The sequence below is a fragment of the Myxococcales bacterium genome (genome assembly GCA_016706225.1).
GTDB lineage: Bacteria > Myxococcota_A > Polyangia > Polyangiales > Polyangiaceae > JADJKB01.
The window spans coordinates 516,772-978,144 of the sequence record JADJKB010000003.1; the positions used below are offsets into that span (position 1 = coordinate 516,772).

Here is a 461,373-nt window from a genome sequence, read left to right on the forward strand (position 1 = left end):
CGCGAAGGCTGCGACCTCTTCCTTCAGCGCCGCAAAGGCCTGCGGGGTGTTCGGGGCGTTCAGCCGATCAATCAGGCGCACAGTCACGAGATCCGTGCGCAAGCGTACACTCGGCAAGGACTGCTCGAGCAGCACTGCCGCCCGCACCGCATGCCGCGCGACGTCGGCGAGTCGCTCCTGGTCGCTCGCTGCGTCGCGTTTGCGCAGCGTGGCGAAACGCTTGCCGGCGCGGGTCACGTCAATCACGTAGTCCGTCGCTTGCCCGCACAAAAGCACCGCCGGCCCTTCACTCACGTGGCCGTAGCGCGCAACATCGACCAGAACTTCGTCGAGCGCGCGCTCGCGAATCCAGGCATGAAATATCGGCACCACGAGCTCGGGATCCGGCAAACAACCGGGCTCGAACGGGAACGAGAGCTCGATGCGACGGGTCTTCATCCGCTCTCACTCCGCCGCTACGACGCCGCTGGCTTCGACGAGTCTGGCGTGGCAGGCATGGGCGGCATCCACGAAGAGCTGGGCCTCTTCGATCAGCTGGTGTGCGGCCTCGGAAGTTGCAGTCTCCGCTCGCTCGGCATGCGCCTTGAAAAGGTAGTGGGCGAATTTTCCGCCGGCAAAGGGGTCGAAGAACAGCTTCGTGTCGTAGAAGTGCGCGCGAAACTCGCGCACGACCTCCTCGGGTTCCTCGGAGACGTTCGGGCTCTTCTCCCGAGCCAGCGCCCTCGCCGCCAGCAACATCGCGCTCCGGGCCCGCCCCGCGGCCGCCGCCGCGTCACCGCCGTCGAGCAAGAGCTGGGCTTCGAACACCTCGCGCTCGCTCCCCGCCAGCCCCATTTCCAGGAAGCTGACCACCGCGCCGGCGCACTCCCCCTCGCCGATGTCACCGATGGTGTACTCGCGGGGATCTCCCCAGTCGGAGTAGTACGAGGGGTCGACGTCGTAGGCCGGCACGGCGTTGTGCGCGTCGACCAGCGCCCGGATCGCCTTCTTCCCGATGCGCTGCGTCCACGCACGGAAAGTCTCATCAGCCTGGCGCTCGCTCACGTAACGGTCTTTCAAGACGTCGAGCAGCTTGGGCACGTTCTTCGACGGTACGGCGCCAATGGCCAGCCCGAAGGCCCCGGCGTTCTCCGTCCACTGTCCGCCGACCACCAGCTGGAAGTGCGGAACCCGTCGGCCATTCACGACGCGACTCACACCGAGGAACCCGATGTCGGCCACGTGATGTTGACCACACGAGTTGAAACATCCGCTGCACTTCACGTGCAAGCTCTTCGCCGCCGGTTCCTGGACGACCATCAGACGCTTGCGCAGCTCCCCGGCCAACCCGCGCGAGGACGAGATCCCCAGCTTGCAAGTGTCGGTGCCCGGGCACGCGGTGATGTCCGTGATGGTGCCCGCGCCCGCTTCACCGAGACCCGCGCTCTCGAGCGCAGCATGAACGAGGGGCAAGTCCGCATCACTCACCCAGCGCAGCAGCAGGTTCTGGTCGACCGTCGCGCGCAGCGTGTCTCCGGTGTAACGACGCGCGAGCTCCGCCACCGCACGCGCCTGGCGACTCGTGAGATCACCGAGCGGCAGCGCGACGACGGCGGTCGAGTACCCCTGCTGTTTCTGTGAGCGGACGTTGCTCGCTCGCCAGGTCGCAAACGCCCGGCCGGCCTTGGCGGCTGCGGCGTCAAAGAGTGCCTGGGCGGGGCGCAGCGGGCTCTCGTCCGTTGCCTGAAGATCGCTCAAAAACTCGGTCCAGCGGGGATCGGGCCGAAGCTCGTTGCGCTCCTCTCGCACCAGCCGCCGAAACTCCTCGATGCCCAGGCGTTTGACCAGAAACTTGAGCCGGGCGCGCTGCCGGTTGTCGCGCTCACCGAGGCGCCCAAACACGCGGCAGATCGCCTGGGAGACCGGCAGCAGCTCCGCCTCGGGCGTGAACTCTTCGAGGAGCGCCGCGGCTTGGGGCACGGAGCCCAGGCCTCCACCCACGAACAGCTGAAAGCCGCGCTCAAGTCGGCCTTCGACGACGCGCGTGGCCGCCACGGCCCCGATGTCGTGGAAGCTGACCAAGCCGCACGCGCTCTCTCTGCAACCCGAGAACGCGATCTTGAATTTGCGCCCGAAGTCCTGCGTGTCGTCGTGGCCCAACAAGAAGAAGGTCAGCGCATGGGCGTACGGGGTCGTATCAAAAGCCTCGCCGGCGCACACGCCCGCGTCGGGGCATTGAGTCACGTTGCGCACCGAGTTGCCGCAGGCCTCGCGCGTCGTGATGCCCGTCGCCGCCAGCCGACGCATCAGGTCCGGCGTGTCCTCGAGGTGCACGAAGTGCAGCTGGATGTCCTGCCGCGTGGTGACGTGCAGGATGCCGTCCGAGTACTCCTCCGCCAGCTCAGCCATCACGGACAGCTGCTCGGCAGTCAGCTTGCCGTACGGGATCTTGATTCGCATCATGCCCGGCGCATCCCACGCTGTGCCGGGACCCTTGGTAGGCCGCTCCGGAAACGCGATCGGCTGCGTCTGTTTGCCGTCGTTGCGCTGACCGTTGTCGTACCGCTGCCCGTAGGCGCCGCGGCGCAGTCGCGTCTCGGCGAATAGCTTCTCTTCGAGCTTGCCCTTCTGCCGGAGCTCGAGCTGGGTCTCGAACACGTCGATTTCTCGCCCCCAGTCCTCGCGGACGCGGGGTCCAAGCGCTTCTTTCCAGCTCGCGGGAGGGGCCATACTTCGGGTTCCGGATCTATTATCCCGCATTCCCGGTGCTACAAGTCGGGAATCAAGACCTGCGGAACGGTACAGCCGTATTTGGCTCACTCAGAGCCTCATATACTACACTAGCCTAGTCAAGAACAGGCTGCGGAGGCCGCCCACGCCCTGCTCAGCTCCCTGCCCGGCGCTGCCCGACCCGCTCTCGGGCGGGCGGCTCTTCATGGTAGGAGCCGGGGCGCCATGCGTTACCGCCGACTCCTGCTCCCCACGCTCAAAGAGGCGCCCTCGGACGCCCAGAGTGCCAGCCACATCTTGCTCCTGCGCTCCGGCTACGTCCGCAAGGTGGGGGCGGGCGTCTACAGCTACCTGCCGCTCGGCGTGAAGGTGCTGAAGAAGGTCGAGGCCATCGTGCGGGACGAGATGACGCGCGCGGGGGCGCAAGAGGTCCTCCTGCCTGCGCTCTTGCCGAGTGAGTACTTCCGCGAGACGGGCCGCTGGGATCTCTACGGCGAGGTCTTGTTCCGGATCAAAGATCGCAAGGGAACCGACTATCACCTCGGCCCGACCCACGAAGAGATCATCACCGATCTGGCCCGGCACGAGATCAAGAGCTATCGCGACATGCCGAAGAATCTGTATCAGATTCAGACGAAGTTTCGCGACGAGCCGCGCCCCCGCGGTGGCCTCCTGCGCTGCCGCGAGTTCAGCATGAAGGATGCGTACTCCTTCGACGTCGACGAAGCCGCTGCGCGCACGAGCTACGAGGCGATGCGCGTTGCCTACACTCGCATCTTCGATCGCATGGGGCTCACCTACCGCATGGTCAACGCCGACTCCGGCGCCATCGGCGGCTCGGGCAGCGCCGAGTTCCAGGTCCTCGTGCAGAGCGGCGAAGACTTCCTGGCGGCCTGCACCCAGTGTCAGTACGCCGCCAACCTGGAGGTCGCGAGCTCTCCGGCACCGGCCCGGGACGGCGATCCATCCGCGACCCCCGCCCACGAGAAGGTGCACACACCCAAACAGAAGAGCATCGAAGAGGTCAGCAAGTTCATGGGAGCCTCACCCCAGAAGTTCCTGAAGAGCCTGCTCTACGTGGCGGAAAAAGCCGTGATCATGGCGGTCGTGCGCGGGGACCACGAGGTCAACGAGATCAAGCTCGCGCGCGCCCTCGGGGTCGGCGAGGTCTTCCTGGCGAGCGCCGAGGACGTGCAGAAGGCCACCGGAGCGGCCGTCGGTTTTGCCGGCCCGGTCGGCTTCCCCGGCAAGCTGGTGGTGGACGAGAGCGCCGCCAACCTCGTCGACGCCATCACCGGCGCGAACGAGACCGATCAGCACCTGAAACACGTGCAGCCGGGGCGCGACTTCACCGGGCAAGTCGCGGACATCCGCAGCGTCAAGGAAGGGGACACTTGTCCCGAGTGCGGCTCGAAGCTCGGTATCTACCGGGGCATCGAGGCCGGTCACATCTTCCTCCTGGGCACCCACTACTCGAGCAAGATGGGCGCCACCTACCTGGACGACAAAGGGGAGCAGAAGACCCTCGTCATGGGTTGTTACGGCATCGGTGTCTCGCGACTCGTTGCCACCACCGTCGAGCAGCACCACGACGACAACGGCATCCGCTGGCCGATGGCGCTCGCGCCGTTTCAGGTGCAGGTGCTGCAACTCGGTAACGAGCCGGAGGTCGAGCAGGCCGTGGCAGACCTCGAACAGGCACTCGAGGCGCTGGGCATCGAGGTCTTGGTCGACGACAGGGACGACAGACCCGGCGTCAAGTTCAAGGACGCTGATCTGATCGGCATTCCGCTGCGCGTTACCGTCGGGGCGCGCGCCCTGAAGAACGGCGGCGTGGAGCTCAAACTGCGAAGCGAGCCCGATCCCAAGAAGGTGGAGATCTTGCCGCTGGCGGAGGCGGCTGAGACCCTCGCACGACGCGTGCGAGAGATGTTGTCTGCCTGAACGCCATGAAAAAAGCTGGCCGGCACGGCGCAAACAGCACGGAGTCGGTGCACGCGGGCACGGACCCCGTGCGCGCCCACCACACGCTGACGCCGAGCATTGCGCAGACCGCGACCTACACCTTCGACGACACCGCGGATCTCGAGCGCTACATGCGCGGCGAAGATCAGGACCCGGCGCGGGAGGAGTACGGGCGCTACGGCAACCCTACGGTGCGTGAGCTGGAGCGCCGTCTGGCCGCCCTCGAGGGGACCGACGACGCGGTTGCGTTCGCTACCGGCATGGCAGCGGTCACCACGTCGATCTTGGCGCTGACGAAGGCCGGTGACCACGTCGTGCTGTTTCGCGATTGTTACCGGCGCACGCGCCAGTTCGTCACCCAGACCCTGACTCGATTTGGTGTGCGCCACACGCTGGTGGGACCGGGCGCGCTGGACGAGCTGGAGGCAGCCATCACCGCGGACACCCGCCTGTGCATCGGCGAGTCACCCACCAACCCCTACCTCTACTGTACGGATTTGAGCGCGCTCGCTCGCATTGCCAAGAGCAAGGGCCGAGTCCGCACCCTGGTCGACTCGACCTTTGCGACACCCGTCAACCTGCTGCCGGCAGAGCACGGGATCGACCTGATCGTTCATAGCGCCACGAAGTACCTCTCGGGTCACAACGACGTGCTGGGCGGATTCGTCGCCGGGCCGAGCCACCTCATCTCGCTGGTCCGGGAGTTGCGCAGTGTGCTCGGCGGCACGCTGGACCCCCACGCTGCCTTCCTGATCGGCCGCGGGCTCAAGACCCTGGCTGTGCGCGTGGAGAAACAGAACCAGACTGGGTTGGCGGTCGCACGGATGCTCGAGGCACACCCCAACGTCGAACGGGTCTACTACCCGCTCCTGCCCAGCCACCCGTCTCACTCGGTTGCCGCGGCGCAGATGAGAGGCGCCGGCGGGGTGGTCAGCTTCGTCGTCAAAGGCGGCCGGTCCGCGGCCGGACGTGTGGTCGACGCCTGCAAGTTGGCGACGATCGCGCCTTCTTTGGGCGGCGTGGAGACCTTGATCGAACAGCCAGCACTGATGAGCTACTTCGAGCTCTCGGACCAGGAGCTGGCTACGGTCGGCATCGACCCAGCACTGATCCGCCTTTCGGTGGGCATCGAAGAGACCCGCGATGTCGTGGCGGACGTCAGCGCTTCGCTGTCCGCGCTCTGAGCCGCTGTCATGAAAGAGCTCGGCTTGCAGCCCGAGAGGGTCACTCACCGCCCACTGACGGTGATGGCGTTGATGCTGGCGGTGTTCATGTCCGCCCTCGAGATCACGGTCGTCTCGACCGCCATGCCCACCGTGGTCGGCGAGCTGTCTGGCGTGTCGCTCTACGCCTGGGTGTTCACCGCCTACGTCGTCATCTCCACCGTGGGCATGCCCATCGCTGGCAAGCTCGCCGATCTGTACGGCCGGAAACCGGTGATGCTGACCGGCATCGTCGTGTTCTTGCTGGGCTCCGCCGCGTGCGGCCAGTCCAAGACGATGACTTTCTTGATCGCGGCGCGCGCCGTACAGGGCCTCGGCGGCGGGGCGATGCAGTCGATGGCGCTCACCATCGTCGGCGACATCTTCACGGTGCACGAGCGCGCTCGCATGCAAGGCGTGATTGGCGCGGTGTGGGGGCTTGCCGGCGTGGTCGGGCCGGTGCTCGGTGGGTTCATCGTCCACCACTTCGGCTGGCAATGGATCTTCTACTTGAACCTGCCGTTCGGGATCCTGTCGGCGTTGATCCTGTCGTCGGTGTTGCATGAACGCGTCGAGCCGCGCGACGCAAAGCTCGATCTGCTGGGGGCGACGCTGCTCGGCGCCACGATCGTGCTGGTCTTGCTCGGCGCACGCACGAGCTGGACGCTCGGGGTCGCCGCCGTGTTCGCCGGGCTATTCGTGTGGGTGGAACGCAGGGCCGCCGAGCCGGTGTTGTCGGTCGCGCTCCTGTCGCGACCGCTGATCGCCATCGCCACCGGTCTGGGCATGCTGATCGGCGCCTCGCTGATGAGCATGCTGAGCTTCGTGCCGCTCTACATCCAGGGTGTGCTCGGCGGCAGCCCGAGCGACGCGGGAGCCGCCATTGCTCCGATGGCGATCGGCTGGCCGCTGTCGAGCGCGATCGCGGGTCGCTTGGTAGGCCGAATCGGCTACCGGCCCCTGGTCCGCACGGGGCTCTCGGTCACGGCGCTCGCGGCGGTCGGCATGGCGCTCTTTCTGGGACCCGGTGCCAGCCTGCTGGTGCCGCGGGTTGCCAGCGGTTTTTTTGGTGTGGGACTCGGACTCGCCAACACCGTCACGCTGATCGCCGTGCAGGGCAGCGTGGAGTTCAAAGAGCGAGGAGTCGCCACGACCAGCACGATGCTGTTTCGAACCATCGGCGGCGCCTTGGCGGTCGGCCTGTTGGGCGAGGTCCTGGCGCGTGCTCTGCGACGCGATCCGTCGTTGGCGGCAGACGCTGCGACGCTCCTGGCCGGTGCCCGCTTTGGCACCGAGGTCAGCGCCACACATCGCGCGGAGCTGTCCGGTGCGCTGGCTCATGGGCTGACGCCGGTGTTCTGGGTCATCGCAGGGTTTTCAGTGACCGCGTTCCTGGTGGGGCTGAGGTTTCCCAAGCTCGCGCTGGGAAGTGAGCGCGAACGAAGCTAGTCATTGAGAACTCGCGCACGACACGGGTTCTGGACTTTGTCGGAGACGGCTTCGCAATCGGTCACACTCGACCTATACTTCCGCCATGCCAGGGGTGCGCAGTCGCTTCGTCCGCGACCTCGTCGAGGGGTTCGAGCGCGGTGCGCGCCCGGAGTCCGTCGTCGAGGTGATGCGGCGAATCGAGTCCCGCCTGACCACACCGAACGCGCTGGCGGGCCTGCGTGCGGCGAGCCACGCCGACGTGCTCGAGACCGCCGACGCCGAAGAGCTGCTGTTCGGCCTGGATTCTGCCCTCGGAGACGGCAGCGGCCAGTTGCTCGAGAGCGTCGCCACCGACGCACTCGCTCGCATTTTGCTCCAAGGCAACCTGTCGATCCCGGGTGACTTGGTCGCGACGGTCGCGCGCATGCGCGCGCCGCTGGAGCATCTGTTCGTTGCCTTGCCCGTCGGGTTCGATCTGAGCAAGAAGCGTGACGGCTTCGTGTTGTTCGTCGGTGTGGGGGGACGCCCGCGCACGGCTCGGTTGCTGCGGCATCTGGCCGTCGGCTCGGTGCGGGCGGCGCAACGCTTCGCCCGTGAGGGCATGAGTGAGACCGTGACCTTGACCTGTGAGGCGCTCGGGGAACGGGCGCGCATCGAAGCGCGCTTCGGGCCAGCGACGACCCCCGGCGCACTCGCGGCCCTCGCGCCGAAAAAACCGCCTCGCAAACCAACTCGGCGCCCATCGAGCCCACACCTGCCGACCACCAAACCCACGCTCGAAGCCGTGGACCGCATCATCACCCGCGCGACCATGCCTCCGCCCGTCGATCCGAACGAAATCGTGGCGCCCAGGAGTCGACGCGCCGCCATGGATCACGGTGTCTCCGGGCCGCCGCCCGTGCCGGCCCCGAGCGTCCAAGCAGGCGGCCAGCGCGCCGGGCCGAACCACGTCGCTTCGAGCGTGCCGCCGCGATCCGACACTCTGCGCAGCATGCCAGAGTCTGGCTTCGCCTGCCGAGGTGACGACGAAGAGGAGCCGAGCGAGTCCTCCGGCTGAGGCGGCGCTCGAGGCGCGGCTCAGAACTCCGCCGGGTCCGTGTAGGTCCCGAAGACCTCGCGCAGCACGTCGCAGATCTCCTGCTCGGTCACGTAGGCGCGCGCTGCCTCGATGATCGGCGGCATCAGGTTGCCCGCCCCTTTGGCCGCTTCTCTCACCGACGCGAGGGTTCGCTCGACCTCGGTGCGACTGCGACCGGCCTTGACCCTGGCCAGCGCCTCGATCTGCTTCTTTTGCACCGCCTCGTCGATCTTCAGGGTGGGGATGCGGTCGGGTTCCTCCTGGCGGAAGTCGTTGACGCCCACCATGACCCGCTCGCCATCGTTCAGCTTGCGCTCGAAGTCATAGGCGCTGCGGGCGATCTCCCGCTGTGGATAACCCTTCTCGACCGCCCGCACCATGCCACCCATCTCGTCGATGCGCCGGATGTAGTCGAGCGCCTCTTGTTCGAGCCGGTTCGTGAGCCACTCGACGTAGTAGCTGCCGCCGAGCGGGTCGATGGTGTTCGCGACCCCACTCTCGTGAGCGACAATCTGCTGGGTGCGGAGCGCGATTGTCACCGCGTCCTCCGTGGGCAGTGCGTAGGTCTCGTCGAGGGAGTTCGTGTGCAGTGACTGCGTACCGCCGAGCACCGCTGCCAGCGCTTGAAGCGCGACCCGCGCCACGTTGTTGTACGGCTGGGGTGCCGCCAGGGACACACCCGCGGTCTGGGCGTGGGTGCGGAGTTTCATGCTGTCCGCCCGCTTGGCCCCGTAGCGGTCCTTCATGAAGCGCGCCCACATGCGGCGTGCAGCACGGAATTTTGCGATTTCCTCGAAGAAATCGTTGTGTACATCGAAGAAGAACGAGAGCCGCGGCGCAAAGTCGTCCACCGACATGCCCCGCTCGAGACAGGTCTCGACGTAGGCAAGGCCATCGGCAAGCGTGAAGGCCAGCTCCTGGGCCGCCGTCGCTCCAGCCTCTCGGATGTGATAGCCGCTGATGCTGACCGTGTTCCAGCGCGGGACCTCGGTCGAACAGAACTCGATCATGTCGGTGACGATTCGCATGGCGGGACGAGGCGGGACCAGCCAGGCGTGCTGGGCGATGAACTCCTTGAGGCAGTCGTTCTGCACCGTGCCTCCGATACGGTCGCGCGAGATCCCACGCACGTCGGCCAGCGCCACGTAGAACGCCAAGAGCACGATGGCCGGACCGTTGATGGTCATGCTCGTCGTCACCTCGTCGAGCGGAATGTCCCCGCACAGGACCTCCATGTCTCGCAGGGTGTCGACAGCGACACCACACATGCCGACCTCACCCAAGGCACGCGGGGAGTCCGAGTCGTAGCCCATCAGAGTCGGAAAATCGAAGGCGGTCGAGAGCCCGGTCTGCCCCTCTCTCAGCAGGTACTTGAAGCGCTCGTTGGTCTGCTCCGGTGTGCCAAAGCCCGCGAACATGCGCATGGTCCAGAGGCGGCTCCGGTACATGGTGGGCTGCACACCACGGGTGAAGGGATACTCACCCGGCAAGCCCAGATCGCGCAGGTAGTCGAGGGACAACTCCGCAGGCGTCACCAGGTCCGGAACGTCCACGTCGCTCCAGGTGGTGAAGCGCGGTCTGCGCGCCGGGACCTTGGCGGCGCTCTTGGCAACGACCTCGCTGCGCCAGTCACGCACCGCCGCCCTGAGCTCAGCCAACCCGTCGGGGCTCTCGCCTTCCGCGGTGAAAGCCTGAGCGTCGTCGAAATCGGGCCGAACCTCGTGAGCCATGAACATGGACATAGCCAAGGCCTCGTGCCTTGGCCAGCGCGGGTGAAATCCGAGCGCGCCCGAGCCCTCAGCAGCCCGAGGGAAGCAGTGCCTTCCCACGCAGCGGTTTGGTCTCCCCGCCGTTCAGATTGTGCTTCACGGCGCCCACGAGCTGAACTTCGCCCGCGCACAGATTCGCCTTGTCGGCGCTCGGCAGGAGCGCGCTGTCATCCAGCAGGAAGGGCACCGCCTTCGACTGCCCCTTGCCGACCTTCAAAGGAAAGCTGACCCCTTGAGGCACCGCCTGAAGCGCACCCACCAGCGTGCCTTGGTCCGCGGCCCGCACGATCGAGAAACTTTCGAGCTCGACCGTGCCGTCACCATCGGCTTCCGCGCCGACCTCCAGGTTGAGATCGAAGCCACCGCTGAGCTGCGTACCGAGAGCCTGTTCGATCACGCTGAGCTGCACCTTGCTGACGGTTGCGCTGAGCGAGATGTTGTCCTTGCTACCGCAGCCGAAGAGCAGGACCGCCGAGGAGAGCACCAGAGAGAGCGCGCGAATCATCGGGCCGCAGCATAGCATCGGGCAACGGCTTGCGCTCCGGGGGCCCGGTGTCGGAGATTTCGGGCTCGATGCAGCTGACGACCGCTCGGGGCTCGCGCTTTGGGGTGCTCACGGCACTCGCCGTCGGCGCGTGCGGAGTGGCCGCGCTTCCGCCCCCGCCGGCGCCCGCGCCCATCAAACCGACCCCGAGTGCGTCCGCAGCCGCCGCATCGAGCGCGGTCGTCGTGCCCGCGCCGACGCCGCCCCCGAAGGCGCGCACGCCGAAGGGAGACGTTGGAACCGCGGGTCCGCTCAGTGTGGAGGCGGTTGCGCGGGACGGTGGCTGGGTTTGCCTGTGCCAGGCGCGCGGTGACACCAACGGCGACGGGGTCGTCGCCGCGTCGGTGGGCGAGGCCGGCCGCCTCGAAGGCGATCAGTTGCAGCGCTTCTTCATTCGAGGTGCGGGAGTCGGCGAGGCCATCGACGATCTGTTGAGCTACGACGACAGCGGCCGCTGGGTGGTGCTCTCTCGCGCAGGCAAGGTCGTGCTGGAGGACACTCTCGACGACAAAGAAATGGACCTCGGCGCGGCCGGGCTCGACACCAGAAACGACTCGCTGTCGTTCCGCCACCACCGCGCACTCGCGTTTGATCCAGCGGGCCAGCACCTGGCCTTCATTCGCGGCGAGGGTCGCGCCACGCGGGTGGTCGTGCGCACGCTCGCGACGGGGGCCGAGGTGCTGCTCGACCCGGGACCGGGTGATCTCTGGCGAATCGAGGTGGACCCGAGCGGGCGCTACGTGGTGATGCAGGTGCTGGTCGACGACACCAACAAGGACAAACGAATCAGCTGGCCAGCACCCCTGCGTAAATCGCCGCGGGCATGCCGCGGCCCGGTCGCAACCTACGACGCATGGGTCGGGCGCGGCGACGAGCCCGTCGTGCGCTTGGCACCACTCACTGGAGGCGCCACCGAGTCGGTGGCGGGATTCGTCACCGCGCTACCGAGCGGCGTGGTGCTCAGAGGCGCGGGGGGCAAGCTGACGCTTCGAGCCGCGACCGGCACGGCCGAGCTCTCGCCGGAACCGTGTGGTGCTCGAGTGGTCCTCGTCGACACCTCGAGGGATCAACTGCTCGTCGCCTGCACCAAAGCGAAGGGGCGCCCAAAGCTCGAGCTCGTCGCGCGGCGCGGGCGCGCCGAGCTCGACGCCGACGTCGCGCATCAGAGCCAAGATCTGATCCAGGCTGCGACGCAGCGCCTGTTCCCGCTCTATCCCGGCAGCGCGGTAAAACTGCTCGACCTGGTGGGAAAGACTCTGACGCCGCTCTCCCCAGGCGACATCGTGCTGGCGAGTGATGGCTCTCGTGCGCTCATTCGCCGCAAAGGGCAGCTGGTCGTCTTCGATGTCGACGGAGCAAAGACGGAGATCTTGGACGCAAAGGTCGATGCAAGCGCCGAGGCGGTGGTGTCTGCGCCGTTCGTGGCCGTCGCGCCGATCGTGGCGAACCTGGCCTCTGGCAGCGTGATCGGTTCGTTCGACGGCCGACCGCTCGGGCTCTCCCCCGACGGGCGAGTGCTCGTTGCCGCAGGCGGCGATGGCAATGCCCGAAAGCTGGCGGTCGGACCCCTGGTCTGGCGGACGCCGACTCGGGCGGCCGGCCATCACTGATAGGTGACGAGCAAGCGAGGCGGCTTGGCCCCCTTGGCGTTGTAGTAGTCGACGCCGTTGGTGCTGACCGGGTAGATGCCGAAACAAGCCGGCGCGCCTGCTGTAATGGCGCTCGGCGCAATCGCCCAGCTCACGGTCTGGTTCGGCAGCATTGGACCGAGGTTCCCACCCAGGCTCGCACCCTTGGTCGGGACTGCCGTGAACAGGCTGGGCCGGGTGAACGTGCTCACTGCGAACAGGTGGCCGGACTCGGGTCCTTCGGCGTCGGGATCTGCGTTCGTGCTGATCTCGACTCGGACTTCGGTCACGGTCTTACCCGAGAATGCGGTGTCGAGGTCGAAGCGCAGGAAGCCGCCGGATTCTGGAAACGGCCCGGCATCACTCGTGCTGAGCGCGCTGTTCGACTTGTCGACACTCATCGAGCCGTTCTGCGCTTCGCAGAAGTCGGGATCCGGCTTGTCGAGGTCCACACAATCCGCGACGTTCGCGATGTAGACCGCAGTCGTGGGCCCACCCCCGGTGCCGCCCGTCGCGCTGGTGCCACCGCCGCCGGTCGCCGTGGTTCCGCCACTGCCGCCCGTCGTGGCGCCGCCGCTGCCCCCGGCGCCGCCGCCGCCTCCACCTGGCGAACCGCCCGACCCCGCAGCGCCACCACCGCCCGGAGCTCCTCCGCCGCCCGTGCCGCCGCCGCCGCCCGTTGCGCCGCCACCGCCCGCAGCTCCTCCGCCGCCTGCTGCTCCACCCGTCGCGCCGCCGCTGCCGCCAGCGCCGCCGGTGGTCGCGCCCCCGCCGCCGCCTGCGCCCGCCACGCCACCGCCCGCACCACCGGTCGCGCTGCCGAGACGCGGGTCGAACGTGTCCCAGTCGTGGGAGCAAGCCAGCGCCCAAGTGAGCGCCAAGGCAACCGACAGCCCCAGCTCGATGCGCCGCATTCCCGTGCGAGTCTAGCATTTGTCCGCCCGAGCTGGCGATGTGGGCAAGTCTTCGGGCCTTCAGCTAACATCCGAACCATGGCGCTCCTCGCAGGCCGATACGAGGTCGTCCGCCCCATCGCACAGGGTGGGATGGCGACCGTGTACCTCGCGAAGATCCTGGGAGAAGGCGGGTTCGAGCGGCTGGTCGCGGTGAAGGTGATGCACCCGCACATCGCCAACGAGAGTGAGTTCGTGTCGATGTTCCTCGACGAGGCGCGGCTCGCGGCGCGCATTCGCCACCCGAACGTCGTGCCGACCCTGGCGGTGGAACGCAACGCCGACGGCCTGTTCCTCGTGATGGAGTACATCGAGGGGCACCCGCTGCACGCGATCTTGCGCGCCGCCCTGACCGCAAAGCGCTACCTCTCGATCCCCGTCGCGCTGCGCATCGTCGTCGACTTGCTCGAAGGACTGCACGCCGCGCACGAGCTCGAGGACGAGTCCGGGCACCACCTCGATCTCGTACATCGCGACGTCTCTCCTCAGAACGTCCTGGTGGGAAGCGACGGAGTCTCGCGCATCACCGATTTCGGGGTTGCCCACGCGCGCGCTCGCCTCGCCACCACGCAGGGCTCCGGTCTCAAAGGCAAGGTCGCGTATCTCTCGCCGGAGCAGCTCTTGACGGTGGCAAAGGTGGACCGGCGCTCGGACGTGTTCGCGGCTGGCATCGTGCTCTGGGAGTCGCTGACCGGGCGGCGGCTCTTCCGCGGCGAGACCGAGGGCCAGACCATTGCTCAGATCATGGGTGGCGCAAAACGCGCGCCACACCAGGTGCGCCCCGACATCCCCGAGCTCATCTCGCAAGCGTGCATGAAGGCGCTGGCTTCCGAACCGGAGAACCGCTTTCAGACCGCGGTCGAGCTCGCCGACGCGCTGGAGGCCGCGGCTAACGAGGTCGGGATCACGCTGGCCAAACCGCGAGAGGTCGCAGCGGAGATCACCGCGCTCGAGGTCCCGGATCAGAAGATCGACGCCACCAAGGTCCGCCTCGGACCCGGCAGCGCCGAGTCGAGTTCGGGGATCTCGCCGCCCGCCGCAGCGGGTACGGGACTCTCACAAGGCAGCACAACCGCCGCGGGCAGCGCGCTCTCGACAGTCCCCGGGGAACCGCCTCGGAATAGAGGTCGCTGGCTGGCCGTGGGCGTGGTCGGAGCCCTGCTCATCGGCGGGGGTTCGCTTGCCATCGCCATGCGCTCCGCGGTTTCCGCGACGTCGCCGACCTCGCGCCCGGAGACGGCCGCGACGGGGAGCCTGGCGGCGCGCGAGGAGCCCCCGAAGGAGCAACCCAAGCCGGAGGTCACCGCTCTGCCGAGCGCCGAGCCCGAGGAACAACCCGCACCGAGCGCGAGCGCTGCACCGAGCGCGAACGCAGCATCGGCCCCCACCCCGGCACCGGTCCCCAAGACGGGACCGAAGCCCGTGGCAAAACCAGCGGGTGCCGTTCGCTCCGGACCGGGCTATCGTCCCGAAGGACTGTGATGCGCGCGCTGACAGCAATCGTTCTCGCACTCGTGATGCTGTTGTGCCCGAACGTCAGCGTCGCTGAAACCGGAAGCGGAGACCCCAAGGTCGCGCTCGAGAAGTTCAAGCAAGCGCAGAAGGCCTTCGACTCGAAAGATTACGAGAGGTCCCTCGAGTTCGCGCGCGCGGCGCTCGAGGCGACCGGCAGCCCCAACGCGAGGCTCTACGTCGCGCGGGCACTGCGGGAGCTCGGCAAGCTCCCGGAGGCCTTCGTCGAAATGGAACGCACCCTGCGCGACGCCAGCGAGTCCGCCAAGACTGACACGAAATATCAAGCCACACGGGACTCGGCTGCAGCCGAGCTGGCACTGCTCGATCAGCGCGTGGCGAAGGTCGTGGTGGCGCTGGCGGAGCCTCCGCCCGGCGTGAAGGTCGAGCTGAACGGGCGGGTGCTGAGCGCACCCGAAGTGGGCCAACCCCTGCCGGTCGATGCCGGTGAGGTCGTCGTACGAGCAATGGCCGAGGGCGCTGCTCCGATCGAGAAGCGCGTCAAGATCGCCGCCGGCGCCACGCAGACCGTGACGCTGGTGTTCCGCGAGGAAGGGCAGGCCGCACCAGCGCCGACCGAGACCACGGACACCAAGCCGCTCGCACCCAAGAAAGAGGGCGGCAGCCTGCGGACCGCCGGCTACGTGTTGGCGGGAGTCGGCGTGGCGGGCTTGGCGGTGTTTGCCATCACGGGATCGATGGCCAACTCGAAGTTCAGCGAGCTCGAAGACGAGTGCGGAAGCAAACGCTGCACGGACCCAAAGTACGGCGACACGGTGGACAGCGGTAAGCGCCTCGAGACCATCGCCAACATCGGGCTCGTCGCCGGGGGCGTCGGGCTACTGGCCGGGGGCGCGCTGATCGTCTTCGGTGGCTCAAAGGAGCAGCCATCGAGCGCACGAGTCCAGGGGACTCCGGGCGGGGGCTTGTCGCTGTCTTACGCGCGGCGGTTCTGACGCCTGGCGACACGCCACTTCACGGCTTAAGGCTTGGGCCATGAGCGGCACGTGGAAACGCCGGGCCGTCACAATTCCGGCCGTGAGCTTCGCCTTTGTGCTCGTGACGTCGAGCCTGCCGCTGCTCCTGCTGCTCGCCGTTCTGATCGATGCCGTGCGCTCGCTCACACGTCGCCTGCCCTGGGTCGGGACACGGCTCGTGCTGTTCGGCTGGTTCTATCTAGCGGGGCAGGTGCTCGGCCTGGCCGCACTCTTCGCGGTCTGGCTCTCATCACTGGTCGGCGGCGCGGAGCGCCGGCAGCGGCTCATTCGTCGGACCTTCGCCGTGCAGGTCCGCTGGGCCGGTGCGCTCTTCCGCGCGGTACGGACCCTGTTCGGGCTGCAAGTCGCGGTCGAAGGCGAGGACTCGCTGCGCGGTGGACCGTATGTCGTCTTCATTCGCCACGCGAGTGTGATCGACACGCTTCTGCCCACGGTGCTGGTGACTGCCCGTCACGGTATCCGACTGCGTTTCGTGCTGAAACGGGAGTTGCTGTTGGATCCGTGCTTGGACGTGGCCGGCCTGCGTCTGCCCAACTACTTCGTCGATCGCACCGGGGATGACCCCACAGACATCGCCGGCGTGCGGCAGCTTGGTGAACACCTCGGTGAAGCGGAGGGAGTGCTGATCTATCCCGAGGGCACCCGCTTCACGCTCGACAAGCACCGACGTGCTCTGGAAAAGCTCGCTACCGAAGCACCAGACCTTTTCGAGTACGCCAAGGGCCTGACCCACGTTCTGCCTCCGCGTGTGGGCGGGGCGCTGGCGTTGCTCGAAGCAGCGAGCGAGGCCGACGTCGTGTTCTTCGCTCACGTCGGGCTCGACGGATTTGCAAGCGTCGGGGACATCTTCCGTCACGCGCTCGGCGCCCGGCGCATCGACGTGCGCATCTGGCGCATCCCGCGGGCGGAGATCCCGCGCGAGCGGGCAGAGCGAATTTCCTTCCTGTATCGGGAATGGCACAAGGTCGACGCCTGGGTCGCCAGCCACATGCGGCAGCACATTGGTGGCGGTGAGGGTGGGTCTGGGCCGGACTCGAATTCGCCCGAGTGAGCGCGCGCGCGTGCCTCGCAAGAACCGGCGCGCGAAAGCGGTCTCGCCCGCGCCGCACGCGGGCTGATGGTCAGCTCGCGCCGTGCTAGCTTCGCCGCATGCGTGGCGTAAGAACGGCGCTACTCGTGATTTTCGCCGCGGGCTTCGTGGCGTGCACCGATCACGAGCTCGATGACACGGGAAGCGGCGGCAGCACCGCCAGCGGCGGCACTGCGAGCGGCGGCGCCGGGGGCGGCGGCGCGAGCGGTGGTAGCGGCGGCGGCGCGAGCGGCAGCGGTGGGACGAGCGATGCCGGCCCCGACAGCGGCCTCCAGCTCACCTGCGACGACCTCGCAGTGACCACGCTCGCGGGAGCCGAAGCCGGCTTCGCAGAGGGCTCCGCCGGCCCCAACGGCATCGCGCGACTGAACGGCGTGCGCGGCATCGCTGCCTTCGGCACCGTGCTGGCGTTGGTGGCAGACATGAACAACCACCGCATTCGCAACCTGCTGTTCGACGCGGGAGACTGCGAGGTCTTCGCCGGCAGCGGCACTGCAGGCCTGTTCGACGCAGAGGGGGAGCAAGCGGAGCTTCGCGCACCCGAGGGGGTCGCGGTCGACGCCGTGGGCACGTTGTACATCTCGGACACGCAGAACCACGCAATTCGGCGCGTGCAGAGCGCGATGGTTTCGACTCTGGCGGGTGACGGCAAACCCGGCTTCGCCGACGGTCCAGCGCCGCGATTCCGCGAGCCGGCGGGACTCGCCGTCGATGCGCAGGGCAACGTGTTCGTAGCCGATCGCGGGAACCACGCAGTGCGCAAGCTCACGGCGGGCGCAGGCGCCGTCACGCTGGCGGGCAACGGTGTCGCCGGCTTCCAGGACGGGCCCGGTACCAGCGCGCGCTTCAGCGCTCCGTTTGGTGTCGCCATCGACGCCGCGGGTGTGCTCTGGGTCAGCGATACCGGCAACGACCGGATCCGAAAGGTCGACCCGACTGGCAACGTCACCACCTTCGTCGGGGGTGATGGCAGCCTCGACGCTCCGATGGGGATCGCCGTCGACGCGTACGGTACCGTCTACGTGGCCGATGCCGGGCACGGGCGGGTCGTGCGTGTGTCGCCGAGCGGCGTCCTCGAGACCCTCGCCGGCGCCGCGGGTACCGGCTTCTTCGATGGCCCAACGAACAGCGCGAAGTTCTCGGAGCTGACGGGGCTCGCGTTGTCTTCAGCCTATGCGGGCGGCGGACTCCTGGTCGGGGATGCCCACCGCGTACGACTCGTGTATTGCCCATGAGAGCGCCGAGTGCACCCGGGCTCTGGTTGGTGGTCGCGAGCGCCTGCGCCACGGCCTCGCCGCCGCCGACCAAGCGAGTCGTGATCGTCACGGCGCCCGGCGCGCCAGTGGAAGATCCCTCGCCGCCGTCACAGAGCACAGCGTGTATTCCGGCCCCGCGTAGGCCCACTGCGCGGAGCACACCGCGAAGCCTACCCCCGAACCCCGATGACCCTCGCCTGGGGCGCTTCGACATTCGGGACGCAATCCAAGGCCTGCGAGGTTCGTGGCCGCTGATCGCGCGCATCGAGACCTCCGAGGGTGATCTCTCCTGCACACTCTGGGACGAGGTCGCTCCGCTGACCGTCGCCAACTTCGTGGGCTTGGCCCGAGGACTTCGCCCATTTCGGGATCCCGCGACCGGCCTGTGGCTCACCCGACCCGCTTATGAAGGGACGACATTTCACCGCGTGATCCGTGGTTTCATGCTGCAGGGCGGAGATCCGAGCGGAAACGGCACCGGGGACCCCGGTTACAACCTGCCGGACGAGCTCGACGAGCGCATTCAGAGCGACCACCGCGGCGTGCTCTACATGGCCAATCGCGGGCCGGACACCAACGGCATGCAGTTCTTCATCCTGGACGCGCCAGCCCCGCACATCGCCGGGCGCTACTCGGCGTTCGGTGAGTGCGAACCCGACGAGGTGATCGAGAGCATTGCGAGCGTGCCGACAGGCGCCGGCGACCGACCGCGGACGCCCGTGGAGATCCGCCGTGTGCAGATCGCCTTCAAGGAGCCGTGTCGCAGCCCCTGAAGAGTCAGCGACGTGGCAAGTCGTCGATTGCGGTGGCCGGGTTCAAGTACTTCTCCAGCTTGTTGGCCAGGTAGTCCTTGGCCTTGCCGCGCCAGAGCATGCCCGGGTCCTTGCCGTCGAAGCGCACCCTTTTTTCCTCGACCGTGACCGTCCCCTCGATGGAAACGACCAGGTACTTGCCGGTGATGGTCGCCTGATTGTCGTTGGTCCAGGTCGCGCTGATGCCGTGTTTGTTGGACAGGTACTCACCCAGGGCGCGGATGCGGGCGCGCGCGTCTTCGATGGTGAAACTGTGGGCGTGGTCGACTCCAAAACTCATGCCGAGCAGCCTACCCCGAGCACCGCGCCGACGGAAAGTCAGTCGACGGAGACCCACTCCGAGCTTTGCTGCCACAACTTTCGGGCGAGCTCGGCATCGGACGCGAGCTTGCTGGGCCGCTTCTCCCGGCAACTGTCGTAGTACCGCCCGCTCACCTCGCCGAGCGCGGGATCGGTTGCGCAGTAGAGCGTCGTCTCCGCCCCCTCTTCGTTGCTCTTCATGAACAGTCGCGCAACGCGGCCCAGACCCAGGGGCACGCTGCGCCAGATGTCCGAGGCGATGGTACCCGGGTGGAGCGAGTAGGTCGTGACACCCGTGCCGTCGAGGCGGCGAGCAAGCTCCGCCGTGAAGAGCACATTGCAAAGCTTGGACACGGCATACTCCGGCAATCCAGAGAACGTCCGAGTGGGCCCGCGGAGCAAGCCGAAGTCCAGCTCTTTAGCCTGGTAGTGGGAGCCGCTCGCGACGTTGACGATGCGCGAGGGCGCGGATGCCCGAAGGCGATCGAGCAGCAGCTGCGTGAACAGGAAGTGTCCGAGGTGGTTCACCCCAAACGTGCGCTCGAAGCCGTTTTGGGTCTCCCCGGGCACTCGCGCCAAACCAGCGTTGTTGATCAGTACGTGGATGGCCGGCTCACTCTCGAGGATTTGTTCCGCCGCACGCCGCACCGAGCCGAGGTCGTCCAGGGCAAGCTCGACGAATACGAGCTCTTCGTTGCCCGTCGCCGCTCGGATCTCGTCGATTACGGGCTGAGTCTTGTCTTGCGAACGGCAGGCGAACACGACGCGGCCGCCGCGCCGCGCCAGCTCTTCGGCGGTGGCCCGGCCAATGCCGGTGTTGGCGCCGGTGATCACGAAGGTCTTTCCGGAGAGATTTCCGTCGGGCATGGCGCCCCCTGATAAGTCTGCCCGGCAGCGCTGCCAACCCCTGCCCCTTGCACTGCCTGCTTGGCGACTTACCCTGGACCGGTCTGCCTCGGGAGTGATCATGCAGAAGAAAGCCGGAGACCTCGCGACCAGCCTGCGTTTTTTCCTGAACCCTAAGGCCGGTTTCCTGGCCAAAGCGTTCATGCTCTTGACCGTCGTGTACGTGATCATGCCGGTCGACTTCGTGCCCGACGTGATCGTGATCGTCGGGTGGATCGACGATCTGATCGCGCTCCTGGCCGCCGGAACAGGCTTGCTCCTCGCTTTCCGCCGCTTTCAGCGCGAGCAAGGCGCCGCGCTCCAGACGCCTCAGGAGAGTTACATCACCCCGGGTGTGGTCGAGACCCAGGGCACCGAGGTGCGCTGAGACAGCAACGGAGCAGCGAATGGGGTGCGCTGAACGGCGCACCGCCTTTCAGAAGAACTGGTCGAATGCCGCGTCGAACGCCGCCTTGTCATCTCCGGGCTGGGTGTGTGCATAGAGGAATTGCAGCAGCACCTGGTCGAGCATGCTGAGCTCGCTGGCGTCCCCGCCGTCCGAGCCGTTCGCGTAGAAGATGCTGTCGGAGAAGATGTCCGAGTCCGTGGCGAGACCGAGGGACTGTGTGACCTCTTCGAAGGTGAAATGGCGCAGGTCGGCGCCCGACAGTTTGTCCGTCGCCAAGAGCACGACGGTCTTGGTCAGCGCGTGGTTCTTGTCCCAGAACATGTAGAAATAACCCCAGTTGCCCGGGACGACGGGGAAACCCTCCTGGGCACCGATTGCGCCGAACTCCGCGAGCGGCACGAAGTGAACCTGAATGTCCGCGCTCGCATCGGCGTCGCCGACGACCGTCACCGCGTGTGAGCCGAGCCTCGTGTTGAGCTTGGGAACGAGCTCGTCCAGGTCAGCACGATCCGCCATCGACCCGATCATGACCGAGAGCGTCGGCGCGCCGTCCCAGCGAGCGACGACCTTGTCCCCGCCGCCGAACTCGGTTCCGAGCGCAACCTGCTCGGCCCACTCCTTGACCAGTGCGGCGTCGGGGGCCCCGGCTGCGCCAGCCCAACCGCCGCCCCCCGCAGCGCCGCCCGCGCCGCCCGCGCCAGGGCCGGAGTCCGAGCCGCTACAGCCGAGGACAGTCAGGCTGAGGGCCAACCCCCAGGCGAACGAGTGACGCATCAGCGGATCATGGCTCGACCTTCGTGGGGTCGTCCACTCCGCTCGGCGGTCGCCTTCGGGCCTGGTACTTTTGCCAGAGCCCCGCGCCGACCAAGACCGGGGTTGCGACCACACAAACGGGGCAGGTTGCGCCGAGGAGAACTGCTCCCGCGACGCCGATGACACCGACCCCCGCGCCCGTGAGCAGGAGCTCGTCGCCTCGCGCCGATGCCTTCGACTTCGCCATGGTTCCTTCCTGACGGTTGGAGCATTCAGGGTGAAAAATGGATTCGAAGATGATGAAGATGGCGAACTCTCCGCTGCCCCAGGAAACCGCAGTTAGTTTGACATGCAATTAATTGCGACTAAGCTGTCAGGCTGAAGTGTCTTATCGCCACCTATTCTTGGGCCTGATCCTGCTCTTTGCCGCCATGACTCCGACCGGCTGCAGTCCGGAGCCGCAGTACGTCTCCTGTCGCATCGACTCGGAGTGCCACGAGCAGGGCGGAAAATTCAGATACTGCCTCATGCGCAAGTGTGTGGAGTGCGTCGGAGACTCTGGCTGCGGTCGGGGCAAGTCCTGCCACGAGGGCGCCTGCCGCGCAGACTGAGGCCGGCCGTAGTTCTCACTCCGCTGACTCTCCGGCCGAGCGGCGCCTATCGAGCGATCGGTTTCGCTGGCTCGTTGCCCTCGTGCTCGTACTCGACGACTTGTCCTCCCGACCCGGACTCTGACCCCGCCCCCCGTACCCGCCCTCGTCACTCGAGCACGTCGAGCACACCCTGCAGCGGCACGGCGACCCAGCCCGGGCGGTTGTCGAGCTCGTAGCTGACCTCGTACAGGGCCTTTTCGAGCACGAATACCCGGAGCAGCGCCAGTCGCTCCCCCTCGTCCTCGGGAACGATGCGGGCGGCAGCCACACCCTCGGCGTAGGCCTCGAGCAGCGCGTGCGAGGCGGTGTTGACCCAGAGCCGCGCCCACGGCTCGAGTCGCAGCGTGTCTTCGTGACGAGGGCCACTGAGCGGAACCTCTCCGCGCAAGACCCCGTAGACCGCGTACGAAAGCGACCTCAGCATGCCGGCGACATCGACCAATGGCGACCTCCGGCGGCGACGATCGGCCGGCGACCGTCCGGGCTCTCCCTCGAAGTCGATGATGGCAAAGTCGTTGCCGGTGTGGAGAATCTGACCGAGGTGCAGGTCACCATGCACTCGGATCAAGCGCCCGCCGAAATTCGTCTCGGTGAGTGAACGTGAAAGCTCCTCGATGGCGCGGCGCCGGCCAAGCACCGCTTGGGCGAGCTCTCGGGCAGAATCCGGCAAGTCGGGTTGTTTCTTCTTCAGCGACTCGAGACAACCTGCGCCCAAGGTCCTCAGCGCCTGGTAGGCCGAGCGGCGCGCCAACCCAGTAAATGGCGCCACGCCGAGTTCCGCGCCGGGCGCTTCCGCCAACGCGACGTGCAGCGCCGCGACACGCTGCCCGAGGCGCCGCGCGACCTCGACATAACCGCCGACGACGTCTGCCTGCGGATCCGTTGCGCTGCGCTCGCCACGCCGCCCGCGACGGCCTGGCCTCGAGGCAGGAGGTTCCGTGCCCTTCTGAGAGAGCACGCGATCGAAATAGCGGTGAACCTCGTCGACGGACAGCTGCCATGCGGTGCCATGGTTTGGGATGAACGTCGTGAACGTAGCGAGCGTCGAGGCGAGCCCTCCGTCGCGCAGCAGGTCCACGGTGCCGAGCAACTCCGGGATCCCCAGCCCCGCTGCCCGCGGGGCCAAGGCAGCCAACAGCTCGACCTCGACGCTGGGGGCCTCCTCGACCCGCCGCGAGACCTTGCACGTGACGCTGTCCCCCAGCACGAAGGTCGTATTGGTCTGATCGAGTGCGAGCGGACGAACCGCGAGCTCCGCCGGCAGTTTGCGCCCGAGTGCTGGCGCACGCGTACCAACCAGGGTTCCCCACGGGCTCTTCACGCGTTTTTTGGTCGAGCAGACCTCGAACAACCAGCTCGGCACCAGCGATTCCCCGCTGACGTCCACCACAACCTGAGCGCGCTGGCGCGACTGCCGGCGAACGCGCGCGATGGGGTCGGGGTGACCCTCGGGACGCAGCCCCAGCGCGGTGACATAGGTTTCCGGTTCGCCGCTCGAGAATCCCACTTCGACAAACGTCAACCGGGTGTCGCTGCCATTCGGGAGCTCGAACGAGTGAGCAATCCGGAGTTTGTCGAGCTCCCGTGACTTGCTGCGGAACCAGCGCTGACGCGCCAAGAAACGCCGGAGGCTCCGCTCCAACGGCGGAGTCAGTCGCTTGGCGTCCAGGATCTCGGTCCAGCTGGACCACACCCGAAGATCCGGCGCGATGTCTTCGGATTGAAGTTTGGCCGACTCGAGGCGGTTCTCCAGCGCGAACCAGAAGAACTCGTGCGGGCCGATGGACATGGGATACGGCGTGCTCCTGAGCGCCGGAAAACGATTGCGCCCGAAGAGCTCGACCGGCTCGAGGCCGGCAAGATCCGGCATGTCGAGCTCCGCGTACTGCGCAAAGCGGGACATGTTGGCCACGACCAGGATCGTCTCGTCGCCGAACTGCCGCGTGAAGGCCAGCACCGAACGATTGCCCGACGCAACGACTCGAAAAGTTCCGCGTCCGAACGCGGCGTGCTGCTTGCGCAGGGCGATGAGCCGCTTCGTCCACCAGAGCAACGAGCTGGGATTGCGCTGCTGGTTCTCGACATTGACCGACTCGTAGTGGTTCTCGGGGTCGATGATCGGCGGCAGGAACAAACGCTGCGGGTTAGCTCTGGAGAAACCAGCGTTCCGGTCGGGGCTCCACTGCATCGGCGTCCGTACACCGTTGCGATCACCGAGGTAGATGTTGTCACCCATCCCGATCTCGTCGCCGTAGTACAGAACCGGCGTGCCCGGCAGGGAGAACAAGAGCGCGTTCAGGAGCTCGATGCGCCGGCGATTGTTGCCGAGCAACGGCGCGAGACGACGCCGAATCCCGACGTTGACCCGCATCTCCGGTTCCTCCGCGTACGCCCGAAGCATCAGATCGCGCTCGTCGTCGGTGACCATCTCCAGCGTCAGCTCGTCGTGATTGCGCAGAAAGATGGCCCACTGCGCGGCCTCGGGGATTGGCGGTGTCTGCGCGAGTGTGTCGATGATGGGGAACGCTTCCTCGGTCCTGAGCGCCAAGAACAGGCGCGGCATGATCGGGAAGTGAAACGCCATGTGGCACTCGTCGTCGTCGCCGAAGTAGGCGACTGCGTCTTCTGGCCACTGGTTGGCCTCGGCCAGCAGCATTCGTCCCGGGTATTGGCGGTCCACGTGACGACGCAGCTCCCGCAAGTAGGCATGCGTCTCGGGGAGATTTTCGCAGCTCGAGCCCTCACGCTCGAACAGATAGGGCACCGCGTCGAGGCGCAGCCCGTCGACCCCGAGCTCCAGCCAGAAGTCGACGTTGTCGAACATCGCCTGACGGACCTCCGGGTTCTCGAAGTTCAGATCCGGCTGATGGAAGAAGAAGCGATGCCAGTAGTACGCCTTGGCTACTGGATCCCACGTCCAGTTGCTCGCCTCGTAGTCGGTGAAGATGATGCGAGCGTCCGCGTAGCGCTCTGGTGTGTCGCTCCAGACGTAGTAGTCGCGCTCTTTGCTGCCTGGCGGCGCGCGCCGCGCGCGTTGAAACCAGGCATGCTGATCAGACGTGTGGTTGAGAACGAGCTCGGTGACGATGCGCAGGCCGCGCTCGTGCGCCGCCCGGATCAGCGCGCGGAAGTCGCCGAGGTTCCCGACCGCCGGGTGCACGTCGCGGTAGTCCGCGATGTCGTAACCGTCGTCTCGCAACGGCGACGGGTAGAACGGCAAGAGCCAGAGAGTCGTGACGCCCAGATCGACCAGGTAGTCGAGCTTCTGAATGAGTCCGCGGATGTCGCCGACCCCATCGCCGTTGCTGTCGAAGAAAGTCCGGATCCTCAGCTCGTAGAAGACCGCATCTTTGTACCAAGAAGGGTCGGATTCTCGATTTCCCACTGTTTTCGTCGCCATCGGCTCTGGTCAGTTCTGCGGGTTCCAGCGCGCTTCAGATCACGGTCTTCTCGCCGCCGACGATGTAGTTGAGCTCGTAGAGATCGGGGCGTCGATCGTTCCAGTTGGTCGTGCTGCCCGTGTACCGGTGGCGCCGCACCGACTCCAGGTCCACGTCGCACATCACGATCGTCTCGACGTTGGGTTGGCACTCGTTGGCGACGCCGTCGCGAGCAAAGGCGATGTCGCACGGGGTCAGTACCGCCGACTGCGCGTAGTGGATGTCCGCGTTCTCCACGTTGGGCAGGTTTCCCGTCACCCCCGCGATGACCACGTAGAGATGGTTCTCGATGGCGCGAGCCTGCGCGCACAGCCGCACCCGCAGGTAGCCGTGCCGCTCGTCCGTGTTGAAGGGCACGAACAGGATCTGCGCGCCCTGCTTGGCCGCAATGCGCGCCAGCTCTGGAAACTCGACGTCGTAGCAGACGTTCATCGCAATGCGGCCACGGTCGGTCTCGAAGACCTCGACCTGAGTCCCGCCCTCGACGCCCCACCATTTCTTCTCGCTGGGCGTGATGTGGAGTTTGTACTGCTTGCCGATGGTGCCGTTGCGGCGGAAGAGGTAGCAGATGTTGTAGAGCTTGCCGCTCTCGACCGTGAACTGGCTGCCACCGATGATGTTCACGTCGTGTTTGATGGCGAGCGCGCTGAACAGCTCGAGGTAGCGCGGCGTGAACTCCGCCAGCTTGCGTGCGGCCAACCCCGGGCGCCGCGCCTTGGCCAAGCCAAGCAGCTGCAGCGTGAACAGCTCCGGGAACACGACGAAATCGCACTTGTAGTCACTGGCAACGTCCACGAAGAACGCGACCTGCTGCGCGAACTCTTCGAAGCTCGAGATGCTGCGCAGCTGATACTGAACGGCCCCGACCCGCACGTTCTGTACCGGGTGGAAATAACGACGCTCGTTCGGCTGATAGTCCAGATTCAGCCACTCCATGTGGGTCGCCCAACCGGCGGAGTCTTCGTCCGACGGGAGGTACTCGGGGATCAACCGCTGCAAGACGAAGCCGTTGGAGAGCTGTGCGGTCAGCACCGGATCGTGGAGCTCCTTGCTCTTGACGCGGTCGACGTACTGACGCGCCGTGAGCTTCTTGCTGTGCTCCTTGAAGCCGGGGATGCGGCCCCCGATCACCATACGCGCGAGGTTCATCGTCCGGCACAGCTGTTTGCGGGCATCGTACAAGCGCCGAGCAATGCGCAAACCCCGATACTTCGGGTGAACCATGATCTCGACACCGTATAGGGTGTCACCCTTCGGATCGTGGTTGCGGATGTAGCCGTTGTCCGAGAGTTTCTTCCAGTCGTGCCAGTCGCTGTAGATGTCGAAGTCGACACACAGGCTGGCTGACGACGCCACGATGACTCCGTCCACGGTCACGCACATCTGCCCTTGCGGAAAGATGGATAGCTGGCTCTCGAACTGCTCCTTCGCCCAGGGTTTCATGTTGGGGAAACAGGCGAGCTGCAGCTCCACGATGCGGGAGTAGTCCGCCTTCCGCAGCGGGCGAACGCGCAGCTTTTTCTCGAAACCCTTCAGGTCAATTTTCTTCGGCATGGTCCCTTTGTTGTCGAGGTGAGTCAGGCGGGGGTGGACTCGAAGCGGGACAGCGCCTCGCAGCCCCGACGACCACGTGGCGTCGGCAAGGCTGCCCGGACGCAGCGGCGAAATCCAGCGACCAGCAGCGTGCGGTGTCTCGTCGGGAGACGCGCTCAGCCCTGGCAGCCGAATGAACGAGAATACCCTATCATTTGCCAGACCGGATGTCACCGGTCGAACAGGCTGGGGCGGTGTTCGTTGCGCGCGCGCAGGCCTCCGCGCGGCGAACGCTCAGTGCGGCGAGCCAACTCGCGTACGGTTCGCCGTGCGGCACGAGCACTTCGATGGCGCGCTGATAGCTCTGCGCGGCCCACTCGGGCTGGGCGTTTTCGAGCCGCAGATCGCCGAGCTGGGTGAACGAATACGCGACCTCGGGGCAATCGTACCCGCAGGCTGCAATGCGCACGACCAGCGCCCGGGTCGCGAGGCCGAGCGCTTCTTGCCGGGCGCCAGCGCTGGCCGCGGCGCGGGCACGGCCCTCGTAAGCGAGGGCGCGCGACGCGGACGGCTCGCTGACGTGCGGGGTCGAGGCGCCGCAGCCGGCGATGCAGACCAAGGCAACAAGGGCGGGATCAATTCGCATGTCGCTCGGTCCAGCGTGCCACGCCCGCTGGACTGAGCTAGGGAAGAGCGACGGCAACATGCGGCTCGCTCCGATATTTCTGGCCCTGGCACTCGGCGCCGCCGCCTGCTCACCGGGCGGTGTGCGGAGGAATGCCGCCGCTGCGCGCTCCGCGCCGAGCCTCGGCGATGACGAGGAGCTCGGTCGGCTGGCGGATCAGCGAGTGCTGACCGACGTCCAGGTGTTCTCGAGCCCCGCACTGGACACCTACGTGGGCACCATTCTCCGCAGCGTCGGGAAGTTCGCCGAGCCCTCACCCTCGCGCTGGCATCTGAGGCTGCTCGACAGCTCTCACATCAGCATCCGTTCCGGTCCCGGTGGTTATGTCTATGTGACTCGCGGACTGCTGGCGTGCCTCAGCTCCGAGGCAGAGCTCGCGGCAGCATTGGCTCACGAGGTCGCTCACATTTCGCAACGGGACTGGCGGCGCCAAGCTGAATACCTCGTTGAGCACGGGGTCGAGGACGGCGACCTGGATAAACTCCGTTCCGACGAGCGCCTGAGGCTGCTGTCGCGCCTGCGCGCGGAGGAGCACGTGGCGGATACGCTCGCCCTCGACTACCTGAAACGCGCCGGATACGCCGGCGGCGGGCTGCTCGCGGTGGTGCGGTTGTTCGCGGAATTGGAGCGTCTGGCGGGCGGCAGTCGCGTACCGGCCGTGCTCCGAACTCACCCCGACACGGGCGCGCGGCTGAAGGCGATTGCTCAGCAAATCGGTTCGGGCGGAACGTGGCGTAAGCGAGAGTATCTGGCGAAGGTCAACGGGCTGCCGTTCGGCGAGAGTCCACGCACCGGGTACCTGTATGGAGACCGCTACGTCGTGCCCGATTCGGACTTCGAGCTGACACTGCCCGCAATCTGGCGCGCACGGTTGATCGGTCGCGATCTGATGGCTGCTCTGCCCGGCAAGGCGACGATTGTCATCGTGGCGCGCTCCGAGCACGGCTCACTGGAACAGACCCTGTCGGCGCTCGGCGAGCGGGAACGGTTTGCGGAGACGACGCTGGGAGCGCGGCGTGCCTTCGTGCTCAGCGAGAGCGCGGGCGCGCGGCTCGAGGCGCGGACCTACGTCTTCGACACACCGGGCGCCCCACTGGTCATGGCGATCGTCCTGCCGCAATCGACCACGGAGAACGTGCAGGTGAGAGACCTGCTCGAGGGCGCGAGCAAGATCTCCGATCCCGCCTTGCGGGAGCTCGGTCAGCTCCACGTTCGGTTGACGACGCTGAGCGAAGAGAGCTCACTGCGGGCACTCTTCGCGCGCTCTCCCCCGCATACCAACCTGGCGACCTTCGCGATGATCAACGGTGTCGGTCCGGACGAACCACTGCCGGCGGGAAGCATCGTGAAGCGCATCGACCCGTGAGCGACGGCGCGGACTCACCGCACCAGGCTGCCGAGCAGCAGCACCGCCAGGAAGAGCGCGACCAAGATCCCGAAGATCCAGAGCAAGACGCCCCGCCAGGCGCCGCCCAAGGCGCGTCCGCCTCGGTCCTCACACGCCAGACAGATCGCCCAGGTGCGCGCCCCACCCTCGGTGAGAACGCAGCAGTTTCCGCAGACCGGCAGGCCGCAGCGGGCGCAGGGACCCGCAGCCTCTGCTCCGCAGCGAACGCAGGGCTCGGCGCGGGGACCGTCGTCGTGCGAGATGAGGTCGGGCACAGGCCGTCAGTCTAACAACTCACCAGCGGGACATCGCGCCCAGGTTCTTCACCTTGGCGTAGCCCGCGCGGCGCAGCAGTGACTCGGCTGCGGCGCTGCGCACGCCGGAGGCGCAATAGACGACGATGGGCCGATCTTTCGGCGCGAGGCCCGCTTCCTTCGCGCCCAGCTCCCCGAGGGGAACGTTGACCGCGTTCGGCAGGTGCCCGCTCGAGTACTCACCCGGCGTGCGCACGTCCAAGAGCAGCGCACCGCCTTCGACCAGCGCCCGGGCATCCGAGGGCGAGACGTCACCAAAACGACGGCGCAGCATGATCGCGAACAGGAGCGCGATCAGCGCCAACAGGATCCATTGAAAGGGGCTCATGTGGAGGGAGGGGCAGCGTCACCCCAAGCGTGTCCGATGAGAGCCTGGCCCGCCGGAAACGATTCGGTGGCGCGGGGGGGGGTCGGGACGCGACCCAGCCCCCGGCGAACCCGGCGAGCTCACTCGACCGGGGGCGGCAGGACGCCCTTGGCCTTTGCCTTCTCGCAACCGCGCTCGACGTCGGTGGAGCCTTCCTCGGTCTTCACGACCTTGAACTCCACCCGGCGATTCTTCTCCCAGGCCGCTCCGTTGTGCCCTTCGTCGAGCGGGCAGTACTCGCCGTAGCCCTGTGAGACCAGCCGGGTCTTGGGAACCCCGCGGCCCACGATGGCATCCACGACACTCGCCGCGCGATCCCGCGTGAGCTTCAGGTTGTACTCGTCGCTCGAGCGTTCGTCGGCGTGCCCGGCGACCTCGATCACCTTGAACTCCGGGTGGCCCTTCAGGGTGGCCGCCACCGCGTCCAAGATGCCGTTCGACTCGGGCAGGATCTTGGCGCTGTTCGTCTCGAACATGACCTTGTCGAGGATGATGATGTCGGAGCCCTCGATCAGGACCTTGCCCTTGTCCGGGCAACCGTCTTCGTCCTCGAAGCCGTTGTAGGTCTCCGGGTCGTTCGGGCACTTGTCCTTCACGTCCGGGATCTGGTCCTTGTCGTTGTCTGGATCCGGGCAACCGTCCTTGTCCTCGAACCCATCCTTGTCCTCGGGATCGAGGGGGCAGCTGTCTTCCTTGTCGAGGATGCCGTCCTTGTCGTTATCGGGATCAGGACAGCCGTCCTTGTCCTCGAAGCCGTCGCGGTCCTCGGGGTCGTCGGGACACTTGTCACGTGAGTCCAAGATGCCATCGCCGTCGCGGTCGCCATCCTGACCTTCGGGGCAGCCGTCCTCGTCCTCGTCGCCGTCGCGGTCTTCGGGAATGTTCGGGCAACGATCGTCGACGTCCAAGATGCCGTCGTTGTCGTTGTCCGGCTCCGGGCAGCCGTCCTCGTCCCGGAAACCGTCGAAGTCCTCGGGCTCGTCGGGGCACTGGTCGACGTCGTCTTTGTAGCCGTCTCCATCGCGGTCGCCGATGCTCGGCTCGAACACGAATCCGAGCACCATGCGCACGTCGGCCGCCTCGAAGCCGGTCGTGTAGATCCGGCTGCCGCCGCCCATCATCAGGTAGCTGTTGCGCTCGACGAACAGCTTGATTCCGCCCAAATACTCCTGGCTGAGCTTCTGCTTCGAGTCGCTCTTGCCGCTGGCGAGGTAGGTTCCGTAGGACTCCACGACCAGGTCGAGCGGGTCGATGACACGATACGCGAGGCCAACACCGAACGTGCCCAGATTTCCGTTCTCGAACTCGCCTTCGGCGAGCTGAGTGCGGCCGGCGTTGTCGACGCCAAACTTCGGGTTCTTTCCCGTGTGTCCGCGGTAGCCGACGTCGATGCCGACTTTGAATCGGCCACTCGAGCCGAAACGATTTTCGAACACGATGTGGGGCCAATACCAGGCGCCCGGATCAGCTCCGAGGTCGCGCGGTGCATCCCCGACCGGCACGCCGCCCTGGACGATCAGCGCAAGCCCGGGACCTCGGTCGACGCGCGTCAGCCGCAGCTTGCCCTGCAGAGCCACAGTGCTGATCTTCTGGGCATCCAGCTTGCCGGCGCTGTACGTGGCGCCGGTCTCGCCGATCTCGTTGGCCTCGTTGCCGGCCATCAAGACGACAGGCACCGTGATGCCGATGCTGCCGATGTTCGCGATGCCGTAGTTGAAGCCGAAGGTGCCTTGGAACGAGTTGTTGACCAAGGCGTTCACCCCACGGTCGAGGCTGGGACCGCCGGCTGGGCAACCCGTCTCCCCGGGGCCGCCACAGGCGTCGCGATCGCGGTTGGTCCGCATCAGGTTTCGGCCGTAGTCGAGGACCAACCCGAAGCTGATGTCGTTGGCGCCGAGGATGTCGGAGCCGTTCACGAACATGAAGCCCTTCGAGTCGACCGCAGGTCGAAACAGGTGTGTGTCCATGCCGTCGCCGTTTGGCTCGGCCACGCGCGGCTCGTCCTGACCAAACGCCGCCCCCGAAATCAACAGCACTGTGCCGACGGTTGCCGCCGCGCGCACCCATCGCTGCGAGCGCTTGATGCCGCTATCCCAACGCATCGAATCCGTCTCCTCTTCAGTCGCCGGCCACCCGCGCGCTCCACGCGCCGGAAGCCTTCGAAAATCCTAGAGTTAGTCGGCCGGACCGTAGCAGAGGCGGATTTTCCCTGTCAACGCGGCGCGGCGGGCCCCGGCAAGGCGCGCTCGAGTCTGCTATGCTGCCTCTTCCCGTGAGGCTGACGGTCGCGGTAGCCGTTCTTGCAGCCGCTGCAACCCTTGGGGAGACGTCCATCCTCCACGCGCAGCCGACGGCCCCCGCAGCGCCGACCGCGCGCTCGGGGCATGAGCGCGCGCGGTCGGATGATCGTCGCCGGATCTTCGTAGGAGTCGTGGGATTCGCCGCAGTCTTGGCGGGGCTGTCGGGGCTCTGGCTCCTGCGGCGTTCGCGCAAATTGGCAGAGAGAGCCCGCTCCTCGGAGCCCCCGCCCCCGGCGCCTCGGGTCACTCGAATCGAGTCGCGGCCCGAGAGGCAGAGCTCACCGGCCCCGACCCACATGACATGCCCAAGCTGCCGAACCGAGTACGGCGCCGAGGAACGCTTCTGTAAGTTGGATGGCAGCCGGCTGGTGGCCGCCGGAGGGACGACTGAATCCCGGGAGCCCGCTGGAGGGGTCTGCCCAATCTGTGAGCAGGGGTATGATCCCGGGATTATCAGCTGCCCAGTTCACGACGAGGAGCTGGTGCCACCTGAACCGCCACACGCAGGCGCCCCTCCGAGCGGGCAATACCCCAAGATCTGTCCGACTTGTGGCGTCCTTTACCCCAATGGATCGGGGTTCTGCGGCGCCGACGGCTCCGCGCTGGTCACGGTGAACTGAGTGGCAGCGCGAGCGGAAAAATCTTGTCGCTTCGCGTGCGAAGCTAACTTGGTTTAGATTTTGACCTGTAGCCCCAGTTCGGGAGCCGAAGCACGATGAAGATCACCTGTCAGTCTTGTGGCGCGAAGTATGCGATCGCGGACGAAAAAGTCCGGGGCCGGCGCGTCAAGGTCCGCTGCAAAGGTTGCAACGAACCCATCATCGTCGATGGCTATAGCGAGCAGCAGCCCGAAGCAGCTGCAGATGAGCCTGCACAGGCCGCGGGCTCGCCGGAGGCGTGGTCGGTCAATCTGAGCGACACCGACCAGCGCTCGATGACGACTGAAGAGATCGTGCAAGCGTGGAACGCTGGGCAGATGCCCGCCGATGCTTTTGTCTGGAAGGAGGGCATGGGCGACTGGGTGCCGCTCGCATCAGCGCCAGAGCTCTCGGTCTACCTCTCTGCGCCCGCACACTCTGCGCCGGTTCAACCCGAACCAGCGCCGCAGTTTGCGTTCGCCGCGCCCGCCGGCGGCGCGGCACGCGTCGAACGCGGTCGCGGCGCGGCGGACATCTTCGGCGCCGCAGCGGCCGCCGGCTCCGAGGAAGAGGTCGTGTCGTCTGCCGCCCAGCCCGGTGAAGGCGAGTACGACGATCAGAAACCGACCGGTGCACGCAACGAGAACTCCGTCTTGTTCTCGCTCGATGCGCTCAAGGCCGGGGTAGGCCCAGCGGCGCCCAAGGCCGCGCCGGTAGCAAGACGCGGCAGCGTGGCGCCCGCGCCGAGCGACGAAAAGGCCGACCTCGACGACATCATGAACATGGGCGGTGGCGGCATGGCCGGCCCGCTCTTCGGTATGAACGCGAACCAGGCCCTCCTGGCCGCACCGCCGCCGCCGCCGGATCCGCCGCCGCGGCCGAGCATCCCGAGCGAGATGCCTGCGGCGTTCGGCAGCATGCCGCCGCCTGGTTACGGCCAGAAGAAGAGCAACACGTTGGTGCTCGCGGTCGGTGGCGGCGTGGCGTTCCTGGCCGTGATCGCCATCGTGATCGGAGTCTTGGCGCTGCGTAGCGGAAAGGGCGAAGAGGCCAAGGCGGAACGCCCGGACAAGAGCGGCGAGAATTCGGGCAAGAGTGGCAGCACCAGCCCGACCACCGAAAAGACCGAGACCAAGCCGGGCGAAGAGACCAAGCCGGAAGAGACCAAGCCGGCGGACACGAGCGCGGCGGCCCCGTCGGCGTCCGGTGAAAAGAAAGAGGTCAGCGAAGAGGACAAGAAACGCTTCGCCGAGGCGATGAAGAAGAAGGAAGAAGAGGACAAGACCAAGCCGCCCGAAGAGAAGAAGGAGGAAGTGGCGAAGAAAGCCGATCCTTCCAGCGGCGTCGCCTCTTTCAACAAGGGCGCGGCCATCGCGGCTCTCGGTGGTGCGGCGGCGCAAGCGTCCGGTTGCAAGCGCCCGGGTGGCCCGACTGGCGGCGGCCGGGCGGTGGTCACGTTTGCGTCTTCAGGTCGGGTCACGAGCGCGAACATCAGCGGCGGCGAGTTCCCCGGCACCTCGGTCGGCAGCTGTATCGCCGGCGTCTTCCGCCGAGCTCAGGTCCCGGCGTTCAGCGGGGATCCGGTGACGGTGAGCAAGGGCTTCTCAATCTCGCCCTGAGCGCGAGCTCACGGCGTCTCGCAGCCGCAACCGCACTCGTTGCCGAACATCGTCGCCGGCGGCGTGCAGTAGAATTTGATGAGCATGCACTTCGCGGTGCTCTGCGCCATCCAGACCTGTTTTGGATTCGTGTAGTCGCACGCAGGCTGGCAGGCTCCCGCCGTGTAGTAACCTTTGCTCTCGCCGGCGCTACCGGCATCGTTCATCACGGCGCCCTGGAACCCGCACTCGTTCGAGTAGGTGTGCTCGGCGCTGCTCTTGACCACACCACAGACGGGCTTGTAGAGGGTCAGGCAGGCCATCGGCTGGTCACAGTGGCCGTTGAGAATTTCCGAGCTCTGGAGGTTGGGCAGGCTGGAGGCGAGCCAGGACTCCGCCGCTCCCTTCGAGCCGAAGTTCTTGGCGTACACAGTGGGCGAATTCACGTCCGGCGGGGCAAGCCAGCCGATCGCGCAGTAACCAGCCGGGCAAGCGCCCTCCCAGTACTTGGTCTTGCTCTCGCCCGTGGCGCCGGCAGCGCCGCGCACGACCTTCTGAAGCTCACACAGGCTGGCGAACGTGGCCTCTTTGTCAGTCGCGATCGGCACACCACACACGGGTGGATCCGTGTCCGGACAGACCTTTGTGTTGAGAGACTCACAACTGCCGACGTTGACGCCGCTGCTCTCGACCTCGGGATCCGCGGCCACCCACTGCTTCGCGGCAGCCAGATCGCTGCCGGCGAAGTTCTTGGCGTAGTAACGGCCGTCGCTGGTCGTGTACTCCGCACACAGGGGCTGATCCACGCAGACTCCGCTCTTGCACGGAGCCTGTTTGCACTGCGGGAGCGCGCAAGCCTTGCCCGCTCCGCAGTCGGCGTCGGCAGCGCATTCCTTCGAACAGGCGGCCGTCAGGCTGTAGGAATACGCGCTATGGAGCTTTTCGTACCAGACCGGCGACACGAACAGCCAGTAGCTGCCGGCGCCCGCGAGCTCGACGTCGAGGGTCGTCTGATTGCCCGTGGAGTAGCTCCAGTCGACGAGCTTGCCGTTTGCATCGGCCAGCATGAGGAACGCACCAAGGCCCTTCGGCCAGCTGGCAGAGAGCTCGAAGGTCGTGTGCGTGCTGGTGGCCGCGTTGAAGTGGTAGACGTGGCGCCGGCTCTTGGGTTGAACGACGTTCTTCAGGCTGGGCGCCTGACATCCGAAGTCGGTCTGGAAGTAGCGCCAGCCTCCGGCGAAGCTCGAGGCGTCACCAAGCGCCGAGGTGGGCTCCGCGTCTTCGGGAGCTTCCGTCGAGGCGGCACAGCCGCAGACGAGGGCGGAGAGAGCAAACGCAAATGCGAAGGACTGCTTGAACATTGCGGGCGGAGCCTCCGGAGCCCAATCCGACAGGCTCCTACATGTAGGTGCCGCCGTGTACGCCTCGCCAAGGCCGTGGTCAAGCTGGCATGGCGCAGAGCGTCAATTTGACCGATTTGCTCAGATTTCCCGCAGACGGGCCATGAGCCCGGTGCTGCGCTCCTCGCGCCGTACCTCGGACAGGGCGAGGCGAAGCGCCCGCGGATCGGAGACCAAAACACACAGTCGGCGCGCGCGCGTCACCGCGGTGTAGAGCAGGTTGCGGCTCAGCATCACGAAGTGGGTCGAGAGCATGGGCACGACGACAGCCGGGTACTCGCTGCCCTGGCTCTTGTGGATGCTGGTCGCGTACGCAAGCGTCAACGACTCGAGATCTGCGTCCTCGAGCGTGACCTCGCGGCCATCGAAGAGCACTTGCAGGCTGCGCGCCGAGGCGTCGACCGCGGAGACCACACCGAGATCGCCGTTGAAGACATCGCGCTCGTAGTCGTTGCGGGTCTGCATGACCTTGTCACCCACGCGCAAGGTCTGGCCGCGGGACTCGAGAGACGGGCCGCTCGGGTTGAGGGCGGCTTGCAGCTGTTGGTTGAGCACCTGGGTACCGGCCGGCCCGCGGTGCATGGGTGTGAGAACCTGGATGTCGCGCACCGGATCGAAGCCGAACCGCTTGGGGATGCGCGAGGTCGCCAGCTCGACGACGACGGCGGCGGCCTCCTCCGGGTCCTTGCGGTTGACCACGAAGAAATCCGCGTTCGGCTCCTCGGCGTTGGCACTCTCCGGCATCTCCCCGCGCAAGATGCGGTGGGCGTTGCCGACGATCCGACTCTCGCCGGCCTGGCGGAAGATCTCGTTCAGGCGCACGACGGGCACCGAGCCGCTGTCGATGAGATCGCGAAGCAGCGCGCCCGGGCCCACACTCGGCAGCTGATCCGAGTCGCCGACGATCACCCAGCGGGCCTTGGTGGGCATGGCGGAGACCAGTGCGGCACCGAGCGGCAGGTCGATCATCGACGCCTCGTCGACGATCACAGCGTCGGCATCGAGAGGTGACTCCGCGTGGCGCTGAAACTGACCCGACCGAGGCTCGAACTCCAGCAGGCGGTGGAGCGTGCTCGCGTCGCGGCCGGTGGCTTCTGCCAGGCGTTTGGCAGCGCGACCGGTGGGTGCCGCGAGCCGGGTCCGGAGCTTCGCGGCTTCGAGCACACTGAGCACTGCGCGGACGATGGTGGTCTTGCCCACGCCGGGTCCACCGGTGATGACGAGCACTTTGCGGGCGGCGGCGGCTTCCACCGCGGCGCGCTGGGCCGGGGCCAGCGTGAGCTCGCGCCTCTTCTCGAAGGCCGTGATGGCAGCCTCGAGGCCGGGCAGCTTTGGGGCATCTGCGCGGAGCAAGCGCGCGACGCCGTCCGTCAGGTTCAGCTCGGCCGTGTGCAGTCGCCACAGGTAGACCCGATCGTCCTCGACCACCACCCGCTCGCTGGCCCGGAGTGCGTCCACCGCCGCCTCGACGTGAGCCTCGTCGATTTCGAGCATCGTCGCGGAGCGCTCGACGAGACTCTCGCGCGGCACGGCGACGTGTCCGATGTCCGCGAGGGAGCCGAGCTCGTGCATGACGCCGGCCTGAGCGCGCTCCGGGTGATCACCCGCGATCCCGAGGGAGCGCGCGATGCGATCCGCGGTCTTGAAACCAACGCCCGGCACTTCGAGCGCGAGCCGGTAGGGAGAGCGCTGCACGATGGCGGCGCTTCTGTCACCGTAGCGTTTGAAGATACGGGCGGCGAGCGACGGCGACGCACCGTGGGTCTGGAGCAAGACCATGACGTTCGCGACGGCACGTTGTTCGGACCACGCTTTCTTGATCTCTCGAGCGCGCCGCGCGCCAATACCCGACACCTCGCCCAGGCGCTCGGGCTCGCTGTCGAGCACCTTCAGGGATTCCATGCCGAAGGTCTCGACGATGCGGCGTGCGAAGCCGGGCCCGATGCCAGGGATCAGCCCGGAGCCGAGGTACTTTTCGAGACCGACGAGCGTGGCGGGTTCGATGGCAACGAGGGAGTCGGCGCGAAACTGCTCACCCCTGCGCGGATCCTTGACGAAGTCCCCGGTCACACGCACGCGCGTACCGGGACCGACCGCCTGAAACGTGCCCACGACCACGATGGGGCCGGTCGTTGTTGCGCCCTCGACGGTACCGACCCGGAGCACACGAAACCCGGTCTCGTCGTTCTCGAACGTCACGCGCTCGATCTGGCCGGTGAGCGTGGTCGGCACCGAGGAACGCTACACAAAGACGAGGGCGGCGCGCGGGGGATTTGGCGCGGGAAGCGGCGCCCTGCGGGGGTGCTGGGACAAAGAAGGACAGGGCGGAGGGCTCAGCCTGCGTCGCGTGGGGAGCCACGAGAGCGGGCAGTTGTGGCGCGGGCTCCGGGCTTCTCGGGTCACTTGATGGGACACGCGGCGGGCAGGCACTTGTTCGATTTGCCAGCGCCGCTGTCGCAGAAACCGCTGTAGCAGTCGAAATTCAAGGAGCAAGCCTCTCCGTTGTTGCGGAGCAGCCGGCAGGTCTTGCCGTCGCACACGTGATAGGCAGCGCAGCGGCCCTTGAGGGAGAGCGGTGCCGCGCAGTCCTCTCCGTTCGCCGGCATGGGAAGGCACGCGGTTGGCTTGATGGCGCTGGGCTTCTCACAGTACTGCCCGCTTGGGCACTGGTCCGGCAACGTCTTCTCACACGGCGCATTGACGATCGCAGCGGGAAGACACTTGTTGGGAGTCAGCCAAGCGTAGACGTCGCAGTAGGTCCCGGCCTTGCAGAGCTTGATCCCGCCGCCGTCTCCGAACACCGCGGTCCAGCTCGAGCAGAGGTCGTTCTCAGCCCCCGTGAACACACCTTTCGGATCCAGGCAGTGCCCAGCGACCGTCGGGCTCCCACCCCAGCACAAGAGCCCGATCTCACAATCGGGCTGACTTGCTCCCTTGCACTCGGCGTCCAACTTCGCCAGCGGGACGCACGTCCCAGCACCGGCGTCGACGCTTGCCTTCACACAACCGAGGCCGGCTGCGCACGGCTGCGCATCCGAACAAGGGTCAGTCGCCTTTCCAAATGGCTTGCAGGTTGCCGTCCCGCAACCTGCTTTCAGATCGCAATAGTTGCCGGGGGCGCACTCTAGCTTGTGAGCGCAGGGTGTCGTTCCCGATACCTTGCCTTCGAGCACCGTCCGACAGGCTTCCGGGAAATCGGCGCTCACTTTGCCGCACTCGAGCTTGGCGAAGTCGGCCAGACACTGGCCCACCTTCGCGGGGTCGACCTTGATCTTGCCGGCGGCCACGGAGTCGGCGGCCGGGGCAAAAGTGGCGTTGAGCAGCGTCGACTTCAAGAGCGTGGCGCAGTCCGCATCACCAAAGATCACCGGCATGGCCGGGGGCCCGTAGCAGCTGGAGAGCTTGGCGCAGATCGCCTGGGCAACCTGCTCGGGAAACTGATCCAACGGTCCCGCGTCCCCCGCGTCGGACCCGGCAACACCGCCGGTGCCCGCGGCCCCATCACCCCCAGCAGCCCCGCCGCTGCCACTCGCCCCGGCTACCCCTCCGGTTCCCGCAGCGCCGCCCGTCGAAGACGTCCCGCCGAGTGACGAGTCCGGGCCCGCATCCCCCGAACCGGACTTCAGCTCGTCGAAGTCGAGAAGGAATGCACACGACACCGGAGCAACGAATAGCCCCGCGAATAGCCACCGGCCGAGCGTTCGCATCGGGGATGAGCTTAGCCGGGCGGGTGCCAGGCCGCCAACCCCGCTGCGCGTACGCGCGAAAAGCGTACGGTCTGCCCTGCCTGCCTTCAGTTCTTTGCCCCGGCCTGCAGCCACGCGATCAACCGGTCGCGCTCGGCGTCCGTCGGCTTGGGGTTCGACTTGCTCGCGTTGTCGATGGGGAACTGTTTCGGCGGTGGGAATGAACCGCAGCCCGACAGCTTGGTGGTGGCCACGCCACACGCGATCTTGTCCTGGTCGTTGATCACGGATGCCAAGAGCGAGTAGTCGCGCGCGTCGCCGGCGCCGTGACACTCCCAGCAGTACTTCTCGAAGAAACCCTTGGCGAAGTTGTCCCAGGTGTCGGCCCCCGCGGCGCCGGCAACTCCTGCCGAACCCCCGCTGCCGGTCGAGCCTCCACTGCCGGCGGCAGCGCTGCCGCCCGCACCACCACCGGCGCTCGTCCCAGCGCCGCCGCCGCTGCCACCCGTGCCCGGTGTCGTGCCGTCGTCCGACGAGCAGGCGAGCAACGCCAGGGCGAAAAGCATCGAAAGCGGACGGCAGACCATGTGCGAGAGCTTAACCCAAGGCAGCTCGGCTTGCCGTCCCCGTTCACGCCGGGTTATTCGATCATCCCCCCATGACCCTCTCTCAGCGGCACCACGCCCGCTGCTCGTGTGCGGCGGCTCCAGCGGCGGCGTTTGCCATCGCCGGCACCGAGCGGAAATACGAGCGCGACCGACCGTTTCGGATCTTGCACCTCGGCCTGGACCTGCAGCTGCACATCAGCAAGAAGTCTGTGTCGGGCGCGGCGACCCTCGAGTTCGAGCGGGTTTCGCCCAAACACGACAGCCTCGTGCTCGACGCACTCGGCTTCGAGCTCAAGCGTGTGCGCATCGACACCGGCGGCGGTTGGTCTGACGTGCCCTACGAATACGACGGAGACCAGCTCCGCATCAGCATTCCGGTTCGAGTCGAGCGTGGGAAGATCGAGATCGACTATCGAGCGACCCCGAAGCGTGGACTCTACTTCCTTGCTCCCGACGCTGTGGTCAAAGACCGGCCGGAGCAGGTCTGGAGTCAGTGCCAGGACGAGGACGCGCGTCACTGGTTCCCGTGCCACGACAAACCCCACGTCAAGATGACGACCGAGATGCGCGTGCGTGTCTCGGAGGGGTTCTCGGTGCTGTCGAACGGCGAGCTGGTGTTCAAGGACACGCCGAAGGGTGCGAGCCCGTGGGTGTTCCACTTCAAGATGGACCGGCCGCACCCGAGCTACCTGATGACACTGGTAGCCGGACGCTTCGACGTGATCGAAGATCGCGACGCCGTCGTCGCGGACGGGCGCAGCGTCCCCGTCAGCTACTGGGTCCCCGAAGGCAAACGCGCCGACGGCGTGCGGGCGTTCTCCGAGACACCTCGCATGCTGGAGCTGTTCAGCAAGCTCACCGGAGTGGCCTACCCCTGGAGCCGTTACTCCCAGGTGGTGGTGAGTGACTTCATCTTCGGCGGCATGGAGAACACCACGGCCACCACGATGTACGAGCACATCTTGCTCGACGCCCGCGCCGCGCTCGACATCGTGAGCCACGACCTCGTAGCCCACGAGCTGGCCCATCAGTGGTTCGGTGACTTCGTCACCTGCCGAGACTGGTCCCACGGCTGGCTGAACGAGGGATTTGCCACCTTCTTCGAGCAGGTGGAGCGCGAAGATCGCCTGGGCCCGGACGAGTACCTGTACGGCATCGAGGGGGAGCGAGACTCGTACCTGTCCGAGGCGGCCGGGCGCTACCAGCGGCCCATCGTGTGCCGCGACTACTCGCTGCCTATCGATCTGTTCGACCGACACCTGTACGAGAAGGGCTGCCTGGTGCTGCACATGTTGCGGCTCGAGCTGGGCGACGCGCTGTTCTGGCGCGGCATCAACACGTACCTCACGCGCCACGCCCACGGTGTCGTCGAGACGAACGACTTGATGCGGGCCTTCGAGGAGGTGAGTGGTCGCTCGTTCGAACGCTTCTTCGATGCTTGGGTCTATCGTCCCGGACACCCCGCCGTGAAACTGAAGGTCGGGTACGACGACGGCCTGCTCACGGTCAGCGTAAAACAGACACAGAAGCCCGGAGAAACGGCCGTCTTTGCCTTCGAGCTCGAGATCGAGGTCGCGGACAAGGCGGGGCGTACTCAGCGCCACACGAAGTCCGTCACGAACGACAACGACGCACTGGTCGTGAGCTGCCACGAGCGACCCGCCTGGGTCGGCGTCGATCCGGAGCTGCGGATTGTCGGTGAGGTCACGCTGGAAGTGCCGGCAGACATGTTGCGGAACCAGCTCGAGAGCGGGAGCTCGGCACGCCTGCGCTGGGTCGCGGCGCAAGCGCTCGGCAAACGCTCGGATCTGCCGAGCGTGACCGCGCTGGCGACGGCGCTGGCCAAACCCGACGAGACCTGGATGGTTCGCGCCGAGGCCGCGGCTGCGTTGGGGAAGGTGCGAGGAGAGCAAGCCCTCGATGCGCTGCTCGAGAGCGTGAACGTCGACCACCCGAAGGTCCGGCGCGCGGTGGCGCGTGCTCTCGGTGTGTTCCGTGTGCCCGCGGCGGCCAAGGCGCTCGAAAAATTGGCGCGCCGCGACCCAAGTTATCTGGTCAGCGCCGACGCCCTGCGAAGCCTGGGGAAAACCCGGCAAAAACACGCACTCAAGGTGCTGCGCGAGCTGATCGACAAGAAGTCGTGGGCGGACGTCGGCCGGGCCGGCGCCCTCGACGGCATGGCGTGGCTGGGCGACGACGACGCCGTCGCCGACGTGATGAAGCGAACGCGTTACGGCTACCCGACGCGCGGACGCCGCGCGGCCATCTCTGCCCTCGCGCGCCTGTCGGACAGTCGCAAGGCCCGCGTCCACTTCGAGGAGTTGCTCGACGACCACGATCCGCACTTGCGCATCGACGCCGTCAACGCCCTGGTCTCGTTGGGCGATCTCAAGAGTCGCGGTCCGCTGCGGCGTGCGCTGGACCGCGACCTGGACGGACGCGTGGCCCGCCGCATCCGCGAAGCCCTGCGCGACATGGGCAACGCCGGATCGAGCGACCGAAAGCTGATCCGAGATGACGTGGAGGCGCTGAAGAACGAGCTGTCCGAGCTGCAGGTTCGCCTCGCCAAGCTGGAGCAGAAGAAGAAGGCGAAAGCCTCGGCGGAACCTCCCAACGACGAGCCGGCGGAGGAGAGCAAAGCGGCGGCGGATAGCGCGCCTGACAAACCCAAGCGCGGGGTCAAGCGCGTGGCCAAGCGCTCCGTGAAACCCCGGGCGGCGACGGCGACCAAGAAGAAGAAGACCACCCGGAGGAAGACGTGAACGACGAAGTTCCGGTCAAGCTCGAACGGCGCGAAGGCGTCGCGCTGTTGACGATCGATCGCCCCGAGCGTTTGAACACCCTCTCCCGCGCCACGCTCGCCGCTTTCGGCCGCATCGGCGAAGAGCTGAGCGGGGACCCGGAGCTGCGCGCCGTGATCGTGACGGCCACCGGGGAGAAAGCCTTCTGTGCCGGGGCGGATCTCAAAGAGCGACAGGGCATGAACCAGGACGCCGTACGCGATCAGGTGAAGGCGTATCGCAGTGAGCTCGGCTGGCTCGACCACTGCCGCGTGCCGGTCGTCGCGGCGATCAACGGCGTGGCCCTCGGCGGCGGCCTCGAGCTTGCCCTGCTGTGTGATCTCCGGGTCGCCGCTGCTCACGCGGTGCTCGGCCTGCCCGAGACCAGCATCGGGATCATCCCCGGCGCCGGCGGCACCCAGCGTTTACCGAGGGTCGTCGGCGAAGCGCGGGCGAAAGAGCTGATCCTGCTCGGCCGCCGGCTGACTGCCGACGAAGCGCTGGCATTCGGGCTGGTGAACCGCGTGACTCCGACGGGCACCTCGGTGGTCGAGGACACCTTCGAGTGGCTGAAGCCGATCCGCGAAGGTGCGCCAATCGCCCAGCGTGCAGCGCTCGGCGCCATCGATCTCTCCTTCGAGACCGCGCTCGAACACGGGCTGGAGCTCGAGCGTCTGCTCTACGACGAGTGCCTTCGCAGCGAGGATCGCAGCGAGGCGCTGCGCGCGTTCGCCGAGAAGCGAAGACCGGCTTTCAAGGGCATTTGAGCGAGCGGTTGCCGTGAAGGGCGGAAGCGGAAAGACCGATGGGAAGCGGTCGCTCGGCGCGCCACGACGGCGTGGGCGAGGCGTATGAGCCGCAAGCGCTGGCTTGCCGGTGTGCTCGTTGCGCTGGCAACGAGCGCCGTGCTCTGGCGCGCAAGCAGGCCGTCATCCAACGCGATGAACGGCGCGAAAGGACCGGCGCCGACTGCCGACGCCCCGGTCGACACACCGCCAGTCGACGCGGGGGTCGAGGCCTCGCCGACCAACCGCGCCCTCGGCGGCCCGGCGACGAGCTACCGCAGAATCTGAGCGCGCAGCGCGAGCGCATCTACCAACGCATGCTCGAAGAGCTCGGGGTCGACGACACTCAGCTCGCCAAGCTGCGCGAGATCATCGAAAAGACGCGCGTGATCAGCGAGGGCAACCCCGAGGTCACCCTCCACCCGATGACACGCAGCGCGTGTTTCGAGATCCGCGAGCGTGCCGGGCTGCACTCGGACAGGACGCTGGAAGTGGAGAGGCAGAACGCCGCCACCTGTGGCGCGAAGAACATGGTCCCCATGAGCAGCAAGGGGGACGCCGGCCCGCCGGAGGTCTGCGTCGACCAGTACGAGTTCCCGAACATCCCGTGTGAGTATCCGCTGGTCTATGCCTCTGCCCAGGAGGCCTCGCAGCTATGCCACGCGGTAGGCAAACGCCTGTGTGACGCCCACGAGTGGGAGGGGGCGTGCGCCGGTGAGCTCTTACCCGCCGAAGCGGAGTACCTCTGGGACCGGCCGCGGCGCATCGAAATGGAGTTCTTCAAGAACGAGAAGCGCCAGAAGCTCTGGGCGTATGGCCCCACGAAGGATCACAAGAAATGCGGCACGGGCTCGCGCAAGAGCTCGAAGTGCGAAGGGGGTGGCTGGGAGACCTGTGGTTCGAACACCTATCCGGCCGGCGCGTTCCCCGAGTGTGTGAGCCGCTTCGGTGTCTACGATCAACACGGTAACGCAGCCGAACACATGAACCTGCCGATGAACGCCAAGGAGCTGGGGCAAAACGGCGGGCTGGGCGAGACGGAGATGAAGGGCAGCTGGTTCATCTTCGAGCGCGGTGAAGCTCACGAGGACGACTGCCGCTGGCGCGCGCCCGCCTGGCACGCGACCCGCGTCGACTACTGGAACAGTCACCGCAACTACCACCTGGGATTTCGCTGCTGCAAAGCCCCGGGGCCGCCGCTGTGATAGCCTTTTTCTCGTGACGCACCCGCCCGAGTCGCGTCGCCTCTCGGACCCAGCGCTCTTTCCCGAGCGGCTCGGACGTTATGACGTCCTCCTCCCCATTGCCAGCGGTGGCATGGCGACGGTTTACCTCGCGCGGGCAGTCGGCCTCGGCGGCTTCGAGCGAGACGTCGCACTGAAGCTCACGCACTTCCACCTGCGGGAAGATCCAGACTTCGTCAGCTCGTTGATCGACGAGGCACGCTTGGCGGGGAAAATCCGCCACCCCAACGTCGTTGCCGTGCTCGACGTCGGCGACGACCCCCACGGCGTCTTCATCGTCATGGAGTACGTCGAGGGAGAATCACTGGCCAGCGTGCAGCGCCTGCTCAGGAAGGCGTCCGAGCGTATGCCGATCGCGGTGACACTCCGAGTGCTAGACGATCTGTTGCTGGGCCTGCACGCGGCCCACGAGCTGGTGGACGAACAGGGCCAGCCGCTCAACCTCGTGCATCGGGATGTGACACCGCACAACGTTCTGCTCGGCATCGACGGTGTGGCAAAGCTCGCAGATTTCGGCATCGCCAAGGCCACGTCGCGCCACGGGAACACGGCGACCGGGCTGATCAAGGGCAAGATCGCCTACATGGCGCCGGAGCAGGCGCAGGGTCACAGCATCGACCGGCGTGTGGACGTGTGGGCCGCGGGCGTGCTGGCTTGGGAGTCACTCACCGGCTCACGACTGCACGATGGCCCGAACGACGCCGCCATCTTGCTCAAGATCGTGCGCGAGGCACCGATGCGGGTGCGCGCCGTGGAGAGCTCGATCCCGCCGGCGATCGACGACGTGATTGCCAAGGCGCTGTGCCTGGACGTCGAGGAACGTTTTGCCAGCGCCGACGCCTTCGCCGAAGCGCTGGTGCATGCGGCGCGGGAGGCTGGTATTGCCCGAGCCGAACGCCGCGAGGTCACGCAGTTCTTGACCCCACTGCTCGAAGGTCGCTTGGGGGTTCGCCGGGAGAAAGCCCGCGAGGTGCACACGCTTCGGCAACAGGTGGAGCAGCTGGTTTCGCGCGAGTCCCCCTCGCAACAGAGCGGACCGTCGGCCATTCGGTCCGTCGCAGAAGCCGCGGCCCCACGCGACGTATCCTTCGATGACCCCACGCTGCCGCTCGCAACCGTACCGACTCTGACGGCCCCCGAAGCGCGCGCCGCTACTGTCACGACGGCAGAGACCGTGGCGGATGCTCGCCTCGTTGACGCGCTACCGACGGAAGACCTGCACCTGGAACCGCTGGCTCAGCCGAACGACCAGACTCAGACAGGCACGGCCGGCATATCGACGATGGCGCGCTCCATCATGCCGCCCCGGCGCCCGCGCCTGCTGCTTTTCGGTGCGGCCCTGGGCGCGATGCTTCTGCTCGTCGCGCTCCTGTTCGCGGCCTTCGGCAGGGATGAGCCGAAGCCTGAGAGCACCCCCGCCAGCTCCCCAGCTAGCACCATGCCGGCGGCGCCTGCGCAGGCCCCCACCCCGACGGCGACGGCGCCCGTCGAGGCGCCCGAGCCGCAGCCGGTCGCCGTCACACCAGACGCCGCGGTCGGTAGCGGCGAGGCCGCGCACCAACCGCCCCCGAAGCGCAGGCCGCCTGCTCCACCGAGCAAGCCGGGAGTGGTCTCGACACCACCGAAGCTGCTGGGTAATCCTTACAAGCCGTGACCGCACGACATCGAAGCTCTCTCTTCGGCGCGCTCGCCGCCGCCGTATTGACGCTCTCGATTTGCGCGCCGAGCCACGCCCAGAGCGAGACCGCGCAGGAGCGCGCAGCGGCGCATTTCGACGCGGGCCTCAGCCTGTATCAGCAGGGGCGAATGCGGGACGCCGCGATCGAGTTCCTGATCGCTTACGGCCTCGCCCCGCATGGCGACTCGCTGTTCAACGCCGGCCTCGCGCTCGACGCTGCGGGCGATAGCGGCGGCGCCGCCACCACCTTTGCGTGGGCGCTCGAGCTCGGCATGCGCGCCGAGGCAGCAACCGAGGCAAAATCCCGCCTGGAGCGCCTCGGCTCACGACTGGGGACCCTGCGAGTCCAGGCGCCACCGGGGGCCGTCGTCGAGGTATCACCGCTGAAACACAAGGGGTCGCCGGTCGTCTTTCATGCGTTGCCCGGTGAGATCTTGGTGACAGTCACGATGGCCGACGGCGGCTTGATTTCGCGCCGGGTGCGCGTGCGCGCCAAACAGCAGACCCTCGTGGTGTTCGCTCCGCCTCCCACCAAACCCGACGCATCGCGTGGTGACCCACCAGAGAGTGAACCGACGCCAGCCGCAGACCAGCACGACGCTGGGACCTTTCCGTGGCGCACTGCAGCCTGGGTCAGCGTCGGTGCGGGTGCAGTCGCGGCGGTCGGAGCGGTCGCGCTCAGAAGCGCCACGCTCGGCGCCAAGGATGACTACGACGCTTCCGGCCATACCGATCGCGACGCGCGCGAACACGCGCTCAGCCTGAACCGCTGGACGAACGTGGCGCTCGTGAGCGCAGCGGTGCTGGGCGCCGCCGGAGCCGGCGTCTTGGTATTTTACAAGGAGCCCAAATCCGACCTGGCCATCGGCGCGGGGCCGAGCTCCCTGCAGCTCAGCGGGCGATTCTGAGAGTCATCGAGGACGGAAGGCCTTGGGGTCGATACGCAACCGCCGCAGCGTTTCGTACAACACCGATCGACTCATGCTCAGACGTTGAGCGGCATCCGGGACGCTGCCTCCCGTCTCGGTGAGCACCTGGCTGACTTTGGCCGAGAGCTCCGCTTCTTGATTGGGCTGCCCGACACGCGCAGAGGTTGCCCCAATCACGACCGAGATGTCGCTCGGTTCCACCTCGGCCCGCCCCTGTCGCTTGGCAACCTCACTCGCCGCGCGCACCACGTTGCGCAGCTCCCTGACGTTGCCGGGCCAGGCGTGCAGCATGAGTCTCTCCAACGACTGAATCGAAATGCCCACCGCGAGCTCCCGCAGAAAGTGCAACGACAGCGCCGGCAGATCCTCGATGCGCTCCCGAAGCGCTGGCAGGACCACTCTGAGCCCGGACAATCGATGCAGAAGGTCACCCCGGAAATCGCTGCCCTCGACCATCGCGTCGACGTCTCGATTCGTGGCCGCGACGATGCGAACGTCGACTCGAGTCATCTTGTCCTCACCGACGGCGCGGATCTCCTCGGTCTCCAGCACACGCAGCAACTTGGCCTGGACGGGCGCTGGCAGCTCACCGATCTCGTCGAGGAAGAGCGAGCCACCGTCGGCGGTCCGGAACAGTCCGGCGCGCGATCCCACCGCACCGGAGAACGCACCGCGGGTGTGGCCAAACAGCTCGGCGTCCACCAGCTCGTTCGGCACCGCAGCGCAGTTCAGGGCCACGAATTGACCTGAGCGGCCGCTGGCAAGGTGCAGCACGCGAGCGACGACCTCTTTGCCAGTCCCCGTGTCGCCCAAGATCAAGATCGGTGTCTTCGTCGTTGCGATGGTGTCGATGACGATCCGAGCGTCGTCGAGCGAAGCGCCCCCGATGAGGTCCGGGAAGAACGGTGCGTTGCGGCCCGTGTACGGCGACACGTCTGCAAGGGAGACCAGCAGGGTCTTTCCGACCCGGATGACGCTGCCGAGTGGTGCCAGCACTCCGGCCGAGTCGATCCGCTCGCCATTGACGAAGGTTCCGTTGCGGCTCCCGAGATCCGTGACGAACAGCGCCGCTCCGCGGTTTTCGAGCCGCACATGGATGCGAGACACACCCGGATCCTCGACCGTCAGATCGGCGGTCTGATCCCGGCCCACGGTCAGCGAAGGCGAGACAGCGGCCGCGAGCCACGGCAGCTCGCCGCGGCAAAAACCCACGACGACGCCGAGCTCCCGGCGGGCTCGCCCTACCGCACCTGCATAGTCGAAGGCGGCCTCGGTGACCGTGCGATCGGCCATACGCGGGGCATCTTACAGCTCTCCGTGCCACCCGCTACTTCCGGACCACGTCCGGTACTCCGTCCGGACGCGGGGCGAGGCTCGTCCAGAGTCCCGCGATAATTTCCCCGATCTCGCCGAAAAACACCGCAGGATTGCCTGGCGGCACCTGGTCCACGGCTTGCAAATCAAGGGGACATGCGTGCCCTCCCACCGCCCGAGGTCGAAATCGATCCCGAGCTGCTGCTCCCCGACGAGCCCTCTCTGGTGGAGCTGGACCCGTCGTTCCTCAGCGCCGAGGTCACAGGCTCGTTTACCTGCCCGTTTCTGTCGTCCCCGGGACCGAGCGGGGGTCGCGGGGTCGAGCGGGTGAGCTTCGCTCTGCCCCCGCCGCCCCAGCTGCCGGCCCTCGGCCTGCCGCCCCTGCCGGCGATCCCGGACTCGGCGCGATTGCTCCGCTCTCCGCTGCCACCCGCACCTCACTTGCCCAGCGCGCCGGCTCCCTCGAACCCGTACGGCTCTTCGCTCCCGATGGCGGCACTCGGTGCTCTACCGCCAGCGCCGAGCCTGCCCCGCGGTCTGCCCACACAGCCCCCCGCTCGCCCGGCATGGTTCGACACGTCGGCGCGGAAACACGAGCAACCAAGGAACAACGAGGCCGCGCCAACCCGGCCGGACGTCTGCGCACCGAGGTTTGGCGCACACGCCTCATCCAGCGCACGAACACGCCGGGCGCCCCGCCCGCTGCCCCACTTCGCACTGCGTCACTTCGAACCCGCGTCAGCGCGGGAGCCAGAGGCCCATTCCGTGCGTCCCACCTCCTGGTCGACGCCACCACCCCCACCGCGAGTCCGGAGGCCAGCCGCCCGCGCGGCGGGGGCTGGGATCGCACTGGGTGCGGTGCTCTTCACCTGCGCGTGGTTGTTCGCCAGTCCAAGCTCCGCGTCCGCGGGCGCGCAGGGGCTGGTCACCGTCACGGACTCGAAGGGCCTTGCGCTTCGGACGGTGCAGGTGAGTGTTGACGGCCTGCTCCGCTGCGACACCACACCCTGCAGCGTCGATCTCGAGCCGGGCTCGCATCAACTCGACGTGCGAAACCTGGTCACGGATCAGAGATCGGCTCGTAGCTTCAGCGTGGCCAAGGGCGAACGCGCCTCACTGCACTTCGCGCTCGCCGCGGAAGAGCCTGCCCTGCGAGCGGCCCGAACACCGGAGCCTGCGCTTGCTCCGCCGCCCAGGCCCGACGAGCCCATCGCGGTGACGGCGCTGCCCCTCGAAACCCCGGAGTCGACGCCCGAACCGAGCCCGCTGCCGCCCTCACCCGTGGCTTATCAGCCGAAACCAGCCGCCGGGGCCCTGCTCACCTTCAACTCGATCCCGATCTCGAACGTGATCCTCGATGGACGCCCGCTCGGCAGCACGCCGCTGGTCAACGTCTCGGTCAGCCCTGGCAACCACAACGTGACGTTCATTCACCCGGAGCTCGGGCGCCGCAGCGCGACCATCAACGCGGGCTTCGGCCAGCGGAAGGCAGTCGTCGTGCGCTTCACGCCTCGAGATCGAGCCGACGAGGAATAATCCGGACCGGATGTAACTTTGGTCCGGACGCACGTGGACCAGCTCATCTCGTTGCGCGCTTTCTGGGCCCTGACCTTCCGGCATGTCGTGTGCAAAGCCCACTACTGGAGGTCGAAATGGAAAAGCGAACGAGCCCCCGTACCAAGACCAACGTCGTCCTGAGCGCCCGTCAGGGCAAGGTCAGCTACACGCTCAAGTGCACCGAGCTGTCGCAGACCGGACTGCTCTTGTGTGTGCCGCGGGCGCTCAAGGTGACGCCTTGGCCCTATCTCCGAGCCACGCTGCTGCTCAACGATGGCCCGGTCCACCTGTTGGCCCGTCGCATCGGTGAACGCGGCAATCGTGTTGCCTACACCTACCTTGCGCTGGATGACGTCTCCGAGGCTCGGCTGACGGACTTCCTCTTCGACTGCATGTACCAAGAGCAGGTGACATCTCGCAGGCCTCCTCGCCGCCGCGCCGCATGAATCACTAACGGCCGGCGCACACTCACCGCTTCAGCCGTCTTCGAACTCCACGCGCCTGCCCTCACGTTGCATGATCTGATCGTACTCTTCGTACAGCGTCAGACCGCCCTGGGTCTTGGGCAGATCGATACCCAAGACCCGCGCGGTCAACAGACCCGCGAGCGCCAGGACCCGATCCCGCTCTGTGTAACGACCGACCGAGCGCAGGTCGTTCAGCTTGCGCTTGACGACCGACGTGACCCGCTCCGCGACCCGCTCCGGCAAGTGCGGCACCTCGAAGCTCTGCTCGATCTCGCTGACGAAGCGCGAAATGGGCGGCGCGAAATCGGGATCTTCTTGGCGGTTGCGCCGGGCACTGCGCACCAACGCCTCCGAGACCGCGTCGTCGAGCACGTCCTGAATTTGCCGCACCTCGAAGGGTTTTGCGATGAAGGTGATGGCCAGATCGCGCGCCACGCGTTCGATGCGCGGCTCGTCCTCCCCTGTGACCAGCGCGATGGTCATGTCCGGGTTGTTCTTCCGGAGAAACTCCCCGAGCACCAGGCCTTCCATGCCGGGCAGGCCCTGATCGAGGAACGCAACCTGGAAGGTCCAGATGGGCAAGAGGGCCATGCCCTCCTCCGCAGAGCCTGCGGGCAACGCCTGGTGCCCGCGACTCGTCACCAGGTCGACCAGCAGGCGGCGGACGTTCTCGTCGTCGTCGATTACGAGAACGTTCAGTTGCTCGGGATCGTGGTCCATGTCCGCCCCTTCGTGGCGGTTAGAGTACCACGCGGTCCCGACTACTTCACCGCCCAGCCACTCTCCGACCAGCGGAGGGTGACGGGCTTTCCAGTCGCCGGCAGCTCGACCTCCGAAGCGATGAGGCTGGGCGGCGCGCCGAACGAGGTCGACGGCACCAGGGTCTCCAGCCGGACCACGTACTTCTTGGCCGGCTGAAGCTCCTCGCCGCGCGTCATCGAGAGCTCGATTTCCGCCCCGTTGGGATCGAATGCCAGCGCATACAGACCCATCGCGGCGGCGGCGATCTCGACCGGGACGTCCTCTTTTTCGTTGCCCATGTGCCGCACGATCTTGGCCTCGATGGGCGGGAGCGCGGCCGGCGCCCTGAGCAGCACCACGTTCCGCTTCTCGGAGCGTGGCACTTCGAGCGCAGCAAAGGTCAGCGCGTCCGCCTCTCCCTTCGCTGCACCGGCGGAACCGCGCGCCTCGGACAAGAGCGCCGCCGCGACGTGCCCAGCGAGTGTGCTCGCCGAGGCCTGACCAGAGCGGCCTCCGGTCTCGATGACCCGTGTCAGCATGCGGCGAGCCAGATCCAGGCGGCCGGCCCCGGCTTGCGCCAGCGCCGTACGGATGACACTCGCTGGCTCGTCCGGAGCGAGCTCTGCCAGCGCCGCGTAGGCGCGACTGGCATCGTCGAAGAGCCCCTCGTTGCGCAGGCGGTCACCGAGGAACGCCCGGGCCCAAGGATCTGCCGGAGCGCGCTCGGCGAGCTCACCGAAGGTGCGGCGAGACTCGTCCTCGTTGCCGAGTCGCCGAAGCGCACTGGCGACGTCCGCCAGGACCTCCGCGGAAGCGAAGGGATCGAGCCGCACGCGTCGAGCCTCTTCGATCAGCTCTTCCTTCTTGCCGACCGCCTCGAGCAGCGCGACCAGCCGCGCCTTCAAGAAGCCATCGTGCGGTGCAATAGTCAGGAACCTGCGCACGACGGCCAAGCGGGCATCGTCGCTGTTCGCGGCGCGGTAACGCTTCTGCAATGCCGACATCGGGTAGCTCTCGCTGCCGACCAGCGCCTGTTTCACCTGCGCGAGCTCACTGGCGAAGCGTGCCCGGCGCACCGCCTCTCGTCGCAAGAACGCCGCCGCCTCTACCTCGCCAGCGGTGTCGAGCGCACGGGCGAGCTGCACACGCTGCACACCGTCGACCTGCACCAGCAATATGATCTCGAGCAGGGCGCGACGATCGGACCAGCCCCGGAGCTCACACTGACGCTTGGCGGACAGGTAGACGTCGAGCGGACCTTCGGTCCCGAGCCGTACACGCCACACTCCGCGCCTGAGCGGCATCGGCATCTGAGACAACGACGAACACTTCGTGCCCCGGAGCGCGGCCCGCGGCGGCGGCAGGAGAATGTCGCGGGTCACCCGCACCTTCGTGCCGAGCCCACTTTCCGGGTACGAGAGCCCCGCGAGCGCAACCTCCACGCAGCGGTTGAGCGCGGCGTCGTTGGCTTCGGGACCGACCCCTTGCACCTTGATGTCGCTCGGGCGCCCGTTGCCGTCGATGGCGAGCGATACCTGCAGCGTGCCGGCCAGCTCGGGCCGAAGCGCGGCCCGCGAGTCGCGGCACGCCCGCACCGAGGACATCGCGCCATCGATGGTGAAGGCGGCCGCCGCCGCCACCGCGTTCTCGAGCTCCTTGTCGTCCGCGCGGTCCTCCACTCTGCCCGGGTGTGGGATGCTTGCCAGGGCACCCAGCGCGAAGTCGCCGCTGCTGTTGAAGGCCGGGATGTCCTCCCAGGGGTGGATTAGATCCGACAGCGCCACGTCGAGCTGCCGCGCTTCGAGCGCCGTCGCGATGTAGCCGCCGGACGCGGAAAACCCGGTCCAAGGCGTCATCAGGTGGGCCTTGAGCGCCACGTCTGTCACCGCTTCACGCCCGCGCCGAGCGAGCAGCAGCTCATCGATGCGAGCGTTCGCCCAGCGGCGCCTCACGTCCTCGGGCCACTGTGCCACGCGGATCGAGACCAGGCGGGCGTCCTCGTGGACGCCGGCCTTGTCACGCCACTTGAGTGAAATCGAGCTCGGCGAACGCCCCCGGACCTTGCCGACCACCTCGAGGGTGGTGCCGGCGAAGGCCGCCCGCGCACTGCGCGGGTAGACCTGTTCGAACTCGGGGCCGAGCAACAGCTCGACGCCGGCGAACGCCGGTCGCAGTGCATCCGCAACCAGATCCGTCGCCGCCGCTGTCGCCTCGGACGAGTCGGAGACGAACAGCATGGGCCCTGATGTTCGAGTCAACGCCCTGAGCGCACGCACGTGCGCCGTCGGCCCGACGGCGACGGCACCAACCCGTGGTTTGCCGCCCGCGCGCCGAGACAGCCGCGCTTCGATGCTCTTCACGTCGGGATCGCCAACCGTTGCCCAGCCATCACCCACGTACACGACCACCCCCGCGGGTGCGTCGGCCGGCAGGGCGTCGGCTGCGGCTTCGAGCGCGCGGCCGAGATCCGTCGCGCCCCCGGGCACGAGCTTCCCGAGCGCGTCGAGGATTGCCGTCTTGCGCGCGGCGTCCAGCGGGCCGATGGCGGCCGGGCCGACTGAACGCACCGTCTGATCGGCGGCGAGCACCACGACTTGATCGCGATCACCCAGCGCGTCGAGCACGGCGCGGACGAAGGCTCTGGAGACGTCCAGCTCGGCGGCCTCGGCGCTGCCAGAGGTGTCGACGACGAGCGCGAGGGTCGCGCCGACATCCGGACCGACATCGGGGAGATCGGCGCGCACGAGCACCGTGCTCGCGTCCTCGTCGCCAGACTTCTGCGCGACGTACATCCGAGCATTCGAGTCCCAGGGCGGAAGCTCGAGGTCGACCACCACGTCCGCCGTGGGGCGAAAATCGGGGCGCCGCGTGCGAACGTCGGTCCCGCTCACGTTGGTGCCAGAGCTCGCCGCCACGGCCCGCGGTTTGGCTCCGGAAGCGTCGACGTGCAGCGAGAACTCGCCGATGAGCGGGGCCTCGCCCGGAGCCGCCAGCGGATACCGATACTGAGAAACGAGCTTGCCGCCCTCGTGCCGGACCGGCAGCCACTCGATGTATTCGATGATGACCGTGATCGCCGCACCGCTGGCGATGGAGGGCAGATAGCCGCGAACCCAACCTTCGCCGGCCCACTCGAGGAGCGCGCCGCCTTCCGGGCGAAGCACGGTGTTTTCGCGTGAAGCGATGGCGATGCTGCCCTCCTCGACGGCGTCGCCCCGAGACACGGCAAAACGCGAGACGATCGCGGTCGGCGGTATGGCCATTCGGAAGTCGCCCCGCACAGCCTGACTGCCACCGTTGAAATAGGTCGTGGTCACCCGGCTCTCGGCGACCTCGGCCTGCAGCTTGGCCTCGAGGTCGAGCGAACGAATGGTGAGAGGCGAGCCCGGATCCCCCGGACCCGAGGCCTCGTCCGCACCCCACAGCTCACCCACGGCGCGCCGCGGCGGACCGGCCGCGCCCCAGGGTGCAGCAAGCCCACCCGTCCAGTCGTCGAACACCTTCTCGGCCTTCACGCTGACGTTTGCGCCGTCGATCAGCGCGGACTCACCGGCGCGCACCTTGTGCTCGGTACTGCCGGCGACAACGACGATCTCTTCGTTCGCCGCGTACACCCGCGCTCCGCCGTCCCGTCGCTCGAACCCGACCCGTGCCGCCGCAGGGCGAACCTGAGCGTCGCCGACGACGATCTCGGCGCGCGCTGCCGCCGCGCCCTCGACGAACACCCGGCCCGCTTTGAGCTCGACCTTGCCGTCGCCAATACCAAGCTCCGTCGAGCGATCGACGAGAACGAGTGTGCCGTCATCGAGCCGCAGTCGGGCGCGACCTTGGGCATCCGTCACGAGCCGTTGCCCGGAGCGCAGCCGCACCAGACCACGGCGCTCGATCTCGTCGACCTTCACGCCGGGGTGAACGACCGACAGATCCGCAACGGTGATGGCACTGCGGGTGGCCTTCGGCCGCACCAAGAAGAAACCACCAGCGAGCACGAGCGCGACGACCGCGAATAGCGCCAGAGCGCGCAGTGCCTTAGCCACGGGTCACCTCACCGGCGCCGAGGTTGAAGCGCAACGTATTCGGTCCGCCGCTCTCGAAGCGCACGGGCAGACGCACGATCTTTTCACCTTTGCCCAGCTCATCGAACACGACGGTCAGCACGACCTCAGCTCCGAGCCGCGCCGCGGCTTCGACCTCGTCCTTCTCGATGCGGATCTCGACCCAGCGATCACCCTTCGACGGGAGCCGCGCCTGCGCGACACCGAGGGTCACGTCACCTTCCGCAGCGGGCATCGGAGAGCCGAGCGCGTTCGTGTAGAGCACCGGGTGGAGCTCCGGATGCGCCCAGGTGAGCGTGGCCCGGGCACCGCTGCCCGACTTGGCGCGCTCGGAGGTCAAGACCTGTTCAGCGCGGGCCAGGAGTTGCGCAACCTCCTCTTCCCGTTTGCCTTGGCGTGCGTCGAGTCGTCCCCAGGCCAGGAAGGTGGCCGCGAAAGCCCGTGCGGTCGCAGCAGGCCCGGAGTCGACATCCGGCGCCCCGGCGCCGCGACCCTTCTCCGTCCAGCGCACCGCCGCTTCCAGCTGCCCCTCACCTTGAGCGGCCAGCGCCTGCAACAGCGCCACGCTCGGATCGTCCGGGGTCAGCGTCGCAAGGGTCTCATACTGCCGGCGCGCGTCGGCGAACCAACCGTGAGCGCGTAACAGATCTCCCAATCGGCGGCGCGCCACCGGATCGTCAGGAGAGAACTCCACGATTTCACCAAAAGCGCGCCGGGCCAGCGCCTCGTGTTCGGCCTTCGCTTTGGCGTCCTTCTCGGCCAACGAACGTCGCAGGTAATACTCGCCGATTGCGGTGCGAACATGCGCGTCCACACCGGGCCGCGCTCGCAGCCGCTCGGCCAGGGCTCCCGCTCCTGAGAAGTCACCCGCATCTTCCTCGGCGTCGAGCAAGTCGAGGGCAAGCTTGAAATCGTCGGGCCACTCACTCGAGAGCGCCCGCAGCTTGGCGGCGCGATCCGCCGGGCTCTTGGCTTCGCGCAAGAGCTTCTCGAGCAGCCCCGGGTCCATGGATTTCAGCCCCAGCGCCGAGTGCAATTCCCGCATCTGCTGCGCCGTCTTGATGCGCGCCACGATGCCGCGATACAGCGTGTCGGCCGCAGTGACGTCACCCTTCATCAGCTTCCACAAACCCACTCGCAGCTGAACGTTGCCGAGCGCGTCGAGCATGATGGAGAGCAAGCGCCGGCGCTCGGTCCAGGTTGGCGCCTCACAGCCGGAGAGCGCACGCTGGTACACACCCAGCACACCGCCCGGACTGCCGGCGACGCGGGTGAGCCGCTCGCGCCAGAGTGTGACGCGCTCGGCGAGGGGCAGATCCGCGGCGTCACTGCAGCGCAAGATGAAGCGCGGCATCACGTCGATGCCGATCTGGATGAACGGCGCGGGCGCGGGGTCCGGCTCGGGTTTGGCAGGCCCATCCGGCGAGAAGATGATCGGGTAGACGACGGTCACGATGCCGCCTTCGGGTTGAGGGAACGACAGGCCGGTGTAGGAGCTCACCACGCAGGAGACGACGCTCGCGTCGGGCAGATCCGAACCACCGTTGGTTGCGTTCGCTACCGCGCCCTGTCGGTCGATGACGAACTTCACGGCGACGCGCCCCTGGAGGTTGGGGTTGTTCTTGAGCCCGTTCTCGTAACAGAGCCGAAAGCGCCCGAAATTCTGGCGGATGATGCGCTGCACGACCTCGGGCGGCAGTCGACCGCTGATCTGAGGTGCTCCCATGCGCAGCTTGGGTGCTTGGGCGGCGTGCGCCCCGCCGAGGCGACCGTGGCCACTGCCGAAACCTTGCCCCGTTCCCGTGCCCGCGCCGTGACCGAGGGCGCCGACGGAGCCGAGGCCAATGCCCTCGCCTCGACCGCCACCCCCTTCCCCGACGCCAGAGAGCCCAAGCCCACCAGCGCCGTAGGCGTCGCCGATTTCGTCACCCCAGGTGTTGCCGGCCTTGCCCGCCACCTTCTTCTCAGCAGGTTTCCCGTCGTCTCTGCCCGAAGGCGCAGCCGGCGCCGGGGCCTCCGCCGCGGGCAGGTCTTCGCCCGCTGCAGGCGTCGTCGCAGCGCTCGCAGCCGCTGTCGCGGCCGTGGTCGGTTTTGCCAGCGAGTCCGTCGCCGGCGGCGGGGCGCCACCGGCACCGGTGTTGAGGAGACCGATCATGCCGAACTCGGCAGCATCCTTCAGGGCGGCTTGTCGCGCGATGTGCGGGTCGCGATTGTCCGCGGGTCCGGCCACGCCGTAACGCCGGTTCGAGCCCCCCTTGGGGTTCCCCATCGAACCCTCCTCACCCTTGGCGCGAGTTCCGGTGCCGCCTTCTTTGTTGTCGGCCGAGGTTTCTTCGACCTGTTCTTCTTCGCGGTCCTCGATGCTGCGCGCCATTCGGCGCTCCTCAGCCAGCTCCTTCGCGGTTGGCACGTAATACGACGTGACCGGGGTGATGATTCCGAAGCGAGTCCCGACGTCGACCATCGCGGCGCGCCCCGAGTTCTCTTTCAAGAGCTCCTCGAGCCGGGCTTCGGCCCAGCGCCGCCGCAGATCACCCTGGTCGTCGAGCGCACGCGGCGACAGCGGCAGCTCACGTTTGCCGTCGCGGGTCGTCACGATGATGCGCCTCGGCGTCGCCGCCGACGTACGGCCGACGACCACCACGGTCTCGTCCGCGACCAGCGCGCTCGACCCGCGCGGATAAATCCGCTCCACGTCCCCGCCGAGATCCACCTCGGTGCCGAGCCAGGCTGGACGCTCCGCGTGCTCGAGCACGGCCAGCGCGTTCCGGGCGGCGCCGTGTGCATCGTCAACCCGCGCGGCAAAACCGCCGTTGGCGAGGCCCGAGAGCAGCGCCAGATCGACGTCGCGACCTACGCCGATGGTGAACACGCGCGGCGGCCGGGGTAGCTTGCCCATGCGTTCTTCGAGCTCTTTCAAGCTCAGCTCGCCGACGGTCGCGTGACCGTCGCCGATGTAGACGACGATCCCGCGCCGCGCAGGATCGAGACGACTTGCCGCCTCGGTCAGCATGCTGCCCAGATCCGTCGCGCCGCCCCGCTCGAGACTCGCGAGCGCCGCGGAGTAACGCTGTCGCAGCGTGGAGTCGATCTTCACCAGCCCGGTTGCATCGGGCAGGAGCGGGCGCAGAGCGTCGGCACCCGCCCAGACCACGGCTCGATCATCATCACCCAGGTGGCTGAGCAGCCCGAGCGCTGCGGCGCGTGCCAGCGCCATGCTCGACGTGTCGTTCGCCGCCGACGCATCCACCACAATCGCCAGATCGAGCCCACCCGCCTGGGTCGGGATGTCGGTCGCGCGCAGCGGAACCAAGACGTAGCCCGCCTCGGTGAGGGCCGCCTTGTTGGCTTCCGTGCGTCCGTCCGGCGCGAGCACGTTCAAGTCGGGTTGGTGTTTCGACTGATAGGCACCGAGCGCCGAGATGCCCTCGTCGAACAGCTCTACCGAGAGGTCGGCGCGCGGTGTGTAGTCTTGCCCGCGTACGATCAGCTCCGTGCCCTGGCGTGTGCCGGCCATGCCGACCCGCACGTCCTTCGCTCGCGCCTTGGCGAGGTCGACCTTGATGGTCAGCTCCTCGATGCTCGGCAGGGACGCCTCCGAACCCTCCGCCGCCATCGGGTAGACGTAGTGGCGGCGTTCACCCTTCTCGCCGTTGCGCGGGAGCCACTCGGTGTAACGCACCACCACGCGCCGGGCTTCGCCGGGGCCGATGGGGTAGAGGCGCGCCCGGTACGAACCGGGTCCCTCCCACTCGAGCAGCGCCGGATCTTCCGTCGAGCCGGCGTAGACGTTGGACTGGTACTGCGCGGCGGCGGCCGCGCTCTCCTTGACCCGCCCCCAGACCAGCTCGCCGCCGCGATCGACCCCGAAGCGGTGAATGGAAGCGCCCGTGGGGGCACGGAAGCGGTAGATCCCCTCGACGACCTTCGAGCTCGGATTGAAGAAGCGCTGGTCGACCTCGGTGACGGCGAAGTCGCCGTCGATGCTGACTCGGACGTCGAGCACCTGGATCGCGAGCGGAAAGCGCGGTGCGCCAAGCTCGCCGGGCGGACGCGCGCCGACGGTGCCCACACCGAACGGCGCCGGCGCGGCGACGGGATCGGTCGTTGCGAGACCGCCGGTCCAGTCTTCCCAGACCTTGACGGATTCGACCTTCGCAGCCGCCCCCTGGGCCGCGAGCAGTCGCTCGCCGGCTCGCGCCGGAGTTGCCCCACCGAGGCGAACCTCACCATCGAGCACGTAGGCCTCGGTGGTGCCATTCGTCACGTCGAGGCTTGCGCGCACCTTGGCCAGCTGGAGCTTGCCGCTCGGCGTCTCGATCTCGGTCGCGGGACCCGCCGGCGAGTCGATGAAGATGCGGCCTGACTCGAGCTTCAGACTGTCGGCGTAGAGCACCAGCTCGGCGGGGCCGCGAACGAGCAGCGTGGCCCCAGCGTCGCGCCGCAGCCAGGCAAGCCCACCCGCCTGAACCTTGACCCGCTCGCCGTCGACCAGGCGTTCGCGCGGGTAGGGCGCGCGCTCCTTTTCGTCGGGTGGTGTCACCAGCACCGAGCGCCGAACGGTGCGCAGCTCTGCCCACGTTTGACTACGCGGCGCCAGCGGCTTTTCACCGCGTCCGCAGCCGAACGCCGACAGAACCAGAACAAAAAACCCAAGCCAGACGCTGAAGCGCCTAGCGATATTCGGTCGCATGCAGCGTAGCCAGACCATATGGCGCCTCCGAAAGTTCCCCGGGGGCGGGACTATACGCCGGGGACTGTGAGCGGCGCGAGCGCTGCTATGCTGCCGGGGAATGTGGCATTTCGCGCGAATTCTGGCGCTCACGCTGCTGATTTTCTCGCCCAGCGCCGTGGTCGGCTCCTGCGCCGGGAGTGACTGCGAGCGAAACAGCGACTGCGCCTACGCCCAGTGTATCAGTGGCGAGTGTGTCGCCGAGTGCAAGTTGGACATCGACTGCCAGTTCGGGCTCGTGTGCAACACCCAGATCGGGCGCTGTGATCCCCCGTCCGATGGCAGCGCAGGGACGGGCGGCGGCTCACCCGATGGCTCCGCCGGGACCGGAGCTACAAACACCGGTGGCGCGGCTGGCACGACGGGAGGCGGCGCGCCGAAGCGGCGGTGCACCGAGCGGCGGTGCACCGAGCGGCGGCGGCGCGCCGAGCGGCGGCGGCGGTCCGAACGGCGGCGGCGCGCCGAGCGGCGGCGGCGGCGGCACGGCAGGAAACAAACTCGAGCTCGACCTGTGCGGTTCGGATACCGAGTGCGGCAGCGGGATGCTCTGTCGTCCCTTCGGCAAGGGTCTCGCGAAGCGCTGCACCCGCACGTGCGGCGCCATCGGACCGACCGCTCAGTGTCCAAGCGGCAGCCGCTGCGAGGCCATCGGCAGCGAGCAGTTCTGCATGCTCAGTGACATCGGCAAGGCATGCACGCAGGCCGCCGAGTGCCAGTATGCGTGTATCACCGCACCCAAGTACTGCACCTCGGTGTGCAGCTCGGGGGCCGACTGTCCCAACGGCTGGGGCTGCATGGCCGTGTCGGGGCAGAAGGTGTGTGTGAAGGCTGCAGAGCCTTGCGACACCAACAACACGACGGGCTGCATTGCCCCCGCTGCTTGTGACACCTCGGCGAACCTGGTCGTGGCCGGCTGCACTCTCGCGTGCAGCACTGCCGCCGACTGCCCGGTGCGCGCCGCCGGCATGGCGGCATGGACCTGTGACGGGCTGTGCCGGCGCCCAACGAGCGGCGCGACCGCCATCTACGGTCCCCTCGAAGGGGGCTCCGTTCCAGCACAATACGCCTGCAATCTGGCCAGCCAGGTCGTGAACGTGTGCGGTGACGGACAGCACATCGACTTCAACGCCTTCACCATCCCCAACCCGCCGTCGGTGAACTGCTCGTCGCTTGTCACGACGGACGGCGTGGCCGGCGACGCGTGCGTGGACTCGTGTCGATACAGTGGCGGCTGCCCGTCCGGGTTCCTGTGCAGCGCGCTGGGTTCAGTCAGCGCCTCGAGCCGCATCGGCCTGTGCCTGCCCGCGCTCGGCGCCGGAGCCGTCGGCGCCGCTTGTAACAAGGACGCCGACTGTTTCTTCGGATACTGCAACCGTACGGCGAAGAAGTGCTCGCGCGACTGCACCGAGGACGGACTCTGCACTTCGGGGTCGAGCTGCATCGCGGCCGGCGGACCGAGCATCGACGGATTGCCATTCCGTCGTTGTGAATGACGGTGCGCGGCGCGTTGCGGCAGCCCAATTTGCGCGTGCGTGCGTCAGGTGAGTTAGTCGGCAGGCCTGCGTGCCGCCGAACCGACGCAGCTTCCCCCGCGCAGCTCGCTTCCGAACGCACCGCGGGCGCCGGCCGCACCGCGTGGGTGCGAGCGACGCCCGTGTGCACTGGGCTGCGTCAGAGCGCTCAGCGCGTTACCTTCCCCGACCGCCGGCGGCGCATCACGAGCACACCGAGCAGGGCGCCAAGGGCAGCGAACAGGCCGCTCGAGCGGGACTGTCCGGGCACCGCGCAGCCACAACTGCCGTCGTCACCCGACTCCGGCTCCGCGGCGGGCGGGGGCGGTACGGGTCCGCAGAAGCCAGCCTCGGCGGTCGTGCTCGAACACTGCTCAGTCGTCGGGCAACCGTTGCCACCGGAGCCGCGGCAACCCTCCACACACTTGTCAGCTTCGCAGATGCGTCCACTGTTCGGTCCGCCGCAGTCATCGTCGGTATCACAACCGCAAACCGGCTCGGGATTCACCAGGCAGACCGGACCGTCCGGGTGGTTCACACACTCCGGCGCGTTCGGACCCGGCGTGCACGCCGAACACTTGCCACCGACACAGGCCGGAGCGCTGGACGGGCACATCGACGTGTTCGTCGCCGAGCACTCGCCACAGGTACCGTCGGACTGACAGGCGGGGAAGTTCGGATCCGTGCACTCGGAGTCCGTCTGACAGGGCTGGCAGGTGTGGGTCGCGAGATCGCAGAAGGGTTTGTTCGCGGGGCAGTCCATGTTGCTGCCGCACTCGTCGACCGTCACGGTGGTCGGCTGCGGTCCCGGCATCAGGGGGTCGCCGTCCGAGAGCCAGGTCTTCGGTAGACCGCCAGCCAGCCCCGATGCATCGATGCTCGCCTGATTGGGGATCGAGCCGGTCTCGGCCTTCACCTTGACCCGGAAGTGGATCTCGAAGCCCGCTCCGACGGCGATCTGGCCACCCTTGGTTGCACTGGCCCCGGTCCCCAGGCGCACACGCAGCGTGCCGGTTGCCGGGTCCCACTCGCCACGGTCATCACCCACAGCGTTGGTGAAGGGAACGGCTGCGCCGTTCTCGATGCTGGTCAGGCTACCGGGCACGAGCTCCAGGCGAGGGTCCAACACGTCCTGCCACACGCTGTTCACGGCGGCGTCGTTGCCGCTGTTGGTCGCCGTCAGCGTGTACTCGACCACGTCGTCCTCGAGCAGCACGCCACCGTCCAGATCGACGGCGACGTTGGCGAAATCGGGAAAATCCGGGGACTTGTTGGTGATGGCAGTCACGAATCCGCCGAGCAAGAACTTGTCCTTGGCGGACTCGGCGGAGAGCGCGGCGCTCTTGTCGCCGGCCTTCACCAGGTTGCTGACGTCGACGGTGTCGAGATCGTAACCGCCCATCGTGCCTGCCTGCCCACTGAGCTTCGGCACGTCGTTCGCGCCGCTGACCGGCTTGCCGAAGAACGTACGCGAGCTGTTGAAGAAGTTGTCCTTCGGGTTGCCCGAGCTGCTGAGCAGCTGTCCGTTGAAGAGCAGCTGGTCCCCCGTGTAGACCGTGTCGCCCTCGTAGGTGAACGCGGTCATGCGCGCCGTGAAGCCCGCTGGGACCAGGAATCCGGACAGGCTCACCGCGGCGTTGCCGAGGCCGAACTCCGGCGCTACGTGGGTGAAACCGTCGAACAGCGCGAGGTTGCGCAGCTCCTCACCCGTGCGCTGGTAGAACACCACCAGGGTCCAGGCCGAGAACGCCAGGTGAGCGTCGATGTTCGACATCTGGATCGCGTCGACGTCCGTCACGCGAAAATCGGAAGCTGCCCACGACGACACCAGCTGAGTAACGTCCGCGGTGGACTGGTAGTAGTACCAGTCCGGGTGCTCCGTGAACCCGTAGAACGTCGTCCACGAGTCGTCGGCGTTGATGATCGTCGGAACACCACCGACCGAGTCGACGGTCACGTTCTTGTCGGGCTGCGCCCCGGAGTGCAACGCCCCCCAGTAGAGCCGCGCGTACTGAACCTGAGCCCCGGCGGGCAGCGCGAGCGTCGCGCTCGTGCGAGCTTTGGTCGGCAAGATCGCCCCGCTCGCAACGTTGTCCCGCCAGTAGAGATCGGGTGCCGTGTCGTCGACGTTGGTTGCGCCCGAGCACGAGACCTTGCTGCCCGCGGGAGCCGCCGGCATGCCCGCGGCGCAGTCGAACGCCAGCGTCGAACCAATGACCACGGCGTCGCCCTGCATGTCCGCTTGGTGCCGGAGCTTCGGCGGGTGGGCGGACGCGGCGCTCGCCAGGGGGGCCGCCGTCAGGACTGCGAGAAGCGAAGTGAGATGGATGCGGGACATGGGGGGTTTCCTCCGTTCCCATGCCTTAGCAATGTGTGTGCCGATGTAGGTAAAGTCGGCACATGCGGAAATTCTCGGTATTTTCTACCAGTCTTGGGTGGCGGAGTGGCCCCCACAGCGCCGGCTGCCAACCCTCGGTTGGCGTTCCGGGGTGGCGCTTCCCGCGTTTCGAGCGGTCCGAGCGCGGCCTCGGGCCGTCACTCCGGCGGGGCGAGCAGCGGGCGCGGCTCACCTTTGCCGACCTGCATCGTGAGGCTCAGGAACTTCTTCAGCGGTCGACGCGATTTCGCGTCCGCGCCGATGCCCCAGAGCCCGACCTGGAGAGTGATCTTGTCGCCCGCTCCCAGGGGTTTGTCTCCGGCCTTGCTGGGCCACTTCGCCACGAGCTTCGTGATCGTCCCGGGAGTGACGAAGGCCTCATCCTCACCATCTCGTGTGTCGGCGAGTGATTCGACCTTGCCGGCCTTGCGGGTCAGCTGGCCCGCCAGCGCGAGTGCCCCGGACTTCGGTTGCAAGAGGGAGTGCATCTTGTCGTCCTCGGCCTCGGCTTCGACGTCGATCTGAACGCCCCAGCCGCCGCCGACGCGGACCGCCTTGGCGGTTGGGCGGAAGTGCACGCCTTCGGCGATGACCTCGAGCTTGCCGCTGGCCATCACGTACTTCACCTCACGGGGGCTCGTATCGGGCTCGGGCTCGGGAGGTTTGGCTGAAGCCTCGGCGCTCGGGCTCGGCGACGGCTCGACGGGCTCTGCCGGCGTGGTGGCCGTCGCGCTGGGCGCTGGGTCTGCTTTTGCAGCCGGCGCCGCGGGCTCGGGCGGGGTTCCACACCCCAGACCAATCACCCCGCACACGATCAGCACACTCGATTTCATGTTCGACTCTCCGTCCATTCACGCTTCACGGCCGCCACCAGCTCTGGGTCGTCCAAGAGATCGAGGGCCGTGCGCGCCATCGCTTTGGCGCCGACCAACATCGTCTCGAAACCTCGCTCACTCGCGGCGCACTCCAGGAATCGGTGCTCGTGACAGAGCGACTCGCCCTCGTCGCAGATCGCCAGATAGGGGTGAATGGCCGGCACGACCTGGCTCACGTCACCCATGTCCGTCGATCCGGCGCCCACACGGTCGTCGCTCTCCCGGCCCGGGCGACCCAGGCTCGAGAGCGCCGCGCCGAAGCGGCGCGCCAAGGTCAGGTTGTTCCTCATCTCGCGGTAGCCGGTACGAACCGACAGCTCGACCTCGACGCCGCAGGCGAGCGCCGCCCCGCGCGCGCAACGCTCGACGATGCCCTGCACCCGCTCGAGCTCTTCGTTGCTCGGGGCCCGCACCGAGAACTCCGCCGCGGCGTGCTCCGGGATGATGTTCACCGCCTGCCCACCGTTGGTGACGAAACCGTGCACGCGCACGCCATCGCGGAAATGCACGCGCTGTGAATCGATCAACCGAAATGTCTCGAGGCAGGCGGTCAGCGCACTCTTGCCTTCCCAGGGTGCGGCCGAGGCGTGCGACGGTGTCCCCTTGAAGCGCAGCTCCACCCATTTGCTGGCCAGGGCCGGGTGCGCCAAGAGGTCGCGGTCGAACGGGTGGAACATCATCGCCACGTCCACGCCGTCGAAGACGCCCTTCTCGATCAGACGGATCTTCCCGGCTCCGCCTTCCTCTCCGGGAGTGCCGATGATCTCCACCGCCCCAGGCAGCTCCGTGCCGAGACGCGCGAGCGCCAGGAACGCCCCCACGGCTCCGCCAGCGATCAGGTTGTGGCCACAGGCGTGCCCGATCTCCGGTAGTGCGTCGTACTCGGCCAAGATCGCGATCAGCGGCCGCTCCCCCGCCCCGACGCGCGCTCTGAACGCCGTCGGGTAGCCGCACAGCTCGCGCTCGACGCGCACCCCACCGTGGTTCTCGAGGGTCTCGGTGATCCAGGCGGTGGCGCGAAACTCCTCCCAGCGCAGCTCGGGGTTGTCATGCAGCTTCTGCGACAGCTCGACGAGCGGAGCCCGGAGCTCGTCGATGGACGCGTCGGTCGCTCTGCGGTCGATGGGCATCGACCCGAGGCATACCACAGGAGCAGCCGCGCCTCCGGCGCACCCGCGCCCGTGTGGGCAACGCCGCCCGAGTGCGGTAGGAAGGCCACGTGCCCCACCCGAGGCTCGCGCCGTTCATCGCACCGCTCGTGCTGGCGGCCGCCGGCGCGCTCAGCCTGGGCACCGCCTGCGAGCGCCCGGATGCACAACGCGCCGCGCCTTCGGTCGACGCTCCGACCCGCAGTGCTCCGCCGTCTACACTCGCGACCGCCCCAGCGTCTTCCGGCACCGCCGTCGTCGTTTCGGCGCCCACCCGGGTCGACGTCGTGAACACGGCCATGGGCACCGAGGTGCACATCATCGCTTACACGACGCCGGCCACCGATGAAGCTGCGGTCCGCACCGCAATCAAGAATGCCGTCGAGGAGATTCGGCGCCTCGAGGACGTGATGACGACCTGGCGCCCCAGCGAGCTCCAGAGTCTCAACGACAAGGCCGGCACCTGGGTGGAGCTCGGCAAAGACTCGCTGGACGTCCTTCAGAAGAGCATCTGGGCGGGCAAGACGTCGAAGGGCACGTTCGACATCACGTTCGCTTCCATGAGCGACGTCTGGAAATTTGGCGACGCTGCCGAAGCCGAGCCGAAACTGCCGAGCCGAGCGGAGATCGAAAGACGCCGCAAGCTGATCGACTACCGAAAGATCGAGCTAGACCCGAACGGCAAACGCGCTCGCATTGGCAAGGGCCAGCGCATCGACGTCGGCGGCATCGCCAAGGGGTACGCGGTCGACGCGGCAGCGCGTGTGCTCACAGCGGCAGAGGTCAAAGATTTCCTGGTCCAGGCCGGCGGCGATCTCTTCGGGTCCGGGAGAAAACCAGACGGCTCACCCTGGGTGAGCGGCATCCGTGATCCCCGCGGTCCCGCGACGCAGTTTTTTGCGACCATCGAGCTCGAGAACCATGCATTTTCCACGGCGGGCGACTACGCCCGCTCGTTCGTCAAGGACGGCAAGCGTTATCACCACATCATCGATCCGCGCACCGGCTGGCCCGCCACCGAGTGCCGCAGCGTGACGATCTGGGCGGGTGACGCCTTCACCGCCGACGCGGTCGACGACGCGGTCTTCATTCTGGGCCCGAAAGAGGGGCTGGAATTGATCGAGTCCCTGCCCGACGTCGGCGCCGTGATCGTGGACAAGAAGAACGAGGTTCACATCAGCCGCCGCCTCGAGGGCAAGGTGAAGGTCACGCGTCCGCCGACGGACGCGCTGTAAAGCGCCGCGGGTTTTGATAGGCGGCGTCGCTCAGCGGGTTGCACGCGCTGCTCTGTTTGCCGTCGATCGCAGCGGCGCTCGGCCCACCTCCAGCGCCCGCTCCCGCAATCCCGCTCGCGCCCCCGCTGCCGCTCATGCCGCCCAGCGCCCCGGTCCCGGCCGTGCCCCCCGGTTGCAGCGCCGCCGCTGCCCGCGACCCCGCCGCTCGCCCCGCTGCCGCTGGCGCCGGCGCTGCCCCGGCCGACGTCGGAACCGTCGCTCGAAGAACCACAAGCGACCAAGGGAGCCGATGCCGCGAGCAGAGCCAGCCGTGTGAGCCAGCTCCTCATCAGCGGCACGGTAGCAGAAGGGACACTCCGCCCTTCGATCGCACACCCGCAGATCCCTCGGACCGCGTTGGCGTATCGCCCATCAGCGGGTTAGCCTGCTTCGGTCGTGAAGTCGCAGCCCCGGAACCCCGCGCCGCGCATGCACAATGGCAACGGCCGCCGGGGCGCCGAGCCGCCGTGGGCCCGCTTGCCCGAACACGAGCTGCTCACGTGGCGGATCTGCGATCTCGGTCTCGAGATCGAAGGCACAGTTCTCGAAGAGCGGATCAACCGGCTCTACGAGGACCTCGAACACCGAGGCCTGCGCTTCCGTCCGCACTTCTGGCTGTCGGACGAGTGGTTCTCGCCGGACGGCGTACCGGGAGTGGCGATCCCTTTTTACCTGGCGCACCCGCGGCTTGCGGCTCTCGAACGCAAGAACATGCTGGAGGTGGAGGGTGGCACGGAGGACTGGTGTCTGAAGATCCTGCGCCACGAGACCGGCCACGCGTTCGACACCGCGTACCGCCTGCACCGCCGCGAGCAGTACCGAACCCTGTTCGGCAAATACTCGACACCGTATCCGGAGACCTATCGACCAAGACCCTACAGCAAGAACTACGTGCTGCACCTCGAGCCGTTCTACGCTCAAGCGCACCCGGCCGAGGACTTCGCCGAGACCTTTGCCGTATGGCTCAAACCGCGCTCCCAATGGCGCGCCACCTACGAAGGCTGGCCCGTCATCAAGAAGATCGAGTACGTCGCCGGCTTGATGCAGGAGGTGCGCGACGTCAGACCACTGATTGCCGTCCGCACCCAGGTCGAGCCGGTGCGCAAGCTGAGACAGACGCTGGGGGAGCACTACGCGAGCAAGTGTGAGATGTACGACATCAACTTGCCCAACCTGTACGACCAGACCTTGCGCAAGCTGTTCTCGGACTCGCCGGAGTACGCCACCCAGCCCTCCGCCGCGGGTTTCCTGCGACGAAATCGCACCGACCTGAGAAAACTGGTCGCGCGCTGGACGGGCGAATATCAGTACATCATCGACCAGGTGCTCGAAGAGATGATCGAGCGTTGCCACGACCTGAACCTGCGGCTCGATCGCCCGGTCGAACAGACACAGCGCGAGGCTGTTGCGCTCGTCACGGTCCAGACAATGAACTACCTACACGGCGGATTTCATCGGGTGGCCCTGTGACGAAACCCAAAGTCAAGAAACTCCGCGTGCTCGTGCTGGTCCACGAAGATCTGGTGCCGCCCGAGTCCATGGAAGGCTACACCGACAAGGAAATCCAGGAGTGGAAGTCCGAGTTCGACATCATCACCACGTTGCGCGACATGGGGCACGACGTGCGACCCGTGGGGGTGTCGGACGACCTGAGCAAGATCCGCAAAGAGATCGACCAGTGGAAGCCTCACATCGCCTTCAACCTGCTCGAGGAGTTCCACGGCGTCGCGCTCTACGACTCCCACGTCGTCAGCTATCTGGAGCTCCTGCGGCAGCCGTACACGGGTTGTAACCCGCGCGGCCTCTTGCTCGCGCACGACAAGGGTCTGTGCAAGCAGATCCTGTCCTACCACCGGATTCTGACCCCGAAGTTCGCGGTCTACCCGCTCAAGCGCGCGGTCAAACCCCCGCGGCGCATGGCCTACCCGATGGTGGTCAAGAGTGTCAGCGAAGAGGCGTCCCGGGGCATCTCCCAGGCGTCGATCGTCACCAACGACGAGAAGCTCAAAGAGCGCGTCGAGTTCGTGCACCACCACGTGCAGTCGGATGCCCTGGTCGAGGAGTACATCGAAGGCCGCGAGCTCTACGTCGGGATCGTGGGCAACACCCGGCTCCAGACCTTCCCGATCTGGGAGCTGCAATTCACCAAGAGCGGCGACCGGGTGCCGCTGATCGCGACGGCCAAGGTCAAGTGGGACTACGACTACCAGAAGAAGCTGGGCGTAGAGACGAACGCCGCAAAGGACCTGGGGGACGGGGTCGAAGCCCGCATCATCAAGCAGTGCATTCGCACCTACCGGGTGCTCGGTCTGACCGGCTACGCCCGAATGGATCTGCGTCTGGCCGAGGATGGGCGCGCCTACATTCTGGAGGCCAACCCCAACCCGAACCTCTCTTACGGTGAGGACTTTGCCGAGTCGGCGGAGGTTGGCGGGGTCAGCTACGAGGCGCTGATGCACAGGATCATCACGCTCGGTCGCAGCTACAAGGCGGCGTGGCGGGCGGATACCTGAGGCTGCCGACGGAAATGCCGGACGGCTAGTCCGAGCGCGGCACCCTGGAGCACCGCGCAGAAATAGAACGGTGTGCCGATGCGCCAGTCCCCCTTGGGGAAGTGCGAGACCATCGCCAAGAGCGGCGCGCCGAGAGCGGGGGCGAACACGGCCATCAGGCTGTTGAGTGAGCTGACGGCGCCCATGGACTGACCTTGACTGCGCGCGTCCGTCGCGCTCGAGATGATGCTCTGGATCGTCGCAGTGACGGTGGTGCCGAGCAGGTTCATGAGGATGATGACGAACATCATCCAGCTCTTGGTGGCCGCCCCATACGCAAGATAGGCGAGGGTGGACGATACCAGCCCGAGCACAGCCAGGCGCTCGGGAGTGAACACCTTCAGCAGGCGCCCCAGAAGAAACCCCTGTGTGATCACCGACACCAGTCCAGCCGCGGCCAGCGCCCAGCCGTTCTCGCGCGGGCCCCAGCCAAACTTGAAGCTCGAGTAGAGCACCCAGGTCCCGTAGAGCACGAACTGCGCGAGGCCCGAGCAGGCGATCACCGCGATCAGTCCGCCCGCCCCCTGGATTCGCGCGAGGCCCCGCAGCGAGGCGATCGGCGTCACGTTCTTCCAGGCGAACGCCCGCCGTTTGTCGCTCGCGAGCGACTCGGGCACCACGAGAAATCCGTAGAGCAGGTTGCAGAGGGCCAGGCCGCCGGCCACGAAGAACGGCAGCTGCAGGTTGATCGAGCCGAGCAGGCCGCCCACCACGGGACCCAGGATGAAACCCACGCCGAACATCGCGCCGAGCAGGCCGAAGCGGCGGGCGCGGTCCTCGGGCGGCGTGATGTCCGCCACGTAGGCGTTCGCCACCGAGACATTCGCCTGCATCGCGCCGCCCACCAGTCGCGCGGCGATCAACATCCAGAGCTCGGTCGCCAGAGCCGTGGCAAAAAAGGTGATCGCGAGGCCCAGGAACCCGATCAGCATCACCGGGCGGCGACCGAAAGCGTCCGACAGCGTGCCGAGGACCGGCGAGGCGAAGAAGTTGGCGATCCCGAACGCAAAGGCGACGGCGCCGTACCAGAAGGCTTGTTCGGCCTGGGAGTGGGTGAAGGCGCCGACCAAGATCGGCAGCACCGGGATGATGATCCCGATCGCCATCATGTCGATCAGCACCGCGATCATGATGAACGGCATCGCCGCGCTGCGACCCTTCAGCTCCGACGCGGCGCTCGCTCCGGTCGTCGAGTTGGGTTGCATGAGCTCCATCGCGTTCGGCCAAGAACGCGCTGACAAGGACGCGAGCCTAACCCAGCCGGTCCAGCTCCGCCAAGGACTGGGCCGGCGGGTCAAGCCGCAAATCCGACCGATTTAGTCAGCTCCCCCTTGCCCACCGCGCGCCGCGGCCCCATCAAGGGGGCCATGCCGCGCCCCATCCTCGACGAAGACAAGATCCACCCGAGCATCCGCCAGCAAGTCGCCACCCATCACAACGAGATCGTGAAGGAGGTGCAGGCCGCCGTCGCCAAACACGGCCGTCGTCGCGGGGACGGGCCAAACCCAAGAAGGCCAGGGCCGGGAGGCCCACAACGTGGCGTACGAGTACCTGAGCGAGCACTGGCGAATGGCGCCCGCGGCCGCGAAGATGTGGAGCGGCGGCCCCTTCCGTGGTGTTCGGGGCGGGCCCGCCCCGCCCAGGACGGGCGCGCGGGGCGGGATGGTGTCCTTCACGGGGGCGGCGTCAGCTGGCGTGGGGCCGGGGCCATTCCGACAACGCGCCCTGATGGTGCCCTGCGGGGGGGAGTCGCCGGAGAAACCCTCGAGAAGGCGTTGCTGCGCGCACCCCGCCGCCCCCCGGGGGGGGGAGGAAGGGTGACCCAGCAGGCGGACGACGCTCCGGTCCTTCTTCACCTCGTCCACGATGTTGAGCATGCTGGCCACGGTTCCGCCGCTGGCGCTGCCGCGCATCTTGCCCACACACAGCTTCACCTCGGTGCAGGGCGACCCGTAGCTGGCCAGGGCGTGCTCTTGCAGCATGAACGTGCCGATGTCGGACGGGATCGAATCAAATCCACAGCAGGTCACGATGCGGGCGCCGGTCTCTTCGGCCCGCGCGTGGTGCCGATCGATCATGCGGCGGATCCACTGGGTCTCGCCGGTCAGATCCGCGTAGTCCGTCCCAGGCTCGGCGCAGGCCGAAACCAGCTCGCTGCCGTAGCGGGCGTAGGGCCCGACCGTGCTGCAGATGACACTCGCCTCCGTGGCGAGGCGCGACAGGAACGCGGTGTCGTGGCTGTCACCGACGCGGAGCGGCAGCTCCGCCGCGCTCGGCACGATGGCAGCGAGCTCGGGGGGCACCCCCCGGGCGGGCCCCCCGCCGGCCCCCCCCGCGGGGGCCCGGCGGGCCGGCCGGCGCGGCGGGGCCGGGCCCGCGGGGGGGGGGGGCCGGGCCGCGGCACCCCCCGCCCCCAAAAGCCACCAGTTCGAGTGGGCGTGAGCGGTCGTGGCCGCGGACGAGATTCGGACTGCCGTTGCTGCGCTCAGACACGGAAGAAACCTAGTCCCCCGAGCTTCCCGCCGCCAAAGGCCACACGCGCGTGAGCGTTTGGGCCGCTCAACGGCTGCTTGTGGGACGGACTGAGCGCTGCCACCATGCGAGGACTCTTCTCCCATGGCGCTCAACGTCGCACTCGTCAATCCGATCCTCTCGCGGGATTCGGAGATGTCCCTCGGCCTCTTGTATGTGGCCGAGGCGACAGCGCGCGCGGGGCACCGGGTGCGGGTGCTCGACACGGGCTTTACCCGCTCTCCGGCTCACCTCTGGCCGGCGCTCGACAAGTTCGCCCCAGATGTCGTGGCCTTCACGGTCATGAGTGTCACCTATCCGCAGACCCTGCGGCTCGCGCAGGAAGTGAAACGACGCTTCGGTGCCAAGGTCGTGATGGGCGGGCCTCACGCCACGCTGTACCCGCTCGACGTCGCTGGCCAGGAATCGGTCGATGCGGCGGTGGTCGGTGACGGCGACCTCTCGTTCCCGCGCCTGCTCGACCACATCGAAAACGGGCACACCACTGCGTTGCCGGGTGTCGCGCATACTCTCGCTGGCGAGCTCCGTTTCGACCCGGAGGTGCCCCGCGTCGCGGACCTCGACAGCCTGGCGTTTCCCGATCGCTCCCGCTACGACGCCCTCGACGCGTACATCGCGGCCATGGGGCACTCGTACCTGTTCGGCCGCCGGGTGCTGACGATGATCACCTCGCGCGGTTGCCCGTGGGACTGCAGCTATTGCCAGCCCGTGCTCGATCACATCCACGGCAAGAAGGTGCGCATCCGCTCGACCGACAACGTGGTCAGCGAGCTTCTATGGCTGAAAAACCGCCACGGCATCAACGGCATCTGGTTCTGCGACGACACGTTCACCTTCGACTCGCGCTGGGTCACCGAGCTGTGTCAGAAGATGATCGACCGCCGCCTCGACCTCGGCTGGTCGTGCAACAGCCGGGTGGACACCGTCGATCCCACCCTGCTCGCGCTCATGGCCCGAGCCGGCTGTGAGCAGCTGCGTTTTGGCATGGAGTCGGGCTCGCAGATCCTGCTCGACCGCACCATGAACAAACGCACGACGGTGTCGGAGTGTGAAGCGGCGTTTGCTTGGGCCAAAGAAGCCGGCATCAAGACCTGGGCCTACACCATGGTGGGCGGCCTCGACGAGACGCGCGACACGGTGGCCGAGACTCGCCGTTTGCTCGAGAGGCTCGAGCCCCAGCACATTCAGATCACGATGCTGGCGCCGCTGCCAAAGACGTATTTCGCCGAGAAGATCCACGAGCACAAGAACCTGCGGGTCTTGCCCCACGGCTTCGACGACCTGCGGCTGTTCGACAAGTGTGTCGTGGACACCGACCTCTTGACCCACCACGAGGTGAAGCTCTTACAACAGGAGCTGTACGCCGATCACCCCGGCTTCGATCCAGCGCGAGTCACCCCGAAGGAACGCCGCGCGTGGGCGCTCCGCCACTACGACCACGTGCGCGCGCTGCTCGGTCTGAGGGCAGAGCACCCGGACATCGAGCTGCCGCCCACCTGGCGCCTGACCGCCGAAGTCGTGCGCGCGGCCCTCGGGGCCATTCCGGCCCTGGACCCGCTCAGGATCTGGGCGCGCCGCACGCTGATGCGCCAGCTGATCAAGCTGCGATATCGCGACGACGGCAGGCCGCGGTTCGAGCGCGCCGAGACACCCAACACCGACCCACTGCACGCCGCAGCCCGCCACGTCCCGGCGCCCAGCGCCTCGCGTGCATGCGGCGCCGCCTGAGGTAGGCTGCGTGCCGGAGCCCGGCATGACAGAGAAGGACCATTGGCAGTCCGTGTATGCCCGGAAGAGTCCGGATGAGGTCAGCTGGTATCGGCCCCATCTCGAACAGTCGCTGCGATTCATTCGCGAGAGCGGGCTGGGGCACGACGCGAGGATCGTGGACGTCGGCGGCGGAGCTTCGACATTGGTCGACGACCTGCTCGACGCGGGTCATCTCAACCTGGCGGTGATCGATCTCGCCGACGCGGCGCTGGCCGTCGCACGAGACCGCCTGGGCGCACGCGCGGCGCAGGTGGACTGGATCGTCGGCGACGTGACCACACCGCTGCTCGACGAGAGCAGCGTGGACTTCTGGCACGATCGCGCGGTGTTCCACTTCCTGACCGACGAGGGCGCGCGCTCCGCGTACCTGGCGCAGGTCACCCGCAGCGTGAAACCCGGCGGCCACGTGCTCGTCGCCACCTTCGGCCTCGACGGACCGGAGAAATGCAGCGGCCTGTCGGTGACTCGCTACGATGCCAATGGTGTTCACGCGGTGTTCGGTGACCTGTTCGAGAAGCGGGCGAGCGCCGCCGAGCTGCACGAGACCCCATCCGGAAGCGTGCAGTCCTTCGTGTACTGTTTCTGCCGCCGTAGCGGCTGACGGCGACCTGAAGCCGCGCGGGCCGTGTCTTCGTCAATCGACTCGCTAGAACACCGATCAGCTTGCGCTGCTCGTGTTCTAGGACACTTACGTTGGGGCTGCGCCCCAAACCCCCGGCCTTCGGCCGTGCGCGCTCCGCGCGCGAGCGCCGAACACCTTGCAAGTCCCGGAAAACAAACGACGTTCAACCGGTGCGGCGCTCTAGGCTCCGCCGCCGGGCTTCGGAGCCGCTCCGGCGAGCTGTTTTGGGTCCGGGCGCGGGAAGATCGGCGAGCGGACGAGCTCGTTCAGCAGTGTCATGGTCTCCTGCGGCGCGTCGTCCGCGGTGTTTTCGCCGTCTGGGTCGGCAGTCGTCAGCTTGTAGAGCTCCGGCAGCCCGCTCTCGAGCTGAATCAGGAGCTTCCAGTCGCCAGCCGGTTCGATCACTCCGATGCGTAACGTGGACTCTCGGTCGCCGCTGCGAATCAGCAGCGGCAGGCGCCGCTTCGGCCGCCCGCCCACCGCGTAACTCAGCAGATCTTCGCCGTGATAGCTGCTCGTCGGCACGTTCGGGTCGAACCAGCGGGCGAGCGTCGGGGCGAGATCCATCAGCGAGACCGGCTCCTCGATCACCTTGGGACGCATGCCCGGCACACGGATGGCCAAAGGGACCCGCAGCAGATCCTCCCACAAGAAGATCGAGTGAACCCAGAAGCCATCGCGCCCAACACCCTCGCCGTGGTCCGACAAGAACACGACGATCGTCTTGTCGCGCAGACCGAGGTCGTCCAGACCGCGCAGGAAGCGCCCGAACTCCGCGTCGATGCCGCGCGCCACGGCGGCGTAGCGTCGCATGCCCGGACCCTCTGGCATGCCGTGGCGCCGGGCGACGTCGGCGACATGAGTGTCGTTGAGCTCGCGCCAGTTGTGTTGGTCGAAGTGGAAACTCCACAACAGGAACTTGCCGTCCTTGTTCTGCTTCATCCACTCCAGCGAGCGGTCGACGACCTTGCCGGCGGACGGTTGATCCGCGCCATAACCCCAGACGTCGGTCCGCACCGAGGGGTAGTCGTCGACGCGGACCCGCTCGTCGAAGCCGAAGCCCGGCAGCTCCTTGTCGAGGAACTCATCGGCGGACTGCGGGATCACCAGCGTACGGTGCCAGCCACGGCGACGGGCCACCTCCAGGAAGTCGACGCTTCGATCCGGCTCCGCAGCCAGACTCCCGCCGGTGAGCGCAGGTACGGACCGAACCGTGTCAGAACCCGCCGCGTATGCCTTCTTGAAGTGCAAGCTCTGTCGGTTGAACTCGCTCAGATTCGGCATGCTCTGCGGGTCGGCCGCGACGTCGTAGCGCAGAGTGTCGACGTAGAAGATTGCGATGTTGTACGGGGCCGGGGAGCGGCGCGCGGCCTGGAGGCGCTGTTTGAGCGGGGCGGGCTCGTCGAAGGGCGCGCTCCAGGCCGGCTCGAGCGTCGTGTTCCGGATGTCGAAGCGCTCCTCGAGGCGGCTAATGCCCGCGAGCTTCTCGCCCTCCTCACCCGGCGGGCGCGACAGCTCCTCCAGAGATTGCGCTCGGGAGAGCATCCGGCCCGCATAGATCGGCTGCAGCCAGACCGGCCGCAGCGAGCGCTCGAGCCGCTCGCGCGCAGCCCCGTTCGTGGTCAGGAGCAGCAGCCACGCCAGAGAAGTCACGCCAACGGCGCGCAGGCCGATGAGGACCCTGCCGATCTTCCGAGAGTGTACGACCACGCCCGCGGTCGTGAACACGAGCACACACGCGATGGCCTCGAGCAGCGTATGGATGCGCGAGTAGAGCGCCACGTAGACGGTGAGATCGACGTAGACCAACGCGCCAGCGACCGCGATGGCGATCACGCCGACGAACAGCGGCCCCAATCGTCGGCCCGCTCGCAGCGCGCGGTTGGCCCACGCGGCGGTCGAGCCGAGCAGCATCGCTCCGAGACAGAACGCCGCGACCACGATGAAGGGCCCGTACTTTGCGAACGCCCCCGCGTGCATGCGTGAAATGGCAAACACCCGGAACGTCGTCGACCACACGAGGCCACCACCGGCGAGCGCAGCGAAGGCCAGCCGCGCAGCGAGCGCCAGGCGGGTACTGCGGGCGGCCAGGCGCAGGTGGATCTCCCGCTCGAGCGCCAAGCCCATGTGAATGACACACCCAAAGAGCGCGCCGGCCGCGACGTAGAGGCCGAAAACCGCGACGACCTGCCCGAGCTTCGGGTCGCGCTCCCCGGCGAAGCGCCACCACGAATCGACAGCGGCAACGACTGTGCCGGTGAGGACCGCCGCACTCGCGGTGTCGAGCAATGGGACCACGGCGGCGTGGGCAGCCCGGGTGGCTCGAGCGGTGATGCCCGAGCCGGCGTGAGAGGTCGAGCTCCACCTGCCGCCGAGCCGGCGGAGGTTTGCCACCAGCGCGGAGGCGCGGGGGGCCGGGAGCGATTCACGCCGATCGGTCATGTTCGGGTCGGGGCCGAAGCCGAGGCCGAGGATATGCCCGCACGCGGCGCAGTGCCATCGTCGGGTTCAGCGCAGCCCCGTCGCGACCCTCAGATCTCTTCTTCCGCGAACTCGTCGCTCTCGGGGATCTCGTCGACACCCTTGCCACCGCGCACGGGGATGGCCCGCGCGAGCGCGACCTTCTCCAGAGCCACCGCGAGGCCGTCCCTGTCGCTCACCTCGGGCAGGAACGCCTGGCTGCCGTCCCAGAGGTCGATCACGATACTGCGCGGCTGATCCAGGATGAAGCGGTCGATCTGGGGCCAACGATAGCGACGGATGCGGGGCCAGCCGAGCGTCACGTCTCGGTACTCGATTCCGTCGGGGCGGATGCGCACCCCGCGCATGCTCGCCCGCATGAGGACCGACAGCGCCGAGAGCGCGATCAGCGTGGCGAAGGTGCGCGAGCTGATCAGACGGCGGGGATCCTGCTCGACGATCCAGATGTGCAGATTGGTGTTGGTCGGACCCACGTGGGCCGCAACGACCACGCCGATCACGACCAGAGCCACGCTCAGGTAGATGACGGCAGGCAACATGAGCACGAACGGCGGAGCAAAGGACGTCTCCGCCGGTCGGTACGTCATGTCGAACCCAGGAGGACGCGACGGCCGAGCCACTGAGCATGAAACGTAGCGGCCTTGGGTTTCCTTGGAAAGCCGGTCGTCCCTTGCGTCAGCCCAGGCTTTTGGCTAGCTCAGAACACGCTCGAACGAAGCACGAGAGGCCAAGCATGAAGATCTTCATCGACAGCGGAGACATCGGCGAAATCAAAGAAGCCGCAGCAATGGGCGCCGTCGACGGCGTCACCACCAACCCTTCCCTGCTCTCGAAGGGCGGACTGCCCATCAAAAAGGCGATCGCGGCCATCTGTGAGGTCGTCGACGGCCCGATCTCCGCGGAGGTCCTGGCCACGGAGACCGCGCAGATCCTGGCCGAGGGCCGGGAGCTGGCGAAAATTCACAAAAACGTCGTCGTGAAGGTGCCCCTCATCCTCGACGGGCTGAAGGCTGTGCGGGTGTTCACGGCGGAAGGCATCAAGACCAACGTGACCCTGTGTTTTTCCGCGACGCAGGCGCTGCTCGCGGCGAAGGCCGGCGCCACGTACATCTCACCCTTCGTTGGGCGGCTCGACGACCTGGCCGAAGACGGCATGGATCTCATTCAGCAGATCGTCACCATTTACGACAACTACGACTTCGACACCGAGGTCCTCGTCGCCAGTGTTCGGCATCCGATCCACGTCGTGCAAGCCGCGCTGATGGGTGCCCACGTGTGCACCATCCCCTTCAAGGTGATCACTCAGCTCGCCAAACACCCGATGACGGATCAGGGCCTCGCCAAGTTCCTCGAGGACGCCAAGAAGATCCCGCGCGAGTGAAGCCGTGCCAGCTTTCGTTCGAAAGAGCGCTCGGCGCGCACCCGCGCTCGACGTGAAGCGCGTGCGCGCCGTCGCCACACTCATGCTCGGCGAGCTCGGCATCGCCGACGCGGAGCTGAGTGTGCTGCTCACGGACGACGCGCACATTCACCAGCTCAACCGCGAGTGGCGCCAGCAAGACAAACCCACTGACGTGCTGGCGTTCCCAATCGACGAGCGCGCCGGACGCGCGGCCCACGAAGCCTCGACCGGCGGACGCGACGTCGTGCTCGGAGACGTCGTGATTTCGTTGGACACGGCCGCACGACAAGCGCGCTCTCGAAAGCGGGAGCTGTTCGAGGAAGTGCGCTTCTTGCTCGCCCACGGGCTGCTGCACCTGATCGGTTTCGACCACGCCGCCCCGGAGGAAAAGCGAGCGATGGTAGCGCTCACGCGGCGCCTGGTGCGGCGAGTGAGCGCACCCGAACTTCGGCCGACACACGCTCGGGTGAGCACTCGGGGCACGAAGCGCGTGGGCCGTCGACCCCCAAAAACCCGGCGCGGCTAGGCTCCGCAACCTCAGCTCTCTTCCGCCGCGCGGGCCTCGATCCTGCTGGCTTTTTCGGCCGGACGACCGTGATCGAGCCCGGAGGCCGGAAAAAAAGCGCGTTTTTGTGTCTCGTGTGATCGAATTTCGCTTGAACGGCGTAAATTCCCTTGTTACCTGTCGCGTGCCTTGGACGGCTCTCACGGTGATCAAAAAGTCACGGGGTGGCCCAGAGGGCGGGACGCGGCGAAAAGCGTAGGTTTCATTAGGAGGCAGAAATGGCTGGCAAGAGGCTGACGAAGGCGCAGGTGGTTGGTGAGGTCGCGAATGTGACCGAGCTCGACAAGAAGAGTGTGAACCGTGTGTTCGAGGCGCTGCAGGAGATCATCCGCAAGCAGCTCTCGGCTCGCGGACCCGGAGAGTTCGTGGTTCCGGGCCTGGTTAAGCTCCGCGTGGTGAAGAAGCCCGCGACGAAAGAGCGCCAGGGCATCAACCCGTTCACCAAGGAGCCGATCACGATCCCGGCGAAGCCGGCGAGCAAGAAAGTTCGCGCGACCGCCCTCAAGGCGCTCAAGGATCTGGTTCAGTGATCGTCTGAGTTCGACGCTCGCGTGAGCGAGCTTCGAGCACGCGAACTGTCCCCGGCTCTCCACCGAGAGTCGGGGACAAGTCGTTTGTGGGTCACAAAACTCCGGCGCTCACTTCACGGTGACTTGTTGCTCACCGGAAGCGTGTTTCTGGCCGTTCGTGTCGACGAGCACCTTCACCGTGTAGTTCCCAGGTGCGAGGCGGACCGAGGTCGTCACGGTCGAGCTGCACATACAGCGGCAGGGAGTTCCGGACAGCACCTCGTTGAGAGTGACGACGTTGCCCTCGACCTTGGAGTCGATCTTCGATTTGAGGCAGCAGGCGTGGGAGAGCTCGTGCACCACCTGCACTCCACCGCTGACCGGAGCCACCGCCAACTCGGGTTTCTGCGCGGCCATCCCGCGCGAGCGCGGAGCCTGTTCGGTGCCGCCGGGGCTCGCCAGACAGCCGGCGACCTTGCTGCTCGAGGCGTTGAGGGCGCCCGGCAGCTCCGAAGAACCCTCGGTCGCAGCCTGGGGAGCCTCGCTGTTGGGTTCCGAAGCCGTGCCCTCGGCGGGGGCGGTCGGCGCTGGCGCACCGGTCGAGGCGGGAGCCGGATCGGGTGCGCCATCGTGCGCCGTCGGCGCCGGAGCGCGGGTGCAACCGATCACGAGAACCAGAGGAGCGAGCCACGCACACTTCATACGCTGCTCAATACCACGACCCATGGGCGCGGACCGAGGGCGCAGCGGCCCGGGGCGCGCTCAGGCGGAGGCGCCCCCAAGATGATTCGCGACGTGCATCGCGTGGAGCTGTTCGTACTCCGCGCGGCTGCAGGCTCCATAAGCCAGGTGGTCTTGCAGCTCCCCGGAGAAGGCATCGAACTTCGCCATCGCTTCGAGCAGGCGGGCTCGCGCGTCGGGCACCGGGAGGGCTGGGTCGAGCGCGGGGGCGCCCGGCACGGCGGCCCCGAGGTCGTGCCTCATGCGACCGGCGCTCAGGAACTTCGCCTTCGCCAGCCGGCCAAGGGTCGCTCGGAAGAATCCCGAGCGCAGCTCCGGATACCCGCTCAGCGAATACTCGATGCTCTGCGCACAGTGTTGCAGCACCTCGGAGTAGCTCCAGGCACCCGGCAGCGACGGCGTTTCCCCGAGCTGCTCGAGCAGCGCGCGGACTTCTCGGAAGGATCGGGTCGACACCGAAGGCACTATAGCCCGGCGCTCACTCCGGCGGGTAAGCTGCGCGTTCGGAGCATGGCGGGCAGGACGATTGCGATCGGAGACATCCACGGCGAGCTGAATCAGCTGCGCACGCTGATGGCCAAGCTGCCCAGACTCGACAAACAAGACACGCTCGTCTTTTTGGGCGATTACATCGACCGCGGACCCCACTCGAAGCAGGTCGTCGAGTACGTGCGTTACCTGCCGCGCATGCTGAGCGCGAAGATCGTGGCATTGCGAGGCAACCACGAGGACGCCTGGCTCAGGGTGCGCAAACACCGCTGGCCGGAGTTCGTGCGACCGCCTCACCATGGCTGCCTGCCCGCGTACCGCTCGTTCATCAACGCTCCCTTGGCGATGCACAACCAGGAGCCCATCGACGCGGAGCGGGATGCCTTCGAGAGTGGTCGCTTCTTTCCGCGGCGCATCGTCGAGTGGCTGGAGAACCTGCCGTACTGGTACGAGGATGAGCACGCGATCTACGTTCACGCGGGACTTCCCCGCGCGCCCCATGGGGGTTTCGCACACCCGAGTGAGCTGCCACATCCGCCGGTGCAGCTGCTCTGGCTCAGGGACGAAGACTTCTTCCGCAACTACCGCGGCAAGCGCGTGGTGGTCGGCCACACCAACACCGAGCTATTGCCGCCGGAGCTGTCTGCCTTCACGCCGGACGACCCCAAGGATCTCTGGTCGTACGAGAACGTCGTCGGCATCGACACGGGCTGCGGGCGCGGCGGGTTTCTGACGGCCGTCGAGCTGCCCTCGATGACCGTCCACGAATCACGCTGAGGCGCTGGCGTTCAACCGAAGCATCGAGCGCGCATGGAGCCTGTCAGCACGGAGGCAACGCTCGACGAGACGCTTCGGTCAGCCGCCGAGCTCGATCTGGCTCGGGCCCTCATTCTTCAAAACGCCAGGACTGCCAGGCGCTGGGACGTGCTCGGCGCCCACCGCACCGCCAAGAACGAACGTCGGCTCCGCGTGCTCGGACTCTCGCTCACCCTCGTCGGAGGGGCGCTTTCGCTGCTGCTGGCGCTGAGCTCGTCTCTGCGTCTCGGACAGCCGGCGCCAAGTCACTTGGCGCTGCTCGTCACGTTCGCCGTGTTGAGCATCGTGTTCTGGCGGCTGCCGCGCTTGCGCGCCGCAGGCGTGCGCCGCCTCGACGCGGTTCTGCGGGGTCGCGCCCGGCGAATCCTGGCCCGAGCTCGACCGGATGATCGCCTGCGTTATACCCTGAGCGATCATTCTCTGCGCTGCGAGAGCGTGGCGACTGAGACCCCAAAGCTGCGCTACGAACGCTCGACGTCACAGCTCCGCTACGCGCTGGCCGGCGAAACAAGCCTCATCCTGTTCGCCAGCAAGCAGTCGCAGAATCCGACGTCCGTGGTCCTGTGCAGCGCGTCCGAGCTCCAGCGCGCGCTCATCGCGCTCGGCGTCGAGCTCGAGCACTTGTCGAAGGACCTGCTCCCGCCGAGCACGCTGGAGCGCCCCTGGTGACGTGCAGCGTGTCTGACGGGCCCGGCCTCGCGGCTATCGCAGCATCGAGTCCGCAGCCGTTCGCTCGACGGGTCACGCGGAGCGCGCGGGCGGGGCGACCTTGCGCCGCCGGCGATACCAGCTGCTCGCCGAGACCCCACCAAACACGAGCCACAGGGGCAGGTCGCCAAACCGCACGAACGGCGTGGGTCCAGCCTCGCTGAGGGCGGGTGAGACGAACATGACACTCTCGGCGTCGGCAGAGCCCCGCTCGCGCACTGCACCGGTGGCGTCGATCCATGCCGGCACACCCAAGTTCACCGCCCGCACGAGGTCGCGGCGTGACTCGATGGCTCGCAGCACCGAGAGTCGAAGGTGAAGCTCCGGCTCCGCAGTGGGACCAAACCAGGCGTCATTCGTGACGTTCACCAGCAGATTTGGCCCAGCTTGCGCGACCTTGCGCCCCACCGCCGGCAGCGTGTCTTCGTAACAGTTCAAGACACCGATGCGTGCCGGCCCGCTCGTCAAGAGCACGACGTCCTTTCCCGGCACGAGCCCACCGGCGCGCGAGAACAGCTTGCGCAGAAACGGCAGGTGTTCTCCGAGCGGAACGGTCTCACCGAACCACAAGAGCTCCATCTTGGCCTGCGGCAGCTGGATGGTGCCGTCTGGGCTGACGACCGTGGTCGCGTTGTGTCCGGCTTCCCCGCCGGGTGCGTTGGTGATCAGGCCGAACAACACAGGGCCGTGGAGGTCGCGACCGAGAATTGCCCGCCGGCCACGCTGCATGCGGCCGGGAGCGTGATCGAGCACGAACGGATACGCGGCCTCGGGCCAGAGTGTCAGCACGGCGCCGCCGCGCTCGGACTCGCGGGTCAGGCGACGCAGCCGGCTGAGGATCAGCTCTCGGGCACCTTCTTCCCAGCGCAAGCGTGCCCCCACCGCCGCCTGCACGACGCCGAGTTTCAGCGTGGGGCGGAGCGCGTGTTCGGCGCGCACGCTCCGGATGCGAACCATGCCGTAGGCGAGCATCAGCCCGAACAGGGCCGCGCCCAGTACTGGCGAGACCCACAGCCGGCGAGGTCTGGCACGTTCCGGGTACAGCCAATGTTCGAGGGGCGACACGAACAACACGACGGCGACTCCGAGCAAGACCGAGACGCCCTTTTCACCCACCAGCTCTGCGACCTGAACCAGCGTCGTCCAGGGCGACAAGAGCCCGCCGGGGGTCCACGCGATCACGAACACCAGGCTCACCGCGACGAACACCCCGAGGCCGAATCCGAGCCGTGCGTCGAGCTCCGTCTCGTGTTCGACGTAACGCGCAAGCCCCATCCCGAGCGCCCAGGTGCCCGATTGGATGATGGCCAGAAGCACCAGGGCGACGACACCGAGAAAGAACCCGAGGTTGGTGAAGGTGACGATCACTCCGGGCACGAAGCGAAGCCCGACGAGCCCGGCGCTGGTCGCCCAGAGCGCCGCCATGAATGCCGCAGCGCGCGGGCGTTCCACACCACGAGTCGAGAGGAACAGACCCGCGAGTCCGACCAGCACTGCCGCGTAGAAATTGGTCGGTGGCGCCGAGAGCGCGAAGACGACGCCGCCCAGCACGGCGCACGCGGGCGGAATGAATCGCCGCGGAGACTTGGCGTCGCTCATGCGGGTTCTCAAGCTAACACGCCGTCAGCCCGGAGATTCCGCGCGCTAGAGCGCCGAACAGGTTGAACGTGGTTTGTTTTCCGGGACTTGCAAGGTGTTCGGCGCTCGCGCGCGGAGCGCGCACGGCCGAGGGCCGGGGGTTTGGGGCGCAGCCCCAACGTAAAGGTCCTAGAACACGAGCAGCGCAAGCTGATCGGTGTTCTAGGCCCGGACGCGACGAACGCGTGTCCCGGCAGTGGCTAGTCAGGGAGTGCTGGACGACTTCGGCGGAGGAGCTGCCCAGGCTCTTCGTGACCTGCTGCTCGAGTGCGACGTGCCGGCGTGGACGCCCCGCGACGCGCGGGAATGGTGGCGCGAGCACGGCACGAGCATCGCGACAAGCGGCACGCGGGTGAATCCCCAGGCGATGGCTGCTCTGGACGTGGACTTCGCGGGGCGGGGCTCCCGAGGAGCGTAGCTTCACGCGACACGGCCCCCCACGCTCAGCGACGGCTCACCGCCTCCAGCGTCCCAACGTGTTCGTAGGTCCCGAACTCCTGCTGTCCCCGGAACAGGAGCACCCGATAGACACCGTCGGCCGGGAAATCACAGTGCGCCTTGACGCGCGCCCGCGGGTTTGGCTCGTGAGCGCGAATGTAACGAGCGGCGGCTTCGAGGCTCGTCTCTTCGGCAGCGGGGATGTCCCGCACGACAAGGTGCAGCTCGACCGGGGCAGGCCAGCCCGGTGACACCGCTTCGGGTTGCTTCGGCGTCGGAACGCCCTCCCCGTCGGGGCCGCTCGATGGCACTGGCGACACCGCGTGGGTTCCAACCGGTGCGGGCTCGCTCGTGCTGCTGCCCGGAGCACCCGGCTTCGGCGTACCATCCGGGTTCGCGTCGGCGTCGTCCGCCAGCTTGGCGAACTGGTTCTCGTGGGTCATGCGGTGCAACGCCAAGAGTTGCTCGCGCTCGATCCGTACAATTCGGGACGGCGCAGAACCGCAACTACATCTGGCACAGCATCGTCGGCGTCCTCAAGAATCCCAGCTCGACGAACGGCGCCTACGAGCCGACCGAGCCCATCGTCGCCTCTTTGACGAAATGCTCGACTGCTGTCAACTCGGGCATGGGTTACCAGGCCCTCAGCATCCTGACGGGAGGTCTGCGTTTCCCGGTATGCGAGGGAACTGGCTTTGATGCGGTGTTCCAGAAGATCGCCGACGGCGTGGTCAAAGGAGCGAAGCTAGCGTGCGAGTTCCCCATGCCCGAGCCGCCCGTCGGCAAGGAGCTGGACTCGAAGACGATTCAAATCGAGTACACGCCCAGCAGCGGCGGCGGGACAATCAAGTTCGATCAGGTGGACAACGCAGCTGCCTGCAAGCCGGGCGCCTTCTACATCGTCGCGGGTTCGGACGCGGGCGGGGACGCCGGCAAGGGCGAAATCATACTCTGCCCGGACACCTGCAAGACGGTCCAGGGTGACGGCAAGGCCGACATCGAGATCCTCGCGCTGTGCAAGAGCGGCGGCCCGATTTGACTTGAAGTAGTCGCGTCAGCGTCGCTCCAATCGGCAACGTTCCACGGGCATCGACCGGCCGACGCTGGCCGCCGTGCCAGTTGTCACGTAACCTTGGGTCGTCCATGTGTCACCCACACACGGCGCCGAGGTGTGTTTGAGCGCCAAGGCGAGACGCGACGCCGAGACTCTACCCGCGGTGCCGAGGAGCGGCAGCGTGCGACCGCCAGAGAGCGGGCTCCTCGACGCACTGACCGGCGACTACCTCTCGCGTTATCAGGCCTCCGGCGAGACCAGCGTCGGCGGCATGGGGACCCTCACCCACCTGCACGACATCTGGCTCGACCGACGCGTCGTCGCCAAGGCGATCCGCTCGGATCACCGCCACTCTGACCGAGTTCGTCAGCGCTTCTTGCGCGAAGCCCGGGTGCAGGGCGCGCTGCAACACCCAGGCATCGTGCCCGTGTTCGACATCGGAGTCTCCCCGACCGGGGACGCCTATTTCACCATGCGGCGGGTCAGCGGCCTGACCTTGGCGCAGGTGTTCGATCGCTTGCGCGACAGCGACCCCGAGATGAACGAACGCTTCTCACCTCGACGCTTGGTTGGCGCGCTGAGCCAGGTCTGTCAGATCCTGCACTATGCCCACTGCCACGGCGTCATTCACCGTGACCTGAAGCCAGCAAACATCATGCTGGGCGACTTTGGTGAGGTCTACGTCCTCGACTGGGGAATTGCCAAGGTCGGCGCCGAGCCAGACCTCTTGCCCGACGAGGACTCGAGTCCGCACAACACCTCGGGAGTGCGCGGGACTCGCTTGACACACGACGGCTCGGTGCTCGGCACTCCGGAGTACATGCCACCCGAGCAGAAGACGCGCGCCGAGGCGGTCGACGCCCGCGCGGACGTGTTCGCGCTCGGCGCCATGCTGTTCGAAGCGCTGACGCTCGAGGCGCTGCGGCAGGGGGGTGACGTGGCACAAGCCCTGGCGCAGGTCGACGAAGACCCGCGCGTGCGAGAGCGCCTCGAACGGGTCGAGGAGCTCGACCCCGAGGTCGTGGACATTTGTGTCGCCGCCATGGAGCTGGACCCGGAAAGCCGCCTGCCGGGGGCCGACGCCCTGTATCGCGCGCTGGAGGCGTACCTGGACGGCGCCCAAGACTACGAGCGGCGACGCACCGAAGCCGCTCGCCTGGTCACCAAGGCTCGGACCGCGCTCGATGCGGTCGCGGACAAACCCGGGGAGCGAGACCAGGCTCGCGCCGCAGCGCTTGCCGATCTGGGTCGCGCCCTGACGCTAGACCCGGAGTGCGCGCCGGCGCTCGAGGTGGCGATGGACATCGTCCTGGCCGAGCCGGAGACGCTGCCCAGCGGCGCACGCGAGGAGCTCGACCGGGCGCTTCGAACGCAGGCTCACGGCACGGCTCGAGCTGCAGCGGGACTCGGGGCAATCTGGATCGCGCTGGTTGGATTGGCGACCCTGATGGGTGTGCGCGACTGGATGCCATTCGCGCTGATCAGCGCCTGCATCGCGACGCTGATCGGTTACAACGCCAGCGTCGCGATAACCGGCAAACACCAGCGTTTCATGCGCGGTGTCGTGATCGTTGCGACGTTCACTGCGGTGGCGACTGCCGGCGCGTTCGCCGGTCCATTCGTGGTCGTACCCGGCGTGGCGATCTTGGCGGGCAGCGCTTTCATCTTCGTCTTGAGGGCGGACCGAGCACTGCGCTGGCTCGCCATCGTCAGCAGCGTGGCAGCAGTTGCCATCCCCCCACTGCTTCAGCTCGCCGGTTTGCTCCCCGCTTCGTATGCGTTCGAACGTGGGGTGCTCCGCATCTTGCCCAATGCAGTGGGGTTCCCACCGAACGCAACGCTGGCGCTGATCTGGCTCGCGACCACGGCGGCAGTCGTCTTCTCCGGCTTGGTCGTGAGCTACGCGGTGAAGCGGCTCACCATCACTCAAGACGCCGCGCTACTGCAGGCCTGGAGGCTGCGCCACCTCCTGCCACCCGCGGCCGCGCGCACACTGGCCAGTGCCGCCCGGCGTGTGTCGGTGCCCGAGTCTCGAACGACGCAGGCACCGAGTCAGCGCAAGCCCTGAAGCAATCGCCGCAGCTGGGGCGCCACCGGGCCGGGAGCGCAATGCCCGCGCGTCACGGGCAGCCGGAGGCCGTGCGCAGAAGCTCGATCTCGGCCAACAGGTCCGGGTCTTTCACCAAGGCCTCGATGGCGGCGCCGTTGATGGTCAGGCTCGAGATGTCCTTCGTCGCCTCGAGGAACAGCCATGCGCGTCCCCAGACCGTCAGCGTCGTGCCGCGCCGGCACGCGTCCTCGCTGATGCGTGTACGCGCCAGGGTACTGGGTCCGCGCCATCTTCAGCGCCATCAGCGCGAGGCCGCTGAGCGCGTAGTTTGCGCGACTCCGGCGTACGCAGACCAAACCAGAGCGCCGGCACGTTCATCGCCGGAGCGTCGCGCGCCCACAAAACTGCGCAAGTCAGCCCGGTGAGGCGAATGGGTCGCGTGTTTCGGAGCGACCTCGCGGTCTCCGCGATTTGTCAAAAAACCGCGGCAAACTTTGCGGGCGCGCCGCACACTCCGCCCTTGTTTTCGGCTGCCGCGAGTGGCAATCCGGAGCCATGCGAACGTCCATCATTCTTTGCTCAGGCCTGCTGTGCGCATCAATCGCCTTCCCGGCGGGGGCTCAGGAGGCTGGCGCCTCGGGATCGCTGTCCCTCTCGGGCGCCGAGGGAAGCTCGAGCTCGAGCGGCGGCGGCGACTTCATGAGTCAGTACACGCCCGAAGCGGGCTTGATCGAACTCGGCGGTTTCTTCGGTCTGATCTGGATGAACAAGGAGCACAACCTGCGCGACGTGGGCGACACTCACCGCGAGTTCAAGCGCCCGGCGCTCGAACTCGGGCTTCGCGCCGCGTACTTCCCGCTGAGCTTCTTGGGTGCAGAGGTCGAAGGCGCGCTCGGACCGGGTGCCTCCGCGGGTGACGAGAAGGCGACACTCTGGGCAGCCCGCGGGCACGTCATCGGCCAGCTCCCGGGATCTCGCATCACCCCGTTCGTGCTGGCCGGCTTGGGGCGCCTCGGCGCGTCCACCGACGTCATGGGCAGTGACGGCGATCCGGAAGGGCACGTTGGCATCGGTGCCAAGATGGCCGTGAGCAGCATGCTCGACGTGCGCCTCGACCTGCGCGACAACATGACGGGCAAGAACCCGGAAACGCGCAGCGCGCGCCACGAAATCGCTCACCACCCAGAGGTCTTGTTGGGCCTGACGCTGACGCTCGGGCGCACGGTGAAAGAGGCGCCCGTGGCGGCGCCGGGGGATCGCGACAAGGATGGCTTCCTCGACCCCGACGACAAGTGCCCCGACGTGAAGGGCATCGCACCCGATGGCTGTCCCGACAAGGACCCCGACAAGGACGGCATCCTCGATCCGGACGACCAGTGCCCCGACGTGAAGGGCGTCGCACCCGACGGCTGTCCCGACAAGGATCCGGACAAGGACGGCATCCTCGACCCGGACGACAAGTGCCCCGACGTGAAGGGCATCCCGCCCGATGGGTGTCCCGACAGGGATCCGGACAAGGACGGCATCCTCGACCCGGACGACAAGTGCCCCACCGAGCCCGAGACGAAGAACGGCTTCGAGGACGAGGACGGCTGTCCCGACAAACTCCCCGACGCGGTGCAGAAGTTCTCTGGCGTGATTCAGGGCATCGAGTTCGACGTGAACAAGGCCAAGATCCGCGAGAAGTCCTTCAAGCTACTGGACGAGGCGGTCAAGGTCCTGACCGACTACCCGAAGCTGAAGATCGAAATCAGCGGGCACACCGACACCGACGGAAAACACGACCACAACGTGGACCTGTCCAAGCGTCGCGCTGACTCCGTGAAGGAGTACTTCACGAAGAAGGGCATCACCGAGGACCGCATTCAGACTCGCGGCGCAGGACCCGACGAGCCGATTGCCGACAACAAGACCAAAGCCGGCAAGCAAAAGAACCGCCGCATCGAGTTCAAGCTCATCCAGTGAGCACCGCCCGCGCGCGGAGCGACCGTACCCATCCGGTACACTTGGCGATCGCTCCGCGCATCTCGTGCACGCGAGCTCGGCGCAGACGAATGATCTGCAGCTGAGGCCAGCGCCCTGGGAGGCGCGTATTTTCTGGTTCTCCAGAGAGGTCGCGGTTGGGGCCGCAATGCGCCGACTGGCCTGGCAGTTGCACTGCCAAGGCGGGGGTCTACGGAGTGGGAGTGCGCGAGGGGCAGACCGAACAAGAGCACACGGCGCCGGAGCTCGACGTCTCCGCCGACATCCCCGTCTCGGCCACCCGCGACAGCCAGCGTCTGATGGAGCTCGAAGCGCGAGTGCGCGAGCTCACCCAAGCCCTCAGCGCGCTCGACGGACGCGTGCTCGGGCTCGAGGAGGCCAAGGTCCCCGTCAGCCTGAGCGCCGCCGCAAACGCCGAAGCCGCGGCGTCGGAAATCGAGCCTGAGGACGAGCCTTCCGAGCTCTCCCAGCCTGCGCAGCCGGAGCTGCGCGCCGGCGAGCTCTTGCCCCAGATCGCCAGCATCGGTGGACGCACGCTGTTGATCCTCGGCGGTGGGTACCTGCTTCGGGATCTGACCGAGCGTGGCACGCTCGGGCACGCATTGGGGACCGTGGCCGGACTCGCGTACGCGACGATTTGGCTGGTTCTGTCTGACCAACGCGCCAGGAAAGGTCCGTCGGCCGCCGCAGCGTTCTACGGCGTTGTCTACGCTTTGATCGCGCTGCCGCTGATGGGCGAGGTGACTGCGCGGTTCGAGCTGTTGTCACCTTGGCAATCCGCGTTCGGCTTCTGCGCGTCGGCAGCCGCAGGCATGTTCGTGGCGTGGCGGCGGCGTATGGCCTTGATCGCCTGGGCCGTCCTCGGGTTGTTGGTCTTCACCGTGGCGGGCACGGTTGCCGAGACCCACACACCCGTGCCGTTTCTCCTGCTGCTGGTCGCGACAGGGGTTGGTTTCGATCTGGGCGCCGAGCTGCGCGAATGGTGGGCCCTACGCATTGCTTCCGCCGCGGTTGTAGATCTCGCTGTGCTGGCGTTCACCGCGGTCGTTCTGACCCAAGGCGCCTACTCTTCGACGACCCTCGTCGTTCAACTGACGTTGTTCGCCGCGTACATGTTGTCGTTCAGCGTGCGGGCGCACGTCCAGCAGCGTTTCTTGACGGCGTACGAGCGCTTGCAGTCAGTCGCGGTATTGCTGGTCGGTTACCTCGGCGCCGTGCTGGTAACGCATGTCGCGCCAGAAGGTCCGAGGCTCGCGCTCGGCGCTGCGAGCTTGGTCGCAGGCGCCGGCGCTTACGCGATCGCCTACTTCCTGTTCGTCGTGCCGGCCAAGAACCGGGTCGAGGCTTGGTTCACCACGACCTACGCGCTCTCCGGTGTGCTGGTCGGGAGTTGGCTGCTCTTGACCGAACCGGGCTACGCCTGGACTCCCATCGGTGTGCTCTTGGCCCTGCTCGGCATGCGCGACAAACACGCGGCGCTGCCGCTTCACGCGGCGGTCTGCGCCTGCGTCGCGGCGCTCGGATCGCGCCTGTTGCCCGGGACGTGGGACGCTTTCTGGGCAAGCCCACACACGACTTGGACCACCTTGGACGCACCCTCGTTGGCGGCCTTGGCGCTGGCTTTGCTCGCCTACTTGCTGCCGCTCGAGAGCAGTCAGGCGCGCGGGCTCTGGCCGGGCAGAGCGGGCAAGGTCCTTGCGCTCGCTGTACTGGTCGCGGGTCTCGGCGGCGTGCTCTTGGCGCTGTTGGTCGACACCGTCGGCGGCGGTCTGGGCGAGGGTGCGGATCCAGGGCGCATTGCGGCGCTGCGCACCGCCGTCCTCGCGGCGTCAGCCCTCAGCTTGGCGGCGGCATCCCGCATCGAGCGCTTCCGGGAGGCAGGACTGCTCGTCTACCCGGTGCTCGGCATCGGAGCGGTGAAGCTCGTCGTTCAGGACTTCCCGACCGGCCGCGCAATCACGCTCTTCATCGGTTTCGCGCTGCTCGGCATGGCGTCGGTGATCGCCCCGCGGCTGCGTTTTCGCGGCCCAAAAACGCCGGCGTAGAGCGAAGCCGCGTTCGGGTCACCAATAAAAGGTGACGCCGCCGCGAAACAGCCCGCCGCCGGAGCTATTGGTCGTCTGACCCGTGTCGGGGTCGGTGAACTCGGGGTAGTAGCGCGCGTTGTCGTCCGTGCGCCCGCGCACGAAGCCGACCATGTCGATGTTCAACGAGACCCGCCGGGTCACGCGGAACTCGAGTCCGGCGCCGAGCTGGCCGCCGAAGTAAGAGTAGTGCTGCTCGTAGGCATTGATGAGATCGCCGTTCTTGTCCCGCGGGGTCACCGTGGCGCCGCTGAAGCCGAAACCACCGAGCATGTAGAACTGCACGGCGTCCCGCGGGTTCACGAACACCATCGCGTTCAGGAGCAGCGCCGTCTCACGTCGATCGTTGCCCTGCCAGTCGATGCCACCGAAGAAGTCGAGACCCGCTTCGAACGCAAAATGGGGGATGGGCCGATAGCGAAAGCCAAGACCAAGTCCCGCCATGCCCGAGTCGTCGTGTCGGTTTTCACCCGAGCCCATCATCACACCTTGAAGGTGCAGATTGATGCCGAACTTGCGCGTCCAGCGCCGCTTCTTCGCCGGCGGCGGCAAGCGATATGGCTCCGGCTCGTAAACCATCGGCGGCGGCGGACCGCGACGCTCGAGCGGCTCGTCGGGCGGAGCAGCCTCGATGTCCTCATCGGTTGCGGGGGGAGGCGGCGGCGATGTCTCTTCGCAGAACCAGCCTCCCGGCGGGCAGTTGGGAATGTCCTCGGCGGCCGCGAGCGCGGGTGCGAGCAAGACGAGGCAGGCGATTGCTGAGGGAAGGCCAGTCCGCATGGGGGCTCCTACGAGCGGAACGAGCAGAGGTTAGCAACCTGAGTGCCAGTTGCCAGACCCCTCCAATCTGCGAGGTTTGAAAGGGACGCGTGGAGAAGCGTTTACACCAGCGTGGCACGCTGAATACTCCCGGATGCGTGGCCACCGTCAGCCTGAAACCCGGACACGTACAGCCCGTCTGGGCCGGTCACCCGTGGGTCTACGCCCAGGCCGTCGCCCGGATCTCGGGCGGCGCGATGCCCGGCGACGAAGTCGAGGTCGTCGACGCCCAGGGCAACGTTCTGGGTCGAGGGCTCTACTCGCCAGGCTCGGCCATCGTGGTGCGCATGTACACGCGCGACAAGAGCACCCGCATCGACGGGGCTCTCTTCGAGCGCCGCCTGGCCGCAGCCAGCGAGCTGAGACGCATGCTCGGGCTGCCCGCCGAGGACACCAATGCCTATCGCGTCGTGCACGCCGAGGGCGACGATCTGCCGGGCCTCGTGGTCGACCGGTACGGGGACGTGGTGGTGTTTCAAGCGGCCACCATCGGTATCAAGAAGCGCGAAGTCGCGCTGCTCGACGCGCTCGAGACGGCGTTCCGCCCGCGGGCCATCATCGATCGAAGCTCGGAACGCGCGGCGAGCCTCGAAGGTTTCTCCGCAGCACGCGGCGTGGTGCGCGGCGACACGAGCGTTGGCGAGCTTGCCTTCCTGGAACGCGGATTGAAGTTCCGAATCCCGCTCGAGCTCGGACAGAAGACGGGGTTCTACGTCGACCAGCGCCCGCTCCGCGAGCGCGTCGAGACACTGGCACACGGCAAACGTGTGCTCGATACTTTCACCTACGTCGGAGCCATCGCCATGGCGGCGGCGCGCGGCGGCGCAAGCGAGGTGCACGCGGTGGATCAAAACGCCCTGGCACTGGAGGTGGCCGCGGAGTGTGCATGCGAGAACGGTCTCGCCGGCCGCATCCAGTTCGAGCGCGCTGACGCCCACGACGTGCTCTCTCTGGCCGGCAGAAAAGGCGGCTACGATCTGGTGGTGTGTGACCCGCCAAAGCTCGCGCCGACGCGCGCGGCCAAAAAGCGCGCGCTCGGCTCGATGCGCCGCCTCGCAGCCGCAGGAGCACGAGCCACGCGGCCCGGGGGATTGCTCGTGCTCTGCTCGTGCTCCGCCGCCATCGGCCTCGACGAGCTCACACGCGCCGCGGCCCTCGGCGGACGCGACGTGGGGGTTCGCCCCACCGTCCTGGAGCGCTGGTTTCAGGGGGCGGATCACCCAGTTCCGGCGGCCTTCCCGGAGGGTTTGTACTTGAGCTCACTGATCGTGGAGGTGCAGCCGCTGTGAAACGTCTGGGGGCATTCGCGCTGCTCGTGGGCGTGCTTGCGACGACGCCGCTCCGCGCGGCGGAGCCTCGGCGCGTCGTGGTCGTGGTCAGCGCGCGCGACGCGGCGCGCGCGGAGAGTGTGCTCGGGGCGATCAGGGCGCAGCTCGGCGATCTGCCCGTGGCGCTGGTGGTCGAGGCGCCGGGTCAGATCCCGAAGGAGCTCCGCGACCGGCTGGACTTCGCGGCGCGCGCTTGCAAAGAACACGACGCCGTCGGTGCATTCTTCGTCGAAGCCGAGCGCGAAGACGACCTGCTCCTTTACCTGATCGAACCCCAAGCCAAGCGCGCGCTGGTGCGACGGGTGAAGCGCTCGGTCGGGGCCGAACAGGCGGGTGTGGAAGAAGCGAGCCTCATCGTGCGCTCGACCGTCGGTGCGCTGCTCGAAGGGCGTGAGATCGGCATGGAAGCCGGACCCGAGTTGGCAGCGCCGCCAAAACCGCCACCACCGAAGCCGCCGCCGCCGGTGAAACCCTCCCCCGCACCAACACGACCCAAACCCGAAGCTCCCGTCGCCGGCACCGGACGCCTCGCCGCGCACTACGCGGGCGAGGCCTACGCGCCCGAAGCGACCTGGCAGAGCGGCTTGGGAGTCGAGCTGTCCGGGTCTCCGGACTCGCAGCTGTTCTTCGGGCTCGGTTATGTCGCGTACGCTCCGGTCGAGGTGGAGACGGAGTCCGCGCGAGTGCGGGTGGCGCGGCATCCGGTGCGCGTGTTCGTGGCCTACGAGATCCCGGCGGCGCGATTTCGTTTCGCTGGCCAGCTCGGTTTCATCGGAGAGCTCGATCGGCGCAGCACCACCAAGACCAGCGGCGGTGTGCTGCCCACGGAGTCCGCGGACGGCCTGACGTTCGCTCTCTCACCTAGGGTGACGGCGCACTACCAAGTGTGGCAGCGTACGCACGTCTGGGCGGGTGTGGGCCTCGACATTTTCCTCAAGAATTCTGAGTACGTTGCAGAGCTTCCCGGACGGACCGAGTCGCTCCTCTCTCCCTACCGCACCCGCGCCGAGGCCTCCGTTGGACTCTCGGTCGATCTATGGTGAGGAAAGTTCCACCCGGATCCCGTGCCCGAAACCACTGAGGGGAAAGACGCCGAGCGCCCGACCGAGAGCCGGGCCCTGGCTGATCATGCCGAGGATCTTCGCCTGATGTCGCTCGTTGCCGCCGCCGACCCCGCCGCCACCCGCACCATGGCCCATCGCCTGGTGCAGCGGGTGCATCGTGTCTCGAAGTCGATCTTGCGCGCGCCCGCGGACGCGGACGACGCCGCGCAGCAAAGCCTGATCGAGATCATCAGCAGCGCCAAGAACTACCGCGGTGACTCCAGCCTCGAGCGCTGGTCCGATCGAATCGTCGTGCGCACGAGCATTCGCTTCGCCAAGGGCCGACAAAAACACGGGGCACGCAACGAAGACGAATCCGAGCTCGACACCTTGCCCGCGGAAGGCGGGCTCGACGACTCCCTCGCCGACGCCGCACCACGACCGGTAAAGGCGTACCTGGCCGAGCTGCCCGAGGCACAACGCTCCGCGCTGGTCCTGCGGCACGTCATGGGCTACTCCATCAACGAGATCGCCGACCTGACCGAGGCATCGCCCAATACGGTGAAAGATCGATTGCTGCGGGGCACGAAGGAGATGCGGCGCCTGATCCGTCGTGACGTCGCCATTGGCGTCGGCGAAAGAGGAGGCTCGGCGTGAGCGGCGTCGACGATTCCGCCTGTCAGCGTTGGGGCGAGCTCAGCGATCGGAAGCTGATCGACGAGCAGCTCTCGGACGAGGACGCGGCGTTTCTCGATTCCCATCGGAAGTCGTGCCCGCTCTGCCGCGCCGAAGCCGAGGCTTGGTCGAGCCTCGGCGCGCTACCGGAGGAGCCCAGCCTCGCCGGAGATGCTGCGGACGCGCTCGTGACGCGTGCGCTCGCCTTGGCCGCGGCCGCGCGCGACGCGGACGAGACCGAGGCAAAAAAGCTCCCCCTGCGCCAGGACGATGCCGAGGCGAAAAAGCTCCCCCTGCGCCAGGATGATGCGGAGGCGAAAAAGCTCCCGCTGCGTCAGGATGATGCCGAGGCAAAAAAGCTCCCGCTGCGCGCGGTCCAAACCAAGGTCGCGCCGGAGACGGCGTCCGTCGCGTTGCTCGAGGCGCCACGCGTGCGCGGCAACGTGATCATCCTCGGGATCGCGGCGGCGCTGGCCGTGGCGGCGGCGGTCGCGCTGTTCCTCCGCGGCAGCGTGCTGTCCAGCGGTCCACAAGGCAGCAGAGGTCCGGCTGCAAAGCTGATCGAGCTGAGCGGCGACGTGCGCGTCGGAAAACGCGCGGCTCAGCTGGGGGACTCCGTGCCGGCGGGCGCTCACTTGAGCGTGGGCGCCGGCGGACACGCTTGCATCGCGTTCGACGGCGGCAGCATCAAGAGCTGCCTCGGGCCATCGACGGATCTCGCACTCACGACCACCACCCCCACCGATCGCCAGTTGTCACTCGCTCAGGGCAGCGTGGTCACGGCGCTCGACAAGTTGCCCGAGGGCCATCAGTTCACCGTCGCCGCCGAGAAAGGGCGCGCCACCGTGACCGGCACGGTGTTCTCGGTCACCGCCGCCATCGACTCGGGCAGCCTGGTGGTCCGAGTGCACGAGGGTTCCGTGAAGGTCCGCGGTGGGCCGAAGGACGGCAGCTCCGTCACCGAAGGCCACGAGCTCGACGTCGTTGCCGGAGTCGAGAGCGATGTGGCTGCCGGAGTGCGCACGGCGGAGCTCGAGCTCGTTGGCGTCAGCTTGCCTCGCCACGCCCAGCTCGCGCCGACGCCGAGCGCGAGCGTCGCGCTCTCGGAGCCCGACCTGCCCACCACTGCGCTCCCGAGCGCAGTGCCAGAAACACTGCCGAAGCCGCCGAGCGCGTCCGAAATGCTGGCCAGCGCCCGCACCTTCCGAGCCCAGGGCAATGCCAGCGGCGCCGCTGACGCTTACCGCCGGCTGATGGCGGTTCACCCGAAGAGCGCAGAAGCGCGAGCGGCACTGTTGTCCCTCGCCGAGCTTCAGCTCGGACCGCTCGGGGACCCGAGCGGCGCGCTCCGTTCGTACGACTCGTATCTGCGGTCCGGCGGGGGCGGTCTCAGCCAAGAGGCGAGCTACGGGCGAATTCAGGCCCTGCGCCGGCTTGGGCGCGCCGCCGAAGAGCGGGCGGCCGTGGATGCCTTCGTCAAGGCGTACCCGAACAGCGTTCAGGCCCGAGCGCTGAAGAATCGCGCCGACTCGGACAGCGGCGCACCCTGATCCCGGCTGGAGAACCGAGGGTCGGCAAACGACGGCTAGACTCCGCACAGGGTCGAAGCGACTGAGTTCAGACGTGCGCAACGATGAAGCTGCGGCGCAGCGGCATCAGAGTGCGACCGTCGGCACGCCTGGGGTAGGCCGCTCGAACACGCCGCGAGTAGGCCTCGAGAAACCCTGCGTGGTGCTCAAACAGCGTTCCGGGTGATGCCAGGTCGACCCGTGCGAGCAGGTCGACGGCCGGCCGCATCCGTTCACCGGCAAATGCCAGGAGCTGCACCGCCAACAGCCAGTGTCCCGGCGTCGACAACCTGTGCATCAAGCTCGGCGGCGGCTCGCAGCGTGTGTGCGCAGCGGCCTGCACCGACGACAGCGGTTGTCCGACCGACTACAAGTGCAGGAGCGTGGCCGCCCAGGGCAGCGGCGTGATCAGCGCCAGCCAATGCGTGAAGGCGAACGCACTCTGCCAGTGAGCAACGGCGGAGCTCAAAAGTAGCCCGGACCGGTATTCGGCGACCCTCCGCAGTTGTTACCGGTCCAAGTGTTCTTGTCGGTCGTCCATTGGCCCGGCTTGAAGTCGTCGGCGCAGCCAAACACGCTGCCGAACACGTCGTTGTTCTGGAAAGTGTTGTTGCGCGGCGCCCAGTACGGCTTCACCTCGTCCGCACCGACGCTCAAGATGCCGTAGTAGCTGCTGGTCTTGTTGCCCCGGATGGTGTTGCCGTTGACGACCAGGTTGTTGGTGTCGGTGTCCTGACACAGGAATATCCCCGCGGAATGCCCGCCCGCCGGCCCGGTGGCGCAATAGGGGTGGTAGGGCTGCGCCGGCTGATTGGCGGGGTGGCTGATCTGGTTGTTCTCCACGAGCCAGTTACTCGCGCCATACAGGCTGACCGCTGCCCACGCCGTGTTGTCCGAGACGATGTTGCCCTTGAAGGTCCCGCCCCAGGCGCCGTTGATGTCGAGCGCCGGGCCGAAGCTGTTCTTGATCGTGTTGCCCTCGATGAGTGTGCCCAGGTTGTCGGCCTTGGCCTCGGAATAGATGGCTGCGCCCTCGGCCACACCGCCGAACCCGCCGGTCGCACAGCTGACCTTGCCTTTGCCGGGCACGTTCGTGGGCTGCGCGCTGGACAACATCTGGTTGTTCTTGGCGGTGACCCCCGTGCCCGCCGCACCGATGGCGGAGCAGCGTGAGTTCTCGAGCACGGAGTCTTGGACGACGTAACCGCGGCAGCACACGTTGTAGGTCGCGACGCCGGCCGCATCGAGGGTCAGCTTCTCGACGTGGAACGGATTGGCAGCCGGATTCTGAGGTAGCTTGTCGCTGACCATCGAGTCGCAGCAGCCGAAGCTCCATGAGCTCTGGCTGGCCCGCAGCACCGATTTTGCGGCGCTCACGCCGCGCAAGGTGTGACCGGGCGACATCGCGACTCCCTTCGTGAGTGTGTAGGTTCCCGGCTGCACTTCGACACACGAGTACTGGTCGACCGCGGCCTGGAGCGACGCCTTGTCCGACCACTTGAAACAACCATCGGGAGTGAAGTTCGGATTGCCTCCGGTACCCGAACCGCCTGCGCCGCCTCCGCCACCGCTGCCGCCCGATGCGCCGGCGCTGCCACCGGAACCGCCACTGCCACCGGATGTCCCGGCGTTGCCACCGACGCCGGCATTCCCGCCAAATGCGCCCGCTGCACCAGCGAGCCCACCGCTACCGGTGGCACCGGAGCCAGCAGCACCCGTCCCGCCCGCCGCCGAGCCGCCGCTGCCACTCGTGGCGCCGACGCCAGCGGCGCCACCGCCCGACGCGTGCGTCCCAGACTCACCGCCATCCCCGCATGCAGTCGTGAGCGCGAGGAGGAACGAGCTCGCCGCACACACACCGCTGCGTGCTCCGAGCAAACCCCAAGCGGTCGTGTGTGCGGAGCCCATTCAGTGGAGACTATCCGCGACACGAAGTCCGCACAGTGCGCAGAGCCCCTCGCTGGCGAGAAAGGTGGGGGCATGTGCCTGGGGCTCCCACCCAGCCGGGGCTCCAGCATCGTGCGCGCAACGCGGGAACGCCGAGGGTGTGCCGGCGCTAATTGCGCATGGCCGCAAGTGCGCCCTCGCGTGGAGGCTGGACGCGCGGCGGGGTCGCTGCAAGGATTCGAGGACCATGGCGGTTGCCACTTCTTCCTCTTGGTCCCGTTGGTTGCGTCCGGTCGTGCTCGGCATTGTCGCGATGCTCACGACCGTCGTTGGTTGCAGCGACACCTCGTCGTCGAAGGGTGACGAAGCGTGGGACGATTATGGAATCCCGGGCCCCTTCGGGCTCGAAGGTCCCACCGGCAAGGCTGACAACGCCGGCATCCCCGGCATCGCCACTGACTGGGACAACTCCGAGACCCAGGTGTGGGCGGTGACCAACCAATGGGAGGACCGCAGCACACCGGCCGCGAAAAAAGCAGGCATGGCGTGGGGTGAAGATAGCGGGCTGAACTGGGACGAGAAGTACGTGGCGTGGGTCGCCGCCATGAAGAAGATCCCGGCGAAGAGCTACGGCCAGACGTTCGAGCTCCTGACGCCCTTTGGCAAGACCGTGCCGGCGCCGAGCCTGGAGTGCGCGGAGGTGGCCATCTTCTCGCGCTTCACGTTTGCGTCCTGGTACGGCCTGCCATTCTACATGACCACGACCGACGAGCAGGGAACCCGCGTTTACTTCGGACACTTTGGCGCGCGCACTGCGACCGCCCGCTACCGCAACACGCCGCTCTTCAAGAGTTACTACAAGGACTACTCGAACATGGCGCCGGCGGAGTACCAGGCCGCTTGGCCCAAGGACGACAAACTCCGCCAGCGCATCGTGCACGGCGGAACGGACTCGTCCGACGTCATCGTTCCGGGGGGCTCGACGGGGCTCTACTTCGACGAGATCTTCCTGAACAAGCGCGTCGGCTACCTGGGGCTGCTGTTGCTCGACTACTTCGGCTCGATGAACCTGGCGAACTCTCGCAACACCTACAACTTGAAGCCCGAAGCCCTCCGCACCGGGGACGTGCTGGTCGAGCGCTGGCAAGCCAACGGCATCGGGCACACGCTGCTCGTCAAGTCCGTGACCCCGCTCGAAGGTGGCCGCAAGGACGCGCAGCTCGCCTCCGGGTCGATGCCTCGCAGGCAGCCCAAATGGGAGGACGCCATCACGTCGAAGCAGACGTTCACCAACGAGTACACGGGCGGCGAAGGCTACGTGCAGTTTGGCGGCGGCCTGAAGCGCTGGCGCGTTGCGAAGGTCTGGAACGGCAAGTGGACCAACACTTGGATGAAGGCCGATGAGTCGTCCTGGATCAACGACACGGACACCGAGAAGCTGAAGATCCGGCCTACCCAGTTCCAGAGTCTGCTCGGTGAGGTTCCCCCCGAGCAGCTCCGCGATGCCTTGGTCGCCATCATTGCGGACGCCCGGACCCACCTCTCCAACTACCCCGCGTCGTGCTCGGCGCGCGAGAAGCGCGAGAATGCGTTCCGCTCTCTCTATCAGCTCAACCAGGACAAGTTCGGCATCTCGAACGCCCAGACGGACTCTCAGTATCGGAAGATCGAGGACTACGCGTTCGCCGAGCTGGTCTACGACAAGAGCAAGACCTGCTGCTGGAACAGCACGACGGCTGACATGTACAAGATCATCATGGACTACGAGGCCAGCCTGCAAACCAACGCGTGCGCGGCGCCCGTGGTCTTCATGTCCTCCGGCGGCGGCAACTACCAGGCGTTCGCCGACTTCGCGGCCTCCACTGGCCGCGCTGCGCAGTGGAAGGCCTGGAGCGAAGACGAACCGTGCGCGCAGAAGAACGTCGACGCTGACACCGAGGGCAACCACAGCTGGGTGCCGTTCTGTGAGCTCACCGGTACCGGTGGCGGTGGTGGCACCGGCGGAGCTGGCGGCGCGGCTGGCAGCGGTGGCAGCGGCAATGCCGGCAACACCGGCGGCAGCGGCAACACCGGCAACACCGGCGGGAGCAGCGGCAGCTGCGTCGGTCATTGTGGCAGCGGCACTCCGGTGCCGGGCTCGAGCCCGTCTTGTTACTGCGACAGCTACTGCACGCAGAACAACGACTGCTGTGCCGACAAGGTCGCTGCCTGCGGCTGAGGTTCGGAAAGAAGTCTCACAGGGAGCGCCATCCCGGCAGCGCTGAGCGCGGCTGACCGTCGGGCTCAGCCGCTACGCAAGCGCTTCACGGCCTCGGAGACGTCCTTCCCACCGACGCTGGCGCCAACCGACTTCAGGTGTTTCATCGCCACCCCAGTCGCTTGCCCGTCGTTACCCGCGGCCTTGACCGCGTCCAACACCGATGCAAGCAACGCCACGATTTCATCGACATCGAGACTCTTCGGCAGCAGCGTCTCGAGCACGGCAATCTCTTTGCCGAGTTGCTCCTTTTGCGCTGCGTCCTCGCTGACCGACGCCGTCTCTTGATTGCTCTTCACGAGCTTGCGCACGATTGCGCTGGCCTCTTCGTCGCTCATCGGTTTGTTGGCGCGCGCCTCCTGGGTCTGGATCTCCCCCAGCGCGACCTTGAGGATCTCCTTCTCCAGGCTGTTGCCGGCCTTCATCGCCGCTAGCACGCGCTTCTTGATTTCTTCGCTGAGCAAGCTGAGCCTCCTCTCGCAACCCTAGCGCGGCCGACCCCCGAGAGCCCTCTTCCGCGACGGACTCGCTGGACTGGGTGCCCCGTCTCGGGCAACGTTGTGCAGGATGTCACGGCGTTTCGAGCTTCTGGCGTTGCTCTGCCTCGCAGCGGCCTGTGCTTCGCCCGAAGAGATCGGGCGCGCTCAGGGTGGCCCCGACGAGCCGTGTTACCCGAACGGCACGTGTGATGTTCCCTTCGTCTGCGTGGCGGGACACTGCGCCTCCGTCGATGCGGGAACGGATGCCAGCGCGGGCGGCGCCGGCGGTGCCGGTGGCTCGACCGGCGGCGTCGGGGGCTCGGGCGGTGCGAGCGGCGCGGGCGGCGCGAGCGGCTCGGGCGGCGCGAGCGGCTCGGGTGGTGCGAGCGGTTCGGGTGCCACCGGCGCGACCTCCGGTGGCGGCAGCGGAGGCAGCGGCGGAACCACGGGCGGCGCTGGCGGCTCGGGAGGAATCGGCGCAACCGGCGGAGCGACCGGCGGCACCGGCGGCGTTGGTGCCACCGGCGGCGTTGGTGGCACCGCGGGAACTGGCGCAACCGGCGGAGCAACGGGCGGCCCTCAACCTCCCGGAAGCCCGTCGGGCTGCACGAGCTGTGGCTGCTGCGATCCCTGGCCCATCAAGTGGACCGCATCGACGGACGCGACCTACTACAACGTGCTGTGGAAGTGTTCGATCTTTCCCGCGCATGTCATCAACGTTGGGAACGTAGTCCAAGCAGACTTGTGTGCGACGAACGTCGGCATGTGTGCCTCCAGTGAATGCGCCAACGGCGTGGGAGCGCTGCAGGTGCAGGCCTGCAACACCAGCGGCTGCTCAGCCCCCGTCGCCATCCCGTCCGCCGGCGTCCCCATCGCCTGCGGCGGTGGCTGCTGCTGCTGAGCCGCGGCGGTCAGACCGCTCGAGCGCCGGAGTCGATCTGCGTCGGCGCTTCGGACTCGAGCGTGGCGCGTCGCTCCGGCAGCTTCAGAGCGGTCTGGACCTGGAGCGCAAGGTCATCACTGCCGCGTCGCCCGGAGGGCACCTGAATTTGCTCGAGTGCCCGGGCCATCTCACCCGCGGTGGCAAGTCGCTGGTCGACCTCCCGTGCAAGAACCCGTTCGAAAAACCCGGTCCAAGCGAGGTCGATGTCGGAACGCGCCGAGGTGATTGGCGGAATCGGCTCCGACACCACGGCAAATAGGGTCGCGCTCTCGTTGTCGCGAGCAAACAGGCGTCTGCCGGCCAGGAGCTCCCACAAGATGACCCCCAGGCCGAACAGATCACAGCGCGGATCGAGCGGCTGACCCAGCACGGCCTCCGGTGCCATGTATCCGACGTGACCCGCTACATGTTTGGTGCGCGCCGACTCTGCATCGTAGAGCGCACGCGCCAGACCAAAGTCGGAGATCTTCACCTCCCCGGTGCGGGACAGGAGCACGTTAGCGGGGCTCATGTCGCGATGAATGATGCGCAGCGCGGCGCCATCCCCTCCACGGGCCCCTTCGTGAGAGTGCAAGAGGCCCGCGAGCACCTCCTGCCCGATGTGCGCGACCGTAGCCGGAGAGAGTTGGTGGCCGGCCAGGGTCGAGCGCCGCATGAACGCCAACAAGGTCAGGCCGTCGACGTACTCCATCGCCAGAAAGTAGGTCTGCTCGACGCGCCCGAAGTCGAACACCTGCACGATGTTCGGGTGCACCAGGCGCGCAGACAACTCGGCCTCACGTCGAAAAGCATCCACGAACTCGGGTTGTTCGGCCAGGTGCGGATGAATGCGTTTGATGGCAACACGCCGTTCGAAGCCACCCTCTGGGCAGTAGAGGGCTTCGTGCACCGTCCCCATTCCGCCGGCCGCAATCTGACGAGTGACACGATACTTGCCGAACAGATCTTGTGCTCGGACATCGCTGTCCGCGCGGCCGATGGCGCGCCTCAGCCCGCGAGCCAGGAGCATGGCCAAAACTCCGGCAAAGCTCAGCGACGTCGCCCGTGTGATCTGGGTGCCAACGGAGAAGAGCGGTTGGCTCGCGATCGCGGCCGGTAGCTCGCCCCGCGCGACCCAGAAGTAGAGTGCCAGGAAGGCCACGCTGCTCGAGAGGCCCACGAGCAACGGTGTCAGCGGTCGTAGACGCGCGACGGCGGCGACGATCAGCGCGGAGAACAACATTGGCGGGAGCCACGAGCCGAGTGCGTACGCGGCGCCCTGCACGCGCACGAGCAACAAGAGCGTGATCCACGGCAGCGAGCTCTCGACCAAGATCGAGCAAAGTGCCACGACGGGGCCTGCCGCTCCGCGCTCGAGCGAGTACGCCGCCAGCGTGAACCAGGCAAAGAGCACGCCCGCCGTGAGGGCCGTCCACAAGCCCAGCGGTCGGGAGATCACCACCGCGACGACCAGGGCTCCGAGGGCACCGACCAAGGTCAGGACTTGCCAGACGCGAAGAACCGCCAGCTCGATTCGCCGGAGTTGCTCCCCAAGCGCCAGGTCCAGTGGTTCGCGCAGCGATGTGGACTCTTCCCCCGGCACGCCCCATCGTATCCGCAAATCGACGGGCCGGTCGCCTCCGTGGACCGCGCCTTCGGCTATGCTCAGAGCATGCGGGTGAGCGCCGCCGGCCTTCTTTTCCTATTACTCGTCGCCTGTTCGTCGTCCGAAGACGCGGGCTGCAAGAACGACAACGACTGCAAAGGCGATCGTGTGTGTGAAAGCGGTCAGTGTGTGAGCCCGGCCGCCGGGGGCAGCTCGGCCGGCGGCAGCGGGGGAAGCGGCGGATTCGGTGGGGGCGGGGGAACCAGCGTTGCGACCGGCGGCGTCGCGGGTTGCGGCGCCGAGTGCAAGACGTCGGCCGGTACGTGCTGCGCGGGACCCGGCGTGTGCGCGGCCGTCCCTCCGTGCCTCGGCAATCCGTGTTGCTCAGAGTGAAGCTCAAGCCGCCGCGTACCCGTTCGAGCTCGGATTGTCGCGGCTCTGCCAGAGACCGGCCGCTCGCGTCGCGAGCACCGTGCCCAAGCCGGTCGCGAGCAGCGCAAAGGTGATGAGATCACCGAGCCACGGGATGAGACCGACCACGAAAAAGGCCGCGATGCCGAAGGCCAGGTGCACGTAGCGGTTGGCGGTCCGGTGGCCGATCAAGGCCGCACCGAACGTCCGGAGCACGGCCACGACGCCGGCGTAGGCTCCAAACACGGCTGCAATCGCCAGAACCGCGGCAAACGGAATGCCAATGATGGTCACACACAGGGTGACCGCGAGCACACCGAGCGCGACGAAGCCCAAGAGCCCCAGCGCAAAGGCTCGCACGGGGCGCGCCGCAACCTCGAGCTCGAGTCGCTCCATACGGCTCTCCAAGAGCGCGATCAGCACGAGGCCGACGACGAACAGGAACACGCTCCCCGAGAATGCCGAGCTGACCTCCTCGGCGAACCTGGAAAAGAAGGACGAGACTCCGTCAGCTTGTTCGATAAAAATTCGCATGAACGCCTCCGCTCACGGCCTTTCGCCCGGGGGGCGCACTCTATTTCAAGCTTCGCAACCGCCAGGGGTCGGGGATGGACAAGTCCTCGACCTTTCGGGGACAATCGGCGGCCGCCACGTGGTGTGTTCGCTTGGTTCCGAGCTGGCTCCGATGAGCTAGTGCGCAGCGAGGTGAGCGCGCTCCAGCGTCTTGCCGAACACGACCCGTGCATCATCGAGGCGTGCCAGCGTGTAGGCGTATTGGCGTGCGCCCCCCTTTGCCAGAAGGCAGAGCACCGTCTGATCGAAGTGCGCCAACTTCTGCTCGACCGCGCGGTCCGTGACCACGGCCCTTCCCAGCTCGTCGAGTACCTGCTCCAAGGCAGAGCAGACTCCCCCGTTCGCCGGCAGGACCAACGGCGGCGCCCCCATGCAGCATCGGGCCCGAGCGACCGCAAATACGGCCAGCTCGTACCAGCTGAGGTGCGCCCACTCCTGCATGCTGACTGAAACACCCGCGCCCCGCCCCTTCACCACGGCGGCTTTCAACAGCTCCGCCCCCGCCCTTGGATCCACTTCCTTGCACAGGAAAGAGAGATCGGTGCCAACCACGAAGGTCGCGGGCGGAAACACCGGTGCCACACACGCCATGTCGAGCCCATCGCCTGGCTGAGCTCGGGCTGACCCGCCGGCCGACGACGCTGCCAGGGGAACCGGTTGCGCAACCGAGCTCGCCGGCTGCGCGGGATCTTTCGGAGGGATGACCGGGAGAGGAGCAGTCGGAGGAGCGGAGTCCCCGGGCCAAATCGCCGAGGCTGTGGGGGCGGCGCTCCGTCCGAGTTGTGCGGAGCGGCCCGACCACAGAGCCCCGGCCGCAACGATCACCACGACGCCGAGCCCAATGGCAAACCCGCGGAGCGGAGAGGCCTTGGCGACCGCTCGCTCCGGTTGGGTCTCGACGTCGTTGTGGTGCAAAGAAGGCGCAACCTCACCACGCTCTTCCAGATCGGCGATGCTCGGTGTCCTGAGCGCGGAGTTCGGGGCCTCCGACAGCGGCCGTCGCGCGGCGGTGAGCCAGCTCAGCGCCACGGATGCTCCGGTCACGTCGACGTCGACTCCGTTCTTCACGGCCCACTCCGCCAGCGCGGCCCCCAGCTCGCGCATGCTGCCCCAGCGTTCGTCGGCCTTCTTGGCCAGGCCCCGCTTCAAGATCCGCCAGAGCTCCTGATCCCCCGCGGCAAAGTTGAGCGTGGGCGCCGGTTCACCCTGCTGGATGGCCCAGAGGAGCGCGTTGTAGTTGTCCCCGACGAAGGGCAGCTGTCCGACGACGAGCTCGTACAAGATCACCGACACGGCCCAGACATCCGTGCGACCGTCGACATCACTGCGGCCCTGCGCTTGCTCGGGAGACATGTACTCCGGGCTGCCGAGCACCGACCCATCTTGGGTGAGGCCACGAGCCAGGTCGTCGCGGCGCACTTTTGCGATGCCAAAGTCGACGACCTTCGGGATCACCGCGCCGGACTCGTCGGTGACGAGCACGATGTTCTCTGGCTTCAAGTCGCGGTGAACGACCCCCTTCGAGTGAGCTTCGGCGAGTGCACTGGCCACCGGCAGCAAGGTGGCCACGGCATTTGCGGCCGGCAGCCGCGCCTTGCGCTCCATCAGACGCCGAAGCGAGTCACCTCGCAAGACCTCCATCACAATGAACGGATCGCGGTGCTCCGTCTCACCGAAATCGAACACTCGCACGATGGAAGGGTGGTTGAGCCTAGCCGCCGCGCGGGCCTCTTGGAGCAGGCGCGCGGAGGCCTTTGGTGTCGCGCTCTCTCTCCGTATCAACTTCACACAGACATCGGCGTCCAACGTCAGGTTGCGTGCGAGCCACACGGAGCCCATCCCGCCCTCACCCACGATGTTCGTCAGGCGATACTTGCCGCCAACGACATCGCCGGCGAAGTACTTTGGCGAGTCTTCTGTCACGGCAGACCCGCCGTCGCCAGAGTGGGCGGGCGGACTTCTGGGCGGCGGTTTTACCAATGGCTCGGCCGTCATGTTAGCGCAGGTGCGCGCATGCGGCCGAATGCGCTATGCGCCGCGACGCGACAGGAGCTCCGCCTGGATCCTGATGGCCTGGTGGGGGCTCTCGCGGGCGGAAACGATGGCTCGGCCCGCCGCCTCGGTGCCCATCTTGCTCAAGATATCGAGTAGAACCAGCGCGAACTCCGGCTCCGCCTCGAGCAACAGCTGAGCCATTGGCTCCTCGTAACCGCGCCCCGTTCGCGCGACGTAGGTCACCAGCAACTCCTTCAGTTTGCCTTCTGCGATGCCACCGAGGGCCTCGAGTGCCACCCCGGCGTGGGCATCCCCGAGCGCGTCGAGCACCAGTGTCAGGGCTTGGACCGCCGCGGCCGGGTCGACCCCCGGGCGTCCCGCGTTGGCGAGCAGTTGCCCGAGCGCTCGGGTCGACACCACCGCCGTCGCAAAAGCTCGCCTCGCCCCGGGATCTTCCCGCCCCACCGCCACGTCTAGCTCGTGAAAGAGCGAGAGGATGAGCGCGAGGGCCGCGTCCGGCGAGTTGGATGCCAGGCGCCGAAGACCAGCCCGCACCGCCTCGGTCACGCGGGATGGCTCGCCCTTGGCTTCGGCCCGCCGGTACGCACCAATCACGGACCGCGCAAAACTCTGGTCGACGATGGACTCGGCAGCCACGCGCGCCGTGAGGTCGGCGGGCGAGAGTGACCGCGGCATCGACGACGGAGGTGAATCCACCATTCTGCGCACCGATTCCGGCGGGGCCTCGGGCACGATCAACAGGCGCTGGACCGCCGCCCGCATCGCGCCGGCGTCGGCGAAACGTGCGCTCGAGTCGAACGCCAGCGCGGTGTCCACGATCTGGCACAGCTCGGGCACGGCGCTCATGACACTGGCAAGGGCCGGCGCCCGCTGGGTTGCCGCACGAATCAACATCTCGTTCCCGACGAAGTCCCCGTGCACCTGGCGGCCGGTGAGCAACGTGAACAGAATCGCCCCGACGGACCAGATGTCGACGCGGGCATCGACCTGTGACCAGCGCCCCAGCGCTTGCTCCGGAGCCATGAAGCTCGGGGTCCCCATGACCGTCCCCTCGTGGGTGTGCCCGGCATTGCGCCCGTGCTCGCGCAGCCGCGCGATGCCGAAGTCCAGCACTTTGACCACGCTGGCTTCCGTCAAGAAAATGTTCTCCGGCTTCAGGTCCCGGTGCACGATCCCGAGTGAGTGCGCGCGCTCGAGCACAGCCAGGATTCCGTCGGTGATCCAGAGTGCGTCAACGAGCGGCACTTTGCCGCGATGTTGTTCGATCAGCACGTCGAGGGACGCACCGATGAGCAGGTCCATCACCAGGTATTGCTCGTCTTGCTCGCTCACTCCGTCCTCGATCACCCGGACGATGCCCGGGTGATCGATGGTGTTCCCGATGTACGCCTCTTGCTCGAAGCGCGCCCGGATGGTCGGGTGTGACGCCCAGGCCGAGTGCAAGACCTTGGCGGCAGCGACCAACTCCCCTGCACGTGCCGAATAGACCGCGGCGGAGGCTCCAATACCGAGAAGCCGCCCGAGCTTCCATTTCCCGTTCAGCAACCTCCCCACGCGGGCTTCGCACTCGGCGATGATCTTGGCCTCGTCCATGGGGAAAATCAGCGTACTGACCTCCTGGCCCGCCGGGCAGTCTTTTCGGCCCTACACGCCATCGCCCGTCAGCTCCCGGTACAAGCGGGCGCCGGCACCGATCGTACCCGCGACACTCGGGAAGCCCGCGGTCGCGCCAACCATCCAGAGGTTGTCGAGGGAAGTCCGGTAGGGGCGTCGCTCGGGCCCCACGTGACGTGGAGTCAGCCGCGCGCCGTAGGCGTTCCCCTCGGGCGCGCCGCAGTAGCGCTCGTTGGTCGGCCCGGTACCGGTGAGCCTGAGCTCGAGGTGGCGCCGCAGGTTCGGGACGAACTCGGCCTCGAGAATGTCGAGGACGTCCTCCCGAATGCGATTCTTGGCCAGGTAATACGCCCGCCGGTCGTCGCGGCGGAGGCGTGCAAAATGTCCGTAGTCGCAGGCCGTAGCGACCTCCAAGATCTGGCGTCCGGGCGGACAGATCCCGGGCTCGTCGGAGTGAAGAGTCGGCGTGGAGAGGAAGAGCCAGGGATTGGTCAGGTCGTTGGCCAGCAGCTGATCGTCGTAGATGCGGTTCAAATCGGGGTGCGGGTAACGCCACACGTTGTACGAGCCGAAACCATATTCACGCAGATCGAGCCCAGAGAGCACGAGGTACATGCTGAACGTGCTCGCAGAGTACTCGTAGTCCAGGCGGCGCTGGTCCGCCCGGCTTGGCTGCCACCCCCCCGCGAGCGCAGCCGTGCGCCTGGGATCGATGTTGGAGATGAAGCGCTCAGCAGTGAAACTGGTGCCGTCTGTGGTGCTGACGGAGGTGACTCGCCCGTTCGAGACGTGGATGCGCTCGACCTTGCGGCCGAGCAGCAGCTCCGAACCCGGCGCACCCCGGATGACACCGGCGATGCTCTCGACGAACTGGTGGTAGTGGAAGCGCGGGTAGTACGCGCCGCGGTCGTATCCGCACACCAGTGCGACATGCAACAGCAGCGAGACGTCGCGTGGAGGCAGCAAGTAGTCGCCGCTCTGCCCAGCGAGAATCGCTCGCACCAGGTTGGGCATGCGCACCCGATCGAACAGCTGTTCGAGTGTTGCGTGTCGATACCGCAGCAGGTGACGGAACCGGTAGCCTGAGCCGAGCAGGGTCCAGGGAGTGATGCGGTCCGGCAGCTCGTCGCTGCGCGTCAGCTCCTCGTCGATGGCGGCGATCACCTGGAAGTAGCGCCGGATCGGCAGCTCCGCCCCGGGAAATCGCTGGAGCAGGCGCTCCCGAAACTTCGACAGCCCGTTCGGGATCCGGAAGCGCTCGCCGGCGACGACCACGTGATCGAAGCCTTCCGGATCCAGGCGCACGAACGGCACCTGCGCGACCAGGCCGAGCTTGGCCAAGACGGAGTGCACGCCCTCCCCCTCTCCGCAGCCGAAGATGTAATGAACCTGCGCGCAGAAACGCTGACCGCGAACCTCGAAGGTGTGCGCGTATCCTCCAGGGACGTCGTGAGCCTCGAGCACCAGCACGCGACGCCCGCTCCGCGCCAGGAGCGCCGCGACGCTCAGCCCGCCCATGCCCGCACCGAGCACGATGTCGTCGAAATGAGGCACGCTCACAGCCTCTGGACGCGCCGCTCGCGGGCCTCGCCCGCTTCGAGTCGACGAGCCGGACTCATGTTCAGCGAGGTCGCGGTCGAGCGCGTTTCTTGGCGCGGCGAGCGGGGGGCTTCACGCCTTGATTCTGAGAATCGAGCGCGGCGTGCACGGCAGTGAGCACCTCGCGAGCCGCGGCGATCTTCGCCGCGGGTAGGCCCGCAAGCGCGCCGCGCACCGCGTCCTCGACCGTCCCCGCGCGCATGCCGTCCACTGCGGCGCCCTTCGCCGACAAACGGAAGAGGGCACGGCGCCCGTCCGCGGGATCGTGACGACGCTGAAGCAGCCCGGCTCGCTCCAGGCGATGAAGCACGCCGGTGAGCGTGCTCGGGTGCACATGCAGCAACTCGGCGAGCGATCCGGCGGAGGTGTTGGGAAATCGGCCGACCATCCGCAGGACCAGCCGCTGTGGCCCGGTTACCCCCGCAACCGCCAACAGCCGCTTGGATGCCGAGCGGAGCGAGTGGTCGACCCCCCAGAGCACGCGCATGAAGGTGAGCACCTCACCCAGAGCGCCCGCCGACTTGTGGATGTCGAGTTTCCCTGAGGTTAGCTTTGATGCCGGCGGCAAGGTGCCCAGACGCTATCACAGCGTCGGACACGGAGCGATCCAGAGCAAGGACGTGCCCAGAGCCGCACTCGGGGATAGCATCCCGCCCAGATGCAATCCCCGAGGTCGAACCGACCATGAACGTCGCGCCCTTCCTGCTGGCGGTGGCCGGCATCTTCTTGATCGGCGCCGCGGGTGAAGCGGTGTTCCGGCGCACGAACGTGCCGGATGTCATCTGGCTGATCCTGGTGGGCATCTTGCTCGGGCCAATCTTGCACTTCGTCACCCGGGAGAACCTGACGCAGATCGCCCCGTACTTCGCCGCGGTCACCCTGGTCATCGTTTTGTTCGAGGGGGGCAGCAAGCTCGATCTCGCCGACGTGTCCAGGGCAGCCCCTCGCTCCGCGTTGCTGGCCCTTTGCACCTTCACACTTGCCGTCTCCCTCGTCGCTCTGGTGAGCATGGGTGCCAAATGGGTGGGCTGGTTGTCTCCCGAGTGGACGTGGACACACGGCCTCTTGCTCGGCGCAATTCTGGGCGGCTCCAGCTCGATCATCATCATGCCGGCCATGCAGCAGGCGAAGGTCGACGCGAAGATCGCTAGCTTGGTCGGCCTCGAGTCCGCCTTCACCGACGCCTTCTGTGTGGTCGCGGCCAGTGCTTTGATCGACATCCTGTCAATCAAAGCAACGCCTGGTCAGTCCCCGGCCGCAGCGCTCCTGACCTCGTTCGGCATCGGAGCCGGAATCGGAGCCGTTTCCGGCGGCACTTGGCTGCTGATCTTGCGCTTCATTCGTGACAGCGAGCACGCCTATCCGATCACACTCTCATCGTTGATCGTTCTCTACGTGGCGATCGACCATGCCGGCGGAAGCGCCGCTCTGGGCATCTTGACCTTTGCCGTCATCGTCGGAAACGCCAAGAGCATCAGCGAGAAGGTGGGGCTCGTGGGGCAGCGGGGGCTCGGTCGGGATGTGCGTGGTTTTCACACGCAGATGGCATTCATCATCAAGTCGTTCTTTTTCACGTTCATCGGCGCAATGCTGGGGCCGCCGTTCGGGCTGCTCGTCCTCGGCGTCCTGATCGGACTGTTGCTCTTTGCGATCCGAATTCCCGGTGTGGGACTGGCGACGCTCGGCACCGGCTTCACTCGGTCGGAGAAGCGACTGGTCGCCGTTTCGCTACCGCGTGGCATGGCCGCCGGTGTGCTGGCCACGTTGCCCGCCGCAGCCGGAGTGCCCGGGACCGAGAACCTCCCGACGCCGGTGTTCGCCGCGGTCTTCACCACTATTCTGACCTTCGCCGTGGGGTTCCCGCTGGCCCGGCGCGGGCTCCCCACGCCGGTTGCTGGCGAAGCCACACCCGAGAGTGCGGCACCGGAATGGCTGGCCGAATCCCTCCCCGCCCCGCCGGTTGCGCCGATCGCGCCGGCGTCCCCAAACCTCACGCTGCCGCTGCCCCAGCCGGCTCCCGACCCGAGCGGGGCTGGCGCAGAGCCGGCGCCGCTCGGCGAAGTCAGCGCTCCCGCTGGCCCGAAGGAGTCGCCGACCGAGTGACCGGTGCGCTGCCTCAGTTCTGAGAAATGATCGGCGCCTCGGCGCGGCGCTTCGCGGCCGCCGAGCTCTCGTTCACGTTCCGGTGCAAAATTGCCGGCGGCAAGATGCCGTGCTCGGCAAAGGCCCTGAGCACGCGGAAGTGTACGTCGGTCTCGAATGGCTTCTCGTAACGACAATCGAAGACGTACGGGCGGGCCTTGAGGTGCACGGCCACGTACTCCTGAACGATCACCTGCTTGGCCAGGACGGGGATGGGTTGGTCGAAATAGACGTAGGGGCTCGTGAGGCAGGCTTCCTTGATCAGGTCGGCTGCGAGCTCTGCGTTTTGATCGACACCGACGTAGAAATCCATCGCCACCTGCATCTCGAGAGCGCCGTAGTTGCCGCTCGAGGTGACGTCGGTGAGGATCTTGTTGTTCGGGATCGTGACGATGTTGTGGTCCAGCGTGTTCATCTGAACACTGCGAAGCCCGATCTTCAGGATATCCCCGTACTCCCCGGCGTACGCCACGCGATCCCCGACCTGAAATGGTCGATCGAACATGATGGTGATGCCGGCGATGAAGGCTGCGACCAGGTCGCGCATTGCGAAACCGACGGCAAAGGCGAGGGCGCCACCGATGACGGTCAGCGCCGTGGAGTCCAGCCGCACGCTCAGGCTGATGCAAATTGCGGCCGCACCGATGTAGATGATGAACCGGAGCGCGGACTCGAACTTCTGGATCGTCGGCCGCCGGTTGGCGAAGCGCTTGCTCAACCGGGTGGCGATGTCGCCCGCGATGCGCACTACGACCGTGGAGCCGACGATGACGAGCACGGAGAGGAAGACCCCACCCCAGCGAATCAGACCCGCGAGCTTGCCGATGTCGGGGGCGTCCTGCGCGTAGGCCGGGCTCGTGGCGAGCATGACCCAAGCGGCGACCAAGAGCCTTGCTTTCCAGCTGTGTCGTTTCATCGCGAAACTCCTCTCGTGCTCAGCGTCGACTCGCAAGCAGATGACGCCGCTGCAGAAAGCGTGTGACTGCGCGGTACCACGCCCAGCTCACTCGGTATCGGTCGCCCACCATGGCAAAGTACCCACGGGCGAGCCCGTAGCGGAGCGCGTCCTCTACCTGTGAACCTCGAAGCATGGTGGCCCGCGCGACGTCCTCCGGCCGGGCGGGCTCGAGCTGAATGACCGCCCGCAGGACGAACACCGTCGGGTCGGGAAGTTGCTCCAGCTCGCGGGTGTCGGGGGCCTGGAACAGCTTCACGCAGACCTTGTCTTCGGCACCTAGCCCCAACGACCTGCGCCACATGTGCAGTGCAACCCCGGGGTTGCCCGCAGAGTAGTCCCAGAGGAGGCGATAATAACCCGCCGCGGCGCGGCTCAGCGCTTCCGCCCGATCCACCTCGTCCGCGTCGGCTGGCAAGCTCTCGAGCAGGTGTTCGAAGCTTGGCGCCACACCAGCCTGTTCGCAGCGGGCGGTGAGCAGCTGCACGATCTCCTCTTCGCGCCACGGGTCGAGGGCGATCACTTCGTCGAAGAGCGGACGAGCTCCGCGAGCGCGCTCGAAGAAGCGCCAGATGACGTCGTCGATCGCAAAGAACCATGCGCAGCTCGAGCTGTTGTGACGCGCCACGTCGATCAGGCGGTCGAACTCCGCAAGGCCTCCCATGATCGGCTGAATCAGGAGGTGCGCGTCGTCGATGAGCACGGCGGCATCACGATTTTCCACGTTGAGCGGCCGCAGCACGTCCTCGAAGCTCGCCGCGGGATCTGCGCCGACCGCCTTGGCGAGCGCCGCTCGGAGGCCTTCCAGCCCGGTCTCGGGACAGTTGACGAGCACGACGTCCGGATACGCCTCGCGCACCTGGCTGAGCACGCTGGTCTTGCCCCCACCCCGTTCGCCGACCACTGCGAAGACTCCACCACCTACCTGCTCGATGCGCGCGATGACATTCTTCACCTGCTCCGAGGCGCTTCCCGAAACGTTCTGGTTGGACGCGGTCGTCGGCCCCAGCGCCACGAACGCTTCGCTCGGTAGATCTTTGAACGCGAGGTCCGTCTTCTCCTCGGCAAGCCGGTCGAGTCCGCGCCGGAACAGGTAGGCGAGCGCTCGGCGAGTCAGATCGAAGCGGCCGACCCAGCCGCGCACGGCGCGGTAGGTCCCATTGCCAAACAGGAACGCGCCGGCCGCGCCCGCCGCCAGGAAGCTCTTCCAGCCCGTCTGGTTGGCGACGACCCACGTCTCGAACGCCTTCTTCTTCCGGGTCGCGTTGATCCGCGCAAAAATGATCGACCGCCACCAGCGAACCACGACCAGGGTCAGCGGAATCGCGGCGAACCAGCACAGCGAAAAGACCCACGAGTAGATCGTGCCCGGACCGACCAGCTTGGCGCTCAGCGCCAGGATCAAGCCGAACGCCACGACGGTGCGCCCGATCAGCCGCAGCGAACGCAGGCGAACGACGGCGGTCTGAGTCGGCGCGCGGTTTGCGCCCGCCAGCTCCGTTCCGCCCGCCAAGGTGTTGATCACGACGACGACGAGCGCCCCTCCAACGGTCCAGAGGAAGACCGTGGTCAGAAGCGTGACCTCCAGCTGTCCCTGCGCCGTGGAAGGCAGCAGCCAGTCGAGCGCGCCAACGAGGAGCAACCCTTCGACCGGCCCCCGCGTCGACTGCACGAAGCCCAGGGCTCCGTAGAGGCGGCTCGGCTCCACGATGCGCTCGCGCCGGTGCTCCTCCAAGATACGTTCGCGCCATTGTTCGAGCAACGGTCCGCCGCGGCGTCGCCACCACACAAACGCGATCAGCACGAACAACCACTTCACCGCCACCGCGCCGATGGTAACCGCGGAGGCACCTCGGCCGGAGCCCGGCTCGGCCATTCCCGCGATCCAGCGCCGCGTCGCCATCACGTGGTAACGCAGCACCAGCGTCACTTGTTTGAGCTCCGACCCAGCCTGATCGAAACCACCGGCTCCGAAACCGGTGACCGTCGCACGCTTGGCCGGGCTGAGTCGAGGCAGAAGAGTCAACCGGTCGGCGTTGAGATCCCTGACGTCGTCGTAGAGCTGCGCCGCGCGCTCCCGGCGGAGCCCAGCTTCAGTCTCCCGTAGACGTGCCGCGACTGCGTCGATTTCTTTACGAGAACCTTCGATTGCCGAGCGATCGACATTCGCCGCCAAGTCCCCCAGACGATCGGGCCCGCTGTCGTCGATTCCGCTCTCTGCCGTGCTAGCCACGATTGCAGCGTCGAGCTCGGTGCGCGCCGCCCTCAAGTAGACCCGGAGCTCGTCGTAGAGAGCGTCGGCACCTTCGACAGCAGTCCGATCGGCAACCAGCTCGCGGACCCTGCGGCGGAAGGTCAGGGTACGCTCGGCGCGGTCCTTCAGTGCCTGTTTTGCCTTGACGAGCTCACCCTCCGAGTTCGCCTGCGAACCCGAGATCCCGAGCAGGCGCGCGCGTTCCTCTGCAACGAGACGCTCCGCTTCCGTGCGAGCCCGCTGCGCCGCCGCAAGCGCACTCTTCTGGTCGCGCTCCGCCTTCTGCGCCTTACGCTGTGACTCGCTCAGCTCGGCGGAGACGTCATCGGGTGCCTCACGCTGCCGCTCCGCATGTCGGGTTGCGAGTGCCTTCTTGCGCGCCGCTGGCAGCAGGTAGAACTCGAGGCGAGCACGGTCGACCTCGACCCGTGCGGCAAACAGCTCCGGGTCCAGCTCTCGAAGCGGAACGCTCGCTTCAGCTCCGCCGTCGCCCGATTCCGCTGGCGGCGGGCCTTCGCTCGCCGGCTCGACCAGAACACCACCGTCCCAAACCTCTCGGTCGGCTCGCTCGATGACAGCGCGCAGGCGCTCTGCCTCGACTCGCAGTGCCGCCTCGTCGGTGAGCGGCAGATCGAAGAGGGTGGCGGGCTCCACGGCGAGATCGAGGGACTCCGCCAGGAAATCCCGAATGTCCTTGGCGGTCGCGCGCAGCGCAGCCACCTCTGCTCGCTCCCTGGGACCCGCGTCACCGGAAACCGCGTCACGTGCAGTGCCCGCATCGGAGATCTCCGACGCAACCGACGCGCTCGGTGCCGGACCGGCGTCGCCCGCTGCAAAACCCGGCCGCGGCACCGAGGATACGACCGCCGCCACTGCCGCACGGCCAAAGAGAGCCACCACCCGGGGCACCCGACCGCGCAGGCGCTTCGGCGTATTCATGCGATCTTCCCAGGTCAACATTCGGCCGCTCGTGCGGACCCCGAGCCACTCTGCCGCCCGAGAGCGCTCACCACCTGGTCATCCAAGTGAATGTCCAGCTGTGGAAACGCGATCACGATCTTGTTCGCCTGGAGGGCCCGCCAGATCGCCTCCCGCAGCTCCGACATCGCAGCGCGGGAGAGCCAAGGGTCCGTCATCCAGATTGCGACCTCCCAGACCACCGAGCTGTTTCCGAAGTCGAGCAGGATGACCTGCGGCTCGCGATCCTTGACCGCCCAATTCTTGCTGACTTCATGGGCCACGGTGGTGAGCGTTTCTTTCACCGCGGCCATGTCCGAACCGTACGCGACTCCGACGGTCGCCCGCACCCGGTGGCAGGCATCCTTGAGCGTGAAATTCTTCACCGTGGTCTGGATGAGCGTCGCGTTCGGGATGATCAAGTCTTCGCCGTCGCGAGTCTGCGCAATGCTGGAGCGGATGCCCATCTCCAGCACTTTCACCAGCTTGCCCTCGACCTCGAGCAAGTCGCCGGGTTTGATGCTGCGCTCTGCGAGCAGGATGATCCCCGCCACGAAGTTCTGGGCGATGCTCTGCATCGCGAACCCCAAACCCACTGCAAAGATGGCCCCCGCCGCGAACAAGGCCGTCAGGTCGATGCCCGCGGTGCTCAACGCGACACCGAAGCCCGTGACCAAAACGGAGTAGTGGAGCAGGCTCGTCACGGTGCCAATGTTGGCGGGCCGCTCGCCCTTCCAGGTCAACACACGCTCCACCGCGCGGCGCAGCGCCCGCGAGACCCAAAACGTGGCGACCACAACCGCGAGAACGCTCAGCAGAGTCGACACCGTGATCGGCGTCTTGGCGATGTGGAACAGCTCCTTGTTCAGGAGGGTCCGCGCATTGTGCAGGAAGTCCGCAGTCAAGTGGAGCCCAAGGCCGAGTTTGTCGGGCGGGGACGGATGTTTGGCAACTGCCCGCCCCCCACCCCACTTCGATAGTGTCGAGTAGGATTGGGTTCGGGCCGAAGCAATCGTTTTCCGCCAGCCGTCGGGCCGGCTCCCGAAAGACCCGGGGGTCAGTCGGCCAGTCGGAGATCGACCCGCCGATCGGCAGCCCAGGTCGTCTCGTCCTGGCCTCGTGCATCCATCTCACCCCGGGACGAGGTGATCACACGGTCACTTCCCAGTCCTCTCTCCAGGACGTACCCCTTCACGCTGTCGGCCCGCTGACCGCCCAACACCAGGTTGTACTCGAACTCGCCGCGCGGATCGGCGCGCCCTACCAGGGCCATCTTTTTGCCCTTCAGCGGCCCGGTCAGAAAACACTTCGCAACAGCGTCGAGCACCGGTGCGTCGCTCTTGCCGAGCCGCGCGGAGTTGTAGTCGAACCAGGTCTTCGACTCTTCGATGCCGCACGCCGCCCGAATCGACGGGTCGACCACGACCGCCGTGGCGGTGTCGGACGGCGGCGGCGCAGCTTGCCGAGCCGTGCCCTCCGTTCCGGCACCGGTTGCTACCGGCGGCCTGGTGGCCGAAGCACAAGCGGCGGCGGCGAGTGGAACAACGAGAAATGACATGAGTTTGAGCTTCACAGTAGTCCTCCATTGGGGTGCCTCGGGGCGTCCCGCTTTTCACGGACGCGCGCCGCCCATCCCAGATGGGCAGCCGAGGGCAGGTATGGCCGGTGCGAAGTGCACCTCCGCCAGCAGCTTGAACCGTAGTGGACTTATCGTTTGATGTCAAACCATAGGGCGTGTTCTGGGCTCGACGCCGAACGCAAGGGGGCAAGAGACGCTCCTGATCGTGACCACCGACCACGGGCGCGACCCGTCGTTCGTGCACGACGAGCTGAGCCGCGAAGCTACAGACTTCAGGCTGCAGACTTCAGTGGGTCCGCTCGACCGGTGGGGTTCAGTGCATGCTGCAGATGACGATCTGGGGGGGTCGAGGTTGTTGCAAGTTCTCGGAAAGGTTGAATGGAACCAGAACGTCGATGCCGTGGAGGGCACGACGGGCGGTACGGAGGATGTCGGCGAAGGAGAAGCCGATCGCTCGACGCGCGCTCCTAAGCCTGTAGCCTGGAGCCTGACCCCTGGAGTCAGAGCGGGGCAGGCACACACTCTCGACCGATGGCACACATCGTCTACCCCGACATCGGGCTCGAGGCCGAGATCGCCATCGGCCAGAGCATCCTGGAGGCGTCGACCTCGTGTGGTGCGCCCGAGGGCAGCCGCTGCGGTGGTGTCCGGGCCTGCTCGACCTGTCACGTCTACGTGCACAGCGGCGCCGAGCACCTGAACGAGGTCAGCGACGACGAGCAGGAATTGCTCGAGCTGTCGGCGCGCGAGCTCCGGCCGAGCTCCCGTCTGGGCTGCCAGGCCCGCGTCATCGCCGACGCACAGATCGAGATCGAGATCAGCGACGAGAGCTTTCGTGAGTACCTCGACCTGAACCCGGAAGACCGCGAGCGCGCGATGACTCTCTGGCGGCGACGCAAGCGCTGAGGTCTGGCGCGCGCCACGTGCAAGGCAAGCTGGTGCCAAGACGCCGCACCTCCCTCGAAGCCAGCGTCGCGCGCAACCTGGCGATGCGCTGGTACGAAGACGACCCGCGGGTCGGGATCGAGCCGGACGACGGGCGGCTCCCGTGTCCGGGAAGCTCAAACGCTCGTTCGGTCGGGACGCGCTCGAGGCGACCGAGCACCATGGTGAGCACAGAGGAGAGTCGCTGGCGAATGTGATCGAGCAACGATGCAAGGCAGGACATGAGCGCCGTCGTGCGGGGCGAGATGGCGGAGCAGCCCGGCATCACGCATTGGGCCGCGCAGGCCGCGTGCGCCTGAGAGGTCGAGGCGCCGCCCTTGGTCTGTTGCTTGAAGCAGGTATTCACGAAGACCGAGCTGCCCGCTGTGCTCCGCGCCCTGCGCCAGGAGACGGTCGCCAATGATCGCTTCACCGCCAGCGGCGCGAGGAAGCACTCCGCGTCTCGTACTAGGGCGCCGACCAGGTTGAACGTCGTTTGTTTTCCGGGACTTGCAAGGTGTTCGGCGCTCGCGCGCGGAGCGCGCACGGCCGAAGGCCGGGGGTTTGGGGCGCAGCCCCAACTTAAAGGTCCTAGAACACGAGCAGCGCAAGCTGATCGGTGTTCTAGGTGACTCACGACCGCGCCTTGCTCACGAGCAGCGGGCGGCGACGCACCACCGCACAGAGGACGAGCAGGGTGGCCGCCAGGTGGAAGCCCATCGAGCAGACCCGCTCCAGCACCACGAACACCGGCACCCACAATGGCGTCGCGTCGAATGCGCGCCGCGTAGCGTGAGCGCATCTCGCTCAGGATCATCTCGGCGACCCGCCAAAGAACAGGAGCGCGCCGCCCGGGAGGCCCTCGAGGCGCGGCTCGCCGAGCTGGAACGCCAGCTCGTTCGAAACGAAGACGACGTTTGAGCCCAGCGGCGGATAGCCGGACCGAAAAAGCCGGCGGCAATCGGCTCCGGGCCCGGCTTCGCCCCGCCGCGACCCCGCGAGAATCATGACTTCCCAGCTGATCCGGCTATGATCCGCGGGATGCGCTGGTCCTGGTCCCGATTCGTCGGCGCCGTCACGGTCGCCCTGGCGATGAGCGTCGCGGCCGCGTGCTCGGTCACGCAGTCCCTGGACGATTTGAAACAGAACGTGCACGTCGACGCCGGCTGTGTGAAGGCAACCTGCTCCAGCCTGAAGGCCAACTGCGGGCTATCGCTCGACAACTGCGGCGGCACCATCGACTGCGGCAGCTGCCCCGCGAAGAAGTATTGCTCGGCGAACGTCTGCAGTGACTTCCCCTGCGTCGCTCGGACCTGCAAGGACCTTGCGGCGACCTGCGGCACGCTGAGTGATGGCTGCGGCGCGCTGATCGAGTGCGGAACCTGTCTGTCACCCCAGACCTGTGGCGGCGGCGGGGTCGAACATCAGTGCGGCTGCGTCGCCAAGACCTGTGCGTCCCTCGACGCCCAGTGCGGTGAGCTAGCCGACGGCTGCGGCAACACTCTCTCGTGCGGGGACTGCACCGCGCCGGAGTCCTGCGGGGGCCTCGGTCAGCCCAACAAATGCGGCTGCAAGACCAAGACCTGCCCCGAGGTCGGAGCCAACTGCGGGCAAGCCCCGGACGGCTGCGAAGGGTTCATCTACTGCGGCGCTTGCGGCGGCGGCAAGACCTGCGGCGGCGACGCCGGCGCGAACTTGTGTCAGTGATGGCCACGGCCACCCTCATCGCCCTCATCGCAGCCTTGGTCTACGTCGTGGTCTCGCTCGTTGTGGGCGATCGTTTCGTTTTTTCGCGCTACAAGATGTACGCGGATCTGACCACGCGGGACGAGGGAGCCGTGTTCTACCTCAGGGCCGGTGAGCGATTCGTTGCAGCCGACGAGCTCGACGCAGTCTTTGGTCTCGACGTCGATGCCCTCGACCCACGCACGCGCCCCTGCTCGCAGCAGTGGCTGGTGTACGAAGCCCAGCGTTGGTTGCGCGACCACGGTGTTCCGTCCGCGCCCGAGGGCGGCGTTGCCATCGAAGCGGGCTGGCGCATGCTGCGCGTGGATCAGGCTGGCAACCTGGAGGAGCGGCTCGAGTCCGTCACGAGCGGGACCGGCCGACTGCGCGCTTGACGACGCTCGGTCACGCCCTGCTGGCGCTGGGCTTACTGCTGTCGTGGACGAACTCGTCGCTCCATGTGCTGCTCGCTGATCGCCCGCTCTACGCCGGCTCTACGCGCATGTTCCGGGGGCCGGTGCCGAGGCGCCGCCTGCTCGCGGTCTCGACGGCGTCGTTGGGGTTCGCGGGGCTCGTGGCTTTGTTCCTGAGCCAGGTGCAGCCGGAGTCCGCAGCCGGCGCAATTCTGCTCGCCCTCGCGCTGATTCGCCGGGTCGAGATCGCGCAGTGGCACGAGGACATCGTGGTGCGACTCGGCAAGTACCTGCCGGCGGGCGCGTGCCTTGCGGCCTGGCTGGTCGCCGATCTCACGCTGGCCGTGAGCGGGACCCCGTTCGGCGAGGCTCGACAGCTGGCGTGGAACGCGGCCTGCGGGGTGATGGCGGGCGCCCACGTGCTCGCGGCGTTCACCAAGCTGCGCCTGTCCGGGCTTGCCTGGATGCGCGCCGATCGCCAGGCGCTTCTGATCGCGGAGCGAGCGTTCGCTGGACCGCGCATCCTGCGCGCGCTGCGGCTAGCCGTCGTCCGCTCGCGGACCGTCAGCCTCGCCGCGGGGGTATTCGGCCTGGTGACGGAGGCGCTCGCCATCTTTTTCATCTTCCCCGGAGCGCGCCTGCCGGTCCTCACGGCGGTCATCGCGCTCCACCTCGGCTTCATGCTGCTGCTCGGTTACTTCGAGATCGAGTGGATCGTCGTGCTGGTGGCAGTCGTGCTCCTGGCAGCGTGACCACGATTTGACGGCACCCCGCTCTTCCGGGAAACTCGAGCGTGTGATCGAAGCCGCGAGAGCTCGGCCGCTCGGTGTGCCAACCAAGAAGCCGGGGCCGGACAAGGATCCGAGCCTCACTCGCACCCTCGGCATGCTCTTCGTCACGCGCCGCTGCAACATCGACTGCAGCTACTGCCACATGGCCCACGACGGCATCGAGGACACCCCGCTGCCGACCCTGAAGCGGGGCATCGATCTCCTGCTCGGCTGCTCGAACGGCACGCTATTTCACTGGTTCGGCGGCGAGCCGCTCTTGCGCATGGATCTCGTCAAGGCAGGCGTCGCGCACATCGAAGCAACCAAACCCGACGAGCATCGCGTCGAGCACCTGATCACCACGAACGGGATCCTGCTCCACAAACACCTCGATTGGCTCCGCGAGCACGGCTTTCGTTTCATGCTCTCCGTCGACGGGAGCTTCGAGTCCCAGCACACCTTTCGCAAATCCCTCGGGGACGAGCGCGCCATCTACGAGCGCATTTTTGCCACCATGGAGCTGCTCGGGCGGGAGGGCGTCGGATATTTCTGCAACATGGTCGTCAGTCCCGAGAGCGTCGACCGTGCCTTCGACAACGTCGCGTACCTGAAGAGCCGCGGCGTACCGCGAGTGCAACTCGCCTACGAGCTCGGCGCCAATTGGGAGCACGACACACGAGCGAGCTACATCCGCGGGCTCGAGGCGGCCATTCGAACCTTTCACGGCAAGGACGGTTTCCAGATCCAGAACAGCCCGTATTCGGAGCCGGTGCTCGGCAACCCGTTCTTCGTCATCGACTGCAACGGCGACATGTTTCAAGGCTGCGCCGTCGTGCTCGAGAAAACCTTGCCCACGTTCAATGACGTGGCCCGTCTGGGTCACATTTCGGCGGTCGACACGCTGGTGGGCCGACAGCGTGAGCGCCTGGCCCAGGTCACGTACTTCCTCAAACACACGCGCCCCAATGCCGCTGACTACGTGCGCCTCCGCAGCAACATGCAGCTCGGGTATCAGGTGCGGCGCTCGCTGCTGGCGCTCGGCCACAACGTCTAGGGCAAGCGCTCGTCGCGCGGGTTTCTCGAGCGCGGCGCGGGCTCTCACTTGCCGGACGGTTTGACCGTCGCCACCCGCGAGCAGATACTCGGAGCACAGGAAAAGGCGAATGCTCTCGAACGCAGGCGGGGCGCTGCTCGGCGCGCGCGGGCTGGCAAAGCCCGAAGATCTCTCTTGTGCCATCACGGTCAAAGAGATCTGCGTGATGCTGAACTTTGCCTGCAACATCCGCTGTCCGCTGTGTCCCTTCTGGGGCACGACGGGGGTGTCCCACGCCGGCGGGGACAAACGCTGGCACGCACCGTTCGACTCCGCGTCCATGCGCCGGTTCCTCGACGGGATGCGCGCTTTTGGCGCCCGGCGGGTGAACGTCTCGGGGGGTGAGCCGCTGGTCAGCCGGGAGTGGTCCAGCGTCGCGGCTCTGGCAAAAGAGCTCGACTACCGCGTCATGCTCACGACCAACGGCAGCTTCCTCGCCCGGGAGATGCCCGCCGTCATCGAGCACGTCGACGTCCTGCAGCTCTCGTTCACGGATCCAGAGGAGTGGCGGCGCGGCCTGCGTGCCCCGGATTGGGTCTCCGAGCTCAGTCGCCTGTTTGCGGAGCTCAAAGCGGCGGACATCGAGATCCAGGTCAACTTCGCCATCTCCGACGCCGCCTTCCCGGAGATCGAGACGATCGCCGACGCGGTCCTGGGGCTGGCCGTGCCCGTCGACACGTTTCGCTTCGTACACCCCATGTTCCTCGCACCCGAAGTGCTCGCAGCGCACCAGGCCGATCTGTCCGAGTTCGATACCGATGGCCACTTCTGGAGTGGCTTTGGCACCGTGCCCGTGCAAGTCGATCCTGAAGAGCTGCTCCGGATCTTTCACCGAGTGCTGGAGCGTCATCCGGGTCGGGTCGGGTTCTTCCCGGAGATCGACGCTGACGAAGTCGCCGCGTACTACCGCGATCCGACGTACCTGCCGGCGCCATTTCGCGACTTCTGCGCGGCGCCGTGGACGCAGGTGAACCTGATCCCGAACGGCGATGTCTGGGTTTGCTACGATCTTCGCCTGGGCAACATCCACACCGACGACGCCGCGAGCATCTGGAACGGCAGCGTGGCTCGCCGCCTCCGCGAGCGCATCCTCGCGCGTGGGCTGTTCGGCGGCTGTCGCGGGTGTTTCAACAAATACTCGGCGGTCGAAAAGGGCACCGCCCGGGGGCCGCGCCCGTGAAGATCGTGCTCGTCGCCCCGCCCACGCCGAACCCGTCGCCGAGTTATTTCGGTCCACCCATGGGCCTCGCGTTGCTCGGCGCCCTGCTCGAGCGGGAAGGCCACCAGGTCAAGGGTTACGATTGGGACCGCTCCACCCTGGAGGCCATGCTGGACGACGTGCCGCGCCTGCTCGAGGAAGACCGGCCGGAGCTGCTCGGGATCTCGTGTCTGTCCATCACCCGGGGTCAGAGTTTTGCGCTCGCTCGCCGCGTGAAAGAGCTCGCGCCAACGTTGCCCATCATCTTCGGCGGTCCCTACCCAACCATCGAACCGAACGAGATCCTCGAGCGCACACCGGCTGACTTCGTCTGCATCGGCGACGGAGAAGAGACCTTGCCTGAGCTCGTGCGCGCCCTCGCAGCCGGCGGCGACGTCGCCCAGGTTCCGGGACTGTGTCTGCGCAGCAAGACCGGCATCACCCGTACCGCGCCCCGCCCTGATTTCACCGAGCTCGATCAGCTCCCGTATCCGAACCTCGATCTGTTCGGCGTCGCGGAAGAGCTGAGGAAATATCGCCGGGGCGACGCCGCCGAGCGGGACGCGGGCTTGTTCGCCAAGGGCAAGGGCCCCTACCTCGCGCGCTCCGCGCTGATGGTGCTCGGCTCCCGCGGGTGTGTGTGGCGCTGCGATTTCTGCCCGATGTCGAAGTTCAAAGGGCGAACACGCATGCACTCGCCCGCGTACATCGCCAACTACATCGAGCACCTGGTCGAGCGCTACGGACACCGGGACTTCGTCTTCGGCGACAACACCCTGACCTGGCTGCGCCCGCACTCGGTCGAGCTGTTTGGGCTCATGATCGAGAAGCAGCTGGGCATCGAGTGGATCTGCATGACGCGGGCCGACCGTGTGGACCCCGAGCTCCTGGACCTGATGCATGCCGCCGGCTGCCGGGAGATCAGCTTCGGAATCGAGAGCGGCGCGGCGGCCGTGCACCAGGCGATGAAGAAGAAGCTCAAGCTGGGCAGCGTCGTGCAGGCCTTCCACGACACGCACGCCGCAGGCATCAACAGCACGTGTATGTTGATGATCGGCAACCGGGGTGAGACGCGAGACAGCCTGCGGGAGACGACCGGCCTGGTGCGGGACACCGACGCCGATCGGATCCTGATCTGGACGACCCGCCTGTATCCAGGGACCGTGCTCCACGATGTCGCGGTCGAGCAAGGTGTGCTGGGCGCCGACTACTACGCGGATGAAATGGCGCCGGCACCCTTCTACACCGGAGAGAACTCCGCGGCGGAGCTCACGCGCATGGAGAAGATGCTCCAGCACCGCACGCTCTGGGTCGACGTCGGGCCGGAGATCCCGCTCGAGACCCTCGATCGAAACCTGCGGCTCTCGACCTGGCGCGCCGAGGCCGGCACTGTGCTGGGCGGAGCGGCGGGCGAGCCCTTCGAACGCCCGGACTTCTTCGAGCTGCTCGAACGCTCGAAGCGCTGGGACACGAAGCGTGTCCTGGTGCAGACCCATGCCCGACGTCTGGCTGACCGGGCTTTTTTCCGGAAAGCCCAGCAAGCCAACGCGATCCGCGGCCTCGTGGTGCCGCTGTGGTCGCTCAGCGACGCACACCACGACGCCCGCGTCGCGTCCCCAGGCGCGTTACTCGAGACTCGCAAGGGCCTGTTGCGCTGGACCCGCGACGGCGGCATGGCGCTGGCCTTCGCACTGCTCGACAAGTTCAACGTCGCGACGGTTCGGGCCTGGATCCGCTGGCTCGCCGAACATCGCGTGACGGAGGTGTGCCTGGTCTACGGGCAAACTCCCGCCGGATGGCAGCGAGTCCCGGCGGGGGAGCTGCCGAGCCTGAGCGAAGCCAGCGACGCGATGTTCGCCGCTGCCGAGGAGGCTCGCGACGTTTCGCTCGAGCTCTCGGTGTCCGGTCTACCGCGGTGCCTGTTGCCGGCGGACCTCGAGCTCTTCGAGCAGTGTCGCCCGTTCGACGAATGGGTACACGCCGACGGAGAGCCCGAGAACCTCTCTCGCGCCCGCCGCAACGACGCGAAACGCTTCGTGCCCGCGTGCGCCGGCTGCGCGTTCGAGGGCCAGTGTGAGGGGATCTGGCGAGAGGTCGACGAGCGTGCCGCTGCCACGAGCGTGCGACCCAGCGCCAACCCGCTCGCCCCGGGAAAGAGTGGCAGCCAGCCCGTCGAGCTGCGACGCCGGACGGCGTGAGCTTCAGCGCGAGCCCGGTTCGGGCGTGACCCCGACGCGGCCCACCTCGACCGGCACTCCCGAGAACGCAGCCGCTCCCGTCAGCGCGTCGAGGCGCTCGGGATCGGTGAGATCGTTGATGCTCACCCCCGCGTGGCGTTCAGCCACTCCGAGGGCGGTTCCGGGATGATCGTGGCCGAAACCGTGGGGAATACTGACCACACCGAGCATCACCTCGTCCGATACTTCGACCGGCAGCTCGACAGCTCCGACCCGAGATTGAACGCGCACCGAGTCACCGGCCGCGATCCCACGCGTCCGAGCGTCCTCCGGGTGCATCAGCAGGGTGCATCGCTCCTTCCCGGTCATCAGGCTCGGCACGTTGTGCATCCACGAGTTGCAGCCGCGGAGCTGCCGGCGGCCAATCAACGAGAGGGTGGCGCCCTTCGCGGGCTCCGCCCGCGCCACTTCGCTGAGCGCCGTGAGGAAGATCCTGGGCGCAGCCTCGATCCGACGATCTTTCGTCTTGATGGCATCCGGGAAGCGCGGCACGAGCGGGCCGAGATCGACTCCGTGCGGCTCGGCCCGCAGCCGCGCGAGGCTCAGCCCGCCCAGGCCTTTCCGAAGCCCATAGGGTCCGGCGCGCAGCCCGAGATCGAGCAGGCCGGCCGGACCGAGTTTCTCCAGAGCCCGCGCCCCCAAGCTGCCGGCGAGGGACCTCCCGCGCAAGAGACGCTCAGTCAGGCCGGAGAGGATCTCGTGGTCGTGGCGCGAGTCGTCAGGTTTGGGAAATACCGGTGGTGAATACTTGGCGAAGTTGCGCACCGAGAGCGCGTAGAACGCCGCGTCGTAGTGCTCGTGCTCCAGTGGGCCCGTTGGCGGCAGGATCAGATCCGCGTGCCGGGTGGTCTCGTTTCGATACAGGTCGATGGCAACGAAGAAGTCCAGGTGCTCGAGGGCCCGCCCGAGGCGCCGTCCGTCCGGGGTCGAGAGCACGGGATTGCCCGCGTAGGTGACGAGCGCGCGGATCTGTCCGTCGCCGGGCGTCTCGATCTCCTCCGACAGCGCTGCGACCGGCAGCTCACCGGCAAACTCTGGCAAACCGCGGACGCGCGAGCGCCAGACTCCCAGATGCCCAGGGGTTCCCACGCGGAAGACATCGAGCGCCGGCGTCGTGAACATCGCGCCGCCCGCTCGGTCCAGGTTACCCGTCACCAGATTCAGGAGCTGCGTCAGCCACTGACACAGGCCTCCATGCTCCTGCGTCGACGCACCCATGCGTGAATGCACGGCCGCGCTCGGGGCCTCCGCGATAGACCGCGCCAGGGCACGAACGTCGTCGGCCTTTATTCCCGTGTGAAGCTCGGCGCGCTCCGGTGAGAAGTCGGCGACAGCCCGCATGGCCTCCGCGAGCCCATCCGTGTGCTGTCCGAGGCGCCCGATGCGCTCGAGCTTCTCCGAGAAGATCACCTGGAGCAGCGCCGCCAACAGATACACGTCGGTGCCGGGACGAATGAAATGATGCCGATCTGCCAGCGCCGCCGTTTCCGTGCGGCGCGGGTCGACCAAGACGAGCTTGCCGCCACGCGCCCGCAAGGCCAGCAAGCGATTCTTTACGTCCGGCACCGTCATCAACGAGCCGTTGGAAGCGAGGGGGTTGCTGCCGATCAGCACGAACAGGTCGGTGCGGTCGATGTCCGGCACCGGCAAAAGCAGCTGATGGCCAAACATGCCCCAGGCAGCGACGTGATGTGCGAGCTGATCCACCGACGTGGCGGAGAAGCGGTTCCGGGTCCCGAGTGCCTTCAGGAAGGGTGGGCCAAACAGCAGCGCACCGAGATTGTGAACGGTGGGGTTACCCAGGTAGACGGCGACTGCGCTCTTGCCGTGTTCGCGCTGCACTCGTTTCAGGCGCTCCGCTGCTTCGTCGAGCGCCTCGTCCCAACCCACCTCGTCCCAGCGGTCGCCGCTGCGGCGCAGCGGCCGGGTCAATCGATCCGGGTCGTGGTGCAGGTCACCGAGCGCGACCCCTTTCGGGCAGATGTACCCACGGCTGAAGGGATCGCGCTCGTCGCCGCGGATCTTGGTGACCCGAACGCCATCGGTTTCGATGCGGAGCCCGCAGGTGGCCTCGCACAGCGGACAGACCCTGAGGTGAACGTTGGACACGACCCGGAGCGAACACGGCCGGACAACCGCCGCAAGCGCAGCGCCCGGGCCCCCACCATTTTGCCAGTCCCGAGCGGACGCTGCTGGCTCACGGTTCCCTCGGCGCGCCGCGCGGTTATCCTGAGCGGAGCGCGCATGGCTGACGAGGAGTACTCCGAGAAGAACGCGCTGCTCGTCGCTCAGCTGGAGGCGGCCCGGCTGGAAGGGCAGCCGAAGGAAGAGCTCGTCGAGCTCGTGCGAGAGCTGCTCGAGCTGCGCCTGACCAAGGACGATGCCGACGAGACCACCGCAGCGCTGCGCGAGCTCGAAGACCTCATCGGGCGTGACGATCCTGGCGACGGGGTGTTGCTGGAGTACTACGCGGCTCGCGCGGCGCTGGCTCGAGACGATGCCGCCGCCGCACTGGAGCACGCGGAGCGGGCGACGAAGCTCGCCGAGGAGCACGAGCTCGACGAGGACTTACCCCACGCACTCGACGAGCTTGCGGAGTCGCTCGAGGCGCTCGGGCGAACTGAAGACGCCCAACGCGAGCGCCTCCGCGCAGCCGACTCGTTCGAGGCCGCCGGGCTGCCGACGCGGGCAGGTTTTTCTTACCTGCGTGCGGCTCGCTCTGCGGTCAAGCGTGCGGAGCCGCGCGAGGCTCGCTCGCTGTTTCGGCGCGCCGTTACCGCCGCCGAGCAGGGCGAGGATGATGGCGCGACCTCGATCATCCTCCACTCGGTTGGTCTCTGGCACGCCGAGCGCAACGAATACCTGCCCGCGCGTCACGCCTTCGAGCGAGCCCTCGAGCTGGCTCGGCGAGTCGAGCACGAGTTGGGTCAGGCGCTGTGTCTGGAACAGCTGGCGTGGCTGGAGGTCGAGGCGTTCCACCACCAGGCAGCGATCTCCATCGCCGACGAGGCGCTCGAGGCTGCGCTCGACGACTGGCAGCGCGCTCGGGCCCTCAATGCCCGCGCGAACGCCCGGCACCGCCTGCACGAACACCTGGCCGCGCGCGCCGATCTACTCGAGGCGGCCCGACTCTTCGAGCAAGCGGGCGAGCCCGAGTGGGGCAAAGACTGCCGCGACCGCGCCGCCGGCGACCGTTTGCTGCACTACCTGCACTACCTGCCGTCGTGGGTGTTCCGGCACAAGGACATGAGCTCCCGCGAAGCGTCGATGCGGCGGGAGTTCCAGCCCTTCTTGCTGTGGATTGTGGCGATGTCTTCCCTGTGGATGTTCGGATTCACGGCGCTCGCCTTCCGCTATCCACGAGGCACACTGCGGAAGGCAGTCGGATTCATCGCGACGTTACCAATCGGCTTCCTCGCATTCATCGCCGCCGTCGGAATCATCCAGCTGGCGCTCGGATATTGGCGCGCCAGGCGCGGCGAGTGATTCGGGCGGCGTTCGGAGTGGACCGCGCCGAACCGCGCCACGCGAAGAACAGCCGCCTTCGCCCCGACCGTTCCCCCCATTCTGGACGCACCCATCGGCTTGGTGGATCCTGCGCCAGGTGTACGTGTGCCCGCAGTGCGCGCGGGTTTACCCCAGGCCCGGGTGCTGCACCGACGACGGCGCGGCGCTGGAGTCGACCGCCGCGTCGCTTCGCGGCGAGAGCGGCTTCGGCGCTCTCGTTGGCCGGGTCGTCGGGAGCTACCGCGTCGAGCGCCTGATCGGACGCGGTGGGATGGGTGACGTGCATCTCGGAGTGCACCCCGAAATCGGCAGCCGTGTTGCGATCAAGGTGCTCGCTTCGACGCCATCGCGTACCTGTCGGCCGCGGAGCGCCAAGCTCGCGCGCAGTATCCGGACGCGCAGCTGATGACGCTGGTGGTGAAGAACGTCGGGCCGGATGGGTTGGCGGAGCTGTCGGCCGGCAACTCGGCTTCCTACATGTTTCGTTCCCCTGCTGCCTCGCCCAAAGTTCGAGATCCCAGCTCGTCCGTGTTCGCAGAAGCGCTCGTTCCGCCGCTCCCGGCGTCTTTCGTGTCGCTGCCGCCGTCACTGCTCGACCCGCAGGCCGCTACGCTCGCGAGTAGCAACACCCCCACTGCCAACGCTGAAGGAGTCCCCATGCGGAGCAGCATAGCTCACTCGGGCGACCCGAGCGCTACCAGGCGACGCCGAGCATCCGAGCTACGTCGACCGCGGACTTGACCGCGTCTTCGTGCAGGCCGTGTCCAAAGTGGCTGCCACAGAAGTAAGACCGCTGCTTTCCGTTTAGCTCGGGCAGGCGCTTCTGGGTGGCGAAGGCCTCGAAATCGAAGATCGGCGTGCGCAGCACGGTCTCGAGCTCCACGAGGCTGTCGTCGATGGGGAAGTTCGGGTGTTGTGACGACAGGTACGGGCACTTCGAATCGACACCCGGCAGCCGCCACATGGCGCCGGACACCGAGGTCTCGAAGTCGCCGTCTGCTTCCCGGTACAGGAACGTATAAGCCTGCGTCAGGGAGCGGGGAGGGAACGAGGAGTGATCTCGATGCAGCACGACCTTGCCGGCTTTGTAGCGCCAGGCACCGAGCAACGTCCGTTCGTCCGGCGTTGGCGCCTCGAGCAAGGCGAGCGCTTGGTCGGCGTTGCACGCGAACACGACCTGATCGAAGCGGCGCTGCTCCCCGGCGCCATCCACGAGCGTGACGCCGTGCTCGTCGCGCAGCACCCGCGCGACGTCGGCGCGAAGAACGACTCGGTCCCGGAACCCACGGGCAAGCGCATCCACGTAGCTCTTGGTCTGGTGTGACATGCACCGCACGGAGTACGGCGCGCGGGGCGAGAGCACGTCGTCGTGCGTGTGGAGTTTGCCCACGAAGAACTCGGCGGGCCCGGCCAGCACCTCCGCGCCGCTCATCGACGACATCAAACACAGCGCCGAGAGCAGCAGCCTCCGACCATCACCCCGTACCGTGGGCACGAGGCGGATCGCCTCCGCCATCGTCAGCCCCCGCAGCTCACCGCGCTCCCAGCGAGCGAGGAGCCCGCGCAGACCGACGTACAGTCCAACCAGATCCGCCGCGTGCCGCGGTCGAAGTAGCTCGAAACGCTGGGCCAAGAGCCCCTCGAGGCTCCACGGGGTGATGTAGAGCCCCTTGCCCGAGTCGAGATTATGCAGGCTGATGAACGCGCCGGGGGAGCGCTGCGTCGAGACTCTCAGCTCATCGAGCAGACGATAGAACTTCGGATAGCCGGCCCGCCCGAAGGCAGCCACCGCAATGTCCACCTGGTATCCATCCCGCGTGGTGTGAGTGTAGGCGTTGCCTCCAAGGCGATCCGTCTTCTCGAACAGCGTGATCTCGTGGAGCGGCGCGAGCAGATGAGCGGCCGTGAGCCCGGCAATCCCCCCGCCGATGATGGCAATTCGCTGCGGCATCTGCTCGCCGGGGTCAGGCTACCACGGGATCGAATCGGGGCCCGTGCTGGTTCGCTGTTCCAAAATCAGCCAGCGCTGCGCGGCGTGAGCCCAGATCCAGTCGCCCTCTCGAGCGCCGACGGGCTAAGATCGCACTGACACGGGTGGTCGTGCGGGTGTGCGACATGCGAGCGGCAATGACCAACACAACGTCACCGGCCTCGGCGCGACGCGCGCGGTGTTGGCTCATCGGCGGCGGGGGTGGGCGGACAAGTGCCGGACCCTGACAGCGATACGCTCGTAGCAGGCCCCCCGGACGAGGAACCCACCTCCGTCGCGGCGCCGTCACAATCTCACGCCAGCAGCTCGGGTTCCGGCTCGACCTCCGGGCAGAATCGCTCGGGCTCAGCCGGCACCACCAATCTGCGCACGCGCAGCAGCACGCTGATCCTCAAGCGCGAAGAGGCCGAACGCGTCATCGCCATCATGAAGGTCATGGCGATCGTGGCCGTCGGCGCCCTCATCACTCAGTGGATCCCCAAAGACCTGCCATACCGCCCAGTCTGCACCCTCATCTACGGCGGCACCCTCGTCATCACCGCGTGGCTCCTGCTCCGGTTTCGCGATCGCTCGCGCTACGACGCGCGGCTCGCCATGTTCCAGGCCCTCTGCGGCGTCGCGTGTGTGCTCGCCGCCGCGGCCTCGGTGGGAGTTTTTTCGGGCACCATCGTGGCCGCCGCCCTCGGGATTTTTTTCTACGGCTCGGGCGACGACAAGCCGCTCGGCTGGGTCGTCTTTCTGACGCTCGCGCTCGGTTATCTGCTCTTCTTCGTGCTCTCGATCGCGGGAGTAATGCCGCTCGATCGCGGCTTGGTCCGCTTCGTCGATCCCGACCTACCCGGGCTCGTTGTGCTGTCGGTCGAGCTCGAGACCTTCCTTGCCGTCACGTTCTGGAGCGCACGACGCGCCCGCTCGGCGACCCGCGACGCCTTCCTTCGGCTGGAAGGCGCAGCTCGCAGCATCGAGCAACGCGACGCGCTGCTCAACGAGGCCCGCGCGGACCTGGATCGCGAGCAGGCCGCACGGCTCGGTCGGTACACGGGGCAAACCGTGGACGGTTACATGGTGGACGCCTTGATCGGACGCGGCGCCATGGGTGAGGTCTACGCGGCGCAGGCCGCGGACGGCTCTCCCGCCGCGCTCAAGTTCCTCAACGCGGGCACCCTCTCCGAGCCGGGCGCGCTGACGCGGTTTTTCCGCGAGGCCGAGGTTGCAGCCACTCTGAGCTCACCCTACCTGACCCGGCTTCTGGGTACTGGGCGCACCGATGACGGGGCACCCTACCTGGCGATGGAGCTCCTGAGCGGGGAGGATCTAGGGAAGCGGCTGCGGCACGACAAACGCCTGGGCGCGAAGGAGACGCTCGAGTTGGTCGAGCACGTGGCCGAAGCCCTCGAGGTGGCACGCGCGAACGGCATCGTGCATCGCGACATCAAACCCCAGAATCTGTTTCACGCGGCCGAGGGCGGGCGCAAACGCTGGAAGGTCCTCGACTTCGGTGTGTCGAAGCTCCACGAGAGCCAGGCAACGCTGACGCAGGGCGCGACGGTCGGTACGCCGAGCTACATGTCGCCGGAGCAAGCGCGGGGTGGGGACGTCGATCACCGCAGCGACGTCTTTGCGTTGGGGGTGGTCACCTATCGTGTGCTCACGGGTCGCCCCGCGTTCACCGGCGCCGACAGCATGCAGACGCTCTACAACGTGGTGTACAAACAGCCGGCGCGTCCCTCTGGATTGGTGAAGCTCAACACCGACGTCGAGCGCGTGCTGGCCCTCGTGCTGGCCAAACGCCGTGAGCTCCGCCCCGCGACGGCGCGACACTTCGCCGCGCTGCTCGCCGACGCGTTCGCGGGCAAACTGTCGGTGGCCCAGCGCAGGGTCGCCGACGAGCTGATCACGCAGCAACCCTGGGGCAGCGAGCTCCGGGGTCTGAGCGACTGAGCAGCAGGCTCATCACACCGCGTGCACGCTCCCGCGTGAGCAACAGGCTTTGTCCAAGACCCAACGGTCACGCCGTCCTGAATACGCAGGAGCCCGCCCAGTGCTAGAATCCCCGCCGTGGGCCTCGACGTCATCTTCGTGCACGAGTCGAAGCACATCGAGCCTTCGTGCCCGATCCACCTGATGCCGATGGGCTTCGTGTCCATGGCCAACTGGCTCGACGAGCACGGGGTTCGGGTCGAGATCGTTCACCACGCGATCGAAAAGCGGCTCGATCCCGAGTTCGACGTCGTCGACGCCGTGCGGCGGTCCGGCGCCAAGCTGGTCGCGATGGATCTGCACTGGCACGCTACCAGCCGCGCGGTGATCGAGCTGGCCCGCCGCATCAAGGCGGCCTTGCCTGAGGTCAAGACGGTCATCGGAGGCTACACCGCCTCGTCGTTCACGCCGGAGATCCTCCAGACCTTTCCCGAAATAGACTTCGTGATCCGCGGCGACGGAGAGATGGCGCTCCTCAACCTCGCGCGGCATTTCACCGAAGGCGCGTCCCTCGACGAGGTGCCGAACCTGTGTCGCCTGGTGAATGGCGCCTACACGGTCAGCCAGATCCACCACGTCAACTCCGACGAAGATCTCGGCCGTTACACCTACTGCCGCTTCGATCTCTTGCGCCACGCCGAGTACTACAACCAGCGCGGCGTGATGGAAGGCGAAATCCGTCTCGATCGGCGCGATGCGGGGATCTTCTATTGCAACGCCGGCCGTGGCTGCCCATACAACTGCACGTTCTGCGGTGGAGGCGCCAAGGCGCAGCAGTTCATCTCCGGACGCAAGAGTGTCTCGTGGCGCCCCATCCCCGCCATGATGCGGGATCTGCTGCGCATGCCCGAGTACGGGCTGGACACCTGGTACAACACCTTCCAGCCGACGAAGACCGAAGACTGGTTTCTGGAGCTCTTCGCCGAGATCCGCCGCGCGGGCCTGCGCATCAAGATGGTGCAGGAGTGTCTGCACATCCCGAGCAAGCGCTGGGTCGACGCATTTGCCGAGACCTTCCAGCCGGGCAGCCGCATCGACTTCGTTGTCTACACGGGCAGTGACGAGCTGCGAAAACGCAACAAGAGCAACTATTTCTCGGCTCAGCAGGTGATGGACGCCATCGACCTGCTCGAGCCCCACGGCATCCGCACCGATCTCTGCATGCTCACGGGCCTCCCCTTCGAAGAGCTCGAGCATTTCGGGGAACATTTCGCCTTCATCGAGACGGTTCGCAAGAAGTACCAATACGTCCAGGTCAACGCCGAGATCCTCGCCATCGAGCCGCGGGCGGTGATGAACCTCGATCCCGAGGGCAACGCCGTCACCTCGCACGCGACCCGTTTCATCGATTTCTACGAGCAGCACCAGCACCCGGTTTTCATCGGTTTCACCCCCGGAAAATACAGCGCGCGCATCGCCCAGGGCCTGGCCGCGTACTCGCGAGCTGCTCACGCCTGCCGCAAGGACGTTTGCCTCTTCACCCAGGCGCTCACCGAGGATGCAACGCGCCTCACCAGTGTGCCGGTGAAGGACTGGAAACACTTCTGCGCGGGCTGCGACCGCTGGAAGAACTGCTTCGAGAGACCCATCTTCCAGGAGCTCGATCTGTACCCGGCTGACGCACCCGCGGAACCCCGAGCCCCACGCTCCCTGCCCCTGGTCGGGACCGCGAAATGAGCTCCGGCTCGAGGCGCGTGCAGCTGCACCACATGAACATGTGGGACGACGGCATGCGCTACGGGCTGGGGGTCCCGTTCTTGATCTCGTACGCCAAGACCTTCCCGGAGCTCAGCGAGAGCTGGGAGTTCGAGGCCGTCGACTGGGAGGGCGGCGGACCGGTGTCGGCCTCGGGTTTGGTTTCGTCGCGTACCCCAAAAGCCGAAGAAGTGGCCGCGAGAGTGCTCGCCGACCAACCCGACCTGGTCGGTTTCACCGTGGTGGCGTGGTCCGAGAAGGTGTTTCTGGACGCCATTCAGATCATCAAGGAAGAACGCCCGGAGATCCGCGTCGTGGTTGGCGGGCCGATGGCGACGGACTGCGGCACCGAGCTCGTTCGAGACCTGCCGGTCGACTTCCTGGTGCGCGGTTACGGCGAGCTCGCGTTCGTCGAGTTGCTCCGTGCCCTGGGTGCGGGGGATCCGAGTCGGGCCCTGGGCACGGCCGGGTTGTACGTGAACCGCCCGGCCGGCTGGGAGGGGACAGCTTCGGATGGCGCGTCCGCTGCGATCCTCGACCAGGTCCCGTCCGTGTTTCGCGCGGGGCTGGTGGACGTGAGTCGCGCTCGCAAGGTGCACGTCGAGTGGTCCCGCGGCTGCCCCATCGGCTGCACGTACTGCAGCTGGGGCAAGGGCAACCTGAAGCTCAACCTGGCCGGACACGACCGCATGGTCGACGACATTCACTGGGCGAAGGAGCGCGGCTTTCACGAGCTCGTCCTCAACTGCTCCGCCATCAATTTCACGACGGACAAACTGGGTCGATACGTCGACGCCATCGTCGCCGGTGATCCCCAGCAAGAGCTCGAGCTGACCGCATTTCTCATGTACGAAACCTTGAAACCCGAGCAAGTGGAGTTGCTCCGTCGGGTGCGTTTCAAGAGTTTGTGCATGGGGCTGCAGACCGACGAGGCCCTTGGCCGCGAAGTGGTCGGGCGTCCTCCGTTCGATCGCGAGCGCTTCGAGTGGGCTGTGGGCGAGATCGCCTCGTTTTCACGGCCCGGGATCTCGATCATCAGCGGCGTGCCCGGCGACACCTACGCCAAATTCGCCTCACGCCTGGACTACCTGCTCGACACGCTCGACGGTGACATCACGGTCTTTCCCCTGCAGTGCTCCCCGGGCACGCAGATGTGGAACGACCGCAAGAAGCTCGGTATCGAGCCCGACACACGACGGCAATACTGGGTCTACGAGACGCCGGCGCTCTCGGCCAGCGAGCACCTGCGCTGTCTCGAGCTCGCGGCGCGTCGCCTCTCCGAGACCCGACATCACGTCCGGGGCTTCGAGCGTGACAGTCACGGGATCTCGACCACCAGTGACTTCTTCGAAGGTCTCCGCAGCCGCATCCGCGCCGACAAGGCGTTGGTCCAGCTGCACCACACCAACGTGTTCGACGGCGGCGTGAACGTGGGGCTCGGCGCACCCTTCTTGATCTCCCATGCCCAGCGCAGCCCCGAGCTCGCTCGGCGCTACGCGTTCGATCAGAGTGTGTGGCCAATGCACTACCCCGGCCGGCCCGACACCACGGCGTCGGAGGTCCTGAAGTCGATCCTGGATGATCCACCGCGCATCGTCGGTTTCACGCTGCAAGCCTGGACCATCGAGCTGTTTTCCGAGGTCATGCGCGAGCTCAAGACCCGCGCGCCCGACATCATCACGGTCGTCGGCGGCCCCAGCGCCACCGACATCGGCGAAGACCTGCTCCGAGACGAGCCGGCGATCGATTTCGTGTTTCTCGGTCACGCCGAGCGGGCCTTCGGCGCCTGGCTCGAGGCGCTCGCCGACCCGACACCCCGCCTCGCGAGCGCTCGCTTCGGGGAGATCCCGCGCCTGGTCTACCGAGACGAAGCCGGCGCCGTGGTGGCCACCACCACCACGCCGTCCGTCCTCGAAGTGCTCGACGAAGTGGGAGCGCCGCTGCAAGACGGTCTGGTGCCGGAGGTCGCCTCGGTCGACGTGCTGAACGTCGAGTGGACCCGCGGCTGCCCCGTCGCTTGTTCGTTCTGCGCCTGGCCCATGGGTGAGCGCAAGCTGACGCGATTTTCTCGCGAGTACGTGGCGCGCGACGTCGAGTGGGCGCAGCAGAACGGGTTTCGCGAGATCTTGATCTGCGACGCGGCCATCAACTTTTCGACGCCGCACCTCACCCACCTGGTCGAGACCCTCGAGGAGGCCGATCCGGCGCGCCGGATCACCTGGAACGCCTTCCTCCAGTACTACTGCCTCGACGCCGAACAGTCGGCGCTGCTCGCGCGGCTGCCGTGGCGCCGGCTCATGCTGGGGCTCCAGACCGATGACGATCCGGGCCTCGCTGCGCTCAACCGCCCTCGCTTCGACCGCGCCGAGTTCGAGGCGGCGCTCGACTTCGTGCGACCCATCCAGCAGCCCATCGTCGATGTCATCACAGGGGTGCCCTTCGACACGGCCGACAAGATCAAGCATCGCATCGAGTACCTGCTCGGGCTCGGCGTTCGCATCACGACGTTTCCGCTGCTCGCGCTCCCCGGCACCCCCATCGCGAAGGCCAAAGCGCGCTACGGGCTGGAGATCGATGCCAAAGAGCTGTACGCGGTGCGCTCTCTCCCGGGTCTGACTGCGCGCGACTACCAGGTGGTCATCGACTGGATGGCAAGCCTGCGTAAGGGCGGGGCCGCCATCGAAATGGTGGGGTACGAGGCCTTCGGCCACGGCCGCTCGTGGAACCACGACGCGCGCGGACCGGCGCTCGCCACCGCGCCGAACACGGCCGAAGCGGCCCTCGAAGCCTGGGTCCGCGAGGTGCTCGAGCGCTTCTCTCGCGTGCCCGAGCAGCTGAAACGCCGGTTGGGCGTCTCCGGTTGGACGCCGTATACTGAGCTGTCTCGCGTACCGCACTCGGATTTGGTCGGGGTGCGCATGCGGTTTGGGCTCGGGACCGACAGCATGACCATCGACGCCTTCGACAAACGAGCCATGACGTCCCCCATCGGACGGGGTGCCCGGCTGGCGTTCGTGACCCCGGAAGACGACGGTCCGGAAGCCGTCCGCATCGTGTGTCAGATGCTGGCGCGCCTGGACCGCGCCCCTGCCGCCGCAGAGGTGAGCTCGTGAGCGCTGACTCCCCGACGACCATGCGGCACGAGACGCCGGAGTTCAGCATCGAGAAGGGCGCCAACGTCTTCATCCATCAGGCCTTTGCCTGTTGTCCTTACGCGGGCCTCATCACCTCGAAGATCCACGACTTCGTCGAGCTGAACGGGTACACGGTGGTCGACGAGCCGGAGAACGCCGCCGTCCAGGTGATCAACACCTGCGGCTACAACGACACGCGTTCGCAGCTCGCTTACGACGCGATTCAGACGGTCCGCGATCGCAACCCCGAGGCCGCCGTGGTCGTCACCGGCTGCCTGACCCGCATCGAACACCACAAGGTGAAGGACTCACTCCAGGGGGTCTCCCGGCACGCGATGCTGGGCCCAAAACACCTGGAAGATCTCGATCTGATCTTCGATCACACGCTGACCAGCTTCGAGTCGACGCCGACCGCGTTCCACAAGGACCGGTATTCCAGCGCGGACCCCCGAGACGGGCTGTTCCAGATCACCGTCAGCACCGGTTGCCTTGGCCGCTGTAGTTTTTGTGCAATTCGTCGCGCTACGGGCCGCCCAAAGAGCATGACGCTCGACGAGATCTTGGCGGAGGTCCGGCGCGGCCTAGCCGAGGGACACCGGGATTTCTTCCTCGCGTCCACAGATCTCTCGACCTGGGGGCACGACCACGGCCAGACCGTCGTCGATCTGCTGCGGGCGCTGGTCGAGCTGCCCGAGGACTTCTTCATCCACGGGGAGGCGTTCGAGCCGACCAACTTCTTCTCCCACATCGACGAGATCGAACCGCTCTTCCACAGTGGCAAGTTCGCGTGGCTGGTGTTCCCGGTTCAGTCCGGCTCCCAGCGCATCCTGGATGGAATGCGCCGTACCTACTCGATTGACGAGGTCATGCGGGGCATCGAGCGACTGAAGACCGCCGATCCGACCCTGGTGACCTGCACCGACATCATCTACGGCTTCGGTGACGAGAGCTGGGAAGAGTTCCTGCGGTCCGTCGAGGTCGGACGCAAGTTCGACTACGCCAAGTACAACAACTACGAGCCCCGCCCCGGAACGCCGCCGTTGGTGTTGTCCGCCGCCGACATGGTGCGGCGGCGCGAGTTCGTGATGGAGGAGCTCGGCCGTCAGGGGCTCGAGGTCGACATTCTGACCCGCAAGCGCAAGAGCCCCTACCTCGGCAAACGCGACCGGCACGTGTCCGACGAGCTCGGCGCCTGGCTCGACGAGTACGAACGGCGGTTCCGCAAGCTGATCGCACGCAAGGGTGGAATTCAACTCGCGGGGGGTTATGTCATCGACCACGCCGCGGCCGACAAGATCGAGCTCCGAAGTTTGGTGCTCAGCGCACGACGAACGGACGGCGCCGGTCTGCGCTTCGGTCTGGTTCCAGCCGGAACCGCGGCTCCGTTCCTGGCATCATCGCCGCGCTTCCAGCTGAGTGTGCTGCGCGACGACGAAGGGGCGGAGCTGACCTCCGACGAAACCTACGCAACCTCCGCACTCTCCGCCATGCTCGACTTGACGGCTAGCCAACCGGGCGCCGCCGCCGAGGCCGGGCCCGGCACGGAGGTCGCGGAGCTCGGCCTGCGCGCGTCAGGCAAAGACCTGTGGTCGTCCGCCCCGGACCGTGAGCGGGTGCGGCTCAGAGTGACATGACCGGCGAAAAGACCGCTTCATCCGAGGACGCACGCGCATGGCTGGAACGCGTGCTCAAGCTGTTTGCGCGTCATGCACCGCTGACCTCGTCGCGGCTGGAGGACGGCGCCGGTGAGATCATCGTCTGGCTCAACCTCGACGGCGTGGAGGTCTCGCTCGGTGTGAGGCCGCGCGACGCTGAAGCATCGTGGGCGCACACCCAGACCCTCTCGCTCTCGATCACGTCGAACACCGAACAGGAGCTGCCGCGCGAGACCGAGCACCACTTGATTGTGCTCAAGTCCTTGATGGATCGGGCCGATCCAGTCGAGCTCGCCTTCCCAGCAAAGAGCCACTTGCCAGTGAGATTCCGTGGTCGTGAGACTGACGCAGCGGCCGGTGAGCATCAGCGCTCGGCAGGTGAGCTCAGATTTGCGGCCTACGTGGCCTGGCGTGCGTTGACGTCGGAGGACCTGTACCCCCACGTGCGTCCGCTCGGCGATCTGGTCTCGGAGCGGGACGTGCTCGACGGCTGGGAGCGAACCCTCGGCCGAGTCCGCGACGGCTCGGCGCCGAGCAAGGTGGGGCTCTACGTGCACATCCCTTTCTGCGCCGTGGCGTGTACGTTTTGTTACTGCGGCAAGACCGATCGCTTCGACCGCGCCGGATTCGACGCCTACGTGGACGGGCTCTCCGACGACATGCGGCGCTTCGCTCCGGTCTTCTCGGGCACCGAGCTGACCAGCATCTACTTCGGTGGGGGCACACCCTCCCTCTTGCCGGCGACTGCGCTGGAGAACCTGCTCGGCACGTTGCGGAGCTCGTTTGCCATCGCCGAGGGCACGCAGATCATCTTCGAGGGCAACCCGGACTCGCTGTCGGAGAAGAAGATCGAGGTCCTGGCCAAGATCGGGGGTGTCACCCGCTTGACCGTTGGCGTGCAGACCTTGGACGCCGAGGCGCAGCGACGCGCTCGTCGTTTCAACAAACCCGAGCAGGTGGCGGCGGCGGTCGAGGCCGCCAAACGCTTCGGCATCAACCACGTCAACGTGGACCTGATGGCCGGGCTCGACGGCCAGTCGGTCCAGTCGTTCAAGGACGACATGGAGTTCATCCTCGGCCTCGCGCCGGATTCGATCCACATCAACGCGTTCCGACCGCAGCCCTGGACCAAGTACTCGCTCAGCGGACAGAGCATGAGCGACGAGCAAGTGCGCCTGCGGGACGAGATGCTCGCCTGGGGCACCGACCGCCTCCAGGGCGGCGGCTACTCCCACATGGATCAGGGCCAGGGCAAGACCCAGGACGCAGCCAACATTCAGGACTACGACCTGCGAAAACTGAATGGGTCGCTGCTCGGCCTCGGCAACCCAGCGCGCTCCCACTCGTTCGGGGCCCACTACTACGAACCCGACGTGCCGAACGGCGACATCGACGCAGCGCTGCTGGCCGACCGCGAGAAGCGCCGGCGCATGCGCGCCGTGCCGGTGGACGACTCGGGAGAGCGCCACCGGTTCCTCGTGCACAACCTCCACACCGGTTTTTCGTTGTCCGAGTTTCGAACCCTCTGGGGTGTCGATCCCTGGGACGTCTCACCGCATGGCTGGGACAAACTCGGGCGACTCGGCGTCGTGAACGTGAACGGCGACCGCATCGAGAGCGACTGCGGGGATCACGCCGACATGCTGATCTACCGGGTGTTTTTGTACAGCCCGGAGGTCGCGGAGCGGGTGAAACGCGTGTGGGGCCCCGAGTTCGACACGAGCAAGGACTACGCGGCACTGCTCAGGCGAATGTGTGAGCGGCAGGCGGATGCGTCGCCCGGCGCGGGCTGACGCCGTCAGTCGCGGGCGCGCATGAAGCGCACGAAGCTCATCAACACCGAGCCGACCGAGCGGTTGTTGTCCGCCATGCCCTCGCGGTACCAGTGGGCGAGCAGGTGCTCCATCGGAAAACCGTCGTGAACGTAGCGGCGGAACGAGGCGCCGTCGTCCAGGTGCCCGAGCCGGAACTGCTCCCGGTACTTGGGGATGTACAGAAACGCCGAGGTCCCGAAGATCGAACCGTCCCAATCCACGCTGACCTCCAGGTTGCCTCGAACGGTCAAGAGCGTCTCGCCGAGGTTCACGAGCTCGACGGGATCGCCGGACGCACGGTGTTTGTCGAGCTCCTTTCCGATTGCCATCAGGCCCTCGGCGAAGGTGACGAGGGCTGGTTCCTCCCAGCGTGTGCCGAGCGCGTAGTTGAGCTGCAGCTTGCGGTACCCGAGCCCGACGATGTGGCGGAAGTTCTCCGCCATGCGCTCGGCGTTTCTCGGATGCACGACCTGGATCACCTCGTGCTCCACACCCGAAGCCAAGATCATCGCCACCTTGCCACCCGGAGACTCGGGGTACGAGTCGCCGCCCGCGTGTTTGAGCCGAAATGCGTTCTGTGTCTCCGGCGCGCCGTCCAGTGAGAGCTGAAAGCGCACGGGAAACCTCGACAAGAAGGCCAGGCGCTCGGGATTCAGGCCGAAACCGTCCGTCGTGATCATGAACGAGATGCGCCGGCCTTCTTCGTTCGCACGAGCAGTTCCCCACTCCACCGCATGCCGAACGAGCTCCCACTCACTCATGGGCTCGCCGCCGAAGAAGTGCACCTCGGCCTCTTCCGAGCCGCCAGACAGCAAGAGGTCAATGGCCCGTTCGACGGTCCGTATGGGCATCACACGCCCGTCTTGTTTCGGGATCGTGCAGTACTTGCAGCGGAGCTCACATTGCCAGGTCGGGATCAAAGTCAGGCGCGGGCGGCGGTCCATCGACGCACGACGGAAGGCGCGGATCCAGCGACTGGCGCTGCCAAGGCGCTCCTCGGCGCGACCGACAGCGCGGCCCTCGGCGGCGGTGTCCCCTGAGCGCCGCGCGCGCTCGAGCGCATCGAAGAACACCACCCGCTCGCCGTCATCCACCCGACGTCGCAGCGTCTCGTCGTCCCGCCACACATCGGAGAGGCGCGCGAGCACGTCGACGTCGAGCGGATCGAGCCGTTCGGCCACGCGCACCAGCTCCGGGCTTGCGTCCTCTGGTAGGCGGAGCTGCACCTGCTCTTCAGTCGGTCCGCGGACCCATCCTGAGAGCACCGCACGCACCGCGCTCACCAGGAGGGCTGCGTCGGCCGCGCCGGTGAAATCCACGGCTCGAAGCCAGAGGGGCCCTCGCGCAATGTGCTCGGTCAGGGCATCGACGCGGCGCCGGTCGCGGAAGAAGCCGGCTCCCGAGAGCGCAATGGCGCGGCCCTTGGTTGGCAGCTCCGCGCGCGCAGCCCAATCAGCGAGCGCACGGCTGAGCTCGACCGGTGAGAGCTCGCCCCAGACGATGATGCCGGGGCGTTTCAAGAGACCCGGTCGGCGCTCGAGGATGAACAGCCCGTTTTGCAGGATTTCCTGGCTCAGATCCGCGTAGTCGTCGATCTCGACGAGCTCACGACCGAGCGCGAGGCCGCGCGCATGAACCTGCGGGCCCAGTGGAGAGTCCGGATGGACCAAGGCTTCGGTGGCACCAGCGATTGCTCCTTCGAGCTCGGCCAGAGCCCAGCCGCCGGAGCGGAATGCCTGGAGGGCAATGTCGTGATCGAACACCACGACCTCGAGCTCCGAAGCCCCGCGCCTGCCTCGAGTGGTGAGACTCGCGCGGCACGGCGCACGATCGCCGGCGCTCGGAGGGACGAGGGGCTCGAAGGCGACGACCCGAGCCATGCGATAGAAACTACCACAGAGTGTCGCACGTGGCGCGCCGGCGCGGCGCCCCAGAAGCGGCTCACGCTCGGGCCGCGACGCGTGATAAGTTCCCCCCTCGGAGGTGGTCATGTCAATTGCGAAGATCTGCGCGGCGTCCTCAGTTCTGGCGGTTCTTGGCCTGGTTTCCTGCTCCAGCGACGACGGCGGCTCGAAGAGCAGTGGCACCGGCGGTAGCGCTGGTAGCGGTTCAGCTTCCAGTGGAGGGGCCTCGACCGGCGGCGCCTCGACCGGCGGCGCTTCCACCGGCGGCGCATCGGGCGGGGGCAATGGCGGCACGGGCGGCGACATCCCCTTCGACGGCGGCGATGACGCGCCGAAATGCGCGACGAGCACCTCTGGGAGCGGTGACAGCGTGGACAAAACGGCGATCTGTCAGAAGGTCGTCGCAGCAGGCTGTCCCAACGTCACCCAAACGGATTGTGAGGGCGTCTTCGGAGGCTTTCCGACCAGCTGCGCGGGCGCGTGGAATGCGTTCATCGACTGCGCCGGCGCAACCCCCGATTGGGTGTGTGAAGCCGGCGAGCCGTTGCCGAAGACGTGCCTCGAGATCTGGAGCGCGTGCATGAAGCCGTGTTTGCCCACGAACTGACGGGGTTCGTGGCCGATCAGTCGCGCGCGCGCCTCAGCCAGGCCCCGCACCCCGGGAAGGTTTTCTGCCGAGCTCCCGTGAAAGCGCCAGGATCATCAGATCGACGCGCGCGCCGAAGTTGATGTTGTGCAGGATGATCTCCCGCTCGACGCTGCCCTCTGGATAGGTCGAGACCATCGTGTCGTAGATGGTGCGCAGATCCCAGCGTAACGGGTCGAACGCTTCGAGCTCGTTCACGTGGCCCCGCTGGTAAGTGTCCTTCAAGCGAGCGAATGCCCGCTCGAGGAAGATCGCTCCGTCGTGGAGAACACTGCCGTCGACGTCCACGATCAGGTCGTCACTCAGCATCACCGGCTCGCAGTCGCTCCGCCAGTTGAAGAGCACCACCCCGCGGGCATCACGATGATGACTCGTGAGCAGTTCTCGGAGGCCGGAGAGATACGCCAGGCTCTGCGCCTCGGACCACTGCATGCCGACGGCGTAGTTGAGCTGTAGGCGTGAGATACCTCGCTCCACGGCCCACTCGAAGCGCGCGACCACATCGTCGGCGGCAGCGGGAGGCAACACCGCGTTCATGAACCAGTTGAGCTTGCTGGGTTGGAGCAAATCGATGCCGCGATCGATCGCGCGGTAGGCTTCGTCGTCCGTGAGCAGGTGGGCATTGCGAAAGCGCCGGTGCGCGCTCGCGTCCCCGTCCAGGCTGAAGAGCACCACCACCGGCCATCGCTCGAGCGCCCGCACGCGCGCTGCATCCAGCCCCAGGCCGTTGGTCGTCAGGATCAGCTCCAGGCGTCGTGTTCCGAGGCCCGGGTGGCCGAAGGCGTAGTCGAGCAGGGTCTCGAGCGAGTCCCAGGAGCGGGTCGGCTCGCCTCCGAAGAGCTGGAGCTCGAGCCGCGAGCGCTGGCTGCTCATCAAGAGATCGACGGCACGTTTGGCCGTCGCGAGCGGCATGGTCGGCGCGGTCTCGGATTTTTCGACGAAACAATAACCGCAGCGCAGCTCGCAGGAGCGCGTGAGCATCAGCATCAGGCGCTCCGTGTCGGCCCGCGCGCCCAAATTCACCGTCCCGCGCTCCAGGATCTCCTGCAGCCGCTCGTGGGCCTCTGCCCGGGTCGGGATCACGAGCGGTACTCCAGCACGCCGGCGTCGACGCCCGCGCGTTCGTACGTGCCACGCTCGTCGGACTGCGAAGGCAGGAGCGACAGCGCCCGCTGCGCCTTCTCGATGTCCGCGCGGCTACAGTGCGTGAGCCGGATCATGGGTTCGTCGGCACCAAACGGGTGGTCGATGTATTCGTCGATCAGGAGCCCGTGCTGCTCCACCAGCGAGAACAGCCGTGTGCCGCGCTCCGGCGTGTAGTACTTCCACGACAGGACGGTCGGACCAACCCGCTGCGCGAGCCGCACCGTCTCGGCCAGCATCTTCGGTGTCTCGAACGGCAACCCGAGCATGAAGGAAGCAAAACACGTGATGCCGGCGTTGCGCAGCAACTCGAGGGCAGCCACGGCCTGTGCGTTGGTGAAACGTTTGTCCAGGAACTTCGCGCGGTACGCCTCGTCGCCGGTCTCGAGCCCGATCACCAGGTAGTCACACCCGCCGGCAGCAAGCTGATCGACGACGGACGGGGTGAGCTGCTCGATGCGCGCGTGCGCCGCCAGGGGCAGCCCAATGCGCGCGCGGTACGCCGGCAAGAACTCCGCGAGCCACTCCTTTTTTGGCGGCAAGATCTCGTCCCAGGCGGCGAACCCGTTGGGCACCGGCCCGGCACGTTTCACCGCTTCGAGCTCCGTGAGCACACGCTCCACGCTGCGCATGCGCATGGCGCCCTTGCTGGGCTGCTGATTCGCGCGGCGGTAACCATCCACGCCACAGAAGGTGCAGGTGTAGGGGCAGAAGCCGCGGGCGAACGCCACCCCTACCGCGACCTCGTACCGGTTGCCCTCGTTCTCCACGGCGCCGAACAGCCGCCGATTCCAGTCGGGCAGCGCGTCGACCTCCGGTGCCCACCAGCGCTCGAGGGAGTCCAGCTTCGCGCGCCGCAAGATCCCCGGGTTGTGCCGCGAGGCATCCTCCAACCAAAGGCGCAGCGGCTCTTCCCCCTCACCGACACCCACGGCATCGACGTCGAGCTCCGCCAGCGTCTCGTGGGGATACATCGTCGGATGCGCGCCACCCGCGATCACCCGCGCCCGCGGCAAGACACGGCGTGCGCTCGCGGCCACCCGCTGCGCCAGCGTCAAGCGACAGGTCATGAAGGAAAGCGCGACCGCCTCCGCGCCGGTCTGACTGAGCGCGTCATCAATTTCTGCATCCGTCGCGCGCTCGGGAACCGTGAGCAACCCGGTTTGATGCCCATGCTGTTCGAGCCACGCCGACAGCGCAGCAATCGAGCTGTTGAAGCGCACCCCAGGGAGCGCCGTGTGAACGAAGACAACGCGCATGGCGAGGGCAGTCGCAGCAAGCGTAGTGCATTTTGCGGGCGGCGGGCGCACTGCCGCCGCGCCGGCCTCCCAACCCCACGCGGACGCATCGAATGGCAGTCGGCATGCACTCCGGGTCGGAGCTGTTTCATCCGCCAGAGAGTCGCTCTACTCTGCGATGCGTGGCTGGCACGATTCACGAGGATCCCAGCGTGCTCGGTTTCCTCGGCGCGCCGCTCTCGGAGCAGCTGAAACGACTCGCCGAGTGGCAGCTGCCGCCGGCCGGACTCCTGCTCCTGATGAACGCCTGCGAGAGCCGCTGTTTCTTCTGCGCCAACACCGGGGTGACGAACCCGCCACCGGAGAGCATCACGCGCTTCGAGCGAGTCGCCGCCTGGCTCGAGGCGAACCGCGCACTTTCCGTGCGTCGGCTCTGCATCGTCGGCACCGAGCCGGCGCGCCACGCGAGCTTCGATCCAACCTTGGCGCTCGCCCGAGCCGTCGGCTTCAGCGAGATCGAAGTGATGACCTCGGGTCTACGCCTGGCGGAGCCGGGCGTGGTCGCACAGTGGGCGGCTCACGGCGTCACGACCGTGGCGGCTCCGCTCTATTCACCCGAAGCCGCGCTGCACGACGGCGTGGTCGGGCGCGCGGCGTTCGAGCAGACCCTCCGCGGGCTGGACGCGGCGCATCGCGCCGGCATGGCCGTACGCATCCACACACTCGCGCTCGTGCGAACCTTGGCCTCTCTGGCAGGCCTCGCGCGCCTCGTTCGCGAACGGTACGGCACGCAGCTTTCAATCGCACCCGTGCGACCGAAGGAGACCCTCTTCGACTACGCGACCGAGTCGCCGAGCTACGAGGCCCTCGATGCCGCACTCGGGCGAAGCCGCGACGTCGCGTTGGTCGGATTCCCTCGCTGTGTCGCGCGGGACCTCCCGCGGGACGCCGCGCTCTGCATCACCCTCTACTTTCGCGGCCAGGCCACGGCGTTCCCACCGGCATGCGAGCCGTGCCTCGACCGCGGCGAGTGCCCCGGCGTCGTGGTCGCGGCTCTGAGCCGCGCGCGCGTCGAGCCGCGGACGGCAGCCGATGCCAAGGGCTGAGCAAGCGACGAGCTCACCCTGCCTCCGCTCCCGGGTCGCTCGGCGGGCCGCGTCCGTGACAGACTGCGGCGCATGCCGCTCGCCGCGCTCGAGATCCCGCACGCCGACATGCAGGCGATGACCGAGGCAGTCGTCGCCCGCTGCCTGCACCACATCGCGACCCTGTCCACTCAACCCATCTCCGGTGACGTGCACGCCGAGGACCTGTGCCGCCGGCTGCGTGAGTCCGCACCGGAGCACGGTACCGACCTCGCACCGCTGCTCGACCTCTATTTCGACGAGTGCCTGCCCCGCACGTTCAACACCCCCGCACCTGGCTACCTCGCGTACATCCCCGGTGGCGGTCTCTACAGCGCGGCGCTGGCCGACTACATCGCCAACACGACCAACCGTTACACCGGCGTCTGGATGGCCGCCCCCGCACTCGTGCAGCTCGAGGCCAACGCGCTCGACTGGCTCCGAGACTGGATGGGGTTTCCGGCGAGCACCCGTGGGCTGTTCACCACGGGCGGCTCAATGGCCACGTTCAACGCGATCGTGTGCGCGCGCGAACGGCACCTCGGCCCGGAGCTCCGACGCGGCGTGCTCTACACGTCCGACCAGGCGCACCACTCGGTGGTGAAGGCAGCCAAGCTCGCGGGCATCATGCCGGACCGCGTGCATGCCATCGCCTGTGACGCGAAGTTCCGACTTCCCGTGGACGCGCTCGCCGAGGCGATCGCGCAGGATCGCCGCGCCGGACTCGAGCCCTTCGCGGTGGTGTCGAGCGCGGGCACGACCAACACGGGTGCGGTGGATCCACTCGACGCCATCGCCGACCTCGCGGCGGCCGAGGGCCTCTGGCACCACGTCGACGGCGCCTACGGCGCGTTCTTCCATTTGTGCGACGAGCTTCGCGGAACCTTGCGAGGACTCTCTCGCGCCGACTCACTCACCCTCGACCCGCACAAGGGCATGTTCTTGCCGTATGGCACCGGCGCCCTGCTCGTGAGGGACGGCAGCGCGCTCAGGGCTGCCCACGAGGCAACCGCCGACTATCTTCCGGCCGCACCGCACCCCGACGACTTTTACGATCCGAGCCAGCACGGGCCCGAGCTGTCGCGAGCATTCCCGGGCTTGCGCGTCTGGCTGTCCGTGAAACTCTTCGGCGCGCGCCTCTTCCGCGAGGCCATCGCGGAGAAACGCGCTCTCGCGCTCGAGGCCGCGCGCCAGATCGCCGAGCTGCCGGGCGTCGTCATCGACGCGCCGCCCGAGCTCTCTCTGTTCGCGTTTCACCTGTCGTGGCCTGGAGCATCGGCTCAGGAGGAGGACGCGGCGACTCGCTCGCTGATGCAGCGCACCACAGCCCGGGGGCGGGTCATGGTGACCGGCGCGGTGGTCGGAGGTCGCTACGTTGGCCGAGTCTGCGTGCTCAGCTTCCGCACCCATCGGGAACAGATCCAGATGCTGATCGATGACCTGCGCGCAGCGATCGGTGAGCTGTTGCCGACCCAACCGAGGCCTGCCTTGCCATCCCGCGCCTGAGCTTCAACCCCGCAGGCTGACGAAACCAATCGTGAGCTCGAGCCCGGTCGGCGTGATTTCGATGGCGTCCGGATACGCGCAAAACCCGCGGCTCTTCGCCGCTTGTTTGAGCCGCTCCCACTCGGGCCCGGCGTCGAGCCGATCCACGATCTTCGCGCTATCGTCAGCGTTCTTCCGGTAGCGGCTCTCGGAGATCCAGACCACACCCACCGGCACGTCGCCCTGCGTGCGCACTGCCCAGAATCCGCCGCCCACGCCGCACGCGATCATCCGCCCGAGCTCGGGCTCGCTCTCCTCAGGCAACCTGACACCGGTCAGCGACGTGTGGCGCGTGAGCAGCGTGCGCTCACCGCTCGTCGACAGCGTTCGGCTCATCACGACGCGTCCGTCAGGGGCACGCTCTCCTCGCTCCTGAAGATCGTCCAAATAGAACACGGCGTGCTCGCCGTCCGTATCCACCATGCGGCGTGCCGCGTCCGGTGTCCCGCTGAAGAACTCGTCGAGCCCGGCGTCCGGCCACGCTCGATCCAGGCGGCTGACCCAGTCGGCAGTGTTCTCGCCGAGGTCACTCGCGGCAATGCGATGCCGCCCCGTCTTCGGGCAGAGCACGGGATTCAGCTTGAAGCTCTCGAGCTCCCCGGCGACGCGGGCGAGCTCGATCACCCCTTCCAGACGCGAGGGCAACCCGCTCGGAAAGACCGTCGCGGTCAGCTCCTCGACCAGGGCACGGCGCGCCAGCGCGTCGGCCCGTTTACGCGCCGCTCGCAGCGCGCCCTTGTCCACGCCGAGCGAGTGGAAGATCTGTCGTTCCTGTGCGTCCTGGAAGATCCGATAGTGCTGGTCCGCTGCGTATTGACCGCTGGTGAGATAGACGAACGCGCGCAGCGGTGTGGAGACCGAGTCGGCAAGGATCTCCTGGTGGGCTTCCCAGAAGAAGCCGTTCACCGAGCGGTTGTTGCCGTACCAGTAGCGCGCGAGCCGCAGGTAGGCTCGGTACTCTTCCCGCAGTCGCGCCTCGTAGCGCTCGAACGCACCACCGGCGTCGCCCGGGTCGCGCAGAGCGGTCAGCACGGCGAGAGCTGCGCTCGCCGCCCCGCGCACCGCAAAGTCGACCCCACCGGACAGGATCGGGTCCACGAAACACGCGGCGTCACCGACCATGATGAAACCCTCGCCGGTCAGCTTCTTGTGCGCGAAAGACCAATCCTTTGCGAAGAAGTAGTCGTTGCCATCGGCCTGGTTGACGAGGCGGCTCCCGGCGAGAGGCAGCTCCGCTTCGGCGACGAGCTCGCGGAAGCGCGCCGGATCGATGCGCGCGCGCTCGCGAACCACCACGCCCACGCTCGTGCGCTCGGCGCTGACGGGAATGAACCACACCCAGCCTTCGCGGATGGCAACGACCAGCTGCACGTGGCGCGAGAGCGGTCCGGGTACACCGCCGGCGCCGTCGTAATAGGCGTAGGTTGCGGTCGCACGCATGTCGGGCACGTCGGTGGTAAGCCCGAACGCGCGACCCAGAAAGCAGCGTTGCCCGCTGGCGTCGACCACAAAGCGCGCGCGCAGGCTCTCACCACTCGCAAGCTTCACACCGACCGTGCGTCCGTCTTCCACGAGCGGTGCATCGACGCTGACGCCTTGTCGAACATCGACACCCCGCCGAATCGCTTCGCCGAGCAGGAGCTCGTCGAAGACCGAACGCTCGACCTGCCAGGCGTGTTCGTAGTCACCCGCCAGCAGCTTCTCTTCGCTCAGCGTCGGCAAGTCGTGGGACAGGCGCTCGTCGAACAGGATGCTCCAGGGCTCCCGCGATTGTCCCCAGACGTACGTGGCGCCGTACTTGCGAGCGAATCCCGCGGCCGCGATGGCGGGACCGAGGCCGAGGTAGTCGTCGAGCAGATCGGTCACGGCCGGCTGCAGCGATTCGCCCACGTGATGCCTGGGGAAATGCTCCTGCTCGAGCAGCACGACGCGCAGTCCTTCCCGCGCGAGGATCGCCGCCGCAGTCGCGCCCGCGGGTCCCCCACCGACGACGATGACCTCGGGCGTCATGAAGGGGGATCATGCCACGAAGCGCGGACTTCGGGGCCGGGCTGGACGTTGCGCGTCTCCGCGAGGAAATCGAGGTCTGCGAGGGCGAGCCGGACCGGCAAGCCGTCCCTGCCGCCCTGGGCGACGTTGAGGCCGCTGGCCTCACAGTATCTCATCGCGCTGCCGGCAAGGCATCTACGGAAGATTCGGCGCGCCGGGCCCCATCCAACAGGTCGAGATGAGAGCGCGGGGCCTACTCTCGATGGGCACCCAATAGCCGAGAGCCGGGGGCGGCACCGCCGACCGATCTCACACCGGCGGTGGAAGTGCGTTCGGTGGCAGAGGCAGCGCTGCTCGAAACGGGCCGCGTTCGACGCCGATCAGGGTTCGCAGCATGAGTCCGCGGAGTACCGGCATGCGGCACAGCGGCCCCATGAAGACGTCGCGCAAGACCGCGAGGGTTCGAGAGCCGGACTGGAAGAACGGTGTGAGAAAACGCGTCGCCCACTGGTAGTACGCGAGGTGGGTGCGTCGCTCGCGAGAGTACGCAGCCAACCCTTCATCGAGCGTGTCGTGGCTGGCCACACACTCGGAAAGGACCAGGGCATCGACCAACGCCAGGTTCGCCCCCTGACCCAGTTGCGGGCTCGTTGCGTGGGCGGCATCACCCAGAAACACCACGCCGCGGTCGTGCCAGGGCCGCATGGCGATGTCGTGGTAGCGCGCGTAGAGCAGCTGCTCGATGTGCTCGATCTGAGCGAGCACGGGTTCGGCGCGGGGCTCGAGCTCGGCGACGCGGGTCTTCCACGCACCGAGCCCCGCGGCGCGCAAGGTCTCGACCTCCTGCGCGCGCACACTCCAGAACAAACTCACGCGCGGCACCCTGCCTTCGGGTCCGAAGCCCGACGGCAGAAACCCCAGCATGGTCGTCGCGCGCTCGACGACCTGAAACAGCACGCCGCGAAAGCTCTCGTCGGGATCCTCGGCGATGAACCACAGCGCGCCCCATGGATACTCCTTCGCGTGCCGAAGCCCGACGTGGCCGGAGCGCAGTCGCGAGCGGGCGCCGTCCGCGACCACGACCAAATCGAAGGGCCCATGCGTGCCGCCCTCCCCGTCGGTCAACGTGCATCCGTCACCGTCGCGGCGTTGGGCCTCGATAGTGACCCCGCACCGCACGGAGATACGAGGCTCCGTCCGCGCGGCAGCCAAGAGCTCGGTGAACAGCACCCCGCGATGCAGTCCCAAGCCGAAACGATCCGCTCCGGCTCGTCCGTAGGACAGATCGAGCACGGTTCGCCTCGAGTGTGTGACGGCGTGAAGCCGATCGACCCGCGCGCCACGGGCCAGGATCGCGTTCGCGAGTCCGAGGCGTGCGAGCACCGAGAGCCCGGTGGGCTGCAGCAAGATGCCGGCGCCAATTGCGGCGGGCGCGGGGACTGCCTCGAACAGCGTCACCTCGTGACCCGCACGGGCCAAGAACAGCGCGGCCGCCGTGCCCGCGGTTCCGGCCCCCACCACCCCAACACGAAGAGTCGAGTGCAAGCCGTCGATCCTAGAACACCGATCAGCTTGCGCTGCTCGTGTTCTAGGATCTTTACGTTGGGGCTGCGCCCCAAACCCCCGGCCTTCGGCCGTGCGCGCTCCGCGCGCGAGCGCCGAACACCTTGCAAGTCCCGGAAAACAAACGACGTTCAACCTGTTCGGCGCTCTAGGCGAAGTCGTCGGCGCTCCGCGGGCAATTGCCGACAGGCCCGCAACGCATTGCCGAGACGCTTGACACGCGCCGGGCCTTACTATAACCATATGGTTATATACAGCGGCCCCCAATGAACGCCTCGGAACGGCTCGATCACACCTTCGCCGCGCTGGCGGACCCGACGCGGCGCGCGATCCTGGCGCGGCTGGCCCGGGGCGAAGCCTCGGTGAACGAGCTGTTGGAGCCGTTCGACATGAGCCAGCCAGCGATCTCCAAGCACCTGAAGATGCTCGAGCGCGCGGGCTTGGTCTCGGTCGGGCGCGACGCGCAACGTCGCCCGCGACGCATCGAGGCCAAGCCTCTTGCAGACGCGAGCGCGTGGCTCGAGCGCTACCGGGACATCTGGGAGGCGAACTTCGAGCGACTGGACACGCTGCTTGCCGAGCTGCAGGCCAAACCAGTCGGACGCAACCGAAAGAAGAAGTGAGGCAGAGGTAGATGCAAAAGATCACACCGTTCCTGTGGTTCGACCACGGCAAGCTGAAAGAGGCGCTCGAGCACTACGTGTCGGTGTTCAAGGACGGACGGATCACCGCGCTGACGCCCATGTTCGGCAGCTTCGAGATCATGGGCCAGCGCTTCATGGCGCTGAGCGGAGGGCCGGAGTTCAAGTTCAACGAGGCGGTGTCGTTCTTCATCTCCTGCGACGACCAGGCGGAGGTCGACTACTACTGGGAGCGGCTGACTGCCGACGGTGGGGCGGAGAGTCAGTGCGGTTGGCTGCGGGACAAGTACGGCCTCTCGTGGCAGGTGGTGCCCAAACAGCTGATGACGCTCATGAGCGACGCGGATCAAAGCAAGTCGGCGCGGGTGATGCAGGCGCTGCGCAAGATGAAGAAGATCGTGATCGCGGAGCTCGAAGCCGCGCACGCAGGTTGATGCGGTCAAGCTCCGAAGGACGAGGTCAGCGACATGGACAAGGCAAAAGTCACGCTCCCGAGTGATCACGAAGTGAAGGTGACGCGGTCCTTCAAGGCGCCCCGGCAGCTGGTGTATCGGGCCTGGACCACTCCGGCTCTCGTGCAGCGCTGGTTGCTCGGTCCGCCGGGCTGGACCATGCCGGTGTGTGAGATGGACGTGCGGGTTGGCGGCAAGTTCCGCTGGCGTTGGCGCAGCGACTCCGACGGCAGCGAATTCGGCTTCACCGGTGAGTTCCTCGAGGTCGAGGCACCCGCGCGGCTCGTCCACACCGAGGCCTATGACCCGGGCAGTGTCGGAGGAAACATGGGCGGTGAGGCGCGCGTCGAGGTGGAGTTCACCGAACAAGGCGGCATCACGACCCACACGACGCTCATCGTCTACCAGTCGAAAGCGGACCGCGATGCGGCGGTCGGGACGGGCATGACCGATGGCATGGAAATGAGCTACGCCGGCCTCGACGCGCTGCTCGTCGAGCTCTCGTGAACGGGTGACGCCACCGAGCGCGAGCAGCGACCCGGGAGCAGCGGATCTCGGTAGTGGAGGCCCGGACGCTTGGCGCGCCACGTGCGCCGCGGTCGCGACCAGTGGTGCCTGCCTGCACTCGCCGCCGTGCACCGCACCGGGCCGGAGCGGCCGCGTTCTCCAGCTGACGGTCCCTCAGCGCACGTACCCGACCAAGCTCTCCTCTTTCACGTTTGGCAACGCCGGACACGTAACGTCGAGCCAGTGGAAGTGGCGCTGCGCAGAGGTGTTGTAACAGCGTCGCAGGGGGCGGGCCGCGTGGCTGCTCGGGCTTTTGGCCACGTAGCCGAGCGGACCGACGACCGTCGTGCCTTCGCAGCTGGGGTCGAGGGAAAAGAAGTTGGACACACCGGTGAAACACCGCGTGAGCAGCGCGCGCTCGGGACCCGCGCTGGCAAAGAGCTCGAAGGGAACGTCGGCGTTTGTCATCGGGCCACCGCCGCAGAGCTGTGGGTTGCCGAGCAAGGGAGTGCAGACCTCTTCCCACGCCCCGGTCGCGACCAGAGTATCCCGCTCGTTCGTGCCGGTGCTGAGCACATGCTGAGTCGTCATGCCGTTGGACGGATCTTTCTCGCGCAAGCTCCGGATCAACACCAGCTCGGGGTCCATGGCGCAGCAACTCTCGCCGCTGGTTCCGGCCACGCTGCAGCTTCCTTGCCGATAGACTCGGAGGCAGGAGCGCATCAGCTGATAGTAGAAGTCCCCGTATTCGACGCTGGGCTCGATGTCGCGGACGTACTCCGCGCCGTACGGATCGACCCAGAGTGAGACGCCGCTCGAGTCGTACACGCCCATGCTCTTGCGCAGGTTTCCCATCGTGGCGGGGTGAGGGTTGGGTTGCGGCTGGGCGATCAGCTCGTTCCAGCTGTTGATGAGCAGGTAGTCGGGGGCGGCCTGAAACGCGTGGGCGAACTGCCGCTTCAGGGTCACGCCCCCGCGCTTGCCGGCGGCGTGAAATGGCAGACTCGCGTACGAGAGCTGGTAGCTCGAGCTCACCGACAGCACGGAGCCGATGGGGGTCTGTTTGGCGAAACCCTGATCGCACGCCGCTTGAGGCTCCACGATGGTGGTCCAGCTCCCGGCTACCTCGCAGGGCTGCATCCAGGACGCGACCCCAGAGTCCAGCTTCTGTTTGAGAGCAACCCCCACATCCGCACTGCAACCACGTCGTTCGCGCCGCCAGCGCCTTCGCTGTCTTGTTTGCCGGAGTCCGTCGTCAGCGTGTCCACCAAGAACACGACCTTCTTGCCGGTCTTCTGGTCGCGGAGCACGAGCTCGGCGTTCTGAGCCTCGTGATAGATGCGAGACACCTCCTCGTAGACCATGGGCCCGCTCTTGTCCGGCGCCGGCACCCAGGCGGCGATCTGCGGCGTCATGATGCCGGCAGCGCGCGCCGCCGCCCACTCCTCGAACAAGACCTCCAACGGGCGTACCCCGAGCACGTCGGCAAACGGAGACATGCCCTGCAAGTTGGTGAGGTCTACGTAGACGAAGTCGACGCCAGCCTGCCACAGCTGGGTGGCGTGGGTGCGCAAGACCTTCTCGAGGTTGGTGCCGTCAGCGACGTAGTTCGGCTCGGGGTAGGCGGCGTCACCGGGCCGTTTGCGGTAGATGTGATAGAAGCCGAGCTCGGGCTGAATGTGATAGCGAAACCCCGCCGCTTGTTCGGCGAGGGCCGGCGTCGGCAGGAGCACGTCGAAGCTCGGGTTGGGGCTCTTGATCACGTCCTCGACCGTGAGGCGCTGTGCGGCCGGGAGTTGCGCGATGGTGTCGGCGGCGAAGGCGTGCCAGGCCAGGTAGAAGATGCCAACCCGCCGCGCGGGGTAGGTGTGACAGATGTTACCGACACAAACGCCCGCGCAGCTCGCGTCGCAGGGCGGCCCATCGGTGGTGTCGACGCTCGCGTCGCTGACCGCGTCCGCACCGGCGTCTGCTGCGGACGTCCCACCGGTCGCCGATTGGTCGGCCTGAGCATCCGCGCCGGCGGACCCTCCGGTCCCGTGCGCGGGCGCACTGGAATCGGACTCGCCGCACGCGACGAACGCGCCAACGACGAGGCTCAAGGGGAACGCCCAACACCACGGGATGGAAGGGGCCACTGCCGTGAGCATATCCCGTGCTTACCTGAACCTGAACAAGGCCGGAGCAGTGAGCGACCCCTCCGCTCTACCGACCAAACTTTACTCGCGCAAGATCGAGTTGGCGCTCGAGTCCCAAGGATTTGACCCACTTTCCCACATACGCGTCATCGAGGGCGTCCCCTTGCACACGGAGGATACCGGCTGCGTCCTCGAGCTGCCGCTCCGACTCGGTGAGCTTCGCCCACTCGAGCTTGGCGATCAGAACGTCCTCCGCTGTAGCCACGGCAATCTCGGAGTCTCCGAGCCTGGCGACGGTCCTTCGCTCGAATTCCTCCCTACTGAACGGCCGCGACTTTCTGATGATGAAGTCGATCTTCCAGGCGCTGGCGAAGTCCACCACGTTGAAGAGCGACTCGGTGGAATACGCTTGAAGGGCGGCGTCGCGACTGACGTAGTACTCCTCCGCCGGCAAGAGATTCAGGAATCGCTGGAGCGTCCCGAGCACCGGGGCGATGACGAAATCCACGTCCTGGCTCGCGCGGGGGGCCCCGTGAAACCCGCTCGCAAACGAGCCAGTCAGCATGTACGGAATGCCCGCCGTCTCGAGCAACTCCACCACTCTCGCGATGATCTGCTCAGGGCCGTCGTTCGAAGCCATACAGCTCCCGGAGCAGCTCGGCGGACAACTCCGGCTCGTCGAGGTCGGTGTGCTTGGATGCGATGCGTCGTCGAGCCATGTCACGGAGAGCCTGGCTCATGCGACATGCAAGGCGAAATCGCCCGACGCCGCCCAGCTTCCGCTGAGCGAGCGTCTGAACGCGAAGCGCTTCGGGTGAGGTGTCGCGCACCGAGCAAGGAATCTAGCCCCCAACCGGTTCTGGTCCAAGGGGACTCGTTGAACCAGTCTGACCGCTCTCTGCCGTCGGTGCTGCGCACTGGCTGAAACACGGGGCCCGCCGCCGCCGCGGCGAGCGGCCTGCTCGCCGTTTCGGACCCGTTCGCACCCCACCCCCGACCATTGTAGACTTCGCCTCTGATGGTCGTCCGCGTAGTGGAAGACGGCGCGTACTTCTACGTGCACGAGCCCGACGGCGGAAGCTTCTGCCCGGAGCGGGCGCGCATCGTCACCCCCTCCGGCAAGGTCGTCAGTCGACGCCGCCACGGCTACGCCGCCCGCGTCGAGGTGATCGACGAGACGGCTTCGGAGCTCCCGGTCGCGACCTTGCTCCGAGCGGCAGCTGCGGTCGGACGCGCCGTCGAACGCCGCGACGATGCACTCACCCGCACGTTCCGAGCGCATCTCGTCGGCGCCGGCCCGGAACGAATCGAGCTCGATGCCGACGGCGCTGTCTCGGTGCGGCTCGACGGGCCGAGCATCGCAGCCGCCCCCGTCCACCACCCAATCGACGCGCGGGTCGCCGCGCTCATGTTGGGTGAGCAGCCGGCAAGTCCCACGCGGCTCCAGCCTCCCCTCCCCGCACACCCCGCCCGCCGAGTGTTGTTCTTCGAGTCGCTGATGAACTCGGACATGCCGCACAACGACTGCGAGCTGTCCCAGGGTGTGCTGCACATGGCCAGCACCCTCGCCGGCACCGCCACCGAAGTCGCGCTCGCCAACGTGAAGATGTCCATCGTCGGCGCCGAGCGACCGGTGGTCGGCCTCGACGGCCTGACCCGGGTGCTCGGCGAAGGGCCGATCGATCTGGTGTGCATCACGCTGCTCGAGGGCTACTTCGAGGGCGTCGTCGGTTTGATCGCGGAGCTTCGCCGGCTCGGCTGTCGCGCCCATGTGGCCGTCGGTGGGGTCATGCCGACGCTCACCCCGGAGCACGTGGCCTGTCACCTCCCAGACGTGACCTTCGTCTGCCGCGGTGCCGGGGAGTACTTCGTGCCACGGCTCGCGGCCATCGTTGGTGCCGAAAGCCACATCGACGTTCCGCTGACACCCGGCCAGCGTGCCGCGCTCCTCAGCATGGACGGCATGCTCGTCGTCGATCGCGCTGGCCGCTCACTGCTCGCCGGCAACCCCGACAAGACCGTGGAGGTCGACTCGCTCGATCGGGTGTCCGTCAATCTCGGGCTGCTCGAGCGCCGGCACCTGGAGCAGGGCGTCGAGCTCTCTACCTCCCGGGGCTGCATCCACAAGTGCAGCTTCTGTTCGATCATCGGTCGCCAGAGCTACCAAGCGCGCAGTTCCGGCGGCACCCTGGAGCTGCTCGGGCGCTACGCGGAACACTACGCGGAGCTGTTTGGGCCCGACGTGCCGGGCAACGCCTTCCGCATCCACATCAGCGACGACGACTTCGCGTGTGATCGCGAGCGAGCCCGGGAGTTCTTGCAAGGCATCCTCGCCACACGCTTTCGGCTCTCGTCGGTTCAGGTTTCCGTCGCCGATCTCTGCAAACGCGTCGGCAAACAGCTGATGCCGGAGCCCGACCTGCGTTTGGTCGACGCCATCCGGCCCGAGTGTTTCGCCGATTCGACCGCGAACATTCCGGAGCGAGACTGGGTTCTGGATCACAAGACCCGCGCCTGGAGTGCGTTCCTGCAGATCGGGGTCGAGACCTTCAGCGACCGCGAGCTCGACCGGCTGGGCAAGGGCTACGGCCGCGAGCACATCCGCGCCATCGTCGACGCCCTCGCGGCGCGGCGCATTCACGTCGATGCGTATCTGATCATGGCCAACTCGAGCACCACGGCCACCGACCTCGTCGACTCGCTGGAAGAGCTGTGCCGGCTGAAGCTCCTCCACCCGAAGTTCTTCCACGTGCGCTTCCCCGTCGTGCCCCGCCTCGTCTCGTATTTCCCGTCGGCCAGCCATCGCCGCTTGGTGCGCCGAGGGGATGACGACGCTTTCGCGGTGCGTCGGCTCGCCAGTGTTCCGCACCACCCGGAGCTCGACTACCCCTTCGTGGACGCCGACGTACCGGCCGATGACTGGGTGCGCGCGGTGGCTCCCGGCGTGCTCTCCGACGGCTCCCTCTACACGAAGTCCCTCGAGGTGCTTCGCGAGCGTTTCTCCGAGCTCGCGGCCGAGAGCGCCGCGCTCCCGCCGGAACGCGAACGCCTGTTGCGCCGCCTCGATGACATGCCTCGGCGCCTCGCCTTCGAGACGTTGAGTCGCAACATCGAGGCCGGGAACCGTGCCTCCGTGGAGACGGCATCCGAGGTGCTGGGCCCCAAGAAAGAATGGGTGAAGGCCTACCGACGCTACGCCTCCGAGACGCCGGCGCGACTCGTGGTGATCCCGACCTGGCAGTGTGAGCTGCGCTGCGTCTACTGCTACATCCCCAAGCAGGACGGCCGCGTCATGAGCCGAGAGACGCTCACACGCTCGATCGAGTTTCTGCTGAGCAGCGAGCGGCAGGAGGTCATGCTCCAGTTCTTCGGCGGCGAAGCGCTGGTCGAGTGGGATCTGGTCCGCCAGGGCATCGAGTACGGCGTCCGCCGCGCGCGGGAGCTCGGCAAGACCATCTCGTTCATCGTCAGCTCCAACGGCTGGTCTCTGGACGCTGAAAAGCTCGCGTGGCTCCGCAACTACCCGGTGAAGCTCGAGCTCTCCCTGGACGGCGCGCGTGAGACGCAGAATCTGGCCAGGCCGTCTCGGCTGCCGATGCTCGACTCGTACGACAACGGCATCGCCCCCCGCGCGCGCGCGATCCTCGAGAGCGGTCTCCCCAACGAGGTCATCATGGTGGTGGTCCCGAGGCACGTCGCGAAGCTGTCGGAGAGTTTCTTTCACATCGTGGATCTCGGCTTCCGGCGCGTGCAGATCAACTTTGCCCTCGGGGTCACCTGGCGAGACGAGCACAAGCGGCTGTTTGCCCAGGGGCTGCACCAGATTGGACGCGAGCTCGAAGCGCGCTGGTCCCGCGGGGAAGACGTGATGCTGGTGAACCTGGAAGGTGCGGCGTACCCAGTGCGCCTCAATGGGGAGGTCACCGTCGACTACGACGGCACCCTCTACGCGGGGAACGGGTTCCTCCACGAGAACGAGCACAAACAAAAGCTCGTCCGAGGTCGACTGGACGACTACCGCTCGTTCGATCGTTATTTCATGGATGCCCTGGACAACGACCGTCTGATCGAGCTCGGCTATCCACCCGACGTGGCGGCGAACAACTGGGAAGTCGGGAAAGTCTTCGCGAGCTTCGTGCGGCACATGCGTTCGGGTAGGGAAATCCCTCACTTTCCCGCCATCCCGTTTGCTCAACCTGCGGCGTCGGGATACTCTTAGCGAGTCTTTGCCAGGGAGACGGCATGCAACGACGTGCGTTCATCGAGGGTGTGCTCGCAAGTGGAGCAGTGGCGACGGTCGGAGAGGCCGCGGCCGCGAAACCCAAGCGAAAAGCTGCGGCGACCGTCGCTAGACCCGAGTCCGAGCCCGAGACGAAGGCCGAGCCAACGGCTGAAGTTACGCCGCCGGAACCGACGGAGGTCGAACACGTCTGGGCGCTTCTGGCGCCGCTCACACAAGGCGCGGGCATCGGGCTCGGCTGGGCCGTGCTCGGGCTGACCGGTGTGAGTCGAGGCGCCGCGGTGCTCACGCTGGTGAACGAGGCAGGAGAGCAGGCGCGCGTGCACCTGTGCCGTCGCAGCCCGGACTCCCGCCCTATCGCACACAGCGAGACCGTCGACTTGTTCCTGATGAACAGCGGCGACGGTAGCGTGGGCACCGACGAGACCCTCGGCCGCGTCCTCAACGTCCTATCGAGCGTGCTCCGCCACAACGAGAAGAACGGCGCGGGCGCCAGCGAAGCCATGCTCTCGCACGAGGCGCGGTTGGCCTTCTTCCGCAGCGAACGCGCACTGGTCTGAGCGAAAAATGACCGACGAAAAAAGCGAGACCCGCGACCAGGGCGCGGACACAGTCGACTTCACCTTCCAGCTGTCCGAGCGAGAGATCAGCTTCGACATCGACGAAGACCTGTACGCCTCGGATGCCATCTACAGCGCGTCGTACCTGTTCATCGACCGCTGCTACGTATTTCTGGCACGTCCGTCGGAGCGCAAGGTCCGGGTGCGGCTGCGCTCGAAGGGCGAGCAAACCGAGGCGGAAATGGAGGCCCTGGCCGGGGAGTTCGCCAACGAGCTCCTGAACAGCCAGCTGCGCTTCCGCATTGGCCGCGCCACCGCGCCGATCCGCGAGCACTACATGGCGCGAGCGTTCTTCGGCCGCGAGCAAAACGCCACGATTGCGGAGCTCTTGGCCGAGCTCGACGCTGAGGAGTTAGCGGAAGAGCCGCTGGAGATCCCGGTGCCGTGGGAAGCCGGGCGGGAAAAGGCGTCGGATGGCTGAGCGGCTGGTGTTTTCTGCGTCCCTGTACGCGCCGGAGGCCGTGAAACAAGCGGCCGCCGCCTTCGAACACCTGGGCAAGATCACGCTCGAGCAACAAGACGACGCACTGGTTCTCGAGATGACTGAAGCCGACCCGGAAGTGGCGGACGTGCTGCTCGACGAGCTCGCGAATCACGCCCTGGCCCTCACCGTGCAGAGTCGGAGCTGAGCCATGGGGGAGCGGAAACTGAGCGTCGTTCGCCTGCCTCTGGCCGAGGACAAACTCTCGTTTTTTCGCTACGGCGACGTCGGCGACAAGAAGATCATCACGAACGACACCGGTGCCTTTCATTTCCTGGACCAGGAGACATTCGCGGATTTCCTGGCGGGTCGCATCGGCGCCGACCACGCCGAGTTCCGCGCCCTATCCGAGAAGGGGTTCCTGCGACAGGGCCTCGATCTCGAGCGGGTTGCCACGCAGATCCGTCGCAAGAAGCGCTTCGTGGGGCAAGGCCCCCACCTGCACATCGTGATCACGACGCTGCGCTGCAATCAGAGCTGCAAGTACTGCCACGCTTCGCGCACCAACATGGATCGGGTCGACACCGACATGTCGCTCGAGACCGCGAAGAAGGTCGTCGACCACGCGATGCAGAGCACGTCGCCCTACATCAATTTCGAGTTTCAAGGTGGTGAGCCGACGGTGAACATGGCCGCCTTGCGTTTCATCGTCGAGTACAGCCGCGAGAAGAACAAGTACGAGAAGAAGGATCTCGAACACTCCTTGGTCACCAACATGACCTACATGACCGAGGAGAACGCGGAGTGGCTGATCGACAACGACGTGATGGTGTGCACGAGCCTGGACGGCCCCGAGGAGCTGCACAACTGGAACCGGACCTGGCGGCAGGGCTCGAACGCCTACGAGAACGTGCGCAAGTGGATCGCCTACTTCAACCGGCGCTACATCGAAAAGGGCCGTGACCCCGAGCGCTGGCACGTGGACGCGCTGATGACGACGTCCCGCAAGACCTTCGACCACTGGAAAGAGGTGGTGGACCTCTACGTCGAGCTCGGCATGCGGACCATCTTCCTGCGGCCCCTCAACCCCTACGGCTTTGCCCTCGATACCTGGAAGCGCATCGGCTACAGCGCCGACGAGTACCTCGCGTTCTACAAGAGGGCCTTCGAGTACATCGTGGACCTGAACCTGCGCGGCACCGAGATCTGCGAGGGGACGGCGTCGGTGTTCCTGTCCAAGATGCTGACCCTGGACGATCCCAACTTCGTCGACATTCGCTCACCCTGCGGCGCCGGAACGGGACAGGTCGCGTACAACTACGACGGGAAGGTCTTCACGTGCGACGAGGCCCGCATGACCTCGGCCATGGGCAACGACGCCTTCCAGATCGGCCAGGTCGGAGCCTCGACCTACGAAGAGGTCCACGCCCACCCCACGGTCAAAGCCCTCGCGGTGGCCTCACTGCAGGACTCTTTGCCGCACTGCGACACCTGCTGGAACAAGCCTTTTTGCGGGGTTTGTCCCATGCACAACTACATGTCGAACGGCGACATCTTCGGCCAGAGACCGAACTCGTCGAAGTGCAAAGAACATTATACAATTGCCTCGATGCTGCTCGACCGCCTGGCCAACGACCAGGACGGAAAGATCGAGCGGATCTTTCGGCGATGGACCTTGACCCGCCCGCGCGAGCCGAGCGGCAGTTGCGCAGTTTGAAGGGGTGACCGGCATGAAGAAAGACAAGCTTCCCAAGCTGAACAAGAAACCCGCCGACTTCATGCAACCTGACGAACAGCGTCAGGCGAACGAGCCCAAGAGCACGTCCGACTTGCTGTCGCGTGCCGACGCGCGCCTGGAAGGCATCGAGGGCATCGACCGCGGGTTCGCCGCGCACGCCTCGCACGCCTCGCATGGCTCACACGGCTCACACGGCTCGCATGGCTCGCATGGCTCACATGGTTCGCACGGCTCTCACGGTTCGCACGGTTCCCATGGCTCCCATGGTCAGTGGTGAACCAGCTAGTCCTGACCGTCACCCGCCGCTGCAACCTCCGCTGTAGTTACTGCCCGACCGCGAAGGACGGTTACCCTTCGCTCGACGAGACCGACGCGCTGCGGGCGCTCGCGCTGTTCAGCGATCGTTTTGGTGGCGGGGACGTGAAGCTCTTTGGCGGCGAGCCGCTTCTGGTTCCCGAGGTCGTGTGTGCCGTGCTGGCACACAGCCAGAACGACCCCAAGATCCGCCGGGTCTACCTGTCCACCAATGGGCTCGGCCTCGACCGCGAGTTTCTCGCGACTCTGCGCGCTCACGACAAAGTGGTGCTGACGATCTCGATGGACGGCCGCCCCGAAGATCACCGCCGCTCCCGCAGAGCCCTCTCGGGTGTGCCGGACGCGTACGATCACGTCGTCGCGCTGTTGCCTGAGCTCCGGAACACGCCACGGGTCGTCGTCACCCAGACCATCGCCCCGAGCACCGCCGCCGCCGCGCACGAGAACTTCTCCCATCTCGTCGGGCTCGGCTTCACCCGCTTCAACTTCCTGCCCGGGTACTTCTTGCCCTGGCGCAGAGAGCAGCTCGCCGCGCTCGACGCGAGCTTCGACGCGATCAAGACCAGCATCGTCGCACGCTGGCGGGGCGGCGCGAGGCTGTACGTGCGGAACTTGTTCACCTGGGCGCCGACTCCGTTCTTCAACACCGGCGTCGTCGTCGACTCGGACGGCAGCATTCACCCGAACAACCTTGGCCTCTCGGGAGCGCTCGACGAGCTCTTGCCTCAGACTCGCGTGGGCACTCTCGATGACCCGCCCACACCGGAGGCGCTCGCCGAAAAGTCCCAGCTCGTCAATCGCCTGCTCGAGGAGAACCTTCCGCCGAACGTCTGGAGCTCCACCCGGTTGGTGGACGCTTCGCTCACGCGTTTCTGCCGTGGTCTCTACCCCGAGTTCCTCGCGCATCGCTCTCGGAGGCGCGCTGCATGACCCACTTGCCGGTCGTGCAGACAGGGCCCGCTCGCGAAGAGACACCCTGGATCGGTCCGAACGGCGAACGCATGGCGCGCCTGGAGCTGCACCTCACCTACACGTGCCCCGAGCGCTGTGTGTTCTGCTCCGAAGAGCACCGCATGCAGGCATACCGGCGCTACCCGGTGACCTGGGCCCGCGTCGCCACCGTGCTGCGCATGCACGCCAGCCGTGGGGTCAAGAGTGTGCACCTGACCGGTGGCGAGCCGACCATCTTCCCGGACTTCGTGGACGTACTCCGCCTGGCGAAGAAGCTCGGCATGCGCACCTCCGTCGGCACCATCGGCACGCGCCTGTCGGACCCGGAATTTGCGCAGGCCGCCCTGCCCCACCTGGACGAAGCGCTGTTCTCGCTCCACGCTCCGAACGCGGCGCTTCATGACGAGCTGGCCGGGCGCGCCGGCAGCTTCGATCAGGTCGTAGCCGCGATCGAGACTGCGCTGAGACTGCGCCCGGACTTTGGTGCCTACGTGAACACGGTGGTCACTCGCAAGAACCTGGAAGCCCTCGGCGACACCGTCGCTCTGGCCGATCGGCTGGGCGCAAAGCTCATCGTCATCTCCAACGTCACTCCCGAGGGCAACGGGCTCGATCGCTACACGGAGCTCGCAGCGCCCCTCGCGGAGCTGGCGCGGGTGCTGCCGACGGTGCCTGCGCGAGCGCCGCGGGCGATCCTGCGCTTCTTCGGGACCCCGATGTGTGTGCTCGGAGAGCACGGCATGCTCTCCAATGATCTGCACTGGGATCCCCGTGTCACCGTCGAGTGGCAGACGCTCCCAGGGAAAGTGACCTTCGACGGCATCTACTCGTGGACGCCGGACCGCAAGCGGGTCCACGTTGACGCTTGCCGGCGGTGCGAGCTGAACCAAGTCTGCATGGGGGTGTTCGATCGTTACGCCGAGCTGTTCCCCACGGACGCGCTCCGGCCAAGAGAGGCACCGTGAGCCAGGTCAAGAGCTCGCTGCGCGATCTGCGCAAGAACGTCGAGATCAACGTCGGCAAGTCCTGCAACAACAAGTGTGTCTTTTGCCTCGACGGCATGCCCAGCAAAGAGGACAAACGCTTCATCCCGTTCGACGAGATGAAACGGGAGCTCGAGCGCTGGCGAGCCGAAGGCCACGAATCGGTGGGGTTCCTCGGCGGGGAGCCCACGACCTACCCGAGCATCGTGCAGTCCATCGCCCATGCGAAGGCCCTCGGTTTCACCCGCATCGCCATCGCGACCAACGCAATGATGCTGCGGCGCCCCAAGTTCACCGACGAGCTGCTCGATGCCGGGCTGACCCGTGTGACCATCTCGATGCACGGTCACACCGCCCCGCTCGAGGACAAACTCACGGCAGTGCCGGGTGGGTTCGAGAAAAAGAAGCTGGCCATCTCGATCCTGCAAGACCGCCGAAAACACGGTGCGCTCGTGGACGGCGTCTCGGTCAACCTGGTGCTCAACGGCTGGAACTATCGGCATCTGCCCAAGATGATGCGGTTCTTCTTCGACGATCAGGGGCTCGACGACTTCCGGGTCAACTTCGTGCGCTCGGAGGGCTACGCAGAGAACAACCCCGACCTCACGCCCACCTTCAGCGAGGTCGTGCCCATCTTGATGAAGGCAGTGCTCTTGAACGAGTACCACTTCAAGAAGACCTTCACCTTCGGCGGCATGCCCCTGTGTGTCTTGCCCGGGGAGTTCTTGAACAGCAAGAACCTGCTCCGGAAGTACGTCGGCGACATCTACCGAGATCTGTCGACGGACTGCTCGATTCGCAACGAGGGCACGGATCTCGGGGTCGCCCGGGTCGAAGACCGGCGCGCGCGGTTCAACTGGCAGGACCGGAAACGCTTCGATCTGAAGCGACACCTCGACGCCTGCACGGGCTGCGCCCTCACGGAAACCTGCGAGGGGGTCTGGCACGGGTACCTGGACATCTACGGCGGCAGCGAGGTCTCGACCCTGACTGTGGAGCAAGGCCGGCTCGCGCGGCGGCTACCGCTCGCGACCGACAAACCGCGCCCCCTCGCTCAGGTGCCCGCGAACCCCCACCCGGTTCGCCTCACCCTGCTGCATGACGTGTGAGCCGCGGCGCCGAGGTCTCGCTCGGCACCACTCGCAAGCAGCCGGGCTCAGTACTTGCCGTTCGACAGCTCGAGTGAGTAGGGCGCGCACGCCGGCGATCCCACGCTCGAGATCTTGACGTAGAAGGTGGCGCCGTCGTTGCTGCAGGTGTTCTTGCCCGCCACCGGCGTGCCGGTACAGTCGCCCTGCCCACACGGCAGTGGACCACCAGAACATCCCGTGTTCGTGGTGGGGAAGTCGACCTTCCAGTCCGTATTCTGGGCCTCACCGCTCGCGAGTTGAGCGCCGCCGCTGCCCGGGCATCCAGAGCGATACACTTCCATCCGATAGACGTTGCCGGGATTGGTGAGGAAACGGATGTCCACGTGGAACTCGTCGCCCGCCGTGTCCGCATCGTCCGTCGCGTTGAAGCTGTACCAAATCTCCCGACCCGCCACCGGCACGTTGCCTTGCACCGTCACGGTCGCCGCCGAGACATCCGCAAGGTTGCCCATGTTGATGGCGCCCCCGCAGCTCGTACCCTGGCCGATCACGGGCTGAGCCAGACACTCGCAACCATCGCTGAACGTGCCGTTCAAATTGTAGTAGTTGGCGGTGCAACTCTGGACCTCGCACCCGAGAGACCCGTTGCAGGTGCTTGCCGACACATGAGCCCCGTTGGGGCACAGAATGTTGATGGGGACTTCCGACTGATCGATGACGACGTTGCAATTGTTGTCCTTGCCGTCGCAGATCTCGGCGTTGCCCGGGTACATCTTGTTGTCGTTGTCGTTGCAGTCCGCGCAGGCGGGTGAGCCGTCTCCGTCCTTGTCATTTTCTCCGCCCGACGCGCTGGTCGCGGCGTTGCAGTCGTTGTCCTTGCCGTCGCACTTCTCGGGATTGCCCGGGAATCGGTCGGGATCGGCGTCGTCGCAGTCGATGCACGACGCGGAACCGTCACCGTCGGCGTCAGCTTCACCACCCGGGAAATTGGCGCCGCTCTTGCAGTCGTTGTCCTTGCCGTCGCACTTCTCGGTGTTGCCCGGGTAGTTGTTCTTGTCGTTGTCGTCGCAGTCTTCACACGTGGGAGAGCCGTCCCCGTCGCCGTCCGTCTCACCGCCCGCCGCTTCGGTCGCCGGGTTGCAGTCGTTGTCTTTGCCGTCGCAGATCTCCGGATTACCCGGGAACATGTCCTTGTCTTTGTCGTTGCAGTCCTTGCAGGCGATCGACCCGTCGCCGTCGCTGTCGCCCTCGCCACCCGGGAAAGAGGCGGAGCCGTCGCAGTCGTTGTCCTTCCCGTCACAAACCTCCGCAGCACCCGGGTAGACCGACTTGTCCTTGTCGTCGCACTCCTTGCACGCGGGAAATCCGTCGCCGTCGGAGTCGTTGTACCCAGTCGCGCCGTCGCAGTTGTAGTCGTTCGGGTCGTCGCAGTTGTTCTCGAGCGCGCCCGGATGGTACGCCGGGTCGGCGTCGTTACAGTCGCCGGTCTTGTCACCGTAGCCTTGAGGTTGTTTGCAGGCCTTGATCGACTTGCTCGATACCCCGAAGCCGTCGCCGTCCTTGTCCTCGTAATAGGTCTTGGCGTCGGTCGCGTCCTCCTCGTCGATCTTGCCGTCGCAGTCGTTGTCCTTGCCGTCACAAACCTCTGGCTCGACTGGGCCGCAGCTGCTGCCGTCGCCGCCGCCGTCCTTGTTCCCGGTGCCGCCACCGCCGTCGGTATTGCCACTGCCACCGCTGCCACCGGCACCGGACTTGCCGCCGTTGGAGCTCACGGCTTCTTCGCCGCTTGCGCAGGAGAACGTGAGGCCGGCACAGGTCAAGAGGCCCACCAGGACCAAACCAAAACGGAGCGTTCGAACTCTCACGCAGCACCTCGCGAACTTGCCGCCGAACCCACGGCAGCCTGACCCAGATACTATCACTTGAAGAGCGTTCGGGCCGTCGCGGTGGTAAACTCTGGGTGGTTTCGGTGCGCAAGTTCAGCTTCCCCCTGAGTTCTGCCCTGTCCTCGTCGCCGCGAGCGCGCCGTGCTCGAGGTAGGTGGTTGTGCGCTCTGGTCCTCCTGACTTGGCCGTTCGCCGCTTGCGGCAGCAGCGCAGATGCCCCGCCCGGAGGTGAAGGCGGCAGCGGCGGCAGCGGCGGCACTTCCGGGGTCGGCGGTGTTCCCGACGGCGGCGGCGGCATCGTGGTCGGCGGCACTGCGGGCACGGGCGGCGGCATCAACTTCGATGCCGGGAAGTGCCCACGATGCTCCGACGACCTGCATCAGATCGTCGCCTGCGATGGCAGCGTCGTGAAAGCGTGCCTCGGGACCGAGGGCTGCGACGTCTCGACGGTGACCTGCAAGGATGCGTGTGAGGCCGCCCGCAACGTCAAGCGCTCCATTGGCTGTGAGTACTACTCGGTCTTCATGGATCAGCTCGAGGCCGACGCGTGTTTCGCCGTGTTCGTCGCGAACACCTGGAACCAGGCGGCGCACATCCAGGTCGAGTACGACGGCAAGAACATACCGGTCGATCAGATCGGCTATCTACCCATCGGCAAGGGGCCCTCGCTCGCCTACGTTCCGCTCGGAACCGATGGAATTTCGCCCGACAAGGTCGCGATCTTGTTTCTGGCCGGACCCGACGGAGTGCCGTCCAAAGACAACCCCGTGTGTCCGAAACCAAGCGCCGTTCCGAGTGGCGCAATGCTGTTCAACGCGACGGGCAAGGGCAAAGCATTCCGAATTACCTCGGACGTGCCCGTCGTTGCCTATCAGATCAACCCGTTCGGCGGCGGCAGCGCGGCCACGGCCGGCGCGTCGCTGCTGCTTCCCACCAGCGCGTGGGACACCAACTACCTGGCGATCCACGCCTACAACGCCGGGCCTCAGCTGACGTCGCTCAACATCGTGGCCAAAGAGCCGACCACGGTGAAGATTCTTCCCAAGAAGCCCATCGTCGGCGGCGGCGGTCTCTTGGGTGGCCAGGTCGGATTCCCCTACAGCGTGAGCCTCGCCGCCGGGGAGCACGTGCAGTTCACCCAGCTCGACTCGCTGGAGGGCAGCACCGTGCAGTCCGACAAGCCGGTGGGGTTCTTCGCGGGCGCACGCTGCTCGCAGATCCCGTACAACGTCTACGCCTGTGACCACCTAGAGCAGATGATTCCGCCCATCCAGGCACTGGGCAGTGAATACGTGGGGGTGTCGTACAAACCGCGCAGTGGCGAGCCGGCGTACTGGCGCATGCAGGGCGTCGTGGACGGGACCGAGCTGAAGTGGTCGAGTGACATCGGCGGTCCTGCCACCCTCTCGCAGGGGCAGAGTGTGGAGTTCGTGACCCAGTTCCCGTTCGTGGTCTCGAGCCAAGACGCGGACCACCCGTTCTTGCTGATGGCACACATGACGGGCGGAAACACCAGCAACATGGGCGGCATCGGCGACGCCGACTCGGTGCTCTCGGTTCCGCCGTCCCAGTATTTGACCAGCTACGTGTTCTTCACCGACCCGACCTATCCGGTCACGAATCTCGTCGTCGTGCGCGCGCCGACCGACGGCAAGTTCGAGGATGTCACCCTCGACTGCTCGTTCTATCCACTCAAGGATTGGAAGCCCGTCGGAGACTACGAGTACACCCGCGTGGATCTGACCACGGACGATTTCGCGAACGTGGGCCCTTGCTCGACGGGCGCTCGCAAGATGGAAAGCAAGGGGCGCTTCGGAGTCTGGGTCTGGGGTTGGGGCTCGCCGCAGACCTCTTCGTTCACCTCCTACGTTTCCTACGGCTATCCAGCGGGGATGAACGCGGAGCTCATCAACAAGGTCGTCGTCAACGTGCCCAAGTGAGCGGGCGCGGACGGTTGCGGCCGGTCGCGCGCTGGGGTTAGCGTTGTCGGCAGGAGGAGGCGCTCATGCAGGACCAACGCGACGGACGAGACGGGCGGGACGGCGGTGACAGAGCCCCGAAAGACGGCGGGCAATCGGGGCAGCGCGGAGGGCCGCAGGGGACCGAGTTCTTGGAGCTCGAGCTCAGTCGCATGCTCCTCTCGCGTGCAGCGGACGTTGCCAAGGAAGCGGCGATCGACCTCCTGCGCGAGGCCGTCCGCGAGCGGCTGCGCGAACGGATCGGAGACAAACTTGCCGCCATCGGGCACCTCGCCGCCGATGAGCTCGCCGAGGACGTGGCCGCGAACCTGGAGATCGAGGCCCGCATCGCCGCGCGCATGGATCGCGCTGCCAACGTCGGAGGCCGACTCCGAGCCGTCATGGCCGAGACCCACAAACCCTTCGCAGACCTGCCGCGTGCGCCCGCCAAGAAAAGCGCGGGGCGGGGCCGAAGGCGCAAGAGCACGTGATGCAAGGGCTCCGGCCCAGACGAGCGGCGGAGTAGGGCGAGCCCGAGGCGACCGTGCGCGTCGACATTCGAACCGGGTATGGGTGCCAGAACCGCTGCTGGTTTTGTCCGCAAGGAAACCTGCGCGCGACCTGGCCAAGTGCAAGCATCAGCGAGCTCAGAGAGCGGGTCCGCGCTGCGCGAGCACTCGGCGATCAACTGGTGCTCTCCGGCGGCGAGCCAACACTCCACCCGGACCTCTTGCCTCTGGTCCGCTTCGCGCACGGGCTGGGCTTCCGCGAGATCGAGCTGCAGACCAACGGGCGCCTGCTGGCGTCCAAGGCCGCCGCCACTGCTCTCCTCGACGCCGGCGTCTCCCAGGTTTCCCCTGCGCTGCACGGCGACAGCGCAAGGCTGCACGACGCGCTGACCCGGGAGCCGGGCTCCTTTCGTGAGACCGTCGCGGCCATCCGCGCGCTCGGCAAGACGGGCATTCGTGTCGTCGTACACACGTTGATCCTCGCCCCGAACCTGGCGCGCCTGCCGCGCGTCGCGGAGCTCGCGAGCGCCCTGGGTGCATCGGCAATGCACCTCGGGCTGGTCAATACGGTGGGCGATGTCGAACATGCGTTCGACGAGCTCGTGCCTCACCTCTCACAGCTTCCACCCATGCTCGAGCGGACAGTGAGGGTCAGAGAGCGCCTCGGGCTGTCGCTCACGCTGGATGGCATTCCACCCTGCGTCGCAGGCGAGCACGCCGCGCTCTCGAGCGACGCCGACGACTCCACGACAGTGCACGACGTGCCGGTTGACGCCGCGCAGCCGCTCGCGGCGAGTCGGCGACGGCGCCAGGGTCCGATCTGCGAGAGCTGCGCGGCGCGCGGGCACTGCCCCGGGATCTGGAGCCTGTACGCAGCCCGCCGCGGCTTCGACGAGCTCGTGCCGCTGTCGTCGTACCAACACACGCCGGTCCGCGAGGACGGCGCGGCGCGCGCCGATCGTCCACTGTCGGAGCTCGCTCATCGACACCTAGACGTGATCGCCGGATCGGCCGCCCAGACGATTGGTGTCGAACACGACCGGGAACGAGACGTGCTCAGCATCGTGATCCGCACGCCTTGCAACAATCGCTGTGACTTCTGCACGACGCGCATCATGCACGAGGAGACCGCGACCGCCTGGGACACGGTCGACGAAGCGGCGAACGTGCTCACGACAACGGAGCGCTATCGGCAGCTCGGCGCACGACGAGCGGTCTTTGTTGCCATGGAACCGCTGGAGCACCCACAGATCTGCGAGATCGTCCGCGGCTGCCGGGCGCAAGGCTACTCGGAGGTCGAGCTCTGGACGAACGCCCGCCGCCTGCATGACCCAGCATTCGCCCGGGCGCTCGTCGACGCCGGGGTCACTCAGCTGCGGGTTCCGTTCTTCGGTGCAACCGCCAGCGTTCACGATCGCGTGACGACCAAGGTTGGCTCGTTCGACGAGTCCGTCGCCGGCATCCGAAACATCCGCGCGGCCGGCCTCAGCCACGAGTGTGTGAGCCTCTGCTACCTGCTCGTGAGGAAGAACCATCACGAGCTGGTGGACTTCCTTTCGCTGGCCGAGCGCGAGGAGCTCGGCTCAGTCGTCGACTACGACATCGGAGCTCCATCGAGCGCCGACCTGCGTTTCTACGAGCCGATCGCCATGCGACTCGAGGACGTGGCCCGGGAGCTGTCGACCCGTCTTGCCTCGGCGCCCGAACATCGCCAGTTCGTGCTCAATCGGGTCCGCCGCTGGCTGCCCCCGTGCGTGGCGCTCCGTCACTTCGGCCCGGAGATCGTGGCTCAGTACCCAGCGCGCGCGCCCGGCCGCCAGCTCGCCATTCGCATGGTCAATGCAGCCGAGGGCGCTGAGACAGGCGCTGGACGAGGCGGCGAGAAGAAGGTCCGTGTGGCCTGCGACCGGCGCGCGGACTGTGCCGCCGGCGAGGTCTGCCCGGGGTATTTTTCACACTACGTCGAGCTGCACGGACACACGGAATTCGAGCCGCTCCCGCCGGCTGCCTGGACGGCCGGAGCCGCCCGACAAGACTGAGCCCCTTCGTATCAGGGGGTCTTCGCCGCCGACGCCGACTCCGGTACGAGCACGCCGAGCAGGTATTGTTTGGTGGAGAGGTACGTCTTCGCCGCCGCCCGCACGCGGTCGGAGCTGACCTTCTCGGACATTGCCGAGACATCCGGGATCAGACGTGGGTCGTCGGCGAAGTCGTAGCTCCGCTCGAGCTCTCGCAACCACCAGCCGTTGTCCTTCAACTCCACTTCGTGGGCGCGGCGTCGGGCTTGTTTCACCTTCTCGATGTAGTCGTCGGCGATGCCCTGCTGCTGCACGGCCTTGATCTCGTCGAAGACTGCCTGCTTCAACTTGTCGACATTGTCCGGCGCACAGCCAAAACTGACGCTGAATCGGTACTCCTGCCTGGGTCGGCGAGTGATGCCGCCACCGACCTGAACGCCGTACACTCCGCCCATGTCTTCGCGCAGCACCTGCCTCAGTCGCAGACGCAGGACCTCACCCAGCATCCGCAGATCGTTGTCCGTGTCTCGAGACCACTTCACGGCTCCGTGGAACGTCAGCGACACGCGGCTCTTGGGCTCGCTGCCCAGGCTCAGCTTCTTCTCTTTGACCCCGCGCGGGAGCTGCACCTTGACGTCACGCCAGGTTTCCTTGCGCTTCTTGCTCGGAAGGCTGCCGAGGTACGACTCGACCAGCGGACGCAGCTTCTCCAAATCGACGTTGCCGACGAACACGAAGGTGAAGTCGCTGGCATCGGCGAAGCGGTCTTTGTAGATGGCAAAGGCCTTGTCGAGGTCGACCTTGGCCAGAACCTCGGGAGTCGTCGGGCGACGGCGCAGGTGATTCTGCGTCGAAAATGTGGACATTTCCTCGAAGAAAGTCCGCTCCGGGGACAGGCGCCGGTTCTTCACACTCTCGACCTCCCGCGCCCGCCAGGCGGCGAAGGCCTCGGGGTCACGGCGCGGCGCGACGAACGAGAGGTGCATCATCTGAAACAGCGATTCGAGGTCGTTCGGAGAAGCCCGGCCCGACAGACCTTCCTCCAGCTCGCCAATGCTCGCGTTGAGTGAGACCAACTTACCCGAGAGCAGCTTGCGCAGCTGGACCACGTCGAAAGGACCAAGCCCGCCCTGACCGACCGCGACGTCCGCAAAACGGGCGCTGTCGTAGTCAGCGTCCTTCACGAGCGAGTGCCCGCCAGGTGAAAACGCAGTGACCCGCACGTCGTCGTTGTTGAAGTCCGTGGGTTTGACGATGACCCGAACACCGTTGGCGAGAGTCCACTCCGTCACGCCAATCTCGGGGATGCTCACTGTCTTCTGTACGGCGCCCGGAGCCGGAGGCCCCTTCATCAGCGGCACACTCGGACCGGCGTCGACGTACGCGGCGATCTTGCGCGACGACACCTCGGCGTGAACGGCCAGCATCGCTTCCGGAGTCGGCTTGGTCATCTTCGGTGGACCAGAGACGGCGATGACTCGACTCCCCTGTCCGAGCGACTTGGCGAGCGCGTTGAGCTCCGCGAGCTGGATCTCCGGCAGGAACCTCTCCACCAGTCGTAGCTCCGCCTCGCGGCCCGGCATGGCTTCTTCCTCGAAGAAGTTGCGCACGATCTCCGCGGCGAACTCGCTGCCGTCGCGTTTGTCGCGCTGAGCCACCGAACGCTGAAACTGCCGCAAGAGCTGGGCCTTCTGCCGGCCGAGCTCGGTCTGGGTGAACCCGTGGCGTTCGACCCTGAGCACCTCCTCGAGCAACGCGCCGAACCCGACAATCACGCCGTCCTCCTTGACGCTGGCACCCTGCCGGAACGCATCTGCCGTGCGGACGAGTCCGCTCGCCGACGAATAGGCCATCAAGAAGGGAGCGTTCGGCTGGCGCCGCAGCTCGTCCAGGCGTGCGTTCAACATGCCGTCGAAGAGCTGCTCCGCGACGGACCGGCGGTAGTCGCGAGCGCTGGCCTCGGGTCGGTGGGGGAGTTTGCTGATGATCTCGACGCTGGTGTTCGGCATCTCGGGATCGGTCTCGATGCTGACCAGCGTCTTTTCGTGTTTGGGCAGCCCGAGCTTGGGTCTTGGGCGCGGTTTGGTCGGGGCCGCCAGCGACGCGAACTCGCTCTTGATGCGGGCCTCGATGTCAGCAGCATTGAAGTCGCCGACCGCTACGACCGCCATCAAACTTGGCTGATACCAGTCGCGATAAAAGCGCACCAGGTTGTCCCGCGAAGCATTCTTGATCACCTCCGGCTTGCCGATGGTCAGACGCTCCGCGTACTTCGAGCCGTGAAACAGCACCGGGGCTTGTTTGTCGAACAAGCGCATGCGCGCGCCGCGACCGAGACGCCACTCTTCGAGCACGACGCCGCGCTCCTTCTCGACCTCCGCCGGCTCGAAGCTGATGCCGTCGGCCCAGTCGCGAAGGATGCCGATCGCACGGCCGACGATCGCGGCGTCGTCGGTCGGTACCTGAAGTGTGTAGACGGTCTCGTCGAACGAGGTGTAGGCGTTGAGATCCGCGCCGAAACGAATCCCGCTCTTCTCGAGGAAGTCGACCAGCTGTTGTTTGGGAAAGCGCTTCGTTCCGTTGAAGCCCATGTGCTCGACGAAATGCGCGAGCCCGCGCTGGTCATCGTCTTCGAGCACCGAGCCGGCATTTACAGCCAGCCAGATCTGGGCGCGTTTCTCGGGCTTGTGGTGGGGCAACACGTAATAGGTGAGGCCATTGGCAAGGGTGCCCTTCGTCAATCGAGCGTCGAGGGGCAGCGGTCGGTCGAGCTCATCGAGCGCGACGGGTTTGGCCGCCGTCGACGCGCTCGGGGCGGGCGTCGGAACCGTCGCGGGGGGCGGACCACCGCAAGAGAGGGCAAGCAGTGCAGCCAACCAGAGCGAGCGAGAACGGGTCATCACCCGCTCCCCGTATCGCCGATCGAGGGCGGCGGCCAGTCGAAGCCGTCGTGCGAGGGGCTCAGGCTCGTACTTCCATCTGCCGAGCGACGGCGTCAGCCACGGACTCGGCGACGAAGCGCCGAACCAGGTGCAGCCCCAGGTCGATGCCGGCCGTCACGCCGCCAGCGGTCACGACGCTCCCCGCGTCGACGACGCGCTCTCTGCGCGGGATGGCGCCGTACTCGGCGAGCAGTGAGAGCGCGTTCTGGTGGGTCGTGGCCGGTTTGCCAGCTAGCCGTCCCATTGCCCCGAGCAAGAGGGCTCCGGTGCATACCGACGCGACCAAGCGATTCGCGGGGAAGGTCGAGAGATACGCGGTGAGCTCCCCGTCTCGCGCCAGCTCCCGGGTTCCGAGACCTCCTGGGACGATCAACACGTCGAAGTCGTCGAGCTCGGGCCGATAGCGCGACGCCGCAAACGAGGCGCCGGAGCCCGCCCAGACGCGCGGTCTCGTCTCGGCGTTCTGGCCCGAGTGCGTGAGCGCGATCACCTCGGTCGTCGACGTGGGATCGAAACCCATGCTCGCGATGCGGGAGACGGCGTCGAGAGGGCCCACCAGATCCAGGAGTGTCATGCCTTCGAACGCGACAAAACCGAAGTGGGTTCCCGTCACACGATCGGGGTGGCGATCGAGCTCGTCGAAATCGAGAACCCGCACCGCGTCGCACGGAACGGCTCCGTGCACGTGAGGCATGGGCCCTCGGGGTGTCTCGGCGATCTTGACGGGCACGTCGAGCCGGCGCGGATCGATGGCGAGCACGCGCAGACCGTCGGCGGGCAGATCGGAGAAATACAGCCGCGCACTCTCTCGCACCGCCTCTTGATACGAAGCGTGGATGAACCCTTCGGACTCCAGGGAGGGTGGCGCGTAGCGCTGCTCGCCGTTGAACTCGAGCTCGTGGCTCGGCACGACGTGAAACAGCCAGCGCATGCGCCGAGCAGCATAGCCTGTCGTCTTACGCGCGTTCGCGCCGGGCGCGTCCGGGGCGCCAGTTAGCTCACTCGCGCCCAAAAAGCTCGACCAGCCGCCCACGCAGCCGCCGCCATTCGAGCCCGGAGCCAAACCAGGCCAGCAGCGCAAACACGAAGATGAGCACGACGCGAATCAGCAATGGGAGCGGCCTCGAGTACCCAAAGCCGAGGGCCGCACTCGCCACGCAAGCCCCGACCACGACGATCAGGCTGGCGCGCCCGACGGGCAACCGCGCGGGGTGAACTCGGCGTGCCAGGAAGGACGCGACCGTCGCTCCGGCGATCGCTCCGGCAAGCAGCGCAAGCGCAGCTCCGACCGGCCCCAGGCGGGCGATCAAGAAGGGCATCGAACCCAGACTGACGGCCGCGTTGACACCGGCAGCGGCCAACCAGAGGCGCGTGCGCTTCGCCAGCTCACCGGGGATCCCCGCAACTCGCTGCACGCCGTCCGCGACGTCGACGAAGAGAAGCGCTGGGACGATGATGACTCCCGAGACGTAGGCCGGGGCAAACAGACCGATCAGCTCCGGCGCAAGGATCGAAACGGCAAACGCCACGACGCTGAACAGCAGCGTGTAACCCCGGAGAAAATCCGCGATGGCGAGCCGCGCGTCGGGGTCGGTGTGCAGCCGGTAGGCGAGGGGTTCGAGGGTCATGTTCAGCGCCACGTTCGACAGGGCCACCGGGGCGGCAAAACGCGCCGCAACGTCGTAGCAACCGGCGTCGAACAGCGTCGCCAGACGTGCTACCAGGATGCGATCGGCTCCGCGCACGGCGATCAGCAAGTGAAACACGCCAACTGGCAGCCCCAGAGCGAACAGCGAGCGCGTCGTCGCGAGCGCAACGCGCCCGGCGAACAATGAACGACTCGGAACCGCCAACACTGCGAACGCAACCAGCTGGGCCCCGATCCGAGCCGCGAGGAGCTCGAACAAGTCCAGACGCGTAACCAGCGCCAGCGCCAGAAACAGCAGGTTTTCCCCGAGGGTGAGCAGACCGAGACTCCCAGCGACGATCTTGTGGCGCTCCTCGGCGCGCAGATAGTCACTCAGCGAGCGTGCGAGCGCGCCAATCAGCACCGACGCACCGAGCAGCGGGGCGAAGCGCGCCGCAGATTCCGACCCGGTCAAGAGCCTCGCGAGCGGGTGCGCAAAGACCCACAAGCCCACGGCGACTGCGCCGCCGAAGAAGGTCCGCAGCGCCGCGACCGTCTTGAACAAGGACGCGGAGTCGAGCCCCTCACTGTCCGACGCCAGGCGCAGCGCTGCCTCACCCAGGCCAAAGTCGGCACACACGACGTAGACGATCAGCATCGCGCTCGACAGCGACGCGTACGTTCCGAGCAACTCCGGCGGCACGGCGCGGGCGAGCACCGGCAGCACCACGAAGGAGCTCAGCCGGGCGACGACGAGACCGAGCCCGTACGCGCTGATGCTGCCGCCGACCTGGCGGGCGCGAGAAGATGCGCGTTCGTCACCCATGGCGGAGTGTTCGCTGGTTCCGTTCTTCGCCGGCCGCCGCGTTCCTGGCGTCACGGGGGAGCCGATGGTGTCAGCGCGCCCTCCCCTCTGACAAGCAGCACCGCCATCGACCCGACGACGACCAGCAGCGCTCGAATCCTCGGCCGGCTGGAAATTCCAGGGCAAATTCGCCGGCGCAGGCGCCGACTTGGCAGAATCGGGGCGCCGGTACGTACGAGGCAGGAGCCGGGTCTCGGGATCCGAGTAGAATCGTCCGGAAGGTTCGACATGCAACCACCCACTTTCTTCGCTCGTGGACTCCGCGCCCTCGCCAGCGTCACGGCCCTCGTCGCCGTGCTTTTTGCGTCTCGGAGCGCCTCCGCAACACAAGTCACCGGCGGCAACGTCGTGAACCAGACCTGGACGCCTGCGGGCAGTCCTTACATCGTCGAGGGCGACGTCACCGTCCCGGCCGGTGCCTACTTGACGATTCAGGCCGGGACCTCGGTCAAGTTCAAGTCGACGGACGGCCAGGCGGGCGGCCTCAGCTCCACGAAGATCGAGCTGACCATCAAGGGGACGCTGACCGTCAGCGGAACCACGGCGAGCCCGGTCACTTTCGAGGGGGAGACGGGGACGACCGCCGGCACCTGGTACGGCATCGTCGTCGAAGCGGGCGCCACGGGCGCCAGCATTTCCGGAGCCGTCGTCAAACACGCAAGCTACGGCGTGACCAGCGCGGCGACGGGCTCGCTGCTGTCGGTGGTCGACTCGACCTTCTCCACCAACAGCTACGGCATCTATCTGAACGGCGGCTCTCCCACCCTGTCGAAGGTGCTCACGACCGCCAACCAGTACGGCTTCTATTTGCTCGCGCCCGCCTCGCCCACGATCACGGAAGCTCAGGCTTTTGCCAACACCAGCTACGGCATGTACGCGAACGCCTCGTCCGGAACGAGCACCGTCAACATCGACAAGAGCACCTTCGACGCCAACGGCAGCTACGGCATCTACGCGACCCGCAGCAGCGCGGCGACGCTCACCGTGAACCTGAAGAACAGCATCGTCACCAACCACACGAGCTACGGCCTGTACCGCTACACGACCTACGTGCCGACGGTGAACATCACCTACAGCGACCTCTGGGGGAACGGCACGAACACCAACGCCACGCTGGGCACCGGGAGTTTTTCTTGCAACCCCCTCTACGTCTCGGCCGCGAACCGCCGCCTGACGGAGAACTCCCCCGCACGCTTCGCCGGAGAGTCGAGCAACGCGGACATCGGAGCTCTGCCCTACACCGGCGACCCAACCCCGGGCCTCTACGGCGTGCTCTGGACCAACAAGACCCTCGCCAAGTCCGGCTCACCCTACAGCGCCGCCGGCGACCTTCGAGTGCCGACGGGCGTCAGCCTCGTGATCGAGCCCGGCGTGACGGTCTCCTTCGCGACAACCGACATCATGGGCTGCGGGGCGGTGACGAACAAAGCCGAGCTCCTCGTCGAAGGCAGCATCAGTGCCGTCGGCACCGCCGCTGAGAAGATCACGTTGACGTCATCGGGCGTCAGCGCGGGGAGCTGGAACGGGCTTCAACTCGCACCGGGCTCGGGCAACTCCACCTTGGCCCACGTGCTCAGCGAGAGAGCCACCAACGGCATCCTCTACGACACAACTGGCACCGGCAACTCGCTGCACCACCTGACACTGAAGACCAACAGCTACGGGCTCCGAGTCAACTCGGGGTCGGCCGGCGCGGACATCGTGGAAGCGACAGCCAACCAATACGGGGCCTACACCTTGGCGCCGGGGTCACTGTCCCTGACCAACGCGCTCTTCTACGCCAACACCAGCTACGGCATCTACGCCAACGCTTCGAGCGGGACCAGCACGCTGAGCGTGATGAGCTCCACCTTCAACGCCAATGGCAGCTACGGCATCTACGCAACCCGGAGCAGTGCTGCGACCCTCAACGTCAACGTCACCAACGCGATCATCACGAACCACACCAGCTACGGGCTCTACCGTTACACGACCTACGTGCCGACCGTGACGATCGTGAACTCGGATCTCTGGGGCAACGGCACCAACACCAACGCCCCGTTGGGCGCCGGGACCATCTCGCAGAACCCGAACTTCAAGAGCGCGAGTGACTTTCACCTCCAGGGCAGCAGCGTCTGCATCGACACCGGAACGGCGACCGGCGCACCCAACCACGACTACGACGGCGTGACCCGACCGCTCGACGGCGACGGCATCAACGGCACGGCGTTCGACATGGGCGCGTTCGAGTTCGCGCTGGTCACGGTCTGCGGCGACGGCATTCAGGGTGTGGGCGAGACCTGTGACGACGGCACCAAGAACGGCGGCTACGGCTACTGCAACTCCACGTGCACCGGGCTCGGACCGTCGTGCGGCGACTCGCTCAAGAATGGTCCCGAAGAGTGTGACGACGGCAACACGACCAACACGGATGGCTGCACCAACGCCTGCACGCTCCCCAAGTGTGGCGACGGCTTCCAGCAAGCCGGCGAACAGTGTGACGACGGCAACAGCTCCAACACCGATGGCTGCTTGACGACCTGTGTCACGGCCAGCTGTGGGGACGGCTACGTGCAGGCCGGTACCGAGGAGTGTGACGACGGCAACAGCTCCAACACCGACTCCTGCGTCGCCGCTTGCAAGAACGCAAAGTGCGGAGACAGTTACACCCAGGCCGGCGTCGAACTGTGTGACGACGGCAACACCAACAACAACGACGCTTGCTCGAACACCTGTACGCTGCCCGGGTGCGGTGATGGGCTCGTGCAGCCCGGCGAGGCCTGTGACGACGGCAACGCCGACAACACCGACGCCTGTCTGTCGACTTGTATCGTGGCGTCTTGCGGGGACGGCTTCGTGCGGGCGGGTCTCGAGGAATGTGACGACGGAAATGCCTCCAACACCGACGCCTGCCTGACCACGTGCAAGACCGCCAAGTGTGGCGACAGCTACACCCAGACCGGCATCGAGCAGTGCGACGATGGGAACAACCTCAACACCGACGCCTGTCTGACGACCTGCAAGACGGCTGCGTGCGGCGATGGATTCACGCAGACTGGAGTCGAGACCTGCGACGACGGGAACCAGGTCGATGGCGACGGCTGCTCGAACCAGTGCAAGCTGCCGGGCTGCGGCGACGGGGTGATTCAGGCGGGCGAGGCCTGCGACGACGGCAACACGAACGAGGACGACGCCTGCCTCACGACCTGTGTCAGTGCTTCGTGCGGAGACGGTCACGTTCACGCCGGCGTCGAAACCTGTGATGACGGAAACCTGAAGGCCGCTGATGGTTGCAGCCCGCTGTGTGAGACCGAGGGCGCTGGTGGAGCCGGCGGCGTCGGCGGTGGCGGAACGGGCGCGAGCGCGGGCGCGGGCGCCACTGGCACCGGTGGCGCGGGCGCAGGTCAAGGCGGCGGCGGATTCGCCGGCGGCAGTGGCGCCGGGCAGGGCAGCGGCTCGGGCTCCGGCTGCGGCTGCAGCGTTCCTGCACGCGGCGGGGCCCCAGCCTGGCTGCTCGCGGGCCTCGGTCTCTTGGCGCTCGCCATCCGTCGTCGTGGGAAGGGCGCGCTCTGATCAAGACCGTGGCTCGGCGCGTCGCGCGTCATCCATTCGTTCCGCTGGGGCTCGTCGCCCTCGTCGGGGCGGTAGCCTGTGCGCAGGCCGAGCCAGTGAACGAGGAGGTCATCGACTCGGGCGTGGGCGACGTCGCGCTCGGTGGAGCGGCGGGCGCTGACGCCAGCACCGGCGGCAGCTCGGGAGCCGGCGGCTCCTCCACCACGGACGCAGGTGACGCGGCGCCCAGCGCTTGCCAGTGTGACGAGCCCAGTTGTGGTGTGTGCCCGGCGACGCAGATCGTCGCGGCAGGTGGTTATGGGATCTTCGCCCAGGAGGTCACGAACGAGGCGTACCAAGCGTGGCTCGACACCCAGCCCAATCCGCAGCTGCAGGGCGGTGAGTGTGCGTGGAACACGAGCTACGTGCCCGCGCAGGGTTGGCCCGCGACGGACGCAAAACTCCCGGTCAACTACGTCGATTTCTGTGATGCCGCGGCTTACTGCCGCTGGGCCAAACGACGCCTGTGCGGCAAGATCGGCGGTGGGGCCAACGTCTACGGCGACTTTGCCAGCGCGACGAAGAGCCAGTGGCACAACGCCTGTAGCGCGGGGGGCAGCAAGACGTATCCGTACGGCGCGACCTATACACCCACTGCTTGCAACGGCGCAGACTACGGTCAGGCGGGTCCGATCGCGGTGGGCGATGCCAAGGGCTGCGAGGGTGGATATCCGGCGCTGCGCGACATGAGCGGCAACGTGTGGGAATGGGAAGATTCGTGCAACGCGAGTGCGGGCGCCGATGACCTGTGTCGCATCCGCGGGGGTTCATTCTCTCAGGGCGCAGCGGCGCTCGGTTGCGGGGCCGACAGCTCGCTTGCGCGCAACACGACCGGTAAGAGCGTGGGTTTCCGCTGCTGTGAGTGAGCACGACAAGAGAGAGGGCGTGCTAGTTTGTCAGTCATGAGCTCGCGCGCTTGGCGTCCCGCACTCTTCGTGCTCGGTGCGCTGATCGGCGGAGGCGGGTGCGCGACGTCGGAAGACGTCGGCCCCGGGGCAGCGACCGGGGGTGCTGCGGGAAACGCCAGCGGCGGTGCCTCCACGACCGGCGGCGGCGGCGCGAGCAGCGCGTGTGTCCCCGGTGTGCAGATTGCGTGTGCTTGTCCCGGTGGCGTCGAGGGAGCGCAGGCGTGTAAACCCGACGGCTCCGGCTACGACCCGTGCATGTGTCCGGATGGCGGCGCGGGCGGCGCCGGCGGAAGTGGGGGGAGCGGAGGGACCAGCACGGGCGGCAGCGGCGGCAGCGGCGGAACCAGCGCGAGCGGCGGAGCGGGCGGAACCAGCGGCGCGGGCGGAAGCAGCGCGGGCGGCGGCGCTGGCGGGACCAGCACCGGCGGCGGAGGCATCGGGGCAGGCGGCGGCAGCGGCGGAACCAGCGGAGCGGGCGCCGGCGGCACCGGCGGAGCGACGAACAACCAAGATGCGTGTCCCGGCACGCTGCTGCAGCTGACCGCACCGCTCACGACGATCCAGGGCACGCTCGTCGGGTTTTCGAACGACTCGAGCGGTGGAGGCAAATGCAGTCCAAGCGGGAACGGCAACGACGTCGTCTACCGGATCGTGCCTGCGTGGACCGGTACACTGACCGCCAAGCTGACGCCGAGCGGCTTCAGCAGCAGCGTGTACTATTCGGCCGGCAGTTGCCTGGCGAATTCGCCGACGAAGTGCGCCTATTCCGTCACGATCGGTCAAGCCGTGAGCCTGAGCTTCAGCGTCACCGCGGGCGCCACGTACTATCTCTTCATCGACAGCTACACGACCAGCGTCAGCGGTACGTTCACGCTCGAACTCAGCTCGAACTGACACCCGCTCTGCGTCGCGGCCCAGGCAAAGACGCGGGTGGTTGACCGGCCGCGAAGCATTGGCGACCATCGGGAACGTGAGGTCGCTCTGCTCCGCGCTCGCTGCCGCCGTCGTGGTGGTCGCGTGCGGCGCCAAGTCGGGCCTGCTGGAGGGCCGCCCAGAAGCTGGCGTCGTCGAAGATGCGGGCCCCGACGTGATCGAGGACGCTTCCGTGGACATCGTGCCCGACGTGGGACCCGATGCCGAACCCGACGCGGCGCCGACGATTTGTGACGACTCGGGCCCACCCGCGGTCTACGTGATCACCGCCCAATCACTGCTCTATCGCTTCGATCCGCCGAGCGCGACGTTCATCCACATCGGGACCGCGTTCTGTCAGAACAGCAGCGTTCCCTTTTCGATGGGGGTCGATCGCGGGGGCACGGCCTACGTCCTCTACCGAGACGGACATCTGTACGAGGTGGACACCAAGAGCGCGAAGTGTCAGCCGACCGCGTTCAGCCCGTTCCAGCTGGATTGGGCGCTCTTCGGCATGGGCTTCGTCTTCGACCCGGCGGGCAACGCCGACAATCTCTACGTCACGGAGTCGACCTACACCTCGCCTTCCAAGGGGCTTGCCAAGCTGGACGTCGAGACCTTGAAGCTCTCGTTCATCGCCCCGTACGCTTCCCCCTTCAGCAATGCCATCGAGCTCACCGGCACGGGTGACGGCCGCCTCTTCGGCTTCGGATTACCCGCCGGCCCACAGGGCTCCCGCCTGGCGGAGATCGATCCGGCAACGGGGAAGCTGCTCTCGTCGGTAGAGCTCGCCCTCGGCAACGAAAACTCCTCCTTCGCGTTTGCCTACTGGGGCGGCGATTTCTACATGTTCACGGCTCCAGAGGCGACCGCACCCAGCGATGCCCATCGTTATCGTCCCAGCGACGGCTCGCTGACTTGGGTCGCGAAGGTCAACGCAACGGTCGTTGGCGCCGGGGTGTCGACTTGCGCGCCGCTCTGAGCAGCGCGGTCGCGGCCTCAACGCGCCGTCCTCGAACGTTGGCGTTCGGGGCTTCACTCGTCGCGCTGGTTATCGGCATCGGATTCCCCTCCCGAGACGTCACCAGCGACGCTTTCGATGAGCTCCTCGCGTACGAAGGCCCGGATGTGCCGTACGTGTGGAAACACCCGGCAGCAGACGTCAGCCTGTGGGCGCTGTTCCACGCCCTCCGCGCGTGCGGGTGGTCCGGCCGATCCCTGGGTCTCACGACGTTCTGGAACGCCGCTTTCATGGCTCTCGCTTTCGCCGGCGTTTGGGTCCTCGGGTTCCGCAGTACGCGCTCCGCGCTGAGCGCGTACGCCGCGACGTTGCTGCTCGCCTCCTGTCACATGTCGCTGAGCTGGCTTCGGGATCCCTTCCTGCCCTACTGGCCGCCATCCCTGGCGCTCGTGACCTGGATGCTCGTGGGGGTTGGGAACAGCGAGGCCCGCCCGCGAACCCCCTGGTTCGTCGGACCCGCGCTGCTGGGTGGACTCGCCGCGCTGTTCAACCCGATGTCGGCACTTGCCGTGGCGGCGATCGCTGCGACTGGCGCAATGAAACGTCGCTCCGGCAGATCGCGGTGGCACACGGTGCAGTCGGCCGCGATGCTCGCAACCGTCGCGCTCTGTCCGCTGCTCATTGTGTGGCTGAAGACGATTCCGCCCCATGCCTTCAGCAATGGCAGCGGAATTTATGGCCACTTCCGGCCCCATGCCCTGACTTCAGCTCTCGTCGGCTTGCGTGCATCGCTGGTGGCGCCGGGACGCACGCCCGCGCTCGAGCTCTTGTCGGGGCTGGCCTGGGATGGGCTCTTGGTGGTCAGCGCCTGGTGGCTGATTCGTTCGGGTCTGCGGGGCGTGCGCCAAGCAGCGCCGCTGTTCTTGGCCGCGCTCGGCCACGCGGTCTTCGTGGCCTGGTGGGACGTCGAGCAGCTTCGGTTCTGGCTACTGGTCCCGTGGCTCTGCGTGCTGGGCGCGCTGACCAACATCGAGGTCGCAGGGAAACGAGTTGCAGTGCTGTCGCTGGTGGCCGGGGCGCTCATCTTGAGCGCGAACCTGCTTTCCTCCGTCCTACCCAGCCTCCGAGCACCTCCGCCGTCTCTGCTCGCCGCACGGATGCAACGCACCTTTGGTGACCGGGACCTGCTCGTCTTCGCCGTATGGGCTGACGCCTCGCTGCCGTACTTCGGTTCCATCCCCAATACGGGATGGCTGAGCTTGCACGCCGCGCTCGAGGACAGACGCCCGGATGACCGTGCATTCGATTGGTTCATCGCCATGCAGCGCTGGGTGACGAGCCAGGGCGGCCGAACCTACGTCGAGGTCGACCGAGAGGGCCGGCCCATCGTGGCAGAGGATGTGCTCCAGGCCCCGTCGGGCGTGACGCGGACGGATCTCGCCCGCATCGTGTGGGGGCTCACACTGGCGGCCGGCCCCTGGCGATTTCGCGAGGTACTGCAGGTCCTCGGCCACACGCCGTGCGCTGCGGCGAGCCCGGCAGTGAAGGGCTCTCGTGGGCTGTCTGCCGCAGCCACCAGCTTCGTCGACTCGGGCAAAAATCGGGACTACGCGCCGGAGCGTGCCATCGACGCCCAAAACGACACCGAGTGGCTCAGCACCGAACCCTTTGCGGTGTTGGACGTTCACTTCGAGCAACCGCGCGCGGTCGAAGGCATCGAGCTGCGCTCGGCCTCGAACGCCCCATATCGCGATTTCGCCGCTCGACTCGTCCAGGTCAGCCTGTGGAACGGCGCGACTCCCCTCTCGGAGCGACGAGTCGGTCTTGCCCGGGGCAAACAAGGCCTCGGCTCAGTCGAGCTCCCCGCGGAGCGGGCCACTTGTTTGAGTATCGTGCTCGTCGAACACGCGGGGCGCGGTGGCGGGCTGGCGGAGGTGGTGATCCGTTGATCGCGGCGTGATACGCACCTGCTGCTGTTGAATGCAGCTCGCCCGGTCAGCCGTGAGCGAGCTACTCCGCTCCGACGTGGCGTCTGCACACGCCTCGGAGCTCGGGAGACTCGAATGGGACTCATTGACCAAGACAACTGCCCCAAGAAGACCGGCTCGATCTACCCCGAGCCCTACGCCTCCGAGATGGCGGGGCGCTCGTCTCTGCGACTCGGTGAGGCGGGCGGCCTGACGCAGTTCGGCGCGAACCTGATCATCCTCGCCCCGGGCGCAAAGTCCTCACTCAGGCACTGGCACGAACACGAGGACGAGTTCGTGATGGTGACCGCTGGTGAGTGCACCCTGGTGCAGAACGAGGGCGAAATACCCATGCGACCTGGGGACTGTGCGGCCTTCCCGGCGGGTGACGACAACGGGCATCACTTCATCAACAAGACGGAGCACGAGGCGCGCTTCCTGGTGGTCGGGACCAAAGCCCCGCGGGAGGTAGCAACGTACTCGGACGTCGATCTCAGAGTGGAAATCGAGGGGAAGAAAGCGCGCTTCACGTATCATGACGGCACCGACTTCGCCGGTCCGAGATGAGCTCGCGGAGCACGCCTCCCCCAATGCAGCGGAGCACGGCGCGTGGCAGCTTTCCTCTCAGCGCAAGAGCGCGAGTTTGCGCGCCTCGGCCCGGGCCTCTTCCGCCCGCTCCGGCTTGCCGCAGTGAACGAAGGCATCGGCCCTCGCCAGCTGGAGGCGACCTGTCGCATGCGGTAGCGTCGCAGACGCTTCGGCGTATTCACACGCGGTCTCGCTCTTGCCCGCTTTGACGGCGGCCTCCAGGGCGAGTTGGTACGACTCGGAGGTCTTCCGAAGCTCGAGGTTCTTCGCCGCCCAGCGCAGCGCGGTGCCGGGTTCGTTGCCGGGGCCGAGGGCAAATCGCGCCAGATGATCGGCAAAGGCTTCGGGAAAGTCCCGACCGAGCGCCTCGAACTGTTTGGCGGCTCGCTGTTTTGCCTGCGCGGCATCGTCGGCACGGCTGGTCTTGGCGAAGAGCTGCGCCTGCAGCGCCCAGACCTCCGGATCGTCGATCTTGTCTGCGATGGGCGCGAGCCAGGCGAGTCCCGCCGCCGGAGGCTCCAAGGCGGCCAGATGAATGCGCGCGTGGGCGTGCATCGGCATGCGCGCCACGGCGGCCTGAAACATCTCCTTCGCACGCGGGACCTGTCCGCTCTTCTCGAGCGCCGTGCCATGATGAAACAGGAGCCAGGCAACGGGAAACGGCGACACGTCCCGGTAACTTCGCACGGCCTTGGCGAAGCCCTCGTCCGCCGCGGTGTGCTGCCCCATGTCGGAGAGCAGCGCCGCGTAGAGGCCGAGTGAACGCAACCCGGGGTTCGACTCGGCCTGCCGCTTTCGAATGACCAGCGCCTCGTCGTAACGCCCGAGCGCGTGAAAGATCGTCGCGCGATCCCCAGCCAGTTCGGCCGCTTTCAGCCCGTGTCTCTCCGCCGCATCCAGATCCGTCAGCGCGGCCGAGAAACGATGCAGCGTCGTCTCGGCCCGAGCGCGCATGCGAAACGCCTGCGCCACGTCGGGATGCAGCTCGACGGCGCCCCGCCCAAGCTCGGCAGAGCGCGTGAGATCCCCGATGCTGCCGGTGGCGTCCGCGCGCGTTGCCAAGAGCTCGACCAACTTGGAGCGGACGTCGAGGTCCTTGGGTCGCGCGGCGAAATCACTCTCGGCGACACTCAGCTGTGCCGTCAGATTCCCGAGAGCAATCTCGCCACTGGTCGTGGGCACCTCTTTGTCCGTCGGTGGGCCTTGCGGTGTTTCTGCGGAAGCGGACAGAGAAGGCGTCGCCGAAACGGCAGCGGCCTCCCCAGCCGAGGGCGAGGAGGCCGTGCTCTTGCAGGAAACGAGCAGAGCTGAGGCAATGCCGACCAGAATGCTCCGCATCACCTGAGCGTAGTCGTTTCAGTTCGGTGCTGCGAGGTACGGGAAGGACGTCAAGAAGGCCTTGTCGTTGGCCGCGACACCGTCACCCACGGCCGGTTTCCCGCTCGGGAAGCCCGCCGCGCCTGCGGCGAGGCCGGAGTAGGACAGGTCGATGACGTCGTCGGCGAGCATGCGCCCGCCGCAGTTGCCCGTGGTACCGAGGCCGAGAACGGGAGTCTCGTACCCGAGATATCCGCAGGTCGGCTTCGTCACGTCGACGATCAACCAGTCCTTGGCGAGCGCGCCAGCAAGCCCGCTGTACGGCTGCGCCGCTTCCACGTTGTAGAGCAACTGATTGCCGCACACCGTATCGAGGCTGTCCAAGATCGCAAGGTTCCCCTGGAACTCGGTGACGTTGCCGCCCCACTTGCTGGTGTCGCCGTCCAAGTTGTAGGCGTCCTTGGCCGCTTGTTTCTTGGTGTTGTCGGCCTCGAAGGTCTTGTTCAGCGCGGTGTTGATCGCCGGACGGCCCATGCGATCGATCTGCGCGCCGAGCGTTGGCGGGGTAGGAACCGTACCGCCGTCGGAACCCGCAACACCGCCGCTACCGCCGGTGTTACCGCCGCTGCCGGCGGTACCGCCGCCGCTGCCGGCCGTACCGCCGCTGCCACCGGTCGCCCCGGTGCCACCCGTCGCGCCGGTGCCGCCGGTGCCGCCGGTGCCGCCGGTGGCCTTCTTGCCGCCTCCCCCCGAATCGTCGTCACCACAACCGGTGACCGCTGCCGTACCGACGCAGAGCGCCGAGGCGAGGAACAAAATCATGGTTCTATTCATGGCTCGCCTCCTTTCAGGGTGCTTTGTTGGTACTGGCCCAGACGGCAACGGCCGGAGCCGTCGTTCCGCTGACCAGGGTGGGGTCGATCTCGACCACGATGGAGAGCACGTTCTTGCTCGCGAAGAAGTCCTTCGCCGCGCCGGCGTCGGCCTTCGGATCGGTGCTCAGCTTGCTGACCAACACGGCGGAGGTCGGCGCGTCAATCGTGGGGCAACCGTAGGCGTCGAACGTCAATGACGCCGCGACACTCTCGACCGTCGCAACCGTGTCCTTGAAACCATCGAGGTTGAAGAAGAACGGATCGTCGCGGAGTCCCGCGAAGACCTTCAGCTTGCCGCTGGCGCTGCTGATGCCAGCGGTCGCGCTCGCGTCACCCTCGACGTATTCTTTGTCCCCCACCCAGCACTTGGCTTTCTGAGCCGCGTCGAAGGTGCAGATCACGTTGACGTCGGGCTCGGTCGGCGCAAGGCCGACGGCCCCCGACTTCGTGTGGATGACGTACTGGACCTTGTCCGAGAACTTGGACGCCGTCGTTGCGAGCGGCGCCACGTTCATGACCATGACCAGCTTGCCGCTCTGCATCCACGCGTATACGTCGGTGATGTCAGCGGCCGGGTCCGTGGCCAGGGCGTCCGAATCGATATGGTCGGCCGCAAAAGCCAAGGGCGTCGCGCCGAAGACGGCGCAGACCGCGAGCGCTTTCCGCCATTTATGCACTATTTTCATCAGTTGACCTCCGAGGGGCGCAGGATTTGCCGAGACGCCCAGTTCCGTTACGTAACGACGCTTGGTTTGGATCACAAGCCGTGGCGATTTGGCCTCGGTTTGTGCGCGCTCATGGCGACCACGGCCGCAATCGCTCATCTCGGGCACGACACCGGCGGGGGAGAGCGCAGCATCACTCTCGACCTCGAGCGGGAGACCCCGCGGTTGAGGTACGCGCTCGGCCTGCGGGCCGAGGCCTTGGTCGCCGAGGCAACCCGCGCGGACACCAACCACGACGGTCAGGTCTCGAAGGACGAAGAGGCTCACCACCTCGATGCACTGAGCGCCGAGCTCTGCCGATCGCTGGAGCTCTGCACCGGCCCGAGCCACGAGTCAGTGCATTGCCGGCCAGCCGAGCCGCGCTGGATCGAGCGCGCGTCGATGAGCGACTGGACCACAACGGACGGAGTGGGCAGGCTCGAGTGGAGCCTGGCGCTGCCCGCTGGCGATGCCAACTCGATCCGGCTCGTCGATCGCTGGGCGCGCTCCGACGTGGTCCGCACCGACGTGGTGATCATGCCATCGGCCACCCGTCCCCCGCGCGCCGCGGGCCCCGACCCGGGCTCGCGCGCGGTGACGCTCTCGTTCGCGTTCGACGATGCACTGCTCGCCGGCGCCCCCCGCACCGTCGCGGTGGAGCTTCCGCCGCGCGCAGGCAAACTTCCCGTTCAGCTACTCATCGTGGCCGGCGCGCTCCTGACCGCGCTGGTCGTTGCGGCAACCGTGCGCCGGCGGCGCAGGCGAAACTGACTCGCGCCGCCGCCGAATCATCTTCCGAGCGTTACGGCTCGACGGGACCCTCACGGCGCCGAAGCGAAGTCCAGACCGCCCGGATGTGCGTACGAGCTCTCCTCGTCGAAGCCGACCAGTTGCAGCCCGAACGGCGCATCGCTGGTCAGCGAGCGGAAGACGGCGGTGGGCTGCGTGGCGGATACGATCAAGACGCCGTAGCCCGAGCTCCCGAGTGGTTTTGGTGCTGCCACGAGCGGAACACCATCCAAGCTGACTGTCTTCCCGATCGGAATGATCAGCTCGAAGTGGCTCGACTGAAATCCGGGCGCCGCGGCGACCGAGTAGGCGCGGTGGTACTGCGACACGGGTACGATCTGTCGCATGGCGGGATCACCCATCGCAGCCTTCTGCTGGCTCCCGTTCAGGACCTCGGAACCCGGAATGAGCGACAGCACGACGATGGGCTGTGAGGACTCGATCACGAAGTCCTGTTTGACGAGCCCGAGATCGGCGACCTGGCCGGCGGAGAGAGTATTGGGCGCGTTCGGCGGCTTGAATTCCGGGTAGGCGAGCGCAGTGCCGTCCACGTGCCCTACAAGTCGAACGACGTGCCCCGGTTGGTCCCCCTTGGGACCCTGCGGCACCGGAACGATGTGCCGTTTGCCGAGGCGAGTGGTGGGCACGACGGTTTCTTCGAGGTGATCACAGGCCAGCTTCCCGATCGGCACGTCGGCGCACGCCGCCCCCGAGATGACCTGGAGCGGCTGATCGGCACTGATCAGGCTCCCGCTCAGGTCCCCTTTGGCCGACGCCTGAAGCACGATCACATCGGCCCGTTGGAGTGTGACGCTGAAGCTGGATGAAGCTCCCTGCGCCGAGATGCCACCACCCGCCACGACCTGCGCGCTACCGGACAGCGTGACGCTCACGTGGGTGCCGTCGGCGGTTCCGGTCAGCGTGACTGTGGGACCGAGGTTCAACTGCTGTGACCCGGCAGCGCTGGCCAAGCGATAGCTCGTGCCGAGCGCGCTGGTCGGAAGCAAGAGTGAAGAGTCCGCGGTTCGCGAGGCGCAGCTCAGCGGAGCCTGAGGGCACTTTGGACAATTGCTCCAACTCTTCCCGCTCGGACCGCCCTGCGCCTGGGCCTCGATGGAATTGAATTGAGTCACACTCACCGGCAGACTGCTGGTGAGTCGATACGCGCCACCGTCGACGCGCGTGGTGCCTGCAGCTCCGTCGAGGAAACCGCACGCAGTGGCGTCGGGGCCCTTGAGCGCCGTCACCCACGGTAGGTAGACGACGCGGGCGGTTTTGGCGGGTAGGGTCTCGGTGGTCGTGAACTCGGCGCCTCGATTGACCTTGACCTCGACGCTGGCGTTCTGAGGATTCGTCACCACGACCGCAAAGTCGAAAATGGACCAGACGAGGTTGGGGGTCACCGTCGGCCAAAACTCGCAGCCGTAGCTCGATGGCGCGGCCGCGGCATCGCCACAAGAAGCCGGGAGCACTCCCGGGGGCTTCCCGCCGCTGCCCGAGTCCGAGCTTCCGACCCCGGTGCTTCCCCCGACGGCTCCGCCGCTCCCCCCAGACGCAGGAGATCCCTCGAGCGGCGCGAGGTCGACGGAACAGGCCAGCGCGATGACCGCGACGACGCCCCCAGTCCAGACCCAACGGCTGATTGATGCGAACCTCACCTGCCAATGCCAGCATACAGCAGCGGTCAGAGCCACGTCCGGTCCGCTCGTCGCGCAGGAGCAGCTGGACCTCTCGGCCCTTTTGGCTTTCCGGAACGGAGCCATGTCTGAGATGCTGCCAGAGTGGATCTCCTCAGCGCTGCTCGGCGGCTGAGCCGTCCGTTCGTGGTCGGCGCCGATCCCTCGACCGAGCTGCCGCTCGCGGCACGTGGCATCGTCGGCGATGGGCTGTCCGCCGCGCTCATCGCCGTCGACGGGGCCGTCGACTGGTTGTGCTGGCCGCACTTCGATAGCCCCGCCGTGTTCGGACGACTGCTCGACCGCGAGCGCGGCGGGTCCATGGCGATTCGACCCGTGGCCCGGCCCTTCGAGGCACTGCAAGCCTACGATCCGGACACGAACGTGCTCGAGTCGATCTTGGACGTGCCCGGTCAGGGCACCCTCCGTCTGCTCGATTCCATGCCCTGGGCAGACGACCCGAGGGCCTCGATTCATGAGCTCCATCGTCGCATCGACTGCCCGAACGGCGAGCTCGAGATAGAGCTCATCTTCGATCCGCGCTTCGACTTTGGTCGCGACGTGCCCCGCATCGAAGCGACGGAGCACGGCCTGATGGCCGAGGGCAAGAACGGCGAACGACTCGCGCTGAGTGTGTCTTCGCACCTGCGCTGGCAGGCGCTCCCGAGTGGCGGCATGCGCGCGACCTTGCGGGTCTCACCCGAGACCCGACTCTGGTGCATCCTCAACTGGAACGCGGACCTGGTCGAGCACGTCGACGCCCACCGACCCTACGAACATCTGCGCGTCACGCGACGGAAATGGCGCGAGTGGGCCGCGCGCCTGTCCTACGACGGTCCGTGGCGACACCACGTGCTGCGCTCCGCGTTGACGCTGAAGCTGTTGATGTACGGGCCCACGGGGGCGGTGGTGGCGGCGCCGACCACTTCCCTTCCCGAATGGATCGGGGGGACTCGCAACTGGGACTATCGCTACACGTGGGTGCGGGACGGCGCGATGACGATCCGCGCCGCGAACCTGATCGGGTACGGCGTCGAGGCGCGTGACTTTTACCATTTCATGCGCGATGCGGTGAACACGCACGACGGCTTGAAGCTGATGTACACGATCCACGGTGGCGAGGTCCCGTCGGAGATCGAGCTCGCGCACTTGTCGGGCGCCTTCGGCTCGTCACCGGTGCGCGTTGGAAACGGCGCGCGAGACCAGCTGCAGCTCGACACCACCGGCGCCATCGTGGATGCCGCGCAGTTGTTCGAGCGTTTCGGCGGGATCCTGGGGCTGAAGGCTTGGCACAAACTCGCAGCGATCATCAGCGACGCCGAACAGAGCTGGCAAAAGCCGGACGACGGGATCTGGGAGCCGCGCAGCGGGGCTCAGCACAACGTGCATTCCAAGCTGATGAACTGGCTGGCCATGGACCGGGGCTCGCAGTTGGCCACCTCGTTCGGGCGGAGCGACCTGTCGGCGCGCTGGCAAAAGGCGGCGAGGGAGATCCACGCGGACATCTGCAGGAACGCGATGGACCCGAGCGGCAAGCACTTCGTCAGCGCGTACGGGCAGACACGTCCGGATGCTGCACTGCTGCTCCTGTCGCTTCACGGTTTCCTGCCCGACGACGATCCGCGCCTCGCCGAGACCGTGCGCTGGGTCAGGCGTGAGCTCTCGACCGGGCCTTTCTTGCACCGCTACCGCGGGCACGCTGACGGCGTGGGAGGTGAAGAAGGCGCCTTCGTCCTGTGTGGATTTTGGTTGGCCGAGGCCTTGGCGCTGCAGGGCCGATTGGAAGAGGCGAGCGAGGTGTTCATCGCCCACGCCGAGGCGTCGAATCACCTGGGGTTGCTCGCCGAGGAGATCGACCCGTCGAACGGAGGCCTGCTCGGCAACTTCCCTCAAGCGTTCAGCCACCTGGGGCTGATCAACGCGGCCCTTCGCATCGACCTCGCGCTCCGGCTGCGCGACGAAGGCTCGGCTCGTGCTCCCCACTTGGTGGGCTCACGCAAACGCAAGGCCTGACGACGCGCGGCGAACGGCGCTCCCCGTCTCGAAGTCGCTTGCGCTCTCGGCTACTTGGCTTCGCTGGACTCAGCGCTCATCGCCAAACTCAATCGCGTCATCGGCACACTCGTCCGCTTGGTCGGCGCCTGAACCCTCCGCCGGGCGTCGCTCTTGTCGCGGCGCCGGGCTCTTTCATTCCCGCGTCCAGAGTGCGCCCCGGGCCAGAGACCTGGGAGACTCCGCCACAATGCGCTAAGAAGGGGGCGTGCCATCGTCACGAGGAGCTCGAAGCATGACGCGTGTCTTCAGGCACTGGCTGCTGCTCTTGTCCCTGGTGCTCGCGTTCGGCCTGGCCAGCGCCTGCAAGGGCAAGACCGACGCGCCGAGCGGCGAGGATCCAACGGGGGCCAAGCCAACCAACAACGAGCTGCCTGCCTTCGAGCTGAAGGACGACACTGCCAACCTGCTGCTCACGTGGATCGACGACAAGGGGGACTTCCACGTCGTGCAAAAGGTCGCCGACGTGCCCGAGGCCGGGCGCTCCGAAGTGCGCGTGGTCAACACCACACGGGAAGAGGGCACCGGCAAGCTCGTGTACGTCGCAGATCTCGCCAAGAAGAATCCCGACGGCACCTACCCAGTCAAGGTCATGGCCCGCAGCGAGTGGGACGAAAAAGGCGCGAGCCGCCGCAAGGCTCGGCTCGAGGCGCTGGCCCCTCCGCCGAGCGCGTCCGCTGCTCCTTCGGCGCTCGCGTCCAGCTCGGCCGGCCCCGGCCCCGCGACGCCACCCAAGGTGGCGGGGAAGAAAGTCTACGCCATCGTCTACGGCGCCGAGTGGTGCAAGCCGTGTCACGACGCAGCCGCGTATCTTCGGCAGCGCGGCGTGACAGTCGCCGAAAAGGACGTCGACGCGGACGAGTCGGCACAGGCGGAGATGAAGAAGAAGCTGGAGCGCGTGAAGATGCCCGGCGCCTCCATTCCGGTCATCGATGTAATGGGGCAGATCTTGGTGGGTTACAGCCCCCAGGCCCTGGAGCGGGCGGTCGAGTCCGCGCGCAACGCGAAGACACTGTGAGCGCGGACCCCGCGAAAAAACTCCACCTGATCTGGCCCTGGATCCCGGCGTTCCGTGTGGTCGCCGAGACCGAACATCTGCCCACCGCCGCCTCGCGACTCCACGTCAGCGCGTCTGCGCTCTCCCGGAGTGTCAAGCTCGTAGAAGAGACCCTGGGGGAGGAGCTTTTTGTGCGCGGCTCGCGGCGCATCACGCTCAATGCCGCAGGTCAACGTCTGCTGGCGGCGATTCGCCGCAGCATGACCTCGCTGGAGCACGCCATGCACGGCGTTCTCGCCCGGGATTTCAGCGGTGACTACCGGGTCGCCTCCCTGGGTGTCTTGACGGACTATTTCGTGTTGCCAGCGTTGCTCGAGCTGGAGAGCGAGAAGCCCGGCGTCGTACCGTGCATGACCACACTGAAATCGAAGGAAGCCAACCAGCAGCTGGCCAATGGTCAGATCGAGGTTGCGTTTTACTACGATGCCACGTCAATGCCGGGCATCGAGTGCCGGCGCATTGGAACCCTGACCAACTCACTCTACTGCGGTAAGGGGCATCCGCTGTTCGAGGTCAAAGGCGTAACCCTCGAGGACCTCGCACCCCACGCCCAGAGCATCGCCGGCATCGGTGATCGTGGCACACCCATGGACGGTTGGCCGGTGGAGATCCCACGCAAGGTCTCGTTCCAGATCATGATGCTCTCGACCAACCATCAGGTCGCGCTGTCGGGCCGCTTCGTGTGTGTGCTGCCGGACGTCGTTGCGCACGGCGACTTCCAGAGCGGGAGGTTGTGGCGCCTCGATCCGGCGCCCGTTCCCGACACGACCGTCTACGCTGCCTGCCGCGCGGAAGATGCCAGCGCAAGCTTCACCGCCGAGCTCATCGCGCGGGTGGAGCGTGCGCTCGATGCGGCGCCGCGCGCCGAGCGCCCAGCCACGCCAGGACCGGAGCCGCGAGCCCGACGTTCGTCAGCGGGGCGCGCAAAGTCCAAGGAAAAACCTCGGGCCAAACGCTGAAAGCCGGCGACCGTTCGATTCCGCTGAATGATGACTTCGGATCATTCTAATGGCCCGAGCGCCCGCAGATCCGCATGCTGACGGACATGAAAGCCCCGCGCAGCACACCTCGGGTCCAGAACAAGATCACCCGCCGCAAGGCCCTCGGCACCTTCGCTTCCGGGGTGGTTGTCATCGGATGTGGCGGCGCGGGCGACGCTGAGCCCACGGCAAGCGGGGGTGCGGGCGGGGCACCCGGCGGCAGCGGTGGGGCCGCCGGCGGCGGCGGCACGACCAACCTCGGCGGGACGAGCTCCGGCGGAGCGAGCGGCGGGGTAGCCGGTGGTGGAGCGGCGGGCAGCGGCGGTCTCGCAGGCAGCGGGGGCCTCAGCTGCAAACAAACGCCAACAGCCGGCTGCAAGGTCACCGACGACAACATCCTGGGCCCTTATTACAAAGCCGACGCGCCGTTCCGCGCCGACATCTCCGACGGCAAACCCGGGACGCTGCTCTGGGTGAGTGGAACCGTGTACGGCTGCGACTGCGTCACACCGCTCGCCGACGCAATCGTCGATGTATGGCAGGCGGACGACGCCGGGGTGTACGACGGCGTCGGCTTCGTCTTGCGCGGCCGCATGAAGACGGACGCCCAGGGACGTTACGAGCTCAAGACCATCTTGCCCGGCCTGTACCTGAACGGCAGCACGTATCGCCCGCGCCACATCCACTACAAGGTGAGCCATGCGGACGGAACGGCGCTGACCACCCAGCTCTACTTCGAGGGGGATCCCTGGATCGCCAGCGACCCCTTCGTGAAGGCCTCGTTGATCCGACCGCTCGTGGAAGAACCGGTGCCTGGTGGCGGCAAGCAGTACAAAGTCGGCTTCGACGTAGTCTTGGCGTGAGCCGGGGAGCCCGCGCGAGCGTCAGAGTCCCTGCGCCCGCAGGTATTCGACCAGCGCGACGTACAGCTCCTTGTGTTTGAAGCCGTTGCCAATGCCGGGCGAATCGCCGAAGAGCTGGCCAACTTCGTCCAGGTGATCGGCGGGCACACAGCCCAGGAACGTGCCCCACTTTGCGTCTTTCACCCGCACCAGACCGTCGTTGGCGTCCGGCTGCGCCAACCCCCCATCGAGGTAAGCCTCGGTGATCAACAGCAACGCGTCGATGGGGTCAGTCTGAAAATTGTATTTCTCGATGAACGGGACCTGGCTGTCGGGTTTGCAGTCCATCTCCGCCAGCTTGAAATCGCTGCGACCGGTGATTGACCAGTACCGAACCGAAGCGCGGTCCGTATAGGTCTGATTGAAGGCGGCGATCCCGGATTTCGAGAACAGCTCGAGCGGCTTCCAGAGCGAGGTCTTCTTGCCCGTCGTGTCGTACAAAGCGTAGCCGATCTGTTTCACCAGCCAGTCGATGAGCTTCTGAGAGCTGGAATCGGCGACCAGCCCGAGCAGGACGTCGGCCATGGGTGTGCCCTGATGGGGCGTTGCAATCGTCGTCACGCTCGCCACCAGGTCGGGGCGGTCGTGAGCCACGACGCGTGCATCCAACCCACCCTGTGAATGGCCGATCAGGTTGACCTTCGCGTGGCCGGTCTGGGCGAGGATCTTTTCGATCTCCGCCTCCAGCTGCGCCCCGCGGAACGTCGAGTCGTTGAAAGGATCGACGGCAGGCGTGAACACGAGCGGCTCACCCTTGGCCGCAAGCTCGGCCCGCACCTGATAGAAGTAGGTGATCGCGTCGAGACCCGCGAACTTCTCGAAGCCGAAGAAGCCGTGGGCGAGCACCACGGGGTAGGGCGGTCCGAGCTTGGGGCTGGCGTCCACATCGGGGCCGGCGTCGAGCTGGCCGCCCACCGCCGAGTAACCGCCGGAGGCCAGGGTGCCACCACTACCGCCCGACGGTGCACCCCCGGAGCTGCTGCCACCACTGCCCGTGTAGCCCTCTTCCACCGAGTCACCCCCACCGCAGGCGCTGGCGGCGCTGAGCCCGGCGACCAGCGCCGCTGCGATTACCGACACCCGGAAGGACCCGCGCATGCCCCCCAAGCATCACCGAGGGCGATTGCCCGGTCAAACCCGGCTTGACGGGTCGACCTGCGGAACTAAGCGGAGAGCCATGGGTCAGCGCGGTGCGACCAACGGGGCGCGGTCGGGATACTCGATCCGGGTCGCCTCGCGTTTGACCGGCCTATCGTCGGACACGCTGCGCATGTGGGAGCGGCGCTACGGCTTCCCGAACCCGGAGCGCAATGCCGCGGGCGTGCGCATGTATTCTCAGGAGCATGTCGAGCGCCTGATGCTCGTCGCACGCAGCCTGAAGGCGGGCTACCGCGCCGGCGAGGTCGTCTCGCGCACCCACGACGAGCTGTCGGCGTTGCTCGCGTCGACGGCTACCACGGGACAAGACAGCGCACCGGCCTCGTCCTCGATCGAAGCGCTGATAGGGTGCCTCGAGCGGGACGACGTTGCGTCGTTGCAAATCGAACTGCGCCAGCGCGCCAACCTGCTCGGCGCCCAGCGCTTCATCAAGGAAGTCTGTGCTCCACTGCTCGAGCGGGTCGGAGACGCCTGGGCTTCGCACAAGCTCGAGGTCCGACACGAGCACTTGCTCAGCCGCATGTTGTCGACGCAGCTGCGCGTGATGAGCTCGGCGTACGAAGGGGCGACGAGCGATCCCGTCGTGCTCCTGGCCACGTTGCCCGGTGAGCGGCACGGACTGGGCCTCGACATGGCCGCGCTCTATTTGGCGTTGTCCGGCGCGACCCCCCGCGTGCTTGGCATCGACACTCCGGCGGACCAGATCGCTCAAGCGGCCCGCCACGCGAACGCGCGCGTCGTCGGCCTGAGCGTCTCTGCGAGCGCAGAGCTGGAGTCAGTGCGCGATGGCGTCGAGTGGATGTTTGGCGCCCTCTCGCCGGGAACCTGGATTTGGTTGGGCGGCAAACACTCGAAGAACGTCGCGCTGGAACATCCGCGACTCGAGCGGATCACACGCTTCGAAGACCTCGACCTGGCACTCGACAGAGTGGTCCGCGCGAGGGACTGAGTCGCGCTCAGCCGCCCTTCCCTCGTACGAGTGCTCCGTTGAATCAACCAGCGAGCGCCGCGCGGGCGCCGATCTCGAACGCGAAATCCAAGGGCAAACTCCCCTCCGCTCGCTCAGGCCGCCCACCCCCTCGACCGCCGGCCGCCCGTGCGAGTCGTTTGACGAATGCGCCGCAATCGAAGCGGCTGTGCGCGCCGCGAGCCACGAACAGCGGCATGGAATCGTGCTCCGACCCCGCGAGAATCGCGACCGCGTCCGGGCGCTCCGTGATGCGCGCCGCGATACTGGCGAGCAGCGCGCGGTTGGCGCCGTCGACTCGCGCAATCAGCTCCGGGGCAAGCGTCGCAGCCGCCTGAGCTGCCAGCTCCCGAGCGCAGCGTTCGGCGAGCGACGCACGCATCCTGCCCAGATCGTCTCGGGCCCCATCCAGCTCCCGGCGAAGTTTTTCGATGGCGCCTCCGACGTCGAGCGGGCCACAGGTGAAGCTCTTGCCAAGCGCGCGTAACGTGAGCGACTCGTTCACCAGTAGTTCTCGGGCAGGTGAGCCGGCCACGAACGTCACACGGGTGCCGCCCTTGTAGCGCTCGGTGCTGACGACCCGCAAGAGACCGATCTGGGCGGTGTGTGTGCAGTGAGTGCCGCCACAAGGCGTGAAGTCGAAGTCGCCGATGGAAACGATCCGGATCAGCTCTTCGACCTTCGGCGCCCGGCGGAGCGGCAACGCGGCGAGCTCGTCCCGAGTGGGGAAAAAACCGCGCACCGGCAGATCGTCGTCGACGATGGCCGTTGCCAGGCTCTCCGCCCGTTCGAGCTCGGCATCCGGGAGCTCTGCGCGATTGACGTCGATGGTGCAGGCGCTCTCACCCAGGCGGGCCGACAGGGTCTCTGCGCCAGCCACCTCCAAGAGCGCGCGCGACAGCACATGCTGCGCGGTGTGCTCTGCCATGTGACGCCGGCGCCGTCCGCGGTCGACCGTGCCCTGCACCTTCGCCCCGATGTCCGGCAGCGCACCAGCGAGCACGTGATGAATCACGCCCAACTCGTCGACCTGCACGTCCACGACTGGGTGCCCCGCGAGCGAGCCGCCATCCGGCAGCTGACCGCCACCCTCCGGATAAAAAGCGCTGCGATCGAGGATCAGCGACGGGCGATGCTCGTGGCTGCCGTGCGCCACGACCGTTGCTTCGAACTCGAGAGCCAGCGGGTCTTCGAAGTAGAGCCGTGCAGTGGGCATGTGCACGGGGACTATACGACCTGCGCACTCCTGTTGCCCGCTCGGAACGCCGGGCCGAGCACTGCAAAACCGACCGCGGCGCGCTTGCGCTTCTCGGGATAGACTCGGGGCATGGTGCGGAGGACGTTGTCGCTCGGTTGGTTCAGTGGCGCTGCGCTCTCGGCCGCGGTCGGCGTCAGCGCCTGCGGCTCCGGCGAGGACGCGGCGAAATCGGCCAGCGGCGGCGCCGCCGGGGCGAGCGGCGGCGCGGCAGGAGGTGGAGGGGCAACCTCTGGCGGCGGGACCAGCGCGACCGGCGGTGGCCCGGCGGGCGGTGGAACCGCTGGCAGCTCGGGTTCGGCCGGCTCGGACGGCGGCGCGGACGCAGACGCGGGCTTCGTCGACGGCGACGGCGACGGCCTCGACGACAACACCGAGCTCGCCGTCGCCCAAGCCTACTTTCCCTTCTACTCCATCGCGCCCGACGACAAGTGTCCGCGGAGCGGCGTGCTCTTCCGCGCAACTCCCCACCCGGCGGACAAGACCAAGATCGCAATTTGGTACATCGTGCTCTACGAGAACGACTGCGGCGCAACCGGTCACGTCGGGGACGACGAAGGTTTCGGCGCCGTCATCGATCCGAAGCTCCCGACCCCTGCTGGGATCCTGGCGCTGCGCGCGATCTCACACCAGGGCACACTGTGCGAAAAAACGACGACCTGCGGCAGCCTCCCGGGCTGCAGCCCGTGCAAGACCGCAGACAAGAGCGGGCAGGCTTTTCCGGTGGTCTTTGCCAGCGTCAACAAACATGGCGGCTACACCGACGAGGGCACCTGCGACGCAAACTTCATCTGTGACTTCGGCGGTTGCACTCTGAACCCGAGCCCTGCCACCCAACCCTTCGCCAACGCCGGCGAACCGGGCGCACCGCTCACCAACGACCTGACCGCCAACGGCTTCGTCACCACGGCAAACGGCTGGACGGAGCCGAGTCTGATGGGGTTCGATCCATGGGCCAACAAGGACTTCGGCAGCGCCGGCAACGTCACCGACGACCTGGGTGACACGGCGTTTCTCATCGCGCCTTCGGGCTGCTGAGGCGTGCGGCATGCGTGTTGTGTGTTTCGACGGGCTGCCTGGACCGACCCACGGCCATGCGGGGCTGTCCGCAGGAAATCTGGCCGCGACGCGCCACGCTGGTGAACCGGGTAATCCCAGAGCGGCAGCCCTCCAGAGCCTCGCGAAGATGCGCCTGCTGTCGAGCTTGGGTGCGGCGCAAGCCATCTTGCCGCCGCAGCCACGCCCGGATCTCTTCACCCTGCGGCGCCTTGGTTATTCGGGGTCGGACGCGGAGGTGATCCGGGACGCTTGCGGCACCGACGACGGCGCACTGCTTCGAACCGTCTCGAGCGCATCGGCCATGTGGACCGCCAACGCGGCGACCGTCGCGCCTTCGTGTGACACCGCGGACGGGCGAGTGCACCTGACGGTCGCGAACCTCTCGAGCATGTTTCACCGCAGCATCGAGGCCCACACTACGCTCGCGATCCTGCGGCGCATCTTCTCGGACCCGCGATTCGTCGTGCACGAACCGCTCCCAGGCAGCGATCTGTTCTCGGACGAGGGCGCAGCCAATCACATCCGCCTTCAGACCTCCCGCGGCGCCGTTCACCTGTTTGCGTGGGGCCGAGCCGTGCTCGAAGCCGCCGTCGGGCCGAGCGTGCACCCCGCGCGGCAGACCCGTGAAGCCAGCTCGGCCCTCGCGCGTCTGCACGGCATCACTGGCGATCGTGCCTTGTTTCCGCAGCAAGACCCATTCGGCATCGACGCGGGCGCCTTTCACACCGACGTGCTGGCTTTGGGTCTTGGACGCTTCCTAATGCTGCACGAACGCGCGTTCCTCGATGTCGAGCGCGTCATCGAGACGCTGCGGGAGAAGCTGGGCGGCGAGCTCGTCGTCTCACTCGCCCGCGAGAGCGAGATACCCCTCGCCGACGCGGTGAGCCTGTATCCCTTCAACAGCGAGCTGGTCGAGCTGGATGACGGGCGGCTCGCCCTGGTCGCGCCGAGCGAAGCGGAGCAGCCGGGACCGGTGCGACGTTTCCTCGATCGTGTGGTGGCGGAGCCCACGCCGGTGGACCAGCTGCACTTCGTCGATGTCAGCTCCTCGATGAAAAACGGCGGCGGACCCGCGTGTCTGCGCCTCGCCGTTTCGCTGACTGAAGCGGAGCGTGTGTCGCTCTCGGGGCGTGTGCTCTTCGACGCGGCGCTGGACCGGGAGCTCGTGCGCTGGGTCGAGAAACACTACCGCGACCAGCTCACCCTCGACGACCTCCGGGATCCTGCACTTCACCAGGAAGGACTGACCGCGCTCGACGAGCTCACGCAGATCCTCGAGCTGGGCTCGATCTACGAGTTCCAGTCGGACGCCACGTAGGTCATCGACTGAGCGACGTTCACCTTGGTCTCGCTCAGTCTTGCCAGCGGAGCGCACCCGAGGCGAGACCCACCAACACCGCACGACGGGCAGCGTGGACGTCGAAGGCGCCGCTCCGCACGCCCTCTTGCATCAATCCTCTCAGGGCGCGACCGCGGCGAGCCAAATAGAGAGCCTCAGCCTCAGGCGCCGGAAGCTCGAGTCCCTTCTGAATTGCTTCGGCGTGCGGCGCAGCCGACACCCCACCCACGCGCTCCACTGTCTCGAGCACGGAGGCCACCTCGTCCGGTCGGTACGCGGAGAGAAGCGCGCTCGCAACGAACGCCAGCCGGGGCGGCAGGGCGAGCACGGCGTCTCCATGGCGCGCGCCGTCCACGAAGGCGAGCTCGCCCACACGGAAGCGGAACAGCGCCACCAGGCGACTCCACGTCTGTTCGCGCAGCGCGGCGGCGACGCGATCTTCGGTCGCCAGCCCGCGTTCGATCAGAACCTCGCCCAGCATGCGACCCCGGCGCCAGGCATGTTCGACGGCTTCGTTCACCGCTGGCTGACTCGCACCGTCGTCTGCGACCAGACGCGCACCGAGCAACTCTCGCGGATCCGTCGACGAAGCAAACACCGGCTCACCGTCGACGAACCACAAACGCACCTGGGCGGCCCCGCGGCGGGCGCACAGCATGCCCGTGCGTCGGCGCCGCGCAATGTCGAAGAGCAGGCCCGGGGTGTGCTCGAGCCGCACCGCCCAGCGTTCCTGGGTGTAGAGCGCGATGGGCTCGTGAAAACGATAGGCCGGGCGCGACTGCATGCGGGACAGCTCGGTCAACGAGGGCACAGCCAGAAACGCTCCGCCGTTGCGCGATGCAGCGCTGTCGATCGAGAGGCGACCGGTGGCCAGCATCTCGAGCACGTCGGCAAGTCGGAACGGCCCCATCACCGCGCCGCCCGCGCGCTGGATGCGATAGCTCACCTCCGGTTCGCTTCGGGGGCCAGGCGAGGGCACACTCACCGCATGCGCCAGCTCATCCGGTGGGCGGGCGTCGTTCTCCGGCACGAGCTTGGCGAGCGCGGCCAAGATCGAAGGCGGCGGTCGCTCACTCTCACCCGGCGCCAGCTTCACCGTCTCGAAGAACTGATCGTCGCTCAGCGGGCGCCTGCGCGCGATCGGCGCAGGCTTCTGCTGCACATCGCTCGACAGCGCCACCAGCCCGAGATCCAACAGCCACTCCGAGAGCACGTGGGCGCCCAAAGAGAGGCCCAGACGGCGGGCGGTCGCGTCGACCGCCGCGGCCATTTCCTCGGCGCTCTGGTAGCGCTGCTCGGGCCACCGCGAGAGCCCCTTGGCGAGGATCTCCCGCACCTCGATCGGGATGTTTGCTGCGCCAGCGCGCAAGCGGGAGAGGTCACCGCCGTGCAGGCTCTGCAGCACGTCGATCTCGGTCTCGCCGCCGAAGAGCGAGGTGCAGATGAGCAACTCCGCCAGCACGATGCTGGCCGAGAATAGATCGCTGCGACCATCGAGCGGCATGCCCAGCGCCTGCTCCGGGGAGACGTAGCCAACCTTGCCTTTCATCTCCCCGGGCACGGTGCGCGAGTCGATGGCGGTCGAGTGCAGGATCCCGAAATCGCCCAGCTTGACCTGGCCTTGCCGACCCAAGAGCACGTTGCTGGGCGCGACGTCACGATGCACGATGCCGAGCGGACGCCCGTCCTCGTCAGTCGCCCGATGAACGTATGCCAGCGCGTCGAGCACCTCGCGGATGATGTAGAGCGCGGGAGCGAGCTCGACGGTGCGGCGGCGCGCGGCGATGCGAGCGATCAGCTCCGCCGCCGACAGCCCATCCACGTACTCGAGGGCGATGAACGGCAGGCCAGCGTGTTCGCCGAAGTCGAACACCTCGACCAGTCCTGGATGACTGAGGGACGCTTGAATGCGAGCCTCGTCACAGAACATCGCGACCAACCGCGGGTCGTGCGCGAGCTGCGGCAGGATGCGTTTGATGGCGACGCGTTTCTGAAACCCGTGGGGCCCCTGGCGGCGCGCAACGAAGACCTCCGCCATACCCCCGACGCCGAGCAGTCGCTCGAGCAGGTAGTCCCCAACCAATTGGGGGCGGGTAGAGCCGGATCCCACACGCATGAGTGCTAGCTTCAGATTAAGCCATTTACGCCCGAGGGGCGGGTCACTTCTTACGCGGTCCGCTCCAGCGCTCTACCCACCGGTCAGCAAACAGGAAGGGGGATGTGGGCGATCCGGCGCAGGGGTGCGAAGTTTCCGCTGCCCGGCGCTATTCGGCGTGAAGCCGACAAACGTGCGGTTTGTGGTCAAAGTAAACGGTCTCGGTGACGGCGGCATGCCCCTCGCTGAGACCGGCCACGAAACAACTGCCGGAGAACGCGTCGCTGATGACGTGGTCGATGTCGAACAGCCCCGCGTAGGTCGGCGGCGCCTCGGCTCCGACAGCGGTGACGAAATGGAACGGGTTGCCGTTGCCGGTGTATTCGTTGACCAGGGCGGCGCTCTCGTCGAAATCCGCCATCCGACCCGGGTCGGTGTTGAAGTCTCCAAAGATCACGTTGCGTGCGCCGTTCGCCGCCGGCGCTCCGTCCCCCGCATCGATGAAGACTTGCGAGAACTGCAGCGCACGACAGTCCTGATCTGACTGAGCGAGCCCGGATGAGCCGTGCACGTTCACCACCGTCAGGTTTCCACCCGCTGCGAGCTGAATCACGGCGCCACCGATGCGCGAGCCCTTGCCACAGCCGTTCACCTCGCTGCCGCGGAGGAAATCGAGACACAGATCTGCGTCGCAGCCGGCGATGCTGCCGAAGCTCTTCCTCACGGCCAGGCACTTGTCGCTGTGCCCGACGTTACACGCGACCTGAAAACCCTCACCCACGATGGTCTGCGCGACCGTGGGATCGCCCGGCTGCCAGGTCTCGCACACAAAACCCGGCTTCGCTTCTGCGGGCACCGTGTTGCACTCGCCGGGGTGGAAGATCTCCTGGAAACCGACGACGTCCACCGGGTTTTGCTGGAACCACCCTCGCGTGTCCGCGATGACCTTCGCCCAGGCGAGTCCGTCCCCGTAGTACTGATCGGAGATCTTCGCCTGCGCGGAACCGTACCCGTCGTCCGGGGGCGAGTCATGACCCAGGCCCGTGGTCGTTCCGGTATTGAACGTCGCGACCACGAAGGCCGGACTGTCCGCGGGCTCGTCGCTCGAACATCCGCCGAGCAAGAAACCGAACACCAGGGTCGGAAGCGCGTAGGTCGCGCGCATCACACGGCGATGCCGGGCGGCGGGAAGGCCTGGCACATCTCCTTCACCTCGCCGGCCACGCGCGCGACGAGCTGTTCGTCCCCCGGGGCGGCAACGACCTGATCCATCCAGGCTGCGAGCTTCAACATCTCATCCTTGCCCATGCCCCGGGAGGTGATGGCAGGCGTGCCGATGCGCAGGCCCGAGGGATCGAAGGGTTTGCGCGGATCGAACGGGATGGAGTTGTAGTTGCCCACGATCCCCGCGCGATCGAGCGCCTGGGCGGCGACCTTGCCGGTGACGTTCTTCGGGGTCAGGTCGACCAAGATGAGATGGTTGTCGGTGCCGCCGGTGACCAGGCGGAAGCCACGGCTCGCGAGCGCCTCCGCCAGGACCTTGGCGTTGGCGACGACATTCTGGGCATAGGTCTTGAAGGCCGGCGTCATCGCTTCCTTGGCTGCAACGGCGATGCCCGCCGTCGTGTGGTTGTGGGGACCGCCCTGCAACCCGGGGAACACCGCGCGATCGATGTCCTTCGCGTGCTCCGCCTTGCACAGGATCATGCCCCCGCGAGGTCCGCGCAGGGTCTTGTGGGTGGTGGTCGTGACGACGTCGGCGATGCCGATGGGGGACGGGTGCGCACCGCCCGCCACGAGCCCGGCGATGTGCGCGATGTCAGCGACGAGCTTGGCACCGATCTCGTCGGCGATCGCGCGGAACTCGGCGAACGGCAGCGTGCGCGGGTAGGCCGTGGTGCCGCACCAGATGATCTTGGGTTTGTGCTCGCGCGCGAGCGCCCGCACCTGATCGAGGTCGATGCGCTGATCACTCTCCCTCACCCCATACGGGATGCTCTTGAAGTACTTGCCGCTGATGCTGACGCTGTGCCCGTGGGTCAGGTGGCCGCCCGCGGGCAGCCCGAGTCCCATGATGGCGTCGTGGGGCTGACAGAACGCGAGATAGACGGCGAGGTTGGCGGGGCTGCCGCTGTAAGGCTGCACGTTCACGTGCTCCGCGCCGAACAGCTCCTTGACCCGCGAGACCGCGAGGTTCTCCACCTGGTCGACGATCTGCTGCCCCTCGTAGTAGCGCTTACCCGCATACCCTTCCGAGTACTTGTTGGTGAGCACCGAACCCGTCGCCTCGAGCACGGCGCGTGAGACGTAGTTCTCGCTGGGGATGAGCCGCAGCTTCTCGATCTCACGCTGCTCTTCGGCGTCGATCAGGCGCGCGATTTCGGGGTCGGTCTCGGCGAGCGGGGGCTGATGGTGGGCACGTGCGGCGTTCATGGTGGGAGGGCATATGCCCGTTCGCCTTCTGCGAAAAGCCGGCTTTGCACCGCGGGTGTTTTCCGGCCCCCTGGCTAACCCCTGGCAAGCAATAGAGAAATCAGGTACGCTCGGGTTCTTGTCCCCGGTGCTCGACGCGGGGATTTCGGTGAATACACTCGCGCGCTCGCGGGTTCGTCGGGGGAGCCTCACAGGGCAGCGGGTTCGGACTAATTCGGAGAAGCGAGCGAAAGGGATGTCCAACGGCGGCGACGCGCAGGGCAAGCCCGCATCAGCGGCGGGCGTAGCCGTGCCCGAGAGCTCGGAGATCTCCGAGACCTCGCGGCCGCCGCCGAGCGACGGCATTCCCCATGCGGCGTCGCACCTGTCCGGGAATCCGCCGCCTGTGGAGGCCGCGCCGGAGAGTGAGCCATCGAGCGCACCGCCGAGCATCCCCAGCGCCGCCTCGCTGAAAGAGGGCTCCATCCTCAGTGTGTCGCTGCACGAGATCACCCCGCTCGGCACACCCAGCCCAGTCCTGCCCGGGCATCTCTTGGCGGACCGCTACGAGGTCATCAGTGTGCTCGGCGAAGGCGGCATGGGCATCGTCTACCGCTGCCGAGACATCACCAGCGACGCCGAGGTCGCGCTCAAGCGTGTCATTCCGCCCGAGAGCAAGCTCGCGGCGGAGTACATCATGTGGTTCTACAAAGAGGCGCGTGCGCTCGCCGCTCTGGACCACCCGTGCATCGTGCGCGCACGCGACTTCGGGCAGCTCAAGGACGGCACGCCATTTCTGACGATGGACCTCGTCACGGGTGTATCGCTGCACGATCTCTCGCAGACCGCCAACCGCTTCGAGCTCATCTGGCACGCGCTCGACCAGATCTTGGGTGCGCTCGCTCAGGCACACGCTCGCGGCATCATCCACGGCGACCTCAAACCTTCCAACGTGTTGGTCGAAGAGGTGCCGGGCAACCCGCCGAAGATCCACATCCTCGATTTCGGTCTGGCCTGGCTCAAACAAGACCCACACGACGAACGCCTCGACGGCGCCAAACCGATGGAGTTTGCGCCCCACGCTGGCGCCGGCACGCCGGGCTACATGGCACCGGAGCAAATTCAGCACGAGATGCACCACGTGTGCGGCGCCACGGATCTGTATGCGCTCGGCTGCATCCTGTTCAAGCTGCTCTCCGGGCGCAGCGTCTTCAGCGGCGACCCGAAGGAGCTGTTGCGCTTGCACGCCTTCGAGAAGGTCCCGGAGCTCCGGCTCGCGATCGAGGCTCCGGAGGCGGTCACTGCATTCGTGAAGCGACTGTTGGCCAAGCGCCCCTGGGATCGCTGGGAGTTCGCCAGCGAAGCGCGCGCCGCCTGGAGCGCCTGGCGCCCGGATCCGGACCTGGATGGCAGCGTCTACGCGTTCCCTTCGCTGCCTCACAAAACGGCGAGCCCGCCGGCACCGACGACCCGCATGTCCGGTCCACCCCGGGGCAAGACCGAAGGGCTCGCGCCCGCCGCTGCACAACGTGCGCCCGGCCTGCTCAGCATTCGACCGAGTCCGCTGGTCGGCCGTGACGACGTGCGGCGGGTGCTACGCGAGGTGTGCGACGAGGTGATCGAGGGCATCGGTGATCCACACCGACTCGTGATCTTGGTTGGGCCCGCCGGCGTGGGCAAGAGCCGCATTGCGGAGTGGCTGTGCGAGGTCGTGCACGAAGAAGGCACCATGATCCCGGTGCGCGCGCGCTATCGGCGGATCCGCAGCCCACTCGACGGCATGCTCGGCGGCGTCACTCAGTATTTCAACTTCGAGCGCTCCGATCGCAACACCATCGAGAAATCGCTGCTCTTGCGCTGGCGGGTCAACGCCGACGACAAAAACGGCCGCGCCTGGGTCGCCGGCGCTGCGGAGTGGATTCGTCCCCTCGCCCCGGATCAGCCCGTCGGACCCAGCGGCATTCGTTTCACCCTCGACAGCTTCGAGACCCGGCGGCTGGTGATCCGCTACACACTGCGCCGCATCGCGCGCGGGCGTCCGCTCGTGTTCTTCCTGGACGACCTTCACAACTCCGGCCAGACGACCTTCGAAGGTCTGCTCCGGGTGCATCAAGAAGAGCCGGATCAGCGCATCGTGATGGTGGCGACCGTGCGCTCGGAAGACGTACAGCTCGGGACACCGCAGGCCGAACAGCTGAGGCAGCTGCGCGAGGCGATGAACGGCATCGTCATCGACGTGAAACCGCTCGAACCGGAGACGACGGCGGCGTTGCTGCGGGCCTCGCTGCCGCTCGACGACTCGGCGGTGCAGGAGGCCGCGCGTCGCAGCCGCGGTAATCCGCTGTTCGCGCTGCAGCAGCTGCACGCCTGGGCGCTGGCCGGCAACATGGAGATCCGCGAGGGGGTGTACCGCGTGCCGGAGGCGGTGCTCACGGTCCGACCGCAGACCACGGCAGAGCTGTGGGACAGCCGCGTGCAAGCCATGCCCGAGGCGCACCGATTGGCGGCCTATGCCGTGGCCAGTGTCGGCGGTGACATCCGCCGCGGCGTGCTCCACTCGCTCTTATTGCGACTCGGCCTCGCCGCGGACGACGCCATCGTCAGCCTGCAGAACGCTGAAATCATCCTGCCGCGCGGGGCAGGTCGTTACAACTGGCCGCACGCCTTGTTGCAGGAGCACCTGCTGTCGCGACTGATGGAGCGGCCGGATGCCCGCGACATCTTCATGGCCGCGTCGGATGCGCTCAGCAGCCATCCGCTGGCGAACCAGCGGCGCATCATCCGCCAGCGGGCCGCGAACATGCTCTACGCCTCCGAGCCCGCGCTGGCCGCCAAGCTGATCTTCGACTGGCTCGCCAAGGCCTGGAACACCGCCCGAGAGCCGCTCTCGACCCTGGCCGATCTCGAGCTCTTGAAGGGGCATCTAGCGGGCCGTGATCTGGCGCTGAAACACCGCTGGACGGCCGAAGCGCAGCGCCACCTGGGTCGTCCGGAAGAAGCGACGACTCACGCCGAGATCGCACGCGGGGCGTTCGAAGAGCTCGGCGACAAGGAGAACCAGGCCAACTGCCTGCGCCTGCTCGGACACCTGGCCAGTGAGAAGGGCGACAGCGTCGAGGGCGCGGAGCTTGCCACGAAGGCGCACGACATCTTCACGGAGCTCGGCAACGTGCTGGGCATGGCCCAGAGCGAGGCGGTCATCGGCGAGATCGAATACTTGCTCGGCAACTACGATCGCGGCCGCACGGTGATCCAGGCAGGTGAGCAGCATTTCGCAGAGCTCGGCCAGCCGCTGGGCCGCGGGCAGTGCCTGCTCTTGCTCTCGTGGATCGATCACTCCGAGGGTGTGACCGAGCGCTCGCGTCGGCTCACGCTCGAGGCGCGCGCCGAGTTCGAGAAGGCGGGTTACCGCCTGGGCATCGCCCAAGCGAACGCCTCGCTGTCGCACGTCGAGCACCGCTTGATGAACTTCTACAGCGCGGAGCTCGGGGCGCTCGAGGCCCTGACGGCGTTCGAAGCCCTGCGCACGCCCCGCGGCCATGCGGCGTGTGAGCGCCTCTTGGCCATGATCGGCATCGACACCGACGACCTGGACATGGCGGAGATCCACGCCGATCTCTCCTCTGCGGTGTACACCCAGATGCGGGACCCCTGGGGCATCATCGAGACCACGCTCTTGTCTTGCCAGATCTCACTCGCGCGGCGCGACCTCGAAGGCGCGCACGCAAAGTTGATGGAGGCCGCTGCGATCGCCGTGCAAGAGGCGGAGCCGCGCCAGCACTACCTGCTCACGCAAGCCTGGTATTACATCGAGAGCGGCGACGCCGACAAAGCCTACGAGTCCCTCGAGGCCGCGGCCGAGGTCTTCGGCGAGCGCAGCCGCGCGGGCGATCACACGCCGCACCTGCTCGGCCGCCTCAGCCGGAAGAAATGGCCGGAGCACGCGAAGAACCGGATTGAGGCGTGGCGGGCGTTGTTGAACGACCGGTCGCGAAGAGTTCAGGATTGAGAGTGCGAGCGGCGACCGACGTGCAGAACGTGCCACCGACCATCACCCCGATGGCAGCCGAGCCGGCGCAAGAGGAGTCATCAACAGGGTCCGGGAGTCCGGGACAGGTACCGGCGCTTCAGCCGCGGGCGAGTGCCGAAGAACGGATTGGTCGCCCGCGGGCGGCGTGTCACTCCAACCACGCTCACTTCAAAAAGCCGCCAGCCCTGTAAGCCCTCGGCGCGGGCGCTTTCTGCGCGTACTCTTCGCTAATGGGCAGCACGATCCGTCGCTGGGGCATGTTGTGGTTCCTCGTTCTTGCCTGCGCCCTGGCAGGCTTCGTCGGCTGCGGCGGGGATGACGGCGGCACCGCTTCCAATGCGAACTCCGGCGGCAGTGGAGCGGGGAAGAACGACAGCGGCGTCGGTGGCGGCGGCACGGGCGGCGGCATCAACCTCGACGGCGCCGTCAGCGAATTGAAGGTCGAGCCCGCCACGGCGACGTTGACCATCACCGCCAAGAACTCACCGCAGAGTCAGCCGTTCAAGGCGCTCGTCGGCTCGGGTCAGGTGTCCGCCAGCTGGACGCTGTCGAGCTACGACCTCGCAACCATCGACTCACAAGGGCTCGTGACGACGACGGGGATCACCGGCGGCAAAGTCACGGTGACCGCCGACTACGGTGGCAAGAAGGCGAGCGCAGAGCTCACCATCGAGGTGAAGCTCAGTGAAGACGTCGACGCGACCGTCGACCCGGCAAATAAAGTCGCGCTCTCGGGTGCACCCTCGGCAGATCCCGGACCGAACCCCACGAAGTTCCTCTATCCGTACGACCAGACGGTGATGCCGAAGGGGCTGCTCGCTCCGTTGGTGATGGTCAGCGCTGGCAGCGTCGCGCCGGTGGACGCGAAGGTGAAGCTCAGCGCGCCGCTCTTCACGTGGGAGGGCTTCTACAAGGTGGCCGCGCCGGCCACGCCTCGTTTCACCGTGCCGCAGGACGTCTGGAACGCGGCGCTCTCGACCGCAGCGGGCGGCAAACTCTCCGTCGAGGTCACGAAGGCTGCGAGCGGGCAGGCCTACGGCCCCTACGCGATCCAGATCGTCGCAGCGCCAGGCTCCCTCAAGGGTGTCGTCTATTACATGACCTACGAGGCGCCGAACCTGGGCCTGTGGGCCGCGCGCCCGGGCAATCAAGGTGCCGCAACTCAGGTGAGAAAAGGCTGCGTGGTGTGCCATTCGGTGGCGGCCAACGGCCAGATGCTGTCGACGGGTGCCGAGGTCAACGTGCAGAGCGCCGAGAGCGGCGTGTATCAGGTCGATCTCACGGGCAACGCCACGCAGATCTCCCAGTCCCCACCGGGGCTGGGCGGTGACACTCGCGGGCTCTCGTTCGGCACCTGGGCGCCAGACGGCAAGTACGTCATGCGCAGCAAGGACAACTTCTGGGGCGGTGTGAATCAACTCGCCTGGAAGGTGGACCCGGTCGGCAAGAAGCTCGACCCGGCGACCGTGGTGGGCCTCGGCGCCGACGTGAGCGCCTACCTGCCCGTGTTCTCCCACGACGGCAAGCGCTACGCCTTCACCCAAGGCCACGGCGAGACGAGCCCTCCGGGCAGCGTCATGCGCGCCATCGAGGTCATGGATGCCAGCATCGACGAGACCGCTGGCCCCACGGGCACTCTCACCTTCACCAACCGCCAGGTCGTGCTCGACAACGGCGCCAGCGGCAAGATCACCAAGTACTCGACCTTCTTGCCGGACTCGAACCTCATCGTGCTGCAAGAGAGCACGAAGTTCTACGCGAGCTACGGAGGCATGCTCGCGACCACCGACGCCAACGGGACCTATGGCTCGGGGGATGGACGCCTCAACCTGATCGACATCGCGAACAAGGGCCACGTCGAGCTCGTGAACGCCAACACGGGCAACGTGCCCAGCGACAGCGAGCACAACTACGAACCCTTTGCGCTCCCGATCCCCGCGGGCGGATACTACTGGGTCGTCTTCACCAGCATCCGTGAGTACGGCAACCTGCAGCAGGGCGGCCAGGTGCGTAAACAGCTCTGGGTCGCGGCCATCTCGCCCAGCGGCGCGAGCGATCCCAGCCACCCGCCGTTCTTCTTGCCCAACCAAACCGAGAGCAAGAACGAGCGCGGCTTCTGGGCGCTCGATCCCTGCAAACCCCTGGGAAATTCCTGCGAGACCGGCGACGAGTGCTGCGAAGGTTTCTGTGTGGACCCGGGGACCGGTGACTCGGGCACCAGCGGCGGCAAGGTGTGCGGCGAGAAGTCCGGCTGCTCGCAGGTCGGCGACAAGTGCGCTGGCAATGGCGACTGCTGCACGGGTACCGGCGCAAAGTGCCTCGGTGGCTTCTGCACGCCGAACGTCCCGCAGTGAGCCGGAGGGCAATGCCCGGTGACGGGGCGCGCAATTCGCGCTAGTCAGCCGTTCATGACCGGACCCCGTTCCACCGAGCTCTTGTCGCGCGCCGAGCGCCTGTTGCCTGGAGGGGTCAACAGCCCCGTCCGCGCCTACCGTGCCGTCGGCGGACACCCGCCGTTCATCGCCAGCGCGCAGGGTGCGCGGCTGACGGACGCCGACGGACGCGAGTACGTCGACTTCGTCGGCTCATGGGGGCCGGCGATTTTGGGGCACGGGCACCCGAAGGTGATCGAGGCGGTGAAGGCCCAGCTCGAGCGCGGGTTTTCGTTTGGCGCGCCGACGGAGCTCGAGGTGCGTTTTGCCGAAGCCGTCATCGAGCGCTACCCGAGCATCGAGATGCTGCGCTGCGTGTCGAGCGGCACCGAAGCTACGATGAGCGCGCTGCGCGTCGCGCGCGGGTTCACGGGCCGCGACGTGATCGTCAAGTTCGACGGCTGTTACCACGGACACTCGGACGGGCTCTTGGTCAAGGCCGGCAGTGGAGCCGCTACCTTTGGTAACCCCGACAGCGCTGGAGTCCCGGCGGGTGTGGTCGCGAACACGGCGACCCTGTCGTTCAACGATCCGGCCGCGCTGAAGGCGTTGTTCGCCGAGTCGGGCTCGCGCATCGCCGCCGTGATCGTCGAGCCGGTCGTTGGCAACATGGGGTGTGTGCCGCCGGAACCAGGCTACTTGCAGACCTTGCGGGCCGTGTGCACCGAGGCCGGCGCGCTGCTCATCTTCGACGAGGTGATGACCGGTTGCCGTCTTGCGCGAGGTGGCGCCCAAGAGCGCTTTGGCATCGTGCCGGACCTGACCTGTTTGGGAAAGGTCGTCGGCGGTGGCATGCCGCTCGCCGTCTACGGCGGCCGACGCGACGTGATGCAGAAGATCGCACCCGTCGGCCCGGTGTATCAGGCCGGCACGTTGAGCGGGAACCCGGTGGCCGTCACCGCCGGGCTCGCTACCTTGGCGGAGCTCGGCCAAGCTCAGTACGAAAAGCTGGAGTCGCTGGGAGCGCGGCTCGAGGCGGGGCTCGTCGCGGCGCTGAAAGAGACGAAGACTGTCGGCTCGGTGCAGCGAGTCGGCTCGATGATCACGTTGTTCTTCCACCCGGGGCCGGTGCGCTCGTGGGTGGACGCGGACAAGTGTGATCGCGAGCGTTTTGGTCGCTGGCACGGCGCCATGCTCCAGCGCGGCATCTACTGGCCCGCTGCGCAATTCGAGGCGGCGTTCATCAGCACGGCTCACACCGACGCGGACATCGACAACACCGTGAAGGCCGCGCGCGAAGCGCTGGCCGGCTGACCTCTCGCCGCAGTTCGCGCTGCTTGCACGCGTCAACCCGGCAACATGCAGGCGGGGTTCTCCACCTTCACGGTCTTCTTCACGCTGCCGACGCCATCGACTGCGACGTTGATGTCGAGGACGACGCTGTTCGTGTAGGGCGGCTCGCAGCTGACCTGTTCCATGGGGAAGATGCTGAAGACTCCGAGCGACTCACCGCAGTGCATCGTCACGGCGCTGGGCGTCGAGGCGGCGGGTTTTCCCCCGATGGACAGGGTCGTGTCCAACCTCACACAGCTTGCGTCGAGGCCGGCCACCCGAACACGAAAGCTCACCATCGGGCTGCCCTGACCCCCCCAGATCATCGCGAGCTCCGCGCCATCCTTCAGCGGCTCGAAGGGCTGCGTCGGATCGGCGATACCGAGCTCCACCTCGGTCTGCGAGGCCTTGCCCTTGAATGGATCACTGCAAGTCTCGACGAGCGGCGGAACCGGGCAGCCTCCGCCGATGGCGCCCTCACACGTGGCGTCGGCGATCCAGAAACCCGCCGGGCACGAGTACGTCCAGGTGTTCATGCCGTCGCCGACCGGGTACTTGCACGCCTCGGTGACAGCGCAGGACGAACCTGGGAAGGGTTTATCGGCGGGGCACGCGACATCTGCCTGGTCACAAGCGCCACCCGCGCCACCCGAACCACCCGCAGCGCCCGACCCACCGGCGCCTCCGGTGGCGGCGTCGTCGGTCTTCCCGGAGCACGCGAGCGTGGCGAGCGTGGCGATCAACAAACACAGGGCCGGAGCGAACGAAGCACTTCTCATTCGGCGCCGGTTTGCAACGGCCATGCCTGCAACGTCGCGGTATCGGCTTTCACGTTCCTGCCAGAAACCAACGAGTCGCGCAGCCTGTCGAGTTCCGGGCTTGGCACAGAGTGGCACTTCGCGGAACCAAACGCCTTGCGTCACCACGAGCCGTGGCTGCCGTGCGAGCCGTGGCTGCCGTGCGAGCCGTGGCTGCCGTGCGAGCCGTGGCTGCCGTGCGAACCGTGGCTGCCATGGCTGCCGTGGCTGCCGTGGCTGCCGTGACTGCCGTGCGAGCAGTGCTGCGCCGGGAACACTCCGTCGACTCCGCCGAGATCGGGGACCGCGGCGCAGTTGTCCTTCGCCTTCTCGATCACGACGTCCTCGGCCTTGCTGAGCATGCCTCGGGCGCTGCGCGAGAACGTGGGGAGCTTTCCCGATCCGTCCTTGGGCGGCACAGAGGGAGCCTAGCGCCTTTTGTCTGGCGCCGCGAGCCACCGCGCGAACGCGCTCAGTACAGGCAGACCGTGCAGCCGTAGGTCGAGGTGGCCGGACAATAGCCGGAGCCGGAGGTCCACCCGGGCTGAACGTGCCCGCAGCCGCCGGGGCTGCAAGTCTCGGATGGAGACCAGCTCCCACCGGAGCAGAGCAACACGGTGCCCTTGCTGAAGTCACACGCGGCCGCCTGCTCCGAGGCGCAGGGTTGGTAGTCGTAGGCGTAGGAGGTGGTCGTCACGCCGTCTTTGCAGTTCACGCTCGTGCCCGTGGTGACGTTCACGCAGTCCTGGCCGAACCCGCACGCAAACACGGCGGAGTAGGAGGACCCGTCGCAAAAGTAGATCTTGGTCGCCTCCCCCGTTGTCGAAGGCGCACCGCAGCGCAGTCCGCCATCGAGCGAACACAGAGAGCCCTCGCTGGGATACAGCGACGACCCGGCGGAACCACCCGAGCCTCCAAAACCACCCGAGCCTCCAAAACCACCCGAGCCTCCAAAACCACCCGAGCCTCCGAAGCCGCCGCCGGTGCAATCGCATTTCGTGTACGTGCCATCACTCTGGCACGTCTGCCCCCCGCTCTTGCCGTCCGTGCAGTAGCAGTAGATCTCTTGGCCCTCGTGCTCGCAGCTCCCCTGTTTGTCGCTGCCGCCGCACGCGCCCAGCGCCGCGCAGCCGAGCACTGCCAGAAGCGCCGACACTCGCCCGAGCACAGAGAAGTCTCGCCCCGCCATCACGCAGTTCCTGTCATGGGTTCACCACCATCCGCGCGCCCAACACGAAGAAACCCTTCAGCTTGGGATCCTTCACCTCGTCGGCGCTCCCGATGCCGTCCAGACCCTTCACCGAGTAAAGGTACATGCCCGCGTTGAACGCCGCGAACGGACCGGCACTGAAGTGGTCGCCGAGCTTCCAGTCGTAGCCGCCGGAAAGCTGCAGGAAGTCGACGCCACCGAGGGCAAACTGCTGTTTGCCTTCGGGTCGCTCGATGTCGATTTCGTCCGCGCTCCAGCCCACGCCGTATCCGAGCCACACGGACGCGTCTTGGTCGGGGGTGAACGCGACCGTGAAGTTCGCGCCCAGTCGGAGGCCGTACACACTGCAGGTGTACGCTTCACACATGCCTGCGCGATCGGTCCCTGGGCTGCCCATGGCGTAGGCCGCGTAGGCGCCGAGGTAGACAGCTGGTGACACCTGAAACCCGAGCTCGCCCTGGAGTGAGACGTTCGTGCCGAAAACTCGCGACAGCTCCTTGCCGTCACCGTCCTTCACGCTGCCAAACGGCAACCCGACGCCGAGCCTGGCCCCCGCGCGCGGGCCGACACGACCCCGCTTCTTGGCTGGCTCGGCTGGTTCGGCTGTCACCGGCTGCCCGCGCGGCGCATCAGGTTTTTGCGGAGCTTCGGCGCTGATGCTCCCGATTCGATCCCAGCTGAACGACAGCTCCCAGCCGTCTTCGGTCTCGATGATGGCGATGCGTCCGGGTTCGGAGCTGACGACTCGACCTTTGATCGACGTGCCGTTCTTCAAGTTGACCCAGACCGGCGGGCCGCTCGCTGGTGGACGAGCCGGCGGGGGCGGGGGCTCCGGCGGGGGCGGGGGTTCCGGTGGGGGCGGGGGTTCGGGCGGGGGCGGGGGATCGGGCGGGGGCGCGGGTTCCTCGGCCGGTGGTTCTGCAGGCGGTGATGCTTCCGGCAACGCCGCAGCGCCAGGTTTTCTTGCGGAGTTCGGCTTCGGCTCTTTGGCCTTGCCGCCCTGGGCCGGGAGGGCACCCGCCCACAGGAGAAACACCAGGCTGAGCCGTGCAACGCGCCGCAAGCTCACTGCGTCACTCCCTCGAGCCCGCCGTGGTTGGCGCAGAACCCGTGGCACAGCGCCTCCCAGTCTTTGACTCCGCTGAGGCAGCACGCTGCACCGCTCGATCCGACACAGGCTCCTCGGATGTCGTTGCCGTCCCAGCAGTTGCAGATCGGACCCGCGCACGACGAGCAGTCGCTGGTGGCTTTGCACGTGAGGTCGTCGACCTTGGCCACACCGCCGTGCCCTTCGCAGACGTCTTGGCAGATGCTGCCTCGCGCGTGGCAGCAGCCCCCGACCGTCGAGCACCCCAAGCCGACTCGGGTGACTTTGTTCTCACAACCACAGGCGAGGATGGGGCAGTCCGTGATGGCAGAACAGGAGCCGCTGCACGAATCATCGACGTCGCCGAACATGATGCCGCAGCCTGCGTACAGGGCGGAGACCCCAACCAAGAGGGTCAGCGCGAACAGCCGACGCAATGAACGACGGGGCTTCATTTCGGGCTCACGCAGCTGCCGCTCTCACACACCCGATCACCTTTGCAATCCGTGTCCTTCGTGCATCCCGCCGGATCGCCGGGCGGCGCGCCACCGTCCGCATCGCTGGGTGCACCGGCATCCGGATCGGTTGCTGGGGGCGGCTCGGGTTTCGGGGGCGGGGGCGGCTCGGGTTTCGGGGGCGGGGCGGGCAGCTCGACGGCCCGTGCTCCGAGTGCGTCGTTACCGAGCTGCGCGAGGATCTCCGAAAGCGCTGTCGCAACCGCCTCGTTTGCGCCGGCGGCCGGCACGACCTGCGAGCGGCGCGCGGACATGCCGGCGGCGTCGACCCGCATGTCGGCGCGCAGCTGCCCTGCCGGAGCGGGCGCGAGGAGCACGTGAATCACCAGCGGCACGAACAAGGCGCGCCGCAGCTCACCGAGCTCCCTCGGTCCATAATCGACCACCGCAACGCCCGGCGCGCTCTGATTCATCGCCCGGTCAGCGTCGACCTTCGAGCGCGGAGTGATGCGTCGCTTCGCGAGCATGCGCGTGATGACGGCGCGCAGCACCGCACTCGCGGTGGCGTCGCCCGCGTCGACGATCAAAAGCGCCGTGATCGGCTGCGGCTCTCCGGCCTTGCCTGGCGCGGGCTTCGTCCCACCTGGCTCGGTGCCACCCGCTCGGTAGGCCTCGTCGGTGCCGTGGGCAAGCGCCGCCGCTCGAGACATGTGGCTCACGCCCAGGGCAAAGACCCAAGCGTCGCTGCCCTGCCGGAAGACCTGGGCGCCGTAGAGAAAATCTCCGGCGTCGTAACCGGCCATCACGTTCTGTTGCAAGTCGTCGAGCACACCACCGGTCGCGGTGGCGTCGCTGGAGAAGCCGGCCTGAAGCCCGAGGTCGTGGCCACCGGACAACCCGATGCTGTAGCGACCCACGAGCTGAAACGGGACCTGAATTCCGCTCTCGTACAGGACGTCTGCCGTGAGGCCGACACCGAGCTTGCCCGATGGGTCGACCAGTCCCGCAATTGCCCCGAGGCCCGCGTGGTACGAGAGCGCGCTGTCGAGCCCATCGCCTTTGTTGAGCACGAGCTGCAGAGGCACCGCGCCTGCGAGCACGTGGCGCATCTGCCCCGGCTCGCCCCGAAACTGTCGCAACGTCGGGCGTGCGTTGAACCCGAATTGCTGAAGCACCTCGCTGCTGGAAAACAGCAGGTTGCCTCCGACGCTGAGGTCCATCCGCGGAGACCCCAGGTCGAACTGCTTTGCGAACGGCACCGCCGCTCCGTAGCGAGAGAATTTGTCCAGGCTCGCGTACTCGAGCAGCCCGCCGACTTGCAACGAGGTCGCGCCGCTCTTCATGTCGCGGAGCGCCCCGTCGAAGCCGCGCCCCTGCATGGCAATCGGGCCGGCGCCCGTGACCGCCGTGCCTCCGCGGTTCAGGCAATAGAGCTGAGTGCCAACCGACGTCACCGGGCCAATGTCGTTGGCTGAGCCCTTCAGGCTGCCCCAGTAGCAGCTATCTCCCGTGCAACCGGCCTCGACGCCGCAGATGGTGCAGGTGAAACTGCCGCCGCCCGCGGAGAGGTACTTGTCGACACAAGCGTTGAACTCCTCGTCCGCGCTGGCCGCGTGAGCCGTGCGCGGCCAGAGCAACGAGAGCAACCCGAGAGTGAGGGGAAGCGCGAGCCCGAGCCACTCGAAGTGCCGCCGCCCCCGCTGCTTCACAACCCGCGAGCAAAGCAGGGACGCCGAAGGTTGTCTAGGGCGTCAGACGGACCGGCCCTGTTCGCCCTTCACGCTCTTTCGGAGCGTGGCCTGGGCCGCTGCGAGCCGAGCGATCGGCACGCGGAACGGTGAGCACGAAACGTAGGCCAGGCCCACGTCGTCGAAGAAGAAGATGCTCTCGGGATCGCCGCCGTGCTCGCCGCAGATCCCCAAGGACATGTCGGGGCGCGTCGCGCGGCCGCGCTCACAAGCCATCCTGACCAGCTGGCCGACGCCTTCGGTGTCCAGCGAAACGAACGGCTCGTGAGGCAAGATCCCGCTGTCGACGTACTCGGGCAGGAAACGCCCGGCGTCGTCCCGGGAAAGTCCGAGGGTCGTCTGGGTGAGATCGTTGGTACCGAACGAGAAGAACTCCACGACCTCGGCGAGTTTGTCCGCCAGGAGGGCCGCGCGCGGCAGCTCGATCATCGTGCCGTACTTGTACTTGACCTCGATGCCCTCTTCTTTGAAGACCTCGGCGGCGACCCGTGTCACGACGACCTTCATCAGCTCGAGCTCCTTCTTGCTGAGCGAGAGCGGGATCATGATCTCCGGCAACACCTCGACGCCGTCCTTCTTTACCTTGCAGGCGGCGGTCAGGATGGCGCGGCTCTGCATGGCGCAGATCTCCGGGTAGGTCACGGTCAAGCGCACCCCGCGGTGCCCCAGCATGGGATTGAACTCGTGCAGCTCGCTGACCTTGCGGTCGAGATCCGCCGTAGATACCCCCATCGTCTGGGCGAGCTCCGCGATCTGTCCGCTCTGCTGCGGCAGGAACTCGTGCAGCGGCGGGTCGAGCAGGCGGATCGTGACCGGCAGCCCGTGCATCTCGCGGAAGATTCCGATGAAGTCCTCGGTCTGGAAGGGCAGCAGCTTGGCCAGCGCCTTTTGACGTGCCGCCAGGTCGCCAGCCAAGATCATCTCGCGCACCGCCGCGATGCGCGTGTCCTCGAAGAACATGTGCTCGGTGCGACAGAGACCGATGCCCTCGGCGCCGAGCTCTCTGGCTTTTTTGGCCTGCTCCGGCGTGTCCGCATTGGTGCGCACCCGCATGCGGCGCGCGGCGTCGGCCCAGCCCATGAGCTCGCCCATCTCACCGGAGAGCTTCGGTTCGACCTTGGGCACGTCACCCAGGTACACCTGACCCGACGAGCCATCGATGGTGATCACGTCCCCGACGCGCACCACGACGATGTCTGCACCCGCGGGGCGGACGGTCATGATCTGAGTCTCGTAGTCGATGCTGATGCCGTGACAGCCGACCACGCAGCTCCGTCCCATGCCGCGGGCGACGACGGCCGCGTGGCTGGTAGCGCCACCGCGCGCGGTCAGGATGCCCTTCGCCGCCTTCATGCCGTGTAGATCTTCGGGTGAGGTCTCGATGCGGACCAGGATCACCGGGTCGCCCTTTTCGGCACGCTTCTCTGCGTCATCGGCGCTGAACGCCACGTGCCCGGTGACCGAGCCCGGAGAGGCCGCCAGCCCGTGAGCGATGGGCTTGACCTTGGCGTTCGGGTCGATGGACGGGAACAGCAGCTGCTCGAGCCGTCCGGCATCCACGCGCAGGACCGCTTCGTCCTTGGTGATCAGGCCCTCTTTGGCCATGTCGACGGCGACCTTCACCTCGGCGCGCGCGGAGCGTTTGCCGTTGCGGGTCTGCAGCATGAAGAGCCGGCCATCTTCGATGGTGAACTCGATGTCCTGCATGTCGCGGAAGTGGCCCTCCAGCTTGGCCTGGATCCCATGCAGCTGTTCGAAGCTCTTGGGCAGCGATTCTTCCAGCGAGAGGCCGTTCGTGTCTGGGCCCTTCGAGATCGGGCGCGGCGTGCGGATACCGGCCACGACGTCTTCCCCTTGAGCGTTGGGCAACCACTCACCGAAGAAGCAACGCTCCCCCGTGCTCGGGTCCCGCGTGAAGGCCACACCCGTGGCGCTCGAGTCCCCGAGATTGCCGAACACCATGCTCTGCACGTTGACGGCGGTGCCCCACTCGACCGGAATGTTGTGCATCTTGCGGTACAAGATGGCGCGGTCGTTGTTCCAGCTCTCGAACACGGCGCCGATTGCGCCCATCAGCTGGTCGAAGGGTTTGTTCGGGAAGGGTTTGCCGGTCGCCTCGACGATGACCTTCTTGTAGTCCTCGACGACCTTCTGCAGCACCTCGGCGCTGAGCTGGCTGTCCGGCACTGCTCGCACCAAGGCCTCTGCGTCGTCGGTCACTGCGACGCCGAGCTCTTTTGCCATCACATGGCGGGCGGCATTCAAGACGTCGTGGAACCGCTGGTGCTTCACGTTCAGGACGACGTTGCCGTACATGCCGAGGAAGCGGCGATACGCGTCGTAGACAAACCGCGGATTCTTCGTGCGCTCGGCCAGCCCGCGCGCTGTTTCGTCGTTCAGCCCGAGGTTCAGGATGGTGTCCATCATGCCGGGCATGCTCGCGCGCGCACCGCTGCGCACGCTGACCAGGAGCGGGTTCGCGGGATCGCCGAACTTCTTGCCGAGCTCTTGCTCGAGCCAGGCCATGTCTTCCGCTACGGCGCCCTCGAGCCCCGGCGGCATCTTCTTGCCGGCGGCGTAGAAAGCCGTGCACAGCTCGGTCGTCAGGGTGAAGCCGGGAGGAACCGGAATGCCGAGGTTGGCCATCTCGGCCAGTCCCGCGCCCTTGCCACCGAGCAGCGGCTTCATGTCACCACGGCCGTCGGCTTTGCCAGGCTGAAATCGATAAATGATCTTCTGCGTCGTCATGCTGGGGCAGGTCATCGCAGAGCGGGAGTCGGACTGCAAGGTGCGACACCGCCGGCGAACGATTTGCGCCTCGCTCGACGCGGAGCGTCGAAACGCGGAACCTCAGTCTTTGGCCGGGGACGGCGCCGGCTCCGCCGCGCCGCGCCGCGACACGAGCCAGCCGAAAGCCGCCGCGGTGAAGAACATGATCAAGCTGTAGATGGCGGGCGGGATCGCCATCGTCGAGTTGTCGAGCAGGAGCGGGCTCGACGCGATGGCGATGGCCAGCGTGCCATTGTGGATCCCGATCTCCATGCCGATGGCGATGGCCTGACGGCGCTCGACCCGCGCCAGGATCGGCACGAAGAACCCGACGGCCATGCTGGCCAGATTGAACGCCAGCGCGGCGAGCCCCACCTGCCGGAAGTACTCGCCGAGGTTGGCCCGTTCCTTCAGCACAGCGGAGACGATCACCAGGATCAAGAACACCGCCGAGAGGAGCCGCACTGGCTTCTCGAGCCCTGCAGCAGTCGCGGGCTTCTTCCAGCGGATCAGCATGCCGATCGAGACGGGCACGAGCACGATGGCAAAGACCTGGATCACCTTGCCGAACTGCAGCGGAATGGCCTTTCCCACACCCATGAACGCCTCGAGCGAGAGGTTCACGATGAACGGCAGGAGAAACAGCGACAGCAAGCTGTTGACTGCGGTGAGCGTGATGTTCAGCGCCACGTCGCCCTTCGCTAGGTGGCTGAACAAGTTCGCCGTCGCCCCGCCTGGAGAAGCCGCGAGCAGCATCAGCCCGACGGCCAGCGCCGGAGGCAGCGCGAAGGCGCGGGCGATACCAAAACAGACGAACGGCAACACCAACATCTGGCAGGCGAGTCCGACGAACACCGCCCGCGGGTAGACCACGACGCGGCGAAAATCCGCCAGCGTGAGCGTGAGCCCGAGCCCGAGCATGATGACGCCGAGCGCGAGCGGCAAGAACACGACGGTGATGATGCTCGATTGCATTTCCCTCCCCTTCCAGAGTCGTCAGCCCGCCAGCAAGTTGAAGTGCGCGATGGCGGAGCACGTGCGGTGGATCTGGCGCATCAGCTTCAGGCGATTCTCCCGAACCTTGGGCTCGTCGGCCATGACCAGCACGTCGTCGAAGTACCGGCTCAGGACCGGCGCGAAGGCCGCGATGGCCGCGAGCGCGCTCTCGTAGTCGTGACTCTGGTGAGCCGCGCCGACCTGCCGCCCGAGCTCCGAGAAGGCAGAGAACAAGCTGGTTTCCGAGACGTGGACCTCGGAGCTGACCTCACCGGGTTGGAGGGGCTGCCCGTCAGGCGCATCTTTCGCGATGTTGGCCGCGCGCTTGAAGACTTCCCCGGCCGAAGCCCGGACGGCCGCGTCCAGCCGAGCCAGAGCCCGAGCGCGGAGCGCGACGTCGTACGGGCGATCGGAGTCCGTCGCGAGGCACGCTTCGATGGCGTCGGCCGGTAGCTCCTGCTCGAGCAGACCCCGCAGGCGTTGCTTGAAGAATGGCAAGAGTTTCTCGGCCGTCCCCGCGCTGTCGGCGTCGAGCTTCACGCCCGAGATTGCGGCGTGCGCACTGGCCACGGCGCGAGCGAGGGACAGATCCCACTGTCGGTCGAGCAGGGTTCGGAGCACACCCAGCGCCGCGCGACGCAGAGCCAATGGATCGGCGGCGCCGGTCGGAACCTGGCCGATCGCGAAGCAGCCCACGAGTGTGTCGAGCCGATCCGCAATCGCGACCAGCGCGGCGGCGTCGGTGGGCGCGGTCGGGTCGTCGGCGCCACGCGGTTGGTAGTGCTCCGCAATGACCCGGGCGACGTCCGGTTGCACGCCCTGGGCAAGCGCGTACGCCGTGCCCATTTCGCCCTGCAGCTCCGGCAGCTCTCCGACCATCAACGTGACCAGGTCACACTTCGCGAGGGCGGCACCGGCGGTCGCGGTCTGGACCACGGAGGCTGAAAGTGACAGCTCGGCTCCGAGCAGCGGGACCAGGCGTTCGATGCGCTGCACCTTGTCTGCCACGCTTCCGAGGCGCTTGTGGAAGACGACTCCCTCGAGCTTGGCCCGGCGTGCGGCGAGCGGGGTCGCGAGATCGGTCTGGTAGAAGAACTTCGCGTCGGCGAGGCGCGCGCGCATCACCCGGTCGTTTCCGCGCCGGACGTTGTCGGGGTTCTGCGCGGTGTTGACCACGGCCAGGTACTTGGGGAGAAGTTTGCCGTTCTCGGAGCGCACGCCGAAATAGCGTTGATGGCCCTTGGCGACGTCCAGGATGACCCGCTCCGGCAACATCAACAGAGCCTCATCGAAGCTGCCGACCACGACCTCGGGTTCTTCCACCAGAGACAGGTTTTCTTCGACCAAGAAGTCGTCTTCGATCAACACGCCGCCGGCCTGTTTTGCGGCCGCATGCAGGCGCTCGACCATGGTGCGCCGCCGGTCGTCGACCTCGGCAAACACGTGATGCTCACGCAGATGCGCGAGGTAATCGCTGGCACGCTCGAGCGGGTGGGCACCGGGCGCGAGAAATCGGTGACCCTCGGTCGTTCGCCCGGAACGCACCCCTGCGAAAGAAAAATCGATGGCGCTCGGACCGAGCAGAGCGCACAGCCAGCGCACCGGGCGGCCAAACGCTACTTCTTCGGTCGACCAGCGCATCGACTTCTTGAACGTCAGCTTCGCGCACACGTCTGCCAGGGCCGCGGGCAACAGCGCCGCGGCCGGCGCACCTTTTTCGCGGCGTCGCCCGCTCAGGTACTCACCCTTCTCCGTCGCCGAGCGCGTGAGCGCCGCGACGTCACAGCCGAGCTTCTGTGCAAAAGCCTGAGCCGCTTTGGTCGGAGCCCCGGCGGCGTCGAAGGCCACGCGCGCGGGTGGCCCCAGGACCTCTTCGTCGAGATCCGGCTGTTGGTCGGCGAGCTCGGTGGCCCACACGGCGAGGCGTCGGGGGGTGCCCGCGGACTTCACCTCACCACACGTCAGCCGCAGCTCCGTCAGCTTCGTGCGAAGCAGTGCCGGTAGCGCCTCGACACCGTGGGCGACGAACGACGCAGGAAGCTCCTCGGTCCCGATCTCTAGAAGTAACGTCTCGGCCATGGAAGGCGGGCACGCTACCTCACCCCCGCCGGATCGAGTAGCCGCGTTGCGCCACGGCGGCGCGAAAAGCCGCTCGTGGGGGCACCGCGCGGCGCACATCTTCCGAGGCGGCCCCGAGAAATTCACGCTAAGCTTCGGGCGCTTGTCATTGACCCGTTCATCGACTCGGTTGTTCGTGCTCGCGAGCCTCGCGCTCGCGGCACTGCAGTGCTCTTTCCCGGAGCACGACTTCATTCCGGCTGATCAGTTCGAGAATTTGAAGGACTCGGGCCAGCCCGGCGGCGCGGGCGGGTTTGGTGCCGTCGGGGGAGCGGGCGGCGCCGCGGGCGCGGGCGGCACCATCGCAGGAGGCGGGGGTGGTGCAGGCGGTGGCGGCGGCGTGACCGGTGGCGGAGGTGCGGGCGGAAGCGGCGGCGCAACCGGCGGCACCGGCGGCGCAACCGGCGGGACCGGAGGCAAGGGTGGCACCGGCGGAACCGGTGGCGGCACCGGCGGGACGACCGGTGGGACCGGAGGAACGGGTGGCACCGGTGGGACGGGTGGCGCTACGGGCGGCACCGGCGGGGCGGGTGGCGCTACGGGCGGAACGGGTGGCACGGGCGGAACGGGTGGCGCGGGCGGAACGGGTGGCGCTACGGGTGGCACTGGCGGCGCAACGGGTGGCACCGGCGGTACGACCTGCGCCAAGCTCGTGATCAACGAGATCTCTCCCGACGGCGCAACGGGCACCGACGAGTTCGTCGAACTTCACAACGCCGGCACTTGCAGCGCGAACCTCGGCACCTGGTCCCTCAAGTACATCAACGCCAACAACACGACTTCGGGGTCCACCTACTGGAGTGGGCTCAACACGGACTCCATCGCGGTCGGCGGCTACTTCGTAATCGGCGGCACTACCTTCACACCGAAGGACGCTTCGCTGAGCAGCGGACTGGCCGCCGGAGGTGGCGGCGTGGCGCTGTTCGACGGCACGACGATCAAGGACAGCATGGCCTACGGCAGCGCCATCGCTGGCCACCCTTACCTCGAAGGCACGACACCGGTCGCGAACATCCCCAGCAGCCAATCCGCCGCACGCAAGCCAAACGGCACGGATACCAACGTGAACTCTGCGGACTTCAAGATCGGCGCCCGCACCGCCGGCGCGACCAACTGAGACTCGTATGAAGATCGTTTGCCCGACCTGCCAGAAGACCATCGACGACGCGCCCGACGATTTTCCGCCACGTCCGTTCTGCTCGGCACGCTGCAAGCTCATCGACCTGGGGAACTGGTTCGACGGCTCCTATCGCATGAGTGAGCCCATCGACGCGCTGGAGTCCGAGACGTCCGACTCCGGTGACTCGAAGCTGAACTGAGCAATTACGGGGCTTTTTGACGGTGCTAGACTGAGCTTCGTCTGATGCTTGCCGGCGGCGACAGCGTGCTCCGGGCGATCACCAACGACGGTGCCTTTCGCGTCGTGGTCGCCAAGACTACCAGCACCGTGCGCGGGGTGATGGCCGCGCAACGGGGGAACGCCGTCACCGCTCGGGCGTTTGGGGATCTGATCACCGGCTCGGTGCTCTTCCGCGAGACGATGGCGCCGAACCTGCGAGTGCAGAGCGTGCTGCGCGGGGTCGACGGGCGCGGCAGCTTGATCGCCGACTCGCACCCGTCGGGCATGACCCGCGGACTCATTCAGCTGCCGGAGGACAGCGACCGGGTGAACACCGGGCCCGGCGCGCTGCTGCAGCTGATGCGCACGCTGCCAGGCGGGCGCATCAACCAAGGGGTCGTCGAGATGCCGGCGGGCGGTGACATGTCCCAGGCCCTGATGGCGTACATGCAAATCTCGGAGCAGGTCGTGAGCATGATCGCCGTCGGAACGCTGCACGAGAAGGGCGAGGTCACCGCTGCGGGGGGTTACCTGGTGCAGCTGTTGCCGGAGGTCGGTCGCGGGCCGCTGATGATCATGACCGAGCGCCTGCGCGACTTCGAGAGCATCGACGCCGAGCTGCACAATGCGGCCTTCACCCCACGTCACCTCTTGGACGAGTTGCTTCACGGCATGGAGCACACGCGTCTGGATGAGCGCAGCGTCGGTTTTGCATGTTGGTGCGATGAACTGCGGCTGTTGTCGGTCCTCGCCACGCTGGACCGGGCGGAGATCGAGGATCTGATCGCGGAGGGGCGAGCCCTCGACATCTCTTGCGACTACTGCAACGCGCCGTATCAGATCGCCCCCGCCAAGCTGCGCGGCCTGGTCGACGCGAGTTGAGCCAAAGCCGGTGTATGCTGCGCGCCGCATGCGCCCGGCGAGCACGGCTCTGTTTGCGGTCTGGCTGACCGGCTGCACGCCAGCCGCCCCGCCCGAGGCCCAGCCTCCGCTCACGCCAACTTCGCCGCCCTTGGCTGAGCCGGCTGAGACCGTCATCACGATCGTCGGGACCAACGACGTGCACGGGCACATCGAGCACCTGCCCGCGTTCGGCGGGTACGTCGAGCGGCTCCGAGAGCTGCGACGCGCGGACGGTGGCGTCGTGCTCGTCGACGCTGGCGACATGTTCCAGGGGACTCTCGAGTCGAACCTGAACGAGGGGGCGGCGGTGATCGCCGCCTTCAACAGCCTCGGGTACACCGCTGCGGCGCTCGGCAACCACGATTTCGACTACGGGCCGGTGGGCGATCTCGAGCCGTCCTCCGGCGCCGATCCCGCGGGAGCGTTGCGGGCGCGTCTGACCCAGGCACGGTTCCCGGTGCTCTCTGCCAACCTGGTCGACACGAAGACCCGTCGCTCACCTGGCTGGAAGAACCTCAGCGCCTCGACGTTGGTGGAGGTGGCGGGTGTGAAGCTGGGCATCGTCGGCGTGCTGACCCACGAGACACCGAGCATCGTCATGCCGGCGTATTTCGTCGGGCTCGACGTGACGCCCCTCGCCCCGGCCATCGGCGCCGAGGCGAAGCTCCTGCGAGAGCAAGGCGCACGAGCCGTACTCGCCGTCGCTCACGCCGGCGGCAAGTGTCACAGCTTCGACGACGCCCGGCGCGAGAGCGCGTGTGCACCAGACGAAGAGCTCAACCGAGTGCTCGCCCAGTTGCCGCAGAACAGCGTGGATGCCGTCATTGGCGGGCATACCCACCAGGGGGTCGCGCATTTTCTGTCGGGCATCGCCGTCGCCGAGTCCTTCTGTTACGGCCGGGCGTTCTCCCGCATCGACCTCCACGTGCCTCGGGACGCCTCTCAGCCCGTGAGCGCAAAGCTGTTTCCTCCGAGGGAAATCTGCATCGATGTGAACGCGGCCGAGTGCTCACCCGGAAGCTACGAACAGCGCACGATCGTCCCGAGCGCCACCATCGAAGCCGTGGTATCGCCGTTTCGCGAGACCGCGCGCAAACGCCGCGCGGAGCGCCTCGGCGTCGAGGTCATACACGCCGTGCTGTCCGAGCACGGCAGTGAGTCAGCGCTCGGCAACCTGCTCAGCGATCTGCTGCTCGCTGCCACGCCGGGCGCCGACATCGCGCTGCTGAACGGTGGCGGGCTGCGCGCGCCGCTCCCTGTGGGTGACCTGACCTACGGGCAGCTCTACGAGAGCCAACCCTTCGACAACCGAGTCGCCCGCCTCACGCTCGCCGTCGCCGCGTTGCGCGAGGTGCTCAGGCTGCATCTGGAGCGAGGTCGACACGGCATCCTCTCCATCGCCGGGGCCCGCGTCGAGGCGCGATGCATCGGGGATCGCCTCGAGGTGGCGCTCATCCGGCCGAATGGCAAACCGCTCACGGACGCCGAGCGTGTCACGATCGTCACGAGTGACTACCTGGCATCCGGCGGCGACGAGCTCTTCGCCGGCGCCGGTCGCCCGGCCGTTCCGTTCGCGACCGAGACACTCACGGTCCGCGACGCCCTCGCTGGCGAGCTCAGACGACACAACGGAAGCCTGGACGGGGAAGACCCAAAGCTCCTCGATCCGAAGCGACCTCGACTCCGGCTGCCGAGCGCCCGCCCGATCCGCTGCGGCAAGTGAGGGGCGGCGCCCGTCCATGTAGGGAAATTCCAGACCTAGGTGGGAACGGCCCGAATCTCGCTGGCTCGGGGGTCGCGTGCTAACTTGAGCACGCTGGGATGAAGGGTCCGACCACACCCGACGACCTCCTGGATTCGGCCGATACGATCTCGGTCGAGACCCAGAAGGTCAGCGTGTCGACGAAGAGCGTCGACCTGACCGCCGGGCAGTTGATCGGCGGGAAATACCGGCTGGTCCGCCGGCTGGGTGAAGGCGGAATGGCCAGCGTCTGGGTCGCCCACAACGAGGCCCTCGACATCAACGTCGCCATCAAGTTCATCCGCTCGGATCTCGCCAACGCGGACCTCGGCAATCGGCTGTTGCAGGAAGCTCGGGCGGCAGCGCGCCTCGGACACCCAGGCATCGTGCGGGTCTCGGACTTCGGCAAGACCGCGACCGGCGACCCGTACATCGTGATGGAGCTCTTGAACGGCGAAGATCTCGGTGAGGTGATCAAACGCAAGGGTCCGATGGCGCCGCTCAAGGCGGTGCGCACTCTGCTGCCCATCGTCGATGCGCTGGCGGTCGCACACGGCAAGAAGATCGTGCACCGCGATCTGAAACCCGAGAACATCTTCCTGGCGCAAGAAGAGAACGGCAAGGTCCAGCCCAAGGTCGTCGACTTTGGCATTGCCAAGCTCGAACAAGACGACACGGCCCGCATCACTCAGATGGGCGCCGCCATGGGCAGCCCGGCGTACATGTCACCGGAGCAGGCTCGCGGCCTGGACGTCGACGCACGCACGGACGTGTGGGCGATGTGTGTCGTCTTTTACGAGGTCATGACCGGCAGCCTGCCGTTCAACGGAAATTCGTACACCGCGCTGGTGGTTGCGATTCTCGAAGGCAAACCGAAGCCGCTCACCGAGCTCGGGATCGGCGACGACGAGCTGTGGCGGATCGTCGCCAAGGGGCTGGAAAAGGACGAAAACCTCCGCTGGCCAAACATGCGCGAGCTGGGCGGCGCCCTCGCGCGCTGGGCGCTCGCGCACAGCGTGGCCGACGACATCACGGGCTCGAATCTGCAGAGCTCCTGGGTCGAGCGCCCGCCGGATTCGATGCCGATGGAGGGCAATTCGATGATGCCGGCCGCTCAGTCCGCGGTCGCTGGTACCGGCTCCGGACCTGCCGCGACTCAGCTGTCTGCCACCGTGTCCGGCGCAAGTGTGGCTCGCAGTCGCTCGACCGTCGTGATCGTCGGCGTCAGCGTGGTGGTCGCGCTCGTCATCGGGGCTGGTGTTGCCCTGCGGGCGCTCAGCGGGCCAACGCCGAAACCGGAGGCCGAGAACTCAGCAGTCTTCACCGCCTCCACCGCGCTGGGCGCGAGCACGCCGGTGGTACCCACGGTGATGCCGACGGCGCCGAGCGCTGCGCCCGAAGCCAGCCCCGAGCCGGCGATGAGCGCGGAGCCCGAGGCGAGCGCCAAGACGCCGATGCCCGCACACAAGCCCAGCGTCAAAAATCCCGCGGTTGGCGGCAAGCCAGTGGCCAAGCCGCCGGAGACGCCAAAGGTCCCCGAAAAAACGCCGGACAAGCCAGCCAAGCCACCGGAGAAAGATCCGTTGGACACGCTGAAGCCCTTCTGAGCTTTTGTATGGAGTATCGAGCTTTCTTGCGCGGGGTGCTCTCCGCTTGTGCATTCGCTGGGACACTTGCCCTGGCACCGCTCACGGCGAGCGCAGAGCCCGCGGCCAAACCGGTGGCGGCGCAGGCCGCCAGAGATCCCGCCGCGAAGGCCCGGGCGCAGAAGCACTTCGAGCGTGGTGTCGTCGCCTTCAAGGACAACCGCTTCAAAGACGCGGTCGACGCCTTCCTGGACGCCCACCGAGAGTTTCCCAGCCCCGCCCTCAGCTACAATGCGGCCCGCGCCTACGACAAACTGCTCGATGCCGCCGGGGCGTTGCGCTTCTACCGTGAGTATCTCCGACAGACTCCCGACGCGAGCGACCGCGCGAACGTGGACAAGCGCATCGGAGAGCTGGAAAGCAAACTGCAGACCGAGCGCGGGCGTCAGCAAGTGACGATCTTGTCGAACGTGGCGGGCGCGACAGTGCGCATCGACGACCAACCCGTCGGAGTCGCACCGTGGACTGGGGAAATCCTCCCGGGCAAACACCGGGTGAAGCTGTCTCTCGACGGTTACCAAGACGCGGAGGAGCCGTTCGAGCTCGACGCTCACCGCGCGATGGACGTCAGTGTGACACTCGAGGTCGCGGTCGCCGCGGCGCCCGGAGCAACAAAAGCATCGAAGGCGGAGCCGATCGACCGGGGCACCCCGCAGACTGGCAGCGTCAGCTGGATGACCTGGACAGCGTTTGGGGTCGGCGCCGTGGCCCTCGGTGGCGCCGCGGTCTTCGAGGTCATGCGCTCGAGCGCAGAGGAAGACGTCAAGAACGAGCCAACACAGGTTGCTCGTCACGATGCCTTCGACAAGATGGAGAGCCGGCAGAAGACCGCCCGCATCTTCGCTGGCGTCGGTGCCGTGGCCGTCGTGGCCGGCGGTGTGCTGCTGGCGCTGGACCTGACCAAGGCACCCACCCAAGAGAAACAACCTTCGGTGGGGCTCGCCTGCCTGCCGGGTAGCTGCGCCGCGACCTTTGCCGGGCGCTTTTGAGGGGAAACCATGGCAAGAAGAAACGCAGATCGCGTCCCGACGAGCGGCCTGGAGCCGCGGCGTTCCCGGCCGAAGCCTGGGTTGCTCTCGCTGCGGCGGCTGATGCTGCTCGCCGCGATGTTCTTTGCGTGGAACTTGCTGGGACAGACCGGCTGCGCCGCGGATGACCTGTCCGAGTACCTCGAGAGCGGCGAGTGCGACGCGGACAGCAAGTGCGCGGACGGCTACACATGCAAACCGAAGGCCGGCACTCCCCACGGCGTGTGTGTCAAGGGTGGGGGCAGCGGGGGCACCGGCGGCGGCGACGCCGATCCGTGCGCGAGCTGTGCGGTTGGTGAAAAGTGTTGTGATGGAACCTGCGTCGACCTGAAGACCAGCTCGGAGCACTGCGGAGCCTGCGGCACCCCGTGCCCAGGCACCACCTGCCAGGGCGGGACGTGTACCAACACGTGCAAGCTCGGCCAGCTCGACTGCGACAAGAACAGCGCCAACGGCTGCGAGGTCGACGCCGCGAAGGATCCGAAGAACTGCGGCAACTGCCGGAACGAGTGCAGTGCGCCGGTCGGCGGCAACGCGGAATGCAAGGGCGGGGCCTGCTCGCTCGCCTGCGGTTCAGGGACGAAGCTCTGCGACGTTCGCTGCACCGACACCGGCCAGGATCCCGACAACTGCGGCGACTGCGCCGCGCAGTGCCCGGCCGCCAACAACGGCGCGCGCACCTGCAGCGGGGGCAAGTGCGGCACCGCGTGCGACCCGGGGTTCACGGACTGCGGGCCCGACGGGTGTGTCAACACATTGACGGCGCCGAGCAACTGCGGGGCGTGCGGCCAGATCTGCAACACCGGCGAGGTGTGCAACGCGGGCAAGTGCGACACCAGCTGCGGGGCGCTCACTCAGTGCGGAGCGGCCTGCGTCGACAAACAAGTCGACGTGGAGAACTGCGGCGCTTGCGGCAACTCCTGTCCCTCGACGTCGAACGGGACACCCAACTGCAAGGCGGGCTTGTGCGGAGTAACTTGCAATTCGGGGGCCACCGCGTGCGGCGAGCTCTGCATCGACACCAAGACCGACGCCAACAACTGCGGCGCTTGTAGCAAGGCTTGCACGGCGCCCGCCAACTCCACGGCAACCTGCTCCAGCAGTGCCTGCGGCTTCGTCTGCGACACCGGCTTCGTGAAGTGCGGTGACAAGTGCCTGAAGACCGACGTCGACGTCGCCAACTGCGGCAGCTGCGGCAACGCTTGCAAGACCGGCGAGGTCTGCTCCGCCGGCCAGTGTGTGCTGACGTGCGCGAATGGCACGACCAAGTGTGGCGCCGCGTGCGTCGATACCAAGAAGGACCCAACCAACTGCGGCACCTGCGGGACTGCGTGTCCCGGAGTGGGCGACGGGGCGCCGGCGTGTGCCAACGGCGTGTGTGACTACACGTGCAGCGCAGGGTTCACGAAGTGCAACGCGGGTTGTGTCAACACGTCGAACGACAAACAGAACTGCGGCAGCTGTGGCAACGTGTGCCCGAGTGCAACGACCGGCGGCAGCGTGGCCTGCGTAGCAGGAGCCTGCACGACGACCTGCAACGCCGGTCTCACCCTGTGCAGTGGTCAGTGTGTCAACAAGCAAACCGACAACAACAACTGCGGCGCCTGCGGATTGGCGTGTGGGACAGGGAAGGTGTGCAGCAACGGTACCTGCACGCTGAACTGCCCAAACAACACCACCAACTGCAACGGGCAGTGTGTGGCAACGGGTTCAGATCCGCAGAACTGCGGCGGCTGCGGCGTCGTTTGTGGCACCCCGAGCGGCGGCCAGGCCTTCTGTTCGAGCGGAACCTGCGGCTTCAACTGCACCGGCAACTTGATCAAGTGCGGTCAGACGTGCGTGGACCCCACCAAACTGCCGAACTGCGGCGGCTGTGGCAACGATTGCGCGCCCCCTCCCACGAACGGTTACCCGACCTGCGCCTCGAGCAGCTGCTCGTTCGATTGTAACGGTGGTTTCACGAAGTGTGGCAACGCCTGTCGCAACCTTCAGGCCGACAACAACAACTGCGGAGGCTGCGGCGTCGTCTGCGGAAGCGGCAAGGTCTGTCAGGGCGGCCAGTGCATCGTGAACTGCACGCCGCCATTGCAGAACTGCGGCGGGAACTGCGTCGACACGGACAGCAACCCGGCGAACTGCGGGACGTGCGGCAAGACCTGCGCGTTTGGGCAAAACTCCACCGCGAGCTGCAACGCGGGGGTCTGTGGCCTCACGTGTTCGTTGGGCTACGGCAACTGCAACCTGAACCCCGTTGACGGTTGTGAGATCAATCTCCAGACCAACCCGCTATTTTGCGGCTCGTGTTCGCGACCGTGCAACACGAAAGACGTCATGAGCATCTCCTGCAGTGTCGGGATGTGCGACTCGACTTGTAACCTCGGGTTCAGCAATTGCGGCGCGCCGGCAGTTCCAACCGCCGACGACGGCTGCGAGACTTCCCAGGGCGATGCAAACTGCGGCGCCTGCGGCGTCGCTTGCAGCAAACAAGGTTTCACCGGGCCTGACGATTTTGCCTGCAGCCCGGCGGGTATGATCACGCCACCGCTCTCTTGCGGTTGCAATGACGCTGCCGACTGTGGCACCGGCAAAGGCAGTTGCGCGCTCGGCCTGTGCACGTGCACGTTGGCGATATGCAATCCCGGCGAGGTCTGCTCGGCTTCGGGCGGTACGGGCGGCACCGGCGGCTCGGGCGGCTCGGGTGGCACCGGCAGCACCGGCGGTACGGGCACAGGCGGTACGGGCACAGGCGGTACGGGCACTGGCGGTACGAGCACCGGCGGTACGAGCACCGGCGGTACGAGCACCGGCGGCACGGGCACTGGCGGCACCGGTACCGCCGGAGCCTTCGCTGGCACCGAGGATTTCTGCAGCTGCAACGGCGGCCCCGCTTGCCCGTTCGGCCCCGGAATGACCTGCTGTCCGGATCTCGACAACAACCCCACCAACGACTGCCACGCCCTGGCCATCGAGCCCCAGAATTGCGGCGCCTGCGGCCGAGCCTGTCCACCCGGTTTCAGTTGCGCAGGCTCCACCTGCCAATGTCAGTCCGCCGCCAACTGCCAGATGGGCGGCACGAACGTGACGTGCGTGGCGGTGGGCCTGGATTCCGTGTGCAAGTGCAACACGACGATCTGTCCGCCCGGAAAGCGTTGTTTCCCGGGCAACCTCTGCAAGTAGCCGAACGCCAGTTCTTTGACTCGCACGCCCCCGCCCACACGCGAGCGGGCAGCAGCGCGGCCCGCCCGTGATACCCTGATCGGCTGTGACTCTGGCTCGGGGATCCTCGCGGCATCTGCGGCTGCTTCTGGCCGCGGCGCTGCTCGGCAGCTGTGTCGTCTCGATCGACGATCTTCAGCCGCCTGCGAGCACCGGTGGGACAGCGGGCACAGGCGGAACCAGCGGAGCAGACGCGGGCGACGCCGAGCCGTGCGCGGCCTGCCTCCCCGCGGAGAGTTGCTGCGACGGCGCGTGTGTCGACTTGAACACCAGTTCGACGCACTGCGGAGTGTGTGGTCAGAGTTGTCCGGGCACGACGTGCTCGAGCGGCGCCTGCACGAACGTGTGCAAGCTGGGCAGCCTCGACTGCGACAAGAACATCGTGAACGGCTGCGAGGTCCAGAGCGCGAAGGACCCGAAGAACTGCGGCGCCTGCGGCAACGAGTGCAGCGCGCCGGTCGGGGGCGCGGCGGTCTGCAATGGCGGCGTGTGCGGCCTTGGCTGCCCCGGCAGTTTTACGCTGTGTGACGTCGCCTGCATCGACACCAACGTGGACCCAGACAACTGCGGCGGCTGCGCTCAGGTTTGCCCCGTCACGAAGAACGGAACGCGGACGTGCAGCACCGGGAAATGTGGCACAGGCTGCGATCCTGGCTTCACCGACTGTGGCAGTGCGGGCTGCGTCAACATCGCGACCTCGCCGAGCAACTGCGGAGCGTGCGGCCAGATCTGCAACACCGGAGAAGTCTGCAACGCGGGCAAGTGTGACACGAGCTGCGGGGCGCTGACCCAGTGCGGAGCGGCCTGCGTCGACGGTCAGAGCAACGTGGAGCACTGCGGCGCTTGTGGCAACACCTGCCCCTCCACGCCGAACGGGAAACCCAGCTGTAAAGCGGGCTCGTGCGGGGTGACCTGCAACTCGAACGCCACCGAGTGCGGTGGCGTGTGCATCGACACCAAATCCGACAACAACAACTGCGGGTCCTGCAACAAAGCGTGCACAGGGCCTGCCAACTCCACGGCAACCTGCTCCAGCGGCGCGTGCGGGTTCGTTTGCGACGCCGGCTTCGTGAAGTGCGGCGACAAGTGCCTGAAGACCGACAGCGACGTCGCCAACTGCGGCAACTGCGGCAACGCTTGCAAGGCGGGAGAGGTGTGTTCCGCGGGGCAGTGCCAGGCAACCTGCGGCAGCGGCACCACCAAGTGCGGCACGGCCTGCGTGGATACCAACCTAGATCCCACGAACTGCGGCGCGTGTGGAACGGCGTGTCCCGGCGTCTCCGGAGGCTCACCGTCCTGTACCAGCGGCGTCTGCGACTACACGTGCAGCGCTGGGTTCACCAAGTGCAACGCGGGTTGTGTCAACACCTCGAACGACCAACTGAACTGTGGGGCCTGTGGCAACGCCTGCCCGGGCGCCACGGTCGGCGGCAGCGTGGCCTGCGTGGCCGGCACCTGCACGACGACCTGCAACGCGGGCCTCGGCCTCTGCAACGGTCAGTGTGTCAACAAACAAACCGACAACAACAACTGCGGCACCTGCGGACTTGCGTGCGGGACAGGAAAGGTGTGCAGCAACGGCGCCTGCACGCTCAACTGCCCGACCAACACCACCAACTGCGGCGGGCAATGTGTGGCGACGAGCGCTGATCCGCAGAACTGCGGGGGCTGCGGCAACGTCTGCGCCGCGCCGAGCGGCGGACAGGCCTTCTGCTCCGGCGGGACCTGTGGCTTCAACTGCAGCGCCGGCCTGATCAAGTGCGGTCAGACCTGTGTGGACCCCACCAAGCTCCCGAACTGCGGCGGCTGTGGCAACGACTGCACCCCGCCGCCTTCCAACGGTTACCCGGCCTGCGCATCGAGTAGCTGTTCGTTCGAGTGCAACGCTGGTTTTAGCAAGTGCGGCAGTGCCTGCCGCAGCCTTCAAGCCGACAACAACAACTGCGGCGGCTGCGGCGTCGTGTGCGGAAGCGGCAAGGTCTGTCAGGGCGGCCAGTGCATCGTGAACTGCACGCCACCGCTCCAGAACTGCAACGGCAGCTGCGTGGACACGGACAACAGCCCCATGAACTGCGGGACTTGCAGCAACGTATGCCCGGCCGGCCCCAACTCGACGGCGAAATGTAACGGCGGAGCTTGTGGCCTCACGTGCTCGTTGGGCTACGGCAACTGCAACGGGGCGTCGGCGGACGGCTGCGAGGTCAACCTACAGACCAACCCGCTCTTCTGCGGCTCCTGCACCCGCGCGTGCAGCTCGACCAACGTCATGAGCATCTCGTGCAACAGCGGCAGATGCGACTCGACTTGCAGCGTCGGCTTCAGCAATTGCGCGGCGCCACCGCTGCCGTCGGCCGACGACGGCTGTGAAACGGCCGCCGGCGACGGCAACTGCGGTGGCTGCGGGGTCGCGTGCAACAAACAGGGCTACACCGCGGCCGACGATTTCGTGTGTAATCCGGCCGCAAGTCAGGCCCCGCCTCTGGCCTGCGGCTGCAACGAGGCAGCGGACTGCAGCCCCACGAAGGGTAGCTGCAGCCTCGGCCTGTGCACGTGCTCCTCGACGCTGTGCCGACCCGGCGAGGTTTGCGCGGCCGGCAGTGGCGGCAGCGGCGGCACGGGCGGCACCAGCGGCACCGGCAGTCTCACCGGTGCGGGCGGGAGCGGCGGCGAGCCGACATCCGGAACCTGCAGCTGCAACGGCGGCCCCACGTGCCCGCCCGGCCCCGGCATGACTTGCTGCCCGGATCGGGACGGCAACATCGCCAACGACTGCCACTCCCTCGCGACGGACCCGCAGAACTGCGGAGCCTGCGGCCGCTCGTGCCCGCCCGGCTTCGGCTGTTCCGGCTTCAAGTGCCAATGCAAGATAGCGTCAGACTGCAACCTGGGCGGCACGAACGTGGCGTGCGTGGATATCGGAGCGGATTCCCTGTGCAAATGTGGCACGACAATCTGCCCCGCCGGAAAGCGCTGTTTCCCCGGCAACGTTTGCAAATGACCGAACGCGTGGGTCCGCTTGGACCGCGCCACACCCTCTCGCTCGAAGCGCCGACCCAGTGCTACGCTCACGTGTTGTGACTCGCCCGCGCGGACTCGTGCGCCACGTGCTGTCGGTGCTCGTGGCGTTGATACTCGCGAGCTGCTTCGTCTCGATCGACGACCTCGAGAGCCCAGCCGGTACCGGCGGCACGACGGCGACCGGCGGGGCAGCGGGCTCCGACGCCGGAGACGCCGGCCCTTGCGCCGCGTGCGCGGCCGGCCAGGCGTGTTGCAACGGCGCGTGCACCGACCTGAAGACGAGCGCCCAGCACTGCGGGGCTTGTGACAACGCTTGCCCCGGAACCACCTGCGCCGGGGGGACCTGCACGAATCAGTGCAAGCTCGGCAGCCTCGACTGCGACAAGAACATCGTCAACGGCTGTGAGGTCGACGCCGCCACGGATCCGAAGAACTGCGGCGCCTGCCAGACGGAGTGCAGCGCCCCCGTGGGCGGCGCCCCGAGCTGCAATGGCGGAGGTTGCGCGCTCGAGTGCGGTGCCGGCTCGACCCTGTGCGACGTCGCCTGCATCGACACGGCAAAGGACCCCGACAACTGTGGCGCTTGTGCGAAGCAGTGTCCGGCGGCCAACAACGGCGGACGAACCTGCGGCGCAGGCAAGTGTGGCACCCAGTGCGACCCGGGGTTCACGGCGTGTGGTGCCGACGGATGTGTCAACACACTCACGTCGCCCAATCACTGCGGCGCGTGCGGCACCATCTGCAACACCGGTGAGGTGTGCAACACCGGCAAGTGCTCGACTAGCTGCGGCGCGCTGACTCAATGCGGCGCAGCGTGTGTGGAACCCCAATCCGACGTGGAAAACTGCGGCGCTTGTGGCAACGCCTGCCCGTCGCCGTCGAACGGCAAACCCACATGCAAGGCTGGGGTCTGCAACGTCGCTTGCGGCTCGGGCACCACCCAGTGCGGCGCGGCGTGCATCGACGTCAAGGCGGACGCGAACAATTGCGGCGCCTGCAGCAAGGCCTGCACTGCCCCCGCCAACGCAACGGCTACGTGCTCCGCCAGTGCCTGCGGTTTTGTGTGTGACCCCGGCTTCGCAAAGTGTGGCGACAAGTGCCTGAAGACCGACAGCGACGTCGCCAACTGCGGCGGCTGCGGCAACGCGTGCAAATCCGGCGAGGTGTGTTCCGCCGGGCTGTGTGTCCTGAGCTGCAGCGCCGGCACGACCAAGTGCAGCGCTGCCTGCGTCGATCTCAAGCAAGATCCAACGAACTGCGGCGCCTGCGGCACGAACTGTCCGGGAGTTGCGAACGGGACTCCCGCGTGTGCGAACGGCAGCTGCGACTACAGCTGCAGCTCCGGGTACACCAAGTGCAACGGCGCCTGCGTGAACACCACCGGTGACAAACAGAACTGTGGGGCCTGCGGCAACGCCTGCGCCTCCGCCCCACAGGGCGGGAGCATGGCGTGTGTGAGCGGCGCTTGCACGCCGACTTGCAACAGCGGGCTGACCCTCTGCAGCGGACAGTGCATCAACAAACAGACCGACAACAACAACTGCGGCGGCTGCGGCCTGGTCTGCTCGTCTGGAAAGGTCTGCTCCAACGGCGCTTGCACGCTCAGCTGTCCAACAGGCACCACGAACTGCAGCGGACAGTGCGTGGCAACCGGCTCGGATCCGCAGAATTGCGGCGTTTGTGGAAACTCCTGCGCGACCCCGAGCGGAGGCGTGGCCTTCTGCTCCAGTGGCAGCTGTGGGTTCAGCTGCAACGCGGGGCTGATCAGGTGTGGCACGACCTGCGTGGACCCGAGCAAACTCCCCAACTGCGGCGGCTGCGGCATCACCTGCACGCCGGTCCCCGTCAACGGATACGGGGTGTGCGCCTCCAGCGCCTGTTCGTTCGGCTGCAACGCGGGTTTCACCAAGTGCAGCGGGGCGTGCGCCAACACCCAGACCGACAACAACAACTGCGGAGCCTGCGGTGTCGTGTGCGGGAGCGGTAAAGTCTGCCAGGCGGGGCTGTGCATCGTGAGCTGCACCGCGCCGCTCGTCAATTGCTCGGGCAGCTGCGTCGACACATTGACCAACGCCGCGAACTGCGGGACCTGCGGCAAGGTCTGCCCAAGCGCAGCCAACGCCAGCCCGAAATGTACGAGCGGCGTCTGCGGGCTGACCTGTTCGGCCGGCTACGCAAACTGCAACGGCACGTCTTCGGACGGCTGCGAGAGCAACACGAGCGCGGATCCGTACAACTGTGGCAAGTGCGGCCGAGGTTGTTCCAAAGACAAGACGTCTTCCCTCGGCTGTTCGAACAGTCTGTGTGTCCCGTTCTGCGAGCTGGGCTTTGGCGACTGCTCACACCCAGCGTCGCCCGAGGTGGACAACGGCTGTGAGCTCTCGACCACGGACGATCCGGCCAACTGCGGCGGCTGTGGAAACTCGTGCGGGGCGCTCAAGGCGTGCAAGGCCGGCCTGTGCGGCTGCGGCTCGGAGCAGGATTGCGGCGAAGGAGGGAGCTGCGAAGCTGGTACTGCGACCGGGCCTCCGGTGTGTGTGTGTGCCGGCAGCCAGTGCGCACACGGCGAGACGTGCTCGGGAGCAGCGTGCAGCTGCAACGGCGCTGCGGCCTGCCCCAAGGGATACATCTGCTGCGGCAGCGGGTGCCGGGACCTCTTGACGGACTCCGCCAGCTGCGGCGCCTGCGGACACGCTTGCCCTGCTGGGTTCGTGTGCGCGGAGGGTTCGTGCAAATGCTCCGCGACGAAGTCTTGCGACGCTGGCGGCGGCGGCGCCTGCAACACCGCCTCCGGCGTGTGCAAATGCAATGAGGGAGAGTGCTTGCCCGGTCGCCGCTGCCAACCCGGCGGGTTCTGTGGTTGAGCTGGTCCGAACGGGATTGGCCTGCGCGGTGCTCGCGCTCGGCGTGGCGATCGGCTGCGCCGAAGACGATCTCTCGAGCTCCCTCGCCAAGGGCGCCTGCAGCCCGAGCGGCAAGTGCTCGACGGGCTTCCAGTGCAACGCAGCGAACGAGTGTGTGCCGGTGAGCGACGCCGGAACTACCGACGCCGATGCGACCAGCGACGCCCCGTGCGCCAACTGCCCCATCGGGTTCATCTGCTGCAACGACGTGTGCGTCGACAAGAAGAACGATCCCGAGCACTGCGGAAGCTGCGCCAGCGTCTGCCTGGGCACACTCTGTCAGTCCGCGTCGTGCACGAACCTCTGCCAACCGGGGCTCGCGGACTGCAACAAGAACGTGACGGACGGCTGCGAGGCGCCCGCCTCGAGTTGCCCGAGCGATGCCGCGACGGATTGAGATACGTCGGTCTCAGGGAGCGCGCGGTTCGTCCTTCTTGCGTAGCGGGATCAGGCGCTGCGCCTGAATCTCGAGCGCGGCGTCCGGGTCGACGTTGTCGCTGTGGCAGCCGGCCTTTGCGCCCGCCTCGGCGCCCACGAGTGCCTTGGTCTTGGTCGCCAAGCGGTGCAATTCCTCCGGCGGGAGCACACCCCGCTTCTCGAGCGTGGCCCGCTGCTCGGGTGTCAGCGCCGGGCTCTTGAGCACGCGCTCGCGCTCGAACCCGTCCGCCTTGCCACTCGCAAACTCCACGATCTCCTTGGAGATGCGCACCGAGCACCAGTCGTGCCCGCACATCGCGCAAAAGTCGGTGTCGACGTCGAGATCTTCGTCGTGCAGCGCCCGGGCGTAGTCACCGTCGAAGGCGAGCTCGAAGTGTCTCTCCCAGTTCAGCGCCGCGCGGGCCTTGGTCAGGTTGTCGTCCCAGTCCCGAGCCCCCGGAATGCCGAGCGCCACGTCCGCGGCGTGCGCCGCGATCTTGTAGGCGATACAACCCTGCTTCACGTCGTCCTTCTTGGGCAGACCGACGTGTTCCTTCGGCGTGACGTAGCACAGCATCGACGCTCCGTGGTACGCCGCTGACGTCGCACCGATGCAGCTCGTGATGTGATCGTAACCGGGGAAGACATCCGTCACGAGCGGACCGAGCACGTAGAACGGCGCGCCGTGACACAGGCGACGCTCGAGCTTCATGTTGTATTCGATCTGATCGAACGGCACGTGCCCGGGTCCCTCGATCATGACCTGAATGCCCTTCTTCCAGGCGCGCTCGGTGAGCTCCCCCAACGTCTCGAGCTCGTTCAGCTGGGCCTGGTCGCTGGCGTCCGCGAGCCCACCCGGACGCAGGCCGTCGCCGAGAGAGAACGAGACGTCGTACTCACGCATCACGTCGCAGATCCGCTCGAACAGCGTGTACATCGGGTTCTCTGCACCATGCACCAGCATCCACTTTGCCAGCAGGGAGCCTCCGCGACTGACGATGCCAATCAGGCGTTTTTGCACGAAGGCCAGGTGCTCACGCAGCACCCCCGCGTGAATGGTGAAGTAATCGACGCCCTGCGCCGCTTGCTTGCGCAGCGTCTCCAGGATGACCGCCTCGCTCAGCTCTTCGATCTTGCGCCCGATGATCATCGAGTAGATCGGCACGGTGCCGATGGGCACGCTGGAGGCCCGAATGATCGCGTCCCGACAGGCGTCGAGATCTCCGCCGGTCGAGAGGTCCATCACCGTGTCTGCGCCCCAGCGCACCGACCAGCGCATCTTCTCGACCTCCTCGTCGAGGCCGCTGGAGACCGGTGAGGCGCCCAGGTTCGCGTTGATCTTGGTGCGACTGGCCCTGCCAATGCACATCGGCTCGAGCGCGTACGAGAGGTGCACGCGGTTGGCCGGAATGATCATGCGACCGGCCGCCACTTCGTCCCGAACCTGCTCGGGTGTCAGGTGCCTTTCGCTGGCGGCGACGCGCCGCATTTCGGGCGTGACCGCGCCGAGGCGTGCGTGCTCGAGCTGGGTGACGGGGACGAACCCCTCCGGCGCAACCGCGAACCCGTCATCGCCACGCCGCCAGCCATCGGGCAGGAAATCCCAGGCAGTCTTGTCGCTGGGGGGCGGCATGCCGGGAGTGTCCGGCGACGAAAAGGCGAGCGGGCCGCCGATGTCAGCGGCGTTGGCGAGGGAACCCGGGCTCGTTCCTTCGCGCAGTGTCGATGGATTGTGAGCGCCGCGGTGGGGCAAGGTCCAGGTGGGCATGTAGGAGGTCGTCCTTCCTTGTCACTCGGTCGGAAACGACGCCGGGTCCACCGGTCGTCGCAATCCCTCCGCCGGTCCGAACCGGATCAGGTTGTGCGGGTTCCTCTCAGCTGCCTCTGAAAGAGGCCGCGCCCCGAGCGACACGTGGGCTCGTAACCGAGAACTCCCGGGGCGGCCAGTAGATCCACCATCGCACAGTGTGCGCCCCGCGGAGGTGGGGATTGCCCCTTGTTCCGGCCTTGCCCGCCCGCCTATGCTCGACTGTTTCGTGAGCCAAGGAGCGCCCATGTCCAGGTCAATCGCGGTCGCCGGTATTTCCTTCATCGCTGTGGTCATTGGCGCGTGCGGCGGGCCAACGCTGCCAGCGAACAACGCGGGCCCCACCATCGGTCGGCCGTCGGCCGACGTCGTCTCGACCTACGCCGAGCCGCTCATCGTCGACTGGGACTCCGACCACCGCACCGATCTGGAGGTCCTCACGCGCGACCGCATCGCAGTCGTCCGTTATCAGAAGGACGCCATCATGATGCTGAAGGACTGCACCCTGGAGGGGTCCTACGGCTACGTCGGCGTGACCAAGAAAGAAGACCTCATCCGTTACGAGTCGCTCGATGAGGTTGCGGCGAACTTGCCCGGCATCTTCGCCATCGGCGGGGCGAGCCTTGGCGCCGACATGTCGAAGGGCACCACCATCGACATCGGTCTCGTGGTCGTCGGCAAACGCACGGCAGTGCGCACCAGCGCCGAGCGCGCCGAGCTCAAGGGTGAGTGCGAGGGCGCGACCCACTTCGTCCGCGGTGCAACCATTGGTGCATTCGCCGTGCAGACCGGGCAGCGCTCGAAGGTGGGGACGGTGGCCAGCCTGTTCGGCGCCGGAGTCTCCGCGAGCAGCGGCAGCAGCAAGCTCGTGTCCAAGAAGGACGGCACCATCGACAAGTGCTCGAGCTCGAGCACCGAAGCGCCGAACGCTCCAGAGGGTTGTCGATCACTCTTGAGGCTGGAGCTGCGACCGTTCAACGCCCCGAAGGTCGCCGCCAAGGACGCCGCGGGCAAGTCCGTTGCCAAGGCCAAGGACATCCCCGAGTGCAGCGCGGGCTTCGTCTGGGACGGCGCCAAGTGCGCGACCAAGTCGACGACCAAAGCCTTCGCTTGCTCGGGCAAAGACCAGGGGCAGTGCCGGGCCCAGTGTGACAAGAACAACGCCCGCAGCTGCTCCCAGCTGGCGCTGATCTATCGAGCCGAAGGCAAGGACCAGGTGCAAGCCGTGGCCTTCTTCAAGAAGGCTTGCAACCTGGGCGAAGAGTCGGCCTGCGCCGAGCACGGCGCACACTTGCTGAACGGCATCGGGGTGGAGCCGGACAAGTTCAAGGCCCTGGAGACCTTCAAGAAGGCATGCGCGGCCGGCGACTCGCTCGGCTGTTCGTTTCTTGGTCGCATGCACCGCGCCGGCACCGCGACCGAGCCCAGCGAAGCGAAGGCCCTGGCGTTGTTCAAGCGCGCTTGCGACGGCGGTTTCTCTCAGGGCTGCGTCGAGCTCGGCACGGTGCACGAGCAGGGCGTCGGCACTCGACGCGACTACAAACAGGCGCTCAGATACTACGAGCGGGCGTGCAAGGCGGACGACGCGGACGGCTGCGCCCACCTCGGCACGCTGTACACCAGCGACCGGCGCGGCGCCGGGCTCGACCGGCAAAAGGCGATGGAGCTCTTCAAGGGCTCCTGCGACCGAAACAGCGCTCTGGGCTGCACGGAGCTCGGCAACATGTACGTCGGCGGCGCTGGCATGGATCGCCAGAAGCAGACCGAGCACGACCAGGAGGCCGCCAAGCTCTACGAGAAAGCCTGCGGCCTGTGGGGTGGCGCCGAAGGTTGCGCGCGCCTCGGTTACATGATGGTCCTGGGCTGGGGCGTGAAACGCGATACCTACGCCGGCAACCTGAAGATCAAGAAAGGGTGCGAGGAAAACAGCGGTTACGCCTGCGTGCAACTCGGCAAGATCTTGGCCGGAGGCATGTACGGACAGCCCCGCGATGCGGTCAAGGCCTACGAGAACTACGACAAAGCCTGCAACCTCTTCGAGGGTGAAGGCTGTTTCTTGATCGGGCAGCTCTACCGCAACGGCGAGGGTGTGCAGCGCGACGACACCCGCGCGCACAGCTACTTCGAGCGCGGCTGCCGGACCGGAAACCCGCGGGCCTGTTACCACGTGGCGGCGGACCTCTACACCGGCAAAGGTGTCTCGAAGCGTGACAACGCCAAGGCCATGAGCCACTACGAACACTCGTGCGCGGGCGGCTGGGCCGACTCCTGCAACGAGGTCGGCTTCCTCTACGACAAGGGCGAAGGCGGCGTGAAACAGGACAAACAGAAGGCTGCGGCCCTGTTCGATCAAGGCTGCGAGCTCGGCAGCTCGACGGCTTGCGAAAACCTGGGGCGTTACATCGAGTCCGGCGTCTACAAGGCGTCGTCCAAGGACCGCGCCCTCGAGCTCTACGCCAAGGCCTGCGAAGCCGATGCCTCCAAATGCAGCCGCCTCGCCAACAAGTACGAGTACGGCGCCGGGTTCCCCAAGGACATCATGAAGGCGCTGCAGTACTACCGAAAGGCCTGCGACAAGTTCCACTATCCGGCCTGCGTCGACCTCGGTCGCATCTACCGGAGTGGCTACAGCGGTCTGAATCGTGACGACCGCACCGCCTTCGGCTTCTACCAGAAGGCCTGCAGTGGGCGCATCGAGTCCGCCTGTGACGAGATGGCCGACATGTACGCGGAAGGTCAAGGCGTGTCGCCCGATCCCGTGCAGGCCGCGCGTCTCCGCCAGACCAGCTGTGACCGCGGCAACACCAAGAGTTGCCGCAGCCTGGCCAAGATGTACGTGGATGGTGTGGGCGTCCCCAAGAAGGATCCCGAAATGGCCGCCAAGCTCCACGAGAAGGCCTGCTACATGCGGTCCCGAGATGATTGCTACGAGCTCGCCTTGCTCTACGAAAAGGGCACGGGCGTGAAGCAGGACGGCAAGAAGGTCGCCGAGTTCTTCCAGCGCTCATGCAACTTCGGCAACTACCAAGCGTGCTCCAACATGGGTTACTTCATGTACAAAGGCACGGCGGATCAGAAGAAGGACACTGCGATGGGACTGTCGAAGTTGCGCTACGCGTGCAGCTCGTACGGCCGCTACATGAAGGACGACAAGGAGCGCGCCCAGAAGGTCTGGGCCTGCGGGGCGCTCAAGAAGTTGAACCAGAAGTTCGACCCACCGGCGCCGAAACCGACGGGACCGATCCGCGGCACGCAGAAGATGTGAGCGGGGCCGGCCCGAAGGAGCGCGGAAACCGCGGGGGAATCCTCGGTTTCCGCCAGAGGCCGCTTGCGACCTCGGCTCGCGCGGTAAGAATGTAGCGAATCCGCACACTGGCCGGGGCTCCGCGGCCCCAAGTTGTTCCCTGCGCGAACACCTTCGCGTAGACTCCGAGGTCTCATGGAGAATGCCCCCGTCCGCCCTGGCGACGTGATCGCCGGCAAGTTCCGAGTCGAGCGCCTGCTCGGCGAGGGTGGCATGGGTGTGGTGGTCGCGGCGCTGCACCTCGAGCTCGAACAACGCGTCGCGGTAAAATTCCTGCTCCCGGAGATCGCCAAGCGTAACGACGCGGCAGAGCGCTTCCGACGGGAGGCGCGCGCCGCCGTGAAGATCCGAAGTGAGCATGTCGCGCGTGTGCTCGACGTGGGCAGCACCGAGGACGGCGTCCCCTACATGGTCATGGAGTACCTCGAGGGGCACGACCTGGGAGACGAGCTGCGCGAGCGGGGTCAGCTACCCGTTGGCGAGGCCGTGAGCTTCATGCTGCAGGCCAGCGAGGCGGTCGCCGAGGCACACGCTGCTGGCATCGTGCATCGTGATCTGAAGCCCGCCAACCTGTTCCTGTCCAAACGGGCAGACGGCTCCCGGCTGATCAAGGTCCTGGACTTCGGCATTTCGAAGTCCGTCATGGGAGGGTCGAGCTCGGATCTTTCCCTGACTGCCACCTCCGCCTTGATCGGCTCGCCGCTCTACATGTCGCCGGAGCAGATGCACTCTGCAAAGAACGTCGACACCCGCACGGACATCTGGGCGCTCGGAGCGATCCTGTTCCAGCTCTTGGCGAATCGACCGCCCTACGTCGCCGAGTCGATTCCGCAGCTCTGCAGCGCGCTGCTCAACGACCTGCCACCGCCACTGTCGGATTTCCGACCGGACATTCCCCCGGAGCTCCAGGCTGTCGTCACGCGTGCGCTGGCCAAGGACCGAGAGCAACGTTGGCAGAGCGTCGGTGACATGTCGCTCGCTCTCTGCGAATTTGCACCTGAGGCCCGCGTTCACGCCGAGCGCGCCTCGCGCATGCATTCATCCCAGAGCGGCATCACCACGCCGTCTCTGACCGACGCGGAGCGCGAAGTTCCGCCGCGCCCAGCGAGTGTTTCGGTGGCCATCTCCAATGACTCCCCACTGGCAAACCTGCCGACGGAGTCCAGCTCTCCGAAGGCCATTGCAGAGCGCACGCTGAACTCCTGGGGCAAGACCGGCGGCTCGCAGAGCGCCGCAGCCGAAAAACCCCGGCGGCCCATTGCGGCCATCGCCGCGGGCGGTGTGGCGGCGTTGGCGCTCGTTGCTTTTGGCGTCAGCCGCACGACCGCCACGGCGACGCCGAGCGCGACGCCTGCCACCGAGCCACCCGCTACGCTGGCCGCTCAGAGCCCGGTTCCAGCGGAGCCCACGCCCGCGGTCGCCCCCGCACCAATCCCCAAGCCACAAGAGCCCGTCGCCGCGGATGTCGCGGATGCCGCAGCGCAGCCGACACCAGCGAAGCCCGCAGTGAAATCGACCCCCGCCCACGTGAACGTCCCCGGCGAACGACCGAACAAACCGAGCACGAAGCCCCCGCCACCGACTGACTTCGGCGGCCGACGCTGAGCTAGCCATGAGCAAGCGGTTAGAACGCTGGGTGGCGGTGGCCACGGTCTGCGCAAGCTTCACGCCGAACCTGGCGAGAGCCCAGAGCGGCGACAACAAGGTGGCCGCCGAGGCGCTGTTCGACGCAGCTCGCAAGCTGATGGCGGAGAAACAGTACGCCGCTGCCTGTACGAAGTACGAACAGAGCCAGCGCCTCGACCCCGGCATCGGGACGCTGCTCTATCTCGCTGACTGCTACGAAAATGCCGGACGCGTTGCCAGCGCCTGGGCGACATTTCGCGAGGGTGCATCCCAGGCGAACGCGGCGGGACAGCAGGACCGCGCCCAGTCCGGCGAGACGCGCGCAGCGCGCTTGGAGCCGCGATTGTCTCGACTCACCATCAACGTCGCTGGCGAAAACGCCGGCCTCGACGGCTTCGTGTTGCGGCGCGGCGACGGGCTGATCGCCAAGGCCCTCTGGGGAGTAGCAGTGCCCGTCGATGGCGGCGACTGGGTGATCGAGGCCAGCGCGCCGAAGATGAAGAGCTGGTCGAAGACGCTCAAGGTGAGTGCCGAGAAGGACGTCGTGAGCATCGACGTTCCCGCCCTGGAGGCAGATCCGGCTGCTGAGAGCGCGCCCGCCGCGGCAGCGCCCGCGGACGCGGCGCCGCTGGCGGCCCCGACCCCCACCCCGTCGCCGGGCTCACCGGTGCGCGATCAATCGACGACCGGCGATACGCAGCGGACCATCGGCTTGATCGTGGGCGGCGTCGGAGTCATCGGCGTCGGCTTCGGAACCTATTTTGGCCTGCGCGCATATTCGAAAAACTCGGACGCAAAACAGCTGTGCAACGGGGCGGCCTGTAGCGATGAGCGTGGCGTCAGCTTGACCGACGACGCGCGCGACGCAGCTCGGCTCTCGAACGTTGCCTTTGGTGTCGGCCTCACTGCGCTGGTTTGTGGAACGGTGGTGTTTCTGAGCGCGCCTTCGGCAAAGTCGACCGCACTCTCGGTGACTCCCGCGGCTGGCAGGCGCTCGGCGGGCCTGCTCGTCGGAGGCAGCTTTTGATGCGGCGCGCCCGTTTCATCAAGCTCGGGCTAGCCGCGCTCACGTCGGCGCTCGGCTGCCAGAGCATCGTGGGCATCGAAGAGCGCCACTATGAACCGCCGGAGCAGGCCAGCCCCGAGTGCAAGGCCTACTGCGACGCGGTCATGAAGGGCTGCACCGGAGCGAACGCGGCCTACGCTGATCGCGATAGCTGCATCGCCACCTGCGGCAAGATCCCGGGTGGTGAGGCCAACGCGGACAACTCACTCGAGTGCCGCACACAGCAAGCCGAGCTGGCGGTGAGCACCGGGGAGCCCGAGGTGCACTGCCCAGCGGCGGGCCCGTTCGGCGCGGGCACCTGTGGCTCCACGTGTCAGGCGTACTGCACGCTGCTCGCCGCGTCGTGTGCGGACAAACTTGTCGGCGTCAGCGACTGCGTCAGCGCCTGCAGCGGCCTGCGCGCGGACAAGAACTACGATTTGACGAGCCTCGATACCGGCGACAACTTGGAGTGCCGTGTGGCGTACGCGGTGAAGGCAGCGGCAGACCCGACGACCAACTGCGGCCCGGCCGCGCTCAAGAGCTCCGGCTGCGTGGATGCGCCCGACGCCGCTCCGAGCTGTGAAGACGTCTGCAACCTCGTAGGCGCCGCGTGCACCGGCTCGGCCAAGGTCTATTCGAACAAAGCGGAGTGCCTCGGAGTGTGCAGCGCCCTGGACATCGGCAAGAACTCCGACGTCATGGAGAACACCTCGGCGTGCCGCAAGTACCACGCCTACAACTCGATGGCCGCGCCGGCCCAGCACTGCCCACACGCTGGGCCCGGCGGCGACGGGCACTGTGGCACGGACAACTGCCAGGCCTATTGCCAGCTGTTTTCACGGGTCTGCAAGACCGAGTTCACGACCAGCTTTGGGGACGAATCCAAGTGCCTGACGGAGTGCGCCAAGCTGCCCGGCGCCGCGGCGGACACGTGGAGTGCAGCGAGCGCCCAGGGCAACAGCGTGAAGTGTCGCCTGGTCAACGTGGCGCGGGCCACGACGGACGCGACGAACTGCGCAGCCGCAGCCGGCGGCGGTGAGTGCCAGTGAGTTCGCACACCGCTCAGTAGGGCGACGACGCTCGTTCCTCCAACACCGCCTCGAGCGCGCTCCAGAGAGCGGCCACGGACTGAAAGCGGTCTTCGGGTTCGATAGCGAGTGCCTTCTGCACCCAGACGTCGATGCTCGGTGACAGGCTCTTGCGCAGCGCACGCAAGCTCGGCCGCTCACCTTTCGCCGCCCATCCGCAGAGCTCGAGCATGCTCTTGGTCGGATACGGGACCTGACCGCTGAGCAAGCGGAACACCAACACACCCAGTGAGTAGACGTCGATTCGATGATCGAGGGTGGTGGGGTCACCCTTCCAGGCCTCCGGTGCGATGTAGCTGGGGGTGCCCGCGACGATTCCGGCAGAGGTGAGGCTCTCGGCGCCGAGCAGCTTCACCAGGCCGAAATCCATCAGCCTCACCCCGCCGCCAGCGGCGACGTCGACGACGAATATGTTGCTGGGTTTCAGATCGCGATGAACGATGCCCTGCTGGTGTGCAGCCGAGAGGGTGGTGGCGACGGGTCGCATGAGCTCCAGCATGCGCGCGGCCTTCAACCGGCCGCCCTTCGACTCGGACTCCTCGACGTACGCCTCGAGATCCTGTCCTCGGAGCAACTCCATCACGATGTACGGCGCATTGCTCGGCGTCCGCCCGAACGCATGCACGAAAATGGCGGCTGTGCCGCGCAGCCGTGCCATGGCCACCGCCTCGCGCTCGAAGCGCTTGGCAAGCTCGGTGTTGGCCGCTTGCTTCATGACCTTGATCGCCACGTCTCCGCGGGTCTCCAGATCCCGACCGCGGAAGACGACTCCGTACGCGCCAGCTCCGATCTCGGAGATCAGGCGATAGCGGCCGTCCAGCTCGTCGCCAGGCTTGACCATCAGTCCGCGAACCATAGCTCAGTTCGACCGGGGGGCGACAGGTCGGGGGTGCTGCGCTACGTTTGCGTTCATGCGGCGTCTGCTTCCGAGCGCGCTCTTCATGCTCGCGGCCGCTTGTGGAGCGCCGACGACGAAGGCACCCGGCGGCACCGGCCTGTGCCGCACAGAGCCAGACTGTGAAGCCGCTTGCTCCGAAGAAGAGCCAGCCCCCTGCTACGCGCTCCTGTTCCTCTATTCCCGGGGAGAAGCCGGACCGGAGAGCGCAAAGCGCGGACGCAGCAGGCTTTATGACAGCTGCGAGGCGAAGAACGCGACCGGCTGTCGCCTGCTCGGCGCGGCCTTGCTCGAGGGGCTGGGAGTCGAGCGGGACCGCACCGGAGCGACCAGCGCGTTCATCCGGGCCTGCGAGCTCGGGCGCGACGCCGACTGCGCTCTCGCGGGTGAGCTGTTGCGAAACGGGCGCGCCGGCCTGCGAGATCCAAAACGCGCTCATGCCCTGCTCGTCCGTGGGTGTGAGCGAGGCAATGGCGCGAGCTGCACCGAGCTCGGCAACATGGCGCTGCAAGGAGATGGCGAGGCGAAGAACCCTGCCCGCGCGGCCGAGCTGTATCAGAAGGCATGTGACCTCGGGGACCCCGTCGGATGTGGGTTGCTCGGCAGCCTGCTCAGCGGGGACGACGGCATGGCAAAGGACCCCGCCCGCGCGGCCCAAGGCTTCAAGCGGGCGTGTGATGGTGGGGTCGCCATCGCCTGCACGAGCCTGGGGGTCATGACCGCACGAGAGTCCCCCGGCGATGCAGCGGTGTTACTCGAAAAGGGCTGCTCGGGCGGCCAAGCGGCGGCCTGCGCTTATCTTGCAACGCTGCTCTACGAGGGCAGCGGGGTCGCGCGCGACGTCGCGCGCGCGGTCGAGCTGCTGCGTGGAACATGCGCCAAGAACCTGCTGGAGAGCTGCACGTTGCTCGGGACCATCCTGGCCAGCGGAAAGGGGATCGCTAGCGACGAACCCGCTGCTGCCAGAGCCTACGAGCGACCCTGCGAGGCGGGTGACGCGCTCGCCTGCTCGGGCCTTGGCGCACTCTTGCTGATGGGACGCAAGTTGCCGAAGGACGAGGCACGCGGCGTGGCCCTCTTGTCTCGGGCTTGTGACTCGGGTCAGGGCGACGCCTGTGGTGTGCTCGGCGCGCACTACGTGGCGCTCGGCAAGCCTACTTTGGCGCGGCCGCTGCTGGAAAAAGGCTGCAGCGCCGGACACAGCTCGAGTTGCGAGCTGCTCAAACAGTTGCCTTCCGCCCCGTGAGGCAGTCGGCGAATTCTCCGAGGCGCTACCGGGATTCGGAGAACCAGGTGGACCCGCGAGGTGTATCGACCTTGCCAGCCAGGATGGCGCGGTGCAGCGGGTGCGCGTCGAAGAACATGGCGATCGCCGCCTCGTCTCCGACCTGTTTCGAGGTCTTCAAGAGCTCCTTGCGCGCGCGGCGCGCGGCGCGCTTGCTCGCTTCGTGGCGCCCCAGACGCCCGAGCAAGACCGCCTCCATCCACTCGGCCTCCAGCACCGTGCCGAAGGGATCGGAGAATCGCTGGCGCCGCTCGTCGCGCACCTCGAGCGCCCGACGCACCTTGGACAACGCAAGCTCAGCGTCGCCGGCTTTGTCGAGCCACATCGCCGACGAGGTCAAATAGCGCGTGCGGGTCTCGGCCAGATCACTGAGCTCGTGGAGCGCCTCGAGCTCCGCCATCCGCTCGCGCACCTGTTCCAGGTCACCGGGGCCATCGCGCAGGATCAACGCGCGGATCATGCCCGGAATCGCGTGCGAGTTTGCCATGGCGTTGGCTCGCTCGCGGTTCATTCGATGGGCCGTGCGGTAGAGCTCGACGGCCGTGTCGAGGTCGCCACGAACCACACACAGGTCACCGAGATTCGAGTGTGCGAGTGCCAGCACCATGGGCTCCTGGGTCGCCAATGACTCGATCACGGCGGACAGCTCTCGCTGTGCATCCTCGAGGCAGCCAAGCGACAGGAAGACGCCGCCCAGATTGGTCCGCGTGAGCAGCGCGGACGCGTGCAATCCCAGTCTCTCTTTCAGCGCGAGGGCTCGCCGCATCGCGCTGACGGCCTCGGGGATGTGGCCCGCCCAGTGACAGACGGTGCCGAGATTATTCAGCGCCTTCGCCTCACTCTCGGGACTGCCCCCGGCACGCGCCGAGCGAACGGCGCGCCGGTAGACCTTCAGCGCTCGGGGAATGTCGCCCGTCTCCCGCGCCGAGTTCCCCAAACAGCGCAGGGACTCGCTCATGGCCACCGGATCCTGGGCGGCCCGCGCGGCCCGCAGCGCACGCTCGGCGTAGCTGCCCGCTTGGCCCGCGCGACCGAGGAAGATCGCCGACAGCGACGCCCCGAGCCAGGCTCTTGCTTCGAGTCGGGCGTCGGCGGCCTTCTCCGCATGGCCGGCGGCTGCTTCGAAGGTGAGCACGGCACGATCGAGCTGCCCGTACACCTCGTCCGTGCGCGCCAGCACCCAGAACAGCTCGGACAGAAGACCGGCATCACCCAGCGCTTCGGCTTCTGGAAGCACGCCCTCCGCCTCGAGGCGAGCGGCAGCGGAGTCACCCCGATCGAAGGTCAGACGCGCCTTGCGCACCAAGGTCGCCACGCATTCGGCCGGCGTGTGCGAAGGCTGCGCCGCGAGCAGGATCCTGAGTGCATCCTCGGCGCCATCCCGCAGTCCCGCGAGCACACACAAATCGAACCTGCGCAGCCAGACCGACGCGGGCACCCCACCGAGCGCCGCGTGCCACTCGATTTCCTGAAGGACCAAGCTCGCGGCCTGATCGGGGCGACCACGCTTTTCGGCGATCTTGGCGGCTTCTGCTGCGACCCGCACGGCCATGGTCAGTCGCCCGGCCTTTGCGAAGTGCTCCGCGGCTTCGAGCAGCACTCGGTGATCGCCGTCGGAAATTTCTCTCAGGACACGAGCCGCCGCTAGATGCGATTGAGCCGCTTCATCTGCCGCCGCACTGTCGAGGACCACGTCCCGGAAGCGGTCGTGCATGGCGTACGCCGCACGACCATGGCGATCGTAGCGCTCTTCGATCACCCCGGCGCGCACCAGGCGGCGAAGGGCCGCGCCGGCCGTGCTTGCTTCGAGCTGGGCCACGGTCGCGGCGGTCGCCGCCAGAGACTCCCCGCCCAAGACGGCAACCGCCAGTCCGAGCGCGCGGCACTCCGCGTCCAAGCGCTTGACCCTCAGAGCCAGAACCTCACCCAAGGGCAGCGCCGGGATCGCACACACGACCTCCCAGACTCCTTCCTGGCGAACGATGGCGCGAGAATCGAGGGCGAGTCTCAGCGACTCTTGCACGTGCTGTGCGGTGTGTGGCGCACGCGACAGGCTCCTGCCCAGCTCGCTACCGGCGAGCAGATCGCTGCGGCCGAACATCGACTCGACGAGTCGGGCGCTGGCGCTTGGCTCCAATGCGTCGCACTGGAGCACTTCCGCGCCCGGCAGCGTAGCCAGCACTTCGACCGACCGACCGGGTCGGGCGGCGAGCACGAATGAACACCGCGCGCGATGACGACGCGCGACCCCAATCAACTGCGTGATGAGCCCCAGCGCTTCGGCGTCGACCCAGTGCAGGTCTTCGACCACGAGCAGCCCGGGCGAACGTTGGAAGCGCTGGGCAATGGCCCGCCCCAGGGCCTCGATACGCGCCTGCCGCGCTCGCTCGGGGTCGACCGCGACCGTGATGCGTTCGCCACGCCGCCTCAGCTCCGGCAGCGCACGCGAGAGCTCTCGGCGGTCGTCATCATCGAGGCGCGACGCAACGTCGTCGTTGATCACAGCCCGCGCGATCGCGGGTAACACGCCCCGGGCCAACCAGCCTCGCCGTACCTCGACCTGGACCAGCGTCCGCCAAGCAATCTGCACACGCTGACGGACCTCGCGCACGAGCCGCGACTTGCCACTGCCCCCATCGCCGGCGAGCACGACGACGGCTCCTGTTGGTTCGACGCTGAAACCGAGCTCGAGCAACTGCGCCAGCAGCGCCTCGTGGCCAACGAAGCCGCCCGAGAGCACATAACTGGCGAGGGACTCCGCGCCCTCCTCCTCGAGTGGCACCCCGTTGGAGACGTGCAGCGCGCGCAGGACCTCCGACGCGCTGGCGTGGCGGGCGCCCGGCTCCTTGGCGAGCAGGCGAGCGACCACCCGAGCCACGCTTGGGTTCGCGCTCTCGGGTGCGGGAAACTCCGGGAGCTTGCCCATGTGGGCGCTGAGGATTTCCGAGTGCGTACCCTCGAACGGGACCTTTCCGGTCAGCTGGCGGTAGAGCGTCACTCCGAGGGAATAGAGGTCCGAACGCGCGTCCAGAGGGCCACCGGTGATCGCCTCCGGCGGCATGTAAGCGAAGGTTCCGACCAGGAGTCGGTCATCGCCGGTGCCGAGGGCTCGAGAGATCCCGAAGTCGAGCAGCGTCAGGTGGCGCGAGGCGAGGTCGACGAGGATGTTGGAGGATTTGATGTCCCGATGAAGGATGCCCTTGTCGTGGAGGTACTCCAGCGCGCGGCAGAGCTGCGCCCAGATGGGAACCTGCGCTGGATCGTCCGGGCGCAGGCCAGTCTGGTTGAGCGGCACACCCGGCGCGAGGCGTTGGGTGAAATAGGCGGTGTCCTCTCGAACGTGGCCGAAGTCGTGGACCTGCGCCAGGTTCGGATGGATCAGAGACGCGAGCAGCGCGAACTCACTCTTCAAGATCTCGACGGCGCGCGAACCCGTGTCGTGGATGCGCGCGAGCTTGAGCGCCAACAGGCGGTCATCTTCGAGCTCATCCTTCACCCGGTAGACCTGACCAAACCCGCCCTGCCCGAGCAGTGACTCGACTCGATAGCGTCCAACGACCCGATCTCCGTCTGCAAACAGACGCTCATCCGGACGCATCGACGACCGCGGGCCCGACTCGATCAGGGTCGGTCCCTCGGTCACGACGGTGAGGTCGCTGGGACGTGCTCGCATGCCTGGAGAGCATTGTAGCTGCCGAGACCGCTTGCCGGGGACCTTCCCGGCTCGACGGACCAACGGTCGGCGCTCGCGACTGGCGTCCGCGCTCATACCTGCTTTGATGCGCAAATGCGCCTCGGCCTGGGTCCCGTGCTCTGGATCGTGCTCTCCTGCTCCACGCAACCAAGCCCCGCGCCGCGCACCGTCGATCTACCGGCTGAGCCAGGAGAGACCTCCGACACACCACCGCTCCCGAGTCGGGGTGGCACAGACGCCGATCCACCCTGGCAGAGCGCTCCACCAGCCTCATCCGAGAACGCCGCCAGGGCTGAGGCGCTGTTCGTCCAGGCCCGCACACTCATGAGCCAGTCGCGCCACTCCGAGGCCTGCCCGCTCTATTTCGAAAGCATGAACCTCGACCCCGCGCTCGGCACGCTGCTCAACCTGGCCAACTGCAGCGAGGTCTCGGGAGACAAAGCCCGAGCCTGTCGTCTATTTTCCATGGCGGCGACCTGGGCGAACGAAAAACACCAAGCGGAGCGCGCCCGATTTGCCGAGTCTCGCGCCAAATCCCTCGGCTGTCCGTGATGGCCGTGGCGCACGCGTCGTGCGAAGCTCGCCCAGCGTGAGCCTGATCGAGATCAGTCGAACCCTGTGTCGACGCGTCGAACGCATGACGTTCGCTCCACCGGTAACCCACGTCTACAACCCGCTCAGCTACGCGCGAGCAAGCCACGAGCTCTACCTGGAACGATATGGCAAGGGCCCGAAACGGGTGCTGCTACTCGGCATGAACCCCGGTCCTTTTGGCATGGCGCAGACCGGCGTGCCCTTCGGCGAGGTGTCGCTGGTCCGAGACTGGCTCGGCATCGAGGCCGTCGTGAAAAAGCCGCGACTCGAGCACGAAAAACGCCCTGTGAACGGCTTTGCTTGCACCCGCTCCGAGGTCAGCGGAGCGCGACTCTGGGGATTCTTCCGCGAGCGATTCGGCAAACCGGAGCGGTTCTTCCGTGAGCTCTTCGTCGTCAACTACTGCCCCCTCGCCTTCATGGAAGTAAGCGGCAAGAACCGCACGCCCGACAAGCTCAGCGCGGACGAGCGGGACTCGCTCTACGCCGCTTGCAACGCCGCGCTCAGTGCTACGGTCGAGTTGCTCGAGCCCGAGCTGGTGGTGGGCGTGGGTTTGTTTGCGGAGAAGCGCGCTCGAGATGCGCTCGGCAAGTTCGAGCTGCGCTTCGGCAGCATCTTGCACCCGAGCCCGGCGAGCCCAAAGGCCAATCGCGGCTGGGGTCAGGCAGTGGCAGCCGAGCTCGAAGCGCTCGGAGTCCACGTTCCCGATGCCTGAGCAAGAGCACGCGCGAACGTCGTGGCTCCCAATCGCGGCGCTGCTCACGCTGCTCGCGTGTTTTGTGCTCGCCTCATTCCGCACGTCACCGCCCGAGGTCGAGCCCGCCAGCGCGCCACCCGGGCGGTTCAGCGCAGAGCGCGCCTTTTCGACCCTCACTCGGGTACTCGGGAGCGGCGCTCCGCACCCAACCGGCAGCGCCGAGAACGTGGCGGTGCGCCGGCGTATCGTCGCACGCCTGTCCGAGCTCGGCTGGCAGTCGGCCGAGCTGAGTCAGCCGAGCTGCGGTCGCTACGGCGCGTGCGCCAGGGTCGTGAACGTCGTCGCGACACGACCCGGGCCGCCCGGGGAGAGCCTGCTCCTCTCTGCCCACTACGACTCGGTTCCAGCGGGAGCCGGCGCCGCGGATGACGGTATGGGTGTGGCCACGCTGCTCGAGGTGGCGCGCGCCCTCGGGCACCGAAAGACCGAGCTCCCGGTCGTGCTGCTCTTCACCGACGGAGAGGAAGCGGGCCTGCTTGGTGCCGAAGCATTCGTGAAGCACGAGCTGAAACGCTACGCGGTCGCCGCCATCGTGAACGTCGAAGCGCGGGGCACGAGCGGACCGAGCCTCTTGTTCGAGACCAGCGGGCCCAACGCCCACATGATCGAGGCGTACGCCCGCGCGGCAATTCGGCCCGTCACGAGCTCGTTGTTTGCGGCCGTGTACGAGCGACTGCCGAATGACACGGATCTCTCGGTGTTCAAGCGCGCGGGGGTGCCGGGGCTGAACCTGGCGAACATTGGCGGGGTCGCCCTCTACCACACGCCCAAGGACGACCTCGATCACCTGTCGCTCCGCACACTACAGCACCACGGAGACATCACGCTGGGGCTCACCGGTGAGCTTGCCCGAGCGGGCGGCGAGACGGGAAGCTCGATCTTCTTCGACGTGCTCGGCCTCCATGTCGTGCGCTTCGGGCGAGCGCATGCGGCACTGGTCGTTGGCATCTCGAGCCTCGCTTGGCTGTTGGCGGCGGCGCTCACGTTGAAGCGTGGAGCGCGGCTCTCGGAGAGCCTGCGCAGCCTGCTCTTCTGCGCGCTCTTGCTCTCTGGCGCAACACTCGCGGCGTTCACCCTCGGAGCCCTGACGCTGCGCGACATCGGCGGTGCGGGAGGTTGGTTGGCGCATCCCGAGCCCTTTTTCCTCGCGCTCACGTTCACGCTGCTGGCGCTCGCGCTGGTCGCCGTGGGCCTCGCAAACACCTCCGCGCAAGCCCTCTGGGTCGGCGTCTGGACGCTGTTCGGCCTGCTCGGCTCGGTCGTGCTCTTTGTGCTTCCGGAAGCGTGTTTTCTGTTCGTCGTGCCTGTGCTTGGCGCCGCGCTCGTCGGACTCGCCACCCGCGGCCGGCTCGGTGCCCTGCATGTGTTGCTTCCCGCGGCTTCGGGCGCACTTCTGTGGCTACCGGTACTGCTGCTCGCGCACGACGCTCTCGGACTCGCAGCCCCCGCTCTCTTCGGCGCGGGCACCCTCGTGGGGCTCTTCGGTTTTGTGCCGGCCCTTGCACACCTCGGGCCTCGGAGCCGGCGTTTCGTGCTGGGGCTGTCGATCTCTGCTGCACTCGCGTGCACGACGGTGGCGCTGCTGGTGCCGCGCTATTCGGAGTCGACACCCCAACGATTGAGCCTCGCTTATCACCTGGACGCTGATCACGGCCGGGCACGCTGGCTCGTGGACGCATCGTCGGGCCGGATACCGCCGGAGCTCATGCGAGCCGGGCAGTTCGCCGACACCATCGTCGACGCGGCGCCAACGTTCGTCGGGTTCCACCCCGAAGCCCTCGCGGGCGCTGCTCCTGCCATCACGCTGGCGCCGCCTCGATGGCACCTCGTCGGAGCCGAGCCGGCTCGGGCCGGGAAAAAGCGCATCCGTGTCGTGCCCGGACGCGGCGCCGGAACTCTGCGGCTGAGTTTTCCAGCGGACTCTGGCGTGAGCGAGGTGAAGTGGGAAGGCAAGCCGGCACCGCTGAGGCAATACACGGCGTTCCGTTCACTGACGCTGCTCGGCGTCGGCTCGGAGGGCACCGAGCTCGAGCTCATCGGCACGGGCAGCTTGGCGTTCTCTCTGTCCGAACACTCCCCGGGCCTGCCGGAGAGCGGGCAGGCTCTGCGAAGCGCGCGGCCTGCGTGGGCAGAGTCCTCACAGGCCGGGGACGAGACCGTGGTCAGCCGAAGCGTTCAGCCCTGAGTCACTCTTCGGGATCCGTCTCAGCGAAGGTCGGCGCGACGATCAGCTCGAGCGTTTTGCCCTTGCCCGAGCTGACGATCTTGCCGCTGAGCTTGAACTCGCTGAGCTTGCCATCACCGTCCAGATCACCCTGGGCCGTGGCGTCGAAGGTGACGTTGGCATTGCCCGAGCTGTTGAAGTTCGCGGTGGAGGTCTTGTAGCGATAGAGGAAGTTCTGCGGGTCACTGATGGCAAAGTGCAGGCAAGCAAAACCCTTCCCATCCGTGCCGGAGTCGTAGCTCCACTCGGCCGGGCTGGACTGATACTTCCGCCCCTTGATCGACTTTGCGTTCTGCGGAACGGTTCGAGTGGCGGTGACACACAGGCGGCTTTGACCCACGACGCCCTTCTTGATCTTCAATACGTCTCCCGCCATGTAACCCCGCTGGTAGGCCGCGCTCGCGTCCTTGGCCATCTGCCCAACGTTGGCGCGGGCCTCGGCGGCCTTCGATGCGCGCATGTAGATGAACACCCCCGTGCTCGCCAAGCTCGCGAGCACTCCGACGATCGCAACCGTGATCATGAGCTCGACCAGAGTGAACCCTCTCGCCGAACTTCCATTTCCCTCGAGACTCATCGCGCCTCCTTTTGTGTGCTGAAAAACCCGTTCGAACACTCGAAACCTTCCGGCGGGGTGGTGGTCTCGTCGCAGCGCACCGTCGCGAGCCCCAGTGTTTCGGCGACATTCGCCCCGGACCAGTCGCTGCCGATTGCGGTGGCTCCCTGTACGTTCGCACCGGCCAGGTTTGCGCCGGCGAGATCGGCACGATCGAGCCGCGCTTCGTTCAGGTTGGCCCCCTGCAGCTCGGCGAAGCTCAGGGGCAGGTCGGTGAGGTTGGCACCCTTGAAGTCAGCGCGCGCAAAATCGCGTTCTCCGAGCGCCACCAGCTTACGAACCGCAGCCCCGCGATCGTCTGCGCCGGCCGTCGAGAGCGCGTGGTGGGCGTACCAGCGCCCGACGGTCTGAAGCGGCTTGGTGAGGATCCCCAGGGGTACGAGCAGTGCGAGGGCAGCCAGGGCGGCCGCGAAACCGAACTTCCGACGCTGCGTCGGCTCGGCCAGCTCGCGTGACACGAGCGTCGGCGGCGGAGCGAGGGACGGCGGTTGCCTCGCGCTCGTTGGGGGTGCTCGTTTGGCACTCACCGGCGGTGAGCTGAGGCCGCTGAAATTATCCTCGACGGCGTTGGGCACGATCATGCCCACGTCCTCGAATTGCCCGTAGCGCTCTACGTCTGCCATCAGCGCCGCGACCGTCGGATACCTGAGCAACGGCTCCACACACGTCGCTCGGCGTACGATGCGCGACAATCCGGCGGGCGACTGCGACAGACAATCGAGGCGCGGCACCGATTCGGCCTCGATGGGCGGGTCGGACGTGAGCAGCAGGAACGCGAGCATGCGTCCGAGTGAAAACACGTCAGAGCGTGCGTCACCCTCCGCGCCGGAGATGACCTCGGGGGCCGCGTAGACGCGCGAGATGGACGCGCCACCGCTGAGCTCGCCGACGTCCAGCAAACGCGGGGCGAGCTTCGGGTCCAGCCCGACGTTGTCCGGACTCAGCCGGCGGACGATCCAGCTTCGCTCGTGGAGCGCCGCGACGGCACCAGACAACGCCTGGAAGAGCTCCAGCTTGCGGCCGAGCTTGAGCCTCAAGGCCGGAGCGTCACTGACCACTCCCACGATTGGCTCGAGCACGAAGAACCCTCGACGAGTGTCGGCCTCCACGACCCGAACGACCCCCTCCACCTCAGCGAGCTCCGCCAGGCGCTCAGCAAGGCACTTCAGGTCCGCTAGCGCTTCGTCCGACGGGTGATTCGCAAAGGTCAAGACCGACCGAGCGCTGTCCTCCGCGTCGCTTGCGCTCCAGATCTCTCGGTCATCGAGCACTGCCACCTGGTCGAGGCGGGAAAAACCCCGCGGCCAGGGCTGCTCTGCGCCGAGCCCCACCAGCGCCTGCCCGAGCTCGGTTGGGTAAGAGTTGATGTTCACGTCACGCTCCCGCGGGTGCTGCCCGCATCTCTCGATACGGCCGGGACGGCGTAGACTTAACTAGTCGGCAACGACTACGCGGTTCCGACCACCTTGTTTGGCCGCGTACAGCGCCTCGTCCGCCCGACACACGACCGTCTCCAGATCCGCATCATCGATAGTCAACGTCGCTACGCCTGCACTGATGGTGATACGACCGCTCGGCTGGGTCTCCCCGCCCGGCAGGTCGGTCGCTTCCACCCGCGCCCGCAGGCGTTCGGCGACCAAGGCCGCCCCTTCCAGATCCGTCTCGGGCAGGATGACCACGAACTCTTCGCCGCCGTAGCGCACCGCGAACGGCGCGCCATCGAGGCGCACCGTGATGTCCGCCGCGCGCACCTCGTCGGAGACGATGCGGCCGACCGCGGCCAGGACCTGATCGCCCACCGGATGCCCGTGGGTGTCGTTCAGATTCTTGAAGTGATCGACGTCGATGAAGACCAGACTGAGAGCTCGCCGGTAGCGGTGAGCACGGGCCAGCTCGTAGTGGGCCTGTTCCTTGAAATAGCGGTGATTGAACAGGCCCGTCATGGAATCCACGAAGGCTTTTTGCTCCAGTTCCCCGCGCTCGACCTCCAGCACCTTCGCGGCCTGGGCGGCGCTGAGCAGCTGCTCCTCGCGCTCGTCGATCATCAAGACGGCGTTGGCGTTCGACTCCGCCAGGGCCAGCGCCTCGGCCTCGAGCTCGTCGGCGCGACTCCGGAGCAACTTGCTGGCGTCCGAGAGGCGAGCCCTCGCTGCGCTGAGCTCCTCCAGGCGAGACTCGTGCTCGTCGAGCATGAGCACCGCGTCCACGTTTGCGGTTGCCATGGCGTGAACCTGACCCTCGAGCGCCGCTCGCTGGGCGTCGATGCGCTGGTTCTGCGCGGCAAGCTCGCGATTGTGGCCGTCGAGCCGCTCGGCGATTTCGCGCTGGGCCTCCACGATCTCGATGGCATGAACGTTGGCGTCCGCCACTGCCATGGCCTGCTCGCGGAGCTCGGAGAGCTTCTTCAGGAGCAGCTCTTCCAGGGCAAAGAGCGCCCTTTCACCGGGGCCACGGCCTTCTCGATAGGCGCGCCGAACGTCGACCAGGGCGCGGTCGAGCTCCGGGTCGAGCCCCCGAGGTGGGATCGACGTCATGGCGACGATGCGAAGGTCCGTATGTTGCGAAGCGTCCATCGTTCTCACTCAGAGGGTGACGACGGACGCACCCATCGCCAGGTCGACGATGTGAGCGAGCCCGCACAGCTCGGCCCCGGGCACCAGCTTCTGATCGGTGGCGATGGAGCAGTAGAACTCGTTGCAAGGGCTACACAGCATCAGCTTGCCTCCCCCTTCGAAGAACTGGCCCATGTACTCGGAGCGGCTCGAAACCTTCGATGTGGACCTTCCCCACACCGCTCGGGCGCGACCAGAAAGCACCACCCATGGTCAGGTAGATCGTGGTGTCGACGCCGGAGATCAAGGCCGATACGCCCATGGCAAAGGCGAGCGTCGCGCGGTTGCCCCGGTCTTCGGGGCCGGTGGTGAGGATGATCAGCATCTTGTCGGACATGCTCAGGCCTTTCGGATGGTTGCGACGAGACGATCCGGTTCTTCTCGCAGCTCGACTAGCTCGTTGCCGGTGCGGCGACACCACGCCTGAATGTCCAGGCGAAACGCCGGGTCGTCAGCCATCACCTGCAAGACCTCGCCGCTCGGCACGTCCTTGATCTGTTTGTGCACCTCGAACAGCGGCTTCGGGCACTTCATCCCCAGGGTCATCAGCACTCGCTCGGTCATTCGCGGCTCCATTTCAAATGAACAGAGTGGTCCGGCTGCGTGACGCGCGTTCCATGAAACCCGCGACGCCACACGCCGCGAGGCCGGGGTAGTCGGCGAGGTCAGCCATGGTCATTCCGAACATCCCGAGGCTCGCCTCGCAGACGTGGAACGTGACGCCGAGCTCCTTGGCCATGGCGATGAGCTCCGGCAGGCCCGGCTGACCCAGCTTTTTCATGCGGCGCCGAACCATGGCGGTACCCACGCCTCCGAAATTGAAGCGAGACATCGGGATCGCGCCGGCTCCCCGCGGCAAGAACAGGCCGAGCACACGCTCGATCAAGCTTCGCTCGCGCTGGGCGCCCGCCCGCAACGCTCCGACCGCCCAGAAGCTGAAGAACACATCCACCTCCATGCCCATCGAGGCCGAGCCGGTCGCCAGGTTCATGGCGGCCAGGAGGGGGTCGAGCTCACCGCTGAACGCCACCAGCGAGAGCCGATTCGAGCACTCGCGCTCGGCCTGTTTCAACGCCGCAAGCTCGTTTTCCAAACAGGTAATGCGGTCGAGGACGACTTGAGGCGTGAGCGCCGGCGCCGGAACCATCGCGGTCATGCGCCCCACAACGGCACGGCGGCACTGTGCTTAAGAAAAATTGCTCCATTCAGGCTCAGCGCGCGGAACGGCCCAGCCCAACCGGGCCGCCGGGATCCGGGAACCCCGCGAAAACACGCCGATATCGCCGCTCGCCGGCTTGCTCGATTCGCGGTAGAAAGCGCCCCCGTGCCGAAATTTACTTGGGACGTCGATCCGATCCTTGCCCACCTCGGGCCCATCTCCCTACGCTGGTACAGCCTGCTATTCGTGGCGGTGTTCCTGGGCGGTTTCTGGCTGCTCAAGTGGCAGGTCGAGCGCGGCGACGGGGACGAGGAGGACGCGGGCGACTTCATCGTCTATGGCGTGCTCGGTGTCTTGATCGGGTCCCGCTTGGGACACGTCATGTTCTACGACCTGGACAAGGCGCTCCGAGATCCGGTCTGGGTGCTGAAGATCTGGGAGGGCGGGTTGGCCAGCCACGGCGCGGTGCTCGGGCTGATCTTCGCCATGTACCTGTTCACCAAGCGGCGCGGCATTTCGTTCCTCGAAGGCTCGGATCGCTTTGCGTTCTCCGCCGCCCTCGGAGCCACCCTGGTTCGCGTCGGCAACTGGTTCAACTCCGAGATCGTCGGCAAGCTCACGGATCAGACCTGGGGTGTGCGTCTGCCGCGCTTCGACCGTGTCCCGGACCCGCCGCTTCGCCATCCAAGCCAGCTCTACGAGGTGGTGCTGGGGCTCCTGGTGCTCGGCGCGCTCTACCTCTGGGACAAGAAGCTCGGCAAAGAGCAGCGCCCGCGGGGTGCGCTGATCTCCATGTTCTTCCTGCTCTACTTCCCGGGGCGCTTTGTGGTCGAGTTCTTCAAGGAGCACCAGACCCACGAACCCACGCCGTTCATGACGATGGGTCAGTGGCTGAGCATTCCGGGCGCGCTGCTCGGCGCGTACGGCCTGCACTGGGCGTTCAAGAACAAACTGCCGGTCGGTTGGGTGTCCCGGTACGACGACGAGGACGACGACGACGACGACGACGAGGACGAGGACGAGGACGAGGACGAGGACGAGGACGACGACGACGACGACGACGACGACGCGCCGGCCGAGGGTGCGCGGGCCGGGAAAAAGGCCGCAAAGCCCGCCGCGGACGACGACGATGACGACGACGACGACGACGATGACGAGTCAGTGAGCTCCGGTGCACGGGCCAAGAAGGCCGAGCCCAAGAAGGCCGAGCCCAAGAAGGCCGAGCCCAAGAAGGCCGAGCCCAAGAAGGCCGAGCCGGACGATGACGACGATGACGATGACGACGACGACAACGACGATGACGACAACGACGATGACGACGACGACGACGACGACGACAAGAAGTAGCTAGTCCGACGTCGGGCTCGAGCCTGCTGCAGGCGCTTCGAGTCGCGGTAACACCACCGCCTCCAATTCCTTCGACAGCTCGTTCCAGCCTTTCGGCGGAGCGAGCAGATCGAACTCCTTGGCACAAGGCCGGGTGTCCCAGCCTCGCATCAACCGGTCGGCTGTCTTCAGCGCGTCGCCGCCGCTGTTGCCGGTCAAGCGCGAGTACACGTAGACCCGCGCTGCCACCCCCAGCACGTTGAGTGGACAGGTCTTCTGACGTTCGGTCGCTCGTTTCACTCGTTCGGCGTCCCGCTCGGCAAGTTTGAAACGCTCACGATAGAGCGGCGCAAACAGCTTCAAATCGCGCGCGAACTTCTGCCCATCCCAGCGCTCGACGCCGCGCACATCGACCAAGAGCGCACCGGCGGGGCCGCACGAGACGCGGGAGCAGGGTGCGATGGACAGCTGTGCGAGGCGCACCTCGAACTCCGGCACACCGTCAGCATCTTCGTCCCGCATGCAGGTTGGACACTCCGGGTGCGCTTTGGCGGCCTGAAATGAGTCCGCTTTCGTCAGCTCGAGCACCAGCGGACGCGCAACCCCACAGTTGGCCCCGCAGGGTGTCAGGTGAATCACCACCGATTTCGAGCCATCGCCGCGCAGGTCCCAGAGCAGCGAGCCCCGGCGGGTCTTCATCACGTCGATCAGCCCGCTCTCGGTCGACACCACCTGGTAAGGACCGGCCCCCACCGCGTCGACGCGCGCGACGCGTGTGGCGGGCGCGCTTGCCGGAGCCGGCTCGTAGATCACGAGCGCCGCGTGACGCTCCGGGATCAACACGACCTCCTTGACCAGCCAACCGGCCTTCTCCGCGTCTACCTTGGCGTGCTCGAGGTTCTCCTTGAACGTCTGTAGCTCGGAAGGGGGCGGCCGTGTGGCGGTGGTGGGCGGCGGTGGTTGAACGACCGACGGCTCGCCTGCCGCCGTCTGGGTGTGAACGGCACACCCAGTGATGAGCGCGAAGCCCAGGCAGACTACCGAGAGCTTCACCCGAGGACGTCCGCGATGCTGTAGAGCTTGGGGGCTTTGCCCACTAGAAATCGCGCGGCGCGCAGCGCGCCGTGGGCGAACAGCTCGCGGCTCGAGGCGCGATGGGTCAGCTCGATGCGTTCCGCGGGACCAAGCAGATACACCGTGTGCTCACCGACGACATCGCCGCCGCGCACACCGAACACACCCACCTCGTCGGTGGGGCGAGCGCCGACGTCGCCGTCCCGAGCGTGGATCTCCGCGAGTCCTCCGCGAGCCACCTTCGCTGCCTCCGCCAGGCGTTTTGCCGTTCCGCTCGGCGCGTCGATCTTCTTGCGGTGGTGGATCTCGACGATCTCGACGTCGTACTCCGGACCCAGCCGACGCACCGCCTCGGTGACCAGGTCCGCCAAGACCTGCACTCCCAGGCTCATGTTCGGCGCCCACAGCACCGGCACCAGCTCCGCCGCGCGCTCGAGCGCGGCCTTGCCTGCAGCGTCGAGGTTCGTCGTACCGGTCACGACGGCGACCTTCTGCCGCGCCGCGGTGGCGAGCAACGCTGGGATTGCCCGCGCCGTCGAGAAATCCACGACGACCTCTGCACCCAGCAAGCCCGAGGCTGCGTCGGCACCGACGGCGACACCGAGGGTGCCAAGGCCTGCCAGCTCTCCCAGATCGCGTCCGAGGTTTGTGTCATCCTCGGCGGCGACCGCACCGACGATCTCGTCACCCGCGGCATGAGCCAGGCGCGCGACCGTCAGTCCCATGCGCCCGGTGGCACCGATCAACGCGAGCTTCACCGTTTGCCGTACTCCGCGAGGGCACGCTTCACTGTCTCGTTGCAGCTCCCGCTTGCTTCGACGAGCGGCAGTCGGACGCCCGGGAGCAGCCTTCCCGCCTGAGCCATCGCCGCTTTCATCGGCTGCGGATTGGGCTCGACGAACATCGCGCGGTGCACCGGCAAGAGCGCCAGATGTTTCTTCCGCGCGTCGTCCCAGCGACCGGCCAGCGCATCCGCACACACGTCCGATACCTCGCGTGGCAAGATGTTCGACGTGACGCTGATCACACCCTTGGCGCCCATGACCATCATCGGCAGGGTCAGCGGGTCGTCCCCCGAGAGCACGGTCACTCGAGCGCCCGCGCGTCGCAGCATCTCCTGACACCACATCACGTTCCCGGTTGCGTCTTTGACCGCGACGACGTTGGAACAGCTGTCCAAGATCTCGAGCATGCTCTCGACCGTCAGCTCGACGTTGGTGCGTCCGGGGATGTTGTAGAGAATGATGGGGGCGCCACCGACCTCCTTCGCGATCGCCTCGACGTGGCGCACCATGCCGAGCTGCGACGGTTTGTTGTAGTACGGCATCACGATCATCACGCCATCGGCGCCGGCCTCGAGCGCGGCCTTCGAGGTGTCGATGGACTTCTTGGTGTTGTTCGAACCGGTGCCGGCAAAGATCGGGACCTTGCCCTTGGCGAGCGCGGCGGTGCGCTTCACCAGCTCACGCTGCTCGGTGTCGCTGAGAGTGGGGGATTCACCCGTCGTGCCGCAGGGCACGAGACCGGAGATGCCGCCCGCCAGCTAAGACTCGACGAGTTTCTCGAACGCGGCCCAGTCGATCTCGGACAGATCTGCGGTGAACGGGCTCACGAGCGCGGTAAACGCACCAGAGAGAGGGATCGCTGCCATGCCGGCCACTATTTACGCGAGACGGCCCGGACGCAAGTTCGTGGGGCGCCCGGTCGACGGCGGGCGCGGACCTGTAGTATGCGAAGCGTTCGGGTGGCAGCCGGCTCGAGCGGCGTTCGGAGGGTTCGTGATGAAGATCTGGGGAATGTGTGGGGTGGCAATTGCGCTGGCGGCGGTCGCCTGTGGCTCGAGCTCGGACGACGAGGCGAAGGGCAGCGGAGGCACCGGCGGGGCCGGCGGAACCAGCGGAGCGGGTGGCAGCGGAGGCGGCAGCACTTGCCCCGCCGATCCGCTCGGTGCCGTAGGCCAGAGCTGCAGCGTCGCCGGTTTGACCTGTGGCACCTGCGCCGATCCTTGTGTTGGTTGTGACATCGCGAGCTGCGTCGGCGCGGTCTGGAAAAAGACCGCCATCCCGCCCGACACGAGCGCCTGCGCCGACGGCGGCCAGAAGAACTGGTGCAGCATCGAGTCGATGGTGCTGTGCAAGTCCAACGAGTTCTGCGGCTTCTCGGATGTCTGCGGCGTTACCAAGACCGGCTACTGCACGGCCAAGCCGACCACTTGCACCGAGGACTGCCCGAAGGTTTGCGGCTGCGACGGCAAGACGTACTGCAATGAGTGCAAGGCCAACCAGGACGGCGTCTCGGTGGACCCGACCTCGTCCAAGTGCGCCGACGCGGACGGCGGCAGTGATGCGGGCGGCGACGCTGCCAGCGATGGCGCCTCGGACGCAGCGACCGACGCGGCGGCGGACAGCAGCACGGACTGAGCACTCGGGCGCCCGGTGAGGGGTGCCCTGTGACGAGCCATGGCACCCGGCCCGCGGCATCGCGGCGTTGGGCTGGGAGCCGCCGGGTTCGTTGGGGGCGATCTCGAGATAGATACCTCGCTGGCATGGGCGCGGATTGAGCTCGGCACGCTCGGGCCCGGCCCTTGCACTCCACAAAACATGCGCCGGCTAGCCCTCGCTCTTGTCGCCGTGATTGCGCTCAGCGCGGCGCACGCCCACGCCGAAGCGGCCGATGACGTGACCTCAGCACCACTGCCGGAGCACGACAGTGTGCCCGAGCTGCCACAGCCAATGGACGCGGAGGCATCGCCCTCGGAACCGACCGCAGTCTCCGCGCCCGACCCGATGGCGCGCGCGCCCCGCCGGGTCTGGTACGGCTGGCAGACTCTGCTCACGGATGCCGCGGCCGTGACCCTGGTCAGTGTTGGCGTTCGAGCGAAGAGCGGCCTTCTGGCAGGAACCGGCGCGTTCAGCTACGCCTTCGGCGGATCCGTCGTACACGGAATGCACGAGCACACCTACAAGGCACTGGCCAGCTTTGGCGTGCGCATCGGCGCGCCGATCCTGGGCTTTGTCCTGGGTGCAGCGAGCGCCGATTCGAACTGCGCCAAGACCGACTACGACTGCCAGGACGACCTCGGCCCCGCGTTCAGCGGGTTCCTCATCGGCGTCCTCACGGCGTCCGCATTCGACGCCGCGATCCTCGCCCACGAGGATGAAAAATCGAAGCTCGATCGCTCCCCCGTCATCATCGCGCCGAGCGTCTCGCTCTCGCGCGGCAGCGGCAGCGTCGGTGTGGTTGGTGTGTTCTGAAGCGGGCTGCCAGCAATTCGTGAAGTGTCAACCCGCCTCGGACGCGGCCCTCCGCGCCGCGGGCTTGCCGCGCAAGAACCGGCGCGCGTAGGCGCGAAAGCGTGCGGGGTCGGTGAGCTCTTCCTTCGCGGCGCGAGACAGACCCTTCACGCCGAGCTCGAGCCGAAGTGCGGCTCCCTTGGTCAAACAGCGGCGCGTCGCACACAGCGTGAGCGGGCCCCGCCCGCGGGTGTAGCGCGCGCCCTTGCCGGCGTCGTGCGCGCGGATGCGCTCGGCCACGTCCTTCGCGATCCCGGTGTAGAGGCTGCCGTCGGCACAACGCACCAAGTAGACGAACCACACGTCGGCCGGCCTTGCCACCGGGCGACGGTAGCAGGCCTCCGGGCCATATCGCGCTAGCAGTTACTCGAGCGGGTACTCGCACCGGTCTGACGGCGGCTCGCTGAGATTGTGACCTGCTATCAGGCGGAGGCAACTATTGTAGCGCAGGATGGCGTCGTCGTTCGTGTCGTCCGTCTGCAGCGCGTCGGCCTGTTCGTAGAGCTTCATGGCGTCCTCGATGTGGTGCCACGCCGAGCGTTTGGCGTCATAACCGGCGCGGGTCAGCGCGCCAACGGCTCGCCGCTCGCAGAGGATGCCGGAGTAGTAGACCCGCTCGTATTCGGTGGCGAGCTTCTCGATGGCCTCTCGCGCGCGCTTCGTGACGCCGTCCTGCCCCCTCGCGACCTGATCGGTGAGCGCGAGCACGTAGACGACCGGAGCAGCCTTGTTGGTCGGGTCCGCGGCCAACACATCCAGGCAGATACTCTCGGCAAAAAACGGCTCGTTCAGCAGTCGGTAACGCTCGGCCTTTTCCAGCGCGTGCGGCACGGACACCTTGGAGATCTGCTTCGGTTCGACCATTTTGCCCCCTTCGTCTGGCTAGCCGGAAAACACACGGAAGAGCCGCTTCAGCGGGTCGTAGAACCGATCTACGACCCGTTCCTTCAGCGGAATGATGGCGTTATCGGTGATGGTGATGCCTTCGGGACACACCTTGGTGCAGCACTTGGTGATGTTGCAGTAGCCGATCCCGTCGTTGTTCTTCAGATCCGGCAGTCGGTCCTCGGTGTCCAGCGGGTGCATTTCCAGCGCCGCCGTGTAGACCAAGAAACGTGGACCGATGAACTCGTCGTGTTTGTCGTGGTCACGCAGCACGTGACACACGTCTTGACACAAAAAACACTCGATGCACTTGCGGAACTCCTGCACCCGGTCGACGTCCGCCTGATCCATGCGCCAGGTGCCGTCTTTGGCGTCCGGTTTGCGCGGCTTGAAGGCTTTGATCTTCTGTTTGACGCGGTAGTTCCACGACACGTCGGTGACCAGGTCCTTGATCAGCGGAAAGGCCTGAATTGGCTCGATCTGGATGGGTTGCCCGTCGGGAAGATCCGAGAGCCGAGTCATACACATCAAGCGCGGGTGGCCGTTGATCTCCGCCGAGCACGAGCCGCACTTTCCGGCCTTGCAGTTCCACCGCACGCTCAGATCGGTGGCCTCGGTTGCCTGAACCTGATGCACGACGTCCAGGACCACCATGCCCTCGTCGGCAACGGTGCTGTAGTCCTTGAACTCACCACCTTTGGCGTCACCCCGCCAGATGCGCAAGGTCACCTTGTTGCCCATCAGACGCTCCCCTGGCAGACAGCGTGGTTCACTTTTGTTCCTCGATGATGGCCTTCAGGTCGTCGCGTAGCGGCTTCGTCGGTTCCCGGTGGAGCGCCATCTTCCCGTCCGGGCCCTTCTTGATGACGGTGTTGAACTTCGCCGCCTCCGGGTCCTTGTCGGGAAAGTCATCGCGAAAATGACCGCCGCGGCTCTCCTTGCGCTCCAGCGCCGCCATCGCGATGGCCTGAGAGACGGTGAGCAGGCTGTCGAGGTCGAGGGCGGTGTGCCAACCCGGATTGTATTCACGGTGCCCGGCAACGCCGACCTTGGCCGCGCGCGCGTTCAGCTCTTCGAGCGCGACCAGCGCCTCTTTCATCTCGGCTTCGGTCCTCACGATGCCGACCTTGTCCTGCATCAGATCCTGAAGCTCGTGCTGCACGGCGTAGGGGATCTGCTTGATGTCCCGGTCGAAGCAGGCGAGGGCACGCTCGGCGATCCCGTCGAGCTCCCCTTCGTCGATCTTGCCCGCCGACTGCTCACCGGCGAACTTCGCGGCGTACTCCCCGGCGCGTTTGCCGAAGACGAGCAGATCCGAGAGTGAGTTGCCACCCAGGCGGTTCGACCCGTGGAGCCCCGCGGCCACCTCACCCGCGGCGAACAGTCCCGGCACCGTGGTGGACATCTGTGTATCGGCGTCCACTCGCACGCCACCCATCATGTAGTGAGTCGTCGGCCCCACCTCCATCGGTTCCTTGGTGATGTCGATGTTCGCGAGAGCCTTGAACTGGTGATACATGCTGGGGAGCTTCTTCTTGATGTGCTCCTCCGAGCCGCTGATCTTCTCCTTGATCCAGGCAATGTCGAGGAACACGCCACCGTGCGGGCTGCCGCGCCCCGCCTTGACCTCGCGCCGAATGCAACGCGCGACGTGGTCACGAGTGAGCAGCTCGGGAGGCCGTTTGGCGTTTTTGTCCCCCGTGACGTAGCGCCAGCCCTCCTCTGGATCACTAGCCGTCTGGTTCTTGTAGAGCTCGGGGATGTCCTCGAACATGAAACGCTTGCCGTCACTGTTGCGCAGCACTCCGCCTTCACCGCGCACGCCTTCGGTCACCAAGATTCCACGCACGCTGGGCGGCCACACCATGCCCGTCGGGTGAAATTGAACGAACTCCATGTCCATCAGCTCCGCGCCGGCGTGATAAGCGAGGGACTGGCCGTCGCCGGTGTACTCCCAGCTGTTGCTGGTGATCTTGAACGCCCGCCCGATGCCGCCGGTGGCGAGCACCACGGCCTTGGCCTTCCAGAGCTGGAACCGTCCGCGTTCCCGCTCGTAGCCGAAGACCCCAACGATGCGGTCGCCGTCCTTCAAGAGCTGGACGGCAGTACACTCCATGTGAAACTGGATGCCCTTGTGGATCCCGTGATCTTGCAGGGTGCGGATCATCTCGAGCCCAGTGCGGTCGCCCACGTGGGCCAGCCGTGGATACTTGTGGCCGCCGAAGTTGCGCTGAAGGATCTTGCCGTCCTGGGTGCGATCGAAGACCGCACCCCATGCCTCGAGCTCCCGGACACGGTCCGGGGCTTCCTTGGCGTGCAGCTCGGCCATGCGCCACTGGTTCAAGTACTGGCCACCGCGCATGGTATCGGCGAAGTGCACCTTCCAGCTGTCCCGATCGTCGACGTTCGCGAGGGCGGCCGCCACACCGCCCTCGGCCATGACGGTGTGTGCCTTGCCCAGCAAAGATTTGCAGATCACGCCGACGTTCACGCCCGCTGCGGAGGCCTCGATGGCGGCCCTGAGGCCCGCACCGCCCGCTCCGATGACGATGACATCGTGCTCGTGAGTCTTGTACTCGCCCATGCGCGGTAAGCCTTTCTGACGCGTTCAGAGGATGCGCAGGTCGGTCAGGACACCCATCGAGCACAAGCGCACGTAGAGATCCGAGAAACCGACGGAAAATAGGCTGCACCAAGCAAACACCATGTGCTTCTTGTTGAGGCCCGACACACAGTCGTAACAACTGCGCCCCACCGCTCCCTTGGGCAGCTCGTCCTTCCCGCCCCCGATCAGGTGTCGCATCGAGTGACAGCCAAGGGTGTAGCTGGACAGCAGCGTGACGTTCGCCGCGAGCACCAACGTGCCCACGCCGATGCCGAAGCCGTTGGAAAATTGCGTCGCCTTGTAGACGTCCCAGCTGAGCAGGAAGATGAAGAGCAGAGCGAGGTACAGGAAGTACCGGTGCACGTTCTGCAAGATCAGCGGAAAGGAACGCTCACCCAGGTAACTCTTCCGCGGCTCGCCCACAGTGCACGACGGAGGATCACCCCAGAACGCTTTGTAGTAAGCGCCACGATAGTAGTAACAGGTGAAGCGAAAACCACCCGGCGCCCACAGGATCAAGAGCGCCGGTGAGAACGGCAGGAACGCGGGCCACCAAGCCGGCCTCGCACCGAGCAGCGCGTGGGGCGAATCACCGAACAGCTCCGGCGAGTAGAACGGCGAGAGGTACGGACCGTGGAAGTAGTGTTTGCCCTGGAACGCTGCCCAGGTTGCGTAGACGATGAACGTGGACAGGCCGGCGAACGTGAGCAGCGGTGCAATCCACCACGCGTCTTTGCGTTCGGTCGCGAGAAACAGGCGCACTCGTCGTGGCGTCGCGGAAGCTACAGCCATCGTTCTCCCCTCTGGCGGACCAGTAATTCCCCGCCCGCGCGCAGACTTTACCGGCCCGGCGCCCTCGATTCAATCTTGACACGCAGAACATGCTCGGCGCGACCCGGCAGGTCGGAGCTCCGGGCTGGAAAATGCCCCGCTCTGGCCAGCCTCACTTCTCGGGGCTGAGCTCGTTCCTCAAGTAGACGGCGATGTCGCTGATGAACTGGTGGACCGCTGCCTCGGCGATGCGGTGGCCAACGACCGAGTCGATCAGACCTCCCAGCAGCCCGAGCGGAGGTTCGTAATTTCCGGCCAGCGAGAGCTGCGTCTCGGTGGACGTGAGCGGGTACACGGAGAGCTCCGCCTTCATGAACGGAAACAGGCGGGGCATGTTTGCCGCCTCCCACTCGAGGTGAATGCGTGTCACCGGCGACGACATCGCCTGTTTGGCTTCTTCCTCGATGGAGTTGACCGAAATGGCGATCTCGGTTCCGAGCTCGATGCCCCGAAAATTGACATGCAGCCCGGAAGCGACGGTTTTGGCGCGAACGGCCGCTACCCGGGTCGCGCTCCTGAAGACCTCGAGGGCATCAATCGTGAGTTTGTCTCGAACCGCCGCGTACGGGTGGTTCACGTAGTCGTAGACATTTATCGATTGGCCCATGATCCTCTTTCCCCCGGTGCGAGAGGCGAGCTGAGTATAGCGCAGGTTCTCGACCTCGGTTCGGGGCAACGACCGCGGTCACCGGCCGATCGCGCCCGGGGCACGTGTCTGCCATCACCACCCCGGCAAGTGGCCGCTCACTTCGCCAGCTTCATCAGTGTGCCATTGCCGTGATTCGCCCAGTAGATCGCGCTGGTATCGACCGTGACGCTGAACGGCGCCGGCTGCGCGCTCGCGAGGGTCTTGCTCGGCCCACCGGTCACCGGAATACTGAGCACGGCCCCGGCGCTGGTGTGCTGGTTGACCCAGTAGAGCGTGGCTCCATCGAGCCACATGCGGCTGGGGTTCGTCTGCCCGGACGCGAGCACTTGCGGCACCGAGATGCTGCTCTTCGGCATGCGATTGACCGTGCCCTTGCTGCCATCATTGAAATAGATGTGGGTCGAGTCGACGGCGACGGCGCTGGACGACTCGGTGTTGGCAAACGTCGTGACGCCGCCCCCGCCGGTCGCCGCCACTTTCTTGATCGCCCCGGGTAGCTCGTCGGCGAAGTACACGTACGCGCCATCCGTCGCGACGCCATCCGGGTAACCCGCGGCGCCGGTGAGCTGGTTGTCGTTGGTGCCGTTCACGGCCATGCGCCGGACCTCGCCTTTCGCGTACTTCGAGTAGAAGACGTAGATGCCGTCCGTCGCGATGCCGAGGGGCGTCTCTGGCGATTTGAGTAGCTCGGGAGCCCCACCCGTTTGTGCAATCCGCTGCACCTTGCCGCTGCTGTTCGAGTAGTTGGTCCAGTACGCGTACGCGCTGTCGAGGGCCAACCCCCGCGCGTTGAGCTGCGCAGATGCCAGCACCGTCACTGCGCCGGAGTTTGCGTTGACCTTACCCACGGCGCCGTCGCCCACGCCCGCGCTGCCCTCACGGGTGAAGTACACGTAGCCCCCCGCGGCGGCGACGCTGTAGAGCCCCGTCAGCCCCGAGGCCAACACGAACGGCTGGCAAACACCGCCACTGCACGCGCCGCCCTGGCACGACTTGCCGCAGGCGCCGCAGTTCAGAGCGTCCGAAGCCGTGCCGACACAGCTGGCTCCGCACTTGTTGTACCCGGGGTTGCAGTTGCTGCCGCAGGCCCCATTGCTGCACGTTGCGCTGCCGTTCGCGGGAACGGGACAGCTCATGCCACAGGCGCCACAGTTTGCGGCGCTGGAACTGACGCTGACGCAGGCACCCGAGCAGTTGATTTGGGGCAGGACGCAGCTGGTCACACAGGCGCCGCTCGAACAGACCTGGCTCGGCCCACAGGCCTTGGCGCAGGCGCCGCAGTTGGCTGGATCCGAGCTGGTATTGACACACGCCGCTCCGCATTTCGTGAGCCCCGTCGCGCAGCTGCAGGCGCCGGCCGTGCACGCGCCAGAGCACTTGGTCCCGCAGCTTCCACAGTTCGAAGCGTCGGTGCTCGGGTTGACACACGCGCCAGAGCAGGAAATGAACCCGCTCTTGCAGCCGACGGCGCACACGCCTGCCTTGCAAGTTGGATCCGCGTTCTGTCCCGCCGGACAGATCGTCCCGCAAGCCCCGCAGTTGATCACGTCCTTCGTGGTATCGGTGCAGAGCCCTCCGCACGCCGATTCGTTCGCCGCGCACGAGCTCTTGCAGCTGCTGCCAGAACAAACCTGGCCGCTGAGGCACGCCCCACCGCACGTCCCGCAGTGGTTCGGATCCGATGCGAGGTCGACACACTGGCCGGCGCAGTTGGTCTTACCCGCCGGGCAACCCACGACGCACGTGCCCGCCGAACAGGCCTCGGCGAGGCCACAGGATTTGTCACAGGCGCCGCAATGTTTGGGGCTGCTCTGGGTATCGACGCAGGCGCCGCAGTTGGTCAGCCCCTGCCCGCACGTCGACGCACACTTGCCGCCGCTGCACAGGGCCAAGCCGCCGCTGGGCACCGGACAGGGTGTAGCGCAGGCACCGCAATTCTCGACGTCACTGTCGGTGTTGGCCTCACAACCGTCCGTCGAGTCTCCGTTGCAGTCGAGCTGCGTCGAGCTGCACGCTTTGGCACCGCCAGCGCCGGCCCCTCCGGCGCCGCCTTTCAGGTCATCCAAGCCGGATGACAGCGAACACGCCGCGACGGCCGCAGCCAGTAACAACGCGAGGGCGCGGCCACTGACCCGCGATCGTCGAGGCCGCCCGGTCATTGCCCAAAGATAGCACCTGTCCCGATTGGGAAGGCGCGAACTTGGCGCCCCTCAGCGCCGCACCAGCGACGCCACGAAGTAACCGTCGGTTCCATGTCGAAGCGGCAGCAGGCGAGCGCTGCACCCATCCGACCCGAGCAGCGCCACGAGCTCGGGTGCGTCGAAGGAAACTGGCTCGAGCAGCTCGGCCACGCGCTCGATGACCTGCTCTGCCTCTTCTCGAAAGACGCTGCACACGGCGTAAACGACCCGACCGCCGGGTTTGGCCTGACGCGCGGCGGTGCTGAGGATCCGCACCTGCAGCTCCGCCATGCGCGCCGGATCTTCCGGTCCGAGTCGCAGTGCAATTTCGGGACGGCGTCTCAGAGTGCCACTCCCCGAACAAGGTGCGTCCACCAGCACCCGCTCGAACCCGCCCGGCAGCTCACCGACACCTACACTGAGATCGACCGCTCGCGTCTCGGGTACACGGAGCCCGAGCCGCCGATGTTCGTCCGCAAGGCGCCCGAGCTTCTCCGGGTGCAGATCGCTCGCCCACAACTCACCCTGGCCAGCAAGCTGTTCAGCAAACAGCGTGGTCTTCTGCCCGCGCCCTGCGCAAGCATCGAGCACGCGGTCTCCGGGACGAACGCCGAGAGCGAGCGCCACGACCTGCGCTCCCTCTTCTTGCACGACGAAGTCGCCGGCATCCGCGAGAGCGCGACGCCGTGGATCGCCTTCACCACGGGTCAAGCGCGCCAGAGGCGAAGCCCGTCCTTGCTCGGCGGACTCGAGCCAAGCGGGAAGAGCTCGGCCGGTGCGAATGCGCACGGCGACCGCCGGTTCCTGCCCCGCAGCCCCGAGCAGCGCCAACATCTCTTCCTGACCGACATCGCGCGTGAGCCGCTCGCGCAGCCACCTGGGCACACTCTCCGCGATGGCCTCCGCGCGCTCGATGTGTGGCCCACCCCGCGCCAACTTTCGCAGCACGGCGTTGGCAAACCCTGCGGGCTTCGCGCCGCGCTCGGCCCGCACCAGCTCCACGGCGGCGTCGACCGCGGCGAACGCGGGCACACGATCCAAGATCAAGATCTGGTAGGCCGCGACGAGCAGATGCGAGAGGACCACACGGTCGGTCTTGTCGATGCCCCGCGGAACCAGCGGCCGCAGGCGGTCGAGGAGCACTTTGCGCGTACGCAACGTGCCGTAGCTGAGCTCGGTGGCAAATCCGCGCTCCCTCGCGTCGAGGTCCGCCTGTCGCTCGAGCTCCGCGTTGAGCGCCGCGGCGGCGTAGGCCTCGTCGCGCTCCACGCGCACGAGCACTCGGGCAGCAATGGCCCGCGCGCCTCCCGGGTTCATCCGACCAGCTCGCGGATCTGACCCACGATCACGTCCCAGCGTTTCTCGACGTCGTTCTTGAACGCGAGGGTCATCAGCCCGAACAGGATCGCCATGCCAATGACGTGGGCAATTTCCCGCACTCGCAGCGGAATTGGACGCCGGAGCACGGCCTCTATTGCAAAGAACATCAGGTGACCGCCATCGAGCACCGGGATCGGCAGCAAGTTGAGCAGCCCCAGGTTGATACTGATGAACGCCATCACCCACACGAAGAAGTCGGGACCCTTGCGCCCCTCCTCACCCGCTACTTCATAGATGGTGATGGGACCCGAGAGCGTCTTCAGGCTCATGCGCCCCTGAATCAGGCGCACGATGCTGACCAGTGTGAATCGCGTCACGTCCACGGTCTCTTCGACGGCCTTCGAGAAAGCGTAGCGAAAGGGCGCGGGATGCGAGACGTAGTCCTCGGGCGCGAGCGGCATCCAGTTCTTCACGTGCAGCACGTAACGAGCAAAGGCCTGCCCGTGTTCGTCGACGATGTCCTCCCGCCGCATCTGGAACGTACCGCTCTTCTCCCGGGCGTCCTTGACCGAGAGATAGTCGATGCGGTGCGGACGATCGGGGGCGGCGACGAGACGCTCTCGGAACGTGGACCACGCCGGCAGCACCTCGTCGTCGAGCCTCAAGATCTTGTCGCCGGGACGCAGGCCCGCCTTGGCCAGGTAACTGTCCTCCGGCACGAGGGCCGCGTAGAGGTCGGCGATCTCGATGCCGGTGAGGCTCATCAGATCGGTCCCGGCAGGGTCCGGGGTCAAGGCCACCACTCCGGCCTCGTAGATGGCCATGTCCGCGAGGCCGCCGAGCGCGCCGGTCAGTGAGGTCGGACGCAAGTACGTCACGGGCACCGTTTCGCCGCGATTTTCGGCCAACGCGGTCTCCAGATCTCGGTAGCGCCGCACCGGCTGGCCGGCAATGTGAGTGACCACGTCGAAGGTGCGAAGGCCTGCGCGATAGGCCGGCGACTCGGTGCTCGGGATGCCGATCACCGCCGCCGGTGCGCTCGGTTGAATGCCGATCGTTCCGACACGCTCGATGATGTCGAGCTCACGCCGCTCGATGGTCTCCTCCGCCGTGACCTCGACCTCCACGTGTTTGTTGTCGCGAAACACCCGGAAGCGCAGGGTCTTGGCTGGGTTCTTGGAGATCACCCGCTTCAACTCGTCGAAGGTCCCGACGTCCTCGCCGTTCACGCTCATGATGCGATCGCCGGGGATCAACTTCCCGGCGGCGGGATGACCGGGCAGCACGACCCCAACCGTCGGCGGCAAGAACGGCCCGTCAGTCACGAACACCGAGAAGTAGAGCAGCACCGGGAACACGAGGTTCATGACCGGGCCGGCGATGACGACGACGATGCGTTTGTAGACCGGCAGCGACTCGAAGGTCCGGTTCTTGTCCTCCGGCATGACGATGTCGCTCTTCGAAGCCTCGAGCATCTTCACGTATCCGCCAAGCGGCACTAGGCTGATGCAGTACTCGGTCTCGCGGCCGCGCAGCTTCAGGATCTTCGGACCGAAACCCAGGCTGAAGGTGATGACCTTCACACCGAACGCCTTGGCGAAGGCGAAGTGCCCGAGCTCGTGTACGAAGATCAGCGAGCTGATGAGGATGACGAAATAGAGGAGGTCCATCGTCTGGGCCGCTCTCGGACCCTTGCATCTACTCGAATGGACGCTGGGCGCCAAATCCGAGCCCGTTCACGGGCGGCGCAGGATCCGATACCGGGCGCGAACGAGAGCCCGTCACCGCGCGTAACCACGCGAGATTTGCGCTAGCGTCGGCGCATGAGTGACAAGCCGAAAAAACCGGTCAGCGCTTCGCGGGTCGAGCTGTGTCAGCTGATGCTCCCGGAGCACGCAAACGCCTACGGCAACGTGCACGGTGGCTTGATCATGAAGATGGTCGACGAGACGGGTGGCATCGCGGCCATGCGCCACGCCCAGCGCCCGTGTGTGACCGTCTCCATCGACGAGATGTCGTTCGTCTCACCGGTGCACGTGGGCGAGCTGCTCTGCTGCAAGGCCAGCGTGAACTACGTGGGCACGAGCTCGGTGGAGGTGGGTGTGCACGTGCACGCGGAGAACCCCATCACGGGGGAGATCACCCACACCAACTCGGCGTACCTCGTGTACGTGGCGATCGACGACGCGGGCAAACCCTGCAAAGTGCCCGGGCTCTTGCTGGAGACCGACGCGGATCGGCGCCGTCACGAGGGCGCGTTGGAGCGCCAAGAAGAGCGGCTCGCGCATCGCAAGCGCAAGGCCTCGGACGCGTAGTACGGGACTCGCTCGTCTACCCTGCGAGCAGAAAACTTTGCGCGCGACACCGCGCTCCGCGGCATTATTACAGACCCGAGCCCGGGTCTCCCGCGCGACTCCGCGCGGCTCGCTCCGCGGGACCGCTCGCCCCAGGCCGGACGGCCTTCTTGCGGCACGCTTGCTGCTAGCACTTCGAGCGTCGCGAACGCCGTGAGCACCGCACACGCTGCGATGACGAAGAGGATGATCCCATGACGCTGCGCAACAAATTCATGCGTGAGTTGGCCACCCTCGGCCTGCCGCAGGGCCCGGCTCCGGGACTCGATCTCGCCCCGGTGAGCGACGCCGATCTCGAGCCGCTGCCGGAGGCCGCACGCCGCTACCTGGGGTACATGCGCGTGCTGGGTCGTCCCCGCGACTGGGCATTTCGCCTGGGATTTTCGGGGCGTTTCCGGCGCTCGCGGCGTGAACCCTGGATGCAGACGGAGGCGTGGACGTACGACACCCGCCCGAAGGTCGCTCGGCTCTTCTACATGCAGCTGCGCTTCTTCGGCGTGCTGCCAGTCGTCGGCCGGGACACGTACGTCGACGGGCACGGGCGCATGCTGATCCGCGTGCTCGACGGGCTCACTGTGGGGGACGGCCGCGGCGAAGCCTTCGACGTCGGTGAGCTGTCGACCTATCTCAACGACGGGGTCCTGATCGCGCCGAGCATGCTGCTCTCGCCCGACGTGACTTGGTCCGAGGTCGACGCTCATTCGTTCGACGTGTCACTCACGGATCACGGTCGCACAGCGAAGGCGCGGGTGTTCATCGACGAGCGCGGCGCACCCCTCGACTTCGAGACGAGCGACCGCTTCTACGCAGATCCGAAGAACGCCAACAAGACCACGCGCTGCCGCTGGACGACACCCGTCGAGGGGTGGCAGGAAGTCGGCGATCGCAAGCTGCCCACTCGCGGCAAGGCCATCTGGCATCCGAGCGGAGAAGAGGATCTCGTGTACGCGGAGCTCGACTTCTTGCCGGACACCCTGGCGTTCAATGTCGCGCCGGGTCAGTGAGGGTCCGGAGCTCGCTCACACTCGCGCAGCTCGTCCTCGAGGACCGAGAGCCGCGCTCCCTCCGCCAGGCGCAGCCAGCGCGTCCTCGGCAGTTGCACGGCGACGACACGGGCCCGGCGCTGAGAGCGACGAGGGGGTGGAGCTCCGGTCTCGTCCATCGGTTCCGGCGGCGCGAACAGCGGCTGGAAGCGCGTGCCGGCCCGCAAGCTCCCGACCCGCGAGCGCACCTCGCCCACCTCGGCGATCAGCGAAAGGTCGCGCGCGCAGGTCTGTCCCCCGGAGATCATGGGAAGCCGCGTGCGGTGCCGCCCGCCCAGCCGACCAAACTGGTTCACGGGAGGTGCCGGCCCGAGATCGGCCGAGTCCACCCAGCCGAAGAGAATGAAGGATGCTGCGTCGATCAGGATCCGCGACGAACCGCGCTGAGTCTCGAGCACCTCCGCGCGGAGCCCAGAGAGGAGCGAAGCCGGCGGGGTTTCCCCGATCGCCGTAGTGAGCGCCGCCCCCTGGCGCAACACGAGCTTCTCCGGCAGGTGGGCGCGCTTTGTAATCAACTCCCGCGCGCTGAAGCTGGCAGCCAAGAGATCGAGCTCGGCGCACGCGATGTCGTCCTCGACCACCTCGGGTGAGGCGAGTCGACTCTTGGCATCGACACCGACGCGCAGCTTGCCGGCGGCTCCACCCATCCACCGCAGCGGGACGTGGAACTTCGGCACGAGGAAGCCGCCGAGCGCGGTCGCCTTCTTGGCATAGAGCAGTAATTCACCAGCGGGCACGACGCCTTTCAGAACTACCTCGCCGTCGTCGATCACTGCGACGCTCGTGTGGGGCGCGCCCGGAGGCACGAAGATCTCGACGGGCGCCGCGTAGGCGGTTGCGAATCCAGTTTCACCGTCGGCGAGCCGGAGGGACTCGAAGCCCCAGCTCTTCGCGTTGAAGCGACAGGCAGTAGCTGCTGGTTCGAGGACTTCGGGCAGCGCCTGGGATGGTGCCGGGGCCGCGGGAGCGGGTGGGCCGGCGGAGGCGGCAGCGGGGATCTCGAGCCGGGGGCCGACGGGGGCTCGGTGCGCGGGGCCGCGCTCGGCTGCACACGCTGCGGTGAGCCCGAGCGCGAGGCCGCCAATTCGCGGGATGAAGCTGCGGTTCACTCCGCCAGCAGAGTACATCGATCCCACAGACACGCGGCCGCGGCGGGCGCGTGGGTACGAAGTGGCGTGCCGAGCGCGAATGGGCGGCGCCCCCACCCAGTCTTTTCCGGTGTCCCGGAGCACTTGGGCTTGGCGCTGGCGTGGTGGGGGGACGCCGTACCCTGCGCAAGTGGCTTCCGGCTGGCGCGACAAGCGGCCGCCTCTCCCAGCGCAAGTGGGTTTCCATCTTCGTGTTGGATTCGTGCGGAGGCCCTCCCCGTCGCGGGTCGTCGCGCGCGCCTCGTACAGGGGGAGTATGGCTTGCGCAATTCGCGGAGGTGGATTGGCCTGCTGATGAGGTCGCGCCCGAAGACGGCCTCGGCGGCGAGGAGATTGTGCGCGCGGCAGAGCACGCGCAGGTTGTCGGGATCGGCGCTCCCGCCCAGCGCGCGCGGCTGCTTGTGGTCGAGCTCGAGAAACGCGCGCGCCGTGCAGCGCTCCCCATGCGAGCTGGTGTAAGTGCAGCGCTCGCCATCGCGAGCGAAGACCTCGCGCCGCGTCGGATTGCTCACGTGCTCGCCGTCCGAGCGTCGGGGGCGGGCGGGGCGCGCGGCCTTGCCGAGCTTCTTCCTCTCGAGATCGTTCAGCAGGAGATCGACGGCGCGCTCGACCACGAGCGCGAGGTCGCGGCTCGGGTTCACGTGACTCGTGAGATCGAGCGCGCGCTCCAGTTTGCCACGCAGCTCCGTGCTGGCAGTGAAGTGCACCGCGTGGCGCTCGGGGGCGAGGACTTGAATTTGCGCGGCACCGCGCGCGCTCGTGTCGCAGGTCGAGAGCGACGGCGGGCGCCGCGGCGGCAACTTGCGCATTCGGGAGGGCACATCGGGTCTGGGTGCGAGGTGGGCGACGAGGGTCTGCACTTCGCGCTTGGTCTTGCCGCAAATCAGGTCGAGCAACTCGGCGTGATTGTCCGGTGTCAGGTGGGACTTGAGCAGCGCGAGGGCCGAGAGGTGCACCTTGCCCGAGGCCACCAGCGCCGGAATGACCGGAAACTTACGCGCGAGACGCGCGGCAACGATGCGTCGATAGGCCTCGCCCTCGCTCATGCCGAGGCGGCGCGTGCAAAAGTCGAAGAGAGAGGGGACGCGGCACGCAGGTGAAGGCGGCGTTCCTCGACCTCGGCGAGGTCGAGGATGAGCTTGGCGGTGACCCGGCGGCCGGCGACGACGAGGGAGCGGGTGGCCTCGACGAGCTCGGCGTCGCTCAGCTGATGAAGAGCAGCCTGACTCATGAGGCTCTCGTACCACGGGGATTTTTTGCCTCGCAGCTGACATCCAGCGCGGCGATCGGAGCATCGGACGGCGGCCGAAGTGTCTTCGTTGCGGGAGCGCGTCTGGTGTCGAATGCCGGGCGGCAGCACGCTGTTGCAATCGACCTCGTCGATCGCGCGCGACGGGGCTGCGAAAATCGGTCAAGCACAATCGTGATCGGTGAGCAGATTTCTTGGGGCGACCTGCGAAGGGATCAGCGCGCGGGCCGGGTCCGGCCCGCGTTCTTCCGAGCCGGCGCCCGTCACTTTCGCCAGCGCAAGCGCCCGCCGCCGCGCGGTCACTTTCGCCAGCGCGCCCGCTGCCGCGCGTTCTCCCGAGCCAGCGCCCGTCGCTTTCGCCAGCGCAAGTGCTCGCCGCCGCGCAAGTGCCCGCCGCTTCCGCGCGCGCATGCGCGGCCGCTCGCCGCCCCTCGCCGCCCGAGTGTGGGTGCCTGGAAGCCCCGCGCCGCCCAGCGCGCAAGGTTCATTGGTGCGAAGACTATTCACCGCGCTTCGATGCAGTTCACTCTCGAGCGAAGCCCAGGCCGCCGCCGCAGAACTGGCCATTTCTCGCCTGCGAGAACGCTGACTGCGTTAGCCTGGGCGGGTGCAGGGAGGGTCAGCGTGTGACTGAAGCAAACTGGGTGGAGCTCGGCCTGGTCGAGGAGCTCGCAAAACACGAGCTGCAGGCGATGATGGCGGGCCGAGCGCGCCTGGCGCTCTCGTATCGAGGCGGCCGCTTCAGCGCCATCTCCGGCGTCTGCAATCACGCCGGCGGGCCTCTGGGCGAGGGCAAGCTCGACGGCGACTACGTCGTCTGCCCCTGGCACTACTGGAAGTACCACCACGAGACGGGGCTCGGTGAGCCGGGTTTCGAGGACGACGGCGTCCCGACCTACGCGCTCAAGACGGAAGACGGAAGACTCTTCGTTGATGTCGCGAGCGCCACACCGCGCAAGAAGAAGGCCCACGCGCCTCACCCCCTTGCGCGCACTCCGCAGCGTGAAGAAGGTCCCGTGCGAGTGTTGTGTCTGTCGACGACGGCAATGACCGACGGGCACCCGCGCTTCAGCACCTCGGAGAACTTGCTCGAAGAAGCGCAGCGGCACGCCGACGCCAGCGGCTTCGAGACGCGCATGCTGCGGCTGCGGGATCTGGCATTCCGCGCCTGCGAGGGGTTCTACTCGAAGTCAGCGCGCGCCTGCACCTGGCCGTGCTCGATCACCGAGATGGATCCGAACGACCAGCTCGACCAGGTGTACGAGGCGCTGGTGCACTGGGCCGACGTGTACTTGATCGCAACTCCCATCCGCTGGGGTGCGGCGAGCAGCCTCTACTTCAAGATGGTCGAACGCATGAACTGCATCCAGAACCAGGAGACGATCGCGGGGCGACACCTGCTCAAGAACAAAGCCGCGGGGTTCATCATCACGGGAGGTCAGGACAACGTGCAGGGCACTGCGGGACAGATGCTGGGATTCTTCGCGGAGCTCGGCGTGCAGTTCCCGCAGTTCCCCTACATCGCTCATTCGCGCGGCTGGAGCGCCGAGGACATGGAGAACAACACCCGCATGGTGGCCGAGAGCGCAGCTCTGCGCGAAGGAGCGCGAGCGCTGGTTGATCGCTGCGCCGACATGGCCAGCTTGATGATCCACGGCACCATTCCGGCGCGCGCCCTGGTGCGCGGAGGCCGCAAGGCGCACCGAGCTCGGGGAGAGACATGAGAGCGTCGCTTGGGGTCAGGGGTAGCGCGGGCAGTCTGGCGCCGCTGAACGCTGGCGCTCGTGGAAGCGAAGTGAGCCGCCCGCGCTTTCCCAGCGCGGGTGCTACTCCGGCTCGTCTCCCAGCGCCGCCTCTGCCGCCGCTCGCACCTCGGCGTGTTCACTGGCCTCGCCAAACAACAGCGCCGCGCGAGCCCTGGGCGTTCCCATCTTTCTGAGGACCCGTACCAGCTCGACGCCGAGCTCCGCGGGCGCGTGCGCAAACAGGGCACCGAAATCACGTTCGTAACCCGTGCTGCTGCGGGCCAGGTAGTCCCGGAGTAGCTCCTTCAGCTCTCCATCGGGCACCGCGGTCAAATTCTCGAGCACGACGCCGGCGTGGGCGTCGCCCAAAAACCCGAGCAGCTTGCCGATGGCCGCGGCGCTGACGGCGCGATCGACCCCCTCCGCAGCCGCGTTCGCCAGGAGCGCGCCGAGCGCCCGCGTCGAGACGATGGCGGCGGCAAACGAGCGGCGGACTTCGTCGTTGTCGGACTTCGTAGGATCATCGACTGCGCTGCACAGAGCCAGCAAGAGACGCAACGCCGCATCCGGAGCGCGCGTCGCCAACCGCCTGAGACCGGTGCGGATGGGTTCGGTGACTGACTCCGCCGTGCCCTCCGGCACCGCACGACGGTAGGCCTTCACGACCGACTCCGCGAAGCGCTCGTCGACGATGGATTCCGCCGCGACCCGCCGGGCGCGCGGCTTGGTCGAGGGTGACGGTCGTTCGATCTCCGGCGCTGATGGAGCTCCGTCGCGGACGCGCGGGAGCGCCTCCGGTTCGCCCTCGATCAACTCGTCGATGTCGACCTCCTCTTCCCCCGTGAACTCGACCTCCACGTCGGACGAGAGCGCGACCTCGGCGACCGACGCCGTCTCGGGATGGGTGCCCACGACCGTCGCCTCCTCGTAGGGAGACGGCGGCGGTTTCGACCCTGTGTCCGTGCGCTCGGCGACGCCCGCGTCACCGATTTCTCGACGCAGCGCCTGGAGCTGCTCGAGCATGGCGCGCGCGTCCGGAAAGCGTCGCTGCGGCTCGAAGGCCAGGGCCCGGTCGACCAACCGCACGAGCTTCAGCGGCGCCTTCGCCACCCGGGCGAGGGAGGGCGCCGGCCGGGTTGCCGCCCGGATCAGCATCTCGCTGCCGGTGCCCGAGCCGTGCACGAGGCGGCCGCTGATCAGAAGAAAGATCAGCGCTCCCACCGCCCAGAGATCCGTCCGAGTATCGACCTCGGACCAGCGACCGAGCGCTTGCTCCGGCGCCATGAAAGAGGGCGTGCCCATGATCACGCCGGTGCGCGTGTGACCTGTGTCGCGCTCCTGGTCCAGCATGCGTGCGATGCCAAAGTCGAGCACCTTCACGTCGCCGTCCGATGTCAGGAAGATGTTCTCGGGTTTGATGTCCCGGTGGATGATGCCCCGCGGGTGCGCCTTGGTGAGCACCTGGAGCACACCTTCGGCGATGTGCAACGTGTCGCGAATGGTCAGTCGTCCACGGTGCGTGTCGAGCAACAGGTCGATGGATTGCCCCCGGAGCAGCTCCATCACGATGTAGGGCTCGCCGTCGTGGCTCGTGCCGTCTCCACGAATCGCAACCACGCCCGGATGTTCGATCTTGTTGGCGATGTAGGCTTCGCGGTTGAAGCGCGCGCGCACCGACGGGTTCTTCGCGAGGTGCGCGTGGATGAGCTTGATGGCCGCGCGCTCCCCGTTGCCGTCGACGGCCGCGTACACCGCCGCCATGCCGCCGAGCCCCAGCAACTGCCGGAGCTGCCAGGTGCCGTCGATGACGGCGCCGAGGCGACGCTCGCAACGCAAGACCAGGTCGTCGTCAGACTGCATCAGCGAACCCGGAATACTAGCCAGCCTGCACTGGCTGCATGAAAGGGTTCTTTGGTGCGGCGCCCGGAACTCCGCCAATCCAGCGTCTAAGTCCCCGTAATAGCGGCGTTCCACGGCCAGCAGGGGCCCCCATCCAGGAGAATTCCCATTCCTCCTAGCGTGCTCCGCCACGAGGCATTAGTTTCCTCCGACTTTTCCCGGTCTCCCGACGCCGTTGGGGCGCTCGTCTCGGGCCAATAAAGAGAGTCTGGATGCTCACCTGGGTAGCGAAAAAGCTGTTCGGCACCTCCAACGAACGCGCGGTCAAGCGGATGCGGCCCGTGGTGGCTGCCATCAACGACCTCGAAAAATCGATCTCCAAGCTCACGGACGCGGAGCTCAAGGCCAAGACGGCGGAGTTCAAGGAGCAGCTCGACAACGGCGCCTCGCTCGACGACATCCTGATCGAGTCCTTTGCCGTCTGCCGCGAGGGCGGCAAGCGCGCGCTGAAGATGCGCCACTACGACGTGCAGCTCATGGGCGGCATGGTGCTCCACCAGGGCAAGATCGCCGAGATGCGAACCGGCGAGGGCAAGACCCTGGTCGCCACGCTGGCCGTCTACCTCAACGCGCTCGAGGGCAAGGGCGTGCACCTGATCACGGTCAACGACTACCTCGCCAAACGTGACGCGGAGTGGATGGGGCGCCTCTACAATTTCCTGGGGCTCACCATTGGCGTCGTGGTTCCACAAGAGAACGACGCAGACAAGAAGCGCGCGTACAAGTGCGACATCACCTATGGCCAGAACAACGAGTTCGGCTTCGACTACCTGCGTGACAACCTCAAGTTCAGCGCCCTCGAGTACGCCCAGCGCACGCTGAATTTCGCCATCGTGGACGAGGTCGACTCGATCTTGATCGACGAGGCCCGCACCCCGCTGATCATCAGCGGTCCCGCTGACGCCGCCAGCGAGAAATACATGCGGCTCAACGAGGTCGTCGCGAAGCTGCACAAAGACGAGCACTACAACGTCGACGAGAAGGCCTTCAGCGCCACCCTCACCGACGACGGCGTCGAGTACGTGCAGAAGCTGGTCGGAGTGAGAAACCTGTACGACCCAGCGAACATGCAGACCTTGCACATCATGTATCAGCTGCTGAAAGCCCACGCTTTGTACAAGCGGGACCAGCACTACATGGTGAGCCCGGACGGCAAGGTGCTGATCATCGACGAGTTCACCGGGCGCGTGCTGCAGGGCCGCCGCTGGAGCGACGGGCTCCACCAGGCCGTCGAGGCGAAGGAGAACGTGCGCATCCACGAGGAGAGCCGCACCATCGCCACGATCACATTCCAGAACCTGTTCCGCATGTACAAGAAGCTCGGTGGCATGACCGGCACAGCCGAGACGGAAGCCAGCGAGTTCCACTCGACCTACAAACTCGACTGCGTCGCCATCCCGACCAACAAAGCGATGATCCGCGCCGACGAGCACGACATCGTCTACAAGACGGAGCGCGAGAAGTTCACGGCAGTCATCAAGGAGATCCTCGCGGAGCACAAGGAGGGTCGCCCCGTGCTGGTCGGCACGACCAGCGTCGAGAAGAGCACCGCCATCAGCAAGATCCTGACGAAGAAGGCCGTCCCGCACCACGTGCTGAACGCCAAACACCACGAGAACGAGGCCTTCGTCGTGGCGCAGGCGGGGCGCAAAGGCGCCATCACCGTCAGCACCAACATGGCCGGTCGCGGCACCGACATCGTGCTCGGCGGCAACGCCGAGATGCTCGCGAAGTGGGAGCTCAAGCAGAACGGCAAGGACATCGATCTGGACACCGAGGACTACGCACTTCTGGAGAAGAAGTACGAACAGCTCTGCGGCGACGAGCACAAAGAGGTCGTGGACCTCGGCGGCCTGCACATCGTCGGCACCGAGCGCCACGAGTCGCGCCGCATCGACAATCAGCTGCGCGGCCGCGCAGGGCGGCAGGGCGACCCGGGGTCGAGCCGCTTCTATCTGTCGCTCGAGGACGATCTGATGCGCATCTTCGCCGGCGACAAGGTGAAGACCTTGATGGACCGCATGGGTCTGCCGGACGACGAACCCATCGAGCACCCCTGGGTCTCGCGCAGCATCGAGAACGCTCAGAAGAAGGTCGAGGAGCGCAACTTCGACATCCGCAAGAACCTGCTCGAGTACGACGACGTGATGAACGCGCAGCGTCGCACGGTGTACTCACTCCGGCAGCAGCTATTGCAAGGTCGTTACGAGCCGGAAGAGCTCGACGAGGTAGGCAAACCGACCGGGAGTATTCGCGCGATCCCCCTCGACAAGTCGGTGAGGAAATTCGTGCGCCCGATGGTGGGCAAGCTGCTCACCTATTTCGTCGACCCGCCCATCAGCCCGAGTGAAGCCAGCGCCGACACGGAGGGCGACGAGGACGGGGAGAAGGCCGACCCGAAAGACAAGGCGCCGAAGCGCAAGGACTTCGAGGGCGACATCAAGCTCGTCGAGCTCGAGTCGCTGCAGCGCGAGGTCTATCAGCTCTGGGGTGTGCGGCTGACCATCGAGGACCGCGCCAAGAAGTGGACGCCCGCCGACATGTACGACGAGCTGGTCGAGCTCGTGGCGCAAGGCCTGAGCGAGCAGCGCGAGCGCACCCTCGATCTGCTCGATCGAGTCATCGCTGCCATCGTCGAGGACAGCTGTCCGGAGAACAAACCACCGGAGGACTGGGACTGGACGGGCATCCGGGACGGACTCCGCGACAACTTCAAGCTGGCGGCGGGCCCGGAAATCGAGGAGTACGGCGACCCGGACCAGCTGGTACGGGACCTCTACAAACGGGCGGAGGAGCAGTACCTGGAGCGTGAAAAAACCCTCGGCATCGACAACGCGATGCGAGTGTTTCGCTTCATTTACCTCGAGACCATCGATCAAGCGTGGGTTGACCACCTGACGAACATGGAGCACCTGCGCGACGGCATCGGCCTGCGCGGTTACGGCCAGAAGGACCCGAAGAACGAGTACAAGAAGGAGGGGTACAACCTCTTCTTGAACATGATGGCCAAGGTGAGCGGTGCGGTGTTGCAGCGCTTCTTCGAGGCTCAGATCCAGCGCCCCGAGGACATCGAAGCCATCGAGGCCGAGGCCGCGGCCGAGCACCAAGATCTGCTGGAGCAGGCCGTCGCAAAACACGTCGCGGCATCACCCCGAGCGGTGGGCGACGTGCTCGGCGACGGCGGGCGCCCGCAGTCCGTGCCGCCGCCGCGCCCACCCCCTGCGATCGCCGCACCCAAGATCGGGCGCAACGATCTGTGCCCGTGCGGTAGCGGACAGAAGTTCAAGAAGTGCCACGGCGCCGCGCTCGAAGAAGAAGACGAGACGAGCGACGACGACGAGCAGCCGCGCGCCTGAAGCTTCAGCGCGCGGGGCGCGTTCGAGCGGCGTTGGTTTTGTGTCGACGCACGTGCACATCGTGCGCCCACCAGGAGCCACGTGCGTCCATTCGGGGACAACTGCCCGACAGCACGGGGCTCCTCACTCCGTGCTTGAAAAGCGCGCCCGCGCCGGTACCTTCCTGATCATGCGGCGTACTCCCGAGCGTCTCTGGTCTTTCTGGATCGTCGCGACGTGCAGCGCAGCACTCGCCGCCTGTGCACAGTCCGAAGGGGCCGGAGGCGGCGCGGGCGCGGGTGCCTTTGCCGGGGTCGGCGCAACGGGGAACACAGGCGGCGGTTTTTCGGGTGGCGGTACCGGTGCCGGGGGCAGCGCAGCGAGCGGAGGCGTGGGCAATCAGGGCGGCGCAGCGGGTAGCGCGGCGGGCGCGGCGGGCACTGCCGGAAGTGGCGGCACGACGAGCGGCGGTGGTGGCAGCGGCGCGAGCGGGGGAGCGGGCGCGGGCGGAGGTGCGGCGTCGGGCGGCACCACGTCAGGCGGCGGCAACAGTGGCACGGGCGGAAGCGCAGCAACCGGGGGAACCTCGGGCGGGGGCGGCACGGGTGGTGTCGCGCCGAAGAGCAACTGCTGCGAGAGCACACCCTTCGTGCCCGGCTGCACCAACTCGACGATCCAAGCTTGTGTGTGCGCGCAAGATGCCTACTGCTGCAGCCAGGACTGGGACGCAAAGTGCGCGGGCGAGACCTTGCTCTTCAAGTGTGGAACCTGTCCGACTCCGGCGAACTGTTGCAGCGCAGGCAAGTGCCTCAGCGACGCGGTGATCGAGTGCGTCGGCAAGAGTGACTCGACCTGCCTCACGACCTGGAGCGCGGGCTGCGCAGCCAAGGTCGCGAGCCTCGGCTGTGGGACCTGCGGCACGACGACGACGCCCGAGGTCTGGATCAACGAGCTGCACTACGACAACGCCAGCACCGACGCCGGCGAAGGCGTCGAGGTGGCGGGAACGGCGGGCACCGACGTGTCGGGCTACACCCTGGTCTTCTACAACGGAGCTCCCGGACAGCTGAAGCAGTACATGACCAAGACCCTGGCTGGTGTGATCCCGAATCAGAAGAACGGCTTCGGCACCATCTGGACCGCCGCAATCAACATCCAGAACGGCGGCGTCGACGGCACGCCGGAGCCCGATGGCGTGGCGCTCGCGGACAAGGCGGGCAAGGTCATCCAGTTCTTGTCCTACGAGGGCAAGCTCACGCCGACCGACGGACCTGCGAGCGGCATGCTGTCGGTCGACATCGGCAAGAGTGAGCTCTCGACCTCGCCCGCAGGGCAGTCGTTGCAGCTCACCGGCACCGGCAAGAAGTACTCTGACTTCACCTGGACCGGCCCGGTCACGGCGACGCCCGGCCAACCGAATGGCGGCCAGGCGTTCTGATCTGAGCCGAGCGCTCAATCATTCAGCGTCGTCATCGTCGCCGTCGTCGTCATCGCCGTGCCTCCGCTTCATCGGTGCGAGCTTGCCGCTCTCCTTCGCGGCGCGTAGCTCGTCGAAGGTGACCTTGCCATCCTTGTCGGCGTCCGCGACGCTGATGTGCGCCCACATTTCAGCGCCGGCTTCCTCTGCGCTCAGGGCACCGTCCTGATTCGCGTCGAGCTTCTGCATCATCCTACCGCGCCCGCCGGGACCTTGACCTGGGCCGCCGGGACCGCGCCCACCGCGACCCCAACCGCCGCCCCGCGGGGGCCGCAGCTTGCCTGACTTCATGGCCTCCGCGAGCTCCGGCTCGGTGACCTTGCCGTCCTTGTTCGCGTCGGCGTCACTCAGGTGTTTCCAGCGGCGTTCACCGATTTCGTCACTGGTGAGCGCTCCGTCTTTGTTGCTGTCCATGCGCGCGAAATGCTCCTTCTGCATCTGTTTTGCATGGGCTCGCAGCTCGTCGGCAGACAACTTGCTGTCGCCGTTTGTGTCTGCCTTGCCCAGCCACTTCTGCAAGCGCGGGGGCAACTCGGATACCTCGAGCACTCCGTCCTTGTTGGCATCGAAGCGCTTGATGAGCTCGCTCGGATCGGGACCCGCGTTCGCGGCGCTCTGGGTGTCGTTCTTGGCCGTCGCGGCCGGGGCCTGACTGGTGTCGGGATTCGCGGTGTGGTCAGCGGCGCCGGCGCAAGCGACGGCCGTCAACGCCACGAGGCTACTGAGCAAAAAACGGCGAGTCGAAGGCGATTTCATGGGGGTGGGGGTCTCCGGTTCGAGGGATGGACGCCGTGCAGGCGCCCATCCCTACGGGCTGCGGAAGTTTTCTTCGTGGAGGTGGAGTCGAAGGCCCGCGCCTGACTAGCGCCCGAAAGACACCAGGAGCGCCACACCCAGCGCGATGCGGTACAGCGAAAACAGCGTGAAGCGGTGGGTCTGGATGTAGCCGAGCAACCAACGCACGACCACGAAGGCGGTCACACCGGAGACACCGAACGCAACGCCGAGCGAAGCCCAGTTCTCGCCGCCAAGCCCAGCGTGTTTGACGGCGCGCAAGAGCTCGAACGCCGTCGCCGCGAACATGGTCGGGATCCCCACCAGAAATGCGAACTCGGTGGCCGCGACGCGGCTGCTCGTTCCGAACAAGAGTGCCGCGAAGATCGCCGCCGCCGAGCGCGACGTCCCGGGAAATACTCCCGCCACCACTTGCGCAGCACCAACCAGGAGCGCGACCGACCAGCTGATCTCGACAACCTCGCCGTCAGGTGGTGCACGCCGCGCCGCCACCTGTTCTGCTCCGAGCATTATCACGCCACCCAAGAGGAGCGCCCAGGCAACCGGCCCCAGCGCCTCCGGTAACTTGAGGCCGAGCGCCTTGGCCACCAGACCGAGCACCGCGGTCACGCCAAATGACGCCGCGAGCTTGAGTGCGTAGTCGCGATTGTCTCGTTCACGAAAGCCGACGAGCAGCTGCCACAGACGACGGCGATAGATCAGCACGACGGCGACGATCGCCGCAGCCTGGATCGCAATGTTGAACAGGTCGGAGCGAGCTCCCAGCCAGCGTTCGGCGATGAGCAGATGGCCCGTGCTCGAGATCGGCAAGAACTCCGTCACACCCTCGATGACACCGAGCAAAAAGGCGGCGAGCAGATCGTTCATGTGAGGGGCGCCGGCAGCAAGACTCGGCGCATCTTGTCAGATTGTTCGAGCGCGGGTGAAACTTTGGGGCTAGCCCGCCGACTGCGCCAACAGCCTCAGCCGCCGATGGGCGACGACACGCTCGAAGAACGCTCGCCGCCCCTCCTCGGTGTCGATGGGCCGGGCGCGCTCATCCAGTCGCAGACACGCACGCGCGGCCGCCTCGCGCGCTCCAACCTCATCGCCGCTCTGCAGGAGAGCCTCCGCGAGGGAGAGGCGGACCAACGCCTCTCCGTCGGCGATGGAACCGGCGGCGTCCAGGTCCGAGTTAGCCCGCCGTGCCGTCGCCAGGCTCTGCTCACGCTGCCCGCACGCGAGCTGCGCCCGCGCCAGCGTGCCCATGGCTTGAATGCGCGTGGGGGGAACGTGGGCGAGAACCAAAACGGCTCGCTCCGCCTCCGTGGCGGCACCGACCGCGTCTCCTTCGGCCAGCAACAGCTCAGCCAGGTGATTGTGCGCGCCACCTTCCATGCGTTTGTCACCCTGGGCGCGGAGCTCGTGGATGGCATCCTCGAGCAGCGCGCGCGCCTCCTGGAAGTTGCCGAGGTGAGTCAGCGCCGCACCGAGGTTGTTCTTCGCTGAGGCGGTCACGTTTCGTACCCCGATGCGAGTGCCGAGCCGAAGGGTCTCTCGCAGCCCCTCCACCGCGCGCTCGTACATGCCCAGCTCGATGCAGGCGTGGCTGGCGTTGTGCCGGTGAATCGCCGTTGTGCGAAGGTCGCCGGCGGCCTCGCAGGCCTCGGCCGCGCGCTCGGAGAGCTGGCGATACTCCCAGGTGAACCCCTTGTAGAGAGCGCGCGCGGCGAGACTCGCCTGCCACCGCGCCTGGGCGCTCGGGAAGTGTTTCAGTGTCGGCGCCCAGCTGCCAATGCGGTCGATGATGGCGTCGGCAAGCTCGTAGTCACCAATCTGCACCATGGCGGTCGCGATCCGGCAGCTCGACATCAACGCACCCACTCCCGCGCGGTCACACCAGCCTTCGTCGAGGAAACGTCGCGCCATGCGGCGCTCGGTGTCGACGTCGCCGGAGCGGTGACTGGACACGGTCAACATCGAAGCCGCAGCGAACCACGCTTCGCTCCCGTCTTCCAGCAGCGAGAGTGCTCGCTCGCCATGCACTTGTGCGTCCGCATGCCGGCCGAGCCAGTAGACCACCTCCCCCTCCAGCAAGGTCAGCTCTCCCAGGACACGCTGGTCTGACGGCAGCGCGGTCGCGAGCTCGAGCGAGCGCGCCGCGGCCCGCGCAGCGGCGGCGAGGTCGTTGCCTGCAAACGCCTCCTCCGCCGCCGTCCGACACCAGGTCAGCGCCCTCGCAGGTTGCCCGCCACGATCGAAGTGCTGAGCCAGCATCAGCGCGTCCGGCTCGCCGTTTTCTTCCAGCCAGCCTCCGGCCAGACGGTGCCCGCGCTCGGCGTCCTCAGGCGTCAGCATGGCGTGGGCTGCTTCACGGATCATCGCGTGTCGGAAGACGTGCTCACTCACACCCGGAAAGCGGCTGCTTGGACGGGCCGTGACCATCTCCCGCTCGGCCAGCATGACCAGCCACTCCTTGACCTCTTCCGGCTCCTGCTCACTGCCGAGCAGGCAGGCCACGCCGGCATCCCAGAACACGCCGCCAAATACACTCGCAGCGCGCAGCACTCGGCGAGCCCCGTCGGGCAACGACTCGAGGCGCGACTGAACCATTGCCAGTACCGTCTCTGGCAGCTTCTCCAGTTCCCCGCCGGCCACGGCCCGGATCAGCTCCTCGAGATAGAACGCATTGCCGTCTGCGCGCTCCACGATGCGCGCGAGGGTGTCGGCGCCGACCTCTGGGCCGAGCACCTCACGGACCAGTTTCTCGGATGCCTTGCGCGTCAGGCCGCCAATGCTGATCTCCGTCAGCTCGCGCTGCGACCAGAGACCTGGGAAGGCGTCCCGGACCTCGGGCCGCGCGAGCGCGAGCACCATCAATGGAAGGGCCTTGGCCACGCGGAGTGCCGCATCCAACAGGTTCACGCTGGGCAGATCACCCCAGTGAAGATCCTCGATCACGATCAGGAGCGGACCGCGCCCGCACTCGGCGACAATCACATCCTCGAAGGCCCGGCGCAGCTGATCTCCCATCAAGACGGGATCGCGGCGCGCTTCGGCCAGCTGCTCGTCGTCCTCGGAGAGCGCCGCTACACGGGCGAGCTCCCCCAGAAATCCGGTCAGCCGCAGGCGATCCGTGGCTGGAAACCGCTGCGCGACCCAGGCTTCGAGGCGCGCGCGGCTCTCGGTCTTGGGCTCGCCGTCGAGCACACCCAATTCGCGCCGGAGCACCTGGGACACTAGACCGAACGGAGAGCCTGCGCTCATCGGATCACCGCGCGCGGTCCACACTCTTGGCGGCTCGTCGCGGCGCGCGGCACGGCGCGCGATATCGTACCTAATGCGGGACTTGCCGATGCCCGCCGGACCGACGACGAGTGCTGCCCGCGCGATGGGCTCCGCGATGCTCTCGTCGAGCAGACCTTCCAGGAACCTGAGCTCTCGCTCCCGCCCCACGGTCGTGGTTGGGCGCCCGAGCAGCTTGCGAGACGTATCGGCGACACGCTCCCCTAGGAGCACACAGCCTCCGGTAACCTCGAAGCGCCCGTCGAGGAGCCCGGCGGTCACGTCACAGAGTGCGATCCCCGCGCCGCTCGTGGGTGCCGATGGCAGCAGCTCGGCTGCGCGATCGATGACCTCACCGACGGGGAACGAACCAGCGACGACTCCGCGGCCCGTCGCCAAGGCCATCGGCGCAGTCGGCAAGAGCGTCCGGAGCGAGAGCGCACAGCGGGCGGCGCGCATGCCCAGATCCGTGGCCGACCCACCTCGAGTGCCGGTAGCCGCCGTCAACATCACTGCCATCGAGCCGCTGCGCAACGGCTCGAGCCGTCCCCCGAACGTGGAGATGAGCTTGCGCGCCTCGCGCACGATTCGCCCCGATGCACGACCGTCGGCGCGGGTGGGCACGTCGCTCGTTTCGCTCGGCGTGCCAGAACCGACCGACTCGAAAGCGCTGGAACCCCACTCGGAGGCATCATCGGATGCCACACCGCTCGCCAGGAGCACCGCCACGAGCTTCTGCTCCGTACCGGTCAGCGCTTCTTCCGCGGACGGAGCCAAGGTCTTTGGTGCGCCGGGCTCGAGCGTGATTGCACCGAGTGCGCTCACCACCGCGCCCGCATTCGGCGGGCGTCCCACCGGCTCTCTGGCCAAGAGCGCTGCAAGCAGCTCGTCGAGCTGGCGCGGGAGCTCCGGCCGCAACGACCTCAAGCGTGGGGCGTCGTCCAGCACGAGCTTCGCGAGCACCGCGACCGCACCACCCCCCGCAAACGGCGGGCGCCCCGTCAGGCAATGAAACAGCACCGCGCCGAGGGCAAACACGTCGGCCCGTGCGTCGAGTGTCCGCAGCCCCTTGGCTTGTTCCGGCGCCATGTAGCCCACCGTGCCGAGCACCGCCCCGGTGCGAGTCATGACCGCCGAGGCCTCCGTCATGTGAGCGATGCCGAAGTCGAGCAGCTTGACGCGATCGATGCGCGAGTCGAGCAAGATCACGTTCGCGGGTTTGATGTCACGGTGCACGATGCCGCGGCCGTGGGCGGCGCTCAGCGCGTCGGCCAATCGCGAGACGACCTCGACCGAGTCCTCATCGGTCAAGCGAGTACGACGGAGGCGTGCGCTCAGGGTCTCACCATCCAGCCAGTCCATTGCGATGTAGGACTGCCCATCGGGCGTCGTGCCGTGAGCGACGTGTCGCACGATGCCCGGGTGATCGAGCTCGGCGAGCAGCCGGGCCTCGCGCAAGAACCGCTCGGTGTTGCCATCGCCGATCAGAAGCTTGAGCGCGACCAGTTTTCCAGTGAGCAGATCTCGGGCGCGGAACACCTGGCCCATGCCCCCTGCTCCAGCAAACCGCTCGACCTCGAAGCGGTCCGCGAGGACGTCCGCGATCTTCAACACCCGACGGCAGTATAGCGTGAGTGGGCCAGCGCCGGCGGAGTGTGCACGCTTGCGAGATATGCGGCTTGTGGGCGGGAAACCGGCCCGCTCGGCGACGCTACTTCGAGCGCAGCGTGATGGGCGCGCTCACCGAGATGTTGGCGCCGCTCACGGTCAGCGTGTATTTGCCGGCCTGCAGCGTGCGTTGTTTCTTGCCGAGCGGAGGGGGTTGTTCCGAACCGGCAAGCACTGGCGAACTGCTCTCGTGCTCCCACTTCATGCTCTCGCCCTTCGCGATGACCAGCCACCGCGGTGGCACGTAGGCTTGGCTGCAACCAATGGCCGAGCGGTCCTCTTTGTAGGTGGTGCCATGACCGCGGAAGGTCACCCGGAAGGCAAACGCACCGCAGCCGTTGCTCGCGCCCGGGAGTGAGAATGCGTGGTCGTGATCGTCGACGTTGACGAGCTCGATCGGGATCGCCTCGCCGACCACGACTGACTCCGGGAGGCGAAGCTCCATCTTGGCTGTCGCTGCCGTCGGCTCGGCAGGTGGCGGTGGAGCCGGAACCGGAGGCGGCGTGGGGGACGGGACCGCCGATGCCGAAGTGCTCTGGGGGAGTGGCGGGTCTGGCGGAGACCTGGCTGCGCTGATGGCAGCCAGCGGTCCGCTCTCGTTCTTCGTGGGTCGCGCTGGCGTGCCTTCACCCTGGACCGGCGTTGGCGCCGCACACGCCAGCCCGTTGGTCGCAATCAAGAACAACAAACCGAGCTCGACCCACTCGCTCGCCCGGATCCCTTCTTGTGCTGGCACGATGCGCTCCCTCAATAACAACACAGGTCCGCGTTGATCTTGCGGGCGCGCGCCGTGCGAACGGTGTCCAGAGGCCGACTGCACAAGTGGCCGCGCGTATTGTCGCCCTTCTCCGCGCAATGACTGAAGACGCCGGCGGCGCAATCCGCAAAGGGCGCCGCCGCCTGTTTGTGGGGCTTCGCCCGCTCCACGGACAACTTCGCGCTCATACAACCCTCGTCCCGCTCCCTGCTCGGCGACCCAGCCGCGACCGCGGCGGAGGCACTCGCGGGTGAGCTCGGTTCAACGGCTGCGGAGGGCGCTCCCGACGTGTCACTCGGTGCCTGACCGAACGGTGGAGTCGAGGACGCGATGGCACTCGGCGCGGGTCGCACACCAGCGTCCGGCGCTTCGCGGCAGGAGATGAGCACCAGACCCAGCAGCGGCAGGACAGTCTTTGTCATGCAATCCAGCACCAGGCTCACACGCCTCGGGGCGAGAGCGCAATCACTGGCTACGCCGGCCCGAGGCGGGCGCCTTCAAGGTTGCGCGAGCCGCAGCGTCTCCGCGCCCAACACCCGGGCGTCGTCCACAGCCTGGGCGAAGGCCACGACGACGGAGCGGTCCCGCGACGCCTCCGCCGGCAGTACCAGATCGAGTGTCACGCTGCCCGGAAGCTCGATCTCTCTGCTGGTGAAGGCGCGCACCACGTTGACGTGACTCAAGTGACGCCCAGCGTTTTCGCCGCGCCGGACCGCGACGTCGCCGGCACTCTCGGCCAGCGCCAGGCTGACCATGGCGCGGCGCGGGGCACCCGTGACCTCTACCTGGAAGCGACCTCCGTCCAGTGTCCTCAGCTTTACGGCGTGCGAGGCAGGCTCCGATAGGCCGCGGGCGATGGCTTCGTCGGCTTCACCCTCGCTGGAGCCGAGCAGTTGCTTGCGACCGTTCACGACCATTTGGGGGGTGTAGACATTCGAGCCGAGCAGACGCGCGTAGTGTTTCTGGCGCGCGGAATAGCGGGAGTCACTGAACGGATCGGTCCAACCGAGGTAGTTCCAGTAGTCGACGTGAAACGAAAGCGCGATGACACGTTGGCCCGACCGCTGGGAGGCATGAGCAATTCGCGTGAGATTCTCGTCGGCCGGCGGACAGCTCGAACAACCTTCACTGGTGAACAGCTCGACCAGTGCGACGGGCTCGTGCGCCTGGCCACTCCCGGCACGCGGCGCGAGCGCAGCTGCCGGCTCCGCGCGCGGAGGTCGCTGATCTTCGCGGCGAGAACACCCGAGACAGAACACGATGGCAACCAGGGAAAGGGCGCGCACTTCCCAGCCTACGCCGCAGCCTGTGCGGGGGTTACGCGCCGGCCCACGCAGCCAGCGGCGCTCGGACTTCTCTAGACCGCCCCGAGCTCGCGCCACTCTTCCGGCAGCGCCTCCAGTTCCGCTGACCGGAGCGCCGAAAACCGCTCGAATACCTGCTCCAGTCGGCGCTCGAGCTGCCGAACTTCTCGCAGGTCCCCTCGCTCTCTGAGCTCGACCTCCAGCGTGCGACAAATGAAGCGCACACACAGATTGGGACGGTCACCCGGATCCAAGGAGCAACCGCTCGGGCCGCGGAAGGCGCAACCCGCAAAGTCGGAGCTCGGGGCACGAAACTGCGACGGGGTCGTACCCGAGAGCTTCAGCGCGGCCAGATCGTCGTCCGTGAACAGGTCTTCGGTCCGACCGCCGCAGCAGTGCCCGCCAGGCCAATGACCGAACGGCTCCGGGTGCCCGATGGCGCACCCCGAACAAGAGCGCACGGCTCCAAGCGTGGAGACCAGCTCCGCGCGCAGCTCCCGCAGCTCCCTCGCCAGCGCGATCATCTCGGGCGCGGTGCTCGCCCGTTCCGGCATCGACGCGAGGCGCTCGCGGAGGCTCCGCAAGGCATCCGCGCGCCCGCGTGGGTGCCGCGCGCGATCCAGCAGATTTTGCACCGAAATCAGCACCGGTGCCGAGCATACACGGCTTACTGAAGCGCGCGCTTTCCCGCGTACGCGCCGCAATCCTGGGTCGAATCCTGACTCCGATCAGGCCGCCCGGGTGACAGCGAGCCACGCCGGCGCTACCTTTTCCCCAGAGTGAAGCAGCTCCGCTTGCACGTTCTGGTGATGATGCTCGTGGCGGGCCTCTTGGTCCCGGTCACGGCGTTCGCGCGCGTGCTCAGCATCTGCAACATGAGCGGACGGGTTGGTAAGACCTGTTGCTGCCACCGCGCTCAGGAAAAGAACCAGGAGAAAGAGTGCCACGCGCCGGCCATCGACCGCGCACCCTGCTGCACTCAGGTCGTGAGCCACGCTGACAAGGCAGCGGCCACCACGACCGACATCGCTTCCGACGTGCCGGCGGCTGCCTTGCTCGAGCAGCTGCCCAGCATCGTTCACCGTGGGCTTGCCTTCGCCGAGTCCGAACGCATCGCTGCCCGCGCGCGCGCCCCGCCACCGCTTGGGCCGCCGCTGTATCTGCTGAACTGCGCCATCTTGAGCTGAACCTCCCGTGTCTCGTTCGCGCGAGGCGCAATTGCGCGCCTCGCTGGACGACGAGCGCCGGGTTGTCCGCGCTCGTCCACGTGACGCGGAGATTGGTTCATGCGCATTCATCTGTTTCGAAGGCTCGCCGAGCACCGGCACCTGCTCCTTCACAGCGCGGTCATCCTGGCTGTTGGTTGTGTTCCTGCCCGCCCTGCGGACACCGCCGAGGGTACGGACGGTCACGCAGCGCGAAGCTTGACCGCCGACGCGCCGTCTGGCGAGGGTCCGCGCGCAGCTCCCGCCGCCGCGGGCTCCCCTTTATCGGCGGAGCGGAGACCCGCGGCCCCCGGTCAAGACATCGGTGCCCGACTGGATCGAGCGCAGCTCGTACGCGCCGTGCTCACGATGAATCCGGACATCGAAGCGCGGCGTGCCGCCTGGCGCGCAGCGCGCAGCAAACGCCGACAGGCCGACACCCTCGACGACCCAATGCTGGGTTACGAGTTCGCGCCGCTCAGCATCTTCTCGGGCATGCGTTTTGGTCAGACGGTGCGCGTGAGCCAGCGCTTTCCCTGGCCGGGCAAGCTCTCGAGCTTGTCGGACGCCGAAGAGCGAGCAGCCGACGCAAGCGGCCAAGAAATCAAGCTGACGGAGCTGGATTTTGCCATGGAAGCCTCGCTTCTGTTCGACGAGTACTGGCTGGTCGATCGCTCCCTGGAGGTCAACGCGGAACACCGACGCCTGCTCGACGAGATGCGGAGCGCCGCCGAGATCCAGTACTCGGTCGGGCGCGCATCACTCTCCGACCCGCTCCAGGCTGATGTGGAAATCGCGATGCTCGAAGAACAAGATCTCGGCCTTGGCTCGCGGCGGGACGTCGTCACGGCCGAGCTGAACGCACTCTTGCACCGCCCGCCGGAGCGCGCGCTGCCCGCACCTCCGCTCGACCTCGGGGTATCGTTGTCAGCTCCGCCGCCGAGCTCGGCGCTCCAGCGAGAGGCGCTGATGTCGAGCCCCGAACTGAAGAGGCTTGCCGCGAAGACCCGCGCGGCCCAGGCCCGGGTGCGCTACGCCGAGAAACAGTACTACCCGGATGTCACGTTGATGGCGAGCTACAGCTCGATGTTCGCCGAAATCGAACATCAGTTCATGGTCGGCTTCGAGACCCCGATCCCGATTCAGCGTGGCAGTCGTGCCGGCATGGTCGACGAGGCCAGCGCGATGGCGTCGGAGTCGCGCCACGAGTCCTCGCACATCGAGAACATGATCCGCTCACGGGTCGAGATCGAGCGCCGCCGGGTCATCGAGGGAATTGCCGTCGTGAAGCTGTACGACGGGCGGTTGATCCCCACTGCCAAGAGCCAGGTCGCTGCCGCGAGAGCCGATTTCACCGGCGGCAAGACCGGATTTTCCGAGGTCATCTCGGCGGAAAAGAGCCTGCGCAACATCCAGCTCTCGCGCCACGCCGCCGCGGCTGAGCTCTCCAAGCGGCGCACCCAGCTCGATCGCGCGCTCGGCCGCCTGCCCGCCGGTGTCCAGAAAGGAGGCGCAAAATGACTGCCTTCGAACGACACAAACACAAACTGATTCCAGCGCTCGCGTTGGTCCTCGTGTTGGTCGCGGGTTTGATCTTCCGCCACCCGCTGATTGCGTGGTTCTCACCCAAGGGCGGAAGCGGTTCCGCAGCGTCGGGTCACGGCGCGGCCGCCAGCGGCAGCGTTGCTTCAGCCTCAGCCGACAAGAAGCCAGCTCGCCCGAGCCTGCCCGCGCTCCCCGAGCAGACCTATTCCGAGCCGGTCCTCGCATCCCTGCGCACGGGGCTCGAGGCCTACGAGGAGCTGCGCAATCTGCTGGCCCAGGACACGGCGGATGGGCTCTCGGCACCCGGCAACCGCCTGGCCGCCGCCCTGCACGCGGGTCACTCGGGGCTCGGAGATGCGCCCGAAGACGTGAAACAACGCTTCGTCGCCGCGGCGGACGCGGCCTCCGAGCTCGGAAAGGCCACGAGCCTCGATGCCGCTCGCAGCCGTTTCAGCAGTTTGAGCGAGGCGGTGGTGTCGATCGTTGCGTCGGACGCGCGGCTCGCAAAAGAACGACACGTCTACGAGTGCCCCATGGTGTCGGGTGCATTCAACAAGTGGCTGCAAACTGGCGAGCGCCTCGAGAACCCCTACATGGGGAAGAAGATGCTCACCTGCGGCTCCGAGAGCACCTGGGTCGCGCCCAAGGAAGAACCCACCGAGAGTGCGCACGACGACCACGCGCCGGGTGAGATCGCGTTTTACACCTGCCCCATGCACCCATCGGTCAAACAACCGAGCGCCGGCAAATGCCCGATTTGCGGCATGGATTTGGTCTCGGTCACCCAGGAAGAACTGAAGACCGGCACGGTGCGAGTCGACGCAACACGGCGACAGCTGATCGGCGTCAAGACGGCGTTGGTCGAGAAGCGTGTCGTCTCACGTGAGCTGAAGACCGTTGGGCGCATCACTTACGACGAGACCCGGCTCTCCGAGGTGACGATCAAGTTCAAGGGCTACATCGGGAGCCTCTACGCCAACGCAACCGGCAAGAAGGTGCGGCGAGGACAGACGCTGTTCACGGTCTACAGCCCGGAGATCTACGCCGCCCAGGAAGAGCTGCTCTTGGCACTGTCTACCCGCCGGGGGCTCGACGGCGGCAGCGGAGGGCGCTCCGACACGCTGGTCGACGCTGCGCGCCTGCGGCTCCGTTTGTGGGACGTAACCAAGGGCACCATCGACAAGGTCGAAAAGGACGGCAAGCCGATGCGCTATGTGCCGATCGCCTCTCCGGCCAGCGGCTTCATCGTCGAAAAGAACGTGTTCGATGGCTCGGCGGTCGAGGCTGGAATGCGGCTCTTGCGCATCGCCAACCTCGACAAGGTCTGGATCGAGGCCGAGCTCTACGAAGCCGAGATCCCGCTGGTGCCGGTGGGGCACGAGGCCAAGGTCACCCTGCCCTACCTGCCGGAGAAGGAGTTCGCCGGCAAGGTCACGTTCGTCTACCCGTACCTCGACCCGGCGACCCGCACAGGCAAGGTGCGCATCGAGCTGTCCAACAAGGACGTCGAGCTCAAGCCCGACATGTACGCAAACGTCGCGCTCACCATCAGCCGCGGGGAGAAGCTGGTCATCCCGGACTCGGCGGTCATCTACTCGGGGCCGCGCCGGGTCGTGTTCGTGGACGTGGGGAAAGATCGGCTGAAACCACGGGAAATCAAGGTCGGGATTCGCTCCGGTGACTTCTACGAGGTGCTCGAAGGGCTGACGGCGGGGGAACGGGTGGTGACCAGCGGCAACTTCCTGATCGCGGCGGACAGCCGACTGAAGAGCGCCACGGAGATGTGGTGATGAGCGGCCTGGGTTCTGCAGAAAGCTCCGGTCTCGTCGGGAAGGTGATCGCCCTGTGCGCGAGGAACCGCTTCATGACGCTGCTCTTCGTCGGCGTGATGGCGCTGTGGGGCGTCTACGGCATGCGCAACGGCCCGCTCGACGCCATTCCAGATCTCTCCGACGTACAGGTGATCATCTACACCGACTGGCCTGGACGAAGCCCCGACCTGGTCGAGGACCAGATCACCTATCCCATTTCGAGCACGCTCCTCTCCGCGCCGCACGTCAAGGCGGTGCGGGGACAGTCGTTCTTTGGTGCCTCGTTCGTCTACGTCATCTTCGAAGACGGCACCGACATGTACTGGGCGCGCTCCCGCGTGCTCGAGTACCTGAATACGGCCCAAGGCAAGCTTCCCGACGCGGTGAATCCCACCATCGGGCCCGACGCCACCGGCGTCGGTTGGGTGTTCCAGTACGCCCTCACGGACCAATCCGGCAAACACGACATCGCCGAGCTGAGGAGTCTGCAGGACTGGACGCTGCGCTACTCGCTCGAGGCCATTCCGGGCGTGGCCGAGGTCGCCTCGATCGGCGGGTCGGTCAAGCAGTACCAGGTCAATCTGGACCCCAACAAACTCCGCAGTCACGGCATCAGCGTCGCCGAGGTGATCCGACGCGTCCGGGCATCGAACCAGGACGTCGGCGGTCGGGTGATCGAAATTGCCGGCACCGAGCAGATGGTGCGCGGGCGCGGCTACGTGAAAAAGAAGGAGGATCTGGAGACGATCCCGCTGAAGGTGCGCCCCGATGGCGCCCCCGTGTACATGCGCGACGTCGGAGAGGTGTCCATCGGCCCGGACATGCGACGTGGAGTCGCCGACCTCGATGGTCAAGGCGAAGCCGTCGGCGGGATCGTCGTGATGCGCTACGGCGAGAACGCGCTCGACGTGATCTCGCGGGTCAAACAGCGACTGAAAGAGCTGGAGGCCGCCCTGCCCGAGGGCGTGAAGCTGGTGGTCACCTACGACCGCTCGGAGCTGATCGAAGCCTCGATCAGCACTCTGAAACACACGCTGGCCGAAGAGATGATCGTCGTGGCGGTGATCATCTTTCTGTTTCTTTTGCACGTGCGCAGCGCCCTGATCCCGATCTTGACCTTGCCCCTCGGGGTGCTGCTGGCCTTCATCCCCATGTACTACCAGGGGCTGACCATCAACATCATGTCGCTGGGTGGCATCGCGGTGGCCATCGGAGCCATGGTGGATGCGTCCATCATCATCATCGAGAACATCCACAAGAAGCTCGAGCACTGGGAGGCGGAGGGCAGACCCGGCGACCGCGTCGACGTGATCATCGAGGCCATGCAGGAGGTCGGGCCCAGCATCTTCTTCTCGCTGCTGGTGATCACGGTCTCGTTCATGCCTGTCTTCACGCTGGAGGCCACCGAGGGGCGTTTGTTCAAACCCCTGGCGTTCACCAAGACCTACTCCATGGGTTTCGCGGCGATCTTGGCGGTGACGCTCACTCCTGCGCTGGCCGCCATCTTGATCCGTGGAAAGATCCGGGGCGAGAGCGCGAACCCGCTGAACCGCTGGTTGATCGCGCTCTACTCCCCCGTGGTGCGCTTCGTGGTGCGGTATCGGCGGACCGTGATTGTCGGGGCGGTGCTCAGCGTGGCGCTCACGATCCCCGCGCTGTCACGCATCGAGAGTGAGTTCATGCCGCCGCTGAACGAAGGCTCCATCTTGTACATGCCCACCTCGCCACCGGGCATGAGTGAGTCGGAAGCCGTGAAGGTGCTGCAGTCGATGGACAGCCAACTGCGCACGTTTCCCGAGGTCACCCGTGTCTTCGGCAAGGCCGGGCGCGCCGATACGCCAACAGACCCTGCGCCGCTCTCGATGGCGGAGATCGTCATCTTGCTCAAACCCAAGGAGCAGTGGCGTCCCGGCCTCACCTGGGAGGGCCTGGTGAAGGAGATGGACGACAAACTCCAGTATCCGGGCATGCCGAACGCCTGGTGGATGCCGATCCAGACCCGCACGGAGATGCTGGCGACCGGCATCCGCAGCCAGCTGGGCATCAAGGTCTACGGCGACAGCGTGCAGGAGATCGAGAAGACCGCCGTGGCGATCGAGCGCGCAGTGGCCAAGGTCCCCGGGACCCGCAGCGCCTACGCCGAGCGCGCCGCTGGCGGTTTCTTCGCCGACTTCACCGTCGACCGTGCCGAAGCGGCTCGCCACGGGCTCTTGGTGGAGGACGTGAACGACGTGATCATGTCCAGCATCGGCGGCATGAACGTGTCCGAGACGGTCGAAGGGCGCGAGCGGTACCCGATCAACGTGCGCTACGCACGGGAGTTCCGCGACACGCCGGAGACCCTGCAAGGCGTGCTCGTTTCCACACCGACAGGCGCACAGATTCCGCTTTCACAGGTGGCCAAGCTCGAATTCAAGACCGGCCCCGACATGCTCAGAAGTGAAGGCGGAAAGCTGGTCGGATTCGTGTTCGTCGACATCGCCAACCGACCCATCGCCGAGTACGTCGGCGACGCCAAGCGCGCCGTGGACAGCGAAGTGAAGGTCCCCTCCGGACAGCGCCTCGAATGGGCGGGGCAGTTCAAGTACTTCGAACGCGCAAAAGAGAAGCTGGCGCTCGTTGTGCCCATCACCCTGGCGTTGGTTTTTTTCCTGCTCTACTTGAACACCAAATCCGTGGTCGAGACCGTGATCGTCATGCTGGCGGTCCCGTTCTCGCTGGTCGGGGCCATCTGGCTGATCTACCTGCTCGGCTACCACATGTCGGTGGCGGTCTGGGTCGGGCTGATCGCTCTGGCCGGTCTGGACGCGGAGACCGGCGTGGTGATGCTGCTCTACCTGACCCTCGCCCACAAACGTCGGAAGCAGGCCGGTCAGCTGCAGAACTTCGCTGATCTTCAGGAGGCCATCGTCGAGGGCGCGGCCCAGCGCATTCGACCCAAACTGATGACGGTGCTGACGACGCTCATCGGCCTGGTGCCAGTGCTCTGGAGCACGGGCACCGGCGCGGACGTGATGAAACGCATCGCTGCACCGATGGTCGGCGGGCTGGTCACTTCGTTCTTGCTCGAGCTCACCGTGTATCCGGCGATCTTCGCGCTGTGGAAGAGGCGCGAGCTGCCCCAGGCGGAGCCGGAACCCGTGGCGGCGAGCTGACGGCCTTCAATCCGGGGCCTTGGTGTACGCCAGGAGATCGGTCGCGCAGCTTCCCTCTGGCGGCGCGTGGGTGAGGAGCGCATATACGTCCGGAATTCGGTAGAGCGCCGCGGCGAACTCGAGGACGAATTCGCGCTGGAGCTCCGACAGCTTGCCGACGTCGATACCGCCATGGGAGCGGCGTTCGGCCAGACACCGCGCGGCGAGCCCGCCGAAATCCAGGCCTTTCGGGGGTTCGGGTGGATGGCCTTTCTCGAAGCTCTCGGCAAGCTCGAACCCCGCACGCGCGTCGGGCGGCCAGGGCCCGAGCGCACGCGTCAGCCGCGAGAACGGCGAGCCGGTCGGCGCAGCAGCCCGTTCGACCTCGGGCGTCTGCTTCTCGCGCGAGCGACACGCGACCACGACTACCCCCGCAGACAGGAGTCCTCGCCGCGAGAGCCTCATGGTTTCTTCCCCAGCTGATCGGCCAGACGCAGCGCGAGCGCAACGATCGTCAGCGTCGGGTTGGTAGCACCGAAACCGGGGAAGGCCGCGCTACCCAGCACGTACACGTTGTCCATGCCGAACACCCGCAGGTTTGCATCACACACTCCATCCTTCACGGTCTTGGCCATGGCCGCCGCCCCGAACGGGTGAGCACCCCACAGCAGCTGACCGTTGCGATGGCCGTTCTCGAGCATCGTCGCGCCCAGCGCGACCCCGAGTTGATCGATGGCAGTCGCCGCGAGTTCCATCGTCGTTTGATCCCGAGCCGACAGCGGCAGCACGACGCGCGCCACTCGGTCGCCGAACGCATCCTTCTTTCCTGGGTCTAGATCGATGCTGCCGTTCCGCTCTTTCTCGACCATTGCGACCAAGGTCACGCAACGCCGCGCCGCCTCTCCCACCGCGTCGGGTCCGAGCCTGCCTCGATGGACGAGCCAGTTGACGAGGGTCTTCCGATCGACCAGGCGCGGGTACGCCTGGAGCTTGAAGGCTCCGCTCCTCTTCTTGTCGAAGTGATGCCGGAAGTGATTGATCACGGTCGTGGTGAAACCGAGTCCATACCCGACGTCCTTCGGCAAGAGGAGCTGCCCGGCCACGAGCACGTTGTCTGCAAAACCTTTCCCGAGCTGATCGAGCGTGGGCTTCTTCGAGTCCGCCTGGGTGAGCAGCAGCAGCCGAGTGCTCTCTACGCCGCCCGCCGCGATCACGAAGGTGCGCGCGGCGACCTCGCTCACCTCACCCGTCTTGCGATCGACCACGACCGCATGGCTGGCTCGGCCATCACCCCCGAGCGTGAGCCGGCGAACCCGCGTCTCCGCAAACAGGCGCGCATGCGGCAGCTTCTCGAAGCTCTCCACGTGCGCTGTATCGGCCGAGTAGCGGGCGCCCGACGGACACAGCTCGCACATCCGACACGCCTGGCAAGCGACCCGCCCGCGGTACGGTTTCGAGGCGATGGCAACGGGGTTCGAGGTCAGGGCCCAGCCCAGTTTTTTGCACGCCGGGTCCAGCATCTCACGCTCGAAATACGAGCGCGCGTGCGCCGCCATCGGGAACGGTTTCGATCTCGGTGGCGCCTCGCCATCATCCACGTCGCCGGCGACACCCAGTTCCTCTTCTGCGAGGCCAAGCCACGGCTCGAGCGCGGCGTAGCTCAGAGGAAACGCGTCCAGATCACTGTGGGTTGGCCGGGGGCAGTGCGCAGACCAGTGCAAACTCGAACCACCCACGGCGGGCACGCGGCTGTGAAAATAGGTGAAGCCCGAGGCTTCGAGCGCCGTGTAGGGGATCTGATCGGCCTCCCCCAGCGTGTGGTTGAACGTGCTCGGTTCGGAGCCCCGTCGACGGTTGTCGAGCAACGTCCGGCGCTCCTCGGCACTGAAGCGCCGCCCGTGCTCGAACAGCGTGACCGAGAGACCCGCCGCGGCGAGCTTCGACGCCAGCACGGCGCCGGCCGGTCCGGCCCCTATGATGCAAACGTCGTCTGGGCGCGAAGGAATTTTTCCAGCCACAACGCCACCTCCACCAACCTACGCTCCACGCAGATTGGAGTCGAGCAGCAACGCCGTGATCGCCTGAAGCAGGGTCGCCCCTAGAACACCGATCAGCTTGCTCTGCTCGTGTTCTAGGACCTTTACGTTGGGGCTGCGCCCCAAACCCCCGGCCTTCGGCCGTGCGCGCTCCGCGCGCGAGCGCCGAACACCTTGCAAGCCCCTGAAAACAAGCGACGTTCAACCTGATCGGCGCTCTAGGCCGCGCCGGCCCCGAGCGACGAGGCCGACTTTGTCGCCTTTGGCGGCTGCGCTTCGTCCTGGCGCAGCATGAGGGTCTGGGTTGGGAACGCCATGGCCACTCCGAGCGCCTCGAAGCGCTCGGCGACGGCGAAGTTGATGAGCTGCTGACGATCCATGTAGACGTTGAAATCCGGCGACTGCACGTAATACACGACCTCGAAGATCAAAGCGTAGGCGCCGAACGCTTTGAAATGGGCGCGGTCGAGGCGCACGTCGGGGGCCTCGGCCACGATGCCGCCGAGGATCTCGGGGAGCTGCTTCAGCTTTGCGACCGGTGTGCCGTACTCGACGCCGACCTCGAACACGATGCGCCGCTCGGCCATGCGCCCGAAGTTGCGGATGGTCTGCTTGAGCAGCTGCCCATTGGAGAAGATCAGCTCTTCACCGCCCAGGGCCCGAAGGCGAGTCGAGCGCATCGAGATCCGCTGCACCGTTCCCATACCATCCGGCGTCGCGATGAACTCCCCGATGTCGAACGGACGGTCGAAGTAGATCGACAGCGACGCGATCACGTCCGCCAGCAGCGTCTGCACAGCCAGGGCGGCGGCGACACCGCCGACGCCCAGCCCGGCGATCAACGCGGTGATCTGGATGCCCAGGGTGCTCATCACCGCGAGCAGCAGCGCAGCCCAGAGCGCAAGCCGGGCGATGAACCCGATGGCGGAGGCCGCCGTGGCGCGCTCCGGCGTCGTGTCGACGTTCTCTTTCCAGCGTTTGACGCGGGCGTTGATGCCCGCGTGGAACCAGAAACCGATTTGCAGGAGCAAGAGCACGCCCGCAATGCGGTCGACACGCTGCAGCAGGCGTTCGCTCAGATGCAGGAGCTCGCTGCCGGCGTAGAAACCAGCAGCGAGGTAGCTGAACCACTTGGTGTTCCGGAGCCCGGCGACGACAACGTCGTCCCAATCGATTGCGGTGTGCTCCGCGACTCGCTGCACCCGCCGCACGACGAAGGCCAGCACCACCCGCACCGCGAATGCGGTGACCAGGCCGACCAGCGAGGCAAGCAGCCAGCGGCCCCATGTATTTCCCAGAAATTGGCCTTGGAGACTATCCAACATACCCGGGCCTCCTCACGCCGGTTGATCGCCGGTCGGAGGTGTTCGTGTGTCCGGCCCGCAATTTCGTGAGGCTTTTCGTAACACCCTCACCGGGTGCTGGCAAACCGGCAGGCGCCTCGCGGGCGGCCGCGACGCCTGAGTGCGCCGCTGGCGAGCGCGGCGCTCATCCATGCAAGCTCGGGCCGCGTCTCGCGTGATGAACGACCCAGCGTACAGCCTGCACAGCCTGCGTTCGGTGGTGCGGGTGGTGGCTGCGCGACGGGTGCAGCGCTCGCAGCGCCACCACTCGCGTCGGCCGTCGACGTCGAGTTGACGGGTGCGGGTTCGTCGGCGCCATCCGCGTCTCCCGAGATGGCATCGGCGCCCGCGTCGGGATTTGCCTGCTCGCCGGCGGGCGCGGTCATTTTCGCAGCGGCCTCCGGGATCTTCGCAGCCTTGTGGCTGGGAGGCACGCCCTTGCCTAGATGAGCGAGATCGCCAGCCGCTTCCGAGATCTCCTTACTTCCGCCGCAGGTCTCGACGTACAGCTCGCGCTCGCCCGCGTCCCCGCTGCTCGCGCGGATCCTCGCAAAGACCAGGAAGCGCGACGGGGGCGGGAGCATGGCGTACTTGTTCCGGTCCGTGTGCACGACGACCCTCGGCGGAACGACACCCTTGTACACACGTTCGACCTGTAACGTGGTCGCCAGGTCCTGGTCGATGTCGCCTGCCTCAGCCACGAACACCACGTCGGCGCGAGCAAGCCGTTGCGCCAAGGTGGACGAAACACAGGACGATGCCGACGATTGGTGAGTCACGGAGAGCAGCAGGGTGCATCCGAGCAGCGCGATCCAGAGCCTCATTGCTCCCACGATAGCGTGTTCGGCACGCGCCCGATCGCGGCCGACGCCGACGCCGGCGGGGCCGCGCTCAGAAGAGCGCGACAAACACGGCTCGCACTCCTCCGCGGGCGAAGCGGAGCGACGGAGTGAAGCGGGGCTTCGTGTTGTCGCGCGCCCCCTCTCGGGCTCGGGCCTGCGCCTGCGCCACGGCATCGAGCGTTCCGACGGCGAGGAGCGTGGAGTATTGCCGCTCGGCCTCGAGAGAGCGGAGCGTCGTCGCCAGGGCTACCCGGTCGATGTCGAGCTTCGCGCTGGGTCGCAAAGCCGAGGGTTCGGCCAGAGCAATGCCGTGGGTGAGCATGACGGCAATGCACGCGCGAACCGAGAGCCGCATCTCGACTGTGCCCAGCACATCGCGTGCCAGCGAAGCCGGGCGCTGATCCGGCGGACTTCGCTGGGTCCGGCGCGCTACTTCCGGACATGACCCGGACACGGTCCGGACTCGACCCAGTCGACCGCCGCATCGCATCGCCGTCGAAGTCCGCGTCGACGAAACTCGTCGCTTCGATGGATCCCAGGGATTAGCGTGATGCCAACACCCATGACGCCCGAGACGCCCAGCGCAAAGGCCGGCGGGAACACGCGCCCGCGCACAAGGCCTCGCTTCGAGCTGAGCTCGGAGCACAGCCCAGCCGTGGTCATCGAGCGCCTGAAGCGTGCACTCCGCCAGAGCAAGACCGTCGTCGGCTCGGCGTTTCCTGGACGCATCGAGCTGACGGTGCCCAGGCGCGCGACCCACCTCTGGTCTCCACAGCTCCTGGTCGACGTCGAAGCCGCCGACGGTGGCTCGCACCTGAAGGCGAGGTTCGCGCCCCATCCTCACGTCTGGACCCTGTACGTGGGCGCCTGCGCAATCGCCAGCATGGCCACCTTCGGCGCCCTGATCCTCGCTACCGCGCAGTGGATGATGGAGACCGAGCTCTGGGGGCTGTGGATAGCTCCCGGCACGGCCATCGTCGCTCTTTTGACCTTTGGCGCGGCCTTCGTGGGTCAAGGCTTGAGCGCGCCGCAGATGTTCGAGCTGAGGGACTTCCTGCGCGAGGCGCTCGGCGTGACCGAGTCGGAAGCAGAGCTCGACGGCGAAGCCGACGCCTCACCTTCATGACGGATGTCGAGCCGGCATAGTAGCGAGCGTGGGCACCTCGACCCCCGCGCCTACTGGCAGGTCACGCTGTTCGGCACGCACATCTTAGGGATCACGCTGTTCTCGAGACCAGGGATCGCGATGCAGCTGGATTTGTCACCGCAGCCCGCGCTGTCGGTGCACACCGCACCACAACCGCGAGTTCCGTCGGGGAAGCCCAGGCAGAAGTTGCCACCCCCCGCGCAGTCTGCGTCCTTCTCGCAGCTAGCGCACAGATCCGTGGTCTTGACCCAGGGGCTCATCTTCGGACTCGAGTCGACGCCGTGCACGCCGTAGTGGGTGTGTGCGTTTTGCTCCTGCAAGTTCAGCCAAGACAGAAGGTTGAGCCAGCTGACGGGCAAATGGCGCTTCGTCTCTTGCTCTTGCATCAACATGCCGAACATCAGCGTCGTCGTGCCGGGCAATCCCATGTTCGTCCACATGGTCGCAACCGTGGTCACTACGTCGAGGTTCGCGTCGTTCTTCGCCGGGCTGGCGAACATCGCGTCGGCATAGGTCGAGTAGGTCTCACAGCCGTACATGGCGAGCACCTGGTAATGGCTGGGCATGGGCAGCGTGGCCCAGACGCTGTCGTCGAGCTCGGTGCGGGGCTGATAGTCGAGCACGTAGCCGGCACCGGGACCGGCGTGCCCGGCGTAGATGATCAGCTCCTTGGTCGCCAGGCTCTCTTTCATGGACTCGACCAGCTCGCTCTCCTTGCCGCAGGCAACGATCTCGGGAAACACGATCTTGACCCGCACCTCGAGCGACTTGCCGGCAAAGTCCACGGTCTTCGTGAAGGGCGGAGAGTCGATCTTCAGGTCCTGGTAGGTCTGCGCTTCGTGGGCAAAACCCTGCGTCTTCAGCGTGTTGACCAGCTCTTCGGCGGTCCAGCGATCGACGCGCCCACCGAGTTTCTGCTTGGTGCAACCGCTGGGCGCCGGCCGCGAGCACTCGTCGTCCACGGGCTCACAGCTGTTCGCACACTCGTACTTCTGGCAGCTGTCCTGCCCCGAGTCGGTGCAGCAGATCTGCACTTCCTCCTTGTTGTAGTCGCCGCCCACGTGTACGGCGACGTCGAAGACGCCATCCGCGAACAGCTCGTCATAGCGCGGGTAGCCATCGGTCGATGGTGTCTTGGCGGCAATCACGCTGACGGTCTCGGACGTCGGCGCCTGATACGAGCTGACGGTGACGTCGAACGTCTTGCTCTCGGCGAAGATCTTGCTCGCGAGCTTCTGGGAGAGTAACCCCTCGACGTCGAAGTCGAACAGGTAGCTACCATCGACGTCCTGGCGGATCGTCTCCAGGTGTTTCTTGCTCGAGCGGGTGGCGGCCGAGACCTCTTGCTGAGTCTTCCAGTTCTCGAGAATGTGGTGTTTGGTCTGTTCGTCCTTGTCGGCGATCGCCGCGGCAATCTCCGCTGGAAGCTCGTTCGGGATTTCGGAGTTCGCGGCCTTCGCTTTGTCACGCAGGTAGCCGTGAATCGCCGTTGCCACCTGACCGAGGCGCGAGTCGGCCGCTTTCTTCAGCGCAACTTCGGCATCCGCCGGCGCCAGCGTGTCGAGCCCCGCCGGCGTTGCCATGTGTGCGCTGCCCGTGAACTCGTACTCTTGAGCCGCGCTGTTCACGTAACTGTCGGCCTTGCCGCCCGCCATGCCGGGCAGATCCGGCGCGCGACGGCCGTTCGATCCGCTGGGCTCGTGCGTGTCTGCGCTGGAACAGGCAGCGGCGGCCAGGAGGGTCATCAGGGTGCAGGCGACGATGCGGTTCAGGTGAGCCATGGACCCAATGTAGGATATATAACTACACAGGGCTACACATTCCTCTTGCGCCGGATTTCCCGACAATGTGGGGGCTCGTGCCCGGAACCCGGTCCTCCAGCGCGGGTGGTGCTCGGTGCCGATGCGGCTCCGCTCCCGACGCGGTCGAGCCGACCCCTTGGTGCTAGCTTCGGTCGCTCCGAGGTGTCCGACCGCCGACCGCTCGTTCTGATCGACGCGACGCCGCTGCGAGCAGCCAGCGGGTTTCGCGGCATCGGGCGTTACGTGCGCGACCTCTTGCTCGGCTTGGCCGCCACGCATGAGGTCTGGCAGGACGCGCTCCGGATCGAAGCCATCGAGGACATCGGCGTCGGCGGACGCTTCGTCGTCAATCGCGACATGGTGGCGGCCGCGGACGCGGCGTTCGCCGCGCGCGGCACACGCAAGGCCGGCCTGACCTACGCGCGCCGGCTCGTGCTCGGGCGGGGAGCGGCGCGCGCGGGCGCTTCGCTGCTGCACATCACCGAGGCGTTGGGCACTCCGATTGGCTGCTCCGTGCCGAGACTGGTCACCTGCCACGACATGATCGAACAGCGTTACCCCGAGCACTACCTGAAGAACCCGCTGCGCGCCCTCCTGCGAAAGTCACGCGACCGCGTGCGCTACGCGGCGGCGGACCAGATTGTTGCCATCTCGCAGCGCACCGCCGACGACGTCATCGCCATCGCCGGAGTGCAGCCCGAGCGTGTCCACATCGTGCTTCACGGCGTCGATCTCGCTTCCTTCGGCAGCGACGCCGGCAACGACACTCAGACGCTGCAAGCACTCGGCGTCGCGGACGAACTCTACGTCTTCTACGCCGGAGGTGCGGACTGGCGGAAGAACGTCGATGGCATGCTGGCCGCCCTTGCTGCGGCGCGGCGGACCGTCGACATGAAGCTGGTCTGGGCGGGATCACTCGGGCCCAAGTACGTCCAGGTGGTCCGAAGCGCCGCGCGCGCCCACGGTGTCGACGCTCACGTGCGTCTGCTCGGGTTCGTGAGCGAGGAGCAAATGCCGGCGCTGTTTCGCCGCGCCGTCGCCCACCTGTTCCTGTCGCGACTCGAGGGTTTCGGCCTGAGCGTGGTCGAGGCCATGGCCGCCGGCTGTCCGGTGATCGTCGCAAAAAACAGCCAGAGCGACGAGATCGCCGGCGGGGCTGGCCTGATCGTCAGCCCGGACGATCCTGTCGCCGCGGGCCGCGCCATCACGGAGCTCGCGAAGAGCGCCGACGCCCGACGTGAACGCGCGGCTCTCGGGCAAGCCCGCGCCCTCTACTTCGACCGGAACCGGATGGCGAAGGACTACGCGGCGCTGTATGCGCAGCTCACTGCCTCACGCTGAGCGTCAGGACGCGTCTTTCGCACAGCGGAAGCCGGCGACGAGCAGGCGCCACGTGCCCGGGTGGTGCACGCGATTGGAAGAACGCAGCCCCTTCGCGTGGTAGTTGAACGCGCCGCCGCGGAGCACGCGCTCACACTCGACCGGAATGGGATTGCTGCCGGTGTAGCCCTCGAGCTTCTTCTTCCGGAGCTCGTCTTGCGCCGCGGTGATCTCTTCACATGAGCCCGGCACCCCCTGCGCCGCTGTCGCGCGTTTGTAGGCGTAGGGATCGTAGTGGTCGGCGCTCCACTCCCAGACGTTTCCAGCTAGATCGTGGTGTCCGTATGGGCCTTTGTCGTCGGGAAATGAGCCGACTTCGGCGGTCGCGCCGCCCTGGCAGCCCTGAAAGCACCCGTGTTTTTTGGGATCGGGGAAGGCGTTACCCCACGGATACTTGCGGCCGTCGTCCCCTCGCGCCGCGCGCTCCCACTCCGCCTCGGTCGGCAGCCGTTTGTTGCGCCACTCACAGTAGGTCTTGGCGTCGTTCCACGAGACGCCGACCACGGGTTTCTTGGCTCCGCGAAACTCCCGCTCCGACCCGTACTTCATGGCCTTGGCAGCGTCCGCCTTCCAGGGTTGGCAGAGCTTGGCGTTCACACACTCGAGATACTGGCCGTTCGTCACCTCGTAGGTGTCGAGAAAGAACTCCTTCAGCGTCACCGCGTGCGCGGGGTGTTCGTCCTGTTCACCCTCGTCGTCCGAACCCATCTGGAAGGTGCCTGCCGGGACCGGCAGCATGTCGGCTGGAGCCGCTGCCTTCGGCGCCGCCGCGTCCGGCGCGCCGCTCGCGGTCGGTGCTGTCTCGACCGGAGTCGGCAGCGTTTTTTTGGCAACCGGTTTGGGGCGCGGCTTTGCCCGCCGTGGCTGAACCAGCGGCTTGCCCTGTTCCGTCTTCGCCGCAGGCGGATTGGCCTGCGACGCACCGTTGCACGCGGCGAACACGACGAGCCCGATGGCGCTGGCGAGTAAACGAAGCCTCACAGCGTCCTCGCTTAGCGGAGCCGGGCCCGACCTGCCAAGAACTCAGCCGAGCGGGCCCGCAACTCAGCCAGTCTCGGCCAGCCAAGCGTGCGTCGCAGCCAGCCCTTGCTCGAGGCTGGTGGTCGCCCTCCACCCGAGCAGCTTGGCGATTTTGTCGACGTTTCCGGCGCGTGACGAGCCGTGCGTCCAGTCTGCGGGCGCGCTCTCGGGCACCCTCGCCTGGCCCGAGACCCGCACCATCAGCTCGATCAGGTCCTTGACGCTGGTCGCAACGCCGGACCCGACGTTGAACAGCTCGCCCGACAGGGGCGCCTCGAGCGCACACAGCGTCGCCTCCACCGCATCGTCGACGTACACGTAGTCGAGCGCCTGCAGACCATCACCGTAGATGACCGGTGCTCGACCCGCGCGCAGGTGTTCGAAGCTCTTGACGATCACACTCTTGTAACCGGTGCCGGCAAATTGCCGGGGTCCGTAGACGAAGAAGTAGCGCAGCGTGACCGCGTCCATACCGTGCTGCTTGGCAAAGAACGAGAGCAAGTGCTCGCCGGTCAGCTTACTGATCCCGTAGACGGTGCTGGGATTGGGGGTCTCACTCTCGACCATGGGCGGCCCAGCCAAGCGCCCGTAGGCGTAGAGCGACGACGTGAGCAGGACCTTCTTCACTCCGGCACGACCCGCCGCTTGAAACAGGGCGGCGGTGCCTTCGACGTTGGCGCGCAAGACGCGGGTCGGCGCGTCCTTGGATTGGTTGTGCTTCTCCGCAGCCAGGTGAAACAGATAGTCGGCTCCAGCACAGGCTCGCTCGAGCTCGGCTTCGTCACCAAAGCCGAGGTCGTGTTGCACGACCTCTACGTCGACGCCGGCAGGCAGGTTCTCGCGCTTGCCGTAGCGCAGGCTGTCGATCACCACGACGCGTTTTGCTCCCCGGCGGGCGAGGGCGCCCACCAGGTGCGAGCCAATGAAACCACAGCCACCGGTGACGACCACGGTCGAGCCGTCGATTCGCTGAGAAGCAGACATCGCGGGGAAGTTAGGGCGAAATCTCGCCGCTGGGAACTCTCGTTGGGGGTGTGCCCGGACCGTCTCAGGGTGTGAGCACAGCGATCGCGGCGCGAAGCAGGGGTTCGACCCGAGGCTCGATCCCGCGCAGTCGCACGTGCTCGACGGCTTGCCGTGCCTGGGCCCGCTTGAACCCCGAGAGCATCGGCGCCGAGCGCACCTTCTCGAACACGTCGAGTTCGGGCGCGGCCGCGACCGCAGGCGTGCGCTTCCCTTTTCCCATCCCGTCCGGCACGACTGCCAATCAGGGCTAGCCACTCCACGCCATGCCGATCGCCACGCCGGCCGCGGCGAACAACGCAGCGACACCTCGCAGTGCCTCCATTCGGTCAGGGCGGTTTGCTCAGCTCTTCCGAGATGCAGTCGACTTGCGCCCCCGACTTGCGACGTTGGATGCACGCGAGATAACTCCGGGCGCGGCGCTGGCCAATCTCTGAGCCCTCGAGTCGGCGGTACTCCTCGACTATCGCGGCCGCCGCGTCGAGATCCCCGAGTTGCTCGAGGGCGACCGCCATCAGGAACAGCGGCGCGTTGGCACAGGTCGCGGAGTAGGCTTCGCGAAACGCGGAGAGAGCTTGGTCGAACCGTTTGTCGCGGATGGCCTGCGTGCCGCGGTTGCGGGCGGCTTGACCACTCGCCAGCGCGTCTTGGGAGTCGCTCTTCTCGCAGCTCAAACCCAGCTCCGCGCGACGCGAACGCCGCTCCGCAGCTGCCGAGTCGTCGGCGGGCTCCGGGGGCAGTGCGGGCATCTCGACCGTCAGCGTCCGGGGTGGCGGGTCGGCGCTACGAGACGAGCCGCAGGCGGCGACCAGCGCGGCGCAGCCAATTGTCAGCCAGACCTCGCTCACGAGAACGGACACTGGCAGCTTCTCAACCAGGTTACTTCGGCGGGAAGACAGCGCGCCAGTTTGCCCCCAGCCCCTGGACAAGGGAATTTGCAGTCCGCATCGCGCCTGCAGACCAGCTGCTGAGAGAGAGGGTCTTGAAGCAGCGCGATGCAGTCGCTGCCATAACCGCTGACGAAACACCGCTGACCCTTTACGCAGTCCCCGTCGGTGTTGCACCGCACCCGGTGGTAGCCCTCACACGCGGCCGACGCTCGGCATCCCAGCGGGCTGCCGCAGCAGACTTCCCCGTCGGCACACGGGGCTTGGTCGCAGCGCAACTTGGCGACCAGCTTGCGGCAGTAGCCTTCGACGCAGGAGGTGCCCGCGAGCCGGCAGGTCGCGCTCTCGATGCAGCGCTCACCGTATTCGCAGGGCGTCGGCGCAGCGGGTTTCGACGCGACGCACTCACTGATGGTCGCTCCCGAAAACAGGAACTGGTCGCAGCAGATTTCGCCCTTGGCGCAGTCGATGCTCTCGTCGCAGCGCTCGATGCCCGACAGTGAATACCCGTGGGGGAGACTCGCGGCATTGCACGCGTCGAACTGGGTCTTCAAGTACCCGACCTTCCCCTTGGGGGCGTCGTCCGGTGAGCTCGCGAAACACACGCCCTCATTCCCGGCGAGGCAGCAGGTCTCCTTGGCGGCCTGACACGACGCGAGCCCACACCGAAAGCGCTCGGAGCTCGTGCCCAGGGGGGTAACGGCAACCGCCACGTCCACGCTGCCTACGTCCTGACCTGCGTCGACTGCGGCAGCCGGCCCCGAGTCGACTTGCTCCACGTCGGTTACGGGTAGCTGCACGTCGGGCTCGACTCGACCCGTCGCAGGTGGCGGAGCGCTAGGGGCGCAGCGCTCGATGAACAGCAGCGCGGCGAGAGCCAGCACGACACGACTCGCCTGCGGCAGCAGCCCACCGCGACCAGAGCCGGACCGACGTGGCATTCCGCACGGACTCTGCGCGGAAGCACGGCGAAATGGAAGCCGTCGGTGAAGGAGCACGCCCCGGCTCGGGGGTCGAGCCACCAAACGTCGGCGAGTCAGCGCTCCAGCTCTTGCACGAGCTCGTCGCCTCGGGCGAGCAGCCTGGCGACTTCGGTGTGCGCGCGGTCCGTCAGTACGTCGCGGTCGTCGACCGTCAACCCGGCGGTCGAGATGGGCGGTCCAATGACGAACGCCGCTGGGTGCGCGAAGACGTGCAGCGATCCTTTTCTCAAGATCCGGTGGGTGCCCGCGATGGCGGCCGGAACGAGCGGCACCTGAGCCTCGATGGCCATGACCGCCGCCCCCTTCTTGAACGGTCGGAGCACACCGTCTTCGGACCGGGTGCCCTCGGCAAAAAAAGCGACACTCACGCGCTCTTGCACCGACCGCACGGCCTCGTGCAGCTTCGTTCGATCCGTGGCCGAGCCGGTTCGCTCGACGAAGATGTTGCCGGCGCGCGCCAGGGCAAAGCCAAACAGGGGTACCTTACGCAGCTCGGCTTTGGCCACGAAGCGCAGGTGCAGCTTCAAGTATCGAAACATCACCACAGCGTCGAAATGGCTCTGATGATTCATCGCCATGACGAACGTGCGTTGCGGCAGGTGCTCGAGACCCTCACAAACGGTGCGAATACCCGTGGTCGAAAGCACGCTGTTCGACCACGCATTCAACAAGCGATCGGGGGCATGCTCCCCGAACACGGTGGCAACGGCGACCGCCCCGGAGAAAAAACCGGTCAGGCCGATCGTCGCCCCCGCAGCAGCCGCCGTGCGAATCGATTGCATCGCCCGCGCTAGCTTGCACTGGCGCGCTTCCCGGCGAAAGCGCTGACGCTGACCGCCCATCACCATCGCTGATTGCACCGGCGTCCTGCACGATGCGACCGCACGGACGGCGGCGTGGGCAAGGCGGGCGCTCCCTGATAAAAGTCGGGGGGGAGACCCATGAAATCCACATGCCTTGCCTCAGCCCTGCTCGCCGCGGCTTGTTTCGTTCGGCCGGCGCAGGCGGCACCCGTCACCTCCATCACCCAGTACGGCGTCACGTGGACGTTCGACAAACCCACCGAGTCCGGGCAGTTTGCCAGCGGCGACTACTGGGTGGTCGGCCCCGTCGTCATTCAGTCCGTCTCACCCGCGCCGACCGGCACGCGCAACGGCTCGAGCGTCAACCCCATGGGCGGCCGCCAGGGTTACGACGACCGCGGCGGTCAGTACGCTACCGACGACAACGTTGCGTTCCCGTACACGTTGAAGGTCGATGAATCGCTGGTGTCCAGCGCCAGCAAGCCGGACGGGGGCAGCTTCCAGAACGTCGGCTGTCTGCAGTCTCAAGCCGTGCTCACCGCGGTGTCGGCGCCGTTGCCATCGAGCGCGCTGCGCCCGGCCTACGCCGGCAAGTACAAACAGCACCTCGACTCCGCCAAGCTCCAGTGGTCGCTGCTTCCGAAGTTGCCAGCACCGCCGAGCAAACCCAGCGGAGCCGAGCTCTTGAAGATGGCGGAGCGACCGCGCATCGACCACCTGAGCTCGTGGACGATCCAGCACAGCTGTGCGGAGGACAACTGGTACAACGGCGCCGGGGCCCACGCCTGCTACGGGCGCGAGTACTCGACCTTCGTGAGTGAGGCGGCGGCCTATGTGATGCTCGACACTCCCGAGCGGGACGAGCTCACGATCTCGATGGTTCAGCTCGGCATCGACAACTACGGGGTGATCAAGGCGGGTGGCAAGTTCTCGGCCAACGGCGGCCATCACAACGCACGCAAGTGGCCGGTCGTGTTCGCGGCAGCGCTGCTCGACGACTGCGACATGCTCGCGGTTGGCCAAGACTACGATGACTCGTTCTTTGGTGAGGACGGCCACACCTACGTCGGCAAGAACGGCAAACCGCTCTTCGGCTGGGACTGCGGCGGCGGCCACGGCAGTTACTTCGAGAGCGGCTGCAGCGGCGGGGGCGCCAAAGACTGCCGCGATCCCGCGGAACTGGTCGACGCTTGTCCAGACTATCGCAACTGCTGCACGAGCGCGTACTGGGTCGGTCAGGCGCTCTCGACGCTGATGCTGCACGCCAAGGCAGTCTGGAGCCACGACGCTTACTTCGACTACGTCGATCGCTGGATGAAGGGCGACGTCGACGGCGGCGGCAGCACGTCCAGCAAGTTGGTCACGGAGATGTGGACGCTGTACCGCGACAAACTGCCGCCGGGCGCGGAGCTCGACGCGGTCTGCGGCAGCAGCAGCGGCGGCTCGGGTGGAACGGGCGGAGGCGGAGCGGCCGGCGCGAGCAGCGGCGGAACGGGCGCCTCGCCCGCAACAGGTGGAGGCGGAGCGGGCGCGACGGCGGGAAGTGGCGCTGCCGGCAGCGGGAGCGGCGGAAAGAAGGACGGCGGCAGCGACGATGGCGGGTGTGGCTGCCGCCAGCCCGCGTCCCGCGCGTCGGCACACGGCTGGCTCTGGCTCCTCGGCGCCGCGGTCGGTGTGCGACGCTGGCGGAAGGGGCGCTGACGCAGCCGAACGCCGCGCGGTTCGCAAACATCACGCTCGGCGTCAGTCGCCGGCAGCCACCTGCGGTGTACCGGCCACGGCAGCGTGAACGTCGAGTGCCAGCGCGCAACTGTCGATGCCGCTCGCGTACTCCGCTCGTGCTGCAACGGAGATCCAGCTGGGGTCGACGCGCCGACGCAGACTGAGCAGCACCTTCCGGCGCCTCAGATCCACGAGCCCGACGCGGACATCGTGCGGCCGCTCACCGTCCAGCTCGGTGGGGCCCGGTTCGGGATTGGGTTCGTCGACGACGACGAGCAAGAGCGTCGCTCGTGCAGCCGACCTGGCGCGCGCAAGCGGGGCACGGTCGAAGTCCCGACTGAGTCGTTCGAGCCCGTCCCGAGACTGCGCCGACTCCACCTTCTTTTTCCAAGCGGGGCTCAAGTACGGCAGGCCGACCAGGGCATCGGCCAGGCGTTCGACATGGGCGATGGGGAGCATTCCCTCCCCGCGACCGCCGAGCGCAGTGCGCGCCTTGGCCTTCAGATCTTTCTCGGTTCGAGAGCTCGGAGGTGAGCTCAGACACAAGACGAACGCGTCCTTGAATGAGCTGCTGGCGCACTCGTCGACCCGGCCCGCGACGCCGGAGAGCGTGCCGCGCAGGTAGAGCGTGGGTTTGGCCAGAGTGGCCGCAAAGGCCCCCGCGGGGCGCAGCTCTTCCGCGATGGAATCACCCGCGTAGACCCCGGAGAAGACCGGCAGCCAGGGCAGGACTCGGGGGGCCGCGTCGATCTCGTCCGGGCCGAGGTCCGCGGACTCTTTCGCGATCCGCTCGAGCAGCGCCGCGCGCCGGGCCTCGAGCGCTCGACTCGCGCGGTGCAGTGACCAGCCGAGCCACGCCAGCGAGACCACGGTCACGCTCAGCGCGCCGATGCGGAACAGGGAGATCGCACGCGGCACCAGCCTCGCGCCCGGCGCCGCACGCCGACCTGCGACGCTTGCTTGCACCCGGGCCGCGAGCTCGGGTGACATCTTCTTGGTGACGAGCAGGGTCGGCATGACCTCAGCCGCGCTCAGGTGGATGTTTGAGGGCGAAGCGCTGCACGTTGCGTTCGATCAACGACAAGAGTTGCTCACCGGTGACACCGAGGCGCTCCGCGGCGTGCCCCGCGAGCGACGTCGTCGCCACACCGGGAACGAACTGATACGTGGCCCTCCGATCTGCGCCGAGCTCGACCTGCACGAAGGTCAGGTCGGGGATCTTCTTTTCTCGCTCGAGGCGGGCGGCGAAGGTCAGAAAATGCGTGGTGATGAAGGCCTGCGGGGAGAGCTTGCTGAGCATCTCGACCACCAGCTCGAAGATCTCCTCGCCCTCGGACGGGTTCGTCCCCGAACACAGCTCGTCGAGCAGCACCATGGCACCCGGCGGCAGCCGTTCGAACAGCTCACGGATGCGCAACAGCTCCATGCCGAGCCGCCCCTCTGCCTGATCTGCCCGCGTCTCCTGGATCAACGACACGACCAGAGCGGACGTGAGCGAGACCGCGCCTGCGCGCGCTGGGATGAAACAGCCTGCCTGGGCCAGCAACTGCGTGAGCCCGACGGACTGGAGCAGGCGAGTCTTGCCGCCGGAGTTGGGGCCGGTCACGAGCACGGTCGTAGCCAGGCGACTCGACGTGAGCTCACACGGAATCGGCTCGATGCCGCTCATCAAGAGCAGCGGGTTGAACAGGTCGTGGAGCGCGCGCGGGGCGTCGGGCGCCACGAGCTCGGGCAGACACACCGCGAGGCCGGCCGCCCGCGACTGATCGGCAAAGCCGAGGGCACCGAGGTAGAACTCAAGATCTCCGAACAGCTGCAGCAGCGTGACCAGGTCGGACTCGAGTCCCACGAACACCGCGTCGACCAACCGGGTCATCACCTCGCCGTCACTGAAGCGGTACCCGCGCGCAAAGAGCTCCAGCTTGGCCAACCAGCGGCGCCAGGGCGGGCTCACGAAGGGATTCTCGGCATCCTCGGCGATTGACATGACCTCGAAGCCACGAATGCGTCCATCAGCACCGACCCCAACCTTCAGGCTCAGTGTTGCCAGGCGGTCATCGTACCGCAGCAGATCTGCGAGCGAGCGGTAGGCCTCACTCGTCACGATGCGACCTCCAAATACGGACAAGGCACACAGGCCGGAGCGGCTCGTGCCGAACCCACCCGCCATCAGGTCGAACACCTCCTTGACGATCACGAGCATGTCGAGCTGCCGTCGGCTCGGGTCCCAGTTGCGCACGCCGGACGCGTTCTCGAGCAATATCCGCAGGCGCCTCAGCGCTCGATAGAGCTCCTCGAGTCGTGCGCGGAGCTCGGGTGACGCGTCGAGCTCGGCCAGGATGGCCCTGCGATGCTCCACGGTCGCCACGTCGCTCGGGGGATGGGTGAGCAGTCGAACGAGGTGGCTCCCGGCGACCGGCCCCTCTTCGCGGCCAACCCTGATTTTGAAACACCCACCCACGAAGCGGCGCAGAAACAGGTCGTTCTCGAACGCAGTCGGCTCCCAGCTCGAAGGCTCGAGCGTTGCGCTGGCGAGTGTCTCTTCGAACAGGCCCCCGGAGACTCCGCCTGCGAAGGCGAGGCTCAGAGCGAGGCGAGTCTTTTCGAAGTCGATCCGCAGCTGGGGTGACGGGTACAAAAGGTCCGGGAACGTCGCGGGTTCGATCTCGGGCATCTCGCCCGCGACAGTACGGCGTGGAGAAAGTTCCCGCCAGACGTCAGTTTTCTCGGAAGCCAAGCCTGCTCTGCGCAACACCGAAGGAGTGTCGCGTAAGCTACGACAAATGAAGGCGCCTCTCCTTGGCTTGATGCTCTTCGCCCTGCTGCTGTTCGTGCCGCGCACGGCACCTGCCACCTCCTGCGACGTGCCCCAGCTCGGGTCGTCGCTCGAACGCGCCATGCTGGTGTTCACGGGGCGTGCGACCGTGCGCGAAGACACCGGAAATCAGACGCTGGTCGACATGGCCGTGGAGCGTGTGTTCAAGGGTTCGGTGCCGCGCAAGCTTCGGGTCAGTGGCGGTGGCCTGAAGGGCGCGATGTTCACGACGGGCAAACGCTACCTGGTGTTCGCGCGCATCCTGGACGCTGGTGAGGTCGTCGCGCACCTGTGCGGCGGAACCCAGCAACTGCCCAGCGACTGGGTGAAACGGCTGGGTGCCGGCAGCGCGCCCACGTCGGGCGGTGCGCCCGTAGCTGCGATCAACGACGCGGGCGCGGCGGACGCGACGCCAGTCGAGCCGGTCGAACCCGCGCCGGCGGCGCCCGAAGCCGTCGCCGTCGCTCCGACGAGCAACACACCCGAGGCCGACGGGCCGCGTCCCGCTCCTGGTCCACCTGGTGTGACGCCGCCACCCAGCGGAGGCTGTGGCAGTTGCGGAGTGACCTCCGCGAAGGGCACAGCCGCCGGCTTGCCCTGGTTGATCCTGCTCACCGCGCTGGGGCGGCGACGCCGGGGGCGACCGTTCTTCTCTACTCGACCGCGACCGCGCTCTTCGACAGCACCGACCGCATGACGACGACTCGGTACGGGTTCCACGTGCTCATCAACCAGTAGAAAGTCACCTCGTCACTGCCGTCTTGGATGAAGCGCGGCACGATGGCGCTGCCGTACTCGGCGCCAAAGTCGTCGGGGCGCGAGAGGTCCTGTTGCACCAGGGCCGAGGGATCACACGACGCGCCCGGAAAGCTCGGCTCGATGCGTTCGGAGAGCAGCTCGGCTTGTTTCGCGGTCAGAAACATCAGCTCGCAGTAACCCGCGACGTTCGACCAATACGGGTTGTACAAGGTCACCGCGTTGGACCAGGGCCCCCAAGGATGGCGCGCGCTCCGGAGGTACACCCCGGCGTAAGGGTCGAGCGCGCGTTCTTCGGTCACGGTCGGGTGAAAATCTCGGGTCCAGACCGGCAGTCGCCCGCCGTAGATCATGATGAAGCGGCCGAAGCTCGGGAGCCAGATCACCGACGTCTGGTTCACCGTCAGGCGATCCTCCGGGTAGACGGGGACAGCCTCGCTCTCGAGCGAGCTGAAGCGCGGAACATCACACACCGACGGCTCGTCGTCACAGCCGGAGAAGAAGCGGGGCGCGCTCAGCTTTTTTGCGCCCGGTGCTCCCTCGAAGGCGTGTTTCCAGAAGAACAACTCGACGCGACCGTGGGGCGTGCCGAGATCACTCGGGTGGCCGACGATGCCGCTGCGTCCCCAGGCGTAGACCTGGGTTGCGTCCGGAACGTGAAACGCGATGGGCGGGACCAGGTCAGCGCCCTGCCGGTACACGTCGAGCGCACCGGATGTCTCGAGCTCGGACGGCAACAGAGAACGGAGTGACACGTCAGGTGAGCTCAGCGCCAGCGTGGCCGGCGCGCTACGCTTGAAGCACGGAGTGCTGCCGTCGGCGGCGCTGCAGTCGCCGTAGAGGCACACTCCCTTGGCCCCACACTGGTCTCCGTTGGGGCAAGGTTTGCTCGCGTCGCACGAGACGCCGACGCTCGAGTCAGTGCTGGTGGGGGCCAGCACGAACATGCGCCCGTCGATGCTGAAGCCGGGACCTGGAACGCGCGAGGAGCCCAGCCGCGCCCCGGTCGTAGCGCCCGTCGCGGTGTCCACCGTCAAACGACCGTCCATCGTCACCGGAGCGATGAGCTTGCTCTCTGGAAGCTGGTGCACGGGGTCCAAGCTGGGCCCGCCGTGTACGAAAGCGAGGTCGATGCAGCGCTCGGGGCCGGTCGGCGGATCACTCTCCGCCTGATCAGAGAACGCCATCGAGTCGTCGTTCGAGGGTTGCTGCCCAAACGGGGAGCCGCCCGGGTAGACGGCACCATTTTGATCCTTGGGGTACGACTCGAGCGGCACTGGTTGGGTGTCACCGAACAAAAAGACCAACCGACGTTTGCCGCTGCCGTCCGTGTGCTCGAGCGGTGAGCCGAGATCCGCCGCAGCGACCACTGGGTTGTCGGCATTGCCAGGATTTCCACCCGCCGGCACGTTGGCCGCATAGCGATCGTTTGCGTCGAACGCGAAGGGCAAGCGCACCGGCGGTTTGTCGTCCGTGCCGCTGAAGTTCCAGGATGAGATGGGAGGCAGCGCCAGAAAGCCGCCGATCAAGTTGCAGACGTAGTCCGTCTGCGTGAAGTGCGGTGCACAGCGAGCAGCGTCGCTGCCGGCGAAGGCACAGCTGGTCACGGGCACACAGCCCGACGCTGGCGCGCAGTAACGGAGCTGTCTGCCCCGCGGCGGCGCGAGCTCGCCCAAGGTTTCTCCACTCTTGCTCGACACACGCAGCGTGACGAGCGCCTCGAAGGTGTCGTCAGCGAGCCGACGACCGCTCGTGTCCGAACCGTCCCAGTCGACGCTGAGCTCCACACTCCCGGCGCCGGTCAGAGCGCGCTCGTCGCTCAGCCTGCGCACCGGAATGCCACCGCCTTGTACGAGCTCGAACACCGCGCTCACGCTGCAGTCCGAGGCACACGCCGCTGGCACGCCGGAGACCCGCGCCGTCACATTGAGCACGACGCCGCCCGCTCGGGAGTCGAACGGCGCTGGAGCCTCGAGCTTCTCCAGCGCCAAGGTCAGCGGGCGGCCGCTCTTTGCATCGGTCGGGTCAGTGCAGCCCAGCGCGCAGAAGAGCGCCCCCCACGCGACGACGATGGCCTTCGACGGGAGCACCAAAGCGCAGTCTAGCCCGAACGCTCGGGTGGCAGACGCGCGGCCACCCCGGCTCGATGCCCGCGAACCGCTGCGCACGCGGGAGAACCCGCTAGGAAACACCCACTCTAGACACTAGGCTCGCCCGCGGAAAATGGCCGTAGGCTGGCGCCGCTCCGCTCGACTCAGGCTCGGGAGACTCTGGGCGAGCCTCCGCGCGCGGCCACTGAACGCGATGGCCGCGTTCGTCGCCATCGGGGCTTGCATCTACGTCGTGGTCTACCCGTTCAGCGTCGTGCGTTATCCGCCCATGACGGATCTTCCGTTCCACGCCAGCGACATCAGCATCTACCGGCACTACTGGGACCCCGCGTTCGGCTTCCAGCAACAGTTCACGCTGCACCCGTTCGAGGTGCCGTACATGTCGATGTACGCCATCGGCGCGCTGTTCGCGCTGGTGCTGCCCATGAACGTGGCGGTCAAAGCCTCCGCCATCGTCATGCTCGGACTCTTGCCGGCCGGTCTCTCGGTCCTGTTCAGCGGGATGAAGAAGAGCCCGCTCTGGGGCGTGCTCGGGCTCGGAGCCGTGTGGATGCACCTCACCCACTGGGGCTTCCTCAACTTCGTCGGCGCCATCGGGCTGTTTGCAATGTGCGTCGGCTTCGCCCTCTTGATCGTCGACCGCCCCACCCGCGGCCGGCAGCTAGGCCTCGCACTCGGGTTGATCGCCATCTTTTTCACCCACCTGTTTCGCTTGCCGTTCGCGCTGCTCGCGGTGTTCGGCACGGCAATTTGTGTCTGGCCCGCCACCCGCCGGCTGTGGCCCGCGGTGTGGCCCACGATTCCCAGCATCCTGCTCTACGCCGTCTGGCACTTCATGCCGAAACAGGCGCACATCGACGTCGCCGCGAACTTGAAGTGGTCACCCGAACGCATGGGCGAGATCCCGAGTTATCTGGTCGACGGCTTCGGAGGCACCGCGGGGGCGCTCGAGCGCGGGTACTTCAACGACTTCGTCGCCGCGGCGCTGGTGCTGGGCCTCTCTTCCAGCTTCTGGTTCGTCTTCCAGGGCCGGCTGCGCGGCCGTTCGTTCCGGGAGTGGTGGTGGGGTATTTCCGTCACCGTGCTGCCGGCGCTGTTCGCGCTCGGGTTTCTGTTTGCCTACCTGGTGCTGCCGATGCGCATCGGGCTCTGGTGGTACGTCTACCCGCGCGAGGTCACTCCCGCGCTGTTCATCTTGTTCGCGGCGGTTCCGGACATGCCGAAGGCGGGCTGGTACCGCCTGCCGCTGGTGGTCGCACTCGCGGTGTTCAGCGGCCGCACGGGCTACCATGTCGCACAGCAGTATTACGCGTTCGAGCAGAACACGCGCGATTTTCAGGAGATCGTCCGAGAGATCCCCAAGGCACCCCGGCTCGCGTACCTGGTGTTCAACCACGATGGCTCGACCCGCGCGGTGACGCCTTTCATCCACCTGCCCGCCTGGGTGCAAGCCGAGAAGGGCGGCGCGCTTTCGTTCCACTTCATTGGCTGGAACCACAATCCCATCGCCTACCGGGACGGCAGTCCGAACGTTCCTCCAAAAGTGCCGGAGCGCTGGGAGTGGCAACCCAACTGGTTCGACGTGCGCAAGAACGGCGCCTGGTTCGACTGGTTCCTGGTCCGACGTTACGGCAATCCGGCCGGGATCTTCAGCGCCGATCCGAGCATCCACCTGGTCGGACAGCGGGGTTCGTGGTGGCTCTTCCGCAGGGTGGAACGCCCCGCCGGCTGAGGTAGTCTCGCGGCATGCTGAGTGCAGGGGAGCGGATCCGCGACTACGAGGTGTGGGGCAGGCTCGGCGGCGGCGGCATGGGGGACGTATGGCTGGCGCGGCACGTCGTGATGGCGGCGCCCGTCATCATCAAGACCTTGCGCGCGGAGATCGGCGATTCACCGGCGGACCGCGAGAAGCGCATGGTGACCGAGGCTCGGCTGATGGCGCGCATCTCGAGCCCCAACGTGGTGCGAGCCCTCGACGTCGGAACCCACGCCGAGATCCCTTACATCGTTCAGGAGTATGTCGACGGGATCGACATGAACGAGCTGGACCACTCTCGCCGCGAGAGCCTCGGTCTCGGGCTGCCGCTCTGGTTCGTCTGCGACGCCGCCGCGCAGATCGCCCACGGGCTCCACGCCGCGCACCAACACGGGATCTTGCACCGAGATCTGAAACCCTCGAATCTGTTTGGCGCGGCCGACGGCAACATCAAGCTCGGCGACTTCGGCATCGCGGTGCAGACGCAGATCTCGGAGAAGAACCTGGCGGGCAGCGCGGGCACAGTGCGTTTCATGCCACCGGAGGCGCTGCGGCATGAGCCGCTCGATCGCCGCGCAGACGTGTATGGGCTCGGGGCAACGCTGTACGATCTTCGCTACGGGGTGCCGCCGTTCAGCCGCACCGAGGACGTGCTCGACCCAAGGCTTACGGCCACCTGCCCGAGCCCCGAGAGCGCAGAAGAGGCCTACTTCCAGCACGTGCTCGGGCGCATGCTGGAAAAGGACAAAGAGGTCAGGCTGAGCGACATCACCGAGGCGCGGCGGGCCTTCAGCTCCCTCGCTCGTGTCTCTCGGCCAGCGTGTCGCCCTGCCCGCCGCGTCGATGGCAGCATCTCACTCGGCAGCGTGCGGGTCGTCAGCGAAGCGGCGAACATTGCGCTCGCTCAGGTCGACGGCATCGTGAGCTCCGCCAACTGGCAGCTCGTGATGCGCACCGGGGTGAGCGAAGCGCTGCGCCTTGCCGGCGGCGACGAGCTGGAAGAGGAAGCGCTCTCACACGGTGAGCAACCGCTTGGCGCGTGTGTGGCAACCGGACCCGGTCGCCTGCACTGCCGGCGCGTCTTGCACGCCGTGAGTGCCTGGGAGGAGGCGTCGTGCATCGGGCGCGCGCTGCAGCGAGCGCTGCTCTTGGCCGAGCGACTCGGCTTGCGCAGCCTGGCAGTGCCCGCCCTCGGCACCGGCGCCGCGCGGGTCACGCTCGAGGCCGCCGCCCAAGCTCAGGCCGCGGTCCTCCGATGGTATCTGTCACTCGGCGGCTCGCGCCTCCAGGAGGTGCGTTTCATTCTGTACGACGACGCCAAGCTGCGGGTGTTCCGCGACGTGCTCGAGAGCGAGCTCTTTGGCATGGACGACGACCCACCGTTCGACGCCGGCCGCAAACACGGCGCCAGCGAGCTCGATGCGAGCGCACCGACGGAGATCGTGTCCGCGCTCAGGCCGTCGACGGGCTGAGCCAGAGCGCTCCGAGCAGCGCGGCCTGCGCAACGGTCGAGAAGCAGGCGGGCACGGGGAGCGGGGCTCGCCGCGAGTGACAAACCCTAGAACACCGATCAGCTTGCGCTGCTCGTGTTCTAGGACACTTACGTTGGGGCTGCGCCCCAACCCCCCATCCGCCGGCCTCGCCGGTAGTTCAAGTGGGTTTTCGCCGCTCATGCCCATCGCGATCTGAGCGTCGCAAGACTGCTCGGGTCGAGGCTAGTCACACGACCCGTTCGGTCGTTTTACACGCACGTGGAAGTGTTTGACGTGCCCGGTCACGCTGCGCATGAACGTGCCCTTCCAAGGCGCGTAGGTGGTCTTCTGCGCGAAGTAGGCGTTCACCTCCGACTGCACGGCGACGTCGTTGTTCAAGATGCCCCAGGCAACACCGGTGTCGACGAACAGCTTCGCGAGGGCGAGCTTCGGGGCCTTGTTGGCGCAAGAGATGTCGGTGGCGCAGCCGGCGACGATGTCCACGTGAGTGCCGTCGTCGTGGGTGGCGTGGTCGACCGTGCTGCAGGGCCCCTCGTTCATGTCCATGACGGAGAGGGGCGAGAGGGAGGGATAGAGCGGTTTCCAGTGGGTCGCCACCGTGTAGATGCTGTCGATCAGCAGCTTGGTGCCGCGCGAGCAGCCGTCCGCCTTGTGGGTGTAGAGGCCCGACGGCACGGAGTCGGGCAAGAGGAAATAACCGTTGACGACGTCGTCGCCATCGAAGTTCGGCGGGCTCAGCAGCGTGCCAGGGCCGGGCGGCTCGCAGTCCACCTTCGTGGTCAGCGAGTAGCTGGCATCCGACGGCATGCTCGGGGTGAAACCACCGTCGACGATGTACCAGTCCGTCACGAACACACTCACGACCGCGCCCGCCTTGGCCGTCAGCTGCACGTGAGCGACACTCTGGCCTTTGCCGGAGCTCAGCGCGGTGATCTGTGGGTCCTTGCCGACGGCCGGCTGCGCTCCGTCGAACAAGGTCGTCCCGTCCGCTCCGTTCACGATCAAGGCCGGGTTCCACGCGCCGGCGCTAGCCTCGAGCTTCAGGTCCACCATCACACCGGCAGGAAGAGCGAGCGCGTATTGGTGCACGTTGTACTTGCCGCTGCCGAAGTCCTCGCTGACCGTGGACGAGCCGCACAACCCCGAGAGCGACGAGGCTTGCCAGCACTGGCCCGCATCGCAGGGTGCCTGCGACGTCGGCTCGGGTGGGCTCGCGTCGCCGCCGGCATCGGGCGTCGCAGTGGGGGCCGCGTCCGCGCTCCCCGTCTTGCCGGCCGTGCCGCCATCGGTCGCGGCGGACGGCTCGGGCGGCTCGGGCTCGCCTGCGACAGGGTCAGCGCCGCTGCAGGCTCCGAGCAGCAGAACGACCGGACCAAACACAGAGAGGCAGGGCCACCAGCGAGGCATTCCTCCACTAGGGTGCACGCCGCGGGCCAAGGCCGACGGGAGGTGATGGAAAGCAAAACTCAGCCGGAACGTGGCTGCGCATACCCGACCGCCACCTCCCGCTGCAACCAGGGGTTGGCAGCTCGGTCAGGCGTGTCCCTCTTCGAGTCCCGGCGTTCCCACGACCACTGAGCGCGCTCCGGGCGCGTGATCGGAGCGCGGGCGACGGCTCCGAATCCGGTGCGCCATCGCGTACAGGACTGGGACGGCAGCACGGCTCACGAGCAGCGAGGCGATCTCCCCCGCCATCAGCGCAATGGCGAGGCCCTGAAAGATCGGATCGAAAAGGATGACCGCCGCGCCCAGCACGACGGCAAACGCTGTCAGCAACATGGGGCGGAATCGCACCGCGCCCGCTTCGACGACCGCGTCTTCCGCACTCATGCCCTCCGCGATTCGCGCCTCGGCAAAGTCGACGAGGATGATGGAATTTCGCACCACGATGCCGGCGCCCGCCATGAAACCGATCATGCTCGTCGCCGTGAAGAAGGCTCCCATCGCGGCGTGCGCCGGCAAGATACCGATCAACGAAAACGGGATCGCCGCCATCACTACCAGCGGTGTGGAGAACGACCGGAACCAGCCGACCAGGAGCGCATAGATGAGCAGCAACACTGCGACGAACGCCAGCCCCAGGTCACGGAACACCTCCAGCGTCACGTGCCACTCGCCATCCCACTTGATCGCCGGCGCCGTGCCCAGGGTCGGCTGCGCCAGGTTGAAGACCTGCACTCGCCCCGGCGTGCCGCCGTAGTCGCCGGAGTCGAGCAACGTGAGCTGTTTGTTCATCGCGAGTACCGCGTAAGCCGAGCTCTCGGCACCGCCCGCGACGTCACCGGTCACGTAGACCACCGGCAGCAGGTTCTTGTGATAGATGCTCTGGTCCTCGACGGTGTGTTCGACGCGCACCAGCTCGCCGAGCGGTACCAGGGCGCCCGAGGCCGACGCGACGCGCAGCCCAAGCAGCGACTCGGTGTCGGGGCGCTGGTGTCTCGGCAGCTCGAGCAGCACCTGGACGTCTTCTTGTTCGTGCGGCGTGTGGACGAGGCCGATGCTCTCCCCCGCGACGGCGATCCGCAGCGTGGCCGCCAGGGCGTCGGACCCAATGCCGTGGAGCGCCGCCTTCTCTTTGTCCAAAATCAGGCGATCCTTGGGGTGAGGATCCTCGGCGTACCAGTCGATGTCGACGACACCCGGCGTACGCCGGAACAGCCCGCGCACTTGCTCGGCCAGCTTCTGCCGAGAGGCCGAGTCGGGCCCGTAGACCTCAGCCACGAGGGTCTGGAGCACCGGCGGACCGGGTGGGACCTCGGCGACCGCGATGCGCGCGCCGTAACGCGCGGCAATCTCGGCCACACGCGGCCGGATGCGTTTGGCAAAGTCGTGACTCTGCACCGCGCGCTCGTGTTTGGGCAGGAGGTTGATCTGCACGTCGGCGACGCTGGGGCCGGATCGCAGATAGTAGTGACGCACGAGTCCGTTGAAGTTGAAGGGCGCAGCGGTCCCGATGTAGGTCTGGTAGTCGGTGACCTCTGGCTCGCCGCGAACCGCTGCGGCAATCTCGCGAGTCGCGCGCGCGGTGCGCTCCAGCGAGCTGCCCTCCGGCATGTTCAGCACCAGCTGCAGCTCACTCTTGTCGTCGAAGGGCAGCATCTTCACTCGCACGAGGCCGGCGGGAACGAACGCCATCGCACCCACCAGGAGCGCACCGATTGCGAGCAGAAAACCCCAGCGCCAGGCCGTACGGCCCACGAAGCGCGACATCAAATGGCGATACACCCGCGTGAGGCGCCCTTCGGTGTGGTGCCCCGCCGCCGCGTGAGAGGGTCTCTTGCCGAGCAGCCGAGTCGCAGCCCAGGGTGTGACGATGAACGCCACGAGCAGTGAGAATACCATCGCGGCCGTCGAGCCGATGGGGATCGGACGCATGTAAGGGCCCATCAGCCCGCCGACGAACGCCATTGGCAAGATCGCGGCGATCACCGCCAGGGTCGCCAGGATGGTCGGATTTCCAACCTCGGCGACGGCGGCCACGGCTACCTCGCGCAGGGCTCGCCCGCGATTTTCCGGCAGCTCGCGGTGCCGCACGATGTTCTCGACGACCACGATTGCATCGTCGACCAAAATGCCAATCGAGAAGATCAGCGCGAAGAGCGTGATCCGATTCAGCGTGTAGCCCGCCAGATGAAAGACCAGCAGGGTAAGGCCCAGTGTCGCCGGGATCGCCACGGCGACGACCAGAGACTCGCGCCAGCCCAGCATGAACAAGATCAGGAGCGAGACACTGACGATGGCAATGCCCATGTGGAGCAAGAGCTCGTTGGACTTCTCGTTCGCCGTCTCGCCATAGTGCCGCGTGATGCTGACCTCGACGCTGCTCGGAATCAGGGTGCCTTTCAGCGCTTCGACCTGCGCCAAGACACCGGCGGCGACCTGGGTTGCGTTGGTTCCGGGGCGTTTGGCCACGGAGAGTGTGACCGCGGGTCGTTCGTTGGCGTCCGCAGCTCTGGCCGCGCCGCTGCCGTGAAAGACGTACTGCGATGCGTCCTCGCTGGCATCCGTCACCCGGGCGACGTCCCGGACGTAGACGCCCGCGCCCTCGTGCACACCAATCATGACGGCACCGACGTCCTCGGCGCTGGCGAAGAACCCGCCAGTCTGCACCACCACGTCGCGGTCATCGGTGGTGAGCGAGCCGGCAGTGGTCTGATCGTTGGCCTGGCGCAGCGCACGCGCCACGGCCGCCGCGTCGAGTGAACGGGCCGACAGCCGCGCCGGATCCAGCGCCACCCTGACCTGACGCCTGAGCCCTCCGAGTAGCTGCGTCTCGCTCACCTCGGGGATGCGCTTGATCTGCGCCGTGACCTCGGCGGCGAGCCGGCGCAGGGTCAAGTGATCGTGACCCGCACCGTGGAAAGTCAGCGCCAGGATCGGTACGTCGTCGATCGAGCGCACCTTGATCAGGGGCGGGGACACGCCGCTGGGGATGCGGTCCTGGTTGGCCGCGAGCTTGGTGTTCAGCTTGACCACCGAGCGCTCCACGTCCTCTCCAACGCGAAACCGCACGACCGCCAGCGCGCGGCCCGGTTGGCTCGTCGTGTATACGTACTCCACGCCGGGGATTTCCCAGAGCAGTCGTTCGATGGGCGAGGCAACCCGGCTCTCTACCTCTTTGGCGCCAGCGCCGGGCATGGCGACCATCACGTCCACCATCGGCACCTTGATCTGGGGCTCCTCCTCGCGTGGCAGGAGCGCAATCGCGACCAACCCGAGCAGGACGGACGCCACGACCAAGAGCGGCGTGAGCTTGGAGCCGATGAACGCTCGGGCCAGCACACCGGCGGGGCCGCCGCGTGAGCTCTGGACTTCGCTCGACACTACTTGACCTCGATCGGTTGACCGTCACTCAGCAGACTCGCGTTCGACACGATCACCGACTCGCCCGCATCGAGGCCGCTCAGGATGTCGATCTGGTCGCCGTGCTCGGCACCAGTCCGAACCAGGCGCAGCTGAGCGCGACCCTTGTCCGCCACGAAGACGAGCTCGAGCTGACCACGTGGCACGACGGCGCTCTTCGGGACCTCCAGCGAGCGGCGTTGCCCGGTGGTCAGCTCCACCCGCCCAAACTGCCCCGGGCGCAGCTCCTTGGCCGGGTCCAGATCCAGCTTCACGAGCACCGTGCGCGTATTTGCGTCGGCGCTCGGGCTGATCTCCGCGATTCGGCCCGTGAGCACTGCGCTCGCGGCCTCCACGCGGACCGTCAATTTTTGCCCAGTAGCGAGGCCGGCCGCCAGCCCTTCGGGCACCGCGCCCTCGAGACGTAGCGCAGTTGGATCTTCCAAGATCAGGAGGGGGCGCCCAGGCATTGCCTGGTCTCCGACGTTCGCGAGCTTGGCCGTGACAACACCCGAAAAGGGCGCGCGGAGCACGGTGTAACTCTGCATGACCCGGGCCTCCCCCAGGGAAGCCAGCGCCACACGATGGCGAGAAGCGATGGCGTCGAGCTCGGCGCGCGCGATCACGTGTTTGGCCTCGAGGCTCTTGGCGCGGGTCAGTTCGAGCTTCGCCTGATCGAGCAGCGCGGCACTCTGGCGCGCCTTGGCGTCGATCTCTCCGGCGCTCAGTCGAACCAGGACGTCGCCCGCGCGCACGTTGCTGCCCAGTGTCACCTTCAGCTCGGACACCCTGCCCATCACGTTGGGGGCAATGCTGGCGGTGGTTCGGGCGCGGACCGTGCCGACGATCTGCTGGGTCACGCTGCTCTCGGCGCGCCGCACCTGGGACGTCCCGACCGTCGTGAGCGGGAGATCGGCACCGGTGGGGCGCGGGGACCCACCTCGGCAGCCCGCGGCGCCGAGCGCGGAGATGACAACAACGACGGAGAGGATCCTGGGGAACATCATGGGGTCGACTCGAGGGAGGTTGCGGCGCGTTGCCACGGCGACTACCTTATGAAGGCAACAACATATCGCTAAACAGTAATATGTCAATCTCCCGTCGCAGCTCGCCGGCGCTGGAAGGCCCCATCCTGGACAGCGTTGCGCGGATCTTCTCCGTCCTCGGTGAGCCAACTCGCCTGCAGATCCTCCAGCTCTTGCGCCAGGGCTCGATGACAGTGACGGAGATCGTCGAGGCGGCCGAGATGAAACAGGCCAATGCCTCCAAGCAGCTGGGGATTCTCAAGCAGGCGGGGCTGGTCGATCGCGAACGGGACGGGGCGTCGGTGCGTTATTCGATCACCGAACCGATGATCTTCGAGCTCTGCGATCTGGTCTGCGGAAAGCTGCGCCGAGACGCCGAAGCACGCATCGCGCAGCTGCCGAAGCGCGCCGCGGGCCGGCGCTGAGCCTCACTTACGCCCAAGCTATCTCCCGACCCCAAGCTCCTGCAGTCGATCCACTCGTCGGAGGGCCGGAAACGCGAGCGCACACAGGGCCACCACCACGACTGTCCCCACCCCACCCGCAATCACCGCGGGCACCACGCCGAGCCAAGCAGCGGTGAGCCCTGACTCCAGCTCGCCCAGCTCGTTCGACGCACCAATGAACACCAGGTTCACCGCGCTCACGCGCCCACGCATGGGATCTGGAGTGCCGAGCTGAACCAGGTTCTGTCGCACGAACACACTGACCATGTCCGAGGCGCCGAGCACCACGAGCGCCGCGAGCGAGAGGGAGAAGCTCCGAGACAAACCCAAGGCCACGGTGGCGAGCCCAAACACTGCGACCGCCACCAGCATGATGGCGCCCACCCGTCGTCTCAGGGGTCGATACGCGAGCCAGAGCGCCATCACCGTCGCGCCGACGGCCGGCGCTCCACGCAAGATCCCGAGCCCCGACGGGCCGACCGCCAACAGGTCCTTGGCGATCGCCGGCAAGAGCGCCACCGCCCCGCCGAGCAGCACCGCGAACAGGTCAAGGGTGATCGCGCCGAGCAAGAGCTTCTGTCGCCACACGTAGACGAGCCCCGCGAGCACCGTCTGCAGCCCCGGCGCCCGCGGCTCCTTTGCGACGGAACGCGCGGAGACGCGGCTGACCAAGGCGAGGCCGGCGAGCGAAGTGAGCGCCGCAAATCCGTAGACCGATGCGGCGCCGAAGATGCCGTAGAGCACACCTCCCAGGGCGGGCCCCAGGATGGTAGCAACCTGCCAGTTGGTCGAGCTCCAGGCGATGGCGTTCGGGACCAGCTCCTTGGGAACCAGCGTCGGCAAGAGCGCACTGCCCGCGGGCCCGTTGAAGGCGCGCGCCGTGCCGAGCACGACCAACAAGCTGTAGAGCAGTGGCAGGCTTGGGCTTCGTGCAGACGACAACGCGAGCCCCAACGACGCCAGCGCGCCTGCACCCATGCACGCCATCAGCACACGCCGACGCTCGAAGCGGTCGGCCACATGGCCACTCGGAAGCGCGAACAGCATCATGGGCAGGAACTGCGCGAGCCCAACCCAACCCAGATGCAGCGGGTCACCGGTCAGGGTGTAGACCTGCCAGCCGACGGCCACCGACTGCATCTGCCCGCCGACGATGGTGAGAAACCGCGCCAGGATGTACAGCCGGAAGTCGCGATGTGCGAAGGCTGCGCGCGGGTGAGACACCCGCGAAGGCTCGCACGCGGGTCCGGGGCTCGGGTAGTGTTTCGGTGAAGTGTCGACGAAGGATCCGGAACAGTCGCCCGCCGCCTATGTGGTCGTGGTCTTGCTCGTACTCTTTTTGGTCGTTGCCGTGCTCGCCTGGCCGGCGCCTCGACTCTGCTACGAGGATCTGACGGGCACACCGGCCGTGTCCGACGTGTGCAACCCGCTCTCGTGGGTCAAGCGCGCGGTGTCCCGCATCCTGGGTGGCTGAGCATCGAGAGCCCAGACCGCGCTCGGCTTTGCCCGTCCAAGACCGGGGCCGCTTGCTATTCCCACGCGGGAGGAGTCCTCTCGACGCCTCGGCGGTGCTTCCGCCGAACGGAGGATCACATGGGCGACAAATCACCGAAGGCGAAACAAAAGGGCAAAGATCAGAAGAGCAAGGAGAAGGCGCAGGCAAAGAGCGCGCAGAACCAGCGCCAGGCCTCGTATGCGGCAGCGGGCGCCAAGGACAAGAAGAAGTAAGAGACATCGGGTTGCCCCCCTCCAGAGTGAACGCACCGCTCCGACACGCTGAGCAACTGGAGGTTGGTCAGCGCATCGGGCTCGACCGAGCCCACGCAGCGGCTCTCCGATTTCGAGGCATCAACCCAAAAGAAGCGTTCACCATCGTCGATCGGCAGAACGCATTCTTTCGTGCATCGCTGACGACGCTCGGGGACGAAGGGGGGGAAGCTCTGGTGTACGAGCTCATGCCGAGCTCGACCGAATCGCCGGCCCACATCACGCTCTTGTGTGCAGTGCTCGGACGCCAACGCATGCTGCAGGTCGTGCAGAAGGCGACCGAGCTCGGCGTGATGTGTGTCGTGCCGGTGTTGACCGAGCGGTCGGTGCAAGAGTCAGGCTTGGCTCACGAAAAGGCTCACGCCTGGCCAGGGCAAGCGCTGCGGGCCGCGCGCCAGTGCAGACGCGCGAGTGTGCCGGAAGTGCGGGCGCCCATCCGGCTCGAAGCGGCACTCGAGGACGCCAGCTTCGCCGGCGCCAGGCGACGATTTTTTCTGGACGACCGCTCGCTGACCAAGCTCGACACCGACGGCGCAGCGGCGGTTTCTGGGGAGATCGCGCTGGCCGTTGGCCCGGAGGGCGGCTTCACCGACGAGGAGCGCGCACTCCTGACCCGGCATGACGCGGTGGCGCTGTGCTTCGGCGGCCGGGTCTTGCGCGCGGAGACGGCCGTACTCGTCGGGCTCACGCTCTTACAGAGAGCCTATGGAGACTTCTGACCGGCTCACGCGCGGGTCACACTGACGTCGAGCACGCCGTCATCGTCGCGCGAGATCATGACCGTCCAGGGATGGCAGCAGACGTCGCAGTCCTGGACGAGCTCCCCGGTCGTGTCGGGGTCGACCACCAAGAGTTGGCTGCTCGAGCAGTACGGACAGGTGACCGTGGTCTCATCTTCGAGGGAGACCCTCCGGCGTTTCGGCATCGTGTCTTCCTTGTAGCAGAGCCTGCCCCAAGACCCGGGCGAACCGTGCTATCTCCGCCCCATCCATGATCGAAGTGGAGCGCCTCACCAAGGACTACGGGACGGTCGTCGCGGTGCGCGACGTCTCCTTCTCCGTAGGCAAGGGCGAGGTCGTCGGCTTCCTGGGCCCGAACGGCGCCGGCAAGAGCACCACGATGCGGATCCTGGTTGGGTTCCTGGGTGCAACCAGCGGCAGCGTGCGCATCGCTGGGCATGACATCGCGGAGGACAGCCTCGAGGCGCGCCGCTCCATCGGCTACATGCCGGAGTCGGCACCGCTCTACCTCGAGATGCGAGTGCGCGAGTATCTGAGCTTCCGCGCCCAGGTGAAGAAGGTGCCGCGCGCGGAGCGGAAGGCTGCTGTCGAGAGGGCCATGACCCAGGCAGTGGTCACCGAGATGGCCGACACCGTGATCGGGCACCTCTCGAAGGGTTACCGGCAGCGTGTGGGGCTCGCGGACGCGCTCGTTGCCAATCCTCCCCTGCTCATCCTCGACGAACCGACGGCTGGGCTCGATCCCAACCAGATCCGCGAGGTACGCCGGCTGATCCGAGATCTGGGCGAGAACCACACCATCTTGCTGTCCACGCACATCTTGAGCGAGGTGGAGACCACCTGCGATCGCGCCATCGTCATCGATCGTGGCCGACTCATCGCCGAGGGCAGCATCGACGAGCTGCGTGCGCGTCGCCGGGGAACGGGCGCAACGCTCCTGGTCCGCGGGGAGCCGGAGAAATCTCGGCTCATCGTCGAAGGCGTGGCCGGAGTCCGCCGAGTGAAGACCCGGGACGGGGACGAGGAGGGTCTCTCCAGGTTGACGGTCAGTCTGGCCAAGGAGGCACGGGACGTCGGCGACGTGCTCGAGGCGGCGGTCGCGCGCCTCACCAGCGCGGGCTTCGGCGTGCGCGAGGCCGGCCCGACGCGCGCTACGCTCGAAGACGTGTTCGCCGAGCTGACCTCGGCGGAACCAGACGTCGATGTCGATGCGGACGCGGAGGAGGACCAGGCGTGAGCGGCACCCTCCCGATTTTCCGGCGCGAGATGCTGTCGCTCTGGGTCACCCCGCTGGCGTGGGTGCTGATGGTCGTGTTCCTGCTGATCCAGGGCCTCAGCTTCTATTCGATCGTCGTGCACGTCTCGAGCATGAGCGCCGCTTCCATCGACAGTGGACCGGTGCAGGCCTACTTCGGCCAGTCGATCTTCCTGCTGGTGTCACTGCTCTTGGTATGCCCCGCGCTCACCATGCGGGTGTTCGCCGAAGAGCGGCGCAGCGGCACCATCGAGAGTCTGCTGACCGCTCCAGTCACTCCCGCGGGCGTGGTGTTCGGCAAGTACCTGGCCACACTCGCCACCTATGTCGCGCTGTGGGCACCGACGCTGCTCTTCATCCTGATCCTGCGCAATACCGGGCAGGTCGACTGGCGTGTGGTCGGCTCGAGCTACATCGGTGTGTTCGGCGTGGGCGCCGGTTATCTCTCGGTCGGCATCCTGATGAGCGCCATGACCCGCAGTCAGCTCACGGCCTTCGTGCTGAGCATGCTGGTGATCTTCGGGCTGTTCATCCTGGGCATCGGTGAGTACGTGTTCGACCCCGGCCCCCTGCGGGAGCTCTCGGCGCACGTCTCGGTCCTGTCGCAGATGGACGAGATGTCGAAGGGCATCGTCGATCTGCGCCGCCTCGTGTTCGACGCCACGCTGGTCGTGCTGCCGCTGTTCGTCACCATCAGGGTGGTCGACTCGTGGAGGTGGGGCTGATGGCCAAAAAGCGCCCCACAGCGCCCGCAGGCGAGCCCGCGACCCGCAAACGCCGGCCGTCGTCCGCCAAACCTCCGCCCACCGCGCTCAGCTCGAGCTTCAAGGCCCTCGCGGCCGCCGGGGTGCTCGCGGCCGCGGTGATCGCGGTGCTCAGCAACGTGCTGGTGTCGCGCTTCTACAAACGCTGGGACTTCACCCAAGGTGGGCTCTACACCTTGTCCCAAGCCACGGTGGAGACGCTGCACGGTCTCACCGAGCCCGTTCAGATCATCGTGTTCTTGAGCGCGAGTGATCCGCTGTCCGTCAGCGTGCGTCACACCCTGACAGCGTACGGCGCGGAGACGACCAAACTCTCGGCCCGCTACGTGGACCCCGACCGCAGCCCAGCCGAGTTTCTGGCGCTGCAGCAGAAGTACGGCATCGTCGCCGGCAAGACCGAAGACGGCCGCGTGGTCACCGACGCGAGCCTGGTCATTGCCCGCGGTGAGCGCCACTGGTTCGTCACGACCGACGACATGGTCGCGTACGACGAACAGGACGGGCGCAGCCGGCCGAAGCTCGAACAAGCGCTGACCGAGGGCATCCGCAACGTGCTCGAGAAGCAGACGACCAAGATCTGCTTCGCCACGGGGCATCAAGAGATCTCCATCGAAGACGGCGGACCTCAAGGACTCGCCGAGCTGCGCTTTCGGCTGCAGAAGAACAACTACGAAGTCGTGGCTGTGGATTTCGCTGCAACCAAGCTCGGCCTGGAGCTCGGCGAGTGCCAGGTCGTTGCGATGATCGGCCCGGAGGTGCGGGTGCCGGAGAAGGTGGCCAGCCAGCTGGCGAGCTACCTGACCGGCGGCGGAAACGTGCTCGTGCTCGTGAACCCGGTGCTGGACGAGGACAATCGCATCCAGAGCACCGGCCTCGAAGTGCTCGGCAAGGCCGCGGGCATCGAGCTCGGCAACGACTTCATCATCGAAAAGAGCCAAGAGGCGCGGCTTCCGCAGGGACTCGGTGAGACGTTCTTCGCCAAACCCTCGGCCCACGGCATCACGACCGGCCTGCTCAAGGGGGACGAGGTCCGTTTCAAGGTGTTGCTCAGCGCGTCCCAGAGTCTGCGTGCGGCGAGCGGCTCCGCGGCGCAAGCGCTGCTCACCACCAGCGCAGAGGCCTTTGCGCTCAAGGACGTGCGCCCCTTCGTCGATCAGGGCAAGCCGGTGGAGAAGTCGAGCAGCGATCCCGCCGGGCCCTTCACCGTTGCCTACGCAGTGGAGCTACCGAAACCCAACGGCTCGAGCGCGCCACACGGACCCCGGGCGGTGTTCGTGGGGAGCGCCAACCTCGCCTGGGGCAGAAACTGGCGCGAACCCACCCTGCTCGGTGATCGACTGTTCCTCGAGAGCGCACTCTCGTGGCTGTCAGCGCGGCCGACGCTGGTGAGTGTGCCGGAGAAGCAGGGGCACGACGTCGGGCTGGCGTTGACTGAAGACTCCCTCGGTGACGTGCTCCGCTACGTGCTCATCTACATGCCGCTCTCGGCGGCTCTGCTCGGCACGTTCGTGCTGCTCAGGCGACGGCAGAAAGAGAAGCGGTCGCGCGCCGGCGCCGGCAAGAGCCCCGATGCGTCACCCAACGACGACGACGCCGGGGATCGGGACTGATGGCAAAGGCACTCCGCGGTCAGGCCGTCAATCTGGGGCTCGTCGTCCTGGCGATCGCGCTCGTAGTGGTCGTTGTGGTGACCCGAGGCAAGGTGACCACCGCTGAGAAAGAGGCGCGCTCGTTCAACCTGCTCTCGGCCTTCCGCGAGGAAGAAATCACCCGGCTCAGCCTGACCAAAGCTGGGCAGCGCTTGACCCTCGTGCGTGATCAGAGTGTCGACGCGGGCGACGCAACGTGGAACATCACCGAGCCGGTGCAAGAGGAGGCGGAGGCCTACGGCATCGACAAACTGCTCGGTTCGCTCGAATTTGCTCGCTTCGTGCGCCGCATCAAACCCGAAGAGGTGAACCGCGCCGAGTTCGGGCTCGAAGCCCCAGGCTCGGTGCTCAGCGTCGAGATGGGCAAGGTGCGCTACGAGCTCAGGATGGGCAACGAGGCCGCGTCGCCGCCCGGCTCGCGTTACCTCGAGCTCATCGCCCAGGGTGGCCCGGAGAGCGGGGTCTTCATCGTGGGGCGAGACCTGGTGAAAGAGCTGGACGTCGAGGCCGGCACGCTGCGCGGGCGCCAGATGCTCCCCTACACGTCGAACCAACTCGAGCGCGTGGTGATCACCGGCACCGACGGTGTGGATCGCAAGCTGAAGAGCGCCGGGCGAGACCGCTGGCGCTTCGACGGAATGCAGGCTGACGTGCGGGTGAACCGCGACGTGTTCGATCAGGTGCTGACCCAATTTGCGCGCACCAAGGCCGAACACTTCATCGAGGTCAAACAGGCCGAGGCCGCCCTGGCAGCCAGCAAGAACGTGCGTCTGACCTTGTTCCCGAAGGACACCAGCCGCCCCAAGAGCGTGATCGAGGTCGGAGGTGTTTGCCCGAAGAGCGAGAACGACGTCGTGGCTCTGCGCCGCGAACCGGAGCCGGTCGCCGCCTGTGTGCCTAGATCGGTCCTGCCGGGGCTCGATACACCCGTCGCAGAGCTGGTCGACACGGAGTTGTTCTCGCTGCGCAAGGACGAGGTCGAGTCGCTCTTGATCGTGCGCGGCGGCAGCAAGCTCGACCTCGAGCGCAAGGATGCCGGCTTCGTGCTGCGCTCCCCGGTCAAAGCGCAGGTCGAGCTCGAGACGGGTAACCGACGCATCAACGCCATCGTGCGCGCCCGCGGAGAAATCGTGGTCGGAGCCAAGCTCGCGGAGCTCGGCCTCGACCCCCCAGAGGGCAAGATCACCATCCGGTCGCCCGCGGAGAGCGACGAAAAGGTCGTGGAAGAGGTGCTCGAGCTGGGCAAACCCGACGCCGGCGGGAAACTGCCTGTTCGCCGCCAGAGCGACGGCATCGTGCTCAACGTCGACGTCGAGTCGGCGCGGGCGCTGGCTGCGGACTCGACACTGGTGCGGAGCTTGAAGATCTTCGATTTCGCTCCCTCGGACTTCCGGCAGCTCGAGGTGCGGGGGCGCGCAGTGAACCAGAAGCTCCGGCGTGAAGCCGGGGGACAGATGCTGCTCGAAGAACCCAAGGGTTACACCCACGACTCCGCCCTGGCTGCCAACGCCGTCGACGAGCTTGCTGGACTCAGCGCCGATCGCTGGGTCAGCGATCACGACGACAAGACGTTCGGCCTCGAGAGCCCTGACCTTCGTGTGCTGCTCAGCTTCGTCAGCGGAGACGCGGGCGAGAAACACCACTCGCTGATCGTGGGCGCCTCGACCACGGGCGGCGCGTTCGCCAAGCTCGAAGGTGAGCCCGGCGTCTTCATTTTCCCACGACGCGCGCTCGAAGCCCTCGGGACCTGGCTCATCGACCGCTCGGTGTTCATGGTCACGCCGGACGACGTGACACGCGTGGAAATCGAACACCAAGGCAAGAAGCTGGTGCTCGAAAAACGAGCCGACCACTTCGTGCGAAGCTCGGGCATCGACCTGCCCGCCGCACGTGTCTCGGAGATCGCCGACACCCTGATCGCACTTCGGGCAGAGGCTGCCGTGACGCTGGGGCCCGCCAAGACGGGTCAAGGCCTGGAGAAACCAGAGGTCGTCGTTCGCATCGAGCGCACCGGCAACCGTCCCAAGTCGCTGCGCATCGGCAGCGGTGACGCCTGGCGCGGTCAGAGCATCTATTACGCACGAGCCGAAGGCGTGGATGCGACCTACGTCATCGCCAAGACCAAGATCCGCGTGTTGGTCGACGCGTTCTGACGCGCCGAGGCGAGGGTCAGCTGGGCGGACCCGGTTTTTTGCGAGCCCAGATGGCGTCCCAGTTACGGCGGTACCCGTCCGTCGCAACCTGGGGTGGCCCGCTCGTGGTGCGCGCGGTCGGCATCTCGTCCTTCGTGCTCGGGCCCGCCGACATGGCCGGCGGTTTGTACGCGACCTCCACGTCACAGACCCGGGGCGCGTCGGCGCGGGGAGTCAGCTTCACCACCTCGCCGATGATGGGTTTGCCCTCCTCGAGGGGCTGCACCTTACCGACCTCGACGTTGCCGTCACGCAAGCGCACCACACCAATGCTCTTGCCATCGGCCGATTGGTTTCCGAGCAAGACCACGTCGTCCGCCACCGGCGCACCACCCGTGGCGGCGGATGGCAATGCAGCTTTCGGCTCGGCCTCGGAATCGTCGCTCACTCCCCCGACACCTAGCACGCCAGATGGCGGAGGCTAATGCCGCTTGGGCGAACGCTTCGGGGCGCTGAGCGGGCGCTCGATGAAATGCACCATGCTCAGGCCGACCTGCAGCTGAGCGCGGTCCGGAGCCCCCCACTGCCAGCGATACAAGGCGCGCGCGTCGGCCAAGAGTCGCGTACCGCCGAGCTCGATCCCGAGACGCGCCGAGGCGAAGGGGGCGTAGATGCCAAAGCCGCGGTCACCGTCGACCTCGTCGAGCTCGAACATCAGCGCGCCGACTCCCAGGCAGCCGATCAACCCCGGCGTGCGGTAACCCAGAAGAAAACTGAAGGGCAGACCACCGCCGCTCGCGCCGTCCGCGAGCCAGAGCTCGCCGCCCAATGTCACACCCCCGACGGCACCTGCGCCTTCGTAGCGCCCGGCGACCAGCCCCTCGAGCTCCAGTCGCCCGTACCAACCGTCCGCCACGCGCTCGGTGAATACCCGACCGAAGGTCCCGGCCAACCCTCCTCCGGCAGCACCGCGGGAGTAGATCGCCGGATCGAGCGGGCCCGGATCGAGCTCCTCGGCGTCAGCGTCGGTCTGTCCGTGAGCGAGCGCACGCTCTTGTTCTTTGGTCGATCCGTCCGTCGCGAGCGTGAGCTCCACGCCGGCGGCGGCCCGCGCCGTCTCGCCCCGCGCCCACGCACTCGTGAATGAGAGCGCAAGCGCCGCTCCCGCGGCTACATGCCGATTGCGGTTCGGAAGACCCACCCTTCGGCGCCCTTCGCGTCGTACTTGATGCGATACCAATCGCCGTTGCGACCGCTCACGATGATCTTCGTCCCGCGCATCAAGCGCGCGATGATCTCGCCGTCCTTCGGTTGATCGCGCACGATCGCGACCTCCCATCCGACGGTTGCCTGGCCGCTGGCCGGCGTGACGTTGGCGTCGGCACTCGGGTCTTTCGCGGCCTGCTCAGCCGGCGGAGCAAACTCGACGAGATAGAACAGCGTGTACTTCTCGCTCTGGTGTTTGACGTCGGCCAGAGACACGGACGCAAACTCCTTCTTCCCACAGGCAAGCAGCGCGTCGGCAGTCGCGTCCGGCAGCGTCGTGCTCTTGCCCTTGATCAGCTCCGTGACCTTGCCGCTGGCGAAATCGAGCTCGATGCCGAGGGAGAGTTTGCCCTTCAGGTCCTTGGCAGCGGGGCACGCGAGGAGCGTCAGGATCTTCGGTCGAACACTCGCGTCCACGTCGATCGCGTCGCAGGTGGTCTTGCGACCGCCCTTGGCGTCGCGACAGCTCGTCACCTTCGCCTCGGATACGTCGAGCTGGTCGGCGGGGTCTGCGGGTTTGGGCTCTGGAGTGCCACCGGCGGGCGCCAGCTTGGCCGCAGGCGGCGCTGCTAGGGCGGACGCCGGCGCCGCGGGTTCCGTATCGTCCGCGCTCGGTGCAGCGGCTTCGGTGTCGATGGGCGCGCTGGGAACCAACTTGACTCCGGCCAGCCGTGGCCACGCGACTCCGATGACAAAACCCACCAGCGTGATCACCGCGACCCGCGTGAGCCGTGGTCGATCGTCTCCCGGCTTGGGGATCTGAACTTCGAGTCCGGGTCGGTCCTGGGCCATACAAAACCTCGCTGGCCACCGGGGCCGCGTGCCAATGACCCCTTAGCACGCGGGTCCGCCAATGGAAAAATGCGTGTAGTCCGGGATTCCGCGGCTCTTTCGCCGTGCCCCTTCCAACAGGGTCGGCGTTGACCGAGGATAGTTGCCCCTCCCCCCATGAAAGCCTGCCCGCAGTGCAAGCTGAAGTACCCCGCCGACAAAACCACGTGTTTCGTCGACGGGTCCGCTCTGGTTGAAATCCAAGACCCTCGCATCGGGACCACGATCGCGGGGCGGTACGTGATCGAGGACGTGATCGGCGAGGGCGGGATGGCGGCGGTGTACCGAGCGAAACACCGCCTGAGCGACCGGCACGTTGCCATCAAGATCATGAACGCGGACCTGGCGACGAACCCGGTCACGCAAGAGCGCTTCCGTCGCGAGGCCAAGGCCGCCCAGAAGATCGCTCACCCCAACGTGATCGAGATCCTCGACCAAGGCGAGACGGGTGACGGCAGCCTGTACTTGGTCATGGAGCTGCTCGAGGGGGACACGCTCGCGGGGCTGGTGGAAGACGGCAAGGTCAAGAAGGACCGCGCGCTGCCGATCCTGATCCAGATCGCGCGGGCGCTGGCTCGTGCCCACGACCTCGAGGTCATTCACCGGGATCTCAAGCCAGAGAACATCTTCCTCGCCCGCCAGCCGGATGGCTCGGAGCTGGTAAAGCTCCTCGATTTCGGCATTGCACGCTCGATGCAGGACGTCCGCCTGACCGGAACCGGGGAGGTCTTCGGGACGCCGCAGTACATGGCGCCCGAGCGCATCACCTCGACCGAGGCCGGACCGGCGGCGGATCTGTACGCGCTCGGTGTGATGGCGTTCGAGATGTTCACTGGGCGCTTGCCCTTCGAGGCAAACGACGTCGCGACCTGGTTCATCAAACACATGAAAGAGGCGCCGCCCTCGATGCGGCAGTTCGACAAGACGCTGCCCGAGGCGCTCGACGAGCTGGTGCTCGAGCTGCTGGCGAAAGATCCGACGGATCGCCCGGTCGACGCCCACCGGGTGCACCAAGATCTGGAGGCGATTTCCCGTTCGTTGGGCGTGCGCATTCCGGAGGAACCCGCCGACGAGGCGGTCAGCTCCCACGTGCCCTCCACCTCGGAGAAGACCGCAGTCTATCGCTGGCGACGCCGGCTCGAGGTGTTCGACCTGATGCTCGCGCAGGCGCACCCCACGGGCCGCCCCCCCGAGCTCGTGCAGATCTTGTCGCAGGTGAAGAGCAAACTGGCGACCCTCGAAGAGATCGCGGAGCAGAGCGCGGAGGCCCAGTTGCAGATCGAGACGGTGGAGGCACGCGGTCGCGAAGGGCGCCAGCGACTCGGGCACGCGGTGCACGCGCTTGGCGTGGATGCCAGCCGCGCGCGCGACGAGGCCAAGTCGGCCGACTCGAGCGGAGCAGGGCAGACCGCGGAGGTGTCGCGCGCCGAGGAAGACTTCCTCGTGGCACACCGCGACGCAACTTACTGGGAGGGTCGCTCGGGTTTCATGGAACCTTACCTCGAGCTGTCCCGCGCCTACCGGCGACTGGCTGAGCTCGTCGACGCGTGGCACGAGTCGAAACGGCAGCTCAGGAGCTCGCTCTCCACGGCCGAGGCCAAGCGCGCCGAGGTCAGCGATCTGGAATTTCAGATCCAGACGCTCCGCAGCGCGCTGGCGACCAAAGAAGAGAGCATCGAAAAGGAGCTGGCGGACTGCAATCGCAAGCTGCGCGAGCTGGGTGACAGCGCGGACACCATCGAGACCGAGCTGCTCGAGCTGGCAACGCGGTTTTGCTCGCCGCTCAGGGCGCGGCCGGAGCTTGGCGCCTTGTTCACGAAGCTCGAGAACGTGGCCGCGTGACGCGTTTTCTTCCGTCGGTCATCACCAACAGCTCGTCGATGGGACCCCGCGCGCCCGGGCGGCAGTTGATCGGGCGGCTCACCCGCACCGTGGAGAGCTTGAATCCGCGGTAGAGGCTCCGGGTCTCCGGGGTGTCCGAGTTGGACAAGACGGCGTGGACGCCTCGCCGCTCGAGGTCAGCGAAGACCTGCGCCAGTCGCTGATGTTCGCCAGGTCCGAACGGGTGGCGGTCGTATGCTGTGAAGCTGGCGGTCTTCGACAGCGGCACGTAGGGCGGATCCAGGTACACGGCGTCTCCCGCGCGCGCCCTCGAGACACTCTCCTCGAAGTCAGCCACCTCGATCTCCACGTCAGAGAGCACCGCCGCGGCCGCCCGCAGGTTCGCCGCGTCACAGATGTTGGGGTTCTTGTAGCTGCCGAAGGGGACGTTGAACTGGCCGGAGCGATTGACTCGGTAGAGGCCGTTGTAACCAGTCTTGTTGAGATAGACGATGCGTGCGGCGCGCTGGGCGAGGCCGCGGGGCCGGAGCGCGCGCACCCGGTAGTACTCGGCCTTGGAGTGCTGCAGCCGCCCCAGCGCTCGGATCACACTCTCGACGTCCTCCTTGAGCGCGCGGTACACGGCGACCAGATCGGGATTTCGATCCGACAGCACAGCGCGCCGAAACCGGGCCTGGGACGCCAGCGCAAAGAACACCGCGCCGCCGCCGATGAAGGGCTCGAAGTAGGTGCCAATTTGCGCTGGCAGCCGCGCCAGGATCTCCGGCAGCAGCTGCGTCTTGCCGCCGGCCCATTTCAGCACTGGGCGGGCCGGAGCGCCGGGCCTCATCGCTGCTTGCCTAGCGCCGCCGTGGGCCGACGTCCAGGTTTTGAGCCGGAGCCGATCCCGAGCCGCTTGAGCATCTTCTGCAGTCCGAAGCGAGAGAGCCCCAAAAGCTCCGCCGCGCGCGTCTGGTTTCCCCCGGTCTTTGCCAGCGCCTTCTCACACAGCTCGCGCTCGAGCTGGTCGACCCGCGCGCGAAGTTCGAGCTCGTTCTCCGGCATCACGACCCCGTGTGCTCCCTGGGAGACATCCGGCGAGAGCTGGGCCACGTCGATGACGTCGTCGGACAGCACCAGCGCGCGCCGGATCTCGTTCTCGAGCTGCCGGATGTTCCCGGGCCAGGCGAATCCGACCAGGCGTTCCATGGCTTCACGGCTCACCCGCGGGCTGCGTTCACCGCCGTGTTTTGCCAGGAAGTGTCGGACCAAGATCGGGATGTCGCCGCGCCGTTCGCGCAGCGGCGGTACGACGAGCTGGATGACGTTCAAGCGGTACAGCAGATCTTGTCGGAACAGTCCCGCCGAGACCCGGGCATCGAGGTCCCGATGCGTCGCCCCGATGATCCGGACATCGACCTTGCGCGAGCGCTCGGAGCCCAGCGCGTGCACTTCGCCGTCTTCCAGAACCCTGAGCAGCTTGGTCTGCATGCCCAGGCTCATCTCGGCGATCTCGTCCAGGAAGAGCGTGCCACCATCCGCAATCTCGAACAAACCCGAGCGCGCGCGGGACGCTCCGGTGAACGCGCCGCGCACGTGACCGAACAGCGTCGACTCGAGCAGCGGTTCGGGGATGGCGCCACAGTTCTCCCCCACGAATCGTGCGCGCGCACGCGCGCTGTGATCGTGAATTGCCCGCGCGACGAGCTCTTTGCCGCTCCCGCTCTCACCAACGATCAGCACCGGAACGTCGGACAGGCTCACCCGATCCAGCGTCCGGAGCAGCGCCCCGAGAACATCACTCTCGCCGACGATGCGCTCGTACTCGAAGCGGGTCTCGCGTGCGCCCCGAGATTTCGCCAGCTCCGTCTCGGCCACGTCGAGCGCTGCCTCGCGCAGTGCAAGGTCGTCCGCGAGGCGGGCCTCGGCGCGACGCGCACGGCGCACCGCACGCCGCAACAGCAGCTGATCCCGCGCATCGGCGATGGCGACGGACGCCAGGGCCGCGAGTAGACGCACCCAGGCCAGCTCCGATGGTCCAAAAGCCCCGCGCCGGATGCGGTCATCGAGATACACCACGCCGATTGCCTCGCCTCGGGCGAGCAGCGGGACCGCGAGCACGCTGCGCAGCTTCAGTGCGTGAACGCTCACGTGCAGCTCCGGTAGCTCGCCCGCCGCGTCGACGGCGACGACCGGCTCGGCGTTGCGGAGTGCGCGCTCGGCGAGGGTGGTCGAGAGCGCGAGCTGACCCGCGGAGAGATCGTGTTTCGCCAGGTTGCGCGCGGCCCGCGGCACCAGCTTGCCGCCCGGTGCCCGCATCAAGAGCAGGCCGCGCTCGACGCCCGTCCACAAGATCAGCGCATCGAGCACCTGATCGAGCAGCGGGCGAAGGCGGTCGCGGCGACCGAGCGCATGCACGAGCGCAACGACATGCGTGACCTGCTCCGACGAGACCGCCGGCTCCGACAGCTGCGGTAGCTCGGCCACCCACCAGAGTCCGCGCACAGCCTCGACCAGCGCCCGCGGAGCGTGCTCCAGGAGCTCCGCCGCCGCGTGCCGGGCGATCACGAGAAAGCGCCGGGCGCGATCGCCATCGGCGACCCGTTGGGCCAAGCGTGCCGCTGCGGAGAACGCAGGGCCTCGCACCCCGGTGGGAACCGCCGACGCAACCAGGTGGGTCAGCTCGGCCAAGATCGCGTCGGCTCGCGTGGGTCGTTCACTCCGTGCTTCGTAGCGCGCACGCGCTCCCCACCACTCGACGCTTGCATCCACCGCCCGCGCGGGATCGCGGGCCAGCGTATCGAGAGCAGCGAGGTCAAGCTCGCGGCCGAGCGAGAGCCGCCGCGCTGCGATCCTGAGCTGATCGTCCGCGTCGGCGCCGTCACTGAGCGCGAGCGCACGGTCCGCATGCTCGCCGGCGTTCGAATCCGAAGCCGGCAGCACGTCGGCGACCGCCAGGTGCACGTAAGCACGGCAGCGGCGATCGTCCGCGGCCCGCGCCCGCGCGAACGCATCCTGGGCTGCGTCCAGGGTCTCGGCCACGCTGCCAGCTTGTGAATAAGCAGCCGTGCGAGCCAGCGCAGCGCGCGCCGCCTCCCGCGGGCGCCCGAGATGTTCGAACAGAAGTACGGCCCGTTCAGCGCTCTCGAGGGCCTCCCAGAGCTCTCCGACGTTGGTCGCAGCGGCGGCGAACCCTGTCAGGTACGTGGCCTCCTCGAGCACCGCGCCGGAGCGCTGAGCTTGCTCCACGGCTGCACGAAAACAAGCGCTGGCCCGCTGCGCCTCGCCCGAGGCGTGAAATATCCCCCCGCGCACCGCCTCGAGCCGGGCGCGTTCATCGGGCCGCTGCACGATTGCCAGCCCCTGCTCGACCCAGTCCAGGGCTTCGCCGCGTTGCCCCAGGTGAAGACACGAGAGTGCCTGCACCTCGAGCGTCGAGGCGGCAGCCTCGCAGCTCGAGACTCGTTGTTTGGCCAGCTCGGCGTCACCACGGTCGAGCGCGATGCGCCCGAGGGTTGCCGCGGCGCGTACCTTCGCAGCCACGCCGCAGTCTGCTTGCAGGACCGCCTCTGCGCGCGCTTCAGCCAGCTCCGCGTCGCCAGAACGCCGCAGCACCTCAGCTGCCTCTGCTTCGGCTTCGGGAGCGGTCGTGACCGCGAGCACGGCGAGCGCACGACCGAGCTCACCGCGCAGGCAGAGCGCACGGCCGAGCGCGACACCGAGCGCAGTGGACTCTGTCTCTCGGAGTGCGCGCTCCGCGGCATCGAGCAGGCGCGGATCACTCGCACCGGCGCCCAGTGCCAGTGCGATGCCCACTGTGTCGGTTGGAATCGGGTTCCGAGACGAGACTCCCGTCTCGAGCTCGACGAGGGTGAACGCCGCGGGCTCGCTCCGTTCTGCCAGGCTGAGCAGACGCTCCGCGAGCTCTGCATCACTCTCCACCAGCAGCGGCGGCCAGCGGGCGGCGGCAGCCCCAACCAGTGCAACCAGCCAGCGCGCCCGGCCAAAAGCGGCCAGATCACCGATTTTTTCCGGCGCTTCGCCGCTTGGCTCGCCGCGCAGCCGAGCCAGCTTGCCTGCCAGCGAGAGCGCAGCGCCGAGCCACTCGGCCGGTGCCCCCGTCAGCGTCAACTCCGGCGCTCTGCGCGCGGCCGCGTGGGTGATTTCGCGGCGACGTACGGCGAGGTATGCGCGCTCCACCGAACGCCGACCGCGCTCGCTGCGTCGACTCGGTGAGTCCTCCTCGGCAAGCAGCCCGAGCGCCTGCCGCCGGACCCAGCTAGCACTCGGGCGCGCGCCGGGCGCCCTGGCGAGCAACGCATTGATGATCGGTCGGAGCTCGGCCGGCACAGTAGCGTCCGAGGCACCTTCAGCTGGCCGGCTCGACGCTGCAATGTCAGCGCTCGCGATCTCCGAAAGCACGATGCCGAGGGCGAACAGGTCTCTCGCCCGCGCATCACCCAGCGAGTCGGGCGCGAGGCTCTCGGGGGCAAGGTATCGCCTCGTTCCGCCTCGGACGGAGGTCTCCTCGGCGCGGGTCGCGAGGCCGAGATCGACCAGCCGCGCGCGCAGCACGCGGCGCGCGCGCTCGACCACGATGTTCGCTGGCTTGACGTCACCATGGGCAAAACCAGAGGCGTGCAGGTCGGCGAGCGCCTCACCCACATCGCGCGCGACAACCAGCGCGAGCTGCTGCCGCTCGCGCACAGTGAGCGCGTGGACGTCGAGCGCATCGCCCGGGGCTCGTTCGAGCACGATGTACACACCCCCGACACTGTCGGCGAGAGCCTCGACGCCGGCCGGCACACGCCCCGCGTCCAGCACCGCGGTGAGAGCCGGTGAACCGGCATGCAGCAGTCGCTCGGCTTCGTTCGTCAGGTCGGTGGCGTGGGCAGGCAGGCCAACCTTGATGGCGACCTCGCGGCCGGTGGCATCCTGGGCCGCCCAGACTCGGCTGGTCGCGCCTTGACCCAGGAGCCGGATGAGGACATAGGGGAAGCCGCGGTCCGCCAACTTAGATGACACCCGGCTCATCACTAGATATCCTACAATTCAGCCGCTTCCGGGAGACTACTGCCAACCGAAAGCACAGTCCATCCGCGGCGCCGCGACGCAGCCAGCGCGGGCCGAGAGCAGGGCGCGTGACGGGCGTTTCCCCCGGATCGTACCCTGAGTCAGAGTCAGGCTGATTCGCGGCCGAGACCCCTTCCCGATGCGAGACGTCACAGAAGCACTGCTTCAAGTCCTGAAGAGCGGAACCCGGGGAGCGCTCGCGACGGTCGTTCGAGTCTCCGGCTCGGTGCCGCAGGAACCTGGAGCGCGCTTGCTCTTGCATCCGGACGGCGTGATGACCGGCACCGTCGGCGGAGGTGCGGTCGAGCGCACCGTGCTCGCTGCACTCGAGCAATGTCGCGCCGACGGACGCCCGGAGTTATTGGTCTACGACCTGGCGCGGGACCTCGGCATGTGCTGCGGCGGGCGAATGGAGATCTTCGTGGAGCCGGTGGAAGCAGCCCAGCGCCTGTTCGTATTTGGTGCCGGTCACGTTGCCAAGCCCACAGCCCAGCTGGCTCGACAGGTGGGTTTCAGCGTCACCGTCGTGGACGACCGGGAGGAATTGGCAACTCCCGATCGCTTTCCAGGGTGTGAGCTGCTCTTGGCCGAGCCGCGCGAGGCGGCGAAGCGCCTGGCGCCGCGCCCAGAGGATTGGTTGCTGGTGGTCACCTATGATCACCGCCTGGACGAAGAAGCACTGGATACGTTCGCCCGCCTGCCGCACCGGTATCTCGGGTTGATCGGCAGCCGGCGCAAGATCTTCCGCATCTTGCAGCGCATTGCTGGGCGCGGCGGGTTGCCACCCCTGGACCGAGTCTATGCACCCGTCGGGCTCGACCTTGGAGCCGTGACACCCGACGAGATCGCAGTCAGCATCGTCGCCGAGCTGGTGGCCCTGCGCCACGGGAAACCTCGCCATCACCTGCGCGCCGTCGACGACCCCCGATTGCAGCGCATGCTGCGCGGGGAGCTGTCGGCCGACGCACTGGCGCTGATCGAGAAGTCGGAAGCTGGGGTGGGCGACGAATGAGCGGGCGTTCGCCGAGTAACCGCGACGACGACGACACGCTGGGCGAGAACCAGTACGGCGGCGTCAACGACAACTTGCCGACGGAAGAGCACACCGCCATCGACGAGTTCCCGGACGGTGTGCTCACGGAAGACGACATCGACGACTCCATCGAGACCGTGGAGCGGCGCTTGCCCGAGGGACTGTTTCCGACCGAGGCGCTGCCCCGCTTCGAGGGCACCGGCACCATCACGCTGACCCGGGGCGTGGGCGCCATCTCCGAGCCCGTGACCCTGCCGCGCCCACCGCTGCCGCTTGCTGCGCCACTCCGGCGGGTCGAGCCGCCACCCAAACCCGCGCGTCCCTCGCTGCGATCGTGGGCCACTCCGCCGCCAAAACCGAGCCTGCGCGGAGCGCGCTTCGGCGCGGACGACTCAGGGGACTTCGCTCCAACTCCGGTGCGCGCGCTTCCGGAGCTCGGCCCGCCCCCGGTTCCGCCAGCGCGAGCGCGCACCCCCTCGCTCCCGCCGCCGCGCGCGCCTTCCATCCCTGCGCCGCGCGCGGCGTCCGCTCCCGCGCCCCGTGCTCCTTCCCTGCCTCCGCCGGCGCGGGCAGTGCGGCCGGCGTCACTCCCGCCGCCTGCGCCACTGCCCGCGACTTCACCGCTGCCCCCACCGGCGCGGGTGCCCCGAGCGCCGTCGCTGCCTCCGCCACCGCACCTGCCCCGAACGGAGATCGCCCACGCCACGCCGGAGGAAGCTGCACCGGCCCCGCGGCGAGCCAAGAAACGCCCGCGACCCCAGCCTCCCGAGGCCGCCGCACCAGCCCGGAGCGACGCAACTCGTCCATTTCCACTTCAAGCACCACGACGCGAACAGCCGTCGGCCTCAGACCTCGCCGCGCCCGCGCGGCCGAGTCCATCACCGTCGCACACGCCACCTCCGCTCACGGCCTCGACGCCCCCTCCCGCTCCCCGTGCCGAGGACTACCGCTCCCAACCGCCGGCTCAGCGCGACGACCGCCGGCCCATGCACTCCGATCCACCGCCTCGCCATCCGAGCATGCCGGACATTCCACGCGCGGGACGCTCTGCGATCCGCGGGTCGGGCCGCATGCCAACCGGCCTGATCGGGCGCATCGATCCGCGGGCGTTGGCCGCGGCCATCGGTGTGTTCGCGGCACTGGTATTCGGGATGATCGTGATCATGATCGCGGCCGCGGTTCGGGAGCGACCCGAAGACGGCACGCCTTCGGGCCCGGTGATCGCAGCGCGACCGCTGAACGTGCAGGGACAGCCAATCGCGCAGCCGAACCCCACGCCACTTGCGACCGCGCTGAAACCCGCCCCGACGACCCAGCTCGGCGGATGTCGCCTGGTCACGGTGCCGCGCCGTGTCACGGGGCCCGTGTTTCCGAACGTGCCCCCGATGCTGGCGGTCGCACCCGGTCAGAGCCGCGTTGCCGTAGGTTACGCTTCGGGAAGGAGCCACGCCGACGGCGTGATCGTCAACCTGGAGGATCTATCGGTCGAACCCCGCTACTCCGACGAGCTCCCAGGTCCTGTGTTCCGCGTCACGCCGCTCACCGATCGCGCACCCGTCGCGTTCGCGGTCGATCGCGACGATCCACAAATCCAGAACCTGCGCACCATCCCCGCGAGCCCTCCGCTGCGGGTTGGAACCAGCTATTTCGGCTTCGTCCGCCTGAACGAGACGACGTCGCCGACCGTGATCTGGCCGGGCGCGCGCTTCGATGGCATCAGCGAACCGGCCTTCGCCGTCACCGAACGCGACGGTTATGGCATCACCTTCAGAACTGGGCGCGGGAGCGGCGACGTCCTCGCGGGCTGGTTGACACCGTCGGGCACCGCAGACGGCGACCTGGGCCGCGTCGACGCCGGGCCTCGCGAGGTGGGGTCTCCGAGCATCGCCGCCAGCGACCGCAACGTGGTGATCGCGTTTGCCGCCCGTGCCCCGGGCGAGGCCTGGCACATCCGCGTTGCGATCGCGACACGCGGCAAGGTCCCGACCACGTCTCGCGAGCTCGTCCCAACGAGCAGCGCGGCGACGGACGCCATCTCGCCCGTCATCGTGGCGCTCCCGACCGGTGGGTTCGTACTGCAATGGTTGCAGGGCCCAGCCGGCGAGCGACGAGTCCTCGCGCGGACGCTGGACGACCGACTCGCGCCCCAGGGCGTGGCCATCGAGCTAGCGCAAGGCGCGAGTGTCCAGGATGCCCCGGGAGCGCTGGTGTTCCGCTCCGGAAAAGTCCTCGCGCTCCACCTCGCCGCCGCAGCGGACAAGAGCGTCGAGCTGCGCGGCGCCGTGCTGGTCTGCGGCTGACCCGCTTGCGGTGAATTCGCGCGGCCTCTCCGTGGTAGCCTCGACCTCCGGCCGCTCTGCCGCATCCACGCCATGTCGATTCGCTTCACCCTCAACGGCAGGCCGGTCGAGGTCACCGACTTCGACCCGAACACCACGCTCCTCGCACATCTGCGCGCGACCGGGCTGACCGGCTCCAAAGAAGGCTGCGCAGAGGGAGAGTGCGGCGCGTGCGCCGTTCTCCTGACCCGACGCGACAGAGAGGGGCGCACGTTCTACGAACCCGTGAACGGTTGTTTGATGCTGCTGGGCGCGTGCGCAGATCAGGAAATCCTGAGCGTCGAAGGTGTCGCTCAGGGCGGAGCGCTTCACCCCGTGCAAGCCGCCATGGTCGAGCGCGGCGGCTCACAATGCGGGTACTGCACGCCGGGCTTCGTGGTCAGCTTGTTCGCCGAATACTACCGCCGGGAGCGCACTGAGCCGGACCCGGAAGCCATCGCAGGCAACCTGTGTCGGTGCACCGGTTATCGTCCGATCCGCGACGTGCTCCACACACTGGGACGGCCCGCCCGGAACGATCCGTTCGAGCAGCGGCTGACGAGCAGCCCGCCCTCCCTCGGCTCGGTGCTCCACACCGGGGCAGACTGCAGCTTCTTCCGTCCCACCAGCCTCGAGCAGGCGCTCTCTCACCTGGCAGAACACCCCGAGGTGACCGTGGTGGCCGGCGGTACGGACGTCGTGGTGGAGGTGAACCAGCGTCATCGCCGCTCGAAGCAGTATCTCTCCCTCGACGGCGTCCTCGAGTTGCGCAGCTTCGACTGGGCCGAGGACCACGTTCGCATCGGTGCTGCGCTGTCGCTCACCGAGATCGAACATCGCCTCTCGGGGCGGGTACCGATCCTCGACCAGCTCTTCCCGTTGTTCTCGTCGCGCTTGATCCGCAACCGCGCGACGCTTGGCGGCAACCTGATGACCGCGTCGCCCATCGGCGATAGCCCGCCCGCGCTGCTCGCCCTCGACGCCGAGGTCGAGCTCGTCCGGTTGGGAGGCACACGACGCATCCCGCTCGCTGATTTTTTCACCGGCTACCGCAAGACCGCGGCGAACCCGGGGGAGATCTTGAGTGCGGTTCGGATCCCATTGCCGCTGCCCGCGGTGCAGCGGTTCTACAAGGTGAGCAAGCGACAGATCGATGACATCAGCAGTGTGGCCGCCGGCTTCTCGCTCTCGTTCGACACTGCGGGAAAGATCAGCGCGGCACGCCTGGCGTACGGTGGGGTGGCCGCGGTGCCGGCGCGCGCGGTGGACGCCGAGGCCGCGCTGCTCGGCCAGACCTGGGAGCTGCGCCTCGTGAAAAGCGTCGAACCCATCCTGGCTCGCGCCTTCAAACCCATCGGCGACCACCGAGGCAGCGCGGACTACCGCGCGAAGATGGTGGTTCGACTGCTCGAGAAGCTGTGGTTCGACACGGAAGGGAGCCGCTGATGAGCGTGCTTGGCAAAGCTCTGCCCCACGAGAGTGCACGCGACCATGTGACCGGCGCAGCGCTCTACACCGACGACCTGGTGGGGCGTTTCCCCGGCGCCCTGCACGCCTGGCCCGTCACGGCTCCCCACGCTCACGCGAACGTGAAGTCCATCGACACTCAACCGGCGCGCGCCATCCCCGGAGTCACGCTGATCCTCACCGCCGCAGACGTGCCGGGCGAGAACCAAATTGGCCCGGCCCGCCCGGACGAGCCGCTCTTCCCGACCGAGGTCATGTTCCACGGCCAGCCGGTGGCATGGGTCCTCGGCGAGACCGAAGAGGCGGCACGCATCGGCGCCTCCAAGGTCGTCGTGGTGTACGAAGAGCTGCCGGCGATCCTGAGCATCGAGGCCGCCATCTCAGCGGACTCGTTCCTCACCGGCGAGCTGCGCCTGGCACAGGGCGACGCCGCGGCTGCACTCGCGCGCGCCCCCCGCCGCCTGAGCGGCGAGCTCTTCGTGGGTGGGCAGGAGCACTTCTACCTCGAGACCCACGCGGCCCTTGCACACCTCGACGAACAGGACCGTGTGTTCGTGCACTCCTCCACACAACACCCATCGGAGACCCAAGAGATCGTGTCTCGGGTGCTGGGGGTCCACAAACACGACGTCACCGTCCAGAGCTTGCGCATGGGCGGCGCGTTCGGCGGCAAGGAAGTTCAGGCCAACGCCTGGGCTGCCGTGGCTGCGCTCGGTTGCCGAAAGACCGGGCGTCCGGTCCGGGTGCGTCTCAACCGGGCCCAGGACACCAGCATGACCGGCAAACGCCACCCGTTCCTGGGGCGCTTCGAGGTCGGCTTCGACGATTCGGGCAAGCTGCTCGCGCTTCGCATGCAGCTCTTCGCGGATGGCGGATTCAGCCTCGATCTGTCGGAGCCCATCCTCTACCGAGCCCTCTTTCACTCGGACAACACCTACCTCTTGCCCGACGTCGAGCTGACGGGACGTGTCGTCTTGACCCACAAGACGAGCATGACGGCCTTCCGAGGCTTCGGCGGTCCGCAGGGCATGGTCATGATCGAGGAGATCATGGACCGCATCGCCCGCACTCTGGGTGTGCCGCCGCACCAGGTGCGCGCCAACAACTTCTATCGCGAGGGAGACCGCACACCCTATGGGCAAGTCGTCCGTGACGCGGAGCGCATCGGCCGCATCTGGAGCGAGCTGTTGGCGTCGAGCGCTTTCTCCGAGCGCTGGCAGAAGCTCAGAGAGCACAACCGCGAGAACCCCCACTCCAAGCGCGGCCTGGCCATCACACCGGTCAAGTTCGGTATCTCGTTCACGACGGCGTTCTTCAATCAGGGCGGGGCGCTGGTGCTGATCTACGCGGACGGCAGCGTGCAGGTGAACCACGGCGGCACCGAGATGGGGCAAGGGCTGCACACCAAGATGCTGCAGGTTGCGGCGCACACGCTCGGCGTTGGCCCGGGCAGCATTCGCATGATGCCGACGCAGACCGACAAGGTCCCGAACACGTCCGCGACCGCGGCTTCGAGCGGCGCGGATCTGAACGGGGCAGCGATCAAGGCCGCTTGCGAGACCCTGCGCGAACGCCTGGCTGAGGTCGCTGCAAAGGAGCTGGGCGTGACGGCGGACGACGTCGAGTTCGAAGACGGCCGGGTGTTTGCCCGCGGCGCGCCGGAGCCCGCGCTCAGCTTCGAGCACGTGACCCATCAGGCGTATCTGGCCCGAGTTCCGCTATTTTCCAGCGGTTATTACCGCACGCCCGAGATCCACTTCGACAAGGCCACGGGCACCGGCAAACCCTTCCACTACTTCGCTTACGGCGCCGCCGTGACCGAGGTGCTGGTGGACGGTTTCACTGGCATGTACTCCATCGAGCGGGTCGACATTCTTCACGACGTGGGTGACTCACTCTCGCCACTGCTGGACATCGGGCAGGTCGAGGGCGGCTACATCCAGGGACTCGGCTGGTTGACCCTGGAAGAGCTGGTGTGGACGGGGGACGGAAGGCTCGCGACGCCGAACGCTTCGACCTACAAACTACCGGGCCTGGGCGAGTGCCCGCCGGTGTTCGAGGTGAAGCTGCTCGAGCGCGCGACGGAGCCCGACGTGGTGTACGGCAGCAAGGCCGTCGGCGAGCCGCCGCTGATGCTGGCCATCAGCGCACGCGAGGCGCTGCGCCAGGCGGTGAGCGCGTTCGGCAACGAACGACCGGGGGTGGTGGACCTGGCGTCGCCCGCGACACCCGAGGCCGTCTTCTGGGCCATCGAAAAAGTCAGAGCAGCCAGCTCGGGCGCCGAGCGCGCCGCAGAGTGAGTACTGACGGCGGAAGCCGGAGCGCCGGGCTCAGAGCGCGGCGTGGATGTCGAACTGCAGGTTGTCCAGCGTCGTCAGGCTGGCCCACTCCCAGATCGTGCCCTCTTTGCCACCGTTGATGTCCGCGACCAGACGGCCTTCGTCGTCGGTGTAGATGCCGAGATTGAGTTTGACGCCGTTCACTTCCTGCTGTGCCAAGGGAACGATCGCGCCGTCCGAGGTCTTGAGGCTCCAGTCGACCAACAGGTCGACGTCGATGCTGGTGAAGCGGGTGCCGGACTCGGACTGCTGAAGCGGTGCATCAATCGGCTTCTTCAGCTTCACCGACATGCCGTGCAGGACGGTGTCCTTGAGCGTGGCTTCGTCCTTGTTCAGGACAATGTCGTCGATCACGATCTGGAGCTCGTCCAGGTGCAGCGTCGAGTCCGACTCGCTCAGCCGCACGTGGCCGGACAGCACCTGCAGGGTGATGTCGGACATGACGGCCTGACTGGCGCCCGTCTCGACGGTCAGGCTCACCGCATCGGTGGGCACCTCCGCCGGGATGGCGGGGCCCTGGTCCGGGCCCTCGGAGGATGCGGTGGCCGCACAGCCGGCGCTGCCCAGCATGAGTGCTGCGGAGAAAGCGGCGAAAACCAGGCGGATTGAGTTCATGGCGGACTCTTTCGTCTTTATCTCGGAGGCCGTCAACCCCTTTTTCCTACATCGTATCCAAATGTAGGCAAACGTAGGTTTTTAACAGACACTGGGCGCGCGTGCGTCCAGACTTTGGACGGCGGCTCGGGAGCGAAGCGGGCCCGGCCGATGGCTCCGTGAGCTCAACTGAAGCGTGACTTGCGACCGCGTTTGGGCGGAAGCTGAAAGTCTCATGAGCGTCGGGCGTGTCTCGGTCCGCGGCTTTTGCATGGCCGCGCTGGCCATCGGTCTCGGAGGGTGCAGCAGCAATGACCCCAGTTCAGGTCAGTCGAATGCGCCCGCCGCCCGCATGCCGCGTGACTCCCAGGCGGATGGGCTGTTCAAGGACTTCCTCGACGGAAAGTACGACGGGTTCGGGCACCCGCTCGACGCCGAGGTCTGGCAGGCGGAGAGCGAGTGCGCTCCATCAACAGGAAAACTCGAGGCCGAAGGCCAGGGATTCTCGGCGAGCGAGCATGCCGCGGGCAGCGTCTGCGACGCGACCTCCAAGGGCATCGGGCTCGGGCGTTTTGCGCTCAACGTCCGCGCGCTCGTCTACGACGTCTGTCAGGACACGAGCTGCGACGCGGCGACCCCCGTGCTCGATATCCGGGTGAAGCGCGCCGACGGGACTGTGCTCGAAGAGAAGACCATCCCCTGGTCTGCCTTCTCGAGCGAGCTGACCTACGTCAACGTGCCGCTGCGCTTCACCCACAGCGAAGACGGCCCGGTACGCGTGGAGGTGAGCTGGGCAGGGAAGGTTAGCGCGCGGGTCGACTACGTCGAGTTGTTCCGCGCCACCAAGAACCTGCTGGTCACACCGTCGACTGTGCTCTCGCCTGGCGCCAAGATCGAGGTCGAAGCCCTGGACCCTCCCCCGAGTTTCACGCTCGCGGCGTTCTGCAACGACAGCGACAAGACCGCCGAGGTGAACGCGCTGCTCAGCTCCGGAGCGGCGACCCGCGAAGACACCGAGTTTCGCAGTGTATTCAGCTTCGCGGCCGAAGATCTGATCAAAGACTGTCCGCTGCCGAGCCGCCTCCGGTTCTCCTTGCTGAAGGGCACATGGCAGCAGGCCATGGCGCGCATCAGCCTGTACGCCGAAGAGCCGCCCTGCACCTTCGCCCCGAACACGACCCGCGTGCTGCTCACGGGGTTCGAGCCTTTCCCCGCGGACTCGACCCACGACAACAGCTCCCAGAAAGCGGTGTCGAGCTTCGACCCGGGCGCCGTGCCCGGGATCTCGCTGATGGCGCTGACCTTGCCGGTCGAGTTCGATACGGCACCCGGCATCGTCGCGAGCGCCATCACACGCTGCAAACCGGACGTGGTCATCGGCTTTGGTCAGGGACGCAGCCAGGTCGATCTCGAGGGCACGGCGTACAACAACAAGGACTCAGCGGAGATCGCCGGCGGGTTCCCCGACAACCGCGGGCACATCCCGGGTGGCGAGCCCATCGTGACGGGCGGTGCCGCGGAGCTGACCACCGGTCTGCCGACGACGAAGATCCACGAGCTTCTAGCCCAGAGCGGGATCAAGGTTGGTTACTCGGACGACCCGGGGCGCTTCGTCTGCAACAACACCTTCTATCGCATCATGACCGAAGCAGCGGGCCAGCCCCGTGTGTCGGGCTTCATCCACCTGCCCTACATCCACACCGTCGACGCCGCCGACCAGGCCATGCTGAAAGAGGTCGTGACGACGGCCGTGACCCAGGCTGTCGCGAAGTTCAAGACGCTCCCCTGAGAGCTTGGCGGATTCGTGCGCAGTGTGAGCACTCGCGGCCGCTGAGCTCGGCTCAGGCCGCAAAAGCCTGAGACTCCACCAGCTCGGCCAGGCGCCGCTCGAGTTTGTGCTTCTTGGTGTACACGGTCGCCACGCTGATGCCCATGCGAGCCGCAATGACTTCGGGCGCGAGATCCTGCCCGAAGTAGAGCGCGAAGAACTCGCGCTCGCGCGCCGACAGCCCCTTCACGACCTCCGCCACGATCTCCGCGCGTTGCCGCTCCCAGAGCTCCTCCTGGGGATCGGGCCGCTCACAAGCCGTCTCGAAGATCTCGGTGCGGAAATCGACGGGGCTGCGCTTGATCCTGCGCAGGTGGTCGTAGGTCGCCTGCATGGCCATGCGCGTGAGCCAGCTACCGAGGCGTGCGCCGCGCGTCGGATCGAAGCTGCGCAGCTTCGAGCGGTCGCGGGCGATCAGGGCGAGGCAGAACTTCGCGTACACCTCGCGGACGTCGTCGGATCCCGTCACCGCGCCGAAGCGCGACAGGATGCGCCCGATGGCGCGGTGCAATGCCCCGGCATAGACGCTGTTGAACTCGCGCCAGGCCTGCGGCTCGTCGGCGAGCAGGCGCGCAACGAAGGCGGCCTCCTCGAACAGCTCGCTCGGATGGGCGGGTTTTTTGGGGCCTTGGAAGGAAGTCGAAGCGGCTTGGGTCTGCATGGGAGTGCCGGTCCCTACAGCAACCGACATGCCAGGCAAAAGTGCGCCGTTTCGGCATGATTTCCGCCATTTGCCCTGTGGCGCCGGCGCCTCAACCCGCACTGATGCTGGGGTGCGCGCGCCTCAGGTACTCGGCGCAATCAACTCCGCCGACCGCGGCGGAAGGCTCGTCCCCGGAGGCGGCCACACGCGATACGCCACCACGGGCTGAGTCTTCCCTTTCACGCTGAAGGGCGCCAGGGCCTGCTTGGGAATGTCTGCCGGCAAGAGCTCGGCGTTCCGCGCATTGACCCAGACCTCACCGGCCGGAGCTTGCCCGGTGAGGCGCGCGGCCAGGTTCACCGTGTCACCGATGACCGTGTACTCCATGTGCTGCCGGCTGCCGCGATGCCCAAGAGCGGCGCCGCCAACAAGAACAGGGCAGGAGCCACGAGCGAAATGCCAACACGCAGGACCGCGGGGCGGCCGACGAAGCGCGTGAACAGACGCTCCTCGACCCAGGCCGCGAGCCCGCAGGCGGCGACGATGGCCAGCAGCTTGCAAATCCCATCCAAGCTGTCGAAGAAGCCGCCGCGGCTGGCCGGGTTCGGGATGCTCACGACGACCGCCGCGAGCCACACGTAGAGCGCGAGCCGCGGCAACCGTCTGGGCACGCGTGCGGACGGTGTGAGCAGCTTCAGATTCGGGACGTTCGCCAGCTCCTCGGCCACGGCGGGAGCGTACACCTCACGGGGGCGGCTCAGACGGGCAGAACGCACCTGGGATGGGCGGTTTGGCGCGCGGGTCGCCACGAATGAAGGCCTGGATCTTCCGGAGATCTGCCACCGTGGAGTCGGTGTGTGGCATCGGCAGGCCTTTGACGAAGAAACGCGCGAGCCGCTCGGACTCGGCGGCGGATGGCTCCGGGCAAACACCTGCGGGCAACGCTACGGTGTGCGTGGTCGCGCAACCTACGCCGCCGTCTCCGCTGAAGTTGTTGGGGTTCCGCAGCAGCTTGTACATCATGTAGCTGTTGCCGGGGTTGCTGGGTTCGACGATGGGCATCTGAACTCCCATGCGTGACGGGTGCGTCAGAGGTACGCCCGCCTTGGCACCCGTCTCGGTCTCGTGCGCGACGTGATTGACGGCCGTGCCCACGAACTCCTTGTCGCCGTCGAAGCGCAGCCCCATCGGCGCGTCGTTCCCTGCGTGGCAGCCCCCGGTGGAGCACTTGGGACCGTTGGCGAGCTCGGTGATGAACTGGCCGCACGTCAGCACGCCTGGAGGGGCAGGCAGCGGAGGAGGGTCCAGCTTCTGGGTTCGAAAATCGAATGAGAGGGGCACATCCCCTTCCTCGATCGGCGCCTGATCGAACGCGCGCAGTCCGAAATCGTTCTCGCTCTTGGGGACCAAGAGCTCGACGGTGTAGCGCGCGCCCGGCTCCAGCAGCAGCGGGTCGCCGTTTGGCGTGGACTCGATCCGCAGGCTGAGCACGCGCTCGACCACGTCGTACTCGGGCTGCAAGAACTCACTGACGTCCTCGCTGCCGCTGTAGACCCGCAGCGACTGCCGGATCCCGCTCCAGGGCAGCAGATATCGATCGAAGCGCAGCTCGATGCTGAGGTTGCGGGGCACGCCACAGGCATCCGGGCTGTTCAGCCCGCAATCGGTGCCCTCGCCTGGCGCCGGGTATGACGCCAAGACGTGCAGAGGCGGCCCCTGAGAGGGCTCGAGGTCCGGGGTCCCCTGGTCGCAACCCCCGAGCAAGCTCAGGGCGCCAAGAGCAAAAACACCGGTCAGCTGTCGGAGTACATCTGCAGCTGTTCGCGCACCGAGGACTCGTTCACGCCAGTGCGAATGTGCTCTTTCAGACAATCGGCGAGGGTGATCAACAGGTCGTCGATCCCCTTCTCTTCGATGATCTTGGAGAGCAGGGCTCGCGCCTCGCGGCTGTCGTCCTCGCGCAGGAATTCCCGCACTTTCTCGACGGAGATATCTCCTTGAAAGTCCAAGTACATGTTTTCCAAGAGATAGCGGACGAGCTCCTTCACTCGGGGCCTCCTGCGGAGCAAAGGCCGGCGCCACGGACGCCAGCGGTGTCTCGCTATACCCCCCAGCGGAGAGTTCCGGCAAGCGGATTGAGGGGCGGTCGCGCTTTTTCGGCGGGCACTGCGGTCGATTACGAGACATCAGCGGCACTCCGAGAGCTGGGAGTCGCCCGGATCGTGGCAGACCAGACAGGGGCGAGCATTGCGCCGCAGCGCCCCGGCGCAGCGATCCCGGAAATTCCGGGGGTGGGGGTTGGTGCCCTGGCCACCCAGGCCAACATCGCCAATCCCTTTGTCCGACGACCCAAATCCCCGTCCGCCGCGACCCGGCGTGGCGTGGCAGGTCGCGCAGTCCCGCTCGGTGTGACAGCTGACGCAGGCGTTCAGGTTTCGCTGGGCCTCCCAGGCGTGATGCTGGGAAGAGCGCGGGGGATCCGACCAGAGCTTCGGGGGCGGGTGAAAGCGCCCCCGTCCGGAGAAGTTCGCGTAGGGCCCGCTCATCGCGACGCCGGCCCGCTGGTGGCAGGAGAGGCAGAACGTCTGTTCGCGGTGGCAGCTGGTGCAGCTGGGGTTGTTCTGACGGGCCGCGACCGGGTGCATGCTGACCCAATCGTTGGGATGGATCTTGCGAGGACGTACGCGCCCGTCGTGACAGTCCGTACAGAACCGCTCCTGGTGGCAGCTCTTGCAGAATTGACTGTCGTTGCCCGCCACCTGTTTGTGGCGCTCGATCCAGTCTGGGCCGTGGCCCGCGTCGTGTAGCCAGGCGGGCGGCTTGAGTGTGCCCGAGGCGAACTTGTTCTTCATCACCCCTCCCCGCTCCGTCAGGTGGCAGTTCACACACTCACCTCGCGCCTGACCGCGCGCGGGACCGGGCATCTGATGACAGGAAAAACACCCGCGCATGCGCGGCAGCTGGTCCCGCGTTGCCAGCTCGAGCTTCTCGACCGCGCCGTGACACTGGGAGCAAGCGATATTTCTACCCACGTGCACTGCGTGGTTCATGCGCAAGTTCGGCCGCGGCAGGACCAAGCGCGCGACACGATTGCCGTCCCCGTTTTTGTACCCGATGTGACAGAAACCGCACTGGCTGATCAGCGCATCGTCGTCACTCTTCACCGCCGACAGATCCCGGTGATCACTGCCGTGGCACGCATCACACCGGGTCGGTTTGGGGAGCAGCGAGTCCTTCGCGTCTTTGCTGGTCTTCGCCTTGTCGTGGCAGGTCGTGCAGCTCAGCCCCACGACCTTGACGTGTTTCTTGTGGTTGAAGCGGATCGTCAGCTGCTGCAGTCCGAAGATCACCGGGCTCGGACCGCCGTCCCCTTCGTAGGCGCCCGGCGGGCGATCCGCCAGCGGCACCGGCGCGTCGCCGGGCAGCGGCGCAAGCCCGTGAATCGTGGCGCTTGCCCGCGCTGCCCCCGCGCTCGTGGCCTTGGCGTCGGCGCGCGCGGGACGCGGTTCGACGCCGAACCCCACGCCGAGCGCGAGCAGGCACACCAACAGGAGCAGCACGAAGGGCGGGACACGCGGCTTCATCTGAGCACCGTGAAGTCCAGCGTGGCGAGCACTCGGAAGCGCTGCCCAACCAGTCGGTTCATGCTGTGCTCCCACTCGACCCCGAAGCGAGTGTCCGTGAACGGCGTGACCCCTCCGCCGAGCACATAAGTCAGGCTGGTCGCCGAGCGCTGAGGACGCAGGCCGTCCTCCCAGTCGTAGACGGATACAATCGCCTGCGTGTCGTAGTATCCGTGAGCGAAGCTCTTCTGGGTGGTCACGTCGCCGCCGTAGCGGTGGCCGCGCGCACCTGCCTCGACCAGCCCGCGCAGGCCAACGCCTCCGTCGGACCAGCGGTAGCGCGTCGCAACGTTACCCACGCCGTCGCTCAGTCGACCGGTCTCGCTGCGATCGGGGTCCTGATCCGCCTGTTCGACGTCACCGTAGGTGCCGCTGTTGCCTTCGGTCTCGAAGATCTTCACCCCACCGCTCAACGCCACGTCGAAGCGGCGGGAGGGTCGCCACTCGGTCCGCGCGAGCAACGTCGTCATCCCGCTGTGGGTGAACCAGTTGAAGATCGAATCACCGTCGAAGGTCGGGTAGTAGTAGTCGTAGTCGCCGCCGAGCGTGAGCTCTTCGGTGGTGTACCAATCCAGGGCGAGCGCGCGATCACTCACGACCTGGTTGTAGAAATCGTAGACGACGCTGCCTCGCACGGCGCCCAGCCCCGCGGCGTTGGCCCGCAGCGAGTAGCCGAGCCGTTCGCTGGACACACGGTCGCCGGCGACCCGGTAAAATCCAGGCGCCGCATCCGGGAACATCGAGGTGTAGACGCGGTCGCGGTTGATCACCTTGCGGTACGAGAGTCGGCTGTGCAGGAACTGCACACCGCTGCTCTCGATGGCAAAACCGTAGGCCGGGGCCAGCTTCGACTCCTCGAGGAAGTACGGGTACTGGTTGAGCTCGAGCTCGCCGCCCGCGCCGCGATCCCCGCGATACACACCACCCGAGCTGTAGCGCTCGGTCCCGAGCATGATCGGCAGTCCACCGCGCTGCTCGAAACCACCGTAGGCCTCCACCTGGAAAAAGACTGGCGTCGTCAGGCGCACCAGGCCACCGTCGAAGGACCACCAGCCAAGGGAGTCGGTGACGTACTGGCGCCCGGCGCGGAATCCCACCAACCCGCCGAGGTAGTTCCGCCCCTCGAGGTAGGCGTACATGACGTCGACCGGTGACTGCTCGAGGCCAGGAACGAACGTACCGGGTTGGTTCGGATTGCGTTCGTAGCCCTCCTTGCCGAAGTCCGAGTCGAGGCGCATGCGCGCCTTGAAGGTCAGCTGCGGACCAAACGGCACGTAGTCGCCCTGAAGATCGTAGACGTGAAGCGCGACGGTCTGGGTGTAACGCCGGCGACGCACGACCGGATCACCCCAGGGTGAGCGGAGTGTGTAGAACTGCGCATCGGTCGTGGCGTCGACCTCGGCCTCGTACGCGCGTGCGTCCTCCGCCGTGAGCGGGATCGACAGCGCGAAGAGAAGACCCAGGCTCGCGCGACGACATCTCATGGGAGCGAATCCCGAGCATCGTCGAGCGAATTGACGGATGTCAACTCGGGAGGAGGCGGCTCACGCGGCCTTTTCCTGCAGCCACGCCCTGAGCAGCCCGATGTCAGCGGCCGGGACGAAATCCGAGAGCTCGTCCAAGGCGCCCACGCGCTTCACGTCACCGCCGAGCCAAAACGCCGAAGCACGCGCGATCGCGGCAACCAGCGGATGCGGGGAGGTGGTCAGCGAGAGGAGCTCCTCGAGCAGCTCACTCTCCCCGAGCTCGGCGGCGAGCAGCGCGGCCAGGGCTCGCGGATCGGCTCGATGGGCCAGCCCCCCTCTGAGCACTTCGGTCAGCACACCCCGGGTCTCCGGCAGCGGCACCGAGCCGGGATGGCGGTAGCTGCGCGGCGAGAGGGCGAGGCGCTCGTCGAGCACACCGGAGCGCAGCAGCCTGCGAGCCTCGCCGAGCAGCCGCTCGACCACCGGCTCGAACACGAGCTCGACGTCCGTCGAGCCGTCCAAATCGAGGGACAGGGGTCGCGCCGCCTCTGCCGCGTAACGGTCCACGTGTGCCTCGAGGCGCTCGAGGGCGACGTCACCCGGTGCTCTTCCTCCAAGGGTCTCGCGCTCGGTGCGGATCTTCACCACGCTCCAGCGCGTCGACGGCGTGGCGTGATCCATCTCGTGAACACACGCGACACTGACCTGTCGAACCGCACCCCAGTGCAACACGCGGGGCTCGGGCTCGTCGTGCACCAGCACGCCCCAGGGCACGATGGACATGCGAGCTTCGCTCAGGCGCTCTCGGCCAAGCACGGGCCCAAGTGAGCGTTGTACGATCACGACCGCGCCGAGCGAGAGCGCGAGGGCGAGCCCAACCGTGACCCAATCGAGGTGAAACGCGGCGAGCAGTCCGACGAAAAACGCGACCGCAGCCGCGACGAGCTTGACCTTGCGCGCACTCTTCAAGCTCGGTCCCGGCTCGACGCCGACCAAACGGAAATCCGGCGGCGGAGCGGGCAGCATTGGGTCGAGAATAGCAGCTCGCGGAGGGCCGACCATGCGGCGCTGTGCGGCAGCTCCTCTTCCAGTGACTCAGAGCCGGCGCACCCAGCGAGTCCACTCGGCATTTGCTTCGGTAGGCGTCTTGCCAACGACGGACTCGAAGGCGCGCTGCCCGCTGGGATCCTGCGAATAATCGTCGCGAAAACGCGAATAGAACTGCCAGAGCAGCCCGCGCTCGTCGAGCCACTGGCAGAGGTAACGAGCGGAGGCGTAGTTCAGATCCTCGCGAGCTCCGCGGAACTCGGCGTCGTCCATGGCAAACAACGCCGGCAGCGTGGCGTAGCTCTTCTCTTTCGGCGAGCCGAGCGCGGCCATCAGGCGGGGGTGGCGCCAGTTCTTGCCGCCGTGGATCTCTCCAGGCTTCGGCAGGTAGAACTGCTCGAATAACGACGCGATGCCCTCGTTGATCCAGTCCGGTGCGTTGGGGAAGTCGGCCTCGACGAGCGGGTGGACGAGCTCGTGGGTCAGGGTGCCGAGCCCAGGGCCGACGTTCATGATGATCTTGCGCTCACTCGACAGGTAGAAGCCGTAGGGTGAATCACACTTCGCTTGCCAGCGCAGTTTGCAGAACGCGTGGTAGCGACCCGCGTCGGGAAACAGGTAGACGCTGATGGCGCGCTCCGGGCGTTTCTCGAACCGGCCGTTGAAGTAAGCAGCCAGGGCCCGACGCGTGACGTCTTCGGCGCCGGCGAGCGCACCGCCCCGCGGTGACGCAACGACGAAGACCCGTTCGATCACGCGGGTATCGGTGCCCTTGCCCAGCTCCTCGCCGGCAACGGCTCGTCGGGTCGCAACGTCGGCGACGAGGTCGTAGGGCTGAGGTGCGGGCGACGGCGCGGCCGGTGCGGCGCTCGACGCCGCAATGGGTGCCGACGGGGCAAGCGGCGCGCTGGCGGGAGGAACGGCTCGAGCAGATTTGCGAGGGGGCGGGCGCTCGATGGGCGAGGCGCCGTGTTCAGCGCAGGCGGCGAAGGCGAGGCAGAAGAGGAGCGAAAGTCGGCGCATGAGCGGAAGTCGGGCTTCGTCGGGAGAGTGTGACTGGGACAGCCGAGAGCCCGCATTTCATGGCTCTTTTCGTCTTGGGAGTAGGAAGGGACGAAGCGCGCGGGGCCTCGCTCTTGCCTGGTCGGGCGTGGCTTGCCCGACCCGAAGCCAGGGCGCTCGAGCTACCGGAGAATTTTCTCAGGGGAAAATCTCGCGCTCTTCGTACACTTGTTTCAGACGCTCGAGCGCGACACAGTAACAGGCGGTGCGGTAGTCGGTCTGGTACTGCCGAGCGGCGTGGACCATGCGGCTGTAGGCCTGCTCCATCGCCTCCCTCAAGCGACGGTCGACCTCGGGCAGGTCCCACGACTCGCTGCGGCGATTCTGCACCCACTCGTAATAACTGACGGTCACGCCGCCGGCGTTGGCCAGCACGTCGGGCAAGATGCAGATGCCCTTCTTCAAGAGCACAGCCTCTCCCTCCGGATTGCAGGGCCCGTTGGCTCCTTCGGCGACTAGCTTGACGTTCAACGCCTCGGCCTCGGCAGGGCCGATCTGGTTCTCGAGCGCCGCCGGCACGAAGATGTCTGCCTGAACGCCGAAGAACTCCTCGCGGGTGATTGGCTTACCGTTGGGGTAGCCCGCGATGCTGCCCTTGTCCTCGACGTATTTCTGCAGTCGGTGCGCGTTGAATCCTTCCGGGTTGTAGAGGTACCCGGTGTGGTCCCCGACCGCCGACAGCGACACACCCATGTGGCTCAGGAGCACGGCTGTGTGAGAGCCGACGTTGCCGAAGCCCTGAACAATCAGCTTCTTCCCCTCGAGATCGAACTGGTTTCGGCGCGCCCAGTCGACGATCGCAAAGACGACACCCTGGCCCGTCGCTTTTTCGCGCCCCACGGTGCCGCCGCTGGCGATTGGTTTGCCGGTCACCACGCCGAGCACGGCTTGTTTTTGCACCATGCCCACCGTGTTCATGTACGTGTCCATCGCCCACGCCATGCTCTGAGCGTTGGTGCCCATGTCCGGCGCCGGAATGTCGTAGTCAGGGCCAATGTTGCCGCCGAGCGCGTGAAAGAATCGCCGGGTGATGCGCTGCAGCTCGCTCCGGCTGACGGTTCGCGGGTTGAACTTGATGCCGCCCTTACCGCCGCCGAACGGCAGACCCATGAGCGAACATTTCCACGTCATGATGGCTGCGAGTGCCTTGAAGTCGTCGAGGCTCGCGCTCTCGTGGAAGCGCATGCCCCCCTTGTACGGCCCCAGGATGTTCGAGTGCTGGATGCGGTAGCCCTTGAAGAGGCGGACCTGCCCGTTGTCCATCTTCACCGGGAAGTGGCAGATGATCTCGTTCTTGGGCTGACTCACGATCTGATGGATGTAGTCCGGCAGATTGATGAGCTTCGCGGCCTTCTCCAGGTACGCCTGGACGACCTGAAAGAACTCGTACCGCTGGCCCGGCGGCAGGTTGGTCGGAGACGAGCGGTAGTCGTCTTCCAAGACGCGAGCTGAAACGGCGCTTTCAGAGATGACCGGAGGCGAGGGGGTGGCGCTCATGGTGTGAAGGCTCCTGTTTGCGATCCGCCCGAGTCGTGAGTTGGAGACAACGGCAGCGCGCGGATGCGGGGCAATTTGCTCACGCTCCGTTTCCGCGGTCAGCCCCTTTTTTGACAACGCGGCGCGTCAGCCTCGATGCCCGTGCACTGGCGTCGAACGAGTACGCAAGCAATGCGCGCTCGCACTGTCGAAGCATCGCGGGTCACGCCGAGTCAGCCGCGGAAGACGCTGTACAGGTACACGATCGGGCTGACGATGAGCAGCGCGTCCACGCGGTCGAGCAGGCCGCCGTGCCCAGGCACGATCCACCCGCTGTCCTTGATGCCAGTGGAGCGCTTCAAGAGTGATTCGACGAGGTCGCCCATCTGACCCAGACCCCCGGCGACGATCGCGAGCGGGATCGAGTGCTGGAGCGGGATCGATGGCAGGTACCAGAGGCTCGCGATCACCGCGCCGAGCGCTGCCCCGCCGAGCGCTCCATAAAATCCTTCGCGCGTCTTCTTTGGGCTCACGCGTTCATACAGCTTGGTCTTGCCCAAGAAACGGCCAGCGAAGTAGCCACCTGTGTCCGCGAGCCAGGCAAACGTCAACGTCAGGATGACCCAGCGCGGTCCTTCGGCGCCGAGATCGCGGCGCAGGAGTCCGATCGTCGCGAACAGGCCGCCGATGTAGAGCGGCGCCGCCACGTTGGCCATGATGCGCAGGCCCGCGCTCTCGATCTCACCCAGGCGCCACAGCGGCAAGAGCACACCCACGACGGGCACGATGAGGAACACGGCCAAGAGGATGCGCGAGTCCGTGGTGGCGAAGTAGACCGCAGCGCTCACCGCCAGCGTCAGGACCACTCCGATACCCTGAGCGATGCGGTCGCCGGGGTGGGTCATGGCAAACAGCTCGCTCGCACCGACCGCGCTGGCAAACGCCACCAACGCGTAAAAACCCCAGGTCGGCCCCACGAAGAGCAGCGCCAGCAAGCACGGCACGAACACGACCGCCGTCAAGAAGCGTACGGCCAGGTTGCTCTTCGCCAAGGCGGCCGACGGTTATCAGGGAGGGACGGCCGCGCCAAGTGGAAGCGACCTCCGGAGCAGGTGCGCGTATGATTTGCGCCGGCTCTCGATGCCCGAACACTACCAACGCCCGCAACCTTACGAGGAGCTCGATCACACGGGCGACGCGGGCGTCGTCGTGTATGGCAGCTCCAAGGAGGAGACGTTGGCGCGGCTGATCCTGGCGTTCGCCGATCTCGTCACGGGTGGCGCGCAGGTCCAGGCCACGTCCTCGCGCACCGTTCGGGTGCAGTGCAACAACCTGGTGGACAGCGCCATCGACGTGCTGCGGGAGCTGCTCTACGCCTTCGACACTGAGGCAAGCGTGCCGGAGAGCTGCGAGGTTCTGCAACTGAGTGCCGACACGGGCGCGGAGGTTCTCGTCACGACTGGAACCTACGACCCGGAGTTGCACGGCGAAGGGCTCTGCCTGAAGGCGGTCACCCTTCACGCTGCGCGCTTCGAGCCGCATGACAGTGGCTACGTGGCATCGGTGGTCTTCGACGTGTGAGAGGAGCGTGCATGAACATCGAGCTTCGCCAGCTGAACCCGTTCTTGTGGGAGATCCCGCGCCGCGGCGGCATGAAGGTGTCAGGGCGTGTCTACCTGGCGGGAAGCCAGCTCGAGCGGGTGCGGGCTGACAAGGCGCTGGAGCAGGTGGCCAACGTCGCGCACCTGCCCGGCATCGTCGGACACAGCCTGGCCATGCCCGACATCCACTGGGGTTACGGCTTCCCGATCGGGGGCGTCGCCGCGGTCGATGCCGGGAGCGGCGCGGTGAGTCCGGGTGGCGTCGGCTACGACATCAACTGCGGCTGCCGTGTGATCACGACGCGGCTGCACGTCGATGACGTGCGGTCGCGCATGCCGGAGATCGTCAAACAGCTCTTCGCGGCCATCCCCACCGGCATCGGAGCGAACCACGCCATCGAAAAGCTGTCGAAGCGAGAGCTCGAGAAGGTGATGACCGAGGGCGCCGCCTGGGCCATCGCGCGGGGATATCGCGCGGGGGCGGACGACGCCGAGCAGTGTGAAGAAGGGGGTTTCCTCGCCGGCGCAGCTCCCGACGCCGTCAGCGAACGCGCGCGGGAGCGGGGTGCGGATCAGCTGGGGACGCTCGGCAGCGGGAATCATTTCCTCGAGGTGCAGCACGTCGCGGAGCTCTACGACACCGAGGCGGCCGCAGCGTTCGGGCTGCGCGAGGGTGAATTGACGTTGATGGTGCACTCCGGCTCGCGCGGGCTCGGCCACCAAGTGTGTGACGAGACGCTGCACGGGCTCTCGCGTTGTTACACGAAGTTCGGCCCCGACTACGCTGCTCTGCCCGATCGGCAGCTGGCCTGCGCGCCCATCGATTCCGACATCGGGAAAAAGTATCTCGGAGCCATGCAGGCCGCGGCCAACTTCGCCTGGGCCAACCGCCAGGTGATGACAGGCCTCGCCGTCGACGCGGTGGCGCGCGCTCTCGGTGTGCCCGTAGACGACGTCGGAGCGCGGCTGCTCTACGACGTCTGTCACAACATCGCAAAGTTCGAGGACCACCTGGTCGACGGCGAGTCGCGGCGGGTGCTGGTGCATCGCAAGGGAGCAACGCGCGCCTTCGGCCCTGGCGACCCTCGCGTGCCCGAGGCGCAGCGCGCGCTTGGGCAAGCGGTGCTGATCCCTGGCGACATGGGTCGTTATTCGTTCGTGATGGCGGGCAACACGTCAGCGATGACCGAGACCTTCGGCTCCAGCTGCCACGGCGCCGGCCGCCTGCTCTCCCGCACCGCGGCCCTGAAAAAAGCCCGCGGCCGCCGCATCGAAGAGGAGCTACGCGCCCAGGGCATCGAGGTCATGGCCAAGGGCTACCGCACCCTCGGCGAAGAGATGAGCGATGCGTACAAGGACGTGAGGGATGTGGTCGACGTGATCGAGGGCGCGGGCGTTTCGCGGAAGGTGGCGAAGCTGGTGCCGCTGGGGGTGATCAAGGGGTGACGGGAGTGGAGGCGCTGCTGGCGCTTCAGGGTCCAGAGAGGAATCGCCGCGCGCTGGCGTCCGCCAGCGGTCGAGCGCGTCCGAGCAGGCGGGTGCCCAGCCGAGTAATGATGACCCGCCAAGCCCGGCGGTCGCCGACGGTGGGTCCGCGGTCGAGCAGCCCACGCTCACACAGGGACGCGACCAACCTGGAGGTGGTCGCCTCGTCCAATGCCGCGCGCTCGGCAATCGCGCGTTGCGGGACCGCGTCGTCGTAGTCGGCTTGGGCGGCGGCGGCGCTCAGCAGCACCAAATACTGCGTGTGCGTCAAGCCGACCGGGGCCAGGGCCCGGTCGAGGAGGCGCTGCCAACGCATGGCCGAGCTCCACAGAGCGAAGCCGTCGTTCACGGCGCGGGAAGCGGGGAGGGTGCGCGGCATTGGGGGGGGAACTCGTCTCCCAGATGCTTAGCATGACAAGCTATTCGTGGATGGAGGATCGGCGCCTTCTGCGTGGTTCATGCTCCTGAGGGGCGCCCGCTCGGCCTCGACATCAGCGCGTTCAGCCCGGTGACGGAGCACGACGTGCGCGTCGCACGAGCAGCAATCCGCGCACGAGCGGCAATCAGCACGAAGCGTGCAGGGCTGGCCACGCCAGGCGGGCAGACGACCGCACCGTGGGCAACCAGGGATCGCGCTCTGAGGGGCAATCGCAGGACAGCCGGAGCGCGTATACTGTGGGCGTGGCAGGGGACCCATACCGTGAGTTCGGCCCGGCGAGAGCGGCGGACGTGTCTCGACTCCGTCGCCGCACCGACTTGGCGCTCGGGGCCCGCGCGGCGGGCGCTTCGCTCTTGGCGAACGCCGCCTGGCTCTCGGCCTCCGCGCTGGAGTCGGGACCCGCCACGCGGCTCGTTAACCTGACCTTACCCCATCTCGCAGCGCTCCTCATGTTCGCAGCGGTCTGGATCGCGTTGCGCTCGTTGCGTGGGCTCTGGGCGTTCCTGCGGGCTGCGCTCCTCGTCCTATCCGCCGCCGACTTCGCTATCCTGTGTGCGCTGTTTTGGCCTCGCCCCATCGAGGTTCTGATCATTCACCTCTGGTTTGCGTCGGCTCTGGCAGTCGGCGCGTTCGCGACGAGTACGCTGAGCTGGCATTGGCGGGGCCAGCGGGGGCTCTCGCTGGCGGCGGGCTCAGCCGGCTGCGCGTTCGTCGTGCTGTTCGCCCGGGTCTGGCTCGGGTGGGACCGAGTGTGGCCAATGTCCGACGATGCACAGCAAGCTACGTTCTTGCTGCTGGCTGCGATAGTCGGGCTCGCTGGCTGCGTTGCGCTGCTCGCGCTCGGGCGATTGCCGGTCGCGCATGAGGAGACATGGCTGCTGCGTGGGGCGCTTCCTACTCGTGACGTCGCGAAGCTACTGACGTTTCCCGATGGCTCCGCTCACGTCTACCTGTCCCACGGTGCACCTCGCGAGTTCGTCGGGCTCGCGGACGCCATGGAGTGGTTGCTTGACAACGACTACATGGAGGAGGATCCGCGGCGGTTCGCGACGCACCGGAAAACCTCTGCTGGATGAACCAGCAGAGCTGCGTGGTCTCGGGAACGATGTCGGCGTCGGCCGACAAGCCTTGCAACGAGTTCATAGGCTCCAGTGGGATGCGCGATGTCGGTCGAGGCATGGGCATCCGTTGCTGTGCCGACGCCGTCGCCGAACCGTGACTCGGCGTACGCCAGCACGCGACGTCCAATGAACGCGTCCAACGCCGCTACGGCTGTGCAGGCTTCCGCTGGAAACCATGATTGAACTTGCCCATGTCGTGCAGGGCTGCGACTCGCCTTCGCAGAATGGCCAGAGCGCCCGCAACACGGAAGCTCACGACACCGTCATCGAAGGAATGTGATCCAGTCACGGAACGACCCGTCCCCCCCACGCGCGCCGCGCGCGCCATCAGCACGTCGCCATGGTCTTGCAACGACTTCAACCGGCGCGCGCTGCCGCGTAAGGGGGGGACCGACGAGCGCAGCGAGGCGAGGCGGGGGCAACACGAGAAGGCGCGGGCGTGTCGCGGAAGGTGGCGAAGCTGGTGCCGCTGGGGGTGATCAAGGGGTGACGGGAGTGGAGGCGCTGCTGGCGCTTCAGGGTCCAGAGAGGAATCGCCGCGCGCTGGCGTCCGCCAGCGGTCGAGCGCGTCCGAGCAGGCGGGTGCCCAGCCGAGTAATGATCACCCGCCAAGCCCGGCGGTCGCCGACGGTGGGTCCGCGGTCGAGCAGCCCACGCTCACACAGAGACGCGACCAACCTGGAGGTGGTCGCCTCGTCCAATGCCGCGCGCTCGGCGATCGCGCGTTGCGGGACCGCGTCGTCGTAGTCGGCTTGGGCGGCGGCGGCGCTCAGCAGCACCAAATACTGCGTGTGCGTCAAGCCGACCGGGGCCAGGGCCCGGTCGAGGAGGCGCTGCCAACGCATGGCCGAGCTCCCACAGAGCGAAGCCGTCGTTCACGGCACGGGAAGCGGGGAGGGTGCGCGGCATTGGGGGGGACCTCGTCTCCCGGATACTTAGCATGACAAGCTTCTCGTGGCTCGGGGATCGGTGCCTTCGGCGTCGTTCATGTTCCTGAGGGGCGCCCGCTCGGCCTCGGCATCAGCTCGTTCTGCCCGGGGCACGGGCTCGTATGGAGGTGCGCACCGCCTCGGCAACCGGTCTCCGTCTCCACCACAGTCCCAGCGCTCCGAGCAGCAGCACGAGCCCCGCCGGCGCGCTGTCCGTCTCGAGCCGGCTGATGCTGCAGCCGGCATCGCTGTCGGTGCCGCCCTTGGCGCTTTTCGTGGGAGGGACCGGGTCGGGCTCGCCTTCGCTGGGAGTGCCCGAGGGCGGCGGCGGGGCCAGCGAGTCGTCGTGGACCCAGACTCCGAGCAAGTCGATCAGAAGATGGGTTCGGGAGTGCGCGTACACGCAAAGCCGGCCGTCGGGGCCAAGCGCAGCGACGCTGAGCGCGCCAACTGCTCCACCCCCCGGGAAGTTGAGGGAGGATGTGGACGGCACGTCGCCGCCACAAGCGTAGGCCGTCACGAAGCCAGCATCCGTTGCACCCACGGCGGTGATGTTGGCTACCACCGCCCACACACCTGCCGGCATGCCCGCTAGACTCTGGATCGGGAGCTCGATCACCTGGCCGTTACCCAGGCGGCCCTTGAAGGGCGTCGTATCGCTGCGAGTGTCGAGTAGTCGTCTCGGCTGCAATGCCTGATAGGACAGCGGACCGTCCGGTGACAGGTAGCCGGTTACGTCAACGACCAAGTCCACCCCTTTGATGGACCGGACGCAGAGCAGTCCCGAATCCCCCAATTTCGACAGGACGCTGTTGGCGACGACGTCGCCGGCCGCATAGTTGATGTTGCTGGTCTCGGTTGGCGCTTGGCCGCACGGGAATGCTTGGACGAAGCCCGGGGCGTCGCCAGCAATTACCGTCAGTGTCGCGACCACGCCCGTCGCGCCGGCTGGCGCGCCTACGTCGATCTCTTGGACGGTGTCGGCGATCAGAGGAGCAGCCGTGGAGCGCGTATCCAGCACGCGCACGGGCGGCGTCACCGTCAGACCCGCGCCAGTCGGTGTGAATACGCCGCTCAGGTCGGCGATCGCCTCCGCTTCCGACAATGCGTAGAACAGTACCTCGCCGCTGCTGCCGAGCACCGCCGGGACCGCGTTGCCTCGCACACCGCCCGCGTCGAGATTCAGGTTGGAGATCTCTGGCGGAGCGCCGCTAGGAAAGACGCTGAAGAAGCCGGGCTGTCCCGTGGAAATGCCAGTCAAGTTGAGCCACAGCGCGCTCGTCCCCGCGGGCAAGTTGCTGCTTTGGTAGCTGCTCGTCGACTTCGCTTGCAGCGGTCCCGTCGAGGTTCCATCGCCGCGAGTCAGGTCGGCACTGAGCGCGTCCTGACGAGTGTCGAATAGGCGCTTCGGTGTCACGAACGACAGACGTGCGGGCGACCCCTCGACCGTCACTGCGATCGCCGGAGCATCGGGGACCGCCTCGGCTTCGGGCGGCTCGGGGGGTGGGGGCTGTCCGCACTTCGGCGGGGCTCCCGGCAAACAGTCGGCGCCGTATGCCGCGCAGTCGCCCGAGGTGCAGTCCGAGTTGATGACGTTGGTACCTTCACAGTGCGCTTCACACACGCCGGTGTATGCGCCGGACGTGAAGAACGGAGTTTTCATGGCTGCGCCGTCGACGCTGAGTTCGATGTGCAGGTGGTCCGTGTGCGGGGCAGAGGCGCTACTGAGTAGTCCAAACCCCTTCTCGCCATTCCAAAACGCCTTGTCCCAAATCACGCGTTGGATACCGATGAACTCGGCGTGCTCCACCAGCCAATTCGCCACGGCATCACCGATGCCGTTGTTCGCGTCGCCGCCCTCCTGCGAGACCATCAGGTCGATGGCCCGACCAATGGCGTGCACGGAAAGCTGGGGAACGCTGGTCTTGGCGCTATTTTGCCGACAACAAAACAGGCCGCCGTAGCCGGTCCCCGGATACTTCGTGCGCAAGTACTGGTCGAGCGCTTTCGTCCCCGGGTAAGCAGGGGTGCAGGCTGGGTGCTTGCACGAACAAGCAAAGGGATTGGACGACGAGCACGAACCCAGCGGCGCGATGTTGGGGGGACCGACGACGGACACGTATTGGGTCGCTGCAATCGTCTTCGTGCTCGCCGGCGGATTCCACGGACCTGGGATCGTGAGCGGGCTCGCATGCGCTCCCAGCGACTCCCCGCTTCCCTCGTCGACTGTCGGTTCCGCCCCGCAGCCGCCGATCGTGCCAGCGACTCCTGCGGCCAAGAGCGACCAGAACGCGGCGCGCCCCGCACGGCGACTTGGCTTGGCTTGGTTCAGAGAACTCACACGGCAAGGCTATCGTCGTCGCTCCCGCTCGTCCAGCCGGGCGCAGTCACCAACGCCGCGCACAACGTCAAGATCGTCGACTGTCTTCTGTGAACTTCTGAGAACGAGAAGTGTCACTGACGGCGTCAGAATGAATTCGCTCACGGAAGCGGGGAGTGTGCGAGGCAATGGGGGGAACTCGTCTCCCAGATACTTAGCATGACAAGCTATTCGAGGATCGAGGATCGGCGCCTTCGGCGTCGTTCATGTTCTTGAGGGAAGGAATCGGTCTGCGCTGACCGAGTGAGGCTCAGCCCCCGGTGGGGAAGCCGGCGCACTTCGACTTGCACTGCGGGAGGCCGTAGCCGTCGAGCTTGAGCTCGCAGCTCTGCTTCACGTTGCCGCCGGCGCTGATCGACGCCGCGCATTCCTGCTGACAGGTGTCGTTGTCGCCACCTTCGGCCACGACGCAGGCGCACACCGAGCCACAACTGCCGCCACCACCGCTGCCGCTATCATCGCTCCCACACGAAGCGGAGAGAAGCGCACCGAGTGAAGCGAACGCCAGCACGAAGACCTTCCTGCTACCTTTCATCAGGCACCTCTGGCCCGAACCTATCAGGATTTTCGGGGCCGTTGCGTCCCATATCGAGTACCTTCGACGGATGACGGGGCGCGCGCTGCCGGTCCTGGACGCAGAGCAAGCTGGGGCTCAAAGGTCGCGAACCGGGTCCGGAAGTTCTCCAACCTGACGCCATGCCAGCTCGCTCACGCCGAAGCATTTCGCCTCGAGATCCCCTCCACCGCTCGTCCCGTCCCTCTTGGTTCCTGCTGGGAGCGTTCTGCGTCTCCGTGGGCTGCGCTGCCGAAGTTGATGACCCCGACAGCGAGACGCGCACGCTCAAGCTCAGCACACGCTGACCCCGGGCGGCGCGCTGATCGGGACTCCGCTCTACATGGCCTCCGAGATGGCGAACGGTGAGGTTGGGTTTGCGACCGACCTGTTCGCTCTCGGCATCCTTGCGCGCGAGATGCTCACCGGACATTACCGTTCAGCCAACCACCACTGCTGGCAGCACGCGCGGGACTTCCGCTTCGCCCCCAGCTCTGGGCATGGCTGCAGCCGCCGCTGGCGGCGTTGATCTCGGACTTGATGGCTGCGGATCCAGCGGAGCGTCCCTCTGCGCAGTCGCTGGTCGAGCGGCTCGCCAAGCTGTGACCGCCCACCTTCGTCGACAAGGTTGCACGCGGTGTCGGCCTTCACGCTCGGGGAGACGCGATACGACCGCGCAACCCTTGCGCGAGAATCGACTCGCCCCCGGTGTTAGACCCTTCGAGATTGGAGGTGAGCCGATGTCACGATTTGGAACCCTCTCCGCCTTTGCTGTGTCTCTGAGCTTTGTCGCGGTCTCCGCCTGTGGGTCCGACGACGCTGCCTCCGCTTCTGGCGACGGAAGCCTCGTCGCGTTCAAGGGCAGCACATGCAAGAAGGAGAACGCCGGAGCGCTGACCGCCGAGGACACCTACGCGGGGCTGCAGTGCGTGCGCTGGACGACCGTCGACGCGGACACCGTGAAGATCGAGCTCCTGAACTTCGAGGGCGGCTGCGGGGCGCAATGGAAAGGCGAAGCCAAAGCGGTCGACGCAGGGCTGGAGCTCCGCTTGGTCAACCCAGGTTGTCTGCTCGCGGCCTGCGGCAGCTGCATGTACGACTGGTCCTTCGACGTGCGCGCCAAGGGCGCCGCGGACCTGCCGCTCAGCATCGTGACCGACCCGTGCCCCGGAGAGCAGACCCCGGATCAAGACACGGCGACCCTTCCACTCGGGACGACCGCCGAAGGCGAGCTGTGTCGCTACGCCAATCACGGTGCTCTCGGCTGGCAGGCCATGGCGCTGTCGGCCTGCGGCAAGGCCTACATGCCGTGCCGCATTGGAGGTGGCATGTGCGAACCGAACGGCAGTGAGCCGGAATGCGATGCGGGGCTCACCTGTGCCGATGGCGCGTCCGCCACCGCGAAGGTCTGTCATGCGAATTGCACCGGAGACTCGGACTGCGCGCCGACCGGCACGATGAAGTGCGACGGCGGATTGTGCCGGCCGGCGAAGCCCTGGTGAGGCCCGCCGCCACGGCTGCATCGCGGTTCATTCCTTCGTAACGGAGCAGTGCCCGGGAGGGCTGCTCCATGTGGCCTGGCACTTCTTCGCGCCGTCCCAGCAGCCGTAGACGTTGCGCCCGCTCTTGGTGCGGAGGTTGGCCTCGAAGTGCAGGTCGCGACAGGGCATGCCCGACGTGTAGCCGGAGAGCTCGCAGGTCGTCCGGTCGAGGGTGTATTTGTTTTCGCCCACAGTCCAGGTTCCGCCCGCTTCCGCGTACTCTTGCGGGATCGTGAAGCTCTGGCTGATGGCACCGATGCTGCGGATGTTGCACGAGGTGTCGGCCTTCACGCTCGGACACGAAAAGCGCCACGTGCCCTGCGCGCCGCACGAGTCACCCGTTGGCTGGGCTGGTGCGGGGGGCGGAGCCGGGGGGCTGGTTTCGAGGGTTGGCTCACTCCGCTTGCAACAGAGCAGGAGCAGAAAGAGAAACATGGAACCGACACTCGCGGTCCCCCGGACGCTGTTGAGCACGAGCGGACTCTACGCCGGAGAATTTCGCTGCACAACCAAGTGGAGTCACCGCGGACGTCACACTCGCTGAGCGGTCCGAGTGAGCGCGCCCGCTAACCTGCGGTTGGCGCCACGCCAACCACAAGTCGGCGGAAGGGAGTCGGCGGAGGGGCAGAACGCGGAGAATAACCACATTCATGCGCTCGCGCGTGGTGGCTCGGCTCTTGCTCTTCTCCTCGCGCCATGGCGAGGTTTGCGGCGCTCAGCTTGGGTATCGGTTTGACGCTGGCGAGCTGCGGGGAAGCAGCGAGCGACGACGGCAGCGCCGGGCATGCGGGCTCCGACGCCGGAACGGGCACCGGTGGCACGACCGGTAGTGGAGGTGGCGCCGGAATGGATGGCGGCGCGGGGGTCACGTGCACTCCCTGCACACAGACGTCGGACTGCGGCCCTGGCGCCGCGTGCGTGCAGTATGCCGGGAGCGACTTCTGCGGGCGCTCGTGTGAAGGCGGCGCGTGCGGGGCGGGTGAGACGTGCGTCGACGCGATCACCGAGGATGGGGCCGGCGTCTCGGCGTGCGTCCCGGCCGACGGCACCTGTGGGTCGAGCGGATGCGGCGAGTGTCCCGCTGGAACGAGCTGCGATGTCATTCAAGGGATCTGTGTTGCACCAGAGCCGGATGGCGGCGACGACGGGGGTCCGGACGAACCCGACGGCGGGGCAGATGGCGGGCCGGATCAGGGCAGCGTCGGGCCCAACGGTGGAAAGGTGTCCGGCTTGTATTTCGCGGTCGTGGGCGACACGCGTCCCAAGAGCAACAACGCCACCGCCAGCTACCCGACCAGCAAGATCACGAAGATCTACAAGGGCATCGAGTCGCTGAACCCGCGGCCGCAGTTCGTCGTCGCCAATGGCGACTACATGTTCGCCAGTGGTCACGGGCCGGAGGGCGCAAAACAACTGAAGCTCTACATGGGCGCCCGCAGCAATTACTCGGGCACTGTCTTCGCCGTGCTCGGCAATCACGAGTGCAGCGGCGACGTGAACTGCGCCGGCGTCACCAACAACAACAGCTACAACTCCTTCCTCGACAATCTGATCCAACCGCTCGGCAAGACCAAGCCGTACTACGCCATCTCGATCGACGACTCGAGCGGCAAGTGGACCGCGAAGTTGCTGATCACGGCGTGCAACGCCTGGAGCCCGGCGCAGAAGACCTGGCTCCAGAACCAGCTCGGCAAGGCCACGACGTTCACGTTCGTGGCGCGGCATCAACAGATGGGCTCGGACGGACCCTGCAACAACGAGATGGACCAGATGCTCAAGGGCGCAAAGTACGACATGCTACTGGTTGGGCACATTCACACCTGGAACTGGGACGCCGGGAAGCGCCAGCTGATCGAGGGAGTAGGCGGCGCGCCCATCAACACCGCCGGCAAGAACTACGGGTTCGCAACCATCCGCCAGCTCGCGGGCGGCAGCTTCCGAGTACGGCAATACAACTGGGACGATCTGTCGATCGCCAAGAGCTTCACGGTGCCATGAGCATCGCGCGTCACCTGGTGTTCTGCGCCGTCGTACTGGGCGCACCCGCGGCGGGTTGTCAGTCGCAGCGCTCCGAGCCGGCGCCAGCGCCCAACCCTGCGGCCGCGCCCGCGCCAGAGTCGGCGACGACCCCCGGGCTCGTGCTCGTCGCCAAGCGGGGTACGCCGCTGGTGAACGGTGAGCTCGCTCAGCCGGTGTGGCATGCGGCTGCGTCGACGGCTCCGTTCGTCAACGTGCGAGGGCGTCAGCCCGTCGCCCACACTGACGCTTCCGCGAGTTGGGACGAGCAGGCGCTCCACGTCGCGTTCTACGTGGCAGACGACGACTTCCGGGCCAGCGATCGTGTGCGGCTCCAGTTCGGCGAAGGCGAGCTCGTCGATGCGTCGCCAGACGGTCGGCTGAAATGCCAGTTCCGCGGCGTGTCGGATTGCGCGGCCCTTGGGATCCAAGCCGGCTTCGACGTGGACGGCGACGTCGATGCGGAGGCCAGGGAGGACGAAGAGTGGGCCGTCACCATCGCAGTGCCCTGGCGCGCGCTCGCGCCCGAGGGCCGACCGGGGGAGCTGGCCGTCATGCTGAGACGCGACGAGCGTGAGAGTCGCCCGCCTTTGCACGAGATCTGGGGTGGGCGCCCCGGCATCATCCGTCTCGAGTGACCCGGCGCGCCGGCGCGGGGCTCGCACCAGCGAGCGTGGTGTGCAAGACGAACTGAGCGCAACCTGCGGGGGACTCCTGCATTGCGCTCGAGCGGCCCCTTGCGTTGCGCGGTGAGCGTCGCATTCGTCAGCGTCATTGTGCCGAGGTGACACACGCACTGCCGCGCTGCCGCGCGAAATCGTTTCGGACCAGCACGCGCATCTGGCAACCGTTTCGCGGTGCAGCTGGTTCTTGACCGCAATTTCTAGGCTGGACGCTGGCACGCGCAGTGCCTCCGCTGTTGGGATCCAGTGCGCTCGTGGCGCGGCGACGAGACTGGCGGGCGGGCGCAAACCAACGCTTGGAGGGCCAGATGAAGACCTGGATGTTTGCGCTGACGACGTCTCTCGCGCTCGCCGCTTGCTCCGGCGATGACTCCTCCCCCGGCGGTGCTGGCGGTACGTCCGGCACAGGGGGCGCCGGCGGCGTTGGCGCGACCGGCGGCCTGGCGGGCACGGGGGGCGCGGCGGGGCAAACGGGATTCGGGATCGCGGTGCGGAACCTGGACGGACAAGCGCTCCCGGGAGCAACCGTGGCGTTCGATGCCGCGGACGGGACCCGCGTCGAGAAGACCGCCGGCCCGGATGGGATGGCCTATTTCGACGAACCTGCAGCAGGCGCGGCGAGCCCGACCGCGACCGCTCATCTCCAAGGCTACGCCGCGGTGACCGTCGTCAACGTGCTCGAGCAAGGGGACTACGTCGCCGGTCAGCCCTACGTGATCAATCTGGTCGAGCTCGAACGCGGGAACACCGTTCAGGTGACAGGGGACGTCGCTGCCCTCGGCGTCGGCCATACGTTGCTCGTTACCTCGTCCGATGGTGGTTCATACCAAGGGAACCCCGAGCACTACTCGCTCGACGTGCTCGCGGGAAAATCGTTCACGCTCCTCGCAGCCGAGTTCACCGCAGAGTGGCCGACGCCCAACGCTTTCGTCCAGCCGTTCTATGGCTTCGCCAAGCTGGACCACGCCGCTCTCGACGCGAATGCCGACATCCTGCTGGACATGGCGAAAAACCACCTCGCGTCGGAGACCGTGACCGGGTCGTTCGCGCTGCCGAAGCAGCCGGACAGCATGCTCCTCGGTGACGGAGCCTGGGGCTACGCCATGGTGTCGACGTTTTCGTCGAACTTCCGCTTCGGCCTCGGGTTCGCCTCGATGTCGAAGTTCAACAGCACGACCCAGCGTGTCGACTACGACATCGAGCACGTGAAGGCGGCACCCGACTCCGAGGTCGGCGTCTGGTACATGCTCTACGAGAGTCTCGGGGGCTTTTCTCAGGGCGCACCGGCATACTCCATCGCAACCGAGAGTGGGTATCCGGCGGCAGGGCCAAGGGACTTCGTGTTGCTCGAACCACCCCACGTGACGTACTCCAAGACCACACCGCGTCCGCTGCACGACGAAATGAAGTGGGTGGACGCCACGCCGGCGCTCCCGACGCTGGTGCAGGTCATCGTTGCACAGCGGTCGGTGTGGACCGCGGTCGTCCCACCGGGGCTCGATCATTTCACGCTACCCGCACCACCGTCGAGCCTGAGCGAGGAATCGACCTTCGGCTCGGTGACGTTCCAGGTCTCGCTGTTCAAGTGTGAGCTGAGCGACAGCCTGCCAAAGCGATGGTGCAAGCGCGCCGCAGTGACTCCGTTCGCCGTCGAGAACTGAGCATTGATCGTCACCGAGGTCGTGCTGACCGTCGCCGGCCATTGAGCGTGGACGCGGCGATGGCGAGGGCTCAGCCGACCGACTCGGGCGGCGGGTCGCCGCAGAGCTGGGCCACCTCTTCGGCGATCGCGCGGGCCTGGCCACGCGGCAGGTTCTTGCCGATGAGCGCGCCGCCCAAGTACAGATTGGCCACCGGCGTGCCGTCGCCGGAGTCGTCGCGACCGCGGACCTTGCGGTTCTGGATCGTGATGCGATCGGATGTCAATCGCCGGTGAGCGAAGCGAAGTCCGAGCGAGTGCCACGCGACGACGATCTGCTCCTCGGGGAGCACATCGATACCCCGCCGGTGCAGGAGGACGAGGGCCGGCGGGACCAACATCAAGAGAGGGATCACGGTCCGCTCCCTCGATAACGCGCTGATCACCGCCCCGAGCACGATGAGGGCGAGACCTGCGACGGACTGGAGTGAGCCGCCGGCCGTGTGGTAGCGAATGCGCGATTTGCCGAGCAATGTGCCCAGCACGACGACCGCCGCGGGGTCGGCGGCCGGCTCGCGCGGGGCGCTCGGTTGTCGAGGCCCGCGCGCGGCTTGTGGCTTGGGAGGGCTCGGCGCGCGCTTCGGCTCGCGAAGTCGTTCGAGCTCGGTCTGCTGCTCTCGCAGCGCCTGTTCTTGCTCGCGCAGCTTGCGCTCGGCTCGATCCAGGTCGTCCTCGAGGGCTTCGTTGCGCTCGCGCAGCGCGCCCCGGTCGTCTCGATACCCCGGCATCCATGCGCACAGTAGAGCCAGTTCCACCGGTTGCCAAATCCGCCGAAACGTATCCGTTCCTCCCAGCGCTGCGCTTGTTGGTGTAGCTAGGGGTTGGGGGGGGGGGGGGGGGGGGGGGGGGGGGGGGGGGGGGGGGGGGGGGGGGGGGGGGGGGGGGGGGGGGGGGGGGGGGGGGGGGGGGGGGGGGGGGGGGGGGGGGGGGGGGGGGGGGGGGGGGGGGGGGGGGGGGGGGGGGGGGGGGGGGGGGGGGGGGGGGGGGGGGGGGGGGGGGGGGGGGGGGGGGGGGGGGGGGGGGGGGGGGGGGGGGGGGGGGGGGGGGGGGGGGGGGGGGGGGGGGGGGGGGGGGGGGGGGGGGGGGGGGGGGGGGGGGGGGGGGGGGGGGGGGGGGGGGGGGGGGGGGGGGGGGGGGGGCAAATTCAACTAACAGCCGGGACGACAACGCGACCGGTCATTTAGACCGACTTGACCGCCGACCCGACCCTCCCCGAACGGCTCGTGATCTTCGATGGGGTCTGCGGGCTCTGCGATCGGACGGTTCAGTTCCTGCTCGAGCACGACTCGGGGCAGGTGCTGCGCTTCGCACCGCTGCAGGGAGAGACCGCGGCCCAGGTGCGCGCACGACATCCAGAGCTCGAGGGGGTCGACAGCATCGCGTTCGTGGAGCAGAGCGGGGGCTCGGAGCGGGTGTTCGTGCGCTCCAAGGCGGTCTTCCGCATCGCCACTCATCTCGACCCCGGAGTGCGCTGGCTGCGCGTCTTCGGGTTCGTTCCTCAGCGCCTGGCCGACGTGGGCTACGACCTGGTCGCGTCAGTCCGCTATCGGATCTTCGGCAAGCTCGAGGCGTGCCGCATCCCGGACGCCTCCGTACGTGCACGCTTCCTCGACTGAGGCCAAGCGTCTCGACGACCTAGCGCTCACCCCGGTTTGCCGGCTTGCGGGCGGCGGCGGGGCGCTGCTTGCGTTTGGATTTCGGGGGCTTGTCCGGGAGGGTCTCGACGAACTGGGTGCTCTTCTCGACCCACTTTCGAACTGCGGATGCTGAGCTGCAGCCCGCTGCGCCGACATAGACGTAGCCCGCCAGCGGTCGACCCGTGAAGTCCATCGGGCGGACATGGGGCTCCGTGAGCGCCCGGGCGTAAGCGGCCGGTCCAACCCGCGCCATCAGCTCGTCGCCGACCACGCCCGAGAACATCTTCTTGCGCAACAGGAAGCAGAGCCCGCCGAACATGCGCTTCTCCTCGATGCCGCTCCGCTTCGACACCGCGGCTCGAACTCGTCCGGCAAGCCTTTCATCGTAGGCCATCTATTGCCCGCTTTCTCCGCAGAGCTCGATCAGCTTCTCGACCGTGCGCCAGTTCCGGACGGTCGACGTCGTCGCCAGCGTCCGGTCGAAGTAGTCGTTCGTCAGCTTGCTCTTCCCGACTCCGTTTGGGAGCAGTAGGTAGAGGTGGCGACCACGGAGCTCGAAGCGATCGCCCGGCGAGCGCTGAGGATCCAGCTTGGAGGCGTTCGCGGGTTGGGGAACCGCCGCGAGAAACGCCAGGTGGAGCTGAGCTGGTTCGGCACGGCGAAGAAATGGATTTTCGTCGCGCGCCGCCCGGAGCTCCGTGGCAGATCTCACGAGCACTGGGACCTCGAGCCGCAGCTCTCTGGCGAGGGCCGCGCTGAGCTCCGACGCCAGCCGCTTGGCCAGGGTCGAGCTGGCCGAGAAGACCACGTTGCCGCTCTGGATGTAGGTGCTGATGGAAGTGCAGCCTCGCCGCTCGAGCAGGTCTACGAGCACACGCATCGGCAGCTTGTTCTTGCCGCCAACGTTGACCCCACGCAGGAGCGCGACCCAGCGGCTGCCGAGCGGGGAACGGGATTTCGCTGCGCGCGCGCTGGCCACGTTGGTGAGACCACGGATACCATGCGGCGGTGCGCATTTCAGCCTGCACCGCGCTGACCCTTTCGGTGTGCGCTTGCACTTGCCGTGGCCCGGAGCCGAGCCGCGCCTCGGTCGCTTCGCCCGAGACCGCGCCCGCCCCGGCCCGGGCGAGTGTTTCGGCGGGAGCCTGCCCGGAGCTTTTCGAACCGCCGAGCGGCGCCGAGACCCTGTGTGATCAACATGATCTTGCAACGACCGCTGAGGTGCACTGGCGGTCGTTCGCGACCACGGCGCCCATCGAGAGCATCAATCAGCGGTATCGCGAGCGGGCCGAGCAATGTGGCATTCGGGTCGAGGCGGAGGGCTCGGGCGTGCGCCTCGAGCGCGGGCCCCTTCACCTGTCTACCTTCGAAGCCACCGGGTCCTACCCGCGCTGCGATTCGCTCGCGCGGGCCGAGCACCGCACGGTGATCCTGGTGTCCAGCATGTTCCGGCGCTGAGCGCCGGCCCCAGGCACGCAAAGGGGGGAGCGTCCCGCCGACGTGACGGCACGCCTTGGGAGTCTCGAGGTCAGGGGCATCCGATCGTCACGTCAACGGTCGCCGAGCTGAATTGAACTTTTTGACAGGTCGCTGGACAGAGCACGGCCGTCACACCCGTCGATTGTGGGAACCAGCCATCACCCGTGCAGGTGGGGCCGGTCACCTGCGGCAGCGCGGTTCCGCCGCTCAAGCTGAAGCTGACGTTCGAGCCGCCCGGGAGGACAAAACGACACGGGCGGACCGTGTTTTCGAGGGCGCTCTTGATTGCCGCAACCGTGTCGGTGCCGACGTTGACCGCTTGTTGGGTCCCGCCGCCGGAGGCGACGGCATTCTCGAGAGCCGTATCGCTGCCAGAAAGCATGACCATGTACGTCGATGCGCCGGGCCAGAAACTCGCTGCGATGCTCGACAGCTGGGACGGGCTCGAAGCGCACTGGTTGAGGATGGTAGCCACGTCGTTCACGTACACGATTTGGTACTGCACGTTGGGGTTGACGATCGCCAGGTCACCGAGCGCCTTCGCGGCGCCACGGACTGGGCCTTCGACGTTCGTTGCCGGGATGAACTGTGTGTTCTGGGTAATGGCCTGGTCCACCGCGCCCGCGTTTCCGGGAAGCGTGCCGATCGGCACGCTGGGGGTGTCCCAGGCGCTGCCATTGCAATTCGCGCCGTTGGTCGGTGCAAAGCCGAGCCCGAGCTTCGTTCCCGCGGCTACGCTGCCTGTCGCGAAACCCTGAACCGCCGAGCGAACGGCCGACCACTTGGAGCCTTGCATGCTGGTGCTGCGGTCGAGCATCAGATACGTCGTCACCGGCCGCGGTGCTGCGGCGGTCGTCGTGGGACATGTCGCGCCGCCGGTGCCGCCAGTTGCAGTCGTGCCGCCAGTCGCAGTCGTGCCGCCAGTCGCGGTCGTGCCGCCGCTCGCGCTCGTGCCGCCGCTCGCGCTCGTGCCGCCGCTCGCGCTCGTGCCGCCGCTCGCGCTCGTCCCACCGCTTGCGCTCGTCCCACCGCTTGCGCTCGTCCCGCCCTGGCCGGTAGTTCCACCCTGCCCGCTCGCTCCTCCGGTGGCGCCGCCGCTGCCGCCGCCCGAGGTCTTGCCCCCGGTGCCGGCACCGCCATCGTCCGCGCTTCCGCCAAGAAACTCGTCATCGCCCGGGGCGAGAACCGAGCAACTCGCGAGCAATGCGCCGAAGGCGGCGAACATCGCGACCAGTCCCCGAGACATCCCCCTTTATAACATCCCTCGGGGGCGGCGCCCCCACCGCGTTGCCCGCGAAGTCATTGGCGTGGTTCTTCGGGTCGATCGTGAGCCGACGCTGGCTCAGCAAATCCAATCGCGCAGTTCTCATGATCAGTTGGAGTGGAGCGCTGATACGGAGAGCGGCGTGGTATTCTGAGGGCGCAATGAAGCTGCGCCTCGCTCTCGGCCTCGCGCTCTCGCTCTCGCTGGTGCCTGCCTGCGGCGCCGAGCCACCGCCGTCCGAGCCGCCTGGCCCCGTTGCGAACCACGTCGAGCGCGTTGCGACGACCGAAGGCGTGCCCACCGCTCTGGTGCTGGCCATCGCCGCCGTGGAACAGGGCCTGGCCCTGCCGCGGTTCCGCTCGCCGTCGCCCGACGATCACGTGCCGGTCGCCGGCATCCTCGAGCTGCGCCACGGCAGCTTGAACACTCTCGCCCTCGGAGCAAAGTTGATGGGCAGCGACGAGCGCAGTCTGCAAGCCGACACGGATCTCGGCACCGAGGCTGGCATCCGCGTTCTCGCGAGCCTCGGTCCGAGGGGCGAGTCGCGCGTGGCCGCCTGGAGAGCAGCCATCGCCGAGCTTTCCGGCCTGAGCGGTCGCGAGCGCGAGCGCTACGTCGCCGAGGTGTTTCGCGTGCTCTACTTCGGCGGGAGCTTCCCCGCCCGCGACGGTGAGCGCGTCCGGGTCGCGCCGCATCCAGAAATTCCGCCCGCCTATCTGATCACGCCGCCCCCGAGCCACCTGCTGGCTCCGGACTTTCCGGGCTCCGAGTGGTTTGCCACGGACTGCAACGGCAAGTGCACCGACAATCGTCCCGACGGCAACGCCTCGGTCGACACTATCTTGGTCCACGACACCGAAGGCGGCTGGAACGCATCCGTGGCCACCTTGCAATTCGACGCTGGCAAGAGCGTCCACTACATCATCGATGCCGACGGCTCGCGCTGGGGCCAATTCATCCCCGAGACCTACACGGGTTGGCACGCCGGCAACTGGTGTTACAACAAACACAGCATCGGCATCGAGCACGTTGGCTTTGTGTCCAACAAGGACGGTTACGCAACCGCGCTCTACCAAAAGAGCGCCGAAATGGTGCTCAACATCAAGACCCGCTGGCCGACGCTGATCCTGGACCGGGATCACGTCGTGGGTCACTACCAGGTGCCGAACGGCACGAAGATCGCCGAGTGCGGACCACCCTGCAGCGACGGACTCGACGCCTGCGAAAAGAACACCAGCTACGGCGGCGCCTCGCACCACACGGATCCCGGCTACCAATGGCAGTGGTGCCAGTACATGGAGCTGCTCGGTGCGAGCTGTCACTGCAACGACGCCTGGCCACTGTGGAACTGCACCAACGATCACACGCAGGCCTGGCGCTGCAACTCTGGCAGCCTGGAAAAGCAGGTGTGCGCTGAGGGTTGCGACGTGATGCCTTCCGGACAGAACGACGTGTGCCATGAGGCGCCCGACGCGGGTGCGGGAGGCGCGAGCGGAGCGGCCGGCGCGCCTGCGGGCGGTGGCGGTGGCACTGCAGGCTCCAGCTCGGGTGGCGCCGGGGGTTCTACGACCCAGCCCGACGCCGGCAGTGCTACCGGCGGCAAACAGACCAAGAAGGCCGCCGAGGACGATCTTGGATGCGCCTGTCGGGCAGCGCCACGTCGCGAAACACCGTGGGCCGCTCTGACGTTGCTACTCTTGGCGCTGCGACGTCGCGGCGGATGACAATCGACCCGAACGCCGCGACTCCGTCAACGTCAACACGGTCAGATGCGCTGCGGGCAGCCCGAGACGGGCCGCTCGCCGGTTGGGGTCTCTGTGAACGGCTTGGTTGAAACAAGTTCTTTCATGAGTCGACTCCAGCTTGAATGCACTCAGCCGCAGAGCGGAGCGCGCGACGCGTCAGTGGATCGCGCGCTCGTTTGCGAAGGGATATGATCAACCCTCGGGTGGCAGGAGCACGGCATCGATCACGTGAATCACGCCGTTCGACGCGACGATGTCGGTCTGAACGACCTTCACCGAGTCGTTCAAGATCACCGCTCCGTCTACGATCTTGATGCTGACCTCGGCCCCGTTGACCGTCTTCGCAGCCGACAGCGTCACGACGCTCTCAGCACGGACGTCGCCGCTCACGACGTGGTAGGTGAGGATGTCAGCGAGCGCCTGTTTGTTCTCGGGCTTCAGCAGCGTGTCGATGGTCCCGGCCGGCAACTTGGCGAACGCTTCGTCGGTCGGCGCAAACACCGTGAATGGGCCCGGCCCGCTCAGCGTCTCGACCAGGCTCGCCGCCTCGACGGCCGCGACCAGGGTCTTGAAGCTGCCCGCGGCTTGCGCGGTCTGGATGATCGAGTTTTGCTGGGTCTGGTTCGACGGATTGGACGAGTCGTCGTCGGATCCGCAGCCAAAAACCCCAACTCCAAGAGCAATGACGAGTGCACTAGCGAAGCGAGATGCGATTTTCATGATGAGCCTCCGTTGATACTTTGTCTAATACTCACATTAGACAATTATGTTTCACCGGGTCTCACATAGGTCGTACTTTCACCTACCTGCTTGGATTTGCACCCCTCTCCCTTGCCCATGAGAGGCCGCGTCCCCAGGCGGTCGTGCCCAAGCCGCTTCGTCTCGCGGAGCGTCTGCGCGGGGCGGACGCCCACGGCGTCGACTTCAATTTGATCGCGGCCTGGCGCGGCTCGTCAGTTCGGCCACGCGCTCAGTCTGCCCAAATCGTAGACGGTGAAACCACGCTCGCGCAGCAGCTCGGCTGCCTGGCGCGAACGAGCGCCGACGGCGCAATAGGTGACGACCGGGCGCGACCTGTCCAGCTCCGCGATGCGCGAGCCAAGCTCACCCACCGGGATGTTCTTCGCCGGACCAGCGTGACCGGCGGCGTACTCGTCGGCCGTGCGCACGTCGAGCAACGTGGCACCCTCGCTGACGAGCTGTTTGGCGCGGGCGCCGTCGACTCGTCCCTCCGCCTGGGCGGTCACACCAGAACCCGACGCTCGCGTGCCGTCGCCCGCCTCACACGCAGAGGCAGATAGGCCGAGGACCAAGAGGACCGACAGGGACGAAGGACGCAGCATCGCGGGGGATCTGGTACCAAATCTGCCGGGCGTCAAACGCCGAGGCGTGGCGGCCCGTGAAGACGTTGGTGTCCCCGGCGCACCTGGGATAGCAAACCGCGCTTGGAAGCTGAATCAGCGGGGGACACAACGCCGGCGGCGACGGCGGTGCACGGCGCGCGAGCGCTCTTCTATTTTCTCATCGCCGAGCTCTGTCTCTCGCTCGTGAGCATGCTCGTCGCGCGCCTCTCGTTCGCTGTGGGAACGGCGCTCGGCACGACTGCCGTCAACGAGTTCTTCAAGGTTCAGAGGCGCGCTCGAGCGGTCGCGCCATCACAGGCAGCTGCACAGCGGATTCGCGGACTGACACTTGCAGGGTCGAGCTGCCGACGAGACCGGCGCGGCAGGCGCAGGTGCGGGCGTGACTCGGCATCGCCCGGCGCAGGCGGGAAGGTGCTGATTGCACCAGGCGCTCAAGGTATCGACGCCAGCGTCGCCGCGCAGCTTGGGCGGCAGACATCCCTCCGGGACGTCCCCGGTGGTGCCAACGAGCAACACACCTCGGACGCGCGAACCGTCGGTGCAGGCCACGACGCAGCGCGGCTCCTGCGCCGTCAGGGCGTGGCGGGGCAGAGCGCCGTACTGCTTCTCCAGTCGGGCGATCTCGAGTTGGTTTCGGAAGCGCTGGCGCTCGGCACGCGTGTCACCCTGATCCTCGACGGGCCCACCAGGCGAAAGCGACGGAGCGGTCGCTTGCCCCGCGTCCCCAGGCAGCGGTGGCGACTCCCGACGTGAACAGGCCGCGCACACCAGCGCGGCGCCCCAGAGCTTCGAGACCCGCATCGCCGCGCAGCATACCGCAGGCGCCCGAGCGCCCGCACCAACGCGCTCAGCGCGTCAAGAACCAGAGGGCCCCACCCAGCGCAGCGCTCGGGACCAGCGCCAGCAGAACCTCGCGCAAGATCCGGAACGGGCTGATCCCGGTGAGAGCGCGCACACCCCAGAACCAGGTCGGCAGCGTGGTGGCGATGGCGGCGAGCACGACCCAGCACGCGCCCTCGAGGCCGTAGCGCGCGCACGCAGGCCAGATCAGCGCCAAGGTCAGGACGAAGCGCGGCAAGTTCATCTTCACGTCGAGGTCGGGACGTCCGAGACCCTGGAAGATCGGGCCCGCGAGGGCCGCGAAACAACGCACGAAACCCGCCACTACCAGGATACGGACCAGCGGCACGATGGCCTGCCACTTGCTGCCGATCACGTGCGTCACGAACAGCGGAATGAGAGACCAGATGATCGCCGTGGACACTCCCCCGAGCAGCAGGGTCGTGCGCGTGACGCGCAAGAACGCCTTTCTGAGCTCCTCCTTGTCGTGCTGCAGGCGAGCGTAGGTCGGGAAGCTCACGCGTGAGATGACGTGGGTGACGTTGGTGGCTGGGAACATCGCCACGCTGTAAGCGAGCTGGTAAAAACCGAGCGCAGTCAGCCCCAGGAACTTGCTCACGAAGATGTCGTCACCCTTGATGATGACAAACCCCATGAACGTCATGCCGGTGATCCAGCGTCCGTAGCTCAAGAGCTGCCGGAGCTTCGGCGGATCCCAGGCCAGCCGCGGGCGATAGGGCTGTGACACGTAAGAGATGACGACGTGCGCCACCGCGCCGCCGACGTACGCGATGGAGAGCGCCCAGACGTTGCGCAGGAAGAGCACGGCTGGCACGTAGACCAGGACACTCATCGCGGTCTGGCCCAGCTTGATGGCGAACTGCGTCCGGAAGTCGAGCTTCCGATCGAAGAACACCGTGCCGATGTTGTGCAGGCCGTGAATGACGATGTAGAGCGACGACACCATCAAGAGCCCGGTGAGGCGCGGCTCGGCATAGAACCGCGACAAGAGCGGAGCGGCCAGACACAAGAGCAACGCGATGCCGCTGCCGCGGAAGACGTGCCAGGTCCAGGCGACATCGAGCAGCGGCTCGACGTCGCGGTCCTTCTGCACCAGCGCCTGGCTGAAACCACTGGTGGTCAGCGAGTCGAGCACCGCAATGGCCAGGGTCACGATGCCCATCAGGCCGAAGTCCGCGGGCGAGAGCACGCGCGCGCCGACGATGCTGGTTACCAGCGAGCCAAGCCCCGCGAGCACCTCGCCCAGCGTGACCCAGGCCGCTCCGGTGACCAGCGCTCGTCCGACGCGGGCCTCGGTCATGTCTTGCTCACCGCCGCACGCGGCAACGGAAGAAGCGATGCCAGGCGTCTTCTTCGATGCGCGGAGTCGCCTCCACGGTCAGGCCGGCCGCCTCGATTTCCGAAAGGATGCGCCCGAGCGGGTAGCCCCTTTTTCCGATCTCCCAGTAGTGCTCCCCGTCGAATTGATGCTCTGGCATTCGACGCGCGGGCAGATCGAAGAATTTACTCACCAACCTCTTGCGGAACCCCCACTCGAAATGGATCCGCGCGTAGGGCGTGACGTCGGGCACGCTGATGAGCACCCACTTCTCGGCCACCCGTGCCAGCTCCTTGACCGCACGGTGGAACTTCTCGAAGGGCAGATGCTCGAGCGTCTCGAAGCAGCACACCACGTCGAACTGGCGCTCGCGGAACGGCAGTGACTCGATCAGCGCGACAGTGTCGGGCTCGAGGCGAGCGTCCGCGTCGACGGTGTGCACGTTGAAGCCGCGCTGGCGCAGGTACCGATGCACGAACCCGTTGCCGATGCCGATCTCGAGCACACTCTTCGGATGCAGTCGCACCACCTCGTGGATCTGCGTCCAGTAGGAGATGAAGCGCTCTTTGTGGTCGTACTCGAGGTCGTAGTGCTCGGGCGCGACTTGGGGTCGGAAGTCCATCGGCTCCGCCCGAAACTACGGCGAGCGGCCAGGTTGGTCCAGCAAAGCGGGTGAGACTGGCGGCCCCCCCGGGAGCGGGTCGTGAATTTCGGAGCGTGAACCCACTCAGCGCCGTGGTTTCAAGGCTCGGCTGCCCAAGCCCAACCGCCGCCGCGAGAGCGCCAGCGCGCCGATCAACAGGAGCGCGAGGTGATGCGCCTCTCCAGCGCCGCGCGGCGTACCAACGCTGCACCCTCCGTCGACCGCCTCGGTGTCCCCAGCGGCGGGCGGCGCTCCCTGACCCTCGGGCGGCGCTTCGGTCTCACTCGCACCCCCGCAAGCCAGCTTGTCGTGGTCGTCCGCGCCGGGGCAGACGTCAGTGGTATCCGGCACGCCGTCGCCGTCATCGTCGTCGTCGCAGGCGTCGCCTTCGCCATCCGCGTCGGTGTCGGTTTGGTCCGCGTCGGCGATGCCCGGGCAGTCGTCCTCGCTGTCGGCCACGCCATCCCCGTCAGTATCGGTGTCCGGATCACAGGCGTCCCCTTCGCCGTCGTGATCGCTGTCCGCTTGGGATGGATCCGAGATCAGCGGACAGACGTCGATGGCGTCGGCGATTCCGTCGCCATCGTCGTCGTCGTCGCACGCATCACCCTTGCCGTCCTTGTCCGTGTCGGTCTGCGCGGCGTCGGCCACCGTCGGACACACATCCGTCGCGTCCGGGAAACCATCGGCGTCGTCGTCCAGCTCGCAGGCGTCTCCCTTGCCGTCCTTGTCCGTGTCAGCCTGGTTCGCGTTCTTCACCGTGGGACAGTTGTCCTTGGTATCCGCGAGGCCGTCTCCGTCGTCGTCGCTGTCACACGTATCACCCTTGCCGTCCTTGTCCGTGTCGGTCTGGTTGGCATTCTTCACCGTCGGACAGTTGTCCTTGGTGTCCGCCACTCCGTCGCCATCGTCGTCGGTGTCGCAGGCGTCGCCCTTGCCGTCTTTGTCGGAGTCGGTCTGAGCCGCGTTCTTGACCGTCGGACAGTTGTCCTTGGTGTCGTTCACGCCGTCGTCGTCCTTGTCGAGGTCGTTGCACGGGCCGGTGCCGTTGTCGGTGCCCCACCACTCCCAGTGCCAGAGCTCGCTGGGCACTGTGCGCTTGAAGCCGTAGCTGCCCGCGTGTTTCGACATCCACGAATAGACCCCCGCGCTCGAGGTGTTGAGATCCAGCGCGTGCCCGGATTGATGGTTGCTGTAGCCCGGCTTCGCCGCAAGGTTACAGCTGTTGCAGCTGCAGCTCGTGTAGCAACCGTAGAGGTACTTCTGCTCATCCATCGTGCGGAAGCCACTCACCACTCGGATCTGCACGCCAGCGGCCGCCGCCGACTTGGCCATCTTCATGTACGCGTTGGCGGTCTTCCACTCGACCTTCTTGCCGTCGACGGTCACGACCTCGATCTTGAACGCGCTCCCGCTCTTGTATCCGGTCGCCGTCGACATGTTGCAGGACAGGCTCGAGAGCGGCTCGGTGACGACCCCGAGGTCCTCCGGCTCACTCTCGTGGTCGACGAGATCGTCCTCCACCTGACCCGCGGCACATCCCGTGAGCACCACCAACACGACCAGGAGTGCGATCCGAAACAGCTGGCTTACGTGACGCATCGATTGGACCTTGGGTACGGAGAGAGCACATCCCGGGCCAGAGCCGCCCCGCCACCCCCGACCTGGCGATCAGGCGACAATTTGTGACTTCTGGCCGGCCGAGCCGGTCCAGACGCGCCGGCACGCCAACTCCCGGTTGGCGGCTCGGAAACGGGGCGTTGTCGCCGAGAACCGAAACTTGCACTGTCCGGCCCCCGTCGCTATGCCGCGGGGGCAGCGCATGGACCTCGCCTCGTTTTTCACCCCGCGCGTCCGGCTGCTCGCCGTAATGCTGGGTTTGGGGCTCGGGGCACGCGCGCTCACGGTTCGCCCACCGGAGCGCAGTCTGGAGGGGCTCGCGAAGATGCTCGGGCAGGCGTCGGGAACGGTGGTCGCTCCCGGGGACATCGACTGGGAACCGAGCCCGGGCTTCTTGCAAGAGACGTTCTTCGGCCGGCGTCTTCTGTTCCTGGGCGCCGAGAAGGCGGGTAGCCCGCGCGACGTGTATCGCGCCAGCGTACGGGTGACCTTGGATGGCAAGCCCATCGCGGTCACGCAAGTTCGCAACCTGACCGACACCCCTTTGGGGGACGACACCGGCCTGGATGTTCGGGGGCAGAACGCGGTCTTTGCCACCGTCGCGTACGGCAGCATTCAAGGCATCACGCTGCTCGACCTCGGCGGCATGCGTCGTGAGGACAAACCGAGCGGTTGGTTTTATCGCACGCTGCAGGCCATCACCGCGTTTCAGGAGTCGGGAAGTTTTGCGGATCTGGGGCGCACGGACATCGTCCTGGAGTTGCCGTCGCGGGAGGCGAAGCTCACCCTCGACGAACAGAGCTTGCAGGTCGATCTCGGCACGGCCGGACGCGGGCTGCGGTTCAAGACCGCGTCCCGAGAGTTGGAGGGCGCCGAAGGTGGACAGGCCTACGCCGCCCACGCGGACATCCATCGCCAGGCCGAAAAGCCCCTGGTCTTGTGGGGTGTGGACACCGTTCGTGCGGAGGTCGGGCCGGCGCCCATCGCCTGGCTCGAGGCCAAGGTCTTTGGCGCCAAGGACACCTTCAAGCGCACCACCTTCCAGATGTTCTCGTCCGCTGGCGCGGCAAACACGCTCAAAGATCAAGAACAGACCGAGCGCGCTGCCGCCGCCGTGCTCGACTCGAGCAAGCTGAAAGATGGCGAGAGCTGGCCTCCCCCTTCCATTCCGAGCATCTGGAAGGAGAACAAACCGGGTGAGGGTGAGTGGGAGCCGGTGGTGCTGCCGTTCCTCAAACCGCTACCCGCGGTCGGTGGTACCAAGGGCAAGGCTCCCGCGTACTTCTACAAGACGTTCTTCCGCCCGGACGCCGAGCGGCCCTACTCGGAGGTCACGCTGATCGCGATGGACATGCGACAGCTCGAGCTGGGCATGCAAGCGGGGTTCGAAGATCCGAAACCGCTGACCGGACCGCCGGGTGATGGACGACTGCCCCGCGAAAAGGCGGTGCTCGATCGCGTCGTCGGCACCTTCAATGGCGCCTTCAAGACCACCCACGGTCGCTACGGCATGAAGGTCGACGAACGAGTGCTCATCCCGCCGGTCGCTGGTGGCGCGACGGTGATGATCACGAAGGACGGCGACGTGGGCCTGGGCAGCTGGCCAAAAAGCGAAGAGATCCCGGACGACATCCGCTCGTTCCGTCAGAACCTCGACCCGCTGGTGGAAGACGGTGTGGCCAACCCGACAGGGCGATACATCTGGGGGTGGCAGCTCTCCGGCACCAGCGTGATGACCCAACGCACGGCCTTGTGCGTGACCGCCGCGGGGCACCTCTACTACGCATTCGCGCCGGAAATAGACGGACCAACGCTGGGGAAGGCCTTGCGCCAGGCCGGTTGTTCGTACGGCGTCCACCTGGACATGAACCCGGGCCACTGCGGCTTCGTCTACACGGACATCGTCGATTACCGCGCCAAGGAGTTCAATCTCAAGAAGGCGCACGACGAGATGAAGCTCGACCCGGGAAAATTCGTGCGCTGGAGCGCCAAGGATTTCTTCTACGTGATGGTGCGTGATCCGGTGCCCGTCGATCCTTCGGGTGTGCGCTGGCAGCCGGACGCGGGCTTGCAGCCGCCGCCGGCGTGGCTCCCGGGGATCTTCCAGAGCAAGCTCAAGGTGGGAAACCTCGAGGTCAACCTCGAGAGTTTCGAAGCCGGACGCGTAGCGTTCCGGATGCGCGCTGGAGCGAAGGAGCCGAAACACGGCAACGTGAGCGACAACGTCGAGCTCTCGGGCGACGACAGTCAGCGCGTGGTCGCGACCATTGGTCTTGGTCATACGACCGATGCCATGCGCCTCGGGATTGCATTTGCCGGCGTCGCCGCTCTCGATCCCAAACCGGGCTACGCCACCCTCTTGGTGCGCTCGGGTGCACCGCTCGCGATCTACCTCCCAGGAGAAGCGCCCAGGCTGGAGAAGGGTGACGAAGCCGCGCAGCTGCCGCTCTTGGCGGAGAACGGCAAGCTGACCGAACAGGCGGTCGCCCACGGCCCGCTGCGATTGCGCGGCGCCTTGTGTGTGCTCACCAGCGGCCGCGTCGTCGTGGCGACGGCGCGGCACGACTCCAGCGACTCGCTGGCTGCGGCGCTGCAGAAAGTCGGCTGCACGCGTGTGGTCGAGCTCGACCGCGGCTCCCAGCACCCAGCCTTCGTGCACCGCGCCGGTACGCCGACGCCACCGCTAGCCAGCTACGACACGACGGTGCTGCACGCCATCGGTCAACCGATGTTGCCGCACGCGTTCCGCTGGAAGGCGGGCGGGGCGGTCAAGTCGACGAAACCCACCTTGTTCGACATCTCGCCGAACTTCGGGAAAAAGAAGAAGCCTGCGCCGAAGCCCGAACCGGACCCGGGCGCGTCGCCGTGAGCTACTCGCGGCGCCCCAACCCGCGTCAGTCGTGTTTGCTCCGACGACACGCGCCCGAGCGATAGGCGCGAATCAATGCAGGGAGCTGGGAGACGCGACCCGTGATCGCCCGACCGTCGCGCTGGAGACCGAAGCGCACCGCCTCCCAAGCGGGACAGCTGTCCGCCAGCTCTTTCTGGGCAGCGGGCAGCTGCACGAGCAGCGTTTGCACCTCGGCGAGCGCGGCCTTCGCGGCCTTCTCATCCGTGAACTTCACGGTGAGCTCCATGTCGCCGCGTTGACTCGAGCGAATGATGACGGAGAGCTCCTCGAAACCCGCCGCGCGTTTGCCGACGCTGCGGAGCCGCGTGGCTCCCGGACCGATCCACAAGGCCAGGATGGCATCGGACTCGTTGGGCGCAGGCGGGGGATCCTCGGCGTGCGAGAACAGGTGATAGCGCACACGGCCGGCAATCCGCCCCGCAGCGACGACCCACGTGCCGCTCGGCAGCACAAAGAGCTCGGCGGGAGTCGCGCCGTCAGAGAGCAGGTAGGCGAGCACTCCCGAAGGCAGGCGCTCGGGCGATCGCGACAGGAGACCACGCACGTCCGACTGCTGCTTCAACCGCTCGAGGTCGGGTTTGCCCCGAACCACCAGCAAGAACGAGGAGCGGTCCGCCTCGCGAGCGTCCGCGACGAACCAGAGCTCCAGCGAGTCGACGGCGACCAGGAACGCCTCGAGCTCGGGGTCGGAGGGACTTCTTCGATCGTAGGGGGTCTGCGGTCCGCCGTACACGGGGTCCGCGTTGGCCCGGTCCAACCGCAGTACCAAGCGCGCGTCCGGGGCGCCGCCCAAGACCTTGGACTCCCAGCTCGTAGCGTCGGGTGACGCGATGCGTGAGGAAGCGCTGCCGCACGCGACCAATAACAGGACTGAGAACCAGGCGACTACACGAGCCATCTTCAGGGATGGACGTGGGAGCGGAGCGATTTCGTCAAGTCGAAGCCCGAGCGCGACGGCCGACTGCCGGGGGACCGCTGCTCTGTCCGCCCGACCTACCCCTCCCGCGGTCCCTAAAACCTCCCGGCCGCACCAAGGTAGAAGCCGTCCGAGGTCGCGGCGATCGTCGGCACGACCTCGAGCTTCACGTCGAACCCGCGCCGGTGGAGCTCGCGGTGCTCGCGACGCGGTGGTGATGGGCTCGAATCGAACGGCGGCGATTGATGGGGTGTGGCGTAGGGGAGCACCGTTGCGTCGATGATGGAGGCCAGGCCAAGCGTGACATAGCCGCCGATGAAGGCGGAAGAACAGTCCATCCGCTGCTGCTCTTGATCGTCATGACAACCAATGCTCACCGCGACCTCGAAGGCGAGAGCAGCGCCGGCAGCGCGCAGCCCCAGACTCGCAAGCGCCTCCCATCCGTTGTGGTTCGCGAGATGGGTGACCGGCGCGCCAAGACCATAGACAGACAAGCCCGCGACGAACTGCGTCCAGTCGGACGCCGTGAGCATCACGGTCAAAGCGCCGGCGTCGAGCCCGAGCCCCTGCCATCCGTACCAGTATCTGTCGGAGCTGAATGCAGGCGCGAGCGAGGTCAATGCCTCGTGGGGTGCGGGGTTCGCCAACTCGAGCGAGGGCTGTGCGAGCGCGAGCCTGGTGCAGGTCGCGATCACCAACATCGAGCTCACTCCGAGTAGATGCCGCCCCATGCGAGTCGAACAGTGCAATGCGCGCACCAACCGACGCGGGAGCCAAGCCAGACCCGGACCGCGCGAATTCGGTGGCGGAACGCCAGCCAAGCGTTGCCCTTGGCAACGGGTGTGGTCTGCGACTCACATCCGAAAAGGCACACGATGGCCGCCGCGCGAACGCGCTCGGGTTCGCGCGGGGGTCACCTTCGAGGCGCAACGCTCACGGCAAGAAGATCCGCCCGGGGGCGCCTTGGTCTCCGCTCTCCGTGTGACAACCGTTGCAGTCTCCATCGTTGACCGGTGACAGCATCTCGCGGGTCTTGCCTGCGCGAACGACCTTGGCCGTGAGCGGAAGCGGCACGCTGCCTTTGTGCATGAAGTTGCCGGCTGCGTTGGTGTCCAGGGTCAGGCTGAATCCGTCGGCGCCGGTGAGCACGACTTGCGAGCCAGAGGCACCAAAACAGTCCTGCTTCTCGTGCTCCGCGGGGTACACCGTGCCCGCAACGCCAAACGTTGGCCCCTCGCCCTTCTCGTCGTGACAGCTGATGCACGTCCCTCCGGGGTGCATCAGCTTCGACTCCTCGTTGCCGCCGGTCCAACGCTCACCGCTGGCGCAGCTCGGGTCGGCGGCGCTCAGTGACCCACCCTCACCATCGCCATCGCTGCCTCCGCCGCAGGCCGCCACCGCGAGGGCGGTAGCAGCGCACCAGCACCAAACTCGATTCCGCATGTCAGCTCAGTACCCGAAGCCAACGCGGGGAAGGCAATTCGTGATGCACGCATCCGCAGGCCACGACGTCGAGGCAACACGCATTACTTGCGCGGTTCGCCCGGGCGACCCGTCGCGCGGCTCAGGCCGCGTAGCCGTACACCGCAATGGCGTGGCAGGCCGTGCCGGCAAGGACGAATAGATGCCAGACGAAGTGGGCGTGGCGCCAGCCCTTCGCCGCGTAGAACGCGACCCCGGAGGTGTAGGCCACTCCCCCTGCGACGAGCCAGAACAGCCCCCACGGCTGCATGGTCTGCCAGAGCGGTTTGATCGCGATGACGATCAACCAACCCATCGCGACGTAGAGGACGACCGAGGCGCGCGGGAAGCGGACGCCACCGATGAGCTTCAGCGCGACGCCGATCACCGCGAGCGCCCACACCAATCCGAACAACGTCCAACCCCACGCACCCGAGAGCACTCCGAGGGTGAACGGTGTGTACGTGCCAGCGATGAGGATGAAGATGGCGGCGTGATCGAGCACGCGCAGGCGGCGCTTGGCGCCGGGGTGAACGACGCCGTGGTAGAGCGTGGAGGAGAGATAGAGCAGCACCATGGCGCCGGCGAACACACTGGCGCCGACCACCCCTGCGACTGACCCCCGCGAGGCGGCCGCACCCACCAGGAAGGGTGTAAAAATCAGCGCCAGGAGCAGCCCGAAGCCGTGGCTGAGGCTGTTCCAGAGCTCCGGGCGAGGGCCAGCGCCCGCCTGAGTCGTCATACGGCCCATTCATAACCGTGACAGTTGGCGGTGTCAAGGTTACGGGGGCGAGGTCGCTGCGGCGTATGGCGCACACCCACTCGGAGCTGGCTGATGCTCGCCGGAAACTCCTGTACGCTCCCTACTGCGCACAGGATCCATGTTCGACAAGGTTGAACGACACGAGCTGGCCGAGGCGATCGCGCTGGCTGAAAAGGGCCACCGCGGCGAGGTGCGGGTGCACCTCGAGCAGCGCTGTCCGAAGGGCAAGAGCCCGAAGGACCGAGCCGCGGAGCTCTTCGAGTCACTTGGCATGTACCGCACCGAGGAAGATACCGGCGTGCTCCTGTACGTCTCGTTCGACGACGGACTTTGTGCCCTTCACGCTGGCGCCGGCGTGAAGAACGCGGGCGCACCCGAGTTCTGGCGCGACGTCGCTGAGCAGATCGACCGCGGCTTCACCATCGGCGAACCACTCGCCGGCCTGTGCGCGGCGCTCGAACAGATCGGCGAGGTGCTCCGCGAACACGCCCCAGGTGAAGATGTCGCGGGCAACGAGCTGCCGGACGTGGTGACGAGCTCCTGAGCTCGAGACGAGCTCCCGCCTCGCGCGAGCTTGCCGGGGCCGTCGTCGGCGCAGCGCCGACGGTGCGCTCAACTGCTCTGGGACGAACCCGCGCCGCCGAGCATCACCGCCGCAACTCCTAGCAGCAGACCACCAACCGCCACGACACCTTCGCGCTGGGTTTGTTTGTCCGCTTCGGCCAGAAACTGGGTCTGATGCGCGCGCCAGCACGGTTCACAGAGCAAACCGAGCTCCGTGATGTTGGCACGGTCCGCCGTGATCTTCTGCTTGCACCCCGCGCAGAGGATCTCCCGGGTGTCACCGGGACGAAACTCGGCCTTGGCCGGACGCCCCTGCAACGCATGCACGAGTGAGAGCAGCTCGAAGGCGTCGAACCAGGTCCCGTGCTCGCGACAGACGTCGAGCTCGATGCCCTTGGTGATCACCCGATCGAGCACCGCGGTGCACACCGGGCAGCTGGGGTTCTGCACGCGAACGCTGCGGTTTCGCGCGCCGTCGCCGGCGCGTTTGGCCAGCTCGGCGAAGATGTCCTCGGGCTTGGCCAGCACCTTCGTTGCATTGGTGTTGTCGATCCAGATCCCGCCGCAGCCGGCGCAGCCGATCAGCTCGACCTCCTTGGCTACGACACCGACCAGGCGCTTGCGACAGTGGGGACAGCGGAGCTCCTGGGGTGCGTCGGCCGTCGCGTTACCCACGACCTGAACCACGTTCTGAACCACCGGGACTGGCACCAGAACCTCGCGTGGGAGGGGTTGATTGGTCTGGCCACAGAACTTGCACTGAGTCGTCGCTGCGAACGAGCGCGGGATCGGCGCGCCGCAGTGGTCACATCCGCTCATTGCGCGAAGATAGCGTATTGGTCGACGGGGGGTGCGCCGGGCCGCCCGCCAGTGCATTTCGGCGCGAATCAGCTGGCGGCTCGCTCCGTGTCAGCCGAGCACGAGCTCGCGCAAGAGATCGATCCGAAGCGCGCCGTTGCCGATCACCCGCTCGTGAAACTCTCGCAGCGAAAAGCTGCTGCCAGCACGGGCGCGGGCCTCGTCGCGCAGGTTCACGATCTCGCGCTCTCCGAGCTTGTAGGTCGGTGCCTGCCCCGGCCAACCGAGGTAACGCATGACCTCGCTCTCCGCTTGAGCCGGCGTGCGGTGCCCGTACACCTGCATGAACTTCGCGGCGCGTTCGAAGGTCCAGGGCTCGCCCGGCTCCAGGCTGGAAGCCGCGTGCAGGCGCAGACCGAGGTGCAAGCCGATGTCCACCACGACGCGCGCGGCACGGTAGAGCTGTTTGGCCAACATGCCGAGCTCGTACTCGGGCTTCTCGAAGAACCCGAGCTCCCCCATCAGACACTCGGTGTACATCGCCCAGCCTTCGCCGTAGCCCGAGTACCAGACGACGAGGCGGTGCGCGCGGCTGAGGCTGTCGGCGCGGGTCATGGCCGTCCCCACCTGCAGATGGTGTCCCGGAAAACCCTCGTGGTACGCGGTCGAGATCTGCTGGTAGAGCGGAAAGAATCTCTGGTCCCCGATGGCGTACCGCACCCCGCCGGGGCGCGAGAAGTCTTCCGACGGAGGTTGGTAATACGCGCTCGACGGAGTGCCGACGGGTGCAAGCTCCACGGTCAGCTCGACGATGCGGGGATCGACGTCGAAGTGAACCCCCGAGAGCTGCTCGCGCGCCGCGCTCAGCCGCTCGCGGATACACTCCAGAAAGGCTTCGGGAGAGTGGGCCGCGCGCGCGGGATCGGTCTCGAGCAGGTGGGTCACCTCCTCCAACGAGGCGCCGGGAGAGATCACGCCGGCCAGTCGCTTCATCTCGGCGACGAGCCGGAACAGCTCCTCCCAACCCCACGCGTAGGCCTCCATGGGATCGAGGTCGAGGCCCATCGCGCGATCGAGGGCGGGCCGGTAGCGCTCGAGTCCGACCCCGTCTTCGGAGGGTGCACCCGGGAGCACGTCTTCTTCGAGGTGCGCCGCGAACGCTAGGACTGCCGCCTTGGCGTGCAGCACGGCGGCGTCGAGTCGCGGAGCCAGCTGGGGGAACGCCTTCGCTCCCGTGCGCGCCAGGCGATCGAACGCGGAGTCGGCAGCACCAAAGCGCCGGGCTTGCGCGGCCACGGAGCGGACCTGCCGTGCGGCAACATGATGTCCGCGCTGTCGCCCGACGCTGAGGCGCTCACGCAGCTGCGTGTAGGGTTGGTCGACGGTCTCGAGCCGGGCGCACACCGCGCGCCAGGCCTCTTCGCTGTCGGTCTTCATCAAGTCGAAGGTCGAAGCAACGCGCTGAAAGCTCGACACCATGTGGGAGAGATCGCGAAACTGCTCGCCGGACGCGTCGGCCGCGAGCTCCTCGTCCAGTGAACCGAGCATCACGCGGGCTGCGAGCCGTTGTTTCGGGTCCGGGTGCTCGGCGTGTGCGGCGAACGCCGTTCGATAACGCCGCACCAGCTCCATGCGCGCAGCGTGCCCGTCCAGGCCGAACGCCTCACCCCAGGTGTGGTCGTGGCCAGCGATGCCCAGCGAGGTCGCGTGCGAGGGATCGTGCTCGGCGCTCTCGTCGACGTAGCGGTCCGCCAGCTCGAAGGGGCTCGGTGTGTTCACGGGAGCACGGCGCGATGATAGCAGAGGCTATGCACCCCTGGTCCCGCGACTTTGTTGGTCGACTCGACGAGCTCGAGATCGACAGCCAGCTCCTGAAGAACAATGCCCTCGGCGACCCGTCCACGAGGCCGCTCTGGGTCTACACACCCCCGGGATACGACGCCGACACGAGTCGGCGGTACCCGAGCATCTACTTGATCTTGGGCCTCACCGGACAGGTGGACATGTGGAAGAACCGCATGGCGTTTCGGCCGAACGTGACGGAGCTGGTCGACCAGCTCTTCTCCGAAGGCGGTGCGCCGCCTGCGGTCGTGGTGTTCGCGGACTGCTGGACGCGCTTCGGCGGCAGCCAGTACATCGACTCTCCCGGCACGGGACCGTACATGAGCTACCTGTGCGACGAGGTCGTACCGTTCGTGGACGCGAAGTACCGGACGCTGGCGAGCCGTGACCACCGCGGGCTGACGGGAAAATCGAGCGGAGGTTACGGCGCGATGGTGGTGCCGATGTTGCGCCCCGATGTCTTTGGCGGCTTCGCGACCCACGCCGGCGACGCGCTCTTCGAGACCTGCTACTTGCCGGTGTTTCGCGAGTCCGTTCGCATCCTGCGCGACCGCTACCAGGGTTCGTACGAGCTGTTCTGGGAGAAGCTGTACGCGGGCCCGGCGCTCGCCCGGCCCGAAGACGGCGCCCTGCTGAACGACTGGTGCATGGCGGCGTGTTACTCCGCGGACGCCGACGGGAAGGTGCATCTCCCCTACGATCCCGCGACGGGCGAGCTCGTCCCCGAGGTCTGGGCTCGCTGGCTCGAGTGGGATCCCGTGCGCATGGCCAAACAGCGAGCCGACGCCTTGCGCTCGATGCGCGCGATCTACGTCGACGCCGGGCTGCGCGACGAGTTCTACCTCGATCTCGGCGCACTGGCCTTCAAGCGCGAGCTCGAGAAGATCGGTGTGAAAGACCTCTTCTTCGAGCTCTTCGACGCAACCCACAAGGCCATCGAGTACCGCTATCCGCTGGCGCTGAGGTATCTGGCGGAGCGGCTCTCGGGAGGGTGAGGGTCGGCTCGACGGGTTCGATGCGCTCCGGGGGAACTGCACGCCGCTCCCAGCGCAAGTGCGTTTCGCGCTGACGTGATGGGAGGATGCCGCTCCCAGAGCAAGCGGGCTCGCGGTTGCGTGGTGGGGGGATGCCTCTCCCAGCTCGAGTGGGTTCGCGCTGGCGTGACGAGCGGACGCATCTCCCAGCTCGAGTGGGTTTCCATTTCGTATTGGATTCGTGCGGGCGGCCCTCCCCGTCGCAGGTCGCACAGCGCGCACCTCGCGCAGAGGGATTGGCTTCGTGTCGTACGGCGCGCGCGATTCGCGGAGCTCGCGCGGGGGGATCGGTTTGGTGTCGTACGGCGCGCACAATTCGCGCAGAGGGTTTGGCTTGGTGATGAGCGCGCGCCCGAAGACGGCCTCGGCGGCGAGGAGATTGTGCGCGCGGCAGAGCACGCGCAGGTTGTCGGGATTGGCGCTCCCGCCCAGCGCGCGCGGCTGCCTGTGGTCGAGCTCGAGAAACGCGCGCGCCGTGCAGCGCTCGCCGTTCGAGCTGGTGTAAGTGCAGCGCTCGCCATCGCGAGCAAAGACCTCGCGCCGCGTCGGATTGCTCACGTGCCCGCCATCCGAGCGTCGGGGGCGGGCGGGGCGCGCAGTCTTGCCGAGCTTCTTCTTCTCGATATCGTTCAGCAGGAGATCGAGGGCGCGCTCGACGACGAGCGCGAGGTCGCGGCTCGGGTTCGCGTGACTCGTGAGATCGAGCGCGCGCTCCAGTTTGCCGCGCAGCTCCGTGCTGGCAGTGAAGTGCACCGCGTGGCGCTCCGGGGCGAGGACTTGAATTTGCGCGGCGCCGCGCGAGCGCGTGTCATGGGGGAAGAAGGCTGCGCCGGCGCTGGCGGTCGCTTCGGTGCACGCGGGCGCAAGCGATTGCGCGCTTGGAGACGAGGTCGACGACGAGCGCTCCGGGGGCGAAGTCAGCATGGACGCGGGCGGCGGCGACGACCGCGGCGACGACGAGCCCGTGGTGATCAGTTGCGCTGGGTGTACGGCGGCGGGTTGTGTCGAGAGCGACGGCGGGCGCCGCGGCGGCAACTTGCGCATTCGGGAGGGCACATCGGGTCTGGGTGCGAGGTGGGCGACGAGGGTCTGCACTTCGCGCTTGGTCTTGCCGCAAATCAGGTCGAGCAACTCGGCGTGATTGTCCGGTGTCAGGTGGGACTTGAGCAGCGCGAGGGCCGAGAGGTGCACCTTGCCCGAGGCCACCAGCGCGGGAATGACCGGAAACTTACGCGCGAGACGCGCGGCAACGATGCGTCGATAGGCCTCGCCCTCGCTCATGCCGAGGCGGCGCGTGCAAAAGTCGAAGAGAGAGGGGGACGCGGCACGCAGGTGAAGGCGGCGTTCCTCGACCTCGGCGAGGTCGAGGATGAGCTTGGCGGTGACCCGGCGGCCGGCGACGACGAGGGAGCGGGTGGCCTCGACGAGCTCGGCGTCGCTCAGCTGATGAAGAGCAGCGTGACTCATGAGGCTCTCGTACCACGGGGATTTTTTGCCTCGCAGCTGACATCCAGCGCGGCGATCGGAGCATCGGACGGCGGCCGAAGTGTCTTCGTTGCGGGAGCGCGTCTGGTGTCGAATGCCGGGCGGCAGCACGCTGTTGCAATCGACCTCGTCGATCGCGCGCGACGGGGCTGCGAAAATCGGTCAAGCACAATCGTGATCGGTGAGCAGATTTCTTGGCGCGACCTGCGAAGGGATCAGCGCGCGGGCCGGGTCCGGCCCGCGCGTTCTCCCGAGCCGGCGCGCGCGGTCACTTTCGCCAGCGCCGGCGCCCGCTGCCGCGCGGTCACCTTCTCCAGCGCAAGTGCGCGCTGCCGCGCGGTCACTTTCGCCAGGCGCGCGGCCACTTTCGCCAGCGCAAGTGCGCGCTGCCGCGCGGTCACTTCGCCAGCGCCGGCGCCCGCTGCCGCGCGGTCACCTTCTCCAGCGCAAGTGCAACCGCCCTCTTCGGTCTCGCCGACTCGAGGGCCGCTCGACGCCTCGCGGCGTATTCACAGCGGGTCGCCGCCCGCGCGAGTTATCCTGCTCACGGGCCCGAAGTCTCCACCATGGAAGTCTCTTACGATCGCTGTCCACGCTGCGGCGCCGAGTTCCGCACCGCGCGCTGCGACAAGTGCACGCGGGTCGACACCACGCGCCCCCCACCCCCGGCACAAGCAACCCTGCCGCCGCCCCCGCTTCCACCCACCCGCGACCGCTACGTGGCCTGGGCAGTGCGGGCGGTCATGCTGCTCGTCAGCGCGACCTTGCTCGGCACCTGTTACAGCCGCTGCGGTGAACGCCCCGCCTTCATGGCACTCCGCACCGACAAGGACGGGCCTTCGCTCTCCCGCGCCCGCGTGCTGCTCGTATTTCTACACGGCTACGGTGGCAGCATCAGTGACGTGACCTGGGTGCGCGACGAGCTCAGGAAGGCAGGGCCGGGCGACGACGTCGCCATCTGGCTCGTGGACGGACCCTACGCCTCGGGCTTCGGACGCTCGTGGGGCGACAGCGCCAACCAGGAAGCCGCCAGCATCGAACGCGTCCGCAGCCTGCTCGCCGAGGCACTCGCCGGCGGCACTCTCCCGCCTGCGCGCGTCGTCATCGCTGGTTTCTCCCAGGGCGCCGGCCTCGCCGGCGATGTCGCCGCCGTCGAGAGCAAGGTCGGCGGGCTCGCAGCCTTCTCGGCTTGCCGCTTCCGCTCTCGGGACAGCCTGGCGGCGCGCAAAGACATGCACTTCGTGGTCGCTCACGGCAAGAGCGACGGCCTCTGCCCCATCGGCCAGTCGCGCAATCTGGTCGAAGCGATCCGCCAGGCAGGCTCGGAGGTGACCTTCATCGAGTTCGACGACAGTCACGTCATTCCGAAAGAAGCCATCCTGGCCCTTGCAGAGCTGCTCCGCAACACGAAGTAACTTCGTGCAGCCGAGTCCGTGCGCCCTCCGAGCCAGCGCCCGCGCGCCGCCCGAACCCGAGCGCGCGGCGGAGCCAGCCAGTCTCGCTTCAGCGCCCGAGTGCTTCCGCGCGATTCACGATGCGCGGAGTCAAGAAGATCACGAGCTCACCGCGGGTGTCGCTCGCACGCCGGCGCTGGAACAGCAGGCCGAGCAGCGGGATGTCACCGAAGAACGGCACCTGGTCCAGGTTGCGACCGGTGTTGCGGGTGAAGATGCCGCCGATGACGGCCGTGTGCCCGTCCATCACCAAGAGGTTGGTCTCGGCCTCACGCTTCAAGATGGTCGGATCACCACGCGCCGAGGTCTGGTTGAAGTCCGGCTCGTCGCGGTTGATTTTCACCTTCATGCTGATGCTGCCGTCCGCCGTGACGTGAGGTTTCACCAGCAGCTGCAGCTTGGCTTCCTGGAAGGTCGTCTGCACACCCTGCGCGCTGATCTGGCTGAACGGGATCAACGTGCCCTGAGAGATACGCGCCTGTTCATTATCCATCGTCAAGATGCGTGGACTGGACAAGATGCGCAGCATGCCGCTCGACTCGGCCGCCGACAGGCGCACCGCCAGGTTGATGGTGTTGTCGATGGACCCGAATGAGAGGCCAATGGCACCACCTTGCCCGGTACCCACCGTGGCCGGGAGGTTGACCGCGAAGTTCGGGTTGGCAACGGTGTTGCTGAACGGTGACAGACCGGCGGTCGGGGTGTTGGCGTCGCTGGCGCCGCCGACCACACCGACGGAGTTCGGGAACGCGAGTCCGGTCGGGTTGCCCGTGGCCGCGCTGAACGAAGCGTCACCACCCCACTGGATACCCACGTCGCGCAGGTAGCGGCTCGTGGCTTCCACGATGCGGGCTTCGACCAACACCTGCGGAGTCTGGGTGTCCAGCGAGCGGGTCAGCTCTTCGATCTGGTTCAAGTTGCCCGCAACGTCGCGCACGATCATCACGTTGGTGCGCTCATCGACGGCGATGGACCCGCGCTCGCTCAACAAGTCCTTGGCGCGCGCCTGGATCTGCGCAGCCTCGGCGTAGCTGACCGGGATCAGCCGGGTCTCGAGCGGCGCGAGCTGCATCTCTTGTTTGCGCCGCGCGATGGCCATCTCGCGCTCTTTTTCCAGGTCGGCGAGCGGTGCCACGCGGATCATGTTGCCCTGCCGGACCATGCCCAGCGATTTCGACTGGAGCACCACGTCGAGCGCTTGATCCCACGGCACGTTGCGCATGCGGATGCTGACGCTGCCGCTGACGTTGTCCGCGGTGATGATGTTCACCCGCCCGACGTCGGCCAGGAGGCGCAAGACGTTGTGTACGTCGGCGTCCTTCAAGTCGAGATCGATGCGGCGTCCGGTGTACCCACCGCGCCGCGTCTGGCCCAGCAGGTTCGGCGTGACGGCGCTGGCCTGATCTCCCTCGGTCGCCTTCTCGACGCCGCCGCCGACGTAGCCGGCGTAGACCTCCGGGATGTCCGCGTACGAATCTTCGACGTGGACCGTCTGCGTCTTGCGCGCCGCGCCGCCATCTCGAGCGATCCCGGTTCGGGTCGACGGCAGCGTGCCGGGCTTGAAGAAGGACCAGATCAACGTCGTCCCGCTCTTGCCAATCTGCGACTCGAGGCCAGAGTCACTCTCCACCTCGACGATCACGTTCTTGGTAGCCGCGTCGACGTAGCTCGACACCGCATCGACCATGCCGCCGAAGGCGGACACGTCGAGCTTGCGGACCAACGCCTCCGGCAGGCGTGCACCCTCGATCACGAGCGTGGTCCGACCCTTGCCGCTGGCGCTCTGGCGGAATTTCACAGCCTGAGACAGGTCGATCATGACCTTGTCCTCGAGCTTGGTGTGCTCGAAGCGCACATCCGAGATGCGCGCGGTGTCCGCGGCGGCAGCCTCCGGCGCCTCGGTCTTGATGCGCTTGACCCGCGGCTCGTCGATCACCCCGGTCTTGCCCGGCACGAAGCTGATCACGAGTCGGTTTCCGTCCACCCTGACGGAGTACTTCGCCTCGTCGAGCAAGGTGACGAGCACGCGCGTGGTCTTGGCGTCCCCGTTCTTGAAGGCCTGCGCCATCACACCCCCCACCACCCCGGTTCTCCGGGTTATGGCGCTGGGCGCTCCCTTGATGTCCGCACCGGGCACGTCGACGATCAGGCGTCGACCGTTCTGGTCGAGCCTGGCCGTGAACGAAGGCTGGGCAGAAAAACTGACCACGACCTGCGCACCCCCCGAATCAGCGGGGTTTACGCGGATGTCCGTGGCATGTCGCTGGCCTTCGGCGGCCTCCGCAGTGCGGGGTCCCGCGAGCATGGAAAACTCGAAAGCAGCAGCAATCACCATCGCGAGACGGAACGAAGTCGACCTCATCATCAGGCTCCGATTGGCGGTATGGGCGAGCGGAACTTCTGCTCGATCACCCGTTCTCTCACTCTAGCGACCGAGCTTCGGAACGAACAAATTCCGAGCCTAAATCGCCGCGCTTCATGAAGCGCCGAACGGCACCGAGCAGCCTCGGGGGCGCTTATCGAAGGGCGCAGCCCAGCGGCCTGGAACGCGGCAAACTCCGCCAGATATGCCGCAAAACGCCGGACGGCTCAGGTGTCGGCCTCGAGCACCAGGTCCAGATTCTGGTCCTCACCCACGCGTGTGAGATCTCGGCGCAGCTCCGACAGAACCACGGTCGACGGCACGTGCAGACGTGCTTCGAGCACGAACATGGGGGTGCCGGTCAGGGGTTGGTGCACGACGCTCGTCTCGAGCGAGGCCACGTTCACGGCGCTGGCGGCGAGCACGGTCGTCACAGCCTCCACGATGCCGGGTTGGTCGAGGCCGGTGACCCGAAGCTCGTAGGCAAGGACCCCGCGGGTCGGCTCGGGGACCGCGGTGTCCCGAAAGCTGCAATCGAGGCCCAATGAGGTGGCCACCGCGCGCGCCGCGCTCTCCGCCTCGTCGAGCTCCGCCGGCGTACCGGACATCAGGACCAGCATCACGAACTCACCGCCGAGGACGGCCATGCGGCTGTCTTCGAGGTTTGCCCGACCCCGGTGGATGGCGCCGGAGATCCCCTTCACCAGGCCGGGCCGGTCGGGTCCTGCCGCGGTGAGCACCCTGAAACGCTTCGACATGGCCGGACTATGGCCCGACTTCTGGCGCGGGGCGAGCCCCCCCGCGCGCGTTCACTTCTCGTTGACGACCGAGCCCTCGGGGCGCAGCGGAATCACCTTCGTTGCGCTGGGCACGTCGGGATTCTGGGGATCCTCGCGGATCAGGACCACGTCTCCGTCGCGGATGCGGTCCACCCGCCAGTTGATCTCGTAGGCCCGGGCCGTGGTGGTGCTTGCCTGCACGACCTCGGCGCGACCGACGAACTGTCCACGCTGCACGACGTGACCCTTGCCCGTGGGGTCGACCAACATTGCCTTGGCCGGGTCGATACCGGTGACGATGCCGATCAGCTTGAGCTCGTCGACCGTGTACTGGTCGAGCAGGACCTCGCGCTGTGATTTGACCTTACCGCGGGCCTCTTGCACGAACATGTTCGCGAACGAGCGGAACGGATCGCGGCTCTTTTCGTTCTCGGCGAACTCGGCCTCCTGAAAATCGATCTTTGGCGGTCCGAGTCCTCCGTCCGCAGCGGCGGACCCCACCGGAGCTGCCACGGCCGGCGCCGCGGAGCCAGCGCCCGGCGCGCCGCTGCTCGGCCCCTTGCTGCTGCAAGCTGCGACGACCAGCGCGGTGATCAGAGACAGAGCAATGAGCGAGCGCTTCACTTGCCACCCCCGGGGGCCGGCGCGCCGCCCCGTTTGTCGGTCTTGGTCACCGCGTTCTCATCCAGCATCCGGAAGGCGGTGGCCAGCACCACGACCTTGACGACCACTTCACTACCGTCCTTGGTCTGCGGATCGGTCGCGGAGATGTTCTCCATGTTGATGATGCGGTCGAGTTGACCCACGCCGTAGAAGAACTTCGCGACCTGGTGGAATTTGCCGGAGAGCTCCAGCTTCATCGGGACGCGGGCGTAGAACTTGTCGGGGCTCTCTTCAGTGGGGGTCCAGGCCGTGAGGGACACGCCGGACACGTTGGCGACCGCCTGAATTGCGCTCAAGAACGACGGGTACTCCGTGTCCTTGGGCAGGATCTTCTCGAGCTCACGCGCGCGCTGCTGCCGCTCGGTCAGCTCCGCCAGGTCCTTCTGGTAGGCGAACTCGTTCTTGCGTGCTTCACCGAGCTCTTCGCGCAGCTGTCGTTCTTTGCCCTGGGCGGCCTTGATCGAGCTGGCGAGATCTCCGTAGAACACCACGAAGTAGGCGACGGCCACCAAGACCAAGAGACCGCTGCCGATGCCGAGCTTGGCAACGAGGGGGAGCCTGGCCAGGCTGCTCTCTTTGGCCATTAGTACCTCACCTGAGCTTCCAGCTCGAAACGCACGACTTCCATCTGCGTGTCCTTGTCCTTCTCGGTGCGCGCCGGCAACAGGCGGACGTCGAAGAAGAAGCTCGAGAGGCCCATGCGTCGGGCGAGCTCACTCACGTCCTCGCCGTCGCGCGCGATACCTTCGAGGCGAACCTTGCGCTGCTGTTCGACGAACTTCGTCAACCACAGCCGCCGGGCATCCCACGCCGGGTTGTAGACGGCGAGCGGGTTGTCCTTGCGGAGCTGGAGCAGGCGGTCCGGATCGACGCTGGGGCCGCGTCCGGGGGTCAACAAGCGCGCCAGCTCCAGCATGACGGAGGTCGGGCCAGTCCGGGCGCTCTGCAGCTTGGAGATGGCGTCCTCGCGGGCGCGCAGCTGTTCGAGCTTGTCCTTTACCTCTTTGTGGTTCGCCACGGCCTGACGCGCCCGGTCGATCTGCGTCTGCAGCTCCGCGTTCTTGCGGTTCTGATCCTTGAGCTCCTCGCTCTTGATGCTGTGGAACACGAACAGCGCGACGACCTCGAGCAAGAAGGCCACCAGGAGCGCGATCAGCCACAGCTGGCTGCCTTCGGTGCGTTCGGCGCGACGCTTCTGCGGGAGAAGATTGATCTTGATCACGCGCGCGACTCCTTTTCGTGACGGAGCGCTAGGCCCGCAGCAACGGAGAGCTGTGCGCCCCGCATCTGCAGCAGATTTGCGTCCACTTCCCGAGCCTCGACCTGCAAACGCTCGGCAGCGGACCAGACCTCGGTGGGCACTCGGGCGCGTCTCTCGACCGCCTGAGCCAGCTGAAGCATGCTGGAGGTCCCTCCCGTCACGTAGATGCGGGAGATTTCGCCTTCACCGCTGGTAGCCAGGTAGAAATCCAAGCTGCGCTGGATCTCGGCGGCGATGGCGTCGGTCACGGCTTCGATGACCTGCACCACCTGCTGCGGGACCATGCCCGCACGGTAGGGGTCGTTCGGATCGGCGGCTCCTCCGCACTTGTAGGCCTCGGCTTGCTCGTACTGCACGCCCAGCGCCTTCTGGATTTCGTCGGTGACGACGTTGCCCCCGTTGGCGATCTCGCGCGTGAACGCGCTGACGCCGTTGGCGATGATGTTGAGTGAGCACAGGCTGGCCCCGACGTTGATCAGGCCCAACGTCTGGTCGGGAGGCAGCCCCCGCGAATATTCGAAGATGTTCTGCACGGTGAAGGCGTCGATGTCGCACACGACCGGCTTCAGCTTCGCATCGCGCGCAAGCTGGGCATAGTCGTTGATCTGGTCACGCTTCGCGGCCACCAGGAGCAGCTCCATTTGGCTGGTCTCGGGCTTCTTGCGCAGGACCTGGTAGTCGACCTGCACGTCCTTGATGTCGAACGGGATGTGCTGCTCGGCCTCCCAGTGGATCTGCTCGTTGAGCTCCTCGCGAGTCATCATGGGCACGGTGATCTTGCGAATGATCACACTCTGGCCGGAGACGCTGATCGCGATCTCTTTCTGCTTTATTTTTGCGTCGTGGAATACCCGCATCAGTCCTTCGACGACTGCGGATGCATCCATGACCTGCCCATCGACGATGGTCTGAGGATTGAGCGGCGCGTAGCCCAGCCGCTGGAGGCCGAGCCCGCGCCGGCCCTCCTTGATTTGGACCACCTTGATCGAGCTCGTCCCAATGTCGACCCCGACCAGATTTTTGCCTTCACCCATGGAGCCTCGAGAGCTGAAGGGCTTCACCGAGGAAACCCGGCACAAATGGTTGCACCTCTGGATGAATAGCGCCAAGAAACGCGGGCCTCGTTTTTCACAGACCCCCTTGGGATGTTCGATAAGTGAGAGTCGAGCCGCAACTGTGGTTGAATCTCTCCCCTCTTTTTTTCGTCTTTCGCCGGGACCCGGTAAAGGCTATCGGGTACCCCTTTCCAGCGATGAACCGGATCGTCCCCGCCCTGGTGTGTGCCACGTTGCTCGCGTTTGCCTCCGCAAACGTCGGCGCGTCGCCTGCGTCGCGCGCCGTCCGCGGCGCACCGCGGGTGCACGTGGTTTACCCGGGACAGACCCTGGCCATGATCGCCAAGCGCTACAACGTGAGCGTAGACGCGCTGTGCAAGGCCAACCGGATCAGCAAAAAGAGCCGGATCCGTCCCAAGCAGCGGCTGGTCTTACCGAAGCGTGAGGGAGACACGGTCGAAGCGTCCGTCGAAAAATCACCGGCGGAGGAGAGCGACTCGGTCGAGAAGAGCGAAAAGGCCGAGAAGAAGTCGGCCACCGGCAAGCACGACAAGGCCGAGCGGGCCGAGAAGGCCGCCAAAGCCGACCGACGCCCGACCAAGACCAAGAAGGGGCACCTGGTCCTGCAGAGTTTCACTGGCTCGTGGCGGGGGCCGGTGTTCAAGCGGGGGAAGATCAACACCTCGGCCAGGACTGGCATCGAGAAGGTCCTTGCGGCCTGGCGTACGGGTCAGCATCAGCCCATCAACGACCGATTGATCCGGATGCTGGTCAAGGTCAGCGAACACTTCGGCAACAAGCCCGTCCGGGTGGTCAGCGGCTTCCGACCCTACACACCGTCGCAGTACACTCCGCATTCGCGCCATAACAGCGGTCACGCGGTGGATTTCAGCATTCCGGGCGTCTCGAACACCCAGCTCCGAGACTACTGCCGAACGCTGGCGAACGTCGGCTGTGGGTTCTACCCGAACTCCAGCTTCGTCCACATGGATGTGCGCGAAGCCAGCGCGTACTGGGTCGATTTCTCCGGGCCCGGACAGGCTCCTCGCTACTCGGACGCTCACGGGAAAGACCCGGGCGAGGCACGCGCCGCCGGCGAGCGCGAAGAGCCGACGACGGGCTCGGGCGACGGCTCGGGCGCCGACAGCGACGAGCAGACCTTCGATCCCGACGAGATCTGAGTCGCCGCCGAGCTAGCGGCTCAGCGAGTTTCGTCGTCCTGTTCGAGGCGTTTGGTCGCAAAGATCGCGGCGACGAACAGCCCGGTGATGCCAAAACACACCACCGCGACCTCGAGACCCATGGCCTCGGGCGGCATCACGAAATAGTCCGCCAAGAGCTCGAGCAAGAAGAAGAACACGAAGTAGCCGCCAACCCAGCGCGGGCGTTTCCACGCGCGAAAGCGGAAGCTGAACACCGACGTGAGCACCGAGGCGACGGACAGAGCGACGATGAAGGTGACCATCGCAATCACCGAACGAAATCGTCGTCGCGGGCGAGCGCCAGCTCGATGACCTTGGGGATCTGCTCAGCCTCGAGCCCACGCCAGAAGACCTGCCAGCGGGGCAGCCGCACGAAACCATCGGAGAAGCTCGTGTACCAGGCGGCGATGGGGTTGTCCGGCCGGGTGCGCCAGAACAACCGAGGAAAGTCCCGGTTCATCGCCTGCCAGAGGTCCCGGCCCATCCCCTCACCCTGGGCCACCGGGTCGACGGTGAACTTCGCCAGATAGGGCGCGACTTCCATCGCTTGAAGGATCGCGGCGCCGCGATAGTTCTCTTCCACATAGAGCGCGAGCGGTTCCTGGCTGAAGAAGTCAGGTTTGAGCGCGTGGCCGAAGCTCGACTCGAGCAATCCGGTGAGGCGCGCGGTGTCGACCCGTTCATACGACTCGAAGCGCCGGATGGCGGTGCCGCGCTTGATCAGGGTGCCGGCACCGCGCATCGTGAAGAGCTCGCGCAAGAGATCGAGGGGGGACGTGATGCTGACCAGGAGCTTCTCGTCGCTGCAGGACTCGAGCAGCTCACGAACGTGACCAAAGAGAGTGGCATCGGTCTTTCGCAGCAGGCGTTGGTCCGCGAGCAGCTCGGTATCGGTGCGCAGGTTGATCAGCGAGAGCCCCCGCGAATCGACGGACAGCAGGTTCTTTTCCGCAATGCTCAGGCTGCGTTCGCTGGTGAGGTGCAAGGGGCCGCGTCGTCGCAGGAGCACCAGCTTGCGGGTGTCGAGCTGCTCGGCCAGGCGCGCGAGCCAAGCCAGGCGCGTGTCGGCGGTGCTCGACTCTTCGTCGGCGAGCTGCACGATGGGCCAGCGACCGGCTCTGAGCTCGGCGGCGAGCACCTCGCTCGTCACCGGCTCGTGAGGGAGGTGTACGGTGCACGCGATCTGGGCGGCCTCGAGGCGCTTGACGAGCCGCTCCCGCGAGGCGGCGGCCTGCGCCGGATCGAACAGTCCGAGCACGATGGGAGCGCACAGCCCCAGGTCCGACAGAAAGCGCAGCTGCTCGGCGAAGGCCCCGAGCCCCTGGCGAATCACCGGCGCGCCGGGCGCGATGATGGCAAAACTCTCCTTCGGCAGGCGCTGAAACAGGCGCAGGTACAGCTCGGCCTCCGAGCGGCGCCCGACGCTCTCCAGAAACATGAGCACCGCCTCCGCCGTGGCGGGCAGGGCCGGAGTCAGCGCCGGATCGGGCGGTCTCACGGAGGCGGAGGCCATTTCCGCGCGCTCAGTAGCACGACGCGCGACCGGCGAGGGCGCCGACCCGTCGAGCTTCCGCGGCGGGAGCCCCGCAAACGCCCTGCCGGGAAGCAACCGCCAAGTCCGCGGGAATACTGGGGGGGATGTCAGTGCTTGGATGAGAATCGATAGGAGAGGCGCCATTTAGCTCGGGAACAATCGCCAGCTCGTTGCACTCTGCCTCCCGCATGCGCTCGCCCAAAGCTCTCCGCTTCCTCCGCCGCACCCTCGCTCCGTTCAGCCTCGGGCTGGTCGCGGCGTGCACTCCGCCACACCCCACGCCAAAACCGAACACCGGCGCGCCGACCGCGAGCGCCGCCCCGAGCGCGGGCGTGCCGACGGCGGCGAACGACGAGTTGCCCGAGCTGCCGGCCGATCCCCGGGAGGGGGTGCTCGCCGAAGCAGCCGTGGTCCTCTTGACCAAACAACACGTGCTGCACCGACAGCTCGACGACGCACTCTCGAAGGAAGCTTTCGCGAAGTACATCGAGTCGATCGACGGGGCCAAGCTGTTCTTGCTCCAGCGTCACGTGGATGCCCTCGCCAAGTACGAGACCCAGATCGACGACGAGCTGCGCTCGGGGGACCTCAGCGTAGCCCGCAAGGGTAGCGCTCTCGCGGCGAGTCGCCGGAAGGTCGTCGCCAAGGTCATCGCAAACTTGCTCTCGAAACCGTTCGACCTCACGAAGTCCGAAGAGGTCGAGCTCGACCCGAAGAAGCGCGGCTTCGCCAAGAGCGAAGACGAGCTGCGCGATCGCTGGCGGCGCGTGCTCGAGGCGCAGGTGCTGGAACGCATTCAGCAGATGGAGGACTTGCTGGCCGCCAAGGGCAAGGCCGACAAGAAGGACAAGAAGGAAGAGTCAGAGGCTGCCCAGAAGGCGCTGGCCCTCATCCCTTCGACCTTCGAAGGCCGCCTGGACAAAGCACAGAAGGAGCTGGCCGAGCGCTACGAGGCGCGCTTCGTCCGACAATTGGAGATCGAAAAGCTGGAGCCGGCGGCGCAGCTCATCAACGCGGTCAACGCGGTGTACGACCCGCACACCGAGTACCTCCCGCCCTCGGAGAAAGCCAACTTCGACATCGCCATGAGCGGGACGCTGCAAGGAATCGGCGCAGCGCTGAGCGAACAAGATCACTACATCGTCGTCAAAGATCTGGTCCCCGGTGGCGCGAGCTGGCAGCAGGGGCAGCTCGCCGTCGGCGACCTCATCCTGGCGGTCGCGCAAGAGGGGAAGAGCCCCGTCGACGTGACCGACATGGCGATCGACAAGGTCGTCCAGATGATTCGCGGACCGAAGGGCACGGTCGTCAGCTTGACGGTGAAACGCCCGGACGGCCGCATCGAGAGCATCTCGATCACCCGCGACATCATCAAGATCGAAGCCAGCTACGCCCGCGGCGCGACGCTGCGCCTCGGCAAGCGCGGGGAGAAGGTTGGCTACGTCTATCTGCCGGGCTTCTACGGCAGCATGCGCGGGTCGAAGAAGCCGGGAGACCGCAACGCCACCGACGACGTGCGGGCGCTGCTCGAGGCGTTCAACCAGAAGAAGGTGGGGGCGGTCATCCTCGACCTGCGCGGCAACGGCGGCGGCCTGCTCGATCACGCGCGGGACATCAGCGGGCTCTTCATCGATCAGGGTCCAGTCGTGCAGACTCGTGACTCCGACGGGAAGGTCGAGGTCCTCGCGGACAAAGATCCTTCGGTGACGTTCTCGGGGCGGGTGGTCGTCATGGTCGATCGCTTCAGCGCTTCGGCCACGGAGATCCTCGCTGGCGCGCTGCAGGACTACGAGCGCGCCGTCATCGTCGGGACGGGGCCAACCCACGGCAAGGGCACGGTGCAGGTCGTCATTGACCTCGACCGACACCAGGGCGGTGGAGATCGGCTCGGTGTGTACAAGATCACCGTCGAGGAGTACTTCCGGGTAAACGGCGCCTCGACCCAGCTCCGTGGCGTCACGCCCGACGTCATCCTGCCGGACCCAGCCTCGTTCGTGGAGTCGCGCGAACAGACACTGTTCCACCCGATCCCCTGGAGCGCCGTCGATCCGGACAACTACTCGCGCGTGCCCCACGCGTGGGAGGTCGGCGAGCTGAAGACCGCGAGCGCGGCGCGGGTCGGCAAACACGAAGGCTTCGCCAAGCTGACTGCCTTCGCCAAGCTGCTCGAGGCGCGCCGCGATGATACGCGGGAGCCGCTCGAGCTGCGGACGTTCCAGACCCGCCGGGCGAAAGAAAAGGCAGAGCTCGAAGCCGTCGATCCGAAGTTCAAGGACCAGAAGTCACTCTTCGACGTGGTGCCGCTCGCCCAGGATGCGGCGGGCGCCAGCGCCAGCGACAAGAAGCTGCGCGAGAAGCTCAACGCCTGGAAGGACGAGCTCGCGCGCGATCCGTGGGTCGAGGAGTCGCTGCACGTGCTCGATGACATGAACAAAAAGCGTGCGGCGGGACCCCGAGCCACTCCGTAGCTCGGCGTAGGGGCTTCTTCGCCTCACCCGCTTCGATGCGCGAACGCTGGTCCGACTGGCACTGAAGAGCCGGCACCGACCGCGTCACCACAGCGGGGGCAATCGCACGACGAAGGGGTCGGGCCGTCGGGCACCTCGGCGCCGCAGCTCGTGCAAAAGTTCGGAAACAGGCCCAGCAGACTGCGCGTGTGGGACATCACCATCTGCCCGTCCACGATGGACTCGAGACACTCCGGGCAACTCACGGCTTTGACACCCTGGAAGAAGATGACGAAGGGGATCGGCAACAGCGGGACTGCGAACAGTGTCGTGATCGGGTCGAAGACCAGCAGGCCAGCGAGGAACAGGACTGCCGCCCAGAGGAACAGGTTGTAGATCAGCGTGCAGCGCCGGTAGTGGATCCAGGCCGGGTTCACGGGCTTTGGCGGAATGTGCTGGTGCTGGGGCGGTGAACGGTACGGGCTTGCGTGCGTCATGGACATTTCGACTCCTTCTTCAGCGGTCGTAGGCCCGGGGCTGGCGGGCGTCCGTGAGGTTGTCGCGGATCGCGTTCTTCACCTCCGCGCGATGGTCTACGCCGGGCGCCGCAGGAGCAGCGCCCCGGGTAATCCCACGCTGCTCGAAGCGGATGCCAATCGGCACCTCGAAGCTCTGACCAAGTTGATAGATCCCGTCGAGGATCCGATAGTCCTCGGCGTCGAGCTCTCGTCCGTGGAGCGCCGCGGCGACTCCCTTGGCGGCGCCAACGATCGGCGCAAAGAAGCCGGAGCTCCTCACTGTCTCGATGGAACGGTTGTAGCGCTCCAACTTCTGAAGGAAGCGCTCGGCGGGTGAAGCCGTATCGACGTGCGCGTCGACCCCGTTGCCAGCGCGCACGCCGGAGCCGGCCGCGCGCCCGAGCAATGCTTCGTACGCGAACTTGGCTGCGGCGAAGTCGGACTTCAGCTCCTTCAACAGTGCGCGGGCGTGGGAGGCCTGGAGCTCGGCGTTCCAAACGGCACCGTCGAGCCCTTCGCGGAAGGTGCCGTGCTTGGCGTCCTCCACAGCTCGTCGGCGCAGATCGGTGGCCATATTGGTGAAATGCGCGATGCTGCGCTCGAGCAAAGACTTGGCGCGGGAGTGCACCGCCTCGAGGGCAGCCAGGCGCTTACCCGCTTCGAACCGCACGGCCACCGGAGCTGCGGGCTCGAGCGCCGACATCATCGGCCGGATCACCAACTTGCTCGCCTGCGCTGGCGGGCCGACGAGCTCGACCCGGCCCGCTCGTGGTTTGGTGTCGATGGCCACCCCGGACTGCTGCCGGAAGGCTGCTTGGATCAGCGCCTCGTCGCTCCGCGCCTGTTTGCCGTCGAGCCGAGGTTGTCTCTTCTGGATCCAGAAGAACGGGGAAGGCAGCGCGTTCTTGGTGAGTTGGGCCGCTGATGGAGTGAGTTCGGCTTTCCGGCTGCCGCTCGGGGCCTTGGCTGGAGCATTGGACTTGGCTCCGCTCTTCGGAACCGCGGCGGGCTCCCGACCTTCGTCGGATTGAGTGACGGCCCTCGTTTGACGCTCTACCCGTGGGCTCATTGCAGGCCGGGTCGGCGGGCGGCGGCGGGCAGTTGCGGGCTATTTTCGGGCGGCTGGCATCGGAGGTAGAATCCCGCGGCAGCGCCCCACGCGCCCGGTCGCGCGCGCCGCCCCGGCCTGGACCCGCAGGCTCAGAACGGCGAGCAGTTCGGCAATGCGCCGTCGACGGGACACGCCGGCGGCGTCTTTCCAGCGGCGGTGGCGAGCGCCCAGTCGACGGCAAAGCCCGCGGAGGTGGGGATCAGCGATTCGTGGCTCTCACCCGGGTACACACACTCGACCGGGTCCGCGCCATCTTTGACCAGGCGACCAAAGAAACACGACGCGAGCGCGGGCTTGACCGCGGTGTCCGCGTCGCCCTGCAGATACAGGATCGGCACGCTGGGGTCGACGTGGGGGTCGTTCGCCTTCGAGCGGGCAACCCAGGCCCCCGGTAGCCCCGAGCATTTGCCGTTCTTCGCGCAGTCGACGGCGCCGGCTTTGAAATCGGGATCGACGAACTCGCCGATGGTCATCGGCGGCACGTAACCGGTCGCGGGTGAGTCGAGCGCCGGACCGAGTTTGTCGAAACACAGGGTACCGGCGGCCTTGCTGATGTAGTCGCGCACACTCGGTGCGAACGCGGCGCCGGCCTGGGACTCGTCGTCGCCCGCGTTGGCGAGATCGGCATACAGAATAGTGGCCAAAGCCGGGCGCAGCCCAGCCACGCTGACCCCCGCCAGTTGGATCGACTCGACGTAGTCGAGGTAAGCCCATGCGGGCGCGTACGCGACGATCCCCGCGACCTTCACGTCCGGCGTTTCGTTCGCGTACGCCGCCGCGGAGAGCGCTGCTCCTCCACCTTGGCTGTGCCCGAAGAACAGCGCGCGTTCACCGACGCGATCCGCCCCGACCAATCGCCGCAGCGCTCGCGCCGAGTCGAGCACCGAGCGTCCAGTGTCCGGATAGTTGAAATATCCTTGCACGCCGACGGTGCCGAGTCCCGCGTAGTCCGGGGCAACGACGGGCAAGCCGCCCGCGGCCCAGGCGAGGTGCAGCGAGTCGAAGTACGGCTCGTCGATGAAGTGGGACGGCGCACAGTCGTCGGCCAGTCCCGTCGTACCATGTGAACCGACGACCCCGGTCAGCAGTCCACTCGCGGGGTGTTCCGGCAGATAGACCAGCGCGGTGCTGACCCCGGGCTCCCCTTTGTCACGCTCGGTGCGGTAGGCAATCATCAGCCGACGCACGCCGGAGCTCACCTTCAGCCCGGCGACGTTGGCCAGGCGCGCTTGGACGTCGCTGAGTGCGAGGGTGTCGATGTCCGCGCAGCCGAGCAGCTCACCGCGCTCGCCAGTGGACACCGGGGTGGCCCAGAGCGCGTCCATCGAGTCCGTACACGGCAGCGACGTCGCGAGGGCCTTCGGCGCGGCGTCGCCAGCGTCGTCACCCGAGCAACCCACGCACAGGCCAAGGAGCAGCGCGCAGCCCAATGCCTCGGGAATATGTCCCACCATGCGCACATGCTACTCGGGGCCGCGGGCAAGGCATTTGTTTTTGCGAGGCCGAGTCGTTGTTCTCGCTCGCGGCCCAAGCCACACTACACGCGAGAGCGATGTTGCCAGGCCGCGGCCAGCGCACGGTGCCAAGACGCGCCGGACCCTCGCGCCACCGCCGATCCAGATCCGGAGCTCGGCTGCTCCGTGGCGGCGGTCGAAAGGCGTCCCCGGCGCAGGCCTGGCCTCGGGGCTGTCGGCGGCGCCCGCCACCTGACACCGACGCCAGAGCCATCGCCCCGCGGGCCTCGAACGACGGGTGGGTCACTCCGGCTTTGCGGCCTTTGGGCCCACGCGAATCAAGAACGCGCGGAAGGGGGTATCGCTAGGGTTGACCTCGCGGTGCATCAGGTGCGGCGGCACGACGTACAGGGTCCCGTCGCACCGCAGCTCGAGGCGCTCTCGCCCGTCGGGGCCAAACTCGACGATGGCCGCGCCTGCCAACGGAAGGACGTAGGTGGTGCGGTCGCCGTGGTCGTGCCAAGCCGACGCAGTGTGCGGGTCGGAGGACACCATGGCCACCCAGAGGTCCTCTTCGTCGACGCACACCTCGCGCAGGAGACCCACGACGGAGGCGCAGGGTTTCACGACGCGATCACCGGGGGCAATGGCGGTCACCGTATCGGTAGCGATGGCGGGCGCCGTGAGTGGCCGCGCACGGTCCGAGTGAGACGGGGTAGCGGGGGTGGAGGAATGCAGGGTCATGTCGGATCTCCTTTCAGGCGCTCGGGCCCACCTCGGTGAGGACCTCGGTGATCGTCGTCTGTGGGGGCGCGGCGAAGTAGCCCGCGAAGCTCTCCATCGTCTTGGCGAACTCGGGCTGCTCGAGGAACGCTTTCATCTGGCCGGCGTCGGCCCACGCGCCGATCGTCACCACCACGTTCTTCTCGCGGTCGACGGTGAGGCGGGCGCCACGCCACGCGTCGAACCGCTGGGCGAACGGCGGGATCTTCTCTTCGAACAGTGCCTTGGCCTCGGCGAGCACTCCGGGCTTGAACTGAATCGTATGGATGATGAAGTGGGTCGGGTTCATGGGTCTCTTCTCCTCTGGGCCGGCGTCGTTGCCGGCCGTGAAGAGACTCTCGGGCGAGGCCGTCAAAAGAGCGTCAAATCCCCGTGATCACGCCGAGAAAAATCCGCGCAGGGCGATTTTGGCTCCGCCCGGGGCGACTCAGCGCAGCCCGGCTTGCTCCATCAGCGCGCGGAGCTCCTGGCTCACGGTAGGATCGCGGTACAGGAAGGTCACCGCGAAGCGGTCGAGGTCGAAATCCGGCTCGTGGACGTAGATCGCACGGCACACCTCGTCGGCCGCCTCTGCGTCGCCCAACGCGACGTGGCAGGCGGCGAGGTAGCAACGGTATCGATTTTGCGAGGGCGTCGCGGCGCGCAGCGCCTGAACGGCCTCGGCGTACCGCCCCTGGAGCATCAGGATGCGCCCGAGGTTGAACTGGTAGAAGCTCGGGTGGAACGGGTTGCTGCGTATGGCGCGGCGAGCAAACGTCTCGGCCTCGCTCTGGTTGCCCAGAAAGCAGAGCAGCGCGGACATCTGCGACTGGATGCGATCGTCGTTCGGGTTGAGCGCGTACGCGCGGCGCAAGTAGTGTTCGGCCTCGTCGTAGCGTCGCCCGAAGAGGTGCACCTCACCGATCAGCCGCAGGCATTCGGTCTCTTCGTCGTCGATCGCCTCGATCGCTTTCAGCATCCCCAGCGCTTCGTCCACCCGCTTCATGTAGGCCTTCGAGTGCATCCGCTCGGCGCGCGACTGCCTGAACGTAGCTGCACGCCCGATGGCGCATGCGAGCCAGCCGGCGGCGAGCGGGTAGTCAGGTTGGCGACGGAGCGCCTCCTCGAAAAGTGCCACGGCCTGATCGGAGTCCTCCGGGGTGTAGAGGTGGTGGTGATAGCGACCGCGCAGCACGCAGTCGTACGCGTCGAGCGCGTCGGTCGCCTTGCGCCGCGCTCGCGCGAGCGCTGCGGCTTCGACGCGGCCCGCGACGGTCGCCACGATCCGTTGCACGAGCTCGTCTTGAAACGCGAAAACGTCGCCCAGTTCCCCCTCGTTGCGTTGCGACCAGACCTGCGCGCCGTGCTCGGCGTCGACGAGCTGCGTGCTCACCCTGACGCGGTCTCCCGAGAACTGAGCGCTGCCCTGCAGTACATGATGCACACCCAGCCGGCGCCCAATCTCGGGAACGCTCTGTGCAACGCCCCGAAGCGCGAAGCTCGCGGAGCGCGAGATCACGAACAGCGAGGAAAACTGCGAGAGCGCGGTCGTGATGTCCTCGGCGAACCCGTCGCAGAGAGGGTCGCGCGACGGGTCGGCGCTGAGGTTTTCGAAGGGCATCACCGCGATCGATGGCTTGTCGACGAGCGGGAGGGTGGGCGCTCTCTCGCCGAGCCCGGCGGGGTCGGACGCCGATGACGCCACTGCATCAACGGTCGCGGCGGCGCGGAGCGTGTCGCGGAGCGCGAGGGTCTCGGGCGCAGGTGCGGCGTCGAGGTGGCGGCGCAGCGCGTCCTCGCAAGCTTGATACTGCGCGAGTGCCTCGCTTCGCCGCCCGAGTCGCGCGTACGCATCCATCAGGCCGCGATGGGCCTCCTCGCAAGCCGGTGCCAGAGCGAGCAGTCTCCAGTACGTGTCGATCTGCGCTTCGCTGTCCCCAGCCTGAGCCTGCCGTGCTGCGCAACGAATGAGCAGGCGCTGACCGGCGTCGTGCAAGCGCACGCGCGCGTCGCGCACGAAATCGTCTGCCGCGTCCTCCCCGAAGACCATCCCCTTGAGAAGCGGGCCCCGCACCTGGTCACACGCGCTGCATGCGGTCGCATCGTCGACGAGCGACGCCGCACCCAGTACCTCGTCCACGTCGACGTGAATGCATGAAGGATCGAGCCCGATGTCGGCGCCGTCACTCACGAACGGCGCACCGTCATCCGCACCGAGAAGCTTGCGCAGCGACGACAAGCACTGCCGCAAGCTCTGGCGCGCCTGCTCCTCGCCGCGGTCGGCCCAGAAGATGGACGCGACCTCGGCGCGCTGCGCGCGCTTTCCGTGCGCCAGGGCGAGGTACGCCAGCACCCCGCGCTGCTTCGCCGCCGATACGGGGATCTCCTGCCGGTCCGGGCCAACGCACTCGAAAGGGCCGAGGAGTCTCAGAGAGAAGCGTCCTTCGCGGCGCACCGGGCGAAGGTAGCAGATTCGGGCGGGAGATGGCCTCGCCCGGGCTCCTCGTGGGCGCTCGCTGCGCTACCCACAATTATTCGATTTGCACCTCCGCCGCCGGCCGGAGGCGCCGAGCTGCCGTGACTCGTGCCCTGCTTGCACGTGGCGATTTCGCTGGCTGCGCCGCTCAATACCGAACGCGCAGGCTCGCTCCGTCGCGGGTCACTTCACGATGCGCGCGTCGTCGAGGCTCCGTCCGACCTTGGCCACCACCCCTTCGGCGACGATGATCGGGTGCTGGCCGTCTCGAGGCGCCGACTTCACGTCGTGCGTCACCTGGACGCCCACGGTCTCCGCTTCGTTCTTCTCGTCGGCGACGCTCATCGACGCGAGCGTGCTGTCTTTCGTCGCGCCACTCCGGACGACGCCGCGTACGCGCCCTCGCAAGCGGATCTTCTGGCTCGCCCACTTCGAGCGCGCCTCCTCCAGCCCCGCGCGGAGCTCGTGCACGCTGTATGTCTTGCCGGCGACCGGGCCCGATGCGGACGGGTTCTTGTCGGGTGGGGTGCGGTCCTGGCGGTAGTAGCAGTCCTCGAAATTCTCGAGGTCCGATGCTCGCGAGTAGTTCACCGCGGGGCTCACGACACCGACGACGTCCCCGTTCGACTCGAGCCGCAAGAGCGCGCAGCTGTCGGCGGTGGTGACGCCCCAGTCCGTGAACCCCGCCTCGCGCGTGGGCGGGCCGAGCTCGCGGATCAAGGTCTCGCGCGCCGCGTTCCAGGGATCGCCCTTCTTGACCTTCTCGTTCGCGGCGACGAGGCGCGCCAGCGTGAGCGGCCCTGCGGCCGGAGCAGGCGCGGAGGTGCTCGGCGCGGGCGTTGCGCTCGCGACGGGGTTTGCTTCGGTCCGACTGCACGCGAGCGCGGCCAGCGCGGCGCATAAAAGGAGAGCTCGATTCATTCGGCGTCGTCCTACGCTCGAAGGCGAGCTCTCTTCCCCGGGCTCCAACCGTGCCGCCGCGTGGCTCGCGATCGCCCCCGGGGCAACCCATCAGTTCGCATGGCACGGCGTGTCGTGGAACTATGACTGAGGGCACGATGTACACCACAGCTCCCGCCGTCGCCTTGATCCTCTTGGTCCTTGCTCCCGCGTGCGCGCGTACGGAAAAACCACGCCCGGAGCTCTCCACCGCTGCGCCAGCCATCGACTCACCCGCTGTCGAACCGGACGCGAGCATCGACGACGAGAACGAGGAAGCCGCCCAACAGCTCGATGCACAGTTCGAGGCCGACTCGCAGCTCTCACCGGCGGAGGTTGAAGCGTTTCGGAAGCCCATCGCCGACGCGCTCGCTGGGTTGAAAGAGGCACCGGCCGTTTCGTCACTCGAGTGCCGCGCGAAGCTCTGCCGGGCGTCATTCGAGGTCGCCGACGAAGACGCCCTGGCGCGGGTGTATGGAGCCCTCACCGGACGCCCGGGCCCGGGGGCACTGCGGACTGGGAGGCTGCTGCCGCATGGCTTGACGATTGCGCGGCGGAGCACGACGCCGGACGGAAGACTCTCGGCCCAGGTCTACTTCACGCGCTGAGCGCGGAGTTCGGCGTGGGTCTCACTGAGCCCCCGTTCCGCCCGCCCCGCACGGACCCCCGCGCACTGGCCGCCGGCCGCCGTCCAAGCGCTCGAATCGAACGTAGTCGCTGGACGAGTACCAAGGGTTCAGCGCGGGGGCAGTCAGCTACGCCCCCGCTCGTTCGGGCCACAAGGCGGAGAGCGAAAGCTCGACCGCTTCAAAGGGTTCGATGCGCACGACGTCGCAGTCACCGTGGACCGCGACGAGGCGGTAGGTGTCGGCGTCCAGGCGGAAAACTTCGACGCTCTTGGCGCGTGGGTCGACAAGCCAAAGATGACGCACTTGCTCTCGTGCGTAAATGGGCAGCTTGCGGCGCCGGTCCACGAGCGCCGTCGCGGGCGAGAGCACTTCGCAGGCCCAGTCCGGTGCAAGCTCGAAGTACGGCGCATCGGGAACGGCGGGCAGCCGCTCGCGACGCCATCCGCCAAGATCCGGAACCAGGATGTCGATACCCAGGTGTAGTTCGGGTTCGTAGAGAATGATCCAACCACCGGGCCCGCCACGGCCGCGGTGGAAGGGACCGCCAATGTCCATGCCAAGCACGGAGGCCGCTTCCGCGTGTGGACCTGCGGGACGCGGATGGGTGTGAAGCTCTCCGTTCAACACCTCCGCGACCATATGCTCTGGTGCGTCCAGGACGTCTTGGTAGGTTGCCTGATTCTTGGCGGTGTCTGCTGCCATGCGATGAACGGCAGTCTAGCACCTAGAGATTCTTACGATTCCAGCGAAAGTAGATGGGCCGAGTGCCAGCTGTCAGCCGACGACCAAGCGGACGAGAGTGCCGATGACGCGATTGAGCTTGGCAACGAGCGCCGGCTCCAACGAAGCGACATGACCCAGCGCGCAAGCGACCTCGAGACACGAGAGCACTTCGCGCGCCGGTGAGACAATGAGAATGCCGAGCGAGCCACCCCCTCTCCGCTCCACATGGAACGGTCAGCGATGTCCTGTCCGGTACCGCGGAGGTCTTGATCTCTTCCCCTCGCTCTTCCCCCTCGCCCGCTGCCTTCGTGGTAGATTGGATTGGTGGATTCCAGCGAAAAGCGCGCGGCCCGCCGCGCCCGAGCCGCCGCGCGGCGCGCGGTCATGACGGTGGAGGTCGTCCAGCTCGGTCAACGGAAGCCGCCGCCGTACGCGGACAGCACGCCCGAAGAGAGGCTCGCCGCCGCGGTCCGTCTGATCGACTATCACCAGGCACTTCGTGGCGGGTATTCGACGCTCCCACGCTCGCAATGGCCGGGCGAAACCTTCGTCGCCGGTGGCGAGCTTGGCTAAGCTCCCTCAGGACTTTGCGGATCTGCTGATCGAGCTGTGCGAGCGAGAGGTCGAGTTCCTGCTCGTGGGCGGCTGGGCCGTGATTCTGTACGGTCACGTTCGCGGCACTGACGACATGGACATCTTCGTCAGGCCTTCCAGGCCGAACTCCGAAAGAGCGTTCGCAGCGCTCGATGCGTTTGGAGCGCCCCTGCAAGCACACGCAGTGACGCCGGCACACTTCGCGAACGAGGGGGACGCTTACCGCTTCGGAATCGCGCCGCTCAAGGTCGAGGTGCTGACCAAGATCAGCGGGGTCTCTTTCGACGAGGCACTGCAGGGCGTGAGAACGTTCGAACTCGATGGGTGTCAAATCCCGTACATCGGTAGGGCTGCACTCATTGCGAACAAGAAGTCGGCGGGACGCCACAAGGACCTCGCGGATGTTGAAGAGCTCGAGCGCCTGAAGGAGACCTGACCGCGCGGATGAGCGGCGTGTGGACCCTGCAACAGCCACGCTGCGAGCGCGGACTGTTCTTTCTCCTTGTCGGTTCGCCCGACGGCAACCGGCGCTCACCGCGCGAGCCCCTGGGGGATCCCCGAAGGGGGAGAGGCGGAGTCCAGGCTGCGCGGGCGCGATGCGTCCGCGCACCGCGACGCAGTCGCGGCCGCGGGGGTCTTGATCTCTTCCCCCTCGCTCTCGCTCGCCGCCTACCTCGCAAAGCACCGCGCCCCGCGCCAGCTTCCCCCCCGCGGCCGCCCGCAGGTCGCGACGGCGACCGAGGACGGACGCAAGGGGGGGAACGGCCGCCCGCAGGTCGCGACAGCGACCGAGGACGGACGAGGCGGGGGCATCAACGGCGAACAGTCCGGCAGCGCGCCAAGGTTACGAGATGTGATCTAGTATCCGCCGCAGATGCACGTAGGGCTCGTGACTCCGCCGGGGGTGCTCGGACAGTTCGTCGCGCAGGCGATCGAGCCCGCGGGACACGATCTGTCCATCGCACCGGACCTCGATGCCTTGCTCGAGCAAGCTTCCGCGGAGCTCGACGTGGTGTTGTTCGCTCCGGTCGTGGCGGGCATGCCGGCGGCGAAGGCGCTCGGAGCCGCCCGCGGCGCGGGGGTCGCCCCGGAGCGCGCCATCTACCTCGGGCTCGACGCGAGTGACTGCGAGGAGGCGCAACGGGCAGGGTTCTTCCGCGCGCTGACCATCCCGTTTCAGACGCACGAGCTGCTCGCCACCCTCGAAGACACCGCACGCGGCAAGCTGGTCGTGCTCTTGGCCGACGACAGCGATCTGATCCACAGACACACGGTCCCGCTCTTGACCGCCGCCGGTTACGACGTGCGCGAGGCCTGGGACGGCGAACAAGCCCTGGAGATGGTCCGCCTCAAAAAGCCGGATCTCCTGCTCACCGACGTCGAGATGCCGAAGATGAACGGCTACACCCTGTGTCGCACGGTGAAGACCGACGACGCTTTGGCCGACGTGCCGGTGGTGATCTGCTCGAGCCTGGGTGAGACGGCCGACCTGGAGCGAGGTTTCGACGCCGGGGCCGATGACTATCTGGTCAAACCCGTCGTGCCTGAGGAGCTGGTGAGCCGCCTGCACTCGCTGCTCGCGACCCGCATGGTCAGCGCGCGGGAGCGGGTGCTCGTGGTGGATGACTCCGCCGCCATTCGGCACCTGGTCGCCGACTGCCTGCGCCGCCAAGGTTTTCGCGTCGAGACCGCCGTCGACGGTCACGATGGGCGCGACAAGGCGGTCGCGGCGCCGCCCGATCTGGTGCTGACGGACTACGACATGCCGCGCATGACGGGCTTCCAGCTGGTGCACGCGCTGAGGCACGACACGAGCACTCGCGACGTGCCGATCGTGATGCTCACCGCCCGGGACACCAAGCGGGATCAAGCACAGATGCGCGCCGCCGGTCTGACGAGCTATCTGGTCAAGCCCTTCGGCACCGACAAGTGCATCGCCATCGTCGAGCGGGTACTGGCCGAGTCACGCCTGTCCCGCTACAAGGAGGCCTCTCGCCTCTACATTAGCGAGGGGGCCGTCAAAGCCGCGGAGGAAATGAGCCGCGCGGGGGCAAATTTTGGCGAGGTCCGCGCGCGCGAGGTCGACGCCACGCTGCTCTTCTCCGACATCTCCGGCTTCACCAACATGAGCTCGAAGATGTCTCCCGCCGAGGTGGTGTCGATCCTGAACGAGTCGTTCGACGCACTCTGCATCGTGATCAAGGAGCAAGGTGGCGACATCGACAAGTTCATCGGCGACGCCATCATGGCCGTGTTCGAAGACCGGCCGGAGCTCGACGAGCCGCACGCCCTGCGGTCCGCCCGCGCCGCCTGGGGAATGCAGGCCGCCCTCGGGCGTTTCAACGAAGGCAAGGACCAGCGCCTGACCATGCGGATTGGCCTGAATTGCGGCAAGATTGTGCGCGGCGACATCGGCTCGCGCTACGTCCGCCGGGATTACACCTGCATCGGGGACGTGGTGAACCGTGCGCAGCGGCATGAGGGCAAGGCCCCGCTCGGCGGCGTGCTGATGAGTGTGTCGGTGCACGAGCGCATCAAGGACTACGTCGAGGTCGAAGAGGTGACGGGCCTCACCTTCAAAGGCATTGACGAACCCCAGAGCGCGTACATCCTTCGGGGATTCAAGGCATGAAAAAGACCCTCGTCGTAGTTTCGGTCGTCGGCGCGGCGGCGCTCGGCACTCTGCTCGGCACTGCGCCACTCTCGGCCCAAGAGACCAGTCGTTACCCGTACGACCCGGCATGTCCCTGGGGTCGCTTGTCGAATGGCCGAGGCATGCTCGTGCGTTGCATCACGCGGGACGAGGCAACGAGCCTACCGGCTGCGGGAACCGCCAAGCCGCAGAAACCGAGCGCGAGCGCGAGTGCTGCACCGAGCGCGCCACCGTCAGCCAGCGTCGCGCCGTCGGCGGCGCCGAGTGAGGAGCCGCCAGTCGATCCTCAAAAAGCCTTCGCGCTCCGGAGCATCGTCGTGACACCGGATGAAGGGGCTCTGCCGACCGCGGAGAAGAAGCTCATGCTCGGCCGCGACAAGATGCTCGAGTGTCTCGGCAAACACGGCGGGCTCGACAAGCCCGAAGCCGAGGCCCAGGTGCGTTTCCTCGTCAGTGCGCGGGGGCGAGCCGAGGGAGTATCGGTGAAAAAATACGTCGGCATGAGCGCGGCTGCCGCGGACTGCATCGCCCACGTCGTCGATCGCCGCTTGGTGGGCACACCGGCCGCGCAAATGATGGGGGCGACGGCCGCCATCCGCGTCGTGAAACAAAAGAAGTAGCCCAGTTTCCGCCGCCGTTCCGCCGCGACGCCCCGGCCGAAGTTCAGTAAGGTGACCGGGTGAGCCAACGCCTGCGCGTCCTCGTCGTCGACGACTCCGCTTTCATGCGCGGTGCGGTGAGCCGGATGCTGGCTGCCGACGCTCGCTTCGAGGTCGTCGGGCAGGCGAAGGATGGCGAGGAGGCCGTTCGGCTCGCGGGAGAGCTCGCTCCGGACGTGATCAGCATGGACTTCAACATGCCGGGCCTGAACGGCGCGGAGGCGACCCGCGCGATTCTCGCCAAACGAGCGACGCCCATCGTGATGCTCAGCGCGCACACCCGCGAGGGAGCAACCGCGGCGGTCCAGGCGCTGGCCGCTGGCGCCGTCGACTTCGTCGAAAAACCGGACGGCGAGGTCAGCGCCAACCTGAACACCGTCAAAGATCAACTCGTCGAGAAGCTGATTGCCGCGGCGGGTGCCAACGTACGCGGCTCGATGGCCGTCGCGGAGGTCGCACCGAGTGAGGCGCCCATGTCGCGGCGTTCGCCGCGCTCGCCACCAAGAGCCATGCCGGCGGGCCTGCGGGTGGTGGTCATTGCCAGCTCGACGGGGGGTCCTGCCGCGCTGTTTCGCCTGTTGCCGTCGCTGACCTCGGCAGGCAAGGCCGCAATCGTGATCGTACAGCACATGTCGGCGGGGTTCACCGAAGCGCTCGCGGATCAGCTGGCGGAACAGGCGGGGTATCAGGTCCGCGAGGCGAAACAGGGCGACGTGCTCGAAGCCGGTGTGGCTCTGGTCGCGCCAGGCGGCATGCACCTCGTGCTCGAGCGCAACGGCACGGTCTCGGTGAACGACGGACCGCTCGTACACGGGGTGCGTCCGGCGGCCGACGTGACGCTGAAGAGCGCGGCTCAGATCTACGGCGCGCGCAGCGTCGGCGTCGTGCTCACCGGAATGGGCCGTGATGGCGCGCTCGGGCTCGCCGCCATCAAAGCCGCCGGGGGCCGCACCTTCGCCCAAGACAAGGCCACCTGCACCGTTTTCGGCATGCCCAAAGCCGCAGTGGAGATGGGCGTGGTCGACGAAGTCTTGCCCCTGGACCAGATCGGTCGGAGCGTGAGCCGACTCGTGAGCACGTGACCACGCCAAACCGGAAAGAAGAGTACGCCGCGCGCGCGACGCGCTTCGGCACGGAGGCCGAGGCCCACGGGGCGCGATCGAGGCTGGTGTCCAACTTGAGGGGCATCTCGTTCGGTGTTGCCATCGTGGCGGCCATCGTGGCCGCGACCGGGCGAGCGCTGACCCTGACCGGTCCGCTCGCTGTCGTCGGCATGCTCTGTTTCCTGGTGTTGCTGATCGTGCATGCTCGGGTGATCGCGAACGAAGACGGGGCCAAGCGCTGGGCCCGGGTGAACCGCGACGCCGAGGCACGAGTCAGCGGGAAGTGGCGGGATTTTCCGGAGCAAGGCCTGCGCTTTCAGGACGCCGCTCACCCCTACTCGAACGACCTCGACATCTTCGGCAAGGGCTCGCTGTATCAGCGCGTGTCGGTGGCGCACACCCGCTACGGTCAGGAAGCGCTGGCGCAATTCTTCACGCGGGCAGCGGACCCGAGTGTGATCCTGGCTCGGCAAGACGCCGTTCGTGCCCTCGCACCCGAGCTCGAGACACGTCAGCAGCTCGAGGCGCTCGCGCTCGCTGCCACCGAACCCGACGGCAAGGAGCGCTCGCACCGACCGGCTCCGGATCCGGAACCCCTGCTGGCGTGGGCCGAGAGCACCCCCGAGCTCTCGAAGAAACAGGCCGTGGTCTGGGCGGCCAGGGTCCTGCCGTTCGTCACCGTTGCGGGTGTAGTCGGCAGCTTCAGCTTCGACCTGCCGGCCTTCGCCTGGAGCGTGCCGATCGCGCTGGCGATGTTGCTGAACCTCGCGACGCGCGGCATCACCGGCCGGGTGTTCACGGCCGTGTCGAGCACCGAGGGTGCGTTCCTCCGTTACGGAGCCATGCTCGAAGTGCTCGAGCGTCTTGATCTGGATAGCCCGCTGCTCAAGCAGGTGCGCGAGCGCATCACCGCAGGCGGCAAGGCACCCTCGAGCGCGATGGCCGAGTTCCGACGCGCGGTGAGCTGGTACGACCTGCGGCACAACGGGCTCATTCACCCCTTTGCCAACGCGCTCCTGCTCTGGGACATCCACTGCACGCTGATGCTCGAGGCCTGGCAGAGGAGCTCGGGAAAGGCGGCGCGCGACTGGTTCCGTGCGCTGGGTGAGGTCGAAGCAATCTCGTCGTTTGCTGGCCTGCTGCACGACGACGCGGGCGTGACGTTCCCGGAGTTGTCGGCCGATCCTGCGCTGTTCGAGGCCGAGGGGCTCGGCCACCCGCTGCTCGACGGCGCGGTTCGTGTCACCAACGACCTCTCGCTCCCGAGTCCGGGCCGCGCGCTCTTGGTCACCGGCTCGAACATGAGCGGCAAGAGCACGATGCTGCGCTCGATGGGACTCGCCGCGGTGATGGCGATGGCTGGAGCACCCGTCGCCGCGAAGAGACTCAAGCTGAGCCCGATGGCGGTCCGAACCAGCATGCGAATCAGTGACTCCCTCGAGCAGGGAGTGAGTCACTTTTATGCCGAGGTGCGCAAACTCAAGGTCGTGCTCGACTCGACCGCCGGCGACCTGCCCGTGTTCTTCCTCCTGGACGAGATCCTCCACGGAACCAACTCACGCGAACGACAGGTTGGTGCCCGCTGGGTGCTCGGCGAACTGATTGCAAAACACGCGATCGGCGCCATCTCCACGCACGACATGGAGCTCTGCCGGCTGCCCGACGACCTCATGGTCCACGTCGAACAGGTCCATTTCCAGGAGAACGTCGAGAACGGCGCGATGACCTTCGACTACAAACTGCGTGCAGGGCCCGTCAGTGCGGGCAACGCGCTTCGGTTGATGAAGATCGTGGGGCTCGACGTGCCGCTGGAGTAAACTGGTGAGCGTCGTGCTGGCCCCGCGAGTTGTTTGTTTCGTAGCGTTTGGCTCGCTGCTGGGCTGTGGCGTTCCGAGCCTGCCGCCTTCCGGATCCCTGGCGCCGTCGGAACCGAACGGGCAGGCCAAGTGCAAGATCGCGGCGAACCAGGAGAGCCCGCTCGTGACCGAGTGGCCCGCCTCGGAGAAAGCGCGCTTCGAAGCGCTGGCGGCCAAGCAGGTGGTGGCGGTCGAATACTCCGGCTGCGAAATGAAGATCGTCGACGGCTGCCAGGTGTCCGGCAAGTACGGCTTCAAACAGACGACCTTGGCCAGCGACACGGTCGAGATCGCAAACGAGGACGAGCTGTTTGCCAAGCTGCCCCTCGGCGCCGCGGGCCTCGAGGGGCAGCTGGCCCGCTCGGGCCGGCTCGCGGTCAAGACCACGGTGGCCGGACAGCTCGAGCTGATCGAGAAACCTTCTCTCGACCTATCTCGTGATCCCGCCTGCGCACGCGTCACCCACCTCGTGCGGGGCATCAGCGTCGGCTCCTTTCGGCTCGTCGCTGGTGGCGCCGTAGCGGCCGGGGGCGGCGTGAACGTCGGGCCGGTTGGGGCGGGGGCCGAGAGTCGACGCGAGGAGTCGACGGTGCGAGAGGCCGGTGACCCCGCGCGCTGCAGCGAAGCGACGGAGAGCGCGCCCCACCCGCAGTGCGCCTCGCCGATCCAGGTGTTCCTGACCCCGCTCAGAGAGCCACGAGTGGAGGCCGGCGCTTTCGCGGGCGCGAACGCGGAGCCCGAACGCCGGGCCGAGGCAGTGAACATCACGTTCCCCGAGCGCGAGGGCGAGCTGTGGGCGCTCTACGACGAAGGCGGCAAGCTGCTGTGTGAGGTGCCTTGCACCCGCTGGGTGCCGCGGGGGAGCGGCTACAAGCTGCGGCGCCAGTCCGACGCGGCGGAGGTCGAGCTACCGGACCGGTTCGGCAACGTCCCTGGCTCGAACGCCCGCGCCAAGTACTCGCCCGAGCGCGGCGCCCCGCTCTGGGGAGCCATCACCTTCTACGGTCTCGGAGTGCCGGCGGCCATCGGCGGCACGGTCACGCTGATCCTCGGCCTCACCGCGAAGGACGACTCGAGCGGCCAGAGCAGGCAGGGGTTTTACCTCGGCGCCTCGGCGCTCTACCTGTCGATCGCCGCAGGCACCGCCGTCTGGTACTGGCTGTTCACCGACTTCGCTCATTTCGAAGCCGAGCCCCTGCGCCAGGGGTCACGGCTGCCCGCGAGTCAGCACGCTTCGGGCCCGCGGGTGTTCGTGGGTCCGACCGGCGTCATGGGTCAGTTTTGACTGCCCCGAGGTCGAAGCGCACGACGACCCGATCTTGCAGCTTGATGGCGCCGAGCAGCGCCTTGAAAGGCTGAATGCCCCAGCGTGTGGGCTGAAGCTCGACCTCACCCTGCCAGTGACCGTCGACCTCGCGCACGTCGAACGAGAGCTCGCGAGTCTCGCCCAGCAGCCGCAGACCGCCGCGCACCTCGAATCGCTCCCCGTTGCGCTTGGCCGTGCCGCTGAAGCGCGCCTCCGGGTGCTCGCGAGTGTGCAGGATCTTCTTCTGGATGTTCCCCGAGATGTCTTGTCGGTCGCGCTCCGAAATCCCGCGGGCGTCGAGCGAGCCGTCGCGCATGACGCCGACGACGGTGAGTGAGGTCAAGACGAAGCGGCCCTCGACTGCGGTCCCATCCGTCGTCAGCTCGAAGTGCGGGAGGTCGATCAAGAGGTCGTGTGCGACCTTGGACAAGAACCCGTCTTTGAACGTGAGCGCCTCGATGCGACCGGTTACGGGCGTCATCTCGTCCTGATAGCCGTGAATGGCGCGGGGCGTAAGGCGTTGGCTGCCCGGCCGACCCCGCACGATGGGCGAGATTTTCGCAGGCAGGCTTGCCCTCGTACGAGAAACGAATAGCGTATGCTTTGATTTAAAGCAGTTAGCTCACCCGTGAGCGAGTTCGACGAAAAGACCAGAGTCACCCAAGTGGTGCAAAAGCCGTCGCCGGAGGACAGCTCCAGCAACGACTGCGTGGTCGTGATCTACACGAAGGAGCCCGGCCTCTTGGGCAAACGCTTCGTGCTCGAGACGAACAAGATCGGGATCGGCCGTGGGGCGGACAACTTCATCGTGCTCGAGGGGGACTCGGTCTCGCGCCGGCACGCCCAGATCGAGCGCCGCAGCAACCGCTGGTACGTGGTCGACAACGGTTCGACCAACGGGACCTACCTGAACGAAGAGCAGATCGTCCGGGAGGCGCCGCTGAACAACAGCGACCGGCTCAAGGTCGGCCCCACTATCCTCAAGTTCCTGTCCGGCGCGGACGCCGAGGCGAAGTACCACGAAGAGATCTATCGCATGACCATCATCGATGGTCTCACGCAGATCCACAACAAGCGTTATCTGTACGAGGCGCTCGAGCGCGAGGTGCTGCGCGCGCGCCGACACGACCGGCCGCTCAGCATCTTGATGTTCGACATCGATTTTTTCAAACGGGTCAACGACCAGTACGGGCACCTTGCAGGTGACTACGTGCTGCGCGAGCTTGCGCGGGTCGTGCAGGGGCGCATTCGACGTGACGAGGTCTTCGCGCGTTACGGCGGAGAAGAGTTTGTCATCGCCTTGCCGGAGACCCCGCTCGAGGGTGCGGTCTCGCTGGGGCAAAACCTGAGGGCCCGGGTCGCGGAGCACACCTTCGTGTTCCAGGGAGAGCGTATCCCCGTCACGGTGAGCATCGGCTGTGCCGTGCTCGACCCGAACGACAAAACCGCGACGGATCTGGTGCAACGCGCCGACGAGAAGCTCTACGAAGCCAAGCGCGGCGGCCGCAACCGCGTCTGTTATTAGTGGCGGGCAGCTTCCGGATTGTCCCGGGTGAGCCATGAGCTTCAGCGAGATCCCTCCGCCCCCCGAGCTCGTGCCCGGTCAAGATCGCCCACATTTGCGCGTGCCGCCCCCGGGACCGCAGTCCCGCTCCTGGCTCCTGCGCCACACCCACTCGGCGGCACCCATGGGGCCGAAGCGGACTCCGTCCGGGAGCGCGCTCGCGGCCGACGTTCCGCCGTCGACGATCGTGTACGCCACCGGCAAGGGCTCGAACGTCATCGACGTCGACAGCAATCGTTACGTCGATCTGGTCGCGGGTTTCGGCTCGCTGCTGCTCGGGCACGACCATCCGCACATTCGCCGCGTGATTGGGCTGCAGGCCGATCGCCTGCTGCAGGCTCTCGGCGATCTGCACCCCGCCGACGCGCGCATCGCCCTGACGGAGCGGCTTGCCAAGCTGCACCCCAGCGGCGACGGTCAGGTGATCTTGGGTCAATCCGGAGCCGATGCCGTCACGGCCGCGCTCAAGACCGCCGCGCTCTTCACCGGTCGGCCCGGCGTGCTCGCGTTCGGGGGTGCTTACCACGGGCTCTCATACGGCCCCCTCGCGGCACTCGGCTTGCGCGAGAGTTATCGCGAGCCGTTCACGGCGCAGCTGAACCAACACGTGCGCTTCGCGCCCTACCCTGCGGACGACAACGAGCTCGACGAGACCATCGAGCAGTGCCGGATGGAGCTTGCGAGCGGGAAGATCGGAGCCGTGCTGGTGGAGCCGATCCTCGGTCGTGGTGGCTGTGTGGTCCCGCCAGGCGATTTTCTGCCGGAGCTCGGCCGGCTGGCGGCGCGCAACGGAGCGCTGCTCATTGCGGACGAAATCTGGACCGGGCTCGGCCGTTCTGGCGCGCTGCTCTTCTCGGTGAAAAGCGGCGTCAGTGCCGACCTGCTCTGCCTCGGTAAGGGTCTCGGCGGTGGACTCCCGATCAGCGCCTGTATCGGGCGCCGCGACGTGATGCAGGCCTGGTCGCGCGAGAAGGAGGTCGTGCACACGACGACGTTCAGCGGCGCGCCGTTGGCTTGCGCGACGGCACTGGGCACACTCGACAGCCTGTCGCGCGAGAAACTCTGTGAGCGCGCGGCCTCGGTCGGCGCTCACTTCCTGGAGCTCTTGCTCGGCGCCGGAGCCAACGCGCGCGGTGCCGGCCTGATGCTCGGCATCGAGCTCTCGGGCCGACCCGGCGCCGCGGTCAACCTGGCGCGGCGGCTGCTGTCGGCGGGGTACATCACCTCCAGCGGCGGCGGCAGCCGCGAGGTGCTGATCTTGACCCCTGCGCTCAACATTTCCCCGGCATTGCTCGAGGCTTTCACGCTCGAGCTCGAGCTGTGTCTGGGTGGCACGTGACGTTGGTCGACGAGTCGGAGGCGCTCCACGAGCGCGTGCGACGCTTCGTGGCAGACGACACCAGCGCCGAGTTCGAGGACCTCGCGCTCGGCATCGCGGAGTTTCAGGCGCGCTGGTCACCGGGGTTCCGGCGCCTGCTCGCACTGCACGGAGGCCTGTCCAGCGCGGCGCGTATCCCGGCCGTACCGAGCCACGCCTTTCGTTTGTCCCGCGTGGCCGTGCACCCGCCCGAGCTCGACGTCGCGCGCTTCTTGACCAGCGGGACGAGCGACGGCGTGGAGCGCGGACTGCACGCGATGCGGACCACGGCGACCTACTCGGAGGTCGCCCTTGCCTGGGGTCAGCGTGCACTCACGCCGGCGACCGGCGGCCGAAGTGTCGTGGTGGCGCTGGCAGAAGAGCCGGGGGAGCCGGGGGATTCGTCCCTTGGTTTCATGCTGCGGCTGTTCATGCAGAAGCTCGATGGTCGCGAGCGCGAGGCCTGGTTGCTGCAGCGTGGAGCACTGAACGCGGATGCCCTGAGCCGCGCGGTGCAGGCCGCCCGAGAAGCCGGCGAACCCCTGCTGGTCCTTGGCGCGTCGTTCGCGTTCGTCATTCTGCTGGGGGCCTTCGCTGAACGGCAGCTCGAGGCCCCGCCCAACACCGTCGTGATGTCGACGGGGGGATTCAAGGGCCGGACGCGTGAGCTCGACCCCGAGGTATTTCGCCGCGCAGTGGCCTCGCTGTTTCACATTCCCGCGGCGCGTGTCATCAGTGAGTACGGCATGACCGAGCTCTCGAGCCAGCTCTACGAAGGCACGCTGCCCGGGGGTTCGTTGGTCGGTGAATCGGGTGTGCACCTACCCCCCCCTTGGCTCACGGTGACGGCCGTCGACCCCGTGAGCCTGGAACCAATGCCCGATGGCGAGATCGGACTCGCACGTTTCGTGGACCTGGCCAATGTCGACAGCGCCGTCGCCGTCTTGACCCAAGACCTGGTGCGTCGGCGGGGCGACGGAGTCGAGCTGTGCGGGCGCATGACGGGCGCGCCCCCCCGCGGTTGTTCGCTCGCGGTCGAAGCCCTCATGGCGGGCTGAGCGCATGGCGGCGAGTGATCGAGTACGAGCGCTGGTAGCGTGTGCACGACGCCTCGCCGACCCGAACGATCCGCTGGGTCAGCGCGCTCGCGAGCAACTGCCAGCCAGCACCGGGCTCTCACCCGAGAACGTGGAGCTCGCGCTGTCGGAAATCCTGGAGACCCACCCCTCCGACGCGGAGCTGCTCGCACTCTCGACCTGTGCGATCCCGGCGCCGCGGGTTCACGTGCAGCTAGCGGCCAACGTGTTCGTTGCGCCACTCCGTGCCATCGCCATCGCGCTCGCACAGTCCGACCAGGTTAGCGTGCGTGCCTCGCGCCGCGAGCCGGTCTTCCCAACGCTCTTGTGCGAGGCCTCGGGGGCGTTCGAGCTGGTCGACTCCCTCGAACCCCGGCCGGGGGATCACCTCTGGGCCTACGGCGCCGACACGACCCTCGCGGAGCTGGCGACGCGCTTGCCCGCCGACGTCGTGCTGCACGCACACGGCTCGGGTTTCGGCGTGGCCGTCGTCGCGGGCCACGCCGCGGACGCCGCGCGATTGCTCGTCGACGACATCGTCCCCTTCGATCAGCGGGGTTGTCTGAGCCCGCGGGTCGCCGTCGTGATCGGAGACCTGGAAGGCGCCCGAGCTTTTGCGACCCACGTGGCGCGCGAGCTCGGAGAGCGCCGGGTCCGTGTGCCCACCGGACGTTCGAGCGCCGAGGAGCGAGCGGAACAGGTGTCCTGGCGCGACAGCCTGGCGTTTGCGGGCGAGCTAATGCTTGCGGGGGAAGGTTGGGTCGCCGTCGATCCCAGCGAGCGGCGCTTGCTCGCGGCGCCCGCGGGACGGAACCTGGTCGTCGTGCGTTCGGGTGCCGAGCTGACTTGGCTTGGCGATCACGCCGCCTCGATCGTTGCCGTCGGCATTGAACGCACAACCGACGACGCTCTGTTCGACGCCGTGCGAGCAGCGCTCCCCCATGCGCGCGTCAGCGGGCTGGGTCAGATGCAACGACCAAAGTTCGACGGTCCCGTCGATCGGAGGCCGCGGACGAAGCACTCTCTCCGCTCGTCCTGAGGCTGAGCGTTGCCCGCACCCGACCGGTCCACTATCGTCCGGCGCGTGCTGGGCACGACCATCGACGGCCGATATCAGGTCTTGGCGCTGCTCGGCGAAGGCGGCATGGGCTGCGTCTACGAGGCGCGCCACGTGGTCACGGGTCGTCGGCTCGCGCTCAAGACCATCACGGGCCGCGTGGCCGACAACCCGGAGCTGATCCGGCGCTTCGAGATCGAAGCCAAAGCGGCCGGAGCGATCGAGTCCCAGCACATCGCCCACGTGCTCGACGTCGGTGTCGATCCGGCATCCCGCACTCCCTACCTGGTGATGGAATTCCTGGCTGGCGAGACCCTGGAGCAGGCGCTGCATCGCCATGGCCGGCTGCCCGTGGACGTGGCCCTCAGAATCGCTGGTCAGGCGGCGCTCGGACTGGAGAGCGCACACCAGGCAGGCATCATTCACCGCGACGTCAAACCGGCGAACATCTTCTTGGCCGAGCGGGACGCAGGGGAAGTCGTCACCAAGTTGTTGGACTTTGGCATCGCCAAGGTCCGCGCGGACGCGATCGACGGAGCGGCGAACGTGACCCGAACCGGAAGCCTGGTTGGAACGCCGCTCTACATGTCGCCAGAGCAAGCCAGCGGCGACCGTGAGCTGACACCGAGCACGGACATCTGGGCTCTCGGCGTGGTGCTCTACGAGATGCTGAGCGGCGCGACTCCGCATCACCACGTCAAGGCCGCGGGGCGCTTGATCATCGAAATTTGTTCCAAGCCGGCCAGGCCGCTGCGCGAAGTTGCGCCGCTGGTCGATAGCAACGTCGAACAGGTGGTCATGCGCGCGCTGATGCTCGACCCGAGCGCCCGACACGAGAGCGCGAGCGCGTTCGCCGACCGCCTGCGGGCCCTGGTGCCGAGCTTCACGCTGCACCAAGACATGCTGGGGCGTCAGCGCAGCGTGGTCCCGGACGTCCGGCTGAGTGATCCGGGAGCCGAGACGCTGCCCAATCAGCCGACGACGCCGATGATCCAGTCGGTCAGCGGTGAGGCAGATACGGTGGCATCGAACGCGGCGACCACCGGCGGGCGCGGGGTACACGCACAGTCGGCACCGCCCGCCACCACGAGAACGAGCACCGGCAGGCGGCTGGTCGCGATGGCGTTCACGGCCGCGCTCGCGGCCACGGCGATCGGCATCGCGGTGAGTCGTGGGGCGCCCGACGCCGAGCCTGCGGCACAAGCTCCTTTGGAGCGCCCACCACCGGCTGTGACCCTCGAAGCCGTGCCGCCCGAGCCGGCGGTGGCAGTTGCCAACGAGGCCGACGCGGCGCCGGTCGAACCTGCAACGAGCGCCCCGTCCGTGCCGGGCGCTCAGGGGGCGGCGCCCAGCAAAAAACTTCCCCGCTCACCCGCGGGCGCAGCGGAGCCGCGGCCGGGCCCAACACAGCTCTCACCCAGCGCTCCCCCCGTCGTGAAAAAACCCTACGATCCAAGCTCCGAGATGTGATTGTCCCGATGCAGAGCTCACATCGCTACGCAGTGATCGTCGCCGCAATCCTGGCGCTCCCGGTCTCCGCCCAGGCTCAGTCGCCGGACAGCGCTGCCGCAGCCGAAACGCTGTTCAAGGCCGCGCGCGAGCTGGTCGACGCTGGCAAGTGGGCCGAGGGGTGCCCCAAGTTCGACGCTGCACTCGCGCTGCACGCATCGGCGAGCACGCAGATCAACATCGCGCGCTGTCACGAGCACGAGGGTCGCACCGCAACGGCGTGGGCCGCGTACAAACGAGCGCTCGTCTTGAACCGTGAGACGCTGGGTGATGAACGCCAGCGTGCCCTGGAAGAGCTCGCCAAGACCGCCCTGGCAGCCCTCGAGCCCAACCTCTCCAAGCTCGTGGTGCGCGCAGACAACGCGCCCCCCGGTCTGGTGGTGACGCGTGATGGATTGAGGTTGCCGGCCGGAACGCTGGGGCTCTCACTCCCCGTCGATCCCGGAGAGCATCGGATTGTCGCTCACGCTCCGGGCTTCATCGAGCTCACTCGGGTCGTCAGTGTCGCGCCCGGCAAGCTGGTCGAGCTGAACCTGGCGCTCGCCCGAGCACCGAGGGCGCCCCCCGCGCCCGCGACCCATGGCAGCGCTCGAGCGGAGCGAGACCACGTCGAGCCCGAGCAAACCGAAGCGGTGCCCACATGGGCGTGGGTCTCGGGTGCGAGCGGCGTCGTGCTGCTAGGAGCGGGCGTCTTCTTCCTGGTCGACGATCTCGACGCCATCGGCCGGCTCCGGGACAACTGCAGCGAGAGCGGCGGACAGACTCGCTGCGCGCCTGGTTATGACTACGCCGCGGACAACAGCCGAAAGAACCGCGACTTCCCGCTATTTTTGGCGTTCTCACTCGCGGGTTCGGCAGCGGTGACCGCGTCGGTGATCGGCATCGTCGGTGCTGGCGGGCGGAAGAGCGCAGGTCGGACGCCCGTCCCGTCGGCATGGGCCACTGCGAGCGCGGCGGGGCTCGGTATCTCAGGGGGCTTCTGATGCGGCGACGCTGGCCCTTGTTCCTCACCGCTCTCGCCGTCGCGTGTATCCCCGACGTCGTGCCCACCGAAGAAGCGCCACCTTTCCCGGTCGGCTGTCTCGATCGGCAGATGAACGGCGACGAGACCGACGTGGACTGCGGGGGCGCGCAGTGCGGCAAGTGTTTCGCCGGTGCGCATTGCGGCGCTGCGAGCGACTGCCAAGGCGGGCTCTGCACTGCCGGCGCCTGCGAGTCCCTGGCAACGGGCGTGTGGGAACTCCGCTCCCCCGTGACCCAGCTGACTCCCAGCGCTCGCTCCGGGCACAACATGGTGTTCTACGTCGACCCCCAACCGACGACGGGCATGAAGGCGACGCTCCTGTTCGGCGGTCCGATCGACGGGCGGATGTGGAGCTGGGACGGCGAACAGTGGCAGATCCTCACGCTGGCCGCCAACAGCCCCGTGGCGCGCACCGGCGCGGTCATGGTCTTCGTTCCACCCACGAGTGTGGTGATGTTCGGCGGACTCTCGACCGTCGGTCAGTCCCAGACCTATCACTTCAACGGCTCCGCTTGGAAGGACCTGATGAAGGATCAGAACCCAGGAGCACGCGCCTACGCGAGCGCCGCCTGGGACGAGACCATTCAGCGAGTCCGCTTCCTGGGGGGCTACGAAAAACCCACGGAGACTGCGGCTCCCACCTTGATCGAGGGCGAGTGGTACTGGGACGATGGCGACCAACAGTGGTCGGTCTACACCTTGCCGGTGATGCCCGCGCGAGCCAGCGCTGCGATGGTCTACGCGGAGTTCACGTCGGTGCTGTTTGGTGGAACCCAGGCCGATCGCGTCGGTATGAATGACCTGTGGACCTTCGGGAACGGCGGCTGGAAAGAGGTGACGCCGCTCACGAACCCGTCAAAGCGTTTTGGCTCGGCGATGGCGTTCTCCACGAAGCGCAAACGCGTGGTCCTGTTCGGGGGCGCCGATGGCGACACCCGCTTCGACGACACCTGGGAGCTGGACGTGAAGACGCTCAGCTGGTCGAAGATCACCACTCCCGTCGCGCCGAGCCCGCGCGAGTACACCGCGATGGCGTACGATCAGGTCCGCTCGCGCATGGTGTTGTTCGGGGGCAACGACGGAGCGAGCGACCTCGGCGATCTGTGGGAGTATCACCTGGTCGGAAACCGCTGTGAGACAGCGAACGACTGCGACACCGCGGCCTGTGTGGATGGCGTGTGCTGCGCCACCTCGACCTGCGGCGTGTGTCAGGCGTGCAACGTGCCCGGCGCCGTCGGCACCTGCTCTGACGTCCCGGTCGGGCGCACCGACCCTGACTCGTGCGCGGGCTACTGCAAATCTGCGGCGGTCTGCGGCCAGTGAGCTGCTGGCGTTGGACAGCCCACGGCGCCCCATCGACGAGGATCCGCGCCGAGCGCCAAGAAGGCTGGGGAGAGGTGCGAGTCCGATAGTAAGCTCAGCTCGATGCGACCGACGTCGAGACACCCGAGTCTGGCCCTGCTCTTCCTCGGCGCCGCGTGCCTCCTCGCAGGCTGCGGCAATCCGTTCTCCGGGGGCGGGGGTGCACTCCAGGCCAAGGCCCCAACCGCGCCGGGCGAACAGGCCAAGTGCAAGGTGGCGGCGAGTCACGAAAATCCCCTGGTGACCGAGTGGCCGGCGTCCGAGAAGGCCAACCTGGAGGCGCGGCTGCGCGAGGGAGGCGTGGTCGTGAGTTACTCGGGCTGCGCGATGAAGCTGTTGCCACAGTGCAGAGTGCGCGGCAGCTACGGGTGGCGGCGCACGACGACCACCACCGACGTCGTCGAAATTCTGAGCAGCGACGAGCTGTACGCGAAGCTGCCGCTCGGCGCGGTCTCGCTCGAGGGCGAGCTCGAGCGCTCGGGCCGGTTGGCGGTGCAGACCACGGTCGCAGGTCAGCTCGAGCTGCGGGGCTGGGACAAACAGGTCTCGGAAGATCCCGCCTGCGCCGGAGCCAGCCACGTCGTCGGTTCACTCTCGATCGGAGCGTTCAAGCTGCGCGCCGGTGGCAGTCTGAACGCCAAGGGCGGCGCCGGTGTGGTCGGCGTGGGCTCGGTCGGGGCCGGCAGTCAGAGCTCGGAGTCGGTCCTGCGCGAGGCGGGTTCGCCCGACAGCTGCAAAGAATCCACGGAGACCAACGCAAACGCCGAGTGCAGCTCACCGATTCAAGTGTTTCTCTGGCCGCTGCCCAGGGAGCTCGCGGATCGGGGGCCGCCCGGCTCGGTGAAGGTCAACTTCTTGTCGGCGAACGCCGAGCATCAATACGACGTGTCGATCAACGACCGCAAGCTGTGCCAGACCCCCTGCGCGCGCTGGGTCGATCCCGCCGTGCCGTTCAGCTTCGTGTTCGAGAAGGGGTTCTTCGAGCGGAACGAGCGGATCGAGCTGCCGGACCTGCGTGAGCACCAGACCAAAGGCAACAAGCTCGATGCGCGCGCGTATCCCACCAAGACCGGCAAACTCGCGGGTGGGATCGTGATGACGACGTTCGGAGGGATCGGGGTCCTGGCGGGTGCCGCGATGACCGCCGTCGGAGCCGCGAGCGACGACAAGAAGGGCCTGTTGACGGCCGGGCTGATCACTCTGCCCGTCGGCATCGGGCTGACGGTGCCGGGGATCCTCCTGATCGTGAACAGCGGCTCGCGAGTCGAGATCGAGCCGACCAACCCGAACAACCCGCCGCGGATGCCGGTCGAGGCGCGCTCGCTCCGCTTGGGTCTGGGAGGCGCATTCTGAAGCTCACAGCTCGGCGCGGGTCGTCACCACCGATGCCACGGGGGCCAGCGCCGAGACCACCCGCTCCTTGGGACGCACGTGGAACAACAGACTGCGCAGCGGGGCCTCGGCCATGATGCCCTCCCAGGTCCTGCGCCGCGGGCGCTTCATCTGATCGGCCAACGCGTAGGGGAAGCCGGTGATCGGATCGGTATCCTCGATCAAGATGGCGTGTTGATGGATCAACCCGTCGGCCTTCTTGCCCTGGATCGCCACGATATCCCCGGGCTGAAAGCGCTCGGAATTTTCGAGCAAGAAAGCAAAAAAGCGTGAACGCTCACCGAACGGGATGCGCTCCTCTGGTTTCATGCGTTCGTGCTCGAACAGCTCGGGGTGGTCGACGGCAAACTGCTCGAAGGCCAGCACAGCGCGGCGGTTCTTGATCCCGAAGCTGTCGAAGTCCAGAGCACCGACTCTCCGCTCGGCGACCTCCCCCTTGGCGCGGAACCAGGTCCCCGATGCCCGCTCGAAGCTGTCGAGCACGAAGTCGACGCACATCTGCGGCGGCAGCGGGCGCCCCTTGGCATCGAACACCGGATAACTCACCTCCTCGTGGCTGAAGTAGGCCTGCCCGCGCTTGTAGGCCCAGCGCCAGTCGGGGCGCAGTTGACCATCCTTCTCGGCGGTCTTCTCGTCCCGAGGACGATCGAAGGGCACGGCTTCTGCCACTTGCGCATCGATGGCTCCACGCAGGCTCGCGAGCGCGGCGCGACGGGGAGCTTCGAGCGCCAGCGTGCGACGCAACCGCTCACGCTCCGCCCTGGGTGAGACGAGACAGTTGAGCGACAGCTCGGCGCCATCCGAGTCGAGCAGCGCCTGGGTCCACGAGCCAGCCAGGCGAAGCTCCGCGACCAACGCGCCGGCGGTGCGTCGTGAGATCCGCGCGCGATCGAAGCCCACTTCGTGGGCGAGCGCCCGGAGATCCCGGTGCAGCGGCGTGCGCAGCTCGTCTCGGGAGACCGCCACGCGATCACCGAGTAGTAGCTCCGCGTTCGAACCGTCGGCTGTTCGATAGCTGGGGAATCGCCCGCTGCTTCGCACCAGCTCGTCGATACGCTGGCCGTGCTGCAGGAAGATCCGCGGCTCGTCGAAGAGGGCCGTGAGCTCGAGCTGCGACACGAGCGCGAGCGCTTCCGCCGGCTCGCTGGAATAGACATAGCCCTCTCTGAGCAGCAGCGCGCGGAGCGTCGGGCGATCCCCTTTGTGACGATTGAGGATGGTCCTGACGCGGGTGAACCCCGGTCTCTTGCTCAGGCTCTGCGCCGTCGCTCGCGCGGACACGCTGAGCTCCGCTTCGGGCGTCACGCGCGGCTCCCGCACCCAGATCACTGGTTCACCCCGAGCTCGACCAAAGAGCTCGGCTCTCCGGGCGTCGAGCTCCGGAGCACCCGGCAGCGCCGGTTCCGCTTCGACGGCGGACAGACGCGCCTTGCACGCGTCGAGCTCCGGGTCGGTCGCCGCCGGCGCGCTGACACTCGCGCTCGGGGGAGGACTGGGCGCGGGTTCACCGGTGCGCTGGGCGCGGCAGCCCGAGAGAACCGCGAGAACCAGGGCCAAACCCACGCCGAATCGCATCGTTGTCCATGGTAACGCCCGAGGCCCTCGGCAGCATTCTGCAGCGCGACAGCGTATCCATACACACGGGAGCGGGCAAAGTCCGGTAATTCAAGAGCTAATACCCGCCGAGCTGTCCGCGCAGAACACCCCACGGCGGGATTTGCGCGGGACTGCTCCGGGCACGGGTCTTGGATCTGCGCTCATGCATGCGCTCCGTCCTTGGCTTCGTCGTCTGCGCCACGGCGCTCTTCGCGGGCACCGCTTCGGCCCAGGTGAGTGACCCCCACCCGGGCATCCGACTCGTGAATCACGGCTCGACCGCGCTGGTCGTGGCGGATCTGTGTGCTGCGGGAGTCTCGGTTCGCGCGACGAAGTATGGCGAGCGCAACAAGACGGCGGCGGGTTGGGCTCAGGCCGTCGACGCCGAGGTCGCCATCAACGCCGACTTCTTCGACTTCCCCGGCTGGTCGTTCGTCGTGGGCCGCGCGCGGGGCGGAGGCGAGGACTGGCCCGCGGACAAGCAGCTCAAGGAGGTGCGGAGCTACTGGCAGTTTGGCATCAACCAGGCGGGCCTCGTACCCAACGCCGCGACCGAGCCAGGCTATCTCGTCACCGATATCGTCGGAGGCCACAACATCTTGATCGAAAACGGTCAAGGCAAGGGCCCGGTCTACGACGGTGACGCGGTGCTCGAAGGGGCCCACCGCCGGACGGCCGTCGGCATCAGCGCGGACCAACGCTACCTCTACTTCTTCGTCAGCAACACGCCGCTGAACGGCGACGGCATCGTATGGAGCATGGTGGCGAACGCCAATGAGGCGGGTGCGGCTCCGATCCACTGGGCGACGAACATGGACGGCGGCGGCTCGTCTCAGCTCTACGTGAAGGGTATCGGCTCGGTGATCTCGAGCACTCGGCCGGTGAACAATCACCTGGGTATCTACGCAAAGGGCGCCGGTGAGTCGTGGCAGTGCAACCGCGCTCCAGAGGGCTGGCTCGACAGCGTGGACGCGAGCGGCGCGGTCGGCTGGACGCGAGATGTCGATGTGCCCGACGCGCCGGTCAGTGTGCACCTCTCGTTTGGCGGGCCAGCCTTGTCGGGTGCGCCGGCCAAGACCGTCAAGGCAGAGCAACACCGAGACGATCTGTGCACGGCGATTGGCTCCTGTGCCCACGGTTTCAAGCTCGCTCCGCCGCTGTCGCTGATGGATGGGCAACCTCACGAAGTGCACGCCTACGGCATGGACGAAGCGGGCCTGAAGAACGCGGAGCTGGCTGGCAGCCCCAAGACATTTCAGGCCACCGCGCCAGCGCCAACCGGCGAGCGACGACACGTGCAAGATCCAACCAGCTACGCCGCGTGGAAGCTCGACGACGCCTGGCATCACCTGCCAACGACGGACGCGGCCATCAACGACCTGCCCGTGGGCGAAGACCTACCCGCGACCCCGAGCTTGGCGCGCGAGGACGGCTCCCCCGCGATCTTCGTGATCGACGGAGCAGAGCGCCGCTGGGTGACGGGCGTCGATTCGCTGGTGGCGTGGAGCTTCGAGCTTGCCGACGTCGTTGTCATGCCGGCCGCGGAGCTCAGCGCCATCGCTCAGGGGCTCGACTGGCCCGCGCGCCCGGTGTTGGTCGTCAAGAGCGACGGCGCCGTGTACGCGCTCGACACCCCGGCGCCCAAGCTGGGTGAACCTCCGCAGAGCGGCAGCGGCGGCAAGGGCAGCTCGGGAAAGACGCCCGGCAAGGGCAGCGGCGGCGCGGGTGAAGGCGAGACAACGCCGAGCGGTGACATGACCGGAGGCTGCGCGGTGAGAGCGGCATCCCGAAGCGGGGGCACGAGCTACGGATGGGGACTTGCGCTCTTGGGGCTCGGACTCCTGGGCTGCCGCGGGCGGCAGCGACGCGCGCGCTGACGGTGCAGTGTCGTCGCGCTGGGGCTATGCTCTCTCGATGGCAAGACCCCTCACGTCCCTCGCGCTCATCTTTGCGTTCTCGTTCCTCCTGGCTGGCTGCGGTTCGAGCGGCACAGGCGACGTGGTAACGACGGGCGGTAACGGCGGCGCAACCGGCGGCAACGGTGGCTCGACCGGCGGCAGTGGCGGCGCCACCGGAGGTTCTTCAGGGGTGGGCGGCGGTTCGAGCTTTGCGTGCGGGGCGCTCGCCACCTGCCAACCCGGCGAGTACTGCGAGAGTGTCTCCGGCGGTGCATGCGGGGGTAACCCGCCAGACGACGCCGGCGCCTGCGCGCCGAACTGCAACAAGTCGACCTGCGGAGGTCCCGAAGAGGTCTGCCTCTGTACTGGCTTCAGCTGCGCAGCGCTCCCCACCGGCTGCACGAGCTGCGCGTGCGTGACGGGCGGCTGCGGCAACTGTACGGAAGACGGCAAGGGCGGCATCTTCGTGCACTGCGCAGCGCCCTGAGCCGGGGCTCCGCTCCTCGCGACCAACGTTCAGCGCCCGCCGCTCAGAGCTCCACGCCGGCGAGCATCATGGGCCGGAGTCCCTGGAAGGTCAGCTTGGCGTCGTCGCCCCCCGTGCTCACTCGGAACGTGCGCATCGAGTACGCTTGGACCTGAAGATCGAGGCGGAGTCCCACGTGGCCGAGCTCGTAGAGCAGCCCCGTGCCGAGGGCTGCCTGCAATCCCAGATATGGGCCGGTGTTGTCTTCACAGTCCCACTCCGTGAGGCAAACGTCGCCAAGCGCCTCCCCCGCAGCCGTGAGCTCTTCGGAGGGTAAAAGCAGACTGAGACCCAGCGAGCCGCGCAGCGTGAGTGCCGTTGATGGTGCGAGATCGACCACCCCTTCGAACACGAAGTCTGTGCTGATGCCGCCGATCCGAGCTAACTTGGACAAACGCTGCTCGGGGCGCGCGGTTGGAGGCGAGATCGAATGCATTCCTTGGCTCGGTTGGGTCTGTTCGCCGGAGCAGTCGCGCTCGCGGGAGTCGCGGTAGCCGCATGCGGTGACAGTGACGACGGCGGCGGGGGCAAGGGCGGAAGCGGAGGCACCGGCGCCAGCAACAGCGGGGGTGGCAGCGGGGGAGACGGCGGGGCGGCGGGCGCCGCTGGCGCCGCGGGGGGCGGCGGCAGTGGCGGGCAGACCTGCGGCAACGGCAAGCTCGAGGGCACCGAAGAGTGCGACGACGGCAACCTGGTCAGCGGAGATGGCTGCGAGAACACCTGCGACTTGAGCTGCGACAAGGCCAGCGACTGCGACGACGGCGATCCGTGCACGGGCACCGAGTCGTGCGGCGCAAACCACGCTTGCACCGCCGGGACTCCGCTCGCCGAGGGCGCGGACTGCGGCAGCGCCCTGGTGTGCGTCAACGGCAACTGCGTCTCACCCCAGTGCGGCGACGGGCAGAAGCAGACGGGTGAAGAGTGCGACGACGGGAACGCAACCAACGGCGACGGCTGCGACTTCTGCAAGTTCTCGTGCATCACGACGGACGCGACGCGCGACTGCACGCAGGCTGGTGACGCTTGCGCCGGCAGCGACAAGTGCGACGACGCGAAACACACGTGCACGGCGGGAACGAAGTTGTCCGAGGGCGCCGCTTGCATGAGCGGCACGGGCAAATGCGCGGGCGGGTTGTGCACCCTGCTCACTTGCGGCGACTCCAACCTCGACGCCGGCGAGGAGTGCGACCCGCCGGCCGCGGGCAGCTGCAGCCCGCAGTGCAAGAAGGTCGTCACGGCGACCTGTGGCAACGGAACCATCGAACCGCCGGAGCACTGCGACGACGGCAAGCAGGAGAACCTCGATGGTTGTGACAGCAAGTGTGCCTACGAGACCGTGCTGCGCATGATCGACCTGGACATCGCCGCGGGAGCGGCCCCCAGCTACTGCAGCGTCACCAAGAATCAGCTCGGGAACGTGGCGTTGACCGCGCCGGCCCTCAACACCCTCAACGGTGACCTTCAGAAGGGCATCGACAAGGGTTCGACCAACGTGATGATCCAGCTGCTCGGCCTCGACGAGCTGACGGGCACGAGCGAGCCCTCGATGGAGCTCGGCGTCCTTTCTGGTGGGCTCGATACCGCCAAGGGTACCTGGCCGGTGGACGGCTCGAACCCCATCGACTGGTGGTTCAAGGCAGATCCAACGACGGTGGATGCCGCAGGGCTGCCCACGGGCAAGCTCGGCAACGGGTCGATCAAGGCGAAGCTCCTGCTCGCCGGACCGAGCAACGTGGATCTCACGTTGTCACTCGGCGGCAGCGCGGCGGTCCTCGGGATGCGGGACGCCAAGCTACGGGCTGCGGCAAGCGGCACCCCGGACGTACCCACACCGCCTCCCGCGAGCCTTGGCGCGGGGCTGAAGGTTTTCCAGGAGCTGATCGCGAATCAGGGAAACCAGGGGCTGTGCGGGAACGTGACCGT

The 461,373-nt window shown here is 67.0% G+C and carries 371 protein-coding genes, 2 pseudogenes and 1 riboswitch (2 of these 374 cut by a window edge); of the genes and pseudogenes, 180 read left to right on the plus strand and 193 right to left on the minus strand.

Annotated features, from left to right (window positions below; all coding sequences use genetic code 11):
* Both IPI67_04075 and IPI67_04080 read right to left on the minus strand, forming a co-directional pair.
* On the minus strand, positions 1 to 438 hold the 5' portion of the coding sequence (locus tag IPI67_04075; GenBank protein MBK7579364.1) for a hypothetical protein. It extends 117 nt beyond the left edge of the window; the window shows 438 of its 555 coding nt (coding positions 1–438); the start codon lies at positions 436 to 438; its stop codon lies beyond the left edge, outside the window.
* 6 nt (positions 439 to 444) lie between these two features.
* Positions 445 to 2,709 (minus strand): nitrite/sulfite reductase, encoded by a 2,265-nt coding sequence (locus IPI67_04080; GenBank protein MBK7579365.1) that lies wholly within the window; start codon positions 2,707 to 2,709, stop codon positions 445 to 447.
* A 225-nt stretch (positions 2,710 to 2,934) separates the two neighbouring features.
* Between IPI67_04080 and IPI67_04085 the strand changes: the two genes are divergently transcribed.
* The 4 genes from IPI67_04085 (at position 2,935) to IPI67_04100 (ending at position 8,364) form a co-directional block, all read left to right on the plus strand.
* Positions 2,935 to 4,653: a proline--tRNA ligase gene (locus tag IPI67_04085; GenBank protein MBK7579366.1), complete on the plus strand. Its 1,719-nt coding sequence runs from the start codon at positions 2,935 to 2,937 to the stop codon at positions 4,651 to 4,653.
* Positions 4,654 to 4,658: 5 nt separating this feature from the next.
* Positions 4,659 to 5,858, plus strand: coding sequence for an aminotransferase class I/II-fold pyridoxal phosphate-dependent enzyme (locus tag IPI67_04090; GenBank protein ID MBK7579367.1), 1,200 nt, complete (start codon positions 4,659 to 4,661; stop codon positions 5,856 to 5,858).
* Between the two features lie 9 nt (positions 5,859 to 5,867).
* Positions 5,868 to 7,325, plus strand: a complete 1,458-nt coding sequence (locus IPI67_04095) for an MFS transporter (GenBank protein MBK7579368.1) — start codon at positions 5,868 to 5,870, stop codon at positions 7,323 to 7,325.
* Between the two features lie 85 nt (positions 7,326 to 7,410).
* Positions 7,411 to 8,364, plus strand: coding sequence for a hypothetical protein (locus IPI67_04100; protein ID MBK7579369.1), 954 nt, complete (start codon positions 7,411 to 7,413; stop codon positions 8,362 to 8,364).
* Between the two features lie 20 nt (positions 8,365 to 8,384).
* On the opposite strand, the gene IPI67_04105 is transcribed toward IPI67_04100, so the two are convergent.
* Positions 8,385 to 10,115 carry a methylmalonyl-CoA mutase family protein gene (locus tag IPI67_04105; GenBank protein ID MBK7579370.1) on the minus strand — a complete coding sequence of 577 codons (1,731 nt, stop codon included), beginning with the start codon at positions 10,113 to 10,115 and terminating at the stop codon, positions 8,385 to 8,387.
* Positions 10,116 to 10,182: 67 nt separating this feature from the next.
* A complete protein-coding gene (locus tag IPI67_04110; protein MBK7579371.1) occupies positions 10,183 to 10,659 on the minus strand; it encodes a hypothetical protein in 477 nt (158 codons plus the stop codon).
* A gap of 68 nt (positions 10,660 to 10,727) precedes the next feature.
* Between IPI67_04110 and IPI67_04115 the strand changes: the two genes are divergently transcribed.
* Positions 10,728 to 12,308 (plus strand): hypothetical protein, encoded by a 1,581-nt coding sequence (locus tag IPI67_04115; GenBank protein MBK7579372.1) that lies wholly within the window; start codon positions 10,728 to 10,730, stop codon positions 12,306 to 12,308.
* Here the strand turns inward: IPI67_04115 and IPI67_04120 are convergent.
* Positions 12,302 to 13,240 (minus strand): hypothetical protein, encoded by a 939-nt coding sequence (locus tag IPI67_04120; protein ID MBK7579373.1) that lies wholly within the window; start codon positions 13,238 to 13,240, stop codon positions 12,302 to 12,304. The two genes, IPI67_04115 and IPI67_04120, sit on opposite strands and share 7 nt — an antisense overlap.
* A 78-nt stretch (positions 13,241 to 13,318) precedes the next feature.
* Here IPI67_04120 and IPI67_04125 point away from each other — a divergent pair, with 78 nt between their 5' ends.
* The 5 genes from IPI67_04125 (at position 13,319) to IPI67_04145 (ending at position 18,908) form a co-directional block, all read left to right on the plus strand.
* Positions 13,319 to 14,761 carry a protein kinase gene (locus tag IPI67_04125; protein ID MBK7579374.1) on the plus strand — a complete coding sequence of 481 codons (1,443 nt, stop codon included), beginning with the start codon at positions 13,319 to 13,321 and terminating at the stop codon, positions 14,759 to 14,761.
* On the plus strand, positions 14,761 to 15,747 hold the full coding sequence (locus IPI67_04130) for a hypothetical protein (GenBank protein ID MBK7579375.1): 987 nt from the start codon (positions 14,761 to 14,763) through the stop codon (positions 15,745 to 15,747). The genes IPI67_04125 and IPI67_04130 overlap by 1 nt, the downstream gene beginning before the upstream one ends.
* 40 nt (positions 15,748 to 15,787) lie before the next feature.
* The gene (locus tag IPI67_04135) at positions 15,788 to 16,840 is read left to right on the plus strand and encodes a lysophospholipid acyltransferase family protein (protein ID MBK7579376.1); all 1,053 of its coding nucleotides are present in this window, start codon (positions 15,788 to 15,790) and stop codon (positions 16,838 to 16,840) included.
* Positions 16,841 to 16,938: 98 nt separating this feature from the next.
* The gene (locus IPI67_04140; GenBank protein ID MBK7579377.1) at positions 16,939 to 18,114 is read left to right on the plus strand and encodes a hypothetical protein; all 1,176 of its coding nucleotides are present in this window, start codon (positions 16,939 to 16,941) and stop codon (positions 18,112 to 18,114) included.
* A complete protein-coding gene (locus tag IPI67_04145) occupies positions 18,111 to 18,908 on the plus strand; it encodes a peptidylprolyl isomerase (protein MBK7579378.1) in 798 nt (265 codons plus the stop codon). The genes IPI67_04140 and IPI67_04145 overlap by 4 nt, the downstream gene beginning before the upstream one ends.
* A gap of 4 nt (positions 18,909 to 18,912) precedes the next feature.
* Here the strand turns inward: IPI67_04145 and IPI67_04150 are convergent, their stop codons facing one another.
* Both IPI67_04150 and IPI67_04155 read right to left on the minus strand, forming a co-directional pair.
* Positions 18,913 to 19,227, minus strand: coding sequence for a polyhydroxyalkanoic acid system family protein (locus tag IPI67_04150; protein ID MBK7579379.1), 315 nt, complete (start codon positions 19,225 to 19,227; stop codon positions 18,913 to 18,915).
* Positions 19,228 to 19,265: 38 nt separating this feature from the next.
* Positions 19,266 to 20,114, minus strand: coding sequence for an SDR family oxidoreductase (locus IPI67_04155; GenBank protein MBK7579380.1), 849 nt, complete (start codon positions 20,112 to 20,114; stop codon positions 19,266 to 19,268).
* 181 nt (positions 20,115 to 20,295) lie between these two features.
* On the opposite strand from IPI67_04155, the gene IPI67_04160 reads away from it, so the two are divergent.
* A complete protein-coding gene (locus IPI67_04160; protein MBK7579381.1) occupies positions 20,296 to 20,520 on the plus strand; it encodes a DUF1232 domain-containing protein in 225 nt (74 codons plus the stop codon).
* Positions 20,521 to 20,568: 48 nt separating this feature from the next.
* Here the strand turns inward: IPI67_04160 and IPI67_04165 are convergent, their stop codons facing one another.
* Together IPI67_04165 and IPI67_04170 are read right to left on the minus strand one after the other, a co-directional pair.
* Positions 20,569 to 21,315, minus strand: a complete 747-nt coding sequence (locus IPI67_04165; GenBank protein ID MBK7579382.1) for a DUF2927 domain-containing protein — start codon at positions 21,313 to 21,315, stop codon at positions 20,569 to 20,571.
* Between the two features lie 7 nt (positions 21,316 to 21,322).
* Positions 21,323 to 21,541, minus strand: coding sequence for a hypothetical protein (locus IPI67_04170; GenBank protein ID MBK7579383.1), 219 nt, complete (start codon positions 21,539 to 21,541; stop codon positions 21,323 to 21,325).
* 136 nt (positions 21,542 to 21,677) lie between these two features.
* Between IPI67_04170 and IPI67_04175 the strand changes: the two genes are divergently transcribed.
* Positions 21,678 to 21,905, plus strand: coding sequence for a hypothetical protein (locus IPI67_04175; GenBank protein ID MBK7579384.1), 228 nt, complete (start codon positions 21,678 to 21,680; stop codon positions 21,903 to 21,905).
* Between the two features lie 148 nt (positions 21,906 to 22,053).
* Here IPI67_04175 and treS read toward each other — a convergent pair whose 3' ends face one another.
* The 3 genes from treS to IPI67_04190 all read right to left on the minus strand — a co-directional run bounded on the left by treS (position 22,054) and on the right by IPI67_04190 (position 27,566).
* Complete coding sequence (gene treS / locus IPI67_04180; protein ID MBK7579385.1) at positions 22,054 to 25,347, minus strand: maltose alpha-D-glucosyltransferase; 3,294 nt, start codon at positions 25,345 to 25,347, stop codon at positions 22,054 to 22,056.
* A gap of 34 nt (positions 25,348 to 25,381) precedes the next feature.
* Positions 25,382 to 26,941, minus strand: a complete 1,560-nt coding sequence (locus IPI67_04185) for a GNAT family N-acetyltransferase (protein MBK7579386.1) — start codon at positions 26,939 to 26,941, stop codon at positions 25,382 to 25,384.
* Between the two features lie 190 nt (positions 26,942 to 27,131).
* The gene (locus IPI67_04190; protein ID MBK7579387.1) at positions 27,132 to 27,566 is read right to left on the minus strand and encodes a hypothetical protein; all 435 of its coding nucleotides are present in this window, start codon (positions 27,564 to 27,566) and stop codon (positions 27,132 to 27,134) included.
* On the opposite strand from IPI67_04190, the gene IPI67_04195 reads away from it, so the two are divergent.
* Positions 27,565 to 28,971: a M48 family metalloprotease gene (locus IPI67_04195; protein ID MBK7579388.1), complete on the plus strand. Its 1,407-nt coding sequence runs from the start codon at positions 27,565 to 27,567 to the stop codon at positions 28,969 to 28,971. The two genes, IPI67_04190 and IPI67_04195, sit on opposite strands and share 2 nt — an antisense overlap.
* A 14-nt stretch (positions 28,972 to 28,985) precedes the next feature.
* Here the strand turns inward: IPI67_04195 and IPI67_04200 are convergent, their stop codons facing one another.
* The 3 genes from IPI67_04200 to IPI67_04210 all read right to left on the minus strand — a co-directional run bounded on the left by IPI67_04200 (position 28,986) and on the right by IPI67_04210 (position 31,775).
* A complete protein-coding gene (locus IPI67_04200; GenBank protein ID MBK7579389.1) occupies positions 28,986 to 29,267 on the minus strand; it encodes a hypothetical protein in 282 nt (93 codons plus the stop codon).
* A gap of 19 nt (positions 29,268 to 29,286) precedes the next feature.
* Positions 29,287 to 29,580: a rhodanese-like domain-containing protein gene (locus tag IPI67_04205; protein ID MBK7579390.1), complete on the minus strand. Its 294-nt coding sequence runs from the start codon at positions 29,578 to 29,580 to the stop codon at positions 29,287 to 29,289.
* Between the two features lie 173 nt (positions 29,581 to 29,753).
* Complete coding sequence (locus IPI67_04210; GenBank protein MBK7579391.1) at positions 29,754 to 31,775, minus strand: OmpA family protein; 2,022 nt, start codon at positions 31,773 to 31,775, stop codon at positions 29,754 to 29,756.
* A 913-nt stretch (positions 31,776 to 32,688) separates the two neighbouring features.
* Between IPI67_04210 and IPI67_04215 the strand changes: the two genes are divergently transcribed.
* On the plus strand, positions 32,689 to 34,230 hold the full coding sequence (locus IPI67_04215; GenBank protein MBK7579392.1) for a zinc-ribbon domain-containing protein: 1,542 nt from the start codon (positions 32,689 to 32,691) through the stop codon (positions 34,228 to 34,230).
* Positions 34,231 to 34,238: 8 nt separating this feature from the next.
* Here the strand turns inward: IPI67_04215 and IPI67_04220 are convergent, their stop codons facing one another.
* From IPI67_04220 to IPI67_04235, 4 genes are all read right to left on the minus strand, one after another.
* The gene (locus tag IPI67_04220) at positions 34,239 to 35,570 is read right to left on the minus strand and encodes a hypothetical protein (protein MBK7579393.1); all 1,332 of its coding nucleotides are present in this window, start codon (positions 35,568 to 35,570) and stop codon (positions 34,239 to 34,241) included.
* Positions 35,571 to 35,690: 120 nt separating this feature from the next.
* Positions 35,691 to 37,841: an ATP-dependent RecD-like DNA helicase gene (locus IPI67_04225; GenBank protein ID MBK7579394.1), complete on the minus strand. Its 2,151-nt coding sequence runs from the start codon at positions 37,839 to 37,841 to the stop codon at positions 35,691 to 35,693.
* A 167-nt stretch (positions 37,842 to 38,008) separates the two neighbouring features.
* A complete protein-coding gene (locus tag IPI67_04230) occupies positions 38,009 to 39,316 on the minus strand; it encodes a hypothetical protein (protein ID MBK7579395.1) in 1,308 nt (435 codons plus the stop codon).
* A gap of 86 nt (positions 39,317 to 39,402) precedes the next feature.
* Positions 39,403 to 39,861, minus strand: a complete 459-nt coding sequence (locus IPI67_04235) for a hypothetical protein (GenBank protein MBK7579396.1) — start codon at positions 39,859 to 39,861, stop codon at positions 39,403 to 39,405.
* A 92-nt stretch (positions 39,862 to 39,953) separates the two neighbouring features.
* Between IPI67_04235 and IPI67_04240 the strand changes: the two genes are divergently transcribed.
* From IPI67_04240 to IPI67_04265, 6 genes are all read left to right on the plus strand, one after another.
* Positions 39,954 to 42,665 (plus strand): HEAT repeat domain-containing protein, encoded by a 2,712-nt coding sequence (locus IPI67_04240; protein ID MBK7579397.1) that lies wholly within the window; start codon positions 39,954 to 39,956, stop codon positions 42,663 to 42,665.
* Positions 42,662 to 43,450 (plus strand): enoyl-CoA hydratase/isomerase family protein, encoded by a 789-nt coding sequence (locus IPI67_04245; protein ID MBK7579398.1) that lies wholly within the window; start codon positions 42,662 to 42,664, stop codon positions 43,448 to 43,450. Before IPI67_04240 ends, IPI67_04245 begins: the two co-directional genes overlap by 4 nt.
* Before the next feature lie 84 nt (positions 43,451 to 43,534).
* Complete coding sequence (locus IPI67_04250) at positions 43,535 to 43,756, plus strand: hypothetical protein (GenBank protein ID MBK7579399.1); 222 nt, start codon at positions 43,535 to 43,537, stop codon at positions 43,754 to 43,756.
* A 29-nt stretch (positions 43,757 to 43,785) separates the two neighbouring features.
* Positions 43,786 to 44,673, plus strand: a complete 888-nt coding sequence (locus tag IPI67_04255; protein MBK7579400.1) for a hypothetical protein — start codon at positions 43,786 to 43,788, stop codon at positions 44,671 to 44,673.
* Positions 44,674 to 44,686: 13 nt separating this feature from the next.
* Entirely contained in the window at positions 44,687 to 46,366 is a 1,680-nt protein-coding gene (locus tag IPI67_04260) for a serine/threonine protein kinase (protein ID MBK7579401.1), read from the plus strand.
* Positions 46,363 to 47,298 carry a hypothetical protein gene (locus IPI67_04265; GenBank protein ID MBK7579402.1) on the plus strand — a complete coding sequence of 312 codons (936 nt, stop codon included), beginning with the start codon at positions 46,363 to 46,365 and terminating at the stop codon, positions 47,296 to 47,298. The genes IPI67_04260 and IPI67_04265 overlap by 4 nt, the downstream gene beginning before the upstream one ends.
* 3 nt (positions 47,299 to 47,301) lie before the next feature.
* Here the strand turns inward: IPI67_04265 and IPI67_04270 are convergent, their stop codons facing one another.
* Positions 47,302 to 48,612 (minus strand): sigma 54-interacting transcriptional regulator, encoded by a 1,311-nt coding sequence (locus tag IPI67_04270; protein MBK7579403.1) that lies wholly within the window; start codon positions 48,610 to 48,612, stop codon positions 47,302 to 47,304.
* Positions 48,613 to 48,789: 177 nt separating this feature from the next.
* Between IPI67_04270 and IPI67_04275 the strand changes: the two genes are divergently transcribed.
* Positions 48,790 to 50,169, plus strand: a complete 1,380-nt coding sequence (locus IPI67_04275) for a hypothetical protein (GenBank protein ID MBK7579404.1) — start codon at positions 48,790 to 48,792, stop codon at positions 50,167 to 50,169.
* Between the two features lie 116 nt (positions 50,170 to 50,285).
* On the plus strand, positions 50,286 to 50,636 hold the full coding sequence (locus IPI67_04280; GenBank protein ID MBK7579405.1) for a PilZ domain-containing protein: 351 nt from the start codon (positions 50,286 to 50,288) through the stop codon (positions 50,634 to 50,636).
* A 30-nt stretch (positions 50,637 to 50,666) separates the two neighbouring features.
* Here the strand turns inward: IPI67_04280 and IPI67_04285 are convergent, their stop codons facing one another.
* The 3 genes from IPI67_04285 to IPI67_04295 are packed head-to-tail and all read right to left on the minus strand — an operon-like array spanning position 50,667 to position 60,146.
* A complete protein-coding gene (locus IPI67_04285; protein ID MBK7579406.1) occupies positions 50,667 to 51,377 on the minus strand; it encodes a response regulator in 711 nt (236 codons plus the stop codon).
* Positions 51,378 to 51,418: 41 nt separating this feature from the next.
* Entirely contained in the window at positions 51,419 to 55,435 is a 4,017-nt protein-coding gene (locus IPI67_04290; GenBank protein MBK7579407.1) for a VWA domain-containing protein, read from the minus strand.
* Positions 55,428 to 60,146: an AgmX/PglI C-terminal domain-containing protein gene (locus IPI67_04295; GenBank protein ID MBK7579408.1), complete on the minus strand. Its 4,719-nt coding sequence runs from the start codon at positions 60,144 to 60,146 to the stop codon at positions 55,428 to 55,430. The genes IPI67_04290 and IPI67_04295 overlap by 8 nt, the downstream gene beginning before the upstream one ends.
* Before the next feature lie 317 nt (positions 60,147 to 60,463).
* Between IPI67_04295 and IPI67_04300 the strand changes: the two genes are divergently transcribed.
* Complete coding sequence (locus IPI67_04300; protein MBK7579409.1) at positions 60,464 to 61,678, plus strand: hypothetical protein; 1,215 nt, start codon at positions 60,464 to 60,466, stop codon at positions 61,676 to 61,678.
* A 187-nt stretch (positions 61,679 to 61,865) separates the two neighbouring features.
* On the opposite strand, the gene IPI67_04305 is transcribed toward IPI67_04300, so the two are convergent.
* The 3 genes from IPI67_04305 to IPI67_04315 form a co-directional block, all read right to left on the minus strand.
* Positions 61,866 to 64,034, minus strand: coding sequence for an isopeptide-forming domain-containing fimbrial protein (locus IPI67_04305; protein MBK7579410.1), 2,169 nt, complete (start codon positions 64,032 to 64,034; stop codon positions 61,866 to 61,868).
* Between the two features lie 197 nt (positions 64,035 to 64,231).
* On the minus strand, positions 64,232 to 64,906 hold the full coding sequence (locus IPI67_04310) for a hypothetical protein (protein MBK7579411.1): 675 nt from the start codon (positions 64,904 to 64,906) through the stop codon (positions 64,232 to 64,234).
* The gene (locus tag IPI67_04315) at positions 64,903 to 66,078 is read right to left on the minus strand and encodes a M20 family metallopeptidase (protein ID MBK7579412.1); all 1,176 of its coding nucleotides are present in this window, start codon (positions 66,076 to 66,078) and stop codon (positions 64,903 to 64,905) included. Before IPI67_04315 ends, IPI67_04310 begins: the two co-directional genes overlap by 4 nt.
* Before the next feature lie 89 nt (positions 66,079 to 66,167).
* Here IPI67_04315 and IPI67_04320 point away from each other — a divergent pair, with 89 nt between their 5' ends.
* The 3 genes from IPI67_04320 to IPI67_04330 all read left to right on the plus strand — a co-directional run bounded on the left by IPI67_04320 (position 66,168) and on the right by IPI67_04330 (position 69,883).
* Complete coding sequence (locus IPI67_04320; GenBank protein ID MBK7579413.1) at positions 66,168 to 67,331, plus strand: FAD:protein FMN transferase; 1,164 nt, start codon at positions 66,168 to 66,170, stop codon at positions 67,329 to 67,331.
* A 468-nt stretch (positions 67,332 to 67,799) separates the two neighbouring features.
* Positions 67,800 to 68,840 carry a putative zinc-binding metallopeptidase gene (locus IPI67_04325; protein ID MBK7579414.1) on the plus strand — a complete coding sequence of 347 codons (1,041 nt, stop codon included), beginning with the start codon at positions 67,800 to 67,802 and terminating at the stop codon, positions 68,838 to 68,840.
* 68 nt (positions 68,841 to 68,908) lie between these two features.
* On the plus strand, positions 68,909 to 69,883 hold the full coding sequence (locus tag IPI67_04330; GenBank protein ID MBK7579415.1) for an ATP-grasp domain-containing protein: 975 nt from the start codon (positions 68,909 to 68,911) through the stop codon (positions 69,881 to 69,883).
* Here IPI67_04330 and IPI67_04335 read toward each other — a convergent pair.
* The gene (locus IPI67_04335) at positions 69,853 to 71,220 is read right to left on the minus strand and encodes an MFS transporter (GenBank protein ID MBK7579416.1); all 1,368 of its coding nucleotides are present in this window, start codon (positions 71,218 to 71,220) and stop codon (positions 69,853 to 69,855) included. The genes IPI67_04330 and IPI67_04335 overlap by 31 nt on opposite strands.
* 18 nt (positions 71,221 to 71,238) lie before the next feature.
* Positions 71,239 to 72,225: a hypothetical protein gene (locus IPI67_04340; protein ID MBK7579417.1), complete on the minus strand. Its 987-nt coding sequence runs from the start codon at positions 72,223 to 72,225 to the stop codon at positions 71,239 to 71,241.
* Between the two features lie 313 nt (positions 72,226 to 72,538).
* Between IPI67_04340 and IPI67_04345 the strand changes: the two genes are divergently transcribed.
* Complete coding sequence (locus tag IPI67_04345; protein ID MBK7579418.1) at positions 72,539 to 74,182, plus strand: B12-binding domain-containing radical SAM protein; 1,644 nt, start codon at positions 72,539 to 72,541, stop codon at positions 74,180 to 74,182.
* 25 nt (positions 74,183 to 74,207) lie between these two features.
* Positions 74,208 to 74,825 (plus strand): class I SAM-dependent methyltransferase, encoded by a 618-nt coding sequence (locus IPI67_04350; GenBank protein ID MBK7579419.1) that lies wholly within the window; start codon positions 74,208 to 74,210, stop codon positions 74,823 to 74,825.
* Positions 74,826 to 75,026: 201 nt separating this feature from the next.
* On the opposite strand, the gene IPI67_04355 is transcribed toward IPI67_04350, so the two are convergent.
* Both IPI67_04355 and IPI67_04360 read right to left on the minus strand, forming a co-directional pair.
* A complete protein-coding gene (locus IPI67_04355; protein MBK7579420.1) occupies positions 75,027 to 77,240 on the minus strand; it encodes a sulfatase-like hydrolase/transferase in 2,214 nt (737 codons plus the stop codon).
* A 137-nt stretch (positions 77,241 to 77,377) separates the two neighbouring features.
* Positions 77,378 to 77,914, minus strand: coding sequence for a hypothetical protein (locus IPI67_04360; GenBank protein MBK7579421.1), 537 nt, complete (start codon positions 77,912 to 77,914; stop codon positions 77,378 to 77,380).
* Positions 77,915 to 78,060: 146 nt separating this feature from the next.
* On the opposite strand from IPI67_04360, the gene fsa reads away from it, so the two are divergent.
* From fsa to IPI67_04375, 3 genes are all read left to right on the plus strand, one after another.
* Complete coding sequence (fsa, locus tag IPI67_04365; GenBank protein ID MBK7579422.1) at positions 78,061 to 78,708, plus strand: fructose-6-phosphate aldolase; 648 nt, start codon at positions 78,061 to 78,063, stop codon at positions 78,706 to 78,708.
* A gap of 82 nt (positions 78,709 to 78,790) precedes the next feature.
* A complete protein-coding gene (ybeY, locus tag IPI67_04370; GenBank protein ID MBK7579423.1) occupies positions 78,791 to 79,255 on the plus strand; it encodes an rRNA maturation RNase YbeY in 465 nt (154 codons plus the stop codon).
* Between the two features lie 257 nt (positions 79,256 to 79,512).
* A complete protein-coding gene (locus IPI67_04375; GenBank protein MBK7579424.1) occupies positions 79,513 to 79,824 on the plus strand; it encodes an HU family DNA-binding protein in 312 nt (103 codons plus the stop codon).
* A 108-nt stretch (positions 79,825 to 79,932) separates the two neighbouring features.
* On the opposite strand, the gene IPI67_04380 is transcribed toward IPI67_04375, so the two are convergent.
* Complete coding sequence (locus tag IPI67_04380; protein ID MBK7579425.1) at positions 79,933 to 80,505, minus strand: hypothetical protein; 573 nt, start codon at positions 80,503 to 80,505, stop codon at positions 79,933 to 79,935.
* 60 nt (positions 80,506 to 80,565) lie between these two features.
* Positions 80,566 to 81,000, minus strand: coding sequence for a DUF1569 domain-containing protein (locus tag IPI67_04385; GenBank protein MBK7579426.1), 435 nt, complete (start codon positions 80,998 to 81,000; stop codon positions 80,566 to 80,568).
* 54 nt (positions 81,001 to 81,054) lie between these two features.
* Between IPI67_04385 and IPI67_04390 the strand changes: the two genes are divergently transcribed.
* Both IPI67_04390 and IPI67_04395 read left to right on the plus strand, forming a co-directional pair.
* Positions 81,055 to 81,810, plus strand: a complete 756-nt coding sequence (locus IPI67_04390) for a serine/threonine protein phosphatase (protein MBK7579427.1) — start codon at positions 81,055 to 81,057, stop codon at positions 81,808 to 81,810.
* A 33-nt stretch (positions 81,811 to 81,843) separates the two neighbouring features.
* Entirely contained in the window at positions 81,844 to 82,518 is a 675-nt protein-coding gene (locus tag IPI67_04395) for a hypothetical protein (protein ID MBK7579428.1), read from the plus strand.
* Positions 82,519 to 82,590: 72 nt separating this feature from the next.
* On the opposite strand, the gene lnt is transcribed toward IPI67_04395, so the two are convergent.
* Positions 82,591 to 84,156, minus strand: coding sequence for an apolipoprotein N-acyltransferase (lnt, locus tag IPI67_04400; protein ID MBK7579429.1), 1,566 nt, complete (start codon positions 84,154 to 84,156; stop codon positions 82,591 to 82,593).
* Between the two features lie 235 nt (positions 84,157 to 84,391).
* On the opposite strand from lnt, the gene IPI67_04405 reads away from it, so the two are divergent.
* On the plus strand, positions 84,392 to 84,613 hold the full coding sequence (locus IPI67_04405) for a hypothetical protein (GenBank protein ID MBK7579430.1): 222 nt from the start codon (positions 84,392 to 84,394) through the stop codon (positions 84,611 to 84,613).
* Between the two features lie 25 nt (positions 84,614 to 84,638).
* Here the strand turns inward: IPI67_04405 and IPI67_04410 are convergent, their stop codons facing one another.
* Complete coding sequence (locus tag IPI67_04410; protein ID MBK7579431.1) at positions 84,639 to 85,076, minus strand: hypothetical protein; 438 nt, start codon at positions 85,074 to 85,076, stop codon at positions 84,639 to 84,641.
* A gap of 185 nt (positions 85,077 to 85,261) precedes the next feature.
* Between IPI67_04410 and IPI67_04415 the strand changes: the two genes are divergently transcribed.
* From IPI67_04415 to IPI67_04430, 4 genes are all read left to right on the plus strand, one after another.
* Positions 85,262 to 85,672 (plus strand): hypothetical protein, encoded by a 411-nt coding sequence (locus tag IPI67_04415; protein MBK7579432.1) that lies wholly within the window; start codon positions 85,262 to 85,264, stop codon positions 85,670 to 85,672.
* A gap of 196 nt (positions 85,673 to 85,868) precedes the next feature.
* Complete coding sequence (locus IPI67_04420) at positions 85,869 to 87,755, plus strand: protein kinase (protein MBK7579433.1); 1,887 nt, start codon at positions 85,869 to 85,871, stop codon at positions 87,753 to 87,755.
* Positions 87,756 to 88,292: 537 nt separating this feature from the next.
* Entirely contained in the window at positions 88,293 to 89,702 is a 1,410-nt protein-coding gene (locus IPI67_04425; GenBank protein ID MBK7579434.1) for an OmpA family protein, read from the plus strand.
* A 155-nt stretch (positions 89,703 to 89,857) separates the two neighbouring features.
* Positions 89,858 to 91,765, plus strand: coding sequence for a hypothetical protein (locus tag IPI67_04430; GenBank protein MBK7579435.1), 1,908 nt, complete (start codon positions 89,858 to 89,860; stop codon positions 91,763 to 91,765).
* A gap of 18 nt (positions 91,766 to 91,783) precedes the next feature.
* Here IPI67_04430 and IPI67_04435 read toward each other — a convergent pair whose 3' ends face one another.
* Positions 91,784 to 92,584 carry an outer membrane beta-barrel protein gene (locus IPI67_04435; GenBank protein MBK7579436.1) on the minus strand — a complete coding sequence of 267 codons (801 nt, stop codon included), beginning with the start codon at positions 92,582 to 92,584 and terminating at the stop codon, positions 91,784 to 91,786.
* A gap of 176 nt (positions 92,585 to 92,760) precedes the next feature.
* Between IPI67_04435 and IPI67_04440 the strand changes: the two are divergent.
* The 4 genes and pseudogenes from IPI67_04440 to IPI67_04455 all read left to right on the plus strand — a co-directional run bounded on the left by IPI67_04440 (position 92,761) and on the right by IPI67_04455 (position 97,219).
* Positions 92,761 to 93,912: pseudogene (locus IPI67_04440) on the plus strand (class I SAM-dependent rRNA methyltransferase).
* Positions 93,909 to 94,994: a hypothetical protein gene (locus IPI67_04445; GenBank protein ID MBK7579437.1), complete on the plus strand. Its 1,086-nt coding sequence runs from the start codon at positions 93,909 to 93,911 to the stop codon at positions 94,992 to 94,994. The pseudogene IPI67_04440 and the gene IPI67_04445 overlap by 4 nt, the downstream one beginning before the upstream one ends.
* A gap of 105 nt (positions 94,995 to 95,099) precedes the next feature.
* On the plus strand, positions 95,100 to 95,651 hold the full coding sequence (locus IPI67_04450) for an RNA polymerase sigma factor (GenBank protein ID MBK7579438.1): 552 nt from the start codon (positions 95,100 to 95,102) through the stop codon (positions 95,649 to 95,651).
* Positions 95,648 to 97,219, plus strand: coding sequence for a FecR domain-containing protein (locus IPI67_04455; protein ID MBK7579439.1), 1,572 nt, complete (start codon positions 95,648 to 95,650; stop codon positions 97,217 to 97,219). Before IPI67_04450 ends, IPI67_04455 begins: the two co-directional genes overlap by 4 nt.
* 67 nt (positions 97,220 to 97,286) lie before the next feature.
* Here the strand turns inward: IPI67_04455 and IPI67_04460 are convergent, their stop codons facing one another.
* Positions 97,287 to 97,535: a hypothetical protein gene (locus tag IPI67_04460; protein ID MBK7579440.1), complete on the minus strand. Its 249-nt coding sequence runs from the start codon at positions 97,533 to 97,535 to the stop codon at positions 97,287 to 97,289.
* Positions 97,536 to 97,702: 167 nt separating this feature from the next.
* Positions 97,703 to 99,145: a right-handed parallel beta-helix repeat-containing protein gene (locus tag IPI67_04465; GenBank protein MBK7579441.1), complete on the minus strand. Its 1,443-nt coding sequence runs from the start codon at positions 99,143 to 99,145 to the stop codon at positions 97,703 to 97,705.
* Between the two features lie 226 nt (positions 99,146 to 99,371).
* On the opposite strand from IPI67_04465, the gene IPI67_04470 reads away from it, so the two are divergent.
* Positions 99,372 to 101,342, plus strand: a complete 1,971-nt coding sequence (locus tag IPI67_04470) for a hypothetical protein (protein ID MBK7579442.1) — start codon at positions 99,372 to 99,374, stop codon at positions 101,340 to 101,342.
* Between the two features lie 65 nt (positions 101,343 to 101,407).
* Here the strand turns inward: IPI67_04470 and IPI67_04475 are convergent, their stop codons facing one another.
* Positions 101,408 to 101,845, minus strand: coding sequence for a GatB/YqeY domain-containing protein (locus IPI67_04475; GenBank protein MBK7579443.1), 438 nt, complete (start codon positions 101,843 to 101,845; stop codon positions 101,408 to 101,410).
* 103 nt (positions 101,846 to 101,948) lie between these two features.
* On the opposite strand from IPI67_04475, the gene IPI67_04480 reads away from it, so the two are divergent.
* Positions 101,949 to 102,761 carry a hypothetical protein gene (locus tag IPI67_04480; GenBank protein ID MBK7579444.1) on the plus strand — a complete coding sequence of 271 codons (813 nt, stop codon included), beginning with the start codon at positions 101,949 to 101,951 and terminating at the stop codon, positions 102,759 to 102,761.
* A 10-nt stretch (positions 102,762 to 102,771) separates the two neighbouring features.
* Here IPI67_04480 and IPI67_04485 read toward each other — a convergent pair whose 3' ends face one another.
* Complete coding sequence (locus IPI67_04485) at positions 102,772 to 104,385, minus strand: serine/threonine protein kinase (protein ID MBK7579445.1); 1,614 nt, start codon at positions 104,383 to 104,385, stop codon at positions 102,772 to 102,774.
* 69 nt (positions 104,386 to 104,454) lie between these two features.
* Here IPI67_04485 and IPI67_04490 point away from each other — a divergent pair, with 69 nt between their 5' ends.
* Complete coding sequence (locus IPI67_04490) at positions 104,455 to 104,781, plus strand: hypothetical protein (GenBank protein MBK7579446.1); 327 nt, start codon at positions 104,455 to 104,457, stop codon at positions 104,779 to 104,781.
* Positions 104,782 to 104,784: 3 nt separating this feature from the next.
* Here IPI67_04490 and IPI67_04495 read toward each other — a convergent pair whose 3' ends face one another.
* From IPI67_04495 to IPI67_04515, 5 genes are all read right to left on the minus strand, one after another.
* The gene (locus tag IPI67_04495) at positions 104,785 to 105,333 is read right to left on the minus strand and encodes a hypothetical protein (protein MBK7579447.1); all 549 of its coding nucleotides are present in this window, start codon (positions 105,331 to 105,333) and stop codon (positions 104,785 to 104,787) included.
* Positions 105,334 to 105,489: 156 nt separating this feature from the next.
* Positions 105,490 to 107,295 (minus strand): protein kinase, encoded by a 1,806-nt coding sequence (locus IPI67_04500; protein ID MBK7579448.1) that lies wholly within the window; start codon positions 107,293 to 107,295, stop codon positions 105,490 to 105,492.
* Positions 107,296 to 107,400: 105 nt separating this feature from the next.
* On the minus strand, positions 107,401 to 108,981 hold the full coding sequence (locus IPI67_04505) for a serine/threonine protein kinase (GenBank protein ID MBK7579449.1): 1,581 nt from the start codon (positions 108,979 to 108,981) through the stop codon (positions 107,401 to 107,403).
* Positions 108,982 to 109,032: 51 nt separating this feature from the next.
* Positions 109,033 to 110,556: an NAD(P)/FAD-dependent oxidoreductase gene (locus IPI67_04510; protein MBK7579450.1), complete on the minus strand. Its 1,524-nt coding sequence runs from the start codon at positions 110,554 to 110,556 to the stop codon at positions 109,033 to 109,035.
* Positions 110,557 to 110,623: 67 nt separating this feature from the next.
* On the minus strand, positions 110,624 to 111,088 hold the full coding sequence (locus IPI67_04515; protein MBK7579451.1) for a MarR family transcriptional regulator: 465 nt from the start codon (positions 111,086 to 111,088) through the stop codon (positions 110,624 to 110,626).
* 197 nt (positions 111,089 to 111,285) lie between these two features.
* Here IPI67_04515 and IPI67_04520 point away from each other — a divergent pair, with 197 nt between their 5' ends.
* Positions 111,286 to 112,704, plus strand: a complete 1,419-nt coding sequence (locus IPI67_04520) for a cation:proton antiporter (protein MBK7579452.1) — start codon at positions 111,286 to 111,288, stop codon at positions 112,702 to 112,704.
* A 13-nt stretch (positions 112,705 to 112,717) separates the two neighbouring features.
* On the opposite strand, the gene IPI67_04525 is transcribed toward IPI67_04520, so the two are convergent.
* The 4 genes from IPI67_04525 to IPI67_04540 form a co-directional block, all read right to left on the minus strand.
* Positions 112,718 to 113,611, minus strand: coding sequence for a mechanosensitive ion channel (locus tag IPI67_04525; GenBank protein MBK7579453.1), 894 nt, complete (start codon positions 113,609 to 113,611; stop codon positions 112,718 to 112,720).
* A 67-nt stretch (positions 113,612 to 113,678) separates the two neighbouring features.
* Positions 113,679 to 116,891, minus strand: a complete 3,213-nt coding sequence (locus tag IPI67_04530; protein ID MBK7579454.1) for an AAA family ATPase — start codon at positions 116,889 to 116,891, stop codon at positions 113,679 to 113,681.
* Positions 116,892 to 116,905: 14 nt separating this feature from the next.
* A complete protein-coding gene (locus tag IPI67_04535) occupies positions 116,906 to 117,814 on the minus strand; it encodes a mechanosensitive ion channel (GenBank protein ID MBK7579455.1) in 909 nt (302 codons plus the stop codon).
* 152 nt (positions 117,815 to 117,966) lie between these two features.
* Positions 117,967 to 118,482: an OmpA family protein gene (locus IPI67_04540; protein ID MBK7579456.1), complete on the minus strand. Its 516-nt coding sequence runs from the start codon at positions 118,480 to 118,482 to the stop codon at positions 117,967 to 117,969.
* Between the two features lie 537 nt (positions 118,483 to 119,019).
* Between IPI67_04540 and IPI67_04545 the strand changes: the two genes are divergently transcribed.
* Complete coding sequence (locus IPI67_04545) at positions 119,020 to 119,394, plus strand: 2Fe-2S iron-sulfur cluster binding domain-containing protein (protein MBK7579457.1); 375 nt, start codon at positions 119,020 to 119,022, stop codon at positions 119,392 to 119,394.
* Positions 119,395 to 120,045: 651 nt separating this feature from the next.
* Here IPI67_04545 and IPI67_04550 read toward each other — a convergent pair.
* Complete coding sequence (locus tag IPI67_04550; protein MBK7579458.1) at positions 120,046 to 120,168, minus strand: YhfC family intramembrane metalloprotease; 123 nt, start codon at positions 120,166 to 120,168, stop codon at positions 120,046 to 120,048.
* Between the two features lie 285 nt (positions 120,169 to 120,453).
* Between IPI67_04550 and IPI67_04555 the strand changes: the two genes are divergently transcribed.
* The 6 genes from IPI67_04555 to IPI67_04580 all read left to right on the plus strand — a co-directional run bounded on the left by IPI67_04555 (position 120,454) and on the right by IPI67_04580 (position 126,809).
* On the plus strand, positions 120,454 to 121,119 hold the full coding sequence (locus IPI67_04555) for a hypothetical protein (GenBank protein ID MBK7579459.1): 666 nt from the start codon (positions 120,454 to 120,456) through the stop codon (positions 121,117 to 121,119).
* Entirely contained in the window at positions 121,119 to 121,532 is a 414-nt protein-coding gene (locus IPI67_04560; protein MBK7579460.1) for a hypothetical protein, read from the plus strand. The genes IPI67_04555 and IPI67_04560 overlap by 1 nt, the downstream gene beginning before the upstream one ends.
* Positions 121,529 to 122,302: a hypothetical protein gene (locus IPI67_04565; GenBank protein ID MBK7579461.1), complete on the plus strand. Its 774-nt coding sequence runs from the start codon at positions 121,529 to 121,531 to the stop codon at positions 122,300 to 122,302. The genes IPI67_04560 and IPI67_04565 overlap by 4 nt, the downstream gene beginning before the upstream one ends.
* A 43-nt stretch (positions 122,303 to 122,345) precedes the next feature.
* The gene (locus tag IPI67_04570; GenBank protein ID MBK7579462.1) at positions 122,346 to 123,374 is read left to right on the plus strand and encodes a radical SAM protein; all 1,029 of its coding nucleotides are present in this window, start codon (positions 122,346 to 122,348) and stop codon (positions 123,372 to 123,374) included.
* 109 nt (positions 123,375 to 123,483) lie between these two features.
* Positions 123,484 to 124,593, plus strand: a complete 1,110-nt coding sequence (locus IPI67_04575; protein MBK7579463.1) for a radical SAM protein — start codon at positions 123,484 to 123,486, stop codon at positions 124,591 to 124,593.
* Positions 124,590 to 126,809, plus strand: coding sequence for a radical SAM protein (locus IPI67_04580; GenBank protein MBK7579464.1), 2,220 nt, complete (start codon positions 124,590 to 124,592; stop codon positions 126,807 to 126,809). Before IPI67_04575 ends, IPI67_04580 begins: the two co-directional genes overlap by 4 nt.
* A 3-nt stretch (positions 126,810 to 126,812) precedes the next feature.
* Here the strand turns inward: IPI67_04580 and IPI67_04585 are convergent, their stop codons facing one another.
* Positions 126,813 to 128,957 carry a molybdopterin-dependent oxidoreductase gene (locus IPI67_04585; GenBank protein MBK7579465.1) on the minus strand — a complete coding sequence of 715 codons (2,145 nt, stop codon included), beginning with the start codon at positions 128,955 to 128,957 and terminating at the stop codon, positions 126,813 to 126,815.
* Positions 128,958 to 129,092: 135 nt separating this feature from the next.
* Between IPI67_04585 and IPI67_04590 the strand changes: the two genes are divergently transcribed.
* Positions 129,093 to 130,334, plus strand: coding sequence for a hypothetical protein (locus tag IPI67_04590; GenBank protein ID MBK7579466.1), 1,242 nt, complete (start codon positions 129,093 to 129,095; stop codon positions 130,332 to 130,334).
* Between the two features lie 118 nt (positions 130,335 to 130,452).
* Positions 130,453 to 130,761: a hypothetical protein gene (locus tag IPI67_04595; protein ID MBK7579467.1), complete on the plus strand. Its 309-nt coding sequence runs from the start codon at positions 130,453 to 130,455 to the stop codon at positions 130,759 to 130,761.
* 67 nt (positions 130,762 to 130,828) lie between these two features.
* On the opposite strand, the gene IPI67_04600 is transcribed toward IPI67_04595, so the two are convergent.
* Complete coding sequence (locus IPI67_04600) at positions 130,829 to 131,014, minus strand: hypothetical protein (protein MBK7579468.1); 186 nt, start codon at positions 131,012 to 131,014, stop codon at positions 130,829 to 130,831.
* A 35-nt stretch (positions 131,015 to 131,049) separates the two neighbouring features.
* Positions 131,050 to 132,306 (minus strand): FAD-dependent oxidoreductase, encoded by a 1,257-nt coding sequence (locus IPI67_04605; protein ID MBK7579469.1) that lies wholly within the window; start codon positions 132,304 to 132,306, stop codon positions 131,050 to 131,052.
* A 252-nt stretch (positions 132,307 to 132,558) separates the two neighbouring features.
* Here IPI67_04605 and IPI67_04610 point away from each other — a divergent pair, with 252 nt between their 5' ends.
* The 5 genes from IPI67_04610 (at position 132,559) to IPI67_04630 (ending at position 142,602) form a co-directional block, all read left to right on the plus strand.
* Positions 132,559 to 134,286: a serine/threonine protein kinase gene (locus IPI67_04610; protein MBK7579470.1), complete on the plus strand. Its 1,728-nt coding sequence runs from the start codon at positions 132,559 to 132,561 to the stop codon at positions 134,284 to 134,286.
* 117 nt (positions 134,287 to 134,403) lie between these two features.
* Entirely contained in the window at positions 134,404 to 136,002 is a 1,599-nt protein-coding gene (locus IPI67_04615; protein ID MBK7579471.1) for a cobalamin-dependent protein, read from the plus strand.
* On the plus strand, positions 135,999 to 139,133 hold the full coding sequence (locus IPI67_04620; GenBank protein ID MBK7579472.1) for a cobalamin-dependent protein: 3,135 nt from the start codon (positions 135,999 to 136,001) through the stop codon (positions 139,131 to 139,133). Before IPI67_04615 ends, IPI67_04620 begins: the two co-directional genes overlap by 4 nt.
* The gene (locus IPI67_04625; GenBank protein MBK7579473.1) at positions 139,130 to 140,788 is read left to right on the plus strand and encodes a radical SAM protein; all 1,659 of its coding nucleotides are present in this window, start codon (positions 139,130 to 139,132) and stop codon (positions 140,786 to 140,788) included. The genes IPI67_04620 and IPI67_04625 overlap by 4 nt, the downstream gene beginning before the upstream one ends.
* Entirely contained in the window at positions 140,785 to 142,602 is a 1,818-nt protein-coding gene (locus IPI67_04630; GenBank protein MBK7579474.1) for a radical SAM protein, read from the plus strand. Before IPI67_04625 ends, IPI67_04630 begins: the two co-directional genes overlap by 4 nt.
* 5 nt (positions 142,603 to 142,607) lie before the next feature.
* Here the strand turns inward: IPI67_04630 and IPI67_04635 are convergent, their stop codons facing one another.
* Complete coding sequence (locus tag IPI67_04635; protein ID MBK7579475.1) at positions 142,608 to 144,503, minus strand: radical SAM protein; 1,896 nt, start codon at positions 144,501 to 144,503, stop codon at positions 142,608 to 142,610.
* Positions 144,504 to 144,612: 109 nt separating this feature from the next.
* Here IPI67_04635 and IPI67_04640 point away from each other — a divergent pair, with 109 nt between their 5' ends.
* Complete coding sequence (locus IPI67_04640; GenBank protein MBK7579476.1) at positions 144,613 to 145,134, plus strand: hypothetical protein; 522 nt, start codon at positions 144,613 to 144,615, stop codon at positions 145,132 to 145,134.
* A gap of 33 nt (positions 145,135 to 145,167) precedes the next feature.
* Here IPI67_04640 and IPI67_04645 read toward each other — a convergent pair whose 3' ends face one another.
* Both IPI67_04645 and IPI67_04650 read right to left on the minus strand, forming a co-directional pair.
* Positions 145,168 to 146,256 carry a radical SAM protein gene (locus IPI67_04645; protein MBK7579477.1) on the minus strand — a complete coding sequence of 363 codons (1,089 nt, stop codon included), beginning with the start codon at positions 146,254 to 146,256 and terminating at the stop codon, positions 145,168 to 145,170.
* On the minus strand, positions 146,253 to 147,575 hold the full coding sequence (locus IPI67_04650; protein ID MBK7579478.1) for a B12-binding domain-containing radical SAM protein: 1,323 nt from the start codon (positions 147,573 to 147,575) through the stop codon (positions 146,253 to 146,255). Before IPI67_04650 ends, IPI67_04645 begins: the two co-directional genes overlap by 4 nt.
* A gap of 161 nt (positions 147,576 to 147,736) precedes the next feature.
* Between IPI67_04650 and IPI67_04655 the strand changes: the two genes are divergently transcribed.
* Complete coding sequence (locus IPI67_04655) at positions 147,737 to 148,660, plus strand: radical SAM protein (protein MBK7579479.1); 924 nt, start codon at positions 147,737 to 147,739, stop codon at positions 148,658 to 148,660.
* 72 nt (positions 148,661 to 148,732) lie between these two features.
* Entirely contained in the window at positions 148,733 to 150,184 is a 1,452-nt protein-coding gene (locus IPI67_04660) for an aminotransferase class V-fold PLP-dependent enzyme (protein MBK7579480.1), read from the plus strand.
* Positions 150,185 to 150,187: 3 nt separating this feature from the next.
* On the opposite strand, the gene IPI67_04665 is transcribed toward IPI67_04660, so the two are convergent.
* On the minus strand, positions 150,188 to 152,233 hold the full coding sequence (locus IPI67_04665) for a tryptophan 7-halogenase (GenBank protein MBK7579481.1): 2,046 nt from the start codon (positions 152,231 to 152,233) through the stop codon (positions 150,188 to 150,190).
* A 288-nt stretch (positions 152,234 to 152,521) separates the two neighbouring features.
* A complete protein-coding gene (locus IPI67_04670) occupies positions 152,522 to 153,757 on the minus strand; it encodes an FAD-dependent monooxygenase (protein MBK7579482.1) in 1,236 nt (411 codons plus the stop codon).
* Between the two features lie 284 nt (positions 153,758 to 154,041).
* Between IPI67_04670 and IPI67_04675 the strand changes: the two genes are divergently transcribed.
* From IPI67_04675 to IPI67_04685, 3 genes are read left to right on the plus strand one after another with little or no spacing between them, the layout of a single operon-like run.
* Positions 154,042 to 154,398 carry a winged helix-turn-helix transcriptional regulator gene (locus tag IPI67_04675; GenBank protein ID MBK7579483.1) on the plus strand — a complete coding sequence of 119 codons (357 nt, stop codon included), beginning with the start codon at positions 154,042 to 154,044 and terminating at the stop codon, positions 154,396 to 154,398.
* An 11-nt stretch (positions 154,399 to 154,409) separates the two neighbouring features.
* On the plus strand, positions 154,410 to 154,850 hold the full coding sequence (locus IPI67_04680; GenBank protein ID MBK7579484.1) for a VOC family protein: 441 nt from the start codon (positions 154,410 to 154,412) through the stop codon (positions 154,848 to 154,850).
* 33 nt (positions 154,851 to 154,883) lie between these two features.
* Positions 154,884 to 155,375: an SRPBCC family protein gene (locus tag IPI67_04685; GenBank protein MBK7579485.1), complete on the plus strand. Its 492-nt coding sequence runs from the start codon at positions 154,884 to 154,886 to the stop codon at positions 155,373 to 155,375.
* A gap of 174 nt (positions 155,376 to 155,549) precedes the next feature.
* On the opposite strand, the gene IPI67_04690 is transcribed toward IPI67_04685, so the two are convergent.
* The 4 genes from IPI67_04690 to IPI67_04705 all read right to left on the minus strand — a co-directional run bounded on the left by IPI67_04690 (position 155,550) and on the right by IPI67_04705 (position 158,343).
* Entirely contained in the window at positions 155,550 to 156,515 is a 966-nt protein-coding gene (locus IPI67_04690; protein ID MBK7579486.1) for a hypothetical protein, read from the minus strand.
* The gene (locus IPI67_04695) at positions 156,497 to 157,477 is read right to left on the minus strand and encodes a hypothetical protein (GenBank protein ID MBK7579487.1); all 981 of its coding nucleotides are present in this window, start codon (positions 157,475 to 157,477) and stop codon (positions 156,497 to 156,499) included. The genes IPI67_04690 and IPI67_04695 overlap by 19 nt, the downstream gene beginning before the upstream one ends.
* 103 nt (positions 157,478 to 157,580) lie before the next feature.
* Positions 157,581 to 158,153, minus strand: coding sequence for a hypothetical protein (locus IPI67_04700; GenBank protein ID MBK7579488.1), 573 nt, complete (start codon positions 158,151 to 158,153; stop codon positions 157,581 to 157,583).
* A complete protein-coding gene (locus tag IPI67_04705) occupies positions 158,131 to 158,343 on the minus strand; it encodes a hypothetical protein (GenBank protein ID MBK7579489.1) in 213 nt (70 codons plus the stop codon). The genes IPI67_04700 and IPI67_04705 overlap by 23 nt, the downstream gene beginning before the upstream one ends.
* Positions 158,344 to 158,531: 188 nt before the next feature.
* Here IPI67_04705 and IPI67_04710 point away from each other — a divergent pair, with 188 nt between their 5' ends.
* The 9 genes from IPI67_04710 to IPI67_04750 are packed head-to-tail and all read left to right on the plus strand — an operon-like array spanning position 158,532 to position 167,890.
* Positions 158,532 to 161,732 (plus strand): radical SAM protein, encoded by a 3,201-nt coding sequence (locus IPI67_04710; protein ID MBK7579490.1) that lies wholly within the window; start codon positions 158,532 to 158,534, stop codon positions 161,730 to 161,732.
* 23 nt (positions 161,733 to 161,755) lie between these two features.
* Entirely contained in the window at positions 161,756 to 162,313 is a 558-nt protein-coding gene (locus IPI67_04715; GenBank protein MBK7579491.1) for a hypothetical protein, read from the plus strand.
* Positions 162,314 to 162,320: 7 nt separating this feature from the next.
* The gene (hxsD, locus tag IPI67_04720) at positions 162,321 to 162,794 is read left to right on the plus strand and encodes a His-Xaa-Ser system protein HxsD (protein ID MBK7579492.1); all 474 of its coding nucleotides are present in this window, start codon (positions 162,321 to 162,323) and stop codon (positions 162,792 to 162,794) included.
* Complete coding sequence (locus IPI67_04725) at positions 162,787 to 163,002, plus strand: hypothetical protein (protein ID MBK7579493.1); 216 nt, start codon at positions 162,787 to 162,789, stop codon at positions 163,000 to 163,002. Before hxsD ends, IPI67_04725 begins: the two co-directional genes overlap by 8 nt.
* Positions 163,003 to 163,005: 3 nt before the next feature.
* Positions 163,006 to 164,511, plus strand: coding sequence for a His-Xaa-Ser system radical SAM maturase HxsB (hxsB, locus tag IPI67_04730; GenBank protein MBK7579494.1), 1,506 nt, complete (start codon positions 163,006 to 163,008; stop codon positions 164,509 to 164,511).
* 13 nt (positions 164,512 to 164,524) lie between these two features.
* Positions 164,525 to 164,809: a hypothetical protein gene (locus IPI67_04735; GenBank protein MBK7579495.1), complete on the plus strand. Its 285-nt coding sequence runs from the start codon at positions 164,525 to 164,527 to the stop codon at positions 164,807 to 164,809.
* On the plus strand, positions 164,806 to 165,777 hold the full coding sequence (locus IPI67_04740; protein MBK7579496.1) for a radical SAM protein: 972 nt from the start codon (positions 164,806 to 164,808) through the stop codon (positions 165,775 to 165,777). Before IPI67_04735 ends, IPI67_04740 begins: the two co-directional genes overlap by 4 nt.
* Complete coding sequence (locus tag IPI67_04745; GenBank protein ID MBK7579497.1) at positions 165,774 to 166,763, plus strand: radical SAM protein; 990 nt, start codon at positions 165,774 to 165,776, stop codon at positions 166,761 to 166,763. The genes IPI67_04740 and IPI67_04745 overlap by 4 nt, the downstream gene beginning before the upstream one ends.
* Positions 166,760 to 167,890: a radical SAM protein gene (locus IPI67_04750; GenBank protein ID MBK7579498.1), complete on the plus strand. Its 1,131-nt coding sequence runs from the start codon at positions 166,760 to 166,762 to the stop codon at positions 167,888 to 167,890. The genes IPI67_04745 and IPI67_04750 overlap by 4 nt, the downstream gene beginning before the upstream one ends.
* Positions 167,891 to 167,937: 47 nt before the next feature.
* Here the strand turns inward: IPI67_04750 and IPI67_04755 are convergent, their stop codons facing one another.
* A complete protein-coding gene (locus IPI67_04755; protein ID MBK7579499.1) occupies positions 167,938 to 169,737 on the minus strand; it encodes a putative metal-binding motif-containing protein in 1,800 nt (599 codons plus the stop codon).
* A gap of 179 nt (positions 169,738 to 169,916) precedes the next feature.
* On the opposite strand from IPI67_04755, the gene IPI67_04760 reads away from it, so the two are divergent.
* From IPI67_04760 to IPI67_04770, 3 genes are all read left to right on the plus strand, one after another.
* A complete protein-coding gene (locus IPI67_04760; GenBank protein ID MBK7579500.1) occupies positions 169,917 to 171,698 on the plus strand; it encodes an IgGFc-binding protein in 1,782 nt (593 codons plus the stop codon).
* A gap of 65 nt (positions 171,699 to 171,763) precedes the next feature.
* Positions 171,764 to 172,207 carry a hypothetical protein gene (locus tag IPI67_04765; protein ID MBK7579501.1) on the plus strand — a complete coding sequence of 148 codons (444 nt, stop codon included), beginning with the start codon at positions 171,764 to 171,766 and terminating at the stop codon, positions 172,205 to 172,207.
* A gap of 53 nt (positions 172,208 to 172,260) precedes the next feature.
* Positions 172,261 to 174,264, plus strand: coding sequence for a radical SAM protein (locus IPI67_04770; GenBank protein MBK7579502.1), 2,004 nt, complete (start codon positions 172,261 to 172,263; stop codon positions 174,262 to 174,264).
* A gap of 11 nt (positions 174,265 to 174,275) precedes the next feature.
* On the opposite strand, the gene IPI67_04775 is transcribed toward IPI67_04770, so the two are convergent.
* The 3 genes from IPI67_04775 to IPI67_04785 form a co-directional block, all read right to left on the minus strand.
* Entirely contained in the window at positions 174,276 to 177,143 is a 2,868-nt protein-coding gene (locus IPI67_04775; GenBank protein MBK7579503.1) for an insulinase family protein, read from the minus strand.
* Positions 177,144 to 177,204: 61 nt separating this feature from the next.
* Positions 177,205 to 178,116: a DUF952 domain-containing protein gene (locus tag IPI67_04780; GenBank protein MBK7579504.1), complete on the minus strand. Its 912-nt coding sequence runs from the start codon at positions 178,114 to 178,116 to the stop codon at positions 177,205 to 177,207.
* Between the two features lie 67 nt (positions 178,117 to 178,183).
* On the minus strand, positions 178,184 to 179,638 hold the full coding sequence (locus tag IPI67_04785; protein ID MBK7579505.1) for a hypothetical protein: 1,455 nt from the start codon (positions 179,636 to 179,638) through the stop codon (positions 178,184 to 178,186).
* A 267-nt stretch (positions 179,639 to 179,905) separates the two neighbouring features.
* Between IPI67_04785 and IPI67_04790 the strand changes: the two genes are divergently transcribed.
* The 6 genes from IPI67_04790 (at position 179,906) to IPI67_04815 (ending at position 188,583) form a co-directional block, all read left to right on the plus strand.
* A complete protein-coding gene (locus IPI67_04790; GenBank protein ID MBK7579506.1) occupies positions 179,906 to 183,229 on the plus strand; it encodes a DUF4215 domain-containing protein in 3,324 nt (1,107 codons plus the stop codon).
* An 8-nt stretch (positions 183,230 to 183,237) separates the two neighbouring features.
* A complete protein-coding gene (locus IPI67_04795) occupies positions 183,238 to 184,134 on the plus strand; it encodes an SUMF1/EgtB/PvdO family nonheme iron enzyme (protein MBK7579507.1) in 897 nt (298 codons plus the stop codon).
* Positions 184,135 to 184,170: 36 nt separating this feature from the next.
* Positions 184,171 to 185,070: a hypothetical protein gene (locus IPI67_04800; protein ID MBK7579508.1), complete on the plus strand. Its 900-nt coding sequence runs from the start codon at positions 184,171 to 184,173 to the stop codon at positions 185,068 to 185,070.
* 76 nt (positions 185,071 to 185,146) lie between these two features.
* Positions 185,147 to 186,070: a hypothetical protein gene (locus IPI67_04805; protein MBK7579509.1), complete on the plus strand. Its 924-nt coding sequence runs from the start codon at positions 185,147 to 185,149 to the stop codon at positions 186,068 to 186,070.
* Positions 186,071 to 186,108: 38 nt separating this feature from the next.
* Positions 186,109 to 187,998, plus strand: a complete 1,890-nt coding sequence (locus tag IPI67_04810; GenBank protein ID MBK7579510.1) for a hypothetical protein — start codon at positions 186,109 to 186,111, stop codon at positions 187,996 to 187,998.
* Positions 187,999 to 188,112: 114 nt separating this feature from the next.
* On the plus strand, positions 188,113 to 188,583 hold the full coding sequence (locus IPI67_04815; protein MBK7579511.1) for a cupin domain-containing protein: 471 nt from the start codon (positions 188,113 to 188,115) through the stop codon (positions 188,581 to 188,583).
* 57 nt (positions 188,584 to 188,640) lie between these two features.
* Here IPI67_04815 and IPI67_04820 read toward each other — a convergent pair whose 3' ends face one another.
* From IPI67_04820 to IPI67_04830, 3 genes are read right to left on the minus strand one after another with little or no spacing between them, the layout of a single operon-like run.
* Positions 188,641 to 189,942, minus strand: coding sequence for a hypothetical protein (locus IPI67_04820; GenBank protein ID MBK7579512.1), 1,302 nt, complete (start codon positions 189,940 to 189,942; stop codon positions 188,641 to 188,643).
* Between the two features lie 18 nt (positions 189,943 to 189,960).
* Positions 189,961 to 190,755 (minus strand): DUF4331 family protein, encoded by a 795-nt coding sequence (locus IPI67_04825; GenBank protein MBK7579513.1) that lies wholly within the window; start codon positions 190,753 to 190,755, stop codon positions 189,961 to 189,963.
* Between the two features lie 13 nt (positions 190,756 to 190,768).
* Entirely contained in the window at positions 190,769 to 191,482 is a 714-nt protein-coding gene (locus IPI67_04830; protein MBK7579514.1) for a DUF4331 family protein, read from the minus strand.
* A gap of 111 nt (positions 191,483 to 191,593) precedes the next feature.
* Between IPI67_04830 and IPI67_04835 the strand changes: the two genes are divergently transcribed.
* Positions 191,594 to 192,271, plus strand: a complete 678-nt coding sequence (locus IPI67_04835; GenBank protein ID MBK7579515.1) for a hypothetical protein — start codon at positions 191,594 to 191,596, stop codon at positions 192,269 to 192,271.
* Between the two features lie 50 nt (positions 192,272 to 192,321).
* On the opposite strand, the gene IPI67_04840 is transcribed toward IPI67_04835, so the two are convergent.
* Positions 192,322 to 193,947 carry an IgGFc-binding protein gene (locus IPI67_04840; GenBank protein ID MBK7579516.1) on the minus strand — a complete coding sequence of 542 codons (1,626 nt, stop codon included), beginning with the start codon at positions 193,945 to 193,947 and terminating at the stop codon, positions 192,322 to 192,324.
* Between the two features lie 123 nt (positions 193,948 to 194,070).
* Between IPI67_04840 and IPI67_04845 the strand changes: the two genes are divergently transcribed.
* From IPI67_04845 to IPI67_04860, 4 genes are all read left to right on the plus strand, one after another.
* Positions 194,071 to 195,978 (plus strand): glycoside hydrolase family 15 protein, encoded by a 1,908-nt coding sequence (locus tag IPI67_04845; GenBank protein ID MBK7579517.1) that lies wholly within the window; start codon positions 194,071 to 194,073, stop codon positions 195,976 to 195,978.
* Positions 195,979 to 196,426: 448 nt separating this feature from the next.
* Positions 196,427 to 197,035, plus strand: coding sequence for an NrdH-redoxin (locus tag IPI67_04850; protein ID MBK7579518.1), 609 nt, complete (start codon positions 196,427 to 196,429; stop codon positions 197,033 to 197,035).
* The gene (locus IPI67_04855) at positions 197,032 to 198,033 is read left to right on the plus strand and encodes a LysR family transcriptional regulator (GenBank protein ID MBK7579519.1); all 1,002 of its coding nucleotides are present in this window, start codon (positions 197,032 to 197,034) and stop codon (positions 198,031 to 198,033) included. Before IPI67_04850 ends, IPI67_04855 begins: the two co-directional genes overlap by 4 nt.
* 86 nt (positions 198,034 to 198,119) lie before the next feature.
* On the plus strand, positions 198,120 to 198,917 hold the full coding sequence (locus IPI67_04860) for a dioxygenase (GenBank protein MBK7579520.1): 798 nt from the start codon (positions 198,120 to 198,122) through the stop codon (positions 198,915 to 198,917).
* A gap of 21 nt (positions 198,918 to 198,938) precedes the next feature.
* Here IPI67_04860 and IPI67_04865 read toward each other — a convergent pair whose 3' ends face one another.
* A complete protein-coding gene (locus IPI67_04865) occupies positions 198,939 to 200,054 on the minus strand; it encodes a triacylglycerol lipase (protein MBK7579521.1) in 1,116 nt (371 codons plus the stop codon).
* Positions 200,055 to 200,133: 79 nt separating this feature from the next.
* On the opposite strand from IPI67_04865, the gene IPI67_04870 reads away from it, so the two are divergent.
* Entirely contained in the window at positions 200,134 to 201,063 is a 930-nt protein-coding gene (locus IPI67_04870) for a MerR family transcriptional regulator (GenBank protein MBK7579522.1), read from the plus strand.
* A 43-nt stretch (positions 201,064 to 201,106) separates the two neighbouring features.
* On the opposite strand, the gene IPI67_04875 is transcribed toward IPI67_04870, so the two are convergent.
* Positions 201,107 to 202,297, minus strand: coding sequence for an alanyl-tRNA editing protein (locus IPI67_04875; GenBank protein ID MBK7579523.1), 1,191 nt, complete (start codon positions 202,295 to 202,297; stop codon positions 201,107 to 201,109).
* Between the two features lie 111 nt (positions 202,298 to 202,408).
* Between IPI67_04875 and IPI67_04880 the strand changes: the two genes are divergently transcribed.
* Together IPI67_04880 and IPI67_04885 are read left to right on the plus strand one after the other, a co-directional pair.
* Positions 202,409 to 203,374 carry a hypothetical protein gene (locus IPI67_04880; GenBank protein ID MBK7579524.1) on the plus strand — a complete coding sequence of 322 codons (966 nt, stop codon included), beginning with the start codon at positions 202,409 to 202,411 and terminating at the stop codon, positions 203,372 to 203,374.
* Positions 203,375 to 203,384: 10 nt separating this feature from the next.
* Positions 203,385 to 204,713: an N-succinylarginine dihydrolase gene (locus IPI67_04885; protein MBK7579525.1), complete on the plus strand. Its 1,329-nt coding sequence runs from the start codon at positions 203,385 to 203,387 to the stop codon at positions 204,711 to 204,713.
* Between the two features lie 34 nt (positions 204,714 to 204,747).
* Here IPI67_04885 and IPI67_04890 read toward each other — a convergent pair whose 3' ends face one another.
* The 3 genes from IPI67_04890 to IPI67_04900 form a co-directional block, all read right to left on the minus strand.
* Positions 204,748 to 206,850 (minus strand): serine/threonine protein kinase, encoded by a 2,103-nt coding sequence (locus IPI67_04890; protein MBK7579526.1) that lies wholly within the window; start codon positions 206,848 to 206,850, stop codon positions 204,748 to 204,750.
* Positions 206,851 to 206,998: 148 nt separating this feature from the next.
* Positions 206,999 to 207,994: a hypothetical protein gene (locus tag IPI67_04895; protein MBK7579527.1), complete on the minus strand. Its 996-nt coding sequence runs from the start codon at positions 207,992 to 207,994 to the stop codon at positions 206,999 to 207,001.
* Positions 207,994 to 209,262: a serine hydroxymethyltransferase gene (locus tag IPI67_04900; GenBank protein ID MBK7579528.1), complete on the minus strand. Its 1,269-nt coding sequence runs from the start codon at positions 209,260 to 209,262 to the stop codon at positions 207,994 to 207,996. The genes IPI67_04895 and IPI67_04900 overlap by 1 nt, the downstream gene beginning before the upstream one ends.
* A 235-nt stretch (positions 209,263 to 209,497) precedes the next feature.
* Between IPI67_04900 and IPI67_04905 the strand changes: the two genes are divergently transcribed.
* From IPI67_04905 to hemL, 3 genes are all read left to right on the plus strand, one after another.
* Positions 209,498 to 213,250: a protein kinase gene (locus IPI67_04905; protein ID MBK7579529.1), complete on the plus strand. Its 3,753-nt coding sequence runs from the start codon at positions 209,498 to 209,500 to the stop codon at positions 213,248 to 213,250.
* 251 nt (positions 213,251 to 213,501) lie between these two features.
* Positions 213,502 to 215,625 carry a hypothetical protein gene (locus IPI67_04910; protein MBK7579530.1) on the plus strand — a complete coding sequence of 708 codons (2,124 nt, stop codon included), beginning with the start codon at positions 213,502 to 213,504 and terminating at the stop codon, positions 215,623 to 215,625.
* A gap of 54 nt (positions 215,626 to 215,679) precedes the next feature.
* A complete protein-coding gene (gene hemL, locus IPI67_04915) occupies positions 215,680 to 216,957 on the plus strand; it encodes a glutamate-1-semialdehyde 2,1-aminomutase (GenBank protein MBK7579531.1) in 1,278 nt (425 codons plus the stop codon).
* A 32-nt stretch (positions 216,958 to 216,989) separates the two neighbouring features.
* Here hemL and IPI67_04920 read toward each other — a convergent pair whose 3' ends face one another.
* The 9 genes from IPI67_04920 to IPI67_04960 form a co-directional block, all read right to left on the minus strand.
* A complete protein-coding gene (locus IPI67_04920; protein ID MBK7579532.1) occupies positions 216,990 to 217,754 on the minus strand; it encodes a hypothetical protein in 765 nt (254 codons plus the stop codon).
* 140 nt (positions 217,755 to 217,894) lie between these two features.
* Entirely contained in the window at positions 217,895 to 218,191 is a 297-nt protein-coding gene (locus IPI67_04925; GenBank protein ID MBK7579533.1) for a hypothetical protein, read from the minus strand.
* Positions 218,192 to 218,244: 53 nt separating this feature from the next.
* Entirely contained in the window at positions 218,245 to 218,961 is a 717-nt protein-coding gene (locus IPI67_04930) for a hypothetical protein (GenBank protein MBK7579534.1), read from the minus strand.
* Positions 218,962 to 218,974: 13 nt separating this feature from the next.
* Positions 218,975 to 220,051 carry a hypothetical protein gene (locus IPI67_04935; protein MBK7579535.1) on the minus strand — a complete coding sequence of 359 codons (1,077 nt, stop codon included), beginning with the start codon at positions 220,049 to 220,051 and terminating at the stop codon, positions 218,975 to 218,977.
* On the minus strand, positions 220,048 to 220,524 hold the full coding sequence (locus tag IPI67_04940; protein MBK7579536.1) for a hypothetical protein: 477 nt from the start codon (positions 220,522 to 220,524) through the stop codon (positions 220,048 to 220,050). The genes IPI67_04935 and IPI67_04940 overlap by 4 nt, the downstream gene beginning before the upstream one ends.
* Positions 220,521 to 222,233: a hypothetical protein gene (locus IPI67_04945; protein MBK7579537.1), complete on the minus strand. Its 1,713-nt coding sequence runs from the start codon at positions 222,231 to 222,233 to the stop codon at positions 220,521 to 220,523. Before IPI67_04945 ends, IPI67_04940 begins: the two co-directional genes overlap by 4 nt.
* Before the next feature lie 42 nt (positions 222,234 to 222,275).
* The gene (locus tag IPI67_04950; protein MBK7579538.1) at positions 222,276 to 225,020 is read right to left on the minus strand and encodes a pyruvate, phosphate dikinase; all 2,745 of its coding nucleotides are present in this window, start codon (positions 225,018 to 225,020) and stop codon (positions 222,276 to 222,278) included.
* 102 nt (positions 225,021 to 225,122) lie between these two features.
* Positions 225,123 to 226,016 (minus strand): bile acid:sodium symporter family protein, encoded by an 894-nt coding sequence (locus IPI67_04955; GenBank protein MBK7579539.1) that lies wholly within the window; start codon positions 226,014 to 226,016, stop codon positions 225,123 to 225,125.
* A gap of 21 nt (positions 226,017 to 226,037) precedes the next feature.
* Positions 226,038 to 228,116, minus strand: a complete 2,079-nt coding sequence (locus tag IPI67_04960; GenBank protein ID MBK7579540.1) for a glycine--tRNA ligase subunit beta — start codon at positions 228,114 to 228,116, stop codon at positions 226,038 to 226,040.
* A 142-nt stretch (positions 228,117 to 228,258) separates the two neighbouring features.
* Here IPI67_04960 and IPI67_04965 point away from each other — a divergent pair, with 142 nt between their 5' ends.
* From IPI67_04965 to IPI67_05010, 10 genes are all read left to right on the plus strand, one after another.
* The gene (locus tag IPI67_04965; protein MBK7579541.1) at positions 228,259 to 229,272 is read left to right on the plus strand and encodes a lamin tail domain-containing protein; all 1,014 of its coding nucleotides are present in this window, start codon (positions 228,259 to 228,261) and stop codon (positions 229,270 to 229,272) included.
* Positions 229,273 to 229,279: 7 nt separating this feature from the next.
* Positions 229,280 to 229,474, plus strand: coding sequence for a DNA gyrase inhibitor YacG (gene yacG / locus IPI67_04970; GenBank protein MBK7579542.1), 195 nt, complete (start codon positions 229,280 to 229,282; stop codon positions 229,472 to 229,474).
* Positions 229,475 to 229,518: 44 nt separating this feature from the next.
* Entirely contained in the window at positions 229,519 to 230,376 is an 858-nt protein-coding gene (locus tag IPI67_04975; GenBank protein ID MBK7579543.1) for an Hsp33 family molecular chaperone HslO, read from the plus strand.
* 28 nt (positions 230,377 to 230,404) lie between these two features.
* Entirely contained in the window at positions 230,405 to 232,120 is a 1,716-nt protein-coding gene (locus IPI67_04980; GenBank protein MBK7579544.1) for a bifunctional metallophosphatase/5'-nucleotidase, read from the plus strand.
* A 98-nt stretch (positions 232,121 to 232,218) separates the two neighbouring features.
* Positions 232,219 to 233,745 (plus strand): protein kinase, encoded by a 1,527-nt coding sequence (locus tag IPI67_04985; protein ID MBK7579545.1) that lies wholly within the window; start codon positions 232,219 to 232,221, stop codon positions 233,743 to 233,745.
* 8 nt (positions 233,746 to 233,753) lie between these two features.
* A complete protein-coding gene (locus IPI67_04990) occupies positions 233,754 to 234,773 on the plus strand; it encodes a PEGA domain-containing protein (GenBank protein MBK7579546.1) in 1,020 nt (339 codons plus the stop codon).
* A gap of 9 nt (positions 234,774 to 234,782) precedes the next feature.
* Positions 234,783 to 237,989 (plus strand): hypothetical protein, encoded by a 3,207-nt coding sequence (locus IPI67_04995; GenBank protein ID MBK7579547.1) that lies wholly within the window; start codon positions 234,783 to 234,785, stop codon positions 237,987 to 237,989.
* Positions 237,990 to 238,074: 85 nt separating this feature from the next.
* Positions 238,075 to 241,026 carry a hypothetical protein gene (locus tag IPI67_05000; protein MBK7579548.1) on the plus strand — a complete coding sequence of 984 codons (2,952 nt, stop codon included), beginning with the start codon at positions 238,075 to 238,077 and terminating at the stop codon, positions 241,024 to 241,026.
* 76 nt (positions 241,027 to 241,102) lie between these two features.
* On the plus strand, positions 241,103 to 243,910 hold the full coding sequence (locus IPI67_05005) for a hypothetical protein (protein ID MBK7579549.1): 2,808 nt from the start codon (positions 241,103 to 241,105) through the stop codon (positions 243,908 to 243,910).
* Positions 243,903 to 244,346: a hypothetical protein gene (locus IPI67_05010; GenBank protein ID MBK7579550.1), complete on the plus strand. Its 444-nt coding sequence runs from the start codon at positions 243,903 to 243,905 to the stop codon at positions 244,344 to 244,346. The genes IPI67_05005 and IPI67_05010 overlap by 8 nt, the downstream gene beginning before the upstream one ends.
* A gap of 12 nt (positions 244,347 to 244,358) precedes the next feature.
* On the opposite strand, the gene thiC is transcribed toward IPI67_05010, so the two are convergent.
* Complete coding sequence (gene thiC, locus IPI67_05015) at positions 244,359 to 246,134, minus strand: phosphomethylpyrimidine synthase ThiC (GenBank protein MBK7579551.1); 1,776 nt, start codon at positions 246,132 to 246,134, stop codon at positions 244,359 to 244,361.
* 45 nt (positions 246,135 to 246,179) lie between these two features.
* Positions 246,180 to 246,280: riboswitch (TPP riboswitch) on the minus strand.
* Positions 246,281 to 246,420: 140 nt separating this feature from the next.
* On the opposite strand from thiC, the gene IPI67_05020 reads away from it, so the two are divergent.
* From IPI67_05020 to IPI67_05035, 4 genes are all read left to right on the plus strand, one after another.
* The gene (locus tag IPI67_05020; protein ID MBK7579552.1) at positions 246,421 to 249,438 is read left to right on the plus strand and encodes a sel1 repeat family protein; all 3,018 of its coding nucleotides are present in this window, start codon (positions 246,421 to 246,423) and stop codon (positions 249,436 to 249,438) included.
* Positions 249,439 to 249,612: 174 nt separating this feature from the next.
* Positions 249,613 to 251,082, plus strand: a complete 1,470-nt coding sequence (locus IPI67_05025; GenBank protein MBK7579553.1) for a protein kinase — start codon at positions 249,613 to 249,615, stop codon at positions 251,080 to 251,082.
* 7 nt (positions 251,083 to 251,089) lie between these two features.
* Positions 251,090 to 252,130 (plus strand): hypothetical protein, encoded by a 1,041-nt coding sequence (locus IPI67_05030; GenBank protein MBK7579554.1) that lies wholly within the window; start codon positions 251,090 to 251,092, stop codon positions 252,128 to 252,130.
* Positions 252,130 to 253,200: a hypothetical protein gene (locus IPI67_05035; protein ID MBK7579555.1), complete on the plus strand. Its 1,071-nt coding sequence runs from the start codon at positions 252,130 to 252,132 to the stop codon at positions 253,198 to 253,200. The genes IPI67_05030 and IPI67_05035 overlap by 1 nt, the downstream gene beginning before the upstream one ends.
* A gap of 13 nt (positions 253,201 to 253,213) precedes the next feature.
* On the opposite strand, the gene IPI67_05040 is transcribed toward IPI67_05035, so the two are convergent.
* Entirely contained in the window at positions 253,214 to 254,080 is an 867-nt protein-coding gene (locus IPI67_05040; protein ID MBK7579556.1) for a serine/threonine protein kinase, read from the minus strand.
* Between the two features lie 70 nt (positions 254,081 to 254,150).
* Between IPI67_05040 and IPI67_05045 the strand changes: the two genes are divergently transcribed.
* A complete protein-coding gene (locus tag IPI67_05045) occupies positions 254,151 to 255,380 on the plus strand; it encodes a sel1 repeat family protein (protein MBK7579557.1) in 1,230 nt (409 codons plus the stop codon).
* A 25-nt stretch (positions 255,381 to 255,405) separates the two neighbouring features.
* On the opposite strand, the gene IPI67_05050 is transcribed toward IPI67_05045, so the two are convergent.
* Positions 255,406 to 259,092, minus strand: a complete 3,687-nt coding sequence (locus tag IPI67_05050; protein MBK7579558.1) for a protein kinase — start codon at positions 259,090 to 259,092, stop codon at positions 255,406 to 255,408.
* Positions 259,093 to 259,206: 114 nt separating this feature from the next.
* On the opposite strand from IPI67_05050, the gene IPI67_05055 reads away from it, so the two are divergent.
* Genes IPI67_05055 through IPI67_05065 form a run of 3 tightly spaced genes read left to right on the plus strand, consistent with a single transcriptional unit; the run spans position 259,207 to position 262,649 of the window.
* Complete coding sequence (locus IPI67_05055; protein MBK7579559.1) at positions 259,207 to 259,665, plus strand: hypothetical protein; 459 nt, start codon at positions 259,207 to 259,209, stop codon at positions 259,663 to 259,665.
* 37 nt (positions 259,666 to 259,702) lie between these two features.
* Positions 259,703 to 260,422 carry a single-stranded DNA-binding protein gene (locus IPI67_05060; GenBank protein ID MBK7579560.1) on the plus strand — a complete coding sequence of 240 codons (720 nt, stop codon included), beginning with the start codon at positions 259,703 to 259,705 and terminating at the stop codon, positions 260,420 to 260,422.
* On the plus strand, positions 260,415 to 262,649 hold the full coding sequence (locus IPI67_05065) for a M20/M25/M40 family metallo-hydrolase (protein ID MBK7579561.1): 2,235 nt from the start codon (positions 260,415 to 260,417) through the stop codon (positions 262,647 to 262,649). The genes IPI67_05060 and IPI67_05065 overlap by 8 nt, the downstream gene beginning before the upstream one ends.
* 1 nt (position 262,650) lies before the next feature.
* On the opposite strand, the gene IPI67_05070 is transcribed toward IPI67_05065, so the two are convergent.
* The 6 genes from IPI67_05070 to IPI67_05095 form a co-directional block, all read right to left on the minus strand.
* The gene (locus IPI67_05070) at positions 262,651 to 263,265 is read right to left on the minus strand and encodes a prepilin-type N-terminal cleavage/methylation domain-containing protein (GenBank protein MBK7579562.1); all 615 of its coding nucleotides are present in this window, start codon (positions 263,263 to 263,265) and stop codon (positions 262,651 to 262,653) included.
* Positions 263,262 to 263,927, minus strand: a complete 666-nt coding sequence (locus IPI67_05075; GenBank protein MBK7579563.1) for a pentapeptide repeat-containing protein — start codon at positions 263,925 to 263,927, stop codon at positions 263,262 to 263,264. The genes IPI67_05070 and IPI67_05075 overlap by 4 nt, the downstream gene beginning before the upstream one ends.
* 810 nt (positions 263,928 to 264,737) lie before the next feature.
* Positions 264,738 to 265,877, minus strand: a complete 1,140-nt coding sequence (locus IPI67_05080) for a GGDEF domain-containing protein (GenBank protein ID MBK7579564.1) — start codon at positions 265,875 to 265,877, stop codon at positions 264,738 to 264,740.
* 130 nt (positions 265,878 to 266,007) lie between these two features.
* Positions 266,008 to 266,253 carry a hypothetical protein gene (locus IPI67_05085; protein ID MBK7579565.1) on the minus strand — a complete coding sequence of 82 codons (246 nt, stop codon included), beginning with the start codon at positions 266,251 to 266,253 and terminating at the stop codon, positions 266,008 to 266,010.
* Positions 266,254 to 266,255: 2 nt separating this feature from the next.
* On the minus strand, positions 266,256 to 266,462 hold the full coding sequence (locus tag IPI67_05090) for a sulfurtransferase TusA family protein (protein MBK7579566.1): 207 nt from the start codon (positions 266,460 to 266,462) through the stop codon (positions 266,256 to 266,258).
* A gap of 31 nt (positions 266,463 to 266,493) precedes the next feature.
* Positions 266,494 to 267,072 (minus strand): DsrE/DsrF/DrsH-like family protein, encoded by a 579-nt coding sequence (locus tag IPI67_05095; GenBank protein ID MBK7579567.1) that lies wholly within the window; start codon positions 267,070 to 267,072, stop codon positions 266,494 to 266,496.
* Between the two features lie 168 nt (positions 267,073 to 267,240).
* Here IPI67_05095 and lgt point away from each other — a divergent pair, with 168 nt between their 5' ends.
* Complete coding sequence (gene lgt / locus IPI67_05100) at positions 267,241 to 268,422, plus strand: prolipoprotein diacylglyceryl transferase (GenBank protein ID MBK7579568.1); 1,182 nt, start codon at positions 267,241 to 267,243, stop codon at positions 268,420 to 268,422.
* Here the strand turns inward: lgt and IPI67_05105 are convergent, their stop codons facing one another.
* From IPI67_05105 to IPI67_05115, 3 genes and pseudogenes are all read right to left on the minus strand, one after another.
* Positions 268,423 to 269,454: a hypothetical protein gene (locus IPI67_05105; protein MBK7579569.1), complete on the minus strand. Its 1,032-nt coding sequence runs from the start codon at positions 269,452 to 269,454 to the stop codon at positions 268,423 to 268,425.
* Entirely contained in the window at positions 269,451 to 270,200 is a 750-nt protein-coding gene (locus IPI67_05110; protein MBK7579570.1) for a 4-hydroxy-tetrahydrodipicolinate reductase, read from the minus strand. The genes IPI67_05105 and IPI67_05110 overlap by 4 nt, the downstream gene beginning before the upstream one ends.
* Before the next feature lie 29 nt (positions 270,201 to 270,229).
* Positions 270,230 to 271,126: pseudogene (locus IPI67_05115) on the minus strand (4-hydroxy-tetrahydrodipicolinate synthase).
* 130 nt (positions 271,127 to 271,256) lie between these two features.
* Here IPI67_05115 and IPI67_05120 point away from each other — a divergent pair.
* Together IPI67_05120 and IPI67_05125 are read left to right on the plus strand one after the other, a co-directional pair.
* A complete protein-coding gene (locus tag IPI67_05120; GenBank protein ID MBK7579571.1) occupies positions 271,257 to 271,895 on the plus strand; it encodes a hypothetical protein in 639 nt (212 codons plus the stop codon).
* 180 nt (positions 271,896 to 272,075) lie between these two features.
* Positions 272,076 to 272,729 carry a hypothetical protein gene (locus tag IPI67_05125; protein ID MBK7579572.1) on the plus strand — a complete coding sequence of 218 codons (654 nt, stop codon included), beginning with the start codon at positions 272,076 to 272,078 and terminating at the stop codon, positions 272,727 to 272,729.
* A 27-nt stretch (positions 272,730 to 272,756) separates the two neighbouring features.
* Here the strand turns inward: IPI67_05125 and IPI67_05130 are convergent, their stop codons facing one another.
* From IPI67_05130 to rseP, 9 genes are all read right to left on the minus strand, one after another.
* Entirely contained in the window at positions 272,757 to 273,089 is a 333-nt protein-coding gene (locus tag IPI67_05130; protein MBK7579573.1) for a GIY-YIG nuclease family protein, read from the minus strand.
* A 42-nt stretch (positions 273,090 to 273,131) separates the two neighbouring features.
* Complete coding sequence (locus IPI67_05135) at positions 273,132 to 273,632, minus strand: hypothetical protein (GenBank protein ID MBK7579574.1); 501 nt, start codon at positions 273,630 to 273,632, stop codon at positions 273,132 to 273,134.
* A gap of 18 nt (positions 273,633 to 273,650) precedes the next feature.
* Positions 273,651 to 274,394, minus strand: coding sequence for a succinate dehydrogenase/fumarate reductase iron-sulfur subunit (locus tag IPI67_05140; protein MBK7579575.1), 744 nt, complete (start codon positions 274,392 to 274,394; stop codon positions 273,651 to 273,653).
* A gap of 28 nt (positions 274,395 to 274,422) precedes the next feature.
* On the minus strand, positions 274,423 to 276,237 hold the full coding sequence (locus IPI67_05145) for a fumarate reductase/succinate dehydrogenase flavoprotein subunit (GenBank protein ID MBK7579576.1): 1,815 nt from the start codon (positions 276,235 to 276,237) through the stop codon (positions 274,423 to 274,425).
* A gap of 24 nt (positions 276,238 to 276,261) precedes the next feature.
* Positions 276,262 to 277,050 carry a succinate dehydrogenase gene (locus IPI67_05150; protein MBK7579577.1) on the minus strand — a complete coding sequence of 263 codons (789 nt, stop codon included), beginning with the start codon at positions 277,048 to 277,050 and terminating at the stop codon, positions 276,262 to 276,264.
* Between the two features lie 151 nt (positions 277,051 to 277,201).
* Positions 277,202 to 277,696 carry a hypothetical protein gene (locus IPI67_05155; GenBank protein MBK7579578.1) on the minus strand — a complete coding sequence of 165 codons (495 nt, stop codon included), beginning with the start codon at positions 277,694 to 277,696 and terminating at the stop codon, positions 277,202 to 277,204.
* 137 nt (positions 277,697 to 277,833) lie between these two features.
* Positions 277,834 to 279,897 (minus strand): DUF5050 domain-containing protein, encoded by a 2,064-nt coding sequence (locus IPI67_05160; GenBank protein ID MBK7579579.1) that lies wholly within the window; start codon positions 279,895 to 279,897, stop codon positions 277,834 to 277,836.
* A 51-nt stretch (positions 279,898 to 279,948) separates the two neighbouring features.
* A complete protein-coding gene (locus IPI67_05165) occupies positions 279,949 to 281,235 on the minus strand; it encodes a Sun protein (protein MBK7579580.1) in 1,287 nt (428 codons plus the stop codon).
* Positions 281,232 to 282,908 carry an RIP metalloprotease RseP gene (gene rseP, locus IPI67_05170; GenBank protein ID MBK7579581.1) on the minus strand — a complete coding sequence of 559 codons (1,677 nt, stop codon included), beginning with the start codon at positions 282,906 to 282,908 and terminating at the stop codon, positions 281,232 to 281,234. The genes IPI67_05165 and rseP overlap by 4 nt, the downstream gene beginning before the upstream one ends.
* 153 nt (positions 282,909 to 283,061) lie before the next feature.
* Here rseP and IPI67_05175 point away from each other — a divergent pair, with 153 nt between their 5' ends.
* On the plus strand, positions 283,062 to 283,553 hold the full coding sequence (locus IPI67_05175) for an acyl-CoA thioesterase (GenBank protein MBK7579582.1): 492 nt from the start codon (positions 283,062 to 283,064) through the stop codon (positions 283,551 to 283,553).
* Positions 283,554 to 283,786: 233 nt separating this feature from the next.
* A complete protein-coding gene (locus IPI67_05180) occupies positions 283,787 to 284,596 on the plus strand; it encodes a hypothetical protein (GenBank protein ID MBK7579583.1) in 810 nt (269 codons plus the stop codon).
* Here IPI67_05180 and IPI67_05185 read toward each other — a convergent pair.
* Genes IPI67_05185 through IPI67_05195 form a run of 3 tightly spaced genes read right to left on the minus strand, consistent with a single transcriptional unit; the run spans position 284,590 to position 287,014 of the window.
* The gene (locus IPI67_05185) at positions 284,590 to 285,744 is read right to left on the minus strand and encodes a hypothetical protein (GenBank protein ID MBK7579584.1); all 1,155 of its coding nucleotides are present in this window, start codon (positions 285,742 to 285,744) and stop codon (positions 284,590 to 284,592) included. The genes IPI67_05180 and IPI67_05185 overlap by 7 nt on opposite strands.
* The gene (locus IPI67_05190; GenBank protein MBK7579585.1) at positions 285,741 to 286,829 is read right to left on the minus strand and encodes an HNH endonuclease; all 1,089 of its coding nucleotides are present in this window, start codon (positions 286,827 to 286,829) and stop codon (positions 285,741 to 285,743) included. The genes IPI67_05185 and IPI67_05190 overlap by 4 nt, the downstream gene beginning before the upstream one ends.
* Positions 286,826 to 287,014 (minus strand): hypothetical protein, encoded by a 189-nt coding sequence (locus tag IPI67_05195; GenBank protein MBK7579586.1) that lies wholly within the window; start codon positions 287,012 to 287,014, stop codon positions 286,826 to 286,828. The genes IPI67_05190 and IPI67_05195 overlap by 4 nt, the downstream gene beginning before the upstream one ends.
* Positions 287,015 to 287,658: 644 nt before the next feature.
* Here IPI67_05195 and IPI67_05200 point away from each other — a divergent pair.
* A complete protein-coding gene (locus IPI67_05200; protein MBK7579587.1) occupies positions 287,659 to 288,756 on the plus strand; it encodes an NAD(P)H-dependent oxidoreductase in 1,098 nt (365 codons plus the stop codon).
* Between the two features lie 102 nt (positions 288,757 to 288,858).
* Here the strand turns inward: IPI67_05200 and IPI67_05205 are convergent, their stop codons facing one another.
* Positions 288,859 to 290,637 carry a serine/threonine protein kinase gene (locus tag IPI67_05205; protein ID MBK7579588.1) on the minus strand — a complete coding sequence of 593 codons (1,779 nt, stop codon included), beginning with the start codon at positions 290,635 to 290,637 and terminating at the stop codon, positions 288,859 to 288,861.
* Positions 290,638 to 290,888: 251 nt separating this feature from the next.
* Here IPI67_05205 and secA point away from each other — a divergent pair, with 251 nt between their 5' ends.
* Both secA and IPI67_05215 read left to right on the plus strand, forming a co-directional pair.
* Positions 290,889 to 294,032, plus strand: coding sequence for a preprotein translocase subunit SecA (gene secA / locus IPI67_05210; GenBank protein MBK7579589.1), 3,144 nt, complete (start codon positions 290,889 to 290,891; stop codon positions 294,030 to 294,032).
* Between the two features lie 169 nt (positions 294,033 to 294,201).
* Positions 294,202 to 295,449 carry a hypothetical protein gene (locus tag IPI67_05215; protein ID MBK7579590.1) on the plus strand — a complete coding sequence of 416 codons (1,248 nt, stop codon included), beginning with the start codon at positions 294,202 to 294,204 and terminating at the stop codon, positions 295,447 to 295,449.
* Between the two features lie 18 nt (positions 295,450 to 295,467).
* Here IPI67_05215 and IPI67_05220 read toward each other — a convergent pair whose 3' ends face one another.
* The 7 genes from IPI67_05220 to IPI67_05250 form a co-directional block, all read right to left on the minus strand.
* Positions 295,468 to 296,244: a hypothetical protein gene (locus tag IPI67_05220; GenBank protein ID MBK7579591.1), complete on the minus strand. Its 777-nt coding sequence runs from the start codon at positions 296,242 to 296,244 to the stop codon at positions 295,468 to 295,470.
* A gap of 105 nt (positions 296,245 to 296,349) precedes the next feature.
* Entirely contained in the window at positions 296,350 to 297,150 is an 801-nt protein-coding gene (locus IPI67_05225) for an undecaprenyl-diphosphate phosphatase (GenBank protein ID MBK7579592.1), read from the minus strand.
* Between the two features lie 69 nt (positions 297,151 to 297,219).
* Positions 297,220 to 301,161: a protein kinase gene (locus IPI67_05230; GenBank protein MBK7579593.1), complete on the minus strand. Its 3,942-nt coding sequence runs from the start codon at positions 301,159 to 301,161 to the stop codon at positions 297,220 to 297,222.
* A 97-nt stretch (positions 301,162 to 301,258) separates the two neighbouring features.
* On the minus strand, positions 301,259 to 301,951 hold the full coding sequence (locus IPI67_05235) for a hypothetical protein (protein MBK7579594.1): 693 nt from the start codon (positions 301,949 to 301,951) through the stop codon (positions 301,259 to 301,261).
* 11 nt (positions 301,952 to 301,962) lie between these two features.
* Positions 301,963 to 302,394 (minus strand): hypothetical protein, encoded by a 432-nt coding sequence (locus IPI67_05240; GenBank protein MBK7579595.1) that lies wholly within the window; start codon positions 302,392 to 302,394, stop codon positions 301,963 to 301,965.
* 75 nt (positions 302,395 to 302,469) lie between these two features.
* On the minus strand, positions 302,470 to 303,258 hold the full coding sequence (locus IPI67_05245; GenBank protein MBK7579596.1) for a DUF1223 domain-containing protein: 789 nt from the start codon (positions 303,256 to 303,258) through the stop codon (positions 302,470 to 302,472).
* Between the two features lie 71 nt (positions 303,259 to 303,329).
* The gene (locus IPI67_05250; protein MBK7579597.1) at positions 303,330 to 303,923 is read right to left on the minus strand and encodes a hypothetical protein; all 594 of its coding nucleotides are present in this window, start codon (positions 303,921 to 303,923) and stop codon (positions 303,330 to 303,332) included.
* A 132-nt stretch (positions 303,924 to 304,055) separates the two neighbouring features.
* Between IPI67_05250 and IPI67_05255 the strand changes: the two genes are divergently transcribed.
* From IPI67_05255 to IPI67_05270, 4 genes are all read left to right on the plus strand, one after another.
* The gene (locus IPI67_05255) at positions 304,056 to 304,463 is read left to right on the plus strand and encodes a hypothetical protein (GenBank protein ID MBK7579598.1); all 408 of its coding nucleotides are present in this window, start codon (positions 304,056 to 304,058) and stop codon (positions 304,461 to 304,463) included.
* Positions 304,464 to 304,562: 99 nt separating this feature from the next.
* A complete protein-coding gene (locus tag IPI67_05260; protein MBK7579599.1) occupies positions 304,563 to 306,002 on the plus strand; it encodes a TolC family protein in 1,440 nt (479 codons plus the stop codon).
* Positions 305,999 to 307,816 (plus strand): efflux RND transporter periplasmic adaptor subunit, encoded by a 1,818-nt coding sequence (locus IPI67_05265; GenBank protein MBK7579600.1) that lies wholly within the window; start codon positions 305,999 to 306,001, stop codon positions 307,814 to 307,816. Before IPI67_05260 ends, IPI67_05265 begins: the two co-directional genes overlap by 4 nt.
* Complete coding sequence (locus IPI67_05270; protein MBK7579601.1) at positions 307,816 to 310,992, plus strand: efflux RND transporter permease subunit; 3,177 nt, start codon at positions 307,816 to 307,818, stop codon at positions 310,990 to 310,992. The genes IPI67_05265 and IPI67_05270 overlap by 1 nt, the downstream gene beginning before the upstream one ends.
* 6 nt (positions 310,993 to 310,998) lie before the next feature.
* On the opposite strand, the gene IPI67_05275 is transcribed toward IPI67_05270, so the two are convergent.
* From IPI67_05275 to IPI67_05295, 5 genes are all read right to left on the minus strand, one after another.
* Positions 310,999 to 311,436 carry a hypothetical protein gene (locus IPI67_05275; protein MBK7579602.1) on the minus strand — a complete coding sequence of 146 codons (438 nt, stop codon included), beginning with the start codon at positions 311,434 to 311,436 and terminating at the stop codon, positions 310,999 to 311,001.
* On the minus strand, positions 311,433 to 312,923 hold the full coding sequence (locus IPI67_05280; protein ID MBK7579603.1) for a GMC family oxidoreductase: 1,491 nt from the start codon (positions 312,921 to 312,923) through the stop codon (positions 311,433 to 311,435). Before IPI67_05280 ends, IPI67_05275 begins: the two co-directional genes overlap by 4 nt.
* A 302-nt stretch (positions 312,924 to 313,225) precedes the next feature.
* The gene (locus tag IPI67_05285; GenBank protein ID MBK7579604.1) at positions 313,226 to 314,332 is read right to left on the minus strand and encodes a mechanosensitive ion channel family protein; all 1,107 of its coding nucleotides are present in this window, start codon (positions 314,330 to 314,332) and stop codon (positions 313,226 to 313,228) included.
* 86 nt (positions 314,333 to 314,418) lie between these two features.
* A complete protein-coding gene (locus IPI67_05290) occupies positions 314,419 to 315,174 on the minus strand; it encodes a hypothetical protein (GenBank protein ID MBK7579605.1) in 756 nt (251 codons plus the stop codon).
* A gap of 67 nt (positions 315,175 to 315,241) precedes the next feature.
* Positions 315,242 to 315,547: a hypothetical protein gene (locus IPI67_05295; protein MBK7579606.1), complete on the minus strand. Its 306-nt coding sequence runs from the start codon at positions 315,545 to 315,547 to the stop codon at positions 315,242 to 315,244.
* 207 nt (positions 315,548 to 315,754) lie between these two features.
* On the opposite strand from IPI67_05295, the gene IPI67_05300 reads away from it, so the two are divergent.
* Positions 315,755 to 316,318, plus strand: a complete 564-nt coding sequence (locus IPI67_05300) for a hypothetical protein (protein ID MBK7579607.1) — start codon at positions 315,755 to 315,757, stop codon at positions 316,316 to 316,318.
* A 50-nt stretch (positions 316,319 to 316,368) separates the two neighbouring features.
* Here IPI67_05300 and IPI67_05305 read toward each other — a convergent pair whose 3' ends face one another.
* Positions 316,369 to 318,120 (minus strand): hypothetical protein, encoded by a 1,752-nt coding sequence (locus tag IPI67_05305; GenBank protein ID MBK7579608.1) that lies wholly within the window; start codon positions 318,118 to 318,120, stop codon positions 316,369 to 316,371.
* A gap of 183 nt (positions 318,121 to 318,303) precedes the next feature.
* Between IPI67_05305 and IPI67_05310 the strand changes: the two genes are divergently transcribed.
* On the plus strand, positions 318,304 to 319,482 hold the full coding sequence (locus IPI67_05310; GenBank protein ID MBK7579609.1) for a glycosyltransferase family 4 protein: 1,179 nt from the start codon (positions 318,304 to 318,306) through the stop codon (positions 319,480 to 319,482).
* Positions 319,483 to 319,485: 3 nt separating this feature from the next.
* Here the strand turns inward: IPI67_05310 and IPI67_05315 are convergent, their stop codons facing one another.
* The 6 genes from IPI67_05315 to IPI67_05340 all read right to left on the minus strand — a co-directional run bounded on the left by IPI67_05315 (position 319,486) and on the right by IPI67_05340 (position 324,216).
* A complete protein-coding gene (locus tag IPI67_05315) occupies positions 319,486 to 320,502 on the minus strand; it encodes an SUMF1/EgtB/PvdO family nonheme iron enzyme (protein MBK7579610.1) in 1,017 nt (338 codons plus the stop codon).
* Positions 320,503 to 320,565: 63 nt separating this feature from the next.
* Positions 320,566 to 321,525: an NAD-dependent epimerase/dehydratase family protein gene (locus tag IPI67_05320; GenBank protein ID MBK7579611.1), complete on the minus strand. Its 960-nt coding sequence runs from the start codon at positions 321,523 to 321,525 to the stop codon at positions 320,566 to 320,568.
* A gap of 64 nt (positions 321,526 to 321,589) precedes the next feature.
* The gene (locus IPI67_05325) at positions 321,590 to 321,787 is read right to left on the minus strand and encodes a hypothetical protein (protein MBK7579612.1); all 198 of its coding nucleotides are present in this window, start codon (positions 321,785 to 321,787) and stop codon (positions 321,590 to 321,592) included.
* 106 nt (positions 321,788 to 321,893) lie between these two features.
* Entirely contained in the window at positions 321,894 to 322,424 is a 531-nt protein-coding gene (locus tag IPI67_05330; GenBank protein ID MBK7579613.1) for a hypothetical protein, read from the minus strand.
* Positions 322,409 to 323,392 (minus strand): hypothetical protein, encoded by a 984-nt coding sequence (locus IPI67_05335; GenBank protein MBK7579614.1) that lies wholly within the window; start codon positions 323,390 to 323,392, stop codon positions 322,409 to 322,411. Before IPI67_05335 ends, IPI67_05330 begins: the two co-directional genes overlap by 16 nt.
* Before the next feature lie 95 nt (positions 323,393 to 323,487).
* The gene (locus IPI67_05340; protein ID MBK7579615.1) at positions 323,488 to 324,216 is read right to left on the minus strand and encodes a 1-acyl-sn-glycerol-3-phosphate acyltransferase; all 729 of its coding nucleotides are present in this window, start codon (positions 324,214 to 324,216) and stop codon (positions 323,488 to 323,490) included.
* Positions 324,217 to 324,375: 159 nt separating this feature from the next.
* Between IPI67_05340 and IPI67_05345 the strand changes: the two genes are divergently transcribed.
* Entirely contained in the window at positions 324,376 to 325,938 is a 1,563-nt protein-coding gene (locus IPI67_05345) for a hypothetical protein (protein MBK7579616.1), read from the plus strand.
* 42 nt (positions 325,939 to 325,980) lie between these two features.
* Here IPI67_05345 and IPI67_05350 read toward each other — a convergent pair whose 3' ends face one another.
* Positions 325,981 to 326,976 carry a hypothetical protein gene (locus IPI67_05350; GenBank protein ID MBK7579617.1) on the minus strand — a complete coding sequence of 332 codons (996 nt, stop codon included), beginning with the start codon at positions 326,974 to 326,976 and terminating at the stop codon, positions 325,981 to 325,983.
* Between the two features lie 4 nt (positions 326,977 to 326,980).
* On the minus strand, positions 326,981 to 328,633 hold the full coding sequence (locus IPI67_05355; protein ID MBK7579618.1) for a DNA mismatch repair protein: 1,653 nt from the start codon (positions 328,631 to 328,633) through the stop codon (positions 326,981 to 326,983).
* 109 nt (positions 328,634 to 328,742) lie between these two features.
* Between IPI67_05355 and IPI67_05360 the strand changes: the two genes are divergently transcribed.
* Positions 328,743 to 329,471, plus strand: coding sequence for a hypothetical protein (locus IPI67_05360; protein MBK7579619.1), 729 nt, complete (start codon positions 328,743 to 328,745; stop codon positions 329,469 to 329,471).
* On the opposite strand, the gene IPI67_05365 is transcribed toward IPI67_05360, so the two are convergent.
* On the minus strand, positions 329,428 to 331,620 hold the full coding sequence (locus tag IPI67_05365) for a DUF4185 domain-containing protein (protein ID MBK7579620.1): 2,193 nt from the start codon (positions 331,618 to 331,620) through the stop codon (positions 329,428 to 329,430). The two genes, IPI67_05360 and IPI67_05365, sit on opposite strands and share 44 nt — an antisense overlap.
* Before the next feature lie 214 nt (positions 331,621 to 331,834).
* Here IPI67_05365 and IPI67_05370 point away from each other — a divergent pair, with 214 nt between their 5' ends.
* Both IPI67_05370 and IPI67_05375 read left to right on the plus strand, forming a co-directional pair.
* A complete protein-coding gene (locus tag IPI67_05370) occupies positions 331,835 to 333,373 on the plus strand; it encodes a hypothetical protein (GenBank protein MBK7579621.1) in 1,539 nt (512 codons plus the stop codon).
* A gap of 14 nt (positions 333,374 to 333,387) precedes the next feature.
* Positions 333,388 to 334,869, plus strand: coding sequence for a serine/threonine-protein kinase (locus IPI67_05375; protein MBK7579622.1), 1,482 nt, complete (start codon positions 333,388 to 333,390; stop codon positions 334,867 to 334,869).
* A gap of 243 nt (positions 334,870 to 335,112) precedes the next feature.
* Here the strand turns inward: IPI67_05375 and IPI67_05380 are convergent, their stop codons facing one another.
* From IPI67_05380 to IPI67_05390, 3 genes are all read right to left on the minus strand, one after another.
* A complete protein-coding gene (locus IPI67_05380) occupies positions 335,113 to 336,297 on the minus strand; it encodes a hypothetical protein (GenBank protein MBK7579623.1) in 1,185 nt (394 codons plus the stop codon).
* Between the two features lie 126 nt (positions 336,298 to 336,423).
* The gene (locus tag IPI67_05385; GenBank protein MBK7579624.1) at positions 336,424 to 339,714 is read right to left on the minus strand and encodes an efflux RND transporter permease subunit; all 3,291 of its coding nucleotides are present in this window, start codon (positions 339,712 to 339,714) and stop codon (positions 336,424 to 336,426) included.
* A complete protein-coding gene (locus tag IPI67_05390; GenBank protein MBK7579625.1) occupies positions 339,714 to 340,739 on the minus strand; it encodes an efflux RND transporter periplasmic adaptor subunit in 1,026 nt (341 codons plus the stop codon). The genes IPI67_05385 and IPI67_05390 overlap by 1 nt, the downstream gene beginning before the upstream one ends.
* Before the next feature lie 80 nt (positions 340,740 to 340,819).
* On the opposite strand from IPI67_05390, the gene IPI67_05395 reads away from it, so the two are divergent.
* Positions 340,820 to 341,182, plus strand: coding sequence for a winged helix-turn-helix transcriptional regulator (locus tag IPI67_05395; GenBank protein MBK7579626.1), 363 nt, complete (start codon positions 340,820 to 340,822; stop codon positions 341,180 to 341,182).
* An 18-nt stretch (positions 341,183 to 341,200) separates the two neighbouring features.
* On the opposite strand, the gene IPI67_05400 is transcribed toward IPI67_05395, so the two are convergent.
* On the minus strand, positions 341,201 to 342,427 hold the full coding sequence (locus tag IPI67_05400; protein ID MBK7579627.1) for an MFS transporter: 1,227 nt from the start codon (positions 342,425 to 342,427) through the stop codon (positions 341,201 to 341,203).
* Positions 342,428 to 342,476: 49 nt separating this feature from the next.
* Between IPI67_05400 and IPI67_05405 the strand changes: the two genes are divergently transcribed.
* The gene (locus IPI67_05405) at positions 342,477 to 342,677 is read left to right on the plus strand and encodes a hypothetical protein (protein ID MBK7579628.1); all 201 of its coding nucleotides are present in this window, start codon (positions 342,477 to 342,479) and stop codon (positions 342,675 to 342,677) included.
* 265 nt (positions 342,678 to 342,942) lie between these two features.
* A complete protein-coding gene (locus IPI67_05410) occupies positions 342,943 to 343,689 on the plus strand; it encodes a 16S rRNA (uracil(1498)-N(3))-methyltransferase (GenBank protein MBK7579629.1) in 747 nt (248 codons plus the stop codon).
* A 5-nt stretch (positions 343,690 to 343,694) separates the two neighbouring features.
* Here IPI67_05410 and IPI67_05415 read toward each other — a convergent pair whose 3' ends face one another.
* The gene (locus IPI67_05415) at positions 343,695 to 343,895 is read right to left on the minus strand and encodes a CPXCG motif-containing cysteine-rich protein (GenBank protein MBK7579630.1); all 201 of its coding nucleotides are present in this window, start codon (positions 343,893 to 343,895) and stop codon (positions 343,695 to 343,697) included.
* A gap of 65 nt (positions 343,896 to 343,960) precedes the next feature.
* Here IPI67_05415 and IPI67_05420 point away from each other — a divergent pair, with 65 nt between their 5' ends.
* From IPI67_05420 to IPI67_05435, 4 genes are read left to right on the plus strand one after another with little or no spacing between them, the layout of a single operon-like run.
* The gene (locus IPI67_05420) at positions 343,961 to 344,947 is read left to right on the plus strand and encodes an ATP-binding cassette domain-containing protein (protein MBK7579631.1); all 987 of its coding nucleotides are present in this window, start codon (positions 343,961 to 343,963) and stop codon (positions 344,945 to 344,947) included.
* Entirely contained in the window at positions 344,944 to 345,690 is a 747-nt protein-coding gene (locus IPI67_05425; protein ID MBK7579632.1) for an ABC transporter permease subunit, read from the plus strand. The genes IPI67_05420 and IPI67_05425 overlap by 4 nt, the downstream gene beginning before the upstream one ends.
* Positions 345,690 to 347,339 (plus strand): GldG family protein, encoded by a 1,650-nt coding sequence (locus IPI67_05430; GenBank protein MBK7579633.1) that lies wholly within the window; start codon positions 345,690 to 345,692, stop codon positions 347,337 to 347,339. Before IPI67_05425 ends, IPI67_05430 begins: the two co-directional genes overlap by 1 nt.
* Positions 347,339 to 349,531, plus strand: coding sequence for a DUF4340 domain-containing protein (locus IPI67_05435; GenBank protein MBK7579634.1), 2,193 nt, complete (start codon positions 347,339 to 347,341; stop codon positions 349,529 to 349,531). Before IPI67_05430 ends, IPI67_05435 begins: the two co-directional genes overlap by 1 nt.
* A 16-nt stretch (positions 349,532 to 349,547) precedes the next feature.
* Here IPI67_05435 and IPI67_05440 read toward each other — a convergent pair whose 3' ends face one another.
* The 3 genes from IPI67_05440 to IPI67_05450 all read right to left on the minus strand — a co-directional run bounded on the left by IPI67_05440 (position 349,548) and on the right by IPI67_05450 (position 351,568).
* Positions 349,548 to 349,958 (minus strand): hypothetical protein, encoded by a 411-nt coding sequence (locus IPI67_05440; protein ID MBK7579635.1) that lies wholly within the window; start codon positions 349,956 to 349,958, stop codon positions 349,548 to 349,550.
* Positions 349,959 to 349,991: 33 nt separating this feature from the next.
* Complete coding sequence (locus IPI67_05445; protein ID MBK7579636.1) at positions 349,992 to 350,606, minus strand: hypothetical protein; 615 nt, start codon at positions 350,604 to 350,606, stop codon at positions 349,992 to 349,994.
* Positions 350,607 to 350,680: 74 nt separating this feature from the next.
* On the minus strand, positions 350,681 to 351,568 hold the full coding sequence (locus IPI67_05450; GenBank protein MBK7579637.1) for an SH3 domain-containing protein: 888 nt from the start codon (positions 351,566 to 351,568) through the stop codon (positions 350,681 to 350,683).
* Positions 351,569 to 351,724: 156 nt separating this feature from the next.
* Between IPI67_05450 and IPI67_05455 the strand changes: the two genes are divergently transcribed.
* Positions 351,725 to 353,449 (plus strand): protein kinase, encoded by a 1,725-nt coding sequence (locus tag IPI67_05455; GenBank protein ID MBK7579638.1) that lies wholly within the window; start codon positions 351,725 to 351,727, stop codon positions 353,447 to 353,449.
* Here the strand turns inward: IPI67_05455 and IPI67_05460 are convergent.
* On the minus strand, positions 353,421 to 354,278 hold the full coding sequence (locus IPI67_05460) for a DNA adenine methylase (protein MBK7579639.1): 858 nt from the start codon (positions 354,276 to 354,278) through the stop codon (positions 353,421 to 353,423). The two genes, IPI67_05455 and IPI67_05460, sit on opposite strands and share 29 nt — an antisense overlap.
* The gene (locus IPI67_05465) at positions 354,275 to 358,441 is read right to left on the minus strand and encodes a sigma 54-interacting transcriptional regulator (GenBank protein ID MBK7579640.1); all 4,167 of its coding nucleotides are present in this window, start codon (positions 358,439 to 358,441) and stop codon (positions 354,275 to 354,277) included. Before IPI67_05465 ends, IPI67_05460 begins: the two co-directional genes overlap by 4 nt.
* A gap of 199 nt (positions 358,442 to 358,640) precedes the next feature.
* Here IPI67_05465 and IPI67_05470 point away from each other — a divergent pair, with 199 nt between their 5' ends.
* From IPI67_05470 to xdhB, 4 genes are all read left to right on the plus strand, one after another.
* Entirely contained in the window at positions 358,641 to 359,513 is an 873-nt protein-coding gene (locus IPI67_05470) for an XdhC family protein (protein MBK7579641.1), read from the plus strand.
* On the plus strand, positions 359,510 to 361,834 hold the full coding sequence (locus tag IPI67_05475; protein ID MBK7579642.1) for a hypothetical protein: 2,325 nt from the start codon (positions 359,510 to 359,512) through the stop codon (positions 361,832 to 361,834). The genes IPI67_05470 and IPI67_05475 overlap by 4 nt, the downstream gene beginning before the upstream one ends.
* A 72-nt stretch (positions 361,835 to 361,906) precedes the next feature.
* Positions 361,907 to 363,298, plus strand: a complete 1,392-nt coding sequence (locus IPI67_05480; GenBank protein MBK7579643.1) for an FAD binding domain-containing protein — start codon at positions 361,907 to 361,909, stop codon at positions 363,296 to 363,298.
* On the plus strand, positions 363,298 to 365,619 hold the full coding sequence (xdhB, locus tag IPI67_05485; protein ID MBK7579644.1) for a xanthine dehydrogenase molybdopterin binding subunit: 2,322 nt from the start codon (positions 363,298 to 363,300) through the stop codon (positions 365,617 to 365,619). The genes IPI67_05480 and xdhB overlap by 1 nt, the downstream gene beginning before the upstream one ends.
* Before the next feature lie 30 nt (positions 365,620 to 365,649).
* Here xdhB and IPI67_05490 read toward each other — a convergent pair whose 3' ends face one another.
* Positions 365,650 to 366,309, minus strand: a complete 660-nt coding sequence (locus tag IPI67_05490) for a hypothetical protein (protein MBK7579645.1) — start codon at positions 366,307 to 366,309, stop codon at positions 365,650 to 365,652.
* A 178-nt stretch (positions 366,310 to 366,487) separates the two neighbouring features.
* Here IPI67_05490 and IPI67_05495 point away from each other — a divergent pair, with 178 nt between their 5' ends.
* A complete protein-coding gene (locus IPI67_05495; protein MBK7579646.1) occupies positions 366,488 to 368,041 on the plus strand; it encodes a pyroglutamyl-peptidase I in 1,554 nt (517 codons plus the stop codon).
* A 52-nt stretch (positions 368,042 to 368,093) separates the two neighbouring features.
* Here IPI67_05495 and IPI67_05500 read toward each other — a convergent pair whose 3' ends face one another.
* The 11 genes from IPI67_05500 to IPI67_05550 all read right to left on the minus strand — a co-directional run bounded on the left by IPI67_05500 (position 368,094) and on the right by IPI67_05550 (position 378,434).
* Positions 368,094 to 368,741: a sigma-70 family RNA polymerase sigma factor gene (locus IPI67_05500; GenBank protein ID MBK7579647.1), complete on the minus strand. Its 648-nt coding sequence runs from the start codon at positions 368,739 to 368,741 to the stop codon at positions 368,094 to 368,096.
* A gap of 123 nt (positions 368,742 to 368,864) precedes the next feature.
* Entirely contained in the window at positions 368,865 to 369,110 is a 246-nt protein-coding gene (locus tag IPI67_05505) for a hypothetical protein (GenBank protein MBK7579648.1), read from the minus strand.
* On the minus strand, positions 369,080 to 369,451 hold the full coding sequence (locus IPI67_05510) for a hypothetical protein (GenBank protein MBK7579649.1): 372 nt from the start codon (positions 369,449 to 369,451) through the stop codon (positions 369,080 to 369,082). Before IPI67_05510 ends, IPI67_05505 begins: the two co-directional genes overlap by 31 nt.
* A gap of 16 nt (positions 369,452 to 369,467) precedes the next feature.
* Positions 369,468 to 370,355, minus strand: coding sequence for a hypothetical protein (locus tag IPI67_05515; protein ID MBK7579650.1), 888 nt, complete (start codon positions 370,353 to 370,355; stop codon positions 369,468 to 369,470).
* A 161-nt stretch (positions 370,356 to 370,516) separates the two neighbouring features.
* A complete protein-coding gene (locus tag IPI67_05520) occupies positions 370,517 to 370,771 on the minus strand; it encodes a hypothetical protein (GenBank protein MBK7579651.1) in 255 nt (84 codons plus the stop codon).
* Positions 370,772 to 370,909: 138 nt separating this feature from the next.
* On the minus strand, positions 370,910 to 372,307 hold the full coding sequence (locus IPI67_05525) for a cytochrome c family protein (protein ID MBK7579652.1): 1,398 nt from the start codon (positions 372,305 to 372,307) through the stop codon (positions 370,910 to 370,912).
* A complete protein-coding gene (locus IPI67_05530; protein MBK7579653.1) occupies positions 372,304 to 373,830 on the minus strand; it encodes a hypothetical protein in 1,527 nt (508 codons plus the stop codon). Before IPI67_05530 ends, IPI67_05525 begins: the two co-directional genes overlap by 4 nt.
* A 60-nt stretch (positions 373,831 to 373,890) precedes the next feature.
* A complete protein-coding gene (locus tag IPI67_05535; GenBank protein MBK7579654.1) occupies positions 373,891 to 374,838 on the minus strand; it encodes a hypothetical protein in 948 nt (315 codons plus the stop codon).
* 69 nt (positions 374,839 to 374,907) lie between these two features.
* Positions 374,908 to 375,882 carry a hypothetical protein gene (locus tag IPI67_05540; GenBank protein MBK7579655.1) on the minus strand — a complete coding sequence of 325 codons (975 nt, stop codon included), beginning with the start codon at positions 375,880 to 375,882 and terminating at the stop codon, positions 374,908 to 374,910.
* 177 nt (positions 375,883 to 376,059) lie between these two features.
* Positions 376,060 to 377,418, minus strand: a complete 1,359-nt coding sequence (locus IPI67_05545) for a Glu/Leu/Phe/Val dehydrogenase (protein ID MBK7579656.1) — start codon at positions 377,416 to 377,418, stop codon at positions 376,060 to 376,062.
* A 212-nt stretch (positions 377,419 to 377,630) separates the two neighbouring features.
* Positions 377,631 to 378,434, minus strand: coding sequence for a phosphatidate cytidylyltransferase (locus tag IPI67_05550; GenBank protein MBK7579657.1), 804 nt, complete (start codon positions 378,432 to 378,434; stop codon positions 377,631 to 377,633).
* A 103-nt stretch (positions 378,435 to 378,537) separates the two neighbouring features.
* Between IPI67_05550 and IPI67_05555 the strand changes: the two genes are divergently transcribed.
* Positions 378,538 to 378,978: an archease gene (locus tag IPI67_05555; GenBank protein ID MBK7579658.1), complete on the plus strand. Its 441-nt coding sequence runs from the start codon at positions 378,538 to 378,540 to the stop codon at positions 378,976 to 378,978.
* An 11-nt stretch (positions 378,979 to 378,989) separates the two neighbouring features.
* The gene (locus IPI67_05560) at positions 378,990 to 380,444 is read left to right on the plus strand and encodes an RtcB family protein (protein ID MBK7579659.1); all 1,455 of its coding nucleotides are present in this window, start codon (positions 378,990 to 378,992) and stop codon (positions 380,442 to 380,444) included.
* 25 nt (positions 380,445 to 380,469) lie between these two features.
* Here the strand turns inward: IPI67_05560 and IPI67_05565 are convergent, their stop codons facing one another.
* A complete protein-coding gene (locus tag IPI67_05565) occupies positions 380,470 to 380,799 on the minus strand; it encodes a MarR family transcriptional regulator (GenBank protein MBK7579660.1) in 330 nt (109 codons plus the stop codon).
* Positions 380,800 to 381,164: 365 nt separating this feature from the next.
* Here IPI67_05565 and IPI67_05570 point away from each other — a divergent pair, with 365 nt between their 5' ends.
* Positions 381,165 to 381,998, plus strand: coding sequence for a hypothetical protein (locus IPI67_05570; protein MBK7579661.1), 834 nt, complete (start codon positions 381,165 to 381,167; stop codon positions 381,996 to 381,998).
* Between the two features lie 560 nt (positions 381,999 to 382,558).
* Here the strand turns inward: IPI67_05570 and IPI67_05575 are convergent.
* From IPI67_05575 to IPI67_05585, 3 genes are all read right to left on the minus strand, one after another.
* Positions 382,559 to 382,888, minus strand: a complete 330-nt coding sequence (locus tag IPI67_05575; protein MBK7579662.1) for a MarR family transcriptional regulator — start codon at positions 382,886 to 382,888, stop codon at positions 382,559 to 382,561.
* 175 nt (positions 382,889 to 383,063) lie between these two features.
* Positions 383,064 to 385,313, minus strand: coding sequence for a hypothetical protein (locus tag IPI67_05580; GenBank protein MBK7579663.1), 2,250 nt, complete (start codon positions 385,311 to 385,313; stop codon positions 383,064 to 383,066).
* Between the two features lie 289 nt (positions 385,314 to 385,602).
* Complete coding sequence (locus IPI67_05585; GenBank protein MBK7579664.1) at positions 385,603 to 385,887, minus strand: hypothetical protein; 285 nt, start codon at positions 385,885 to 385,887, stop codon at positions 385,603 to 385,605.
* A gap of 758 nt (positions 385,888 to 386,645) precedes the next feature.
* On the opposite strand from IPI67_05585, the gene IPI67_05590 reads away from it, so the two are divergent.
* Positions 386,646 to 387,407, plus strand: a complete 762-nt coding sequence (locus IPI67_05590; GenBank protein MBK7579665.1) for a hypothetical protein — start codon at positions 386,646 to 386,648, stop codon at positions 387,405 to 387,407.
* A gap of 27 nt (positions 387,408 to 387,434) precedes the next feature.
* On the opposite strand, the gene IPI67_05595 is transcribed toward IPI67_05590, so the two are convergent.
* Complete coding sequence (locus IPI67_05595; protein ID MBK7579666.1) at positions 387,435 to 387,920, minus strand: hypothetical protein; 486 nt, start codon at positions 387,918 to 387,920, stop codon at positions 387,435 to 387,437.
* Positions 387,921 to 388,142: 222 nt separating this feature from the next.
* Between IPI67_05595 and IPI67_05600 the strand changes: the two genes are divergently transcribed.
* The 3 genes from IPI67_05600 (at position 388,143) to IPI67_05610 (ending at position 391,806) form a co-directional block, all read left to right on the plus strand.
* Entirely contained in the window at positions 388,143 to 389,444 is a 1,302-nt protein-coding gene (locus IPI67_05600) for a metallophosphoesterase (GenBank protein MBK7579667.1), read from the plus strand.
* The gene (locus tag IPI67_05605; GenBank protein MBK7579668.1) at positions 389,441 to 390,100 is read left to right on the plus strand and encodes a hypothetical protein; all 660 of its coding nucleotides are present in this window, start codon (positions 389,441 to 389,443) and stop codon (positions 390,098 to 390,100) included. The genes IPI67_05600 and IPI67_05605 overlap by 4 nt, the downstream gene beginning before the upstream one ends.
* A gap of 353 nt (positions 390,101 to 390,453) precedes the next feature.
* Positions 390,454 to 391,806: a carboxypeptidase regulatory-like domain-containing protein gene (locus tag IPI67_05610; GenBank protein MBK7579669.1), complete on the plus strand. Its 1,353-nt coding sequence runs from the start codon at positions 390,454 to 390,456 to the stop codon at positions 391,804 to 391,806.
* A 70-nt stretch (positions 391,807 to 391,876) separates the two neighbouring features.
* Here IPI67_05610 and IPI67_05615 read toward each other — a convergent pair whose 3' ends face one another.
* Complete coding sequence (locus IPI67_05615; GenBank protein ID MBK7579670.1) at positions 391,877 to 392,572, minus strand: hypothetical protein; 696 nt, start codon at positions 392,570 to 392,572, stop codon at positions 391,877 to 391,879.
* Between the two features lie 462 nt (positions 392,573 to 393,034).
* Here IPI67_05615 and IPI67_05620 point away from each other — a divergent pair, with 462 nt between their 5' ends.
* A complete protein-coding gene (locus IPI67_05620) occupies positions 393,035 to 393,460 on the plus strand; it encodes a DUF393 domain-containing protein (GenBank protein ID MBK7579671.1) in 426 nt (141 codons plus the stop codon).
* Between the two features lie 19 nt (positions 393,461 to 393,479).
* Here IPI67_05620 and IPI67_05625 read toward each other — a convergent pair whose 3' ends face one another.
* Positions 393,480 to 393,875: a TfoX/Sxy family protein gene (locus tag IPI67_05625; protein ID MBK7579672.1), complete on the minus strand. Its 396-nt coding sequence runs from the start codon at positions 393,873 to 393,875 to the stop codon at positions 393,480 to 393,482.
* Positions 393,876 to 394,460 (minus strand): DUF1697 domain-containing protein, encoded by a 585-nt coding sequence (locus IPI67_05630; protein ID MBK7579673.1) that lies wholly within the window; start codon positions 394,458 to 394,460, stop codon positions 393,876 to 393,878.
* 29 nt (positions 394,461 to 394,489) lie between these two features.
* Between IPI67_05630 and IPI67_05635 the strand changes: the two genes are divergently transcribed.
* Complete coding sequence (locus tag IPI67_05635) at positions 394,490 to 394,939, plus strand: hypothetical protein (GenBank protein MBK7579674.1); 450 nt, start codon at positions 394,490 to 394,492, stop codon at positions 394,937 to 394,939.
* A 70-nt stretch (positions 394,940 to 395,009) separates the two neighbouring features.
* On the opposite strand, the gene IPI67_05640 is transcribed toward IPI67_05635, so the two are convergent.
* Entirely contained in the window at positions 395,010 to 396,206 is a 1,197-nt protein-coding gene (locus IPI67_05640; GenBank protein MBK7579675.1) for a hypothetical protein, read from the minus strand.
* A gap of 179 nt (positions 396,207 to 396,385) precedes the next feature.
* Between IPI67_05640 and IPI67_05645 the strand changes: the two genes are divergently transcribed.
* Positions 396,386 to 397,948 (plus strand): N-acetylmuramoyl-L-alanine amidase, encoded by a 1,563-nt coding sequence (locus IPI67_05645; protein ID MBK7579676.1) that lies wholly within the window; start codon positions 396,386 to 396,388, stop codon positions 397,946 to 397,948.
* Positions 397,949 to 398,161: 213 nt separating this feature from the next.
* Here IPI67_05645 and IPI67_05650 read toward each other — a convergent pair whose 3' ends face one another.
* From IPI67_05650 to IPI67_05675, 6 genes are all read right to left on the minus strand, one after another.
* Entirely contained in the window at positions 398,162 to 398,689 is a 528-nt protein-coding gene (locus IPI67_05650; GenBank protein MBK7579677.1) for a fasciclin domain-containing protein, read from the minus strand.
* A 233-nt stretch (positions 398,690 to 398,922) separates the two neighbouring features.
* A complete protein-coding gene (locus IPI67_05655) occupies positions 398,923 to 399,312 on the minus strand; it encodes a rhodanese-like domain-containing protein (GenBank protein MBK7579678.1) in 390 nt (129 codons plus the stop codon).
* A gap of 312 nt (positions 399,313 to 399,624) precedes the next feature.
* Complete coding sequence (locus IPI67_05660) at positions 399,625 to 400,134, minus strand: hypothetical protein (GenBank protein MBK7579679.1); 510 nt, start codon at positions 400,132 to 400,134, stop codon at positions 399,625 to 399,627.
* 46 nt (positions 400,135 to 400,180) lie between these two features.
* Positions 400,181 to 401,494 (minus strand): lipopolysaccharide biosynthesis protein, encoded by a 1,314-nt coding sequence (locus IPI67_05665; GenBank protein MBK7579680.1) that lies wholly within the window; start codon positions 401,492 to 401,494, stop codon positions 400,181 to 400,183.
* 7 nt (positions 401,495 to 401,501) lie between these two features.
* Positions 401,502 to 402,134 (minus strand): class I SAM-dependent methyltransferase, encoded by a 633-nt coding sequence (locus IPI67_05670; GenBank protein MBK7579681.1) that lies wholly within the window; start codon positions 402,132 to 402,134, stop codon positions 401,502 to 401,504.
* A 105-nt stretch (positions 402,135 to 402,239) separates the two neighbouring features.
* Complete coding sequence (locus IPI67_05675; GenBank protein MBK7579682.1) at positions 402,240 to 403,286, minus strand: thrombospondin type 3 repeat-containing protein; 1,047 nt, start codon at positions 403,284 to 403,286, stop codon at positions 402,240 to 402,242.
* A gap of 691 nt (positions 403,287 to 403,977) precedes the next feature.
* On the opposite strand from IPI67_05675, the gene IPI67_05680 reads away from it, so the two are divergent.
* Positions 403,978 to 406,644: a hypothetical protein gene (locus IPI67_05680; GenBank protein ID MBK7579683.1), complete on the plus strand. Its 2,667-nt coding sequence runs from the start codon at positions 403,978 to 403,980 to the stop codon at positions 406,642 to 406,644.
* A 25-nt stretch (positions 406,645 to 406,669) separates the two neighbouring features.
* Here the strand turns inward: IPI67_05680 and IPI67_05685 are convergent, their stop codons facing one another.
* From IPI67_05685 to IPI67_05700, 4 genes are all read right to left on the minus strand, one after another.
* On the minus strand, positions 406,670 to 407,584 hold the full coding sequence (locus IPI67_05685; GenBank protein MBK7579684.1) for a hypothetical protein: 915 nt from the start codon (positions 407,582 to 407,584) through the stop codon (positions 406,670 to 406,672).
* Positions 407,585 to 407,697: 113 nt separating this feature from the next.
* The gene (locus IPI67_05690; protein MBK7579685.1) at positions 407,698 to 408,222 is read right to left on the minus strand and encodes a hypothetical protein; all 525 of its coding nucleotides are present in this window, start codon (positions 408,220 to 408,222) and stop codon (positions 407,698 to 407,700) included.
* 313 nt (positions 408,223 to 408,535) lie between these two features.
* Positions 408,536 to 409,045, minus strand: coding sequence for a hypothetical protein (locus tag IPI67_05695; GenBank protein ID MBK7579686.1), 510 nt, complete (start codon positions 409,043 to 409,045; stop codon positions 408,536 to 408,538).
* A gap of 121 nt (positions 409,046 to 409,166) precedes the next feature.
* A complete protein-coding gene (locus IPI67_05700; GenBank protein MBK7579687.1) occupies positions 409,167 to 409,805 on the minus strand; it encodes a hemolysin III family protein in 639 nt (212 codons plus the stop codon).
* A gap of 139 nt (positions 409,806 to 409,944) precedes the next feature.
* Between IPI67_05700 and IPI67_05705 the strand changes: the two genes are divergently transcribed.
* Positions 409,945 to 410,370 (plus strand): TPM domain-containing protein, encoded by a 426-nt coding sequence (locus IPI67_05705; protein ID MBK7579688.1) that lies wholly within the window; start codon positions 409,945 to 409,947, stop codon positions 410,368 to 410,370.
* 68 nt (positions 410,371 to 410,438) lie between these two features.
* On the opposite strand, the gene IPI67_05710 is transcribed toward IPI67_05705, so the two are convergent.
* Together IPI67_05710 and IPI67_05715 are read right to left on the minus strand one after the other, a co-directional pair.
* Positions 410,439 to 411,209 carry a zf-TFIIB domain-containing protein gene (locus tag IPI67_05710; GenBank protein MBK7579689.1) on the minus strand — a complete coding sequence of 257 codons (771 nt, stop codon included), beginning with the start codon at positions 411,207 to 411,209 and terminating at the stop codon, positions 410,439 to 410,441.
* A gap of 90 nt (positions 411,210 to 411,299) precedes the next feature.
* Entirely contained in the window at positions 411,300 to 412,967 is a 1,668-nt protein-coding gene (locus tag IPI67_05715) for a DUF885 domain-containing protein (GenBank protein MBK7579690.1), read from the minus strand.
* Between the two features lie 29 nt (positions 412,968 to 412,996).
* On the opposite strand from IPI67_05715, the gene IPI67_05720 reads away from it, so the two are divergent.
* Positions 412,997 to 414,025 (plus strand): enterochelin esterase, encoded by a 1,029-nt coding sequence (locus IPI67_05720; GenBank protein ID MBK7579691.1) that lies wholly within the window; start codon positions 412,997 to 412,999, stop codon positions 414,023 to 414,025.
* Between the two features lie 844 nt (positions 414,026 to 414,869).
* Positions 414,870 to 415,205: a hypothetical protein gene (locus IPI67_05725; protein ID MBK7579692.1), complete on the plus strand. Its 336-nt coding sequence runs from the start codon at positions 414,870 to 414,872 to the stop codon at positions 415,203 to 415,205.
* A gap of 559 nt (positions 415,206 to 415,764) precedes the next feature.
* On the opposite strand, the gene IPI67_05730 is transcribed toward IPI67_05725, so the two are convergent.
* Entirely contained in the window at positions 415,765 to 415,950 is a 186-nt protein-coding gene (locus IPI67_05730; GenBank protein ID MBK7579693.1) for a hypothetical protein, read from the minus strand.
* Positions 415,951 to 416,115: 165 nt separating this feature from the next.
* Here IPI67_05730 and IPI67_05735 point away from each other — a divergent pair, with 165 nt between their 5' ends.
* Entirely contained in the window at positions 416,116 to 416,964 is an 849-nt protein-coding gene (locus IPI67_05735) for an alpha/beta fold hydrolase (protein ID MBK7579694.1), read from the plus strand.
* 88 nt (positions 416,965 to 417,052) lie between these two features.
* On the opposite strand, the gene pilQ is transcribed toward IPI67_05735, so the two are convergent.
* The 6 genes from pilQ to pilM form a co-directional block, all read right to left on the minus strand.
* The gene (pilQ, locus tag IPI67_05740) at positions 417,053 to 419,308 is read right to left on the minus strand and encodes a type IV pilus secretin PilQ (GenBank protein ID MBK7579695.1); all 2,256 of its coding nucleotides are present in this window, start codon (positions 419,306 to 419,308) and stop codon (positions 417,053 to 417,055) included.
* A gap of 284 nt (positions 419,309 to 419,592) precedes the next feature.
* Positions 419,593 to 420,123 carry an ACT domain-containing protein gene (locus tag IPI67_05745; GenBank protein ID MBK7579696.1) on the minus strand — a complete coding sequence of 177 codons (531 nt, stop codon included), beginning with the start codon at positions 420,121 to 420,123 and terminating at the stop codon, positions 419,593 to 419,595.
* A 51-nt stretch (positions 420,124 to 420,174) separates the two neighbouring features.
* Positions 420,175 to 420,768: a pilus assembly protein PilP gene (locus IPI67_05750; GenBank protein ID MBK7579697.1), complete on the minus strand. Its 594-nt coding sequence runs from the start codon at positions 420,766 to 420,768 to the stop codon at positions 420,175 to 420,177.
* Positions 420,765 to 421,391: a type 4a pilus biogenesis protein PilO gene (gene pilO, locus IPI67_05755; GenBank protein ID MBK7579698.1), complete on the minus strand. Its 627-nt coding sequence runs from the start codon at positions 421,389 to 421,391 to the stop codon at positions 420,765 to 420,767. The genes IPI67_05750 and pilO overlap by 4 nt, the downstream gene beginning before the upstream one ends.
* The gene (locus tag IPI67_05760; GenBank protein MBK7579699.1) at positions 421,391 to 422,029 is read right to left on the minus strand and encodes a PilN domain-containing protein; all 639 of its coding nucleotides are present in this window, start codon (positions 422,027 to 422,029) and stop codon (positions 421,391 to 421,393) included. Before IPI67_05760 ends, pilO begins: the two co-directional genes overlap by 1 nt.
* Positions 422,026 to 423,102, minus strand: a complete 1,077-nt coding sequence (pilM, locus tag IPI67_05765) for a type IV pilus assembly protein PilM (protein MBK7579700.1) — start codon at positions 423,100 to 423,102, stop codon at positions 422,026 to 422,028. Before pilM ends, IPI67_05760 begins: the two co-directional genes overlap by 4 nt.
* A gap of 218 nt (positions 423,103 to 423,320) precedes the next feature.
* On the opposite strand from pilM, the gene IPI67_05770 reads away from it, so the two are divergent.
* Entirely contained in the window at positions 423,321 to 424,304 is a 984-nt protein-coding gene (locus IPI67_05770; protein ID MBK7579701.1) for a DUF882 domain-containing protein, read from the plus strand.
* A 20-nt stretch (positions 424,305 to 424,324) separates the two neighbouring features.
* On the opposite strand, the gene IPI67_05775 is transcribed toward IPI67_05770, so the two are convergent.
* Both IPI67_05775 and IPI67_05780 read right to left on the minus strand, forming a co-directional pair.
* Positions 424,325 to 424,597 (minus strand): hypothetical protein, encoded by a 273-nt coding sequence (locus tag IPI67_05775; protein ID MBK7579702.1) that lies wholly within the window; start codon positions 424,595 to 424,597, stop codon positions 424,325 to 424,327.
* A complete protein-coding gene (locus tag IPI67_05780) occupies positions 424,594 to 425,838 on the minus strand; it encodes a hypothetical protein (protein ID MBK7579703.1) in 1,245 nt (414 codons plus the stop codon). Before IPI67_05780 ends, IPI67_05775 begins: the two co-directional genes overlap by 4 nt.
* Positions 425,839 to 426,047: 209 nt before the next feature.
* On the opposite strand from IPI67_05780, the gene IPI67_05785 reads away from it, so the two are divergent.
* Positions 426,048 to 428,327 carry a carboxy terminal-processing peptidase gene (locus tag IPI67_05785; protein ID MBK7579704.1) on the plus strand — a complete coding sequence of 760 codons (2,280 nt, stop codon included), beginning with the start codon at positions 426,048 to 426,050 and terminating at the stop codon, positions 428,325 to 428,327.
* A gap of 23 nt (positions 428,328 to 428,350) precedes the next feature.
* On the opposite strand, the gene IPI67_05790 is transcribed toward IPI67_05785, so the two are convergent.
* The 7 genes from IPI67_05790 to IPI67_05820 all read right to left on the minus strand — a co-directional run bounded on the left by IPI67_05790 (position 428,351) and on the right by IPI67_05820 (position 435,548).
* The gene (locus IPI67_05790) at positions 428,351 to 428,809 is read right to left on the minus strand and encodes a hypothetical protein (GenBank protein ID MBK7579705.1); all 459 of its coding nucleotides are present in this window, start codon (positions 428,807 to 428,809) and stop codon (positions 428,351 to 428,353) included.
* 13 nt (positions 428,810 to 428,822) lie between these two features.
* On the minus strand, positions 428,823 to 429,893 hold the full coding sequence (locus IPI67_05795) for a hypothetical protein (GenBank protein ID MBK7579706.1): 1,071 nt from the start codon (positions 429,891 to 429,893) through the stop codon (positions 428,823 to 428,825).
* Positions 429,894 to 430,024: 131 nt separating this feature from the next.
* On the minus strand, positions 430,025 to 431,389 hold the full coding sequence (locus tag IPI67_05800) for an alpha/beta fold hydrolase (protein MBK7579707.1): 1,365 nt from the start codon (positions 431,387 to 431,389) through the stop codon (positions 430,025 to 430,027).
* Positions 431,390 to 431,692: 303 nt separating this feature from the next.
* Positions 431,693 to 432,133 (minus strand): cupin domain-containing protein, encoded by a 441-nt coding sequence (locus tag IPI67_05805; GenBank protein MBK7579708.1) that lies wholly within the window; start codon positions 432,131 to 432,133, stop codon positions 431,693 to 431,695.
* A gap of 13 nt (positions 432,134 to 432,146) precedes the next feature.
* Positions 432,147 to 432,461 carry an antibiotic biosynthesis monooxygenase gene (locus tag IPI67_05810; protein MBK7579709.1) on the minus strand — a complete coding sequence of 105 codons (315 nt, stop codon included), beginning with the start codon at positions 432,459 to 432,461 and terminating at the stop codon, positions 432,147 to 432,149.
* 138 nt (positions 432,462 to 432,599) lie between these two features.
* The gene (locus IPI67_05815; GenBank protein ID MBK7579710.1) at positions 432,600 to 434,606 is read right to left on the minus strand and encodes a hypothetical protein; all 2,007 of its coding nucleotides are present in this window, start codon (positions 434,604 to 434,606) and stop codon (positions 432,600 to 432,602) included.
* Between the two features lie 204 nt (positions 434,607 to 434,810).
* Positions 434,811 to 435,548 (minus strand): hypothetical protein, encoded by a 738-nt coding sequence (locus IPI67_05820; GenBank protein MBK7579711.1) that lies wholly within the window; start codon positions 435,546 to 435,548, stop codon positions 434,811 to 434,813.
* A 137-nt stretch (positions 435,549 to 435,685) separates the two neighbouring features.
* Here IPI67_05820 and IPI67_05825 point away from each other — a divergent pair, with 137 nt between their 5' ends.
* Positions 435,686 to 436,174, plus strand: coding sequence for a hypothetical protein (locus tag IPI67_05825; GenBank protein ID MBK7579712.1), 489 nt, complete (start codon positions 435,686 to 435,688; stop codon positions 436,172 to 436,174).
* 147 nt (positions 436,175 to 436,321) lie between these two features.
* Here IPI67_05825 and IPI67_05830 read toward each other — a convergent pair whose 3' ends face one another.
* On the minus strand, positions 436,322 to 436,897 hold the full coding sequence (locus IPI67_05830; protein MBK7579713.1) for a Uma2 family endonuclease: 576 nt from the start codon (positions 436,895 to 436,897) through the stop codon (positions 436,322 to 436,324).
* Positions 436,898 to 437,242: 345 nt separating this feature from the next.
* Between IPI67_05830 and IPI67_05835 the strand changes: the two genes are divergently transcribed.
* The 7 genes from IPI67_05835 to IPI67_05865 all read left to right on the plus strand — a co-directional run bounded on the left by IPI67_05835 (position 437,243) and on the right by IPI67_05865 (position 445,068).
* On the plus strand, positions 437,243 to 437,491 hold the full coding sequence (locus tag IPI67_05835; GenBank protein ID MBK7579714.1) for a hypothetical protein: 249 nt from the start codon (positions 437,243 to 437,245) through the stop codon (positions 437,489 to 437,491).
* Positions 437,475 to 437,948, plus strand: a complete 474-nt coding sequence (locus IPI67_05840; GenBank protein ID MBK7579715.1) for a hypothetical protein — start codon at positions 437,475 to 437,477, stop codon at positions 437,946 to 437,948. Before IPI67_05835 ends, IPI67_05840 begins: the two co-directional genes overlap by 17 nt.
* Before the next feature lie 438 nt (positions 437,949 to 438,386).
* Positions 438,387 to 440,144, plus strand: coding sequence for a response regulator (locus IPI67_05845; GenBank protein ID MBK7579716.1), 1,758 nt, complete (start codon positions 438,387 to 438,389; stop codon positions 440,142 to 440,144).
* Positions 440,141 to 440,785 (plus strand): hypothetical protein, encoded by a 645-nt coding sequence (locus IPI67_05850; protein ID MBK7579717.1) that lies wholly within the window; start codon positions 440,141 to 440,143, stop codon positions 440,783 to 440,785. Before IPI67_05845 ends, IPI67_05850 begins: the two co-directional genes overlap by 4 nt.
* 59 nt (positions 440,786 to 440,844) lie before the next feature.
* On the plus strand, positions 440,845 to 441,906 hold the full coding sequence (locus IPI67_05855) for a chemotaxis response regulator protein-glutamate methylesterase (protein ID MBK7579718.1): 1,062 nt from the start codon (positions 440,845 to 440,847) through the stop codon (positions 441,904 to 441,906).
* Positions 441,903 to 443,744 (plus strand): DNA mismatch repair protein MutS, encoded by a 1,842-nt coding sequence (locus IPI67_05860; protein MBK7579719.1) that lies wholly within the window; start codon positions 441,903 to 441,905, stop codon positions 443,742 to 443,744. The genes IPI67_05855 and IPI67_05860 overlap by 4 nt, the downstream gene beginning before the upstream one ends.
* A gap of 4 nt (positions 443,745 to 443,748) precedes the next feature.
* Positions 443,749 to 445,068, plus strand: a complete 1,320-nt coding sequence (locus tag IPI67_05865) for a hypothetical protein (GenBank protein ID MBK7579720.1) — start codon at positions 443,749 to 443,751, stop codon at positions 445,066 to 445,068.
* Here the strand turns inward: IPI67_05865 and IPI67_05870 are convergent.
* Positions 445,052 to 445,570: a YceI family protein gene (locus IPI67_05870; GenBank protein MBK7579721.1), complete on the minus strand. Its 519-nt coding sequence runs from the start codon at positions 445,568 to 445,570 to the stop codon at positions 445,052 to 445,054. The genes IPI67_05865 and IPI67_05870 overlap by 17 nt on opposite strands.
* 147 nt (positions 445,571 to 445,717) lie before the next feature.
* Here IPI67_05870 and IPI67_05875 point away from each other — a divergent pair, with 147 nt between their 5' ends.
* The 8 genes from IPI67_05875 (at position 445,718) to IPI67_05910 (ending at position 455,391) form a co-directional block, all read left to right on the plus strand.
* The gene (locus tag IPI67_05875) at positions 445,718 to 446,614 is read left to right on the plus strand and encodes a GGDEF domain-containing protein (protein ID MBK7579722.1); all 897 of its coding nucleotides are present in this window, start codon (positions 445,718 to 445,720) and stop codon (positions 446,612 to 446,614) included.
* Positions 446,615 to 446,648: 34 nt separating this feature from the next.
* Positions 446,649 to 447,992 (plus strand): aminotransferase class III-fold pyridoxal phosphate-dependent enzyme, encoded by a 1,344-nt coding sequence (locus IPI67_05880; GenBank protein ID MBK7579723.1) that lies wholly within the window; start codon positions 446,649 to 446,651, stop codon positions 447,990 to 447,992.
* The gene (locus tag IPI67_05885) at positions 447,989 to 449,068 is read left to right on the plus strand and encodes an acyl-protein synthetase (protein MBK7579724.1); all 1,080 of its coding nucleotides are present in this window, start codon (positions 447,989 to 447,991) and stop codon (positions 449,066 to 449,068) included. Before IPI67_05880 ends, IPI67_05885 begins: the two co-directional genes overlap by 4 nt.
* Before the next feature lie 4 nt (positions 449,069 to 449,072).
* Entirely contained in the window at positions 449,073 to 450,125 is a 1,053-nt protein-coding gene (locus tag IPI67_05890; protein MBK7579725.1) for a proline dehydrogenase, read from the plus strand.
* A 45-nt stretch (positions 450,126 to 450,170) separates the two neighbouring features.
* Entirely contained in the window at positions 450,171 to 451,613 is a 1,443-nt protein-coding gene (locus tag IPI67_05895) for a protein kinase (GenBank protein MBK7579726.1), read from the plus strand.
* 8 nt (positions 451,614 to 451,621) lie between these two features.
* Positions 451,622 to 452,635: a hypothetical protein gene (locus IPI67_05900; protein ID MBK7579727.1), complete on the plus strand. Its 1,014-nt coding sequence runs from the start codon at positions 451,622 to 451,624 to the stop codon at positions 452,633 to 452,635.
* Positions 452,635 to 453,999, plus strand: a complete 1,365-nt coding sequence (locus IPI67_05905; protein MBK7579728.1) for a hypothetical protein — start codon at positions 452,635 to 452,637, stop codon at positions 453,997 to 453,999. The genes IPI67_05900 and IPI67_05905 overlap by 1 nt, the downstream gene beginning before the upstream one ends.
* 102 nt (positions 454,000 to 454,101) lie before the next feature.
* A complete protein-coding gene (locus IPI67_05910) occupies positions 454,102 to 455,391 on the plus strand; it encodes a hypothetical protein (protein ID MBK7579729.1) in 1,290 nt (429 codons plus the stop codon).
* Between the two features lie 3 nt (positions 455,392 to 455,394).
* On the opposite strand, the gene IPI67_05915 is transcribed toward IPI67_05910, so the two are convergent.
* Complete coding sequence (locus tag IPI67_05915; GenBank protein ID MBK7579730.1) at positions 455,395 to 457,005, minus strand: hypothetical protein; 1,611 nt, start codon at positions 457,003 to 457,005, stop codon at positions 455,395 to 455,397.
* 188 nt (positions 457,006 to 457,193) lie between these two features.
* Between IPI67_05915 and IPI67_05920 the strand changes: the two genes are divergently transcribed.
* Positions 457,194 to 458,903, plus strand: coding sequence for a phosphodiester glycosidase family protein (locus IPI67_05920; protein ID MBK7579731.1), 1,710 nt, complete (start codon positions 457,194 to 457,196; stop codon positions 458,901 to 458,903).
* 37 nt (positions 458,904 to 458,940) lie between these two features.
* Positions 458,941 to 459,411 (plus strand): hypothetical protein, encoded by a 471-nt coding sequence (locus IPI67_05925; protein MBK7579732.1) that lies wholly within the window; start codon positions 458,941 to 458,943, stop codon positions 459,409 to 459,411.
* 43 nt (positions 459,412 to 459,454) lie between these two features.
* Here the strand turns inward: IPI67_05925 and IPI67_05930 are convergent, their stop codons facing one another.
* The gene (locus tag IPI67_05930) at positions 459,455 to 459,886 is read right to left on the minus strand and encodes a hypothetical protein (protein MBK7579733.1); all 432 of its coding nucleotides are present in this window, start codon (positions 459,884 to 459,886) and stop codon (positions 459,455 to 459,457) included.
* On the opposite strand from IPI67_05930, the gene IPI67_05935 reads away from it, so the two are divergent.
* A protein-coding gene (locus IPI67_05935; protein ID MBK7579734.1) for a DUF4215 domain-containing protein crosses the window boundary here: on the plus strand, positions 459,881 to 461,373 show its 5' portion. The gene runs 355 nt beyond the window's last position; only the first 1,493 of its 1,848 coding nucleotides appear in the window; the start codon lies at positions 459,881 to 459,883; the stop codon falls past the right edge of the window. The genes IPI67_05930 and IPI67_05935 overlap by 6 nt on opposite strands.

Excerpts from the sequence above, each read along its gene's own strand:
- IPI67_04240 (MBK7579397.1), top strand. The coding sequence starts at position 39,954 with ATGACCCTCTCTCAGCGGCACCACGCCCGCTGCTCGTGTGCGGCGGCT.
- IPI67_04600 (MBK7579468.1), bottom strand. The coding sequence starts at position 131,014 with ATGGGGACTCCTTCAGCGTTGGCAGTGGGGGTGTTGCTACTCGCGAGC.
- IPI67_05805 (MBK7579708.1), bottom strand. The coding sequence starts at position 432,133 with ATGACCCTGCATTCCTCCACCCCCGCTACCCCGTCTCACTCGGACCGT.
- IPI67_04235 (MBK7579396.1), bottom strand. The coding sequence starts at position 39,861 with ATGCTTTTCGCCCTGGCGTTGCTCGCCTGCTCGTCGGACGACGGCACG.
- IPI67_05770 (MBK7579701.1), top strand. The coding sequence starts at position 423,321 with ATGAACCGGATCGTCCCCGCCCTGGTGTGTGCCACGTTGCTCGCGTTT.
- IPI67_05810 (MBK7579709.1), bottom strand. The coding sequence starts at position 432,461 with ATGAACCCGACCCACTTCATCATCCATACGATTCAGTTCAAGCCCGGA.
- IPI67_04560 (MBK7579460.1), top strand. The coding sequence starts at position 121,119 with ATGGCCACGGCCACCCTCATCGCCCTCATCGCAGCCTTGGTCTACGTC.
- IPI67_05160 (MBK7579579.1), bottom strand. The coding sequence starts at position 279,897 with ATGACCGGGCGGCCTCGACGATCGCGGGTCAGTGGCCGCGCCCTCGCG.
- IPI67_04605 (MBK7579469.1), bottom strand. The coding sequence starts at position 132,306 with ATGCCGCAGCGAATTGCCATCATCGGCGGGGGGATTGCCGGGCTCACG.
- IPI67_05095 (MBK7579567.1), bottom strand. The coding sequence starts at position 267,072 with ATGACCGCGATGGTTCCGGCGCCGGCGCTCACGCCTCAAGTCGTCCTC.
- IPI67_05265 (MBK7579600.1), top strand. The coding sequence starts at position 305,999 with ATGACTGCCTTCGAACGACACAAACACAAACTGATTCCAGCGCTCGCG.
- IPI67_05470 (MBK7579641.1), top strand. The coding sequence starts at position 358,641 with ATGCGAGACGTCACAGAAGCACTGCTTCAAGTCCTGAAGAGCGGAACC.
- IPI67_04255 (MBK7579400.1), top strand. The coding sequence starts at position 43,786 with ATGCTCGAAGAGCTCGGGGTCGACGACACTCAGCTCGCCAAGCTGCGC.
- IPI67_05045 (MBK7579557.1), top strand. The coding sequence starts at position 254,151 with ATGCGGCGTCTGCTTCCGAGCGCGCTCTTCATGCTCGCGGCCGCTTGT.
- IPI67_05205 (MBK7579588.1), bottom strand. The coding sequence starts at position 290,637 with ATGCAGTCTGACGACGACCTGGTCTTGCGTTGCGAGCGTCGCCTCGGC.
- IPI67_04830 (MBK7579514.1), bottom strand. The coding sequence starts at position 191,482 with ATGAAAATAGTGCATAAATGGCGGAAAGCGCTCGCGGTCTGCGCCGTC.
- IPI67_04350 (MBK7579419.1), top strand. The coding sequence starts at position 74,208 with ATGACAGAGAAGGACCATTGGCAGTCCGTGTATGCCCGGAAGAGTCCG.
- IPI67_04900 (MBK7579528.1), bottom strand. The coding sequence starts at position 209,262 with ATGAACGCCGCACGTGCCCACCATCAGCCCCCGCTCGCCGAGACCGAC.
- IPI67_05020 (MBK7579552.1), top strand. The coding sequence starts at position 246,421 with ATGTCCAGGTCAATCGCGGTCGCCGGTATTTCCTTCATCGCTGTGGTC.
- IPI67_05615 (MBK7579670.1), bottom strand. The coding sequence starts at position 392,572 with ATGCCGGGGTATCGAGACGACCGGGGCGCGCTGCGCGAGCGCAACGAA.
- IPI67_05300 (MBK7579607.1), top strand. The coding sequence starts at position 315,755 with ATGACGCCCGAGACGCCCAGCGCAAAGGCCGGCGGGAACACGCGCCCG.
- IPI67_05435 (MBK7579634.1), top strand. The coding sequence starts at position 347,339 with ATGGCAAAGGCACTCCGCGGTCAGGCCGTCAATCTGGGGCTCGTCGTC.
- IPI67_04310 (MBK7579411.1), bottom strand. The coding sequence starts at position 64,906 with ATGAAATCGAGTGTGCTGATCGTGTGCGGGGTGATTGGTCTGGGGTGT.
- IPI67_04495 (MBK7579447.1), bottom strand. The coding sequence starts at position 105,333 with ATGCGAATTTTTATCGAACAAGCTGACGGAGTCTCGTCCTTCTTTTCC.
- IPI67_05350 (MBK7579617.1), bottom strand. The coding sequence starts at position 326,976 with ATGCCGACCCTGCTCGTCACCAAGAAGATGTCACCCGAGCTCGCGGCC.
- IPI67_05075 (MBK7579563.1), bottom strand. The coding sequence starts at position 263,927 with ATGGCAGACGTAGAGCGCTACGGGCAATTCGAGGACGTGGGCATGATC.
- IPI67_04990 (MBK7579546.1), top strand. The coding sequence starts at position 233,754 with ATGGAGTATCGAGCTTTCTTGCGCGGGGTGCTCTCCGCTTGTGCATTC.
- IPI67_04525 (MBK7579453.1), bottom strand. The coding sequence starts at position 113,611 with ATGCTCGCCACGAGCCCGGCCTACGCGCAGGACGCCCCCGACATCGGC.
- IPI67_04190 (MBK7579387.1), bottom strand. The coding sequence starts at position 27,566 with ATGCGAATTGATCCCGCCCTTGTTGCCTTGGTCTGCATCGCCGGCTGC.
- IPI67_04575 (MBK7579463.1), top strand. The coding sequence starts at position 123,484 with ATGCTCTCGAACGCAGGCGGGGCGCTGCTCGGCGCGCGCGGGCTGGCA.
- IPI67_05240 (MBK7579595.1), bottom strand. The coding sequence starts at position 302,394 with ATGACAAAGACTGTCCTGCCGCTGCTGGGTCTGGTGCTCATCTCCTGC.
- IPI67_04690 (MBK7579486.1), bottom strand. The coding sequence starts at position 156,515 with ATGCAGCCCTGCGAGGTAGCCGGGAGCTGGACCACCATCGTGGAGCCT.
- IPI67_04920 (MBK7579532.1), bottom strand. The coding sequence starts at position 217,754 with ATGAGAAGTGCTTCGTTCGCTCCGGCCCTGTGTTTGTTGATCGCCACG.
- IPI67_04345 (MBK7579418.1), top strand. The coding sequence starts at position 72,539 with ATGGCGCTCAACGTCGCACTCGTCAATCCGATCCTCTCGCGGGATTCG.
- IPI67_05920 (MBK7579731.1), top strand. The coding sequence starts at position 457,194 with ATGCGCTCCGTCCTTGGCTTCGTCGTCTGCGCCACGGCGCTCTTCGCG.
- IPI67_05625 (MBK7579672.1), bottom strand. The coding sequence starts at position 393,875 with ATGGCCTACGATGAAAGGCTTGCCGGACGAGTTCGAGCCGCGGTGTCG.
- IPI67_05430 (MBK7579633.1), top strand. The coding sequence starts at position 345,690 with ATGGCCAAAAAGCGCCCCACAGCGCCCGCAGGCGAGCCCGCGACCCGC.
- IPI67_04295 (MBK7579408.1), bottom strand. The coding sequence starts at position 60,146 with ATGCGACCGAATATCGCTAGGCGCTTCAGCGTCTGGCTTGGGTTTTTT.
- IPI67_05905 (MBK7579728.1), top strand. The coding sequence starts at position 452,635 with ATGCGGCGACGCTGGCCCTTGTTCCTCACCGCTCTCGCCGTCGCGTGT.
- IPI67_04685 (MBK7579485.1), top strand. The coding sequence starts at position 154,884 with ATGGACAAGGCAAAAGTCACGCTCCCGAGTGATCACGAAGTGAAGGTG.
- IPI67_04155 (MBK7579380.1), bottom strand. The coding sequence starts at position 20,114 with ATGCCCGACGGAAATCTCTCCGGAAAGACCTTCGTGATCACCGGCGCC.
- pilO (MBK7579698.1), bottom strand. The coding sequence starts at position 421,391 with ATGGCCAAAGAGAGCAGCCTGGCCAGGCTCCCCCTCGTTGCCAAGCTC.
- IPI67_04250 (MBK7579399.1), top strand. The coding sequence starts at position 43,535 with ATGAGCCGCAAGCGCTGGCTTGCCGGTGTGCTCGTTGCGCTGGCAACG.
- IPI67_05220 (MBK7579591.1), bottom strand. The coding sequence starts at position 296,244 with ATGAAATCGCCTTCGACTCGCCGTTTTTTGCTCAGTAGCCTCGTGGCG.
- IPI67_04985 (MBK7579545.1), top strand. The coding sequence starts at position 232,219 with ATGAAGGGTCCGACCACACCCGACGACCTCCTGGATTCGGCCGATACG.
- IPI67_04085 (MBK7579366.1), top strand. The coding sequence starts at position 2,935 with ATGCGTTACCGCCGACTCCTGCTCCCCACGCTCAAAGAGGCGCCCTCG.
- IPI67_04640 (MBK7579476.1), top strand. The coding sequence starts at position 144,613 with ATGTCAATTGCGAAGATCTGCGCGGCGTCCTCAGTTCTGGCGGTTCTT.
- ybeY (MBK7579423.1), top strand. The coding sequence starts at position 78,791 with ATGCTCGGCGAGCTCGGCATCGCCGACGCGGAGCTGAGTGTGCTGCTC.
- IPI67_05830 (MBK7579713.1), bottom strand. The coding sequence starts at position 436,897 with ATGGCAGCAGACACCGCCAAGAATCAGGCAACCTACCAAGACGTCCTG.
- IPI67_04395 (MBK7579428.1), top strand. The coding sequence starts at position 81,844 with ATGGAGCCTGTCAGCACGGAGGCAACGCTCGACGAGACGCTTCGGTCA.
- IPI67_04145 (MBK7579378.1), top strand. The coding sequence starts at position 18,111 with ATGAGAGCGCCGAGTGCACCCGGGCTCTGGTTGGTGGTCGCGAGCGCC.
- IPI67_04620 (MBK7579472.1), top strand. The coding sequence starts at position 135,999 with ATGAGCTCCGGCTCGAGGCGCGTGCAGCTGCACCACATGAACATGTGG.
- IPI67_05845 (MBK7579716.1), top strand. The coding sequence starts at position 438,387 with ATGCACGTAGGGCTCGTGACTCCGCCGGGGGTGCTCGGACAGTTCGTC.
- IPI67_05795 (MBK7579706.1), bottom strand. The coding sequence starts at position 429,893 with ATGAGCCCACGGGTAGAGCGTCAAACGAGGGCCGTCACTCAATCCGAC.
- IPI67_05475 (MBK7579642.1), top strand. The coding sequence starts at position 359,510 with ATGAGCGGGCGTTCGCCGAGTAACCGCGACGACGACGACACGCTGGGC.
- IPI67_04460 (MBK7579440.1), bottom strand. The coding sequence starts at position 97,535 with ATGCACAGGTTGTCGACGCCGGGACACTGGCTGTTGGCGGTGCAGCTC.
- IPI67_04530 (MBK7579454.1), bottom strand. The coding sequence starts at position 116,891 with ATGAATACGCCGAAGCGCCTGCGCGGTCGGGTGCCCCGGGTGGTGGCT.
- IPI67_05145 (MBK7579576.1), bottom strand. The coding sequence starts at position 276,237 with ATGGGCGAGTACAAGACTCACGAGCACGATGTCATCGTCATCGGAGCG.
- IPI67_05685 (MBK7579684.1), bottom strand. The coding sequence starts at position 407,584 with ATGGCTCGTGTAGTCGCCTGGTTCTCAGTCCTGTTATTGGTCGCGTGC.
- IPI67_05705 (MBK7579688.1), top strand. The coding sequence starts at position 409,945 with ATGTTCGACAAGGTTGAACGACACGAGCTGGCCGAGGCGATCGCGCTG.
- IPI67_04210 (MBK7579391.1), bottom strand. The coding sequence starts at position 31,775 with ATGCGTTGGGATAGCGGCATCAAGCGCTCGCAGCGATGGGTGCGCGCG.
- IPI67_04185 (MBK7579386.1), bottom strand. The coding sequence starts at position 26,941 with ATGCCGAAGAAAATTGACCTGAAGGGTTTCGAGAAAAAGCTGCGCGTT.
- IPI67_05125 (MBK7579572.1), top strand. The coding sequence starts at position 272,076 with ATGCGCCGGCTAGCCCTCGCTCTTGTCGCCGTGATTGCGCTCAGCGCG.
- IPI67_05660 (MBK7579679.1), bottom strand. The coding sequence starts at position 400,134 with ATGCGGGTCTCGAAGCTCTGGGGCGCCGCGCTGGTGTGCGCGGCCTGT.
- IPI67_04710 (MBK7579490.1), top strand. The coding sequence starts at position 158,532 with ATGGTCGTCCGCGTAGTGGAAGACGGCGCGTACTTCTACGTGCACGAG.
- IPI67_04735 (MBK7579495.1), top strand. The coding sequence starts at position 164,525 with ATGAAGAAAGACAAGCTTCCCAAGCTGAACAAGAAACCCGCCGACTTC.
- IPI67_04825 (MBK7579513.1), bottom strand. The coding sequence starts at position 190,755 with ATGAATAGAACCATGATTTTGTTCCTCGCCTCGGCGCTCTGCGTCGGT.
- IPI67_05335 (MBK7579614.1), bottom strand. The coding sequence starts at position 323,392 with ATGCCACGTCGGTCCGGCTCTGGTCGCGGTGGGCTGCTGCCGCAGGCG.
- rseP (MBK7579581.1), bottom strand. The coding sequence starts at position 282,908 with ATGGACCTCCTCTATTTCGTCATCCTCATCAGCTCGCTGATCTTCGTA.
- IPI67_05460 (MBK7579639.1), bottom strand. The coding sequence starts at position 354,278 with ATGAGGCCCGGCGCTCCGGCCCGCCCAGTGCTGAAATGGGCCGGCGGC.
- IPI67_05900 (MBK7579727.1), top strand. The coding sequence starts at position 451,622 with ATGCAGAGCTCACATCGCTACGCAGTGATCGTCGCCGCAATCCTGGCG.
- hxsB (MBK7579494.1), top strand. The coding sequence starts at position 163,006 with ATGGGGGAGCGGAAACTGAGCGTCGTTCGCCTGCCTCTGGCCGAGGAC.
- IPI67_05110 (MBK7579570.1), bottom strand. The coding sequence starts at position 270,200 with ATGGGACTGACGGTCGCGCGCCTGGCTCATGCCGCGGGTGACGAGATC.
- IPI67_04305 (MBK7579410.1), bottom strand. The coding sequence starts at position 64,034 with ATGTCCCGCATCCATCTCACTTCGCTTCTCGCAGTCCTGACGGCGGCC.
- hxsD (MBK7579492.1), top strand. The coding sequence starts at position 162,321 with ATGACCGACGAAAAAAGCGAGACCCGCGACCAGGGCGCGGACACAGTC.
- IPI67_05035 (MBK7579555.1), top strand. The coding sequence starts at position 252,130 with ATGCGGCGCGCCCGTTTCATCAAGCTCGGGCTAGCCGCGCTCACGTCG.
- IPI67_05455 (MBK7579638.1), top strand. The coding sequence starts at position 351,725 with ATGAAAGCCTGCCCGCAGTGCAAGCTGAAGTACCCCGCCGACAAAACC.
- IPI67_04780 (MBK7579504.1), bottom strand. The coding sequence starts at position 178,116 with ATGCGCTGGCTGTTTCACGTCGTGCCGAGCCACGAGCTCGAGTTCAAC.
- IPI67_05670 (MBK7579681.1), bottom strand. The coding sequence starts at position 402,134 with ATGGACTTCCGACCCCAAGTCGCGCCCGAGCACTACGACCTCGAGTAC.
- treS (MBK7579385.1), bottom strand. The coding sequence starts at position 25,347 with ATGGCGACGAAAACAGTGGGAAATCGAGAATCCGACCCTTCTTGGTAC.
- IPI67_04215 (MBK7579392.1), top strand. The coding sequence starts at position 32,689 with ATGAAGATCACCTGTCAGTCTTGTGGCGCGAAGTATGCGATCGCGGAC.
- IPI67_05780 (MBK7579703.1), bottom strand. The coding sequence starts at position 425,838 with ATGGCCTCCGCCTCCGTGAGACCGCCCGATCCGGCGCTGACTCCGGCC.
- IPI67_04280 (MBK7579405.1), top strand. The coding sequence starts at position 50,286 with ATGGAAAAGCGAACGAGCCCCCGTACCAAGACCAACGTCGTCCTGAGC.
- IPI67_05610 (MBK7579669.1), top strand. The coding sequence starts at position 390,454 with ATGAAGACCTGGATGTTTGCGCTGACGACGTCTCTCGCGCTCGCCGCT.
- IPI67_05910 (MBK7579729.1), top strand. The coding sequence starts at position 454,102 with ATGCGACCGACGTCGAGACACCCGAGTCTGGCCCTGCTCTTCCTCGGC.
- IPI67_05325 (MBK7579612.1), bottom strand. The coding sequence starts at position 321,787 with ATGGGAAAAGGGAAGCGCACGCCTGCGGTCGCGGCCGCGCCCGAACTC.
- IPI67_04315 (MBK7579412.1), bottom strand. The coding sequence starts at position 66,078 with ATGCCCATCGACCGCAGAGCGACCGACGCGTCCATCGACGAGCTCCGG.
- IPI67_05050 (MBK7579558.1), bottom strand. The coding sequence starts at position 259,092 with ATGCGAGCACGTCCCAGCGACCTCACCGTCGTGACCGAGGGACCGACC.
- IPI67_04105 (MBK7579370.1), bottom strand. The coding sequence starts at position 10,115 with ATGGCTCACGAGGTTCGGCCCGATTTCGACGACGCTCAGGCTTTCACC.
- IPI67_05065 (MBK7579561.1), top strand. The coding sequence starts at position 260,415 with ATGCCTGAGCAAGAGCACGCGCGAACGTCGTGGCTCCCAATCGCGGCG.
- IPI67_05420 (MBK7579631.1), top strand. The coding sequence starts at position 343,961 with ATGATCGAAGTGGAGCGCCTCACCAAGGACTACGGGACGGTCGTCGCG.
- IPI67_05285 (MBK7579604.1), bottom strand. The coding sequence starts at position 314,332 with ATGTTGGATAGTCTCCAAGGCCAATTTCTGGGAAATACATGGGGCCGC.
- thiC (MBK7579551.1), bottom strand. The coding sequence starts at position 246,134 with ATGCCCACCTGGACCTTGCCCCACCGCGGCGCTCACAATCCATCGACA.
- hemL (MBK7579531.1), top strand. The coding sequence starts at position 215,680 with ATGACCGGACCCCGTTCCACCGAGCTCTTGTCGCGCGCCGAGCGCCTG.
- IPI67_04330 (MBK7579415.1), top strand. The coding sequence starts at position 68,909 with ATGGAAGGCTACACCGACAAGGAAATCCAGGAGTGGAAGTCCGAGTTC.
- IPI67_04630 (MBK7579474.1), top strand. The coding sequence starts at position 140,785 with ATGACCGGCGAAAAGACCGCTTCATCCGAGGACGCACGCGCATGGCTG.
- IPI67_04120 (MBK7579373.1), bottom strand. The coding sequence starts at position 13,240 with ATGCGGCGCATCGAGCTGGGGCTGTCGGTTGCCTTGGCGCTCACTTGG.
- IPI67_04890 (MBK7579526.1), bottom strand. The coding sequence starts at position 206,850 with ATGCGTGTGGGATCCGGCTCTACCCGCCCCCAATTGGTTGGGGACTAC.
- IPI67_04130 (MBK7579375.1), top strand. The coding sequence starts at position 14,761 with ATGCGCGCGCTGACAGCAATCGTTCTCGCACTCGTGATGCTGTTGTGC.
- IPI67_04790 (MBK7579506.1), top strand. The coding sequence starts at position 179,906 with ATGCAACCACCCACTTTCTTCGCTCGTGGACTCCGCGCCCTCGCCAGC.
- IPI67_05555 (MBK7579658.1), top strand. The coding sequence starts at position 378,538 with ATGCCCGAACACTACCAACGCCCGCAACCTTACGAGGAGCTCGATCAC.
- IPI67_05080 (MBK7579564.1), bottom strand. The coding sequence starts at position 265,877 with ATGGACGCTTCGCAACATACGGACCTTCGCATCGTCGCCATGACGTCG.
- IPI67_05380 (MBK7579623.1), bottom strand. The coding sequence starts at position 336,297 with ATGCCTCGCTGGTGGCCCTGCCTCTCTGTGTTTGGTCCGGTCGTTCTG.
- IPI67_04140 (MBK7579377.1), top strand. The coding sequence starts at position 16,939 with ATGCGTGGCGTAAGAACGGCGCTACTCGTGATTTTCGCCGCGGGCTTC.
- IPI67_04700 (MBK7579488.1), bottom strand. The coding sequence starts at position 158,153 with ATGGCTTCGAACGACGGCCCTGAGCAGATCATCGCGAGAGTGGTGGAG.
- secA (MBK7579589.1), top strand. The coding sequence starts at position 290,889 with ATGCTCACCTGGGTAGCGAAAAAGCTGTTCGGCACCTCCAACGAACGC.
- IPI67_04875 (MBK7579523.1), bottom strand. The coding sequence starts at position 202,297 with ATGCCCACTGCACGGCTCTACTTCGAAGACCCGCTGGCTCTCGAGTTC.
- IPI67_04275 (MBK7579404.1), top strand. The coding sequence starts at position 48,790 with ATGCGTGCCCTCCCACCGCCCGAGGTCGAAATCGATCCCGAGCTGCTG.
- IPI67_04425 (MBK7579434.1), top strand. The coding sequence starts at position 88,293 with ATGCGAACGTCCATCATTCTTTGCTCAGGCCTGCTGTGCGCATCAATC.
- IPI67_04465 (MBK7579441.1), bottom strand. The coding sequence starts at position 99,145 with ATGGGCTCCGCACACACGACCGCTTGGGGTTTGCTCGGAGCACGCAGC.
- IPI67_05155 (MBK7579578.1), bottom strand. The coding sequence starts at position 277,696 with ATGGGCCAATCGATAAATGTCTACGACTACGTGAACCACCCGTACGCG.
- IPI67_05090 (MBK7579566.1), bottom strand. The coding sequence starts at position 266,462 with ATGACCCTGGGGATGAAGTGCCCGAAGCCGCTGTTCGAGGTGCACAAA.
- IPI67_05665 (MBK7579680.1), bottom strand. The coding sequence starts at position 401,494 with ATGACCGAGGCCCGCGTCGGACGAGCGCTGGTCACCGGAGCGGCCTGG.
- IPI67_05925 (MBK7579732.1), top strand. The coding sequence starts at position 458,941 with ATGGCAAGACCCCTCACGTCCCTCGCGCTCATCTTTGCGTTCTCGTTC.
- IPI67_05700 (MBK7579687.1), bottom strand. The coding sequence starts at position 409,805 with ATGACGACTCAGGCGGGCGCTGGCCCTCGCCCGGAGCTCTGGAACAGC.
- IPI67_04205 (MBK7579390.1), bottom strand. The coding sequence starts at position 29,580 with ATGCTGCGCCGTCGTTTTGGTGACGTCTCGCCCTCGGATGCCCGGGCG.
- IPI67_04815 (MBK7579511.1), top strand. The coding sequence starts at position 188,113 with ATGGGACTCATTGACCAAGACAACTGCCCCAAGAAGACCGGCTCGATC.
- IPI67_04545 (MBK7579457.1), top strand. The coding sequence starts at position 119,020 with ATGGCACACATCGTCTACCCCGACATCGGGCTCGAGGCCGAGATCGCC.
- IPI67_05540 (MBK7579655.1), bottom strand. The coding sequence starts at position 375,882 with ATGCGCCGACTTTCGCTCCTCTTCTGCCTCGCCTTCGCCGCCTGCGCT.
- IPI67_05790 (MBK7579705.1), bottom strand. The coding sequence starts at position 428,809 with ATGTCCATGACGCACGCAAGCCCGTACCGTTCACCGCCCCAGCACCAG.
- IPI67_05370 (MBK7579621.1), top strand. The coding sequence starts at position 331,835 with ATGGCCGCGTTCGTCGCCATCGGGGCTTGCATCTACGTCGTGGTCTAC.
- IPI67_05275 (MBK7579602.1), bottom strand. The coding sequence starts at position 311,436 with ATGAGGCTCTCGCGGCGAGGACTCCTGTCTGCGGGGGTAGTCGTGGTC.
- IPI67_04325 (MBK7579414.1), top strand. The coding sequence starts at position 67,800 with ATGCACAATGGCAACGGCCGCCGGGGCGCCGAGCCGCCGTGGGCCCGC.
- IPI67_05135 (MBK7579574.1), bottom strand. The coding sequence starts at position 273,632 with ATGGTCGAACCGAAGCAGATCTCCAAGGTGTCCGTGCCGCACGCGCTG.
- IPI67_05120 (MBK7579571.1), top strand. The coding sequence starts at position 271,257 with ATGAAGATCTGGGGAATGTGTGGGGTGGCAATTGCGCTGGCGGCGGTC.
- IPI67_04435 (MBK7579436.1), bottom strand. The coding sequence starts at position 92,584 with ATGCGGACTGGCCTTCCCTCAGCAATCGCCTGCCTCGTCTTGCTCGCA.
- IPI67_04820 (MBK7579512.1), bottom strand. The coding sequence starts at position 189,942 with ATGCGGAGCATTCTGGTCGGCATTGCCTCAGCTCTGCTCGTTTCCTGC.
- IPI67_04960 (MBK7579540.1), bottom strand. The coding sequence starts at position 228,116 with ATGGCCGAGACGTTACTTCTAGAGATCGGGACCGAGGAGCTTCCTGCG.
- IPI67_05825 (MBK7579712.1), top strand. The coding sequence starts at position 435,686 with ATGTACACCACAGCTCCCGCCGTCGCCTTGATCCTCTTGGTCCTTGCT.
- IPI67_05800 (MBK7579707.1), bottom strand. The coding sequence starts at position 431,389 with ATGGTGGGACATATTCCCGAGGCATTGGGCTGCGCGCTGCTCCTTGGC.
- IPI67_05930 (MBK7579733.1), bottom strand. The coding sequence starts at position 459,886 with ATGCATTCGATCTCGCCTCCAACCGCGCGCCCCGAGCAGCGTTTGTCC.
- IPI67_04905 (MBK7579529.1), top strand. The coding sequence starts at position 209,498 with ATGTCCAACGGCGGCGACGCGCAGGGCAAGCCCGCATCAGCGGCGGGC.
- IPI67_05305 (MBK7579608.1), bottom strand. The coding sequence starts at position 318,120 with ATGGCTCACCTGAACCGCATCGTCGCCTGCACCCTGATGACCCTCCTG.
- IPI67_05070 (MBK7579562.1), bottom strand. The coding sequence starts at position 263,265 with ATGAGTCTCGAGGGAAATGGAAGTTCGGCGAGAGGGTTCACTCTGGTC.
- IPI67_05270 (MBK7579601.1), top strand. The coding sequence starts at position 307,816 with ATGAGCGGCCTGGGTTCTGCAGAAAGCTCCGGTCTCGTCGGGAAGGTG.
- IPI67_05745 (MBK7579696.1), bottom strand. The coding sequence starts at position 420,123 with ATGTCGAAGCGTTTCAGGGTGCTCACCGCGGCAGGACCCGACCGGCCC.
- IPI67_05225 (MBK7579592.1), bottom strand. The coding sequence starts at position 297,150 with ATGAACGATCTGCTCGCCGCCTTTTTGCTCGGTGTCATCGAGGGTGTG.
- IPI67_04410 (MBK7579431.1), bottom strand. The coding sequence starts at position 85,076 with ATGACCCACGAGAACCAGTTCGCCAAGCTGGCGGACGACGCCGACGCG.
- IPI67_05085 (MBK7579565.1), bottom strand. The coding sequence starts at position 266,253 with ATGTCCGACAAGATGCTGATCATCCTCACCACCGGCCCCGAAGACCGG.
- IPI67_04100 (MBK7579369.1), top strand. The coding sequence starts at position 7,411 with ATGCCAGGGGTGCGCAGTCGCTTCGTCCGCGACCTCGTCGAGGGGTTC.
- IPI67_05340 (MBK7579615.1), bottom strand. The coding sequence starts at position 324,216 with ATGCAATCGATTCGCACGGCGGCTGCTGCGGGGGCGACGATCGGCCTG.
- IPI67_04515 (MBK7579451.1), bottom strand. The coding sequence starts at position 111,088 with ATGCGCGTGCTCTGGGGGGTCGACCACTCGCTCCGCTCGGCATCCAAG.
- IPI67_05525 (MBK7579652.1), bottom strand. The coding sequence starts at position 372,307 with ATGAAGCCGCGTGTCCCGCCCTTCGTGCTGCTCCTGTTGGTGTGCCTG.
- IPI67_04555 (MBK7579459.1), top strand. The coding sequence starts at position 120,454 with ATGCGCTGGTCCTGGTCCCGATTCGTCGGCGCCGTCACGGTCGCCCTG.
- IPI67_04095 (MBK7579368.1), top strand. The coding sequence starts at position 5,868 with ATGAAAGAGCTCGGCTTGCAGCCCGAGAGGGTCACTCACCGCCCACTG.
- pilQ (MBK7579695.1), bottom strand. The coding sequence starts at position 419,308 with ATGCTCGCGGGACCCCGCACTGCGGAGGCCGCCGAAGGCCAGCGACAT.
- lnt (MBK7579429.1), bottom strand. The coding sequence starts at position 84,156 with ATGAGCGACGCCAAGTCTCCGCGGCGATTCATTCCGCCCGCGTGCGCC.
- IPI67_04880 (MBK7579524.1), top strand. The coding sequence starts at position 202,409 with ATGGTGCGGAGGACGTTGTCGCTCGGTTGGTTCAGTGGCGCTGCGCTC.
- IPI67_05215 (MBK7579590.1), top strand. The coding sequence starts at position 294,202 with ATGCGGCGTACTCCCGAGCGTCTCTGGTCTTTCTGGATCGTCGCGACG.
- IPI67_04220 (MBK7579393.1), bottom strand. The coding sequence starts at position 35,570 with ATGTTCAAGCAGTCCTTCGCATTTGCGTTTGCTCTCTCCGCCCTCGTC.
- IPI67_04895 (MBK7579527.1), bottom strand. The coding sequence starts at position 207,994 with ATGCGCGCGACCTACGCGCTTCCGACCCTGGTGTTCGGTTTCTTGCTC.
- IPI67_05320 (MBK7579611.1), bottom strand. The coding sequence starts at position 321,525 with ATGTCTGCTTCTCAGCGAATCGACGGCTCGACCGTGGTCGTCACCGGT.
- IPI67_05710 (MBK7579689.1), bottom strand. The coding sequence starts at position 411,209 with ATGAGCGGATGTGACCACTGCGGCGCGCCGATCCCGCGCTCGTTCGCA.
- pilM (MBK7579700.1), bottom strand. The coding sequence starts at position 423,102 with ATGGGTGAAGGCAAAAATCTGGTCGGGGTCGACATTGGGACGAGCTCG.
- IPI67_05655 (MBK7579678.1), bottom strand. The coding sequence starts at position 399,312 with ATGCTGCGTCCTTCGTCCCTGTCGGTCCTCTTGGTCCTCGGCCTATCT.
- IPI67_04490 (MBK7579446.1), top strand. The coding sequence starts at position 104,455 with ATGCGGGTGAGCGCCGCCGGCCTTCTTTTCCTATTACTCGTCGCCTGT.
- IPI67_05590 (MBK7579665.1), top strand. The coding sequence starts at position 386,646 with ATGTCACGATTTGGAACCCTCTCCGCCTTTGCTGTGTCTCTGAGCTTT.
- IPI67_05345 (MBK7579616.1), top strand. The coding sequence starts at position 324,376 with ATGAAATCCACATGCCTTGCCTCAGCCCTGCTCGCCGCGGCTTGTTTC.
- IPI67_05375 (MBK7579622.1), top strand. The coding sequence starts at position 333,388 with ATGCTGAGTGCAGGGGAGCGGATCCGCGACTACGAGGTGTGGGGCAGG.
- IPI67_04940 (MBK7579536.1), bottom strand. The coding sequence starts at position 220,524 with ATGAAGCCCCGTCGTTCATTGCGTCGGCTGTTCGCGCTGACCCTCTTG.
- IPI67_05680 (MBK7579683.1), top strand. The coding sequence starts at position 403,978 with ATGGACCTCGCCTCGTTTTTCACCCCGCGCGTCCGGCTGCTCGCCGTA.
- IPI67_05645 (MBK7579676.1), top strand. The coding sequence starts at position 396,386 with ATGAAGCTGCGCCTCGCTCTCGGCCTCGCGCTCTCGCTCTCGCTGGTG.
- IPI67_05355 (MBK7579618.1), bottom strand. The coding sequence starts at position 328,633 with ATGCCCGAGATCGAACCCGCGACGTTCCCGGACCTTTTGTACCCGTCA.
- IPI67_05585 (MBK7579664.1), bottom strand. The coding sequence starts at position 385,887 with ATGAAAGGTAGCAGGAAGGTCTTCGTGCTGGCGTTCGCTTCACTCGGT.
- IPI67_04470 (MBK7579442.1), top strand. The coding sequence starts at position 99,372 with ATGGCGGTTGCCACTTCTTCCTCTTGGTCCCGTTGGTTGCGTCCGGTC.
- IPI67_04080 (MBK7579365.1), bottom strand. The coding sequence starts at position 2,709 with ATGGCCCCTCCCGCGAGCTGGAAAGAAGCGCTTGGACCCCGCGTCCGC.
- IPI67_05915 (MBK7579730.1), bottom strand. The coding sequence starts at position 457,005 with ATGCGATTCGGCGTGGGTTTGGCCCTGGTTCTCGCGGTTCTCTCGGGC.
- IPI67_05720 (MBK7579691.1), top strand. The coding sequence starts at position 412,997 with ATGCACCCCTGGTCCCGCGACTTTGTTGGTCGACTCGACGAGCTCGAG.
- IPI67_05535 (MBK7579654.1), bottom strand. The coding sequence starts at position 374,838 with ATGCTGCCCGCTCCGCCGCCGGATTTCCGTTTGGTCGGCGTCGAGCCG.
- IPI67_05295 (MBK7579606.1), bottom strand. The coding sequence starts at position 315,547 with ATGCGGCTCTCGGTTCGCGCGTGCATTGCCGTCATGCTCACCCACGGC.
- IPI67_04090 (MBK7579367.1), top strand. The coding sequence starts at position 4,659 with ATGAAAAAAGCTGGCCGGCACGGCGCAAACAGCACGGAGTCGGTGCAC.
- IPI67_05600 (MBK7579667.1), top strand. The coding sequence starts at position 388,143 with ATGGCGAGGTTTGCGGCGCTCAGCTTGGGTATCGGTTTGACGCTGGCG.
- IPI67_04765 (MBK7579501.1), top strand. The coding sequence starts at position 171,764 with ATGCAGGACCAACGCGACGGACGAGACGGGCGGGACGGCGGTGACAGA.
- IPI67_04835 (MBK7579515.1), top strand. The coding sequence starts at position 191,594 with ATGGCGACCACGGCCGCAATCGCTCATCTCGGGCACGACACCGGCGGG.
- IPI67_04910 (MBK7579530.1), top strand. The coding sequence starts at position 213,502 with ATGGGCAGCACGATCCGTCGCTGGGGCATGTTGTGGTTCCTCGTTCTT.
- IPI67_05150 (MBK7579577.1), bottom strand. The coding sequence starts at position 277,050 with ATGGCTGTAGCTTCCGCGACGCCACGACGAGTGCGCCTGTTTCTCGCG.
- IPI67_05880 (MBK7579723.1), top strand. The coding sequence starts at position 446,649 with ATGAGCTTCAGCGAGATCCCTCCGCCCCCCGAGCTCGTGCCCGGTCAA.
- IPI67_05195 (MBK7579586.1), bottom strand. The coding sequence starts at position 287,014 with ATGAGTCAGGCTGCTCTTCATCAGCTGAGCGACGCCGAGCTCGTCGAG.
- IPI67_05545 (MBK7579656.1), bottom strand. The coding sequence starts at position 377,418 with ATGAGCGCCACCCCCTCGCCTCCGGTCATCTCTGAAAGCGCCGTTTCA.
- IPI67_04650 (MBK7579478.1), bottom strand. The coding sequence starts at position 147,575 with ATGCGCGTTGTCTTCGTTCACACGGCGCTCCCTGGGGTGCGCTTCAAC.
- IPI67_04380 (MBK7579425.1), bottom strand. The coding sequence starts at position 80,505 with ATGAAGTGTGCGTGGCTCGCTCCTCTGGTTCTCGTGATCGGTTGCACC.
- IPI67_04375 (MBK7579424.1), top strand. The coding sequence starts at position 79,513 with ATGGCTGGCAAGAGGCTGACGAAGGCGCAGGTGGTTGGTGAGGTCGCG.
- IPI67_04725 (MBK7579493.1), top strand. The coding sequence starts at position 162,787 with ATGGCTGAGCGGCTGGTGTTTTCTGCGTCCCTGTACGCGCCGGAGGCC.
- IPI67_04230 (MBK7579395.1), bottom strand. The coding sequence starts at position 39,316 with ATGCGAACGCTCGGCCGGTGGCTATTCGCGGGGCTATTCGTTGCTCCG.
- IPI67_04775 (MBK7579503.1), bottom strand. The coding sequence starts at position 177,143 with ATGACCCGTTCTCGCTCGCTCTGGTTGGCTGCACTGCTTGCCCTCTCT.
- IPI67_04115 (MBK7579372.1), top strand. The coding sequence starts at position 10,728 with ATGCAGCTGACGACCGCTCGGGGCTCGCGCTTTGGGGTGCTCACGGCA.
- IPI67_05870 (MBK7579721.1), bottom strand. The coding sequence starts at position 445,570 with ATGACGCCCGTAACCGGTCGCATCGAGGCGCTCACGTTCAAAGACGGG.
- IPI67_05395 (MBK7579626.1), top strand. The coding sequence starts at position 340,820 with ATGTCAATCTCCCGTCGCAGCTCGCCGGCGCTGGAAGGCCCCATCCTG.
- IPI67_05040 (MBK7579556.1), bottom strand. The coding sequence starts at position 254,080 with ATGGTCAAGCCTGGCGACGAGCTGGACGGCCGCTATCGCCTGATCTCC.
- IPI67_04680 (MBK7579484.1), top strand. The coding sequence starts at position 154,410 with ATGCAAAAGATCACACCGTTCCTGTGGTTCGACCACGGCAAGCTGAAA.
- IPI67_05850 (MBK7579717.1), top strand. The coding sequence starts at position 440,141 with ATGAAAAAGACCCTCGTCGTAGTTTCGGTCGTCGGCGCGGCGGCGCTC.
- yacG (MBK7579542.1), top strand. The coding sequence starts at position 229,280 with ATGAAGATCGTTTGCCCGACCTGCCAGAAGACCATCGACGACGCGCCC.
- IPI67_04125 (MBK7579374.1), top strand. The coding sequence starts at position 13,319 with ATGGCGCTCCTCGCAGGCCGATACGAGGTCGTCCGCCCCATCGCACAG.
- IPI67_04995 (MBK7579547.1), top strand. The coding sequence starts at position 234,783 with ATGGCAAGAAGAAACGCAGATCGCGTCCCGACGAGCGGCCTGGAGCCG.
- IPI67_05055 (MBK7579559.1), top strand. The coding sequence starts at position 259,207 with ATGCGCCTCGGCCTGGGTCCCGTGCTCTGGATCGTGCTCTCCTGCTCC.
- IPI67_05500 (MBK7579647.1), bottom strand. The coding sequence starts at position 368,741 with ATGCAGACCCAAGCCGCTTCGACTTCCTTCCAAGGCCCCAAAAAACCC.
- IPI67_04715 (MBK7579491.1), top strand. The coding sequence starts at position 161,756 with ATGCAACGACGTGCGTTCATCGAGGGTGTGCTCGCAAGTGGAGCAGTG.
- IPI67_05565 (MBK7579660.1), bottom strand. The coding sequence starts at position 380,799 with ATGCGTTGGCAGCGCCTCCTCGACCGGGCCCTGGCCCCGGTCGGCTTG.
- IPI67_04930 (MBK7579534.1), bottom strand. The coding sequence starts at position 218,961 with ATGGCGGGGCGAGACTTCTCTGTGCTCGGGCGAGTGTCGGCGCTTCTG.
- IPI67_05575 (MBK7579662.1), bottom strand. The coding sequence starts at position 382,888 with ATGCGTTGGCAGCGCCTCCTCGACCGGGCCCTGGCCCCGGTCGGCTTG.
- IPI67_05505 (MBK7579648.1), bottom strand. The coding sequence starts at position 369,110 with ATGGAGTACACGGTCATCGGTGACACGGTGAACCTGGCCGCGCGCCTC.
- IPI67_05820 (MBK7579711.1), bottom strand. The coding sequence starts at position 435,548 with ATGAATCGAGCTCTCCTTTTATGCGCCGCGCTGGCCGCGCTCGCGTGC.
- IPI67_04150 (MBK7579379.1), bottom strand. The coding sequence starts at position 19,227 with ATGAGTTTTGGAGTCGACCACGCCCACAGTTTCACCATCGAAGACGCG.
- IPI67_04665 (MBK7579481.1), bottom strand. The coding sequence starts at position 152,233 with ATGACGCCCGAGGTCATCGTCGTCGGTGGGGGACCCGCGGGCGCGACT.
- IPI67_04975 (MBK7579543.1), top strand. The coding sequence starts at position 229,519 with ATGCTTGCCGGCGGCGACAGCGTGCTCCGGGCGATCACCAACGACGGT.
- IPI67_04745 (MBK7579497.1), top strand. The coding sequence starts at position 165,774 with ATGACCCACTTGCCGGTCGTGCAGACAGGGCCCGCTCGCGAAGAGACA.
- IPI67_04955 (MBK7579539.1), bottom strand. The coding sequence starts at position 226,016 with ATGCAATCGAGCATCATCACCGTCGTGTTCTTGCCGCTCGCGCTCGGC.
- IPI67_04980 (MBK7579544.1), top strand. The coding sequence starts at position 230,405 with ATGCGCCCGGCGAGCACGGCTCTGTTTGCGGTCTGGCTGACCGGCTGC.
- IPI67_04950 (MBK7579538.1), bottom strand. The coding sequence starts at position 225,020 with ATGACGACGCAGAAGATCATTTATCGATTTCAGCCTGGCAAAGCCGAC.
- IPI67_04160 (MBK7579381.1), top strand. The coding sequence starts at position 20,296 with ATGCTCTTGACCGTCGTGTACGTGATCATGCCGGTCGACTTCGTGCCC.
- IPI67_04285 (MBK7579406.1), bottom strand. The coding sequence starts at position 51,377 with ATGGACCACGATCCCGAGCAACTGAACGTTCTCGTAATCGACGACGAC.
- IPI67_05530 (MBK7579653.1), bottom strand. The coding sequence starts at position 373,830 with ATGAGATGTCGTCGCGCGAGCCTGGGTCTTCTCTTCGCGCTGTCGATC.
- IPI67_04170 (MBK7579383.1), bottom strand. The coding sequence starts at position 21,541 with ATGGCGAAGTCGAAGGCATCGGCGCGAGGCGACGAGCTCCTGCTCACG.
- IPI67_05640 (MBK7579675.1), bottom strand. The coding sequence starts at position 396,206 with ATGTCTCGGGGACTGGTCGCGATGTTCGCCGCCTTCGGCGCATTGCTC.
- IPI67_04505 (MBK7579449.1), bottom strand. The coding sequence starts at position 108,981 with ATGGACGAGGCCAAGATCATCGCCGAGTGCGAAGCCCGCGTGGGGAGG.
- IPI67_05890 (MBK7579725.1), top strand. The coding sequence starts at position 449,073 with ATGGCGGCGAGTGATCGAGTACGAGCGCTGGTAGCGTGTGCACGACGC.
- IPI67_05450 (MBK7579637.1), bottom strand. The coding sequence starts at position 351,568 with ATGGCCCAGGACCGACCCGGACTCGAAGTTCAGATCCCCAAGCCGGGA.
- IPI67_04520 (MBK7579452.1), top strand. The coding sequence starts at position 111,286 with ATGAACGTCGCGCCCTTCCTGCTGGCGGTGGCCGGCATCTTCTTGATC.
- IPI67_04135 (MBK7579376.1), top strand. The coding sequence starts at position 15,788 with ATGAGCGGCACGTGGAAACGCCGGGCCGTCACAATTCCGGCCGTGAGC.
- IPI67_04415 (MBK7579432.1), top strand. The coding sequence starts at position 85,262 with ATGGGTTACCAGGCCCTCAGCATCCTGACGGGAGGTCTGCGTTTCCCG.
- IPI67_04885 (MBK7579525.1), top strand. The coding sequence starts at position 203,385 with ATGCGTGTTGTGTGTTTCGACGGGCTGCCTGGACCGACCCACGGCCAT.
- IPI67_05495 (MBK7579646.1), top strand. The coding sequence starts at position 366,488 with ATGAGCGTCGGGCGTGTCTCGGTCCGCGGCTTTTGCATGGCCGCGCTG.
- IPI67_05415 (MBK7579630.1), bottom strand. The coding sequence starts at position 343,895 with ATGCCGAAACGCCGGAGGGTCTCCCTCGAAGATGAGACCACGGTCACC.
- IPI67_04785 (MBK7579505.1), bottom strand. The coding sequence starts at position 179,638 with ATGGGTGACGAACGCGCATCTTCTCGCGCCCGCCAGGTCGGCGGCAGC.
- IPI67_05165 (MBK7579580.1), bottom strand. The coding sequence starts at position 281,235 with ATGAACCCGGGAGGCGCGCGGGCCATTGCTGCCCGAGTGCTCGTGCGC.
- IPI67_04675 (MBK7579483.1), top strand. The coding sequence starts at position 154,042 with ATGAACGCCTCGGAACGGCTCGATCACACCTTCGCCGCGCTGGCGGAC.
- IPI67_04865 (MBK7579521.1), bottom strand. The coding sequence starts at position 200,054 with ATGCGCGGGTCCTTCCGGGTGTCGGTAATCGCAGCGGCGCTGGTCGCC.
- IPI67_04300 (MBK7579409.1), top strand. The coding sequence starts at position 60,464 with ATGGCAGCGCAGGGACGGGCGGCGGCTCACCCGATGGCTCCGCCGGGA.
- IPI67_04450 (MBK7579438.1), top strand. The coding sequence starts at position 95,100 with ATGTCGCTCGTTGCCGCCGCCGACCCCGCCGCCACCCGCACCATGGCC.
- IPI67_05735 (MBK7579694.1), top strand. The coding sequence starts at position 416,116 with ATGGAAGTCTCTTACGATCGCTGTCCACGCTGCGGCGCCGAGTTCCGC.
- IPI67_05290 (MBK7579605.1), bottom strand. The coding sequence starts at position 315,174 with ATGAGGCTCTGGATCGCGCTGCTCGGATGCACCCTGCTGCTCTCCGTG.
- IPI67_05560 (MBK7579659.1), top strand. The coding sequence starts at position 378,990 with ATGAACATCGAGCTTCGCCAGCTGAACCCGTTCTTGTGGGAGATCCCG.
- IPI67_05480 (MBK7579643.1), top strand. The coding sequence starts at position 361,907 with ATGTCGATTCGCTTCACCCTCAACGGCAGGCCGGTCGAGGTCACCGAC.
- IPI67_04635 (MBK7579475.1), bottom strand. The coding sequence starts at position 144,503 with ATGGCTCGGGTCGTCGCCTTCGAGCCCCTCGTCCCTCCGAGCGCCGGC.
- IPI67_04270 (MBK7579403.1), bottom strand. The coding sequence starts at position 48,612 with ATGGCCGATCGCACGGTCACCGAGGCCGCCTTCGACTATGCAGGTGCG.
- IPI67_04860 (MBK7579520.1), top strand. The coding sequence starts at position 198,120 with ATGAAAGCCCCGCGCAGCACACCTCGGGTCCAGAACAAGATCACCCGC.
- IPI67_04480 (MBK7579444.1), top strand. The coding sequence starts at position 101,949 with ATGTCACGGCGTTTCGAGCTTCTGGCGTTGCTCTGCCTCGCAGCGGCC.
- IPI67_04110 (MBK7579371.1), bottom strand. The coding sequence starts at position 10,659 with ATGATTCGCGCGCTCTCTCTGGTGCTCTCCTCGGCGGTCCTGCTCTTC.
- IPI67_05650 (MBK7579677.1), bottom strand. The coding sequence starts at position 398,689 with ATGAAAATCGCATCTCGCTTCGCTAGTGCACTCGTCATTGCTCTTGGA.
- IPI67_05190 (MBK7579585.1), bottom strand. The coding sequence starts at position 286,829 with ATGAGCGAGGGCGAGGCCTATCGACGCATCGTTGCCGCGCGTCTCGCG.
- fsa (MBK7579422.1), top strand. The coding sequence starts at position 78,061 with ATGAAGATCTTCATCGACAGCGGAGACATCGGCGAAATCAAAGAAGCC.
- IPI67_05260 (MBK7579599.1), top strand. The coding sequence starts at position 304,563 with ATGCGCATTCATCTGTTTCGAAGGCTCGCCGAGCACCGGCACCTGCTC.
- IPI67_05030 (MBK7579554.1), top strand. The coding sequence starts at position 251,090 with ATGAGCAAGCGGTTAGAACGCTGGGTGGCGGTGGCCACGGTCTGCGCA.
- IPI67_04390 (MBK7579427.1), top strand. The coding sequence starts at position 81,055 with ATGGCGGGCAGGACGATTGCGATCGGAGACATCCACGGCGAGCTGAAT.
- IPI67_04195 (MBK7579388.1), top strand. The coding sequence starts at position 27,565 with ATGTCGCTCGGTCCAGCGTGCCACGCCCGCTGGACTGAGCTAGGGAAG.
- IPI67_04590 (MBK7579466.1), top strand. The coding sequence starts at position 129,093 with ATGGCTGACGAGGAGTACTCCGAGAAGAACGCGCTGCTCGTCGCTCAG.
- IPI67_05675 (MBK7579682.1), bottom strand. The coding sequence starts at position 403,286 with ATGTCGAAACACGCGGGCAGCTACGGCTTCAAGCGCACAGTGCCCAGC.
- IPI67_04800 (MBK7579508.1), top strand. The coding sequence starts at position 184,171 with ATGAGCTCGCGCGCTTGGCGTCCCGCACTCTTCGTGCTCGGTGCGCTG.
- IPI67_05360 (MBK7579619.1), top strand. The coding sequence starts at position 328,743 with ATGAAGGCGCCTCTCCTTGGCTTGATGCTCTTCGCCCTGCTGCTGTTC.
- IPI67_05025 (MBK7579553.1), top strand. The coding sequence starts at position 249,613 with ATGGAGAATGCCCCCGTCCGCCCTGGCGACGTGATCGCCGGCAAGTTC.
- IPI67_05175 (MBK7579582.1), top strand. The coding sequence starts at position 283,062 with ATGAGTGACAAGCCGAAAAAACCGGTCAGCGCTTCGCGGGTCGAGCTG.
- IPI67_05605 (MBK7579668.1), top strand. The coding sequence starts at position 389,441 with ATGAGCATCGCGCGTCACCTGGTGTTCTGCGCCGTCGTACTGGGCGCA.
- IPI67_04360 (MBK7579421.1), bottom strand. The coding sequence starts at position 77,914 with ATGACGTACCGACCGGCGGAGACGTCCTTTGCTCCGCCGTTCGTGCTC.
- IPI67_04660 (MBK7579480.1), top strand. The coding sequence starts at position 148,733 with ATGCCGCTCGCCGCGCTCGAGATCCCGCACGCCGACATGCAGGCGATG.
- IPI67_05180 (MBK7579583.1), top strand. The coding sequence starts at position 283,787 with ATGACGCTGCGCAACAAATTCATGCGTGAGTTGGCCACCCTCGGCCTG.
- xdhB (MBK7579644.1), top strand. The coding sequence starts at position 363,298 with ATGAGCGTGCTTGGCAAAGCTCTGCCCCACGAGAGTGCACGCGACCAT.
- IPI67_05140 (MBK7579575.1), bottom strand. The coding sequence starts at position 274,394 with ATGGGCAACAAGGTGACCTTGCGCATCTGGCGGGGTGACGCCAAAGGT.
- IPI67_05785 (MBK7579704.1), top strand. The coding sequence starts at position 426,048 with ATGCGCTCGCCCAAAGCTCTCCGCTTCCTCCGCCGCACCCTCGCTCCG.
- IPI67_04870 (MBK7579522.1), top strand. The coding sequence starts at position 200,134 with ATGGGTCAGCGCGGTGCGACCAACGGGGCGCGGTCGGGATACTCGATC.
- IPI67_04165 (MBK7579382.1), bottom strand. The coding sequence starts at position 21,315 with ATGCGTCACTCGTTCGCCTGGGGGTTGGCCCTCAGCCTGACTGTCCTC.
- IPI67_05695 (MBK7579686.1), bottom strand. The coding sequence starts at position 409,045 with ATGCGGAATCGAGTTTGGTGCTGGTGCGCTGCTACCGCCCTCGCGGTG.
- IPI67_05390 (MBK7579625.1), bottom strand. The coding sequence starts at position 340,739 with ATGATGTTCCCCAGGATCCTCTCCGTCGTTGTTGTCATCTCCGCGCTC.